Below are 461,373 nucleotides of genomic sequence, written 5' to 3' on the forward strand. Positions count from 1 at the left end.
ATCAGCATGAAATCCATTACCTTCCTCATTTGCCTATTGCTTTTGCAAACCACGCTGGCGCAACCCATTACACCCGAAGATACGTACAACGTGCGGCAATACGGGGCCGTAGCCGATGGTAAAACCGACAACACAGCCGCGTTTCAACGGGCCATCGACGCGGCTACCGAAAAGGGCGGACGTGTGTACATACCAGCGGGGCAATGGCTCATTGCCGGCAGTGTTCGGGTGAAGCCCGGCGTGGCACTCGTTGGCACCAATGTGGGGCCGCTGTCACCTTATCAGCTTACCGGCTCGGTGATTCTGGCAACGGGTGGGCGCGGCAACGAAAACGCCGAACCGCTCTTCGAACTCTGGAACGCATCAGCGGCTATGGGCTTTACGGTGTATTACCCTGAACAGGATGTAAGCAATATTCAGCCCTATCCGTGGACATTCTACCAGCGCAACCCGCCCGTAGTGCATTCGCTGACCGAAAAGCGGCCCGAAGATTTTAACGTGACCATCAAAGACATTACGCTGATTAACAGCTACAACGGCATCCGTACCGGCCCCGACGAAAACGGGCGGCACCTTATTCGCGATGTTCACGGCTGCGTGCTCCGGCGCGGTATTTTTGTGGATTGGGTCGGCGACATCGGGCGGATCGAAAACGTACAGTTTCATAGCCACTTCTGGTTTCATCCGAACACCAAAGGCAATTGGGACAAGGTGTTTGCCTACATGCAGCAGAATCTGGAAGCCTTTATTTTTGGGCGTTCCGACTGGGAGTACGTTACGAATACGTTTGTGTTTCCGGCCAAAATCGGCTACAAATTCATCAAAACGGCAAACGGCACCTGCAACGGGCAGTTTCTGGGTATTGCCGCAGACGCCACCGAAACCTGTCTGGTTGCCGAAGCCATTCAATCGCAGGGGCTACTTATTACTAACGGGCAATTCAATTCGCACCGGAAGGGCCGCAGCACGCAGATCATTGTCGAGAAAGGGTGCGAAGGCAGCATTCGGTTCACGAACTGCGGGTTCTGGGGGCCTGTAGAACAGAACGTACAGCTACTGGGCGACGCCAGCGTGTCGTTTCTGAACTGCTACTTTTCGAGCAATCACGTCTCGAAAGATCCGAAAAATCCGAACTGGTCGATCATTGCCGAAGCGGGCAAACTTCAGGTACAAAGCTGCACGTTCGACGGCACCCAAACCGACGAAGTCGCGCAGTGGACCTACGGTGGCAACAAACGAAGGCCCGAATGCATCTGGCTTAAAAAAGGCGTTCGGCACGCTATTATCAGCAATAACATGGGCTGGCAGGGCGTCAGCATCAAAAACGAAATCGGCCCCAAAGCCCTGCTGCGCGACAATGAGCCGGTCGGAAATTGACATCTCCCGCCAACCAGCGACGTGCTGCTTTGGCGAGAGACAATCAGGCTATCTGGCGCATCAATTCGCCGTCAGTTTCACAATAATGCCCGGCCCGTAGTACAGCACGTAATACGTATCGGGATTTTTGGTGCTTAGCTGAATATCGACGGGCGTAATAGCAGGCGAGAAAAGCGTAGTTGCCGGATTGTCGCCGTTGGCAACGCGGCCCGCCCCTGCAAAACCAAACTCGGTCACAACGGGCTTACCACCGGGGGCAAGCGCGAGGTCGGTCAGTCCTGTGAAGCCAGTTTTATAAATGGTTGGCGTAACCGGGGCCGTACCATTGGCATTCACCTGATAAATAGACGCGGCACCCGCCGGAAACGGGAAGCCCGTCAGCGTAGTCACTAAGAAATTAGTGCCGTCATAGACAATGCCCGTCGGTACGGCATTAATCATGCGCGGCCCTACCGGCGTGGGATTGGCAATGTTGGGGAATACGGCGTAAACGCTCAATGCACCGCTGTCTTTGTTACGCCGGATGATGGCATTGGCCCCTGCATCAACAATAAACAAGTCGCCGGTGGGACCAAACGCCAGATGGTACGGGTTGGAGTCTTTGGGGTCGGGCGCGTTCGGATGCGCGTTTCGTACAAACGTACCGATGTCATAGCCGGGCAGCGTGCTGGCTGCGATGGGCGGAGAAGTACCCGGCACAAACCCCGACACGTCGGCAATGTAAAGTTTTTCATCGACGCCATTCAGAATGTAGAGTTTTCCATCCCGATAAAGCAGGTGGTTAAGCCCTTCGGGTGAATTTTCGGGGCTGATGGCCGAACTGAAGCCCGTAATGGCCGCAAACCGCTGACCCGATGGCGTAATAACGGATACCTGCCCATTATTGACCGTACCGCTTCCGGCTTCAGTCACCCAAATATTGCCGTCTTTGTCGTCGGTCAGGCCAACAGGTGCCATCAGCCCGGCAGCTACGGGTGGCCCCTGAGCGGCTGAGAATGATGAGGGTATCGGAATGCGGTGATCCTGTACGCAACCGTTGAGGAAGACAAGCAAACTAACTGCTACCAGCGTAAGCAGTTGTAAGCGAATCAGACATGATTTCGTAGTCATATTAGGGGGAGTTTATGGTTAAACAGGTATTGCATACACAAAATCAGTTCAGCATATTCTTCCTCCACACCTACTATCTCACAACTGCTGCTTTCCGGCTACAAAAAAAGCTACTTAATTACCACATCCCGTGTTAAATTGAAACAAAAATGTAACACTCGTTAAAGTAAGCTGTGCATTTCTTATAGACAGTCGTATGAAACATGCTTTCCTCGTCCTAATCGCCTGCGCAGGTAGCTTTCTGCTCGGTGCTTTCATCAACAACGCCCGCGATCCGCAAAAACCCGTAACGGCAGACATGGCCGACGTGGCAGCCCGCCTTGTTGGCTTGGATTTCACACAGGCCGAGCGCGACTCGATGCTCGACAATCTCAATGACGCCCGCACTGACTTCGAGGCCCTGCGTAAAATCGACCTGCCGAACGACGTAGCCCCGGCGTTGTATTTCAGTCCGCTGCCCGCCGGGTTTCGCTTGCCAGCCGGGCCATCGTCGTTTCGGGCGTCGGGGGCTACGGGGCTAAAGCTCAACCGCGCCGATTTACCTTTTTATACCGTTGGGCAGTTGGGCGAACTGTTACGGACGCGGCAGATTACATCGCTCGAGCTTACGCAGTTTTTTCTAAATCGGCTCAGAAATTACGGGCCGCAACTCTACTGTACCATTACGCTGACCGAAGCCCTCGCGCTCGAACAGGCTCGCCGGGCCGACGCCGAAATCAAACAAGGTCGTTACCGGGGGCCGCTGCACGGCATTCCGTATGGCGCGAAAGATTTACTGGCGAAACAGGGCTACAAAACCACCTGGGGGTCAGTGCCGTACAAAGATCAGGTCATCGACACCGACGCAACGGTGATTCGCAAACTCGAAGAGGCCGGGGCGGTGCTGTGCGCGAAAATGTCGGTGGGCGAACTGGCCTGGGGCGATGTTTGGTTCGGCGGCATGTCGCGCAATCCGTGGAACCCAAAAACGGGGTCAAGTGGTTCGTCGGCGGGGTCGGCATCGAGTGTGTCGGCGGGGCTGTTACCTTTCGCCATTGGTACTGAAACGCTGGGGTCAATCGTCTCACCCTCTACCGTTTGCGGCACTACAGGGCTACGGCCTACGTTTGGGCGCGTGAGCCGGCACGGGGCAATGGCCCTGAGCTGGAGCATGGACAAAATTGGCCCGATTGCCCGCAGTGTAGAAGACTGCGCCCTTGTGTTCAACGCCATTTACGGTCCCGATGCCAACGACCCGACTACAGCCACAGCCGCTCCGTTTCGATACGCGCCCCTCTCGTCGCTGAAAGGCGTTCGCATCGGTTATCTCAAAAAAGCGTTCGAGAGCAATTATCCCAACCGCGCCAACGATTCATTAACGCTGCGAACACTGCGCCAGCTCGGTGCCGAACTCGTTCCGTTCGAGTTGCCAACAAACGTGCCGCCGAATCGGATTTCGTTCGTGCTGGGCGTTGAAGCAGCGGCTTCGTTCGACGAACTGACACGCTCGGGCCGCGACGATCAGATGGTACGGCAAATCAAGAATGCCTGGCCCAACGAGTTCAGGTCGTCGAGGCTGATTCCGGCAGTAGAATATGTTCAGGCCAACCGCGCCCGCACCCGGCTCATCAACGACATGCATACGGCCCTACAAACCGCCAAACTCGACGTGTATGTATCTCCGACCTATGCGGGCGGCAACCTAACGCTGACGAACCTCACCGGCCATCCCTGCGTGGTGCTGTCCAACGGTTTCAACCGGCAAACGCCCGCCACACCCACCAGCATTACGTTTATGGGGCAGCTTTTCGACGAAGGTAAGGTACTGGCCGTAGCCAAAGCCTATCAGGACGCTACGCAATGGCACCGGCAGCACCCAAAACTGGCCTTGTAATTTTTGTCATTCCGACGACGTAGGAATGACAAAAATTACATTCACCTTCACTTACTTTTCTGCTCCGCCAGTCCGAAGTTTTTCAGGTTAGTCAGTGCGGTAACGTTGATAATCTTCCACTGTCCGTCAAGTTTCTCTAATACCCGCGATTCTTTCGACGTTGTTTTCCCGTGACTGTCTAACAACGTCTGGTCGTAAGTAACGAAGGCCATATTCCCGTTCTGGTGAATGTTATAGTTGGCATTCTGTACCACCACTTTATCGGATACTTTTGTGCTTTTAAACTGGTTGGCAAACTGCTTTTCGAGTTTGTCCCAGCCTTCGATGAGCATGAAGTCACCGCCATACAAATTAGCCGCGAAATGTATGTACGGCTTGTGTGCCCACGCATTCGACCACATGGCTTTGTCGCGTTTGAAAAAGCCTTCTGTTTCGTTTCGGAGTACTCGTTTAATAGCCTCCTGATCTGTTTGCGCCCAGCCTGCCGACCCAACGCATAGCAAAACCGCCGTTACCAAAATAAGTCTTTTCATAACCAAAGCGATTTAGTAAGAAGGGAAGATAAACGAAAAAATTATACTATACAAGTATTTTTTTGACCAATCGGAACATAACGCGTGATCATACGCGTGTTCTTGTTACTTTAGTCAGCATACCAATCCCTGCTCTCATGACAAGACCTGCTGCCTGCAATCATCTCACAGAATTGATTGAGATTGTACCCGCCCGCGCCTACGTGTGTGACGAGTGCGTAAAAACCGGCGATACATGGGTTCACCTGCGTACCTGCCAAACCTGCGGCCAAACCCATTGCTGCGATTCCTCGAAGAACAAACACGCAACAAAGCATTATTACGCTACGGGGCATCCGGTAGTGGCTTCTGCCGAACCGGGCGAATATTGGGTGTGGTGTTATGCCGATGAGCAACTAGCAGAATATAAAAAAAAGCCGGATCAGTGACCCGGCTCTTTCTGCTCCACACCTAATAGTCTTGTTACAAGAAGTCTTTGATGAATCGAACTGGCTCTCACCGAAGAACAAGACAAAGGTTGCTGATTCAATTAAACATCAGATTAACAACTGATTAGAATACGATTAGAAAATAGTCCATCCCGTCTGATACGCGCCCGCTCATCCCAGACTTCTGCGCGTTTGTCACATAATCACCAAATTTGGCGTAAAGTAGTTGTAACCCTGTTTTCCTATTAGCAGTTTTGTACAACAAACACAAACCTACTTCTACCTGCATGGAGTTACAGCTTACAAATCTGACTAAAACCTACAGCAACGGCGTCAAAGCACTCAACAACGTATCGCTCACGATGGGCGCGGGTTTGTTCGGACTGCTTGGGCCTAACGGTGCGGGCAAATCGAGCCTGATGCGTACCGTTGCAACCTTGCAGGAAGCCGACAGCGGCTCTATCGCGTTCAGCGGGCCGTTTGGCACTATCGACGTGTTTGCCCAGCCCGACGCGCTCCGGCAGCGGCTCGGCTATTTGCCGCAGGAGTTTGGCGTATATCCGCGCATTGCTGCCGAAACCCTGCTCGATCATCTGGCTGTGCTGAAAGGCATTACCAATAGCCGCGAACGCAAAGAAACCGTAACGGCTTTGCTGCACAAAACCAATCTGTATAACGTTCGGACCAAAAGTCTCGGCGGCTATTCGGGCGGCATGAAACAACGGTTCGGCATTGCACAGGCCCTTCTTGCCAACCCCAGCCTGATTATTGTAGACGAACCCACGGCGGGCCTTGACCCCGGTGAGCGCAACCGGTTCCTGAACCTGCTTGGCGAACTCGGTGAAGACCGGATTATCATTCTTTCGACCCACATTGTGGAAGACGTGCAGGAGCTTTGCCGCGACATGGCCATTGTGAACAGAGGCACCATCCTGTTTCAGGGCCACCCCGACGAGGCATTGGCAACTGTGTCCGGGCGCGTCTGGCGCAAGCGCGTCAGCAAAGCTGAACTGACCGATCTCAAAGAGAACGCCAACATTATTTCTGAACGCATGGTGGCAGGCGACCCGGTTGTACATATCCTGGCCGACACCAACCCCGGCGCAGGTTTCCAGCCTATCGAACCCACCCTCGAAGACGTATATTTCACAAATATTCTGGGGATTCAACAACCGGCCCTGTAGAGACGCAAGATTTTGCGTCTCATCCCGCCGGATGGTTCTTACTGACGCGGCTGAGACGCAAAATCTATGGTTCTTGCTGACGCGGCTGAGACGCAAAATCTTGCGTCTCTACACAACCTAACCCCCTAAAACTATGCTTCTCGAAATACTCAGATTTGAGTGGGCCTACCGGCGTGGTCGGCCTGCCACCTACATCTATTTTGGTTTACTGTTTTTAATTGCGTTTCTGTCGCGGGCAACCGACGTCATTCAACTCAGCGCGGGCGGGCAACTAAAACAAAATGCGTCGCTCGGCACGGCTACGTCGATGGTGGTGCTGCTGTTTGTGTTCGGCACATTCATTATCTCGGCGGTGATGGGCGTGGCTATTGTGCGCGATAACGAAAACAATACAGAGAGCCTGTTTTTTACGACACCTGTTCGCAAAGCAGACTATCTCTTTGGACGATTTCTGGGTTCGTTCCTAATTCTGCTGCTGATACTGACGGGCATGCCACTCGGTATGTGGATTGCCGACCTGATGCCCTGGCGCGACGCCGACCGAATGCTACCCGTGCGGCCCATTATTTATTGGCAACCGTTTCTCACGCTGGCCGTGCCGCACGCGTTCATAATGAGCGTCATTTTCTTTTCGGTGGGTGCGCTCAGCCGTCGAATGGTGGTTATTTTCACGCAGGGGCTGTTTTTCCTGATTTTGTATTTTTCGGGACAGGCTTTGCTGAGTCAGATCGACAACCGCGACGTGGCCGCCCGGCTCGATATTTTCGGTATTCGCGCCCTCAGCGAACTAACGCGCTACTGGCCCGTTGCCGAACAGAACTACCGCTTAGTGCCGATGGAAGGTATTCTGCTCGAAAACCGGCTTATCTGGCTGGCCGTGGCACTCGCGCTGCTGGCCATCACGTACCGGATTTTTGCGTTTCGGGTCATGAATACCGGCACTGGTAAACTCGGTTTCCTGACCCGCAAACAGGCTGCCAATACCGAAGCCCTACCCGTACCGCCCGCCCTGACACTCCCGCGTGTGCATCAACAGTTTAACTGGACAGCGCGGTTTACGGTATTCCGGCGCATGGTCGCCTTTTACGCCCGCGTGGTTTACCGCGACATGCCGTTCATAGCACTGGCCATTTCGGGTTTTGCACTGCTTGTTTTTACGCTTTATCAGGAAACACAGGTCGATACGCCCCAACTGCCGCTAACCTCCGAAATTGTCAATGTGATCACGAGCAATATCTTCTCGATCATCGTTTTGCTCATTGGCGTGATGTACGCGGGCGAGTTAGTCTGGCGTGAACGGGCCATTCGGCTGGCGCAAATTCAGGATGCGATGCCTCTGCCGACGGGTCTCACCTATCTGGCACAGTTTGTGGCCGTTCTGCTCGTGATGGCGAGCCTGTTTATTGGGGCTGTGGGTATCGGGATGCTGGCGCAGTTGGCACAGGGCTACGTGCAGATTGAACCCAGTTTATACGCAAAGGAAGTGGCAACAACCATGCTCTCGCTGAGCATTACCATCGGGCTGGCGTTTGCGGTTCAGTTGCTGCTCAACAATAAATTTGCGGGCCACGCGGTCATTATTTTGGTACTTTTTGGCTGGGATCAGCTTCGTAAAGTTGGGCTGGAACACCCGCTTACGCAGTTCGATTCGGGCGGCACTGGCGCGTACTCCGACCTGAATGGCTACCTGAATCCCATTGGTGGGTATTTGTGGCTGAAAACCTACTGGCTGGCGTTTGTGGGGTTGCTGCTGGTAGCGGGTCTGCTGCTATCGGTACGCGGTACGGAAGAATCGATCAACATTCGGGGGCAACAGGCACGTCGTCGGCTGACGAGGCCGTTTGCCATAGCCTTAGGTGCAGTAGCCGTGCTATTGCTATCGAGCGGGGCGGTGGTGTATTACAACACGAGCGTACTGAATCGATTTGAGACCGAAAGCGAGCAGGAAGCCTGGTCGGTTGAGTTCGAAAAGGTACTGAAACCATACGCCCGCGAACCGCAGCCCAAAATTACGGGCGTATCGCTGGACGTTGACCTGTTTCCCAGCCAGCGGGGCTTTTCGGCAACGGGTACGTACAAACTTCAAAATCGTACCAAACAGCCCGTTAAGGCCATCTATGTGCAGCTATATCCCTCCGACGACCTGCACCTGACCCGGCTGACGTTCAGTAAACCCGGTCGGCTCGACAGCACGTATGCCGGGCGGTTTTGGTTCCGGCTTTACACACTGGCCCAGCCGCTGCAACCCGGCGATTCGCTGCAAATGACCTTCGCCGAACGCTATACTACTCGTGGTTTTACCGCCGACGGAGCCAGTTCGTCTATTATTCCCAACGGCACGTTTATCGATCAGCAGTATTTTCCGACGCTGGGCTACGAAGACCGCTACGAACTGGCCGACGACGACAAGCGCAAGGAAAACAACCTGCCCGAAAAAGAACGGCTCCCCGCCCGCAACGACCCCAAAGGGCTGGTTCAGGGCGCATTAGGCGACGATGCCGACGAAGTTGACTTTGCCATTACCGTCAGCACCGAAGCCGACCAGACCGCCGTGGCACCCGGCTATCTGCAACGGACGTGGGAAAAGCCCGGCCCCGATGGGCAACCGCGCCGGTATTTCAGCTACCGGATGGATCGACCTATTGCCAATTTCTACGCCATTGTATCGGCCCGGTTTGCCATTCGCAAGGAGTTGTACAAGCCCAAAGCGGGCAATCCGGTGAGCCTGGAAATCTATTACCACCCCGCCCACGCCGAGAACCTCGACCGGATGATGCGCGGCATGAAAGCGTCGCTCGACTATTACAGTGCAAACTTCGGCCCGTATCAGCACCGGCAGTTACGACTGCTTGAATTTCCACGCTACCGGGGTTTCGCCCAGTCGTTTGCCAACACAGTGCCGTTTGCTGAAGGCATGGGCTTCACACAAAAAATCAGCGACGAGCCGGACAAAATCGACTACGCGTTCTACGTAACCTGCCACGAAACGGCACACCAGTGGTGGGGGCATCAGGTCGAGTCGGCCAATGTGCAGGGCGGTACGCTGCTTATCGAAGCACTGTCGCAATACAGTGCGCTGATGGTGATGAAGCAGGCATATCCGAAGGAGATGATGCAGAAATTCCTGAAAAACGAATTGAACGACTATTTGTCGGGCCGGTCGTTTGAGCGGAAGAAAGAACGGCCTTTGGCTACGGTCGAGAATCAGCAGTACATTCACTACAACAAAGGTTCGCTGGCGATGTTTGCCTTGCAGGATTATGTTGGCGAAGCAAACGTGAACCGGGCCTTGCGCTCGTTCCGCGACAAATGGAACTTAGACCAGTTAGCTCAAAACGGACGCTACCCCACCTCTGCCGATCTGATTGCCGAGTTCCGCGCCGTTACACCCGACAGCCTCCAATCGGTCATTACGGATATGTTTGAGACGATCACCCTGTTCGAGAACAAAGTCGACAAAGTGACGACGAAGCCTGCTGGCAAAGCCTACGACGTTACGCTGACCGTGTCGGCGGCTAAGTTCCGGGCCGATTCGCTTGGTAATGAGACACCCGTCAAACTCAACGACCTGATTTACATCGGCGTCTACGGCGAGGGCAAAAACGACCAGGATAAGCTGCTATTTTACAGAAAATACCGCCTGACGAAGCCCAAAGAGACAATCACGGTACGCGTAAACGAAAAGCCCACCCGTGCAGGCATCGACCCACTCAATCTTTTAGTCGACCGCAACTCCGGCGACAATGTGAAAACGGTTGAATGAAATGAATAGTGAAAAGTGAATAGTGAAAAATGATGGGTCTCGCCACACTTTTCACTATTCACTTTTCACTTTTAACTACTTATCCCACCAAACCGGCGTGTCGATATCATCGATGCTCCGCAGTCCCTGACTTTGAATAGCTGCGTCGAGATTCGTGCGGTTCACCGAATTTTCGGCATCGGGATACGATAGGCGGTTGATGAAATTACCCCGAATGGTTTTACCGGAGTACGGGTTTGGCGTCAGAACGGGGAAGTTCGCCCGGCGGAAGTTCGCCCAGGTTTCGGGGAAATTCAGGAACGAAGCAATCCAGTACTGCGTACCAATCTGTTCCAGACCGCGAGCCGGTACAAAGGGATTTGCCGTCAGATAGGCCGTGATGTCGGCAGCCGCTACCGCCGAACCCGCGTCATACTCAGCCAGTTGCTGCATATGAGCCGTTACGCCTGCGTTGTAGAACGTAGCTGCGCTACCCGTGGTCCAGCCACGCTGGACGGCTTCGGCCAACAGCAATTGCGTTTGGGCGAACGTGACGAAGTAGTTCGGCGAAGCAAGTTTGCCCATGCGCGTGCGGTCGAGTTGCGAGTAGTCGTAGAAGCTTGCCAGACCGTCGCGGGTTGCCTGAGCCGGAATAGTGGGGTTATCGAAGCCCATCGGCATGCCAATTTGCACAGCCACCGTGCGATTGGCGCGGGCGGCTGTCTGTTGCGAACCCGACGTAGCTCCCACATAACGCACGGCGATGGCGGGCAAACGGGGGTCGTTGGTGTTTTTGAGCTGGTCGACAAACGGCTTGGTCAGGTAGTAATTGTTGGCTTCCGAGCCGTTCAGTGTACCTCCCGTCGAGTTGGTATAATTGGCGTCGTGTCGAATTACGGCGTTGTCGGCATTCGACTGCATAACACCACCCGTTACGGCCCGCTGCACAATCTGCTGAGCCAGTGTGGGGTTAACCGCCGAAAGGCGCATACCGGCGCGGAGCATAAGCGAGAACGCCAGCCGACGCCATTTTACCACGTCGCCCTGATACATAATCTCGCCGGTTTCGCGGGTCTTGGCGGCATCGAGCCCTGCTGCGGCTTCGGTCAGCTCTTTGATGATGTCGGTGTAGATGGCTTCCTGCTTGTCGTATTTAGGAAACGCAATTCCTTCCAGATACCCCAGCCCGGCTTCCGTGTAGGGAATGTCGCCGTAGGTATCGGTCAGAATCATCATAACATTGGCGCGCCAGATTCGGGCCGAGTGGTACAGGTTCGAGCGATTGGCGTTGGTGCGCGTTTGCTCGATTACGTCGACTAAGTGCCGGTTTGCATTCTGGAAATAGTTGTTCCAGTTAGCTGCGTTGCGCGGTTTGTTATCGACGTTAAAATTGGCTCCTGCCAATACAGTGCCGTTGGGCGAGATGATTTGCTGCACAATGCCGGCTTCAAAAACCAGCGCATCGCCCCCCGGATAGGCACTGCTCAGTATGCCGTTGTTCAGCAGCAGTACTGGGTTGAGGGCCGTAGGAGAGTTGGGGTTGACATTCAGTTGATCGAACCCCTGTTCGCAGCTTGTAGCGAACAACAAAGCCGCGCAGAAACTTCCGATTAAAAATATTTTTTTCATGTGTTATAGCGTTTACCCCACCCCAACCCCTCCCCATTAGGGAGGGGCTTATGAAGCCAGATGGTTCAGTCCCTCCCTAATGGGGAGGGGTTGGGGTGGGGTTATGTTAAAATCTTGCGTTCAGGTTAAAACCAATGCTACGGGTTGTGGGTACGCCAGTGGCTTCGAGGCCTACTACGTTGTCGGATGAGAAACCGAACTGTTCGGGATCAATATTGTCGACCCATTTTTTCAGCAGCAGCACGTTATTGCTCACCGCACTTAGGCGCAATCCTTTGATGAACATCGTTTTGGGCAGGAAGCGTGTGAAATCGTAGCCGAGCGACACCTGACGGAGTTTAATGAACCCGCCGTTATACACGACGGCTTCGCCCGTGCTGTTTGCCACCATAGTTTCGTAGTAAATTTGGGCATTTACGCGGGCGGTGTTGGGTTCACCGTTCGGGCCAACGCCGGCACCGGTCATCAGGTAGTTGGGACTGTCGCGCCCAACGAGCGTCATCTGGTGCAGCCCGTGGCGGATGGCGTTCCGGTTTGTACCCGAAATCATTTGGTTGCCTAAGCGATAGTCGATCAGGAACGAGAGATTGATGCCTTTGTAGTTGAACGTGTTGGTAACACCGCCAAACCACCTGGGCAGAGCCGAGCCAAACGAGATCTGTTGCGGTCCACGCTGGGGCAGGCCAGAAGCGGTGTGGATAAGTTGCCCCTGTGCATTGCGTAGCAGCGGAAAGCTGTAAATCTGACCAAGTGGCCGACCCACAACTTGCCGCAGTTCGCCAATGAACACCCCGCCCCCCGTAACGATCTGAGCGGGTTGACCGTTTTTGTCATAGTCTTTTTCGGGCGTGCCATCGTCGTCGGTTAGCAGACGCAGGAGTTTGGTTTCGTTGTAGGCTGCGTTGAAACTGATATCCCAGCTAAAGTTGGCACCGCGTGCGGGCGAACCGGTCAGCAACAATTCAATACCCCGGCTCTGGCTTTGGCCGCTGTTGATAAGCTGATCGAAATAACCCGACCCGGTCGAAATCTGAGCCGCCACAATCTGGTCGCTCGTGATTTTGTTGTAATACGCAACGTCGAAACCAATTCGGTTGTTGAGGAACTTCATCTCCAGACCGAACTCGGTTTCGGCAACGCGCATGGGCTTCAGGTCGGTGTTGGGTACGCGATTCCCTGAAATGAAACCAACGGGTTGTCCCTGAAACAGGTTGGCATTTACGCCGTAGAAAAGCCCGTTGGCGTAGGGTGGCACGTCGGTATCGCTACCCACTTCGGCATAGGCTGCCCGCAGCTTACCGAACGTAATCCAGTCGGGCATGGCATTGTTGAAAGCTTGCGAGAACACAAAACTGCCTGTTACCGACGGGTATAGAATACTGCGGTTGCCGGGTGCCAGCGTCGAGAACCAGTCGTTGCGGGCCGTAGCGTTCAGGAACAGATAATCGTTATACGACAAACCTACCTGAGCATAGAGCGAGTTAACTTTCCGTTCGCTGAAGTTGTAGGTTGGGTCTTTGATACGAGCGTTTTGGGGTGTATAAAGGCCGCGCACCACAAAATCCTGGGCAAACACGCTGTTGTTATCGCCGTATCGATACAACTGGTTGCCACCCAGCAACACATCAACGCCTATTTTACCAATGTTGCGGTTAGCTCCTATGAGAAAGTCGGCGTTAACTTCGCGCGAACGGCGCGTCTCCTGAACCACCCATCCATTCGCAAAGCCAGCCGGTGCCGGGGCTTGTGCTGCCGAACCCGTTGGAAAGTTATAGTTCTGATTTCTTGACCAATAGTCCTGTCCAATCCGGCCCTGTACATACAGCCAATCGGTGAAATTGTAACGCAGGGCTACATTCCCGAAAACGCGGTCGCGCTGTATTTTCTCAAACTTGTCGCTCAATGTAAAGTAGGGGTTTGTACGGTTGCGGAAGCGCGACCAGACAAACTCGTTCCCATCGGCGTCGTATCTATTGGCTTCCATCACGTCGAATGGCATCGAGTTAGCCATCGTGTACAGCACCGTTGGAATCGTAAAATCCTGCTGGGCAATCTGGGGCGGATTCCGGTTGTCTTCATACGAGTAATTGATCGTTCCCGAGACGTTCAGTTTGGGCACTACGTTATAGTTGAACCCGAAGTTGATGCTCTGCCGCTTGAACGTATTGTTGGGGGTAATGCCTTTCGAGTCGAGGTTAGAGGCCGAAATGGTCATGCCGCCTTTCTCGCCCGACGTCGACAACTGAATGGTATTGGTCCAGTTGAGGCCGTTCCGATAAAACTGCCGAATCCGGTTGCGCACAGGCTCATACGGCACCGTAACACCCCCGAACAGCACTTGCGTCATGCCCGGCTGAAACCGCTCGCCCCAGCTCCAGACGCCCGATGTAGGGTTGGGCGTAGTGGGCCGAACGCCGTTTTCGCCCTGCCCGTATTCATACTGATAGTCTGTAAAATCGAGCGGCTGCTCAATAGTCATGTTGCTGTTATAGGTCACACCAATGCCCGCGCTGGTGCCTTTGGTCTTGGTCGTTATCATAATAACGCCATCTTTGGCCCGTGACCCATACAGAGCCGCTGCCGTTGCGCCCTTCAACACGGTCATTTGCTCGATGTCGTCGGGGTTGATACTGCTCAGACCATCGCCCCCGTCGGAGTTGTTGAAGCCCCGGTTGCCCACCGACGCGTCAGAACCATTATTACCAGAGTTGATGCTGAAGTTTGTGTTGTCGATAGGTACGCCGTTAACAACGATAAGCGGGCTATTCTGCCCCGAAAACGACGACTGCCCCCGAATCCTGATTTTACTCGTAGAGGCAGGCCCGGTGCCGAGACCTGAAATCTGAACCCCCGCCATTTTACCTTGCAGGGCGTTCATGAAGTTGGGCTGGCGGTTTACGTTAATCTGATCGGACCCCAGCGTAGCTGTGGCATAGCCAAGCGTTTTGGTCTCTTTCTTGATACCCAGAGCCGTTACAACCACCTCGTCTAAGTTCTGATCGGTTTCCCGCAGCGTTACGTTAATCTGCGACTGATTGCCGACTTTTATCTCCTGTCCGGCAAATCCAATGGCACTGAAAACGAGCGTGGCGTTGGGTGTCACATTTAAACTGAAGTTTCCGTCGGCATCGGTGGTTGTTCCTACCTGCGAATTTTTCACTAAAATACTTGTTCCCGGAACAGGTTGCTGATCTTTCCCGGACAGTACGCGCCCCGTCACCCGCCGGTCTTGCGCGTGTGCAGTGTTTACCATCAGAAATACCGCCGACAGCAGCATACCGATTGACCACACCAGTTTGTGTAGATTGTGCTTCATGATTGATATACAATTGGTTAACTATATTCTTATTTGATAAAATCAACTCTTTCTTGGTAAGATCATACCATGCGGGAGAAAGAGGTATATACATCTTTTCTACTTTGTCTTCTATGAGTATTTTCCGGTTCGCTACTTACTATACGTTTGATTTTTTCGGCTCAAAATAACCAAAGGCCCGGTCAAATCAGCCGAGCCTTTCAAGAGTCTACAATCGCTCTACCTCACCGTTGGCGTAACGAATACTCAGCACTTCGTTGCGCGGCAGCACGTAGTCAGGACCGTCTTTCCATCGGCATTTTTTATAGCGAATTTCGTTAACGCCAATTTCAGAAATATCGGCATCAATCAGGTCGCCACTTCGCAGTACAAGCTGATCGCAGGTGGGCAACGCGTTTGCCGGAGTTTTAGGTTTTTCCTCGACCAGATTTGGCTGCTCGGGTTGTTTTTCTATGTTATCCGGGGGTTGTTTTTCTCCTTTCGTCGCTGGCGGACTTGGTCTGGCCTTAGCTGGTCTTGCTTTGTTACCCCGTTCTGTTACTACTGCCGATGCGCTACTCATTACTGTATCGCCAACCGCTGCCGACGCTGGCCCCTCGAACCGAATAACTTCGCCTGGTTTATCACGGTATTGAAACCAAAGCCAGCCCGCACTTAGTAGCAGCGCGGTCAAACATGCCAAAAAGATGGTTCTTGAACGGGTTTCCGGGTCGGTTTGGGGCTTGCGCGGTTCCTGCATCGGTTTTAGGTTTTATAGCTGGTTTCAGCAGCCACCTGTTCAGGAACAAATGGCTACTGAAACCAGATACACGCTACGAAATCACGGTTTTGGCGCACCTTTCGAGTTGCTACCCGCCACCGGAGCCAGCGAATTGATCCAGGCGGCAATTTTCAGCGCGTCGGCTTTGGGAACCTGCGGCATGGGCGGCATCTCGGTTGCATAGTCGGGCCAGTTTTGCGGTTTGGGATTATAGATCAGCTCCACAATCTGGTCGTTGGTGTACTTCCGCTTCGCAACGTCGGCGTAGGCCGGGCCAACCTGCCGCTTGTTGGTCTGGTGGCAGGCCAGGCACGTATGCCGGGCCAGCAAGCCTTTCACCTCATCATAGGTTGGTGCTTTCGCCATTGTTACAGCCTGGCCTTCAACTAATTTCGGCTTTGCTCCCCGCGTAGATTCGCCGGTTGCTGCCGATTTCGCGCCTTTGGCCGGAACGCCCTTCTTCCCCGCCGGAGCCGTAGGAGCCGCTGCCGCCGGAGCCGGTGCAGCCGCCGTGTTGGTTGTACTCAATTCGCTAACGGCCAGTTTCTGCCCGTCGGGAATGTTGTTGAGCGTGTAATAGGCAATCGGGTGAATGAGCGAATATGAACCCTCCTGCCCCCGAACGCCATCGAGCGTTAGCTGATGAATGTAATATTTCTTCAGACCATCGACTACCAACCGTGCTTTCAGGCCATCGGGCGAAACTTTCACGCCTTTCAGCGTCATTGCTTCTTTGTTGATGGTTGGGCTGCCATACACGGGGTGGTATTTGTAGATAAAACTTTCGACCCGGTACGATGCCAGATCTTCTGCCGATTTGCGGTCGACGGGTTTCGTAAACTCTACCTCGAAGCCGTCGGGCATGGCCTTTACGGTACGCATCTCAAACGGCACCGAGCCGTTCCAGACGAGCCGCTGCAAGCCTTCGTTGGCGTCGCCCGCCGAACCCCAGCCCCGGTTGGTTTCGCCCACAAACAGCGACCCATCTTTGCCCCACGCCATGCGCAGCACACCCGACCGGAATCCGCTGCGGAGTTCGATGGCTCCGCCCTGATACTCGCCGTTTACCTTTTCCATGAACACCCGCGAAATCTTGCTCATGCCCTGATCGCCCACGAGCAACTGCCCGGCAAAAGGGCCAAACGTGCCTTGCGGAATTTCGAGAATTTCAGAGTTCGAGATACCCAGAATACCATGCGGCAACCAAACGGCGGGCGTCTGAATATCGACGTTCGGAAACTGCTCTTTCAGGGCATATAGCACGTTCGGGGTTTCGTTGACTACGTTTTCGGGTTTAATGGCCCGCCCGTTTTCGTCGCGACGCTGGCGCGGGTCTACTTTGGCGTAAAGCTGTTCGGTTGTGAGTTTCACCGGCGAATTGGGCGCACCCGTCCAGCGCAAACCTGCGGGGTGGCCCACAAACGACCCTTTTCTGACGTGAACCACGCCCCCCGATCCCATCCAGTCACCCTGATTATCGGCGTAGAACAGTTCGCCTTCGTAAATACCCAGACCAGCGGGCGAACGCATACCGGTTGCCCAGGGCTGCATCTGCCCCGTTTCGCTGATTTTCATCGTCCAGCCGCGCCAGGGCACCCGGCTTTCGCCCCGCCACCATTCCTCGTCACCGAAGGCTACATTGCCCGTCACGAAAAACTGACCGTCGGGCGCAATTTTCGGGCCGAAACTGTATTCGTGGTAATGCCCCGACAACGGCCACGCATATACCGTCTCGAACAGATCGGCTTTGCCATTTTTGTCGGTATCGACCAATTTGGTTAGCTCTCCGCGCTGAGCGCAATACAGCGCACCGTCTTTATAGGTCAGGCCCAGAATCTCGTGCAGCCCCGACGCGAACTTGCGGAAATACGGTTTGCGGCTGGTCGGATTCTCCACAATCCAGACGTCGCCCCGGCGCGTTGCTACACCCAGGTCACCGTTGGGCAGCACCGTCAGGCCGCCCACTTCGAGCAGCGTACCTTCGGGAGCAGTCACTTTCAGAATCTTAAAGAAATCTTCCTCTTTGGGCGATTCCTGCGCCCGCGCCGACAGCATGGTTGCCACGGCAAAGAGGGTTGTTAGTATCTTTTTCATTAAAACAAAATTGAGTAAACTACTTTCCCTTTCACTGGCACGATCAATTCCTGCCGATTGCCAACCGTGCGCACGGTTGGTTTGGCTCCGCCGAGGTCATCGACACGAACATACTGCTCACCATCGATCAGATACATGCCGTTTTCCATCGCGTTGATGGTAACACCGCTGGCAAGCCGGGCGTAGAGGTCAGCCGGGGCATTGGCAATGGTCACTTCGCGCTGGAGGCCCTGCCCCTCGTTCAGCACCCGGATTTTATCTTCGACCGATGCGCCGTGGCTTTCATATCGGAATGTAGGTCGGTCTTCGCTGTCGAGCACATAGCCTCTGGGCCGGAAACCGGAGCCGGTAGTATCGGCCAGCCAGTTGGTTAGGGGCGATGCTAATCTGGTCAGAAACAGCAGGGGTGTGCCCATGCGCTGCACCATACCCATCGGGCGCGAGGAGCCATCGCCCCGGTCGTGCCACATGGGCGTGGCATCTAAAAACTGCCCCCGCCAGACCTGCACAATGGCCCCTTTGTCGAGGTCATACGTGTAATGCACCTGGGTGGGGCTGCCTACCGAAATACCGTGTGTGACACGGATGGTTTTACCTTTGGCATCGCTTACGCCCGGCAAATCCATGAACGACCTCAGCAGGGTGTTGGTCGGCGTTTCTACCAGAATTGGGTCAACGGTTTCGCCTTCGCCCCCGTTTTTATCGCTGATAACAAACTCACGAACGCCCGGTCCTGCAACGGCCAAACCCAGTCCCGGCTGCACCCAATCGACGAATTTTGCATAGAGCAATTCAAACGGCAGGTCGCCTTTGGGTAGCGTAGTTTTGCCGGTAGCGTTCCACTCGCCGGGCGCAATCACCTGCTGATTATTGATCTTGAGCAGACCACCGCCCCCCGGCACACCGAGGTTGAAGCGGTATTCGCCCGGCTCGGCCACCCGAAGCGTACCCGTATATCGAATCAAAAACTCGTTCGGAATCTTGCTGACCGACGACGACAGCACCGTAGTTGGGCCTTCGGATTCGGGCGCAGTTTTGTCATATTCGGGTTCTTTTTCATACTTGCCTTTGTAGATGGCGTATTTCAGATTCAACAGTTCGGGCCGGGGTTTGTCGTAGTTGACGTACCGGATATTACGGAAAGCCACGGCTCCGTGATCGCCCTGGAGCATCAGCGGGCCGCTTGCTTTTTCGTCCTCAAACGCGGCTGCGCGGGTAGGGCCGGTCAGTTCAACGTCTTCATGAATGGTAACGCCGTTCAGTTCGACCCGAATCATGCGGGCGTTTTCGGTTTTCTGCCCCTGTGCGTTGAAACGCGGAGCCTGAAACGAGATTTTCAAGTGCTGCCACAGCCCCGGCGCACGGCTGGCATTTTGCCGGGCCGGGTGGCCTTCGTAGCCTTTCTGCCCGTCGGGTCGTTTGTCGTCCCAGCGTTCGTAGATCGAGCCATTGTCAACGACGCGCGGGCTTTTCACGTCCCAGCTATCGAACAGTTGCACCTCATAGCGGCCTTGCAAATACACGCCGGAGTTCGACCCTTTCGCCATCATGTAGTCGAGTTCGAGGTCAATATCACCATGTTCGAGATTGGTGAGCAGGTTAAACTGCTGACCGTACTGCGTTTGCCCGCCTTTTGGCGGAACCGGCACGTTTACCAGCACACCTGTACCTTTATCGGCAGCGATTGTATTGGCTTTGGCGAGATCGGCGCGGGCGTTGCCAGCAATGCGCCAGTTCGACGCGGGCGATTTAAACGCGCTCAAGTCATTGATTGCGAGGGGGATACCTGGCGTTGGGGCGGGTTGAGCAAACGCCATGCCGACACCGAGTAGCCAACCGATGCCGGGCAACCCGCCGAAACGAAGGGAGCCAGAAATGTTTTTCATATATAGATTGGTAATTGGAGGGCGAAATTTACCATTTTTTCTTCCTAAAAGGACGTAATCAGGCAATTACCCTATCTTTGGGCGTTTTACGAGTGATTCATTAACCCGTCTGTTTTCCATGAAAGCTGTTTCTTTATCGATTGCTGCCGGTATGGTACTAACCGGCCTTGCCGTACCCGCACTGGCTCAGGTCGAACCCACTAAGCAAACCCCCCAGTCTACTGAAATCTGGGAACCGGCTGTGCCTGTTGTTACGCCCGGCCTGTATTCGGCCAACACCGCAGGCACCACGCCCCCCTCCGACGCTGTTGTGCTCTTCGACGGTAAAAACGCCGATGCCTGGGTAGCCAACAAAGGCTACAACCCCACCAACAGCACCGAACCGCTGAAATGGCCCGTGCGCGATGGCGTACTGTATTCATCGACCACGTCGTCGGCAAAAACCAAGCAGGAGTTTGGCGATATGCAGTTGCACATTGAGTTTCAGACACCCACAAAAGTAGAAGGCAACGGTCAGGCGCGGGGCAATAGCGGCATCTTTCTGCAGGGCCGCTACGAGTTGCAGGTATTAGACAATTACAACAACCCGACCTACGTAAACGGCATGGTAGGTTCGATTTACAAGCAGGCCATTCCGCTCGTAAACCCCAGCCGCAAACCCGGCGAGTGGCAGAGCTACGACATCATTTACATTGCCCCACGCTTCAACAAGGCCGGGCTGATGCTCGAACCCGCCTACGTAACCGTGCTGCTCAATGGCGTATTAGTGCAGAACCGTGCGGCTATCCGGGGCACAACCGAGTACATCGGCTATCCACGCGTACAGGCCCACGGCAAAGGCCCGCTCATTTTGCAGGATCACGGCAACCCCGTTGGCTTCCGCAACATCTGGGTGCGGGAGTTATAGGCTATACGGGTATTCTTCTAAAACTGAAGAACCCGGTTATTTGCCGGGTTTTCAGTTTTAGAAGAATACGATATTATCACTTGTTGGGTATGGCCGATTGCTGAGCCTCCTGTTCAGCAGCAAAAGCTAACGTTTCTGCCAATGTCATATACGGCCCTTCATGTTCGGCCCAGCGATCTCCTATCGCCCGTTGTTCATGAATAGAGTGGGCATTTTTAATGACTTTGACCGTCTTTTTCGTTTTGCTGCTTGATTTTATTAAGGATGACATGGTATTGTTCTCGCTGTTTGCGTGTGGCTCTTCGACAGGTTATTGGGCGAATTTGGCCATTTCTGATTACATATACAACATGTTTTTCAATACCTTCGTTTCCGATGGCAACTCCACTAAATTGCTGTTCACCGTTATAGCGGTCTACGCGGTCTGGTAATGGTCGGAAATAGGGGTCTTCAAATAAACTCTCAACTTCGGTAATTGTATTATCTCGTTCCGGATGATCGTTGACGATATGGCGTATGTTGCCAGCATCCCATTGAAATAGCATAGTTAGTGTGGTTGGATAGTTTGATTGGCCACAAATCTACACGTTAACTCAGGTATCTCTAAACATCTTCTTCTTTTAGGGAGATATCAACGTACCATCTCTAATCCTTATGCGCCAACTTATCTCACTATGCTTACTGCTCGTTGTGTTTCTCACATCCTGCTCAACCACAACCGTTTACATCGTGCGCCATGCCGAGAAAGTAGACGAAACCGATTCAACTGACCTGAGTGTGGCTGGGCAACAGCGGGCCGTAGCCCTGGCCGATACACTCGCCAGTCGGGGTATTGACTCTATTTTTACAACGCCTTACCGACGCACCCGCCAAACCGCCGAACCGCTGGCCGGGCGGCTGGGACTGCGCATCGCTACCTACCCATCGGCACCAGCCTCGGCGATTATGAACCGGGTTGGGCGTATCCGCAACAAAACCCTGCTGGTGGTGGGACACAGCAACACTATTCTTGACGTTGCTAAAGGGTTGGGCACCCGACCTACGCTGCCCAAAATTGAGTCGGGCGACTTCGACAATTTATTCGTGGTGCGCATCCGGCGTGGGCCGTTCAGTAAAAGCGTTGACCTTTCAGAAAAAACCTACGGCCAACCCACCCGGCCATAGTTGCGCCCAATCTTGCTTCGGCCTACCTTTCGCATCTGAACAGCATAAAACCAACTCATTTCTAACATGGGCATAACAGGCGTAGTGGCTTGATTTGCCGATATTTATCCGCCATTCTATGTATCGGCTCACTGTGCTTTTTTTAGGTTTGTTTTTCTTGTCCGGCGTAGTATCTGGCAGCGCGCAGGGAATTAAAGCTGTTGAAAAAACGCAGGCTACCCCGCCCGTTTCGGCAAGGCCCATACAGGCGCAGAAATCGACAGTGGCAATGCCCAATACCTACAAAAAGCGGCAGGTTATGGTGGGTAATGGCGGGGGCGTTACGGGGGGTTCGGTAACGTACTATCTTTTGGAAGATGGCAGACTGTATGGCAAGCGCAGCCGCGACAAAGGCTACACCTTTATTGGGCAGCAGAAGCCGCTGGCAACAAAACGGGTGTTTGAAACCGTAGAAAGCAAGTGTAGCATCGCTAAAACGAAATTCGACAAACCGGGTAATATGTATCAGTTTGTAGGCTGGCAGAACGATAAAAAACGCTACCAGGTCACCTGGGCCAAAGGCGATTCGACCGTGCCGGCCAATTACCCGAAGTTTCACAAGGCGTTTATGAATATGATTCCGGTGGCATCCCGACTGAAGTGAGTGCCCTGTAAAGACCTCAATTCGTACTTATATGAAACCTTCTCTACTCGCTTTATCGCTGCTTATCACAACGCCGATGCTGGCGCAGCAACCGGTTCCAAAACAGTTTGACCGCAAACTGAAAACCTCGACCCCATCGGCAGGTTTGGCCGAACGGCTGGGTGCCGTTCGCGTACCAGCTCCGGCAAATCAGAAAGGTCGGCAATCGCTGACGGTGGGCGGAGGTACGCACCCAACTACTGAGCCGCTGAAGTTACGCATCGTGCGCGATTCGGCTTCCGGGTTGCCCGTATACATTGAACGAACAGGCAAGCCGCGCCCGGCAGACAACGCACGGGCGCGGGTATCGGCGGCTGCGGCAGCGTCGGCTACGTTTCAGTTTCTGGGGCAGGTGCGGTCGCTGCTGAAACTCGACCGGCCCGAAGATAACTTTACGGTTTCGCGCACCGACGCCGACGAGTTGGGGCAACTGCACGTTCGGCTTATGCAGACGCACCGGGGCTTGCCCGTGCTGGGCCGCGAACTCGTAGCGCACCTGACCAATGGCGACGTTATGCTGCTGAATGGCCGCTACGAACCACTGCCCGAAAACCTGCCCACCACACCCCGGCTGGCACTGGCCGATGCATCGGCGCGGGCGTTGGGCGACGTGCGCCGAACGTCGCGGGTGCGTTCGTTTGGTGATAATCTGCTGGGAATGAAGACATCGGAAGGCGAGTTGTGTGTTTTCCCCGCTCCGACCGGCGCGAAACTGGCGTATCGGCTGACCGTGCGACCTAATATGCTCGAACGCTGGGAGTATGTAATCGATGCGCAAACCGGCGACGTACTCGAAAAACTCGATTACACCTGTTCGCTGGTGCGGAAGAAATTAGCCGACGTTGGCAACACCGACCCGACAACAACGCCCGCTTTGGCTCCGCAGGCTACGGGCCGCGACCTCAACGGCGTATCGCGCACGTTTCAGACGCATCAGCAGACGGGTACGTATTATATGATCGACACGTCGCGGCCCATGTTTAAAGCTAACACGTCGAAAATGCCGAACGAACCGGTTGGCGCAATCTGGACAGTAGACGCCCGCAAAACGTTTGGCGACAACCAGAAAGTGTACCAGATTACCTCGGCTACCAATGCCGACTGGACACCAACGGCAATATCTGCTCATTTCAACGCGGGCGTTGCCTATGAGTATTACCGAACGGTTCATAACCGAAACGCGCTGAACGGCAAGGGTGAAACCATGATTTCTATCATCAACCTCGTCGATGATGATGGCAGCCCGCTCGACAATGCGTACTGGAACGGTAAAACCATGGCCTATGGCAATGGCGACAAGGGATTTAAACCGCTGGCAGGCGCACTCGACGTAACGGGTCACGAAATGACGCACGGCGTTATTCAGAATACCGCCAACCTGCAATACAAAGACCAATCGGGAGCCATCAATGAATCGTTTGCCGACGTATTCGGCGTTCTGATCGACCGCGACGACTGGACGCTGGGCGAAGACATTGTGAAAACGGCGGTGTTTCCGTCGGGAGCAATGCGAAGCATGTCGAACCCGAATCAGGGTGGCCCCACCCGCGACCCAAACGGCTACCAGCCCGCCACGATGAATCAGTATGAAAAAACGACTGAAGACAACGGGGGCGTTCATATCAACAGCGGCATTCCGAACTTCGCATTCTACAAGTTTGCTACGGCTATTGGGAAAGAAAAGGCGGAGAAGGTGTATTACCGTGCGCTGAGCAATTACCTCGTCAGAACCTCACAGTTTCTGGATTTACGGCTGGCGGTAATTAAATCGGCTACTGACCTCTACGGCGGCACTGGTGCCGAGGTGACAGCCGCACGGGCCGCGTTCGACGCCGTGGGCATTACCGAAGGTTCGCCAACAACGCCCGGCAAACAACCCGACGTGCCGGTGGCATCGGGGCAGGATTTGCTGCTGCTGGCCGACGCCGAATCGAAAAAACTCTACTCGACCAACATGGCCGTAACGCCCGCCAAATTCGATCTCAAAAGCACGCTCGGTTTAGTGCAGAAACCAAGCGTGACCGACAACGGCCAAACAGCTTATTACGTTACTACCGACAAACGCATCCGGGCCGTAAATCTGGTTGGAACGCCCAACGAAACCATCGTGTCGAACGAAACAATCTGGGCCAACGTAGCCATATCGAAAGACGGCACCCGGTTAGCAGCCCTGACCGCCGACCGCGATGCCAAGATTTACGTCTACAGTTTTGCCAAACGCAAATGGGCTGAATTTGAGTTGTATAACCCTACTTATACCGAAGGCGTCTCGACCGGCGAAGTGCGGTACGCCGATTCGTTTGAATGGGATTTTACGGGCGAAAACATCGTGTATGACGCTTACAATGAACTCGCCAACGCCAACGGCGACGCCATCGACTACTGGGACGTGGGCTTTATTAACGTCTGGAATAATCAGACCGGCGATTTTGCGAAGGGCGACATTGAAAAGCTGTTCGCGAATCTCGATGAAGGCGAAAGCGTGGGCAACCCAACATTCTCCAAGAACTCGCCCGATATTCTGGCCTTCGATTACGTAAACGATACCGACGGCACGTATTACGTAGTGGCTACCGACCTCAGCAAAGGCACTATTCAGGGTGTATATCGCAACAATACGCTGGGTTTTCCGACCTATTCCCGATTAGACAACAAACTGGTTTTCAGCACCGAATCGTCAAAAACCGAAGACATATCAAGTATCAACTTAGCCGCCGACAAAATCACGCCGTCGGGTACGGCAGCGGTGCTGTATACAGGGGCTAAATGGCCGGTCTGGTACACGCAGGCCACGCGGGTTATTCCGACTCGCACGGCGCAAACCATTACGTTCGACCCGATCACTGACCGCTACAGCAACCAGGGCGATCTAACACTACGGGCTACGGCTTCGTCGGGGCTGACGGTTGCTTTTTCAGTACGCAGCGGCCCGGCCACACTCAATACGGGTAATGTGCTGAAATTCACGGGTGCCGGTGCCGTAACGATACGCGCTTCGCAGGAGGGCAGCAGCCTGTTTTTTGCCGCTACGCCCGTTGACCGCACCTTTCAGGTACTCACCGTAACGGGTCTCGAACCCGCCTGGTCCGACGCGATGGTCGTGTATCCCAACCCCGCCCAAACCAGCCTGACCGTTGAACTGCCCGCTACCGAAACGCTCGAAAACCTGTCACTCCGAACCCTTGGCGGAGCCAGCGTAGCACAACCGGCGTTTCGGCCACGGCAACGCACGGCTACGGTCGAAATCGGCCATCTGCCTAAGGGCATGTATCTGTTGCAGGTACAAACGCCTACAGGCACAGCCCAGCGAAAGGTGGTAAAAGAATGAACCGTTTATTCCTCACCATTAGTCGGTTCGATGCCAATCATCGGCTGCTGGTGGCCTTGTGCGTTGCGACCGTAGCGTTCCTGTGTGTGCCGGTATCATTCAGCACACCCGCCCACCTGACCGTTGTTTGGATTGCCTATGCGCAGGCCGTGTTATTCTTGATGTGGGTTTCGATTATTGTCGCACATCCGCGCGATCTGCCCCGCCTGTCGCGCATTCAGGATTCGAGCCGGATGCTGATTCTGGCCTTTGTGGTAGCTGCGGCTGTAGCGAGTTTATTCGCTGTCATTCTTTTGCTCGACCGCATGACACTGGAACACCGAACCCTTTACATTATGCTGGCGGTGCTGGCCGTAGCGAGCGCGTGGGTACTGGTACATACCGTATTTACGATGCGATACGCACACCTCTACTACGGCAACGATCCAAAGCAGACCAAACGCCCCGGCGGGCTGGATTTTCCGCACGAACCCGAACCCGACTATCTTGATTTCGCCTATTTCTCGTTCGTCATCGGCATGACCAGTCAGGTTTCCGACGTGGCCGTTGGTTCCAAAGCCATGCGTCGAACGGCGTTGGTGCATGGGCTGTTATCGTTTGGCTTCAACGCCATCATTATCGCCCTGACCATCAGCGGTCTTTCTTCGATGCTTTAGCCGGTTGCCGCCGTGCTTTTTCGGCCTGCTCTTTTTCGTAGTCTTCGCGCTGCCGCTTATCGGAGAGAAGGGTGCGGTACAGCCCGTTCAGGACATAAATATCATCGACCTCATCAATGAGCCGATGCAACTGTTCGCGAACCTGGTTAATGTTCATAATCGTATAACAAAATCTGTGTTCATCCGTGCCATCCGTCCAATCCGTGTTCCATCAATCAATGAAAAAAGAAATAACCCAGTGCGATACCGGCCAGCACACCCACGAAATCGGCAAACAGACCATACGGAATGGCATAGCGCGTGTTGCGAATACCCACCGACCCAAAATACAGGGCTACGATGTAGAACGTGGTATCGGCTGACCCCTGAAAAATACACACTAACCGCCCCACAAATGAGTCGGGACCGAACTGCTTCATGGCGTCGATCATCAGGGCGCGGGCACCGGAGCCGCTCAGCGGTTTCATCAGGGCTACGGGCAGGGCGTCGGTAAAGTCAGTGTTCATACCCGTTAGCCCGAAGAGGTATTTCAGCCCACCCACCAGCGCATCCATGGCCCCGGCATTGCGAAAGGCACCAATTGCCACGAGCATGCCCACTAAGTACGGAATGATGCGCACCGACGTGTCGAAACCACCCTTCGCGCCTTCGATGAACGTCTCAAAAATCGGGACTTTTTTGCGGAGTGCGCCCAGCAGAAATGCCACCACGATAATCATCAGAATCAGGTTGCCAACTACCTTCGAGATCATTTCGATTTCTTCTTTCGGTTTGCCCGACAGCCACCATAACGCCAGTACCAGAAAGCCCGTGATGCCACCTAACCAGCCCAACACCGTGGTATTGAGCAGGTTGATGCGTTGTTTCAACCCAACTGCCACCAGCGCGACTACCGTGGTTACGTAAGTGCCGATCACACACGGAATGAATACGTCCGACGGGTTTTGCGCTCCCAGAATGGCCCGTTGCGCCAGAATACTAAGCGGAATGATGGTCAGGCCCGACGTATGCAGCACCAGAAACATGATCTGGGCGTTGGAAGCGGCCTCTTTGCTGGGGTTCAGTTCCTGCAAACTCGCCATCGCTTTCAGGCCAAAGGGCGTAGCGGCATTGTCGAGACCGAGCATGTTGGCCGAAAAATTCATAATCATCTGGCCGTTGGCGGGGTGATCTTTCGGCACTTCGGGAAAGAGTTTATTGAAAAACGGGCCAATGATTCGGGCCAGAAAATTAATGGCTCCGGCTTTCTCCCCCACGTTGAGCAGGCCCAGAAAGAACGTCATCACACCCGCTAATGGCAGGGCAATGTCCATCACAGCCACTTTCGAGGAGTCGAACAGCCCTTCGACTATTATTTTGAAAATCTCGGTGTCGCCAAAGACAATCAGCTTGACCAGCGCGACCACAAAAGCAATCAGAAAAAAAGCAACCCAGATGTAGTTCAGAGCCATGTTACCGGCAGTTTCGTTTTATTTTGCGGCATGAAGATGGTAAAAAAAGTGGTTGTTACACAGAGATACGCGGAGACTACACAGAGATACACGGAGGTTTTCAAGCGTTTCTTCTCTGTGTATCCCTGTGTAATCTCCGTGTATCTCTGTGTAACAAACCTACACGCCCAATCCCTCGAAGCCGCCATGCAAAAGCAGGGATTAGTGGACGTACAAAAAGTTGACGCCACTATTCTGGTTGACCTGAAATATTCGACCACCGATAATTTCGTCGGGAAAGACGTGTACGGCGACCTGACGCGGGCCTATCTGCAACCCGTGGCTACCCAGAAACTGGCCCGTGCCAGCCGTGCGTTGCAGGCGAAATACCCCAATCTGCGGCTGTTGGTCTATGACGCGGCCCGCCCCCGCGCGGCCCAGTGGAATCTCTGGAATGCCCTGCCCAACCTCTCCGAAAGCGAACGCCGGAAATACGTAGCCGACCCACGTCAGGGATCGATTCATAACTACGGTTGCGCCGTTGACCTGACCGTGGCTACCAAAGACGGGAAGCCGTTGGACATGGGTACGAAATACGATTACTTCGGCGAGTTGGCGTACCCGTCGGAAGAAGCCCGTTTATTGAAAGCGGGAAAACTAACGAAGCAGCAAATCGACAATCGGCGCATCCTGCGAACGGCCATGCACGAAGGCGGTTTCAGCCACATCGAATACGAGTGGTGGCATTTCAACGCACTGGCCCGCAGCAAAGCCAAAATGATGTTCAGAATTGTAGACTGATCGCTGGTTGTTTAGAAGTTGTTGACCGTTAAGGGTTAGCTATTGCAACTGAATCGCATATCGTATAAACACTAAACTCTCAACATATACCGTTATACATTATATGATATATGAATAATATGATAAAATATAATATTTATTCCTTATTGATAATCAGCAATTTACATTTTGAATTTATTTGTCAACGAATTAATACATAAATTCTTAATATAGACTATTTGATTAACGGATAAAGTTTTGCTTCAAAGAAAGCAAAACTTTATCCGTTAATTTTTATGAAACACCGCATACCAAGTATCTTACTTGTAGTTCTTGCCGTTCTGCTTGTGCAGTGGTCTTGCCGAAGCGAACGCGACAATCTCGTCCAGCCCGTACCGCCCGACCTCAGCATCGAGGAAGCCAAAAGCTGGTTCACCAACCAGCCTTCTAATGCCCGGCAGGCTGCATCGAAAAGCAACATAATCCGCAACGAGTACTGGAGTGCAGCCCAGAAGCTCAATTTTACCAACGGATGGCCGGTAGTAGTAGTACCGCTAACTTACAACTACGACCACGCTATGGCCTTTCAAAATATCAAGCCTGGCTCGGCAGCCCGGCTTAAAAAGGAAGACTTTGAGGTTCAGAAGAAGTTGCTGGTCTACAAAGACCCCAAAGGCAACATGCTGGCCGATGTCATCGTGATTATCCCTACGGATGATAACCGCCGAAAAAACAAAAAAGTAAAAGGCGACGATTTTGACGGCTACGTGCTGGCCTACGACCGAACCGAGACTAAGTACCTCGGTGGCTGGATTTACCAGAATGGTAAAGCTAAACGCCGGGAAATCCTTAAAGATAACAAAGGCGGTCGATTAGCCGGTACAATGGGCGACTGCGACATTCTGGTTTATAAAAACGCAGGCGGGCAACAGGCCGCTAAAGTAGGCGGTGGCGACACGGGCGGAAGTGGTCCGGTTCAGGGTTTCTACGATGGAGGGGGTACGTACTGGCAGTTAGATCAGGTTATATCAGCGGATTGCGCGGGCGGCAACAATGGCACCGGTAATTTTCCCATGCCCAGCCCCAGTACACCCAGCGCAGGCGACCCAGCCTGGATTTGGAACCTGCCGGTTATAGGCGGTGGCGGTCTGGACGGCGGCAATGGTAACCCGTCTCCTACGCCCATCATGATTGGCGATGATGGGCTTATTGGAGCAAGTTTTGTAGATCGTTTCTTCTATGATATGGAACAAAATCGGGGTATATTCTTTTCAAATGAAGAAAAAAACATCATTCGTGAATCATTTGGTTACGTATGGTCGGACATAGTGGAATATGTTGACGCGACTGGTGATAAACCAATGCTCATTGATGGAGGACCAGGTCCATGGGATAGATTTGTTAACTGGTTATGGGACAGTTTTTTCTTTGATACAGGCGATATTCTCCCCAGTTCGTTTGTGTTTTATGAACATCCTCAAATTAACACACTACAAACCGCTATCACTACCGATGTAATTGTGTCTCTCTTTGATGGGCAAGTTGGGGGCGGGTACAGACAGTTCTCTTTTAATGTAGAAGTACAGCTTCCAAAAGGTCAACTCAGCAATGGCGGGTATATGACAGCGCAAATAGCACAACGTACGGCTGCTGTTTTTCTAAATCTTTCTATTAGAAAAGTTCAATCGTCTAATGCCAAAAGACTTCAACCCTTGGTTGATTTTGATTCACAAATCAAAAAAGGCTTGCTGGCACAGTTTAGGTTGCTTGCAAAAACACGTAGATTATATGGTGAAGCTTTCATTCCGCCGGTAACAAGTGGAATTCCTTCGCACCCTGCTCAATTCAAATAAATAGTAATTGTGTGAACCAATGGTTAACGTTGGTTCACACAATCCATTCAAGATTTATATGGATACTTTAAATGCCATCAGAAGAGACCTTGCTCCGTATTTATTAAAGTGCGGAAAGCATGATTACTTTGAGTTTGATAGAAATGAGTTATTTCAAGAACGCACTAAGCAATTTTTAATAGATAATACTGGCACATGGTCAAAAATTATAAACCAACTTTCGCCTGTACTCGATGAGTCATATGGCCTTTCACAAGGATACTTTAGTGCTGTTAAAGTATTCGGGCAAGAGAATCAAATTAATGTTCGCGCCTTCTTGCGTGTAAACACAATATACAAGAGTTACTGTGTATACTTTGAGGAAGCATTAGAGATAAATGGTTGGTACATCCGGCCCAAAGAATACGTTGCTGATAATTATAAAGATGAATACGAAAAGGCTGTTAGGCAACTTAATGAAAACGGCATGACTGAATATTTACCTGAAAATGAATCAGCTATATTCAGCCCCTACTTACGATTATCCCCGCGCAACAATCAAGAATTATTATTTCAACAGAAGTCAGTTGAAGCAATGAAATTATTTCCTGATTATCCATGTCTGTTAGAGTTAAAACTATTAAATTCTATTTTAAACAATATAATTTCTTACGATGAAAATGGAAATATATATCATCCTACTGTCTTTGAATCCTTATTCAATTTGAATTCAAGGGGTTTACTGGAAAACTGATCAAAGTAGTATTCCGGATGCCGTCTAAGTTAATCGCTTCGGCTTGGCACAACATTCGCCCCAAGCAGAGTGTGCTGTTTTCGGGGGAGGTCAGGCTGCGTTATTTTGTGTACAACGGCTCCATTCCGCGTCAGCAGATGCTGTGCAATCTGAACATCGACATGGTAGGCCCGGCTCAGGGCTTCTACAATGGTGGCGGTACGTACTGGCGTTAGATCAGGTCATCCCGATGGATTGCGGGGGTGGCAACAATGGCAACTCTGGCAATGGTACTCTTCCCAATCCCCACAGTCCCCGGCGCAGGCGACCCAGCCTGGATTTGGAATAACCCCGTGACGAGTGGGGGCGGTATGGATGGCGGTAACGGGAACGGGTCTCCACCGCTACCCGTGATGGTGGGCGATGATGGGCTTATCGGAGCAAGTCTTTTAGAGCGTTTCTTCTACGGAATGGAGAATAACAAGTCGATATTCTTTGACAGCGAAGAAAGAGCGGTAATCAGTCAATACCCGGATATACTGACCTTCCGGCTCAGCCAGTATGCCGAGCAATATGGAGGGAAACCCGATGGCAGCACCGCATTCATTCTAAGCGAAGCAGATCAGCAGCTTTATCCCAGATTTACAGAACTGCTAAGAAACATATCTACTTTTGTCGAACAGCACGAACGGGTCAAGCAAGCTCTAAGTCGGCATACTAATTTACCCTGGTCGAAAATAAAGCCATTGCTAAAGTTTGGGGCCGGGCCTAAGATAATAATCCGAAATCTAAAGCCAGAATTTGGCGAAAAAGCCTACGGTCACACTGTGCATCCAGGTTTCCCAGAGAGCCGAATTGAAATACAAGATTCGTTTGTAAGAGGATTAGAAGTTTCCACGGGTACCCGCGAAGCCACCGCTTTCCTTTTAGTTGTAACACTTTTACACGAACTAACTCACTATGGTGCAGTTGATGGTGGGCGTAACGAATCAAGAATCGATGAATTTGGGGATGACTTTGAGCGAGAGATACTGGGCACTACTATTATCCGAGACAACGCAGGGCGATTGTTAGTACAGTTCAACAAGCTAAATTAGGTAGAGATGTCACAACTGCTTATGCACATACGTATAGCCGTCTTAGTCTGTTTAGGGCTGTTGGGGTTACGTTGTACAAACCGGGTTGACGATAACCAAAAGTTCAATGTAAACGATACGACTCAGTTGGTTCAGGCTGTTCTGAATGATGATCTGCTGAAGGCCGAAATTATTAGAGATTTTGGCGAAGAACCACTAAAACTTGTAGCGGGGCCTGTTATTAAACCAGACATGCAACTGACGTTCGCCAATAAGTTCGCCCAAGTCGTTTCGTTACGCGAAGATGCACGTCAAATTCATGAACGGTATCCTAAAAAACTATATGTCAGTGTGCCTTCTGTAAAATTATTTGGGGAGGATTCTGCAACAGTCAGATTACTTTTTCACGCAGGCAACGCTACCGCTCGCTTCAGCATGAAAAACAGTAACCGAAAATGGATAGTTGTTAATCGCGAATATGGTAAGCTGTAGAATAGAATCATGATGCTACGACATGCACTCATCACAACTTCTAAATAAGATGGTTGTGGTGAGTGTATGGATAACAAATTACCACTTCTCAAAACATTCTAAGTGCCTGTGCTAACTTTGAACTCGTGGCTACTTGTAAATCTTTGTGCATTTTGCATTCTGGTATCCTGTAACTCAGAGAAAAGCCCGAAAAGCCTTGTTAATCAGAACGAGACTCTCCAGATTATACAAACAGTCTTCTCTGACTCTTCTCTCGACTCGCTCATCCGCTCTCTTGATAAGCGTGCAAGGGTGCAGTTGGTGCGAGGAAGTAGTGTGGAGGCAAACATGAAGGTTGTGTTTAGAGGACAAGTTTTGCCAATTATGCGCCCAAAAGACGCTGAGTTAGCTAACACCTCCCACGAAGCCCTACTCCCTGTTTGGGTAACTGTAAAGAAGTACAAAGCAGACACAATAGCCGTGTATCTGCATGAGACGAGGTATAATAACACGCCCACTTATTTTCTGGTAAAAAAAGGGGCGTGGATAGTTATCGCGAAAGCATTTGGTAAGACATGATAAACGAAGCGACACAACCTCGACTTTGTACATTGTGCTGTTTAATAAACTTTTGAATTCTCTTACTGAAGCAGCTCTTTTGAAAAAAGGTAAAAAGATAACTCTGGTTGTATTACCATTAATTTTGATAGTAGTCGTTCTTATCTATCAAAACGACCACCTACCTCCCCGCACAGCGCATCGTGCGGGGAGGGTAATCAGTCATCTGCCTATACCGAGTAGTGCCAAAGTCCTTTTGTTTGAGGATGAGTGGCAGGGGTTCACAGGAGACGGCCATACCAAGATAGTATTCGGTCTGAATAAAGAAGACTTCGCTCAATTGTATGACCAATGTGTAAAAAGGGGCTATAAGCTGCTTACGAAAAGCATTGCCAATAAGGTTCCATACCCAGGCTATCCGGTCACACTCGGTAAGTCTATTTATAAGGTAGTGCAGCAGAACGCCCATCATCCCGACATAGATTATATCATCGTAGTACTTGACGAGGAAAAGCAACAGCTAATAGTTTACAATATTATGATTTGACAATCGCACTCCCTCCGTCATTGTGCTCTGCGTAATGATGGAAGGAAAAAGCATGTCAAAACACCAGATTATCAATCAGCCGTACTTTGCCTAAATGAGCCGCAATACAAACAGCCGTCTGGCCCGGTGCCAGCACTTCGGAAGCGGGTTGAAGTGTGTCGGCGTTGGCAATCTCAACGTATTCTAACCGGAACGACGGCTTTTGCGAAAAAAAGTCCTCAACGGCGGCTTTGGCGTGCGCTACAGACTGCCCTTCGTGCATCAGGTCGTGGGCCAGTGTCAGTGCCTGATAAATGGCCGGGGCCTGCGCGCGTTCGGCGGGCGTGAGGTTGCGGTTGCGCGACGACATTGCCAGGCCGTCGGCTTCGCGCACGGTAGGGCAGCGAATCAACTCGACCGGGAAGCTCAGGTCGCGGATAAGTCGGCGGATAACCGCTACTTGTTGCAAATCTTTCTGGCCGAAATAGGCCCGGTGCGGCTGCACAACGTTGAACAGTTTGGCAACCACGATGCCTACACCGTTGAAATGACCGGGCCGCATAGCACCTTCCATTACGGTTTCGAGTTCGCCGAAATTCAGCTTCAGCGCGGGCGGTTCGGGGTACATTTCCGCGACCGGGGGTGCAAACACCACGTCGCAGCCCACAGCGTCGAGCCTCTGACAATCCTGCTCCAATGTGCGCGGATAGCGGGCCAGATCATCGGCATTATTGAACTGCACCGGGTTCACGAAGATGCTGCTAACCACTATGTCGTTCTCCCGGCGGGCCGTTTCGATGAGGGTGGTATGGCCTTCGTGCAATGCGCCCATTGTTGGTACAAAACCCACGGACTGAACGGTTTGCGAAGAAGCCAGATACTGACGGATAGCAGAGATGGTCTCGAAGACAAGCATGTTTTTTGCTTAAATCTTATTGAAATACGGGAAAAAATTGTATAATTTTGCAAGTTTTTTGGTTCTCTCAGACAACACCCGCTTCCCGTTTTTATGAGCAAATTACGTATTCTTTACGTCGCCAGCGAGATTAATCCTTTCCTCAAAACCTCTGACGTCGCCGATTTTGTGCGCAAACTACCACAGGCCATGCAGGAACGGGGTATGGAAATCCGAATTCTGGTGCCGCGCTTTGGGCTAATTAATGAACGCAAAAACCGGTTGCACGAGGTGGTGCGGTTGTCGGGCATCAACATTGCCGTTGGCGACGAAGAAAAGCCGCTGATTATCAAAGTCGCGTCGATTCCGACAGCCAAATTACAGGTTTATTTCATCGATAATGAAGACTATTTCCAGCGGAAGTACGTTTTTCATGACAAAGAGAACCGGTTTTACGACGACAACGACGAACGGGCCATCTTCTTCTGCAAAGGCGTTCTGGAAACGGTAAAAAAACTCGGCTGGGCACCCGACATCGTGCATTGCAACGACTGGATGACCGCCCTGATTCCGCTTTACCTGAAAACGACCTACAAAAACGACCCGATGTTCAAAGACACCAAGTCGGTTTTTACCGTCTATAATAACGCGTTCGAGCATCGGTTCGAGGGCGATATTATCGAAAAAGCCCGCATGATGGACATCGACGACGAAATGCTGGCAGAACTCAAAACGGCAGATTTTCCGGGATTTATTCGGATTGGCTGTACCTACGCCGACGCGGTGGTGCGGGCCGAAGAAGAGTCGAGCGAGAGTCTCAATGCCATTTTAACCGATTTACCTGAACATAAATTTGATGTTGCCGAAGACGAAGATGTTACTGAACGCTATTACAACCTCTATACACAACTGGCTGGGTAGCCGGGGTCGCACACGACTTTTGCTACTCGCCGGAGCCGTTGTGGGCGTTCTGGCTTGCGAAGAACCTAAAGAAATCGGTTTATCTCCTACCACTCCCGTCGACGTGTCGTTTACCGATACGCTGACCGTAACGCGCGAAACCATCCGGTTCGACTCGACCCGGAGCAACGATCAGAGCAACCTGATGGTGGGCCGCTATACCGACCCCGTGTTTGGAAAAATACAGGCGCGGGCGTTTGTGCAGATGGTGCCGCAGGTCAACTTTGTTGTCAACGATTCGGCAACGACCAATGCCACCCCCGCCAGCCGGATTGTGTATGACTCGACCCGACTGTTTTTGAACTATGATGCAGTATCGTATGGCGATACCACGATGGCGCAGGAATTGCAGGTGTGGCGGTTGCGCGATAGCCTGAACTCGTCAATCAATTACGACATCAGCAGCACAGTAGCTACTACGGCCCAGCCATTGGTGCGCCAAACGATTCGGCCCCGGCCCAACACAACCGATTCGCTGTCGTTTCGCTTGTCGCTTCCCGATGCACTGGGGCAGGAGTTGATTCAGCTTGCCAATACCGAAGCGGGCAAAGTTGCCAATGGGGCGTTGTTCCGGGCGCAGGTACGCGGCCTTATGCTGACTACCACCGGCAACGACCGGGCCGCTGTGGTTGGCTTTCGGCCTGGTGGCTCGGCGGTAGTTGTGTATTTCCACGTGCAGGGCGAACGCACGGCAAAGCTACAGGTGTTCCTGCTGTCGGGCAAACGTTTTAATCAGGTGCTGGCCGACCGCTCCGGTACGCCCCTGGCGAATTTACAACGGGGCGGTACGCTGCCTGTTACGGCGACCAACGGGCGTTCGTTTGTGCAACCTGCATCGGGAATTACCACGAAGTTGATGTTCCCGACGCTGAACCGGTTTATACAACAGGGACGTCTTGCCATCAACCGCGCTGATCTGATTATTACGCCAGCTAACCCGGACGATGCCACGCTCTATAACCCACCCGCGCTGGCTTTGGCCGAAGTGGATGAGAAGAATCAGCTTCGGCGAGTGCCAACGACCGGAAGCGGAACGACGACCACGGGCGGTTTTCCCTTCCTGGTTCCCTTTTCCGGACCCATTGACCGCAACAGCAGCAGTTTTGCCAATCCACAGATTATTCGCCGAGTTGTTCGGACCAATAATTACACGTTTAATATCAGTGGCTATATGCAATCGGTTGTAACGGGGCTAAGTCCAAATACTGGTTTGGCAATACTGTCTCCCGGAGCCGAGACGCTCTTTCCGCGTTCGCAGTTTGGTGTTACCGATGCTACTCAGTTGTACCTTAATGACCGTTTATGGCGAATGGTAATAGACGGGCAAGCCAGCGTCAGGTTGGTTTTGTTCTATACCAGCTCGAAATAATTTTAGCTAAATAAAAACCAAATCGTGAGAAGCCGGAATGTCCGGCTTTTTGCGTTTACTTTACAATAAAGTTAACTGCGAATTCAACTATGTGCGGCATTGTAGCATACGTGGGGCATCGGGAAGCGTGCCCATTGGTCATCAAAGGGCTGAAACGGCTCGAATACCGGGGCTACGACAGTGCGGGCGTGGCACTGCTAAACGGCCACGGCCTGAAGGTTTACAAGAAAAAAGGCAAAGTGTTGGCGTTGGAGCAGGAACTGGCCGGGCGCGACCTTCCCGCTACCATCGGCATGGGACACACCCGCTGGGCCACCCACGGCGAACCCAACGACGTAAACGCCCACCCGCACTACTCGTTTCACCGCAAGATAGCCATCATCCATAACGGCATTATCGAGAACTACGCGACCATCAAGCAGGCATTGCTCAAAAAAGGCCACACCTTCCAGAGCGAAACCGATACCGAAGTGCTGGGTCAGTTCATCGAAGACATTTGGGAGAATAATGCCGGGGCGTCGCACGCCGGTACGCTCGAAGATGCCGTGCGGCTGGCCTTGCAGGAAGTGGTGGGTGCTTATGCCATCGTGGTCATGAATGAAGCCGAACCCACGCAGTTGATTGCCGCCCGCAAAGGTTCGCCGTTGGTGATTGGCGTGGGTGAAAATGAGTTCTTCCTGGCCTCTGATGCTACCCCGATTGTGGAGTACACCAAAGACGTAATCTACCTGAACGATTACGAAATTGCGGTCATTAAAAACGGTGAACTGTCCGTAATCACACTCGATAACACCACCACCACGCCCTACGTACAGAAGATTGAACTGGAACTTGAAGCCATCGAAAAAGGCGGCTACGACCACTTCATGCTCAAGGAAATTTTTGAGCAACCCCGCTCCATTGCCGACTCGATGCGGGGACGCGTTCAGGCCGATGAAGGTCTGCTGCAACTCGGTGGCCTGCGCGATTACATGGATAAATTAGCCCGGTCGAAGCGAATTGTGATTGTGGGTTGCGGCACGTCGTGGCACGCGGGCTTAGTGGCCGAATATATTTTTGAAGAACTGGCCCGGATTCCGGTCGAAGTAGAATATGCGTCGGAGTTTCGCTACCGGAACCCGATTATCAAAGAAGGTGATATTGTGATTGCCATCTCCCAATCGGGCGAAACGGCAGATACGCTGGCGGCCATTGAACTGGCAAAGTCGAAAGGGGCAACCATTTTCGGCGTCTGCAACGTGGTGGGTTCGTCCATCGCCCGCGCCACACACGCCGGAGCCTATACGCATGCCGGACCCGAAATTGGCGTGGCAAGTACAAAGGCGTTCACGGCGCAGGTTACGGTTCTGACGCTCATGGCTTTAGCCGCTGCCAAACGCAAAGGCACCCTGTCTGATTCGCTGTTTCGGCAACTGCTGGCCGAGTTGGAAAGCATTCCGGCGAAGGTGGAAAGAGTACTCCAAAGTGCCGACAAGATTAAGGAGATTGCCTACATTTTCACCTACGCCCGCAACTTCATCTACTTAGGTCGGGGGCTGAACTTCCCCGTCGCGCTCGAAGGGGCACTGAAACTGAAAGAAATCAGCTACATCCACGCCGAGGGCTATCCCGCTGCCGAAATGAAGCACGGTCCCATTGCCCTCATCGACGAAGACATGCCCGTGGTGGTGATTGCTACGAAAGACAGTTCGTATGAGAAAGTGGTATCAAACATTCAGGAAGTGAAAGCCCGCAAAGGGCGCGTTATTGCCATCACCACCGAAGGCGACACGCACCTGCCCGGCATGGTCGATTTCACCATCGAGATTCCGAAAGTTCACGACGTGCTGATGCCGTTAATATCGGTAATACCGCTGCAACTGCTGGCCTATGACATTGCCGTGATGCGCGGTCGCAACGTCGATCAGCCGCGCAATCTGGCGAAGTCGGTAACGGTGGAGTAGTAATTTTTTACGGCTCGTCAATCGCCCGCATCACACGGCAAAAAACACCGCAGCGAACAAACTAAATACTTTGAAATCACAGACTTATTCCGTATTTTTACCCTTCCCAACTTAATCAACAATCACACTAATGAATGCCGCCGGGCCGACTCTGTTTTGCCCTATCGGCACCTTCAGCTTATGAAGCGAGGACGCTCTAATCCGAACCAACTTCAAATAGATTTCCTGGCTGCTTTCCGCCGGATGCTGGTTAGTCTCGGCAGTGCCGAAAACCTGCCCGTAAACGAAAGCCTGTTCATGCGTATGACCGATCAGTGGGAAAGCACCCGCGTCATTCCTGCCGACCTGCTGTTTCAGAAAAGCCCTATCGAGGCTGTAGTGTTCCGGCTCCAGAAAGCCGACCGCGACAGTGGTGAAGGGCGGCTTCTGTTTCCTGCCGAACTTATTGCGGGCGAACTGCGGGGCGAACAGGGGCTGACGGGTTTCTCGGCCAAGTTCCGCGAACAGGGCTGGGTAATTTTGCCCGCTGAGTTATCGGCTATGTATAAAAATTTGTTTCTGAACATCCTGGCGGCTTCTATTGGGCTGGAGCATCTGTACCCAACATCGCGCCGGGAGTTGCTGGCCGAAGCCGAGCGGGTGGCCCTGGCAGCTATGCTCTCGGAAGATGAAGTTCGTAAGTTCTTCGGATTGCGGCTTTCGCGCTTTCCCGATTCGTTTCGTAGCGAAGTGGCCAACTACTTCAATCTGCCGTTCGATTACGTGCTGAAACGGGCCAATCACCTCGGTCTGGTATCGGAGCAGGTTATCGAAGAATCGCGGGCAGGTACGCAACCGCTACGCCCGGCCACCCTGCGCCGACCACAGAGCAGCCGAGCCGCGTAGGTCGGGCCGGGATTACCCCCTGGGCTGAACAATACCTGACTCTACCCGTCAAGACTTGACCATTCTTACCTATCTTAGCCGGTGGAGTTACGCATCCGTACTTAACCGGCTTTTTTATGCGCCTTTGGCTACGCATTTTTCTTGGAATAGTACTTGCTTTGGTTATAGCGGCAACAACTCTATACGTATACGCCAAACGGGAGCGCGGTCTTGAGCAGGAGGTACTGGCATCACTCAAAAAAAACATTGTTGTTTCGAGTGGCTCCTTTCCACCCAACGGCGATATGCCCATCAATTGCACCTGCAAGGGGCAGGAACTGTCGCCCGCGCTGGCCTGGGAGGCCAACCTGCCCGATGCCGAGTCTTACGTGATTCTGGCTACCGATTATGATGCGCCTACGCCAGCATTCCCACTGTTCAACCTTGCGCACTGGGTGGTGTATAATTTGCCGACATCGGTGCGGAGCCTCCCCGAAGGAGTAACCGCCGAACAGATGCGGATGCTGGGCGGTAAAATTGGCAAAAACTCATTGGGCGACATGAAGTACATTGGTCCCTGCCCGCCATTTGGCCGCCATGCGTATGTATTTCGTATCTACGCGCTCGATCAGCCAATTAGCTTTACCGACTTGCCCGGCAAATCAGACGTTCTGGAAGCAATGCAGGGTCATATTCTGGGCTATGGCGAACTGACCGGTTATTTCTGATAAAACTGAACAGCTAATCAGGGCTGTTTACGAAAGTCGAGGTTGTGGAAAATAAAAAGCCGCAATGTGTGATTATTATTAAAGGTATTGCCAGCGGGAAGCTGAACATATTGATTCATATACCCTACCTGAGCCAGCAGGTGTTTATTGACCGGATAAGACAAGCCCGCGAAAAGACGATTTTGATCGAATACATTATACGTAATCTCTTTTCCCGCATTGACGAACAGTTCGTTCTGAACCACTACGTTCGGCACACCGGGCCGAACAACGGGCGTACCCCATAACGGCATTTGTACCAGCAAATTATAACGAAATCGCCAGTTGAACGTGTAGCCATCACGCAGTTGATCGCCCTGTATTCGGCGGTTGAAGCGTTGCTCAAGCCGAATCCACTGCGTAGCATTGATGCGCCCAACACGCCCCGCCCACCAGATTTGTTGCCACGGACGGTGTTCAGGTCGAATCGTACCGGTGGGTAGAAAACTTTGAATATAGGCGTATCCAGCCGTCAGGCGCACCTGATCGGCCACGTAGTAGGTTAGCCCTACCCGGTATAAATTCTGGCTGGCCCGGTCAAGAAAATCAGTGCGTCGAAAATGAATATCTGTCCAGGTTCCCCAGTGCGTACTAAACCGGGTTTGATTAAGATACCCAAACCACGCCTGTTGCCGGGGTTGTATTGTTTTCACAGTCTGCCCCTGTGCCGAAGAAAAAAGCAACACAGTTAGGAGTGCAGGTAGCCAGTGTTTCATAGTCTGATGTTAGTCGTCGTGCATAGATTTCGGTGGCAAGATAAGTCAGCAATTTAAAATCTACAAATTCAATAGAACAGTAGTACTAATTCCCTATATACTACAGGGCCAAACCGTTAGCTATGATTGAGCCTATTTCTAACTTTTTAGCGTAATATTTGTATCTACTGATGGTTGTTTACAGTAGAATCTCGTTGAGAAGTCTAAGGCATCACTCTTTTTTATCCATCTACTACACACTTAAGACAAAGCATTTCTATGAGATACATTTCTCTGGCTCTGCTATTTAGTATACTGACCCCAACCGCCATCTTCGCCCAGACGAGGATAGCCGGGCGCGTGACCGACGAGGCCGACCAGCCGCTGGCGGGCGTTACCCTCATCGTGAAAGGCACCAATACTGGCACTACCACCAGCCCCGACGGTCGGTTTTCGCTTTCTACCACTGTCGAGTTGCCCCTTCTACTTAGCGTATCGTTTATTGGCTACGGGCGGCAGGACGTTGTCGTGAAAAGTACCAATTTCCGTGACGTTGCCATCAAACTGGTCGAAGAAAGCGTGTTGGCCGATGAAGTAGTGGTATCGGCCAGCCGGGTTGAAGAAAGCATCACCAAAGCTGCCGTGACCGTTGAGCGGCTCGGTGCCCGCCAGTTTGCCAACTCCCCGGCAGCCAACCCCTTCGATGCCCTCCAGAACCTCAAAGGCGTCGACCTGCTCACCCAGAGCCTGACCTTTAAAAGTGTTAATCTGCGCGGTTTTGGGGCTAATAACAACAACCGCTTCGTGCAACTCACCGATGGCATGGACAACCGTTCACCGGGTTTAGGCTTCGGTTTTGGCAACGTAGCGGGCATTTCCGACCTCGACATCGAAAGCATCGAACTGATTCCGGGGGCGTCGTCGGCGTTGTACGGGCCAGATGCTTTGCAGGGGCTGATGCTGACCACCAGCAAGAATCCATTCACATATCAGGGACTAAGCGTTCAGACGAAGGTAGGAGCCAACAATTTCGGGAAAGTCGGCTTCGGCCCCAAAGGCTATGCCGACATTGCCGTTCGGTATGCCCAGCAGATGGGAACGCGCTTTGCCGTCAAAGTAAATTTTCAGCGGATTAGCGGCACCGATTTTATTGCCGACGATTACAGCGACCGCTTTACCACGGCCCGCAGCAACTTCTTTGCGACCACTGCCACGCGGGGAGGCATTGCTACTGGCATCGGCTACCGGCCCAACAACGACCCGAACACCAATTTTGAATACGATGGCGTGAATATCTACGGCGACGACGTGTCGAATCAGGGTGCATTTCGGTTTCCGGCTTCGTTCGGGAATGCGTCCCTGGCGGGTAAGTTAGTTACGCGCACGGGATACACCGAACTCGACCTGCTGGGTAATGAAGGGCAAGTAATTAACAACCGCGCCAACGTCTCGCTGCATTACAAACTGGGTAGCAATATCGAAGCGTCGCTTGGCTGGTATTACGGCAATGGAAACTTTATCCGCACCGCCGGGTTCCGCGAGTATTTCCCCGACTATCGGCGGCATCAGGTCAAAGCTGAAATTCGGGGCGATAACTTTTTTGTACGGGCTTACACTACGCAGCAACGCGCCGAAGGCTGGAACATCGGTCAAACCGCCCGCACACTCAACAACTCCTGGAAACCGCTCGATCAGTGGGCCACCGAGTTTGGCCTGGCTTACGTTGAAAACAAAGTAGGTATCGGCGAAGCCCGTGCCGCAGCCGACCGGGGCCGGCTGATTCCGGGGACAAGCGAGTTTATCCGACAACGCGACGCCATTGCCAATACCTGGAACACCGACCTGATTCCCGGCTCGTCGAGTTTCCGAGGGCAGCGTTTCCGCGACAACTCGCAACTGTTTCATTACGAAGGCATGTACAATTTCACCGAACTGCTCGATAATGGGCTGGAACTGATTGCGGGTGCCAGTTTGCGGAAGTTCCGGCTCGAATCGGGCGGTACGGCTTTTCCGCGCCGGGCCGATGGTTCGGAGTACACCATTAATGAAACCGGGCTGTATGTGCAGGCAGCACGCGAGTTTGTCGCTGGCGCATTTACGCTGAAACCAACCGTGGCCGTTCGGTACGACAAAAATCAATACCTGCGGGGCGGGCTAACGCCGAGAGCATCGGGTGTGGTCAGCTATGGTCCGCACAACGTTCGGCTGTCGTGGCAATCGGCGTTTCGCAACCCTTCGCCGGGGCAACTGTTCGCGCTGCCACCGTCGGGGCAGTCGGGCGAAGTTGGTGGGCTGGCATTGGCTTACAATGGCGCGTTGCTGGGGCGCAATCCCGGTTATCTGCAAACCGAAGTCACGGCCTATCAGAGCAACACCGCCAGTGCGGCTCCGCGCCCGTTTGTGATCGACCCCAACACGTTTACGACCGAGAAAATCAGAACGTGGGAAATTGGCTATAAAACACTCATCAACAACCGGTTCTATGCTGACCTGTATTATTTCGCCAGCCGCTATACCGACTTCATTGCGGCTCAAAACGTACTGCAACTGCTCACGCCCGGCGGCAGTCCTGAAGCCCTACTGAACCCCACCAACTACCGAACGTTGCAGGTGAACTTCAACAATCAGAACGAAATCTTTGTCCGAGGCATTGGACTGGGGCTTGAATACGGGCTGGGTAAAGGCTATACGTTCAGCGGTAACTACGCCTACCAGAACGGACTGATTACACTCCGCGACGCACGCGGCAACGTCCGCAACGACCGGGCGGGCGTGCCGGTGGTGAAGCGCGAGATGAGCAATCCCGAAGTGGCACAGTTGGGCCGTAATTTCTTTATTTCGCCAAAAAACCGCTATAACATCAGCCTTGCCAACCCGCGCATTGGCGGCAAAAACATTGGTTTTAACGTTACCTACCGCTGGACCGACCGGATGTGGGTAGAGCAGGGCAACACCCAGGGCGACGTTTGGCTACCAAGCTGGAATACGGTCGATGCGCAGGTGAGCTACCGCATTCCGGTGGCGCAAACGATAGTGAAGTTGGGCGGTACGAACATTTTTAACACCTACTATGCGCAGGGCTATGGCCTGGCCCGCATTGGCGGCTTGTATTACCTGAGCCTGACCTTCGATGAGTTGATGCGGTGAGTTTTTTTGCCACAAAGACGCGGAGTATTCACGAAGATTGTGGAGAAAATCACAACTTTGCGCCCTCTGTGGTTTCTCTGCATCTCTGCGTTTAACTCATGCCCACGTACAAGCAATCCGTTATTTATCAGATTTACCCGCGCTCCTTTGCCGACTCGAACGGCGATGGCATTGGCGATTTGCAGGGCATTATTCAGAAACTCGATTACCTTGCCAACCTCGGCGTCGACGTGCTGTGGCTGAGTCCGATTTTTCAGTCGCCCAACGCCGATAATGGCTACGATATTTCTGATTATGAAGCCATTATGCCCGAATTTGGCACGATGGCCGAATTTGACGACCTGCTGACCGAAACCCATCGGCGCGGGCTAAAACTAATTCTTGATCTGGTTGTCAACCACAGTTCCGACGAACACCGCTGGTTTCAGGAGAGCCGAAAAAGTAAAGACAATCCGTATCGCGATTATTACATCTGGCGTAAACCCTCACCCCCGGCCCCTCTCCCAGAACGGGAGAGGGGTGAACCATCCGGGAGCTTTGCTCCCCTCTCCCGTTCTGGGAGAGGGGCCGGGGGTGAGGGCAACCCGCCCAACAACTGGCAATCGTTTTTCTCTGGCCCGGCCTGGAAATTTGACGAAACAACGGGCGAATACTACCTGCACCTGTTCGCTGAAAAACAGCCCGATCTAAACTGGGAAAATCCACGGCTTCGGCAGGAAATATATCGGATGATGCGCTTCTGGCTCGATAAGGGCGTTGATGGCTTTCGGATGGACGTGATTCCGTTCCTATCAAAAGATCAGGATTTTCCCGATTATCCTGAAGGACGTTTTGGCGACCTGACCATTCATGCCAACGGGCCGCGCATTCACGAGTTTTTGCAGGAGATGCACCGCGAAGTGCTGGCCCATTACCCCGATGCAATTACCGTGGGCGAAGGCTTCGGTGTATCGGCAGCCCAGGCGAATCTGTACGTAGGGCAGAACCGGCGTGAGTTACAGATGATTTACCATTTCGACCATGCCGTACCACGCGAAGAGCAGCGGTTTATCGAACCCGCGCCCGAGTTTACATTGCCCGAACTAAAAGCCATTTTTGCCAACTGGAACAACGCCCTCGGCCAAACCGGCAGTCCCGACGAAGGCTGGCAAAACATCTATTTCGGCAATCATGACAACCCGCGCTCGCTGTCGCGCTTCGGCGACCCGGTGCGGTTTCCATACGAATCGGCCACCTTGCTGGCTTTGGTTTTGCTGACACAGCGCGGTACGCCAAGTATCTATCAGGGTGATGAAATCGGCATGACCAACTGCCCTTTCGACCGCATCGACGAATACGACGACATTCAGGTACGCAACGCCTGGAACGCCCTCGTTCTGCCCAACCAACAACTGGCTCCGGCGTTTCTGGCGTCGGCCAACCGCATTGCCCGCGACCACGCCCGAACACCCATGCAATGGAGTAACGCTCCAAACGCGGGCTTTACCAACGGCCCCCGAACGTGGCTGAACGTAAATCCGAACTACGTCCAGATTAATGCACAGCAGCAGGATACTGACCCAGACAGCGTACTAAATTTTTACCGAAAGCTGCTACGCTGGCGCAAACAGCAACCCGTTCTGCACGAAGGCACCTACCGCGATCTCCTGCCTAATCACCCCACGCTCTGGGCTTACGAACGGCAGTTAGACAACGAACGCCTGACCGTCGTAGCCAATGTATCGGCAATGGACGTTGCGTTACCTATAAAATTAACTGGCGAACTCATTTTTGGCAATTACCCGAAGATAACCGCTGACTTACAGCCATTTGAAGCGCGTATCTATCGGCTGAATCCGTAACCGTTCAGGACAAATGCTGATGAATGGACATTTTCACGTGTTCGCATTGTTCATCGTTAACTACGGCACCGAGCAGTTGCATCAATGCGCGTGGGTCAAGGTCCTGGAGACTACTGACTGCCTGCGCCGATACTTGCCGGGCCATCTGTCGCACACATTCCTGACCATTCGGCAAATGCTGTGGCATTAAGCAACTCAGCAACACCGAAGCCACGGCCAAATCGGTGGTAGTAGGCAGCAGCAGCAACGCAATCCGGCTAAGTTGCTGATTCGTAGCGGCTACGTCTTTGCGATCACGTCGCCGATGCATCCCCGACAGGCGAAACTGCAACAGCATCAGATGCTGCCATAAGTGTTCGGCATGTTGTTCGGCAGTAACAGCACCCAGCCGGGCGAGCGTGGCGGTATCGGGTTTATTTATCCACAGCGTTCGGTACGAAGACGATTCCATCGGCGTGTTAGGTTAGGCCGCTGCCCGGCTGGTGAACGCACTCTCGAACGGACTATCGGTCATATCCACAATTCGGAACAAATCACGAGCCGAGACAATCCAGTTGTCGTCAAAAGCACCGTCTTCGTTGTAGGCATCGAGGTCGTCGTTCACGAAAACCTCGACGTCAGGGTCGAGTAGTTTATGCGTTTTCATGGGTAGAACTGGTTTAAACGAAGTGAAATTCTGATAATCAATGATTAATGAATTCGCTTAGGAGCATCACTACATGAGCAACGGCGTGGGCAATCATGGCGAAGACCAGGCCATGCCGCCAGTACACCCAACCGAAGACAACGCCAGCCAGTGCGTTCGCTAAAACAATATATACCACTAATGTTGGTGATGGCTGAGCAACCATAAGATTTAAGGCGGTCAGGTGCCCGGCTCCGAACAACAGTGCGGCTCCCACAATGGCAATCCAATATACAGCCGGGTGCTGAGTTCGGAGTATCACCGACAGGAGCCAGACAAACAGAGTCATCAGCCCGAACCGGAGCATAATTTCTTCCGTAACGCCACCATACAGAAAGCGGGCTGCCACCGTGAGCTTCGTTTCGGTGCCGAGTTGAGCCAGTTCGTCAGGAATCAGTGCCTGAAACACCAGCACAACCCCTATAATCGACAGCCCGGCAAATACGCCCGGTACAATGCCCTTCACCAGCAGATTCTGCCCAATGGTTGCCCGCCGGAAGTCGCCTGAGTGAAAGATGGATAACCCCACTTTTCGATACAACAGCGATCCAACAATAACGGCTATCACCAGTAGAAGCAGCGGATTCACCAATATAAGCCATTGCAGTTCGGCGGGCGAAAATTGCTTCAATACTGCTTTGGGCAAGTTCGTAAGCGGGAACTGTACAGTTAGCAGGGAGGCTACGCCAAGCAGACCGAACAGAAAGAGCGTAAGGCCAGTTGTGCGGGGTGTTTGCAGGTGCATGGTCTTCATAATTGTGTTTGGTTGTGGGTGAGCAGAATGCGTTTTCGCTGGTCGGGTGTGGGTAGCTGGCAACTTGCGGTGGTGCCAAATTGATATCGATAACGGGCGAAAACATCGTACAAACCGTCGCGTAGGGGGCGCGGCACCCACCGCAGCCACCAAATCCAACGCCACGGACCAGCTAATCGCCGACCGATTCGCAGTATGGCTTCCGAACGGATGTACACCACGCCTTCGTCTACCAGCACGATACTGTCGGGTGGGGTGTTGCCAGCCATCCGGCGCAATTGCTCGCCCATTGCCGACTGAGCCGACACGAAGGAGAAGTAGCCCAGTGGGTCGCGCTCAAGTACGAACTGCACGTAAGCGTTGCAAAAGCCGCACACCCCGTCGAAAACAATGATTGCTTTCATGGTTTCAGTACATTGACCGGGCGCGTGACGCGCCCGGCCATGAACGTTATGTTAGATGGATGCGGGCGAAACGCGCGATGCTTTCAGCGCAGGTAACTGCGGAATCAGGCTGCGGAGCCGGTTCAGTGCGGGCACGGTGTTGAACGGTTGATCGAACGGGCGCAGGAAGATGACCAGCGCGGCTGTCATGGCCATGAAAAACGTGGGCAATCCGTGAATGAGGATAATCATGAAATGGAAACCCACGCCTGCCCAGAGCAGATACCGCCGGTATTTTTGTTCGAGAGTTAGCCCCAGAAACAGCCCCCCTTCCAGAAACAGCACACTCCACGTGAGCAACACAATACACCAGCGGTTGGCCAATACCGGCAGCAGCAGGCTATGCACGTCGGGCGAAAGACCGAAGGTTGGGTTCGAAAACCAGTAGTAAATTGCCGTACCATCGGCCCACTCCGGCACCTTGAACTTGCCAACGCAGGCTTCAAAATAAATCAGAGCTACCTGAAGTCGCAACAGCCCATACGAAGTAACAGCAATGAGTTTGCGAAGCTGAAACGTATAGCTCGTTCTGTTGGCAACCGGAGCCATCGACCAGTGCCAGGTGCGCGGGTCGGTCAGGGCCAGCGGCAGCAGCAGACCGCTCAGCACGAGCGTAACCTGATCGCCCCCATCGACCAGCACTGCCGTCGACATGAAGCTGAAACCCACATAAACATGGAGCAGAGCCGTAAATCGGGGATAGATGCCAATCAATACCAGAAAAAGAATAGTCATACACACCCAACGAGCCGTTTCCAGATCGCCCATCCAGCAAAACAGACTATACTCGGCCAGCCCCATACAAGACGGGCAGTCGGTTTGACCGGCAATGGGCCGAAACAGCGTACCCATGTCGTTGAAAAGCAGCGTACAGAATGTGCCTAAAGCCAGCAATGAGCGCACAAAGCCATACACGTTGGTCCAGGGATTACGCGCCAGCAGCGCGTTGAGGTAGCGGTCGAAAGCAGTTAGCGGTTGCATATAACGGTTAGTTTTAAGATGGATGACGGGAGCGTGATGCGGTTGGTCTGCGACGACCAGGCCCAGGGGACAATACCGCGCTGAATCAGGTAATACGTGCCGCTGAGATACGGTCGGGGCGTATTGTTTTCAACTCTCACCTCGGTAAGTTTATGCGAACGTATGTAGGCTTCCGGATCGGTTTCGCAGCGGGTCCATTTAGTAGTGGGTACGTTATAGAGCAGATAGGCATACTCGACGCTCATTGCCCGCGACGAACGCCGAAAGCCCATCAGGTTGGCAAACGTGGCCTGCCGTTGACCATCTACCAGTATCAGGCGATTGTTTTCCCAGCGATAAAGCTGAATATTTTCGTCGCGAGGGCTTTTGGTGAAGAAGGCCCAGCCCTGCGGAAACAGCGTTCGGAGGTTGTGTTGAAACTCGTAGCTAAACCGGACGGGTGTGTCTTTCACGTAAGTGAGGAGAGAGAAAAAAGCCAGCCCAGCCCATAGCAAGCTGATGCCAACGAAGGTAATTCGGGTCGCTTTCATAGCGGTATCGGGTTTATGTGTTGCGATTGTTCGTCTCAGGCAAAGCAGCCGGGTGGTGCGGGCCTGTTTGATGATCGAAAATTGCGAAACCCGCGCCACCCGCTGAATTTTATTATACAATTCGCCCGATTCGCCGTATGAAATCTCATATTCGCAGGATGCACAACAGCCGACCCTATTTTTTAGGGTCGGCTGTTAAACAATAGTCGCTACCTCAACGCAATTGGCTACGCCAGCGTGGGTGCAACGGCACAGATAGAAAGGGCCATCTGCTCCAGCAGCAGGGGCGATGCCTGCTGCGTACCTACCACTTCTTCCTGATCAAAAATGGCCGCCGAGCAGAGAATGTAAATCACATTCACACAGGCGACGGCATTGGCTACCAGCAGTACCTCGCCCTGACCCGGTGCCATCGGCTTTTTCCGAAGCCGATACCCGTTGTTAGTAGCAGTCGACGAATTATACAGTATGTCGAGGGTTTTGGCGGTGCGCTCCGAAGCCGACCGAAGCTGCCGCTCCACACACTGTACATCGTGGCTCATCAGCGCAGCTTTGAATTTGGTAAAGAACGCTGTATCGCTCTGCCGCAGGTGGTCAATGATTTGCCGACGCACGGTTTCGACCTGGCTACCCGCCAGCGACGCAGGTGCATAAGCCATTTTGAGCGATTGAATTTCGGGAATCAGTTGGGCAAATGCGCCCTCAGCGAAGAAAATGCCCCGGTACATATCTTCGCCCGTAACTATGCGTTTTTTGGTTGCATCGCTGAATCCATACAGGGGGGTAAACCCTGCCAGTGCGGCTAAACTCATTCGTTTCAGCACGTCGCGTCGAGACTTGTTCATGATATGTAAGTCGTTAGAGGTTAAGCGATTGTTGACGCTACGTTGCAGATAGATGCCACCAGTTGCTCATGCATCAGCGAGTGGCCGTTTGTGTTCAACGTGATCTCTTCTTCAGCCGCCACCACAACCACAACCCATAGAATGATTGCAACGGCCAGAATCGTAACTAAGCACGTACCGCTGTTGGCATCAACGGCCTTGCCCTTCTGCATGTCGGCCACCAGCTTCTCGATAGCCTGAGCGTCTAACTTGCCCCCCTGCCGGGCCGCTTCCGCCTGCGCTTTGGCCTGCAAACGACCCAACTCGGCCTTGTCCAACTCATAGAGCACGTCCAGTGCCTGACCCACCAGAGCCTGCCCCTCGGCCAAAGCCGCACTCACCCGCAGATGGTCGCCACTCTTCATGGCCGACTTGAAGTGGGCAAAGTAGCCCGGACGAGCCGACTCGATCTGGGCCAGCACCGCCTGCCGCACCTGGGCCACTGCCGCTTTCTGGTCGCTGCTCTGCTGCTGGTTGAGGTAGGCTGTCTGGAACGATTGGGTTTCGGGCAGCATCTGGGCATAGCGGCCCTCTAAGAAAAACACCCCGGCAAACAGCTCCTGACCGCTCAGAAAGGTGGCGCGGGTGGTTTTATTGTTGAGGGCGAAGCTGTGAAAGGAGGCCAGCACGAAGCAGATCAGCAGAGGCAGGGCCGTGTAGGCATTCAGAAACGATTTACGAATCGACGTAATCATGGTTGATAACTGGTTTAGGAGGTTTTAGAAAAGGAAATGAAAACACCTATGAAGGATTGGCCGACAGACGGCACATTGACGCCACAAGTTGCTCGGTCAATAGGCGTGAGTTAGTTTGTGTTATCTCTTCGGGGGAGAGTACCATAGCAATAACCTGCATAGATAAAGAAGCTGCACTCTCAGAAGTGACTATAAGAATAATCAGGCAATTACCCTGGTTAGTCTCTACGGACTTTCTGGACTTTGACTGAAAGGCTACCAACTCTTCAAGTTTTTGTTGAGTCTGTTCCAGTTTCGATTTAATAATCAATGGATTGCCACTTTCTACAGCAGCCCGAAATTTGTCAAACACAAACTTGTCTTCCGCCAACAATGTCTGTATAAGCCGTTGGCGAGTTGCGTGTATCTTCGCTTTTTTATCAGCGGCCTTAGCCAGTTTTGCTGTATAGCTCAGACTCATACTTTTGAGTTCGGGAATGGCTTCGGCATAGCGGCCCTCTAAGAAAAACAGGCCCCGAAACATCTCCTCGCCCGAATACCGGTGCGTAACCCCGAGTGGGCGGGCCTGAGCAGCCCAACTGGCAACCAATAGACACACTAACAACGGAAGAGCCGTGTAGGCATTCAGCAGATACTGGCGAATAAACGTAGTCATGAGTGATAAGCAGTTTAGGAGTAGAATCAGACTTATTTATACAAAGAGGTTCGGTATTAGCACATCTGTTTGCACACATACCGAACCTCTATTGAATCGATTACTTAAGCAATGCTCGGAGCCACTTCGCAAATCGAAGCCACTAATTGCTCGTGCATCAGCGATTTGGTGTTGCGATTGTCGCTGAGTACTTCATTCTCCGATACGGCAATGGCCACCCAAACAGCCGCCACGGCCACTACCAGCACGACAACTGCAATCACCGCACAGGTACCGCTGTTGGCATCAACGGCCTTGCCCTTCTGCATGTCGGCCACCAGCTTCTCGATAGCCTGAGCGTCTAACTTGCCCCCCTGCCGGGCCGCTTCCGCCTGCGCTTTGGCCTGCAAACGACCCAACTCGGCCTTGTCCAACTCATAGAGCACGTCCAGTGCCTGACCCACCAGAGCCTGCCCCTCGGCCAAAGCCGCACTCACCCGCAGATGGTCGCCACTCTTCATGGCCGACTTGAAGTGGGCAAAGTAGCCCGGACGAGCCGACTCGATCTGGGCCAGCACCGCCTGCCGCACCTGGGCCACTGCCGCTTTCTGGTCGCTGCTCTGCTGCTGGTTGAGGTAGGCTGTCTGGAACGATTGGGTTTCGGGCAGCATCTGGGCATAGCGGCCCTCTAAGAAAAACACCCCGGCAAACAGCTCCTGACCGCTCAGAAAGGTGGCGCGGGTAGCCTTGTTGTTGAGGGCGAAGCTGTGAAAGGAGGCCAGCACGAAGCAGATCAGCAGGGGCAGAGCCGTGTAGGCATTCAAGAACGATTTGCGAATTGAGGTAATCATGGTTGATAACTTGGTTTAGAAGGTTTTAGAAAAAGAAGTTGAAGAAAAAGACTCAGAAAAAGGGGCGGTATTCAGGCACCGGTCTGCTCGAACACCAGCCCATACGTGTCTATGAAAACTGCTTATGCGATAGTCGGGGCTACATTGCAGATAGATGCTACTAACTGCTCATGTATCAGCGACTTGGTGTTGCGATTGTCGGCAGACAACACTTCTTCAGCTACCAATGCAACGGCTACAAGTACAACAGCCACAGCTACAGCCACTACGACAACTACAATCACCGCACACGTACCGCTGTTGGTATCAACGGCCTTGCCCTTCTGCATGTCGGCCACCAGCTTCTCGATAGCCTGGGCATCTAACTTGCCCCCCTGCCGGGACGCTTCCGCCTGCGCTTTGGCCTGCAAACGACCCAACTCGGCCTTGTCCAACTCATAGAGCACGTCCAGTGCCTGACCCACCAGAGCCTGCCCCTCGGCCAAAGCCGCACTCACCCGCAGATGGTCGCCACTCTTCATGGCCGACTTGAAGTGGGCAAAGTAGCCCGGACGAGCCGACTCGATCTGGGCCAGCACCGCCTGCCGCACCTGGGCCACTGCCGCTTTCTGGTCGCTGCTCTGCTGCTGGTTGAGGTAGGCTGTCTGGAACGATTGGGTTTCGGGCAGCATCTGGGCATAGCGGCCCTCTAAGAAAAACACCCCGGCAAACAGCTCCTGACCGCTCAGAAAAGTGGCGCGGGTAGCCTTGTTGTTGAGGGCGAAGCTGTGAAAGGAGGCCAGCACGAAGCAGATCAGCAGAGGCAGAGCCGTGTAGGCATTCAAGAACGATTTGCGAATTGAGGTAATCATGGTTGATAACTTGGTTTTAAGGGTTTGACATGAAAGAATTGTGAAAAAATGGACACGAACTATCGGGGTGATGGCTCAGACCGGTAAGCCAACACACAGCGACTATCTTAGAAAATTAAGATACAGAGTAAGAAACGGTCGGTGGCCGAAGCACCCCGAAACCGTATAATCAGGACGGATTGGCCGAAATCTGGCAGATAGAAGCTACCAACTGCTCGGTTAACAATCGGGAATCGGCCTGAACAGTTTGCTCCACAGCAACAACATAAACTACAACCGGGCAGTATAGAATTACAATCAGCGAACAGGCTAAATCAATAACCGGAGGCAGCGGTAAAACAATGCAGGTGCCATTACCCTGACGAGTCTGATATTGTTCTTTTTGCAGGTTCTTAGCCATTTGTTCGACTACATCACGGGTCAGTTTGCCCTCGTCGGCCAATTTCAGCGTTTGCCGCTGAAGTTTTTCGATTTGTTGCATATCCAGTTTGTAGAGCCGTTCGGCGGTGGCTTCAACAACCTTGCGTGCTGCCCGTAAAGTCGATTCTACCCGCAGGTGATTGCCGCTTTCCATCGCTTTTTGAAAATTGTCAAAAAACATCGGCTGCTCGGCCCGGATGGTTGCCACGAGCTGATTTCGGGTTTTGTGAATGGCATCTTTGCTACTCACCTTCGCAAGCTTATACGAGTAGGTCATACTCACACTTTTGAGTTCGGGAATGGCTTCGGCATAGCGGCCCTCCAAGAAAAACAGGCCCCGAAACATTTCCTCGCCCGAATACCGGTGCGAAACCCCGAGCGGACGAGCCTGAGCAGCCCAACTGGCAACCAATAGACACACTAACAACGGAAGAGCCGTGTAGGCATTCAGCAGATACTGGCGAATAAACGTAGTCATGAGTGATAAGCGGTTAAGGGTTTAGGAATCAGGAAATTGGTAAGCTCATTGTTCTTCTTTGAGATCGCTCTGGCGACGTTCGCGGCTTTTGGCCGACTCCTGGCGCGGACCCGATTTGCCAATCCGGTAAATCACCGTCAGGCGAATGCCCCGATTGTACTGGTAGGCTATGCTGCGAAACGCGAAGGTGTCGGTTTCGTTGTAGCTCACCCACGCTGCCCGGCGTTGCAACGGATTGTCGATGCCGAGCGCGATGCTGCCTTTTTGCTGTGGCAGGTTCTTACGCACACTCAGTTGATAGTACGTGAACGCCTGGTCGCGGCCCTGTAGGCGCAGACGGGCCGAGTTATAGCCCCCGTAAAGCTGCACGGCCCATGTTTTCGCCAGTTCGTAGGTCGAAAGTGTACCGAGCGTGTAGTTAACGCCCCTGTTGGTCAGGTTGCCCTGCTCAGGCTGGCTCACCACCGACGCATAGTACAGATTGGCTGTGCCGATGGTTTGCCAGCGTTGCCAGAGTTTCACCGACATGTAGAGGTTGAGACCAATGTCGGTCTGGCGGTCTACGTTCACATACTGCGTCACCAGCGTACTGCCAATCAACGCATTATACGGGCTGATGGGATAACTGGTCTTCCGAACAAACGCGCTCAGAATAAGTGAGTTGGCTTTTATATAGGTGCTGTAACTCAGTTCTGCGGTCTGCATCTGCTCGGGTTTTAGCAGCGGACTGCCTGTGTAGCGGCTCACCGGGTCGGTGGTGGCTACGGCAGGGTTCAGCAACTGCGCAGGTGGCCGCTGAATACGCATACCATACGAAAACTTCAGGCTTCGGGCATTTTTCAGCCGTTTCTGGAAGAGCACGCTCGGGAATAAGTTAAGATACTGTTGCTCACGCTGGTCGGTGGTTTGGCGGATGTCGTTGTGGGTATGCTCAAGCCGCAGCCCGGTTCGCAGACTCCACTTCTTTTTTAAATCCCACTGGCTCGACACATATCCGGCACTTATCTGCTGGCGGTAATCCAGTGTGGTCAGTCGTTGAGTGCTCAGCGAATCGCTCAGGCTGTTGCCGATATGGCGCATCGTGAGCCGCAACCCCGTCTCAACCAGCCAATTTCGGCGAATAGGATGTTGATAATCGGCCTGAAACACCTGCTCGTCGTTCTGCGACCGAATGTCGGCCTGGGTAGGCGGAGCGGGCGTTGCCAGTGTTTGATTTCGGGTAATGCCGCCCGTCCAGCTCAGCGTCAATTCCTGTTGTACCCGTCCAAACGTGTGGTTGTACTCAACCGTCCAGTCGTTGGTTTTCGAATCGATCAGCGACTGGTAATGCCCGGCTGGCAGCGTTGTTTCGCCCGTACCCGAACTAAACTGTGCGTCGCGGTCGGTTCTTACGCGCCTGACCCGGTGGTTCAATCCAACCAGTAACCGGCTTTTGCCCGACAGGCGGTATTCAGCATTGGCGTTAGCATTCACGACCTGTATGCCGATGGTGCCGCTGGCCTGTTGCCGGGTGACCAACTGCCGGTCGGTGCCGCGTATCTGGTATATGTCGGCCTCAGCCGCGAAGGGATTATAGAACCAGTTCCCGGTTAGTGACGAACTGATACTCAGCTTTTTGTAATTCATCGACAGCGTGCTGGCGGCATTGCTGCCCGTGCTGCCGATGCCACCGTTCAGCGTGGCGTTGACGCCCTGTGCGAGATTTTTCTTCGTCACAATGTTGATGAGCGTAGCCCCTTCAGCGTCATACTTTGCCGATGGCGAGGTAATGACCTCAACGGTTTTGATCGACTCTGCCGGTATCTGCCGCAGCAGTTCGGCGGGGTTATTTGACAGCACCGACGAGCGGCCATTCACCAGCAGTTTCACGTTGGCCGTGCCCCGTACCGATAGCCCACCATCGGGCAGCACCGTTACGAGCGGAACCTTCCGCAGCACGTCGGTAGCCAAACCGCCCTGAGCCGTATTGTCACGGTCGGCATGGTACACCAGCCGGTCAAGTTGCTCTTCTACAATGGGTTTGCTGGCTCGCACCGACACTTCCCGGATGGTGGTGGCATTGGCTTTGAGCATGATGGCCAGTACGGTCCGCTGGTGGGCGTCGGGTGGTGGAACGGGCAGGCTTTTCGGCGCAAACCCCACGCTCGACACGTCGATTCGGTAAGCAGTTCCAGGCAGTATCTCGACAGTAAACTTACCGTTGGCGTCGGCAGTAAGGCCATTTAACGGTCGTTGTTGCCGGAGATCGAAGAGCTGCAAAGTAGCGTAAGGTACAGATTGCCCCGACGTTGAGTCGGTTACGGTGCCCTGAACGATCCACTTACTCTCCAGCCGGGCCACGGCAAACGTATCGGCAGGGCAGCGAAACGGTGTTGTTGGTGCGCCAAAACCTGGCAGGGTGCCGATCAGGAGCCAAATTACCAAATACGCTTTCATGGCGGCTGGGAGTAAAGATGGATACAGCAGTGAAAAGTCTTCGCCTGACTTATTCGCTATTTAGCGGCTGGCATGTCGAACAGATTGTCGCTGATGGGCTTATTGACCTCGAAGCTGCGGTCGATTATGTTCGCTTTGTTGCCGCTGCTAATTACCTCAACGGTATGGGGAAACCAGTAGCCATCTATGTTCCGATAGTCGGCATAGAACACCTCCGAACTTTTGGTAATCAGCTTAACGAGCATGTGATTCTGCTGCGACACGAATGCGACGTATTGATTGCCTGTCGGCGTTGTCACGGTCAGCTTATAGCTTAAATCGCCTTCTATTTTTTCATCGCCATCGTAAGTTATGGCGAATCCTTTTTCATGGGCCGTAACGAGCGGACCGAACAAATCGGCCTGTGCGCATACCGAACGGGCCTGCCGGGCCGATAACGCCACGGGCTGAGCATTGCCATACTGAGCCGGGTTTACCTGCCAGCCGCTGTCGGCGCGGGCCGCAACAACGATTTCGAAGCCCATCGCGTTCATCTCGCTCCGAACACCCTTACCAGGCAGAATATATAGCGTTTGTGGAACTTCCTGCCCCTGAGCTGAGGTGGTTTGTTTAACAATAATCGATTTGAGCGCGTTGAGCTTTTCGGTTCCGCCGAGAGCCTCAATGTGCTTAGTCAGTACGGTTTGAGCCGTGAGCGTGGGCGTTTGCACAGCCGCAAAACGCACGGGAGTGCTCTGGCCCTGGGCCATCGTCAGGGCAGGCGAAGCAGCCACAAGCAGGGCCGATAGAAAGAGCGTTTTCATAGGAAAAAGGGTTTAGGAATACGTTAGTTTTTTTGAGAGCCTGAGACCGTAATTCACACAAACAGCAGATCAAGCCCCAAGTCTTCACCCAGCCAGTGGCGAAGTGTGGCATCAACGCCCAGCATACCCGTCTGCAACGATCCATCGGGCGGGTAACGTCCGGCTTTCACGACGTCGATAAGTTGCTCAAGCCAGTATTCGCCTTCGTGCAAAAAATCAGCGCGTCCGGTAATTCGGTACAACTGTCGGTACAGCAAACTCAACCCGGCCATACCATCGGTTAGTCCGATGCGTTCAACACGCACTTTGTTTGTAGCCCGCCGTTGCAGCACATAGCCCGATAGTCTGTCAGCCCAGCGGGCCAGATCAGGCTGGTTCAGCAGCCGGTGCGCCCGGTAAAGGAGCAGCAATTGCCCCACGTCGCCCGTTTCCCAGGAGAACCGCTCCGGTAATGTCCACTCCGTTTCGGCCACCGTTATAGGGAAAATAGACCAGTTGTCATCCTGCGAATCGATTGGTATCTGATGGTTAGCCAAATACCGCACATACTGCTCGATCAACCGTTCCACTTCTCTAACGCTGCCCACTATACGTTGAGCCATAGTTGCGTTGGTAGCCGCTTCTGTCAAAGTCAAAATCAGGCCGGTTTGTCCGTAGCCAACAGACAGGTCGGTGATCGGATGGTTGCTCCCGGTGCCACTCTCCACTACCTGCGTAGTTAACTGGCTGGCGTATTTTTGTGCGTTCGGCGCATATAATCCTGCCCGAATCAGGTAATTTAGCGAGGTTGAGCCGCCCGTCAGCAGGCCCACATGCCCTCGCTCAAACTGCTCGGCGGTCTGTTTGTAAAGCCGGGCGTTAACTTGTTCGAGCAATAACCACAGCAACTCATCGGGTGGGCCATGCCGGTAGAGATACAGACACCCCAGCAACGTTGGTAACAGGGCCGTATCTGACACCGGCTCATGCCGACTTAGCACTTGCTCCAGCCAGAGCCGGTCAGTGGTCCCGGTCCACAATCGGCAAAGCCAGCGGTTGGCATCATCCATCTGCCTTAACGCTTCGTGGGCCGTGTGCATCAACTCATCCACGTATTGCTGCGCTTGTTGCAGGTAATTGACACGGGCCGGTGAAATCGGGAGATTCATACTGACGAGCAAAGCATTGAGCGAACGATAAACCAAAGCAAGCTGGCCGGTGCGGTTTTTGCCAATTTTTTATACCAACCGCCTATTTCCCGATAAGAACACCTGCATTGTCGGTACACCTATCAGAATGTAAGCGTAGTTGGCAGCGTTTGGGACATACATTTACCCTGCCCGACAGACTGCTTTGGCGACAGGTTAGCAATTTTTTTTACATTGAGCAGTAGTTGGCCGGAGTTGCGGTAAGGGTTTTCATAACTTATTTTGGTTAGAGTTTACGATTTGTTTGCGTTTGATGTCTGAAAGTTGCAGTATAGAATCCATCCACCATAAAATATTATACGACGCCCTTTTTTCACGATACGAAACCGCTTTATGTCTTCACTTCGTCAATTATCAGGTTGGTTAAAAATGAATCGAAAACCTATTCTGATTCATGCATCGGTCTGGATTGTCTATCTGCTTCTTAACAACTTACTGCTATTCAATTGGAATCTTCAGCGGTTGTTTATTGTACAGATGCCCTTCACCTACGGCCTTGTGGCCATATTGTTTTATACCAACGTTTACGCTATCATTAATCCCTGTGTTCAACGCAAACAATATGCTCGGCTGTTGCTCTATACAGTGTTGTTAGTCGGCAGCTACGTAGCCATTCGGCTGTGGTTATTTGACATCGTATTGCCGGGGCTGGGTATTCGTACTATTTACTCAGAGACATTTATTGTTTACAATCGTTTTATTCCCGATTCGCTTTGGCTGGCTTTGCAGTACATTCTGCTGAGCTACGGCTACTGGTTTGCCATGTATTCAATTCGGCTGGAGCGGGAAAAACGGCTGAACGAGCAGCGCATAGCCGCACTGGAAGTCGAAAAAGCCCGGTCGGAACTGGCTTTCTTGCGGGCACAACTGAATCCGCATTTTTTATACAACACGCTTAATTTTTTCTTTTCCGACGCGCTCATGGTGTCGCCCCGGCTGGCCGATTCCATTATGGCTCTGTCGCAAATGCTACGCAGTGTGTCGGAAGTGGGCTATCAGTCGCTGGTAGCCGTTGGGCAGGAGTTGAACTATATCCGATGCTATCTGAAAATTCAGCAATACCGCTTCGGCGATCAGCTACACGTACAGTTTCAGGTCACGGGCCAGGAATACGAACAGCATCTAACCATTCCGCCCCTGATTCTAATCTCGCTGGTCGAGAATATTTTCAAATACGGCGATGTGTTCGACGCGGCCACACCGGCCCGTATCACTGTTGACTTAACTGATGATCAGATTCGTTTTTCAACGATGAATAGCAAAAAAGATGTTCCTAATTATATGCAGGGAGGACTTGGACTTGCAAATATTGATAAACAATTAAATTTGACCTTTGGTAATCGATATAGTTTTGAAAAACAGGAAATTAATAATATATTTTCAACTTCATTACACATCAGCGTGACGAACTTGTAGGCACTAATTCATTTATCCGATATGATTAATTGCTTTATTCTTGACGACGAACAGGCCGCTATTAACGTTCTGACCAAATATATTACCGACACGCCCTATTTACACCTTGCTGGCAGCACCACCTCGGCCCCACAGGCAATTGAAATGCTGAAACAAACGCCAGTCGATCTTCTTTTTTTAGACATCCAGATGCCTTTGCTGACGGGGCTACAGTTTATTGATCTCTATGGTAGTAATTTACAAGTTATTTTTACAACCGCCTATAGCGAGTTTGCCCTGAACGGTTTCGAGCGAAATGCCCTCGATTACCTGCTGAAACCTATTCCGTTCGACCGGTTTCTGAAAGCAACTGAAAAGGCTCTCAACTATTTCAACCGGCAGGCCATAACGCCCAACGCGCCAGTAGCCGACGACTTCATCCTGGTCAAAACGGAACACAAAGGGAAGCTTCGGAAAGTTAATTTCGATGAAATTGTGTATATCGAAGGCTTGAAGAACTACGTATCGATTTTCACCAATAAGCAGGAACAGATTGTAACCTACAGCGGCATTGGTGAACTGGAAGAACGGCTGCCACCCCGTCAGTTTGCCCGCGTACATCGCTCTTATATTGTAGCCATCCGCATGATTAACGCCATCGACGGCAATGAGCTGTTCATGAAAGATGCACCCCGCATTCCAACGTCGGGCCGATACAAAGACGAATTGCTGACGCTGCTGCAAAAATCTATTCTCCAGAATAAGTAATCTGTCTTCGCATGGCTCAATTGCTGCCAGCCGATTTTTTTGTGTTGCGCCGGCCACTGCTTGCACTCGATGAGTTTCTGGCCGTAGAACGGCAGTTGGCCGAGGGGCAATCCTTAGCCGACGTGCTATTGGGCGTGTATGCCGATGAACTGCGCCGGGAAGCTCTTTTTTATGCATCGCCAACAGTACATGCCGCGCTGGTAGCCTGGCAAACGGGCGGACCACTGCCCAATGAAAAACTGCTGCTGACACTCTACAAGTACTTCGTTAGAATGACTACCCGCAGCACGCCATTCGGCCTGTTTGCGGGTATCGGTCTGGGGCAATGGGGGCAATGTCGGATCTGCGCGTGGGGGCCACCGTTTCCCGCCACCTTCGATTAGATGCGGGTCTGGTTAGTCAGTTAGCTCACACAATCAGCCAGTTACCATATATCCGACGTCAATTATCCTACACCACCAACGACAGCGTGTGGGTTATAGGCGATGTGCTGCACTACATTGGCTTCAACGAAGAGAACGGGCAGCGGAGTTACTATCAAAACGAAGTTAAGACCGATGCCTGTTTGCTTCAGCTTCTTGAAAACGCTCGGCAAGGACTACCTTATTCAACTCTTTCGGAACAACTTAAGCAGGCGGGCGTCGACACCGATACGGTCATGTCGTACCTTGATGCGCTTATCGATAGCCAACTTCTGGTATCGGATCTGAGCATTAACCTGACCGGACCCGATCCGCTGGTACGGCTGAACGAGCGGCTGGCGACACGCTCAGGCACCGGCCCGCTTGTGGAGCGGCTGACGCACCTGCAAGCTCTGCTGCCCTGCTGCGGCCCAATGAGCAATCAACAGATAGAAACGCTGCTGCACGAGCTGGCTGTATCAGCACAGCCGCCATATGTGCAATGCGACACTTTCTTGCCCGACGATACCCTTGTGCTTAGCACCGTTGTGCAGGCCGAGTTGGGCCATACGCTCTCCGATCTGGCAGAGCGTAGCCGCCCATCTGTCAACTCATCGCTCGATACGTTTAAACGCCGATTTTTTGCCCGCTACGAAAATCAGGCTGTACCCTTGCTGGAGGCATTAGACCCCGATGCTGGCATTGGCTACGACCTCCATCAGGAAATGCCGACGCCCTGGTTAGATAGTCTGCCCTGGCATTCGGAGGCTTCATCGGCCCCGGCTGAAACGGTTGTTTCTGAACATCTACTCAAACTCTACGTCTCGGCTATCCAACAGCAAGAAATGGTTATTCAGCTTACCAAACAGGATTTGGATACTATTCTACCTGTTCAACCTAACCTCCCACTGCCGGGTAGTGGCTATGCAATCGGGCAGTTGATGGGCCAGCCTAACGCGCCCGATTCATTATTTTTGCTGAAAGGAATGGGAGGTCCATCGGCAGCAAATTTGCTGGGGCGATTTGCCCACCTTTCGCCCGAACTCGAAGCCCGGCTGAAGCAGTGTCTACAGGATGAACAGGCCATGTATCCCGATGCGTTGCTGGCCGAACTCGTTCATTTGCCCGGTGCCCGAACCGGCAACGTACTCCGTCGGCCTATATTACGGCCCCATGAACTGCCGATCTTAACCCGGTCTATGGTGCCAGAGTCGCACCAGTTGTCGCTCCGGGAGTTGCGCATAGCTGTGCCAGATGGGCAGCGGGTCGTTTTGTTGTCGCACCGGCTCAATCAGCAGGTTATACCAAGACTTTCCACGGCCCATAATGTGCAGGCCGGGGGGTGGCTCATTATAGGTTTCTGTATGACCTGCAACAGCAGGAAGCCAGTTTACGCATAGTCTGGGATTGGGGACCACTGAAGACCATGCCGTTTTTGCCGCGCCTAACCTATCGAAATGTGGTACTCAGCCGGGCGCAATGGCATCTGCGTCGACAAGATGTTGAGACTATACCCAGCACCGCGTGGGTCAACTGGCAAACTGCCCATCGGCTTCCACGCTATGTGTTGCTGGCAGAAGGCGATAACGAACTGGTGATCGATACTGAGATAACCGTGGGGTTACAGTTGCTGACGCAGGCTCTCCAGCGCAACGGTCAGGTAACGCTGCTTGAGTGGCCCGAGGCTGTAACCCGGCCACTGGCGCACTCTGATCAGGAGCAGTACTGGAGCCACGAATTGTTGATTCCATTGCGGAATACCACTCCGCAGCCAACGCTGGCAAAGCTATTGGCGACACCTGTTTCTGCCTCGGTTCACGACCGTTTGTTTGCGCCCGGCAACCGCTGGCTGTATCTTAAACTATACGTAGGCCCTGCCGCAGCCGACGCGTTACTGGCCGAACACCTACCGGCCCTGCTGGCGAGTTTACAGGCACAAAACGCGCTGCAATCTTGGTTTTTTATCCGCTATGCCGATCCGGAAAAACACCTTCGGCTCCGTTTTCTGGCTTCATCAGGCCAGACAGATACTGTTCTTCAGGTTATTAGCAGTTGGGCCAACGCACGCATGGCCGCCGACAGCCGCATTTACCGCGTACAGTTCGATACTTATCAGCGTGAACTGGAGCGGTTCGGACCAAAAACTATCGAAATCTGTGAAACGTGGTTCGGCCACGACAGCCAAGCCATTGTACAATTACTGGGCTGGCTTATTCACCAACCCGACTGGCAGCGGCTCCGGGTGGGCTGTTTGTTTGTGCATCAGTTGCTTACGAGTTGGGGCTATACTATCGCCGAGCAACTTGAACGAATCGAAGTCTGGCGCGATATGTTCCTGCGCGAGTTTAAGGCCGACAAGTTGTTTCAACATGAAGTTAATGCACAATTTCGCGTATACCGGCCCTTCCTGGATAAGCCCACTCCAAGCGAGCCGATGTTACAGCAATGGCTGGCGGTCTACGGTGAGCAGGCTGCTGCTTTTCAGCAGGAACTCAAACGGGCCGACCCCGCTTCACCCAACCGGCTGCTACCGCACATCACCCATTTATTTCTTAATCGGCTGTTTGCCGATAGTCAGCGAAAACACGAACAAATCATCTATTGCTTCCTGTATAAGTTGCTGAAACAATGGCAACGAACCTAACGCTCTCAGCTATAGACCTACGGTGTCTTTGGGAAACCTCGCGTGTTCGACCTATCGCCAACCCACTTTTGAAACAAAATTAATGTTGGGAATGCGATTCTGTTGTTTCTTTGAGGGTATACATAGAAAAGTAAAAACAATAGGATCGCATTCATGAATCAACCTACGCAACCCCGGTCCCGGCTTCGGGCAACGCTTCTGCTAATTGGCATCCTCGGCCTGATTCTGACCAGCATTTTTCTCAGCCGCAGCAGTGTTGGCCAAATCGAAAAATCAGTTGCCTCGATTTACAAAGACCGGCTCGCCCCAACAGCCATCCTTGTGCATTTAACGTCAAACCTCTACGGCAAACGGCTTGTCCTGGAAAACTACCTGCTCTCTGCCGAAAGGCCCGACCCAACGCTGCTGCAAGGCCAAATGGACCGCAGCGACCGGCATACCGACTCGCTCCTGACCGAGTTTGAGCAAACCCGGCTCACCCAGCGCGAGGCCGAAGAACTCCGGGCCTTCCGTCAGTACATCACGGAATATAACCAGTTAGAGAAACAGGTATTGCAACAGGCTACAACCAACCGCACGCAGGCCCAGAAAATGCTGTTTACAGGTTCGGGAAATACAGCGTTTGGGCAGGCCGCCACCAAACTCGATGAGTTATCGGCCCTGCAACTGACCGTTGGCGAAGAACTTCTGAGCGAGTCGCGCAGTAACGTCGATCATATTTACGTATTCTCGGCTTTGCAAATCGGCCTGACGCTGCTGATTGGCATCATCGTTTTTCGGCGGGGCATTTAAACCTACTCCAGCAACACCAGTATATCTTCTTTAGTCAGCGACTTCATGAAGTTCTCTTCGGTTGTAATCAGGCTACCGGCCAATTGCTGCTTGGCCCGCTGCAACGACAGAATTTTTTCCTCGACCGTATTCTTGGCAATAAACTTGTACGTAAACACGGTTCGTTGCTGACCAATTCGATGCGCCCGGTCAACGGCCTGCGCTTCTATGGCGGGGTTCCACCACGGATCGAGAATAAACACGTAGTCAGCCGCCGTGAGGTTGTGGCCCAAACCACCGGCCTTGAGCGAAATCAGGAACAGCTTCACCGAATCGTCGGTCTGAAACAGCTCGACCTGACTTTGCCGGTCGGTGGTTGAGCCGTCTAAGTAGGCATATTTGATGCCGCGCTCGTTCAGGTGTTGTTCAACAACGCTCAGGTGCTTGATGAATTGACTGAATACTAACACTTTGTGGTGTTCGGTCATGGCACTTTCAAGCCGCAGCAGCACGTCATCCAATTTGCCAGAATCGCCTTCGTATCCGGCATCGACCATGCGCGGGTGGTTGGCAATCTGCCGCAGTTTGGTTAGCCCCTGCAATACAATCATCTGCGACTTGGCCATACCATCTTCCTCAATTCGTTCCAGAATCAGGTTGCGGTAATACGACTTGGCCTCTTCATACTGCTCGGCCTGATCGGGCGACATGTCGCAGTAGAGTACGCTCTCCACTTTTTCGGGCAAATCAGTAGCTACCTGCGCTTTGTTGCGCCGGAGCATAAATGGCTTAATCAGGCTATATAACCGATTGGTCTTTGCTTCGTCGTGCCGCTTTTCGATGGGTATCTGAAATTCATTTCTGAAAAACGACTGACTCCCCAGCAGTCCCGGATTAATAAATGTCATCTGACTCCAGAGGTCCATTGTGCTGTTTTCGAGCGGGGTTCCGGTCAGAATCAGCCGGTGCGCCGTATTCAGTTGCATTACGGCCTTTGTGATGTGCGACGACGGGTTTTTGATGGCCTGCGACTCATCTAAAATTACATAGTTGAACCGGTAATCGCTCAATAAATCGATGTCGATGCGCACGATGCCGTATGAGGTTAGAATCAGGTCGTAGTCGTCAAATTGGGCCGTGTTTTTCTCCCGATACGTACCGGTGTAAACCATCACGCGCAGGTCGGGGGTAAACTTGCGGGCTTCGAGTTCCCAGTTGTAGAGCAACGACGTAGGCATCACCAGCAGGTTTGGCCGGGCGGCATCGGGTTCCGTATTGGCGGCTTCCTTTTGCCCTTCCAGCATGGCAAGTGTCATCACGGTCTTGCCCAGGCCCATATCGTCGGCTAAACAACCACCAAACCGGTATTGGCGCAGGAAGTTCATCCAGTCGTAACCGGCCTGCTGATAGGGGCGCAGCGTGCCATTGAAATGCACTGGAATCGGGTACGATTCGATCTCCGAAAAATCGCGCAGGCGTTCGAGTTTGCGGCTCATCACCGTAGTGGCGAGGTTGTCGCGTTCGAGTTCCTGTACGAGCGCAAGGTGGTGTTTGCGCAGCACAAGCCGGTCGGCCCCGTCGGCATCGATACCACCCGACCGCTCCAGAAAGCCGAACAGTTCGGAGTAGCGCGTAAACCAGGTTTCGGGAATTACGGCCACTTCGCCATTGGGGAGTGTAAATTCGCGCTTCTTGTTGAGAATGAGCGTTCTGAGCTTCAAAAACGGAATCACGAACTCGCCAAACTGTACATTGGCGTAAATATCGAACCAATCGCGGCCTTCTTCTATCGACACGTTAATGCTCGAATAGCCCAGAAAATACCGCTTCGTATCCTGCGCGTGTTGTTGCAGCACAAACCCGGCTTCCTGAATTTTGGCACTGTTATCGGCCAGCCATGCAAAAGCTTCGGCTTTGGTCAGGGCCATACGCCCGTGCCGCAGATCAAGACCGGCTTCGCGCAGAGTGGTCAGTTTTTGCCGTTCGAGCCGCTGATCCCGACGAATCTTATGAAAAATATACTCGTCGCCTTTTTGTTCTAAACTGACATTGGCCGACGGGCCGAAATTATCGTACCGAAACATAGAATCGCCGTACCGAAACGACAGGTCGAACGCAATTTTCCGGGTACTTTCGTCTGTCTCGACTACCTCTGCCGAATTGCCTTCGCGCCCTACTGCGAGCGTTGACATGCTTCGGCTGCTCGTTACCAGTTCCGACACTGTCAGCACCGGTTGAGGCTCAATCACTTCGCTGCGAATCTCGAACCCTTTGGCATATACGTCGTATGAGGCTATCAACTGCGTCACAAATCGTTCGTAATACTGTGGTTCCAGATTGCGCGGAATCACGATATGGTTTTTGGTAAAAAACGGGCGGAGTTTTTTGCCATCAACGTTACGGCTAAATTGATACAGGCGGTTATTTACCAGCAAACAGGCCGGTTCGTCGCAGACCATAAGCGCGTCTTTAAACTGGAATTCTACGCGCTCGGTTTCGCCGGTTGAGCCGGTTGGATAGCGAATAATGGGGAAGTAATGCGTTGAATCGGCATTACGCACAAAATGAAAATGTACCCGCGCCGGTTCGGGCATCCACGTAATTGGTTGCCAGGCCGGGTTGCCGTCGTTGCCCATCACATAAAATGGCTTGCCCGGCATTAGCGTCATAATTTGGGCTTTCAGGTTTTCGAGATACCCGGCAATGGCTTCCTGTACTAATTTATCGCCTTTTTGGGCGTCGTAGATTTTCAGAAAAAAATCAACGGCGGGCAATCGGCGGGTGTTGAATTTCTTAACAATGGTATCCTGTTGAATGCTGTCGATGAGCCGCACAAGCTCAAAATCGCGCTCATCGAGACCGCGCGCAAACTCGCCTACGTTTTGGGTCGACAGCGTTTGGTTTTGCAACGTCAATTCGCCCCGGCTGTTGCGTTGAACCACGAAGGCTTCGATCAGGTAGCCCAGAAACTCGTGGTCGAGCAGCGAGTACACAATTTGAAAGGGTTGTGTGGGGTGAACTTTCATGCAAAAACACAATTTACCAGACCAGCCTGCACACAGGCTATATCATAGAAAAAACGGATGATTGGTTATCGATAAACGGCGGGGCTGTTCGTTAAAAGGTTTAAACCGCTAATAGATAACTGTTTAAGTCCATTTTTTCAGAACTAACGGTCTCAAATATACGAATCAAACTATATTCTCCAAGTGTATGTAAATTAAATGATTTTAACTCAACAGGTTATGTCGCGTACTTCTGTTTACGGGCGGAGTTTTTGCGGGATTCCGGCTCAACAATCGCGGCTTTTAACGTACTTTGGGGTAGCACCATCTGACAACCGATGCTTTATGCCCAGTAGTGAACCTGATAAAACCCGGCCTATTCAACGCAACGATAGTTTTCTGCGCCTACGCAAAGACAAGCTGATGGTCTACGTCGATCCGCACTTCGGATTTATCCGGCAGGTGTATAAGGGCGTGTTCTACATCAAGAAATGTGCGTACTGCAAACGCACGTTCGAGGCTAAGCGCAGACACGCGGCTTTTTGCAGCCCCACCTGCCAGCAGGCGCACCGCCGGGGACGTAACCGCTAACAATTCGCCGATGATGTGGTTACACTACCACATCACTCGACATTATGCATCGTTCGTTTCAGGTTCAGTTACCTGCCGATAAGACTTCCGCCGTTATGAACGACCTCCTCCAGATTGACGAGGTCGTTGGTTTGGCCCTCTACCCCGACAATTCGTATAAACCTACGCCCGGCGACGTGCTGTCGGTACAACTCCTTAACCGGGGTTCCGATAAGGTGCTGCGGGCCATTGCCAACCGCTGTGGCGATGCACCGTATCTGGTTAGCACCTCGCTTACGGAAAGCATCATCGAAACCGGCCAATCAGGGAAGCTCGAAAACGACCTCGACGAAGCCATTTGGGAAGAAATTGAAACGGGCATGCGTCATCAGGGGCGCGTGACGTTCAATTTTGTGGTTCTCATGGCGCTTGGTGGCATTATGGCAACCATCGGTATCGTTGCCGAACCCACGCGACAGGTGATGCCGTTTGTGGCAGCGGCCATTATTGCGCCGGGTTTCGAGCCGGTGGCAGCGTTGGGGCTCGCGTTGGTACTGCGCCGATGGATTGTGCTATGGCGGGCGTTCCGGTCGTCGTTGGTGGGGTATAGTACCCTCATTGCAGCTTCAGCCCTGACGTTTCTGTTTCTGCAAGCCATTGGCGAGGCCACCGTAAGCGATTTCGCGGGCAGCGAAGAAGTAAAGCACCTCGCCCACCCCACCACCGCCGACACGCTGCTGTCGGTTTGCGGCACCATTTCGGGGGCCATTATTATGTCGTCGTTTCGGAAGAGCGTGATTGCCGGGGCGTTGATTGCGATGGTGATTATCAACGCAGCAGCCGTGGTTGGCATCGGCCTTGCCAGCGGTCGATACGACTTAGCCGGTCAGGGTCTGCAACGCTTCGGCGTCGACGTAGCAATGATTGTAGGGGCCTGTATGCTCGTGTTCTGGGCCAAACAGCAGTTTTTCCACAACCGCAAACCGATAGCGTGAATCAATTGTCCCGTAGGGACATAACAGCGCAGCGTCGGTAGCCGAAACAGCGAACCCATAAAACAACACTCCCGGCCATGCCTACGCACAGCCGGGAGCGAAAAACTTACACCTTGTCACCTTATACCTTACCACTCACTTAACTCCCACACATCTCACAGCCTTCCGGGTCGTCCAATGAACAGGTCATGGCGGCATATTGCTGCTCCAGTTCCGTTACCATCGGTACGGGGGTAGGTTGTTGATTGGTGGCGTGGTCTTTGGCGTACTGCACGTAGTCGAGGGGTTTTTCGACGGCGATGGTTTCGGCCAGTACGGGTTCCAGTTGCGGTTCGGCCTGCGGCTCTACCGTGAACTTCACAGCATCGGCAGCGGCTTTCGTGCGGAGGTAGTACATGCCCGTTTTCAGGCCCGCTTTCCAGGCGTAGAAGTGCATCGACGTCAGCTTGCCGAAGTTCGAGTCCTGAATGTGAATGTTCAGCGACTGCGATTGGCAGATATACGCGCCCCGGTCGGCGGCCATGTCGATGATGTGCTTCTGCTTAATCTCCCACACCGTTTTGTAGAGGTCGCGAATGTTTTGCGGAATGCCCGGCACCTGCTGCACCGAGCCGTTGGCCCGAATCAGGTTGTTCTTCATCGTGTCGTTCCAGAGGCCCAGCTTCACGAGGTCTTTGAGCAGGTGTTTGTTCACCACCACAAACTCGCCCGACAGCACGCGCCGGGTGTAGATGTTGCTCGTGTACGGCTCAAAGCATTCGTTGTTGCCCAGAATCTGCGAGGTCGACGCGGTTGGCATCGGGGCCAGTAGCAGCGAGTTCCGAACGCCGTGTTCTACTACGTCTTTGCGGAGGCTCTCCCAATCCCAGCGGCCCGACTTGGGCGTTACCGGTTTTCCGTCGCGTTCCCACATATCGAACTGGAAGATACCCTGCGAAATGGGCGAACCTTTCCAGGTTTCGTAGGGGCCGTGTTCTTTCGCCAGTTCCATCGAGGCCGTCATGGCACCGAAGTAGATGGTCTCGAAAATGTCTTCATTCAGTCGACGGGCTTCGTCGCTCTCAAACGGCATTCGCAACAGAATGAACGCATCGGCCAGCCCCTGTATGCCCAGCCCAATCGGGCGGTGACGCATATTGCTGCGCCGGGCTTCTTCAACCGGGTAGTAATTGAGGTCGATGATTCTGTTCAGGTTGCGGGTGGCTACCTTCGTAATCTCAAGCAGTTTCTGGTGGTCGAACCGCAGAATACCGTCGGGGTCGCGCTTGATGAACTTCGGCAGGGCAATGCTGGCAAGATTACAAACCGCCACCTCGTCGGGAGCCGTGTACTCGATGATTTCGGTGCAGAGATTGCTCGACTTGATGGTGCCGAGGTTTTTCTGGTTCGATTTGCGGTTGGCCGAATCCTTAAACAGCATGTAGGGCGTTCCGGTCTCGGTCTGCGACTCCAGAACTTTGAACCACAGTTCCTGCGCTTTGATGGTTTTGCGGGCGCGGCCTTCACGCTCATACCGCTCATACAGAGCCTCGAACTCTTCGCCGTAGCAATCGGCCAGACCGGGGCACTCGTGCGGGCAGAACAAACTCCACACGTCGTTGTCTTCTACGCGCTTCATGAACAGGTCGGGCGTCCAGAGGGCATAGAACAGATCGCGGGCGCGGGATTCCTCTTTCCCGGAGTTCTTTTTCAGGTCTAAGAAATCGAAAATATCGGCGTGCCAGGGTTCCAGATACACGGCAAACGAACCTTTGCGTTTCCCCCCTCCCTGATCGACGTAGCGGGCCGTATCGTTGAACACGCGCAACATCGGAATAATGCCGTTGGAGGTGCCGTTGGTGCCTTTGATGTACGTACCGGTGGCCCGAATGTTGTGAATGCTCAGACCGATACCACCCGCCGACTGCGAGATTTTGGCGGTTTGCTTCAGCGTGTCATAAATGCCGTCGATGCTGTCGTCTTTCATCGTCAGCAAAAAGCAGCTACTCATCTGCGGTTTGGGCGTACCGGCGTTGAAGAGCGTGGGCGTAGCATGTGTAAACCACTTCTCGCTCAACAGGTTATAGGTTTCTACAGCCGCGTCGATGTTGTCTAAGTGAATGCCTACGGCCACGCGCATGAGCATGTGCTGCGGGCGTTCGGCGATGCGCCCGTTGGTTTTCAGCAGATACGACTTTTCGAGGGTTTTGTAGCCGAAATAATCGTAGCCATAATCGCGGTCATAGATGATGGTGCTGTCGAGCAGGGCAGCATTGGTACGCACCACGTCGTAGACTTCTTTCGAGATCAGCGACGCATTTTCGCCTGTTTTTGGGTCCTCGTAGTGGTAAAGTTGTTTGATTGTACCGGAGAACGATTTGTTGGTTTCCTTGTGCAGGTTTGAGATAGCGATCCGGGCGGCCAGGATGGCGTAATCGGGGTGGCGGGTAGTCAGGGAGGCAGCCGTTTCGGCGGCTAAATTGTCGAGTTCGGTGGTTTTCACCCCGTCGTACAGGCCATTAACGACCTTCATGGCGACTTCTACCGGCTGCACATAGGCAGGGTCAAGGCCGTAGCACAGCTTCTCGATACGAGCGGTAATCTTATCGAACTTGACCGACTCCCGGCGGCCATCACGTTTGATTACATACATAATGTTCTGGGATTAGTATAGAAAGAATGCGAAAATTCAGTGAAACGAAGTTTTAAAGTTGCTTTCAAATAGACGGAAAATCAACCCGTAGGGTTCAGTCCTTTTTTGACTTCGGGGAAATGTGCAATTCTGCTATGTAGGTTAAGAAATTGTTAAGCGGTATGAATGAATCACTTAGCAATAACCTATCAAGAGAATGATCTAAAAAATAAATCTTCGGATTTATTTTGCGGCAGAGCCGAACGGTGAATGCAACGTAGAGAAGGGTACCTAGTAGTCGAAATGTAGGAAAAATTGTCGGTCGCTGCAAGTCAATATTACGGCATTATTAGGCAACGGCCACTTTTAAAAATTTGATTGTCAGGCACTAAAAGAAGCCCGGAAAGAACTTGGCAGAGCCAGAAAAACCCCGTACCTTTGCAATCCTTTTCGGTCGGAAACCGAGAAGATGACAGAAACAGAGGATCAGATCATGAAAAAAGGCATTCACCCGGATTACCGCGACGTGGTATTCCACGACCTGTCGAGCGATTACAAATTTCTGACGCGCTCAACAGTTCAAACCAGAGACACTGTCGAGTTTGAAGGCAAGACCTATCCGCTCGTAAAGATTGAAGTTAGTTCGCAGTCGCACCCGTTCTATACCGGCAAGAACGTACTGCTCGACACAGCGGGCCGCGTTGATAAGTTCCGCAAACGCTACGGCACGAAGTAAAGTATTAGTTTTTTAGTAATAAACCCCACTATACTGGCTATAGTGGGGTTTATTGTGTTTTCCTGGCAAGTTAGAAAAATATATCACCTCATTGTCTGGCTCCTGCCCGTTCAACGGTTCGCTGCGTCGGCTTAGCTGACGATAGCTGGTAGTGAATATGACCGACCGTTAGTAGGTAGCCGACCAGTGCCAGCAGGACAACGATTAAAATAACTTTGGTTGATCGCTTCATTGCTTCGCCAGCTATAGTTTAATAATGCTACAAACTCATATAAAACAACCCCTGCGACGACCAGTTTAACAGGGGTTGTTGCGGTTCGTTGTTTACGCACCATACTGCGGGTTTTGCTTCAAAGCCCGAAGGATTCGCCCACGTTTGTAAGAGAAAAACTTGTACTTACGCCCATCTTTTAGCCGAACGACAAACTTATTAGGGAAAATAAGGAGCGTATTTCGTCGACTCACTTTGGCAATCGAACTGAGCGGTACTTGCACGGCTCTGAACAAATCATTGTGGCAGGGATAGATTTTACCCAGCAGTTTCCAGTCGAAACATTCGGTAGCAGACATGAACCGTAGCGAATCGCTCGTAAGCGTTATGTCACCTTTGACAAAATACAGAAAACCTGGCAGCAGATGCGTTTTCAGTGTAACCGTCTGCGCGGCTGGCGTACCTTCTTTCTTCTCAGCTTTGGCAAACGTACTAACGGTTAGCAGTAACGCTATCAGAGGTGCATGTGTCTTTTTCATTTTTCTATATAGTTCAATTGACAATGGCAAAATCTTCATCGTTGCAATGATGAAGATTTTGCCATTAAATTAACTTAACAGGCACACGATGGGAGCGTACAACTTAAGTTCCCGTTATCATCAATGCACTCTGGACAAAGACAGTCGCCTTGTAGTACGTTGATTATGCCAACAACTCCGCCCACAACCCCTCCGAGAATGACCGTGGCAGCAGCCAACTGTTGCTTGTCGATAATTGGCCTTTTTCTGCTTCGCTTCATAATCCTTCTCACCAACACCCCTGACCAGCATAGCGGGGGTGTTGGTGTTTAGACGGAGCATTTTTACCAACGTCATTGCCAAAGTTCCGGCCCAATCACCCATAAAAGTAGACCCACACAAGTATAGTGTATGGCCGTGTACACAAGCCAATATACAAGTGCTTTCCGTTTATTTTTTATAAAGAACCGGAAAAGCAGAAACGTCAAAATTGATATTACCAACGACGCTAGACCCCAAAATATGTAATTATTCTCCATAGTTTTGAGCCATAAGCCGTTAATTGCACTTACTGTCGCAAGTTTGCATGTCAGTATATAAAGCTGCTTTTGCATCATTCATCTCCTTAACTGTGTTAAGAGCTCTATTAACCAAACAGTTAATATCAACCGCCAATCCACCAATTACGGCGAGCAACTCAACAGTAGCAGTACCTATACCAGGGAAAAAATGCGCCCAGCTCCCTACAACATTCACCGCAGTGAAGGCAAGCCCTCCCTCAAGATGACATACCACTGCGAAGTCCCGCACAGTCTCGTATCTAATATGATTCATGCGGCTATCATACTTGTTTTGCATAATAGTTTTACATTCTTGACACTCTCTATCTTTCTTTTGTTGAGGTGTCTCCATTTCCTCCCCGCCACCACCATTCGGTTCGAGTGTTTGATTGCCCACTGAAGGCATTGTCCATCCACCACCCGAGTAATTCGGCATTGGAGGAGGTGGTGGTGGCAAACGCGGTGCAGTTACCGTCACCGGATCTAAGTCGTACATCGGCGCGTGTACTTCTACGGGTAGAGCGATTGTATCTGAAACAAGATCAGCATCCAAATCTGTTTCTAGCTCCACTGGTTCAGCAACAATTGGCAATTGTTCATCCGAGTTGAGGAAGACCTCTTCATGCAATTTGTCCAGAATCGCATTTGGCTTCTTCTTGAAAATCTTCCAGAAGGGTATGGCCACAGTGATACCGAAGGTGGGAGTTTTAGCTCTGTATCTCTGCGTAGGTGGCCCTTCGGAAGGGAAGGCACAGGCGACTGAGCCATCGCGAAATGGCATAGTAGTATTGAGACCAATACTACTATACTGTAACATTTTCTCATAAATTGCACTTGGTTTTAATGAAACATGAGACCACGCAAGCCGCTTTCCGTCCGGTCCAATGGCGAGAGCGGCTTTGCTGTGCAAATATGAGGAGTCTATTTAGTGTAACGCAATGGGCAAAACTGCCTATTGACAGCGAAAACCGTAGGCAGTTTCTATAACTATAGTAGAAACTGCCTACAGTGTTTAGATTACTCAGTCATTCAGCCAGCCAGAAGGCTACCGAACCCGCAAATACTTTGAGCGCATGTACGCCGGGCAAGCCAAGTTTCTGACTCATCTGGTATTTGTGGTTATCGACCGTCGATACCGATAGATTTAGTTCGACACCAATCTGCCGGGACGTATATCCCTTGGCGACAAGGCGCAGTATCTGCCTATGACGGTCAGATAGCGCATTGACCGCTTCTTGTTTCTGCTGGGTGGTAGTGGCAACACCGCCGAGAATATCGGGCTGATATAGCGATAGCCCTGGCCTACCTGCTCAAAACAGTGCAGCACCTCGGCGGGGTCGCCAATGTTGTCGGGCAGGTAGCCGCTGGCATCAACCTCAATGGCTTTCAAATAGTAAGCAGGCAATGCTGGCACACACACCACGCAGCGCGTTGCCGGGTGCAGGAGTCGGGTTTGCCGGACAAGCTCAAGCCCGGTATTATTGGCGAAAGTGGCTTCAATAAACAGCAGGTAGGGCTTTGTTTGCCGGATAACCGACAGCCAGTCACTGGCTTTTTTGCAGAACGGAAGTACAGTGTAGCCCGCTTCTTCCAATTGGGCTTTCCAATAATTAAGGGCCAATGGCTGGCTTTTTGCCAGTAAAAGAGTTGGATGCATCGCGAGAGTTACGGTGTACAAGACCGACAAAGAAAAGCAATAGCAGGCAACTTTAGTAATCAATTTATTTCATATGATATACGCTTCAAGTAAAGCAGTTTTTGCCACATGACGGCCTTACCTTTGCTGCCATGTCTTTCATACAAACCGATACGTATGCCCTGCGCGGCTATGAATGCGATGCCAACGGGCTGCTGAGTATACCAGCTCTGATGAATTTTATGCAGGAGTCGGCCAACCGCAATGTTATAGATTACGGCATCGGTATCAACGATCTGGCCCAACGCGGCTACGGCTGGATGCTCATGCGCTTCGGCCTGCGAATGCATCAGTATCCACATTACGGCCAACATATCCGGGTTATAACCTACCCGACCTTCGTTGAAAAGTATTTTATTCACCGCGATTTTCGGGTATTGGCCGACGACGATACGTTATTGGCCGATGCCCGCAGCACGTGGCTCGTGTTCAGTACGGAGAAGCGGTCGATGGTGCCGATGCCTGATTTTATCCGCACCCTGACGCCCCCAGCCGACGTTGATTCTCTACCAAAACTGACACTTAAACCCGATTTTCAGGCTATCCCTGTTGTTTCCACAGAAACGCAATCGGTAACGGTCGGTTGGTTCGATATAGACCAGAATCAGCATGTCAACAATGTGTCGTATGTGCAGTGGCTGCTCGAAGCGATGCCAAAAGAGATGTTACAGACAAGCGAATTAGCCGAACTTGACGTAATTTTCCGCAACGAAAGCCACTGGCCCGACCAACTTCTGATTCGCGCTGATGCCGATGATGCGCTGACCTTCCGGCACCGCATCGAACAGGCCGAAACCAGCAAAGACGTGATTCTGGCCCGAAGCCGCTGGCGATAATTTTGACCAAACTAACTATGACCACTTCACCAACTTCAACCACATTAGACGGCGTACTGGCGGGCTGATGCGCCGGTATAGCGAGCGCGTACCCGACGTGCAGGGCGTGATTACCGCCCTCATCGACGCGGGCGTAATTGATTCTGCCGACGACATTGAGAATGACCACATTGCGTTTCGCACGATGGGCGTACCGAACCTCGGTCTGGCGTCTTTCGAGAAAATTTTTCTGCACTACGGCTACCAGAAACGCGACCCGTTCGATTTCAAAGAAAAGAAACTCTCAGCCTACTGGTACGCGCCACCTGCCGGAGAATCCACGCTGGGGGAAAACCTGCCTCGCATCTTCGCCAGCGAGTTGCGGGTACACGAGTTGTCAGACAAGGCGCAGCAGATTATCCACACATATACCGACACCGTTACGAGCGACCCGGTCGATGCACTGGATTTGGACGATGCCGCAGCCGTGGATGCGTTTCTGCACCGCCCACTCTGGCAAACGCCTACCCTGGCCGACTACCAGACACTGCTGGCCGAAAGCGAATATGCCGCGTGGGTGATTTACAACCGCTACTACCTCAACCACTTCACAATCAGCGTACATAACCTCAAACCGGGGTATAATACCATCGACGAGTTTGTGGCGTTTCTGCAAAATCGGGGCTTTAAACTCAACTCGGCGGGGGGCGTTGTCAAGGTCAGCCCCGACGGGGGGCTGCGGCAGGCATCGACCGTTGCGCAGATGATTGAGGCCGACTTTGCCAATGGCGAAACAGCCCGCATCGCCGGTTCGTATGTTGAGTTTGCCGAACGGCGCGTATTGCCGCAATTTGCCGACCTGCCCACCAATAAGCTTGGCCGCGAACACCGGCGCGAAGGATTCGAGACGGGTAACGCTGACAAAATTTTTGAGAGTACGTTTACGACGCAAACGGGTAGATAGAGAAGCGTTTACGGTTTTCGGTTGGTAACAAATCGCCACCAATCGAAAACTGTAAACTGCCATGAGGTACCTGCTTTTTCCCCTTCTCCTGCTCTCGTCTCTGGTGCTGGCGCAGAAAGCCGCACCGGTGGGATTGCAATTATACAGCTTCCGAAATCAGTTTGCGAAAGACGTGCCGGGTACAATGGCAATGGTACGGCAGTTGGGCTTCCGTGAGGTCGAACTGGCCGGTACGTATGGCATGGCTGCGGCTGATTTTGCAGCTTTATTGGCAAAAAATGGTCTGAAAGCCATTGGTACGGGGGCCGATTTTAAGGACTTAGACAATAACGTGCCAAAGGTAGTTCGGGAAGCCAAAGCTCTGGGTGTCAAGTACGTAGTCTGTTTCTGGATTCCGCACAACGGCGATGCGTTTACGGTGCAGGACGCCGACCGGGCCATCGACGTGTTCAACACCGCCGGGCGGCTGCTGGCCGAAAATGGCCTGTCGCTCTGTTACCACACGCATGGCTACGAGTTTCAGACCTACCAGGACGGTACCTTTTTTGATTACTTAGCCGCGAATTTAGACCCTAAAAACTGCAACTTTGAAATGGATGTGTACTGGGTGAAATCGCCCGGCTACGACCCCGTTGCGCTGCTACAGAAATACCCAAAACGTTTCCCGCTAATGCACCTCAAAGACCGCAAACCCGGCACCCCCGATAGCATGAACGGCCACGCCGACGTGGAGTCGAACGTAACGCTGGGGCAGGGCGACGTTGGTATTGCGGCCATTATGAAACAAGCCAAAAAGTCGGGGGTGAAGCATTATTTTATCGAAGACGAATCGTCGCGCTCGATGGAGCAAATGGCTCTCAGTCTGGCCTTTCTGGCGGGGTTGAAGTAATGAGCGAAAAATTAAAAGTGTGATATCATTCCCCGATTTGGGTAGGCACAGGCCGCAACTAAGCATTTTTCACTTTTCATTTTTCACTTTAAACTTCTGCAAATCAGGCTTTCGCGTTCGTTTGCGGCTTGCTTCATACTCGTAGATAATCCGGCCCAGATTGCCCATGAACGGCATACCAACGGTGTCGTAATCATACTTGCTGTCGTTCAGGATTCCATCTTCGTTGGAGTAAATGACAGCCGCCAGCATGAATTCGATACCCTTGTCGAAATCAACGATGTAAGCGTTATCGAGCAGGTAGCCATAGGCATCGCCCACTTTATTGAAAATGCGAATGTTTTTGGGGAACGGCCCCTTCTGATCGCCCGTGAGCAGGAATTTGCAATAGCTATCGTAATACGTCGAATCATAGCGCGGATATGTACTTTCGCGGGGTAATTGCGACAGATGATGGTAAAGAAAATTGTAATCGTCGGTGGTCAGGTTGAAACGCTGTTGGGCCGGAACCGCTTCGGGAAACAACACCGCTTTCAGGATGTTCTGTTGCTCCTCGAGAGCGAAAAAATTCTTTTCGGTAAAGTTGAATGGTTGCCGAACAAGCGTGTCCCGACGCATGAAGCCATCGCCCCGTAGAATCACCCCGTCGGCTTTGGGTGTTCGGTCGCAAACCTGTGCAGGTTGCTGGTAGAGCGTTTTGCCTGTGTTATCAACAAACCGGATCGGGTTGGTTCGGCGATTCTGGTCGGGCGTCATGGCCGATTCGAGCCGGTGAACAATGCGTAGGTTTTCATACCCTTTCGCGTAAAGTTGCTCGTTTATGGCACACTGTCCCAACAACTCATAGAGCCGGTTAAATGCGTCGTTATCGCTTACCAACAAAATTTTTTTAACGTAATGCGCCACCGAAGGCAACCCATTTTGCGCCGTTGTGTCGCGCCGAACAGCGGTTTGCCCGTACCCCGCAGAATCGGTCAGCATGGCCGCATCGCGACTGATTTTCAGTTGGTTTAGTTTCTCCAACGCGAGTAGAGCTGCCGGAAATTTTACGGTGCTGGCCGGGTAGAAATAGCGGGTTTTATCGACCCGGTAACGGTAGGTTTTGAACGAAGGGCGGTTTTGTGCGTCGCGGTCGATTTGCGTGTACAGAATCTGCACGTCGTATTTGGCCGGGTTACGTACAATTGGCCCGAACAGATCGGCATTTTTAGCGAGCAGGTCGGCCAGGAGTTTGTCGGTCTGCTGAGCCGAGGATTTAAACGCAGAGATGCAGAGGTAGACGCAGAGAACACAGAGAAATCTCAGCGATCTCTGCGTTAAACTCATGTTAACTCTGCGTTTAAAAAACATACTCATATACAGCGTTGGCTAAGGTTTGGATATCATCGACGGTATGAAACGCGCTGATGACGATGCGGGTATTGGCCCGGTCGTTGACAGTCGGGTAAGCGAATGAATAAACCAAAATACCCCGTTCGAGCAGAAACGAATATAAGTCGTCTTGTTCGGTGAAGAAAACCGGATAGCCCGGCGCGTGGTGAAACAGGCCGGTAGGCATCAGTAATTTTTCGGCCAGCCGGATGTTTTCGTACAATCGGTCGCGACCTTCGGCGTAGAGCGCGTCGGCGTGCAGAAACGCGTCGGCATAAGCGGGTGGCATAGGCGAGCAAGCCCCAAAAAACGCGGTTTGGCGCAGGGAATTAATTGTCCCGGCACTGCTGAATACCGCGCCCCCCGGCAAACCCATGCCTTTTGCCAGCGAGGCCGTCACCAGCAAACTAACATTTTGTTTATGAACCAGTTGCGGCCAGATACCGCGCCCGTCGTTCAGCACACCCAGCCCGTGCGAATCATCAACGACCAGCGTAATCGGGCGGTCGTCAGGCAACTCCGGTAGCCAGTCGAACGAATAATAGTCCGACCGAACGCCGTTTACCGAATTAGTCAGGATTGCTACCGGGCCGGGCGGCAACGAGCGTATTTGAACGGGCAGCCGATGTGCCCAGTCGGCAAACGGCAGCGTGGGTGGCTGGACATCGGGGTCGTGCCACAGAGCCGGATGTGCGTAGGGTCCATAGATGAACGTTGCCCGCTGCCCCCGCAGGTAGTTGACAATCACTTGCCCGGCCATCATCCCCGACGATAACGTTAGCGCGGCTTCGGCCCCAACCCAGCGGGCCAGTTTTGCCTCGGCTTCGTCGTACACGTTCAGTTGCAGATTACCGTTTCGCGAACTGCCAAAGGCCGTACCATATCGCGCCATACTGTCTGTCAGCAACGCCCGAAACGCCGGAGATTGTGGCAAACCCAGGTAAGCGGTTCCACTGAAAAACAGATAGTTACGCCCCTCATACGTGATTTCGCGATCAGGAATATGGTCTATAAATATCGGTTTACTCGTTCGCTCGTTCAATTCCATTGCGGCACACATTCACGTTTTTTAAGAAATTAGCCGCGCCCCGGTGCCATTCTCATCGGCATAAACAATGTGTCCCTGCTCAATGGTAACGCCAGCGGCAGGGTCGTTGGCAATGAGCAGCGAACCGTCGAGATCGGCGTAATCGAGCAGGGGCAGCAGTTGGGCAATGGCCGAAATACCCACACTCGACTCGGTCATACAGCCAACCATTACGCTAAGGCCACGTTGCCGGGCATCGGTAATCATACGTCGGGCGGGTGTCAGCCCTCCGCATTTCATGAGTTTGATATTGACACCGTGGAAATGACCCGCACACCGGGCCACGTCGGTTTCTGTGATGCAACTTTCGTCGGCAATAATTGGCAGGGGCGACTGTTCATAAACGCGCTTTGCCCCGGCCCAATCGTTGGCGGGCAGGGGTTGTTCAATAAACTCAACGCCGAGCGCGGCTAATTCGGGGGCGTAGGCCAGCGTTTGGTCGGCAGTCCAGCCACAGTTGGCATCGACCCGAAAGCGCGAATCGGTATGCTGACGCAGCAGCCGCACGGTGTCGAGGTCTGCATCGCCCTTTCCTAATTTGATTTTGTAGAGGGGCCACGGCCATTCGAGCATTTTTTCGAGCATGCGCCCGGGCGTGTCGAGGCCAATGGTGTAGTTGGTAATTGGGCTGCGGGCGGGGTCAAGTTTCCAGCATTGGTAGAGGGGTTTGCCCTGTTTTTTGGCCCACAGGTCCCATGCAGCCTGATCGAGCGCACAAAGCGCGAACGGGTTTTGCGCCAGATGCGGCTGCATCTCGGCCCAAAACTGTTCAGGATCAGTTAGTTCGTGCTGTTCCACAAGTGGCCGAAGCGACTCTAACAGGGCTGCCATACCCTCGACCGTGAACCCGTAGTAGCGCGTGGCCGTAGCTTCGCCATAGCCAGCAAAAGACCCGTCGCGCAGGTCAATGATAAGCGTTGGCTGCACGTCGCGGCTATCGTGGGCAATGGTAAACGTATGTCGTAAACGCAGGTCGAACGAGTGAAGGTAAAGTTGCATGTAGCAAAGATACTACAACTCCACCAACCCGTGCCGAACGGCTTCCATGACCATGCCAACGCGGGTACGCACACTCATTTTCTGAAAACCACCTCCCGATAACCATCTACAGTGCGTGGGCTAACGCACATCTTATCCGCTATCTCGTTGTATGTCAGTTCACTACAGGCCATCTTCAGAAAATCGAACTCCCGATTGTTTAGCCCAAACGAGGTGTTATGGCCGGGTGTTTCGGGTGTGTGCAGGCTGCGGATGAGTTGCTTCGTCAAAAAATCGGAGTAGTAAAATCCTTTGTCCATTACGTCGTCGAGTGCCCGGCGCAGCTCTGCCGAGCGGCATCCTTTGAGCAGGTATCCCCGTGCGCCATTACGCAGCATACGCACGATGTGTTCTTCGCGGTCGGTCATCGACAAAGCCAGCACCCGAATCGACGGATAGAGTTGCCGAAGTTGGTCGGCTGTTTCAAAGCCATCCATTTCGGGCATGTTCAGGTCTACCAACACAATGTCGGGCAACCGATTGGCGTAGCGCAGTTGGTTGAGCAGATCACGACCATTGTCGGCCAGGAGCAGTACGTCATAATTTTCAAATTTCTGAATCAGATTAGAGAAGGCTTCGGCCACTAAATGGTGGTCGTCGGCAATGGCGATGGATACGGGCATGGCATAGAGAGGATAAGATTGACGACCAGAAAGTTAGGTGATCAATCGACCCTATGCAATACCGGAATCGGGGGATATTTTATGCGATTTACACGTTAATTCACCGAATTACGCGGCAGGGTAACACACACGCGGGTACCTGCGTCGGGTCGGCTCTCGATGGCGCAGGCACCATGCAGGAGTTTGGCCCGGCGTTGTAGGTTACTAAGCCCCGAACCGGCCCGGTCAATGAGTCGGGCGTTTACCTCATCGACCCGAAAGCCATCGCCGTTATCGCTGACAGTCAGCGTAAATGAGTCAGGCTGGTAGTCGACCAAAACGATTAGCATACTGGCATGGGCGTGTTTCATGGCGTTGTTGAGCGACTCCTGCGCTATTCGCAGCAATACGGTTTCGGCCTGTTCGCCCAGCGAGAAAGGTTCGCCGGTAGTTTGCAACTGCGTTTGTACGCGTCCAACCCGCTGAATCCGTTCGAGTTCGAGCGTCAGACTGGGTAAAAACCCAAACCGCCGAACGGTGTTATGATCGAGTGTTTTCGCCAGCGACCGCACGTCGGCAATAATCGTATCAATTACCTCGCGGGTTTGCTGCACCGATTGTTGCGCGGTTTCCCCTTCCACTTCGTCTTCCAATTGGTTCAGCCGCATAACGGCCACCGTGAGCAATTGGCCCACGTTATCGTGCAATTCTTCGGCAACCTGGAGCAGCGTATGGTTTTGGGTTTCGAGCTGGGTTTGCAGCAGTTCACGCTCGAAGTCTGCTTGCATAGCCTGTTTTTCGCGCGTGGATTCCCGTTGCCGACGGTGGTAATAGAAGATAAAGCTTACGCTGAAAAGCGCCATCAAAAGCACGACGACTGTGCCGGTTACTACCAATACAATATCGTAGTTATTAGTATCAGTCATGGGCAGGGAAACGAACAAAACCCGTTACGATAATTGTCAGATAGAGCAAATAATTAAATGTATAACCTGCATAGTAAAAGCCAGTCAGTATGTCATGGTGGTGTTTTTCAATATAATTATAGCAACTCAATATGAAGAAATTGCCGGCAAAGTAGAAGAACAGCCCGGTAACAATCCAGAAAGTTCGGTCCTTCTCAGGCCGATACGGTTGTTTGTAGGTTAAGATGGTTCGGAAAAAGGCAAAACAAAAGACAATCATAAAGAGGTGTTCTGTCATGAAGGCCAGTGCGCAATATTCTGTGACGGGTTCCCATGTTAGTACATAAAGCAGCCATAGAAGCCAGTACACCGGTACTGACGCCAACACCACTCTTATAGCTGTCTTACTTGTGAGCGTGTAGAAGAAAAAAGCGGCTAACAGCCCATATCCTATACATGCGAACAGATGGTATATCAGATAGTTATCTCGACCTAAACCATAATGAATGTAAAGCGAACCAAACTCGGTGGTGAAGTGAGCGGCTGCGAAAAGTAGCAGCACTTTTAAATTCTTCGTCAGGGTTTTATAGCCAAAAAGCAAAGTGCCTATAGAAAGCACAATCAGGAGTAGATAGATTTTATCATAAATAATTACTTTATCAATCCAGGCAGGCATCGTTATTCATAGGTTTGAAAGGATATCGGCAACGGCTTATGCCGTTGCCGACTATCGCTTGTCCGGTTTAGAAACGTTCGGCATTACATCGACCTACTCATCAGGGGCAGGCAGACGATGGGCAATCGATTAATTGCACCAGCGCATCATCGGCCAGAATTGCTTTTCTTTCGGAATCTGCTGCCGATACCATCACAAAAATTTTTGTTGCGTCGGGTTCTTTTTTAACCAGATCGACGCGGACACCGCCAAATTGTGGCGATCTCATAAGTGAGTTCAGCACTGCTGTGCCTACCGTTGCAGCAGTGAAAGGTACAGGCTCAAAGACAGGTTCATTCTGGTAGTAGGCTTTGTATTCCTGTAGAACCTCTGCTGGAATTTCGTCTACCACGATACCTTGTTCATCGATTATTTTAGCCATGAGAGATAAGTGAATTGGGGGTTAATTTAATCGCTGCCAAGCTACAGTAAATAATGATTTTCTGCCAACAGGAAGCGTTCTTTCAAGATAAAGACAAAAATTAACAGTCTAATTATCAGTATTTTAAATAGAAAATATGTACCAAATACCGCTTTTACTGAAGAAAATACGGGAAATCTCCCGTATGGAAACCCGTCTTTTTCACTGGCTGATTTAGGGCCAATATCCCCTATATTTTTTCTCGTCGCGAGCGCACATTTGTCCTGTTGATTCTATCTATGTCATTTCCGCATCACCTTTCCTGAAACGCGCAACCGCCTGACAATTTGTTGGGCGGTTGTTTTATATACCGAGTATACCTTCAGCGCGTTTGACGATGAATAAAATTACCTCATTATCAAACTATTATTAAAATGCTTCTTTTCAAATAAATCTAAACTTGTACCCTCAACCGTAAGTTAGGCAAATGATCGATCATATTCGGTACACATTTTTCACGTTGAAAACCAAATAACATGAAGTTGTTCAAATTTGCCCTTTCGCTTGTTGCACTGCTGGCCGTTGGTCAGGCGGGTTTTGCTCAGGAAAAAACAGTGACGGTTGGCGGTGCCCCGATGTACCCGTCCAAGAATATAATTGAAAATGCGGTAAACTCGAAAGATCACACCACGCTCGTAGCCGCTGTAAAGGCCGCCGGGTTGGTCGAAACGCTATCGGGTCCAGGCCCGTTTACGGTGTTTGCACCGACCAACGGAGCCTTCGACAAACTGCCTAAAGGTACGGTTGAAACGCTGGTAAAACCCGAAAACAAAACCATGTTGACGGGTATTCTGACCAACCACGTGGTGGCTGGCAAAGTGAGTGCTACCGACTTGGTGGGCATGATTAAGAAAGACGGCGGCAAAACCATGATCAAAACCGTGGGCGGTGGTACGCTGACGGCCATGCTGAAAGGCGACAAGGTTCAGATTACAGACGCGAAAGGTGGCGTTTCTACGGTGACAATCGCCGACGTCAACCAGTCGAACGGCGTTATTCACGTTATCGACACCGTGCTGATGCCGTAAAATCTTCTGCTTCTATCAAGACCAGATAGCCAAAACGCCCCGCAGCACATTGTTGCGGGGCGTTTTGGCTATTGTCGGCACCAGTATTCAACGCATTATTTTCGGTCAAAATTCTGGGTTAGAAAAGGCGCGTCGGCTTTAGACCAGCCTTGCCGGGCCAGTTGCTGTTCGCGTTGGGCAGTGGCTGCATCGCCTTTCTGAGCGGCAAGGCGGGCAAGGGCAAAGTGCGTACCGGGATAGGCTGGGTCGTGCTCGGCCAAGAGTTTGGTTGACGCTTCGGCAAGGTCGAACAGGTTCAGTTGCCAGGCTACCTGCACAATGGTCTCCAACTGAAACAGTGCTTCGGCCCAGGGGTCAGGACCATATTGTGCGCGGGCAGTAGCCTGAAATTTGCGTATCTCAATCAACCCTTTGTCGCGCTCAGCGGGGTCAGATAGAGCGATTAGGGCCGACAAAAATTTGGGATGCGGCTCAAGCCACGACGAGAGCCGATTGCTCTTGTCGTGTTTCTTAGCTTCTTTCAACGCACTCATCGATGCCTTCAGCGACTGCCGGGCGGGGTCGAGTTGCCCTTGTTTCAACTGAATCATCCCAACCAGACAATGCCCAATGGCCTGTTCGCCGGGGGTTTGGGCAGTGGTTAACTGGATAGCCATCGGCAGGGCTTCGGCATCACGATTTTGCTTAATGAGCAGGGCCGGGTAACCCATTTTGTTGTAAAACGTCTGCGCCCGGTTTATGGGCCTTTCGGTCTCGTACCGCTCTTTTACCAGTGCTTCGGCTTCGCTTATACGTCCCTGATACTGATAGCACAGAGCCAGTAAGGATATGTTGTGGATGTGATGCCAGTCATACATCGACGGATAACCTTCTGTTTTGTAGAGATTCCGCTCGATACCATCGGTCTGTTTCATCTGAGCAATGGCCTCGTCCACATTACCGGTTTTCATCAGGTCATGGGCATACATATGCAGCGAATGGGCCAGATTAGGAGCCATACTCGCATAGACTTTGCCGTGTTCGAGTGCCCTCTGGTAATCGGCCCTACCCTCGTAGGCATGAATCAGAAAATGGTGTGCCGAAGGGTGATTTGGGAACTTCCGCAACACATTTTCATAGATAGCAATACCCGCCTTCGATGAACCCTGCCCGCGTCCGATGCCAGCCCTTCATAGGCATTTCCGGCCATGAGCCAGAGTTCAGCATCCTGCGGAAAACGCTTTACCTGCCGCTTTATAGCCGAACGATACTCATTCAGCAAGGTTTTGTTGTGAAGCGAATCAACGGCTTTCAGTTGAACAAACCGCAGCTCGACATGCGCCTGCTCACGTTCTGATGCAAATTGGGCCAGTTTTTGGGCAGCTTCAGCCGATTCGTAGGCAGCCTTATTGTCGTCTAACTCCATAAAAACCCGACTCAGGCCAACGTGAGCCATCACCATCGTCGAATCATGGCGAAGGGCTTCATGAAACGAGCGGGCCGCTTCAATCAGCGCGTAGCCGTGCAAATACCCCATACCCTGCTCAAAATAGGCTTGAGCTTTCTCACTTTTTGACGACGTTAACGTAGCAAACTGCCCCACCCCCGACCGTAGCACGACGGTCTGTTTCAGCAGTGCATCAGGAACCCCGCCCACATGCGACAAGCCACAAACCGGAATCTGACTCAGGTCTCGGACTAAACTTTCTTCAGATGGGCGACTTTCAGGTTCAAAAAAGTTGCTCAGCAGCCTGGCGAGCAGCAAAACGGGCAGGAATGAATATAGATGAACGCGCTTCATGCTCAAACAGACGTGATGTATGCAGAAAGGTAGCAACTACCTGACTCACAGTCAAGTTAATTTGAGTAATGGGAAAATTACGTTGATTTTTTGCCAATGGCGATGCGTTTAGTTTTGAGCAATTAGTCGCTCTGTTTCCAATACGAGCCAATCAACATCAGCCGTGTAAGGATTGGCTTTAAGGTAGCTAATCCAAAACGTAAGAATGGCAATGGCGGGTGGATTACTACGTTTCAGCTCTTTAAACAGCCGACCAAACTTTTGTGCATTAGAGTCTTCTCTGTCGCTTTTGGCGGTCTTTGTCAGATCGCAGAGCTTTTCCAGATTATCAGGAAGATCGAAATCTGGTAGCGACAGACTGGCAACACTGGCTGTATTCAAAATCCACCTTTCCATAGCCGGTCGAATCATGATCAAATAATGGTGTTCCGTCTGATGTCTAAGCAGTTGCAGAAAACCGTCAAGCTCACAGACAAGCTGACATTCATCTAAGTACTTGAGTGCTTTTTTGTCTTTGTCGATGATCCCCAGGGCAAAATCACCCCTTAACTTCTTCATGGCTTTCTCGACGTTAGAACACCCATGCTGATGATTGTATCTGACTTTGGGTGGTTCTAACGTCTTTACCAGCCGGGTATCAATGTAGCACTCAGGGATAATATGCTGGTCCATCAATCAAGAAATGAGTCGCCATTAAAAAACAGGTCCATACCATACCGGTACACCTCTCTGATTTCGTCGGTGGTCAATCCTTTCACGGTCGTTTGCCCATCTTTGAAATCGACCATAAAGATGCCGAGGTCATCAATTGCTTCAGTCAGAAACTGTTCTACAATCAGCGGGCTGTGCGTAACAATGAAGAACTGATTGGTAGTTGACTTGACCACTTCGTGCGTAAATTCAGAAATATACGGCGGATACGCGTGGGCTTCCGGCTCCTCGAACAGCAGCACCGAATTCTGGTTAGACGCAACGGCTGTTTTGTAAAAGATAATACGCTGGAGTGTATCGGCGACGGAGGAATACGGCAACTGGAAAACCTCATCTTCCCCTTTTTCCTTCTGCACTTTCAGCGATTGACTGGCTGTATCAAGGACTAAACGCAAGCCGTACTGCCGAAACCATTGGGCGTAAGTTTGGCGGAGTTCGGGCATTATTTCGAGAACGCTCAGAAGATTAGAGCCGTAGGGAGGTTGTAAATAATGACTACTGTTTTTTTTGGGTTTTATAGACGTTATAAACTTGTAAAACTTAATAATTGACTTACTTGACTTAGGAGCCTTTATCAACTTTAAATTAAAGTCGATAACCCAATTGGGTTTAGGTAGAAGTACCCTGAAATCATTTCCTCTGCCCTCAGTACTGAACAAATCGTTAATTTCTCCTAATAACGCCCTTTTCAGCGGCTCAAATTTTATAAGGCAGATATTACTTAAAGGATTCTCCCTTGTCCTTGTAATGACATATGCTTCTTTAGAAATATCACCCTCCCAAAAAATCTCAACAGTATTCTCCAGTCTTACCAAATCCGTCAACTTCTTCGACCCTTCCCACACATACGGCAAGCTAAACAGCGACAACGCTTCGAGAATATTAGACTTGCCGACGTTCGGGCGACCGAGAAACAAGTTGATACGCTTGAAGCCGCTGACGCTCAGTTCGCGGATGGATTTGAAATTGCGGATGTCGATCTGGTCGATGAAATGATCCATGTAATCTGATGCTTTTCGGGCCTAAGTTAGCAACCGAAGTGTCGGACCGCAAAAAAGACGGTCGTTCATACAACCGTCCGGGCTTTCCATACCCTATTGACGTTGCTTTGTCGTATGGCCGGCGCGAGGGAGACGCAAAGGGCGATGGCTGACGCACAGGAGACGCAAAGGGTTGCGTCTCTACAGATACCATCCGGCGGGCGTAGAGACGCAACCCTTTGCGTCTCCTGTGCGTCAGCCGCACGCCAGCCATACGCCCCACCTAATTCAATATCGTATTATTTGCTTGGTAGCCTTGCGGCTGGGCGGGCATGAAGGCCCGCCCTACGTTTAGTACGCCAGCACGGGGGCCAGCCAGCGTTCTACGTCTTCGATGGGCATGTCTTTGCGCAGGGCGTAATCCAGCACCTGATCTTTGCTGATTTTACCCACAGCGAAATACTTCGATTCGGGGTGGCTGAAGTAGAAGCCGCTCACCGATGAGGCCGGGTACATCGCGAAACTTTCGGTTAGTTCGATGCCCGCTTTGCCCGCGTCGAGCAACTCGAACAGCGTGGCCTTTTCGGTATGGTCGGGGCAGGCGGGATAGCCGGGGGCGGGCCTGATGCCCCGGTATTTTTCTTTGATAAGCTCGTCGTTGCTCAGTTTTTCACCGGTCGCATAGGGCCAAAACTCGGTACGAACGCGCTCGTGCATCCGCTCGGCAAAAGCTTCGGCTAAGCGGTCGGCGAGGGCTTTCACCATGATACTGTTGTAATCGTCGTGTTCGCGCTCGTAGCGTTCCAGTAACGCTTCGATGCCAATGCCCGCCGTAACGGCAAACGCACCGATGTAATCTTCACGCCCACAGTCGAGCGGAGCCACAAAATCGGCCAAGCAGAAATTGGGCAGACCCGGTGCTTTCTGATTCTGCTGGCGCAGGAAATGCAGCACGGTGCGGGTGTCGTATACGAGCGTTCCAGCGGTCGATACGCTCATCAGGGCCGGATTTTCGGCGCGGCTGATTTTGTATTCGATATGTCGATGCGTACCGTGCCGCTCACAGGGAACGTCGCGAATTTCTTCGGCATACTCGTGCAGTAGCACGTCGTCGTCGGTGCTGTTGGCGGGGTAAAAGCCTACTACGGCTTTGGCTTGTAAGGATTTGTTGGCGATGATTTCCTGCAACAGTTGGTTGGCATCGTCGAACAGTTTGCGGGCCTCCTGCCCTACTACCGCATCCTCGAAAATGGCGGGGTATTTACCGCTCAACTGCCACGTCTGGAAGAAGGGCGTCCAGTCGATGTATTTTGCCAGTTCGGCAATGTCATAGTCCTCAAAATAGCGATTGCCGAGAAAAGCCGGTTTCGTTGGCTCAAACGCGCTCCAGTCGATGGTCGTGCGATTGGCGCGGGCCTTTTCAATGGTAAGCAGGTTTTTCTCTTTCTGCCGCCTGGCGTGTTCGTCGCGAAGTTTGGCGTATTCGGCTTTAATTTCGCGGAAAATTTCTTCTTTCGTGCCATCGGTATCGCTCACCAACCGGCCAGCAACCGGTACGCTCCGACTGGCATCGAGTACGTGAATCACCGGCCCCGAATAGTGCGGGTCGATTTTTACGGCGGTGTGCATCCGCGAGGTAGTAGCCCCGCCAATGAGCAGCGGAATCGTAAAACCCTGCCGCTCCATTTCTTTCGCTACGCCGACCATCTCATCGAGCGAGGGCGTAATCAGGCCGCTCAAGCCAATAATATCGACGTTTTGTTTACGGGCCTCGTCCAGAATCTTCTGGGTGGGCACCATCACGCCGAGGTCAATCACTTCGTAGTTATTACAGCCCAGCACCACGCCGACAATGTTTTTGCCAATGTCGTGCACGTCGCCCTTCACGGTGGCGAGCAGAATTTTTCCGGCATTCGTAGACGTATCCCCCCAATGAGCTTTTCGGCTTCGATGAACGGAGTCAGATACGCTACGGCCTTTTTCATAACCCGCGCCGATTTCACTACCTGCGGCAGAAACATTTTGCCTTCGCCAAACAGGTCGCCCACCACGTTCATACCGTCCATGAGTGGACCTTCGATAACGTGCAATGGCCGCTCGACCTGCTGACGGGCTTCTTCTACGTCCTGATCGATAAAGTCGGTAATGCCTTTTACGAGCGCGTGTTTCAGCCGTTCGCGAACGGGTTCACTGCGCCAGGCATCATCCTGAACAATGACTTTCCCTTTGGCTTTCACCGTTTCGGCAAACTCCACGAGCCGCTCCGTAGCATCGGGACGGCGGTTGAGCAGCACGTCTTCACACCGTTCGAGCAGATCTTTCGGAATACTGTCGTACACCTCCAACTGCCCGGCATTCACGATGCCCATATCCAGCCCGGCGCGGATGGCGTGATACAAAAACGCCGAGTGCATGGCCTCACGCACGACATCGTTACCCCGGAACGAGAACGAAATATTCGATACGCCACCGCTCACCTTCGCCAGTGGCAGATTTTGTTTGATCCAGCGCGTGGCATTGATGAAGTCAACGGCGTAGTTATTGTGTTCGTCGATGCCCGTTGCAACAGTCAGAATGTTGGGGTCGAAGATAATGTCCTGCGGGGCAAAGTTGACTTTATCGACCAGAATCCGGTAGGCCCGTTCGCAGATTTGAATGCGCCGTTCGTAGGAGTCGGCCTGCCCGGTTTCGTCAAACGCCATGACCACGGTTGCCGCGCCGTAACGTTTGATGAGTTGTGCCCGCTCGATAAATGCTTCTTCGCCTTCTTTCAGTGAAATGGAGTTCACGATGGCCTTGCCCTGCACACACTTCAGGCCCGCTTCGATGACCTCCCACTTTGAGGAGTCGATCATGACCGGCACCCGCGCAATGTCGGGTTCCGACGCAATCAGGTTCAGGAACGTGGTCATGGCCTCCACCGAGTCGAGCATGCCTTCGTCCATATTTACGTCAATCACCTGCGCCCCGCCTTCTACCTGCCCACGCGCAATGCTCAGGGCTTCGTCGTAGTTGCCTTCTTTGATAAGCCGCGCAAATTTCTTCGAGCCGGTTACGTTGGTCCGTTCGCCGACGTTCAGGAAGTTGGTTTGTTCGGTGATTTTCAGCGGTTCCAGTCCGCTCAGTTTCTGGTATGGTTCGGGTTGGGGCAGTTGTCGGGGCGGGTACCTGGCTGCCACGTCGGCAATGGCGCGGATGTGCGCGGGCGTAGAGCCGCAACAGCCGCCCACAATATTGACGAAGCTATCGCGGATGAAGCCCTCGATTTGGGCGGCCATCATATCGGGCGTTTCGTCGTACTCGCCAAACGCATTCGGCAAACCGGCGTTTGGATAAGCCGACGTAAAGAAGGGAGCTTCTTTGGCGAGCGTCTGAATGTAGGGCCGCATCGGTTCGGCACCGAGGGCGCAGTTCAGCCCCACGCTCAGCAGCGGCAGGTGCGAGATGGAATACAAAAACGCTTCGGTCGTTTGCCCCGACAGCGTCCGGCCACTGGCATCGGTGATGGTACCGGAGACCATGATGGGGAGATACCCCACCCCCAGCCCCTCCCCGTTAGGGAGGGGAGTAGCCTCAGTCGTTTTTTTCAACTCTTTCGATTGCTCGGCAATGGCTTTTTCTATTTGCTTAAGAACTGAACTTACGTCGTGAAGAACTTGCTCGTTTGTGAAACGGACAACATTAAATCCATTCGCATTGAGATACTCTGTGCGTAACAGATCATATTCCTGCTGTTGGTCATGAATCGAGCCATCCACTTCAATTACCAAACGCTTCTCAATACAAACAAAATCGGCAATAAAATCCTGAATGGCGTGTTGTCGGCGAAACTTAAGCCCCAGCAACTGTCTCCCCCGCAATTGCTGCCAGAGAACGTCTTCTGCCTTTGTTGGTTGCTTTCTGTGTTCACGCGCGAATTCTCTCAACGACTTCCAACGCTCAGAATCTGTATGGTAAAACGGCGCGTTGTTATAAACCAACGGCTGAGCCTGAGCAATCGCTCCCCTCCCTAACGGGGAGGGGCCGGGGGTGGGGTGTTCCTGAAAGTACTTATCAATCGCAAACAGCGCGGCTTTGGCATTGAGCGTATCGAAAATGGTTTCGACCAGCAAGAGGTCGGCACCGCCATCAACTAAGCCCGAAACCTGTTCGTAGTACGCATCGACCAACTCATCGAACGTCACGGCGCGGTAGGCCGGGTTGTTCACGTCGGGCGAGAGACTGGCGGTGCGGTTGGTTGGCCCCATTGCGCCCGCTACGAAGCGCGGCTTGTCGGGGTTCTGGCGGGTATAGTCAACGGCCACTTCTTTCGCAATCCGCGCCGACTCATAGTTCAGTTCATACACCAGCGATTCCATCCGATAGTCGGCCATAGCGATGCTGGTGCCGCTAAACGTGTTGGTTTCAATAATATCGGCCCCGGCGTCGAGGTACTGCCGATGTATTTCCTGAATAATATCGGGGCGGGTCAGGCTCAGCAGATCGTTGTTGCCCTTCAGGTCGTGCGACCAATCCTGAAATCGCTCACCCGATAATCGGCTTCGGTAAGCTGATATTGCTGAATCATGGAGCCCATCGCGCCATCGAGCACGAGGATACGTTCGCGGAGAAGTTCGGTTATCGGTTTCAAGCGATGCAATACGTTATAGCCTGTTTGCAGGAGAACAGCCGTTCGTCCCAAAAAAGTGCAAATTTACAGAAAAGAAACCAGGCTTATCAACAACAACGGTTGGTTACTACCTTATCTGCCCCGTTCTGGGTTGGGGTGGAATGTGGCACCGGTGCCAGGTGGCCGGTTGCCAAGACATCGCAGGGTCCAGTCCCTCCGTCTTTCTTGATAAGCTCGTAAAAATACACACTGGGCCGGTAGAACCCAAAAAAGCTTTACTTTTGGGCCGACTTAATTTTGAGTGGTTGAGTGATTGACTGGTTGAGTGATTGAATGATGGAATGGATTGTTTTGGTGAAAGCCCATTCCATCATTCAACCATTCAATCATTCAATCATTCAACCTGTCAATCATTCAACACATTATGAAACTGGCCGCTATCGATATTGGGTCTAACGCAGCCCGGCTGCAAATTTCTACTATACTTCATAACAACGATTCAGTAAGCTTCAAGAAGGTTGAGTATGTGCGGTTTCCGCTACGCCTGGGTCACGACGTATTCAATTTCGGCGAACTCACGCCCGAATCGGAAGCCCGCACTGCCAAACTGATGCAGGTATATAAACTGCTGATGGAACTGCACGAAGTGGAACATTACATGGCCTGCGCTACGTCGGCCATGCGCGAAGCGTCTAATGGTCACGACGTTGCCCGGCGCATTGAAGCCCAGACCGCCGTAAAAATTCACATCATCGACGGACAGAAAGAGGCCGAACTTATTAACAACGTAGTGGTTCAGGCATTAGACGACCGGCAGTTTCTGCACATCGACGTGGGTGGGGGCAGCACCGAACTGAACGTGTATGTGAACCGGCAGAAAATCAACTCGAAGTCGTTCAAAATTGGCTCGGTACGGCTGCTGGAGGGCAAAGAAACAAAAGGAGCCTGGCGCAAAATTGAAGATTGGGTTCAGGAAAATATCGACTCATCGCAGGGCGTGGTGGCTATTGGCACGGGCGGTAACATCAGCAAGCTGTTTAATCTGGCGGCCAAAACCACCGAAGAAGGCACGTCGCTGGCTGAGATTGAGCGCATCCGCAACCATGTTGCCAGCTATAGTTTAGACGACCGTATCAATAAGCTCCGCCTGAATGCCGACCGTGCCGACGTGATTGTACCAGCCGCCGACATCTACATCTCCGTGATGAAATGGGCCGGAGCCAGCCAGATTATCGTGCCCGATCTGGGCCTGAAAGATGGCATTATTCAGTTGGTTTATGCCCAGCTTTCGCGAAAGAAGCGGGTTTAAAAACAGTTTTGACCTTCACCACTCTTTTTATTCCGTAGTCCACGTTAAAATACAAGCTTAGATTGCTTTTGACTTTGCAGGATCGATACGGTCTTGAAAATTAGCTGGTTCGCCGGTGCGGTTCTACTGTGTGACACTCAACCGATTGATCACGATGCTCCCGACAATGCGCTACTTCTGGCTCGGCGGACTCGCCCTAACTGCAACGGTAGCGGCCTGCACGGTGGGTGGTTTGTTCGGTGGCAAACGCATCAGTTATAACGAGCAGATTCGACCTATTGTCAACGCGAAGTGCATTACGTGCCACGGCGGTATCAAGAAAAGCGGCAACTTCAGTATGCTGTTTCGCGAAGAAGCGTTAGCCAAAGCGAAGTCGGGCAAGTACGCGATTGTGCCGGGCGATGCCGACGCATCGGAACTGGTGAAGCGGCTCGTGAGCGACGACCCGGAACTGCGAATGCCGCTCGAACACCCGCCCCTGAGCAAGGACGAAATCAACCTCATTCGCGACTGGATCGATCAGGGAGCTGAGTGGGAAGACCATTGGGCCTACCTTCCCCCAAAACGGGGAACCGACGCGACCACCAAATCCATCGACACGTTCGTGCGGGAGCGGCTGGAACAGGAAGGGCTGAAACCCGCGCCCGAAGCAGACCGCGCTACGTTGCTGCGTCGGGTGAGCCTCGACCTGACGGGATTGCCGCCGACCCATCAGCAGGCCACCCGCTTCCTGCGTGATACGTCGCCGAACGCTTACGAGAAGTTGGTCGATACATTGCTGGCGTCGCCCCGATTTGGCGAGCGATGGGCCAGTATGTGGCTCGACCTCGCCCGTTACGCCGACTCGAAAGGCTACGAAAAAGACCTCGAACGCAGCATCTGGACCTACCGCGACTGGGTCATCGACGCCTTCAACCGCGACCTGCCTTTCGACCGCTTCACCCTCGAACAATTGGCCGGCGACCTGCTACCCGCAACCGATGCCGCTACGTATCAGCGCAACCTGATTGCTACGGCGTTCCACCGGAACACGATGGCTAACGACGAGGGCGGCACCAACGATGAGGAATTCCGCAACATGGCCCTGATCGACCGGGTGAGTACGACATTCGAGGTTTGGCAAGGTACAACGATGAGTTGTGTGCAGTGCCACAGCCACCCCTACGACCCCATCCGCCACGCCGATTTTTACAAGTTTCTGGCGTTTTTCAACAACACCGAAGACCGCGACATCTACAACGAAAAGCCGAAACTCAGCACCTTCACGCCCGACAACGAACAGTACCTACGGCGACTGATGGGCTGGATTCGGCAGCGCGTTCCGGCGGAAGTCGCTACGCTGCCCAGCGATCCGCTGACAGGTCTGGGCGAGCAACGGAGCGAGTTACTCAGCCGGGTTGGCTACCGGCGCATCGAGGCCGAAGACTTCGACAGTACCAGCCGCCACATCGAACTCTGGGACAACCAAACGGCCATTATGCAAACCACCGAAGGCGCGTTTGTGGGCTACGACAACGTGGACCTGACGGGTGTATCGGCTATTACGTACCGCTACACAACGTCGTTTTCGTCATTCATCGAACTTCACCTCGACCGGCCCGATGGCCCGCTCATCAGCCGTACCAAAATCCCGGCTACGCAGGACGGCGCACCGGGGCAGTGGTACAACTGGAAAACCTACGGCACGCACCGGGCCACTGTGCAGCCGACGTCGGGCCTGACGCGGCCCGGACGGCATACCGTATTTCTGGTCTTTCGCAAAGACAAAGAATTTCGGAGCGATCTGGTACACATCGACTGGTTTCATCTCGACGTACCGCAGGCTCCCATCAGTCGCAACCCGGCCCTGCGCGACTCGGTGGAGCGACTGACGAGCATCCCGGCTATTACGACGCCCGTCATGCGCGAACGCCCGGCCCACCGCGCCCGGCAAGCCCACGTCTTCATCCGGGGCAACTGGCTCACCAAAGGCCAACCCGTGCAGCCCGACGTACCGCGCACTATCGGAAACGTAGCGGACAAAACCATGCAAACCCGGCTCGACATGGCCCGCTGGCTGGTTAGCCGCGAGAACCCGCTCACGGCGCGGGTGATGGTCAATCGCTTCTGGGAACAGTTGTTCGGCTATGGGCTGGTCGAAACGCTCGAAGATTTCGGGACAATGGGCGGCAGACCCTCGCACCCCGAACTGCTCGACGCGCTGGCCGTGCGGTTTCAGGATACATACCGCTGGAGCATGAAGAAACTGCTACGCGAGCTGGTATTGTCGGCTACATACCGGCAGTCGGCACTGGTATCCAAAGACTTACAGGAACGCGACCCGCGCAACCGGCTGCTGGCACGGGGGCCACGCGTCCGGCTCAGTGCCGAGCAAATCCGCGATCAGGCACTGGCGGTAAGTGGGTTGCTAAACCCGGCCATTGGCGGCCCCAGCGTCCGGCCTTTCAACCCGACCAACGACGGCTGGAAGAACGAAAAGCCCGAAAGCCGCCACCGCCGGGCGTTATACACGTTCTGGCAACGTACCAACCCATATCCGTCGATGGTGACGTTCGACAGCCCGCAACGAAACCTCTGCGTCTCGCGCCGGATACGTACCAACACGCCCTTGCAGGCTCTCACGACGCTGAACGACACGGTTTATGTCGAAGCCGCGCAACACCTCGCCCGGTACATGCAGCGACGTGGACGAACGTTGCCGGAGCAGATTTCGGCGGGATACCAGCGCATACTGTTCAGGCAACCCAGCCCGGCGAAGTTGATGTTGCTGAAGCAGTTGTATGCCGAAGCTACAATTACCACCGACAAAAAGGGGCTGACGCTGGTGGCAAATGCGATTCTGAACCTCGACGAAACGCTGACAAAATGAACCGACTCAACCACGCCGACGAGGCTCTGTTTACCGAAGCTACGTTTAATACCCGGCGGCATTTTCTGAAGCAATGCACCGCCGGGCTGGGGTCGCTGGCTCTGCTGTCGCTGCTGGATGGGTGCGGTTCGGGCGTAGAGACGCGACCCTTCGCGTCTCAATCCAATACCGATAATCCGTTACGTCCGCTGTCTCCGCTGGCGTCGCCGAAGGCTAAACGGGTGCTGTTTATGCACATGGAAGGAGCACCGAGCCAGTTGGAGTTGTTCGATTATAAGCCCGAATTAACCAAACTCGACGGGCAGCTTTGTCCGCCCTCGCTGCTCGAAGGCAAGCGGTTTGCGTTTATCAAGGGCGTCCCGAAAATGCTGGGACCGCAGGCCCGCTTTGCCCAGCACGGGCAGTCGGGTGCCTGGCTGTCGGAATACTTCGAGTACCTGCCGAAGGTAGTGGACGACATCACGTTCCTGAAAGCGATGCACACCGACGAGTTCAACCACGCGCCTGCACAGTTGTTCATGCACACGGGCAGTCCGCGCTTAGGCCGTCCGAGCATTGGCTCGTGGGTGACGTATGGGTTGGGTTCCGAGAATCAGAATCTGCCCGGCTACGTGGTGCTGGTGTCGGGGCCGGAACCGAGCGCGGGCAAGTCGGTCTGGGGCAGCGGCTTTCTGCCGACAGTGTATCAGGGGGTGCAGTGCCGGTCGGCGGGTGAGCCAGTGCTATACGTCAAAAATCCGGCGGGCATCAGCGATACGTTGCGCCGGAAATCCATCGAAATCATCAACAAAATCAACGAACTCGAATACGAGCAGATTGGCGACCCGGAGATTCTGAGCCGGATTTCGCAGTACGAACTGGCCTACCGGATGCAGTCGGAAGTGCCCGAAACAATGGACATTACCGATGAGCCGCAGTGGGTGCGCGACTGGTACGGGTAAAGCCCGGTCAGGCGTCGTTTGCCAACAACTGCCTGCTGGCCCGCAAGTTGCTCGAAAAAGGCGTGCGGTTTGTGCAGTTGTTCGACCGGCGGTGGGATTCGCACGGCACCGACGAAGGCAGTGGCGTGGGCGATGGCCTCCGCCGAAACGTCAACTCCATCGACAAGCCCATCGCGGCCCTGTTGCAGGACCTCAAACAACGCGGTTTGCTGGACGATACGCTGGTGGTGTGGGGCGGTGAATTTGGCCGGACGCCCATGATGGAAAACCGCGCAGGCGATAACAATTGGCCCTTCAAAGGCCGCGACCACCACATCGACGCCTTCACGATGTGGATGGCCGGGGGCGGCATCCGGGGGGCTACTCCCACGGCGAAACCGACGAGATTGGCTACTACGGCGTCCGGGGCAAAACCCACATCCACGACCTGCAAGCTACCATCCTGCACGTACTCGGCTTCGACCACGAAAAACTCGTTTTCCCCTTCCAGGGCCGCAACTTCCGCCTGACCGACGTTCATGGCAAGGTCATCCGCGACGTGTTGGCGTAGCGTTTTTGACACACTTCACTGAACTCCCCTCCTATTTCAAGGCAATTGATTGTTGTCCGGCCCGAAGTGGTATCGATTTCCCGTGCCAGTAGAACGTGCCGCTAAGGCCGGGGGCAGGGTAACAGTACCCGACAGGCCGGTTGCGCCCTGCCGCGAGAGGTCAAACAACAGGTCGCCAGCGGGGTGCGGAAACAGCCCTTCGATGTGGCTTAGTTCGCCCAGCGCGGGGCGCATTGCAATGGTTCGGAAGCCTACGTCTGCCGGGCGAATACCTGCTATCACGCTGAAAAAAGCCGAAGCCGGAGCCGTGCTCCAGGGGTGGCATTCCGAACGCGAAGGATGGCCTTCTGCCTCATACTGCTCAGGCGTAGTACTCAGACCATCGGCTACCAGGTTTTTCCAGGGCAACAAGGTCGCGCTGATCAAGTGTTCTGTACCCGTTTTCTGAATGGCCTCGAACAAATAATACCGGAAGTAATACGTTGCCTGCCCCAGCGTAGGCTCCCGTACTAATTTCTCCATAACGGCTTTTTGCTGAGCTGGCGGGAGCGCGTCGGTCAACACGGCCATGATATTGGTGTGCTGATCAAAATAATCTTTGGTAGGGCGTTCGGCCATCAGGCCACGTTTGGTATCGTAGCAGGCAGCATACACCTGCTGCCTGATCTGCGTGGCCCGCAGTCGGTAGCGGTTAGCGGTGGGTATATCACCCAGCGCATCGAACAGGCGGGCCGCGTTTTGCAGGGCATACACATACTGCAAAGTAACTACAGCCGAATTTGTCCCGTCTTGCCCCGGAGCCAGTCCGCCCTTCTTAGAGTCAGAATACCAATCGACAAAATAGGCCCAGTTGGTGGAACCAGCAAGGCCATTGGGCTGAATCAACCCGTCGAACATGGCGAGCGTGTGCTGAATGGCGGGTACAAACTTCTGGACGAAGGATTTGTCGCCCGACCAGAGCAGGTAATCCCAGAGCATATCGACCCAGATGACCGAATAATTGGGATGCACAAACGTGGCACGAAGCGGGTAGCAACTCGTCAGATTACCGTCCCACAGCCGCGAATGATTAAACTGGGTCAGGGCGTTGCGCACGTGCAGGTCGTTGCCGGTTAGCGTGAGCCAGGTGGTGTTGTGTACTTTCGAGTCGCCCAGATATTGCATGGTTTCATAATACGCATCGCTCAGCAGGTAATCCTGGGTGCAGAGTTCAGCAGTACGGCGGCAGAGGTCGAAAATACCGGCATATTCGGGCTTGTCGGCAGCAAAGCGGGCTTTGGTCGGGATGGGCGTGCTGGTATAGCGGTTGTAGAAGTCATCGAGCGTGAGCGGCTCGGCCCCGGTCGTGATGTCTACCTGCACAAATCGGAAGGTCCGCAACCAGGTTGGCCGAAACAGGCGGTTGGCTCCTCCGTCTGGCACAACAATGTCTTTGATACCCACAAATCGCCGGTTTTCGATTTCGTTGCGGTTGGTTTTTTTGGGTGTGTTCGGCAGGAACAGGTTTTCTGCGTAGCCAATCTTCACCAGCGATCCTGCCCCTCCCGACCATCGGAGTTCAGGGTAGCCAATGGTCAACACCCGATTGTCGAGCAGCAGCGTAACGCGGCTGTTGGGTGGTATGGTTGTTGGTCGGCCCTGCAAAAATCCATTGTCAACTGTGCTGGGATTGCCCGATACGGTTGCCAGGCGGGCAATGCGCTCGATGCGCTGCGTCTGTAATGGTGTTGTGCGCGGTTCGAGCAGCCACGCGAAGCCCCCCGCATAGGCACTGGCGCTCTCGCAAAACGTGGCCGACAACCAGACCGTTGCGGTGTCGGTGCCGGTTTGCCACCCCCACGGATACAGGCGTGCCGTCAGGCTATCGGTTGGGTTGGCGGCATAAAACCCACTGATGATATCTTTTTCTTCGGGCCGCACGCGCCACTTCACACCCTTGTGCCGGATGCCGGGGTTGTGCAACGTTTGCCAGCCCGTGCTGGTGTTCAGGCTCAGAGCCGGGTCGGTGGGGGCGTCGATGTGATTGAGCAGAAAGGCCGTTCTGACCGATTGCATGCCAAAAAATCGGTCTGGCCCGAAATTGACTACTTCAGCCACCACTACATTGCGCCCCGCCTGTAGATACGGTGCCAGATCAACGGTTTCGTAACGCCAGTGCCGAATATCGGACAGTTGTGGGCCGAAACACGCTTGCTGGCCGTTGACGTAGAGCGTGTATTTGTTGTCAGCCGATACATTGACGATCAGCTTGTCGGGTTTCTGGGGCAAGTCGATGATTTTACGAAACAGCACTACCGCCGACTCGCCACTGGGCACACCGGGGTGGGTAATCCAGTAAGCTTTCATCGATTTAGGCACGTACTGCGGTATCGGCACGTTGAGTTCCTGTGCCGGGCTAAACAACGGCATTAACACAGTAAAAGCAAGCAGGAGTTTGCGCATAAAAGAAACAGAACAAGCAAAAAAGACAAAGCTGAGCGCAAGCATGTTTTACCGGATTTGCTGCGTTCCGAGTGTTGGCAGTTGCAGCGTCGCCCTGGAAATTAATCTGATTAACCGCCCCGCTTTACCCCGGCCTACCGACGCTTCGCCCCGCCCTGCCGACGGTTCGCCCGGCGTTTGGTTTCGTACCGTTGGCCCAATGCCCAGTTTTGTGCTGTCAACGCTCCTGAGCGGGAGCTACTTCACAACCAAAACTCGGGTATTGTCCGAAGTCAAACACATGAAAACACCTTGCGCTGTTATCCTGATGCTGTTCGCCAGCTTCGCCACGCCTGCGCTGGCCCAAACCAAATCGTCGGCTAACGACCGTAGCTCGTTTCCGTACTCGAACCGCTTTACCCTCGGCGGAGGGGTTTCGCAACTCCTGCTGGGCGGTTTCAATGTGCAGGCCGAATACACCACCAAACGGCTCGTATTCGACTACTCGCATGGGTTCAATATCCGGCTGGCTGGTGCCAGCGCGTCGCCTATTGCGCAGGATCAGAAACTGGCCGAAACGCTGGTGTCTACGCTGGGTATTGGCGTGGGCTACCGGATCACGCCCGAATGGGATGTGCGGGTCGAGCCTAAACTCCACTACTACAACCTGAACTACGACACGGCTGCCGAGTCGGCGGGGAGTTTAGTCACGTCCTACAAAACCGTTACGCTTGGCATTGGCACCTACTACCGTTATTATCCGTTTCGGCGGCAAACGAACGCGCTGGCAGGGGTGCTGATTATGCCCAGCGTTCGGTTTTGGCCCAACGTCTGGAGTTCGCTGCCTGACAATACATTCACCTATCAGAACAAGATAACCAACCGAACGGAGACCTACCGGGCTGCCAGTCAGGGATTTCCGGGTACGGGCGGTTTGCTGGCCAATATCACCGTTGGCTACACCTTTGGCATGCACAGAAATACCGGACAAAAGAAATAACTTGCAGACTGACCGTTCAGCTTATCGACACGCAGCCGCATGGAGCCTGTAGCCTACACCCTCAACGACCGAACTATGCGCCTGATCGGTATTCCGGTGTGCAGCGTGCTGGTGCCAACAATCAACCACTTCGACAAACTGCAGAGCGGCAACCCGGCTTTTCTGACGTACCTGCTGCTGTCGTTCTGCACGACATTGTTTCTCTGGGAAGGACATCGGTTCATTATGCTCTGGATGCGGAAACTGTTTCCGGCCTACCAACAAACCACCCGGCGGCTACTCGTGCAGGCGGGGCTGGCACTGCTCTACACCCTGGTGGTGACCTATGTGCTGGATGAAATTCTGTGCCGGGGTATTCTGCACGACCCCAAACTGGCTAACACCGACCTGCTGGTGGGGTTCCGGGTCAGCCTGATCCCGACGGCGGTGGTCTATCTGCTATACGAAGCCATCTACTTTTTCAATGCCTGGAAACAGAACATCCGCAAAACCGAAGCCCTGGCGCGGGAGGGCATTCAGTCGCAGTTGGAGGTGCTGAAAAACCAGCTCGACCCGCATTTTTTGTTCAACAGCCTCAACACGCTGGCCGCCCTGATCGACGATCAGAACATCGACGCGCAACTGTACCTCGAACGGCTGTCGGACGTGTATCGGTATGTGCTTGTGAGTCGCAACAAAAACACGGTTCCGCTCGAAGAGGAAATGGCGTTTCTGGATGCTTACGTGTACCTGAACAAGATTCGGTTTCGGGATAATTTGCAGGTCGAAAAGCAACTCGACCCCAGTGCCTACCACCAATGCATAACGCCCCTGAGCCTGCAAATGCTGATCGAGAACGCCATCAAACACAACATCGTCTCGAAGGAGAACCCGCTGATTATTCGCATTTTCCAGGAGGGCAATCAGTATTTAGTGGTAGAGAATAACGTTCAGGAGAAAACGATTCTTCGGCACACCGACCCTCGAAACGCCGACCGGGCATCCTCAACGCGGGTGGGGTTGCAGAACATCATCAACCGCTACCAGTTGCTGACCGACCGGCACGTGGAGGTGATTCGGACGGGTGGGTTGTTTCGGGTAAAACTGCCGCTGCTGACCAACTGACCCAGCCATGACCGCGCTCATCATCGAAGACGAATACCCGGCTGCCGAGCGGCTCGAAAAACTCATCGGCAAGGCCGATGCGCGGGTGCAGATCGTGGGTGTACTGGAGAGCGTATCGGCGGCTTTAGCCTGGCTCCGGGTCAACCCGCCCGTCGATCTGATCTTCTCCGACATTCAGCTTTCCGACGGGTTGAGCTTCCAGATTTTCGAGTCGTTTCCGGTACGTAGTCCCGTCATTTTCACGACCTCGTATGACGAGTATGCCATCCGGGCGTTTCGGGTCAACAGCATCGACTACCTGCTCAAACCCATCAAACTGCCCGAATTGGCCTCGGCACTGGCGAAATATCAGAATATGAAGCAGGCCCTCGCGCCGGGAGCCAACGCCGAGAAAATCGAGTCGCTGCTGACGGATTTAGCCCGCAGCCAACGGGCCTACAAAACCCGGTTTCTGGTCAAACACGGCGATCAGTTTGTGCCGGTCGGCCACGAGCAGGTGGCGTATTTCTACACGGCCAACGAGCTGACCTGCTTAGTGGGGCACGATGGGCGGCAGTACATCATCGAACACACGCTGGAAGAACTGGAATCGCTGATCGACCCGCTGTCGTTTTTTCGGCTCAACCGGCAGTTCATCGCGCAGGTATCGGCCATTCGGAAGATTCACACCTACTTCAACGGCAAGCTAAAAATCGACCTGTGGCCCGCCATAGCCGATGAGGTGCTCGTGAGCCGTGAAAAAGCCCCGGCGTTTAAAGCATGGCTGGATCAGTAACCCACGGCTGTGTGCCTTACCCATCCAGCCGGGCCATAATCTGCTGGCTGGTTTTCTGAAGCGCGGCCCGAATCATCTGTTGCCGCTCATCGGTGCAGCGCACTTCGGGCAGAAACACGCTCAGACTCGCCACCACCTGCCCGCCCTTACGCACCGGCACCGCCAGCCCGATAATGTGCGAAGCCGACCGGGTGACGGCCAGTTCATGCCCCCGAATGACCGCCAGAGCCGAGCGTAACTCCTCGGCGGTGGTGGCTTCGGGCCAAACCTCCGGCGCAGGCAGTCCGATACTCTGGATAAAGCTGTCCAACTCCCGCGCCGACAAATACGCCAGCAGCAACCGACCCGACGCCGTTTCGTAAATGTTGCGTTCGGTACGCGAACGTACCTGCAAATCCTGATCGCTGTTGACTAAATGCACGATGAACCGCTTCTGGTTGCGGATGATGCCCAGAATCGAGGTTTCGTTCAGTTCAGCCGTCAGCTCTTCCATTGGCTCTTTGGCGGCCAACACTAAGTTCTGGCTGTAGGAGAGGTTGTTGGTCAGGTTGTAGGCCATCGGTCCCAGCCGGTAGCCCTTCTTGCGGCCCAGGTGCTCGATGTAGTTTTTGCTAACCAGCGTTTGCAGAATGTTCACGCACGTCGCCTGATTCATCTGCAACCCCTCGGCAATTTCGGTCAGCGAATACGTGCGGCCCGAATCCTGCGCCACCCACTCCAGTATGTCCAGTGCCTTTACAATAACCAGAACCATAATTTTTAGTGATAAGTGATGAGTGATAAGTGATGAGTAGTTGAAGCGTCAGCAGACTCATCACTCATCGTTCATCACTCATCACTAAATTTACCGCCCCATCCAGCCGCCATCGACGGTCAGAATGGTGCCATGAACGTATTGGGAGGCTTCGGAGGCTAAGAAAACGGTTGGCCCTTTAAAATCGTCCGGCTCACCCCACCGCCCCGCCGGAATGCGGGCCAGAATGCTTTGGCTGCGGTCGGCATCCTGCCGGAGTGCCTCCGTATTGTCGGTGGCGATGTAGCCCGGTGCAATGGCGTTCACGTTCACGCCTTTTCCCGCCCACTCATTGGCAAACGCTTTGACCAAACTGCCAATCGCCCCTTTACTGGCTGCGTATCCCGGCACCGTAATACCTCCCTGAAAGGTAAGCAGTGAGGCCGTAAAGATAACTTTTCCCCAGCCCCGCGCTACCATGTCGCGCCCAATTTCGCGGGTCAGAATAAACGGCGCGTTCAGGTTGGTGTCGATCACCGTGTCCCAGTAGTCATCGGGATGGTCGGCGGCTGGCTTGCGGAGAATTGTACCCGCGTTGTTGACCAGAACATCGATCACCGGCTCCTCGCGTTTTAGCTGTTCCAGAAAGGCATATACCGCTGACCGCTGACTCATATCACACCGATAGGCCCGGAACGACCGGCCCGTAGCCAGAATGTCCTGCTCGACGGCACTACCCGATAGTTCGAGCGTGGCCGAAACCCCAATTAGGTTAGCCCCAGCTTCAGCTAAAGCAACAGCCATGGCGCGACCAATACCCCGTTTGCAGCCGGTTACAAGGGCCGTGCGTCCTGTCAGATCGAAAAGAGATTGTTTCATTATACTATATCAATGATAAATTACGACAATTATAATTTATTCTGAATGAAAAACAGCGAGTTTCCATGGAAGACAAAATTATTTAAATATAATTTTTTCAAGTTACGTATAGTATTTTTCTATAAAGGAGGACAAATGAATAGTACTTTATCAATAAAAATGAATTTTAGCATTTAACTGTAAAAAAGTTTTCTCAGAAAAAATAGTGTTTATTTTAGAATTCAACATTAATATTGCAATGATGAATTGTTATTTATCATTGATAAATTAAAAATCCAATGGGGCGATTTTTTACAGATAGTTGGAAGCAGTGGCTTGCTACCTTGAGCCTTACTCTACTGATGGTTCCGGTACTGGCACAATCGATGGCCACGGTAAGTGGTCGGGTGACCGACGAGACGGGGAAGCGTTGCCGGGTGTAACCGTATTGGTTAAAAACACGCAGGCATCAGACCGTACCAATGGCACCACCACCGATGCCAATGGTACGTATCGGCTGTCGGTATCGGCGGGCAACGCAACCTTGGTCGTATCGTATCTGGGCTACGCTACTCAGGAAATCAGCGTAGGGACTCAAACGGTGATTGACGTAAAACTCAACCCCGACAACAAGACGCTGAACGAAGTGGTGGTGGTGGGCTACGGCACGCAGCGTAAAAAAGACCTGACGGGTTCTATTGCGTCAGCCGATCTGGTGGCCTTCAAAGAGTCGCCCAACGTAAGCATTCTGCAATCGCTGAAAGGGTCGCTGCCGGGCCTGACCATCAGCCAAACCAACCGCGCGGGCGACGAACCCGCCATCAATATCCGGGGCACGTCGACGCTCAATGGCAATACCGCCCCGCTGATTATTGTCGATGGCATTATTTTCAATGGTCGGCTTTCCGACATTAACCCCGCTGACGTCGCAAGCGTCGATGTGCTGAAAGACCCCAGTAGCAAGGCTGTTTACGGGTCGCAGGCCGCTAACGGCGTAATCCTGATCACGACCAAAACGGGCCGGGCCGCTACCAAGCCATCCATCACGTATTCGGGTAGTTACGCAATCTCATCGCCCACGGTGAACGCGAAGTTGCTACGCCGGGATGCTTTTCTGGAGAAAATCCGGGACATCAACTACCTGACCGCTTTCACCAAAGAGTCGGGCTATACAGCACCGAACCCGGCCTGGACCTTTGCCAATTCGGAGCTGTTTCCCATCTCGCTGGCGGGCGAGAAAGCGGGCAACGATTATGACTGGTACGGCGAACTGACGCAGGATGCCTCTATTCAAAGCCATAACCTGAGCGTGGCGGGCGGCTCCGACAAGACCAATTACTTTATGTCGGGCGGCTACACGAAAGAGAAGGGCCTTATCCGAAACGATGATTATGCCCGCTACACCGTGCGCATCAACCTCGACACAGAGGTGACGAAATGGCTCACGCTGGGGGCCAATACGTCGGGGTCGTTTACGAATTTCTTCAAAGACGCGCCCGACATGAACTCCATCGTGGGGACCAACCCGCTGGTGCTGCCCCGCGATGCCAACGGCAACTTCGTCATCAACCCTATCGGCGACTTTAATGTGAATCCGTTTTTGTCGGCTGAGAATGACCGCTACGAAGTGCAGACCCGGTTGGTAGGCAATTTTTACGGTATTGTGAAGATTCCAGCCCTGCCGGGTTTCAGCTACCGCCTGAACTTCGGCAACAACCTGAAATTCTTTAAAAACTACACCTCGAGCATCTACGGCGCAGGCCAAACGGGGTCGGCGGCCAAAAACGATGCCACGCAGTATGAGCAAACGCTCGACAATATTTTCAACTACACCCGCAGCTTTGGTAAACACAACATCAACGCCACGGCAGTGTATGGCTACAATACGGCGCAGTTTAACCGCACGGTGGCGTCGGGCACGGGTTTTGCTGACCTGAACCTGTCGTACAACAGCCTGCAACAGGCTGAAGTGCAGAAAATTTCGTCGGAAGCCTGGAAAGAAGCACTGCTGTATCAAATGGGTAGCGTGGCTTACAACTACGGCGGCAAGTATCTCATCAAAGCCACCGTTCGGCGCGACGGTTTCAGCGGCTTCTCGAAGAATAACAAGACGGGTATTTTTCCCTCGCTGGGCGTAGGTTGGGTAATTTCTGAAGAATCGTTCTTCAAGGTGCCGGGCATCGACTACCTCAAAATCAGGGGTAGCTACGGCGAAAACGGCAACAAAGTAGCCCGGTACAGCTCGCTGGCGCGGGTGGGTCCAGGAACTACTTCTACTGCTCAAACTGATATAGATAACACAAAATATGTTTTTGGTGATGGTGGCACAACGGCTATCAGTCGCTCCATAAATAGCCTGGCGAATGCCGACCTGCGCTGGGAACGTACTCGTGGTATCAATATCGGCCTCGATTTTGCCATTCTGAAAAACCGCATCGACGGTAACATTGAGTACTACAACTCAAACACCAACGACTTGCTATGGCAGCAAACCCTGCCCCAAACGTCGGGCTTCGCCAACGTATTTACCAACCTGGGGCAGATCAACAACACCGGTATCGAGTTCATGCTGCACGGTCAGCCCGTACAGGCTAAAAACTTCACCTGGGACGTCACGGTCAACTTCACCCGCAACCGCAACAAAGTGGTCACGATTCTGGGCGAAGACAAAAACAGCGATGGCATAGAAGACGACCTGGTGGCAAGTGGTTTGTTTATCGGGCGGCCCATTGGCACCATCTTTGACTACCGGACGCAGGGCATTTACCAATTAGCCGACGAAAAATTAGCTGGTTTCCAGGCAGGTACGTATAGAATCGAGGACGTAAACAAGGACGGTAAAATTACGCCCGCCGACGACCGGCAAATTCTGGGCAACACCGAACCGGCCTATCAGTTCGGGATTCAGAATACGGTATCCTACCGGCAATTTACGCTGCGGGCATTTATCAACTCCATTCAGGGAGGCCGGAACAGCTACCTGAGTGCCAACTTCCCCTATGGCTACAACGGCACGCCCGGCAACGCAACTAACGCCAACTGGTTCGACTTCACCGACTTCTGGTCGCCCCGCAACCCCGGCGGCATTCACCCCAATCCGTGGGTGCCCACACCCGCTGGCGGGCGTGAGTACTTCCAGCGCAATTTTATCCGGTTGCAGGACATCTCGCTCTCATACACGCTGACCGATGCGGTGGCAAAGAAGATCGGCGCGGCCAACTGCAAGCTGTTTCTGAGCGGCAAAAACCTGCTGACCTTCACGAACTGGAAAGGATGGGACCCTGAAACCAACACCACGCTGTTCCCGGTCGGTGGCCCGGCTGGCGGTATCCCCACGGCCCTCGGCGTAACCTCAATCAATGCGTTTCCCGTACTGAAATCGTACTCATTAGGTCTGGAACTCACTTTCTAAACACAACCCCACCCCCGGCCCCTCCCCATTAGGGAGGGGAGTCGCCCAACAGCAGCTTTGCCTGCAGCACTTCTGGGTGGTTCCGCTCCCCTCCCTAACGGGGAGGGGCCGGGGGTGGGGTCAATCATTCACATGAAAAAGAACCTGTTTAACATAGCCCTGATCGCGCTTGTCTTGCTTGGTCAGGCAGGCTGTAAGGAAGACGAATTTCTGGAAGAAGTTCCGCTGGATTTTTACAGCCCGGAAAACTCCTATATCAATGAAGGCAATTTCAACGCGGCCCTCACCGACCTTTATGCCCGCGTCCGGGCCATTCAGAGTGTCGATGGCGGGGCAAGCTTATACTCCGAAGTATTGGGTACCGACATTGCCTACAACGGTCGGCTCGATCAGGCCCGGCTGGGTAACTATGCCGTCGCCCTGACGCCACAGGGCGATATTCCCCGGCAACACTGGATTCGGTGGTACAAGATTATCTCGAATGCCAATACCATCATTGCGCGGTTAGGTACGTCGCAACTGACTGAAGCGCAGAAGAGAGTTATCGGCGCGGAAGCCCGTTTGTTCCGGGCCTACGCCTACCATAAGCTCGTGCATCTGTACGGGGGCGTACCGCTCATTCTCGACGAGGTAAACACGCCCACCACCAATTTCACGCGAGCTACCCGAGAGCAGGTACTCCAGCAAATCATCATCGATGCGACCGATGCGGCCACGAACCTGCCCGGCATCGACGCCGTGCGCGACGGTAAACTGAGCAAGCCCGTAGCCAACCACCTGCTGGCCGAAACCTACATTGCCCTCAAAGACTACGATAAGGCCATCGCAGCCGCCACGGAGGTCATCGAGAAATCGAACCTGCGCCTGATGAATGAACGGTTTGGCAGTCTGCGGACGCAACCCGGCGACGTATTTTACGACCTCTTCCGGGTGGGCAACCAAAATAGGAAATCGGGCAATATGGAGTCGATTTGGGTGATTCAGTATGAATTAGACGTGATTGGGGGCGTGCTGACGTCGGCAGGTAGCCCCATGAACAACCTCGAACGGGTGGTGGCCCCAGCGGTGTTCTCCATATCGGACCCGAGCGGGCGGGCGGCCTTGTTGGACAATGCCTCGGCTTCGACGCTCAACAGCGGGGGGCGCGGGGTGTCGTTTGTGCGACCATCGGACTATTTCCTGTACGACGTATGGGGCCTTGATCCGAAGAAAGACAACCGCAGGCTCGACCCGTCTGTGACTGACATTCGCACCTCGCCGTTCAATATTGTGCGCGATTTTATCTACACCAATCCGACTTCCCCCAACTTCGTAGGCAAAAGCCTGATCGACTTCCCGGCCCCCAACTGGGTGTCGGCCAACTGGCGTTGGTATCCGTATCCGTCGAAGATAACCACGCCCGGCCAACACCCGGTGGGAGTTATGCAGGACCCCGCCAAGCTGACGCTGAAAACCACCGCTGGCCCAACCTTCCGCGATATGTACCAGATTCGATTACCTGAAACGATACTGCTGCGGGCCGAAGCACATCTGCTCAAAGGCAATACCACCCAGGCCGCTGCTGATATTAACTTGGTGCGAAATCGGGCCAAAGCCAAGCCTGTAACCCCTGCCGAGGTAACGCTCGACTACATTCTGGACGAACGCGCCCGCGAACTGATCTTCGAAGAAGACCGCCGGGTAACGCTCTCACGCATGGGTAAGCTGGTAGAACGGGTGCGGAAATATAACCCGCTCAACCGGCCTAACATTCAGGACTTCCACGCGCTGTTCCCGATTCCGTTTTCGGAAATCGAAGCCAATAAAGACGGCAAATTAGAGCAGAATCCGGGGTATTAATTGATCATAGGTTAGTGTTGATGGGGCGGCCTGGCTTTGCTGCCGCCCCATTTTTTAAAACATGTCCGTTTCTTCGCATGAAAACGCTCCTTTTGCTTACGACAATCAGCATTGTAGCCCCCGTGCAGGCCCAACCGGTCACGCCCAACTGGAACGAGGTCGGGCAACTGAAAACCCGCGACGCGAAAGCCATCCGGGCCAGTACGTGGAGCATCGGGGGTGAAACCCTCGACCGCGACTACACCGACTACCAGTCGTATAAGACGTATCTGGGGCCACTGGGTGCCAAGCGAATCCGGCTACAGGGCGGCTGGAGCAAGTGCGAGAAGGTCAAAGGTCAGTACGATTTTGCCTGGCTCGATGCCGTTATTCCCGATGCCGCCAGTCGGGGCGTGGCTCCCTGGGTTGAGTTGTCGTATGGCAACCCGATTTACGAGGGCGGTGGCGAGGCCAGGCTGATGGGCCGGATTCCTACTTCGCCCGAAGCGTTGGCAGCCTGGGACAACTGGGTCCGGGCGATGGTCACGCGCTACAAAAATCAGGTGCCGGAGTGGGAAATCTGGAACGAACCCGATGGTAATCCGCTCAACACGGGCGCGGAAATGGGGGTGTTCTACATTCGCACGGCCCGCGTCATTAAATCGGTTCAGCCGGAGGCCCGGCTCATTGCCCTGGGCATGGCGGGAGTCCCGAAGATCTCTTTCCTGACCGAGTTTTTCGACGTACTTAAACGCGAAAACGCCCTCGATCTGGTCGATATTCTGACGTATCACGGCTACAGCCCCAACCCCGATGAGTCGTATCCGAAGATCGAACAAATGCGGCAGTTAGTTTGGTCACACAACCCGAAGATTGTGTTCATGCAGGGCGAAAACGGGGCACCTTCACTACCAAAAGGCAAAACTGTTGGGGCCATGACCAATCTGGACTGGTCGGAGCTGACGCAGGCCAAGTGGGATTTGCGCCGGATGCTGGGCGACCACGGGCGGGGCATCGCCACCAACCTGTTCACCATCAGCGATATTCATTATGCTGCCGGGGATCACATGGTAGGGATTAACTCGAAAGGATTGCTCGAAACCAACCCCGACAAGACCATCAAACGGCCCAAGTTAGCCTATAAAGCCGCGCAACACGTGTTCTCGCTCTTCGACGATCAACTCGAAACGCTGTTGACTGTAAAACCCACCACCGATCAGCCGACGGTCTACGCCTTTGCGTACCGCCATAAAGCTAATCGGGGTAGTTTGGTTACGCTCTGGAGTGGCGAGACCCGCCCCGCCGAAACCTACGAACCGAAGCCCACCACGCTGACCGTTGAGGGGCAATTTACGCAACCTGTTTTTGTGGATTTGCTAACGGGCAAGGTGTACGCCCTGCCCAACGCCAACTGGTCAAAAACCACCCGAAACGGCGGCACTACGCATACGTTCACCAACGTACCTGTTCCCGATTACCCTATTCTGATTGCCGACAAAACCTCCCTCAACTTATGATTACGAAATCAGCTTTTTTCGCCGTTGCCCTCGCGCTAACTGGTTTACTGTCCGGTTGCACCAAAGAAACAGGCAGCGCGTCCGTTGCGCCAGTGGATACAGTGCCGGCGAAAGCCACTGCCGCTGCTACAGCCGGTCAACTTTTCTATGTGTCGGGCGCAACGGGCAACGACAGCCGCACGGCCACCCAGGCCCAAAACCCGGCTACGCCCTGGAAAACCATTCAGAAGGGCGTGAGCAGCCTGCCCGGAGGGGCCACCCTCGTGATTTCGGGCGGCATCTACACCGAAAAAGTGGTCGTGCCTGCCTCAGCCAACGGCACAGCCCAGGCCCCCACGGTGATCCGCAGCAAACAAGGCGAAACGGCCACCCTCGACGGGCAGAACACGGGCAGTCAGTGGGAAGGCTTGTGGCAACTCAAAAACAATCAGTACATTACGCTGAAAGGGCTGAAAGCGCAAAACGGATTCTGGTACGGCTTTTCGGGCGAAAGCTCAGGCAACATCCTCATCGACAGTTGCAGTACGGTCAACACCCGCGCGTCGGGGATTTACGTCAAGACCACTTCGAACCTGACCATCCGGCGCAACAACGTCCGCAAGGCTTGTCAGGAGCCGGGGCGCGATGCGAGCGGCAACGGAGCACAAGAATGCATTACGGTGGCTGCGGTGCAAAATTTTACCATTGTGGGCAATGAAGTCTGGGACAACCCGGTAGTGGGTGAAGGCGGTGAGGGTATCGACGCAAAGGCAGGCTCGACCAACGGCGAAATCACCCAGAACTACGTGCACGACCTGGTCGAGTTGGGTATCTACGTAGACGCCGGTAGCCGCGAAAGCCATACCATTCGGGTTCATGCCAACCGGATCATCAACTGTGCGGGCGGGCTGTTTGTGGCCGGTGAACTCGGCGGTACGGCCCTCGACATCTACTTCTACAACAACCTGGTGGTCAACGGGACGAGTTCGGGCTTTCAGTTTCAATCGACGGGCAACGGACGGTTTGTGAACATCTACGTCGTGAACAATACGTTCTACAACAACGGGCAAAAAGGCTTCGCGGGCGACGTGTCGAACTTCAGCAAGAACACGACGAACAGCAACCTCGTGATTCGGAACAATATCTTCTATAACAAAACCGCCAACTACCGCTACTCGATCTGGCACGACCTGGCGGCTCCACACGTCATTAGCAACAACTTGTTTTTCGATTTCAAACCGAGCAACAACGGGACCAACAGCTTCACGTCCAGCAACCTGACCGGTGCCGACTTACTGATTGACCCACTGTTTGCGAACGCGACATCGGGCGATTTTACACTGAAACCGACCTCCCCAGCCATCAACAAAGGGGCCGTGATTCTCTTGTCAGGTACGCCCCTGTTCACAACCGACCTGATTGGAAAACCCCGCGGGGCCAACGGCACCCGATGGGATATGGGTGCCTACGAAAACTAATGCACACAAACCGCTTCTATATCGCCCTGCTTTCAGGTATGTTGCTGACCGCCCCGGTTAGTGTTGCGCAGCGTATCGACACCACCGCCGACCAGCGGTCCGGCGTACTGGTGAAAACCACATTTTCGCCGGGCTGGAAGCGGCTGGGTACGTTGAAACCGCGCCCGGCCACAGCAATCAAATCGTCCAACTGGATCATTGGCTGCGAAACCCTCGACCGTGATCTGACCGATTACGAGCAGTACAAAACCTACCTCGTGCCGCTCGGCATCAGGCGGTTGCGGATGCAGGCGGGTTGGGCCAAAACCGAAAAAGTGAAAGGGGTGTATGATTGGGCGTGGTTAGACAAGATTATCGACGATGCGGCTGCCCGTGGCCTGGAACCCTGGCTCGAAACGGGTTACGGAAACCCAATCTACGAAGGTGGCGGTGGCATCAATCTGAGTGCGGGTATTCCCACGTCACCCGAAGCACTCCGGGCCTGGGACAAGTGGGTGGCGGCTTTGGTGGATCGCTATAAAACCAAAGTCCGGGAGTGGGAAGTGTGGAACGAACCCAATTTCGGCGACAACGAATTCAATACGCCTGAATTGGTAGCGGATCTGAACATTCGAACAGCAGAAATCATCAAACGGATTCAGCCAACGGCCAAAATTTCGGGTCTGGCGATGGGCCATATTGATCTGAAATACGCCGATACGTTCTTCAAAACGATTCATCAGCAGGGCAAGATGAATCTGTTTGACAACATGACCTACCACGATTATGTCTATAATCCCGACTCGAACTATGACAGGGTGGCCGATCTAAGGCGGGTTCTGGACAAATACGCCCCCAACGTAAAACTCCGTCAGGGCGAAAACGGCAGTCCATCGCTTGGCGGGCCAAACCGGGGTGCCATTGGCGATTACGACTGGAGCGAACTCTCGCAGGCCAAGTGGAATATCCGCCGGATGCTGGGCGATTTGGGCCACGACATCGAGAGTAGCATTCTGGGCATCATCGAGATGAATTACGGGAAAACGAGCGGCCCCATCACCCGCATGAACGTCAAAGGCATTATCCAGTCGGATTCTCTGAAACGGGCCGTTCGCCCCAAAATGGCCTATTACGCCATGCAAAACGTAGCGTCGGTTTTTGATAATGAGTTGGTTAGGATCAAGAATTTGCACGACACGCACAACATCAATGCGACGGTTAGTGCTGACGAAATCAAGTACAACAAAGGCACCGACCGGAGTTTGTCGGTGTACGGCTACGCGCACAAAACCACCCAAAAGCAGGTATTTACGATCTGGATGGACGAGGCCATTCCGACCAATACCAACCAACCGAAAAACATCAATTTCACCCTGCTGAACGCCCGTTTCGACCAACCGGTTTATGTGGACCTACTGACCGGGGCCGTGTATGAAATTCCTGACGATCAGATCCTAAAAAAAGGCCGTAACCTGACGTTTAAGAATTTGCCTGTGTATGATTCGCCCGTACTGATTGCCGATAAATCGCTATTGACATTTTGAGTTATGGCTTACTCAGGAAATTGCTGACGCACGCGTAGAGACGCAAAATCTTGCGTCTCTACAGACCCGGATGGCACGCCGATGCTGTTTTAAAACAATTTTTAAAGTCCATGAAAAGACTACTGTTTTGGTTCTTATTGTCTGGCACCCTTGCCCTTGCCCAACCGACAAAGCCCGTTAGCACCTCGGCTATCGCCAATTTGGTGTTGAACAAAGGGCTGAACACGGTAGACATGGGTGCGTACCCAGGCAGTTTGCTGATGCAAAGCATGAGCGAACTGGCGGTGAATCAGGGCGGGCCGGAGTTACTCTCGCAAACCCTCGACCTGTTCGCACTTTACAAGCAAAACCGCATCAAAGGCCGGGGGTCGGCCATTAGCTACGAGGCTGGGGGCAGCGGGGCAGCGTACCTGACGTACCTGAAAAAATCGGCGGTCCTGACCGAGCAGGTAGCCACCACCGCCGAGAAGATGATGCAGAAACAGACGCGCTCGAAAGACGGCATCATGACGGCGGGCTGGCTCAAAGACCCCAACGAGCAGGTGTTTATCGACATGGCGTTTGCCGTAACACCCTACCTGCTCTACAGCGGGTTGGCCCTAAACAAGCCCGCCTACGTCGACATGGCCGTTTCGCAAACCCTTGACTTATTCAAGATTTTGCACGACCCCGCCACGGGCCTCATCCATCAAGGCCGGGGGTTCACGGGCAAGGGCAGCATCTCGGAAGATAACTGGAGCCGGGGCAACGGCTGGGGATCGCTGGCCCTGGCCAGTCTGGTACGCGACCTACCCGATGCACACCCCCGCAAAAAAGACGTAAACGCGCTGGCCAGGCAGTTCTTCACGGCGGTGCTGAAACACCAGAACGCCGAGGGATTGTGGCATCAGGAAATGAGCGACCCCAACACGTTTGTCGAAACGTCGGGCAGTGGGTTGCTGCTCTACGGGCTGGGCATTGCCATCGAGAAAAAGATCATTTCTAAAAACAAACAAGCTGATTTTCAGCGCGGACTGAGTGGATTGCTGGCCTACATCGGACCCGACGGGTCGGTGGGGAGCGTGTGCGGGCCGTGTTTGTGTCCGGGCAAAGGCACCAAAGCCGATTACGCCCAAAAGGTCGGCCAATACAACGACGCGCACGGCTTCGGGCCGGTGGTGCTGGCCTTCGCGCAGGCCCTCCGGCTGGGAATCAGGGAGGTCGTACCAACCCAACCGCCGGGCCGCTACGTCATACCCGATACAACCCTCCGCAAGCCCCAAACGTACATTCGGTACATGCCCGAAGCCAACGGCAACATTCTTTGGGAAAACGACCGGGTGGCGTTTCGGGTCTATGGTCCGCCCGTGAAAGACCGCGTCAGCAGCGGCATCGACGTGTGGACAAAATCAGTCGATTACCCCATCATCGACAAGTGGTATCGGCAGAATGCCGCCGGGAAAGAATACCATCAGGACTGGGGCGAGGGCTGCGATTTTTTCCACGTCGGGTTTGGGCGGGGCAACGGCGGCACGGCTATCTGGCAAGACGGCAAGCCCTACATTTCGCAACCCTACACCACCCACCGGATTCTGAGAAATTCGCCCGAAGAAATCGAGTTCGAGCTGGTCTATGCGCCCTGGGAAGTGGATGGTGGTTCGGCAGGAAAGTATAGAGTGTCAGAGCGCAAGACCATCAGCATGACGATGGGAACGTACCTGTTCAAGGTGATCAGCACGTTCGAGACCGACTACAAAGGCCCGCTAACGGTTGGCATCGGTATTTCCTTCGCCGGCATGCCGGAGGTAATCACCAACGCACAAACCGGTACGCTCACCGGCTGGGAATCGTACTTGCCCAAAAACGGCGAACTCGGCACCACCGTGATCACGAATCCAGCCCTGGTGCAAGGGTATGCCACGGTCGGGAAAGAACAGTTTATGCTCGTCAACGCGAAGGCGGGGCAACCCATCACGTACTACGTTGGCGCAGGCTGGAGCAAGAGTCCCACCATCAAAACCAAGCAAGACTGGCTCGACTATATAAAGAATGAAATACCGAAACTGAGTTTTTGAACTACCCCACCCCAACCCCTCCCCGTTAGGGAGGGGCTTCGGACTCGGCCCTTTAGCGGAGCATTAGCCCCTCCCTAACGGGGAGGGGTTGGGGTGGGGTAACAACTGAACCACTATGAATCAACTCCAAACCCTCGACTATGCGGCCATTGTGCTGTACATGGTCATGATGTCGGGCATCGGCATTTTTCTGGGCCGGTTCGTCAAGAACATCAACGATTACTTCAAGGGCGGTAGCGGGGTGTCGTGGGTGGCAGGCGGCATCAGCAACTTCATGACCAAGTTCAGCACGTTCATCTTCGTGGCCTATGCCGGCATCGCCTACTCCGACGGGCTGATTGCCATTACGGTCATCTGGAGTACCGTGTTCCCGTCGCTGATTGCCATTGGCTTGTTTGCCAAACGCTGGAAACGGGCGGGCATCATGAGTCCCGTGGAGTTTCTGGAGACCCGCTATAACGCCCCCATCCGGCAGTTGTTCTCGTGGAGTGGCGTGGTCTTCAAACTCCTCGACGACATGATTAAGCTGTATTCCATCGGGCTGTTCATCACGGCGGCTTCGGGGATGCCGTTCGAGACCGCCGTGATCGGCTGCGGCATCGTCGTGACGCTCTACACCGTGGTGGGCGGTTTTTGGGCCGTTATCGTCACCGACGTGGTGCAGTTCGTGATCCTCTTTTTTGCCACGCTGATTCTGGTGCCGCTGGCGTACAATGCCGCTGGTGGGCTGGAAAACATGCAGGCCGTGATTCCGCAGAACATGACGTGGTTCAACGGTAAAAAAGGCATCCCGATCTGGCTCGTTACGTACTACATCCTGCTCATCATCCGGTATCTGGGCAACTGGACGTTCATCCAACGGTTCTACAGTGCCAAAACCGAAACCGACGGGCAGAAATTAGCCGCGCTCTCGGCCTTCTTTTTCTTTCTCTTCCCCGTCATTTTCCTGTTCCCGCCGTTGGCCGCACGGGTCATTCTACCTGACCTGAAGAACCCCGAAATGGCCTACGTCAGCCTGTGCGTGAAGCTCTTGCCATCGGGCATTATGGGGCTGATGATGGCCGCGATGTTTGCCGCTACGATGTCGGTGCTCAGTGCCGAATACAACGTAACGGCCAGCGTCCTGACCCGCGACATCTATCAGCGCGTGTTTCGGCCCAATGCCAGTGGCAAAGAAAGCCTGCTCGTGGGTCGGCTGATGACGTTGCTCGTGGGCGGAATCGTCACGGTCGGGGCGTTGTTTGTGGCTGGATTCGGGGGGGCGTTCGAGGCCAACAAGCTGCTGGCGGGCATTTTTGCCGTGCCGATGATCGTGCCCGTCATTGTGGGCGTGCTGATGGCCAAACCGCAACCCTGGGGCGCGTTGGTGACGCTCTTTGGCGGCATCGCGCTGGGCTTCCTGATGCATGTTTTCTTCGTCAAAAACGACTACTTCCAGCTTGCTCCGGGCGTAATCGAAGAAGTACGTTGGGCAATTGCCACGCTGGTCGAAATCGCGTTTTGCTTCGGGATATTTATCGTGTCGGGCTACTTTAAATCAGCCGATGTGGCCTACAATGAGCGCGTGGCCGCTTTTTTCCGCAAGCTCACGGTTCCGTTCGTTCCGGCTAAAGAAAGCAAAAATGATGATGCCTTTGCTGATGCCATCCAACTCATGTACGGCATCGCCTTCGGGCTTACGGGCACTATGTTCGTCATCATGGGTTTCCCTTCGCGGGCTATGCTCAGCGGGCAATTGGCCCTCGGTGCGGGGTGTGTCTGTCTGCTGTTCTCGGCTATCCTCTGGTATCGTGCCAGAGCGGCCAAACGCCTGCAAACGAAACAAACGGCTCTTCGTGAATTAACCGACTAATCAAATACAACCATGAATTACCTCGAAAACAAAGTCATTTTCATCACGGGTGCAGCCAGCGGTATTGGCCGGGCCACGGCTAACGTGCTGCTCGAACAAGGCGCGAAGGTGTTCGATTTCAGCCTCAAAGACCGCCTGGCCGACGAACACCCCAACGGTTCGGTGCAGTCGTTCAACGGCGATGTGGGTAATGAAAGCGACGTGCAGGCTGCGTTTAAGCACTGTGTCGAGGCCTTCGGAACGGTCGATATCCTCATCAACAACGCCGGGTTGGGCATTCCACCCCCGACGTGTCTGAAACCGATCTAGCCACCTACGAACGCATGGTGAACACCAACATGCGGGGTGTGTTCCTCTGCAACCGCGAAGCCGTGCGGCTGATGAAGCCCAAACAGAGCGGCCATGTCGTAACGCTGGTGTCGATGGCCGGGCAGCGTACCAACCCCGGTGCGCCCATCTATTGTGCCTCGAAGTTTGGCGCACGGGGCCTGAGCAGCGGGTTAGCCGACCAGGTTCTGAAACTGGGTATTAAAGTAACGGAAGTAAACCCCGGCCCCGTCGATAGCAATTATTGGGGCGACCGGGCCGTTGCCCGCGAGAAGTTCCTGAAAGTGGACGATGTAGCCCGCACCATTGCCTTTGTGCTGAATCAACCCGACTACATGGTGATTCGGGAAATCAATTTTGACAACATGAAATTCTTAGCCGCATGAGCACTAAACCACACGCCAACGGGAAAGACACGGCTGTCCAACTCGCCCCAACCCGCCCCGAAACACCCGGATCGTCGGTCTATCCTGTCTCGATTGCCGAGATGCGTGAACGCTACCTGAAGCTCTACACGGGGGCCGTCAACGATGTGCTGCGCTTCACCTACAAGATGCAGACCACCTGCCTACCGGCCCATTTCGCCCCCCTGCGCGAGGGTATGAAACTGGCCGGGCAAGCCTTCACGGTGAAAGGTGCTCCCGACATCACGACCGACGGCGAAATGGAAACCCGCGCCCGGATGCTCGAAACGTTGCACGAAGATTCGGTCGTGATTTGGGACTGCACCGGCGACACCGTAACGGCCCAATGGGGCGAGGTGATGACGATGGCCGCCCAACGCATTGGTTGCCGGGGGGCCGTTATCAACGGTATTCGCGACACCCAGGCCATTCTGGACCTGGGCTTTCCAGTATTTTATCAGTACAAAACCAACACCGGTATGATGGGCCGGTTCCGGCTCTACCACTACCAGAAACCCATCCTGATGGGCGACGTAGTGGTGGAACCCGGCGACTGGATTTTCGGCGACATCGACGGGGTAATTTCGATCCCCAAGGCCATTGCCTACGACGTACTGCTTGCTGCCGAGAAGATTCTGGACCGAGAAGTGGTCATCCGCGACATGGTAGAAAGCGGCATGAAACCCACCGACGTCGTGAAAAACGGCGGGTATTTCTGATTTACATGGCCCGTGTAGAGACGCAAGATTTTGCGTCTCATCGCCGGACGGTTTTCATGCGTCAGCAATTCGCGTGAAAAATTGCTGACGCATCATCATTGCTGACGCGCCTGAGCCGCAAAATCTTGCGGCTCTACAGTGCGATCAAACAAAAAACACAACGTGGAAAACACAACAGCCAGTAGTTGCTTTCTGTCCAGTTTGGAACGTCAGAAGATCAAAGATCTGATAGCCGATGGCGATCCGCTGCTGTGTCAGTTCAGGGCGGCTTTGCACGAGCGGGTATATGCTCGTGTGGCTACGAAGGGATTGCTGGGGCCAGATGCCACAACCGCCTGGTACTACCCGGCGGCTGAATACCTTTCGGATGCGGCTATGCTGTACACGCTGGAACCGGAGGAGAGGTTGGCGAACTGGCTCCGCACAGTCGCGCTCGACATTGCCCGCACGTCGGCCTACGACTGGGCCGGGCCTGCCTTCCGCGACCACAAGGAGCCGCTGACGGGCCATCTCGAAACGGCGCACCTGTGCTGGGCATTGGCTGCGGTATATGACCTGGCCAAAGACGCTTTTTCGGAGTCAGAACAAGCCGAAATCCGGCAGGCACTGGCCGAAAAAGGCATTGCGCTCTGTCGCCAGTGGATCGCCAAAAATAACCATCTGGCTAACTGGCGAGGCATCCTGACGTCAGGCGTGGTAGTGGCCGCTGCCGTGTTGGGAGATCAAGACACTTTAGACGAATACATACCAGAACTGGTCCGTTGTGCCCTCGCGTTCCAGCCCGACGGTTCCTACGGCGAATCGCTGCAATACGGCAATTACCTGGCTTATGCGCTCACGTTGGGCTACGAATCGCTCTGCCGGACGTACCCGGAACGGGCCGCTCAACTCGATGTGTCTACCTACGGGCGTGGGCTGCACTGGATGGTCAGCAGTCTGTTTTATCAAAAGCCGATGGGCGGTAGCTGGGGGACGGAACCCCGCGCCCGTGCCGCCAATTTCAACGACAGCGCGGCCATTTACCGGCCATCGGGCGACGTACTGCTGCACCTCGCAGCCCGGAGCAACGTACCTGACGAGCGCGGATTAGCCCGTTATCTATTTGAGACGTACTACGCAACGGTGCCGACGCAGGGGCCGCACGACCTGGCTACGTTCGGGATGGTCAACGACTGGGGTTTTCTGACGCTGCCGTTGTTAACCCACGAAAGCCAATCAATTAGCCCTAAAGAAGCAGATTTACCGCTCACGCATTCGTTCAGCAACGGTCATGCGTTCTTGCGCGATGTCTGGGATGGACGTACCATCGTGGCCATCAACGGCGGGGGCGACCCGCTGCATGGCCCGGGCCACCTTCACGGCGACCTGAACAGTTTTATCCTCGTCCACAACCGCGAACGGCTGCTCGTTGACCCCGGCCATAGCTGTTACCGCAACCTGATTCACGGCCTCGAAAGCAGCACCCAAACCCACAACACCTGCACGTTTCTCGTGGAAGCGGAGAGCCTGGGTTTGCAGGAAGACAAAGCCAAAGCCACCGTGTTGGAGCAACGGAGCGTATTACCCCGCCGACTCATCACCAACGGCGTTCCCGGCCCACCCATTGACCGGGGCAATCGGCGGTTATCGGTTGACAGGCAGGACGTAGTGAGCGTTGTTGGGGCCGAAATTAGCCAGGCTTGTGGGGCACCCATTCAGCACTTTAGCCGGTTCTGGTTGTTAGCCGGTAGCCACGTGTTGTTCGTCGTAGATCGGATCGAGGCAAGCCAACCGGTCACGACTATCTGGAACTGGCTGGTCAACAACCGCGACGGGAAAGCGCAAGTGAACACGAGCAACGTACCCGGAGCAACGCACCTGACTGTCAGACGAAACGAAGCTGGCATGAAGCTCTTTCACGGGAGCAACGGCACGCTCGGCCATCCCGTTTATGGGTACGTGCATGATGCCTACCACGTCGAACCAGCAAATCGGGGCGCAGGTCGGCCCGGTTCGGGTTTGCTCTACCGCTGGACTGAACCGGCCCCACTGCAAACCCGCACGGTCGTCCACGCCATCGCCCTCGACGAAGCTCACCGGATCGATACCTGGCAATTACGTACCGAACCCAACCGCTACACGCTCACCAACGGCCACAAGCAGTGGACACTCGAAACGGGTACTAACCTGTACCGACTCGTTTCGGGCCACGGACGCGTGTGGACAGTCGCCAGCGAGAACGACCGATGGACACTACAATATTGATTATCAAGGGGATCGACCACCCGGCAGTAGCCGCCAACGACGTAGATGAACTCGCCGATTGGTACTGCGCAATGTTCGGTTACGAGAAGTGGTTCCGCCACGACAAGCCGGTCTGGATGCTCCGCGCCCCCGACGGTACGCTGCTCGAAGTGATGCCTAAAGACGACACCGCCCGGCCCACGCGTACCACCTGGACACCCGGTTGGTCGCACCTCGCCCTGCGCGTCGAAGACATCGACAAAGCCATCGCCTTTCTTGACACGCAACAGGTGACGTGGGGTGGCGACATCATCAACGCCATCGGGGGCGGGCGCGTCCGCAACCTCTTCGACCCCGACGGCAACATGCTCCAGATTCTGGAACGACCAATCACTCAATAAGCATGACAAATCCCTTCAAAATCAGAGGTCTTGACCATCCGGCGGTAGCCGCCAACAACGTAGACGAACTCGCCGACTGGTATTGCACGGTGCTGGGATACGAACGTCATTTTCGGGACGACCGCCCTATTTGGCTCCTGAAAGCCGAAGACGGCACTATTCTCGAAATTCTTCCCAAAGACAACAACCCGCGCCCCGTCCGCACGAATCTCACGCCCGGCTGGTCGCATGTCGCCTTCAAGGTCGACGACATCGAAGCTGCCATCGAACACCTCGACAGCCACCATATCAAGTGGTCGAGCGTACTGTCGCCCGCAACGGGTGGTGGTCGGGTACGTACCTTCTTCGACCCCGAAGGCAATGTTTTACAGATTTTACAACGCGACGCCAACCTGTAGAGACGCATAGTAATGCGTCTCTACAAAAGACCAATAATTATGAAGGCATTACTTTTTACTGGTAACCAGTCATTTAGACTTGAAGCCCAGCCACCCCAAGCACCCCGGCCCGGTGAGGTACAGCTCCGCGTGGCCTACTGTGGCGTGTGCGGCACCGACGTACACATCTACCACGGCGCGATGGCCCATCGGCTGCGGTTGCCACAGGTCATTGGCCACGAGGTATCGGCAGAAGTAGCCGCCGTGGGCGACGGCGTAACCGGCTGGCAACCCGGCGACCGCGTCACGGTGCGCCCCCTCCAACCCGGCCCCGATGACCCCTCCGACAACGGACAGCGGCACATCGGCAAAAACCTGACATTCATCGGCATCGACTCGCCGGGCGGGATGCAAACCCACTGGAACGTACCGGCCCACACCCTGCACCGCCTGCCCGATACCCTCTCGCTGCAACTCGGTGCCCTCATCGAGCCGTTGGCCGTGGCTTGCCACGACGTGCGGTTGGGCGAGGTGCAACCCGGCGAGCAGGTGGTGGTCATCGGTGGTGGCCCCATCGGGATGCTCGTTGCGTTGGTGGCCCGGCAAAAGGGTGCCAACGTACTGGTGTCGGAAGTGAACCCCGCCCGGCTGGCCCTCGCCGAATCGCTGGAGCTGGCAACGGCGAATCCGAAGGAGCAAGACTTAGTATCTGAGGTTGAGCGGTTTACCAACGGAGCAATGGCCGATGTCGTATTCGAGGTGTCGGGCGTAGCGGCTGGCGTACAGGCCATGACGCAGGTAGCGCGGGCGCGGGGCCGTATCGTGATGGTGGCCATCCACGCCGACCCGAAGCCGGTCGATCTGTTCCGGTTTTTCTGGCGCGAATTGCGGCTCATCGGGGCGCGGGTCTACGAGCCGCAGGACTTCGAGGAAGCCATCGCACTGGCCGCGTCGGGTACGTTGCCGCTCGATCAACTCATCACCCAAGTGTCGCCCTTAGCCGAGGCCAAAACCGTGTTCGAGACCATCGACAGTAACCCGGCTGGGATGAAGTATTTGTTAGAGGTGAACTAACCGGTCTAACTCGTGAAAGTCCATAATCTGGTGTTGGTACTCGTTGGCCTTGCTGGCCCCCTGTCGGCTCAACCGGATCTGGCCCGGCCAGGCGCGGCCCAACCGGATCGCCGGACCGCCATCAAGCGGCTGTACCTGGCCAACGATGACCATACCGACTACATGTGGACGGCCAACGAAGCCCGCTATGACTCGGCCTACGTGCGGATGCTCGATTACTACATGGGCCAAATCGAGGCCTCGCGCCATAATCCCGACGATTTCCAGACGCGCTGGAACTGCGACGGCAGCTATTGGCTACGTACCTACCAGAAATACCGCTCCCCGGCGCAGTTTGATCGGCTGATCGGGATGATCCGGTCGGGGCACGTCAGCAGTCCGCTCAATTCGGTAGTTAGCACTTACGGCGGGCAACCCACCGAGGCCGTGCTGCGGGGCATGTTCTACGCCGGGCGGCTCGAACGTACCTACAGTCGAGGGTCGGCCCCGCTCCGGTTTCCGATGGCGGTAGCGATGGAAGATCAAACCCTGCCGTTGGGCCTTGCATCGTTGTGGGCGGGGTCGGGCGCTCGCTATAGCTGGAAGGGCGTTTGCAACTGCGCCACCCGAATCGGGCATAAACTACGCGTTCGTCGGCATCCGCTGTATCGCTATACAGGCCTCGATGGGCGGGGTGTGCTGATGAAATGGTACAATATTCCGGGCGAAAACACGGGGCTGGGTGGCTACGCCGAAACCCGTCAGCAAAACAAAGCAACCGACCTAATCGCCAGCCTGACCAAAACCGTCGATGACCTGACCACGCTCTGCGACACGGCTTCGGCCTACCCCTACAACGTAGCGGGGGCGTTCGGCTACGGCTGGGACGACCTCGACACCTACAACGCCCCGGCGTTTGGCACCGTAGCCCGGCAAACGACCAACCCCACGCGCCGGGTGCGGGCCTCCAACGAAATCGACTTCTTCCGCGACGTGGAGCAGACGTACCCGAACCTACCCGCCCAGTCGGTATCGCTGGGAAATGAGTGGGACGTGTACCCGGCCTCACTCAACGAAACCACCGCTCAGGTACGTCGGGCTACCGAAAAATTGCGGGCCGCCGAAGCCCTGGCCACGCTGGTTTCGCTCAAAAATCCCGCGTTTGGAAGCGACTTAACATCGGAGAAAGAGGCCGCGTGGGATGCCTACGGGCTGTATTGGGAGCACAATTGGACTGCCGACGGCCCCATTACCCGCTCCGACCGGGCCGATTGGCAGATTCGGCAGAAAAACGCCATCGTGCGCTACGTCGATACGCTCTACAACCGGGCGGTGCTGGGTTTGGGGCAACAACTCAAAGCGGGTTCGGCGGACCGGTTTTTTGTGTTCAACCCCCTAAACTGGACCCGCACCGACGTGGCCGATCTGGCCTTTGCCAGCCCATCGCCCGTAACGGTCATCGACCTTACTACGGGCCGGGAAGCCGTGAGCCAACGGATTCAGAAAAATGGGCAGTCGTTTCTGCGGATTTGGGCCGAAAACGTACCCTCGGTTGGCTACAAAGTCTTCGAGATTCGCCCTGGTGTACCGACCCGTTGGCCCGATGCGGCTACCGTTACAGGCGAGGTGATCGAGACGGGTTCCTACCGCCTTCGACTCCGAAAATCGGGCGTAATCACGGAATTGACCGACTTACGGACGGGCCGCGAACTGGCTCGGCAGACCGATGGCCGGTGGTTGAACGACCTGGGTACAAAAAACCTCGACGCAGGTGAGCCGGTGGTGGTCGAGAATGCGGACGATACGGTGGACCGGGGGGTGTCGGTAACACTTCGGGCCGTTTCCAACGATCCTGTTCCCCACACCGTGCGGGTCACGCTCTACCGCAACAGCGGGACAAGTACACAGCCCCGTATCGAGATTGAAGATAGCATCCGGGCCAACTTCGGTGACCTCAAAACCTGGGCTTTTTCGCTGAACCTAACCAACCCCACCACCCACCACGGCGAGTTGGGGGCCGTACTGACCGCCAAAAAAGAGACAGTGGTGGTCACTATGCCGCCCGCAATGCCCGCTACGACTGGTTGACATTCAACCACTTTGCTGACCTGAGCGAACCGGCTTTCGGGCTGACGATCTCGAATGAAGACTGTTCGTTTTTTCGGCTCGGCCAAAGCACTGCCGACTCGCTTTGGGACACCTCAGCCCAACTCAACGCGCTCGCGGGCGGGCAAGCCGACGGCCCAACACTGGGCATCCAGAACCAACACGGAGCAACCGATTTTCGCTACCGTTTCGCACTGACCACGCACCACGGAGCCTTCGACGCAGCAACCGCCATGCGCTTTTCGCTCGAACACCAGAACCCGTTGGTCGCGGGCCGGGTTACGGGTTCGGTGAGCCAGTATCCCGAAAAAACGTATTCGTTTCTGAGCCTGACTGACGCCAATCCGGCGGGCAATCAACCCGGCGGGGTGCTGTTGTGGAGCCTGAAACCGAGCGAAGAGGGCATTGCCAGCGGGATAATTGCCCGGTTCTGGAATGCCGCCAACGGGACTGCTACGCCAACCCTCCGGCTGTCGCAACCTATCCAACAAGCCTGGCAAACGAGCCATATTGAAACAAACGAACGGGTACTGGAACCAACCAATCGGCAGCTCAAGATTCGCTTTTCACCACAACAGTTAAACACGTACCGGCTCAGGGTAGCCAACTGAGCCTAATTTTGTACCTATGGAAAGCCGTTTTACTCGCCAATTCCGTTTCCCTTTTCGTTCGGTTGTGGCCCTCTTGCTGTTACAGACTATGACGCTTAACGCCTGTGCGCCGGGGCGTTCGCTGCCTCACGGCAAACAGGAACCAAGGTTACAAGCCCTTGTCGAGGGCGAGTTAAGCGAGTCGGTGCCGGGGGTACTGCTGCACGTTGACTACCCCGACAAACGGTTTTTCTGGAGTGGAGCGGCTGGGGTGTCCGACAGGGAAAGCAAACAAAAACTGCAAGCAGATCAGCCCTTCCGAATCGCCAGCGTCACCAAAACCTTTGTGGCTTCGGCCATCCTGCGCCTGTGGGAGGATCAGAAACTGGCCTTAGACGACCCCATCATTCGCTTTATCGCCCCGGCGCATGTTGCCCTGCTGCGTCAGGGTGGGTATGCCGTCGAGCAGATAACCATACGGCACTTGCTTACACACTCCAGCGGTCTGTTCGACCATACCAACACGAAAACGTACCTGCCCAACGTGCTGAAGAACCCCACCCATCGCTGGACGCGAACGGAACAGATCACCGAAGCCGTTACGGGCGGCAAGCCAGTGGGGCAGCCGGGAGAGCGGTTTAGCTATTCCGATACAGGCTATATTCTGCTGGGCGAAATCATCGAAACCATCACACAAAAAAGCCTGAACGACGCCCTGCGTGATCTGCTTTCGTTTAAGCGATTGGGCCTCATCCATACCGCTTTCGAAAACACCTCTGGTCGGGCCGGGCAACCCCAAAACCGGCTGCATCAGTACATAGACGGCACCGATACATACCGTTTCGACCCGTCCATTGATCTATACGGTGGCGGTGGTCTGCTGTCGACGACGGCAGATCTGACCCGGTTTTACCAGGCTTTGTTCAGCCATCGTGTGTTTCGTCAGCGAGCAACCTTAGACACGATGCTGATGAAGCGCGACTACGCAACCGAAGCAAAAATGGATTACCGAATGGGTATTTACGCCACGAAGATCAATGGTTTGGATGCCTTCACCCATGCTGGTTATTGGGGTACGCAGGTTGTGTATATCCCGACCTTAAAACTGGCCATGGCAACGAACTACAGTCAGTTCTGGGCGCAACGTGGCAACGCGCCTATACTGGCCAACGCGTTAACGGAACTACAAAATGGGCAGTAAGTGCCGCCCGTAACACACAACGGAATGGCGTGTATTCGGGCAATTCGTTGCAACGGCTTGTCGGGGTCTTAACCCCGTCGCGCATATAACTTCTGGTACGCTTGCGGACTCACACCCGTAATGATTTTGAAATGTTTATGAAAGCTGGTGAAGTTGTTAAAACCGCTTTCGTAGCAGATTTGCTTATTATTTAACTGGTTTTCCAACAGCAACTTACAGGCGTAACCTACCCGTATTTCGAGCAGAAAATCGGTGAATGGTTTGCCTGTTTTCGATTTAAAGTAGCGGCAAAACGAACTCGGCACCAACCCCACTTTGGCCGCAATGGCTTCCAGCGGAATTTTCTCCCGAAAATGGTCGAAGGCATATTCGTAAATGGTGTTGATCCGCTCGGTTTCGGTTTCAGACGATTGGTGCCGGAACCCCAGCGACGACAGGGGCAGCACCTCCCGGCTGTCGCCCGTGGCAATAGCAACCAGACATTCCAGCAGGTGAATCAGGCGGTACGTACCTTCGGAATGCCTGATTTTATTCACCAGCAACGCCACTCGATCACGGGTTTGACCCTCTAGAAACAACCCCCGCCCCGACTGTTCGAGCGCAGTGCGGAGAAGCCGGTTTTCGGGTAGTTGCATGAAGCGATCACCCCAAAGGTTTTCGGTAAAGTGAATGACCGTTGAGCAAAGTAACTCGCCCGATTCTATTTCAGGAAAATCGTCGTCGTACCGCCAGAAGTGTGGCAGATTGCTTCCCACCAACACGATGGTATCGGCACTAAATCGCTGAATGTGGTCGCCCATAAACTGCGTACCGCTGCCCCGATGAATGTGAATTAGTTCGAGTTCGGGGTGATAATGCCAACGATTATTGATGTTGGGTTGCCGGAATTCCCGAAACGAAAACGAATGATCTGCCCCGCTGGGCACTTTCAGTAAATGGGGCTTCATGCAGGTAATTCAACGTTGGACAGAAACGCCATGAAATTTGCTAAATCTATGTCAAAATCGCTTAATACCTTGTCAATTTAAGCCAAAATACCAGATTAAAAACGTATTTCTTTGCATTATTCAACTAGGTACTAACTATTTTGTGCTGGTCAATATGACGGCAATCCGCATTGATTCTCATCAACATTTCTGGCAATATGATCCCGCCCGGCACGTCTGGATGTCCGACGACATGCCAACGCTCAAAACCGATTTTGGCCCCGCCGATCTTGCCCCGCTGCTGTGGACCTGTTCCCTCGACGGCTGCGTGGCGGTGCAGGCCGATCAGTCGGAGGCCGAAAACACGTACTTGTTGGGACTTGCCCAAAAGCACCAATTCATTCGCGGCATTGTCGGGTGGGTCGATTTGCAGGCCGATGACCTGACCGACCGGCTGGCCTACTACCAACAGTTCCCGGCCATGAAAGGCTTCCGGCACGTACTGCACGATGAACCGCAGCGCGATTTTATGCTGCGCCCGGCCTTCCGGCGGGGCATCGGCCAACTGGCCCGGTTCGGCTACACCTACGACCTGCTGATTTTCGTGGATCAGATGACCTACACGCTCGACCTCGTGCGGGCCTTCCCCGATCAGCCGTTCGTAATCGACCACATTGCCAAGCCCTATATCCGGCAGGGGGTGATGGGCGAGTGGGCAACGTACCTGACCCAACTGGCAACCTGCCCCAACGTATCGTGCAAAATCTCCGGCCTCGTCACCGAAGCCGACTGGCATCACTGGAAGCCCGCCGATTTCCACCCCTACCTCGACGCGGTAGTGGAAGCCTTCGGGACAGACCGAATCATGTACGGCTCCGATTGGCCGGTCTGCACGCTCGCCGGTACGTATGCCGACGTCTATGGCCTCGTTGCCGATTATTTCGCCCGCTTCAGTCAAACTGAACAAGACAATTTCTTCGGCGAAAATGCCGCTCGTTTTTATGGACTTTAAAGAAATGGTTGGGACACAGAGATGCACAGAGGTTACACAGAGCTACACAGAGAGGTATTTAAAAAACCTCCGTGTAACTCCGTGCAGCCTCTGTGCATCTCTGTGTCCCAAAAAAATAGGATGAACGCTATTATTCTTGAACAACCCGGTGCCTTCTCCCGCATCACCAAAGACCATCCCGGTCCACCGGCAGCGGGGCAGGTCTTGTTGAAAATCAGGCGATTGGGGGTGTGTGGTACCGACCTACACGCCTACAACGGGAAGCAGCCGTTTTTCACGTACCCCCGTATTCTGGGCCACGAAATTGCCGCCGAGGTAATCGCGCTGGGCGAGGGCGTTACCCACCTGAACGTGGGCGACCGCTGTGCCGTGATGCCCTACCGAAACACCTCGACAGACCAGGCGGTGCGCCGGGGCAAAACCCACTGTGGCGACCACGTGCGGGTGCTGGGCGTACACGAAGACGGGGCAATGCAGGAGTATATGCTCTACCTGGCCGACCACGTGTACCCGGCCAACGCCCTGAGTCTCGATCAGATTGCGATGATCGAACCGCTGGCCATCGGGAGCCACGCCATCGAGCGCGGGCAGGTCGGGTCCGATGACATCGTGCTGGTCGTTGGGGCGGGGCCAATTGGCATTGCGGCTATCCTGATGGGGCAGTTCAAAGCGGCCCGGATTATCGCCCTCGACATGAATCAGGACCGGCTCGATTTTGTGGCTCACAAATGCCCCGGCGTTGACACCATGAAGGTAAGTGATGGCGTTATTGGCGAGTTGCAAACGCTGCTCAATGGCGATTTACCCACGGTGGTGATCGACGCAACGGGCAACAAGGCCTCGATGGAAAAATGCGTGGAATACGTCGCGCCCGGCGGTACGGTGGTGTATGTGGGGCTATTTATCGGTGACCTTCAGTTTCACGACCCTTACATACAGCGCAAAGAGCTAACCCTAAAAACCTCGCGCAACGCCTACCCGGACGACTTCACGAAGATTATCCGGCTGATGGAATCGGGCCTGCTCAACATCGACGGGTACGTTACTCACCGGCTCGCTTTCGACACCCTGACCGAAACGTTCACTTCGCTCTATGACCCGCAGCAACGAGTCATCAAAGCCGTTATTGAGTTTTGAAAGACCCCACCCCAACCCCTCCCCGTTAGGGAGGGGCTAATGCTCCGCCAATAGGCCGAGTCTGAAGCCCCTCCCTAACGGGGAGGGGTTGGGGTGGGGTGTTACGCTACAAACCATGAAACCAACCTACAAACCTGATATTTACAGCAGCACTTTCCCGGCCCACGGGAGCCGATTAGTCTATGGCACCTCCGGTCTGGGGGGCGTGTGGGGCGCGGTCGATCCCGGCGAATCGGTCGATTGTTTGCTCTATGCGCTGGAAAACGGCATCACGAGCCTCGACACGTCGCCGTCTTACAGTAATTCCGAAACGTACGTGGGGAAGGCACTGCGCCGATGGGAAGGCGAGCGACCTTTTCTGAGCACCAAAGTAGGGCGGTTGCAGGCGGCTACGGCCCACGATGCCCGGCTGGATTACTCCGTCGAGGGCATGACCAACAGCATCAAGCGCAGCCTTGATTTGCTCGGCGTCGATTCGGTCGATCTGCTGTTCCTGCACGAACCGCAATGGGTGCCACTCGACCGGATCGACGAGATTCTGGACACGCTGCAATCGTTCCGCGAGGCTGGCTACACCCGAATGCTGGGCATTGGCGGCAACCCGTCGCCTGAATTTCGGCCCTACATACGTAGTAAGGTGTTTCAGGTGGTCTCTACGTTTTGCCGGATGGATGCCTGCAACCTGTCGGCGTTTGATGAGGAGGTAGGGCTGTATCAACAGCAGAATATAGCCGTGTATGCGGCTTCGGCTTTGCATTTTTCGCTGCTCGGCAACCGCTTCGAGACCTACACGAAACAGCCGCCCGTTGGCGACGACTACATCAGCGACCGCGACATTCAGAACGCGATTCGGGTGAACGAAATCGCCAAAAAACACGGTCTGCCACTGCCCACGCTGGCCCAACGCTACCTCTTCTCGATGGCCGAGGCTACCCGCGTGGTGATGGGTGCCCGAACCATCCCCCAAATCCAAAACACCATCAACGACTGGCGGCAGGGGGCCTTGCCCGAGGAGGTGTTTGATGAAATAACAAACACAATAGCCCCCTAACCCCCGAAGGGGGAAGTGCTGCCGCATGCGTTGCTGTCGCATCAAAAAACGGCCTTTGGCCGAAAAGGATGCGGCAGCACTTCCCCCTTCGGGGGTTAGGGGGGCTTCAAATTCCTATGATCGATACTATTATCATTGCCGTCTATCTGATTGGTATTATGCTGGTTGGCGTGTTTTCGGTGGCCCGTAAGAACATGTCGAGCGAGGTCTATTTTCTGGCCGGGCGCGACCTGAATTGGGTGGTGGTTGGCGCGGCACTGTTCGCGTCCAACATCTCGACGATTCACCTGGTGGGGCTGGCCGCTTCGGGCTATAACGAAGGGCTGGTGTGGGGCAATTTCGAATGGATGGCCACCTTCACGCTCATCATCCTGAGCCTCGTGTTCGCGCCGTTCTACTTCAAAAGCCGCATCTCGACCCTGCCCGAATTTCTGGAAAAACGCTACAGTCCAGCCTCGCGCACGTTTTTGGCGTTTATGGCCATTTTGGGGGCGTTGTTCGTGCATATTGGTATGAGCCTCTATGCCGGAGCGGTCGTGTTCAAGGCCTTCTTCGGCATCGACGTGTTCGTGTCGATCCTGGTTATCTCGCTTATCACATCTATTTACACCGTCATCGGTGGGCTGAAAGCGGTGGTCATCACCGAGACGATTCAGACCGTTGTGCTCATCGGCGGGGCTATCGTATTGACCATTTTCGCCATTCAGGCCTTGCCCGGACACGGTATTCATTCGCTGGCCGAGTTCAAAGCGCAACTTAAACCCGGTCAGCTCCGCATCCTGCACACTGACGAATCGATCAAGGCCGTTTCGGCGTCAGGAAGCAATTCGGGGCTGACGTGGTACGCCGTGTTTCTGGGCTATCCCATTTTGGGGCTGTGGTACTGGTGTTCCGACCAAACCATCGTGCAGCGGGTGCTGGGGGCCAAAACCCAATACGACGCGCAGGTGGGGCCGCTCTTTGCCGGGGTGCTGAAACTGCTGCCTGTGTTTATGCTGGTACTGCCGGGGGTGATCGGCTACGTCCTGTTTCGGGACAAAATCGGGACCGATGCCAATCAGGCGTTTCCGGTGCTGGTCAATGAACTGCTGCCGGTGGGCCTGCGGGGCATCATGGGTGCGGCTATGCTGGCGGCCCTGATGAGTACGGTGGCCTCGGCCCTCAACAGCACAGGTACGTTGGTAGCCGTCGATATTGTGCAGCGGCTCCGGCCCGACACCACCGATAAGCAACTGGTGCAGATTGGGCGCGTGGCCTCGGTCGTGATTATGGTGCTGGCCATTGCCTGGTCCACGCAGGGCGACCGCTTCACGAGCATTTTCGAGGCCATCAATAAAATCGCAGCCGCGTTGGCCCCGCCCATCGCCACCGTGTTTTTGTGGGGCGTCTTCTCCAAACGCGGCACCAAACAAGCCGCCATCGTTACGCTCTGGACGGGTTTTGTACTGGGTGTAATGGCGTTTTGTCTCGATTTCACACCTATCAGCGGGCAAATGTACATAACCGACGGATGGGGCATCCCGTTCATGATGCAGGCGTGGTGGCTGTTCTGCGGGTGTTCGGTGGTCTATTTTGTTGTGAGTTATTCCACACCCCGGCCCGACCCGGCAGTGATCGAGAAATATACCTGGGAAAACCCCATCAGCATCATCACGAAGGGCAAACTCACCGGCCTCGCCGACGTTCGAATACTGGCCGGGTTGCTGCTGCTGACGCTGGTTGTATTGTATTCAATTTTCGCATGATGGATATGTAGAGACGCAACCCTTTGCGTCTCGGGCGCGTCAGCCCTTGTGCGTCAGCAAAACAAAACCATCCGGTTCTAAAGCCATCCGGTCAGGAGACGCAAAGGGTTGCGTCTCTACATTAATCGATATGAAACCAATTCAATTAATCCTCCTACTGCTATCCGGTACGTCGTTGGCCCAAACGCCCGCAGCCTATTGGTCGTTCGATCAAATCAAGCAGGCTGAAACCGTTAAGCCCCTCACGCGCAAGGGATTGAAGGCTCCCGAAGTGTACCGAAACTACGCTCTAACCGAGTCCGTGACAAGGGGGCAGGGTCAGATTCTCGGCGCGTTCCACAAGTCAGTGCCGGGCGTGGTAGGAAATGCCCTGCAACTCGATGGCAACACGAGTTTTGTGGAGGCAACCCCAGTCTCAGTATCGGGCGACTTTAGCGTGGGGGCTTGGATAGCTCTGGGCGCGTACCCGACGCACTGGTGCCCCGTAGCCGACCAAAACGTGGCGAGTGGCAAGGGATTTTTCTTAGGAATAGATGCGCTGGGCCACGCGGGTTTCCGGGCATTTGTGGGCGGTCCGACGGGTCGGGGGAAGTGGGTTGAGATGCAGGGCACAGACCGAATTCCGCTTCGGCAATGGACGCATGTGCAGGGGGTGTTCTCCCCTACTGAAGGGCTGACGCTCTACGTCAATGGCAAGTCCGCAGGCTCGGCCAAAACGACGGATGACTTTGAACCCGCCACCAACGTACCCCTTCTCATTGGCAAAAGCAGCACCCGGCAAAAACCCGCCGGTACCGTTCGACCCAACGCGACCGCCGAGGTAAACACCTTCTTCGACGGCCTCATCGACGAGCTAATGATCTACGACAACGCGCTCACGGCCAGTGAGGTAGCTGGGTACGTTCAGAAAACCGCCACGACAGCCCCACCCGCGCTACCCGCCCGGTCGCTGCCGTTAGCGGGGGCTTCGACGGGTCAGAAGTTCGGCGCGATTTATACAACCTTGCCCTACTACGAAGCCTGGGATAAGCTGTGGCCGGTGAATGGGCAGGCCGACGTAGTGGTGCAGTTCGATAACAGCCCGGCCAAGCTGAACGCAGCCCGGTTCGTGTTCTGGCGCGGCACAAGCTACATCCCGCACTGGGTAACGGAAAACGGTATCTGGTACAACAACGAGTTTCTGGAAACGTGGAGCGCGAAAGGCTCGCACGAGCCGATGTCCGACAAGCGGTGCCAGTTTTCGCACGTGCGAGTGCTGGAAAGCTCCGATGCCCGCGCCGTGATTCATTGGCGGTACGCGCTCATCGACAACTGGAACGAACAGGCCCGCGTCGATTCGCTGACGGGCTTCGGCGAATGGGCCGACGAGGTCTACACGATCTACCCTGACGGTATCGGGACGCGCACCATCACGCTGCACAGCTCGCAGCCGCAATCGGCGCACGAGTGGCACGAGGGCATCGTGGTGATGGGGCCGGGCCAACGCCCGGAGCAGGTGCTGCAACCCGGCGCGCTCACACTGGCCAACATGAAGGGCGAAACGCACACCTACTCGTGGCAAAACGGCATCCCGCCCGAAGCCGGTAAGGATGGCTACATCACCCTGCCCGCCGGGGCCAACATCCACGTCGTGAACACCAACTCGACCCTGAAGCCATTCACGATCATTGCCCCGACCGCCAACCCGATCTGGGACATTTACCACGGCGAATTACGCCGGGAGGTGAGTATGTTCCCGTGGTGGAATCACTGGCCCGCAGCTCAGAAAGCCTCCGATGGCCGCTACGCGATGGACGCCGACTATGCCTCGCACTCGTCGCTCTCGCACGCCAACTGGGATGCCTACGCCCAAACCGAAAACAGCATGACCAAGGTGATGCTCCACGGCCTCACCGCCGGTAAACCCGCCGATTGGGTCACGTTGGCCCGGTCGTGGAGCAGCCCGGCCCGCCTGACGCTGAGTACCCCGACTGGGTTTTCGGGAGGAGATTATGACCCCACCGAACGGGCCTGGCAAATCCAGAGCAGGGGCCAGCCAGCCTCGCTAAAATTCACCCTCGCCGGCAGCGAAACCACCCCCATCGACAATCCGGCTTTTGTGGTGAAAAACTGGGGCAACCGCCCCGTATCGCTCACGCTCGATGGCAAGCCGGTGCCGCGTGGCAAAGCGTTCCGCTACGGCTTCCGCGACGGTCTCAACGGAACGGATTTGATTGTATGGCTTGAGAAAAAGGCCACACAACGGCTATCGGTCATGTTGATAGCGGGCAAAAATTAACGATAGAATATGGAGCAACTAATCCACTGCAACTGCGCCACCTGGTCGGGGTGTTGGGCGGCTACAAATGGTGTTGTCATGTTCGTGTGAGTGCCTCATCGTCAGCACCACCAACGCAAGCAAGGGCAGGCAACTTATACATAAAGCAGTTCGGAATGTCATAGTAAAAGCTGGCGGGTTCGGGTCAGACCAGAATACCTTTAATAAGTTTGCCCTCAACGTCAGTCAGTCGGAACCGACGACCCTGATATTTGTAGATCAGTTGCTCGTGGTCGAGACCCAGCAGGTGCAGCAGCGTGGCCTGAAAATCATGGACATGAACCGGGTCTTTCACAATGTTATAGCTGAAATCGTCCGTTTGCCCGTAAGAAAAACCGGCTTTTACCCCTGCCCCTGCCATCCACATCGTGAAACAACGCGGGTGGTGGTCGCGCCCGTAATCCGTTGTACTCAACTTACCCTGCGAGTACACCGTTCGGCCAAACTCTCCGCCCCAGACCACCAGTGTGTCTTCCAGCAGGCCGCGCCGTTTGAGGTCGATGATAAGCCCGGCGGTGGCCCGGTCAACCTGCTGGCATTGCCGGGCTATGCCTTTGGGTAACGCCCCGTGGTGGTCCCAGCCCTGGTGGTACAACTGCACAAAGCGCACGTCTTTCTCCAGCAATTTACGGGCCAGCAGGCAGTTGGCCGCAAACGTGCCTTTGTCGCGGCTGTCGGGTCCATAAAGGTCGAATACGTCGTCTGATTCGTGGGTGGTATCCATCACCTCCGGCACCGACGTCTGCATCCGAAAGGCCATCTCATACTGCGAAATTCGGGCGTTCACTTCCGGGTCGCCCCAGCTTTCGTTCTGCAGTTGGTTCAGTTGACTTAGGTAATCGAGCATTTCCCTCCGGTCGGCCCCGTCGTAGCCGTCGGGGTTGTTTAAAAAAAGCACCGGGTCTTTGCCCGCCCGGAACTGAACGCCCTGGTATTCGGAAGGCAGAAATCCATTTCCCCACAATCGGGCATAAAGCGGCTGGTCTTTAGGGGCATTCTTCGAAACCAGCACAATGAAAGCGGGCAGGTTCTGATTCTCCGATCCAAGCCCGTAATTAACCCACGAACCAATCGACGGGCGACCGGGCAGTTGGTGGCCCGTTTGAAAAAACGTGATGGCCGGGTCGTGGTTGATCTGTTCCGTGAAGAGTGATTTAATCAGACATAACTCATCGACTACCTGCGCCGTGTAGGGCAGCAGTTCGCTCACCCAGGTTTGCGTTTTGCCGTGCCGGGCAAATTGGTAGCGGGAAGGGGCGATGGGCAAAGCAGCCTGATTGGCACTCATACCTGTGAGCCGCTGCCCCTGCCGAACCGAATCGGGCAGGTTTTTGCCCAGCATCGCCGTGAGTTTGGGTTTGTAATCAAAGGTTTCAAACTGCGAGGGGCCACCGGCCATGAACAGATAAACGACACGCTTTGCCTTTGGGGCCACGCGCTGCCGAATGGTTTCGAGTGTTTGCTCGCTCGTTGGTTCGCCCCACGCCCGATTATTCAGCAGACCTCCCAAAGCCACCGCGCCTAAGCCCGAAGCGGTGCGAAGCAGGAAATTCCGGCGGTCGAGCTGGCTCTTCAGACCGGTCAGATCGGGGTCACGGGCAATCTGGGGGGGCGGGGTATGATGGTGATGCAGACTCATGGGAATCAGCGTTTGGTCAGGGTAGCGTCTGAGTTCAAAATAGTACTGGCAACAACGGCGTTGGCCGCAATCAGTGCCGGGTCGAGGGTAGAATCGGGGCGACGTAAGCCGGCGTTGAGCCAGCCGGTTACTTTGCCCCGATTGGCCCTGAACAGGTCGTGTTGCGTCTGGTACAGTTTCGTCAGCAACGCCAGCTCCCGCTCCTGCGGCATTCGACCCGTTAGCCGCCTGTATGTTTGGGTAATGGCCTGACGTATGTCGGGCGTTTTTGCCATTTGTTCGCCCAGTACGCGGGCGGCTTCCAGAAAGGTAGGGTCGTTGAGCGTTACCAACGCTTGCAGGGGCGTGTTGGTACGCTGCCGACGCACGATGCAGCTACTCCGGGCCGGGGCATCGAAGGTTGCCAGCGTTGGGTTGGGCACCGACCTCTTCACGACCACATATAAACTCCGGCGATATACGGCATCGGTCGAATCGGCTTTGTAGGTCATGCTGTTGATGTCCCACAGGCCATCGGGCTGGTAGGGCTTCACGCTCCTGCCACCAATAGCCGGATTCAGCAACCCGCTGGCAAGCAACGCATTATCGCGAATCATTTCGGCAGAAAGCCGGGCAGAAGGGCCTCGTGCCAGCAGCCGGTTTTCAGCATCGCGGTCGCCTGGGCGAGTATGCGAGTCCTGCCGGTACGTTGCCGACATCACCATCAGCTTCACGAGCCGCTTTACGTCCCAGTCGTAGTCGTGCTGAAACGTCACGGCCAGCCAGTCGAGCAGGTCGGGGTGGCTGGGCGTCTCGCCCTGATTACCAAAGTCCTCGGCGGTTTTGACCAGCCCGGTGCCAAAAAATAGCTGCCAGTAGCGGTTTACGGCTACGCGGGCCGTTAGCGGGTGGTTGGGGTCTGTCAGCCATTCGGCCAGCCCCAGCCGGTTTCTGGGCCGGTTGGCGTTGGGCGAGAAGGGTAAAATAGCCGGTGGGGTGTTGGACAACACGGGCAGCCCTGGCCTGTCGTACTGCCCCCGTTGCAATACAAAGGCTTTTTTGGGAATCGGCATTTCCTGCATCACCATAATTTCGGCCACCGAGCGCATCGAATCGCTGAGGACCGTCCGGCGTTTTTGCAACTCCATCCGGGCCGTCTGTACATCCGCATCTTCAGCCGACAGGTAATAGGCTTGCAGGGTGGCCCGGTCCTGCGTGTTCAGGTCGGCGGGGGCTTTTGTCGCCACGGTCGACCAACGCGTCGTTCGGGACAGGATGCCTACTTCAAACGGGGTTAAGGTTCGGTTATACACCACTACCTCATCGACCTTGCCGCCTTTGAAACCCAGCCCGCGCCACCAGCCTCCGATTTGGAGGGCGGGTTCGTTTTTCTGGAAGAAAATAATGTCTTTGTAGAGTTGATCAATCACGGTTTCCAGAGGCATCTCGGCACCGTTGAGGTAGAGTTTAAATCCATCGGCTTTGGAGGAACCGTCGTAGGTCATGGTCAACTGCACCCAGGTTTCACGCGGCACCGGCCCCAGACTTTGGCGGGTAATGGCATTGGAGGGAGCCGTGTGGGCCATGCTGATTTCCAGCCGGTTGGCTTTCATCATGAGGTGATACCCCTTGAAATTATACAGCCGTTCGGCATTGGCTTTGTGGAAAATGACCCCTTCCCTGAAGTTTTTTGGTATCCAGACCCACAGCCCCACCGTGAACGGGTCGGCCTGCCGAAACACGCCCACGTCTTTCAGGTCAGCGTAGGTGTCGCCATTGAGCAGCAACACCTGCCCGCGCGATGTTTTTTCAAAAACGGGCTTGTCCGGCTCGCCTGCGTCGCGTTTCATGACCCCTTTCTGCATTGGATTGGCGGTGTTCACCAGCGAGTCCTCGAAGGTGTAGTAGCCCTGCAAACCTGCCTGCGGTATCTCCTGAGTAGCCAGTTTCTGGTAGGCGTTCGAGGCAATCCACGCATCGGCGGCTGGCCGGGCGGCTGCTTCGGCTCTGGAAACAGTGTCCTGCTGTTGCGAAATCCCGGTTTTCATGAACGCAATCAGTTCGGCCTGTTTGTCGGTTGGCAACAGTAAGGTTGGTGTGGGTGGGTCATCGTTCCAGGAAATCTGCCCGGCTTCGCGGACGTTGTTGAAAAAGCTGTAGAGTTCGTAGTAATTCTGCTGGGAGATGGGGTCGTATTTATGGTCGTGGCAGCGGGCGCATCCCAGCGAAATCGCCAGAAACGCATCGCCCAGGGTGTTGGTCCGGTCCATGACGTACTCGGTCTGGAATTCTTCTTCCACAATGCCCCCTTCCATATTTTGTTGGTGGAGCCGGTTGAAGGCCGTAGCAATTAGCTGGTCGCGGGTGGGGTTTTTCATCAGATCGCCCGCCAGTTGCTGGTGAATAAACTCCCGGTACGACAGGTTCTGGTTGAAGGCCCGGATCACCCAGTCGCGGTAGGGCGACATATCCCGCAATCGATCAACGGTGTAGCCGTGGGAGTCGGCAAAACGGGCCACGTCGAGCCAGTCGGTAGCCATTTTTTCGCCGTAGTAGGGCGTTGCCAGTAACCGGTCTACCTGCTTTTCGTAGGCGTTGGGGCTGTTGTCGGCCAGAAAGGCATCCAGTTCGGGCAAGGTTGGGGGCAGGCCCGTCAGGTCGAGCGACAACCGGCGCAACAGCAGGTCTTTGGGTGCTTCGGGCGACGGCTCTAACCCCTCTTGTGCCAACCGGCTATGAATAAACCGATCTATTTCATTTACTGGCACCGAAGCTGTTTTCCCGGTGGTCGTTGGCACGGCTCTGCGTTGGGGTTTCACAAACGCCCAATGGGGCTGATAAACGGCTCCGTCGTTGATCCATTTCAGCAATACAGCTTTCTCGTGAGCCGACAACGATAGGTGCGACTCGGGCGTGGGCATCTGATAATCAGGATCAGTAGACAGAATACGCAGTGCCACTTCGCTTTTTTGCCAGTTGCCGGGCCTGATGGCTACCCTACCCGGATTTTCGGGTAGCGGCCCGTAGGCGGTCCGGGCCATGTCGAGCCGTAATCCTGCTTTCTGCTTGGCTTTGTCGGGGCCGTGGCAGGCAAAACATTTGTCGGACAAAACCGGCTTTACGTACTGGTTGTAATCTATTTGCGGGGGTAGTTTTTCGTAGGCGAGCCTGACGTCGGTCGGGAGTTTTACCCCATCCGTCGGTTGTTTCGCGCTACCTGTTGGCGATGGCTGAAGCCACCAGCCGGGCAGGCTGATGATGCAGGAGGCTAATCCAGGAAGGAGGTATCGTACCATAACGCTTATGTGAAGGTCAAAGAGCTTTGTTCGTATCGGGACGGGCACCAGCCTGGAAACGCAGTTGCTGGGTGCCGGTTTCTATCATCAGCTTCGGTCGGGCTTTTTGCAGCCGCTGAATGCCTTCCGGCGTCGTCTGGGTTTGCCACAGATAGAGTACGCTCAGGTTTGGGCAGCGGAGCAGTTGGTCCAGCCCGGCATCGGTAATGGCGGTGCCGTAGAGGTTCAATTGCTCCAGGTTGGGTAGTGCTGGCAACACCTGCAACCCGGCATCGGTAATACGGGTGTTTTCCACGTTGAGCCGGGTGAGGTGTTTCAGCACCCGTAACTGGTTCAGGTCGGCGTCGCTCACGGGTTGGCCCGACAACCGCAGGTGGATCACCTGCTCGCCTACGCCCGCCAGTTCGGTCAGTAGTTGCGGAGTAAATGCCTTCACGTTGACGAAGTTGACCGACAGGTAGTTGGCTCCTGCTGCCAGCTTCGATACCCGAACCTGTTGCCCAGTCAGCTTTGTTAAAACCGCCTGATCAGGTTCATCGACTGGCCGGGCGAGCAACGCCGACTCCCGGCCCACGGCCTGAAGCTTTGTCTGGGCTGCTGTTGTGGTTAACTGGATAGAATCGGGCAGGGCGTCAGGCGCGGCATCGGCAAGCGCGGCAGCCGGAGCCGACATGGCGGGCTGAATAACCTCCGTTTGCTCCGTAAATATGGCTCCCTGCTGAATCCATTGCTGAATTACGGCTATCTGCTGCGGGCCAGGTTGCCGCTTACCTGTGGGCGGCATGTGTCTTTCGTCGTCTTCGGGTAGCAGCAGATACGTAAAGAGCTTACTTTGAGCAGGACGACCAGCGACCAGGACACGGCCATTTTTACCCCCCTGCCGGATGTATTCTTCGGAGTCGAGCCGAAGACCGCCCTTTTTCTTACGGGCCGAATGACAGCTATAACAGTTGGTTTTCAGAATGGGTACGATCTGGTCGCGGTACGGAAACGTCCGCCGAATCAAGGGTTTAACCGCAGTATGGCCCGAGTCGGCGAGGTTGGTACTGACAACGGTTTTAGCGGGAAGCACCGATTGAGGAGCCGGATCAGTTTCAGCCATCCGCGTTTTCTGCGGAAACAGATAGTCTTCGCCGTGGGTCAGGTTGCCCCCGTAATGCCCGGCTGTACTGAGCAATCCCACCGTAGCGAGTGCCGGTAGCCATCGGTGCTGCTTCATCAGGTAGGTTACTGCCGCCATACCTGCCGTCAGCAACCCCAGCCACTGATGTTTCTGAACCAGATCAGTCTCATAATCACCCGATTGAGCCAATAGCCAGCCAGTAGCACAGGCCAGTACCGCCGATACCGCCCCAGCACCCCACGCCACAGAAACAGCCGCCGTTGTGTCTATTTTTTTCAGATATCCATAGGCCATTAACCCGGCGGCAAATAGCAGAATGCCAATGGGAAGATGCACCAGCAACGGATGAAAGCGGCCCAGCAGGTCGGGAATGACCATTGACGTGAAGATTATGAATACTATGATTCTTAGAAAAAGTTTACTCAAAAGTAGTCAGCTACCCAGTAGGCTGAAATGAATGAAGGTGATTTATTTTTGTACAAATCCGACATTTGCCTGATAAATAGTTCGTAGTGATCAGGAAAAGCGATGAAAGCCGTAAATAAATTTCTCAAACTCAACCTCCATCTGCTGCACTGCGGCTACATTCAGTTAGGGGCTGAGTGGCGATTCGAGGGCGTTATTAGCCCGTTTTGTCGAATCTATCTCATTACGGAAGGAGAAGCCTGGGTGTATCACCATCAGCGCACATTCAGGCTGCGTCCCGGATTTCTTTATCTGATTCCGAGTTTCACGGTCAGTAGTTATCAGTGTGATGCCACCATGACGCAGTACTACCTGTCGCTTACGGAGGAGACCGACAGCGGCTTCTCCATGTTCGACATGCAACAGATGGATTATGAAGTTCCTGCCTTACCGATAGATGCGTTGCTGTTCAGCCGATTGCTGGAACTCAACCCCAACCGTAGTCTTCAGAATATCGACCCGAAGGTATACGACAACAAACCTGATCTGCTCAGCTTCAACCAACCGGCTCATACTCAGTCGATGGTGCAGCATCTGGAAACGCAGGGCATTTTGCTGCAACTGTTTTCCCGGTTTATGCAATCATCCGACGCGGCCATCCGCGAGCACGAACAGGCACGTATTCAATTGGGCGGTGTGCTGAATTACATCCATACGCACCTGTCGGAGAAACTAACGGTCGCGCAATTGGCCGCTCTCCAGCAGGTTCACCCCGACCATTTTTCCCGCCAATTCTGCCACTTGCTCGGCATCCGGCCCATTGACTATATCAATAACAAACGGCTCGAGCGGGCACAGCTTCTGATTGCCACCTCTTCGCTCCCGCTACAAACGATAGCCGAGCAGGTCGGCATCCCGGACATCTATTACTTCTCTCGGCTTTTCAAACGCCGTTTCGGGATACCACCGGGGCGTTACCGAAAAATGGGCGTTCAGACGTAACGGATGCGTTAGTCCTTCCGCTGTTTTTAATCCGACTTCCCCGCCTGACCATTCACAACGTAATGGCCGGGAACCAGCTTCCAGTTGTTGTCGAAGAAGCCCGCCATCCGAACGCCCTGGCTACCGGAGCGAACCATGTCTAAGCCGAAGATCATAAAATCGGGGAAGCCGCTGGCCCCGGCAAAGTACTGATTAGCCGAAGCTGCCCGCATCCCTTTCAGGCCCGTACCGCCAATGACCGCTACTGAAGCCGTTTGTGAATTTTTAATCGGCCAGACGAAGTAAGCTGCAAGGTCATCGCCCTGCCACTGCTGACTGCCCGCCCGAATCTGGTTGCGCTCGATCTGAATGGGGCAGTCGGCTAAGAGAATTTTCCAGGCCGCGTTGGTGGTCTTGTTGCCGAACAGGATAACGCCCCGGTCAGCGTAATTGGCGAGCGAAAAATCGGTATCGGCCACGATGTCAACGGCCCCGTTGCCCCGGTAGAGCCAGGTTTCGGCGTCGAAACGGGCTTTTTGCCAGTTCCAGTCGTTTTCTTCTTTAGTGCCGCGTGTGCCATACACAAACACCATTCGACTGTTGAACGCGTCTTTGAACGTACCGTTCCGGTGCGGTCCTTTTTGGGTGCGGTCGGGGCGGGTCGTGACGGCCCAGCGGTCTCCGTCTCTTCGCAGAAAGAGCGTATCGTGGGCACTGCTGGTCGTGTGCGTAATGGGCGACTGCCCATCCAGCGTAACAGTAACGGGGGTTTTCGCGCCAAATTGATCTAACGCCAGTTTCAGCGACGCTACGTTGGTCGTAGTGCCGGTAATGCCCTGTTTGGTGCGATTGAGCTGGATACGACTATACACCAATGGCCGTTCCTGCTGCTCGATACCTGCCCACCGGTACGACGAGGAGATACCGGGGTTGGCCGTTGTGAAGTCAATGGTGCTGACGGTCGAATCGGCGGGGATTTCGTGCCAGCGGAAAAACTCGAACAGGGGTTTCCAGTCCACGCTCTGATCGCCGAACCAGTGGCTACCGCCGGGGTATTCGTAGTAGCTCAGGTCGGGCTGCGACTGGCCGAGGATTTTCCGCATCTGTCGGGCGTAGGTAACGGGTACGGTTCGGTCGGCATCGCCGTGGAACACGTACACGCCCAGCGGTTTGTAGTTGCTCGTCAATTTCAGTACGTCGCTCTGGTTTCCGGCACGTAGCAGCATCTGTTCGAGCGGATTACTGCTGCTGTCGGGAATAACGCCATCCGCCGAACCGTATTCTTTCAGCGTTGGATACCCCGCGCAGGGCGCAATGGCTGCCCATTTGTCGGGATACGTAGCGCCGAGAAACCAGGTGCCGTGTCCGCCCATCGAGTGGCCGGTCAGGTAGATGCGCTGCGGGTCGGGTTTGAACTCCGCGTTGGCTAACGCCAGCACTTCGAGGGCATCTAATCGTCCCCAGTCTTCCCAGTTGAAACCACGCGGACGGCGATTGGTAGCGGCCACCAGATTTCCCCAGTCTTTGGGTTTGTAAGCACGCGCCTGTCCACTGGCCTCGACACCCGCCCCGTGCACCGACAAAAACAGAGCCGACGGCGACGTATTGGCCGACGATTGGGGCGTAACGGCATAGTACTGCAAACTCCCGTCGATGCGGCTCACGAACGTCCGGCTGTAGGAGGCCACAGGCGCAACGGCCTCAACCGTAACACTCGCTTTGTCGAGCGATTTGCCTTTCTGAAGCAGTGTCAGTTCGCAGGTTTGTGGTCCTTTTGCATTCACCCCACTACCTTCGAAGCCGAACGCTACTTTTCGACTCGACAGAGCCGGTACGGTCGGTAGGGTGGTTGTTTGTTCCCGGCCCGCCAGTCGGCTTGTGAGTTGCAGACCTGTCAAGGGTGCTTCCGATGTATTAATCACCACGATTGCCCCCTGAAGCGATGCGTTCGATTCGCCCAGCCGGATGCTGGGTAGCGTCGGGTCGTCGGTGCGGAGCAGAGCAGGCTTGTCTATAAACTGTAAGCTGGCGTTGACCATGACCCCGCGTGCGTAGAAGTCGTTCCGCCCTTTGCGAAGTTTGATTGGAATGTGCAGGTAGCCCATGCTGTAGGCATCGCCCATGTGCAGTTCGCCATTTACGTACACGTTACTGTTTCCCCGGATGTTCAGCAGGGCTGTTTGTGCGCGGGGCGCATCGTAGGTCAGATACGTATAGCCACCAGCCCCACCCAGCCCACCACGCATACTACCGGCGGTGACGCCCGGACCGGCGGGTGCCCCGGCGTTACCCCGAAGCGTGCCGCGTAGTCGGAGCCGACCGAGGCTATCGGCGGTTACGGTTGTCCATTTGATCTCCTGGCCCTGCTCGTTGGTTCCGAACACGGCACCTTCGGTAGGCGGGTTGAGCGTACCGGTGTAGAGCTTATACGCCAGCGGGTCAGTATAAATGGCTTCGCGCCCGTAGCGGCTCCCCGTCAGCGCAACCAATCCCTTCGTAAACTGGTACGTATTGGCCGGCGGGGCGGTCTGTGCCAGCGTCTGACCAGCCAATGCCGGCAATAGATAAAGTAAAAATAGTCGGTTGAGCATCAGGCTGAAACGTTATTGTATTTTGAATACCCAGGCGGGTTGGTTGGTCAATAGCTGACGCACCGGTTCGGGCAGCGAAACCACGAGTCCCTCCGGTGTTGAGCGGGTTTTGAGCGATTTACTGTAGCCTAACAAGGTGACTTTTGTTTTGGAAGAAACGCCCGCTAACGTAACGGTAGCGGGTGGAGTTTCACCGTCGGTGGGCAAATACGTCTGGTACGTAGCGTTTCCGTTGCCGGTAAACGCCCACTGCTTTTGCCGGTAAGGTGCTACGGGTTTCGTACCATAAATCGACTCGCCGTTTACGCGCAGCCACGCGCCAATCTCCTTCAGTCGTCCGTAGGCTTCTTCGTGCCATTCGCCATCGGGTCCGGGCGCGATGTTGAGCAGCAGGTTGCCGTTCTTCGCCACGATGTCCACGAGCGTCTGCACCAATTTCCGGCTGGATTTGAAATTCTCTTTAGGAATGTACGACCATGAATCGCCCATCGTCATGCACGACTCCCACGGAATAGGCAGGTACGTATCGGGAATCGACTGTTCGGGCGTTACGTAGTTCTCAAACTCACCCGTTACGGTCCGGTCAACGACCAGCAGGCCCGGCTGATGACTGCGACCCATGCGGGCGATGCGGGCCATGTCGATGTCCTGATCGTAGGGAATGGTACGTTGCCAGCTAATGGTCGAGTCGATGGTGCTGGCCGGACGTACCCATCCGCCGTCAAGCCATAGGATGTCGATTTTGCCGTAGCCGGTCATCAACTCCTGAATCTGGTTGTAGGTAAAGTCTTTGAATTGCTGCCAGCGTTCGGGGTATTTTTTGGGCGCGTACGATACGTTCCGGTCTTTGGGCGGAAAGTAAGGGTCCCAGTAGTACGGTACATGCCAGTCGGGTTTCGAGAAGTAAGCCCCGACCATGAAATCCTGAGAGCGGAAGGCCCCGAAAATCTCCTTCGCTACGTTGCTGCGCGGGTTGGTCGAAAACGGTGTTTTGGGATCGGTGATTTTGTAGCCGGTCTGCTTCGTGTCGAACATGCAGAAGCCGTCGTGGTGCTTGGTCGTAAACACGACGTATTTCATGCCTGCGTCTTTGGCGGCAACGGCCCAGCGTTCGGGGTTGAATTTGGTAGGATTGAATGTCGTTTGCAGGTTTTCGTACGCCCGCTTGTAGTCGTACCAATTGGCGGCATGAGGCCCGCGCCGAACACACCAGCCCTCGTCTTCGGGGCAGAGCGACCACGACTCCACAACGCCCCAGGTGCTATAGGTGCCCCAGTGCATGAGCAGCCCGAATTTGATGTCCTGCCACTGTGCCAGTTTCTGCCGCACCAGACTGTCTTTAGGCACTACGTAGTGCGCATGGTTTTGTTCGGCATGTTGCTGGGCCAGCAAGGAACACGGGTTGAGCGCAAAAAAAACCAGTGAGCTACTAATCAGGCGTTTGATGCAGGGCATATTCATCATTATAGCAACTTGAAGATGTTGTGGCTTATGGCTGGCATGGTGGAGACGCGAAGGGTTGATGGCTGACGTGAGGGAGACGCAAAGGATTGATGGGCTGGCGCAAAAGAGACGCAAAGGGTTGCGTCTCTACAATTGACCATCCGACGTAGAGACGCAACCCTTTGCGTCTCCTCCCGCGTCAGCCATCAACCCTTTGCGTCTCTTTTGCGCCAGCCACACGTCAAATTCTATTTCATATTATTTGTTCAGTTCCTTAACCAGATGATTCAGCAGCGCGTCCTGTTTCAGGTCGTAGATGTATTCCCAGAACATGACCCCGGCCAGCCCCTTCTGCTTCACGTAGGCCACCTTCGGGTCGAACGACTGCGTATCGGCGTAGGAGATGAACATTCGGCTGGTCGGATTCCAGAGGTAGGGAGCTTTGGCGTCGGCATCCCAGTAGCGAACAAAACCGTTCTTGTTAATGTACTTAGCCACCAATTCATCGTGGCTGATGAAATAGTGCTTGCCGGTAGCAGGCTGATACAGGCCGTTATCCTGCGGGCGCACGTCGGCCCAGCCGCGCCCGTAGAACGGAAGGCCCAGCACGATTTTTTCCACCGGTACACCCGCCCGAATGTGTCCCTCCACCGCCGACATCGAGCTGTTGCGCGACTGATCACCTTTTTTCGACTGGTCGAGCGGACTGTGGTGGCCCGTTACTTTATCGTTGCCGTGGTACAGGTCATACGTCATGATATTGACGTAATCCAAATACCGCTGGGCTTCGCCGAGGTTCGTGTGGCTCACGAAAGCCGTGTCGCCCCCGGTGGCGGCTGTCAGCAGGTAATGATTTACTCCGGTGCGACTATCGCGTTGGCCCTGCTCGTCGAGCCGGTCGCGGATGGCTTTCAGAAACAGGGTGAAGTTCGCTTTGTCTTCGGGACGGTAAATATTCCCGGCTCCAATCTGCGCGGGGTATTCCCAGTCGATGTCAACGCCATCGAGCTTGTGTTTTGTCAGAAAAGCAACCGCACTGTTGGCGAAGCGTTGCCGCGAAGCATCTGTCAGGGCAGCATCGGAGAAGTACTTGCAACCACCCCACCCGCCTACCGAAATCAGGATTTTCAGGTCTTTATTGATCGCCCGCAACGAGGTCAGGGCCGCTAAGTTTGCGGAGTCTCTGGCAGTAATCGGGGCCAGTTCAGCGTTGGGCGCGGGTACGGCAAAGGCGTAGTTGATGTGCGTCAGTTTACGGGCGTCGATCTGCGCTTTCGTCCAGCCATTACCACTTACATAGCCAATCAGCACATAGCGTTTGGGTGGCTGAATTGCGTAAGATGCCGAACCAGATAGCGCGGAAGGGCTATCGAGTGAAATTGCCGTATAAAGTGCGGTTATGAGGGCGAAAAACATTCCAATAGTTAAGTTTGTTAGCCAGAAGACCAAAGATAGTATCATTTTAAATTTTTTAATAAACTCTTATCAAATTATGAAGAAATATTAATTAGTCAAGTAGCTAACGATTGCGTTGAATAGCTAACTTTGGTGTTAAACAACTTTTTGATTGGCCCCGTATGCTTGCACCCACCGCTCAGGATGACACCATCGATACCAAATGGTCTGTTGTTGCCTACAAGAAAAATCAGAAAGTCAGAAAGGCACTGCTGCATCTCTATCAGGAAGGCCCCTGTACGCTGGCAAAACTGGCGGAAGTGCTTCATACCAGTATCCCTTCGGCTACCAATATCATCGATCAGTTGGTAGCTGAGGGCTGGGTCAATACCTTCGGGACGGTTTCGGGCAACAATGGCCGACGACCGGTGTTATTTAGCCTGAATCCGGTTGGGCATTACGTGCTGGTAGTAGATGGCAACACCCACGGCACCCGACTGTCGGTTGTCAATCTGGCACGGGAAGTCATTGTAGAACGTAGCGATGATACCGTTCTCGAAGACAGCCCCGACTTCTCGAATTTTCTGGTTTCGTTCGTGACCGATACGCTCGCTCAATCGGGGATTGCTAAATCCGATATTATCGGAATTGGCCTGTCGCTGCCTGGCCTGATCGACTCGCGGAACGGACTCAACCTGAGCTACCCAAACCTCGGTGAAGCTGGTCAATCGCTCACGGCGTGGCTGGAGCGGCAGTGGGAACTACCCGTTTTTATGCTTAACGATACCAAAGCCACCGTGCTGGGCGAGCACCGATTTGGTAGCGGGCAGGGCAAACAACACGTACTGGCGATCAACATCGACTGGGGCGTCGGTTTGGGCATCATCAGCAACGGCGAGGTATTTCAGGGTGCGTCGGGCTTTGCGGGTGAACTGGGGCACATTCAGGCAGACCCGGATGGTGAACTGTGCTACTGCGGCAAAATTGGTTGTTTAGATACCCTTACCTCGGCTTCGTCGCTGGTCAGGCGGGTACAGCAGGGTGTTATGGCCGGTAAGGCCACCAAACTGGCGATGTACAGTCACGATCCGGGACAGATTACTATCAACCACGTAGTAGAGGCAGCGAGTCAGGGAGATGCCTTCACCATTGATCTGCTGCACGAGACGGGCTATCGGTTGGGCAAAGGGCTGGCAATTGCCATTACGCTGTTCAACCCGGAAATTATTATTGTCGATGGCGTATTGGCCGAAGCGTCGCTGTTTATCACGAATTCAATTCAGCAGGCCATCAACAAGTACTGCCTAAGCGGTTTCCGCAACGACCTGACCCTCGAAGTAACCAAGCTCGACGGGGCCGCCAAGTGGCTCGGTACGCACGCCTACGTAATCGAAAACCTGTTTGCGAATACGTAGCGATACCCCACCCCCAACCCCTCCCCATTAGGGAGGGGCGAGTAACAAGGTTATGAGTTGTTCTTGCCAAGCTGATTGGCTGAATAAATTGCATCGTCTCGCATTTGCCCCTCCCTAATGGGGAGGGGTTGGGGTGGGGTAGATACGTCCCCTACTTCACATCCCAGAAAATCTTGGTCGTCAGGTTATCCGTCGCTTTTATTGCCGAATAATTTGCGGTGTTGTAGGTGATTTCGTTGCCCGGAATCGTCCACCGAACGGGGGGCAGCGTCTGATTGTTGGCGTTATCGACCTGGAAACTCAGCGTCGGAGCGTCTAACCGACGAATATCGGCCCAGTTCTCGAAGGGTTGTACGACGTTGTAATGCAGCCATTTCTGGGTAGCAATCAGCTTCAGCTTGTCGGCATTGGTGGCAGCACTGCTCCAGCTTACGCCCTTGCCCGCAATGTAGGCCGCAACCGAAGCCGGGGTGGCTGGCGTAGGAATAGCCGAATTTGTGATACCGGTGGCGTTGGTTTTCGCCAGAATGCCGTTGTAGAAATCAACCGATTGGGCAATAGCCGTTTCGTAGGCGGTTTTGGCCGATGCATCGTTGTTGGTGCGCAGGTAGTACTCGGCCTTGATCAGATTCATCTGGGGCGCATTGATCAGCACCCCCGGAAAAAACTGGTTGTGGCTGGTTGTGTAACGGTTATAAATCGCAACCCGACCGGCGTTATATAAGGCCGATTGCACGGCTTCGGTAGCCAGCGGATCAATCCCGATGTATTGTCCGGCAGCATTGGCACCCGGCTCGAACAGGATTTTCAGACGCGGATCGTTGTTCGCGTTCATGTTATCGATCATGGCTTTGCCTGCCGTGTTGCCAAACCAGTTTCCGTCTGTCGACGCTATTCCGCCCTGAAATCCCTTTGAGTTAAGGTCCGTGTTGATGTCAAACACGTTGATCTGAATGTTCTGCGCGTTGGTTTCCACAATCGGATACGTAGTGGCATTACCCAGAATTTCGGCCATTTCGGCACTTACTCTCGACTGGAAACTCGCTACGTCCGACAACCGGTTCAGCATCCGAAGCCGCAGTGAGTTGGCATAGCGTTTCCAGAGCGTGATGTCGCCTTTGTTCAGGAAATCCTGCGTCTGGAACGACCGCTGAAAGCCTGCGTTCAACGTAATGCCGTTCAGCTCCGTGGCAATGCTTTTCAGGTCGTCCAGCATAAAGGTGTAGATGCTTTCGGCGGTGTCGAATTTGGCACTCGCTGCGGCATAATCGCCCCCTTTCGTGCTAAGCAAACCGGCTTCGCTAAACGGAATGGCCCCGTGCAGATCGACCATCTTCTGCGTAAAATCGTACACGTAAACGGCGGCTGTCAGCATAAATATCCGCCGGTCTTTCTGCTGATCGGCTGGTAGCGCCTTGTACACCTTCTGGAGTTCGCGGTACTGAGCGAGGGTGTTGTAGTAGGTGTACCAGACGTCTTCTACACCCGACGAACCCGGTATGTATTGCCCCGACTCATTGACCCAGCCCGTTGCCTGATTGTAACGATTGAGGCTCGTTCGCAACGTAACGAAGTAGAACCGATAGCCCGGCAATACGTACTCTCTATTGGAAAACAAAACGCCCGTAAACTGCTTTTCAACGGTGGTGTTGGCGATTCTCGACGGATCGGGGTAGGCCGCCGTAAACTCAGACTCCCGGCAAGACACGTTGGCCAGCAGAAGCCCCGAAAATAGGAGGAGTGATATTTTTTTCATGGTTTTGATGGCGTTAAGATTAGAAACTGGCCCGCAGCATGACACCCATCGTGCGGAACGACGGGTTGGAACCGGCGTTATTGATGTTGTCGCTCCAGCGCGAACTAACGGTAGTTTGCTCGGCATCGAGGTCTTTGATGGTCCGGTAGAAGAAGAACAGGTTGCGACCAAACACCGACAGGGTCATGTTCTGCGTACCGATTCGGCGGGTAAGTACCGACGGTATCCGATAACCCAGCGACAGTTCCCGCAACTTGATGAAGGTGTTCTCTTTCACGTACAGCTCATACCGTGCGCTGCTGTACTGCGGGCCGCCCCAGTTGTAGGTGGCGTTGTAATATCTCGACTGCGGAATAACGTTGGTGTTCCGCTCGCCATTAGCCAGCACACCGTCCATCAGCATACCGTCGTTATAGGCTACTTCCCCATTCGGCCCGGCGTTTCCCGTTGTCTGAACGCCCTTGCCGTTAGCATCGATGTAGTAGCGGAGGCCACCGCGTTCGGCATCCATAGCGGTCAGGCTCTCTTCGGTCAGGCCGCGCGACGTCATCCAGTTGATACCCGTTGGCATGATGTGGCCCCCGAACCGGAAGTCGGTCACTACGTCTAAGGTGAAGCCTTTGTAGTTGAGGCTATTGAGCAAGCCGCCCGTCAGTTTGGGCGTGGCGTTACCCGCCTTAATCCAGTTGGCTCCGTCTAATTGATACAGACCGTTTGGCCCCACTACGTTCTGACCAGTCGCGCTTTTCAGAATGCCATGTACATAAATATCGCCCATCGGCTGGCCCACCACCGACCGGAGTTGAGCCGCGTTGCCGTCATAGTCGGCGTGGAGCAGTTCTGTCGAGTTGTTGGCCAATTTTTCTACTTTGTTCCGATTCCGGGCTAAGTTCAGGGTCAGGTCCCAGTTCAGGCCGTTGGCAGAGGCTGCTTTCAGGGGCGAGATGCTCAACGCCATTTCAACGCCCTGATTGCGGAGCGTACCAATGTTAGCCAGAATGGTGCGGGCACCCGAACTGGCCGCGATGTTCAGCGGCAGAATCTGGTCAACGATCTGGGCGTTGTAATACGATATATCGACACGCAGCCGATCCCGGAACAGACGGGTGTCGAGGCCGAATTCAAACTCGCGCTTCTGCTCTGGCCGGATTTGGTCGTTCCCATATGCGCTGCTGATGTTGGTGTACAGCACCGAGTTCCCCCCCGTTTGCTGCACGTTCAGGTTGCCCTGAAGGTATGCATTGTTGGCTAAATAAATGCCCGGATAGTTCCCCACAATACCATACGATGCCCGCAGTTTGGCATACGTGATAGCCGCTGGCAACCGAATCAGATCACTAAATACGAACGATGAGTTTACGGACGGATAAACAAAGGCATTGTTGCCCGGTGCCAGCGTTGACGTGCGGTCCCGACGTAGCGTGCCTTCTATGTACACGATGTCTTTGTAATTGACATTCACCGTACCCAGAAAGGCATCGCGAACCCAGCGTTCGCGAAAATTACTGCTATTAGGAATATTGACCGATGCCGAAACGTCGAAGAAATTTTCCGTACTCAATCCACCATTGGTGCCACGGCTCATCAGCGAATTAAGCTGGCTATAGCCGTTGTACCCCGCCATAGCCGACACCGTGATGTCTTCGTTTAGCTTGCGGTTGTAGGTCAGCAGCAGATCGGCATAGGCATTGCTGTAGATATTGTTGTTCAGGGTAAACTCACCCGAATAGCCGAAAGCCAGCGGTCGTTCGCTACGCTTCCTGTCTTCGATACGCTCCGACGTAAAATCGGTGCCCACCCGGCCCCGCAGGTTCAGGCTCGGCAAAATATGCCAGGTCTGCGTTACACTGGCAATAATCCGGTTGCTGTATTCCTGGTAGGTATTGGCCCGCGTATTCCATACATAATCGGCAATATCGCCTTTGAAGCCATTCCTGATAATGTTTTCGCTTGGCGTCAGGCTGGGATTGGTGCCCGTTACGTACTTGTAGCCTAAGCTGGTCTGGTATTTGTTGAAGTACCAGTCGGCGGCTTCAAACCGGTTCATCATCCCCGTAAAGTTGTTGATCATGCGATCTACTTTGAACGGGCGATTGCGGGTGTTCTGGTTGATGTAGTTAACAACCAGATCAGTCTGCAATTTCGGATTAGGCGTGAAGCCAACGTTAAGGTTCAGAATGTTACGTTCGTTCTTGGAATTGTAGCTAATCATGCCATTGTCTTGCCGCGTTACCGAAAACCGCAAATTCATGTTGTCGGTCGCTTTTGAAATAGCGAGGTTGATGTTGGAGGTGCGGGCGTTCTGAAACAAATCGGCGTAGCTGTTGCCCGATGGCGAGTAGGGTCGAACAACCCCGTCGAACGCCATTACGGGTTGCCCATCGAACTTCGGCCCGAAGTTAACCGATGCGTTCAGCAGCCCTCTGGTATCGCCCTTGCCATCGCCGTTGGTGTCGTAAAAAATAAACCCGTTGGCATCCTGCCCACCGTTGAGGTAGTTCAGCATATAGCCGGGGCCGCGAACGTTTTGATACCGGGGCAGATACGCAATCTGATCGACGTTGTAGCTGGCGTTGAAATCGACGCCAAGACCCTTACGGCCTTTGCCCGACTTGGTAGTTACCAGAATGACCCCGTTTACGGCTTCAGACCCGTACAGCGCAGCCGCCGAGGCCCCCTTCAATATCGAAAGGTTTTCAATATCAGCCGGGTTCAGGTCCAGCAGGCCGTTACCCCGAATGCGCTGATCACCCCAATAGTCGCCGTTGCGAAACTCGCCGTTCCGAATGGGGATGCCGTCCATCACAATCAGGGGCTGGGTGTTGCCCGTGATAGACGACAAGCCCCGAATATTGATGTTTACACCGCTGGTAGCCCCGCCGGGGGTTGCGCTAATCGTTACGCCCGGTGCTTTGCCATACAGAGCCGTAGCAAAGTTCGTGTTGGCGACTTTGACCAATTGATCGCTTTTAACAACGGCGGTAGCATAGCCTAATGCCCGTTGCTCTTTGGTAACGCCAAAGGCCGTAACCACTACTTCGTCGATCATGCCCGCGTCCTCGTCCAGCGAGACGTTCACTATCGACTGGTTGTTGATGGCAACTTCTTTCGTTTTATAGCCGATGTACGAGAATATCAAAATCCCGTTTGCACGGGAGGCTATACTGAATTTACCATCGGCATCCGTTGTAGAACCCGATGTGGTGCCCTTCACCAGAATGGACACGCCGGGCAGTGCCTGTCCATCCGTAGTTGTTGTAACCCGGCCCGTAATTGTCTGTGCGAGCGCGGAGGTGCCTATCACCAAAAACAGCGTAATAAGCCTGAGTAAACGTAGTCTCATAAATCCGGGAGATTAAAAGTTGAGATACTAAAAGTTTAACACAATGATAATAATTTATTTTAAAAACATGACTTCTAAAATAAAATATTTTAAAATATATATTTTTTTAGACTAAAGACAATACGTTGACAGGCGGGCCAGCCAAACCGACCCGCTTCGTGGTCAGGTATTAACTACCTGTCGCACCAAGCGAAAATTCTTTCAGGAAATTATTGGGTATTTGCTATTGAGAGGGGTATCGTGGGATGCGCCAGACGTAGTTGGCCATCATTATCCGAGGTCAGCAGAACTACTTCACCTTTGTAATCATGATTGGCAGGCACTTCGGCGCGGGGCAGGGGCAGCGTTCGTGGATGAGCCGGGTCGATTTAACGCTGTAACAGCCCGTTTCGTTATAGACCCGCACCGTGTACGTCTGCGGATTTCCTTTCGACCGCATTCCACCCAACAAAATACCATCGGCAGGCATGGGAGTACTACGCCCCGTAAACTGCCCCGTGAGCGATAGTTCGTAGGTCCAGTCGGGATCAAAACCAACAATGCCAATTTGGCCGGTGGGTGCCGAACCACCGGGGCCACACAGCGGTTCGCGGGCGGTGAGCGTAAAGCTGCTGGGTGCAAAACTGTACGTAACCTGCTGAACTGTAGCCGTTTGACTGGTAGTACAGCCGTTGAGGGCCGTCACGCTCAATGTGTAGGTTCCTGTTTCGCTAACGGGCAGCGACAGGCTCGTGCTGCTAACTCCGCTAACGGGGTCATTACCCGTCAATTGATACGTATACGACGCGCCGAAACTTGCTATCGTAGCCGATAGCGGCACCACTGCCGTTGGGCACGACAATAAGTTTACGGAACGTAGTTGCACGGTTGGCCGCTGCGCATCTTCCAGCACCGTAACAGCCACCGGTTCACTGATACAGCCATTCGCTGTCACAATAAGGGAGTACGTACCAGCCCCACTCACTACCGGATTCTGCTCATTCTGATTGGTAGCATCGATGCCGGGACCGCTCCACGCGTAAGTGCTGTTATCGATAGTCGACCCGCCCGTCAATTGCGCCCGACCGTTGTTCAGACAGGCCAGGCCCAACGCGCTGGTAGTGGCAGTTGGTTCAGGACGCACCGTTACCGTAATCAGTGCAAACGGCTGACAGGCCGGATCGTCGGGCATGGGTTTCAGGCAGGCATAGACGTAATATATTTTGTCGGTTTGGCCCGTATTGGCCGGGAAATCAACAAATTGCTGAACTGCTACGCCATTATCGGGAATGATTTCGCCGAGGTGAATACCCTCTTTCGACAAATACGGATTGGTCTGCGGAGCGTCGAATCGGACAAACTCGATTTTGTAGGTCGTTGCGGTCGTGTTCACGCGCAAGGCCGTAACAGGTTGCCCGGTGCAGACGGCAACTGTCGTTGTTTCGGTGTTGGTAATGGTGGGGCAATCGGCGTTTGGCAAAAGTCGGGCCAAAACGGGCTGTTTGCTCCACAAAAGAAGCAGAATGCCGGTTATTATGTAGAAGAACGACCGTGTACGCATGATTACCCGTTTGATGTATGATTGGCACGAAACTTGCCAAAGTTAACAATTGGCCCAATACCAAGCTTGTTTTTTGACTAAGCGGAGCCAACTTTGTCACGTTCAGTAGCTTATGCCATTTGACACCTACTGAGCTACGCGCTTCTATCTACTATTAAAAAATCATTTCGTGTACTTGCAAGCTCAGCCTACGTCTATTGCGGGCAAACCCAATTACGCTATCCAGCTTTTTTCAACGACATCCTGTCGGGTGCCTCCGTTTCATGAATCAGGCTTCTTCTTCAATGAGTTAGCACACGTTCGTCAGCAATACTCGGGTCCGTCGCATTTGCTGGTCGCAGTCAATCAGCAAACAGGCCGGTCTGACGCCCGATGCGCTTTTTTCATTAACAACAATCAGGCAATCAGCCCAATAGCCGCGCCTTTCGGCTCTGTAGAATTCACCGACAAACTGCCTGATGCTACCCTGAAATGCTTGTTGGATCAATTGGTTGAAACAGCCCGGTTGATGGGCGTCAGTGCCTTGCGGCTGGTTAATTACCCGCATAGCTACGCGCCCGCACAAGCCGAGCGGTTAACCACGCAACTACTCCAGTCTGGTTTTCACGTATCAAACACATACCAAAATCATTCATTAGCTATTGACGATGACCCTTTTACAGGCAAAATACACTCATCTGAACGGCGACGCCTGCGCAAATGTGAACGAGCCGGTTTCACGTTTGACCACTGGGTTAATCCTGACATAGACGCGCTGACCGGGTTCATTGCCGAGACCCGGCGACAGCAGGGCTACCGGCTCACGCTTACTCCCGAGCGGCTCACTCGTCTACTAAGACAGTTTCCCGATAAATTCCCTGTATTTGTGGTGCACGACGGCCCTGCGTTGGCGGCTCTGACCGTTGCGGTGCGTGTTCGCGATAATATACTGTATAGTTTTCTGCCCGCTTCCTCGCCCGACTACCGCTCGTTCAGTCCGGCGGTAATGCTCACCAATGGTCTTTACAACTATTGTCAGCACCAACGGATTCAGTTGCTCGATCTTGGCGTTTCGCTCGATAATGACCGGCAACCCAAATCCACCCTGATGCGCTTTAAAGAACGACTCGGTGCAAAGGCGTCGGAGAAGTTAGTCTTTAAGATAATTTTTTAAACGCAGAGGGGCAGAGGTTACGCTGAGTACGCAAAGTCTCTGTGTACTCAGCGTAACCTCTGCCCCTCTGCGTTTAAAACCCGCTAATTATTCGTTATTTTGTATAAAAAAGGCCCGCGTAGTTCGAGGCCGTTGGCATGATCGAACAGGTTTTCAATTCGTTATTTTACTTTCTTTCTGAACTGGCTGTCTCGGTTCTTTCTTTGCTGAAAGCACTGATGCGGTTGCAGCACAGAACACGGCTTCCGGCGCGGCAATTGCCGGTTTGTTCGGTGCTGGGCAACGGTCCTTCGCTTAATCAGTCACTAACCGAGCAGCTTGATTTTATTCGGCAAACCGAGATCGTGTGTGTCAACAATTTCGCTCACGCTGAGGTGTTTACGCAGCTTCGCCCACAGAACTACGTTATTTCGGACCCGAATTACTTTGTTTTCACGGCCCAAACCACCGACCGCCCCGACATCAGCCGCACATTGGCCGTGTTCGGTGAGCAGGTCGATTGGCCGATGACGCTTTATGTGCCGCATTTTGCCAAAGGCTCGTACCTGATTCGGACTATCGGACAGAAAAGCCCGAACATTAACATTGTATTTTTCAATTATACCGTGTTGACCGGCTTTCCGAGTCTGATTTATTGGCTGTATGCCAGGGGCTTCGGGATGCCCCGCGCCCAAACCGTGATTGTGGCCGCGCTGACGCTGATGATTAATCGACAGTTTGAGACGATTTACCTGTTTGGAGCCGACACGTCGTGGCACGAAGAAATCCGGCTGACCGACGATAATCAACTGTTAATCAAACAAGTTCATTTTTACGACAAGCCGAAAGATGTGCAGCACGAGCCGGTTTATTCGGACAAGCATCGGCAGCGCACCTTTTCGATGGCATCGCAGTTTTTATCCTTACACAAGGTGTTCCGGGGTTACGAAATCATCCGCGATTACGCCGACTACCGACGTGTTACTATACTGAATGCCAGTGCAAAGAGTTACATTGACGCCTTTGAACGAATAACAAATAAATTAGTGATGAGCGATGAACGATGAGTGATGAGTATTGCTTTCGCGTCAGCAGTTCATCGTTCATCGCTCATCGCTCATCCCTCAAAAAGACTATGCTTGATTTAAGTAATAAATCGATCCTGATTACGGGCGGCACCGGCTCGTTCGGCAAGAAGTTTGTCGAGATGGTGTATCAGCGGTATCCGAACCTGAAACGGTTAGTAGTTTATTCACGCGACGAACTGAAGCAGTTCGAGATGAGTCAGCACTACCCGCAGAGTCAGTATAAATCAATTCGGTTTTTCATTGGCGACGTGCGCGATGGCGAACGGCTGAAACGAGCCTGCGAAGGCGTCGACATTATTATTCACGCTGCCGCGCTGAAGCAGGTGCCTGCCGCCGAATACAATCCGATGGAGTGCATTAAAACCAACGTGTTCGGGGCCGAAAACGTGATTAACGCGGCTATGGACAACGGTGTACAGCGCGTAGTGGCCCTTTCGACCGACAAAGCAGCCGCGCCCATCAACCTCTACGGAGCCACGAAATTATGTTCAGATAAACTGTTTGTGGCGGCCAACAACATGAAAGGCAAGCGCGACCTGCGCTTCTCGGTGGTGCGCTACGGCAACGTGATTGGTTCGCGGGGGTCGGTGGTGCCGTTCTTTCTGGAGAAGCGCAAAGATGGCGTGTTGCCCATCACCCACCCCGACATGACGCGCTTCAACATCTCGCTCGAAGAGGGCGTGGAAATGGTCCTGTATGCCCTCGAACACGCCTGGGGCGGGGAGATTTTCGTACCCAAGATTCCGTCGTACCGCATCACCGACGTAGCCGAAGCTATCGGGCCAAACTGCGAACAGCGCATCGTGGGCATTCGGCCCGGCGAGAAGCTGCACGAAGAGATGATTACCGAAACCGACGCGCTCAACACCGTTGAAACCGACAAATACTATGTCATAACGCCTTCAACGCCAACCTGGAACGTTGACGAGTACATGCAGGCGTTCGGCGGGCGAACAGTTGACATGGGTTTCAAATACAACTCCGGCACCAACACCGAGTGGCTAACCGTTGAGCAACTGCGCGAGCAGGTCCGGCAACACGTTGACGCGGAGTTTGCGGTTTAATAACTATCCAACGTAGATTACAGCGATGAACACCATTCAGGAAGCAAAACGCTATATCGACAATGCCCGCGACTTACTCCGCGAAAAAGCGAAGAAAGAAGATGGCTACTATCAGGATACCAAGTACGTAAAAATGGCTGGTCACACGGCCTATTCGGGCGTTCTGGTAGCCCTTGATACGCTCTTAGGCATTAAAAAGAAAGGCCGAAAAGACGTAGAATGGTACAAACAACAACTGGCCCAAATGGACCGAAAAGTGTTAAGCGCATTTCACAGTGCCTATGACACGTTGCACTTGTCGATGAGTTACGACGGAAACCCAAGTGTCAAAGTGGCGCAATCGGGGCTTGAAGACGCCGAGATGATTATTAACTGGGTCGAAACTCGCATCGCGAATGCATAACCAACCCATTCCCTACGGTCGGCAGCACCTGACCGACGACGATATTGCCGCCGTGACCAACGTGTTGCGTGGGCCGTTGCTGACACAGGGGCCGCACATTGCCGAGTTCGAGGCAGCCTTCGCTCAGTACGTTGGTTCGCGGTATGCGGTGGCGGTGGCAAACGGCACGGCGGCACTGCATTTGTGCTGTATGGCCCTGGACGTAAAGCCCGGTACGCGGGTCATCACAACGCCCATTACTTTCTCTGCCTCAGCCAATTGCGTCCGTTACTGTGGGGGCGAAGTATTCTTTGCCGACATTGACCCCGACACGGTTATTTTAGACGTAGACGCCGTGCGGGCCTTGCTCGAACAACATCCTAAAGGCTATTTTTCGGGCATTATTCCGGTCGATTTTGCGGGCTACCCGGCTGATTTGTCGGCCTTTCGGCAGTTGGCCGATGAATATGGCTTGTGGCTGCTCGAAGACAGTTGCCACGCGCCGGGTGGGTCGTTCTTAGACGCGAAAGGCATTGAACACCGCTGTGGCGACGGGTCGCTGGCCGATCTGGCAATTTTCAGTTTCCACCCCGTTAAGCACATTGCGGCTGGCGAGGGCGGTATGATTACGACCAACGACGAGCAACTTTACAAACACCTGTTGCGGCTCCGAACCCACGGCATCACCAGCAAACCCGCCGAGCTGACCGAGCCACAACCCGGCGACCCCGAACGTGGGGGCTGGTACATGGAGATGCAGGAATTGGGCTATAATTACCGCCTGACCGATTTTCAGGCCGCGCTCGGCACCAGCCAACTCCACCGCGCCGACGCCATGCTCGACCGCCGACGTGCCATCGCCCGACGCTACGACGACGCTTTCCGCAATACCAACGTGCAAACGATTGTGCCACCCTCCAGCGTGGGCCATGCCTATCACCTGTACGTGATTCAGGTAGACGACCGCAAAGGTTTGTACGATTTTTTGCGGACGAAAAACATCATGGCGCAGGTGCATTACATTCCGGTGCATCGGATGCCATATTACCAGCAATTCGGCTGGAAAGCGGGCGATTTTCCAAACGCCGAACGATACTACGCCCGCTGCCTGAGCCTGCCCATGTTCCCGACCCTGACCGACGACGAGCAGGCATACGTAATTGAACAGGTACTGAGTTTCTGCGGCTAACATGGCGAACATCGCGATTATACCGGCGCGGGGCGGCAGCAAACGCATTCCGCGCAAAAACATCCGGTCTTTTCTGGGTAAGCCCATCATTGCCTACGCCATTGAAGCCGCCCGGCAGTCGGGGCTGTTCGATACGGTGATGGTCTCGACCGACGACCGGGGAATTGCCGACGTAGCCCGGCACTACGGCGCGTCGGTGCCTTTTCTGCGCAGTGCTGAAGCAGCCAATGATTTTGCCACAACGGCTCAGGTGCTGATCGAAGTGCTGCACCAATACAGCAAACAGGGCCAGTCATTCGAGTATGCCTGTTGTCTGTATCCTACTGCTCCCTTTGTAACGGGAACTCTACTCACTGAAGCCTATAACCTGCTAAAAGCTAACGCGTTCGACACGGTTTACCCCGTTCAGCAATACGCTTTTCCCATTCAGCGGGCAGTTCGGTTAGCCGATGGAAAAGTTAACTGGTTTCAACCCGAACACGCGCTGACCCGTTCGCAGGACCTCGAACCGGCCTATCACGACGCGGGGCAGTTTTATTTTTTCAACGTTCCGGCATTTCAAAAAACACAACGTTTAATTACCGATAACACGGGCGGCATTGTCGTCTCCGAGATGCAGGCGCACGACATCGATACCGAAACCGACTGGCAACTGGCCGAACTAAAATATGAAGCGATGAGTGATGAACGATGAGTGATGAGTGTTCTTCCTGCGGCAGCTACTCATCACTCATCGTTCATCACTCATCACTATGAAAAAAAAGGTTCTCTTCCGCGCCGATGGCGATGCACAGATTGGCCTGGGCCATGTGATGCGGTGTCTGGCACTGGCCGAGATGCTGGGCGATGACTATAACCGGCGTTTTGCCATCGTACAACCCGCACCGGAGGTAGTTCGGCTTATCGAAGAGGAAGGCGTTGCCGTGTTGCCGTTGGCTTCAAATCAGGTCGATGAGTTTGCGTCGATGCTGGAGCCGGATATGGTCGTGGTGCTGGATGGATACGCGTTCGATCAATCGTATCAGCAAACCGTTCGGGCGGGGGCGCGGGCGTTGGTTTACATCGACGATCTGGTAACGGGTCATCAGGTAGCCGACGTGGTGGTGAATCATGCGGGTGGCCTGACGGAATACGAGTATCAAAGCGAATCCTACACGCAGTTTTGTATCGGCCCGCATTACGCCCTGCTTCGACCGCCTTTTTTTGCTCCCATTACGCCGACTCCCAAAGAAGGCCCCGTTTTTGTGAGCTTAGGCGGGGCCGACCCCAGCAACACCACCGTTCGCGTGCTCGAAGGTTTATTGGCCGCCTTCCGGCTGCTCAACCAAATCTGGCGTGTGCATGTGGTTGTTGGCCCCTTGCAGCAGAACCGACCGGCCATCGATGCTTTGAAAAACAACGTCAGGCACCTGCATATTTTAGAAAAGCTGAACGCCGGACAGATGGTGGCCGAACTCACCAAATGCCAGTTAGCGATTACAGCCTGTAGCACGATAGCCTACGAAGTGTGCGCCGTTAATCGCCCGCTGATTGCCATTCAAACGGCTGATAATCAGAGCCGGTTAGCGGTTTTCTTAGAGAAGAATGCTCTTACGCCCGACGTACTGCCCATCAACGCCACCATCGATCAGATTGCCAATGCGCTTTACACCGGGCTGTCGGCTGACTCAGCAGGTTACCGGGAATTACTGACCCAAAATCAACGCCGTTATTTCGATGGCCGGTCGCCCGAACGCTTCCGGGCTTTGTTTGAACGATTATGCAATTAACTCATCGCATCGCTCAACCCGCCGATAGTCAACTCTATTTCGACTGGGCCAACGACCCCGACACCCGGCGGCAATCGTTCAACTCCGCCCCTATCTCGTTTGATACCCACACGGCCTGGTTTACCCGCAAACTGACCGACGCGAATGCTCTATTATTGCTTTTCGAGAACGAGACGGGCGAACCGGTTGGGCAGGTGCGGTTTGAGCGAGGCCCCAACGAAACCGTTATCGGTATTTCGGTCGATGCAAAACACCGGGGTAAGGGGCTGGCAAGTCAGCTTATCGAACGGGGCTGCACCGTTTGCCGCGAACAGTGGGGAGCCGTTACGATTCATGCGTATATCAAACCCGAAAATCGGGCGTCGGCGCGGGCCTTCGAGCGGGCAGGGTTCGTGTTCTCGCACGAAAGCGGTAAATTTGGGGTTGACAGTTTAGTTTATAAAAAATGAACCAACCCATTCAGGTTGCCCACTATACCATCAGCCCGCAGCACCGGCCTTTTGTGATTGCCGAAATGTCGGGCAACCATAATCAATCGCTCGAACGGGCGTTGGAAATCGTTGATGCCGTGGCCGATGCGGGTGCCCACGCGCTCAAACTGCAAACCTACACGCCCGACACGATTACCTTCAACGGCGCGTCAGACGAGTTTTATATCCGTGACAGCAACTCGCTCTGGGCGGATAAGAATCTGTATAAACTGTATCAGGACGCCTACACGCCCTGGGAGTGGCATAAACCTATTTTTGACCACGCCCAACAGCGCGGCATGATTGCCTTCAGTTCGCCCTTCGACACTACGGCGGTCGATTTTTTAGAATCGCTGAATGTGCCACTGTATAAGATTGCGTCGTTTGAAAATACCGATCATATTTTGTTGAAGCGGGTAGCGCAAACGGGCAAACCGGTGATTATGAGCACTGGTGTGGCGTCGGTGGCTGATCTGGAAGAATCGGTGCGCGTGTTGCGCGAGAACGGTTGTCGTGATCTGGTTCTGCTGAAATGCACCAGCACTTACCCCGCTACGCCCGAAAGTACGAACCTTCGCACCATTCCGCACCTGCGCGACCTGTTTAGTGTACCGGTGGGCCTGTCGGACCATACAATGGGTATCGGCGCGGCAGTAGCCGCCGTGGCTCTCGGTGCGGTGGTGCTGGAAAAACACGTTACCCTTCGCCGGGCCGACGGGGGCGTTGACTCGGCCTTCTCGCTCGAACCCGACGAATTGAAAAACCTCGTCATCGAAACCGAACGCGCCTGGCTGGCAATGGGTCAGGTGAGCTATACACTGACACCGAAAGAGCAGAAAAGCCGTCAATTCAAACGGTCGCTATACGTCGTTCACGACATTAAAGCTGGCGAACCCTTCACGCCCGACAACGTTCGGAGCATCCGCCCCGCCAACGGCCTGCACACCCGCTACTACGAGCAAGTGCTGGGACAGCTTGCTACCCAGGACGTGAAAGCAGGAACGGCACTAAACTGGAATCTTTTAAAGTGATGAGTGATGAGTGATGAGTGATGAGTTTGCTGACGCAAGAGAAAAACCCATCACTCATCACTCATCACTCATCACTCATCACTCAGATGGGTATCATCAAACGGCAAACCATCCAATCGTCGCTCTACGCCTACGCGGGTGTGGCGGTGGGGTTTCTGACGCAGGGGCTTCTCTTTCCGAATATCTTCAGCAAAGAACAGGTTGGGTTACTGGCTTTACTGATTGCCGTGGCGCAGGTGCTGGCCCAGGCATCGAGTTTAGGGCTAAACAACGCGGGCGGGCGGTATTTTCCGTACTTCCGCAACACCGACCGGCAGCACAACGGCTATCTGCTGCTCAGTACGTTAACTACGCTGGCTGGATTCGGCCTGTGCGTGCTGTTGCTATGGTTAGGCAAACCGTGGGTGGTGGAACAGTACGGCAAAGAATCAGCCCTGTTTGTCGAGTATTATTATTTGCTGATTCCGCTGACGCTGTTCACAGTCTTTTTCACTGTCTTCGACAACTACGCCAAGTTGCTCTACGACCCTGTTACGGGTACAATGCTTCAACAGTTTGTGCAGCGGGTGCTGATTCTGCTGGCGGGTGGGCTGTACTGGCTTGGCTGGATTTCGTTCGATCAATTTCTGGGCGTGTGGCTGCTGGCTTTTCTGATTCCGACCATACTGATGGTTGGCAGCGTAATCCGTACTGGCAATTTCTTTGTCAATCCTGATTATCTGTCTGTTAGCCCTGAACTGCGCCGAAACCTAATTCGCTATTCAGGTATTATTCTAACCTCGGCTCTATCCACACAGATTATCTGGACTATCGACAAGGCAATGCTCAGCACAGCCAAAGGGCAGGGACTTGATGCAACCGGTATATACAGCACGGCGTCGTATTTCGCGGCTGTGATTGCTCTACCCGCAACGATGCTCTACAAAGTGTCGGGAACGCTCATCGCCGAATCCTGGAAAGCCAACGACCGCGCCAATATTCTGATGATTTACCGGAAAAGCTGCCTGAATCAATTAATTGCGGGCTGTCTGGTATTTATTGGTGTGGCCGTAAATCTGCCGGTACTGTTCCGGTTTCTGCCCTCAGGTTACGACGCGGGTTATTACGTGATTCTGTGGCTCGGTTTGGCGAAGCTGATCGACATGGCTACGGGCGTCAACGGGGTTATTTTGCAAACTTCTCGCTTCTACGCCATTGACTCGCTGTTTTTCATCGGTCTGATTTTCGTAACCATTGCGGCCAATAACTGGCTGATTCCGGTGTATGGTATCAACGGCGCGGCTGTGGCGGCTGTGCTGGCTACGTTTTTGTACAACCTCGCCCGGACGCTGCTGGTCTGGTTTGCTTTCCGGATGCAGCCCTTTTCGTGGCGCAACGGAGTTGTCATTCTTGTGGCCGCGCTGGTGTGGCTCCTGAGCGAACAGATTTCACATGCGAGCGGGTCAGTTTGGCACATTGCGCTTGACGTTCTGATTCGGTCGGGGACCATCACAATAGCCTTCGTTGGTACTGTGTATGCCTTAAACCTCTCGCCCGACGCTAATGAACTGATACGGGGAGTTTTAGCAAAACTGACAAAACTTTCTAAGCGGTAAACGAAAGATTTCCTGTAACCAGAAGCCAATTTGGTCGTCTCAAAATCTTCTTTACTTTTGCTATTATGACACCCGACCGCCGACTTGACCAGTTAGAGCCATTGATGGCTGAATCACTTCAGAAAATAGACCGCCTGATTGAAGGACAGGGTCAGATTGCTGAAATTGCTACCCGTGCCGACCAAAACGCAAATACAGCCGCCCGTGGCGTGGCGAACCTGACGTTGTCGATGCAGAAACAATTTGACATCCTGAGAGCCGGGCAGGATGAACTACGAACCGGGCAGGATGAGCTACGCCAGAAAGTAGCTCAAATTGATGTATTGAAGGCCGGGCAGGACGAATTACGAGCCGGGCAGGACGAATTACGAGCTGGGCAGGACGAACTACAAACGGGGCAGGAGGAACTACAGGCTGGACAAGATAAATTGTGGGCCAGCCTGAACGAATTGCGCCAGCAGCACAATGAGTTTCGGCAGCAGGTAACAAGCGAGTTCTACCATATGAATCAAAAATTCGACCTGGTCATCGAATTGCTCCGCCACCGCTAATCCATCGTTGCCTTATTTTTTGAACATAAAAAGGCCGGAATGACACGGAGGTCGTCCGGCTTTCTTATTTGTTGGTAAATCAAAAAGGCAAGGTTGACAGCCCGGCCTTCTTGTCTTTGTTGATAGATTATCAGAAGGAAGCAACGCTCAGCCGCCCACCCGTTACGCATCGGCCCGACAGGGAAGCCGTTGGTACGGCAGCAGCCAGAATAGCAGCTTTAATCTGCGCTGCCGACGCGCCTGGATTTAACGACTTATACAGCGCAACGGCTCCGGTTACGTGGGGTGTTGCCATCGACGTGCCGTTGTAGGAACCATACGTAGAAGCATTCCGCCGACCCGGTAGAGTTGACCAGATGCCCGAACCCGGTGCGCCAATATCGACCGTCGCTGCGCCAAAATTCGAGAAGCCCGACCGCGCCCCGGTTGAGGTAATCGACGCAACAGCAATCACGTTCGCGTTGGGATAGTTCGATGGGTAGTTGGCAACCACGTCGTTATTGTCGCCCACACCGTCGGAACCACCGTTACCGGCTGCGGCTACGAATAAAATATCCGCTGCGTTGGCTCGCCCAATGGCATCCTGTAACGCCTGCGAAAAGCCGCCACCGCCCCATGAGTTGTTGCTGGCTACGATATTCAGGCCATGACGGGTTTTCAGGTCGGTCAGGTAATCGATGGCCCGAATGGCGTTGGCTGTGGTGCCGCCATTGCTGCCCAGGAACTTCAGCGAAATCATTTTTACATTCCAGCATACGCCCGCAACGCCCCGCCCGTTGCCGCCAACGGCACCAATCGTACCGGCTACGTGCGTACCGTGGTCGTCGGACGTGCCATCGAATACCGTTCTGTTGTTACCGGCGAAATCGTAGCCGTTACTGTCGTCAACATAACCGTTACCGTCGTTATCGCGGCCATCGACCGGATCGAATGGATTTACCCACGCGTTAGCGGCTAAATCTTCGTGGGTTGTCATGAAACCTTCGTCGATAATGCCGACAATGACACTGCTGGAGCCAGTTTTGTTAGCCGCCCAGGCTGTGGCGGCTCCACTGCCAAACTGATTGCCGGGCGAAGTGGCAGGCCCATACATGCCCCACAGTGAGCCGTTGGTATAGTACAGGTCGTTGGAGGTAGCTCCGTAGGTATATACGTAGTTGGGTTCGGCGTACTCCACTTCGGGCAATCCTTCCAGTTGCGAAATGGCTTCCCATACATCGAGCGACGTGCTAACCAGCGTAACGCCCTCATTGTCGCCTGCCTTCTCCATCATTTTGGTTAGGATTTTGTCAATTTTGCTGGCTTTGGCCTTACCGAGTGCCTTCAACAGCCGGTCGGCATCAACGTTGGCTTTGAATTTTACCAGCACTTCGCCATCTACATAGGTACCCTTAGCATTGCTACGAGCACCACTGGTCGGGGAGGGATTCACTGGCTCTACAGACGGTTGGCAGGCGAATAGCCCAACGGCTAAACCGGCTGTGATCAAGAGTTTTGTTGAAAATGAGTACCCTTCTTTCATGTTTAAAGAATTTAGTTTTGGGTACAAAATATAATTTTTTTGTAGAAAAAAGAATTATATTAAATGTTTTTGTTACTGAATTATCTATATTGGATTTATGGATTAATGTGTAAGTTGTTGATTTTATACCTATCGCGGGTGCCAGCTATGACTTCCTGCCGACACCCGCCGAGTGAGGTCATTTACAGATTCTCGCCAGATCAGTCTAACTGAAAATTGATTGGCAGATTGTACTGCACATTCACAGGCTGACCGCCCTGCCTACCCGGTTTCCAGCGCGGCATTTCCGATACTACCCGGACGGCTTCTTCGTCGGCACCAAAGCCGATGCCCTTCAGTACTTTCGCGTTGCTGACGCGGCCTTCTTTATCTACCACAAACTGCACAAAAACACGCCCTTGAGCTTTTACTTTTTGCGCGGCTTCGGGGTATTTTAAGTTACTGCCGAGATACTCGAACAATTTCGGCATGCCACCCGTAAATTCGGGCTGCTGTTCAACTACGGTATAAATTTCTCCACTTATCGGTGCGGTCGACGCTGCGCTTTGGGGTTGGTCGCGTTCGGCTTGTGTGCAGAGGGTGAGCAGCCCGGCTAAGGGCAGTACGAGGGCATAACCGAGCAAAGATCGGCGATGTGAAGCAGGTTTCTGAAGCATGATAATCCGTTGTTTTAGGGTTGATTGAAAAGCAAAAGCAGTTGTTAAGGCGACTGGCGACGTGTGCAATGCGTAGGCAACTAATTGACGCCCATAGTCAGCGACCGACAGTGTTTGGGCTGGTTGGTGTACTACCGCCCGGTCAGCCAGAAATTCGTGAACTTCCTGCAAAGCGCGTTTATAGAGCAGCAGTATCGGCACAGGCCAGAAACCAGCCCGAAGCACTTCCAGACACAGAATATCAGCCGTATGGCATTGGCGAATGTGCGCTAATTCGTGCTGGATCAGCGCATCGGGCCGATTTCGAGCATCGGTCCTACTCAGTACCAGATAGCGGCCAAACGAAAAAGAAGGTGTATTGTCGGTGGGCAGGCTCACGAGCGTGTAGCCCGGCTTTGGCTGTGCCGTTCCGCGCCGAATAATCTGAAATACAGACCGCAGACGAAAACCGAATCGCACGAGCATGGCTAAAGCTCCCAGACCGTAAACGAGCCAGAACCATTGCTCGATACGCAGTCCATTAGCCGATGTGTCGTCGGCACCCACCCGGAACGTTGGCAGCGTTAGCACATACAGAGCCGACGATGGCCCCGGCATCAAACCGGCAGGCAACGGCACCAGCGGCAACGCCAGCGAGAACACGACCGACGCCAGCAGATACGCCCGGTTCAGGCCAAAAAACGTATGCCGACGCAGCAGGGCGTAGTAACAGCCGATGAACAGCAGACCGTAAAGATTAGCTTTCAGGAAATAGTCGAGCGTGGTCATGGCTTTTTGGTGGTGATGATGATAACGCCGTTTCTTCCTTTCTCGCCGTATTGTGAAGTCGCCGATGAGCTTTTTAGTACTTCAATCGATTGAATTTGGTTAGGGTCGAGTTGTGCGTTTTTATCAGTGGAAATTTCAACTCCATCCACAATGTATAGGGGTGGTTCACCTAATTCCCCCAAAGGTCCTTTGCCCCTAATACGTATCTGCTTATAACTTGAATCAATCGTCGGAAATGCAGACTGTTTTACATCATTGACCAACAGATACGGTGCGTTTTTGCTATTGTCGACGGTCAACGACTTCGCAGGTTCATTGCGTCCGGTACGTTTGTCTTCTTTATCGTCAAGATCAAGATAAAATTGTAATGGTAGCGCATAAGAGACCGAAACGGCCTTTCCATCCTGAATACCCGGATTCCAGTTCGGCATTTGGCCAACTACACGAATGGCTTCCTCGTTACAGCCACCGCCAATACCCTGCTCCACATAAATATCGTCAATGCGTCCGTCAGACATGACTGTAAACCTCACAACAACAATACCCGTGATCCGCTCACGAATCGCTTTGATGGGATAGCGTAGGGTACGAGCCAGATAGGCTTGCAGCGCAGCAGCCCCACCGGGAAATTGAGGCTGCTGTTCTGCAACCGTAAATACCTCATTTGATTTGCCAGCTAACGTTGTTGATGGCAATGTTGCAGTGGTGGTATCAATAGACTTAGTACTGTAACCTGTAATCAGCACCTCATTCAATTTATTGACAGTAGGGGTAAGACTAACATTAACAGCCGTTTGTCCACTCAACTTTACCTCGTTCGTTATAAAACCGATGTGGCTGAACACTAATGATGCATTACGCTGTACATCCGTAAGCTGATACCGCCCTTCCGAATCGGTGTTTGTGCCTCTGTTAGTGCCTTTAATTAGCACTGTAGCTCGCGCCAACGATTGCTCGGTTGGCAGGCCCGTCACGCGCCCCGTCACGGTGATTGTGCCGGGTTGGGTTTGATTCGTGAACGATTGACTACGCCGGGCGGTCATTGCCAGCAACAGCAACAGACCGGGTAGTACCAGCGCGTATTTGCTCAACGCCCAGCGCGGAGTAGTTCGCTGCCCCAGCATGAGCAGCCGCTGTTTCAGCAGCGAAGGGTTGAAAAAGCTATTGGTCAGTCTGTCGGGGCGAAGGCCGAAGCTGTATTCGACCAGAAACCGGGCGTAGTCGGTAGGGGCCGTGGCGGTGCGGTCGGCCAGAAATTCGTGTACCTGCCGTAGAGCCTGTTCAACGAACCACAATACCGGGCAGGCCCAGAACACTGCCCGTAACACGGCCAGCCCGAGTACGTCGGCACTGTGTATCTGCCGAACGTGAACGCGCTCATGCTGTAGTACCAACCCGCTGCCCACGTCGGCGGGGTTCAGTACGATGTAGCGAAAAAATGAAAAGGTTGGTATCGTTGTATCGTTAGGAAGCACAAGCGTATAGCCCGGCCCTGCCTGCTTAGGCGATTGCTGAATTAGCCGCCGAAGCTGCCACAACCGCAGAGTCAGCCGGAGCAGGAGCAGGCTGACAACGAGACCGTAAAGACCCTTGCCAACCCCTTCCCAGGAATCAAAAGCAGTCGCTGCTGCATCTGTTGGTGAGACAACGGCAACAGTTTGCGGAGCATTTACGGCTACCGTGGGCAACGTGAAGACGCCTACTGTAGCCATCGGCATTGGCAATTTTTGCGCTACCTGCTCTGAAATCGTTACCAGCGGCAACGCCAGCGAGAACACGACCGACGCCAGCAGATACGCCCGGTTCAGGCCAAAAAACGTATGCCGACGCAGTAGGGCGTAGTAACAGCCGATGAAGAGCAGGCCGTAGAGGTTGGCTTTCAGAAAATAGTCGAGCGCAGTCATGGCTTTTTCTGTTGGTTCAGGAGTTTAATGATCTCGTCGGCTTCGGAGAGACTGACGTTCTTTTCGCTGACGAAAAATGAGACCAACTTTTTCAGTGATCCGTCGAAGTAGTTGGTCATAAGTTGCTCGGTCTGGAAACGGCGATACTGTTCCTCCGAAATCAGCGGGTAGTACTCGTGGGTTTTGCCGTAGGCGATATAGCCAACCAGTTCTTTCTTTTCCAGAATCCTGATGATGGTCGAAACGGTGTTGTAGGCTGGTTTTGGCTCCGGTAGTTCAGCCAGAACGTCTTTCACAAAGCCTTTTCCGAGCTTCCACAATACGCGCATAATCTCTTCTTCGGCATTCGTTAATTCGCGCATGGGTTTGTTTGTCAGTTAGTGGCAGAAAGGTATGACTAATGATTTAGTTTTACAACTAATTAATTAGTTATTTGTTGCAAAATAAAAGCGCACCAGATGATGCGCCTTTTAAGGGGGGGGGTAATTTGACATTGCATTGGCGTATGGCTGACGCAGGTGAGACGCAAAGGGTTGCGTCTCTACGCGCCGTGCAGGAACTCCATGATGTCGCCGTCCTGCACCACGTATTCTTTGCCTTCTACGGCTAATTTACCAGCTTCGCGAACGGCGGCTTCGGTTTTGAACTGGGCAAAGTCGGGCAGTTTCATGACCTGCGCCCGGATAAATTTCTTCTCAAAATCAGAGTGAATCACGCCAGCGGCCTGCGGAGCTTTCCAGCCCCGATGAATGGTCCAGGCCCGCACTTCCTTCACGCCTGCCGTGAAGTACGTAATCAGCCCCAGCAGCCGATACGATTCTTTTATCAATTTACTCAGTCCCGACTCGGTCAGGCCGTATTCGCCCAGAAACAGTTCGCGCTCGTCGGGGTCTTCCATCTCGGCAATCTGCGATTCGATGCCCGCGCTGATAACAATCACTTCGGCACCCTCGTCTTTCACGGCTTCGCGCAGGGCGTCGGAATACGCGTTGCCATTGGGCAGACTGGCTTCGTCAACATTGGCGACGTAGATAACCGGCTTCACGGTCAGCAGGGCCAGATCGCCGGTGGCGGCATCGCGCTCGTCGGGCGATACCGCTACCGTGCGGGCCGACCGTCCGGCTTCGAGTGCGGTCTTAAATTTTTTCAGCGTTTCAAGCTCGGCTTTGGCTTTAGCATCGCCAACCTGTGCCGCTTTCGCAATGCGCTGAATTTTCTTATCAACCGACTCTAAATCCTTCAGTTGCAGTTCGGCGTCGATAATTTCTTTATCAGAAATCGGGTTCACCTTGCCTTCTACGTGAACGATATTCTCGTCGTCGAAGCACCGAATTACGTGAACAATAGCATCGACCTCGCGAATGTTTGCCAGGAATTTGTTGCCCAAACCCGCGCCCTGACTCGCTCCTTTCACTAATCCGGCAATATCGACAAACTCAATAATTGTCGGCACGACCTTTTGGGGTTTCACTAATTCTTCGAGCGTATTAAGCCGCTCGTCGGGTACGGTGACAACACCCACGTTGGGTTCTATTGTACAGAACGGGTAGTTGGCCGCTTCGGCCTTGCCGCTCGATATTGCATTAAACAGCGTCGACTTGCCCACGTTCGGCAAGCCCACGATTCCACATTGTAAGCCCATGTTGTGAATGAGCGAAAGAGCGATAGAGCGATAGAGCGAAGGGCATCAGCCAGTCACTCTTTCGCTCTTTCGCTCTTTCACTCTTTAGTTTTCGGCAAAAGTACAACCGCTACGGCGTACCACAAAAAAAGCCCCGGCGCGGGCCGAAGGCTTAAACAGTTAGCACGTTTTGATTACTCCAGCAACAGCCGGATACGGTCGGTTTCCATCTCTTTACGCTTGCTGTTGTTAACGTGCAGGTAGTAAGTGCCGCAATTAGACAAAGTGAAAATATACTCGAACAATGAATTTGGGGCATTCTGAGGTACTTGAAGTACTCATTGCCTGAAAACCCATCGGGAGAGCTTTGCTGGCCGACGTTTCCGTTAAGCAGAAACTGTTCGTCTTTTTGGTTTGTGCAGATAGGGGCACGTACATTAGTAGCATTATGCTAATCAAAAAAATGTGTTTCATAATCGGTAATTGGATTTGGGTATGTGGAAAATTAAAGGCAACGCTTTTTCAACCAGAGAGTCACTGTGTACTTGTGTTTGTTAAGGGTAAGATCCTGAAACTCTTGTAGATTTTTGGCAAATGGAGTAAGCCGGTTGAATAAGATAAGCGAATTATAAAATACAAATGCACTGCTGGCTAATGGATCACTCACAATTTGATTGCTGTACCAATTACATTTAACTGTAGAAAAGTCCGTGTAAACAGGCAACGCATTTCGCCTTCCTATTTCTAATCCCTCTTTACTAGTAAAGACACATTTGTTATTCAAGCTTACCTCTAACCGAACTTTGGCAACGCATCCATACGTGGTTTTCTCACCCTCTTCCGTACAGAAGTCGTCAATTCGGGTGACGGTAATGCTCATGGTATCAGCTCCGTCCATGAGTCGAACAGGTTGCTGGTATTTTAGGGTTAGTATAGTATCATTAGGTAGCTGAAATTTTTGCCACGTCTGCACACATCGTACAGAGTCCTGATTAATGAGCGGTTCGGTTTGGCTGGTCAGGTTAGCGGGTTCGCAGCCGAACAAGCATAGCAGCGAACCGAGCAGGCAACCAACAATACGGTTCATAGCCGTTGAAAAATTAATTGAGTTACAATTGTATTAAATATAATTAAAAAAATGGAAATAATTACAAAAAATAATTTTTCCAGACAAAAAACGCTCTGATAAGCAACTATTTATACTATGTAGTAACATATTTTATAGGCGACGGCGTACTACAAAAAAAGCCCCGGCGCGGGCCGAAGGCTGTAGAAGTTGACATTGGAACGATGGCCTGTATTTAAATCAACGGTAGAGTCTTCTCATATAAGAAATCGTTGTTGGTATCGTAAAAATTTGGTTACTCCCATTTCAGTTGGCTACTGGCGTAGTCGTCAAATTCATCGCGTTCGCGGCTGGCGAACTGCTCGAAATCTACTTCGGGCATGAGTTCGGTTTTCACGTAATCGACCGATTCCTGGAGGGCTTCGACAAATTTCATGAAATCTTCTTTGTAGAGAAACAACTTATGTTTTTCATAGGTAAAGCCATCGCCCTGCGGGTGTCGGCGGCTTTCGGTGATGGTCAGGTAATAGTCGTTGGCACGCGTCGATTTTACGTCGAAAAAATACGTTCGCTTGCCTGCCCGAACACGTTTAGAGTAAAATTTGTCCCGATCTCTGTCCTCCACGTTGTGTTAGGTTTAGTACGTTCGTTTGTGCTAAAGTACAGTCAATTGCCCGATAACAAAAGGATTTATGCACTTTATTTCGTAGAAAAATAGCCCCGAAAATTGGTAGACTTGTGGAGGTTACGCCACAGATTTTTCGATAAAAGGTTGGTAATAAGGTATCTGGCGATTATCTTTGCAATATAGGAATTGCACTTTTCGGGGACGAGGGGTATGTGCATTGTCAAACGGCATGTCTCTCGTTTATTTGTTTCACGTAACCGATAGCTGTATGAGCATTATCGTGTCTATTATGCTGTTTTTTGGCAGCATAAAACCGACGGAGGCCCTTCCGGGCCTCATACAGAAAGGCAAAGCGTCTTTTTATTCCAAGAAGTTTAATGGCCGAAAAACGGCCTACGGCGAACGAGTTAGCTCTGATGCGCTCGAAGGTGCCCATCGTTCGTTTCCCCACAACACGTTGGTAGAGGTGACCAACTTAACAAACAATCGCTCTGTAATTGTACGAATCAATGATAGAGGGCCATTTGCCCGAGGCCGCGTGATCGACCTCACCCACGCAGCCGCCCGTGCTATCGGCATGGTATCGCAGGGTGTTGCCACGGTATCGCTTCGGGTGGTCGGTAAAGGTCGTGCCTTCGTAGCCATGACCCCCTCGCCCTTCGATATACCGGCAAACTACCAGCCGCAACTCGAGCCGGTGCTGTAATACCAACGAATGAACCAATGCCACTTCTTCGAGGAATGGTGTTCGTTGACTAAAAAAACCGAATCGTTCGCCAAACTTCTGTGCAATTCCTGACAGAGCGCGAACGGTTCGGTTTTTGTTTGTATATTCCCCATATGAAACAACCGCTTAATCTGGGGCAGGTTCGCTCGTTCGGCAACGTCGAATTTCTGGCTCGTCAGTTGGTCGAAGGGTTTATTACGGGGCTGCACAAGTCGCCCTTCCACGGCTTCTCGGTCGAATTTGCCGAACACCGGCTCTACAACACTGGCGAAACTACGCGGCATATCGACTGGAAAGTGTTTGGCAAGACCGAAAAACTGTTTGTCAAACGCTACGAAGAAGAAACCAACCTGCGCTGCCACCTGCTGGTCGATACGTCGTCGTCGATGTATTATCCCGAGCAGAATTACGGCAAAATTACGTTCAGTGTTATGGCGGCTGCCTGTTTGGCCTATATGCTGCAACGCCAGAAAGACGCCGTAAGTCTGACGACCTTTGCCGATCAGATTGATTTGCAAACACCCACTAAATCAACGCCCTCGCACGTACACAAGCTGTTCACGCAGTTAGATCAGTTGATGCAGCAGCCTAAACCGCAACGCCGAACGTCTGCCGCCGACGTGATTCATCAGGTGGCCGAAAAAATAAATAAGCGGTCGCTGGTCGTGATTTTCAGCGATATGTTCGACAATTCCGAGAAGGCCGACGCGCTATTTTCGGCCCTGCAACACCTGCGGCACAATCTGCACGAGGTGCTGCTTTTTCATGTAACGGATAAGCGAACCGAAGAAGATTTCGCCTTTGACGAGCGGCCCTACGAGTTTATCGACCTCGAAACCGGCGAGAAGGTAAAACTACAGCCCGGTCAGGTACGCGAAACGTATCAACAGGCGGTGAGAAACTATTTTACTGAACTGAAAATGCGCTGCGGTCAATACAAAATCGACTTCATCGAAGCCGACATCGCGCAGGGTTTCGATCAGATTTTAACGGCGTATTTAGTGAAGCGAACGAAGATGAAATAGAAGGTGATAGAACTGCGTATTGAACATAACGTTTAATTATATAACAAATCTGCTTTGTATGAACCGGGCTTGCTTATCTCTAATTTTGGCACTTCTGACTCTTTATACGTATGCTCAGTCGGGGTATCCCCCCCCTTGTGACGAAGTAAGGCAAGTCAAATTAGATACTGACCAAAGGAAGCGGCTCATATTATCTGAATTCATTAGCAGTTGTGTTCGAAACAAGTACTGGACAAATGATAAAGGAATCATTCTTTTAAGAGAATACCAGAATGAACAAGGTAAATCTTGCTGGTTACTCTTACCCAGTATCGATGATAGCTATAAGGATAATCCACCCAACCGCTTTGCTTCATTCGATGGCGACATCATTCTGGTCTTCGATGCGGATTCCAAACAAAACGTCAAACCAACGGTGGACGATAAAACCGGGTTGAATCAATGCTTAGGGCAAATCATTGGGGATCGGGTTTATAGTCGACCTTCGGTTAAAAGTCGGTGGACGGATATGGTATTGCCGTTCACGAATCGCAAGATGAAAGAGGGCACCCATCGACATGAATTAGGGAATGGGGGAAGCCTGATTATCATCTTTAATTCAGATGGCAGCTACAGTAAGTTACTGCCTGTTTAAGACTATTCTAAGTTAGCTCGTTAACTATATTTTAGTCAGATTGTTGGAAAATTTGACCAACATAAAATGAGTGATAAAGCGAATCCTATAGATTACAAAACATGCTGGTAGCAGCTCAATAGGCTGCTACCAGCACATTGCTTTAACATAGTATAAGCCAAACTTACTTCTTCACAACCGGCTTCACCGACGCCGTAGCTGTTTTCTTCGTCGCTTCCTGCTGTTGTTTGTGGAAACGGATGAAGTCTTCTAACTGCTCGACCGGCAATTTGCGGGCAATAATGGTTTTGTTTTTGTCCAGCACGTAGAGTGTAGGCGTGGTCCAGACGTCGAACTGATGGCGGTAGTCGTTGCGGAACGTGAAGTCATAGGCATTTATGGCCCGTTGTAGTTTGAACTCCTGAATGAATTTTTTCCACTCTTCAGGGCTTTGCTCAACAGCCACAGCCACCACTTCGGCGTCTTTGCCTTTGTGGGCATCAACAAACTGCTTCAACTTTGGCGCACTGTCTCGGCAGTGGCCGCACGTAGGCGAATAGAAGTATACAACGGTGTAGTCAGTCTTGATATTCGCCAGTGAAACGGCCCGGCGGAGCGTATCGCTCAGGTTCGGTACAGTCAATATTTTTCCGACCAGCGTGGGTTTCAGTGAGTTAACGCGTTCGCCAATTTTTGCGATAGTCGAGGAGTCTGTTACGGGCATTATCCCGGTTTTGTAGTATTTCTCGAACATGTGTACATATAACCCATCTGTACCCATAATTTTAGGCTGCTCATATTGACTGGTGATGTACCAGATAACATACGATTTTACCTCTTTGCTTTTTCCCGCGATTGATTTCCCGGCCAGATAGTCGGCTTCTTTGATAAGCGAGTCGGGTTGTTGTACCGTTAGTTCTTTCAGGTAGCGATCAAGTTTGCGCTGGAGCAGAGGTGTGCGCACAAACCGCTCGTCGGCAAAGTCGAAGTCGTCCCAGAAGTGGCTTTTGTAGTAGTTGAATACCCACGTCGAATCTGAACGCCCGTTGGCGAGTTTGGGTGCGGGGGGCACGTCGGGTTCGGCAGAGGCTTTAATCAGTTTCACCGCAAACGAGCCAGCATTATCTTTCAAGAACTGATTGCGGTAGGTTTGTGCTTTGGTTTGCAGTTCGGCCATCTGCTTATTAAACATGGCCGACGAAGCAGCGTCGTTGCGCAATCTCCGCTGTGCGCTGATCGCCTGTGCTTCATCATAAAATTTACCAAGCTCCTGCTGATAAGTATAAAACCGCTCGTTCTCGATTGAGCCGGTTACTTTCATGTTCTTGATTGCGTTGGCCGTGTCGGTCTCGAAGCTGAACGACTGGTCATCGTCAATCAGAAACTCGATGTATCGTTTATTGGGTGGTACGGCGATATACAGACCCTGCGGCAGAGTTTTCTTTCCTTCAAAAACCAGATTTCCCGCAGCGTCGATTCGAGCCGTATCTTTCGGAATATACTGAGTAGCACCGAAATAGTGCGCCAGCACAATGGTTGTGTCGGTCAATCCGGCAATGCGGCCTGTAATACGAAAACCTTCGGCGGACGGTGTAGTTTGCGCCCAAAGGGTGGGAGTCAGCAGAAAACCGCACAACGCGGTCAGCAGCAGATGTTTCATAGAAGGTGGTCTATGGGTGTAATTTAGCGTCTGAAATGGAGCAAAAGTAGCAGATTTGTCCGTGTCTGTTTCTTACAAAACGCTTGCCATACCGCGTGTAGTCTATGTTTTATTTCTTTTCCAAAACCATCAGCTACGTGCTGACGCCCGCCGGTTGGCTCGTAATGGCGTTATGTCTGGCTCTTTTCACGAAAAATCACACCCGCCGACGTCGGTTGATTGGCGCAGCCCTCGGACTTTTCTGGCTGTTTGGCAACTCGTTTCTGACGAACGAACTTGCCCTTTGGTGGGAATACCCGCCCACCGCCGTCCCCCGCGATTCGGTTAATCGTGTCGCCGTTGTACTGACCGGCGGTATGACCAACGCCGAAAAAAACACGCCCGACTACCGGTATTTGCTTGACCGCGAAGCCGACCGCGCCGGGCAGGCATTGTATCTTTATAAAACCGGAGCTGTGCAGAAAATTCTGATCAGTGGCGGTATGGGCAGTCTGCCTTTTCGGGCTAAAGCCATTAATGATGAGGGTCAGATGACGGCCCGCTTTTTACGTACAGCGGGCGTTCGGGCCGATGACCTTGTGCTGGAAAGTCAATCGCGTAATACGCACGAAAATGCAGTTTTTTCGGCGCGTATGTTGCGAAATCGTTTTCCGGCCAGTCAGTATCGATACGTGCTGGTGACATCGGCCTGGCACATGCGCCGGGCGGTCGCCTGTTTCCGAAAAGAGGGCGTTGCTGTTACGCCTTTCCCCGGCGCGTTTCTGAGCGTTCGGCGGTCATTCGCGCCGGGCGAGTGGTTGTTTCCCAACGAGCAGGCATTTACAGATGCCTACTTCCTGATGCGGGAAATAACTGGTTATATAACGTACTGGATAGCAGGGTATATTTGAAAAGAAGACTTTTATGAAAGGGCTGTCAAACTTGCTTTGTCTGATGCCAATGCTACTCAGTATTGGCTCTATCGGCAATAAGGGTGAGCAACTAACGAGTAGCACCAGGCAGCCCATACCCGTGTTCATTGAAAAGAAGAATTTGACTCCCTGCAACGATTACGTGTGTGAGCGCATTATCAATGCCCGTCTGCGGTCGCTGTTGTTGAGTAAAATTTTCGATTTTCTTGTGTGCGAGGATATTACCGTTGTACTATCCGATGAAGCATTTGCTAATGCCCGTGTAGTTGGTGATACGCATTTTCTAAACAACAGAATCTGGGAGATTACACTGAATACAAACGCACTACAGCAGGCTTCGCAAGAATACATTGCCGCAACAATCATCCACGAACTTTTACACGTCTATCTAATGCAAAGCACAGAGACAGACCACGACATTATGTCGCGCCAGTACATAAAGCCCATGGCAGTTGCCTTGATGAGCAGCGGCTATGCTATTTCATACGAGCGGGCGCAGGCACTGGCCTGGGGTGGCTTGCAAAACACAAGAGCATGGCACGAAATGCGACTAATTGATCGTGTGTTACGCACGTACCAGGCGCAGGAAATTTTAAATACAAACTACTTTTACGCAACAGGGAAAATGGGAGTGCCGTGCCCTTAACAATTAGACTGTTTACCGCTTTCTCTCAGACGCTCAGAATCTTCACCATTCTCAGCAAATCTTCATTGATAGGCTTCGGCAAACGAATTGTGTCTTTAAAAGGCGTATAAACCAGTTCGTTATTCACAACGCCAGCCATTACGTTTTTCTCACCCGCCATCAGCCCTTCGAGCGCACCCAGCCCTAAACGGCTCGCCAGAATGCGGTCGTAGGCGGTTGGAATACCCCCGCGCTGAATGTGGCCCAGCGTTGTTACGCGCATGTCGATGTCAGGATCGACCTGTTTTCTGATTTTTTCGGCGATTTCGGCGGCATTGCCTTCTTCTTCGCCTTCGGCCACGACAATGATCGATGACGACTTCTGACGGCTCCATCCCGCCTTCAGCGTCTCGACCACTTCCGAAAGGGGTGTCAGCACTTCGGGCACCATCACTAATTCGGCACCACCCGCAATACCCGACTGAATGGCAATATAGCCCGAATCGCGGCCCATTACTTCGATGAAGAAAATACGGTCGTGCGAATCCGCCGTATCACGAATTTTATCGACCGCTTCGAGGGCCGTATTCACGGCAGTATCGAAACCAATGGTGTAATCAGTACCATACAGGTCGTTATCGATGGTGCCGGGCGCGCCCACGGTTGGAATGCCGTATTCATCGTAGAAAAGGGTTGCGCCGGTGAATGTGCCATTTCCGCCGATAGCAATCAGCCCTTCGATGCCAAATTTTTGGAGTTGGTCATAGGCTTTTTTGCGCCCTTCGGGTGTCATAAACTCTTTGGAGCGAGCCGATTTCAGGATAGTGCCCCCGCGCTGTACAATGTTACTCACCGAGTGCGAAGACATCTGAAATATATCGCCATTTATCATTCCGTTGTACCCCCGGCGAATGCCAAACACTTCAATGCCATGGTACACGGCACCCCGAACCACCGCCCGAATACAGGCGTTCATGCCCGGCGCGTCGCCACCAGAGGTAAAAACAGCAACTCGTTTCATTGGTTAAGTCAATTTTTTACAGGAAAAGGACAAGAAGGTAGGGCTTTCGTACAACAAACCCCGCAAATTTATCCGCATTTCGTAATCTAAAGGTAAGGTAAGCGTAATTATCCCCCGGTTTCACGTAAAATTCACACATCCGGGGTGGAGTGCCGCCACGCCCGCCAAACAATTCGCCCGTGATTAAGCAGCGTTGGAAGCAGTCCGAAATGTGCCATTAACACCTTAAATCGATCCGTTAATGATCGCCGGTGTTGCTGCACCGACAAACCCCCGACGAGATATTTGCACAAAGTGAATGGCAAAAACTCAATCTGCTTTGCCGCTTTCAGGCAGCGAATTTCCCAGTCTAAATCAGCACTTAGATTATGGGTCAGATAATCGGGGGCAATGCTGCGCCGGGCCACAAACGCCTGATGACAAACTTTCATGCCCATTGCCATATCGTGCCAGGTCAGATTTTTGGGCAGCGAATGAGGAGTTACTACGCTACGAAGCCCTACCGCAGAACCGTTCTCCTGCACAAACAGCGCGTCGCTGTAATACACGTCGGCGGCAGTGGCCCGGATGCGGTCGAGCAGATTGGGCAGGGTTTGTGCATCGTGAAGTTCGTCGCCCGCGTTCATAAACCAAACGTATCGGCCCCGCGCCCGATGCATCCCTTTGTTCATGGCGTCGTATAGCCCCCGGTCGGGTTCCGACGTCCAGGTCGTAATACTGTGTTCATACAGCCGGATAATAGTAAGTGTATTATCGGTCGATGCTCCATCAATAATCAAATATTCTACGTCTGCCGATGGGCTGGCAATGACGCTCCGAATGGTTCGCTCCAGAAAACGCTCGGCGTTGTAAGTGATGGTAACAATAGATAGGAGCATGGAAATGAGTGAAAGAGCGAAAGAGCGAAAGAGGGAGAGCCAGCCACTAAACGCTCTTTCATTCTTTCACTCTTTCGCTCATTAACGATTTGTACAAATCATAAAGCTGCGACGCCACAACGTCTTCCGAAAAACGATTCTCTGCGAATTGACGGGCGTTTTGCCGCAACACAGCAGGTTGTTGGTGGTTCAATACAAACGCCAGCCCATCGGCCAGTTCCTGAGCCGAACCAACGGCGGCAAGATAGCCATTTTGTTGATGGTCAATCATTTCAGGGATGCCGCCTGTGCCGAACGCTACTACTGGCGTGCCGCAGGCCAGTGCTTCAATGACCGTATTAGGCAGGTTATCTTCCAGCGACGGAACAACCATTGCTTCGGCAGCATTATAGGCCGCCACAACGTCGTCGGCTGACGTCAGTACACCCAAATGCTGAACAGGGTAGGGCAGTTCGTCCAATAAATAACTACGCCCTTTGCCGAACACTAAAATTTCGGGATCGAGGTCGGGCTGTTGCTCCCGCAGCCGTGTAAGTGCTTCGGCAAAGTACCGGAATCCCTTGCGCGGGTCGGTCACATTCGCGCTGCCGAACAGCAGCCGGGGGCGGTTAGTATTGGGCAGGCCCAGCCGTTCGTTGGCACGGGTGCGGTCGATTGGGCGAAACGTTTCCTGATCGATTGCATACGGAATTACGGTAAACGGAAATCGACGCAGTAGTTTGCTCCGCATGGCATCGTCGGCCAGCCACCGGCTCGGCGGGGCAAAATGCACGTCGGCATTCTCGAACAGCCGCAGTTTTCGTTCAAAGATGCGGTAGGCCAAATCGTGTTCGCCGGGGTTTTTCAGATACGGGCATTGGCGGCAATGGTTCAAATAATGGTTGCAGCCCCGCGTGTAATGACATCCACCCGTAAAAGCCCATTGGTCGTGCAGCGTCCAGACAACAGGTTTGCCGAGATCGAACAGTGTTTGTAACGTGCTGAGAGAGAGGTAACCGAAATTGATCCAGTGCAGGTGCAGCACATCGGCTTGCTGGATAGCGGGATGAAAATTCAGGTTGGCCCCGAATGCCGCTGGCGAAAACTGGAACCGCACGGCCCGGTCTCTCTCGAACGGTAGGAAATAGAGCCGCTCGGCCACAAATCGACCAAATGCCGTTTGCTCGGCCAGAAAATTATTCGCCAGAAACACCACGCCGTCTTCAGGCTTGTGCGCTTCCTGCCGTGCCGACGTACCTACGAGTAATGTACTGTTGACAGATGCACCCAACTCGCGTAGTTTCAGCATGGCGCGGTGCAGCCGGGTAGCAGCCACAGCGGCCCCGCCAAACAGGTGATAAGTACTCAGATGAACGACGTTCACGGGCGGTGGGCATAGATGTTGAGTTGCAAATCCATCAGGTCGTTGCTCCGGTAGCGGTGGTTCACGAGTGGGCGGGTACGGGCCTGATTGCTGTCAATGTAATACCGAAATCCATTCTGTTCGAGCAGGTTAACGATACCTCCCAGTGTTTGCGGATGACCAATGTAGGCGTGGTATTCAATAAACAGATTTTGCACGTTTGTCAGGGCATCGTGGCAGTCGAGCAGCACGTCGGTTTCGGCCCCTTCGATGTCAATTTTCAGCATATCGACGCGGGTTTCGCGCAGCAACACGTCGCGCAACCGCACCGACGGCACCCGCCTGCGTCCAGCCTCCGAAAACATGGATGCCGCGTCGGCCTCGCCCGTGCCGAAATCCAGCCCGTCGTCGTTTATCCAGACGGCTTTGTTGATAACCTCAACGCCCGTAATGCCGTTAGCCTGTAAGTTTCGGGTCAACACAGCCCCGATAGCCGGGTCAGCCTCGAATGCAACAATACGAGCCTGTGGGTATGTCTGCCGGAAATAAGCCAGACTGGTGCCGATGTTGGCTCCACAGTCGATGATAAGCGGTTGGGGTGTCGTGGTGTTGAACTGGTAGGATTCGTCGGCAAAAATCTCTTTAAACTGCCACACAAATGACAAGGCATCAGGTACGTCAAAACGATAGCGCAAAAACGGAATCACGCCCGACTGATGGCGTGGGCGGTTGGCGTAGCGTAGAAACAGCCACAACAGCCGCCGACCATTGGCTGTTTGCAATGCCCGATATAGATTGGTAAAGAGGTATTTAAAAAGCCACATGCAGAAAATAGGTATTTCAGTATGGTCGTAATGATGCACCTAACTGCAAACTTACTGACCGCATTGCTTTAGCAGCAGTTCGCTGTTTTTGGCATAGGCATCGTCGCCTGCTTTTTTCGCCATGTCGAGCGACTGGAGGGCGTCGGCGCGGGCGGTTTTGCAGTCGCCCGATTTGGCGGCAATTTTGGCGCGTAAGTAATAGGTCCAGTATTTCTGGTCGGCTTCTACCACTTTGTTGGCCCAGGCCATGGCCTGTTTCAGGTCGCGGTTGGTTTCGTAGTAATAGTCAGCAGCGGCCATCAGCACGCCCGGCTTGGCATCGGCTTTGGCAGTCTGTTCGGCAATTTGCGCCATGATGCGAGCGTCTGGGTCGTGTTTGATGGGCAGCTTCGCCACCATGTTTTCCCAACGCAGCGTCAGGTTAGCCGAGGTGGGCGTGAAGTCCGTAAACTCATAGGTCAAATTTTCGGTCGGCACAGTCGCTTTCTCGATCTTCACCGTAAAACGGGCGACATCGTTGGCGTCTTTGTACGAATACGCGCCGAATACGTTAGCATCTTTGTTAACGATAAACGTAAATTCGGTCTCGTTTGGAATAGAATACAGGCCATAACGCCCCGCCGGAATCGATTTTCCGGCAATCTGCATTTCTTCCGACAGCACGAGGTTAGTGGCTTTGTTGGCTCCGGCCCGCCATACTTTGCCGTAGGGCACGCGGTCGCCGAACATAACCCGGCCTTTGAGCGATGGTCGCCCGTACTCGACTGTTACGGTGCCTAACCCGATTTGCTGCGAAACCGTAGCCTGCGGGCTGGCAGATGGCGTCTGAATCTGCGCCTGTGTGGTGGTGATGGCAGCGGCAACAAACGCCACCGAAAGCAAACGTGCTGTCATAGTGTTGTGAAGGGGGTTTTATTTTTAGTGCAAGATTACGGAGTTATTACGGTTTACGACTTTCGTTAAGCTGCTTGCCTGTTAAGTGGCTCACTTACGAACCGACGAATAGAGTCCCGGTCAACCGTCCGCTCTGCGTGCCACAATTCGTAATTCTTCTGCAAATTAATCCAGAATTGGGGCGTGTTCCCGAAAGCTATAGCGAGTTTTACGGCTAATTCCGGGCTAATACCCGCATGTTCATTCACAATAACCGACAAATTTGCCCGCGCCATATTTAAGCCTTTTGCTACTTCGGTAATGGTCAGGCCGCGTTCTTTAATAAAGTCTTCCCGTAAGATTTCGCCAGGATGGCTCGGTGGCAAATTTCGTTTCAACATAATTGAGTTATGATTTAGTGGTAATCTACATAGTTAACGTCGTGTACATCACCCTTATCAAAGCGAAAAATAAGTTTATAGTTGGCACTGACATGAATAGCCCAGTAATCGGTCATATCGCCGGAACCCAGTTGCACTATATCGTCAACCGATGAAACGGCATCCAACGATGTCAGCAAACGGGCAATTTTTTTCAAATAAGCTGGGGGCAATTTTGCTCCATTACCTTCTTCATAGTAAAGTCGTAAACCTTTATGGTGTATCGAGCAAATCATCACTACAAATGTAATGTGTATTGTTACGCATTACAAGCTGATTTAAAGCCACATTTGTAGCCAATAAGTAGTTGATACAGAATACTTCACCAAACCTTTCTGCGGCAGACGCCCCTTTTTCCCAAATTTTTGATAATCTTGCCCTGTCGTTCAGACACCTGCACAACCTGAAGCCATTCTGGCCTGCTATTCATGAAAGAGTATATCCGTCCAATTAAACGCCTGCTCGTTGCCAACCGGGGCGAAATTGCCATCCGCATCATGCGGGCCGCCACCGAACTCGGCATTACCACCGTTGCCGTTTACACCTACGAAGACCGCTATTCGCTGCACCGCTACAAGGCCGACGAAGCCTACCAGATTGGCCGCGACGAAGACCCGCTCAAACCTTATCTCGACGTTGATGGCCTGATTTTACTGGCAAAACGACAAAAAATCGACGCTATCCACCCCGGCTACGGCTTTCTGTCGGAGAATGTGAAACTGGCCCGGCGATGCCGCGAAGAGGGCATTATTTTTGTTGGACCCTCGCCCGAAGCAATGGACGCGCTCGGCGATAAGGTGCGGGCTAAAAACCTCGCTACCAAAGCCGGGGTGCCGCTCATCCCCGATTCGCGGGAGGAAAACATGTCGCCGGAGCGGGCAAAAGAAGAAGCCGAACGCATCGGATTTCCCGTCATGGTGAAGGCTGCTGCCGGGGGCGGTGGGCGCGGAATGCGCGTAGTACGCAACGCCGACGATTTTGAGAAAGCCTTTACTGAAGCTAAAAACGAAGCCAAAAACGCGTTTGGCGACGATACCATTTTCCTCGAAAAATTCATCGAAGACCCTAAGCACATCGAGGTGCAGTTGCTGGGCGATACGCACGGCAACCTGATTCACCTCTATGAACGTGACTGCTCGGTGCAACGGCGGTTTCAGAAGGTAGTTGAAGTGGCTCCGTCGTTTGGCCTGCGGCAGGAAACGAAACAGAAATTGTATGACTACGCGCTGCAATTGGGCCGCGCCGTGAATTATTCCAACGCCGGTACGGTCGAGTTTCTGGTCGATAAAAACGAGAACATTTACTTCATCGAAGTTAACCCGCGCATTCAGGTTGAACACACGATTACGGAAGAAGTAACGGGTATCGACATTGTCAGAACGCAGATTCTGATTGCGATGGGCTATCAGTTGTCCGACAACGGCATCTACATTAACCATCAGGACGAGGTACCGCTCAACGGTTACGCCATTCAGTGCCGCATCACCACCGAAGACCCTACCAACGGCTTCAAACCCGATTTCGGCACCATCATCGCTTACCGCAACGCTGCGGGCTTTGGCATCCGGCTCGACGAAGGCAGCAGCTACGCGGGCATGAAAATTTCGCCCTACTTCGATTCGATGATTGTGAAAGTTTCGGCGCGGGGCCGCACCCTCAAAGGAGCTACCCAACGCCTGACGCGGGCATTAGTCGAGTTCCGAATCCGGGGCGTTAAAACCAACATCGGCTTTTTGCTGAACGTAATCAGCCATCCCATTTTTCAGCGGGGCGAAGCGCGGGTATCGTTCATCGAGAACCATCCCGAACTGTTTCAGCTTCGGCAGGTGCAGGACCGTTCGACGCGGGTACTCAATTATCTCGGCGAAGTGATTGTAAACGGTAATCCTGAAGTAAAAAAGCGCGATGACAGCAAGGTATTCCGCACGCCCGTTGTGCCAGCCTTCGACACCTACAGCCCCTACCCGTCGGGCAACCGCGACCGACTAAAAGAGCTAGGCCGTGAGGGGTTTGTGCAGTGGGTGACAGACCAGAAACGGGTTTTATACACCGATACTACCTTCCGCGACGGACACCAGTCGCTGCTGGCGACGCGCGTCAGAACGCAGGATTTGATGAAAGTGGCCGAAGGGTTCGCCAAAGCGCACCCTGAACTGTTTTCGATGGAAGTCTGGGGCGGTGCCACCTTCGACGTAGCCATGCGGTTTCTGTACGAAAGTCCCTGGAAACGGCTCGAAGCCATGCGCGAGGCCATGCCCAACATGCTGTTGCAAATGCTGTTTCGCGGCTCCAACGCCGTCGGCTACTCGGCTTACCCGGATAACCTGATCGAAAAATTCGTGGAGAAATCGTGGGAAACGGGCATCGACGTGTTCCGCATTTTCGACTCGCTGAACTGGATCGAAGCGATGAAAGTAAGCATCCGGGCCGTTCGCGAACGCACCGATGCCCTCTGCGAAGCCGCCATCTGCTACACCGGCGATTTGCATACATCGCAAAAATACACCCTCCAATATTACCTCGATCTGGCCCGACAGTTGGAAGATGAAGGGGCGCATCTGCTGTGCATCAAAGACATGGCCGGGCTGCTGAAACCGCTGGCGGCCAACACATTAGTTACGGAACTGAAGAAAGCCGTTGCCATCCCGATTCACCTGCATACGCACGACACGGCGGGCATTCAGGCCGCAACCTACCTCAACGCCATCAACGCCAACGTCGATATTGTCGATTGTGCGCTGGGTGCACTATCGGGTCTGACGTCGCAGCCGAATTTTAACTCGGTAGTGGCGATGATGCAGGGCCACGAACGTGAATGCCCGATTAATTTGCCCTCGCTGAATGCTTATTCGAACTACTGGGAAGACGTGCGCGAATACTACTACCCCTTCGAGAGTGGTATGAAAGCGGGCAGCGCGGAGGTCTACGAAAACGAAATTCCGGGCGGGCAGTACTCCAACCTCAAACCGCAGGCCATTGCCACCGGATTGGGCGATAAATTCGAGACGCTGAAGAAAAACTACGTGATTGCCAATCAGTTGTTCGGCGATATTGTGAAGGTAACGCCCTCGTCAAAAGTAGTGGGCGACATGGCGATTTTTATGACCGCCAACAACCTCACCGCGCAGGACATCACGGAGCGGGGCGAGTCGCTGGCGTTCCCCGAATCGGTGAAGGGTTTCTTCAAGGGCGAACTGGGTCAGCCTGTCGGTGGTTTCCCGGCAGACGTGCAGCGGGCCGTGCTGAAAGGCGAACAGCCGATTACGGGTCGGCCCAACGAACACCTGAAACCGATTGATTTCGACGCTGATTACAAAGCCTTTACCGAAAAATATCCGCACAGTGACGGATTCGTCGATTATTTGTCGTACCAGATGTACCCCAAAGTCTACGATGAATATTACCGGGCTAATCAGCAGTACGGCGACGTGAGCGTGATTCCGACACCTGCGTTTTTCTACGGTCTGAAAGAAGGGGAAGAGATTCTGATTCAGATTGAACCGGGCAAGAGCATTCTGGTACGGCTACTGTTTATGTCGGAACCGGATGCATTCGGAATGCGAACCATTACGTTTGAACTGAACGGACAAAGCCGGCAGGTGCAGGTGCGCGATAAAGCCTCGAAGGTCGAGAAAGTGCAAAACGCCAAAGTTGGCAAACCCGGCGACGTGGGTGCGCCGTTGCAGGGCCGCCTGACGCGCATTCTGGTCAAACCCGGCGACACGGTAAAGAAAAATCAACCGCTCTTTGTGATCGAAGCCATGAAAATGGAAAGTATCGTCTCAGCTCCGAAAGAAGGAAAGGTCTCGAAGATTGTACTCGGCGAAAACGTCACCGTCGAGCAGGACGACTGGGTAGTGGAATTGTCGTAAGAAGAAGGCTCCTCAGCAGGAGCCTTCTTTGTTTCATTCCCGGTGAACGTCCCGAAAGCGCAGCATGTCGCCTAACCGAAGCTCTTTTTCCTCATCGAAGCCGCAGGTCGAGCGAAATTCCTTCGGGTTCTGATACGTGCCGAACAGCATGTCCCACCAGACAATGTCGCCGTAGTTGCTGGTATGCTTTTCGTATTCGTGATGGATTCGATGCATTTCGGGTCGCTGAAATATGTAGCCGACCCACTGCGGAGTTTTTACGTTTGTGTGATAAAAAAACTCGCCCAATGCCGTGCAAAGCGTATAAATAGCTCCCGCTTCAGCGTTCAGACCGAGTAACGTATAAACCAGCAGCGTGCCGATGACGGAGTTGACCGTCATTTCGAGCGGGTGCTTATAAAACGACGTGATGACCTCCAGTCGTTGCGGGCTGTGGTGTATTTGGTGAAAGTGTGTCCACAGAAAATCGACCGTATGCCGCCAACGATGCCACCAGTAAAAGATGAACGTAGCGATAACGTAGGCAATCACACCCCCGCCTGCGTTGCCAACGTGATTGGAAAGGTGAAATAGCGAATAGGCAGAGAGCCATTTTTCCCACGTAAACCCGGCTACGACCACCACCATCAACTGCACAAAGTTGATAGCCAGTACACGTATTGTCCAGGTAGGCACGGTCGGGAGTTTCCAGCCGGGAAAGAGCCGTTCGAGCAAAAAACAGAAAGCGAAAATCGCGAAAATAACGGGTAACATAGCCGTTGGGGTTTATGTAAAACAATACCCCAAAGCAAACGCCTGTCTCCTGCCAAAATATTGACCTATATCAATTTCTATTCAGGTTCGACGCCTACTCAACCCGCCCGAAAACACCAAGGAAATCGCTGAGCAGTAGTGAAATTGTCGTAACTTACCTTGCTAAACCAAAACGTCTGCAAATCTGATGGAAAACCAACCGCCTACCCCCCCACCCTACTCACCCGTTCCGACCGGCCCCGCGCCCCTGAACCAATCCGACGAGCGGATGTGGGCCATGCTCGCGCATCTGAGTGCGCTAACCGGCCTCTTTACCGTTGTTGGCAGCGTTGTTGGGCCGCTGATTGTGTGGCAGGTGCAGAAAGAACGGTCGGCTTTTGTGGATTTTCACGGCAAGGAAGCCCTGAATTTCAACATCACCATTGCCATAGCGTCGGCCATTTCGTTTGTGCTGTTTCTGCTGCTTGTGGGCTTTGTGCTGATCTGGATTGTGGGAGCGGTATGGCTGATTTTTACGCTTATTGCCGCCGTAAAAGCCAATAACGGCGAATATTATCGTTACCCGTTGACGTTTCGGTTCGTGAAATAGTCAACGAAATCATAACCACGGTCTTCGGGTTTTGAACGACTTCTTTAAGCCGGTAATTAACAGAAACGCGCCCAGCAAACCGAAGATGATTGCCAGCGTATTGATCTGAAAAATAGCAAAAACAACGGCCAGCAGTATTACGAAAAACGACGCTTTCAGCTTCCAGCTAATCCGCTGCCACCAGTTCAGTTCTTCGCGCAACGGTAGCCCCAGCTCCTCCCGAATTCGGTTGCCTAATCGGAGTTGCTTTTTGGGTTTGGGGCCGGGGCCATCGGGCCGCTGAACAGTTTGAACCGGCGTAGCCAGCATCGATTGTACCCGCTGCATGCGCTGTTGTACGATTCTATTGGTTACCGCAACGGGCCGGGTGGCAGTACTCGCTACCAGTGCAACCTCCTGGCTGTCACGGGCTGGCTCGACATTTTCAGCAAAAAGCGTATCAGCGGAGCTATCAGACGTTGCCCTCGCAGGTGGTGTGGCAGGTAGCCGGGCCGCTGTGTGGGGTGTTCGTTGAAAATACCCGACAGGACGGTGGCAGGCAGAACAAAAAAGGCATGACGCAATAGCAAAGGCGGCAATCGACTGTTTCATCAGGTTGGAGCAGACAGCAGGCGTTTTTTATCGCCCGCGCTGCCTGTAGAACGAACTGAAACGGCTGGTTTATATGAGCCTTTGCAAAAAGCCGTTCGGGTTTGTGCGTACCTTTGCGGCATGATGCCCGATAACGACCCGCAACCCTGGCAGGTAGAACGCTCCGAATACGTTCATCAATTGCCGTGGTTTACTGTTCGCAAAGACGCCGTTCGGATGGCAAACGGCGGCTACATTCCCGATTACTTTATTTTTGAGTATCCCGACTGGATCAACGTCGTAGCCGTAACGACCGATAATCGATTGGTGCTTATCCGCCAGTATCGGCACGGTGCCAAAGATGTTCATTACGAACTCTGCGCCGGTGTTATCGACCGTAATGCTGACGGGCAAGCCGACGACCCACTGGAAACGGCCCGGCGCGAATTGCTCGAAGAAACCGGCTTCGGTGGAGGCCAATGGCAACTGCTGCTGACACTCTCGGCCAATCCGGGCACCCACGCTAACCGAACCTACTGTTATTTAGCCACGGGCGTTGAACTGCAACAAGCGCAAAATCTGGAAATTACCGAAGAAATTACCGTGCATTTAGTATCCCCAGAACGGGCTATGCAGATCATCGAACAGGGCGAAATGCTGCAAGCCCTGCATGTGGCACCACTGCTCAAGCACTTGAACCTTCTGAACCGGGATTAGCCAGGATTATCAAGATTAAACAGGATTCGACGCTTCGCTTGTTCGGGTTTATAAACAAGCGAAGCGTAAAATCTTGGGTAATCTTGATAATCCTGGCTAATCCCGGTTCAGACTCCTGGTCCTGACAAACTTTAGTTAAACATGATTATTCCCCTCGCCCACCGCGCTAATCAAACCCAGGAATATTACTTTTCCGTTAAGCTCGCCGAAGTCCGTGCGCTCATGGCCGCCGGACACGACGTTATCAACATCGGTATCGGCAACCCCGACCTGATGCCTTCGGCCAACACCCTGACCGCGCTGTCGCAATCAGCGCAGCAGCCCAATGCTCACGGCTACCAGCCCTACAAAGGTACGCCCGGCCTGCGGCAGGCCATCACCCGGTTTTATAAGCATACGTATGGCGTTTCGCTTGATGCCGATACCGAAATTTTGCCACTTATTGGCTCAAAAGAAGGCATTACACACCTGTCGATGACCTTTCTGAACGATGGCGACGGTGTGTTAGTACCCGAACTCGGCTACCCGGCCTACCGGGCCGTGAGCCAAATGGTTGGTGCGAAGGTGCTGGAATACCCGCTACTTGAACACCACGGCTGGCAACCCGACTGGGAAGCAATGGCCGACCTCGTAACACCCAGCACGAAAATTGTCTGGATGAACTACCCGCACATGCCTACGGGTGCTCCGGCTACGCAGGCGTTGTTCGAGCGGGCCGTGCGGTTCGCCCACGACCATCGGGTGTTGCTTTGCCACGACAACCCATATAGCCTGATTCTGAACAAAAAACCGCCCATTAGCCTGCTCTCGGTCGATGGCGCGAAAGAAGTTGCTGTTGAGTTGAACTCGCTCAGCAAGTCGCACAATATGGCGGGCTGGCGAATTGGCTGGATGGCCGGTACCAAAGCCTATGTCGATGCGGTACTGACAATCAAAAGCAATGTCGATTCGGGGCAGTTTCGGCCCCTGATGGATGCTGCCGCCGAAGCCTTAACCAACTCCGACGACTGGCACCGTGACCGCAACGCCGTGTACGAAGGCCGCTTAGAAGCCGTGTACGCCCTGCTCGACGCCCTCGGCTGCACCTACGCCACCGATCAGGAGGGCTTATTTATCTGGGCCAACCTCCCCGATTCAGTCGAATCAGCCGAAACGCTGGTCGATAATCTGCTGCGGCAAAAGCACGTGTTTATTGCGCCCGGCTTCATTTTCGGCCCGAAAGGCAATCGCTACGTGCGCGTGTCGCTATGTGTACCGAAAGAACGCATCTGGGAAGCCGTTCGGCGAATTAGTGAGTGATTTTATTGCACAGAGCTACACAAGAGTAGCAAAGAGATACACGAAGAAGATTTTTGTAGCGTTTAGCAGTAGCAGCTACCAGGTCTCCGTGTATCTCTTTTTTTCTCCGGGCGTCTCTGCGTACCAGCCCACCTCAAGCGTTACAAAAACATAATTTTCAGTTTCCAACCTTTTGCCTACTTTGTTACTCTTTTACGTCAAACAATGTAGTTTATGCGCATTCAACTATATACTTTAGGTATCTTTTTCTTACTTGCATACTCAGTATCAGCCCAATCGCGATCCGAAAAAACCGTGTCTACTGTCAGCGGTTACGTGCGCGAAATGGGCAGTCAGGAGGCACTTATTGGTGTCAATGTTTATCTACCCGGCACGTCAACCGGCACCACGACCAACACGTATGGCTTTTATTCACTCACGCTACCCACGCAGGATAGTGTTCGGCTGGCATTTTCGTTTGTTGGTTACACGCCCATCGAGCGCACCGTTAGTCTACGGCAAAACACCACGTTGAGCATTTCGCTGACGCCGGGGCGGGTATTGTCGGAGGTAGAGGTGAAGGCGAGCCGGACCGAAGAACGCATCAGCGAAACACCACAGATGAGCCGCATCGACGTGCCGGTATCGCAGATTAAAAAAATTCCGGCCTTTCTGGGCGAGAAAGACGTATTGCGGGTGCTGCAACTGATGCCCGGCGTACAGAAAGGCTCCGAAGGGCAAACCGGTATCTATGTGCGCGGGGGCGGCCCCGATCAGAATCTCATTATTCTGGATGAGGCCACGGTCTATAACGCCAGTCACTTGTTTGGGTTTTTCTCGGTTTTCAACGGCGATGCCCTCAAAAGCGTTGAGCTTACCAAAGGCGGCTTTCCGGCACGATATGGCGGGCGGCTGTCGTCGGTAATTGAGCTGAATATGAAAGACGGCAACAAAGAGAAGCTGCACGGCGAGGGCGGTATCGGCCTGATTGCCAGTCGACTGACGCTCGAAGGCCCTTTTACCAAAAATAAAAAAGGAAGTTTTCTGCTATCGGGTCGCCGAACGTATCTCGACATTGTGGCGGCTCCGCTCATCCGGGCGCAAACCGATGGCGAGACTCAGGCCGGGTACTATTTCTACGATTTCAACGCCAAAGCCAATTATGATTTCGGACCAAAGAACAAACTTTACCTGAGCGGTTATTTTGGGCGCGACCGCTTCTACGCCCGCGACTCTGAAGAAGGCACTGACGTGGGCATTGGCTGGGGTAACGCCACCGGTACGCTCCGCTGGAATCACCTCTTTAACCAGAAACTATTTTCAAACCTGTCGCTCATTTACAGCGATTACGAGTTTAAGATTTCGTCGGATGAGACCAGCACTGGCAGCGGGGGTGATTTGAACACCTCGCTGCGCTATACGTCGGGCATTCGCGATTTGTCGGCCAAGCTCGATTTTGATTACTACCCGTCGCCTACACACTCGCTGCGGTTTGGCACTCAAACCACTTTTCACCGCTTCACACCGAGCGCAGTTGTGGTTCAGAATGCATTGATTGACGAATTTCGGCGCGATGTAGAAGCCATTAACGCCGTTGAATCGGGCATTTACGCTGAAGATACCTGGCGACCCAACGAGAAGTGGCGCGTGAACGGCGGGCTGCGGCTCAGTATGTTTCTGCAAGGTTCGGCCCGGTATCTGCGGCCCGAACCCCGGCTGTCGACTTCGTATCAGCTACGTCCGGGTCTGTCGGCCAAGGCATCCTACGCCACCATGAACCAATACATTCATTTGCTGAGCAACACCGGTATTGGCCTGCCCACCGACCTGTGGGTGCCTACCACCGACCGTATTGCTCCGCAGCAATCGCGGCAGGTAGCGGCTGGCATTGCCAAAGACTTTTCCGACAATTTCGTATTGGGGCCTGGCTTCGCTCTCACGGTAGAGGGGTACTACAAGACGATGCAGAACATTATCAACTACCGCGAAGGAGCCAGTTTCCTGCTCATCGACGATCCAACGTCTGCCGAGCGGGTGCGTTGGGAAGACAACGTAACGGCGGGCAAGGGCTGGAGCTACGGGGCCGAGGTGCTGCTTCAGCGCAAAACCGGGCGGCTCTCGGGCTGGCTCGGCTACACGCTTTCCTGGACGCAGTGGCAGTTTCCCGAACTCAACGGCGGCAAACCCTTCTTCCCCCGCTACGACCGCCGACACGACATTTCGGTGGTGGGCATTTACGAAATCAGCAAACGCGTTACGCTGTCGGGTACGTGGGTCTATGGTACGGGCAATGCGCTGACCGTGCCGATTGCCAATTACCGCGCGTATCGGCACGAACCGGGCGTAATCTCGTCGTTCCGGTCAAACGTACCTACGCTTATCGCTCCGCTCTTCGATTTTGGCGCAACGGTTAGCGATTACGGGCAACAGAAAAACAGTTTCCGGGCCGAAGCGTACCATCGTTTCGATCTGTCGCTACAGTTTCACAAGCAGAAACGGCGGCACGAGCGGACCTGGGAGTTCAGCGTGTATAACCTCTACAATCGCCGGAATCCGTTCTTCTACCAACTCGAAACAGTATCGCAGGGGCCAAATCAGCCCAGCCGAACGGGATTATTCCGTTTCTCGGTGTTTCCCATCGTTCCATCGTTCAGCTATAATTTCAAGTTTTAGACCATGCGTTTCAATCACCTGATTTATACAATAGTGGTGGGCCTACTACTTACCGGCTGCGATAGTTTACGGCAGGAGGTAGAGCCAAAGGGCCTGACGCAGGAACCGGAAAAATTGGTGGTAGCCTGTTTTATTTCGCCACAAGATACTGTGCTTGCCGTTCGCGTATCGCGGTCGTCGCCTGTGCTGGGAACGGTTAACTCCAGCCAGCCCGATATTCCCAATGCCACCGTAACGCTTTCAGACGGTGATCGGTCCGTAACCTTGCAACGGGCTTTTAACCAGCAGATTGGCTATCTCTATTACCGGGCTACCCCTACTCAGCTACCCATCGTGGTAGGCCGCACCTACACGCTTACAGTGCGTGTTCCCGACGGACGGCAGGTATCGGCTACCTGCACCGTGCCTGGGCCGGTGGCCTTACAAAGCATGACTTTAGATTCGGCAGTGGTGAATGAGTTTGGGCGTACCCGGAAAGAGTATTATGCTCGCCTGCGCTGGCGCGACCCGGCAGGACAAGTCAATTATTACCGGGTTGCGGGTAATAATGAATATGTATATACGAGTCGAACTGGCGGCTCGCCCAACAGGCCATCACGAGATACACTAATCCGGCAGACAGGCAACTGGTTCTTCGACAATGGTTCTACGACTACTGACGTGGGCCGCGACGGGCAGGAATTTGTTTCAGGGAGGGGTCGCCTGTCTGTAGCTTATATCTGGCAGAATGGTCAGCAGCAGGTTAGTCGGCCTACCGGAAGAGTGAACGGCTACCTGCTCAACGTCGATGAAAATTATTATCGCTACCACGACGCCGTGGAGCGGCAAAATCGCGTTGGTGAAAACCCGTTTGCTGAGCCGGTCCTGATTCCGAGCAACATCCAGAATGGTCTCGGCTGCTTCGGCGCATTCAATAAAAGCACGCTGTCGGTAGAGTTGAAGTAGGAGTTATAACACAGAGATGCACAGAGGTTAAAAGAGATTCGCCGAGTTCTCAGTGTATCTCCTTTATTCTCTGTGCATCTCTGTGTCAAAACTCTATAACTCCTTCTTAAGCCGTTTGATTATTCATCACTTCGGTTTGTTTCCGAATCGATTCCATGTGGATAATCTTATAGATTTCTTCCACTAATTCGGGGTACAGATTCAGCTTTTTACCGAGTTCGGTGCGTGTTTTCAGAATCTCCTTCCAACGGTCGGGCTGAAACAGCGTTACGTTGTTGTCGCGTTTGTATTCGGCCAGCCGTTCAACGAGGGCCATGCGGGCACCCAACATCTCAACAATCTGCCGGTCGACGTTATCGATATTTCGGCGCGACTGCTCCATAAAGCTCTGAAATTCAACGTTAGCCGAATCGACCTGGCGAATTTGCAGGTGGTCGAGCATGTCGCCAAAAGCCGTGGGCGTCAGTTGCTGGGCTGCGTCGCTCCAGGCATTGTCTGGGTCGATGTGCGACTCAACGATCAGACCGTCGTAGTTGAGGTCCATCGCCATCTGCGCCAGTTCGTTGAGGTAGGCACGCTTACCGGCCATGTGGCTCGGATCGCCAATCATGGGCAACTGCGGGAAGATCGACTTCAGTTCGATAGCCATCTGCCACATCGGCACGTTGCGGTATTTGGTAGCTTCGCCCGTGGCAAAGCCCCGGTGAATGGCACCCAACTTACTGATACCGGCTCCTGCGATGCGCTCGAACGCACCTACCCACAGGGCCAAATCGGGATTTACCGGGTTTTTTATCAGTACCGGCACGTCGACACCCCGCAGCGCGTCGGCAATTTCCTGCACATTGAACGGGTTTACGGTGGTTCGGGCACCAATCCACAAGATATCGATCCCATATTTGAGGGCCAGTTCAATATGTTCGGGCGTGGCAACTTCAACGGCAAATGGCAGGCCGGTTTCGGCTTTGGCACGCTGAATCCAGGGCAGGGCGGCCTCGCCCATGCCTTCAAAGCTACCGGGCCGGGTACGGGGTTTCCAGACTCCCGCCCGGATCACATGAACCGCATCGAGTGCCTTCAACTGGCGTGCGGTTCCAACAACTTGTTCTTCGGTCTCGGCACTGCACGGACCGGCGATAATGAGTGGTTTGCCGTTTGTCTCAATCCACGACTCAAGCGGCTCTACGGCTAAGTCAACTTTCATAAGTAACGCGTAAATAGTGAGTAGTCAGGCTACTCGGTAGGGAACTTTGAATCTGTTTTTATGGTATATTTGCAGGTAAAATCGGCTGTGTTTCAGACCCATTTTGCCATTTGTTTTGTTATCTTTTTAGTTTGTTGAACAAGCCGCGCTGAGGAGTTGAACCGATTCACCGAAATTTGTTTTACATTTCGGTCGTTTTAACCGACGCGCACCTAACGCTATGGAAGTAGCACCGCCCAAACGGAGCACTGATATGTCGAACCGAAGTAATCTAATGCCGGAAACTGTTCAGGGTCTTACCGGAGTAAAACCAAACGTGGCCGAGAGTAACTTCCGACCTGTTTCCTTTGAAGATACCTCAATTGCTTTTTCGGCTCAGTCGGATTTTAAACTCCGAAAAACCTACTGGCTGTTTGCGTTGATGAATCAGGGATGGCTGGTAAATGTAGGGACTTTTTTCATAAAGATTGCGCTACGCCTGCGTCTTCCCATCAAATTCCTCATCAAAAACACGATTTTTGAACAATTCTGTGGGGGAGAAAGCATTCGCGACGCGGAAAAAACAATTCAATATCTTCACAATGCCCATGTCGGCACCATCCTCGATTATTCGGTAGAAGGCGAAGACACTGAGCGAAGTTTTGATGAAACGACCCTCGAAATTCTGCGTACCATCGAGCGGGCCAGCGAGTCGGCAGATATACCCTTCTCTGTTTTTAAAGTGACGGGTATTGCCTCGACCGAACTGCTCGAAGCGGTTCAAATTGGCGATTCGCTCAATAAAGAGCAGAAAGCCGCTTTCGACCGGGTGCTGAAACGGGTTGATACGCTCTGCCGTCGTGCCAGTGAACGCAACGTCCGCATTTTCATCGACGCCGAAGAAAGCTGGATTCAGGACACCATCGATACGCTGGCCTATGAGATGATGGACCGGTATAACCACGAACGTCCCATTGTGTATAACACCTACCAGATGTATCGCTGGGAAAGCCTCGACCACCTCCGGCGCGATACCGAAGAGGCTCGTGCCAAGGGCTACTTCCTCGGTGCCAAGCTGGTGCGCGGTGCTTACTTAGAAAAAGAACGACTCCGGGCGCACGAGGGTGAGTATCAGGACCCTATTCAGCCCGATAAGGAAGCAACCGACCACGATTTCAACGCTGCCATCGATTTCTGCCTTGCCAACCGCGATACGGTATCGATCTGTCTCGGCACGCATAACGAGTACAGTTGTCAGTACTGTGTTCAGGAAATGAACCGGCTTGGCATTGCTCCCAACGACCCGCATATTTACTTTGCGCAACTGTTGGGCATGAGCGACAATATTTCGTACAATCTGGCGAATGCGGGCTATAACGTAGCAAAATACGTACCGTATGGGCCGGTTGAAGCCGTAATGCCGTACCTGTTCCGCCGGGCCGACGAAAATAAGTCGATTGCCGGACAGAGCAGCCGCGAATTTACGTTGATCAGTAATGAGTTGAAACGCCGAAAAGGCTGTAAAATTTAACCCAGTTCTCAGGCACAGCTTCGGTCGTAACCATCGTCGGGCTGTGCTTTTTTTTCACTTTAGAGTTGGCACAGCCGGGTTGCTGATAGTTTCGGGGCTGTGCCTGACTTTTTTTCATGATTCGTAAAAACCCGCTTAAATTTTTTATACTGACGCTCGTCTTAATCGCGCTCGATCAGGGAGTTAAACTGGCCGTTCATTATTATATGGCTCCCGGTTTTGCCGGGCAGATTAAACTAATTGGCGACTGGCTGAAACTTCATTACGTGCTTAATCCGGGCATGGCGTTTGGTATGCAGCTTGGCTACGAGTACGGTAAGTTGCTACTGAGCGTATTTCGCCTGTTCGCCATGTTTGGCATTGGCTATTATCTGGTGTATCTGGCCCATCGGGGTGCACCAAATGGCTTGCTATGGGCAATGGCAATGATTCTGGCGGGGGCTGTTGGTAACGTGATCGACAGCACATTTTACGGCGTCTTTCTGAACAATGCTCCCTACGGTTCTCCCACGCCCTGGTTTCATGGGCAGGTAATCGATATGATTTTTGTGGACGTTTGGGAAGGATTTATTCCCGAATGGGTGCCGGTTTGGGGCGGTCAATATTATTCAACGCCCATCTTCAATGTAGCCGACTCCTGTATTTTTATCGGTGTTTGCCTGATTTTATTCTTTCAGCGACAATTTTTTGGTGAACGTCCTGCCGACGATAGCGGGCTTCTGCCAACTTCCGGCCCCGATGCTACGAATGCCGCTGTGATGCCTATGGCTATGACAGACGACGAACCAACTGTTGCTCAAACACCGGACAACGTTTTGAACATTCCTAATGAACCCTACCCGGAACCCACGCCATCTTCGGCTCAATCCGACGAGCAGGATCAAGTAAAATAAAACTTTATCAATAAAAATAATAATATTTCATATGCAAAAAGTCCGCTTAATAGATAGTGGACTTTTTGCATTTTTTTTAGTTGACTTTTCATAGAACGCGCGTCTAAAAGTATGACTTCATGTTTCAGAAAACAGTCTACCTTCAGCGGTGACGTTGCGTCATGGTTATTTTTTACGTTCTCTACGGATTTTTATTATTCTTTTTGTTACTCAACGTACTGTATATCTGCGTCTTCGCGGTAGCAGGACGGATTGGTAATGCTGATGATTTAACTACAACAACCGTAGATACTCATAGAAAAATAGGCGTCCTGATTCCGGCCTACAAAGAAGACGCTGTTATTGTTGACTCGGTTTTAGCTAATTTGAGACAGGATTATCCAGCCAATCGATTCGACCTGATTGTAATTGCCGACTCGTTGCAGCCAGATACACTTGCCCAACTTGGTACGTTGCCGGTGCGTGTTTTCGAGGTTTCATTTCCAGTATCGACCGTTGGGAAAGCCATTCGTACAGCCTTAGACCAGATTCAGACAACCGATTATGACATTATTGCTGTAGCCGATGCCGATAACCTGCTGGCGGTCGATTTTCTGAGTCGGGTAAATGAAGCATTCGCGCAGGGCTGGCAGGCCATTCAGGGGCACCGTGTTGCCAAAAACACAAACACGAGCGTGGCAGTGCTCGATGCGATCAGCGAAGAGATCAACAACAGTATATTCCGAAAAGGAAGCCGCGCATTGGGGTTATCGTCGCCAGTAATCGGATCAGGCATGGCCTTCGATACGGCTCTTATGAAACAGGCAATGACAACGTCGGTCACGATGGGTGGGTATGATAAAGAGCTGGAGATGAACATTGTATTGAACGGACAGTCAATTGCTTACCTCGAAAAGGCGTATGTTTACGACGAGAAGGTTGCCCAGCGGGCGGTTTTTGAAAACCAGCGTACCCGCTGGATTGCAGCACAATTGCAGTTTCTTGTTCACAACTACAAAACTGGGTGTAACGAGTTGCTGAAAGGCCGCTTCGAGGTAGTGCTGGGACTCTTTCGGGCTGTGATTGTGCCGCGTGTGCTGTTATTGGGCGTACTCATCCTGCTGAGCGTTGCCGGGCTGTTTGCCGCCGACAACTGGCTCTGGATGTTACCGGCGGCTATGCTGCTTACACTTTGCGTAAGTCTACTGATCTCGATACCTGCTTATCTGCGTCAGAAGCTTACTGTTCGCGAGTTGTTGCTGCTGCCTAAACTAATGATCAGTTTTGGGCGGGCTATTCTTAATATGCAGAAAGCATTCAGGAGTTTCATGCACACGCCACATACGGCTACTGTCGGGCATCAGCCAGCGAGTGTACCGGTTTCGGCGCGTGACAAAACAAGTCTATGAAAGTCATAAGTTAAGATGTATTTTGTGGACGAATTATCTCTCTGCATACTATATTCCATTCGAGTTCCCTATTTCACCCATAAAAAGAGCCTTTTTGTAATCTGAATCTACTAAACGTAAACGTTAATCACTGTTACGAGTTGTGAGCCGAATTGTGAAATTTCATTGGTTGTTCGTTTTGCTGCTTTTCTTTGTGGGAGGTTCCATAAGCTACGGACAAAGCCGGGGAGCCAGAGGCATGGTCTCTTTCGGCAAATCGGCTGGGTTATCCAACGATACATTGTACCTGGATGTCAATCAGGACATTGCAGTGCAATTGCTGCCTTTTGACGACTTGATGAAACTGGCGATTGCGTATTCTCCTTTTATCAGATCGCAAAACGAAACAACCAGTTCTCTCGAAGCGGCCTATGCCATGACGAAAGCGCAACTTCTACAGAATGTATCGGGTTTTGCCAATTATTCAGGTGGAAATCAGTCGATTGTTGCCGTTGGCGATCCAAACACCAACCTGAATCAGAATCCATTAGGTCAGTTCTCCAATGGCTACCGGGCCGGGGTAAGTGCCAGTATTTCGCTATTTGATTTGTTTGGCCGTAAACACGTCGTTCGGCAGGCTTATCATAATCACCGGGCAGCCATAGCCCAGAAAGACCTGGCAGAGTTGATGCTACGTCGCGAATTAATTGTACTATACCAGGACATGATTACGTCGCAGCAAATTCTGAAAGTGCGGATTATGGAAGAGCAGGCGTCTCTGACGGCCCTGCGCCTGGCCGAAGCCGAAAATCAGAAAGGGCGCGGTACGCTCGAAACGCTCGCATCGGCCACCTCGCGTTATTACCAGAGCAAGGCGTCTTCAGAAGAAGGAAAAGGTACTTTTCTAAAAAATATTCACACGTTCGAAGCAATGCTGGGCGTCCCAATCCAGCGGCTAAAACGATATTAATCAGCATCGTATGAATATCTCGGCATTTCTTCGTCTGCTGAAGCAGCATTTAATCTGGTTTGTCGTGCTGCCCGCTATCACTGGGACAGTTGCCTGGTACACAACACGCAATGAAGCGAAAGTTTATAAATCGCAGGCAACCTTGTACACGGGTTTATCGTCGGGCTACTCGCTGATGACCGATAAGGGTGGCCTGATGAGCGATCAGTCGTCGAGCGCGTTCGACAATATGCTGACCACGTTGTATTCGAAAGAAACCATGACGAACGTCAGCGTGAGCCTGTTAACCGATCACCTGCGCCTGCAACAGCCAGATAGTTTAGTACTGGGAGGGCCGGGTTTTCTGATGCTCCAACAGGCCGTTCCAATGGATGTCAGGATGCAGTTACCCATTGAAGGCGACCGCGATACGCTCTGGATGGCAATCGACAATATGGCAAAATCGACGGGCGACAATGCCATTAAGAATTTATTGCTGAAATCAGATTCGTATTATTCGCTTGGTCAGTTGACTGAGAAGATAAAAGCCACCTCCCGCAAAGCCACCAACGACGTGCTGTTGATGGAATACGAAACCGACGATCCGGGCGTGGCGCAGAACACGGTTCGGTACGCCATCAAATTCCTGAACGACCGCTATTCGACGCTGAAAACCACCGAAACCAATTCGGTGGTTGGCTATTATGAGGGTAAGCTCCAGAAAGCAAAGGAAAAACTCGATCAGGCCGAAGCCGCGCTGAAAGCCTTCAATGTACAGCATGGCGTTCTGGACTTCGATGAAGAAGCCCGCAACGTAGCCAGCTCGCGCGAGTCGATGGTGAACGAATATAACCAGGAATTGATGCGCCGGAATGCGGCTCAGGCCGCGCTCGACGCCCTTGACAAACGCACTGGGCAGCAGAGCACCGTTAGAGCCGCCACAAACGATTTAACGAATAAGCAGAAAAAGCTGAGCGAAGCCGAGAATCAGTTAGCCAATGCCCGCGCCTACGGCCAGCCCAAAAGCGTTATCAACCGATTGCAGGCAACGGTGAATCAGGCGGCTGAAGAACTGAAAATCAGCGCACAGAAATATGACGCCGTAACCAGTACGAGCGATGCCGTTCCGCAGCAGACCATTGCCAACGACCGGCTGGCGAAAATGCTGGAGTATGAAGAATCATCGGCCCGGTTAGAAACGTATCGGGAACGAATGGGCGAGTATCAGGCAAAAACCGATAACTATACTCCCTTAGGATCACAGCTTCGACAGCTTCAACGGCAATTGAGCGTTTCCGAAAAAGAATACCTCGACCTGCTCCAAAACGTCGACATGTCGCAAACGCGCCGTCAGGACGTGAAAATTGGTGGTACGATGACCATTCTCGACGCGCCCGATTACCCCCTCCTGCCGCAGCCTACCAAACGCTGGCAATTGGTGGCTATTGGTATCGGAGTCGGCATTTTTCTGGCGATGTTGCTGATGGCACTGCGGTTCTGGCTCGACAAACGCATCAACTCGCCCGAACAGGCTGAATCGATGATTGGAATGCCCGTAACCGCCCTATTCCCAACGGTGAAAAAGCCAAACGTATTCTCGAACGCTACGCTAACTACGCGGAGTATGTTTGAGCAGTTGTTCAACGCCATAAACATTGAGATTGCGCAGGTCACGGCCAAACCGTATCCGCCGATTATAACGCTGTTCAGCATTCCGCCAAAACAGGGGAAAACATGGATAGCCGACGGGCTGAATACGCTCTACGCGGCTGCCGATCAGCAGGTTGCCTATTGCTACCCGCGTGTTACGGGCAAAGAGAAACGGGAATTTAAAAACGGCGTAACCTATTTCCCGTATACCATCCGGCCCGACTTCATGAACGTGACTAATCTCGACTATCTCATTGACCACGAAGCCGGTTTCGAGGCATCGCAGTACGACCGCATCGTATTTGAGTTACCCAATCTGCTTAACAATCAGATTCCGGTTTACCTGCTCAAAAACAGCGCATTATCTTTGTTGATTGTTGACGCCAATACTAAATGGAGCCGGGCCGAAAAACAGTTATTAACGCTGTATGAACGGGTCACGAACCAACCTATCCTGCTGATTCTGAACAATGTAGTCGGCAACCACATCGACGTAACTGTTCTATCCGATGAAAAACGGGCTTCGTCTCGGTCCGCACGCTCGTTGCAACCACACCGTAATGATCTGTGAACACCCTATGCACACATCGTTTCAACGTTCTGACCTTTTCGTTCATCAACTCGTTGAAGAGGCTGTTCAGGCCAATCCTGAACAGATAGCCGTTGTATTCAATGAACAAACCCTGACGTATCGGCAACTGAATGAACAGGCCGACCAGCTTAGTCAGGTCATTAATAGCGTTAATTCGTCTGCCGAACGCATAGGCATCAGCACAACGCGCGGTGTAGAGATGGTAGTTGGCCTACTGGCTATTCTGAAAGCCGGTAAAGCTTACCTGCCCCTCGACCCGGCTTACCCGACGCAACGTCTTCAGGAAATTATCAGCGATTCGGGTCTGCAAACGGTTGTGGCAGCAGGCAGCGATGCCACCTTGTTTGCTGAGCTTGGACTGCGGATTGTTGACCCCAGTCAACGCGCCAAGGAGACGCCTGAAAACGTTACTGTTCAACAGGGTAGTGCGGCCTATGTGCTGTACACCTCCGGCTCGACCGGTACGCCCAAAGGCGTTTCAATGGGCCACGCCCCACTGGTGAACCTGCTGAACTGGCAGCGCACGCAGTCTGTGGCCGGGCCAGCTACCCGAACGCTGCAACTGGCTCCGCTTAGCTTCGACGTATCGTTTCAGGAAATTTTTGCTACGCTGACCACAGGCGGCACGCTGCTGCTCATCGATGAAACCTTACGGCTGGATTTAGCTGCCCTGCTCTCATTTATTGACAAGCAAGGCATTAACCGGCTGTTTTTGCCGTTCGTGGCGTTGCAGTATCTCGCCGAAATAGCCGTAACAACCAACCGGTTTCCATCGGCTTTGCGCGAGGTGATGACCGCCGGGGAGCAACTGAAAATCACGCCCCAGGTAGCTGCCTTTTTCGCGGCTCTGCCCGGTTGTACGCTGTTCAATCAGTATGGCCCGACCGAATGCCACGTCGTTACGCAACTCGCCCTGACCGGCGACCCGGCAACCTGGCCCGCCCTGCCCAACATTGGCAAACCCATCGACAACGTGACGCTCTATGTGCTGGGCGAAACCGGGGCCGTACTGCCCGATAGCGAAACGGGAGAACTATGTTTTGGTGGCGCATGTGTGGCCGAGGGCTATGTGAACCGGCCCGAACTGACTAACGAAAAATTCATAACACTCACGTTGCCCAATGGGCTAACAGAACGCGTTTACCGAACCGGCGATCTGGGCCGACGCCTGCCCAACGGTGAAATCGATTTTTTGGGTCGGCGCGACGATCAGGTTAAAATTCGCGGTCATCGGGTCGAACTGGGCGAAATTGAGGTGGTCATCAATCGGGTGCAGACCATCCGGCAGGCCGTAGTTGTAGCCCGCGAAGGAGCCGACGGGCAGAAACGGTTGATTGCCTATGTAGTATCGGCAAGCGGGCACCCCGACGAAATCGCCGTGCGCCGGGCCGTGGCCGATCAACTGCCGGAGTTTATGATGCCGTCGGCGTTTATCTGGCTGAGCGACCTGCCCAAAACGACGAGTGGTAAAGTAGACCGCAAAAAACTACCTGATCCCAAACGCACACGGCCTGCCTCGCTGGGGGCGTATCGCAAACCCAGAACCGACGCCGAACGAGCCATTACAACCATCTGGACCGATCTGCTCCAACTCGACCGGGTAGGCACCGACGATAATTTCTTTGAACTGGGTGGCAACTCCCTTTTGGCGCAGAAAACCGTAGCGGCCCTGCTACAACGCGGCTATACACTGCCCATCACCAAACTTTACCAGTTCCCAACGGCGGCTGGCGTAGCGAACTATGTAACGCGGGCGGTTGGCGTTCCGATGGAAACCCGCGATGTTAACATAGAAGCTACAACTAATCCATCGCGGGTTTCCACCCGCGTTGCTGACGACACGGACATTGCCATTATTGGCATGGCCGGACGTTTTCCGGGGGCTGATTCGGTTGACGAACTCTGGAGCATACTGAAAGACGGGCGCGAAACCGTCCGGTTTTTCAGCGATACCGAATTAGATACCACCATCCCTGATTCGCAGCGGCAAGACCCCCTCTACGTAAGAGCGAGGGGCGTGTTGAACAACGCCGATCAATTCGATGCCGCATTTTTTGGCCTGACGCCCACGTTGGCCCAGTTGATGGACCCGCAACAGCGGCTTTTTCTGGAAATCGCCTGGGAAACGCTGGAACAGACCGGCTATCTGACCCCAAAAAACACAACTCAGATTGGTGTATTTGCGGGCTGCGGCAATAATACGTACTACCTCAACAACGTCAGAACCCGGCCTGATCTGATTGAGCAGGTGGGTGCATTTCAGGTCATGAGCCTGAATGAGAAAGATTACATCGCATCGCGAACGGCTTATCAGTTGAATCTGAATGGCCCGGCAGTGAGCGTCTATTCAGCCTGCTCAACCTCGCTGCTGGCAATTGCCCAGGCCGTTCAGAGCCTGCGTAGTGGGCAGTGCGAGCTGGCTCTGGCAGGCGGGGCCAGCCTGACCGCCCCTATCAACAGCGGGCATACTTATCAGGAAGGAACCATGTACAGCCGCGACGGGCATACGCGCTCGTTCGATGCCGACGCCACCGGAACGGTTTTCAGCGACGGAGCGGGCGTGGTACTGCTCAAACCGGCGGCTGCGGCCCGGCGCGATGGCGACACTATTTACGCAGTCATCAAAGGCGTCGGCGTCAATAACGACGGTGGTGGTAAAGGCAGTTTTATGGCCCCCAACGCCGAAGGACAGGCCGGAGCCATTCGGATGGCACTGGCCGACGCGCAGGTAGACCCGGCCAGCATTAGCTACGTAGAAGCACATGGTACGGCCACTCCGCTGGGCGACCCGATTGAAGTTGAGGGATTGACGATGGCGTTCGGCGAGCAGGCCGAAAAACAGTTCTGTGCCATTGGTTCCATCAAAAGTAATCTCGGACACCTTACGCAGGCGGCTGGCGTGGCCGGGATAATCAAAACGGTTCTGGCTCTGCAACACCGTCAGTTACCGGCATCGGTCGGTTTCTCCAGACCAAATCCATCCATCGACTTCGCTAATAGTCCGTTTTTTGTCAACACAGAACTAACAAGCTGGACGTCAACTTCTGAAGAGCCTCGTCGGGCGGGCGTTAGTTCGTTCGGCGTGGGCGGCACCAACGTGCATGTGGTATTGGAAGAAGCCGGAGCGGTTGGTCCAGTGACGACGGAGTCGACCCGTTCGCGACCGCTTCAATTGATTAGCTGGTCGGCAAAAACAGCCACGAGTTGCGACGCTTACGCCCAGAAATTAGCCCGTTTTCTGCAAAAACAACCCAGCGTCGCACTCGCCGACGTAGCGTACACCCTGCAAACAACCCGGCGTAATTTCCAGTATCGGCGGTTCGCTATTGCCGATTCTACAGAACAGCTACAGGCGCAGCTTACGGCAAATGCTGCATCGGCACCGGTCGATGCGCCCGGCGAAACAGCGTTTCTGTTTCCGGGACAAGGCTCGCAGTTTGTCGGTATGGGCAAGGTGTTGTACGACCACGAAACCGTGTTTCGGCAGGCAATCGACACTTGCGCCGAGCTACTGACCGATTATATAGACCTTGACATTCGGCAGATTCTCTATGCAGCACCGGGCGACGCCAAAGCCGAGCAACGCCTGAATAACACCCGCTACACCCAACCCGCGCTGTTTGTTACGGAGTACGCGCTGGCGAAACTCTGGATGAGTTGGGGCATCGAGCCTACGCTGTTGTGTGGGCATAGTGTGGGCGAATTTGTAGCGGCTCACCTCGCAGGCGTATTTAGTCTGCCCGACGCGCTCCGGCTGGTTGCCACACGCGGACGACTTATCAGCGAATTACCACGCGGCAGCATGTTGTCGGTGCGCCTGAATGTCGATACGGTTCGGTCGCTGCTGCCCGATACGCTCTCGATAGCGGCTCTCAACAGCCGAAACCTCTGCGTAGTAGCGGGGGCCGATGAAGACATTGCCGACTTTGCCCGTCTGCTCGATGAGCGCGATATTCCAAACCGAATTCTGGCTACGAGTCATGCCTTTCATTCGGCAATGATGGACCCGGTGCTTACACCATTCGCCGAATTGGTTGGTACAATCACGTTACACCGACCACAAAAGCCGATTGTTTCGACGCTGACGGGCGGCTACCTGACCGACGCCCAGGCTACCGACCCGCAATACTGGGCGCGACACCTGCGCGAAACCGTCCGATTTGCCGATGCGCTCGATACTATTTTTGCGACCGATAACCCGATCCTGCTGGAAGTTGGCCCCGGCAAGGCAGCAACAACATTCGCCCGGCAGCAAACGACCAGAAAAACCACCGTTATTTTACCCGGTCTTGATAATCAGACGGATAGATTGTTGGTATACCAGTCTGTACTTACTACGCTGGGCCAGCTCTGGCAGGCAGGGCTGCAACCCGACTGGACCAGCTTCTACGGCGAACAGTTGCGCACCCGCATCGCATTACCTACCTATGCCTTCGACCGTAAACGTTGCTGGATTGAAGCCGCGCAACCTGAATCCGTCGCGATAGAGTCCATACAAGCACCGGCTATGCCGCACCAGACCAACCTAATCACTACTCAACCGTACACACCAGTTATGCGCATCGAAACGCTCATCAATCGTATCAACGAGTTGCTCGAAGACGCGTCGGGCCTCGACATGGCAGGCGTTGACGCAACGCTCAGTTTCCTGGAAATTGGCCTCGATTCGCTGCTACTCACGCAGGTAGCCATTACACTGAAAAACGAATTTGGCGTACCCATTACATTCCGGCAACTGACCAGCGAGTTCGATACGCCCGCCCGGCTGGCTGCGCACCTCGATCAAGTCTTGCCCGCCGATGCATATCGACCAGCTACCGCGCCAGTCAACACGCCTGTTGCGCCCGCACTGAACGGTCAGGCGGTATTGGCACAGCCGTTGCCCACAACCCCTAATCCGGCTATTGATCTGATTGCACAGCAGTTGCATTTGCTGGCACAGCAGGTTGCGCTGTTGCAGGGTAATTCGCAACCAACGCCCGCGCCAGTTACTCAGTCAACGAAACAGCCGGATAAGCCCGCCAGCGTTGTGTCGGTAAAAATGCCGGACTTGACGCCCGAAGAAGAAGTCGAGCTAAAAAAACCCTTCGGAGCTACGGCCCGCATCGAACGGCAGGCATCGGGACTGACAGCCAAACAGGCCGATTTTCTGGCCGACCTGACGGAGCGATATAACCGCAAAACAGCCCGTAGCAAAGCTTACGCCCAGCAACACCGCGCCCAGATGGCCGACCCCCGCGTGGTGACGGGCTTCCGACCGTTAACCAAAGAAATCGTGTATCCGTTAGTGGTTAACCGCTCGAAGGGTAGCCGCCTGTGGGATATCGACGGCAATGAATACATCGACGCGCTCAATGGGTTTGGCTCGAATATGTTGGGCTATCAGCCTGACCTGATTAAGCAGGCGTTGCATGACCAAATTGAAAACGGCTTTGAAGTTGGTCCACAACACGAACTGGCGGGCGAAGTTTGCCAGATGATTTGCCAACTGACCGGTGCCGACCGGGCCGCGCTGTGCAGCACCGGGTCGGAAGCCGTGCTGGGTACGATGCGGATTGCCCGCACCATTACGGGGCGATCACTGATTGTGGCTTTTACGGGGTCGTATCACGGCATCAACGACGAGGTGCTGGTACGCGGCACCAAAAAGCTGAAGTCGTTTCCGGCGGCTCCCGGTATCATGCCCGAAGCCGTGCAGAACATGCTGATTCTGGAATACGGCACCGACGAAAGTCTACGCATCATCCGCGAGCGGGCACACGAATTGGCGGCTGTGCTGGTAGAGCCGGTACAAAGCCGCCGACCAGAGTTTGTACCTGTTGAGTTTCTGAAAAAAGTGCGGGCCATCACGGCAGCGTCGGGAACGGCTTTGATTTTCGACGAGGTCATCACAGGCTTCCGGTCGCATCCGGGTGGGGCGCAGGCTTTATTTGGTATTCGGGCTGATCTGGCGTCGTATGGTAAGGTTGTGGGTGCCGGTATTCCCATCGGCGTTATAGCCGGTAAGCGCGAATTCATGGATGCCCTCGATGGTGGTTTCTGGCAATATGGCGACGCATCGGTGCCGGAAATTGGCGTTACCTACTTTGCCGGTACGTTTGTGCGGCATCCGCTTGCGCTGGCGGCAGCAAAGGCATCGCTCACCTACATGCTTGAGCAGGGGCCATCGCTTCAGGAAAAATTAACGCAAAAAGCAGCGTATCTGGCTAATGCGCTGAATGCTATCGCGGAAAAGCGGCAGTTACCGCTATTTGCAGCCCAATTCGGTTCGCTCTGGAAATTAAAATTCAAGGAGGAGTTACAATATGGTGAACTTATATTTACGCTCATGCGTGAAAAAGGCATCCATGTTTGGGATGGCTTCCCTTGTTTTATCACCGAAGCGCATACCAATGACGAAATAAATACGATAATTTCCTATTTTGCAGATAGTTTTGACGAACTAATTGATGCTGGCTTCTTGCCGGCGTTGTCGAAACCAATTGCTAAAACGGCAGAAAACGGGCTATTTTTCGCACCAGATGCGCCACCGGTTTCGGGTGCGCGGTTAGGTCGTGACCCGAATGGCAAGCCGGCCTGGTTCATCGAAAATCCTGATCTGCCGGGTAAATTTTTGCAAGTTGATCTAACTACTGATGACGGAACGCACTACCAACCTAATCCTTACAGCGGTTGATTTCGATCCGTTTGCTGGCCCTGAATTAGTTCAGGTTATCTCGTCAACTGAACCTCAAACTGAAATTTGGCTCGCCTGCCAACTCGGTGGCGACGATGCCAATCGGTCGTTCAATGAATCAGTATCACTCCGCTTTCGGGGTACGCTGAGCCGGGTGGCGTTTGAGCAGGCGTTCCGGGCGTTGGTTCAGCGGCACGAGGGACTGCGGTCGGCATTCAGTGCAGATGGTCGTCAGATTTGCATCTTCGGCGAAGTTCCTGTCGATTTTACGTTTGTCGACGCTTCGGGCGAAAAACCCGACGACCAAACGAAGCGTTTAGCCGACTACGTGCGGGGCGACATCGACCACGCGTTCGATCTGCAAAACGGCCCGCTGGTGAAAGGTGGGCTGATCCGGCTATCGGAAACTGACCATCATTTTACGTTCACGGCTCATCACATCGTTTGCGACGGCTGGTCGCTGGGTATTCTGTTGCAGGACTTAGGCCAGCTTTATTCGGCTTATGCCCGGCAATCGACGCCCAACCTGCCCCCGCCCGAACGGTTCAGCACGTATGCAACTGAGCAACTCTCTTTCTCACAAAGTGCTGAATATCAAAAAATTGAACAGTTCTGGCTCAATCAGTACGCCGATTCGATACCCGTACTGAACCTGCCTACCGACGCGCCCCGCCCGGTGTTGCGTAGCTACGCAGGCGACCGGGCCGATTACGCGCTTGACGACAGGTTGGTAAAAGCCGTTCGGCAGATGGGTATCAAAGCCGGTTGCAGTTTCGTGACAACCCTCATGGCGTCGTTCGAGGTGCTGCTATCCCGGCTCAGTGGTCAGCAAGACATCGTGCTTGGTTTACCCGCAGCCGGGCAGTCGGCAACGGGTCATCTGCGCCTGATTGGGCACTGCGTAAACCTGCTGCCACTACGGAGCCGCCCGGTTGGTACGCTGCCATTTCGGGACTTTTTGAAACAACGCAAAACCGGCCTGCTCGACGCGCTTGAACACCAGCGGCTTACGTTCGGAAGTTTACTCAAGAAAATGCGCGTGCCCCGCGATACCTCGCGCATTCCGTTGGTGCCGGTGGTGTTTAACGTCGATATGGGGCTCGACAATGATGTTCATTTTGAGGGACTTACCTATCAATTCATCAGCAACCCCCGCTCGGCGTCAACGTTCGAGCTATCGCTCAATGCAACGGGGTCCGACCAGCATTTAGTGCTGGAATGGGCCTACAATACCAATCTGTTTCGACCCGAAACCATCCGGCGTTTTCACAAACAATTTGAAAAATTACTGCAAACGGTAGTCGAAAATCCCGACATACAGTTGCAGGATATTGATCTGAACATTGCTGAAACAACGGGGCTGGCAGCGGTTTCGCAATCCGCTACGGCGGTATCTTATCCGAGAGAAAAATCGTTGCATACGCTCATCAGTGAAACCGCCAGCCAGTTTCCTGATAAGGTGGCCCTGCGCTTCGGCAACGATACGCTGACATACCGCGCGTTGGACGAACGCGCGAATCAACTGGCTCACTGCCTGATTGAAACGGGCGTTCGGCCCGGCGAATTTGTTGGCTTAGCCGTCGACCGCTCGCTCGACCTGATTGTCAGTTTGTTGGCAATTCTAAAAACAGGTGCGGCCTATGTACCCGTCGATCCGCAGCATCCGGCTGAGCGGATCGAGTTTATGCTGGCCGATGCATCATGCCGGGTTTTGGTGACGTCGGAAACTTACCACAATCGAACAAAGCTCCCTGTTCGGGAAGTGAATTTGGCCGATGCAAAGCCTATGCTGGCGCGGTTTCCGACAACGCCCCCCACGATACCCTCATCGGGGCAGGATTTGGCATATGTGCTATACACGTCGGGCACAACGGGCCGCCCCAAAGGTGCGCTGATTCGACACCACAGCGTCGTTAATGTGTTGTTGCACGTTCAGCAAACGCAGCACCTCACCCCTGCCGACGTGACGCTGACAATGGCAACTATTGCCTTCGACTTATCGACAGTTGAAATTTATACGGCACTGATTACGGGCATGGAATTGGTGGTAGTTGACACGGCCACGGCCCGCGATGGGCAAGCGGTGGCTCAACTGCTTCAGGATAGGCGCGTTACGTTTCTGCAAACTACACCCGCTACCTGGCGGTTGCTGCTCGAAACGGGCTGGTCGGGCAACAAAAACCTGAAAGCAATTGCCTGCGCCGAAGCCCTTCCTGCCGATCTGTCCCGAAAACTGCTGGCGTTGTGCCGGTCGCTCTGGAATTACTACGGCCCTACCGAAACCACAATTTACGCCACGGGTAAGCATATCACTGACCCCGACGAACCCATCAACATCGGTCAGCCGATTGCCAACACGCAGGTCTATTTTATTGATGAACAACTGCGTCAACTGCCCGATGGCGAAGCAGGCGAACTTTGTATTGCAGGCGACGGGCTGGCAAACGGCTACCTGAATCAGCCCGAACTAACGGCCCAAAAATTTGTTCAGAACCCCTTTGCCCAACAAACCAACGAACGGCTATATCGCACCGGCGACCTCGGCAAACGCCTGCCCAACGGCGACATTCAGTATCTGGGGCGCGTTGACCAGCAGGTCAAAATTCGTGGACACCGGATTGAAGTAGCCGAAGTAGAGCATCAGCTTCTGGCACAGCCGGGCGTAAAAAATGCCGTGGTAATGGCCCGCGAAGATACGCCCGGCGATCAGCGGTTAGTGGCCTACGTAGTTCCCGGCTACCCCATTGTTGATAGTGACGCCCAAATTCGGGTCTGGCGCGAGGGTATCAAGCGCATGTTGCCCGACTATATGCTGCCCAGCCACATCGTGCTGCTATCGGAACTGCCCGTTACGGCCAACGGGAAGATTGACCGGAAAGCGTTGCCTCGTCCGAATCAGCAACCTGAGCGGGCGGCTTTGCCAACAGAACCACAAACGGATGAGGAACAGTTGGTGGCGTCTGTCTGGCAGGATGTGTTAGGGATGAAGACGATCAACATCGACGCGAATTTCTTTGAGTTGGGGGGGCATTCGCTGATTGCTGTGCAGGTGATGAACCGACTCGAAAAGCATACGGGCCGTCGATTACCGCTATCGTCGTTATTTGAATATCCTACAATTCGAAAGTTAGCCGAACTGATTCAACCTGAGAAACCCGTCATGACCTGGAAATCACTCGTTGCTATCAAGCCGCAGGGCAGCAAAGCACCGCTTTACGTTATCCACGGCATCGGCCTTAACCTGCTCAACTTCAGCAGTCTTATCAAAAATTTGGACGCCGAACAGCCAATATATGGCCTTCAGGCACGAGGACTCGACGGCACCGAGGAGCCATTGGATAGCATGGAAGCCATTGCGCATTGCTACATTCAGGAGGTGCTGGAGCAAAACCCCGACGGTCCTTACGCCATTGCGGGCTATTCATTCGGGGGCTACGTAGCCTACGAGATGGCCCAGCAATTGACAGCCATGGGTAAGGAAATCAAGATGTTGGCTATGTTCGACACCGACGCACAGGCGTTGGCGGCCCAACACACCAAAGGTGCCCGGCTTATCTGGCGCATCGGGCGGCAGTTCCCCAAGCTACTGTGGGTTCTGCGGTCGTTTATAAAGCACCCAAAAGAAACAATCGATTATCAGAAAAATTACTTTATCTGGCGATTCAAAGACTTTGGTGAGAAATTAGGATTGTACAAGGAAGAACTTCCTGAAGGCGAACTGGCTCATATGGACCGCATCATGGCGAAGCATGAGGCCGCTTTCAACAACTACGCCCTGCGACCCTACAACGGAACGCTCGACCTGTTTCGGGCAATGACCCGCCTGTATTTCGTGGACGACTACACCCACTTAGGCTGGCGCGAATTTGCCCTGAAAGGCGTTCGGGTTCACGATGTACCGGGCGATCACGAAACCATTATGAATCCACCCAATGACGTAGCTCTCGCCAAAGCGTTACAAAAAGCGTTAGATAACCGCTGACAGGGTGTTGGGGGCGAAACGTACAATCGCGGCCCTCAGATTTACATGGCCTGTTGGTAGTTTCTGATTTCGGCGAACGACATTTTAAATGCTAACGTCAACCCGGCATAGGTAAGCCCTCCAAGAATCACCTGCACGGCTGTGTGCCCGATGCCGTCGTTGCCAACGGTTACTTTATAGGCCAGTACCACCCCTACCATAATCAGGGAAAACAGAGCCGGTTTGGCAATGTTGCGGAGAAAATCGCTGAAAAACGGACCGATTAGCTTATGCACCACCACAAAGTTAGCCATGAGGTTGAACAGGGTTGCCAGTAGCAGAGCCAGCGCGGCCCCCGTAACGCCCATGTACTTACCCAGTACGTATACGATTGGGATTTTGACAATCAGCGTTCCCAGATTCAGGTAAAAAAGCAAATTCGGCTTGCCGCGTGTGAAAGCCAGCGTATACATTGGGTGGCTGATGCAGGTTAGCAGGCTGACAAAAATAAAAATTCGGATCAGGTGAATCGTTTCCTCCCAGCCCGGCCCGTAAATGAGCGGGATAACGCTGTCTGCCGTGATAAATAACCCGGCCAGCAACGGCATGTTGCAGTAGCTGATAAAATCTAATATTTTCAGGTACGACCCGCGCAAACTGGCTACGTTATCCTTCATTTTTGCCAGAATCGGGTAGGCCACCTGTAAAATAATCGGGTTCAGTTTAGTGATTGGGAAAATAGCCAACTGATACGCAATGGTATAATAACCCAACTGCTCGACGCCCAGCAGACCGCCGATAAAAATATTGTCGGAGTTACCCTGCACAAAGCCAAGCAAGCCATCGCCAATGTTGTAGAGTCCAAAACGCAAGTGTTCGCGAATGTCGCGAAATAGAAAAACCCACTTGAGTTTCAGCAAGCCCCAGCCGGCAATAATCTGCAACATTGTCCGAAAGGTCTGCCCTACCAGCGAACCGGCAATAAGCGACATTTCGTGATAGCCTTTGTAGGCCAGCGTTACGGTAGCCGCTGTTCCGATCAGGCCACCACCAATATCGATTAACGCTACCGAGCGAAAACGAAGCTCTTTCTCCAGCAGAAAATGAAACATCTGTCCGAAGAAGACAATCAGAAAGTAGAAGGAAGCTAACCGGATAACTGGCTCTAAGCGAGGCTCTTTGTAAAACAGCACAATGAGCGGTACGCTCAAATGAACCAGCCCGAATATGATAAACCCTACCAGCAGGTTAAGGTAATAGAGGGTAGACAATACCCGCTGATTATCCTCCTGTTTGTAAATGATCGAGTTAGCAAAGCCCAGATTGGAGAAAATACCAAAAAAAGCAATAATCAGCCCACTAACGCTGACAATGCCAAAGTCAGCCGGATGGAGCAGCCGGGCCAATACGGCTACCTGACCGAACTGAAGCAGGGTAAAAATGACCGTAGACAGGGTAATCCATTTTCCCCCGTTCATGGCTTTACTGGTATTACTCATACAATACGTTGTTGATGGCTGTCTGCATGGCGTACAGACATGGGTTTATGCGGTCACGCATATCAGGCTTTGCTGACCCGTTTCGAGCCAGGCCGGGCTATTAACGAATCGTATTAGCTGATTGTCATGAATTGTATAGACTACATAACCGAGTGCGCCGAGCAGGTCTAACGCCCGGTCCCGGTCCTGATCGTCGGGCAGATCAATGCATAAAACGGGTTTATCTTCCCGAATTACCACAAGCCACTCCTGTAGCAATACGTAATCAAAACTGGCCGCATCGATCCGAATACCGCCAACCCGCAGCCCATGCTGCCGTGCATCGGCAACTTCGTCATCAATCCAGTCTGACTCCATCCACGGAGAGCCGCCTACCGCTAACCCGGCTGCGGATGGTGCCGGTTTTGGCGACACCGTTCGGATAAAGCTACCACGCAGGCGAGCCTGCTGGTCTTCATTCACACCGAGCGAATGCCCAATATCAATGAGCAAACTACCCGATGGCGTCAGGTTCACAAACGTACTGAGCAATGCTTCACGCGTATCCTGCTGCTGGGCCGTCCAATCGTTTCGACGACTTCGCACACCGAACATCGACAAAAATAATCGTTTAGGTACGATCATAAGTTAGGTGGTATGATATAACTTATTTCTGGCGATTTCTCAGTTCAGAACTGAACTACCGCAATAATAATACACGACCTTTCTGTACATACTGCTCCGACACCTCCGACGATCCGGCAAACTGATAGCTAACAACCCAACTGTAGGCACCTGGCAAGCAAAGTGCGCCATTATACGTGCCATTCCAGCGGTCAGACAGCGTGTTGCTGGAGAAAACAACACTCCCCCAGCGATCATAAATGTTGAGATTATATGAATAAACGCCCCGAAGCCGCACCACAAACTCGTCGTTCAGGCCGTCGTTGTTGGGCGTAAATGCATCTGGCGCAAATACGGACAGGGGCGTACAGGACGTACATTGCCGCAGTTGCAGGTCATCGAGGGCCATGTCGTTACCGCAGCCCGCTTCGCCCTGTTTGTTTATGAGTTTGATAATCACCCGCTCGTCGGTATCGGGTACTGTAAACACAGCCGCGTATCGTGTCCAGGTCGGTTGCGTTGTTTCCGGAATAATACCCAGATCGACCTGTTCCAGCACCCGCCCACTCGCCGACTCCACGCTAACGGCCAGATAGGGCGGCAGGGTCGTTGTGCAGGAACCGGGTTCGAGCAGGTTGATGCCCCAGACCGAAAATTCGTAGCTTGCACCGCCACATAGCCCATCGGCAGATTGCTGATAGAAGACGCCCGGCTCAGCCGACGCGTTGATTATCAACAGATTACCATTAGCATTTCCGGTGTGGTCCTGACCGATTGAATGCCATGCTGTCAGAAAACAGTTGCCATCTACGCGGTTGGTTACAGTGTATTTACCATCAACAGGGCATGGGTCGTCTGTGTACGCATAGGTCATTTTGCCAACCAGCGACGGGCGGTTATTGCCCTGCCCAAACGTTTCGTTAAGCAGTAGATTACCCGTCTGATTAGTACACGTTTGTGCCCGGCCTGTAAATGAATCCATCAGACAGATGACCAGAAAGATAGTTACGGAAACTATAATCGCTGGAGTGAGCTGCCCACCTTTTCGATTCGTCCGACAAATCCGCACCACATCCATAGCATTGTTTAGACTATAGATCTACGGGATCGTCACTAACATAGAACAGCATTTAATTAACGTTCAGCCAATTACGTCTACTAAAAAGAAGTCAGAATTGCGTAATTTTGCATCAAATCCATGCAGCCATCTCACGCTCCTGCCATTGTTCAGTGCATTGATTTGCCAACCATTTGCTGGCAGGCTGATGTAGTATTTTCACTACGTAGTGGCCCGGCTGTTTTTCGATTTCGAGTAACTGACGATCAGGCTATTGTGTCGGCTTTGTTCGGTATGCTGCCCCCCAACGAGCAGACACGGGCCATGCGCTACCAGCAGCCTGCCGACCGGCTGCGCTTCGTGACGGGCCGGGGGCTGCTTCGTCTGCTTATTCACCGCTACACCGGCCTGCGTCCTATCGACGTGCCGCTTGTGGCCGGGCACAACCAAAAACCAGCCTTAGCAAACCGACCTGATTTTCAGTTCAATGTGTCGCACGCGGGCGAGTGGCTGCTGCTGGCGTTCGGGCATCAGCCGATTGGTATAGACGTTGAGCCGATTCGGACTGATTTTGCCTTTGCCGACATGCTCCCCACCAGTTTTTCCATTGACGAACAGCACTGGATAAACGCAGCCGATAGCCCGTCGAAGGCATTTTTCGACCTCTGGACCCGGAAAGAAGCTCTTGCCAAAGCAGTCGCCAAAGGCATTGACGACGATTTTGCCCGGCTCCCCTGCCTGACGGGGCAACACATACTGCCCGCACATTGGATTGCCAACACCGACTTATGGCACGTCTACGGGTTTTCGGTGGCTAACGATTATGTAGCTGCACTCGCGTATCCACTCGCCACAAGTTACCCTCAGTTTTTTTCGCTCGACAAAACAAGTATCATCACAAACGTATATGACGCCTAACGGCGTTTTTACGACCGAATAAACAATAGTTGTTCCTGAACGTGCGATTTTGCTGACGAATCTGGACCAACACAGTCATATAGATAAACCCATCGTATCTGGTATGCGAATTGGCATTGAAGCCCAGCGACTGTTACGCCCACACAAACACGGGATGGACATCGTTGCTTTAGAGGCACTCCGGGCTTTAGTACAACACCCGGAGCATGAGTTTTTTGTGTTTGTGAAACCCGATACGGCCCGCGCCGGTTTGCCCACTGCGCCGAATCTGACACTGATTGAGTTGCCCGGTGGACCGTACCCAATCTGGGAGCAGTACGCCCTGCCCAAAGCCGTTCGCGACTACAACCTCGACCTGCTGCACTGCACGGCCAACACCGCGCCCGTGCGCTGTTCGGTGCCGGTCGTGCTAACGTTGCACGACATCATTTTTCTGGAAAAAGCGGTAGTAGGCGGCAATTGGTATCAGCGATTGGGCAACCTGTACCGACGCTGGAACGTGCTGAACGTGGTAAAAACGGCCCACCAGATTATTACGGTTTCGGATTTTGAACGGCAGCGCATCATCGACCACATGCACATCGATCCGGCGCGTATTGTCACGATTCACAACGCCGTAAGTCCGGCATTTCGGCTTGTCGACGAACCGGCCCGGCTGGCCGACGTTCGGGTACGTTACAAACTGCCCGATCAGTTTATTTTTTTCCTCGGCAACACCGACCCGAAAAAGAACGTACCGAATGTATTGAAAGCCTTGTTGTTACTGAAAAAACGGGGGCAACTTTCTTTGCCCTTCGTGATGTCGAACGTATCAAGAGCCTATGTTGAGGGGCTGCTGAACAGCATTGGCGGGCAAACGCTTTCGGAAAATATTATCCTGAGCGGCTACATTCCCAACGCCGAATTGCCATTGGTGTACAACTGCGCTACGGTCTTCATGTGCCCGTCGCTCCGCGAAAGTTTCGGCTTGCCTATTCTGGAGTCGATGGCCTGCGGAACGCCCGTACTAACGGCCAGCACGTCGGCCATGCCCGAAGTAGCGGGCGATGCGGCTCTGCTGGCCGACCCGGCTTCACCGCGGGCGATGGCCGACCAGCTTCACCGGCTGCTTACCGACGCCGGTCTGCGAGCCGATTTACGCCGTCGGGGACTGGCCCGCGCGGCTGGGTTTTCGTGGCAACACACGGCCTGTAAGCTGCTGGAGGTGTACAAAAATTGTCGTTGATTTTGTTTGTTTCTGTTACTATGCAATCGCTATTGCTCAAAGTATTATACCTGTTTGCAGCCCTGCGATATCCGCGCTACAAAGGCGACCTGCGCTACTTTGTTCGGGATAATTTCTACGCCCGGCTGAGTCAGCTTCCGTTTTTCATACGCGATTATGCACAGAAGAAACCCTACAAAGTCATTGATTTTCAGGGCGAGTTTGAACATGAGCTACGCTACGTGCTGCCGTTTACTTACTGGCATTACCTGAACGGAACGCTGAAGCAAACCATATCCTGCCAGGCAACCAAACCGTTCTATTTTTTCAGCGAGAACCATACGGAGAAATATACGAAGCGAATTTGGCAGGATGGATACGGCAATTATAATTTCCCTAACATGACCCACAGCCCATCGTTCGATTATTCGAAGTGGGTGCCGGTGCCGTTTAAAAAACATTACCAGAACGACCTGTTTCGCTACGATAAACCGCTGCTGGTTATTGCCAATAAATACAACATTGAATGGGATAAGCCGCCGATCAATTTCCTGAGCATCGACGCTTTAGACCGTATTGTCAGCACCTGCAAACACACGTATCAGATTGTATACAATCGCCCGCTGTCGACTCAGATCATTGGCGATAACAGCGAGATTATGGACCTGAACGAACACGAGTGGTTGCGCCAACAGCACCCGGAGGTATTACTCATGAATGACCTCTACCAGACTCATAGCGACAAACTGATGAATTTCAACCAGTTGCAGCTTATGGTATATGCCAACGCCGACCGCTTTATTTCGATGCACGGCGGCACAGCCGCTTTAGCCAGCTATTTCGGCGGCATCAATATTATTCTATCACATCCGGGCGGGGGGTTTGAGCATTATTTCGACGAATACAGTACTATTTTCCCGGCATTTTCCGGGGCGAAAATTCTCCACGCCAAATGTGCTGATGACGTTTTCGAGTACGTAAACCGCTATTTTTAAAAATACAGGCAGGCATTTAACTATGGTGATTACGTCTATTACGAGTGGGTTAGGCAATCAGCTTTTTCAGTATGCCATAGGTCGGCGGCTGGCTCTGCAAAACCAGGCCGACCTATGGTTCGACCTGCGCTATTACCACCAGACTTACGAAACCGATACGGTACGGCATTTTAAGTTAGATCGGTTTTCTATCGATTACAACGTGCTCGACACGTCGTTGTATCGTTACATTCAGAAAGCATCGCGGTTGTTGCTGAACCGCTCGCTGCCCGGTTTGATTAAAACCTATACGGAACCCCATTTTCATTACGACCCAGCCGCAATACATTTACGCGCTCCTTTTCTTATGCTCAACGGCTATTGGCAGACTGAGCAATATTTTGCCGATTGTGCCGATCAGATTCGGCAGGAGCTTACCTTTCGGAGGCAGGCTGGGCCGCGCTTTTCAGCGTACAAACAGGCCATCGCACAAAGCCAGACACCGGTATCGGTACACGTTCGGCGGGGCGACTACGTAACACACGCCGATTTCAGTAAATCGTTCGGATTCATTGGGTTAGATTATTATATGGCTGCCATCAGCAGGCTGAAAACGCAGGTAGCCAATCCAACGCTTTTTATTTTCAGCGATGATCCCGATTGGGTGCGCCAGAACTTACTGGTCGATTTGCCGCACGAATTTGTCGTGAACGAAGGAACCGACGCCGAAGTCGATGATCTGGAACTGATGAGCCTGTGCCGACATCACATCATTGCCAACAGCTCGTTTAGCTGGTGGGGTGCCTGGCTCAATCCAGCCCCTGATAAAGTAGTAATTGCTCCTAAAATCTGGTTTAGCAATAAACCGTTCGATACCAGCGATCTGACTCCGTCATCCTGGCTGCGCCTGTAATACCTGACTATGTTCTGTCGTAACTGTTTATGCCACTCAAAAACTACCTCGACCAACGGCCTGCTCTGAAGCGGTGGGTGCATTATCTTCTGATTCCGCCCGGAGAGGCCCGGCCCCGGCGATGGGTTAGCTGGTTTGTGAATCCGTTCATTCATCAACGTCATGCGAAAGCCCGCATACGCTCGTCGGTGCGGTTGGATGTGCTGCCGTTCAATTCATTCATGCTGGGAGCCGGTAGTCTGATCGAAGCTTTCAGCGTGGTGAACAACGGCGTTGGGCCGGTTGAGATTGGCATGAATACGCTGTTGGGCATTGGAGCCGTGATAATTGGGCCGGTGCGTATCGGCAACAACGTGATTATGGCGCAGCACGTGGTGCTATCGGGGCTAAATCATGGGTATGAAGACATCAATTTGCCCATTCGGGAGCAACCCGTTACTACCAAACCCATTGTTGTTGAAGACGATTGCTGGATTGGGGCTAACGTAACCATCACGGCAGGTGTAACCGTTGGGCGGCATTCGGTTGTGGCGGGTGGCAGCGTCGTCACGCGCGACGTACCGCCTTTCAGCGTAGTGGGTGGCAATCCGGCCCGGCTGCTCAAGCAATATAGCACCGACACCAACCAGTGGGAATCTGTCAATCGCAGCGTCAAATCTGACTGATGACCCGTTCAAACTCTTCGGCTCGCTTCGCCCAGGTATTATTCCGGGCCATTTGTATGCGTTCGGTTACGCGGGCAGAGCTGTTATCGACCAACGCCCGACGCAGGGCTGCTACAAAATCGTCGGGCTGATCGGCTCGCTCAATAACACCGTCGAAGTCGTCCAGAATTGAAAAGTTTGTTGACACAACCGGCAAACCAGCCGCAAGATATTCGTTGATTTTCAGCGGATAAATGGTGTACGTATGCTCGTTTCGGGTAAACGGAATCATGGCCGCGCTCATCCGGCCCAGCAGCGCAGGCAGTTCGGCGGGGGCAAGGGGTGGAATGAACTGCACATTCGGGCAACCGCCCAGTTGCTGTAGAATGGCGGCATCATCGAGCTTACCAATGAACTGAAAATCAACATCGGGCATGGCCTGTACGCAGTGCGCTACCAGCCGCAGGTCGATACGGTTGTCGGCAGTGCCCAGATAACCGATAATTGGGCGGCTCTCCGGCGCAGGCCGGACTACTTGCTGCGCCTGATGAAACAAGTCGAAGTTAACGCCATTTTTTACGCAGAACGTGCGGGGCTGAATAGTCTCTTTCGCCCGGCGCAAGGTTTCGGACGTAGTTACTACGGCATCGACCCGGCGCAGGTATTGCTGCTCGTAGCGGGAGCCGTGCCGCCCCGACCAGCCGTTGGCCGTTATTTCATCGAAGCAATAATAAATTGTTGCCCACTCGTTAAGCCTGCTGAGCATCGAAAGCCCGTATACCGGATTAAACGCATTGATAATCAACGGTTTTTGCATACCCAACCGCTTCATTGTCTGCCGCAGTCCCCGAAGCATCCGTCGGCTGTTCCAGGCATGGAGCCGGTCGTGCAAATTTGCCGACAGCCAGTTGATGGGCAACATCGGAGCCGGGTTCCAGACGTAAAGTTCTCCCCCGTTTTCAACCGATTTAATCAAGAGCGGATCTTGCAGCCGAAGTACGCGCCCGACGGGTAGGGTTTCGCGGCCCCAAACAGCCTTTGCAACGTCTTTTGCGGTGTACTGATAGTCGACGTACAGCACCCGATGGTTGCGGGCAGCCAGTTCGGTCATTAGTTGTACTACCGCCTTCTGGTAAGGTCCTTCCCACGATGTTTGCCCAACGCAAATGATGCTGTCAAACGGACTCATAGCTATCTGACGTGGGCGTCGGAGACGTTTTTTTAGCGAATTTAGGATCGTCGAGGTCGGTGGGTTGCCGCTGGCTGAAGTAGAGACTGAACTGCCACGAAAGTTCTTTCCAGACGCGCTCAACCAACGCCTGCCCGAAGGTGCCGCTTCGCTGGAGCGTGCGCGGACCCGTCCAGGCGCGGGCCTTATTGCTACGCACCTGCCGAACCTTGCCGTATGGCATCAGATCTAAACACAACCGCCCATCGTCGCCCCAGAAATTAGTAATGATGAAACCTACCTTCAGGCCGTATTCTTTGACATAGCCCATGCTGATGCCGTAAGCGTTCAGATACGGACGCTTAATCTGGCGAAATTCGGCGACGGCATCTTTCATGACTTCGAGCAGGGCCAGTTTCCAGCGCGGGAAGCCCGGTTCACTAATAAACGAATAACGACCATATACGCACACCACCCCCGGTTTCGCCAGCACCTTCATCATCTTATCGACCCAGCAATCGGGGTAAAAACAATCGGCGTCGGCCAGCAGAATGTAGGTGCCAGCGGCATTTTCCTGCCCAAACTGACGCGCCGGACCGCACCCCTGTTTCTTCTCAAACAGCGATTTTACGTGCAGCCGATCCAGTGTTTGCTGGGTTTTATCCGCCGAGTTGTTGTTGATGACAATAATCTCGAACGGAACCGTTGTTTTCTGCTTCGACAAACTGGCTAAGCATCGCAGGATGTTCACTTCTTCGTTATAAGCCGCAATCATCACACTCACAGCGGGCGTACTGCTTTGTACGCGGTCGAGGTCACGGTTTACAGCGTCGAAAACGCTATCGGGTATGTCTTCGTAGCGGGCATAGTCGAAGCGAAATGGCGTCAGCCAGGCGGGGTTAGTAAACAGGTGCATAGCGTTGTTGATTGGCGTAACGGCTGGCTGGCCGGGCCAGCTCTTCGGGTTCAGTGTCCCACCGTTTACAGGTTGTGAAGAGGATTGACGTAATGTACAGCGTTGTGCTGGTTGGAAACTGCCCCAGAATCGGGTTTGAATAGCTGGTCAAAGCCATTCCTACGAACTCAGCCAACAGGGCAATCATAACGATTCTCAACCAATTGTCGTTGAGCTGCCAGATGGCGCGTACACCCAGCAGCACAATCCCGATGAGCATCAGTATATAAATGGAGACGCCCACTATGCCCGTTTCGATCCAGAGCTGAACATACCAGCTATCGGGGGCAATTTGTGCGGCAAAATGGTTCGGCGAAAACCGCACACCGGCCCCCGACGACGAACCGATACCGGCCCCAAACGGCAGGTCTTTCATGTAGTTACGAAGCTTCTGCTGATTTTCGAGCCGGACTAAAAACGAAGCATCCTGCGTTGGCCGAAGGGCTGTTCGGATGCGGTAAATCTGGTAGTTCGAATCGCCGAGGTGCGTAAACATCAGGATTGCCAGAACAGGGGCCGCCACGGCAATACCCCGCAAAACCGGTCCGACGCGTCGCAGCATAAAGAGGTAAACCGGATAGCCCCCAACCAGTACAAACAACGCACTACGCGTACCCGAAACGGCAAAACCCCAGAAATAAATTGCAGCCAGAAAGACAAATAAAACCTTACGAATCAGCGACCTGTCTTCAAAAAACCAGATTAGACACAGTAGCGTAACGCCTGCCATTTCAGAACCGAACTGCCCGGCGTCGGAATAAAACGAAAAACTACGCAACTGCCCCCACAGAACGTGCGTCCGCTCGGCCCCCGACGCGAGCCAGGCTTGTTCGGAAGGTGTCAGCCCGATGTACTGCTGTTTGAATGCCCATAAAGCCCCCAGAAACGACCAGGTTAGCCAGATTCCAACAAACCATCGAATATCTCTCCGGCTGATGGGCAGCACCAGCACGACGATTGCCATCAAAAACCAGTTGAGCGAGAACGACCGGATGTGATAAAACCAGGCAGGTCGGTACGGCGCATCGGGGTTGAAATATTCAAGTAACGTGTAGGCCAGCCAGATAATAATCAGCAGGAATACCGGGTGCTTCAGCCGTTTCCAGTCCATGCGTTTGCCGTTCAGAAACGCGCTGACCAACGTCAATACCAGCAATCCATCGAGCACGGTTCCCATCGGGAAGTCGATGGTCAGGAAGCGTGTCATACTGAGCATAAAGCTCAAGTTGAGGTAAATAAACAGCCCGATTTTAGGCTGAACCAGTATACTGCCCAGTACAAAAACACCCACTGGCAAACCTACTGCCATCAGGCCACCCAATATGCCGAAATTACCGATTAGCCAGCCCGTTGCTGCGGCATATAGCCCTACCAGCAGGCCAGATACCCATTGGTTGCTACGGAGTTGATCGGTCAGGGTTATGCTTCGGTCGAACATTGCTTTATACGGCTCGTTGTGCTTTTACCCACATTCCCGACAGATTCCCCTGCCGGAATCGGGCAAAACCCAACAATACACACCAGTTCATAAACACAAAATAAAACGGCACAAACGTGAGTTTCCAGCGTGTTTGGCGGCTTTCGAGTAAATACCCTACGTAGGCTGTGAGGTAAAAAATGGTTTGCAACCCAAACAAAGCCCACCAGAAACCGGGCATCGGCAAGCCATTGAGTGGGCCGGGTTGCGTGAGCATAAACAGATTGAGCAATAGCAGCAAGGGTAAACAGAAGGGCGTAACGGCCCACCGAAGCACCCGATGCGAAACGTACTGAAAACTGAGCCAGCCATACTGAAAAATGTTGAGCAGATGCCCCAGCCGCCAGATCGATTGGAAACCGCCCGTAGCAATGCGTATCTTACGTTTCATCTCTTCGCTCACTGAGTGCGAAGGCCGTTCGAGGGCGTAGGCATCGGGCGCGTAGGCAACGCGATACCCCCGGCCCGCAATACGAAGCGAGATCATAAAATCGTCGAGCAGGGTGTCTGTTTCAACCGGCTCGTAGAGATTTGTGCGCACCGCAAACAGTTCGCCAGCCGCGCCCACAATGGTATGCAATTGCGCATCGAGCCGTTTTAAAAACGATTCGTATCGCCAGTAAAGCCCCTCGCCACTGCCTGCTGCCGCTTCTGCCGAATGAACGCTGATTCGTTTTTCGCCGGTAACGGCTCCCACTTCTTCGTCGGAAAACCAGTTGACCAAACGGCTAATAGCTTCCTTATTCAACTGCGTATTGGCGTCTGTGAACACTGTAATGGGCGTTTGTACATAACGCATGGCCTTGTTCATGGCCGCTACTTTGCCCATCCGCTGATTGCCCGACAACACGGTAAGATTCGGGACGTCGGCTTTCCGGCTGTCGAGATATGCTGCCGAGCCATCGGTTGAGCCTTCGATAACAAACAGTAAATGCAACCGCCCGGCAGGATAGTCCTGGTCTAAACAATTCTGAAGCTTTTGGGGCAGATAGTCGAGTTCGTTGTATGCCGGTACAATCAGGGTCACGTCGGGCCAAGGGGTGCCTGCCAATGAAAAGCCACCCGGTTCTTTCCGCCGACCGCGAAGCTTTACCAGCACCCACGTTAGAAGGCCGTATCCTATGTATGTATAGAACACGAGAAAGGCCAGCACAACGAATGTAAGACTAACGATACCGTAAATCATGCTCATTGGCGTTTCCATTTGCGCTATACCGGCGACATACTGTTTGAGCGAATATTCCATGCAACAGCTTGCCATACGGCCCGCAGGTGAATCCATTGACCAGCTATCAGGTGCGATACCATATGTTTCGGAAACACAAGAAAAGTAAAAAACAAGTAAAAAACTATTCGTTGAAGAGATGTACAGTGCCGACGCATAAACAATATCCGGTTTCGCATCAGATAATACGTGCGTAACGGGCTACCCTGCCCAACCGAAACCGATTCTTTGTGCAGAATGGTAGCCGAGGGTTGGTAGTAAATCAGGAAACCCGCATCCCGAATCCGCTGCGACCAGTCGAGTTCTTCGTAGTACAGAAAGAACCGCTCGGCAAATCGGCCAACGCGCTCCACAACCGAACGTTTCACCAGCATGGCGCAACCGTGGGCAAAATTGGTCGGCCCCGGCTCGTCGTATTGCCCGGCATCGGTCTGATTATAACCGATAGCCGTTGCCGTACCCGTAAACATATTCATGGGCCTGTAGCCGGCATACTGAATATAGTGGGGTTCGTCGTAGAATCGAATTTTGGGACACACAACCCCAATCCGTTCATCCTGGGCAAACGGCTGGAGAAGGTTGTCCAGAAGCGTAGGCGACAGTTCTGTATCGTTATTGACAATAAAGAAGAAATTACCTTTTGCCACGCTCATACCCAAATTGTTACCTCCCGTGAACCCTAAATTCGTTTCACTTCTTACGCAGCGGACGTTCGCGTAATGGCTTAGATCGACACAATCAGTCAGCGACGGTGCCGATGCGTTGTCGACTACAATAATTTCGATATTGGGGTAAGTCAGGTTGCGCGCCGAATCTAAAAACTGCCGGGTGGTTTCAGCCTGATTATAATTGATGGTGATGATAGAAACCAACCGCGACGAATCGTTTGCTACACGTTTTCTTTCTGCCATAAGCTGAAAATGGTTCGCCAGATAATGTACATATCTGTTTTGAACGAAAACGTGTTCGCGTACTCAATATCGAGCATAATTCGCTCGTGATCCGACATTGGCCCCTGCCCTTTCGCCCGCTTTTTAACTTGCCAGAGTCCGGTTAGCCCGGCGGGTCCGGCGAATCGCTGCGCAAACTCGTCGGTCGTAAGGCGTTCGGCTTCGTAGAGTGGCAGCGGTCGGTTGCCTACCAGCGACATATCGCCGAAAAGCACATTCAGCAATTGAGGCAGCTCGTCGATGCTGCTATTGCGCAGAAATTTGCCTAACCGGGTGATACGCGGGTCGTTACGGAACTTTAAAAACCTGGCAACTTCCTCGTTTTCGCGCAGATACAGTTTTTCGCAAATTGTTTCATTTTGCCCAAACAGCGGTTGCTGGCACGATATTCCTTTCTGCCGACAGGCTGCGCATAGAAAATTACCCCCCAACGGAAACTCATCGCTTAACTCCTCTATTTCTGTTTTGGCATAAATATTGTGACTCGCGAGCTTCCCTATTTCCTGGTCTGCTTTAACTTTCATGGTCCGAAACTTGTACATATCGAATACATGATAGTAAGCTCCAGCTCGCTTCGACCGATACATGATTGGCCCTTTTGAGTCGATACGAATCAGAATAGCCACCACGACCAATAAGGGCGACATAAGAATCAGTAATGTCAGCGATACAGCGATGTCGATAGCCCGTTTCCACCAGGGAAGCTTAACTGGGTTCAGCGACCTGTCGTGTTCGTCGCGTGTAGCCGACAGAACGTGTCGGTTTAAATCGAGGTAATAACTCACTTTAGTAAAAATTTTCTCTAATTCGTTGGTATCCAGCAACAAGTCTGTTATTCCGTTCAAGGGTATTGTTTCTGCCATAGCCCTTTCTGCGCGATTTCCAATTGTCAGCACCGGAACCGATTGTACTGTAGGATTGCTTCTGACCGCTGTGACCACATCATATTCACTGAGTTGGTCAACCACAATCAGGTCAACGCAAGGCGAGCGAGTTAACCATTGCTCTATCTGCTTCCCATCTCTTAACCAGGTCACAAGGCCAAACTTGCCGAAAGCAGCACGCAGGTAAGCAGCGACTGCTTCATTTTTCTCCACCAACAGAAGATGAGGTTCAAGACGACGATCCACAAAAATGACGTTGATGAATGTAAAACAATGGCAACCGACTGTACACTGGCACACATATTGCGAGGGATTAGATGCCCTGCATTAAAGAAGTATGGATAGAATGCGTGATTTTAGCTGCTGTAGTGGATGCAAAGCTGATCGTTTTGTCGAAGAAGCGAACCGCTCCCGGTCATCGTTAATCGGAATAGCGGCTCGCCGTAAAACAGCCCGCAACCTGGCTTTCACTTCCAATGGGTTAAATGGTTTTGAGATAAAATGGTCTACGCCCTGCTCAAGGCAGTCGATGCGTGTATTGCTGTCGGTAGCACTCGACAACACCACAATCGGCGTATGGCGCAGCAAACGGTTGGTACGAACTAACTTGGTAATGTCAAGGCCATTAAATTGAGGTAACTCCAACTCTGTCAATATACAGTCGAAGCGGTCACCACGAACCAACAGGCGGGCTGCATCCTGACCGTTATCGACTACAGTTATATTAAAATCGCTTTCAAGCGTTTTTGCCAGAATACCCGCTACGTAGGGATTGTTATCCACTACGAGTAAGTTGTATCTATCGTAGTTCATTGCACTGGGTGATTTGATATTTTAGACTGCCAAGCATAAAGCTGGTTACTACATCATTTATCCACTTAGTAAGAACAGGGAGTTTTTTTAGGGGGTTATTTCGCCCTTTTATGGCTACGAAAGCAACTTTAATAATTTTTAAATTTCCCACACATTCTGAGCAAAAATGCTTAAGTAGAATAACTTGAGTTGCGGCTGGAAAGTCATTTTGCGACTGGCAAAAACAGAGCTGTTTTTTTGCGCTAACTGGTTGTTTTTATCTCTAAAATCGTCTCTTTACTGGCATAACACCCTAATAATCAGATGGGTAATTATACTGCAAAGCTGCATCGTAAAGTAGCCTGATTCTCCTACAATGTAGGATTTTGTACATATGTTATTTGTGACTCATATGTTACTATGTGTATAACAACATAAATAGTCGAGCAATAATTAGCTTGCAAAAACTTTGGCAAATAAGCCTTTCTACCTGTTGACATACGTGGAAATCGGCACAACTTTTGTGGCCTTTATAGGTGCATATAAATGTGATATGGAAATTTATTATTCGGTGCGTTACCTGCCTGTTTAGTACAACATAATTAGCCCTTCAGACAGGTTCCACTCCGCTTCTTAGTATCGTTCACCCCCTCCTTCTTCGTCCGCCAAGCGCGAAATTTCATCGTCTAAGTCTTCGTCTGTCATTCCTTCAATTGGCATATCGTCTGTATCATCAGCATTTGAAACTTCGTCGGTGGCATGGCGAGCTGTAACAGTGTCTGTATACAATAACGTATCGGTAGCTTCCTCCTCGCCGGGGTTCATAACATCGGGGCTATTATTAACGCCCAGACCTGCGTAAGCCACAACGTCCTGTTCGTCGGTATCGTCGAGTGCGTTGCTGCGTTGTGGCGACACGCCTTCCAAAGGCCCGCCCGTACTCTGGTCTACACGCTGCTGATTGGAGTTATTCAGGTTTTCCATTATCGTCTGAGTTTTGTTTTAACTCATCTAACGACCGAAACCGAAAAGAGTTTGCGCCTACTTCCAGACTACTATTTTCTGGTTTTGCGCCGGTCGATTCTGGCTTGTAAGCCTCAGCAGATATGTTCCGTCGGGCAGGTTAGCCAAATCGAACTGAGTTTCCCGGTTAGCCTGTACGGCCTGAGCAGACAACACGACCTGCCCCGACAACGACAACACATCAACCTGCCCGTCATACGGAGGCCGAACCGTCAGGTACCGATCCGTCGGATTTGGAAACGCCCAGGGGCTAACCGGCTCTTCGGGCGAAGCAGTGATAACGATCTTTTCCGAGACGTTTTTCAGGTAGCGTAATCCACCCGCCTGACTGCCCAGCATCAGGTCGGGCAGTTGGTCGCCGTCGAGGTCGGCGGCAGCAGCAATCAGGCTGATACCCGGCAACCCGATGGCCGGCAACGAGTCGAGCAGCGTGAGCGGCTGGCTGAGCGATGCAGCATCGGTGCCTTCGGGAAAGCGGTAGATACGCACTCGCCCGTCGCCATTGGCGGTGATAAGTTCGTTTTTCTGGTCGCCGTTCACATCTGTCACCACCAGCGAACGCACACCGACATACGCTGAACCATCGTCGGTAAAGCCGCCGAATCGCTGATTCTGAAGTTGAAATGTCGGGGTTTGGGCCGTACCAGCGTTTCGATAATGTAAAATAGTACCGTTGCTTTTGCTGATAAGCAGGTCGGGCTTACCGTCGCGGTCGATGTCAGCCACGGTAGGCAGGTCTGAGAGCTGCATCAGGCTGGGCGTGGGCCAGATTGTGGCACGGGCCAGGTTATACTGTGCGGCTGTGCCTTTCGGGGATGCATTAACTAACACGCGCATTTCGACTCCCCGCGCCCCGTTGCCGGTCAGCAGCAGATCAACGCTTCCGTTGTTGTCAATATCCACAAATGAAGGTACAATGTTCGACAGGTTCAGCGTTTTGGCAACGTCCAGATAATCGGTCGAACTCAGCACAAAAGCTGGGTTCTGCGTAGTTCCCCGGTTTTCAAAGTACCACAGCCCGGCGCGGTACTCACTGCCCGACTGGATGCCCGCATAGCCCACAACCATGTCAGCGTCGCCATCGCCGTCGAGGTCGGCTAAGGCGGGTGCGGCCCGTTCGCCCAGATCGAGCATGTCGTTTTGCAGAAAATCTTTCCGCACGAGCCGGAAATTGGACTTCTGATTGGTACCCACATTCTTGTAGAACCAACTCGATGCCCGAAAATCGAACGCCTGATTTTCGTTGATGTCCACATTGGGCGAGGCCAGCAAATCAGTTAAGCCATCGCCATCGACATCTTCCAGAAAAGCGGCTGGAAACGCCGGAAACAGGACTGGGTTCTGCTCCGGAAACAGGCTGTCGAAGGCCACATAAGCCGCCTTATCATTGTTGGGGCCGTTGCTGCGAAGCCGCGCCAGGTTAGCACACGACACAAACCCGAACAGCATGTCTTTTTTGCCATCGGCGTTCAGAATCGTTACCGTGTTGCCGGTGTGCAAAGGCCGCGCTCCCGGTACGCTGCCCGGCGGTTTCGGGTCGGTTAGCCCACCGCCACCCGGTTCGGTGTCGCATTGTATGCCAAACTTGAAATCATTGCAGAACTCTTTCTGGAAACGCCCCCAGCAGGAACCACCCACGCGTTTAAAATCAAGGTTAGGTTTGCGTGTGCGTTCCATACTCATATTCTGCTGATACGCAATCTGATTGCCGGTAGGGTCGAATGTCAGAATATCGATGTCGCCATCATCGTCATAGTCAGTAATGGCCGGTATATCCGAGGCCGACACATACAGCGGCAGGCGGCTCGAAAATCCTTCGGTGTTGAGTGGGTCAGCCACAAGTTGAAACGTTACCTGATTGTTCGCCGATTCATTTCGGAAGACGCGCATACTTCCCGACCCATGCGTAAAGAGGTCTTTGCGGCCATCTTTGTCATAATCAACCAGTAGCATCCAGTTGTATACAGCCGGGAAACGCAGCTCATACTGGGGGGCGTGTTGCCAGGCAATGCCGCTGCCCGTGGGGTTGTCGATAGCCACGAACGTAGTGATTTTGCGGGTTGTACGGTCAAATACCACCAGATCATCGCGGGTGTCGTTGTTGAGCCGGATGGTCGAGTACTGGGCTGCGTTCAGGCCACCAGCCCACGGATTGAGTAACGTTTGCCCGTTGACCGTAACAACAGGGCGCAAATCATACCGAAAGCCAACCGTGGTCGACTGGGCCAGGCTTAGTAGCGATACCAGCAAAAAACAAAGCGTAAACAGCTTTTTCATTTTACTTTTGGATGTAAAACACAGAGACACTCCGTGTTTGAAAACGTTGAAACTACTTTATTCTGATGATTACCACCGACCAACTATACCATAAATTTCTGGAATGTACGGGCGTTTCGACCGATACGCGCCGAATTACGCCCGATTGCCTCTTCGTTGCGCTGAAAGGTGCCAATTTCGACGGAAACCAGTTTGCCGGGCAGGCACTGGCAGCGGGGGCGCGGTATGCCGTGGTCGACGACAGTGCCGTAGCCGCTCAGCATCCGGGGCAGTGTTTGCTGGTAGCCGATGGGCTAACGGCCTTGCAGGACCTGGCCCGCCACCACCGCCAAACGCTGACCATTCCGGTAGTGGGTCTGACCGGCTCGAACGGCAAAACCACTACCAAAGAACTCATCGCGGCTGTGCTGTCGAAAAAGTACCGCACGTTTGCCACGCAGGGCAACCTCAATAACCACATTGGCGTACCGCTCTCGGTGCTGTCGATTACGGAGCAATACGAAACAGCCGTGATTGAGATGGGGGCCAATCACCAGCGTGAAATTGCGCTGCTGAGTTCGATTGCAATGCCCTCGCATGGTATGATTACCAATATTGGCAAGGCGCACCTCGAAGGGTTTGGCGGGCTGGCGGGCGTTCGCATCGGCAAGGGCGAACTCTATGATTTTCTGGCTGCTTCAGACGGTACGGTATTCGTCAACTGGCAAGACGCTACCCTGCGCGAAATGGCGGCTGAACGCTCGTTTCAACGACTTGTTCCGTATTGGGGTAATGGCGAATTTACGCTCATTCAGGAAGCTCCAACTGTAATTTTTGAAGGCCGTCAGGCACCCGGCGTTCGGGTTCAAACCAACTTACCGGGCGCGTATAACTTCGCGAACATGGCTGCGGCCATTGCCATTGGGCAGTATTTTGGCGTTTCATTTGCCGACGCGTGCCACGCTATCGCCGATTATAATCCGACAAACAACCGCTCACAGACCGTGGTGCGGGGTACTAATACCGTGCTGTTGGATGCCTACAACGCCAATCCGAGTTCAATGGCCGCAGCTATCCGGCAGTTTGCGCAAATGCCGGCCCAACGCCGGGCCATTATTGTAGGCGATATGTATGAACTGGGCGACGACAGCGAAGCCGAACACGCAGCCCTCGGCAAACTTATCGCCGACTGCCAGTTCGATCTGGTTATTTTAGCCGGCAAAGACACCAAATATGCCCTACCCTACGTACCAAAAGCCTACTATTTCCCCGACAAATTTTCACTGCATAACTGGCTGATGGACAACCCGATGACCGACACACATGTGCTTATCAAAGGCTCACGTGGCATGAGCCTGGAGAGTGTAGTGCCGTTTATCTGAACAGAACCAGGATTCTTCACAAAATCGGCACCATGCTCAGGATTATCTTCATTGTTATTGGCGTAATCGCCTTTATTCAGTCCGCACCACCTTTCGAGTCGGAAATTCGAGCATTTGAGCGGGCGGATAGCCTGACGCCCCCGCCCGCGCGGCCAATTCTGTTTGTAGGCAGTTCGTCTATCCGATTCTGGAGCAGCCTGACAGCCGACTTTCCCGACAAGCCCGTACTGAATAGGGGGTTTGGCGGCTCACAATTGAGCGATGTTATCCGGTATGCCGACCGGATTATTGTTCGCTATCAACCGAAACAGATTGTACTTTATGCGGGCGAAAATGACATTGCCACCGGGAAACAAACAGGGCATCAAACCTACGAGCGATTCGTGACGCTCTTTCGCTACGTTCGGAAGCGGTTGCCCGGTGTTCCGTTCGTCTATATTGCCATTAAACCAAGTCCATCGCGTTGGCACTATGCGGCTGAGATAGGCAAGGCAAATCGGCTTATCGAACAATTTTTACGCCAGCAACGGCGTGTTCAATTCGTTGACATCCGGCCAGTTATGCTCCAGCCCAATGGTCGGCCCATTGGGTCGCTGTTTCGGGCCGACAGCCTGCACATGAACGCCAGCGGATACCGGCTTTGGGCACAGGCTATTCGGCCCGTACTGCGCTAATGGCTATTTGACCCGCGTCCAGGTGCGTGTTTTTTTCAGGAAACCGAGGCCCATTACATAACCGCTTATATCGAGCGAGTTAGCATCGCGCAAGGTTAGCTCACAGCCATAGGTCCGGCCATCTTCGGGGTTATACACTTGCCCGTCGGTCCAGACGTTGTTGCCTTTATAGCGCAGGTTAGTCATCATGGTCAGGTGCATCAGCGGGCGGCTGCGGAGTTTTACATCAGGATTGAGCCGGTCGGTTTTGGGTTTGTTGGTAGCCGGGTCGTTGGGTTCGGCCATCCAGACCATGCGACCAAAGTACCGCCCGCCCTGTTTATAGATTTGTACCTGATTTTTTCCTTTGGAACTCAGCCATTTACCCAGAATAGCGTCGGGATTGTCGGCAGAAGCAACCATCGAAAAAGCGAAATAGAAAAGCAGCGTTGAGACAAGCCGGGTCATGTATAAATTAATTACTTCAAGAACAGCGTTGCTTATTATAAACGACAAAAACCACCGAACTGGTAAATTTTTAGCCGCTTAATCACGAAAATACGCATCGGTTAGTCTTTCTGCCCGTTGCACTCTATTTTTGCACTTTACTAAGAAAACAACCGGGCCAGCAGCCTACAATGCTATTGGCTGTTAACTGTTAACTGAAATGCAAACTGCCACTTACGTTCCCTATAAGGTAAAAGACATTGCGCTGGCCGAGTGGGGCCGCAAGGAAATCCGGCTTGCCGAAGCCGAAATGCCGGGCCTGATGGGTCTCCGGGCCGAATATGGCCCCACCAAACCGCTGGCTGGTGCCCGTATTGCGGGTTGCCTGCACATGACCATTCAAACCGCCGTTCTTATCGAAACGCTGGTTGAACTGGGTGCCGACGTAACCTGGTCGTCGTGCAATATTTTCTCAACGCAGGACCATGCCGCTGCGGCCATTGCGGCTGCCGGTATTCCGGTATACGCCTGGAAGGGCATGAACGAAGAAGAGTTCAACTGGTGCATCGAACAAACGCTGTTTTTTGGCGAAGATCGCAAGCCGCTCAACATGATTCTCGACGATGGTGGCGACCTGACGAATATGGTCTTCGATGTATATCCTGAACTGATTTCAGGCATCAAAGGGCTGTCGGAAGAAACCACAACCGGGGTTCACCGCCTGTATGAGCGTATGAAAAACGGTACGCTCCACTTGCCTGCCATCAACGTAAACGACTCAGTAACGAAGTCGAAATTCGATAATAAATACGGCTGCCGCGAGTCGCTGGTCGATGCTATACGCCGGGCTACCGACCTTATGCTGGCTGGCAAAGTGGCCGTTGTAGCTGGCTATGGCGATGTAGGCAAAGGCTCGGCTGAGTCGTTGCGGGGTGCCGGATGCCGCGTATTAGTTACGGAAATCGACCCAATCTGCGCTTTGCAGGCCGCTATGGATGGCTACGAGGTGGTGCCGATGGACGAGGCCGTAACCCGCGCCAACATCTTCGTAACGGCCACGGGCAATGTGCGCATCATCAAAGACCGGCATTTCCGGGCCATGCGCGATAAGTCGATTGTGTGTAACATCGGCCACTTCGATAATGAGATCGACATGGCGTGGCTGAACGAGAACTACGGCCACAGCAAGAGCCAAATCAAGCCGCAGGTCGACATGTACGAGATCGATGGTAAAGAAATCATCGTGCTGGCCGAAGGTCGGCTGGTAAACCTTGGCTGTGCGATGGGGCACCCCAGTTTTGTGATGTCTTGTTCGTTTGCCAACCAGACACTGGCACAACTCGAACTGTGGGCCAACTCTGACAAGTACGAAAACAAAGTGTATGTACTGCCCAAAAAGCTTGACGAGAAAGTAGCCGCTATGCACCTGGCCCACGTTGGCGCGAAGCTCGAACCGATGGAGCAGGAGCAAGCCGACTACATCGGCGTCAACATCGACGGTCCGTTCAAATCGGAAATGTACCGCTATTAAAATCCGAACCAGGATTAGCTGAGATTTACAAGATTAAACAGGATATCTGAACCGGGATTAGCGAAGACTTTCAAGATTCAACAGGATTCTACGCTGCGCTTCTTTGATTGGCGGAAGTAGAACGATTCGGGCATCGCCTGCCACAAATCAATCCTGACCAATCTTGTAAATCCTGGCTAATCCTGGTTCAGATTTTTTTATATTTGTTGGTAGTGATTTTGATGGTCATTTCACTATGAAACCCTAACGGGCGACGACGTATTGCCCGGCTTCGCTTTGCGTTTAAGCGAGATTATCTCTTAAGCATTGGCAGACAATGAACCGACTGTTATCCGTGCTGTTTCTGTTGACAACGTTTCTGCCCGCTCATGCGCAGCAGACCGTTATTGACACCCTGCACTGGAGCGCAACACGTCGGCTGCAATTGTCTGATTTTCGCTCACCAACGCAACCCGGTTTGGGCGGCTCCGAATTTTATTACCAGATTGCCTACGAAGCCAAACCGATTGGGTTTCGTAGTGCGCCCGCCATCGAAGCCTTTTGCCTGATGTTCAGAAATCTGTCGTGGGTATCAGAAACGGCCCGTAACGAACGGACGTTAGCCTACAATCAGGTGCTCTTCGACCTGGTGGAGATTCATACGCGGCAGATGAAAGCCAAACTCATTGCCTTGGGTGCCGACCGTAATTTTAAACAACAGGCAAAGCAAATTGAGTACCTGACCAATTCAGAATTAGGCTCTGAAGTAAATCGTTTCCGGGCCGAAACGGGCGGGGGCGATGATCTGGCGACGCTGCAACGCTGGCAACAACAGGTGGTGCAGCGACTTTACGAAACGCCTGATGTTCAGACAATTTATCGCGCATCGAAAGTTGGGTATGGCTTTTTTGCAGGCGGTGGCGGTGCGGTGCCAATTGGCCCGGTAGCGCAATCGCTCAACCCGCAGGCTGGCATAGCGTTTGGTCTCGACGTAGCCATTGGGCGTACCCTGTTACTCATACATCCCACGCTGTATAACGGTACAATCCGATCCGGTTTTTCGCATCAAAATCTGACGTGGGAGACAGGGATGCGTGTTAGCTCTACTCTACTCGAAGCCGGGTTAGGTCATATTACCTACGATTCGCCCCGCGCCCGGCTGATTCCTTATTTCGGTTATCGGCTGCTCGAATTGTCGCCCCGCAACCGAGACGACGAACGTTACAAGACCCATTCGCTGCTCAACCATGCTCCTGCTGCCGGGCTGCTGTTTGATCTGAAATTTGGCAGCAACGCCCGCCGGGACGACCGCTCCGACGACAGTTTCTGGTTCGTGCGGACCAAAATTTCGTATAGCCCCATGCTGAATGGAAAACCTTTTTCGGGCGGGTTGCTGAACCTGCAAATCGGCATAGGTGGCTTCGGACGAATGCGCAAAGTGAACTACCGCTCCGAACGTACCGTGATTCCGCTATCGGGAAACGGTATTTGATGTTTCGGTTCAGATAGCAACATACTCTTTGAGGCTAATCGATTATCTTTACGATATAGATTATCTCTCCTTCATGCGCCTTTCTGCTGTAGCCCGCTGCGGCTTGCTTTTCTGCTTTGCTGCGTTTCAAACGCTCGCCCAAACGTCCGAACGCTTTACCCGCGCCGACTCGCTGCGGGGCGGTTTGCGGCCCGAACGCACCAGCTACAACGTGCTGTTCTACGACCTGAGTTTAAGCGTTGACCCGGCTACGCGGTCTATTGCAGGCAGTAATACCATTCGCTACAAAGTGGCAACGCCGTTTCAGCGGATGCAAATCGACCTGTTTGCCAACATGCAGGTGCTGTCGATTACACAAAATAAAAAACCGCTTCGCTACACACGCGACGGTAATGCCATTTTTATCACGATGGCCGACAAACAAAACACCGGGCAGGTTCGCGAACTCACCATCAGTTACAGCGGGCGGCCACAGGTGGCTAAAAACCCGCCCTGGGACGGTGGTTTTGTGTGGCGCAAAGACACGACAACGGCCCAAAACGCCGATTGGGTAACGGTAGCCTGCGAAGGCACGGGCGCAAGTTTGTGGTGGCCCAACAAAGACCACCTCTCCGACGAACCCGATTCGATGCGTATTCGCTGCCGCGTACCAACGGGCCTGACCTGCGTGGCAAACGGGCAGTTTCGGGGCCAGAAACCGGTTAATAACGGTCGGCAAACTGAATGGACGTGGTTTGTGAACTACCCAATCAATAACTATAACGTTACGCTTAACATCACCGACTACGCGCATTTTTCTGATACGTACACGGCCAAAGACGGGCAGAAACTGGCCCTGGATTATTACGTGCTGCCGGGTAACGTGGAAAAAGCGAAGGCGCATTTTGAGCAGGTAAAACCCATGCTGGCGTGTTATGAAACCCACTTTGGCAAATACCCCTTCTGGCGTGATGGGTACAAATTAGTCGAAACGCCGTACTGGGGTATGGAACACCAAAGTGCAGTAGCCTACGGCAACAAATACCGCAATAATCCGTTTGGTTTCGACTTCATCATTATCCACGAGAGCGGACACGAATACTTTGGCAATAGCCTGAGTTGCGCCGACCACGCCGAAATGTGGATTCACGAATCGTTTACGACCTACGCCGAAGCTCTGTTTATGGAGTGTACGCAGGGGTTGCCGCGCACCATCGAGTACCTGAATAACCAGCGTAAACTCATTAAAAATGAACACCCTATGCTGGGGCCGCTGGGCGTCAACGCCGATCAGAAAGATACCGATATCTACTACAAAGGCTCCTGGATGCTCCACACCCTGCGCTTCGCCGTGAACGACGACGCCAAGTGGTTTGCAGCCATCAAAGCACTGGCGACCGAGAAACGGCTGTCTATCGTGTACACCGACGAAGTTGTTGATTTTCTATGCCAGAAGACCGGCATTAATCTGCGCCCGCTGTTCAATCAGTACCTGCGCCATCCGAAACTGCCCATTTTTGACTATAGCATCGACACCACCGACAAAAGCAGGCCAACAATCCGGTATCGGTGGCAGAGTAACGTCGCTGGTTTTAACCTGCCCGTACAAATCAAGACAGGTGCGGGACAGTGGCAAACGCTTGTACCCGGTCAGGAATGGAAAGTTGCGCCGTTGCCCGGCAACACAGCAGAAGGCTTCGCGATCAACATGAATCAGGGGTTATTCGCCCTACATGCAGCAACACAAACCACCAACTGAGCGCGACGCTGTTCGGGATATTCATCCCGAACGACGTAACAGCGGATATACATCCGCGTTGGAAAGCCAACAAACGCGGACGCATGTCCGCTATTAAAACGTTCGGGATGAATATCCCGAACAGCGTCGCGTAACACAAACCATCAATCAAGCACTGCCTGGAACGAATGAAAAAACTCCTCTTTTTTGCTCTGATACTTGCCGGGTTGTCGGCCTGTAATCCGGGCTATCATCTGACAAATCGAACGGCTACGCGCATCGGTGTCGATTCGATAGCGGCCCCCGCCGACAGTAGCGTGTCCCGCTTTCTGGACCCATACCGGCAGAAGTTGAACCAAACCATGAATGAGGTGCTGACCCGCTCAACGGGCCGCATCGAAAAAGGTCAGCCCGACGGCCCGCTCAACAACCTGCTCACCGACGCCCTCCTACAGCAATCCATCCAACGCTACGGCAAACCCATCGACTGCTCGCACCTGAACTTCGGCGGTATACGTAACAATCTGCCCGAAGGCAACATTACGACCGGGTCAATTTTTGAAGTGATGCCGTTTGATAATCAATTGGTTGTGATGACCATGACAGGCGCGATGCTGCAACAACTGATGAATCACTTCGCCAGCGGTAATAAGCTGGTTATGGGCGGCATACGGACCAAAATCCGCAATGGGCAGGCGCAGAACGTTGCGTTTACCAACGGACGAACGCTTCAGCCGGGCGAAACCTACGTAGTTGCCATGAGCGATTACGTAGCTGACGGGGGCGACAATGCCGGCTTCCTGAAGAACCCAATCAAGCGCGAAAACATCAACTACCTCATCCGCGATGCCCTGATCGACTATTTCCGGCAGCAGGGTAAATCGGGTCAACCACTCAATCCCGTTACCGATGGACGCATCAGCCTCGAATAGACGCCAATTTTTGAAACTGCTGGGTACTGCCGCCGTGGTTGGGTCGATAACCCCCGACGTGCTGGCCGCCCGGAAAGCTACGTCGATTACCATTCTGCATACCAACGACGTACACAGCCGACTCGATCCGTTTCCGATGGATGGGGGCCGCAACGCGGGCCGGGGCGGGGTGGCGCGTCGGGCAACGCTACTCCGGCAGATTCGGCAGCAACAGGCCAACGTGCTGCTGTTCGATGCGGGCGACGTGTTTCAGGGAACGCCGTATTTCAACCTCTATAAAGGCGAACCGGAAATTCTGGCTATGAACCAACTCGGCTACGACGCCGGAACGCTCGGCAATCACGACTTCGACGGTGGCATCGACAACATGGTGACGCAGTTTGGCAAAGCCACGTTCCCGGTATTGATTGCCAACTACGATTTTAAGAACACGGTCATGGATGGGCACACGATGCCCTACAAAATTTTTCGACGCGATGGCGTCCGTATCGGCGTATTCGGTCTCGGCATTCGGCCCGATGGACTGATTCCGAAAGATGCCTACCGCGAAACCAAATACCTTGACCCCATTGAAATAGGTAACGACATGGCGGGCAAACTGCGTCAGAACGAAAAATGCGATTTCGTAGTGTGTTTGTCGCACCTCGGTTTCAAGTACGATGGCCCGACCGTTTCAGACAATGTTCTGGCCGCCAAAAGCCGAAACATCGACCTGATTATCGGTGGACATACGCACACGTTCTTAGACGCTCCCGTGACAGTCAACAATCTTGATAATAAACCCGTCTGGATTAATCAGGTTGGGTTTGCGGGCATCAACCTGGGCCGAATCGACCTCACGTTCGAACGCGGCAAAGCCACCGTTTCGGGGCAGGCAATGGAGATCAGGTAAGGGGAACACGGATGCAACGGATTGACGCAGATTTCTACATAAAATCCGTGTTGATCCGTTCAATCTGTAAAATCCGTGTTCCCCTTCGCTGTATCTTTGCGACATGAAATTTGGCGTTGTTGTATTTCCCGGCTCGAACTGCGATCAGGACGCGGTTGATGCTCTCGAACTGATGGGGCAACCCGTTGTGAAACTCTGGCACAAAGACCACGACCTGCAAGGCTGCGACTTCATTATTCTGCCCGGCGGCTTCTCTTACGGCGACTATCTTCGCACGGGGGCTGTAGCGCGGTTTTCGCCTATTATGACCGAAGTCATTGCCCACGCCAATCGGGGTGGCTACCTCATTGGCTTCTGCAACGGCTTCCAGATTCTGGCCGAAGCTAATCTTGTGCCGGGCGTATTGCTCCGAAACACCAATCAGCAGTACATCTGCAAAAACATTTATCTCCGCCCCGAATCGACTGATGCGTTGCTGACGGCTGATCTCGACAGACGGGCCTACAAAATTCCGATGGCCCACGGCGAAGGCCGCTACTTTGCCGACGCCGATACACTCAAGTCGTTGAACGACAACGGGCAAGTGCTGTTTCGCTACTGCGACGAAGCTGGCAATATCACCGACAACGCTAATCCGAATGGCAGTCTGGAAAACATTGCCGGTGTATGCAACGCGAATAAAAACGTGTTTGGCATGATGCCTCACCCCGAACGAGCCGCCGACCCCATGCTGGGCAACACCGACGGGCGTATCATTCTCGAACAGATGCTAAGAGCGGTGATGGTTTAAGAATTGAGTGGTAGGGTAAAAAGGTGTAGGGTGTAAGTGGCTCCGCTGGAAGTACTTACACCCTACACCTTTTTTACCCTGTACCCTTTATGCGTTCTCGGCCTCAAGCACCGGATAGTCTGTGTAGCCTTTTTCGCCGGGCGTATAGAACGTAGAGAAGTCGGGCTGATTCAGTTCGACACCAGCCTGAAGGCGGGCCACAAAATCAGGGTTTGCCAATACAGGTCGGCCAAACGCCACCAAATCGGCTCTACCGCTTTGCAGGACTTCCTCGGCCCGGTCGGCGTCGTAGCCGCCACTCAGAATCAGCGTGCCTTTAAAACGGTCACGGATGTCCGATACAATATGCGCTGGCACGGCAGGCGCACCCATCGACTCATGGTCGACCAAGTGTACGTACACCACGCCGAGGTCATTCAGTTTTTCGGCAATGTATCGATAGGTCTCGTCAGTCTCGGCGTAGGGCGCAATGTCATTGAAGAGGCCGTAGGGCGACAACCGAACGCCCACTTTATCGAAACCGATGGCCTTACCGGTTGCTTCGGCTACTTCGAGCAGGAAACGGCTCCGATTCTCAACGCTGCCGCCATATTCGTCGGTGCGCTGATTTGTGCCGGGGCTGATAAACTGTTCGATCAGGTAACCATTGGCACCGTGTAACTCAACACCATCAAATCCGGCTTCTACAGCGTTTTGGGCTGCTTTCACAAATTCCTGTACGGTTTGTTTCACCTCCTCGGTGGTTAAAGCACGGGGAGTTGGGTGGTCCTGCATTCCGGCCTGATCGGTGTAAATCTGCCCATTGGCAGCAATAGCCGATGGGGCAATGACCTCGGCAGTTTCGGTTAGGTTCAGCCGATGACCGATGCGGCCCGTGTGCATCAACTGCATGAAAATTTTTCCGCCCTCGGCATGAACGGCATCCGTAACCTTACGCCAGCCTGCCACCTGCGCGTCGCTGTGGATACCCGGAATACGAGCGTAACCCTCGCCATTGGGCGACGGAGCCGTTCCTTCCGTTATGATCAACCCAACCGACGCTCGTTGTGCGTAGTAGGTAGCCATAATGTCGGTGGGCAGGTGGTCGGCAGTGGCCCGGTTACGGGTCATGGGTGCCATCGCGATATGATTAGCCAGAGACAATTGGCTCAAATGAGCTTCCGAAAACAGTTTTTTTGCCATTGATTTATGTCATTTTTACACGCCGTTACGGCATATCAACTCAACTAAATATTTAAAAGTTTAAATGTTTATGATCAAATTAATTAAGTTAGTTTGGTCAGAAAGCCCGATAGTAGTTGCAGAGACTCCTTGTTGAGTGTCAGATACAGGTTGCGGCCTTCCTTGCGGGCGTTCACCAACCCGCTCTCCGTCAGTAGCTTAACATGATGCGACACACACGGCTGCGACAGGCCCGTGAGTTCCTGAACATCGCTGCACGTCAGGCTACCTTTATTCGATAACTCCAGTAAAATAGACAGCCGGTATTTATCGGCAATGGCTCCGGTAGCCTTTTCAACAAAGCGATGTTCCATAGGGGGTAGTTAGCGTATCTCAGGGAGCGAATCAACGATATCTTTAGTAAAGAAACAAAATCATTTCGGGAACGGCGTTTTATCCGCACGTCGCCACCGTATTTAGCTGAAACGTAAGCTTCTTTCCCGTTCCCTCAGGTTTGGCAACCCGACGCACACTGGGTGGTTCTATATATCTACATCAATTTGGTAGGATTAAAAGATTATTTACTCAACAAACTATATGAAACTTTTCCAACTGAGTGCTATGCTCGGTAGCATGGCTTTGCTGTCGCTACTGACAGCCTGCGAAAAAGACGAGCCTGTAAAACTTCAGGTTCCTGAGAGAAACGACCAACCCACTACCGCGCAGGTAACGGGCAGCGTGTTTGAACCAGCCCTTGTGCCTGCCACCGACGAGCGAATTGCCCAGCTACGCGTACCGTCAGGGTTTCGGATTACTAAATTTGCCGACGGCCTGGGTAAACCACGGATGATTGCCGTTAGCCCGTCGGGGCAGATTTACGTGTCGGATCGCGCTGCGGGAACCGTAACGCTCCTGCGCGATACGAACGCCGACGGAGTAGCCGATCTGAAACAGGTAGTTGCCAATATCAGAAACGCGCATGGCCTTACTATCCGCGATGGTAAGCTGTACATTGTGGCAATCAACGAGTTGTATTCAGCTCCTATCAACAGCGACGGTACACTGGGGCAATCGCAAACGCTCATCAACAACTTGCCCGACGCCGGTCAGCACCCAAATCGAACCATTGCCTTTGGCCCAGATGGTTATCTCTACATCACGGTCGGCAGCACCTGCAATGCCTGCGCCGAACCCAACGTAGAACACGCCACCATACTGCGTGCCAACGCCGACGGCTCGAACCGGATTGTTTTTGCCCGTGGCTTACGTAACACTATCGGCTTTGGCTGGCACCCACAAACCGGCGAACTTTGGGGCTTCGATCACGGCATCGACTGGCTTGGCGACGAACAGCAGCCGGAAGAACTGAACCAGATTAAGCAGAACAGCTTTTACGGCTGGCCGTACATCTACGGCGATGGCAACTATAACCCGCACCCACGTCCGATGGGCGATACTACCTACGCACAGATTCTGGCCCGCACTACCCTGCCCGTTTTGCTTTACGAGGCCCATGCGGCCCCGCTTGCGATGGTCTTCTACACAGCCCCAACGTCGGCAGCAGGCGCGTTTTCGGCTGATTACCAAAACGATGCCTTCGTTACCATGCGTGGCTCCTGGAACCGCTCGCAACCGTCGGGTTATAAAGTCGTGCATGTGAATTTCGAGAACGGCAAACCCGTTCGGGCTACTGATTTTGTAACTGGCTTTCTGGTCAACAACAATCAGGCGCAGTTTGGCCGTCCGGTAGGCATTGCTACCCTGCCCGATGGATCGCTGGTATTCACGGAAGATAACAACGGCGTGATGTACCGCGTTAGTCGGCAATAATTTTTTCTCACCGCGAGGACGTTAAGAAACTCCTTCGCGCCCTCGCGGTAAAAACTATGTTGAAAAGGTAGGGAAAACCATTGGTTTTGGGTAAATTTAGCGTTGCTCGTCTTTCATATTGTATGAACTTCAACATCGACGCTACGGCCCAAAACACGTATGACGCCATCGTAATTGGATCGGGCATATCGGGCGGCTGGGCCGCAAAAGAACTGACACAGAAAGGTTTACGAACACTGGTACTGGAGCGCGGACGGCCCATCGAGCACGTAACGGATTACCCCACTACCATGTCGAACCCGTGGGAGATGCAGCACCGGGGCCGCTATCCGCTCGAAAAAGTACAGGCAAACCCGATCAACAGCAAAACCGGCTACGCCTTCAACGAATATTCGGGCCATTTTTTCGTCAACGAAAAAGACCACCCGTTTCAGCAAATTAAGCCGTTCGACTGGACACGGGGCTATCAGGTCGGTGGCAAATCGCTGCTGTGGGCGCGGTGGACGCAACGCTGGGCACCATTCAATTTTACTGATAACCTGACCGACGGTCACGGCGTCGATTGGCCGATTCGCTACGAAGACCTCGCTCCGTGGTACAGCTATGTGGAAAAATTTGCTGGTATTTCGGGCAATAAAGATGGCCTGAGTACCCTGCCCGATGGTGAGTTTCTGCCGCCCTTCGAGATGTTTTGTCTTGAAAAACACGCCCGCGACGTCTGGAAAAAAACGCATCCCGACCGGCATCTGATTATCAGCCGCACCGCCAACCTCTCGAAAGCGCAGCCGGTGCATACGGCACTGGGGCGGGCTGATTGTCAGGCCCGCAACTGGTGTGCAAGGGGGTGTTTATTTGGTGCCTATTTCAGCAGCAACTCGGCCACCCTGCCCGCTGCTGCCAAAACCGGAAAGCTCACCATCCGGCCTTTCTCTACCGTCCATTCTATTATTTACGACGAGAAAAAGGGCAAAGCTACGGGCGTTCGGGTAATTGACACGAACACGAAACAGATGACGGATTATTTTGCCCGTATCGTTTTCGTGAACGCGGCTACGCTCAACAGCACGCTTATTCTGCTCAATTCAACGTCGAGCCGCTTCCCGAATGGGCTGGGTAACGACAGCGGTGCGCTGGGTCATTACCTGATGGACCATAATTACCGGGGCCGCGTGGGGGGCGTGTATGAAGGCAGGGAGTTCGATGATATGTATTATTACGGGCGAAGGCCAACGGGCGTGTATGTGCCGCGTTTCCGTAATGTACTCAGTGATAAGCGACCCGATTATGTGCGCGGTTTTGCTTATGCAGGCGGGGCCGGGCGTGAAAGCTGGGGACGCGGCAATGGCATAGAGGGCTTCGGAGCCGAGTTTAAGGAAGCTCTCACCCGCCCCGGCCAATGGACGATGAGCCTGACGGCAATGGGCGAAATGCTGCCCCGCTACGAAAACTTCGTGAAGCTGAACCACGACAAAAAAGACCAGTGGGGTATGCCCACACTCGACATTGACTGTGCCTGGGGTGAAAACGAAGACAAAATGACCGCCGACGCCATCGAGCAGGCCAAACAGATGCTTGAATCGGCTGGCGTAAAAGTCACGTTTGCGTTCGATAACCACCAGAATCCTGGCCTTGCCATTCACGAAATGGGCACTGCCCGCATGGGCCGCGACCCCAAAACGTCTGTACTGAACAATCATAATCAGGTGTGGGGGGCTAAAAATGTATTCGTCACCGATGGGGCCAGTATGACCTCCTCGGCCTGCCAGAACCCGTCATTGACCTACATGGCCCTTACCGCCAGAGCCGCCGATTTCGCCGTGAAAGAAATGAAACGCGGGAGTTTATAGCATGAGTACCCAACGTTATGACGCCATCGTTGTTGGCTCCGGCATTACGGGCGGCTGGGCAGCGAAAGAGCTGACACAGAAGGGACTGCGCGTACTCCTGCTCGAACGGGGGCGGCTGGTAGAACACGTCAAAGACTACCCGACCGCCAACTGGAATCCGTGGGAAGTGCCCCGTTTAGGTCGCGATACGCAGGCGGTTTTGCAGGATTACCCGATTCAGAGCAACAACTATGCATTCGGCCCGGCCACACAACAGTTTTACGTAAAGGATACAGAGTCGCCATACACGCAGAAACAGCCGTTCTGGTGGATACGTGGCTACCAGACTGGCGGTAAATCACTGCTGTGGGGCCGGGCTACTTACCGTTGGAGCGACCTCGACTTTACGGCCAACGCCCGCGATGGTTATGGCACCGACTGGCCCATCCGCTACACCGACCTCGCGCCCTGGTATAGCTACGTTGAACGCTACGTGGGCATCAGCGGCTCCAAAGAAAACCTGCCCCAACTGCCCGACAGCGAGTTTCTGCCGCCTTTTGAGCTGAACTGCGTGGAGAAGCACATGAAGGGCAAACTCGAAGCGGCTTTTCCCGAACGGCGCATGACCATTCAGCGGGTGGCGCACCTGACCACGGCCCACCGGGGTCGCGGGCTGTGTCAGGCGCGAAGTTTGTGCGAGCGGGGATGCCCTTACGGCGGCTACTTCAGCAGCGTATCGGCCACAATTCCCGACGCTCAGCGCACGGGGCGGCTCACGCTGCGGCCTAATTCGATTGTTACTGAGGTGTTGTTTGATCCCAAAACTCAACGAGCGACGGGCGTGCGGGTGCTGGACGCTGAAACGCGGCAGTGGCACGAGTTTTCGGCCCGGCTGCTGTTTTTGAACGCCGGTACGCTGAATACCACCTGGTTGCTGCTCAACTCCACGTCTAACCGCTTCCCGAATGGCTTCGGCAACGACAGTGGCGTACTGGGCCATTACCTCATGGACCACCAGAAAAACATCGGTGCCTGGGGAACGGTCGATGGTTTTTTAGACAAATACCACTACGGCCGCCGACCCACCGACTGCATCATTCCGCGTTTCCGCAACGTATCGCCCGCTACGTCCCGCACCGATTTTCTGCGCGGCTATACGTCCTACGGCGGAGCCAGTCGCGCCGGATGGGGCCGCGTGCTCAACCAACCCGGTTTCGGGGCTGACCTGAAAGAACAGGCCACGCAACCCGGCCCATGGTCGGCGGGGTTGCGTGCCTACGGCGAATGCCTGCCCTACTTCGACAATCAGGTGATGCTGAACCGGCAGCTAACCGACGCCTGGGGCCTGCCCACGCTGACCATCGACGCCCGTTTCCGTGAGAACGAAGCCGCCATGCGTAAGGACATGGGTACTACGTCGGCAGAAATGCTTGAAGCGATGGGCGTGAAGAACGTACAAATCCGAGATGACGTAAACGTATTAGGTTTCTCGATTCACGAAATGGGTACCGCCCGCATGGGCCGCGATCCGAAGACAAGTATGCTCAACAGCCACAATCAGCTTCACGCAGCCAAAAACGTATTCATCACCGACGGCTCATGCATGGCGTCGTCGGCCAGCCAAAACCCCTCGCTGACGTACATGGCTCTCACCGCCCGTGCCGCCGATTTTGCCGGAAAAGAGATGAAACGGGGGAACCTTTAACAACGGGCAGTGAACTGCCAACAGACGACAAGCGCGCGGTGCAGTTCTCCGTAACTGTTGGCTGTTCACGGTTAAAGCTATCTTTACGGCATGAAAGTAGCTGGTTTTACGTTTATCCGAAACGCCGTTCAGTTCGATTACCCGATTGTTGAAGCCATCACGTCGGTGCTGCCCCTTTGCGATGAGTTTGTCGTGGCCGTGGGCAACTCCGACGACGATACGCTGGCCCTGATCGAAACCATTCCGTCCGACAAAATCCGAATCATCCATACCGTTTGGGACGAATCGGCGCGGCTGGGCGGGCGCGTACTGGCGCAGGAAACCGACAAAGCCCTTGCCGCCGTATCGCCCGATGTCGACTGGGCTTTTTACATTCAGGGCGACGAAGTGTTGCACGAGCACTACCTGCCCGTTGTGCGCGAGGCCATGCAAACGCACCTGAACGACAAAAGCGTAGACGGTCTGTTGTTCAACTACTTACATTTCTACGGCTCGTACAGCTACGTGGGCGATTCGAGGCAGTGGTATCGGCGCGAAATTCGGGTTATTCGGAATACGGGCAACGTACTGTCGTACAAAGACGCGCAGGGTTTTCGCACCCGCGACGGGCAGAAACTACGGGTAAAATTGATTGACGCCTGGATTTATCATTACGGCTGGGTAAAACCGCCCGAAACGCAGAAGAAACGGCTCAAAAATGCCAACCACTTCTGGAACGACGCCAACACCATCGATAAAGCCCACGCCACCGTCGATGCGTTCGATTACAGCAAAATCGACTCGCTGGCGCACTTCAGCGGCACCCACCCCGCCGTAATGCAACCCCGCGTCGACCGGCTGAACTGGCCGTTTTCGTTCGACACGCGCCAAAAAAAATACTCCCCCCGCGTTGCCCTGTTAACCTTCATCGAAAAGCTAACCGGCTGGCGCATTGGAGAGTATAAAAATTATAAGCGAATTTGACTCCGTCTTCAGTCCAGCGTCTCCAGAAAATCGTAAAAGTCTTTTTTGGTATCGAACGGTAATTTCTGACTAATGTTTTTACGATGAGTCTGCACGGTGAAGTAGCTCAAACTTAGTACATCGGCAATCTGCTCGGTGGTTAGTCCCTGTTTCACCCGTTTCAGAATCTCGATTTCGCGTTTGGTCAGCCCGTATTTCACCCGAAACGTGTCGGCAGGAGACTGGGCAGGGTTTTGCCCGGTATCGGTTTCAATAACGTATTGGCCTTGCATTATCTGCCGCAGCAAAGACAGCAGGCGGTCGGCGGCAACGGTTTTGGCGATGTAGCCCGCTACATTCAGGGCGTTGAACCGGGCAATTTCACGCTTTTCGGCATACATGCTGATGACCACAACCTTGCAGGGCCTGGGGAGTTGCTTCAATTGCTCTACCACCGCCAGACCGTCGAGGTGCGGCATATTAAAATCGACCAGTACCAGGTCGGGGGCGTGTTGACTACAGGCTGCAAACGCCCGGCGGCTGTCATAGACCTGTTCAACAACCACAAAATCGGCTGACTCGCGCAGCACTAAACTCAACCCGTCGTTGAACAGCCGGTGGTCGTCAATAAGAATGGTTCGGGTCGGCATCGTAAAGGATTATTTTCAGCGGCATAATGGTGCCGCCGGGGGCTAAGTCGAAATCGGCTTCGGTATCTTCTGAACCACCAAGATATACTAATTCATAGTAGTCTATATTTGTTTACTAACTGAATAAATACGCAGAATTTTTATTTTTGCGGGTGCGTCAATATCCATGTCTATGCCCAAATTTAGTTTAACAGTGGGGCTTAGCCTGTATGGAGTTGGGCTGGTGGTGTTAACGCTGCTGGACGTTTTTTCTTCTTCATCGTTACTAAACCTGGATGGATTTGGCTACAGCCTGACCGATTCATTCAGCCACACATCGCTTAACAACCGGGTGTTGATTGCACCGGCATTTCGGCTGGTGCCGGGCGAGTCGCTGACAAGTTTGCAGGGGCGTATCCGGCAGAGTTTTGTGCCAAATCGAAACGGGCATGTCATTGCTCATGGCCATTCGTCCGCAGTTCCCGAAGGCTGGGTTTACTTCAGGCTCGACAATGCATCCGACACATCGAAAAACGTTGTGTTGTCGATGCCACAGCATCGCTGCTCGCGGGCAACGCTGTTTCTGGAACGGACGGGGCCATCAATGGCCAACCGGCTCGATTCAATAGCCACGCTGCTGAACGATACTCCCCTGGCCAATCGGTTTTTTCTCAGTTATCGGCATGCTTTCCCCATCACGCTGTCGCCGGGCCAGCAGGTGGGCGTACTGCTCCGAACGAACGCATATGTGGGCTACCATGAGTTTGATCTCAAACTAAGCAGTCGGCACTCCTTTCTGAACGATACGCTCAGCGATATCATTCGGGAGTGGCTAATCATCTTTACCTGCCTGATCATCGGGATCATTTCGCTGTTCATTGGCGTTGCTGCGCCCAGCCCACTTATGAGCACATTCGGCTTCATGATGCTCATGATTACGTTGCAGGTCTCCTTTTTCTATGGCTACCTGAGTCCATTGCCCTATCCTGAATCGACTTCATTCACCAGCATTACCATTGGCACTAACATCAAGCTGTTGTTAGACATTACCGTTCAACTATTCATTTACCAGGCTATCAAGCCCATTATCCGGGAGTTTCGCTGGTACAAACCGGTCATGTGGACCCTCATCGGCATTTGCAGTGTCTGTATCCTGCTGCACCTGTTGCCGCCCCACTTTTACGCCTACACCAAGCTTCCCATCAACCGGATCATGACCGGCATGAGCCTTGTCAATCTGATATGGATTGGTTACTTCAGCTTTGTTGCCTACCGGCGGGCGGGTATTGTGTATATCGGCCTGTTTTTCCTGCTGCTCATGGGCGATGTGATAGTGAAGCAACTGAGTGAGCTGATTCAGGGAAATGATGTGTCGCTGCTGAAGTATCCGGCTCAGAACCCGCTGCTGCTAATAGCCATGCTCACCTACCTGATTGCGTCGCAGTTTCGACGGGAACTGGTGACTAAGCAGCGGCTGCAAAAACAGGTCTCGACAACCCGGCAACATATGGATACCCTGCGCCGGGAAGAAATTGAACGCATTGGACGCGACCTGCACGATCAGGTTGGCAATACGCTGGCTTCGGCGTTGGGGTATATTACCAGCACACAGCAAAACTCCGACAAACCTCATCAGCTTATCCGTGATGCCATTACGGAACTGCGTTTTCTGAGCCATAATCTGGTGAAAGACGACGACCGGCCCCTGACCGAAAAGGTAGAGACGCTGGTGAGCCGATTCAATGACTTTGCGCCCATTCGGTTTATTTTTCAGGATTATACTGAAAAAAAAGCCAACTCCCTGCCCCAAATTCAGCAGCAGAGCATTTATGGTATTCTACAGGAATTACTCACCAACACAGTCCGGCATTCGGGTGCGAGCGTAGCCTATGTACAGTTTTTCTGCGACGATCAATTCATTGAAGTAGTCGTAGAAGATGATGGAGCTGGTTTCGACCTGACCGCTGTCCAAAATACGGGTATTGGTCTGCAAAATATGTTTAAACGGGCTGAGCTGGCCCAGATTACCCTCCGCTTCGACCCGGTGCCTACGGGTACGAGTGTTTTCCTGAGCATTCCCCACAATAAGCGTAAAAAAATGAGCTGACCCCGCGTTTCAGCTCCAAATACCCCTAAAAATACCTCGGTCGAGGTATTTTTTTTGGCTCACCAAACCAGGTGCTTTGTGACATGTATGAATGGCCGGGTAGTGCTATAAATACCGCTGTTATGTGACTATATGCGGCATCTTCTACCCGTCCAGCTTCCGCATCTCTTGTCTGCTCATTGCCAAAAACTATTAGTTTATTTCCCCGCTACTCGTATGGTTGTCTCCAATAGTTCGCCAAGCCTGCTACTCTACCTGGGGCGTGACCGTGGGCGCGAACGTCGCCCGCTGTCAGCGTTGTGTTATGCCCAGTCGGAACTGAACTATACCTGGCTGGTATGGGCTGATGGAGATCGGCTGCTGGTGCCGCGTTCGCTGAGCTATTTCATGCCCTGTCTGCCCGCCAGCGACTTTGTGCGGCTGCATCGGGGGTACATTGTTAACCGGCGTTTTGTGGCCGGGGTCGAGCGCGGGCTTGCCGATCAGCGTTTGATGTCTCTGACCACGGGCGAGCAACTACCCATCTCGCGTCGGCAGTGGATGCTGGTGCGGGCGTGGCTGTCGCAACCGGCAAATTGATCAATCAATGTAAAAAAGTGGGCTGACCTGACATTTTGTACCCCAAACCGAGTGCCTTTTCTTTCATAGGCTCATCCAGTCCATTTCTTACCAAACGCTATGCCACTACTTGTTTAGCCGTCTGCGACCAGTTCGCCAGCAAACCCCAATGCAGGAGTCTGGGTAACACTACTGTATGTGGCGTATGTGTATGTGGTGGCCAACACCGTATATGTAGCTACAAGTACAGCAGCCTGCGCCAATAATGAGAATCGAGTAAACTTTTTTTAACACATAAACAAACCACAATCATGCGTACACTGCGTACTCTCTTTATTGTTATTTTCTATTGCCTTCTTGCCGGAACCAGCTTCGCACAGCAAGAACAACAACCGGCAGAAGAAGAAAAACCGGCCGAAGAGCAACCCCAGTCTCTGCCTCAACCCAACGCAGTTACAGTTACCCAGATAGGTACCAGCAACACGGCCACGGCCAGCCAGGGGCAGGGCAATGGGGGTGGGTCGGGTCTGACCTCAACCATCAGTCAGGTGGGTACCGTGGGCGGCAACACAAATAACCTCGGCATCAGTAATCAGACCGGTAGTGGCCACACGTCCACGATCAACCAAAATGGTACGGCCACCTTCAACCGGGCGGCTGTCACGCAGCAGAGCAGCACGGACACCGAAGGAGGGAGCAACACGGCAACCCTGGAGCAGAACAACAGTGGAGGCACCGCGCAGCAAACGGGCGCACGCACGGGCATCGCGGCTACGGCAGGCAACTGGGCTGGAGTTTGGCAAAAGGGGGTGAGCAATACGGCCACTATTATGCAGAACAAAGGGGGGACCAAAGCCAATTTTGGCGAGATCTGGCAGCAGGGGTTCAGCAACACGGGTACAATTACTCAGTCGGGCGGAGCCACAAGCGGCAAGGCCGAGATTTTTCAGGGCATCAATACCCGCCCGACGGCCTTCGATGAGGGCAGCGTTGACATATCGGTGAGTGGCAACACGGCCAGCATCAATCAGAACCAGAGCCAGAATAGCCTAAGCAAGGTAACCCAGACCAGCAACAATAATACCGCTACGGTGACTCAAAGGCTAAGTTCGGACAACTCGGCTGTAATCTTCCAGGGAGCTACCGATGCCACGATAGCCGTGCCGGGCAGCAACGAGGCCACCATCGACCAGTCGGGTACCAGCAGCATGAACTCGGCTTCGGCCCTGCAAACGGGTACCAACGGCCTGATTGAAATCTTGCAGAAAAACAACAGCACCAACAGCGTTGCCTACGTTCAGCAAGTGTCGGGCAACAAGTCAGAAGCCTACGTTCAGCAGGAGTTCGGTTCGCTCCGCGACGAAGCCACTATCATTCAGTACGGTGATCAGCACAAAGCCGCTACGTCGCAGGTCTTGGGATCGGACAATGTAGCCACCATCCGGCAGGGATCGGCCACTGTTACGGGCAGCGCAAAAAACCAGGCAGCCACCTACCAGAGTTCAGCTACCAGCAATACCATCAGCATTGGTCAGAACCAGACCACCGCTGGAGAGCGCAACTTCGCGCAGGTGGAGCAGGGCTTTGCGTCCTCAACAAGTACGGCCAACCGGGCATCCATTATGCAGGAGGGGTCATTCAATACAGCCATTGCCGTTCAGAAAGGCAGCAGCAACACAGCCACCGTCGAACAGTCGGGCAACTACAACGTGGTGACCGGGCCTGCCGAAGCCCGCTTTCCGGCCAATACGCAAACGTATAAAACGGGCGCGTCACAAGATGGTTCGGGCAACAGTTTAGTAGTTACGCAAACCGCCGATGACGCAACGGCCACCAAATTTAACCTGGGCAATCTGAGCCAGACCGGTATGAACAACCAGCTTATACTAAACCAGACCATCACGTCTGGGGCAACAGCCAACAACACGGCCACCATTACCCAGAATGGCAACAGTAATATGGCCAATGTTACCCAAACAAGCGAAATTAGCCGCGTGAGGTAGCGTAAAGCCAAGCAAAAAGCCGCGCTTGAGAACAGGCGCGGCTTTTTTTAGATTGACGATGGCTTACACATCACATAGCAACACGGCCTCTTTCAGGCTCGTGAGCGGGTCACGTTTGGGGATGAACTCCTGCGCTACGTAGCCCTTAAAGCCGGTTTCAACAATGGCCTTCATTACGGCGGGGTAATAAATCTCCTGTGTGTTGTCGATTTCGTTACGTCCGGGGTTGCCGCCCGTATGGTAATGGCCGATATAATCTTTGTGCTGCCGGATGGTGCGGATGATGTCGCCCTCCATAATCTGCATATGATAGATGTCATAGAGCAGTTTAATGTTCGGCGAACCGACCTGTTTACACATATCCACGCCCCAGGCCGTGTGATCGCACATGTAATCTTTGTGATCGACCTTGCTGTTGAGCAATTCCATTATGATGGTAATGCCGTATTTTTCAGCACTCGGCATCAGGCGTTTCAGGCCAGTAGCGCAATTTTTAGCTCCTTCTTCATCGCTCATGCCGCGTCGGTTGCCCGAAAAGCAGATTATAGTATTCAGCCCGGCCTCTTTCAGTTTTGGGAAAACGGCCTCGTAGCTGGCAACCAACTCATCGTGCAGTTTGGGATCGTTGAAACCGCGTTCGATGCCCAAACCTGCCCCCTGCGGCAGAGCCGACGTCAGGCCGTATTTTTTCAAGACAGGCCATTCGCTGGGGCCGGTCAGTTCGATAGATTTAATACCGATGTCTTTGGCCGCTTTGCAGAGGTCTTCGAGCGGAATTTTGCTGTAGCACCACCGGCATACCGAATGGTTGATATTACCTTTCAGGGCCGGGGCTGCGGCATCGGCGGTTGACGTGGTCATAGTTTCAGCAAATGATTGCGTAAGGGCAGGCAGCGTCAGGGCTGTGCCGGTTATGGTCTTGAGTGCGTGTCGGCGGAACATACGTTTGTTTATTTTACATGTAGAGACGCAACCCTTTGCGTCTCCTCGTGCGTCAGCAAAACCATCCGGTGTCAGAGACGCAAAATCTTGCGTCTCTACAGCTCCCGAATGCGAATGTTGCGATACCAGACTTTGTCGCCGTGGTCTTGCAGGGCGATATGACCAGTTGCGTATTTACCAAAACCTTCCCAGCCTTTGAACTTGCTTTCGGCTACCATTGCGTCCCATTCGGGGCCGGAGGTCGGGTAATCGGCTATTTTCTTGCCGTTCAGATAGTGTTCGGCGCGACCGTTGTTAACTACCAACCGGGCTTTGTTCCACTCACCGGCGGGTTTGGCAGCATTGGGCGTGATGGGTTTTTGCAAATCGTACAAGGCTCCGGCAGTGCGGTTTCCATCGCGACCCTGCTTGGCGTCGGGATGGCGTTCGTTGTCTAAGACCTGCATTTCGGGGCCGGTTTGGTAGGTGGCTTTGAATTTCGGGTCTTCGTGAACGCGGTAAATGATACCGCTGTTGCCGCCTTCAGCAATTTTCCACTCAATTTCAAGTTCAAAGTTGGTGTATTCTTTGTCGGAAACGATGTCGCCACCGCCCCGGCCACCAGCGTAGTGAATAGCCCCGTTATCGACCGTCCACTTGTCGGAAACGGGTTGCCCGGCTTTGAGATAGTTGTGCCAGCCGGTCAGGGTTTTTCCGTCGAAGAGTGATTCCCACTTCCCTTTTTTGGGCTTCAGAGGTGTTGGATTGGCCTCTACGGATAGGCTGTTGAGTAAAAAAGCCACGGCCAGTAAACCGGCAAATGAGATGCGAAATTTGTTCATGATTTAAGCAAATTGATAATAGATTGTGCGTTGGAGTGCTGTAAACTAACAAAGTTTATTCGTATCATTCTGGATAAACCCAAAAAACGTTACCATCAACAGGGGCAGCGGGGTCAATCCAGCCAAAACGCTGCTGTATTCAAAAAGCACAAAGACTATTCTCATTACCCAATCAGGCTGGTTAAAAAGCAAAATAGATGCAATTTTACGCCCCCTAAATTTGTTTCAATAGAACTACGTAACACACGCAAGTACCCAACACCATCATGGAAGCAACGACCCTTATTCCTGCCGAAAAACAACGTTATCAAAAGCACCTGAACCTGCCCGAAATAGGCACTACCGGCCAATTACGGCTAAAAAATGCCCGTGTACTGGTGGTAGGGGCCGGCGGACTGGGGTGTCCGGTATTACTGTATTTAACGGCGGCTGGCGTAGGCACCATCGGCATTATCGACCCCGATGTGGTTGACCTGAGCAACCTGCAACGGCAGGTGCTCTATACAACCGATCAGGTTGGAAAACCAAAGGCAAAAATGGCTGTGAGCCACCTCAACCGGCTCAATCCCGATCTGACGTTCGACACGTATTCTACCGCACTTGATTTAAGCAACGCCCGCACTCTTATCGAGAAATATGACATAGTAGTTGACTGCACCGACAATTTTAAGGTTCGGTACGTAGTCAACGACGTTTGTGTAACACTCGGCAAACCGTTTGTATATGGTGCCATTCACCGTTTTGAAGGGCAGGTAGCCGTACTGAATGCTGAACTAACAAATTCAGCCCCAACCCGGCGCGGGCCAACCTACCGCTGTCTGTTTCCCGAAGAACCTAATGCGATCGAGATTCCCAACTGTGCCGTTACGGGCGTATTGGGCGTGTTGCCGGGTGTGGTTGGCACGTATCAGGCCAGCGAAGTTATCAAGCTTATCACCGGCATCGGCCAGCCGCTAACCGAACACCTGCTGATGATTGACCTGCTAACCATGCAGCAACAGAAAATCAAAACGAAACGCCGGGCCGACGCCGACGAACTGGCCCGCAAAGGATTGCTCGGGACGCGGCCCGCACCGGTCGAGTCGGGGCCAAAAAAACTGTCGCCCCAAGAATTGGCCGACCGACTTTCCCAGGGCGAAGACATTTTTCTGCTCGACGTTCGCGAACGGCCCGAATTTGATCTGTGCCACTTAGACGGTGCCGTGCTGATTCCGGTAGGTATGATACCGAACAATCGTAAACGCATTCCAACCGACCGGCCCGTTGTGGTCTATTGTCATCACGGCATCCGCTCGGCCAACGTAGCGCAGTATCTCTACGCGCAGGAGGGCCTCACGAACCTTTACAACCTCGAAGGCGGCATTCACGCCTGGGCACTCGAAATTGAACCCGAAATGGCCGTGTATTGACAGTGAACAATTATCAGCCAGCAGCCAACAGTTGCGCGGTGCGTTTCCGTAAAACCTGTTCACCGTTGGTTATTTTTGCAGCACAGAATACCGTGAACCGAACGCCACTGTTGGTTGTTGGCTGTTCACTGATCACTGAATGCCATGTTCGTCAACTTATTAAAATCCAAACTTCACCGCGTTCGGGTCACACAGGCCGAACTAAATTATGTCGGCAGCATCACCATCGACGAAGACCTGATGGACGCGGCTGGCCTCGTTGAAAATGAGCAGGTTCACGTCGTAAATAACAACAACGGTGAGCGGCTGATTACGTATGTCATTAAAGGGGAGCGCGGTACAGGAATCATCTGTCTGAATGGCGCAGCCGCCCGGCGGGCACAGGTCGGCGATATTGTCATTATCATTTCGTATGCCATGATGACCATTGACGAAGCGAAGACCCACAAACCTACCGTTGTTTTCCCGGACGATAATAACCGGCTGGTCAACACGTGACCTGCCTGCCGTTCACAAACGTTTAACGCCCATCTGGGTGAAACTCCGTTACTTTGTAGCGGAGTTTTTTGTCATCCAGTAACGCGGCTGGAAAGCCGCTGTCTTAAAAACGTGCACGGCGCGCTGTCCCAAAACGCACACGGCGCATCGTTTGCCAACTACCTGCGGCTTTCCAGCCGCATTACCCGTATGAACAGTAAGAAAGTTATTCAGTACCTGATTTCGTTAGCCATTGCAGGGGGGCTGCTATGGTTCACCTTCAACCAAAGTAATCTCGACGCTGCCGACCTGTGGGCAAAAATCAAAGCTGCCGATTATCGGTGGGTGCTGGTTTCTGCCCTTCTGACCATTGTGGCCCACTGGAGCCGGGCCGAACGCTGGCGGGTGTTGCTGGAGCCGGTGGTGCCGCAACGCCCTACCTCGCTCGATGCCACGGTCAGCGTTCTGACGGGCTATTTAGCCAATCTGGCCCTGCCCCGTGCGGGCGAAGTGGCCCGCTGCGGCACGCTTTACCGGCTGTCTGGCGTGCCAGTCAATGTGAGTTTCGGTACGGTAGTGGCCGAGCGGCTGTTCGACGTATTGATGCTGTTACTACTGCTGGGCGCAACCTTTGTGCTGGAATTCGACCGGCTGAGCCAGTTTTTCATGGAGTTTCTGGGCGGCAAAGTACCAGGTCAGGGAGCGGGCGGTTCGGGTTTGCTCATAGTGGCCGGAGCGGTGCTGCTGGGAATGGCCGCATTGGGGTGGTTCTTGTTTCGGCGTTATCGACATGTTCTTGACCAGAACCCATTGTATCAGAAAATCAGCGGGTTTGTGGTTGGCCTGCTCGAAGGACTGCTGAGCGTTCGTAAACTCCGCCGACCGGGGGCATTTATCGTTCATACGCTGCTGATCTGGACAATGTATTATCTGATGTCGTACACCCTGTTTTTTGCCATGCCTGCCACGGCTAATCTTAGCCCGCTGGCTGGTCTGACCATTCTGGTGGTTGGTTCGCTGGGCATGGCCGCACCTACGCCGGGCGGCATCGGGTCGTTTCACCTGCTGGTGGGGCAAGTGGCTTTGCTGTATGACCTGAGCAGTCAGGATGGGCAGGTGCTGGCAACGTTCATCCACGGCGTTTCGACAGTGATGATTATTATCCTGGGCGTTCTGGCCCTGTTATTCGTGCTGCTTCGCGGCAACAAAGCCACGCCAGCCGCCGACGTCCCCAACGCGACAAAACCCGTCGATGTGGCGCGGTAATTGGTTATATTTGTAAAAAGACGACAGCCATGAGCATCGCAGAAGAATTGCACAAAACTATCGATGAACTGACGGCAGACCGGCAGCAGGAGTTGCTTGAAACTGCTCGCGAATTATTGCGGAACCAAACCGAGCCAGAGCCTGAAAATCCAAAAACTGATTCAGAACTCAATCAGGAGTTAATACGACGATACCAACACCTGCGCCAACACCCCGACCAGCTTGTTTCTGCCAGATCGTCAAACCAAACTGTACGGGATAAGCACGGCTGGCTATAATTTATGTACGAAACATTTTTAACCTTTTTGGCCCAACAGGAACGGGATGATGCTATTGAGTGGTTCACCAAAGAAAGTCCAGCGCAGGCTCGAAATTGGCTTGACGAATTCGACCGCTTACTTGATCGATTAGAAAACAACCCTTTTCAATACGCTGAACATCTGCTGTTTATACGCCGGGCTAAACTACATAAGTTTCCATACCATGTGTTTTATGCCGTCGATGAAATAAATTATTCGGTTGAGATAATTGGTATTCAACATACCAGCCGAGACCCCAATATCATCCGCCGTCGTATCAATTTTGAGTAACGTGACCGAATCAAAAATCTTATCCCGCCAGCAGGCAGCAGAGCAGGCCGAACAGTGGCGTAACAGCGGGCAGCGCATTGTTTTTACCAACGGCTGTTTCGACATCGTTCACCTGGGCCATATCGACTATCTGGAAAAAGCCCGTGCGCTCGGTAATCGGTTGATACTGGGCCTCAACACCGATGCTTCGGTAAGCTGTATCAAAGGCCCTTTGCGCCCGGTGGTGAACGAATACGCCCGCGCCCGACTGATGGCTGCCCTCGAATTTGTAGACGCCGTGACGCTTTTCGGCGAAGACACACCCCTCGAACTAATTTATACCATTCGGCCCGACGTACTGGTGAAAGGCAACGACTACACAGTAGCCACCATTGTTGGAGCCGATTTTGTGCTAAGCAACGGCGGCAGCGTCGAAACCATCGAACTCGTACCCGGCTACTCGACCACAAAGCTGATCGAACGCATCAAACAGAGTTACTGATTGTAGCGCAGAACGCACTTTGTGTCAACAGACGGTGTTTGTGACAGATAAACGGCGACTTTGGCGGGATACTTTTTGCCTTCGATTGTTGTTTATTCAATAGCAGCGTAGTACGTTGCATCTCAAAATGATTTACTAACCTAACCAACTGACCATGTCATCCATTTGGTTAATCATGATTGTTATCTTCGGAGCCAGTGCCTTTGTAAGCTGGCGGCTTCGGAGCAAGTTTAACGAGTACTCGCAGATTGGTCTGAGCAACGGCCTGAGTGGAGCCGAAATCGCCCAGGAAATGCTCCGACAAAACGGCATCTACGACGTGCGCGTGCTGTCGGTTGAAGGAATGCTGACCGACCATTATAATCCACAGGACAAGACCGTCAACCTGAGTGCCGACGTGTATTATGGGCGAAGTGTAGCTGCTGCCGCCGTTGCCGCGCACGAGTGCGGTCACGCCGTACAGCATAAGGTTGCTTATGGGCCGTTACAATTCCGTTCGGCAATGGTGCCGGTGCTAACGGTGTCGTCGCGCTATTTGCAATGGGTGTTGCTGGCCGGGGTGCTGTTGCTGCAAACCACGCCCTTACCGCTGGCTATCGGCGTTGCGCTGTTTGCCCTGACGACCCTGTTTGCATTTATTACACTACCCGTTGAATTCGATGCCAGTAACCGCGCACTGGCCTGGATTCAGAACAACGGCGTTGTAAATCAGCGCGAATACGGCTTTGCGAAAAACGCTCTCTGGTGGGCCGCTATGACCTACGTAGTTGCGGCACTCGGTTCGCTGGCTACGCTCCTCTATTACGCCAGCCTGCTGCTGGGCGGTCGCCGGAGCAGTTAATATTGCCTTATCGGGTTCTTCTGTAAGGGGGCGAATTAATTCGTCCCCTTACAGAAGGGATACTAAAAAGCCTCGTCAATTTGGCGGGGCTTTTCGTTTAAACGAGTTGGAGCTGTGCTACGATGCGTTCCAACGCCACATAACCCGATTCAACCATTTCGGGCGTCGGAGCCGAGCGGTCGATGAGCATACCGGCTACAGCCACAGCGAGCGCAATCACCAGTGCCGGCCAGAACCCCCGAATGGTAAAACTGGATAACAGCTTATCGATCAGTTTGAGGATAATTGCCGTTACCACAATGCGGATAACGCCCGTCAGCAAAAAAAACGTGACTAAGTTGAGCGGGAAGCGAATGAGCCACCCCACGAAAAAATTTAACAGACCCAGCAATACGGCAATTAGCAGGGCCGTGCCGAAGTTTTTTACGTCGACCTGCGGCATAACATAGGCTAAGCCGAAGATAACGGCGGCATCGAGCAAAAGATGTAGGATAAGATTCATACAGAACGTGATTGGTTTGATTCCGTTTTGAACAACTGTTTCGGGCCACGATGGTTTACTTGTTAAACCAGCAAAAGCGTATGAACCGGTTCTGGATTCTTTTTCTCGTGCTTCTCTCGGCCTGCGGTCGCGGATCATCACAGCAACAGGCAACAACTTCCCTACCACCCGATTCGGCCAAAGTTTATCGCTTTGGCGAAGCGAGCCTCGACGGCATCGGAAAAATTTATCAGGGCCGTGAAATTGCACAGGTCATGGGCCACCTCGGCGCGTCGTGGCTCGACCGGCCCGAACGCGAACAGGAAGAACGTACCGACCTGCTGCTTAATGCCCTCTCGCTGAAACCCACCGACGTTGTGGCCGACATTGGAGCCGGAACAGGCTTTTTTACGTTTCTAATGGCACCAAAAGTACCGCAGGGCCGTGTATTGGCCGTTGATATTCAACCCGAAATGATCGAGTACCTGAACGAAGGCAAAGCCAAGCGTAAACTCACCAACGTAACGCCCGTATTGGGCACTGAGGCCGACCCGAAACTACCCACTAATAGTGTTGATCTGGCTATTCTGATTGATGCCTACCATGAGTTTTCGTACCCACGCGAGATGATGAGCCGTATTGCCACGTCGCTGAAACCGGGCGGTCGCATTGTGCTGGTCGAGTACCGCGCCGAAGACCCGAACGTGCCGATTAAAGAACTCCACAAAATGAGCGTGGCGCAGGCAACAAAAGAGATGAAAGCTATTGGGTTACGGCTGCTGAAAAACGACAAACGCCTGCCGCAGCAGCACATTATGTTTTTCGGGAGGTGAAGCCGTAACCTAAATCGGACTGACGAAACGCTATAACTTGCTCAATAGTGCTAACAACTTCCAGCATGGCGTCCGGTGTTAGACTTGAAATTTTACCAATTATGCGCGTGTTGCGGATGGTGTGCATCTTATTACAACGCACGGCACTCAGCTCGGGGAGCGGCTGGGTTATCCTCTGAGCGGTTAAGAGAATTTCAAATGGTTGTTGTCTAAGTTTCGACGTAATTGGAATGATCAAGAAGTCATTATCTAACTGGTTCGATTGATCATTACTAACGATTAAAACGGGGCGAATCTTTGATTTTTCCGGTTTGTCAGACAAGGGATAATCCGCCCATAAATGTCACCTTGTTGGTAGTTCTCTCCGCTGTTCAGCATAAAATTTGTCCCATACGTCGTTTTCGGGTGCTTCCCAATCTTCCCGAAGCGTTTCTTCGGTTAATCGCAACCATCCGTCTGAATTATCTTCTTCCTCTTCTAATAGCTGCTTGAAGACCTCCTGTACAGCTACTGGCATTTGTCGATACACGACGTATAACGATTGAGCGGTGTATGTTGCAGCTTCCATGACCATGCCGTTTATGTTATAAACAAACTTACGAAGAAATCGTCTCTCGACCGGCCAGTTTGCTTTTCCGATAGCCATACGAGAAGTAAATAACTAAACCGATAGCCAGCCAGCCTACAAAAATCAGCCAGTTGCTCGCGCCCAGTTCGGTCATCAAATACAGGTTTGTTAAAACGCCAATAACGGGCAGCAGCGAAAAGTTGTGCCGAAAGCCCTGCACGGCTAAAACCGCCCAAACCGCCCAAAACACAAATAGCAGCGGTTTTTCTTCCATATGCTGCAACACGTTGGCACCCGTCAGGGCGTAACCGAATACCAGCAGAAACGCCAGCCCAATAATGTATTTGCCGTTGATATACGGCACCCGAAACTTCGCCTGCGCCGACAATCCGTTGGCATCTAAGTACAAAATGCCGCCACACACCAGAATAAAGGCGAAAAACGTACCCACGCTGGTGAGGTCAACGAAAAATTTCAGGTCCATGAACATTGACGGAACCGCCACCAGAATCCCCGTTATGATGGTGGCAAACGACGGCGTTTTATAACGGGGATGAATGGTCGAGAAGCGTTTCCAGAGCAACCCGTCGCGGCTCATGGTCATCCAGATGCGGGGTTGGCCCAACTGATATACCAGCAACGCGCTCGTGATGGCAACTACGGCACTAACGGCAATGACGCCCGCAACAAAATCTAAATTGACTTTTTGAAAAACATACGCCAGCGGATCGCTTACGCCCAATTCTTTGTAGTTGACCATGCCCGTCAGGACCAGTGTAATCAGCACGTATAACACTGTGCAGATGCCGAGGCAATAGAGCATGGCACGGGGCAGATCGCGCTGCGGATTTTTGCACTCTTCCGCAGTAGTCGAAATAGAGTCGAACCCGATAAACGCAAAAAACACCGACGCTACGCCACTCAATACGCCCGCAACCCCATTCGGCGCAAACGGCGACCAGTTAGCGGGTTTTACGTAGAACGCGCCAACGCAAATTACCAGCAGAATAACGGCTAATTTCAACAGAACCAGAATATTACTGGCCGTCCGTGACTCCTTGATACCAATATAAACCAAGGCAGTGATTAGCACCGTAACAGCGCCGGCAGGCAGGTTGACAATCAGATGTAAACCGCCCAGCGTTGGCGCATTGGCGAAAGCGTCGGCCAAAATTCGTATACTTTCGGGCAGGTCGCTAAGCGATGCGCCGGTTTGCTTAGCCTGCTGAACCAGTTCATACGCCCGCGAAGCCGAGCCGTAATCCGTCGCGAAATACTTTGGAAACGTAATACCAAACCCGGCCAGCATCGACGTAAAATATTCAGACCAGGAAATAGCGACGACCATGTTCGATACGGCGTATTCGAGAATTAAGGCCCAGCCGATAATCCAGGCGAAAATTTCACCGAACGATACGTAGGCGTAGGTATACGCGCTGCCGCTGACGGGCACCGTGCTGGCAAATTGCGCGTAGCTGAGAGCCGTAAAAACGCAGGCAATGGCCGTGAATACGAACAGCAGCGACACCGCCGGGCCACCGTTGTAACTCGCCAAACCGATGGTACTGAAAATACCGGCACCGATGATGGCCGCAATACCAAACGAAGTTAAATCGCGAACGCCCAGCGTCTTGACTAACTTGCCAGAATCGCCCTCGGCGGCATCACTCAGAATCTGCGTTACGGATTTTTTACGGAGAAGAGACATGAAATCAGAATAAAAACAGTGTCTGTAGGGTTAATCCGCTAAAAATAGAGATACTTTCCGGTTTTTTGTACGTTGTATGGACCAATGCCCCACAAAGCCGGGTAAAATCAGCGTATCGGCGCATTCGTGAAGGCAACCGCTTACTTTCTATAACGCATGTCTATTCGGGTTCAGAACCTCACTAAACAATATGGTCAGCAACGCGCTGTTGACCAGATTTCGCTGACCGTAGAGCCGGGCGAAATTGTCGGCTTCCTCGGCCCCAACGGTGCGGGCAAGTCTACTACTATGAAAATTGCTACGGGCTATCTCCCGCCTACCGACGGCACCGTAGAGGTGAACGGCTACGACGTCCGAACGCAGTCGCTCGACGTGCGCCGGAGCGTGGGCTACCTGCCCGAACATAATCCGCTCTATGTAGACTTATATGTGAAAGAGTACCTGCGTTTTGCCGGGTCGCTGCACGGTTTCGGCGGAGCCGACCTGAGTCGGCGCATTACTGAGATGATCGAACGGGTTGGCCTGGGCCACGAGCAGCATAAGCGTATCGGGCAACTTTCCAAAGGCTACCGGCAGCGCGTGGGACTGGCGCAGGCATTGCTGCACAACCCGCCGGTCCTGATTTTAGATGAACCCACCACCGGCCTCGATCCCAACCAACTAACCGAAATTAGGCAAGTGATTCGCGACGCCGGGCGCGACAAAACGGTACTCTTCTCGACCCACATCATGCAGGAAGTCGAAGCTGTCTGCGACCGGGTAGTAATCATCAATCAGGGCCGCATTGTGGCCGACGGTTCACTGAACGAACTGCGCGGCTCAATGGGCGAAGGCGTAGTTGTTGTGGCCGAATTCGAGCAGGATTTAGCCGATACTGACGTATTGAGTTCCGTTGTTGGCGTAGAGCGCGTGGAGCCGCTGGGTAGAAGCCAATACCGCATCACGGCGGCAGCGGGTACAGACCTACGAGCCGCCATTTTCCGCTTATCCGCCGATCAGGGCCTGACACTGGTGGGCCTACGACAGCAGGAAAACTCGCTCGAAAGTATTTTTAAGGGGTTGACAAAGTAACGCGGGTGGAAACCCGCTTTGTAAAACAGCCAGATTAGCTACTCCTACAAAGCGGGTTTCCACCCGCGTTACTTTTTGCGTTGTACGCCGTATATAGTGGGTGCATGAGCCTTACCAACGCCGGTTACCGCATATTATGCCGCCGGGCGAAACGCTATTTATCACTTACCGACTTTTCAATACACTTCCCTACACTGTTTTACAGGGGTTAAAACATGAACACGCTTCATTTCTGAAGATACAACAGCTAAAATCCCCTGATTTGAACGAGAAGGAGTTGCAATCAACGTGGGAAGGGCGATACTTTCAGCGAGTAGATGCGTTCATCGATCAAAACAGTGAAAGCAAGCAGTGGTTATCGGAAACGGCAGTAGCTCAAATCGTTGAAGAGTCAATTCGGTATCGTAACGGTAAACACTTTGCGTTACACGCTTATTGTGTAATGCCTAACCATGTACATCTGCTTGTCACAAATGAGCAGACCGATATGCCTTTTCACCGGGTGCTGGGAAGCATGAAGGCTAACTCAGCTAAAGCTATCAACTTGCATTTGAACCGTGTTGGGCAACCTGTTTGGGCAACTGAGAGTTATGACCATGTTGTCAGAAATGGCAAGTCATTTGAGCGAATTATCAGCTATATCATACATAACCCCGTTAAAGCGGGTTTAGTGATGAAATGGCAAGATTGGCCCCATACCCACTGCCAATATGACTGGTCATAAGTAACGCGGGTGGAAACCCGCTTTGTATAGTGGCTTATCTGGCTGTTTTACAAAGCGGGTTTCCACCCGCGTTACTGATTTACTTCGTTGTTGCCATCAACGGGTATTGGTCGAAGATGGAGCGGACGATGCCTTTAAAATAATTGTTCTTGAAGTTGGGGTTGCGCATCATTTTGGAGGCATAGCCTTTCCAGATTACCTGATACGATTCGGCGTCGATGAGCGAAATCATCAGCGTACCTTCATCAAGATTGTAGTCGATGCGTTTGTAGGTAGCATCATCGTCTTCGCGCACCACCCAGTCTTTGATAACCGGCTGTTGATAGCCCCGGAAACGGAGGTCGGAGCGGAAAATATTGTATGAAATCAGCAGGCTCGGATTTCGGTTACTGACCCGGTAGCCCCGCGCTTCCATCTGATGACGGATGGCGTCCTGAATATCGGAGCAAAGTAGTGTCGAATCAACGAACTCACACTCTAAGAAATTGAAGGACTCGTAGTTTTTAAAATGCCCTTCGTAGCTATAGTCGTGTTCAACAAACAACCGACTCGGCGCGCAACCTGCCATAGCAACAACGGCGAGCGCAAACAGGAATCCGATATACCTCTTCATACTACGGCTTGTAAAAGTTTTTTAAATAACAGGACTGGTTAAATGGGTTACTGAAACATACTGGGTTCAACTCAAATATAAACGCTAATGTTCGGCAAACAATGCATGTTACCAAATTTTAATAGGCAACGGTAGTTTCTCATCAGCCAAACGTATGCTGCTGATTACCACGCACAAAACGTATAGTAACCTTCGTTCTACTCATTGGGGCCGCTGTAGAATGCCAGCCCCCGGCGCATCTCGGCCAGCGTTACGGGAATACCATACGCGCAACTGCCCGGCCCATCGAGCAAAGCCATTTGTACTTGTTGCCCCCGGTTCTTTTTGTCCTGAAGCGTCAGAGCCAGAATCGGTTCTACGTCTGCTTCACTTAGTCGCACTTTCCCATATACGGCAAACACATATTCTTCGATTTGTGTAAGCAAATCCTGGTCAATCATTTTTTTCTGAAAGGCAATAAACGCTTCGGCTACCATACCTACAGCAATGGCCTCGCCGTGGAGCAGTCGTTTGCGGGGTTGCAGCAGAAAGTGCGTTTCTACGGCATGACCAAGCGTATGACCGAAGTTCAGAATCTTACGCAATCCTTTCTCGGTGGGGTCTTGCGCAACCACTCGTTGTTTCACCGCTACAGAGTGCGCCACCAGAGCGGGCCAGTTCTGCTCATCGAGATCGCGCCGACGGATTTCTGCCCACATGTCGGCATCGGCAATCAGACAATGTTTAATGATTTCGGCAAACCCCGACCGAAGTTCGCGTTCGGGCAGCGTGGTCAGAAAGGTTGGATCGATCAGCACTGCGTTGGGCTGCTCAAACACGCCAATGTGGTTTTTAAACCCATTGAAATCGACCCCTAATTTACCGCCTACGCTGGCATCGACCTGGGCCAGTAAGGTGGTAGGCAATTGCGCGAAGGCAATACCACGTTTATACGTAGCCGCACAAAATCCGCCCATGTCGCCAATAACGCCCCCACCAAGATTAAGTACGAGCGCGTGCCGGTCGAAGCTGGCGCGGGTAAGCGCGTCCCAGATCAGTTCGCAGGTGGCAAGATGCTTTTGTTCTTCGCCCGCTTTGATGCGAACGAGCGTATGTTTGGGCAGCAACGGCTTAACATCCGGGTAACAAAACTTGCTCGTGTGGTTATCGGCGATGACGGCAATGGCCGAAAAATCATAGGTGTTCAGGAAAGCAGGCAGGCTTTCGGCGATGGGCGCAATAGCTACGGTCGACATATGAACAAAGGTACGCAAAGTTGAAGCTGCTTTGCATAGACTGTTGCAGCATCCCGTTCCCTCATAATAGTGAATATGTACGAATCACATTACAACTAATGTCTATCGGCATAGTTGGTTTTAATAGTCTCAAACAATACTCAAACCAACAAAACCGAACGACTATGATTCTGAAAATGGATCGGCTGCCAATTGAGCTGCCCAAACCCAATAATCCGTCGCCCAACAATGCGGCTGCCGTACAGGAACTACTGGGCGGTAAATTCGGGGAAATGTCGACCCTGATGAATTACACATATCAGTCGTTCAACTTCCGGGGCCGTAAAAAACTCCGCCCGTTTTATGACCTGATCTGTTCAATCGCAGGCGAAGAATACGGCCACATCGAAGTTGTGTCATATACCATCAATCTGCTGCTGACGGGCGTGAGCAAGCGCGGTATCGACCCAACCATTGCGCCCTTAGCCAACGGCACCGATGCCCGCAATACCAGCCATTTTATTGCCAGCGGCCAAACTGCCCTGCCAATGGATTCGATGGGGCGTTTCTGGTCGGGTGAAAATGTGTTCAGCAGCGGCAACCTCAAACTCGACCTGTTGCACAATTTCTTCCTGGAGTGCGGAGCGCGGGCCAACAAAATGCGGGTCTACGAAATGGTTGACGACCCCACAGCCCGCACGATGGTTGGTTATTTGCTCGTGCGTGGGGGCGTTCACGTGGTGGCCTACGCCAAAGCACTGGAAACCCTGACGGGCGTTGACGTGAAAAAACTGCTGCCCATTCCTGACCTCAGCAACGACCCGTTTCCCGAAGCCCGGAAGTTCATGGATCAGCAGATGCACCTGAAACTCTACAGCTTTAGCCAGGACGATTACACACAGGCGGGTATAATCTGGAACGGAGAACACCCCGAAGATGGGCAACCATTAGAGTTTATTCAGGGTGCTATTCCTGGCTACCCCGCTCCCGACCTCGATGAAGAGCCGCAACTCAACGCACCCGGTGCCGACGAATACGACCCTCAGATGTTCGCCGACATTGCAAAGAAATTAGGCATTACGTTGTAGTTCTGAAAGGGGGCCAATTAATTGGCCCCCTTTCAGCTAATAAAATATTTCTACTCTACTATCCTTGTTTGTCCGGCGGTTTAGATGGAATTTTGAAACAACTTTTCTCATTTTTTCCATTAACTAAGCCTTGCTTATGCAACTAAATTTACGTTGTGTGCTCATTGTGTTGCTTTATTTAGTAACCCTTGGCGGAGCATACGCCCAGGACCGAACGATTACGGGCCGGGTTACGTCGTCTGACGACAATCAGCCGATTCCGGGAGCCAGTGTGGTTGTGCGTGGCACCACACGCGGCACCACCACCGATGCCACCGGTACATTCCGCATTCAGGCTACGCGCGGCCAAACCCTCCGGGTCAGCTTTATTGGCACGACAACGCAGGATGTTGTAGTTGGTAACGCCGACGTTCTTAACGTAACGCTCAAACAGGAAGCCAACGCCCTGAACGAGGTGGTTGTTACGGCCCTCGGTATCAAGCAGGAAAAACGTGCGCTCGGCTATTCTGTACAGGAAGTGAACGGGTCAGAACTGGCCCAGACGCAACGGGAAAACTTCCTCAACGCGCTCAATGGCCGCGTGGCCGGTGCCATGATTACGCCCACGAGCGGCAACCCCGGCGCATCGACGTCGATTATGCTGCGCGGAATCAGTTCCATAGGCGGTAACAACCAGCCGCTGTTTGTGGTCGATGGCCTGCCCATCTCGAACAACACCTTCAATCAGGGTGCGTTAGTGTCGGATTCGCCCAACCGCAACAACGACTACCAGAACCGGGCCGCAGACATTAATCCGAACGACATCGAGAGTATTACGATTCTGAAAGGACCGGAAGCTTCTGCTCTCTACGGTATCGATGCGGCTTCGGGGGCCATTGTTATCACCACTAAAAAAGGTACGACTGGAAAAGGCCGCATTACCTACGACAACGCGTTTCGGATGGAAGACGCCTATCGGTTTCCGAAATTCCAGACCACGTTCGGGCCGGGCGATAACGGCACCTTCACTACACCGACGCGCCTGTATTTTGGTCCGCGCTACCCGTCAGACATTCCGATGTACGACAACATCGGCAACTTTTTCCGCACGGGTTTTACGCAGCGGCACAACCTGAGCTTAGAAGGCGGCACCGACAAAACAACCTACCGACTCAGCACGGCCTATACCGACCAAACTGGAGTGATTCCGGTAACGCAGTTCAAACGCCTGTCGGTGCGGCTTACGGGGTCGACCAAAATCAGCGACAAACTCGAAGCAACGGGCACGCTCAACTACATCAATACCAACAACATCAAGGCTGGGAAAGGCAACGGCAGCACCTTGCTCGGGCTGTTGTTCTGGCCCGTCACCGACAATGCGCAGGACTACCTCAACAACGACGGTACGCGCCGACGCCTGAATCCCAATAGCGACGCGCAGGACATCGACAACCCGTTCTTCGACATCAACAAAAACCAGAACAGCGACCGGAATAACCGGATTCTGGGGAACGTCTCGCTCGGCTACGACGCGGCCCCGTGGCTCAACCTGCGCGGCATGGTCGGCGTAGACGTGTACTCAACCATCGGCAATCTGCTGTTCCACCCGCAATCGAACCGGGCGTTTTCGCAGCGTGGTTCGATTGAGAATTTTACGGAAGTTAACGAGCAGTTTAACGGGCAGTTTCTGGCTACGGCCAAAAAGCAGTTCGGCAAAATCAGTACGCAGTTTCTGCTGGGTTCGGCCCTCGAAGACCGGCGTAATAACGTCGATGCGGTGCGCGGTGAGCAATTCTACGAGCCTGATTTTAACGGCATCAACAACACCCCGCCCACTACTCAACGCGCCAAAAATACACTGACGCGTCGGCGGTTGCTGGGCGTATTCGGGCAGTTGACGCTGAACTACGGCGACCTGATTTACCTGAACGTGACGGGCCGGAATGACTGGACCAGTACGCTGCCTATCGAAAACCGTTCGTTCTTCTATCCGTCGGTCAGCACCAGCTTTGTTCTAACCGAACTACCTGGTTTGCAGGGCGGTAAAGTACTGTCCTTTGCCAAACTGCGGGCGTCGTTTGCTGAAGTAGGTAAAGATGCCCCCGCCTACCAGACACAATCGAACCTGGCCGCTCAGGTGACAACCGGCGGTGGATTGGCCTACGGCGTCTTCGGCGGCAACCCGTTTCTGCGGCCCGAACGCACCCGTTCCTATGAAGTGGGAGCCGACGTGCGGCTGTTCAACGGTCGGTTAACTGCCGACGTGGCTTACTTCAACCGCTCGGCCATCGATCAAATTTCGGCTCCGCGTTTGAGCTACGGTACGGGTTTCATTCTGCAATACATCAACAGCGGCACCATCGAAAGCCGGGGTGTTGAACTCCAGCTTGGCGGCAACCCTGTGCGAAGCGGCAATTTCAACTGGGACGTGCTGGCAAACTTCACCCGTAACAATAGCACCGTAAAAAGCCTGCCCGCCGACCAGCCAGAATTTTACATTGCCGATACGTGGTTATTTTCCAACGTGCGCAACAGCCTGTTCGTAGGCCAACCCGCCACTACGTTCGGCGGCTTCGATTACGTGCGGAATAACAACGGCGATATCCTGATTAACCCCACTACGGGCTATCCAATCAAGACAACCAATTTTGTAAACATCGGCGACCGCAATCCGCTGTTTATGATTGGATTAACCAACACGTTTCGGTACAAAAACTGGAATTTGTCGGCTCTGCTCGACATTCGCAGAGGGGGCGACGTTTATAACGCCAACGAACTGTACCTGTACTCGGTGGGCCTGAGCACCCGCACCCTCGACCGCGAAACACCCCGTGTGGTGCAGGGCGTACTGCGCGACGGGCTGGAAAACTCAGCCAATCCCACCGTGAACACTATTCAGGTGACGCCCATCACGCGCAACGATTTTTATAATACCGCTTTTGTTGAGTCAGACTTCATTGAAAAAGGCATCAACTGGGTGCGTTTGCGCGACGTAACGCTGCGCTACACCCTCCCGCAAACGATGCTGAGCCGCCAGAAGCTGATTAAGAATGCCAGCGTCTTCTTCACTGGCACCGATTTGTTTCTGCTGACCAACTACACCGGGGCCGACCCCGCCGTAAACGGTCTGAACGCGTCGACCGGGGGCAGCGGTGCCGCCGGGTTCGATTATGGCACCATTGCCGTGCCGCGCGGATTGTCGTTCGGTATTCAGGTGTCTCTATAACCCAACTACGCATCAAAATCCATGAAAAAAATCATATATATCGCGGCCCTGTTTACGCTGAGCCTGAGCAGTTGCAACGAGTACTTAGACGTCAACAAAAACCCCAGCACCCCGCAGGTAGCTTCGGCGCAGGTGGTACTGCCGCCCATGTTTGCCCAAATGGCACGGGGCGATCAGTTCGATAGCCGGTTTGTGGGTCAGTACATTCAGAACTGGGCCAGCACGGCCAACGGAAACCTTTGGGACCGGCACGGCTATAACGCAGGAACCGACCAGTTGGCTGAGAAATGGCGGTCGCACTATTTTGGTAATGGCAAAAATCTCGATCTGATTATCGACGATGCCAACGCCACCAACCGCCCAACCTACGCCGGTATTGCCAAAGCCATTCGGGCGTGGAGTTTGCAAACGACTACCGACTTTCACGGCGATATGATTGTGAAACAGGCATTTGAATTTGGCCGCTATAGCTACGATTTCGATCCGCAGGAAGTGGCCTATGCCGAAGCCCTTCGGTGGGCCGAAGCCGCCCTGGCCGATCTGGCAAAAGACGATGCCGCTTCGCCCGGTACGCTCGTTCGGGCCGACCTGATCTACGGGGGCGACCGCGCCAAATGGACCAAGTTCGTGTATGCCGTGCTGGCCCGCAACGCACACCACCTCACGAACAAAGCCAACTACAATCCCGATAAAGTGATCGAGTACGTCGATAAGTCGCTGGCGAGCAATGCCGATAATTTTCTGGCCCCGATGACCGGCTCGAACACCGACGACGCCAATTTCTTCGGTCCGCTCCGCAACAACCTCGGCGGTTTCCGGCCTACGGTTTTTGCCATGAGTTTAGTAGATGGAACGGTCTTTGGCGGAGCCGTTGACCCACGTCAGGGGCTGTTATTCAACGCATCGGCAGATGGTACGTTCCGGGCCATCGTACCCACACAGGGCGACCCGAACACAGTAGCTCCGCGCCAGATTCCGACCTTGTGGGGTGGCCTGACCGTGGCAACGTCGGGCGTGGGCCGGGGCATGTTCCGCGATAATGCACCCTATCCGGTTATGACCTACGCCGAGTTGCAGTTTATCAAAGCCGAAGCCGCTTTCCGTAAAGGCGACCGCGCTACGGCGTTGACCGCCTATACCAACGGCATCAATGCCAGCTTCGACCTGCTTAACAGTCTTGAAACCGATGCAGCCCGGCGCGTAACAGCGGCTCAGCGCAGTGCCTACTTAGCCAGCAACGCAGTAGTGAAATCGGCGGCTGCGCTCACCCTGCGCGACATCATGCTGCAAAAATACATTGCCCTCTACGGCCACGGCATGTTGGAAACCTGGGTCGATCTGCGTCGGTATCAGTACAGCAGCGAGGTGTACACCGGTTTTGCTTTGCCCACCAGTCTATTCCCCGACAACAGCAACAGGCCCGTGCAACGCGCCCGGCCCCGCTACAACTCGGAATACCTCTGGAATGCCGCGTCAATCGCCAAAATTGGAGCTGACCGCCCTGATTATCACACCGTTGAGATGTGGTTCGCTCAGAAATAACCATCAAACCAGACATCCATGAATCGCTCTATAGTTTTGCTGTTTGCCCTCATTGGTGGGCTGTGGGCCTGCGGACCCGAGAACGACATCCTGCGCAATCAGGTAACGGCTACCGGTGCCCGTGTCCGGCTCCTGCACGCCATTCCCGATGGCCCCGCTGTAAACGTGTTTGTAAACAATGCCAAAATCAACGGCACCAGCCTGACATACTTTTCGACCTTTCCTACCTCCGAATATGTAGCTCTACCCCCAGGCGCAGCCAATGTGCAGGTAACAACCGTGGCATCCGGCACCGTAACGGCTCAGCCCGTGCTGTCGGCAACGGCCCCGCTCGAAGCTGATAAATACTACACGGTGGCAGCCGCCGGAACCGCAGCCGCACCAGTAGCCGTGGTTATCAACGATGACCTCAGCGTGCCCGACGCAACAAAAGCCTATGTTCGGATTATAAACTTAGTCTCGAACGGGCCGGGTGTTGATTTGGCGATTGGCGCAGCAAGCCCCATCGTTAGCAATGTGGCGTATAAATCTGCATCGGCTTTTGTGCCGGTAACGGTTGTAGCCAACGCGACCAACTTACTTGCGTTTCAGGTTCGCCAAACGGGTACGACTACACTGCTGGGCGCGTCGACCAACCTTAGCGTGGTTGCCGGTCGGAAATATACGTTGCTGATACGCGGTCTGGTTGGCCGAACCGGTACGCAGGCTCCAGCGGTCAGTTCATATGTTTCGCGGTAATATGTATTCCGTAAGGGGGCGACTACGCGTCCCGGAATTAATTTGCTTCCTTACGGAATGAATCGGACACCCGGCTAATCACACTACCTGAATCGGTTGGCGGGATGGTCGGAGCGGTACTCCACGCTGTATCGGGCGGTGTGGTAGCGGCATCGGCGGTGTCGCAGTCTTCGAGCCGTTTTTGAAGCTGGTTGATTTTACCATTCTGCTGATCCAGACTTCGGCGCAGGTCATTAGTTTCGTCGGCCAGCCGCTGATGGCGTTGATTAGCCACCCAAAGCAACGCCAAAATGCCCAACAGCAGCACGATGACTACAGTCAGGAGCGAATACACAACTCCTCGGCTTCGGGCAGACATGACGTATTAGGGGCGGAAAAATGCAAAATAACGAAACAAATGGCATAAAAAATGCCTGTCGACCATTGGGCCGACAGGCATTAAACTTAAAAAAGTGGCTTTGGTTAACGAGCCGCGCCGTAATCCTGCCCAGCACTTTCGGGGAAATTCTTCATGATGCTGGTCACGGTTTCGCGAAACGCCTGATCGCGGTCGCGCTCTTTGTTGCGGTTGTTTAGCTGGCCCGTAGCCCAACCCTGCCAAACAATATCGTTAGTGCGGGCATCGATAACGTTGATAACCACGCGATTTTCCTCGTAGTTACGCGAGTATACCTGATTGGGCATACCCCAGCCGCCCCAGCCCCAACCCCACGGACTCATGGTGTTGTTCGACTGAATCTGCTGCCGGTCGCGGGCATCGGTAAAGAACCGAACCACCAGATCGGCTTCGCCCTGTGTTACGGGCTTATACCCCCGTGCTTTGAGCGACTGGTCCAGCGCGTCGGAAATCCGGCGTTGGTTGAGGTTACTGCCCACAATGGGGTCGGCGTTGCGCTGCCGGTCGGCTTCAATCCGGTAGGTCGAAAACTGCCGGACGTTTACTTTAGGATCGTAGTCGTATTTTACCGTGATAGACGGAGCGCAGGATGCCAGTATACCGACAACGAACAGGCTGGTGATTATGGCTTTGACATTCATGTGTTATTGAATCGTTAAGTGGTCTTAAACCTACTACTAAACGTTACGCGAAACGCTGTTCGTATGTTGCACTAAAATAACTGATATGCGTGTGCTACAGTTCCAGTTTTATAAATATTTCAACGTTTCTAACCACATTCTAATACACTGTATGTCAATAGGTTATTGTGTAGATTTTACACATATACACTTATCCATCTACGCAGCGATAACTGGTACAGGCACCAGACGTATTCAGGCCAGAATATACACCGTCAGGCCGCGTGCGCCGTGGGCACCGATTACTAAACTCTGCTCAATATCAGCCGTTTTCGACGGCCCCGACAGAAACGTACCAAACCCGGTTTGATTGACCGTTACGCGCTCGTAGGCATCGTGCATGTTGGCAACAAGGCTCGACCGTTGAATCACAATGGCGAGGTACTGCGTAATCATCGGCAGCACCCGCAATACCATCCCACCCGACGCCGACAGGTTGCGCTCGTCGATCCAGATAGCCGCGTTCTCGGCCACGCCCAACTGCCCTTCGATGATTGCCAGGTTCAGCCCAGCCAACTCATGCGGGTCGGCCACGTTCGACAGGTCGAAGTCGGCTATATGCGTCAGTTGGGGCAACGTGGTGGCAATGTTCGACACGTCGGCGTAGGTTTCGCGCAGGTGTGCTTCAATCGCGGCATAGTCGGATACAGGCACGGGTTTCGCGCCCACAAACGAGAGCATGTCGGCAAAGTGGGCCGCAAGGTCGTCGTAGTGCGTCTGAAACCGGAACTGCTCCGGCAGCGGCAACGGCTCCGGCTGATTGGCACGAATGGCGGAAAGAATCTGATTACGAGACATTTTTTAATGATGAGTGATGAACGATGAGTGATGAGTATTGCTGGTGCTTTAAATACTCATCGTTCATCACTCATCACTCGTTTCACGTACCATTCCCGGAAACTTTCGCCCGGTGCTTCGGGCATGTCGCGGTGCTGATACCAGGGGTTTAGGTTGTTTTCGGCCAGAACGGGCGCGAATCGCAACACGCCACGCCCCACTTTACCCGCCAGCCGATACAGCCGGGGCGACTCCAAAACGCCCGCCATCGCCCGCATCGACACGGTTTTGGCCGTGGGGCCGTAGCCTTCCTGCATCAGCACCTGCCGCCACTTATACAACTGCTCGTGAATGTCGATTTTGACCGGACATACGTTGCTGCACGAGCCGCAGAGTGTGCTGGCGAAGGGCAAATCGGCATTCTGTTTCATGTCGATGTTAGGAGCCAGAATGGAGCCAATCGGCCCGGCAATGGCCGAGTGGTAGCTATGGCCCCCGCTGCGCCGGTATACGGGGCAGGTGTTGAGGCAGGCCGCACACCGGATGCACTTCAGCGAATTCCGAAATTCGGGCCGTCCCAATTGTCGGCTGCGCCCATTATCGACAATCACGATGTGCATTTGCTGACCGGGTCTTCCGTCTCCACGGCGTCCGTCTCCACGGCGTCCGTATCCACGTCGGGGCTTATGAAAATGGCTTGAAAAGGTCGTGATGGGTTGTCCGGTGGCCGAACGGGCCAGCAACCGTAGAAAGACGCTGAGGTGTTCGGCGCGGGGTATAATTTTCTCGAAGCCCATGCAGGCAATGTGTACGTCGGCTAAATGTACGCCCATATCGGCGTTGCCCTCGTTAGTGCAGACCACAAACCCACCCGTTTCGGCAATGGCGAAGTTGACGCCCGTAAGGGCCACGCGCCGGGTCAGAAACGTATCGCGCAGGTGTTGACGGGCGGCTTCGGTCAGGTATTGCGGGTCAGTGGCTCCGGCTTCGGTGCCGAGATGTTTGTGGAACGTATCGCCAACGTCGGCCCGTTTGAGGTGGATGGCAGGCATCACAATGTGGCTCGGTGGTTCGTTCCGCATCTGCACAATCCGCTCGCCCAGGTCGGAGTCGATTACCTCGATGCCGCGTTCGGTCAGGTAGGGGTTCAGATGGCACTCTTCCGTCAGCATCGACTTCGACTTTACCATCCGATTCACGCCGTTATCGACCAGAATTTTATGCACAATGGCGTTGTGTTCGGCGGCATCGGCGGCCCAATGCACCGTAATACCATTAGCAAGGGCATTCTGCTCGAACTGCGTCAGTAAATCGTGCATGTTCGACAGCACATGGTTTTTGATCTGCGACGCGGCCTCGCGCAGTTGTTCCCATTCGGGCAGGGTCTGCGCGGCCCGGTCGCGTTTGCTACGCACGAACCAGAGCGTTTCGTCGTGCCAGTCAACGCGGTTTTCGTCGCGGTTAAACGCAACAGCGGCTTCAGCGTGGTTCATCTTTATGAAGAGTGAAGAGTGAAAAATGAAAAGTTGTACTGCTTATTGGCAATCACTTTTCATTTTTCACTTTTAACTAATAATTCCGCGATATGCTTTACCTGAACGGAGCTTTTCTGCCTACGCAAAATACCCTGCAAGTGCATCAGGCACGAGACGTCGACGCCCGTAATGACCTCAACGCCATGCCGTTGGTGGTCGGCAAGGCGGTCTTTTCCCATCTTTACCGAAATAGCTTCTTCTGTTACGCAGAACGTGCCGCCAAAGCCGCAGCATTCGTCGCGCCGGTCTAAATCAACCAATTCCAAACCTTCTACCAAACGCAGCAGATAAGCCGGTTTCGAGATGCCCTGTTCGCGCATCAGTTCCGACATGGGCGCGAGGTTCAGCCCGCGCTGCCCGTGGCAACTCTGGTGCAGTCCAACAACCGTTCGCTGCGGCAACCGCGTCGGTAACGATTCGACCCGCAACACGTCGGTCAGGAACTCGGTCAGTTCATAAATCCGGCTCTGAATCTGCTGGGCGGCCCGTTCGTCGGTGTCACCCTTGCCGTGCAGGTGGTGCTTGATGTGCAGCGTACAACTGCCCGACGGGGCCACGATGTAGTCGAAGCCCGAAAAGTTGCGAATGAAGTTCTGATTGCAGCCGTCGGTCAGGTGCGCGTAGCCAGCGTTTGCCATCGGTTGGCCGCAGCAGGTCTGATCGAGCGGATACGCGACGGTGCAGCCCAGCGACTCCAGCAGTTGCAGCGTTGCCCGCGCTACCTGCGGGTAGAACTGGTCGACGTAACAGGGTATGAATAAGCCTACGTTCATGTTAAATGGCCCGGTCTAAATGTACGTAGCCACCATCGACGTGGAGCAACTGCCCCGTGGTGTGGCTCGACCGTTCCGACAGCAGAAAGGCTACCATGCTGGCAATTTCGTCGGCGGTGGTCATGCGTTGCCCCAGCGGGATTTTGGCTGTGATGCTGGCTAATTTTTCGTCGGGGTTGTCGAACGTTTTAATCCAGTTTTCGTAGAGGGGTGTGTAACATTCGGCTACAATCACGGCGTTGACCCGGATGCCGTAGGGCAGCAGTTCAACGGCCCACTCGCGGGTGAGGGCGTTGCGTCCGCCATTGGCTGCGGCATAAGCCGAGGTGTTTCCCTGCCCCGTTTCAGCGGTTTTTGAGCCGATGTTCACGATGCTGCCCCGCGCTGTTTTCAGGTACGGCAGCGCGTGCTGCGCCATAAGGTAATAATGCACGAGGTTCTTGTGCAGCGACGCCATGAATGCTTCATACGAGCCGCTTTCCAGGCCAACGCCATCATTCACGCCCGCGTTGTTCACCAATCCGTCGATGCGCCCGAACGCCGAAACGGTTTGCTCAACGGCCCGGCGGCAAGCTTCGGGGTCGGTCAGTTCGGCAGTGATGGCAAACGCCTGCCCCCCCGCTTCCTGAATGGTTGTCACGGCCCGGTCGTTATCGGTAGTTGAGCGGCCTACAATGACCGGAACGGCACCTTCGGCGGCAAGCGTTCGGCTAATGCCTTCGCCAATGCCCTTTGCCCCACCCGTGACGATAATGATTTTCTGGTCTAAGTTCAGGTTCATATGGGTTTGTAGTTTTCCCTCACCCCCGGCCCCTCTCCCAGAACGGGAGAGGGGTGAGCCATCCGGGAGCAGTGCTCCCCTCTCCCGCATTGGAAGTGGGGCCGGGGTGAGGGCATTAATTATTCAACCGCACAAATCCGCCGTCAATCGGGTAGTCGCAGCCGGTGATGAAACCAGCCTCGTCGGAGCAGAGATACAGTGCCAGCGCGGCAATTTCGTCGGGCTTACCCATGCGGCCAATCGGCTGGCTCTTCGAGAGTTTCTCAAAAATGGCATCTTCCTGACCGGGGTAATTTTTGGCAATAAACCCATCGACAAAGGGCGTATGCACCCGTGCGGGCGAAATGCAGTTGCAGCGAATGTTCTGCGCCAGATAATCGCGGGCAACCGACAGTGTCATGGCCTGAACGGCCCCTTTACTGGCCGTATAAGCAAACCGGTCGGGAATACCCACCATAGCCGCAATAGACGACATGTTCAGCACCACGCCCCCGCCCTGTGCCTGCAACACCGGAACGCCCGCATACAGGCAATTATATACGCCCTTCACGTTCACGCGCAGAATGCGGTCGAAGTCGTCTTCGGTGGTTTGGTCGAGCCGCCCTACGTGGGCAATACCGGCGTTATTGACCAGAATCTGAAACGGGCCAATCGCGTCGAACGTCTGTAAAACGGCCTGTTGGTCCGAGACGTCGCAGGCATGGCTGTGGGCTGTTATTCCTTCGTCGGCGAGTTGGTCGATTACTTCCTGAGCGGCCTCGGCGTTGCGTTCGAGAATATGCACCGTAGCACCCTGCCGGGCAAAAAGTGTGGAGATGGCCCGACCAATGCCGCTGCCCCCGCCCGTAACGATAGCTGTTTTCTGTTGGAGTGAGAACATAGTTTTTATACAGCAAACTACTTGATTTATTCCATGAAGTAATTTCACTGCATTAACTACTTTTACCATTATATTAGCTCAGAATTCTTATATTGAGTAAATAGTACGCCAATAAACTGGTATGAAACCACAACTGCTGCGCGTTCCATCGTCGTCTGATTACTCGTTTTACGTCCGGCGCGACGTGGTGCTGTATTTTTACGACCGCTGGCATTACCATCCCGAACTCGAACTGCTGCACATCGAGCAGGGGAGCGGCACACAGTTCATTGGCGATAGCATCGCGCATTTTCAGGCGGGCGACGTGCTGCTGATTGGCGCGAATCTGCCGCATTACTGGCGATGCGATAAAGAATATTTTGAGAACCGGGCGGGCTTGCTGGCCCAGGCTACGGTCGTGCATTTTCGCGACGATTTCTGGGGCGAAACGTTTCTGAAACTACCCGAAAATCGACCCATCGCGGCCCTGTTCGCGAGGGCAAAACAAGGCATTCGACTACATGGCCCCGTTAGCGAACAGATTAAGCCGTTGATGCAAAGTCTGCTGACACTGCAAGGCCCGCAGCGACTGGCAACGTTTCTGCAAATTCTGGCGATTCTGGCCGAATCCAACGAACTGGAAACGCTCTCGACTGCCGACTATCCCAGCCAATTCGACGAATCCGATACCGAACGCATCAACCGGATTTACGCGTATTCGCTGGCGAATTTTCAGCGCAAAATCAGCTTAGACGAAATTGCGGTCGTGGCAAACCTGAGTCCGCATTCATTTTGCCGGTATTTCAAGTCGCGCAGCCGCAAAACTTACGCGCAGTTTCTGCTCGAACTGCGGGTGCATCACGCCTGCAAGCTGCTGATGGAAGACAGACTGCCCATCTCACAGATTTGCTACGACAGCGGTTTCAACCAGTTTTCGGGCTTCAACAAGTATTTCAAGAGTATCACCGGCAAAAGCCCGAAAGAGTACCGGGCCGTGTTTAAGAACAAGGTTTAAACACGGAGGAACGGAAGTTGCACGGTATGCACAGAGTGGGGCTATTCGTTATGCAATTTGCCCTAACCTTGCGCTTTATAATTGCCCAAGTAATGAAACCTGTGTATCTCGATACACAAGGAAATTATGCGTCATAGGTGAAAGATTCGGGTCTGTTTTTACCAGTTCACTTTTCAGCTCAATCTCAACGTTACCGCGAATCCATAAATATGATCCGCTACGAAGTGAGTAAAATGATGGTCCGTATTTTCGGTCAAAATATCTACGAAGCATAATTTTCTCCATAATTTGATCTTGACCCCACATAAGCAGCTTTAACTCTGTAAGCTTTCCACCAGCAAAGATTGGAATCGGTTGAACATCAAGGAGTGCATCTTTCTTGTCTAATTCTATCCAGAAAGCATATTCTGTTGGGCTGAATTGACGCAGTAATTTATGTTTAATCAAATGTTTAGTCCTTGCTTCGTACTGAAAAACAGTCATGTTCAAGCGATAACCGCCATACAAGGAGTAGGATGTATCTCTCTTTGCAACGTTGGCTCGGCGAATGCTGTCAACTTGATTTCCATCAAAATTTAGTTCAGACACCAAATCCTTTTTTTTGGAAGAACAACCTGACAACAAGGTAAAGCAGAGAATATATACTATTTGACGCATAGCTTCTTTTTGTTGCCCATAAAAGTAATCAATTATCAAATTATACTTGAATTTATGTTTTTTACGCTAATTCGGCAACTTAAGTTTATTTTCTGACCGGATTTAACACACATTTCTTACGTCTATAAGGAATAGGATAACACCTACAGTAATGCGCCGGGTTACTCGCCCGTACTTATCAAATTAACAAGTAACTCCCCGGCGAAATAACCTTTGCTCAACAGCATACAAATCCTACATCCCAATGACTTCTTTTGCCTTCAACCGCCGTCAGTTTATGCAGGGAACGGCGGCTTCGCTGGCCCTGTCGGCCCTTCCTTCGTTTGGCATGTCGAACCCGCTGGCCGATACGCCCCGGCGCGTGGCCCTGATTGGCACGGGCTGGTACGGCAAAAGTGATTTGTTCCGACTCATTCAGGTAGCCCCCGTCGAAGTAGTCGCGCTGTGCGACGTCGATCAGAACCTGCTAAACGGCGCGGCCAAGTTGGTCAGTCAGCGGCAGAAATCGGGCAAAACGCCCAAACTCTACGGCGACTACCGCAAGATGCTGGCCGAGAATCAGTTAGACATCGTTATCATTGGCAGCCCCGACCACTGGCACGCGCTTCAGTGCATCGACGCGCTCAAAGCCGGGGCGCATGTATATGTGCAGAAACCCATCAGTGTCGACGTACTGGAGGGCGAAGCGATGGTGGCAGCCGCCCGCAAATACGGTAAGGTAGTGCAGGTGGGTACGCAGCGTAAAAGCACACCACACCTCATCGACGCGAAGAAAAACATTGTCGATGCCGGGCTGCTGGGCAACATTCACCACGTTGAGATGTGCTGCTATTTTCACATGCGGGCCAACGGCAATCCGCCCGTTGAGCCAGTGCCGTCGTTTCTCGATTACGAGATGTGGACCGGTCCGGCTCCGCTGCGGCCTTACGACGGCCTGCCGCACATTCGGTGGTGGCGCACGTTCAAGGAATACGGTAACGGCATTACGGGCGACATGTGCGTACATATGTTCGATACGGTGCGGTGGCTGCTCAAACTCGGCTGGCCCAAACGCATCAGTTCAACGGGCGGCATTTACGTACAGAAAGACGGCAAATCGAACATTTCCGATACGCAGCACGCCACCTTTGAGTACGACGGTCTGAACTGCGTGTGGCAGCACCGGACGTGGGGTACGCCCAACAACCCCGACTACCCGTGGTCGTTTACGCTATATGGCGATAAGGGCACGCTCTGGGGCAGCACGATGGCCTATGATTTCATTCCGCAGGGCAAAGACGGGCAGAAAATTCACAAAGATGTGGTGTATGAAAAAGAGAAGTACCCCGAAGACCTGACCGAAGAACGCATTGAGCTGAACGCGGCCCCGGCCACGCGGCTGCACATGCTCGATTTTCTGAAAGCCATCGATGCCAACAGCCGTCCCGTAGCCGACATTGAAGAAGGCCACATCTCGACCGCGAGCTGCATTCTGGCAAATATTTCGATGCAGTTAGGTGGCCGCCCGCTTGTTTACGACCCCAAAACCCGCACCGTTGTTGGCGACCGCGAAGCCACCGCCCTGCTCGAACGACCCTATCGCAAAGGCTGGGTACACCCCGACCCGAAGCGGGTGTGAGGGAAAGCAGTATTCTAACCACATTCTAACCTCACATTAATTTCGCCTTTAACTGGTGCAATCACCTTTGGGGCATAAGTTGGCTCATAGTGAGCCGGCTGTCTGTTTGTATGAAACCATCGGTGAAAACTGATGTTGGGGTGAAATCGAAAACAGTCAGGCTGATAGTCTGACTGTTTTTTCGATATTCGCCCACATATTCCAACGCGCCATGACAACCCAAATGCCCCGCCTGTTAGTGGTGGAAGACGAAGCCAAAGTAGCTTCTTTCATCAAAAAAGGACTCGAAACCCAGCGATACACCGTTGAAACCGCGCCCGATGGCCGGGAAGGCAAACGCCTGATTGCCGACCGGCAATATGACCTTATCATTCTCGACATTAATCTGCCATTCGTTAGCGGGCTGGAACTCTGCGCCTTTGTGCGCATCAAACAACCCAACGTACCTGTGCTGATGCTGACGGCCCTCGGCACCATTGCCGATAAACTGGCCGGGTTCGACGTAGGAGCCGACGATTATTTGGTAAAACCGTTCGATTTTCTCGAACTGATGGCCCGCGTAAAAGCACTGCTTAAACGCAACGCCGATGCCAGCAATGGACCGGCTGCGCTCCAAATAGCCGATCTGGAACTGGACCTCAACGAGAAAATAGCCCGACGCAATGGTAACACCATTGACCTCACAGCCCGCGAGTTTTCGCTGCTCGAATACCTCATGCGTAACGCCGGACGGGTAGTATCGCGAACCGACATTGCCGAGAATGTGTGGGATATTAACTTCGATACTGGTACGAATGTGATAGACGTGTATATCAGCTATTTACGAAATAAAATTGATAAAGATTCGCCCGCAAAACTTATCCATACCGTAGTGGGCATGGGCTATATGCTGAAACAAAAATGACCATTCGTACCCGCCTGACGCTCCTGTTTACGCTGCTCGTTTCGTCGTTGCTGGCGGGGTTCTGTATTATTATTTATTTAACTGCCGAGCAGTATCGGGAAAGCGAATATTATGAACGCATCCGGCAGGAAGCCTTAACGTCGGCAGAGCTACTGTTTGGGAAAGAAACAATTAGTCCGCAACTGTTTAAGCTCTTAGACAAGAACGAGATGACCGTTCTGAATCAGGAAGAAATAATTATTTACAATAATCAGAACAAAATTGCCTACGAAAGCGGCACCGATTACCTCGACGTAACGCCCGAAACGCTCCGGCGCATCCGGCTCCAGAAGGAACTACGCTGGCGCGTTGGCGACCGTGAAATTGTAGGCGTGGTATTTACCGACCGCTTCAATCATTTTGTGGTAGTGGCGTCGGCGGTCGATAAATATGGCTTTCAGAAACAGCGCGATCTGGCCCTGATTCTCTCGGCAGGCTGGTTGATGGCTACACTTATTGTGCTGCTGGCCGGGCGGTTGTTTGCGGCTCGTGCGCTTGCCCCCATCAACCGGGTTGTTGGCCGGGTCGATGCCATTACAGCCACCAATCTTGATTTGCGTTTAGACGAGGGCAACGGGCAGGATGAAATAGCGCAACTCTCGCACCGTTTCAACCGAATGCTCGACCGCATCGAAGAAGCTTTTCAGGGGCAGCGGGCCTTTGTAGCGAATGCATCGCACGAACTCCGAACGCCTTTAACGGCCATCACAGGGCAGATTCAGGTGGCTCTGCTGGCCGACGACGACCCGCAGGAACTGCGCGAGGTGATGCACTCGATACTCGATGATGTACGCGGCCTGACTCAACTGACTAATGGCTTGCTGAGTCTGGCCGATGTGAGTATGGGCGAATCGTCGGTGAATACGGCTCCGGTATCGGTCGATGATTTATTGTGGCAAACCCGTTCTGATCTGCTCAAAGCCCATCCAGACTACACCGTTCGGGTTGCTATGCCGGAAAATGAGGGCGTTCCGCACGATTTCATTATATTAGGAAACGACGCGCTGTTGCGCATTGCACTAATCAACCTGCTCGAAAACGCCTGTAAGTTCTCGCCTGACCATACTGTTCGGGTACAAATCAACGCGCTGTCCAATGTCGTTCATTTCGCCTTTCAGAACAACGGACCACCAATTTCGCCCGACGAGTTACCGCTGATTTTTAAGCCCCTTCGCCGGGGCAGCAACGCGCAGCAGGTACGCGGTTATGGCATCGGTCTCTCGCTCACGGATCGCATAGTACGGCTCCACAAAGGTCAGCTTTCCGTTGAATCGTCTCATCAGAATGGCACCACGTTTACGATGGTATTGCCAACGATACGGTAACTCTAACCGTTTTCTAATCGACCCCTAATTCAGACTTAACGATCTCTGGGCAAATTTACAGGTAAAAACACCCGGAAATCATGACTAAATACACGCTCGATTACTCGGAGCAGCGCGTTGGAATGCCCCGACGCCGTCGCCGGGCCAACGTCAGTGCGGTGGTGCTGGTGGGCGCGTTTGGCGCGCTGGTGAGCGGCTTACTGATAACTCAAACGATTTCGCTGCGTGGCGAAAACCGGCAACTTCGTCGGCAACTCGACGCACAGGTGTTGCAGTATGATTCGCTATTGGCCGCTAAACTTCACGCCGACCGGCAATTGGTGCGCTGGCACGAACAGCAACGCATCAACACATCTAATTCGATTCTAACGCAGGACTAATGAAGGTCTAATACAGCGATAGCAACTTTGCTATGTGTTCGATTGAACACCACTTGAGAACTACCATTTATCAACAAACACATAGATCATGAAAACGCACGGAATCATTCTTTCAGTTGGTTTATCACTGCTTGTGCTTAGTAGCTGCACGGTTGTTCGGCAGGGTGAAGTAGGTGTAAAACGCACGCTCGGTAAAATCAAGCCGGCCCCGCTCATGGAAGGCGCGAAGGGCTTCAACCCCCTCGTTACCACGATTATCAAAGTGCCAACCCGCACCATGAACATCGAAGTCCGGCAACCACTGCCATCGAAAGAGGGGTTAACGGTACAATCCGACGTATCGATTCTGTATCGGGTCGATGGACAGCAGGCTCCGAAGATCATCGAACAAATTGGCCGGAGCTACGAAGAGGTCGTGATTTTGCCGGTATTCCGGTCGGCGGTGGCCGATATTTCGTCGCGCTATTATGCGAAGGATATGCACACCGGGCAACGGGCCGAAATTGAAAAAGCGATCCGCGAACTGATGATGACCCAGTTGAAAGGTCGGGGCTTCGAGATAGAGTCGGTACTGCTGAAAAGTATTGCTCTGCCAGCAGGTCTGAGCCGCGCCATTGAAGAAAAGCTGAACGCCGAGCAGGACGCCCAGCGGATGCAGTTTGTGCTCGATAAAGAGCGGCAGGAAGCCCAACGCCGGGTAATCGAAGCAGAAGGTATCCGCGATTCGCAAAAGATTATCAACGAAGGACTGACGCCGATGCTCATCAAGTTCAAGACCATCGAAGCCTTCAACAAGTTGTCGACTTCGCCCAACAGCAAGATTATCGTTACCAGTGGCGACTCGCCCCTGATGCTGTCGGCGGATAAGATGTAGTGAAAAATGAATAGTGAAAAGTGAAAAATGAGCCGGTGGCACAGAGGACTACGAATCATTTTTCACTTTTCACTTTTAACCCTAAACTCTTATGGCTGTTCAGGATTTATATATGGGGCTTGGTGCTCTGGCTTATGCTGTAGCAAAAGCAGACGGGCAGCTACACTCCGCCGAAAGCCGGGCCATCCGCGAACTGCTCGAAGCCGAGCCGTTTGGCGACGTAGCCCGTTGCGCCTTCACGCTCAAGGAGTTTCATAACGATTCGCCTGAAGAAGCCTATCAGTTTGCCCTGCGGTACTTTGAGGCCAACAAACGGTTTTTAGACCGGCAGCGTAAGTTCCATTTCCTGCGCATTGCCCACACCATTGCCGATTCGCACAACGACATCTCCGACTGCGAACGCGCCCTGCTCGACCGCCTGAAAGCAGATCTGGAAACGCTGTGACCAGCTTAACTCTCAGCCAGATACTTATGCACGAAACTGACAGCCATAGCCCCCTCGCCCACCGCCGACGCTACGCGGTTCATGGCACCGGCCCGCACGTCGCCAGCCGCGAAAATGCCGGGGCTACACGTTTCGAGCGCGAACGGTTCACGGTTTTGTTTCCATACTTTTTTGAAGTCAGCGTATTTGGCTAAGTCGCGGCCTGTGGCAATAAAGCCTTTCGGGTCTTTGATGATGTCCATCTCAATCCAGTCGGTGTAGGGCTTGGTGCCAATGAAAATAAACAGCCCGGCAGCCGGTACGGTCCGACGCTCCTGCGTATCCATGTTTTGCAGCACGACGCACTCCATGCGCTCGTTGCCGAGAGCTTCGATTACCTCCGTGCAGCCCAGCACCGTGATGTTGGGTGTCCGCTCGATTTGGTCGATCAGGTACTGCGACATGGTTTCGGTGAGATCGGGACGCCGGATGCAGATGAAAACTTCTGAGGCCGTTCGTGAGAGGTACATAGCCCCCTGCCCCGCCGAGTTACCGCCCCCCACTACATACACGGGCTTACCTTTAAAGGCATACGCTTCGGTCGTGGCCGCGCCGTAGTAGACGCCCGCGCCAGTGAATTTGTCTAAACTTTCATTTTCGAGTTTGTGGTACGATACACCCGTGCTGAGAATAATGGCCCGCGCCACCACCGCACTGCCGTCGGCCATATTAATGTCTTTGTATTGCCCACGCGACGTAATGGAAACCACCTCCTGCGGCACTAAAAACTCGACGCCGAATCGCTGCGCCTGTGTAATGGCACGACGAGCTAAATCGCTGCCACTCAGTCCGTTCGGAAAACCGAGATAGTTTTCGATGCGAGAGCTGGTACCCGCTTGTCCGCCCGGTGCCCGTTTATCGATCAGAATAGTTCGCAACCCTTCGGAACCGCCGTAAACGGCTGCTGCCAGCCCGGCAGGGCCAGAGCCAATGATAGCCAGATCATATAACTCCTGCGACGCTTTGGGGGCGAGCCCCAGTTTTTCGGCCAGATCGGCCAGCGCAGGTTGCTTCAGCACAGTGCCATCTTCGAGTACCACAATGGGCAGGTCGGCGGGTGCCAGGCCGTGCAGATCGAGCAGTTCCTGAGCGCGGGGGTCGGTTTCAATATCGAGCCATTGGTAGGCAAACAGGTTTCCCGCCAGAAAATCCTTGAGCGCGTGCGACTGTGGCGAAAACTGGTAGCCTACTAACTTCAGCCCCTCAAACGCCGGGCGATAGTCTGACTGCCAGTCGCTTAGCAGATCATCGAGAACCGGGTATAGTTTTTCCTCGGGCGGGTCCCACGGCTTGGCGATGTAGTAATCCAACTGCACTTCGTTGATGGCCCGTATGGCGGCATCGATGTCGGAATAGGCCGTGAGTAGTGCACGTTTGGCATTGGGGAACACACGCCGGGCCTGCGTCAGAAACTCAACGCCGGTCATGTCGGGCATCCGCTGATCGCTCAGAAACAGAGCCACTTCTTCGCCCTTTTTCTTGAGTTCGGTCAATGAATCGAGTCCTTCGCGGGCCGACGACGTACACATAATCCGGTACTGTTTCCGGTACTGCTGCCGTAAATCGTGCTGAATCGCCTGCAACACCTGCGGGTCGTCGTCAATGGAGAGAATGATAGGAAGACGCATGGTTTTAGTGATGAACGATGAGTGATGAGCGATGAGTGTTTGGCGCGTCAGCAAACTTATCACTCATCGTTCATCACTCATCACTACAGAATGGGTAGGCACACCGAGAATTCGGTTTCGCCGGGTTTGGATTTTAGTTTTATGGAGCCGTTGTGATGTTTTATGATGCCCTGAACAATGTCGAGACCGAGGCCAGTGCCTTTTCCAATTTCTTTGGTCGTGAAAAATGGCTCGAAGATTTTGTCCTGAATATCTGCCGGAATACCGCTACCATTGTCGGTAATGGTTGTCAGCACAAACTCGCCCCGGTCAACGTAGCTGCGAATGGTGAGCTGGCCGCTGTCGGGCATGGCGTCGATAGCGTTGTCGATAAGATTAGTCCAGACCTGATTTAGTTCGCCGGGCCAGCCGCAAATGGCGGGCAGGTCGGCGGGCAGATCGAGCGATATGGTAATGTGTTTAGACTTCAGCTTGTAGTCGAGCAGGGTAAGCGTACTGTGTAGACCGTCGGGCAGATGTACCTGTTCTTTGCCCGCGCCCCGATCCATATGGGTGTAATTTTTGATAGAGCCAACGAGCGTTGAGATACGTTTCGACGCTTCGCTGATGTCCATCACCAATTTTTCGGTCACTAAATTATTAACTAACCAATTCACGATGCGGGGCATGTTTGCATCGCCAACCTGGTTGAGAATCCAGTCTAAATCGTCGGTTTTGAAGCCAAACTCTACGAGCGGCCCGGCCAGATCAACGGCATCGTCAACGCCGTGGTCGTCGAGCCAGTCGGTTAGCTCATCTTCGAGGCTGCTCCGTTGCATCATGGTGAGTGCAGGAGCTTTCTGATCGACTTTTTTAAAAAACGCATCGTTCACCGAATCGACCTGCTGATTGGTCAGGCTCAGATGCATAATGGCTTTGAATGCTTCGGGTGTAGCCCGGAGATGCTCTTTGAGCGTATCGGCAGACCGCACCACAGCCGCCACGGGGTTGTTGAGTTCGTGGGCCAGCCCCGCCGACAGCCGCCCCAGCGAGGCCATTTTATCTTCCTGCTGCGTTTGCTTTGTGAAATCACGGACGCGGGTGGTCATTTGCTGAACAAACGCCCCTGTCAGTTCATAACCCACCTGAGCCATCTCCCTAAATTGCTTACGGTGGAGCAATAGCGTGTATGTGGGCTTCTCGGCAGTGATACGAACCGAAGCTTTTGTTAACCGCGAAAACGGCAACACGCCCAGTATGGAATGCGAGGTATAGACGGCTATTTCGTCGGGGGCACTGTCTGGGCCAGTATCGAGCCGAACGCGCCCATCGATGAGCAGCATCAGGTGATCGATAGCATCGCCCGCTTTGTAAATTACCGTATCGGCGGGGTACGTCTGTTCGTCGGCATGGTCGGCCAGCCACTGAAGCTGTTCGTTGGGAACATCACTGAAAGCCGGAAACTGGCGGAGCGTATCGAGTATGGTCATGATGGCCTGTTTACGGTTGAGTAACTAATTTTCGGCGGGATTAGTTGTTAGTGCATGCGCCCTATTCTGCTCCTGCTTTGCCTGATGACAACATCGTTTCGTTCCCATCCGGAAGGCCCCAACAAACCGGCTTATCAACTCTATGATGGTGGTTTAAAGGCTACCACCTACGCCAAACTGCTCCGGCAAGCCGCCGACGCCGACGTGGTATTATTCGGCGAGTTGCATAACAACCCGATTTGCCACTGGCTTCAGCTTCAGCTTACCAAAGACCTCGCGGCCCGCAAACCGGGTGCGCTGGTGCTGGGTGCCGAAATGTTCGAGACCGATAACCAAACCCCTCTTACGCGCTACGTGCAGGGGCAAATCACAGCGAAAGAGTTAGCGGCTCAGGCCCGGCTGTGGCCCAATTTCGATACTGACTACAAACCCATTGTCGACGTGGCCCGCGAACAGAAAATTCCGTTCATAGCTACGAACGTGCCGCGCCGATATGCCAGTTTGGTGGCCCGGCACGGATTGGCCGCCCTCGATACGCTGCCCGCCGACGCCAAACGTCAGATGGCCCCGCTGCCGCTGACCGTTGACCTGACCCTGCCCGGCTACCGCGCCATGCTCGACATGATGACCGGCGACGCTAACCACGGCAGTCCGCACGGCAACAACGGCGACATGGCGGCTAACTTCGCCCGTGCGCAGGCTATTAAAGATGCGACGATGGCGCATTTCATTCTGCAAAACCTGACACCCGGCCAGACGCTGCTGCACCTCAACGGCGATTATCACTCGAAAAATCGCGAAGGGATTAGCTGGTATCTGCGGCAGCAACGTCCGCAACTCAGGATTCTGACTATTTCATCGGTCGAGCTAAATGACGTTGACAAACCCACCGCCAACCAGCGCAACCTCGCCGATTTTGTGCTCGCTATTCCAGCCGATATGACGAAGACGTATTAGAAACTTACTTTTTTTTATGAAAGCATTGAAACGGATCAGTGAACTACTGTTTATTGGCGTTTTCAGCACTCATGTTGCCCCCGCACAAAAATTGCCTACTGTTAGCCAAGACACTGCTTACGTTCATGCCGTAGAGCAGGCGTTAACTCATCTCCAAAAGGGGGACTGCCAACTCTGTTTGGATTCGTATAAAAAAGCGTTTCAAATTTCACAAAACAGTGCGCTAAGCACAATGCGGGCCGCCTTGTGCGCTTATCGGTGTGGCCGGGAAGATTTAGCAAGAACGTACATTGATCAGGCAATAACTGTTGATTATGGCATTGCTGAAGATATATGGTTCGACCGTCAGATTGCGCCTGAGTTTGATGCCGTTCGCAGCACAAATATGGCTACCTATGTGCGCGAAGCGTTTGCTCGAAAAGACGCTGCGTTGAAACTGAATATACCATTGAAAAACGAATTGCAAGCCATATACGAGACAGACCAGCAACCACGCGCTCAAATTGATTCTCTTATTCAAAAATATGGTAATGAATCGGCCCAGATGCAGCAATTATGGCAACATATACATCGAACCGACTCGATTAATCTCATCAGAATTGAGTCAATCATTCGTCAATATGGCTATCCTGGCAAACGTTTGGTTGGGCCTAATCAGAGCAATACTGCCTGGCTCATTATCCAGCACTCACCGTTAGCTACCCAAGAAAAATATTTACCGCTAATTCGGAAAGCCGCCGAAGAAGGTGAAATGGATAAATCGAATGTGGCGTTGTTAGTCGACCGCATTCGTATGTACAAAGGTCAGAAACAACTTTATGGCTCTCAGATCGCCATTGACCCGAGTGGAAAGCGACATTTCCACCCAATTGCCGACGAAGTGAATGTCAATAAACGTCGGGCCGACATGGACCTTGGTTCGATTGAAGATTATGCGCGGGAAAACGACATTCTATACAAACCCGTCGGGAGAAAGTCGAAAAAATAGTTTTGTATCACAATACTAAAACCTTTCTATGCATGCTTACTCCTCCACGTTACCCGTTGGAGATACTGCCTACTGGACGCGCTATGCGCTCGGCAAGCACTTGCAACAAATTGGCCTGCAACCCGGCGATGCCGTTATGGTTCATGCCGGGCTGCGGGCAATTGGCCCTATGCTCAATGGCCCCGATACGCTGATCGATGCCCTGCTCGACACGGTTGGCCCAACTGGCACGCTGCTGTGTTACGTCAACTGGGAGCAACAATACGAAGACGCACTCGATGAAGAGGGGCGCATTCCTGATGCGCTCAAGCCGCACATTCCTCCCTTCGACCCTGCCCGAAGCCGCGCCAGTCGGGACCACGGAGCTTTTGCCGAATTTGTTCGGACAACGCCCGGTGCCCAACGAAGCGGCAACCCCGGCGCATCGGTAGCGGCTATCGGCGGGCGGGCCAACTGGTTTACGGCCAACCACCCGCTCGATTATGGCTACGGCCCCAACTCGCCCTTTGCCAGATTGGTATCGGCAGCGGGCAACGTGCTGATGATTGGTTGCCCGCTCGATACCATGAGCCTGCTGCACCATGCTGAGCATTTGGCCCAAATTCCGGGTAAACATAGTTGCCGGATGGAAGTCCCGCTCCTGCTTAGCGGACAAACCCTATGGCGCATGATCGAAGAATTCGACACCGCCGAGCCGGTTGTTGACGGCCTGGAACCCGATTATTTCGGCACCATTGTCGATGAATTTCTGGTTGCGGGCAACGGACGTCGGGGGCAGGTTGGCAACGCTCCGGCGGTGCTGGTTCCGGCGGCTGACATGGTAGCCTTCGCCGTTGACTGGCTGGAGCAGCGGTTTGGTTAGTTTTATAGAAAATATGGAACAGTGTAATTTTTTTTGCTGTTTTGCATGAACCAAAAGAGCGCGAATATGACAATTCCAACAACCCCGCAGAAGTTGAGTGCCATACAGTTGCACTTACTGCGTTTTTTTAGCGAACGACCTGTCTCTGAGGTTGAAACGGCTGACATACAACGACTCATCGCTAACTATTTCGCTCAAAAAGCGGATCTCCGAATGGAAGAAATCTGGGAGGAACGAGGCTACACAGAAGAATCGATGAAAAACATTCTCAACACTCCATTGCAGAAACCGAATGCGGTTAATCGTTGATACCAATTGTTTGTTGGTCTCCGTCCCACGTCGTTCCCCTTATCGCTGGTTATACGATGCCATTTTAATAGGCCGGGTCGAATTGGCCGTTACGACCGAAATCCTGCTGGAATATGAGGAGCAATTAGGATTATTTTATGCTCCCGATTATGCTGAATACATACTGGCTACGTTGACAAACCTCCCGAATATCATACAAGTAAATCCGCTTCACTTTTATTGGCTCCTGATCGAAAACGACCCTGACGATAACAAATTTGTTGACACAGCCATTGCTGCCAACGCCGATTACATCATTACTAATGACCGGCATTACCAGATTCTCCAGAAAGTGAGTTTTCCGACCGCTACCGTTGTGCGGTTAGATGATTTTCAATCTATTTTAGCCGCCTTCTCAACCACCACCAAGTCATAGTTTGGCAAACTGATGCAGCCCCACATACTCCGCTATTAATGCCCAGTTATGCGCTTCGCATTGCCAGCGCATCTGTGTCAGCGGGCGGTCGGCAAACCGGCGCAGAAGCGGATTTTCGTAGGCTGTGAGCAACCCGGCAATGAAAAAATGAAAGCGATCAAAATCCTGCTCAATGTGGCTCAGGTCGATAGCCGGAACTGCTTTACCTAACCGCAATAAGCTGATTAACAGCACAATTTGCTCGATTCGATTGGTTGTCTTTGTTACAAGATGGCGGGCGTCATTAATCAGGCGTGGGCGAATGGCATCAAGTTCAGGCGGAGCAAAAGCGGCTATCAGCCGGGCGAGGTGGTAGATGATGAGCGAGGTTCGGGCGTAATGCGGAGCGCAGCAGAACGGCTCCGACGCATACCGCCCCGACTCAACAACATCGCGCAGGTATCGCAGCGAATCAGTATCGTGCTGATTTGGTGGCATCTGGTACTGATACAGGCAGTAGAGCATATTGCTCAGGGCACAGGCGTCGAAATCAATCGGCATGTTTTTGCCGAACCAGGTTGAATAAGCCCGCAGACTGCGGTAATCGGCGTAGGTGTTTCGAATGGTTAACTGCACACCGTTGGCATGTTGGGCAAGCTTGTCGTGGAGCCATTGCACGTCGGTAGTGGTGTGGGGCGAGGTCAGGTACACCATTGCCGTGTCATCAATATCATCGGGAATGCGGAAATGGTCGAACCGGTGGAATACGTAGCCATTCGGGAAATGATGGGATGGGCGGGTAGGCCAGAAATTGTAGGTTTTCAGTCCGTCCTTGTTTTGGAAGCGCGGATACGCGGCCACGGCCCGTTCCGTAATCGCATCGATCAGACGCTGTGTTCCTGCCGATGCCGTTGGGCGCAACTGCTGCAGGGTAAACACCGTAACGGCTGTAAAAAAAACGTTCGTATCGGCTCGCTGGTAGCCAAGATAGTCGTTCCGCCGAACCGACGGAAACAGGCCATCGGGTTGTTGCAACCGGGCAATGCGTTGAAGAATGATATCGAGTGTCACGAAAGCCTAAAGGTTTGGGTGCAAACTTTGCTAATGTTTAAAACTTTGACAACGTTGATACGTTCTCATTTTTCAAAATAAGCTCCCATATTTGCCGCCTGATTTTGCTGTGCAATGTCCAACCTGATTTTATTTGACGAGCCAACCATCCGCACGTCGTTGCTGCCATTTACGTTTACCCGGCCCGTAGCTGGTATACGCATCGGTATTCAAACGCTGGCCGAAAAATGGGCCGATGTGCTGAACCAAACGCCTTCGTTTCTGACGGAATCGTATCTACAAACCAAATTCCCACAACAGCCGGGTACTGATAATCTGTATGTTAACGCAGCCGTCTGCCCAAACAGCACCCTGGTCGAACGGCTGCGCCAGTTGCAGCCTAACGAAAGCCTGCTAACGTCTGGCGGTCTGCTGCTGGCACTGCGCACTCCGCATACAGCCACCAACGCCAGCCAACTGCCCGACCTGCCGCAGCACAGCATCGCCTTTAGCGAAGGCTTCCGCTCCCTGACCATCATCCGGCATGTATGGGATATATTCGTGGAAAATGGCGATCAGATACGGGCCGATTTTGCCCGCATCACCGCCGGTCGCCAATCAGCCCCTATCACTGACCCGTTTACGCGTTGCTACGCGCCCGAAAACATCTTCGTGGAAGAAGGGGCCACTATCCGGGCAGCCACGTTGAACGCCGAGGGTGGGCCAATCTACATTGGCCGCGACGCCACTATCAGCGAAGGCACCGTCATGATCGGACCGTTTGCGCTGGGCGAGGGGTCAACGGTAAACTGGGGCGGCAAAATGCGGTCTAACACCACCATTGGGCCGGGCTGCAAAGTGGGTGGCGAAGTGGGCAATTCGATTTTCCTGGGCTATAGCAACAAAGCACACGACGGTTTTCTGGGCAATTCAGTTATTGGCGAGTGGTGCAATCTCGGCGCAAACGTTAATAACTCGAATCTCAAAAATGACTATAGTAACGTGAAGCTCCACAGCTACGCAACGGGTCAGCTCGAAGATACAGGACGTATTTTTTGCGGGCTGATGATGGGCGATTTCACGAAAGCAGGTATCAGCACCATGTTCAATACAGGTACGGTGGTGGGCGTGAGTGCGAACGTTTTCGGCGGAGGATTTCAGCCGAAACACATTCCGTCGTTTTCGTGGGGCGGGGCCGATTCGGGCTTTGCTCCGTATCGCATCGACAAAGCCCTACAGGTGGCCCGCGAAGCCTTCTCACGGCGAAACCTGGAATTTGATGCCGTAGAAGAAGCCATTCTAAGACACGTATTTAATAATGAAAGAGTGAGAGAGTGAAAGAGCGAAAGGGTGAGATGGTTTCGTCAGCCACTCTTTCACTCTTTCACTCTCTCACTCTTTCGCTCTTTCGCTCTTTCGCTCTTTCGCTCTTTCACTATGCAATTCTCTGACATCATCGGTCACGACGATACCAAACAACTGCTGCTGCGGGCGGTGCAGACCAATCATCTGGCCCATGCGCTGCTGTTTGATGGGCCGGTGGGCAGTGCTAACCTAACGTTGGCACTCGCGCTGGCGCAGTATGTCAACTGCGAAGACCGGCGCGATGCCGATGCCTGCGGGCGGTGCGCGGCCTGCGTAAAAATTCAGAAACTCGTGCATCCCGACCTGCACATGGTGTTTCCGGTAGCCAATACGGCAAAGGGCAAAACGTCTGAAGCCTATCTGACCGACTGGCGGGCGTTTCTGCTCGAAAGCCCTTACCGAACCCTGCCCAACTGGCTCGAAACCACCGGGGCCGACAATAAACAGGGTAACATTTCGGCTGAAGAAGCGCGGAACATTTTGCAAAAACTATCGCTCAAATCGTATGAGGGTACCTACAAAATTATGCTCATCTGGTTGCCCGAACTGATGAACGTGGCTTCTGCCAATGCGCTGCTGAAAGTACTTGAAGAACCACCCGCTCAAACGTTGTTTCTGCTGGTAACGAACCAACCCGACAAGCTGCTGATTACCATTCTGTCGCGCACGCAGCGGGTGGCGGTGCGGGCCTTTACCGACGACGAAGTGGCTACGTACCTGCGGCAGTACGAAAATTTAGACGAAACCACCGCCCGGCGACTGGCCTATTTAGCCGATGGCAACTTAGCCGAAGCCCTGCAACTGAGTCATAATGAGGCCAAAGGTACTGGCGTTTCGGAGCAACACGCCTGGTTTGCCGAATGGATGCGCGATTGCTACCGGCAGGATTTAACAAAATTGGTGAAACAGGCTGAGCAGTTCGACGGTTTCAGCAAAGAAAAGCAGAAGGGACTATTCGATTACAGCATCCGGCTCTACCGCAGCCTATTTCTTTGGCAGCAGGGCGCAAGCGACTTATTGCGGCTGCCCGACGACGAACTGTCTTTTGTTAAAAACTTCTCGAAAGTCCTGACCGTCAACCACATCGAGCGCATTGTAGCCGACCTTAACGAAGCAACCTATCATCTCGAACGAAACGCCCGCGCCAAAATGGTGCTGTTAGATATGTCGCTCACCTTCACCCGACTGATAAAAACGAAGTTATAAAGTTGTAGGGTTATAGAGTTGTAGGGTTGCCTGGCATGTTCTACGACTTTACAACCCTACAACTTTACAACCCTACAACTCCCTTATGCGCCCTAAGCAGCTCATTGGCATGACCGACTTTGTTGATTTCCCCGACCTCGGCTTACTTGACGTGGCGGCCAAAATCGATACGGGCGCATTTACGTCGGCATTGCATTGCAAAAACGTTCGGCTGGTACGAGCGCACGGAAAAACAAAACTGAGCTTTTGGCTTATCGATAACTCCGGCGAAAAACCCCGGCAGTTTTTTGCCGATGAGTTTAGTCAGCGTATGATTCGCAACTCGTTTGGCGTGGCCGAGAAACGGTATGTCATTAAAACGCGCATCGTTTTGTTTGGGCGAAAAATCCGGGCCGAGTTTACACTGGCCGACCGCGAACGACTCAAAAACCCGGTACTGCTGGGCCGCAGACTGCTTCGCAACCGGTTCATTGTCGATGTCTCACAAAAAAACCTGTCGTATACCGCTAAACAGGCATCGACTTCTCCACTTATTGTTTACTGAACTCATGCGTATTGGAATTTTATCGACCAATCCGGCTTTATATTCGACCCAACGCCTGCTCGAAGCTGCCCATCAGCGCGGCCACGACGCCAGCGTGGTCAACCATCTGAATTGCCAGGTTATCATCGAAGGCGGCAATCCATCGGTGTTGTATGAAGGCCGCAACCTCGACCCATTCGACGCTATTGTGCCACGTATTGGGGCTTCCGTTACCGATTACGGCTGTGCTATTGTACGGCAGTTTGAGATGATGAAAGTTTTTACCACGGCCAAGTCGCAGGCCATTACGCGCTCGCGCAACAAGCTGCGGTCGTTGCAGGTATTGTCGAAGGCGGGCGTGGGGCTACCCAAAACGGTGTTTGCCAACCATCCGAAGAACGGCAATGTTACGCAGTTGATTGAGCTGGTGGGCGGCCCGCCGGTAGTGATTAAACTGCTCGAAGGCACGCAGGGAATCGGCGTGGTGCTGGCCGAAACCACCAAAGCTGCCAAATCGACCATCGAAGCGTTTTACGGACTGAAAAAGCACGTTTTGGTGCAGGAGTTTGTAGCCGAAGCCAAAGGAGCTGATATCCGGGCATTTGTGGTAGGCGGGCGCGTGGTGGGTGCCATGAAACGGCAGGGCGTTGACGGCGACTTCCGTTCCAATATTCATCGGGGTGGCAACGCCGTGGCTGTCAGGCTCACCGCCGACGAAGAACATACGGCCATTGCAGCCGCCCGCGCCCTCGGCCTGAAAGTAGCCGGGGTCGATATGTTGCCCTCTCACCGGGGGCCGCTGGTGCTGGAGGTCAATTCATCGCCCGGTCTGGAAGGTATCGAAGCCGCCACCGGCCACGACATTGCCAGCGAAATTATTGCCTATATTGAGGAGAAAAGCCGCGCCGACGAAGGCGATACGGTAGGAGTTTGACTGTTGAATGGTTGAATGATTGAATGATTGAATGGGGTGCTGAGGTAGTAGCCCTCATTCAATCACTCAACCATTCAATCACTCAATCATTCAACCACTCAATCATTCAACCACTCAATCATTCTATCATTCAACCATTCAACCCAGAATGTCGCTCGATCCTGACCTAAAGAAAGCCATTGTCCACATGCCAGGCGTGGAGAAAGATAAGTTGCTGCTGCGGTTGGTGGCAAAAGACGCGCTGCTGGTCGAAAAACTTCAGTTTGAACTGCTTGAAGGCAAACAGACCCTCGACGAACGGCGGCAGATTATCCGGCAGTTTATCGACCGCACGGCCCGGCTCAACCCTGATTCGGCGGGCTGGCTCATGATGGATATGCGGACCGTAAGTGGCTACATCACCCGGCATGTGAAGGTCACAAAAGACAAGTACGGCGAAGTAGAGCTGATGCTGTATATGCTGAATACGTTCTACGAACAGAACGCCCACCTGCTGGCTAAGTACAACAGCCGGTCTGATAAATGCGCCGAATACGTAGCCAAACGTACCGAACAACTGCTGAAAAACGTCGGCAAACTCGACGCTGATTATCACGTCGAATTCGCCGATGACATCAATAAACTGCTAAGTTGGGTGCATTATGCCGCCCCCGCCCATTATGCCCGGCAGTTGGGTTTGCCAAAGGAATGGATGATGTAATATTGATTTAGCGGTCCTGTGCGCTGGAAAGCCGGTTTTTCTGTACTGCTGTCTACAATAATTCTATAGCTACAAGTTTGAAAATATGATCAGTTGACACTATTTGCCGACCAATTGCCTAACCCATAGGCGCTCTCTACATATCCTGATTATGAATCACCTCACCGATGAAGAGCTGGCGTCGGCCTATGCTCGTACTCAGCACAGCGCGTATTTTAGTTTGCTGTACCAACGCTATTACAAAAAAGTGTATGCCCACTGCCTGAGTTTTACTACCAGCACCAACACACAGGCCGAAGACCTGACACACGACATCTTTGAACGGGTATTCAGGCAAATCAACACCTACAAAGGAAACGCCCGCTTCTCAACCTGGCTCTATACGGTTTGCCGCAATTACTGCCTTAGCCAGCATCAACGGGAGCAGCAGCGTAGCCGAGCCGTTACGGTTTATGACCAGGGGCAGGAGTCAACTGTCGGCCCTGATTCGTACTCGGCCTATGAGCATCAGTTAGCCTTGCTGGAATGTGCTTTCGAGCAACTGCCCGACGCCGACCAACGGATTCTGCTGGCACGGTATGGGGCTGGTTCAAGCGTTGGGCAATTGGCCCTGTCGGCGCAGGCATCGGAATCGGCTATAAAAATGCGGCTTTTCCGCGCCCGCGAACGGCTACGGCAGGCATTACAGCAGTAAACATCAATATTGCTGTAGGAACGTTTCGAGCGATGCATCGGGGTCGAGGTCCAGACGCTTACGCAGTCGATACCGGGCCGTATTGGCACTTTGGGGCGATATGCCCAGCAGAGCCGATATTTCTTTAGTACTGAGATTCAGTTTGAGCAGCGCAATCAAACGAATGTCATACGTATTGAGCGTTGGATAGGCTGACTGAATCCGGGCAAAAAACAGCGGGTGTAGCCGCTCGAAGAGCACCACGAAGTATTTCCAGCGATCTTCCTGATTCAACTGATAATCAATGAGCCGGGTCAGGCGGTCGGGGTCAGTTGTGGTGATGCGTTCTTTTAGTTCGAGTAAGAATGCATTACGCTGCTGCTCCTGCAATACATAACTGATTAGTTCCTGACTCCGCTGCTCCAGTTCCTGCACAGCCCGTTTCTGTTCCTCTTCGAGCTGACGGGCCTGCTTTTTCAAAGCTTCGTGCTGGTCTTCGATAAGTCGATTCTGGACAAACTCGCGGATAAACAGATTGTAGAGATGGGTAGCCAATGCAAAAATTGCCAGCGTAAACAGCACCACTTCCAATAAGCTGATATACCGTTCGGCAAATGTTCCCGTTCTGAATAACCAGACCGTTGGCGTCATGATGCCAATGCTTAGCCCCGTCAGGATGATACGCACCCGATGCCCAACCATGAAGATGATCTGGCTTACGAGTACGTAATAAATGAACATAACCATCGTTTGACGGTCCACGTAGGCAAACGCCGACCGGGGCAATCCGTAAAGCGCGAAAAAAAAAGTAATGCCTGCCAGCCAGCGTTCTGCCCGCGCCAGTTGCCCCTGCTGAATGGCTCTTTTTTCCCGAATCGTCAGTCCATAAGCAATTACCAAGGATGCTGATGCAATGTGTGTCAGCAGCAGATTTCGATGTACCGGATCGGTAAACAGGCTACCCTCCCGGTAGCGCACCCAGTCGGTCGAAAACTGAACGATCTGGAAGAAGATGCCCAGCCAGAACATCCACCGCAACCGCACCAGAATAGCCAATATGAGCGTTTGCCGAAACGCGATGTCTAATTCAGGCGGTATGGTAGCGAAAAAACGACGAAAAAGACGACTCATTAAAACCGGCGAAAAGAAAATTCATCAATGAGGCTGTCTGCAAAGGTACAAACCGCAACGCTTGTGCTTCGCCGGTATCAACTAAGAGGTATTAGAGCCTGACTTACAGGAACATTAACTCAACTCCGCAGAGCGGTCAAATCGAGCGAAAAGCCGGACAGCACGTCCTCGCCCGACAGCGGCTCACCGAACGTTCGGTTGCTTTGAATAGAACCGTCGGCCCGGTAGATGTACGTAGTTTCGGTTTTGGGGTCGATGAGCAAACTCTCTACCACCCCGCCCGGTTATTCAGAGACAACCCACAGCTACGCATCATGGCGCAAACTGTTTTGATTACAGGCGGCACCGGCACGATTGGCCGCCGATTAACTGAATTGCTGCTTCAGGATGGCTATCAGGTCAGCTACCTCAGTCGGACGCTAAAGCCCATCGCCAACGTCACTGTCTATCAGTGGGACGTGCCGAAGGGGCAGCTTAATCCACAGGCTATTCAAACCGCCGATCACATCATTCACCTCGCCGGAGCGGGTATTGCCGACGAACGATGGACCGACGCCAGAAAGAACGAAATTCTGAAAAGCCGCACCCAATCGACCGAATTACTGGCTCAGGCACTCGTTAAGAATACACATTCGGTTAAGTCGTTCATTGCTTCCTCAGCCATTGGTTATTACGGGGGCGACACTGCCGACCGACCGCTTACCGAAACCAGCCCGGCAGGCAACGACTTTCTGGCGCAGGTGACACGGGCCTGGGAGCGGTCGGAAGACCTGGTAGCCGCCCTCGGCATCCGAACGGTGAAACTTCGCACGGGTGTGGTGCTGACGATGGCGGGCGGAGCTTTGCCCAAACTGGCCCAGCCGGTGCGGCTCGGCGCGGGGGCGCCTATCGGGTCGGGGCAACAATACATTTCCTGGATTCACCTCGACGACCTGTGCCGACTCTACATCGAGGCCATCAAAAACGAGTCGTGGCAGGGTGTCTATAACGCAGTAGCTCCGACGCCCGTCACGAACGAGACGCTGACGCGGGCCATTGCCAAAACCCTCGGTCGGCCTATGTTGCTGCCTAATATTCCGGGGTTTGTGATAAAACTGATGTTTGGCGAACTGGCCGTTACGGTACTGGGCGGTAACTACGTGCTTAACAAGCGAATCGCCGAAGAGACCAATTTCCGGTACAGCTTCGGCGATTTGGACAGGGCGTTGGAAGAAGAGTTGCAGGAGTGATGAGAGATAAGTGATGAGTGATGAGTGATGAGTGATGAGTGATGAGTTTGCTGACGCGTCAAAATGTGCTTGCGTCAGCAAACTCATCACTCATCACTCATCACTCATCACTCATCACTCATCACTCATCACTCATCACTCATCACTCATCACTCATCACTCATCACTCATCACTCATCACTCATCACTCATCACTCATCACTCATCACTCATCACTCCTTCAGCTCCACTCCCGATCCCACGAATCACGAGTGTTCCAGACATCGGTGGGGGCAAACCAGGTATTGTCTTTTTTGAGATAGCGTTTGGCTACTTCTTCGTTCAGGTTTACGCCCAGACCGGGAGCTTCAGGAACGCGCACGTAGCCTTTGTCGGCGATGGGTTTCAGGCCCGTTACGATGTCTTCCCAACCCGCCACGTCGACGCCGTGATGTTCGAGAGCCACGAAATTTTCGGTGGCCGCAGCGCAGTGTACGTTTGCCATCATCGAAATCGGCGAACCGGCAAAGTGCATCGCCATTGGAATGCCCGCTTCTTCGGCATAATCGCCGATTTTCTTGGTTTCGAGCAACCCACCCGACGATGCCAGGTCGGGGTGAATCATGTCGACGGCGCGGGCATCGATGAGTTTAATGAATTCTTCTTTCAGGTAAATGTCTTCGCCCGTCAGCGTGGGCGTTTCGATGGCGTCGGAAATCTGCTTCCACTGATCGGTATAAAACCACGGCACGAGGTCTTCGAGCCAGGCCAGCCGGAAAGGTTCCATCGCCTTCCCCACCTGAATAGCGGTATTCACGTCGAAATGCCCGAAATGGTCGGCGGCTAAAGGAGTTTCGTAGCCCACAATCTCGCGCACCCGCCCAACGTGTTCTACGAGCCGGTCGAGTCCTTTTTTGGTAATCTGGATGCGCGTAAACGGGTGGCGGGTCATGGCGTAGTTGCCTATTTTACCCGGTTCGTTGGCATTATAGGGTTGTTTCACGCTCCATTGTTTGGCCCCTACGAGCATGTCTTTCTGGTCGGCAATCATACCAATGCCAAAATCCATTTTCAGGAACGAATAGCCCGCGTCGCGTCGTTTGCTCATATTCTGAGCGAACTCGTCGTAGTTTTTGCCTTCGGGCGTATCGGCGTAGAGCCGTACAAAATCGCGGTATTTGCCGCCCAGCAGTTGGTACGCTGGCACGTTGTAGGCTTTGCCCGCCAAATCCCAGAGGGCCATCTCAACGCCACAAACGCCCCCTGCCGCCCGACCATGATTGCCAAACGGTTTGATGAGTTTAAACAGTTGCTCAACATTGCAGGGATTTTTGCCTAACAGGCGACTCTTGAGCATGAGCGCGTAATTGGCCGAGGCTCCATCGCGTACTTCGCCCCAACCCACAAGCCCCTGATTGGTATCGATACGAATGATAGGACTGGTAAAGGGCACTCCCGACAAAATCGCCACCCGCATATCGGTGATTTTCAGTTCCGATGGCTTTGAGTCGCGGGGGACTTTCTGGGTAATAAACTCCAGTTCCTGCTCAGTACGGCCATCGAGCATCATACCTAAGGCCAGACCACCTAAGCTGGCTTTCTGCATAAATTCGCGCCGATTCGAGGCCGGGCCGGTGGGCGTATTGGCGGGGCTTAGGCGCGACAAAAAGTTCTTCATAATTGATTGGCTTTTCTTGGTTTAAGGCAATGCATCCATAAAATAAGTCCATGCCAGTATTTTACTTATCGGGTTGTCTTTGATGCGAAGAATTGAACCTTCTTCTACAATTAACCAGCCAACGTCTGACAACGCGATGATAAACAAATCGTTATCAATCCTGACCGCACTGTCGTTTCTGGGCGTTTCAACTGTTTTTGCCCAGCAAATCGGCTCCACGCCCGAACAGATTAAAGCCTATACGGCCAACTGGAAAGGCGACCGCTTCGCCGATGGTCGGCCCAATGTGCCGGACCTTGTGCTGGAACGGTTGCAAAACTGCACCCTCGAACAAATTTGGGGTTATCTGAACAACAAAGGCTACCGGAATCAGGTCGAAAAAAACTGGGTGATTCTCAAACCCGGCGAAACCATGACAGGTCGCGTAGTTACGGCGCAGTTTATGCCCACCCGCCCCGACCTCGACAGTCTGGTGCGCAAAACTGGCAAAGCCGAAGGCCGGTCGCAGCGGGGTGGCATCAATATCTGGCCCATCGACATTTTAACCAAAGGCGATATTTACGTGGCCGATGGCTTCGGTAAAATCAAAGACGGTACGCTCATCGGGTCGAGTTTGGGCAATGCCATTTACGGCAAAACAGGCAAGGGCGTTATCTTCTACGGCTCCGTGCGCGATATGCAGGAACTGAAAGACACGAAAGGCTTCAATGCCTGGGTAAAAGGCCACGACCCGTCGTACATTAAAGACATGACGCCCACGTCGATCAACGCGCCCATTCGCATTGGCGAGGTGTCGGTATTGCCCGGCGACGTAGTGTTCGCCAACGAATATGGCGTGGTGTTCATTCCGTCGCATTTGGTAGAAGGATTGGTGTCGGCATCGGAGATGACCGCCCTCCGCGATGAGTTTGAGCGGTATTTGCTGCAACAGAGCAAGTACCCATCGGGCGAAATTCATGGCGACTGGAAAGACAACATCAAGACCGAGTTTCGGGCGTGGGTTGCCAAGTACCCCAAAAAGCTGGCAATCACCCAAAAAGACATTGACGCGTATTTAGCGAAAGAAGGAAAATGAGAATAAAGAGATGTTACACAGAGATTCACTGAGAGAAAAGAGATACACAAAGGATAAGGGCTTGCCCTAAACTCTGACAGCCACCCTACTTAGTGCAACAGAACCTCTGTGTATCTCTTTTCTCTCAGTGAATCTCTGTGTAATAACTCCTTCACTTACACCATGAAACAACTTGCTTTTTTCCTGCTTCTCGGCCTTGTCACACAGGTTCGGGCGCAGACAATACCGGCTGATGAACTGATTTTCCTGACCTCGGCCTGGAAAGGCGAACGCTTTGCTGACGGTCGGCCCAAAATCCCGGACGCGCTGCTAACCCGCGCCCGTAACATCGGCATCGACGACGCCTGGACGGTTCTAAAAAATGAAGGATATACCAACCAGTTTGAGGGCAACTGGAAACTGATTCATACCGACGTGCCGGTGGTTGGCCGGGCTGTTACGGCGATGTTTATGCCCAGTCGTCCCGACGTGGAAAAAGCGATCAAGGAACGCGGCCAAACCAAACAGGTGCGCAAGGGCAACACGAATGCGTGGCCTATTGAAACGCTCACCAAAGGCGACGTGTACGTGGCCGATGCGTTCGGGAAAATTGGCGGTGGCACACTCATGGGGGCTACGCTCGGCAATGCTATTTTCGCCAAAACCGGCAACGGCGTCGTGTTCAACGGAGCCGCCCGCGACTTGCAGGAGTTACAGAATATAAAGGGGTTCAACGCGTTTGTGCGCGACTTTCACCCGTCGTTCCTGGAAGAGACCGTGCTGATGGGGCTAAATACGCCTATTCGGATTGGGCAGGCGATGGTGCTGCCGGGCGATCTGGTTATTGCGCAGCGTGAGGGTGTGCTGTTTGTTCCGGCGCACATGGCCGAGCAGGTTATCAGCACCTGCGAATTCGTGACGCGCAAAGATCAGTTCGGCTTTGAGGTCGTGAAGTCGGGCCGCTACACCACTGGGCAGATCGACAGCCAATGGACGGATGAAATCAAGACCGAGTTTTTAAAATGGCTCGGTCAGCACCCCGAACTGGGCAGTATGACCCGCGCCGAACTGGATCAGATGATGAGTAAACGAACGTGGTAATCCTCAAAAAACAGCATAACCCGCTCAAATTGGGCGGGTTATGCTGTTTTTAAGATAAATGGTTTTACCGGCTTACGCCAGTAATGATGGTAATAGCCGTGCTGAGCAGGCCATTCGGAATTGGCCGCGTTGGGTTTGGGTCGGGCCGACTGATAACGGGTGTTTTTCGCATACTGTGTAGAAGCGTTTAGAAGTTATCAACATATACACATACGAACCTATATCTTTGTCGGATACTATGCCACGGAAATTTACCGGGCGGTAACATGCTTTTTTTATGTTAGACCCCTACCCTTTTACCAGTAACGACGATCATACGTCCTATTTTTTCGACAGCATTGGCAAACGTGGAGTTGTCCCTAAAGTCATTGACTATGTGTTGCTCCAAAACAACATTTATAATGTGGGCATACAGGATTTAGATCCCACTACAAATGAGCGGTTGCCGCCCCAGTTTACCGGAAACGGTGATGCTATGCAGGTTTTTGTAACGGCGGTAGAAACGATGAAAGTTTTTTTCAAACACTACCCCGACAAATGGCTATTTCTCGAACCACTTAATTCAGAGTTGATAAAGTTGTATCATCGGGGTATGCTGGCTTTGATGGGGCCGTATGCCGATGATATACACGTTTATGGCATTGTGCAGGAAGGCGAGTATGAGCCTTATCGCGAAGACGGCACTTACCGGGCCATTTTGATCGGACTTCAGGAACATCACCTTCAGGCCAATAGTTAACCCAATCCCGTTTTTCGACACTTACGAAATTTACTGGTCGGTATTGGCAACGCGTCTGTATTTTACAGATGTTTGTATTATCATATTTTTTATTGTTGGTAATTGTAGTCTGAACCGCTACCAGCATCGTACAACTAAACCCTTTTCTTCAATCATTTATGAAACATGTTTTCTTGGTGGGTCTATGCGTTTTATCCATCAGCGCAGCAGTGGCCCAGACCAACGTTGGCACTGTCACACAGGTAGGCAACAGCCTGACAGGCAACATAGGTCAGACGGGCACCGGGCTAACCGGCGTAGTAAGCCAGACGGCCAGCAATCCTATAACCAGTGCTAATAATTCGGGTATTATTTCCCAAACAGGCACTAACCACAATGCGCTGATCGAGCAAAATAATGGATCGACGTATAACAAAGCGTTGATTACGCAGAGCGGTTCGTCGTCGGGCAACGTGGGCTATATTACGCAGAGCAACGGCAGCGGTGGGTCGTCGGCCAGTTTGGGCAACACGGCAGCTATTGACCAGGACGGAGCCGCCAACCGGGCGGGCATCTTCCAGGACGGAACCAACACGACAACCAACGCAGCCGAAATCTGGCAGGCGGGTGATAACAACGGACGACCTACTGCCGGGGCACGGGGCGACGTGTATATCGACCAGTCAGGATCGACCAGCAACCGGGCCGAAGTTTACCAGGGCGACGATACAAGAAATGGCACCGTTATCGGTATCGCCGGTACAGCCAGCAGCAACGGCGCACAAATCGACCAGCAGGGCGGTAGTCAGTCGAATACTGCGGTTGTGCGGCAGTTCAGCGATAACAACAACGCCCGCGTTCGGCAGGACGGTCCCAACAGTCAAAGCAACGTAACGACGATTACGCAGGATGGCAACGGCAATAATACGGCCTACGTTGATCAGGGTGGATCTGAGGGGTACGACAGCAGAAACAATCAGGCCACCATTGTGCAGGCCGGTCAGAGCAGCACGGCCACCGTACAGCAGTTTTATTATGCCCAGAACGGGATTGTAACCATCACACAGGGAGCCGACGGTTCGGGCAATAGTGCATTGGCCGTTCAGTTCAACACCAGTGCGGAGAGTAACACGATCAGCATTGGCCAGAATGAAACCAGCATGGGTATGGGCAACGTAGCGATTGTCTTGCAGGGTACTACCTCTCCCTTCAGCCCCACGTCGGGCGGCAACCGGGCTACGATTTCGCAGGAAGACAGCTTCAATTATACAGGGTTGTTTCAGACGGGGCAAACGAATACGGCAATCATCAGCCAGGCTGGTAATGGCAACGCCGTAACGTCGTTGACCCGCGACAATCCGCTCGATTCCAATCTGCCGAACGTGGCCGTGCAAGATGGCACCGGCAACCGCATGGACGTTGGTCAGCAGGCAAATGCAGGCATTGCCAATACTGCCAACATAATACAGACAGGTGTAAATCAGACAACGTTTATCCGGCAAACGGGCAATTAGTAACCCTTCGGGCTAATACCTTACGTAATGGCTTCGATTAGCTAACCGTTTAGTCAATATAAATCGTACGAGCTGACTTTCAAACCAGTAATTTACTGGACGGTCACTCTCCCCTTGCCTCAATTTGTTTAGGTTTGCCCACCAGATCGACTAATCGTATCTGGTGGGTTTTTCTTTACATTTTTACTAAACCACAAAAGCACATGAAGAAACTTTTCTTTTGGAGCTTATTGGCCCTTCCTCTATCCACGGCCATTGCCCAAAACGTCTCAACCATCACGCAAACTGGTCTGTCTCAGACCGGAGTAGCCGCGCAATCGGGTACCAGTTTAACATCGGTCATTACGCAGGTCGGTGATCAGACGGGCGGTTCGCCTAATGCCTTCAACACCGCTGCCACAAGTCAGACCGGAACCGGCAGTACTGCCACCATCTCCCAGAGTAAAGGAACTGTAGTTAACTCTCGCTACAATCAGGCGGCTATTACACAAACCGGCACCAGCCAAACCGCTACCATCAATCAGAACGCCAGTGGCGGCAGCGGGTATCGCGGTACGACCGGCGCAAACTCACCGGTCAATCTGGGCAACTACGCCACCGTGGGACAGGCAGGATCGGGCAATTCAGCGGTTATCAGCCAGACTGCATTAGCGAACAGCAACTTTGCCACCACAAACCAGAACGGCAGCGGCAACCAGGCCAGCACGAATCAGGATGTTAGCACCAACAACCGGGCTGAGATTACGCAGGGCAGTTCCGTTAGCGCGAACAACAACCGGGCAACAGTTCTTCAGGACGGCCTTACCACGATTGGCAACGATGCATTCGTAACGCAAACCAGCAATGGCAACACGGCTACCGTTACACAAAACAACGTGAGTGCCAATAACACAGCGACCGTTTTGCAGGATGGTTCGCTGGGCCAGAACGTGGCAACGGCAACGCAGAATAACATTAGCAACCGCAACGAATCGCTCATCACGCAGTCGGGTGGCAGCAATACCGCAACTACTACCCAAACCGATGTGAGCAACGATAACGAGGCTACGATTACGCAGACGGGCAATGGCAACCGGGCAACATCGGGTCAGAATAACGTTAGCAGCGACAATGTTCTGACCATTACGCAAAGTGGTAACAGCAACACCGCCACCTCCAGCCAGACGGAGTATAGCAGCGGCAACGAAACGACAATTACACAGAGCGGCAATGCTAACCGGGCTACCACCAGCCAGAACGGTTCGGGAGTTTTGCGGCCCAGCGAAGATAACGACGTAACGATCTCGCAGATTGGCAACAACAACGCAGCTTCCACCAGTCAGAACGGTGCCAGCCTCGATAACGACATCTCGGTTACGCAGGGTGGCAACAATAACCTCGCAACGCTCACCCAAAACGGTGCTTCTGCGCTGGAGATCAGCCGCGAAAACACGGCAACGGTAACGCAGGGTGGCAACAGCAACACGGCCACCACCAGCCAGAACGGTAATAGCCGCGACAACGAAACAACCATCGACCAGTCGGGCAATAGCAACCGCGCCACCGTGGCACAAAATGGTAGCAGCCTAACCCGGCCCAGCCGCGATAACATAGCAGCCATTACACAAAGTGGTAGCAGCAATACGGCCACCACGAGCCAGAACGGCAATAGTCTGACCAACGTAGTAACGGTTACGCAGAGCGGTAATACAAACCGGGCTACTGTAAACCAGGATGGTAATTCAACGACTCGCGCCAGCCGTCAAAACAACGCCACAGTAACGCAATCGGGCGCGGGTAACGTAGCTACGATTAGCCAGAACGCAGGCGGCAACCGCGATGCCCGACTCAATGGGGCTATCATTGAGCAGCTTGGCACTAACGGCATTGCCACCATCACCCAGAACGAGACCCGCAACAACAAAGGGTTGATTACGCAGGGACTTAGCGGCACGGGCAACCAGGCTACGATCACGCAGTATAACTCAACGGCAGGCAACTCGGCTACCATCACGCAGAACATTACGTCGGCAGGCAGCAACAACACGGCGGTGGTGACGCAGGGCTTTAACACCGCTACGGTTTCTGATAACAACATTGCCACGGTTAGTCAGGAAGGTAGCTCGAACTCGGCCCGACTATTGCAACTCCGCAATAACAATACGGCTACCTTCTCTCAGGTGGGCGATGGCAACGTGATTCGGGGCTTGGATACAGCGGCTGACCCCCTCACGGCTCTTCAGGAAACGACGTCGGGTATTATTGGCAACTCAGCCATTATCAACCAAACCGCCGGTGGCGGGGTCGCCAACACCGCCAAGTTAGGGCAGGTTGGCATTGGCAACACAACCGTTATTACGCAAACCGGTATGATGCCGTAATGAGTTGACAGCCTGACTAATTTACGGCAGATCGTTCTACTACCGCTTAATAATGTTAGGTTGCTCAGAGTTACAAATCTCCATTTCGCCAGCCTGAAGGCAATACCTTCACCTACGAAATGGAGATTTGTTTATTAATCGGTTTAAAGCTCTCATAATCAATTAGAAGCAGTTAGTATTTTTACTTAAGTAAGTCTACCATTTATTGACCTTTTCCGTGTCTTTTTATGAATTTATCTTTGTCTTCTTACTGAAAATCTATTAAAAGGTAGGTTGACGTAAATAATTCCAACAGTACATTTGCTTACCTATTCAGCCGTAAGGGGCTGCATAAACCTTCTCTTCGTTGCAACCAACGTACTCTCTACGTACTCACTATGAAGTCTTTCCTTCTCATTGGCATTGCGACCCTTGTTTCGATAGCGGGCTACGCGCAGAATTCAGCAGTTATCAACCAATCGGGCGGTGGTCAGGTAGCCGTCTCGCAACAGGGTAGCGGCAATACGTCGGTTATCAATCAATCAAATCCCCGTCCGGGCAATACAGCCGTTATCAATCAGTCGGGCGCGGGCAACGTTGCCACGGTCAGCCAGGGCGGCAGCGCGGGCGAACCCGGTCAGTCGGTCAGTGTGTCGCAGTCGGGTCATACCGAGACGCATATCAACCAGACCGACGGCAGCAATTCCATTGTTGTCAATCAATCAGGAGAGCCGGTTCCGGCAACTTCCAAAAAGAAAAGTCGCGCCAAACGCCGGACCGACCGTCCGCGTTAATCAGGCAGCGTTCTGCAACTCCTTCACCCTAATAGTCTTACTTACCCAGCCGAAATTGTGTGGGTATTACACGTTTTGTGACTTCTCTCTACAAATTGCTTTCTTTAATTTAAATTTTTCTCCACAAAATGCAAAAACTACTTCTATCCGGTATAGCTACACTGTTTGCAGCAGTTGGCTTTGCCCAATCGAACACCAGCACAGTAAATCAGGATGGTACCAGTCAGACCGCCAGCGTCAGTCAGGCCGGTTCGAGCCTTACCTCCACCGTCAGCCAGGTCGGTCCTGGTTCTAACTCCGCCAATTCGGGCATTAGCATTCAGATTGGAACGGGTCATCAACTGACCATTAACCAGAACAACTCAAGCTACAACCGGGCAGGTATTTGGCAGGAAAACACAAGCGGGCCAGGCAGCAACACCGCGACGATTAACCAGAATGGTAACAGCGGCAACGGAGCCACGGCTCTGCGCCCGAACGACACCCGCACAACCACTCCCAACGCTCTGTTGGGTAACTGGGCGGGCGTGAAGCAGATTGGTTCGGGCAATAACGGTACTATCAATCAGAACGACGCGGGCACTGTCAACAACTTTGCCGAAACCTGGCAGTGGGGCACGGGCAATAGTGCCACCACGAATCAGAATGGCGGAGCCAAAGACAACAAAGCCGAGGTTTTTCAGGGCAACGACAAACGGGAATCCTCGCCCGATGCCGAAGGGGCAACAGATGTTAATGTAACGGGTAATACGGCCAGCATCGATCAGTCGGGCAGCGTTCTCAATACGGCTAAGGTTAAGCAATTCAGTAATACCAATACGGCCAGTGTTGAGCAGTTGGGTGCTTTCAGCAGCAGCAACACTGCTTTCATTCAGCAGGGCGCAACAGGAGCTTCGTCGGCGGTGGCGGGTGGTAATACAGCGCTGATTCAGCAGAACGGCAACACCAGCCAGGGAAACTCGGCAACGGCGTTGCAAACCGGAACGGGTGGTTTAGCGCAGGTAATTCAGGTCAACAACAGCAACAACAACATCGGTTTTGTGCAGCAGATTGCCGGTACTGGTTCGAGCGGCTACGTTCGTCAGATTGGCGACGCGCAAAGCAACAGCGGCACCATTATTCAGACGGGCGATTTTCATAACGCCCTTGTTGAGCAGGGAACTGGCTCATCGTCAAATTTCGGCACCATCAATCAGGGCATTGCCGGCGTAACCCTGTCAGACCATGCTACGGCTTATATCGGGCAGGTTAGCGGAGCCAGTTCGGGCACGGCTACCATCAACCAGAATCAGGCAAGCGTGGGCAGCTACAACAAAGCCTTTGTTCTGCAAACCGGTGTTACAACGGGCAACCTCGCCACCGTCACGCAGGAGAATTCATACAACACGGCTGGGCTATTGCAGACAGGCGCAGGCAGCAACACGGCTACGTTTGGTCAAACCGGCGGTTACAACGTGATTAACGGCCCGGCCTCGGTCAACAGTGGTTTCTTCGGCTCGCTGGACGCGGCCCGTCAGGATGGCAACGGCAACAAAATGACCGTAACGCAGAATGCCGGTACGTTCGGTACAATGACGACCAGCAACACGGCTACGCTCAGCCAAACGGGTACCAGCAACACACTCTCGGTCGATCAACTCATTACTACGGCGGGTGGCAGCAACTTAAGTACCATCAATCAAAACGGCATGATGAACTCCGTAACCGTGACGCAGGTCAACGGCGTAACGCCCTAACAACGTCTTTACGCGTACCCGAAGCCGTTGGTCAGAATGGCTTCGGGCTTTTTCAGTTCACACAAAAAATATAACTACTCTCTTTTATGAACAAGTGGCTTCTATCCGGCATGGCTACGCTTGCATTTGCAGCGGTCAGCTTTGCCCAAACTAACACCGCGACCGTGTCGCAAACGGGAAACGCCAATTCGGCCTCGGCTGTGCAAGGAGGATCGGGTAACACGTCTACCATTACTCAGGGTGGTCCACTGGGGCCGAGTTCGCAACCCAGTAGCCTTAATAACAAAGCCTTGTCGGACCAATCTGGTAAAAACCACACAGCAGTTATTAATCAGAACGGCGACAGCTACTTCCGCCCGTCGAAGTTCAATGAAGCCTCGATTACGCAAAGTGGCACAGCCACATCAGGCAACTCGGCTACAGTTAACCAAAACAGCAGCGGTGGCAGTGCTTACCGGGGCAGCAATGGGAATTTAGCCGTTGGCGATGGTAACAACGCGATTGTGATTCAGGATGGCACCAACACGGCAGTGGTGAATCAGAACGATGTTCCGGCAAATAGCAGTTCTAAAAATCTGGCAACCGTTACGCAGTATGGCAGCAACACAGCTACCGTTACGCAAAACGGTGGTACGGATAACTGGTCAGATGTAAAGCAGGGTAGCAGTAGCCTGCCTGCAACCGGCAACAAAGCTATGGTTGATCAAACCAGTGGCGCTACCAACGATGCCTTCGTTACGCAGAACAGCAACAGCAACTATGCAGATGTTCAGCAGGGGGCCACAGGTACAACCAGCAACACGGTAAGCATCACACAAGGCGATGCACTGGCTGTTGGTACGTCGAGTAGCAACACAGCCATCGTAGATCAGGTAGATGGTACGAACACCGGCAATCTCGCGACTATCCTGCAAACGGGTCAGAATGGCCTTGTTAATATCAAGCAGGACAATAACTCGGGCAGCAATCAGGCGTTCATCACGCAAGTGTCGGGTACTGGCAACCGCGTAGAGGGTCAGCAGTCGTTTAACTCGAACGTCAATCTTGTGACAGTTACGCAGTATGGCAATAACAACCAGGTTGGGTATGAGCAGGTGTTTGGTGCAAACAATACGCTCACTGTAAATCAGGGGTCGGCAGCAACAACCAGTACAAACAACCGGGTGCAAAGCTATCAGAAAGATTACAGCGACTATGGCACCATCACAATCAACCAGAACGTGACAACATCGGGAGGTGACAACATTGTTGTTGCTGAGCAAGGCATTAGCGGCCCACCCCGTTCGGTAAGCAACGTTGCCACTTTCAGCCAGGAAGGCAGCTTTAACGAAGCACGCTTGCGCCAGACTGGGGTAGGTAGCAATACGGCTACCGTTACGCAGACCGGGAATTATAACAAACTCACCGGCCCACAGGTGGTTCTGTTCCCTGGTGGCAATGGTGCCCTGCAAGATGGTTCGATGAACAAAATGACCGTCACGCAGGCTTCGGGTTCGCTCGCTACGGCATTGGTTAACAACACGGCGAATCTGAGCCAGACGGGCACCAGCAACACGCTGTCGGTTAATCAACTGATTAGTTCGGCAGGCGTGGGCAACCTGAGCACCGTTACGCAGAATGGCATGATGAATCAGGCCATCGTGCAGCAGAACGGTGTGACGCCTTAACTGCTATCTATAATCCGCTCCGCCACGGCACTGACCTGCCGGGCGGAGCGGATTAGTTTAGTGCCGATAGCTAAATCTACTGAAAGGCAGTGCAGCCTGAGTTAAACAGTTGTAGTTTTGTTTCAGCTCTCTTTCGGGCATCCTAATCCCTCTCGTCAATATATTCTTTTAACAACGTTTCATGAAGAAAGCCTTACTATCCGCATTACTTACCGGTATTAGCGTTGCTGGTTTCGCGCAAAACAACACATCGACCGTAACCCAGGGCGGCACGAGCCAGACCGCCAGTATCGGGCAAGCTGGCAATAATCTGACCTCAACGATAAGCCAGTCGGGGGTGAGTAATGCCACGAACCTCGCTATTGTTGACCAAACCAATCAGCATAGCGTCATTTTCACCGGCACCAACCAGTATCAGAACGCCATTATCAATCAAAACAACGGGTCGGTCAATAACCGGGCTGGCATTCTGCAACGGGGCAGTGGCGTATCGGCGGCACAGTCGAATACAGCGACCGTAAATCAGAACAACAGTGGCAGCGGCACCACCGGCCTCCAAACAGGCAACCGCACGGCCAGCCGGGCGGGTTTAGGCAACTGGGCTGGCGTTGAACAGGTCGGAACGGGCAATGCAGCGACCATCAATCAGAACGACGGAGCCAAAGCCAATTTTGCCGAACTCTGGCAACGGGGCACTGATAATATAAACACCAGCATCACGCAGTCGGGCGGCACCAACAACAAAGCCGAAATTTTTCAGGGCGACGACCGGCGGCTTGTCGATCCGGATGTAGATGGCACCAACGGCGTGAACGTATCGGGCAACTCGGCCATTATTGACCAAAGCAATAGCACCGACAACACGGCTAAGGTTAAGCAGTTCAGCAACAGCAACACGGCCACGGTTACACAAACCGGCACGGGCAGCCAGGGCAACGACGCGTTTATCCGGCAGGGAAAAAGCCTTGACGATGATGGCGTTAACGACGTGACGGGTGGCATCACCAACACGGCCCTGATTCAGCAGACCGGCAGCAACAGCAGCGGCAACTCGGCATCGGCCATTCAGACCGGCAGCAACGGCACCGCCAGTATCTACCAGACTGGTAACGTGACCGAAAACGTAGCGTTTATCGACCAGATCAGCGGATTCCAGAATTCAGGTACTATCAACCAGACATCGTTTGGTGGCGCAACTACCGACAATGAAGCCTACATTACGCAACATGGCGATGCCGCCGGAGCTTATCACATTGCCGTAATTACGCAGGATGCCGCCACAAGTAATTTTGCTGCTATACAGCAGGGGCGCACCGGTGGTAGCTCCAGCAACAACCGGGCGTTTATCAATCAGGTATCGGGCATCTCATCGAGTTCGGCCACAATTAATCAGAACACAACCGTTGACGGCACCAACAACAAAGCGCAAATCGACCAGTTGGCAAGTACGCTCAACCAGGCCACCATGTCGCAGCAAGGTTCCAGTAACGTAGCGGGGTTGATTCAAACGGGTGCAGGCAACAATACGGCCACGATTACGCAGACGGGTAATTTCAACGTAGTAGGTGGGCCAGGCACAACAACGCAGTTTAACAGCCTGCCCGCCAACAGCTTTGCCATCCAGAACGGCTCAGGCAACACCATGACCGTGGTGCAGGATGGGGCCGGTGCCACGTCGGGTAACTTTAATCAGGCGGTATTGAGCCAGATTGGGAACAGCAACCTGATCGATTTGCAACAAACCATTACGTCGGGCGGGTCGGGGAATATCAGCACCATTAACCAGAACGGCAATAGCAACTCAGCCGTTGTTCGTCAGCTAAACGGTGCAACACCCTAAAGAAGGGCTACAACAGCCTTATGCCTGTGTTTTTATTCACCGTACACCATATCATAGAGCACGCAATGAAGCAGATAACCCTTACTTTGTCACTTGCCTTAGCGGCCATAACGGCATGGGGGCAGACTAACACATCCACGATTAGTCAGACGGGCGTTAGTCAGCAAGCCAACGTTAGTCAGACCGGTTCGGCACTGACGAGCGTGATTAGTCAGGTTGGTACGCCTACGTCGAATACGGGCAATGTGGGGTTGGTTATTCAGTCAGGTACCGGGCATATTTTGTCAATCTCTCAGAACGGGTCGAACTATAACCGGGCGGGCGTTACCCAAACGGGTACGTCGCCGGGCAGCAACACCGTTACGATTGCCCAGAACAATAATGGTAACGGCAACACAAGTCTGCGTAGTGCCGACCCGGCTACGTCGGCGGTTGGCAACGGCAACTGGGCCGGAGGCTGGCAATTGGGCAGCAGTAACTCCATTCGGATCCGGCAGAACAACGCCGGCACAACCCAGAATTTTGCCGAAGCCTGGCAGCAGGGAACCAGCAATGAAGCCGATATACAGCAAAGCCGGGGCGTTGATAACCGGGCCGAGATTTTTCAGGGTAACGAACAGCGGGGAGGTGGCCCGGCAGCCGGTAGCCTGCCTACGGTAAACGTGACCGGAAATGTCGCTGATATTGACCAGGAGCGTGGTCTTCGTAACGATGCTTCTATCCGGCAGTTCAGCAATAATAACCGGGGCGAAGTAAATCAGAACGCCATTACCAGCACCGATAACCTGGCAACGATTCAGCAGGGCGATGGCACCGACCCGTCTGGTCAGCGTGAGAACACGGCGATCATCGAGCAGAACAACATCAGTAACCTCAACATTGCCAACATACTTCAATTAGGTAGTGAAAGCGAGGCCGAAATAAACCAGGATGGCGTTAGTGGTAGTGGAGGCTCTTCGACCAACATAGCGTCTATCACACAAACGATTGGCAGTGACGAAAACGAGGCCCGTATCGACCAAAGCAGTGGCAATAGTCTGCTCTCGGAACGCAATAACGCTACCATTGTTCAGAAAGGCGAAGACGGACGTACTCACATCCGGCAAACCATTGCTGCTGCTGATAGCAAAGGGAGCATTGAGCAGGGTACGGGTAGCGACAACGACCGGGCTTACATCTGGCAGGGCCGCACATCGTTCGCTACGGCCACCATCACGCAAAACCTGACCGCTACGGGCCGGGACAACATCGCCAGCATTCAGCAGGGTAACGGCACCGTTGGGCAGGGCAGCAGTTTATCGGCCACAATAGCGCAGGAAGGCAGCCGCAACGACACCCGCCTGCTGCAAATTGGTTCGGCCAGCAGTGCTACGGTATCGCAAACCGGTAATAATAACGTGGTGACTGGCCCCGGCTTAGGCACTACGCCATCGGGGGGCGAAGGCACGCTACTCGGCGGTTCGTATGCCGTTCAGAATGGGAGCAGTCACCAATTGACCATTACACAAACATCGCCGGGCGGAGGAAATACAAGCATTTTCAATACTGCCGATGTTCAGCAGTTGGGTACGGGCAATGTATTGATTGGTATGCAGACAGCTCAAACGGCGGGCAACCTGATGACCGTTCGGCAAGATGGCAATACCAATCAGGCGTTCATCCAGCAAAACGGTATCGTTACACCTTAAACCAGTTTTTGTTCGCCACTTAACAGCCCGCTACAACTTCTGTAGCGGGCTGTTGGCTTTTTATTAAAGTTTACCAGATGGTGGCTGAAATTTATCAGACGGAAGGTGGCAAACATAAGTACGTATCTACATTTGTTGATAATGTACCGGAGTTAAGGTTACAATCAGCAAACACTGCATTTTTATGAAAAGAATACTTCTTTCGACAATAGCTGTCTTATGCTTCGTGGGCAGTTATGGGCAGAACAACACAGTGACCATTACGCAGGGCGGCACCAGCAACAATGTCTCCGCTGTGCAGGGTGAAGACATACCGGGCTTTCCGGGAACCGCATCACAGGGTGCTCAAAACCTGACCACTGAAATTAGCCAGTCGTCTAACGGCGATATCAGCGAAAACAACAACAATCTTGGCATTACCTTTCAGGTAGGTAGAAATCATAGTGCTATAATCCGACAGAATGGCACAGCGACCTACAACCGGGGGGCCATCAGTCAGATGAACACTGACGGCAGCGGGGGCGGCAACGAAGCCATTATTCGGCAAAACAACAGCGGGGGAAGTGAAATGCAAACCGGTACCCGAACCAATATCAACCCCGACGCAGGAAACTGGGCAGGCGTTTGGCAAAACGGCAGACAAAACGATGCGCTAATCAATCAAAGCCGTCGAGATGACGGCTGTGGTTGTGGCGAAGAACCGCCCATTGACAATGATGAGCCTGTTCCAACGGGTTTCTTCGAAGGCGGGAACGTTTCGGGTAACTTTGCTGAAACATGGCAACAGGGGAACAACAACACGGCCCGCACACGCCAGCAGAATAGCCGACAAAATATGGCTGAAATTTTTCAGGGGAACGACCGGCGTCCGGTGGCAAATGATGAAGGGCTGACCGATGTTTTTGTGAAAGACAATGAAGCTCGTATCAACCAGATATACAGTCAACAGAACGTTGCCAGGGTTAAGCAGTTGAGCAACGATAACTGGACCCGTGTACTGCAAAACGGGCCCAGTAGCACCAGTAACACAGCGGTAGTTACACAGGGCAACGGTGTTAATCTGAACAATTCGGGCGGCAACCGGGCACTCGTTGAGCAAACGTATAATGCCGAAAATAACGTTGCCAACATTCTGCAAACGGGTAAAGACAACCGGGCCGAGATAGAACAGTATTCGTTTGCAGGCAGCATCAGTAACACGGCTTCGATTACTCAAACGTTTGGCGGTAGCAACAACGAAGCTGAAATTTATCAGGGCGGCATTGCAGAACCGAACGCCACTGAAAACAATATGGCCTCTATTTTACAGCGCGGCAACGATGGTATTGCTATCATCTGGCAGTACCGGGGTTCGGACAATAACACTGCCGACATTACGCAGGGCCGCAATTCAACCAGCGACCGGGCTTACATTTCGCAGTACGAATCAACATCGGGGTCGGCTACCATTGTGCAGAATCAAACCGCCACCGGTGGCGAAAACGTGGCAGAAATCGAACAGACCGGCAACGAGAACATTGCCAATTTTCGGCAGGAGGGCAATAACAACAGAGCCGGTGTGCTTCAATTTGGCGACGGACCAGGTCGGAACCGTGGCCGCTTCCGGCAGACGGGCGACAACAATACTATTCAGGGGCCGGGCGAAGCCAATAATTTCAATGAGTTGGGAGCAGGCGGGTATGCCGTGCAGGAAGGTCGCCGTAATGATATGCAGGTAGATCAGACATCGACAGGTTCGTCATTTGCCAATACGGCGGTTCTTTTCCAGAACGGTCGTAACAATGATATTATACTCAACCAAACCACCAACTCCGGGGCCACGGGAGGTAACTTGAGTACGATTAGCCAGAACGGTAATTTTAATTCATCGACTATTACACAAGTCAACGGTGTAACGCCTTAATTGACTTCTGTTATCCTGAAGAGGCACCGCTGTTCACTTGCAGTGGTGCCTTTTTTGTATACGGATGTTTTCTATACTGGTTAAACAGACTGTGCCACCACCGCCCAATTAATTTACCTGCCGTTTACTACGATGGCGATTATTTTTCAGGCAAAAGACAGTATCTTTCGACTGAAAAGTTTTACTAAAGTTATGAAAAGTCTTTTTGTCTGCTTCGTTTGCTTGCTCAGCATCACGGCGCATGCCCAAAATCAGGCTCCAACCACAACAGCACCGCTCAGCAACACGCTCGACGCGTTCTGGAACTTTAATCCAACGCCGGGTGTGGGGCAGGCAGTTTTGTCGCTCAGCGAAACCACCATTCCGGGCGTGTCGTCGGCAATCAGCGACATTATTATCAACCAAAGTGGTAGTAATAACGCTGCCAACCTCAGTGCCAGCCCACAGAACCGGCTTCAGCTCAATCAGAGCAACGATGGCAACCGGGCCGACGCCCTGCTGACTGGCAGCGGCAACAGCCTGTTGCTGAACCAAACCGGCGGAGGCAACTCAATTGGCATTGACCTTACCGGCAGCGGCAATAATTATCTGATCTCGCAGGACGGGGGCGACAAAGCCCAGTTTTCGGGTATCAATCAGGCAAATACGCGCATGGAACTGGTACAGAAGAGCGGTGCCAACACGTTCGTTACTGATAATTCGACGCTGGTAAATCCGTTTACGAGTGGCGTTCAAAACCTGCGCATCGAACAGTCGGGCGGGGCGTCGATGACGGTTCGGCATGGTGCTCTGCTAACACCCTGATACCGATGAATGTACTCCGCATTTTTCTGTTTGCTGGCCTGTTACTGACTGGTTTTTTTTGCCAGGCACAACCCGATCCTGAATTGGACGGTCAGTTGATCGAAGAAACGATGAGCGAGGCCGTTCTGACCGACGAAGGTACTGAGACACTACTGCTCGACAATACCCGCTCAAAAATTGGCCGCGACTTCTACGACGCGTTCTTTCGTCGATACGCCGAACTGCCCAAAGCAATCAGCCCACTAATGCCCGCCGATACCACGCAGAAAATAGGGCCGAACGTAGAGCTTGACGTAAACGCGTTCATAGTAACGATTGACGAAACACCCGCTTTCGGGGTTGGTACTACAATTATTTCGGTCACGCTCAACGATCAGGTCATCTGGCAAAACTATGTACAGTTTCGGGCCGAAGTTATTGAACTGTATGCTTTCAATGCGGCAGAGGTTGCCAATCAATATGTACTTAATTACCAGGACGTGCAACGCTCGTTAGAGAGCGAAGACCAGCGGGGCAGCGGTATTTTTTAGCCAACCTGACGCCCTCTTGTCAACACTACGACCCATAAACTACTCATGAAAAAACTGTTACTTTCGGTGCTGTTACTGGCTGGCATCAGTGCTTTCGCTTCGGCACAATCGTTTACGTACACCCCCCGCAATCCGGCTTTTGGGGGCAACACCTTCAACTACTCGTGGCTGCAAAGCTCGGCACAGGCACAGGACCGCACCACCGACCCGGCTCAGCGACGCAATCAGGCGGCCTCTGGGCGCACAACGAATTCAACCCTCGATGCGTTTTCACAAAGCATTCAGAATCAGCTACTCAGCCGCCTGACCCGCGACCTGATCGGCAACCAGTTTGGCGAGGGCGAATTACGGCCCGGTACGTACCGCTTTGGCGATTATCAGGTTGAAATCACCAACGCGGCTGATGGCGTTCAGGTACGTATCGTAGATGGGCGCGGTGGCGAAACTACCCTGACCATTCCTTATTTTTGATTGTCTGGAACGTGATGCTGGCATAGCGGGGCAACTCGGCCCTTCCTTTATTCGTTTATCCGCTTTTTTTACCAATGAATTTTAGAGTATATCCTACCATGCGGCTGTTGCTGCTGAGCAGCCTGGCTGGTATTGCATCGGGTTGTATGAATTATTTTCATCAACCTACCCAAACCCGCCGGGCACGCTTAGGCGAAGAAACCCCGGCAACGGTCGAATTGCGCGGCCTGCCGGTTGCCAAAGAAAAGGTTGTGGCTGCCGTTTATAAGTTCCGCGATTTGACAGGCCAACTGCGGCAAACCGAAACTGGCGCGGGTTTCTCGACAGCCATTACGCAGGGTACGACCAACATCCTGCTCAAAGCACTTGAAGAAAGCGGCTGGTTTGTACCCATCGAGCGCGAAAACGTTAGCAACCTGCTCAACGAACGCAAGATTGTGCGGTCGAGCGTGGCGCAGTTCAAAGAAGGCGAAAACCTCCCTCCGCTGCTCTTTGCGGGTATTATTCTCGAAGGGGGTGTAGTGTCGTATGATTACAACTTCGTTACCGGCGGGGGTGGCCTTCGCTACTTCGGAGCCGGGGCTTCGACGCAGTATCGACAAGACCGCGTAACGGTTTATCTGCGGGCCGTTGCCACCAAGTCGGGTAAGATTCTGAAAACGATCTATACCTCGAAAACGATTCTGTCGCAAACCGTAGACGCCAGCCTGTTCCGGTATGTTTCGTTCAAGCGGCTGCTGGAAGCCGAAACCGGCCTCACCACCACCGAACCAGGTCAGATGGCCGTAACGGAAGCTATTGAAAAAGCTGTTCATTCGTTGATTATCGAAGGGGCGAAAGAAGGGCTGTGGGCACCCGAAGATAAAGCCCAGGCCCAGATGAAAACGGTTATTGACGCCTACGAGCAGGAGAAAACCGAAATGGCGCAGATCGACGTGTACAACGCCCGCCGAAACTTCGACGCGCCCCGCATCAGTCTTCAGCCTTATGCCGGACTTTGGCAGTATGCTGGTGATTATCAGCGCAAAACACCACGCTTAGGTTACGGTCTGTCTGCCGACATTTACATTACCCCGTCGTTTGGCTTACAAATCAACGGGGGCGTCGGTGCGCTCGAAAGTCAGAATGCATTCAGTCAGAACATATCGACGCTGGAAGGCAACCTGATTTTTCGTCCCATTCCCAATCAACGCTGGACACCCCTGCTCTTTGCGGGTGGTGGCATGGTATCGCGCCGGGGTACTGGCCCCGTCGAGTTACGCGGCAACCGATTTGCGCAAATCAACGGGGGCGTGGGCGTACAGTACTCGGCTAACCGGACTATCGGATTCCGCTCCACACTGTCGATGAATCAGTTGCTTACCGACGAATTCGACGGGCGCACCATCGGGCTTCGCAATGATTATTACCTGCGCGGCACGCTCGGATTGGTTTTCCATATCGGACGGTTTCGCCCGAAGTTCAGGACCGTGACGCAGGCGAACAAACCAGCCTCTGCAACGGCCCGACCAACCGCGCAGCCAGCCCGGCCAACTACGCAGCCAGCCCGACCAGCCACGCAACCAGCTACCACACCTCAAACGGCTCCCCGGCAGCCGTAGTCTTATTTCTTAAACATTGCTTTTGTTTTCACCAATGAAGTCTCTTTTTTATCTGACTGTACTGCTCGCAGGGTTGTTCGGCATCTGGAGTTGCAACGAAGACACCTACGTAGAACCCCTTCAGCTAACCAGCGTTCGGGGCAGAGTTGTATTGAGTGCCAACCAACGGCCCGTTGGCAGTGCCGTAGTTCGGCTAACACCCGGCGGTCGGCAGGTAACTACCGATTCGGCAGGCACATTCCGGTTCGACAGCGTGCTGGTTGGCAACTATACCGTACAGGTGTCTAAAGCGGGCTATGGCACGCAGGTTGCCACGGTGGTCGCCAGCGTCGATACGTCGCCAATTATAACCATTCAGCTTACCGACGACCGAACGCAGAACCAACCGCCATCGGCTCCGACGCTGGTGGCTCCTACCCTGAGTACCAGTGCCGTGTCTACCACCACGACGCTAAAATGGACAGCAACCGACCCGAACCGCGATACGCTGACGTATAGCGTGCTGCTGTTCCGCTCCGGCACAACCACGCCTGCCCAGTCGTTTACGGGGCTGCGTACCGACTCGCTCGTGGTTAGTTTAGACTACAACACCAATTATCTGTGGCAGGTGATTGTCAGCGATGGCATTGCTACCGTCAACGGTCCGGTCTGGTCGTTCCGCACGGTGGCCTTCCCCGATTATAGCTACGTTTTCACGCGCCGGATCAACGGACAGTTTCAGGTTTTTGGGGCCAATGCAACCGGCGACGCGGCTCAGTTTACCCGCGAAGGCAGCAACTGGCGACCTACCGTTAGCCCCAACCGCCAATTGATTGCCTTTATCTCGAACCGGGATACCGACGCGCAGCTATATATTATGAATGCCGACGGCAGCAACCAACGCCGGGTTACGAACGTACCCATTTCCGGCGTATCGCTCGCCGATGTGTCGTTCGCCTGGTCGCCCGATGGTACGCAACTGCTTTACCCCGTCAACGACCGGCTCTATGCCGTTCGATTAGATGGTACGGGGCTGCGTATTGTGGCACAGGCGGCTCCGGGTCGGCTGTTTGCCGGCTGCGACTGGACGGCGCAGGGCAACCGCATTGTGGCACGTACTACTGGTCCTAACGTATATGACAACGATATTTCGATTTACCCCGCCGATGGTGGTACGCCAACGTCGGTGCTGGCCCGGAGAGCCAACCGCGTCGGCAATCCGGTCTTCTCGGTGAGTGGGGGGCAACTGTTATTCACCATCGACATCAGCGGTTTCCAGAACGAACAGGGCCGTCAGCTCGACGCGCGGATGTTTATTCTTGACCTGACCACAGCCGCGCTGACCGACCTTTCGCTGACGCAGAGCGGCAATAATAACCAGATTCAGAACAAACCCGCTGGCACCAACGACCTCGATCCACGGTTCTCGCCCAATGGCGCGCAGGTGATTTTCACCAACACCGACAACACCGGCAACGGTCCACGTGCCGTGTTCACGTCGGACGTTGATGGCCGGAACCGGCGGCAACTTTTCACCACCGCCGAAATGCCTTTCTGGCGGCAATAAGTACCGAAAGAACGGGGTAAAATGAGCTTGAGGGAGTAATTTGATGATCTTTGTTGTTATCAGATTACTCCCTCAAGCTTTGTTACATGAGTATGACCGATACGCTGAAAGACGCCCTACGAAAAGCCGCTATGTTCTGCGCCTATCAGGAACGCACACAACAGGACGTGCGCGACCGGCTAAAAGACTGGGGTGTCTGGGGCGATGATGCCGAAGAAGTTATTGCCGAACTGATTCAGCAAAATTACCTGAACGAAGAGCGGTTCGCCAGGTCATTTGCCGGAGGCAAGTTCCGGGTCAAAAGCTGGGGTCGGCGGAAGATTCAGCAGCACCTGCAACAGCGCGGCATTACGGGCTATAACCTGCAACAGGCCATGAAAGAAATCGCTCCCGACGATTACCGTCAGACGCTCGCGGCCCTGCTCGATAAAAAACGCCAAAGCCTGCGCGACGATAACCCGCTGGTTATCAAACAGAAATTAGTTCGATACGCCCTCAGCAAAGGCTATGAATCCGAACTGGTTTTTTCGGTACTTGGCGACGAGTGACGTATATTTCGGCTTATGCGCAAGGTTTCGGTTATTCTGCTCAATTACAATTCCCACCGCTTCACGTTCGATTGCATTGCGTCGATACAGCAACAAACGCAGGGTGTTGACTACGAGATCATTATTGTCGATAATAACTCCTCTCCTACCGACGCTGACGCCCTTCGGCCACTTGCCGACGTGCCGGGCGTGAGGCTCATTCGCAGCCGTATCAATCTCGGCTTTTCGGGTGGCAATATGCTCGGCGTACAAGCTGCCGACCCGGCCACCGACTACTACTATTTCCTGAACAACGACTGCGTTTTGCGGACTAACGTGCTGGCCCAACTCACGGTTTTTATGGACGCTACACCCGACGCAGGTCTGTGTGGCGCACAGATGTTTGCGGGAGACGGCTCGCGGCAGGAAACGTTCGGCTATCTACCGACGGCTGTCAACAAGATTCTCGGTCATGGCGTAGCCCGGCTGCTTAACCCCGACCGCTACCCCAATCGTCGGCGCGTATATACCGAACCGGTTCGGGTGCCGTTTATCATGGGCAGTACGCTATTTGTGCGGGCGTCGGTGTTCCATGCCATTGGCGGGTTCGACGTGGCTCATTTTCTATACGTCGAAGAAGAGGATCTGGCAAAGCGGCTGCTGTTGCGGGGGTTCTACGCCTACTTAGTACCGCAGGCCGAGTATGTTCATTTCACGGGCCAAAGCACCGTTCGCAACTACGACATCGAGAAAGAACATTATATTTCGCTGTTTTATTATTTCCGAAAGTACCATTCGTGGCCGGAGCGGGCTTTGCTTCGGGCCTATTATGTTATCAAAAACGGACGGAAATTCCGGCGCAACCCAGTTTATGGCAAACTGGCCTGGTTTATCGGGCGTGGCAGCCCCATGCGCGAGAGCCTGCGCTACCGCCAAACCATCCGCGAACAATAAAGCCTGTATCTTGTTCAAGGTTCAACAAAACCATTCTGATTCGTATGCGTACACTTTTTCTATTCGCCACACTCATCTGCCTTGCAGCCTGTTCGCGCAACCCCGTTACGGGCAAGCGCGAGGTTATTTTAATGTCGGAAGAGCAGGAAAAAGCCTTAGGGGCAGAGTCGCACCCATCGATTGTTGCCACAATGGGCCTTTACGACGACAAAAAACTTCAGGCTTTCATTAACGAAAAAGGTATGGCAATGGCGCGCATTTCGCACCGGCCCAACCTGCCCTATCAGTTTCATATTGTTGATTCGCCCGTAGTAAATGCCTTTGCCGTGCCAGGCGGTTACGTGTATTTTACGCGCGGTATTATGGCCCACTTCAACAACGAAGCTGAATTTGCCGGGGTGCTGGGTCACGAAATCGGACACGTTACGGCCAAACACTCGGCTCGTCAGCAAAGCAGTCAGCTTTTCGGCACGGCGGGGCTGATTCTGGGGTCGGTGCTGCTCGACCGAACCGGCCAACTGACCGAAGCGGCTGCTCAGGGCCTACAGTTGGCATTGCTGGGCTATAGCCGCGCCCACGAGTCGGAGTCCGACGAAATTGGTGTACAATATTCCAGCAAAATTGGCTACGACGCCCGGCAAATGGCGAATTTCTTCGGCACCATCAAACGCATTCAGGATAATTCGGGCCAAAGCATTCCGCAGTTCCAGTCGACCCACCCCGATCCGGGCAACCGGCAGGCACGCGTGGGCAAGTTAGCGACTGACTATCAGGCTAAAAACCCCGGAAATTATGAAGTTGACCGCGAATCATACTTACGCATGATTGACGGTATTATTTTCGGAGAAGACCCCAAACAGGGTTTCGTGGAGAATGACCAGTTCTACCATCCTGAACTGCGTTTCCAGTTTCCGGTGCCGCGCGGCTGGACCCACCAGAACTCGCCCCAGCAGTTTCAGATGGGTGCTAAAGATGGACAATCGGCCATGATTCTGATGCTCGCCAAAGGCAATTCGCTCGATGAAGCGGCTCAGAATCTGGTAAAAGATCTGGGTTTGGTTGTCTCGGAAAATCAGCGCACCACCATCAACGGCAACCCGGCCATCGTGCTGATCTCGCAGCAGCAACAGCAACAGCAGCAGGGTCAGCCGCAACAGCAGCAAGACCCGCGCACCCGGCTCCAGATTGGCACTTGGCTCATTCAATATAACAACGCGATCTACGCGTTGCATGGGCTGGCACAGGCGCAGGCATTCAACAGCCGGTTCGATACGTTCCGGCAGGTGGCGGGTGGCTTCCGCGCCCTTACCGACCCCGACAAACTGAACCGCCAACCTGAGCGCGTCCGGGTTCGGCAGGCCCCGCGCGACGGTTCGTTTCAGGAGATTATGGCCGCCCTCGGTATGCCCGCCAGCCGACTCGAAGAGCTGGGGACGCTTAATAGTATGAAAGCCGGAGACCGGGTGGCGCGGGGTATTTGGTGAAAGTGATTGCGCGATAACCCCACCCCAACCCCTCCCCTGATTTCAGGGGAGGGGCTTGAACCGCGAAGCGTTAAGACTTCACTCCTCTTCTTGTTTTAAGGGATGGGTTGGGGGTGGGGTCACAACCCAAAAAACGCCTTCGCAAAATCCTCTGACTTCAGGTTCAGCCAGTTGGTGCGGTTTGCATCGAACTCATCGTATGTCAACGCCTGAATTTGCGTGGGCGTAAACGAGATAGGCGTACCCAGCACCGGATCAGCAGGTTTGCGTTTGGTAATAATACCCAGCCCGTGGTCGCAGTCGAGTACAAACACGTTCAGATCGGGGCGTTGGCTGCGTAGGTGAATGACGCTCCGCCACACGTCGCCATTCCAGACGCCCTCTTTCCAGTCGTCGAACCGGCCAGCCGCCTGCGCCGATTGCGGATTGCAATCGTGCATAATAATTACGCCATCGTTGCTCAAATAACGAAGCGTATTTTCAACGTCGCGGAGGGCGTAGTGGTATTCATGCATGCCATCGACTAAAGCGAGGTCAAGTTTTCGGCCTGCAAATACATGGTCGGCATCCTGGGTAAAAAAGTCGTCGCTGGTTTTCTCGAAATACTGATTGTATACGTTGTAGGGGTTTAGAATCGTTTTGCCAATTTTTCGGCCCGTGTCAAACATAAAATGAGGGTCAACGGCAACCTTGAATTTGCTTTGAACCCGAAAGAAAATTCGTCCGTTCTCAACGCCAATTTCAAGGTAATTGCGCAACCCTTTCTGGCGCATGAGGGCCTGGATCAGTTCTAAACGATTCATTGGACAGCGGTTAGTGGCCCCAAAAGTACAATTCTGTAGCGTCTATAACCGCTCAATACGTGCCTTTGAACCGGTGGTCGAATCGTTTCTGCTGCACTTTGTTAAGCGGAATCTGCATTCCCTGCGTGGTTTCGAGCCAGGTAAATAGTTCTCCGCGTAGTTGTCGGGCAATGTCCTGATGCTGCGGACTACGGATCAGGTTATTCACCTCGCCGGGGTCATTTTGCAGGTCGTAGAGTTCGTTGGCATCCCAAACGCCGTAGTTGAAAATGTACTTGTAGCGGTCGGTGCGGGCGGCAAACATAGTGGGCGTCTGCGGAAAATCGACTTCCCAGTAATATTCGTAAAACGCCCGGTCGCGCCACGGAATGGTTTTTCCGGCCAGGAGCGGCAAAAACGAATTTCCCTGCATCTGTGCCGGTTTGGGCAGGCCCGCATAATTGAGCAACATGGGCGCAATGTCGATGTTCTGCACCACCGATGTGAGTTTTGTGCCGGGTTTTACCACCGCCGGGCAGCGAACCAGCAGCGGCACCCGCATCGATTCGTCATAAGCATGGCGTTTGTCGATTAAGCCGCGTTCGCCAAAACTGAAGCCGTTATCGCCCATATACACCACCATCGTGTTCTCCGACAGCCCGTTAGCCTCAAGCCAGGTCAGCACCCGCCCAACACTCTCATCGACGCCCAGCAGCGTTTCGGCATATTGCCGGTAAAAATCGTTGAATCCAATCTGGCCGTGGTACATGTAATCGACTCCGTGCCAGCTACCGCGCTGCTGTTTCACCCAGTTGGGCATATCGGCCACGTTCGCTTTCAAGGCACCCGTCTCCGGGTCGACGGACGGTTTCGGCCCCCAGATTTTGCTGGTATCGGTGGCGGTCAGATACATCGAGCGCGGGTAATTGATGGGTACGTTGCGGTACTGTCCCCGGTGCCGCCGTGTTGGCTCGAACATGGCATGAACGGCCTTGTGCGACAGATAGAGCATAAATGGCTTCTTCTTATCGACGGTGTTGAGCCATTTCACGGCATAGTCTGTCAGCAGGTCGGTGGTGTGGCTGCTGTCGGTATGGCTCACCTGCTTACCGTTAATATTGAAAGTTGGGTTATAGTAAACGCCCTGCCCTTTAAAACTGAGCCAGTAATCAAATCCGGGCTGGGGTTGGTCGCCGGTGTTTCCCATGTGCCATTTGCCAAGAAAGGCCGTCTGGTAGCCTGCTTTTTTCAGGTATTGCGGAAAAAACGTCAACCCTTTCGGCATCGGCGCGAAGTTATCGACCACCTTGTGCGTATGTGCATACTGCCCCGACAGAATACTGGCCCGGCTGGGCGAACACAGGGCCGTGCTGACGAAGGCGTTCTGAACATGGGCACCTTCGCGGGCGAGCCGGTCGAGATTGGGCGTTTGCAGGCCAGCCACTTTACCCGTAAAGCCCATAAAATCGTACCGATGATCGTCGGACAGGATAAAGATTATGTTTTTGGGTGTTGCTTTTGGAGCAGGAAGAAGGGCCGTAAGCGGCACTGAACCTATGAACAGGCCGAGACTCAGCACGGCAAGAAAGAAGTTTTTCATTCGCACAAAAGGGTTTATGTTTACCATCTCCCATTGTGCAGAAAAAGGAAAATCCCCGCCGAACATACCGTTGGGCAGGGATTTTGTAATGCCATGACGCGATATTGAGTTAGGCCACTTCCAGTTCAATCGACGCTGGACGATCCATGCGCCTGGATGCGTCCATAATTTCAATTCCAACCATCATACCATTGGCATCGTAGTCGATAACGACACCGGGACGGTCTTCATCACTTTCTTCTATCTGATTATCTGTCAGTCGGATATAAAGAATATCGACCTCACGATCATATTTCACTTTCATAAATACTTCTGTACTTTCGATGTCTTATAAACAGATTTTACAACATTTGGTTGCTTCTGTGCATTGACAAATACTCGTACTAAGTACGTACTATTTTCTTCAAATTCGATCAATGATTGATAAATTTTCTGACCTTGTTTCCCTGAGTCGTCATCTACTACTTGGTCAGGATTATTTAACACTCTTTTGAGAATCTCCTGTGTTATGTTGCGTTCTTTAGCTCGTTCTAAAGCATGTTTCGATATATAAATTCCATCTTCTAAGAAATGTTTTATCTCCTTCATTCATAATTTACAATTTTAGCTTGGTAAAGAAACAGTAGTTACTAACTATTTTCAGGTCAGCCCTTATGTGTTAGGCTGACCTGAAAATAATTTCTAAAAATCGGCATCCATTACAAACCCTTTCGGCTCTTCAACAACGGTAGTCGTTTCGGTTTCGGTGGCTTGCGGATTCTGCGCTGCGGCTTTCATGGCCCGGAATTTCGCCATCACTTCGCCCCGCTGATATTCGCCCACGCGCTTCTCGAAGAAATTGGTTTTGCCCTGCAACGAAATCATATCCATGAAATCGAAGGGGTTTGAGACGTTATAAAGTTTACGTAAACCAAGCGTTATCAGCAGGTGATCGGCCACGAAAGCAATGTACTGCTTCATCAGGTCAGCGTTCATGCCAATCAGCGATACGGGGAGCGCATCAGACACAAACTCCTGCTCGATTTCAACGGCGTTGCGGATGATGTCGTAAATCTGCGACTCCGGCAGTTTATTCGCGATATGATCGGTATAGAGCATACACGCAAAGTCGCGGTGCAGCCCTTCATCGCGCGAAATCAGCTCGTTCGAGAACGTCAGGCCGGGCATCATACCACGCTTTTTAAGCCAGTAAATCGAGCAGAACGATCCTGAGAAGAAAATGCCTTCTACAGCCGCAAACGCAATGAGCCGCTCGGCAAAGGAGCCATTATCGATCCAGCGCAAGGCCCATTCGGCTTTTTTCTGCACGCACGGAATGGTGTCGATTGCGTTGAGTAGCCGATCTTTCTCGGCGGGGTCTTTGATGTAGGTGTCGATCAGCAGCGAATAGGTTTCCGAGTGAATGTTTTCCATCATCACCTGAAACCCGTAGAAACATTTGGCTTCGGCATACTGCACCTCCGACAGGAAATTAACGGCCAGATTCTCGTTCACGATTCCGTCTGACGCGGCAAAGAACGCCAGCACGTGTGAGATAAAGTGCCGCTCGCCATCGTTCAGACTGTTCCAGTCTTTCATGTCCTGCCCGAGGTCAATTTCTTCGGCGGTCCAGAACGAGGCTTCATGGGTTTTGTAATACTCCCAAATATCCCAGTGTTTAATGGGAAACAGGACAAATCGGTTTTTGTCTTCTTCTAAAATCGGCTCAATGACATCGGCTTGTACCATGTTTATCTATACAATTTATGTGGAACTGACTGAGTTTTTCGTAGCAAGAGAAAAGGCACTACAGCGCGTAGAGAAGGATAGACAAAATTAAGCTTTTGCCTCTCCCCTGCAAGCCCGTTCGCTTATAGACTTCGATGAAGACAAAAAAGAAACCGGCTTATGCTTTCGCTATCAGCCGGTTAGGAAAGAATGTATTAGGTAGATTCTTAAAATAGTTCTGTTAGCGGGTCAAAGGGGTTTCTTTTCTGGGTCGTCAGGACTGAAGCTTCCTCTTTACAGCAAAGTAATGTTTACTTATAGCAAAGGTGTACGTCTTAGTAAACGTAGAACCTTTGCTCGATTATTGGATCTGTTAAAGGCCAGAAAACCAGTCAAATCGTCACCCGAGGTGGTTTGGAAATCTTCGTTAAAATGAATAATCATAGTACTCGTTACGATAAAATGTGTGTACGTCGGCCATTTCGGGGGTGCGTTGAGCGTTTTAGCGTAAAACACCCAATGGCGTCAATTTGTGTTAGACCTGCTACCATATTACATCTATGAGGGGGCGATAAATTTTTCGTCTGCCGAAATAACAGGGATGTTTTCGGCCAATGCCGTAGCCAGGATCAAACGGTCAAAAAAATCGCAGTGGTCGTCGTAGAGAAGAATTTCGTCATGGCTGTTCCCGCGAGGAAACCCCCTGCTTTAGCTGGGGGAGGAATCGCGCCGGGCCGACGTTCGGCAGCAAGCCGTATCGACGGACCGCCGAAGGGTTGCAAAGCCAGTGCGCGGGTGGACACAACGACTCCAACGTTTACAAATAAACTATTCAATTCAGTGAACTATTGTAACGCAAATGCCGTTACATAATCGTGAAGATTACCGCCAAAATACACCTTCGTCCAACACCGGAACAGGCTGCCGCACTCCTGGGTACGCTCCTGGAAGCGAACGCGGCCTGCAATGCACTGGCTCAATATGCCTTTGAGCATAAGGTATTCAAGCAGTATGACCTTCACAAAGCGCAGTACTACAACCTGAAAGAAACGTTCCGGCTCAGTTCTCAACTGATTATTCGCTGTCTGTCCAAAGTAGCTGACAGCTACAAACTCGATAAGGAAAACCAACGAACGTTCAGGGCTACGGGCGGTATCGCCTACGATGCGCGTATTCTTTCCATCAACCCCGCCAAATCCATCGCGTCTATCTGGACAGTTGACGGTCGGCTGAAAATCCCCTACACCACCAATGCCCACAACCAACGATTGCTTGCCTTTCAGAAGGGCGAATCGGACTTGGTCTTGGTGAAGGGGAAGTACTTCCTGCTGTTGACCTGTGATATACCCGACGAAAACACGGATGAGTTTGACGACGTGTTGGGTGTTGATTTGGGCATTGTCTCGATTGCAACCGACAGCGACGGACAGACCTTTAGCGGGGCAAAGGTTGAAGCCGCCCGTCAGTGGTATGCCAAACGTCGGGGTGTTCTGCAAAGCGTTGGTACGAAGTCGGCCAAACGCAGCCTGAAAAAGTTGTCGGGCAAACAAAAACGGTTTCAACGTGATACCAACCACGTAATCAGCAAGTCTCTTGTGGTGAAGGCTAAGGCAACTTCCCGCGCTATCAGCATGGAAAATCTGAAAGGAATTTCTAAGCAGGTACGCAAGGAAGCAAAACGGTTGCGCCAGCCCCAACGGGCTAAACACAGTAATTGGTCGTTCGACCAGTTGAAACAATTCGTCGGCTACAAATGCCAGTTGTACGGCGTTGTTCTCACAACCATTGACCCGCGCAACACGTCCCGAACGTGCCATGTATGCGGGCATTGTGCGAAGGCGAACCGCCGTTCGCAAGCTGAATTTGTATGTCGGTCTTGCTTCCATTCTGACTCTGCCGATGTGAACGCGGCAAAGAACATTAAGTTATTGGGTCGCCAATCAACCGGCCTATGGTCTCGGAGCTTTACGTTTCAGGGACAAGCCCCGCGCTTTAGCCGGGGGTAGTTGACTCATAATGTCATTGTCGCTGAGAGGTACATCCGTGGGAGAATTTTTTACGTACCGCTTCACCTGATTCTGCAGGGATTCCACTTCCACAAAATCAAATAATTTAAGCATTTCTAAAAAAGCCGCTTTTTTGGTAGGGTCAACCCGCAATACGATTCGTTCGGGTATACGACTTGCCGCTGATTGCATTGTCTTATTGTTTGCTGATAAGCAAAGTTAGGACGAAATGACTCTCATTCCTAAGTTAAGTAGCGGCCTTCTATCATGTGTGCCTCGGGTTATCTAAACCTCGCCCGAAAGCAACCTCTAATCACTCCACCCGAATGCCTTTCTTTGCCAGATACGCGCCGATGTTGATTGCGTGGCCGCTCATCAGTTCAACGTCGGTGTTCCAGTCAACGGTTTCGATGCGTTCGGGCGTAGCAATCATCACTACCTGCGCGTCGGTCAAAACCCAGATAATTTTCTGAACACCAAACGCAAACAGCTTGCGCGTTTTTTTGTAGAGGTAGCCCGTTTCTGTCAGGTCGGCAACGTCGGCATCAATATCGATTTCGATAGCCAGCAGGGGCGGCACGTCGGCATATTTTTTTGATATTTTGGCGGGTGTCAGTACGGTCTGATCGTAGATAGCAATATCGTTTGCCAGATTATTGCGGTGATCGATGTGAACGCCCGATTCGCCAGTGAGTATGAAGTAGGCGTCATCGTCAATAAATATGCCAATCTGAATAACTAAATAGGCTACAATAACAGACTGTAAGGTGCTGGCCCCTATAATTTCTTCAATCGTTTTTTTGCCGGATAAAACGTCGCGGTAGCCTTTGCGGTAGATGGGCCTGCCGTCCATGATTTCGTAAATCAGACGGTCAGGCACCCGGCCTTTGGGCTTCGGTACAGGTCGGCGAGGGCTGTCAATAGCGATTGTCATAGGCGTCGCAGCGTTGATGCATACATCAAAGATAGGGGAATCAACCCCAAAAAACCATTCACTCAAACCGCTGCTCGTTATGGCCGCTAAATACCGATATTGTACGTTGATTCAGAAAACCTATGCCGTACTCCATTGCGCTGTTAGACGACCATCGGGTTGTGCTCGAAAGTTTCGCCAATCTGCTTGCCACGTCGGGCAAGTTCGAGGTGGTGGGCATCGCGCACGACATAGCTTCGCTACGGGCAGTGCTGGCCAGTTCGGCAGTCGACGTGCTGGTGTCTGACCTGGTAATGCCAAATCAGAACGGGGCCGACCTGATTCCGGCGTTGAAAGCGCAATATCCCGAGCTGCGGGTGCTCATTCTGTCGGGGGCCGACGATGCCGAGCTGATTCGGCGGGCTATCCGCGCCGGTGCCGACGGTTTCGTAACCAAAACCGCCGACAAGACCGAGCTTTTCGATGCCCTGCTGACCGTGGCTTCGGGTCGGCGGTACGTCGATAGCCGGTTATATGACTTTACCGAATCAGCCGCCCTTACTCCCGATACACTGTTGACGGAACGCGAAGCCGAAGTGGCCCGGCTGATTATCGACGAACTGTCGAGCATGCAGATTGCCGAGCGGCTGTTTATTTCGTTCAACACGGTTGAAACGCACCGCAAGCACATCTACCAGAAGTTAGGCGTTACCACCTCGCTCGGACTGATGAAGTACGTGCTGAAACACGGCCTACGTTAAAACAGGCTGCTCTACCGGCAGCGAAATGGTGGCCTGCGTACCTCCACTTTCGCCCGCTTCGAGCCAGAACTGCCCGCCAATTGCCTTCGCCCGGTCGCGAATGCTTTGCAGCCCCATGCCTGCGTCGGCATCCGGGTTCAGTCCAATGCCATTGTCGTTGAGTTGCAGTGTGAGCCAGCCATTTTGCCCGCTCAGGTGCAGGTTAGCGTGCGTAGCATCGGCGTGCCGCAATACGTTCGTGCAGAGTTCCAGACAGATCACGTAGAGGTGAAAAGTAACTTCGGGCAAAAGCGGGCGCACATCGGCGAGGTCGCAGGTTAGCGAAAACCGGGTTTTGCCAGCCGTGTTCATTTGCTTCAGCAGGCTTTTGAGCGAAGTGGCGAGGTTTTGCTGAAGCAGTTGTTCGGGAATGAGGTTGTGCGACAACTGCCGCACCCGCGCCACGGCGTCGTTGAGCAGGTTCAGGCTGTTTTCATACAGCTTTTTCTCGCGTGGGGGCAGCGTATCGGCGTCGATAGTCTGAAACGTCATCTTCGTGGCGCCGAGCAGGCTGCTTACCTGATCGTGTAGTTCGCTGGCTACGCGCCTGCGCTCGATGGTTTGCCCGCGCAGCAGTGCCTGTTCGATTTCGCGGTTTTTTATCCGCAACGCCAGGTTACTGCGCCGAAGCCGAAGGCTATAATAGAGCAGCAGCAGCCCGAGCAGACTGATAATTGCCAGCCCTGCGAAGAGTTGTTTTTTCTGCCGTTCCTGCGCCTGTAAGCCCAAGCGTAACTGATTGATTTTCAACTGCCTGATTGTGCTTTGCTGTACGCTTTGCTTTTGCGCCGACTGGGCTTTGAGTTGCTGGGTTTCGAGCTGGTGTTTGAGCGCGTTGGTCTGGGCGGTCCGGCGTAATTCGTTGGCCTGCACCATACTGTTGAGCCGGTCGATCTCGGCCTGTTTAGCCAGCGTCTGGTACCGCTGCTGCTGCATAAGCTGCTCCTGCCGGTGGGTTGTTTCGAGCCGTTCGCGCTCATAACGGGCTTTTATCCGCAGGCTTTCGGTTTGGTTGACCGCTTCCTGCCGCTGCTGTTTTGTTTCGTTGTACAATTGCTGGTATGCAAACGCATTTTTCCAGTCCTGCTGCCGCTCGTAGGCCCGAACCAGCACCGAGTACGCCATCTGCCGCGTCACTAAAACCGTCTGATTTTTGGTTAACGCTTCCTTTGCGGCATTAATGGCATTGTCGTACTCATTCATCATCAGATACGTATTTGCCAGATCGGCCAGTGCGTCGGACTGGGGCAGTGGCGCATTGAGCTGCGCCCAGTACTGCACTGATCGACGCAAATAGGGTAACGCTTGTGCCGGTTTGTTGAGGCTGTTATATAAACTTCCGATATCGTTGGTCAAATAGCCTTTGCTCGATAGTGATGCTTTCATCTGCTCAACAATCTGCCAGGCCGTCAGATAATGGGTTTCGGCCCGGTCGAACTGCCGTTTTTCTTTGTAAGCATCTGCCAGGCACTTATGCAGGTCGGCAAGGTGTATGCGGTCGCTTTTGGCGTCATGTTGAAACCCGGTAATAGCTTTCTGCAAATACGAGATGGCTTCATCGTATTCGCCAATAGCGGTGCTGATCGTACCCAGATTGCGATACAGCCGCCAGAAATAATAATTCTTCAATTCGGGCGTGGTTTCGGCTAAGGCAAGTACCTTATAGTTGATGCCGATAGCCTTCGGATAGTCGAGCCGGAAGCCCCGGTAGTACCGCTCGATCAGCAACAGTCCTTTAATCTGAAACTTGGTGTTTTGGTGGCGTTCGGCCAGCCTGACGAGTTGGCTGGCAATTACGAGCGCACTATCGCGGTGAGTCATACCGCTGTAATGCACGTAGGCGATGTAATGCATAAACTCCATCCGGGCCGTGTCGACCATAGCCGATGGGCGCAGGCGGTTAAGCGCGAGCAGGCGCGTTCGGGTAGCCTGAACCAGACTATCGACGTATCGCTGATCCAGGCTGCGGTCGAAATTGAACGGGGGCGTGTCGTATTGCTGCGCCCATAGCGGAAGCGTCAGGCTCATGCAGTACACCAGCCACAGCAGTAGTTTGATTGACTTCATAGTTGGCAGAGAACGAATCATCACAGACCATTAGCCCGCCTGTAGCCAAAAAATCACTGAATTCGGTGACGCCAATTCACGGTTTTCGGTGATTTTTTGGGGCTGACAAAAGAGGAGCTTTGTACCAGTAATGAATTGATTTACAACCTAAAGGTAACTCCTCTTAATCAATGAAACGAATCGCTTTAGCCACCGCTTACTTAACGGTAACGAGCCTGCTGGCTTGGGGCCAGACATCGGCTAATCTGACCTCCGACGACCTGTCGTCAACTCACCATTCTGAACCAGCCGACGCGTTTGCTCCGCTGAATAATGATGCTTCTTTTCCGGGTGGTCATCTGGCTCTGCAAGATTACCTGCAAAGCATCGATCTGTACCCCTACCAGGCCCGTCAGGCGCAGGTAGAAGGCACGGTGAAAGTGCGCTTTCGGGTGCAACCCAACGGCTATCTTATCGACGTCCGCGTAACCCAGTCGCACGGGCAATTGCTCGATCAGGCGGCTTTGCAAACGATTGAGCAGATGCCCCGCTGGTATCCGGCCCACCGCAACGGCATGAGCGTGGCGCAGGCTATTGAACTACCTATTACGTTTCGTCTTGACTAATCCGACGCATTATCCATGAAAACGCTATTTATTGCTCTCATCGCCACGCTGTTGGCGGCTGTGGTGTCGCGGGTCAATCGCTTTCCTTATCTCGATTTCGACAGCTTTGATTTTGATATAACGTGGGAAGACATTACGGATGACTTGTGGCCGTAATTTGTGGCAGGCGCGTCGGAACCCCGACGCGCCTGTTTTACGTTGCTATTTAGAATAGGCTGAACGCAACGTGACCACAGAAGAAACCGTTATTGGGCAACCCGCCCATCTGACTGATATTGACTTAACGGGCTACGACCAGATCGACGTACTGGGTGCCCGCGAGCATAATCTCAAAAACATCGACGTATCTATTCCGCGCAACAAATTAGTCGTTGTAACGGGTATCAGTGGCTCCGGCAAATCGTCGCTCGCGTTTGATACCATTTATGCCGAAGGGCAACGTCGGTATATGGAAAGCTTCTCGGCCTACGCCCGCTCATTCATCGGCGATATGGAACGGCCCGACGTCGATAAGATCAACGGCCTGAGTCCGGTGATTTCCATTGAGCAGAAAACGACGTCAAAAAACCCCCGCTCCACTGTCGGCACGACTACTGAGATTTACGATTTTCTGCGATTGCTTTACGCCCGCGCTGGTGAAGCGTTTTCGTACATTACGGGCCGAAAAATGGAGCGGCAATCACAGGATCAGATTATCGATACCATTCTGAGTCAGTACGAAGGGCAGAAATTAACGTTGCTGGCTCCGGTTATCAGGGGTCGCAAAGGGCACTACCGCGAACTGTTCGTGCAGATTGCCAAAACGGGCTACACCAAAGTGCGGGTCGATGGCGTGGTACAGGACATTGTGCCAAAGATGCAGTTGGATCGCTACAAAATCCACGATGTTGAAATTGTAATTGACCGGCTGGTGCCAAAACCCGACGACCGCTACCGGCTCAGTCAGTCGGTACAGACCGCGTTGAAGCAGGGGAAGGGGGCTATGCAAATGCTCGACGGCAGCGGACATCTGGTTTATTTTTCGCAAAACCTGATGGACCCTGAATCGGGCATCAGCTACGACGAACCTTCGCCTAACTCATTTTCGTTTAACTCGCCCTACGGTGCCTGCCCGGTGTGCAATGGGCTGGGCATTGTCGAGGAAATTACCGAAGAATCAGTTATTCCCGATAAGTCGCTAAGTATCAGTCGCGGTGCCATTGCTCCGCTGGGCGAATACCGCGAACTCTGGATTTTCAAGGAAATCGAAGCCATCCTGAAAAAGTACAAGCTAAACCTCAGCACACCCGTTGCCCGATACCCGGAAGACCTTCTGTACGCGCTGATGTATGGTACTGAAGACGAGGCAACCGTACCCAGTAAAAAGTATCCGGGAGAAGACTATTATAGCTTTAAGTTCGACGGTATTGTGAACTTCCTGAAACGGCAGCAGGAAACTGGCAACGACAAGATTCAGGATTGGCTCAAAGATTTTATGGTCGTGAACACCTGCCCCGAATGCAACGGTGCCCGGCTGAAAAAAGAATCGCTATACTTTAAAATCGATCAGAAGAACATTTCTGAACTCGCCCGCATGGACGTTTCGGAACTGGCGCAGTGGTTTGTCGGCGTTGAGACCCGCATGACCGACCGGCAGAACGTGATCGGCAAAGAAATTCTGAAAGAGATTCGCAAGCGCATCGGATTTCTGGTCGATATTGGCCTGGATTACCTCACGCTCGACCGTCCGCTGAAAACGCTGTCGGGGGGCGAAGCGCAGCGGATTCGGCTTGCCACGCAAATCGGGACGCAGCTTGTGGGCGTGCTGTACATCATGGATGAACCCAGCATTGGCCTGCATCAGCGCGACAACGTAAAGCTTATCGAATCGCTTAAGAATCTGCGCGATTTGGGCAATACGGTACTCGTTGTCGAGCACGACAAAGACATGATGCTGGAGTCGGACTATATTCTCGACATCGGCCCCGGTGCTGGTCGGCATGGCGGGCAGGTAGTTGGACACGGCACACCCAACGAGTTTCTTAAAAATGGCAGCACCACCGCCGATTACCTCAGCGGTCGGCGGGCTATCGACGTACCGACCGACCGGCGCAAAGGAAATGGCAAATTCCTGCTCATCAAGAATGCGACGGGCCACAACCTGAAAAACGTGACGCTGAAACTGCCACTCGGCAAAATGGTCTGCATCACGGGCGTATCGGGCAGCGGCAAATCGTCGTTGATTCACGAAACGCTGTTTCCGGTGCTGAACCGGCACTTTTATAAGTCGAAACGCGAGCCGCTGCCGTTCAAAACGGTTGAAGGGCTGGAGCATTTAGATAAAGTGATCGAGGTTGACCAATCGCCCATTGGCCGAACACCCCGCTCCAACCCGGCTACCTATACGGGTATGTTTTCGGAAATCAGACTGCTGTTTGCCGAACTGCCCGAAGCTAAAATTCGCGGCTACAAACCGGGCCGGTTTTCGTTCAACGTGAAAGGCGGGCGGTGCGAAGACTGCGAAGGCGCGGGCATGAAAAAAATCGAGATGGAGTTTCTGCCCGACGTACACGTACTGTGCGAAACCTGCAAAGGCAAACGCTTCAACCGCGAAACGCTGGAAGTGCGCTTCAAAGGCAAATCCATCGCCGACGTGCTGGACATGACCGTCGAACAGGCGTTGGACTACTTCGCCAGCCAGCCAAAAATTCTGCGTAAAGTGCAGACCCTGAACGATGTAGGATTGGGCTATATCACCCTCGGCCAACACGCTACAACGCTATCGGGCGGTGAAGCGCAGCGCGTAAAGTTAGCCGAAGAGTTATCGAAAAAAGACACCGGCAAAACCCTGTACATCTTAGACGAACCGACTACCGGCCTGCACTTCCAGGACATCGCCCACCTGCTCGATGTACTGAACAAACTCGCCGACAAGGGCAACACCGTACTCATCATCGAACACAACCTCGACGTCATCAAAGTGGCCGACCACGTAATCGACCTCGGCCCGGAAGGGGGCAACAAAGGTGGCCTAATCATTGCCGAAGGAACGCCCGAAAAAGTGGCGAACGCCAAAGGAAGCTACACCGGCAAGTTTCTGAAAGCGGAGTTGGGGTAGGTCTACCGCGCCAAATAACCGCCATCTACTGGATAATACGCCCCCGTTACGAACGACGCTTTGTCGGAGCTGAGCCAGATAACCAGTTCGGCTACTTCTTCGGCCCGGCCCAGCCGCCCAATAGGATGCAGGCCGATCAGCATCTGCTTCATGTCGGACGGAATCTGCGCCAGGAGGGGCGTATCGATGAATGCCGGCCCAACCGAGTTGATGCGAATGCTCTGCGGAGCATATTCGACAGCCGCCGTTTTGGTTAGGCCAAGCAGAGCATGTTTGGCCGCTACGTAGCCCGGCGAGGTTGCAAACGCCACTTGTCCCAAAATCGACGACATATTTACGATAGCCCCGCCACCTCCCTGCTTCAGTAGCTGCTGCAACTGGTATTTCATACAGTAAAAGACGCTATTCAGATTGATATTGATAACGTGCTGCCAGCCGTCGAGCGAGTAGTCGGCGGTGGGGTTTTGTTCGCCACCGATGCCCGCATTGTTACAGGCCATATCGAGCCGCCCGTATGCCGCAACTGTCTCGGCCACGAGTTGTTCGCACTGCGCCGGATCGCCCACGTCGGCCCGGACGAACGTAGCGTTTCCGCCCGCTGCCGCAATCTCATCCACGACCTGCTGCCCGTGTTCGTCGGCAATATCAGAGACAACTACACTGGCTCCGTGCTGCGCGTACAGCATGGCACATGCTTTGCCAATACCCGACCCGGCTCCCGTTACGAGGGCCACCTTCCCCTGCATATCTTTTTCCATAACTTCATTACGTTGATTACTGATGTCGTAAAGCTAACGATCTGAACGGTAGGTAGTAGCTGACCACCGACAGTATCGGACCTGATTCTTCTCCAATGGCCGTTGGTGGGGCAGTCTCAAACACCTATCTTCACCGTCTCAAAATTCATTGTGTTTGGCGTATGCGCTCCCCTTTCTTTTACGTTTTACTCCTCGTTTTAGTGGTTCTCGACGGCTGGCTTCTGGCCCATCCTAATCTAATTGGCCGGGCAGGGGTCTTCTTTTTCGAATACGATTACCTCGAAACGTTTCCTAAAGCCCTCGGCACCGTTGCGACTGTGGTGGGACTGGCATTGCTGATTGCCTGGGCCGTTGGTCGGCTGGGGCGTACCGTCGCGCTGTTGCTATTAATCATTCTGGTGCTGGCGTCGGGCTATTGGCTTTTCAATAATTTTCAGGCGTATAATTCCGGCGTTTATAAACTGACCGGTGCCGGTTTCCGCGCTGGTGCCATCCTGCTGCCGGGTCTGGTGGTGTTAGTATTCGGCGAAGCGTTGGTTCGGCGGCTGGGCAGGCTGTAATATGCTAACAATAACAGGATTGGACATGGCCGTACATAAAACTCGAATACAATGACTTTGCGTAAGTGGCTATGGGTATTACTATTGGCACAAACAGGCTCTCAACTGTTTGCACAGGATGCTGAACAGCAAACAGCCGGGCGGGCCAATGGTTCGGGCCTGTCGGCAATTTACCTCCTCCGGCCCGACCGCGTATTCGACGGGGAAACCATGCACGAGGGGTGGGTAGTACGAATCAACGGCAACAAGATTGAAGCCGTCGGGCCAGCCGCCAGTGTAGCTGCCAACGGTGGGGAACAATCCGGCGTTTCGGTGGTCGACCTGAAGGGCACCACCTTGCTGCCGGGTTTCATTGAGGGGCATTCGCATCTGCTGCTACACCCATACAATGAAACACCCTGGGACGATCAGGTTCTCAAAGAAGCGCGGTCGCTGCGGGTGGCGCGGGCAACGGTTCACGCCCGGAAAACATTGCTGGCGGGTTTTACGACCGTGCGCGACCTCGGCACAGAAGGGGCCGATTACGACGATGTTGGTCTGAAACACGCTATCGAACAGGGTATTATTCCCGGCCCGCGTATGGTGGTGGTTACGCGGGCACTTATCGCAACGGGCAGTTACGCGCCGAAAGGGTTTAGCCCCGACATAACCGTGCCGCAGGGTGCCGAAGAAGCCGACGGACACGATGCGCTGATTCGGGCTGTGCGGACGCAGATTGGCAAAGGAGCCGATGCTATAAAAGTATATGCCGACTACCGTTGGGGGCTGATGGCCGAAGCCCGCCCAACCTTCTCAGTCGATGAACTAAAGCTCATTGTCAAAACTGCCCGCAGCAGCGGACGGGGTGTAGTAGCCCACGCCAGCACTGCCGAAGGTATGCATCGGGCTATTCTGGCGGGGGTCGAAACGGTTGAACACGGCGATGCCGGAACGCCCGAAATTTTCGCCCTGATGAAGCAGCGGGGCGTGGCCCTCTGCCCTACCCTCGCGGCAGGCGATGCCGTGAGCCAATACCGGGGCTGGAAAAAAGGCACTGAGCCCGAACCCGAACGCATTCGGCAAAAGCGCGTTACGTTTCGGCAGGCTCTCGACGCGGGGGTGACGCTTTGCGCCGGGGGCGACGTGGGCGTATTTGCGCACGGCGACAATGCCCGCGAACTGGAGATGATGGTTGACTACGGCATGAACCCGCTCGATGTGTTGCGGTCAGCTACATCGGTCAATGCCGATGTCTTTCACCTCGCCGACCGGGGGCGCATACGGCCCGGTTTACTGGCCGACCTGGTGGCGGTGGCGGGTGATCCGTCGCGGCAAATCAGCGATCTACGGCGGGTTCGTCGGGTCTGGAAAGGGGGCGTATTGCATCTGCCTGAGTGAAAAACTATTCGCAGGCTGGTGAGTTTTATCATTGACGTGTTATAAACCGGCTTTTTTCAATCCAGTATGACCGACGTTCGGGTTTTTGGGCTATTTTCGCCGGGTAATCGACCATTGACCTGCTAATCCATTCGTCCTGAATACTCTACCCTGATTTTTTTATGGCAAACAATGCTGAATTAACCGTCGACGGTAAGTCGTACTCATTTCCAGTTCTGGAAGGAAGCGAACACGAAAAAGCCTTCGACATATCGGCCCTCCGTGACCAAACCGGCTACGTAACCTTAGACCGGGGTTATAAAAATACCGGTGCTACCCAAAGTGCTATTACGTTCCTCGACGGTGAAGAAGGTATTTTGCGCTACCGGGGTTATTCTATTGAAGACTTAGCCTCTAAAGCCTCTTTTCTGGAAGTTGCGTACCTGCTCATCTACGGCGAACTACCCACTGCCAATCAATACGAAACGTTCAGCAACGGCATTCGTCGGCATACGCTCGTGAACGAAGACATGCGCAAAATCTTCGACGGATTCCCGGTTTCGGCACACCCGATGTGTGTACTGGCATCGCTGGTGAGTGCAATGAGCGCGTTTTATCCCGACTCTTACGAAGGCAACAAAAACCCTGACCTGCACATCGTTCGGTTGCTGGCCAAGCTGCCAACACTGGCAACGTGGTCGTATAAACGGGCACTCGGCCATCCGATTAACTACCCCAAAAATCAGCTTGACTACATCCCGAACTTCCTGCACATGATGTTCGCGCTGCCGGTAGAAGACTATAAAGTTGATCCGGTAGTTGCCGAAGCCCTGAACGTGCTGCTGATTCTACACGCCGACCACGAACAGAACTGCTCAACCAGCACGGTTCGGCTTGTGGGTTCGTCGCAGGCCAATCTGTATTCGTCTATTTCGGCAGGCATCAGTGCTTTGTGGGGGCCACTACACGGCGGAGCCAATCAGGAAGTAATCGAGATGCTCGAAGACATTAAAGCCGACGGTGGCGACGTGGGTAAATACATCGACATGGCGAAAAACGCCAAAACTACGGGCTTCCGGCTGTTCGGTTTCGGGCACCGTGTCTACAAAAACTTCGACCCACGCGCCAAAATCATTAAAAAAGCTGCCGACGACGTGCTGGCGAAATTAGGCGTGAACGACCCCGTTCTGGAAATTGCCAAAGGGCTGGAAGAAGCCGCCCTGAACGATCCGTACTTCGTACAGCGCAAACTATACCCGAACGTCGATTTCTACTCCGGCATCATCTATCGCGCCCTCGGCATCCCAACCAACATGTTTACGGTGATGTTTGCCATCGGTCGTTTGCCGGGCTGGATTGCACAATGGAAAGAAATGCGCGAGCAGAAAGAACCCATTGGTCGCCCGCGCCAGATTTACACCGGTGCCACTCTCCGCGAGTTTGTTCCACTGGAACAGCGGTAACTTTTCTCGCATTAGCAATAAAAAAGGGCTGATTATCAGCCCTTTTTTATTGCTAATGCGAGAAAAGTTAATCTTCGATTTCACCTTCGTCGTCACCGTTGGTAGCGGCCAGAACGGGATCGATCAGCGCGTTTTCATCCTCGTTGATTTTCGCCCGGATTTTGCCTTCCAGTTCGGCCATGAGTTCGGGGTTGTCGAGCAGCAGTTCTTTCACGGCATCGCGACCCTGCGCCAGACGGCTTGTGCCATAGGAGAACCACGAACCCGACTTTTTCACAATTTCCATCTCAACGGCGAGGTCGAGTATTTCGCCCACCTTCGAGATGCCCTGTCCGTACATAATGTCGAATTCAACGACTTTGAAGGGGGCGGCCAATTTGTTTTTCACCACTTTCACCTTCGTGCGGTTGCCCACCACATTATCGGCTCCTTCTTTGATTTGACCAATACGCCGGATGTCGATCCGCACCGATGCGTAGAATTTGAGCGCGTTACCACCGGTGGTAGTTTCGGGATTGCCGAACATTACGCCTATTTTCTCGCGCAACTGGTTGATAAAAATACAGCAGCAGCCGGTTTTGTTGATGGTGCCGGTCAGTTTCCGCAGTGCCTGACTCATCAGGCGGGCTTGCAGACCCATTTTGCTTTCGCCCATCTCGCCTTCGATTTCGGCTTTGGGCACCAGCGCAGCAACGGAGTCGATTACGATAATGTCAATAGCCCCGGAGCTAATCAGGTGTTCGGCGATTTCAAGGGCCTGTTCGCCATTATCGGGCTGTGAAATAAGCAGATTTTTAGTGTCGATACCGAGTTTTTCGGCATACGCACGGTCGAAGGCGTGTTCGGCGTCGATAAAGGCTGCCAAACCGCCATTCTTCTGCGCTTCGGCGATGCAGTGCATCGTCAGCGTGGTTTTACCCGACGATTCGGGACCGTAAATTTCGACAACGCGACCACGCGGTACACCGCCAATGCCCAATGCCAGATCCAGACCCAATGAGCCGGTCGAGATCACCGGAACGTCAACGACTTTGCTTTCGCTGAGCCGCATCACGGTGCCTTTTCCGAAGGCTTTGTCCAATTTTTCGATGGTGGTCTGGAGGGCTTTTAACTTATTGTCAGTAGCAGATGCCGTGGCTTGCGCCGTATCTGATTTTGCCATGTTGGATGGTTGTTTAAACAGATAAAATTAGCCAAAAACAGCCACTTTTCCAAGTGAGTTTCCGGAAATAAACTACCGTTTCTGACGTAAAGCCGCAGCTCCGGCTTCGGCTGTTAAGCAGGTATCCTATCCGCTTAAACAACTGAAGCCAGCACTGCGGCTTTGCCTAACTTTACAACGTTGAATCGACTGGCGCAGGCTGCTGTTGCACAGGCGGTTGCGACTGCGTTTGGGGCTGAGGCTGCTGTTGCTGCGGGTAGCCCTGCTGCTGACCGCCGGGGTAATTTGGGTTTACACCGTAGGGCGTAGCCGGGCCAACAATTTCGACACTCGTGATGTAGTATTTCGTGTCGCCATTCCAGGGTAATTTCAGAATTTTCTCCTCGTAGTGTAACGTCACGCGCTGACCTGTTTTTACGGCTTGCGTAATCTGGCCCGCAACGGCTTCGTCTTTCACGGAAAAATCAAAATACTGGGGTGTCAGCGATCCGGTTTCGCCTGAGAAACCACCCACATTCAGTACGCCTTCGTAGGTTTTAAAAATAAACCCCCGGCGGCTGAATTTCGATACTGTTCCGGCGCGTTCGCCATCGCTGTAGCTCCAGCCGGTAAGGGCATACAGAATCCCGAAAACAACTAACAGAAACAGCAGGAAGTACAATAACCCTCGCATTGGATTGACTTGATTTAGTGGCAAAGAATGACCGCACAAATAAGACGATTTTTTCGGACAAACGTTTCAATTGCCAAACGCCGGGCCGTTCGGTTTGTTCAAGAAGCTGCGTCCTTTATAAACAATGTTGCATTATTCCGCGATTTATGTTACCACAAGTGCGGGTATAATACGTATTATAACCCCAATTTAATCACCTGATTCGATACTTTCACATTAAATAAACGGTCGTTCATACATAGAACTCAGTATTTGTCACCACCCGCTCACTTGCCTATTGGATTGCACTGCTTTTGTGCCATACATTTCGGAAACCATTCATACATCTGTCAACCTATCTTAATTTTATGGTATCAGTAGTGTTTTTAGAAAAACTTACGTCTGCCGAACACCGCGTACTGCTCTGCTGCATGACCGACGATTCGTGTAAATAAATTGCCGACAAACTAAACCTGAGCGTTGAGACGGTGAAGACGCACCGCAAGAATATAGCCCACAAAGCCGGAACGAAAGGTAAGGCCGAGTTCCGGCTTCTGCTGCGTCGGCTGGAGCAGGAAGCCGTATTGTGAGATTTCACCCCACCCCCGACCCCTCCCCGTTAGGGAGGGGAGGTTTACCCACAGAGCTGCGCTTTGGGTTTGTTTTCGTCGCATAGCGACCCAATATGTGTAGCTCCACAACCGTCTGAACCGCGTTTTCCGTCGCGTAGCGACCAAACCGATAGGGCGACTTGTTTGGTCGCTACGCGACGGAAAGCCCCGAGCGATGTTTGATGTCTACAGACATTGGGTCGCTATGCGACGGTTAGTCCCACACGGGTTTGTTGACCCAAGATGTGGGTAAACCTCACCGTTAGGGAGGAGCCGGGGGGTGGGGTCGTTACGGTTGTAGCAGGGCGGCTTTGATACGGTACGTTCGCTCTTCTGCGCCGTCGCGTTGACTGACAGTCATAAACAGGCTATCGGCCCGGCGCGTGGCTTCGCCCTGCAAAGCGGTTTTGTCGAGTTTCGGGGTTGAAGGTCTCAGGCGCAACCGATTGGGTGCCGGGTAGCCTGCCAACGGGCTGGGCAATGTGAGGTCACGCTGATAGAGCAGTACCGAAACCGAGTCGGGATGGCTACGCTGTGTAATCAGCACCGATACGCCCGCATACGTCTGTTGGGTAATTTGAGAGCCGGTGCCACGCTCAACGGCGACAATACCGACATAGCCGCCCAGAAACAATGAAGCCGATACCGCTGCCGACGGAGTAGGATCAGGGGCCGTGCAGCCAGTAAGCAGGAGTATTACACTACCGAGAGCGGGCAAAAATCGATTAGAACGGAACTTCATGATGTACATGGAGCCTACGGATTTTGGGCGTAAGCCGCTGTAAGAATAACGCCCGACAAGCCAATGTTCAAAGACCAACAGCCCAATCTCACCCCAAATTCACCCCAAACGGTGGTGCGCGGTATGTAGCTACCCCCTTACCTTTGTCCTAATCAACGGCCTAAGCCACGCTGCTTATGAAATCGTTTATGCTCACCCTGCCCGCCTATTTCTTTCTTCTGCTTGTTACGGGCAGTTGTAAGAAGGAGGTCATTGACGAACCCGCCCCGAATCTGGCGAATTGCCGAATTGTGCGGGAGGTGTATAAATCGATTCAGACAACTGACAACAAGGATGAAATTGAAAAAATCGAAGTGGATGGAAGGACTGTTACTATCGCTAAATATTGGGAGCGACGCTACACATACGACAAGGAAGGCAGATTATATACAGCCGCTGATTTTGTTTCTAATATTGAGGGATTTCGGACTCAATACACTTATCAAAAAGGTTATATTGTTGCATCCACAACTTTACGCGGAGCAACCAGCCAAGACACCATTTATTTAAATCCACAAGGATTAGCTATTGTCAACACAGATAGTGTTCGTTACGATGAAAATGGATTTCCTGTAGAGTTCTATTTTAAAGAGATTACAGTTAGAAAAAATACATATGTGGATGATAACTTAACAACAAGTCGTTACACTGTCTTGTTGGAAGACATTACAGACAAATATATATACAACACATCAAAGTTAAGCTTGCCAAATCTACATCCGTATTATGGTAAACTAAGTAAAAATTTAATAATAGGTTATACTCAAACTGTAAATAATAGCAAGTACTATCCCGTTGGGTTAGTTTTTGAAAAAAACTACAAATACATCTTCGACAAATTTGGAAGAGTATCCAGACGTCTTGCAAGTAGCAGGCGTATCAATCCCCTGTGGCCTTTTCAGGCTGACCCTGGCGGTGTTGGGATTACGGATTTCGAATACGATTGCCCCTAAATAAGTTTTCCGCCTTTTCCTGACAACCTCATTTCATGAGAAAACTTTCTCTGTTGTGTCTGGCCTTATGCGTGGTGTCGAATCGTGCGCTGTGCAGGACACCTCCTTCATAAAGGCTACTTTGCTAATCCCCCGCTCACAGACACTCAATCAAACTGCTAAGGACTTAGCCTGCTTCTCGTGATTATATTTTTTTAAGTTTTGGTACAAAGATTTCCGTGCTTGACGATATTGTTTAACGCATTCATTAATAGAATCTTGATCAACGATAGAACTTCCAATAGCTTTTTGTACTTTATGTATTTCGCTTATATCCTTTAAAGCCGAGTCAATTTTAATGTGGTTGGATTTGATTGACTTCACCAATTTTGAATGCCTATTCTCAGATTCCGTTGCAATTATTGTTTTTGTAATAACATTGAAAAACGGACAAAAGTTGTTTTCCAAACGATTATCACCACTATAGGTTTTGAACCCGCGCCGGTAGCTCAACCTTCGGCGCGGGTTGTGCTTTTTCGGGGTGGGTTTCCCGAAGTGTCCGGCGTATTTCGTTACTTTGCCGTCGGTAAAGATGCCCGCTTAACCGGCTGGTAATCATACCCGAAAACCGGCACACCGGTTCGACAGACTTTTTTCGTTGTTAACCTTATTTTACATCCTGAAAATGAGTACCATCCAGAGCATTCACGCCCGGCAGATTCTCGATTCGCGCGGCAACCCCACCGTTGAAGTAGACGTTCGCACCGAAAACGGCTTCCTGGGCCGTGCCGCCGTGCCATCGGGAGCTTCGACCGGCACTCACGAAGCCGTTGAACTCCGCGACGACGATGCCAAGGTTTACGTCGGCAAAGGCGTACTGAAAGCCGTATCGAACGTTAACGAACTGATCTTCCCGGAGTTAGTCGGCATCTCAGCGTTTGACCAGTCGATGATCGACAAAATCATGCTCGAACTCGACGGTACGCCGAACAAGGCCCGGTTGGGAGCCAATGCCATTCTGGGCGTGTCGCTGGCCGTGGCAAAAGCTGCCGCACAGGAAGCGGGTTTGCCGCTCTACCGCTACATTGGGGGCGTGAACGCCAACACACTGCCCGTACCAATGATGAACATCCTGAATGGCGGCTCACACGCCGATAACTCAATTGATTTTCAGGAGTTCATGGTAATGCCCGCCAGCGCAGCCAACTTCTCGGAAGCCCTGCGGATGGGTACGGAAATTTTCCATACGCTCAAGAAAGTACTGAAGAGTCAGGGCTTAGCCACGAACGTAGGCGACGAAGGCGGGTTTGCACCCAACATCAAATCGAACGAAGAAGCTATTCAGACCATTCTGCAAGCCATTGAAAAAGCAGGCTACCGGCCCGGCGAAGACGTTTGGATTGCGATGGACGCGGCCTCGTCGGAGTTCTACGACGCCGATGCGAAGCAGTACTACTTCAAAAAGTCGACCGGCGATAAGCTAACCTCGTCTGAAATGGCAGGCTACTGGAAAGAGTGGGTAAGCAAATACCCCATTCTGAGCATTGAAGACGGAATGGCCGAAGATGATTGGGACGGCTGGAAAATGCACACCGACCTGCTCAAAGACAAGAAAACACAACTCGTAGGCGACGACCTGTTCGTAACCAACGTAACGCGGCTGCAACAGGGCATCGACGGTGGTATTGCCAACGCTATTCTGGTGAAAGTAAACCAGATTGGTTCACTGACCGAAACCATCGACGCCGTGAATCTGGCGCACCGCAACTCGTACAAGAGCGTGATGTCGCACCGGTCGGGCGAAACCGAAGATTCGACCATTGCCGACCTCGCTGTGGCACTCAACACCGGCCAGATCAAAACTGGCTCGGCCTCGCGTTCCGACCGCATGGCGAAATACAACCAACTGCTGCGTATCGAAGAAGAACTCGGCGAAAGCGCGTACTTCCCAGGCGTTAAATTCTGAGTTATAGAGTTGTAGGGTTGTAAAGTTATAAAGTTCCTCCGGCTCCCGTTCGGATGCGTCAGCCAACTTTATAACTTTACAACTATACAACTTTATAACTTCGCTCCGGCTTATGCTCAACCGCATCCTCTCCCGTCTTCGCAATTTTTACGTCGCCACGGCTCTTGGGCTGCTGGTGTGGATGACCTTTTTCGATGCCAACGATCTGCCCTCGCAGATTCGAAACTGGCTGAAACTGCGCGAGTTGGAGAGTGAAGTGACCTTCTACAATGACCAGATTAAAGAGGTGCAACGCGCCCGGCGCGAAGTGTTGGGCAACGACCGGCTCCGCGAGAAATACGCCCGCGAACGCTATCTGATGAAGAAACCAACCGAAGACGTGTTTGTGATTGTCGATGAGAATAATGAACCGATTGAAAAACAGTGATGAGTGATGAACGATGAGTGATGAGCGGGCTGAAGCAAGCAAACTCATCACTCATCGTTCATCACTCATCACTCACCACTATGATAAGCGTTCTCTTCGTTTGTTTAGGCAACATTTGCCGGTCGCCGGTGGCCGAAGGGTCGTTTCGGCAGTTGGTGGCGGAAGCGGGGTTGAGTGAGCAAATTCAGTGCGATTCGGCAGGAACGTCCTCGTACCATATCGGGCAGTTACCCGACCGCCGAACCCGCGACAATGCGCTCGAACGCGGTCTGACACTGACACACCGCGCCCGACGTCTGACTGGCGAAGACCTGGCACAGTTCGATTACTTTGTAGCGATGGACGAGCAGAATCTGGAAGCCATCGAGAAATTAAATTACCGCGCCACGGGCCTGCATACGTCCGATACGATATTTCTGCTTCGCGAGTTCGACCCCGCCGTTAACGACCAGCCTAACGTGCCCGATCCGTATTATGAAGGCCCGGAGGTATTTGAAGAAGTCTACCAAATCTGCCACCGCTGCTGCGGGCAGTTAGTAACGTACCTGGCGCAGCAACATAAATTTTTATTGAATGATAGATTGGTTGAATGATTGAATAACTCCAGACGAAACATTCAATCATTCAATCAGTCTATCATTCAATCACTCACCTATGAACAAAAAAGTTATTCTCATCATTCTCGACGGGTGGGGTATTCCGCTGAAGCCCGAAGTGTCGGCCATTGAAGCGGCTCATGTGCCGTTTATGCGGTCACTGTATCCCAAATATCCGAACAGTACACTTGAGGCATCGGGACTGGCCGTGGGCTTACCTGCCGGGCAAATGGGCAACTCGGAAGTGGGCCATATGAATCTTGGCGCGGGCCGGGTGGTGTACCAGGATTTGGTTAAAATCAACAAAGCGGTTGACGAACATACGCTCGATACGGAGCCGGTGCTGGTCGAATCGCTGGAGTACGCCAAACACACTGGCAAAAAGGTGCATTTCATTGGTCTGGTATCCGACGGGGGCGTTCATGCCCACATCGAACACCTGAAAGGGCTGCTTTCCATCGCTCACACGCACGGCCTGACCAACGTTTTCGTTCACACTTTTACGGATGGCCGTGATACCGATCCTAAAAGTGGGGTTGGCTTTCTGGCTGATTTACAGGCGCACATGGCCGCAACAACGGGGCAGATTGCCAGCGTAACGGGCCGGTATTTCGCGATGGACCGCGACAACCGATGGGAACGGGTAAAAATAGCCTACGACGCGCTGGTAAACGGCATTGGCGACGCGGTTTGTACGCCCGGCCACGTTGTTTCATCGCTTCAGGAATCGTATGACGCCGACGTGACCGATGAGTTCGTAAAGCCCATCATTGTTACCAACCCTGACGGTTCGCCATTGGCAAAAATCGAAGAGGGCGACGTAGTGCTGTGTTTCAACTTCCGTACCGACCGGGGCCGCGAGATTACGCAGGCACTTACACAGAAGGATTTTCCCGAACTGGGAATGCATAAGTTGGCTCTCGACTACATTACAATGACCAAATACGACGACGAGTTTGTGGGCGTAAAAGTCATTTTCGAGAAAGACAATTTAGAAAAAACGCTGGGCGAGGTGATTGCCGGAGCAGGCCGGAAACAGATTCGGATTGCCGAAACCGAGAAATACCCACACGTTACATTCTTCTTTTCGGGTGGTCGAGAGGAGCCGTTCGCGGGCGAAAAACGCATTCTGTGTCCATCGCCCAAAGAGATGACCATCACCGACGCCGAGGGCAACACCACCGTTGTTCCGGTCAAAACTTACGATCAGAAACCCGAAATGGCGGCATACGCCATTCGTGATGCTATTATCCCGGAGTTGCAGAACGAAGAAACGGATTTTATTTGTCTCAATTTCGCCAACACGGATATGGTGGGCCATACGGGCGTATTTGAAGCGGTGAAAATTGCCGCCGAAACGGCAGACACCTGCACCAAAGCCGTAGTTGAAGCCGCACTCCAGCACGGCTACACGGCCATTATCATTGCCGATCACGGCAATGCCGAATACATGGTTAACGATGACGGTTCACCCAATACAGCCCACACGACGAATTTGGTGCCCTGTATCCTGGTTGATGCAACCTATCATCCAGCTTTAAACAACGGCAAACTCGCCGACATTGCCCCCACCATTCTTCACCTAATGGGCATTCAGCAACCCGAACAAATGACGGGCGTAAGTTTGATTCACCCGTAGAGACGCAAGATTTTGCGTCTCCTGACCGGATGGTTTTTGCGTCTCCTGGCAGTATCGTTCTCGCGTCTCCTGACCGGATGGTTCTCGCGTCTCCTAATCGGAGGACAGACACCCAAACACCCAAATAAAAAATCCCGCCAGAACGTTCTGGCGGGATTTTTTTATATAACGCCGACCCTGCGGGGCAACTCTACAGTTTACATATCCAGCAGCAGTCGGGCGGGGTCTTCGAGCATTTGCTTCACCCGCACCAGGAAACTAACTGATTCTTTACCGTCAATGATGCGGTGGTCGTAGCTAAGGGCTACGTACATAATCGGGCGAACCACAATTTCGCCGTTGACCACCACAGGCCGCTCCACAATGTTGTGCATTCCTAAAATGGCCGACTGCGGGGCATTGATAATCGGCGTCGACAGCATCGACCCGAAGGTACCGCCGTTTGTGATGGTGAACGTGCCACCCGTCATTTGTTCAATGGTCAGCTTATTGTCGCGGGCGAGACCAGCCAGCCGAACGATTTCTTTTTCAATGCCGGCGAAACTCATCTGCTCAGCGTTGCGAATTACCGGCACTACTAAGCCCCGGTCGGTCGAAACGGCGATAGAAATATCGCAGAAATCGTTGAACACGATTTGGTCGCCATCGATTTGGGCATTAACCGCCGGAAACTCCTTCAGAGCCGCGCAGACTGCTTTCGCGAAGAATGACATGAAGCCAAGACCCACGCCATGTTTCTCCTTGAATTTGTCTTTGTACTTGTTGCGCAGGTCCATGATCGGCTTCATGTCCACCTCATTGAAGGTCGTCAGCATAGCCGTTTCATTTTTCACAGCTACCAATCGACGGGCAATGGTCCGACGCAGCGAAGTCATTTTCTCGCGACGCTGGCTTCGGTTACCACCTGAAACGACAGGCTGCGAAGCCGGTTGCGCCGGAGCCGCTGGTTTAGCCGGAGCGGGTTGTGCGGCTGGTGCCGAAGGAGCAGGTGCCGCTGGTGACGGGCTACGTTCAGCCTTTTGGGCATCTTCTTTCGTGATGCGGCCATCAACGCCGGTGCCTTTCACCTGCTTTGGATCAATGCCTTTTTCGTCCAGAAGTTTAGCCGCTGCGGGCGAAGGATGATTGGCCGCATAGCTGTCATGTCCGTTGCTGCTGGTTGAAGCAGGCTGCGGAGCCGGTTGTGCTGGGGCGGCCACTGGCTGACCTGCCGGAGCATTGGTTTCAATTTTCGCAATCAGCGCACCAATGGGCAGCGTTTCGCCAGCCTGTGCCACGATACGCAGCGTACCGGCAGCTTCGGCGGGTAATTCAAACGTGGCTTTGTCTGATTCGAGTTCGCACAATACTTCGTCCAATGCCACCAGATCGCCGTCTTTCTTACTCCACGACGCAATCGTAACTTCCGTTACCGATTCGCCCACGGCGGGTACTTTCATTTCGATAACGTTCGCTGCCGCCGATGCCACAGGCGCGGCAGCGGGTTCGGCAACAGCCTGCAAAGCGGGGGTTGGGTCTTGTTCGGGCTTGGCCGAAGTTGCGGTAGGCTCGTCTGCTTTAGGAGCTTCGGCCTGAGCAGGTGCGGGAGTTGCGTTACCGCCGGGCGCGGCTCCGTCGGTTTCTATGGTGCAGATACTGGCCCCAATCGGCAATACGTCGCCCTCTTGTGCAAGAATGTGCAGAATGCCGTCGGCTTCGGCGGTCAGTTCAAAAGTGGCTTTATCGGAGTCAAGTCCGCAGAGAACGTCGTCCATTTTCACGTGGTCACCTTCTTTTTTATACCAGGTGCCTACGGTTACTTCCGTGATGCTTTCCCCCACGGCGGGAATTTTCATGTCAACGGCCATCTTTTTGAGGTTTACAGTTTGCCATCTTCAGTAAGCAATCATTTATGGCTTGCCTACTGAAGACGGTAAACTGTGTACTGTTGTTTTATTCAAATGCTCTCCGAACGATTTCGGCTTGTTCCTGCGTATGAATTTTGGCAAAACCAGTAGCTGGCGAGGCAGCCGCATGGCGCGAAATAATCGGCAGGCGCATGCCGCTTCGCAACAGGTATGTCCAGGCTCCCATGTTTTCAGGTTCTTCCTGTACCCAAATACGCTCGGCCTTACCGTAGGATGCCAACACGGCGTCTAACTGCTTTTGGGGCAGTGGAGCCAGTTGCTCCAGCCGCACAATCGCTACGTCGTCGCGCTGATCGGCCTGTTGCTTATCGAGCAGGTCATAATAAACCTTGCCCGTGCAGAGCAACACCCGCTTCACCTTCTTCGGATTGGCGTAGCTATCGCCCAGCACCTCCTGGAATGAGCCTTTCGTCAGGTCTTCCAACGGCGATACGCATTTGGGGTGCCGCAACAACGATTTGGGCGACATTACCACCAATGGCTTGCGGAACTGCCACGCCACCTGCCGACGCAACAGGTGGAAGAAGTTGGCGGGCGAAGTTACGTTTGCCACCACCATATTATACTCGGCATACAGTTGCAGGTAACGCTCGGGCCGGGCGTTCGAGTGTTCGGGACCTTGCCCCTCGTAGCCGTGCGGCAACAGCATCACCACCCCATTCTGAATTCCCCACTTCGATTCGCCAGCGGCAATAAACTGGTCGATAATGGTTTGCGCGCCGTTCGAGAAATCGCCGAACTGTGCTTCCCAGATAACCAGCGCATGGGGCGTTGCCATCGCGTAGCCATACTCGAAACCCAGCACGCCATACTCCGACAGCAGCGAATTATAAACCTGGAATTTTCGCTGCCCTTCCTGAATATGATCGAGCGACGAATACACCTCGTTGGTTTCTATATCGTGTAGCACGGCGTGGCGGTGTGAGAACGTGCCACGCTGTACGTCCTGTCCGCTTAGGCGGACAGGTTTGCCATCGAGCAGCAGCGACCCGTAAGCCAGCAACTCTGCCGTTCCCCAGTTCACCATGTTGGTTTCGGTCAGCATCGCCTGCCGGTCTTTCAGCAGTTTTTCGATCTGCTTCAATGGTTTGAAGCCTTCGGGCAACCTCACCAACGCCTTACCAATGGCCTGTATCGTGTCCATCGGTACGCCGGTTTCGGGCGACTGATCGAAGTCTGCCGGTTCACTAAACCGCAGTTCGGCCCAGTCGCGGTCGAGCCGGAGCGGTTTGTACGGGATTTCAGCTTTCTGCTTTACACGGTCGAGCCGGTCCTGCAACTGCTTCTTGAACTCAGCGTCCATGCGCGACGCCAGTTCGGCATCCACGTCGCCCCGTTCAATAAGGAACTTGTTGTAAATCTCGCGTGGGTTAGCGTGTTTGTCGATGATGTTGTACATCGTCGGCTGCGTAAACTTCGGTTCATCGGATTCGTTGTGGCCGTAGCGACGGTAACAAACCATATCGATAAACACATCGCGACTGAAGCGTTCGCGAAATTCAACGGCGAGTTTAGCACAGAAAATTACCGCTTCGGGATCATCGCCGTTGACGTGAAAAATCGGCGCGTCAATAATTTTGGCAATGTCTGAGCAGTAAATCGACGAACGGGCATCATCAAAATCAGTGGTGAAACCCACCTGGTTGTTGATCACAAAATGTACTGTGCCGCCGGTTTGGTAGCCTTTCAGCTTCGCCATCTGCGTCACTTCATACACAATACCCTGTCCGGCCACAGCCGCGTCGCCGTGAATCAGAATAGGCAGAATTTTGGTAAAGTCGCCACTGTATTCTTCATCGCCCTGTGCCCGCGCAAAGCCCTCAACCACCGGGTTCACGGCTTCGAGGTGCGATGGATTGGGGGCCAGTTTTACGCTGATTTGCTTGCCCGATGGCGTTTCGGTCAGACTCGAGTAGCCGAGGTGGTATTTCACGTCGCCATCGCCGTGTACGTCTTCAGGTACATTACCTTCAAAGCCATCGAACACCGCTTCGTAGGACTTGCCCAGTATGTTAACCAATACATTGAGCCGCCCCCGGTGTGCCATACCGATCATTACTTCTTCAACGCCCAGATCAGCCGCCGTACTAATGATGGTATCTAAGGCTGGAATGGTTGATTCACCCCCTTCGAGCGAGAATCGTTTTTGACCTAAGTATTTGGTTGCCAGAAAGTTCTCAAAAACGGTGGCTTCGTTCAGCTTTTCGAGGATACGCGTTTTTTCTGTGGCTGAAGGCGAGAAAACGAGGGCTTCCTTCTCAATTTTGTTCCGAAGCCAGTTTTTCTCTTCCATGTCGCGGATGTACATGTATTCGAAGCCAATGTTGCCCGCATAGATTTTCCGCAGCGACTCCATGATGGTTCGCAGCGTAGCGGGGCCAATACCGAGCAGTTTTCCCGATTCAAAAACCGTATTTAAATCTGCATCGGAGAGCGCGTAATCGGGCAGGTCAACGCGGGGCTGACGGTCTTTGCGTTCGCGCAGGGGATTGGTTTTCGCCAGCAAATGCCCCCTTGACCGGTAGGCTTTTATCAGGCTGGCAACCGATACTTCTTTCTCAGCATGGCTGGCATCAACGGGCTTGGCTTGCCCATTGGTAGCTACGCCGTTGGTCGTTGTTGTACCATTCGTTCCGTTGGTGGTCGCACCGGCGTGTTCGCCGTAGGTAAGTGAAAATTCAAATCCTTTAAAAAATTGCTGCCAGCTTGCATCAACTGACTGTGGGTCTTGCTTAAAAGACTGGTACAGTTGATCTACGTAGGCCGCGTCGGAGTTGGCAATATATGAGTATTGATCCATGACGAGGGCGCGTCGTTGTTTTGACTTGCAAAGGTAGCGTATCAATCAGACAGTTGACGGCAAATAATGGCGTTTTTATCAATTGGGTTGCAGGCCATAACGCGCTCACTAATACAACAGCATTTTTGTAGGTTTGGTTGAATAACTATTTTCCGACGAATCAACCGTTTGCGTTGGATTACGTAACGAAACAGGCCGTTTGCGAATGCCTGATTCGCCCTTTCCCGCACTCCTGCGTATATTTGACCAACAATCGCGCCCGCTGATTTCCCTTATGAACGTCGAAACGGCATCTTCTGCAACCTCGTATTCGTTACAGGCCCCACGCTGGCAACGGGCGTTGGGCATCCGGCCCGACGAAGTCCGGACGGTAGGGCTGTTTTTTCTGCATAATTTTCTGCTCGGCATCGGCACGATCCTGATTTACGTAGCGGCCAATGCTATTCTGCTCGAAAACCAGCCTGAAACCAGTTTGCCACTGGCATATATTTTTTCGGCGATGGGCATGATACTGGTTGGGCGGTTATATGCGCACTACGAACACCATTTGCTGCTGAGTAACTTAGCCATTCGGGTGCTGCTGGCCGTTACGGTGCTGACGGTGGTGGTTGGCGTACTGGTTGTGGTCGGTCATTCGGTGGCGGCTGCTGTGGCAATTATGGTAGGATACCGGATTATTTACCTGCTGGCAAATCTGGAATTTTGGGGCGTGTCGGCGGTGGTGTTCGATACGCGGCAGAGCAAGCGGCTGTTCAGCGTGATCAGTTCGGGCGATATGCCGGCCAAAGCGTTGGGGGCTGTGCTGGCGGCTTTGGTACACGCCCATGAAGAAGTGCTACGGCTCCTGATTGTTGCACTGGGCGCGTTTCTGGCGTCGCTTTATGTGTTGCGGCTTACCATTCTATCACACGATGTAGAGGCTGTTCATCGCCCGGCGCGGTCGGTGCAGCGCGAACCGATGCCGCTCATCGGCAACCGATTCGGCGGTAGCGAACTGGTTTTTTTCATGTGCCTGAGTATGGCCGTGTTAACAACCGTTGCCACCGAAATCGAGTACAGTTTTTTTGTCAATGTCAAACACCGCTTTCACGATCAAACCGATGTTATTCAGTACGTTAGTATCGTGCTGGCAATTACTTACGGCGTGGCAATGATAGTGAAGCTGCTGCTATCGCGGCAGGCACTCGACCGTTTTGGCATTCAACGGTCGTTGCTGGTGCTGCCGTGGGTGGCACTTACCGGGCTGATTGGCCTGAGCATTCTGAACGCCGTATTGCCCGACGAAACCAGCCTGCTGATCTATTTTTGTGGACTGTATTTAGTGTTCGAGGTCATCCGTCGGGCCTTGTTCGACCCTGTATTTTTAGTGTTGTTTCAGCCATTGTCGGCTCCGCAGCGGTTGCAGGGCCACACGCTGGTGAAAGGTTTGTACGAGCCTATTGGGCTGGGAGTGGCCGGTTTTCTGATTTTCGGGCTACACGGTCGGCCTGCGCTCGAAGCTCTGGCACCGCTGGTGTGGGCTATTCTGCTGGGCGTGGGCGTATGGCTCCTGGGCCGGACCTATCGGCGATATTTGCAGGAACTAAACGACGCCATCGGTCGGCGGTTTCTGGAGCGCGACCAGTTGGCAATGCCTAAAACCGCCCAAACAAGCATTATTGCTCAACTGCAAAGCTCCGACCCGGCAAAAGTGGTAGGTGCTATTGGCTGGCTCCGAAATCAAAACCCAAACGCGCTGCTGGAGCACGCTACTCCTCTGCTTCAGCATGCTGATACAACGGTACGACGGCGGATGCTGGATGCTCTGGCCGATTTGAGCCTGCCCGTTCCGGTAAAACCCGTTACGCACATCGCCCTGACCGACACGGAGCCTGAGCTTCGTCAACAGGCCGCTTATTTACTGGGCAGGCGGGTAAGCGCGTCTGCGTCTGAAATAGGCCCGTTATTACATCATTCTGATCTCGCCATCCGGCAAGGTACGATTCGGGGCATTCTCGAACTAAATCCACGCGACGCAGCCGCCCGACAGGAGCTTTCTAATCTGCTAACCGATGCTGACCCGACCCGGCAGCCGATGGCGTTGCAACTCATTGCCCAACTCCGGCTTAATGATTTTGCTACGGCAGTGAAACAACGGCTCAAAAGCCCGGATGTTGCTCTTAGAAAACAGGCGTTTAACACTGCCGGGCAACTCACCGATTCCGATTTGCGGGGTCAGCTCCTGAATGCACTACTCGACGCTACGTCGGGCCGGTTGGCTATGCAGGCTCTGAAAGCGCACCCATCGGGTACAGTGCCTGAACTGCGTCGGCTGATGCAGACCCAGTCGGACCGGCTCCTGCACGAACGCGTAACCAGTATTGCCGGGTCGGTACGGACGCCGGAGAATCGGGAGCTACTCAACGAACTGGCCCAGAAACCTGACCGACACGTGCGCGGAGCCGCTCTTCGTGGGCTGCGTCGGTTTCCGAATATCAGCGACGATGACGCGCTATTCCACAAACTGCTTACCGACGAACTGGCGTTGGCTCATCGGCTTCTGCATGGTAGCCTAACAACCCCTGAGCTGACAAAAACCTTGGATTATGAGTTATCGGTACTCATGCAGCGGCTGTTCGATATTCTGACGCAACTGTATGATTCAGACACCATTGCCCACGCCCGTGCTGGTGTGAACCACCCCGCCCGCGAACGCCGGGCCAACGCCCTCGAAATTCTCGATAACCTGATTCCCAGATCGGCCTACCAAACCTTGCAGGTATTGATCGACGATTTGCCCCGCGCCGAAAAAGTACGCATCTTAGACGCCGAACTCGGTCTGTTCCGGCAACCAGAAACCATCCAGGCGTTTATTCTCGAAAACGGCGAGATGTATTTTACGGCCTGGACAGTACACCGGGCTTTACGGATGTTGTCGTCTGCCGACGCCGACATCGCCCGGCAGAAAATCAATTCAGCGGCTTCTACTCCTTCGCCCCTGCTTATGAATCAGTCAACCCATGCAAGCCAGATTTCTGAATACGACCGCGTATTGCTGTTAGCCAACACAAGCCTGTTTACGTTCACGCCCGAAAACGTGCTGGCGAGCATTACACCCATCATGCGCGAAGAACAGCACCCGGCAGGCACGGTGCTATTTAACAAGGGCGACCTCGGCACGGCTCTCTACGTGATTGACAAAGGCGAGGTGAGCATTCGCGACGGCAACACCGAACTGACACGCTTTGGCCGGGGCGATTTTTTTGGCGAACTGGCTCTGCTCGACGCCGAAACCCGCTCGGCCACTGCCGTTGCCCTGACCGACCTGCGGCTACTTCGGCTCGAACAGGATGATTTCTACGACCTGATGGAAGAACGTGGTGAAGTACTACGCAGCATTATCCGAAGCCTGTCGGCCCGGATTCGACGGCAAAATGATGTGATGGCAGGCCGGGCGACAGTGGCGTCTACCTGATAACGCTATATCCAAACCCTCATCGCCTATATCCTATGTCTATACCCGACGGAATTGGGGCCATTGTCACGGCGGCCCTTATGCTCCAATACCTACGCAAATTCTTGGACATACCCACGCGGTTGCCCGACTGGGACTGGGTGTATAAAAATGCCTGGCCGGCTGCGGGTGTTCTGATCGGCATTTTCGTCCTGTTCAAAGGGGGCGAAACCGCTACGTTCTGGGTATGGGCGGGCGTGTATGGCATTGTCTGCTACACCATCTGGCGCATCAAAAATTATCAGCCCGCCCGCACCATTCTGCTGGCCCTGGCTCCGCTGGCCGTTGTGACCGTACTTGGTAAGCTGTTCAAAGCTATTGCCCCCAGCATCTATAACGACTACGATGTTTATGTCGGGTCAGCAGCCGGGTTTGCCATTTTGTGGCTGTTTTCGTTCTTCTTCATTGCCAACCGGCAGAAGAAAAGCGCGGTAAAGGTGGAAGAGCAACGTCGGCTGGAATTAGAGGAACTTCAGAAAATTGAAGCCAAAAAGCAGGAACTCGAATACTTAGTCTCGCAACGAACCGCCGAAATCACGTCCCAGAAAGAGGCACTCGAACAAGCACTCGCCGATCTGAAAGCTACTCAGAATCAACTGATTCATTCTGAAAAGATGGCTTCATTGGGTGAACTGACCGCTGGCATTGCCCACGAAATTCAGAATCCGCTCAATTTTGTCAATAACTTCGCCGAAGTGTCGGTCGAACTAATTACCGAACTGGAAGAGGAACGCGAAAAAGGCGACGCAGGAGACAAGGAACTGGAAGCCGACCTGCTGGCCGATTTAAGACAGAACCTGCACAAAATTACCCAACATGGCGGGCGGGCAAGCAGCATTGTGAAAGGGATGCTGCAACACAGCCGGGCGGGCACCGGCCAACGCGAACCTACTGACCTCAACGCCCTCTGCGACGAATACTTACGATTGGCCTATCACGGTCTGCGGGCGAAAGATAAGTCTTTCAACGCCCAGTTTTCGGTCGATACCGACCCGTCGCTGGGTCTTGTCACCGTTGTACCTCAGGATATTGGCCGGGTGTTGCTCAACCTGTTTACCAACGCGTTCTACGCCGTTCGCGAACGCCAGAAAAGCCAGCCTGCTTCGAGTAGCTACCAGCCTCGGGTGAGCGTGAGCACACGCTGCCAGGATGGTCAGGCCGTGATTTGGGTGGCCGACAACGGAACGGGCATCCCCGAATCGGCGATTCAGAAAATTTTCCAGCCTTTTTTTACGACCAAACCCACTGGCGAAGGCACCGGGCTGGGCCTGTCGCTGGCTTATGATATCGTCACCAAAGGCCATAACGGCACGCTGATGGTGAGCAGTGAAGAAAACAAAGGCACTACGTTTACAATCTCTTTACCGGCCTGACAGACACTTATAGCACGATGAAAATATTAGTAGTTGACGACGAAGCAGACGTTAAGGATTTGTTTCAGCAGCGGTTTCGGCGCGAGATTCGGGCGGGCGAGTTTGAGATGTCGTTTGCCAACTCAGGGGAAGAGGCCCTGACGTATTTAGCCAGCCGCCCCTCGGAGGTCGTGCTGATCCTGTCAGACATCAACATGCCCGGCATGAGCGGGTTTGAGTTGCTCCGACATATTCGGTCCGATTATAACATGCCGCCCCCACCCGTTGTTATGATGATTACGGCCTATGGCGACGACGACTCGAAACAACAGGCCACGCAACTCGGTGCCAACGATTTTCTAACCAAACCGCTCGACTTCAGTCTCTTGAAAGAAAAACTACGCAGCCTTGCATGAAAGCTAAAATTCTGGTTGTTGATGATGAAACCGATCTCGAACTGCTCATCAAACAGAAGTTTCGGCGGCAGATTCGGGAGAAGCAGTATGAGTTCGTATTTGCTCACGATGGTCATGAGGCTCTCGCCCTGTTGAACGAACACCCCGACATCGATATGGTGCTGACCGACATCAACATGCCCGGCATGGATGGCCTGACGCTCCTGGTGCGTTTGCATGAAACAAACCCGATGCTCAAAGCCGTAATCGTGTCGGCCTATGGCGATATGGAAAATATCCGCACGGCTATGAATCGGGGCGCGTTCGACTTCGTTACCAAGCCCGTCAATTTTGAGGACCTCGAACTGACCATGCAAAAAACGATGGAGTACATTGCTCAACTCCGCCAAACCGTGCAGGCCATTCGCGAAAACGATATTCTGCGTATGTACGTCGATGAGTCGGTACTGACGTTCATGAGCAAGGCCGAGTTTGAACATTCTTTATCGGCCAGCGAAACCGTTACGGCTACAGTCATGTTCATCGATATTTGCGGCTTTACGGCTATTGCCGAACGCGAACACGCCGACACCGTTGTAAAGTTAGTGAACCGCTATTTCGATGTGATGGTGAAAGAAATTATCGCCCAGAGTGGTCATGTCGATAAGTTCATGGGTGACGCCGTGATGGCCGTTTTCCGGGGCGAGTACCACCTCGACCGGGCCATTGAAGCGGCTTTGGGCGTTCGGGCGCAAATTGCACGCATTGGCGAAAGCCTGCCCACCCAACCAGTCTATCACCCCGAAGTCGCTATCGGTATCAACACGGGCGAGATGGTGTCGGGTAATATTGGCTCGGCCACCCTCCGGCGGTTAGATTACACTGTTATCGGCGATGCCGTAAACATGGCGCAGCGGCTCCAGACAGTTGCCCGTGCAGGGCAGATCGTGATTTCGGAAGCCTCCCAGCAGCAAGTTGCCGAATCATTTACGTGCGAACGCATTGGCGAAGTAAAGCTGAAAAATAAAGAAGCTCCCGTTGTCGTGTATAATGTGGTGGGGTAAAGAGTGAAAAGTGAAGAGTGAAGAGTGAAGAGTGAAGAGTGAAAAGTGAAAAGTGAAAAGTGAGGGACCTAAACTCTTCACTTTTCACTCTTCATTTTTCACTCTTTACTCCTCTGCCAGCGTTCTTGAAATGTTCATGCGGTATACGCCAAGTGCGGGCAGGGCAGCGGCCAGCAAACCAATTAGCACCGCAACGCCCAGCAAAATCCATTCTTCGGGCAGGAGTCCGAACGCGGCTAAGTCGTAATGATATTCGGAGGAAACGCTATTCGAAAATAGCCACAGACCAACGCGACTTAGCAGAATGCCTAACGCGAAGCCTATCAGAGCCAGCACTAATCCTTCGAGCAGCAGCATTCCGAACAACTGTGCCCGCGTGGCTCCCATCGATAGCATCAGAGCCATTTCGTAGCGTCGTTCTTTCAGCGAGTTGTAGAGCGATACAAACACGCTGATACCCGAAATAAGCATAATAATAACGGCCAGCCCCCGCAGCGTGTCGACGCCTATACCCAGCAAGGAAAACAGCCGGTTGACTTCGATATTGGGCAATGCGGCCTGCAACTTCGAGTTCTGATTGATGCCCCGCGCCAGCATCATGCCCATTGGATTTCGAAACTTGATGAGCATACTTGTGATTTCTCGCCCATCTGCTTCGGTGTCTTCCTCGCCTTCGCTGTGCCCTTCGTGAATGGCCCAAACGCTCGAAAGAGGGGTTAAAATCAGTTGGTCAGCCACGGTATTGGTGGGTTTCAGAATACCCACCACTGTATATTTCGATTCAGCATGTTCTTCGCCCTCCGCGTCTAAGCCGTGCGAACCGGCAAATGAATCGCCGAGTTTCAGGCCCGCCACGTCGGCCACCCGAGGACCAATCACTACGTCAAGCTCTTTTGTAAACATGCGCCCCTGCCCTACCGTAGCATCAAAATGATCGAGGTATTTCTGATTGGTTCCCACTATTCGGAACGACCGGTAATTATCGCCCATTGCGAGCGGAATAGCGGTTTTAATCATTGGGTTACGCGTCAACTGCTCGGCCTCAGCCAGCGGAATATTGCCCACCGGCGCGTCGACCTGATAGATGCTGGATAAAATCAGTTGAAGTGGACTTCCCTTCGCGCCCAGCACCATGTCGATGCCTTTGATATTGCGCCGGAACTGATCGTCTAACTGCTTATTGAGCAGCAGCAGGAGCGAGATAATGGTAATGCCAAACGTCATGAGAAGCCCGCTCAGGAAACTGCTCAATGGCTTGTCGTTCAGATTACTCCAACTGATTTTAAATAGATTCATAGCCCGATACGTTCAGCCTTGCAATGCCAGATGAAAGTGATGACTGGTGATGTTAAACCCTTTACTTAAATACAGCCGGTGGGCTGCATAACGAGCCGGATTTTGTCCTGAATCAAGCGATACGGACAGGCAACCGGATTGCTTCGCCTGATCAATAACAAAGTCGAGCAGTGCCGTAGCGTAACCTTTTCCTCGCCCTTCGGGTAGCGTCGAGAGGTCATCTATATAAATGGTTTTACCACTAAACAGAAAATTCAGGTAGCGATACCCAACAACAGCGGGAACAGCCGGTTCATCAGCGTGCTGCAACTCAACAAACGCCAGTATATAACCGTCGGTTTGTTGCTGAAGCCTGATTTGCTCGAAGGCTTGTTCAGAGGTTAGATTGGCCCGCAAAGCCAGCATGGCAGGAAGGCATTGGCGAATATCATCGTCTGACCGGGCAATTCTGATTGTCATAAACAGGTATACATTATTACAGGTACTGACGAATTTGCTCCAGAAGCTCATCGCCCCCGCGAGCCAGAATACTTTCGGCCAGTGCATGGCCGAGTGCCAAAGCTTCGTGTGGCCCACCAACGAACGTTTCCCGCAGGAGTTGGCTGCCGTCTAAGCTGACTAAGCCACCCGATAAACGAATCGTTTCAGCGTTGTTCCACTGTGCAAGCGCGAATGACGGAATACTGCAACCACCTTCCAGCCGCGCCAGAAACGCCCGTTCGGCCAGCAGACAGGCTTCGGTTGGCTCGTGATTTGTCAGTTTTCGGATAGCAGCCAGTTTATCGACAACGAGCGATTCGGCGGCTTCGATGGCAATACTACCCTGCCCAACAGCGGGCGTAAACTCATCGAGCGGCAACCGTTGCACAATCAAATCGTCGTAACCCATACGATGAACGCCGGCGTAGGCCAGCAGCAGTGCATCGCAGTGTCCTTCGTCTAATTTCCGCAACCTCGTCTGTAAGTTGCCGCGCATATCGACCGTGCTCAGATGCGGGCAATAATGTTTCAGCATAGCTACCCGGCGCGTTGACGACGTACCTATCACGAATGCTTTCCCGCCCGCTAATGACAGCGTTGGGTCACGGCTAATCAGTACATCATTAGCTGGTTCGCGTTCAGTAAATGCAATAATTGCCAGTTCGGCAGGCAGCGTGGAGGGCAAATCTTTAGCACTATGAACGGCAATATCAATTGAACCAGCCCGAAGCTGATCTTCCAGTTCCTGCGTAAAAACGCCCTTGCTGCCAATCTTCGACAAGGAACGATCCAATACCTGATCACCTTTTGTCTCAATCAGTACCAGTTCAGACGTTAACCCGCCTGCCTGCAACAGGGTTTGAATGTGTTCGGCCTGCCACACGGCCAGCCGACTACTACGGGTTCCAATTCGTATTTGCATAAGGCTACAAAGATACAGCCCGGCGGCTATGAAAGCGGTGGATCTGTTCGGCAAAATTGCGTTGGAGTACATGTAGAACTGTAACCACAATTCCACAAATCGCGTAGCAGCATTTCCCGGTTAACGCTAATCAAAAAACGTCTGTATTGGCAATTTATCTGGCAGAATGCGCCAAAAAGGCACTTTTCCGGTAAAATAAGCAGGTATTTTCTGACACTCTGACCGCAAATTATGCTGTAAAAAGCTTAGGCACGGCATTTGTCTACAAGGTAATACGTAGACAGTAAACAGCAACACATATGAAAGCTATAGATCATGTGTTTAAAGGAACGGGTGGGCAAATTGATTTGCTTAACACGTTATATGGCGGATCGAGCCAGACAACCATGAATGTTGCCCGCGAGGACGACCGGCTGGTTATCACTATGTCGGCACCTGGCGTGCGGGCCAGTGCATTCAATGTGTTGGTAGAGGGTAACAAACTGGTGTTGTACACGCTCCTGATAAGTCAGTCGAGCTATCAGGATGGGGACGAGAATAGCCAGCGGCTGGCCGTGCCTATGTTCCTGCGCGTTCTTGACATTCCGACTTTCGTAGATGCCGACCAGATTGAAGCCGTTCACGAACAGGGGAAGGTGATGGTGATGCTACCTTTCAAAGATGAAGAGCATCTGCACCGGCGCATCGACATTAAAGATTTGTTTTAACCTAATTTTCTGTCCGGGGTTTGCCCTGTAGCCTATAGATTAGTACGAAGGTCGCTTTCACGGAAGCGACCTTTATTTATTCGGCAAAACTACGCCGTTCGCTTAGGCGTCGTCCCGTATTGTGCTTTGTAGGCTTTAATAAAATGCGAAACGCTTTCGTAGCCAATTTCCATACTCACTTCCGAGACATTCTTACTGGTGTTACGCAGCAGAAAATGGGCGTGTTCAAGCCGTTTTTGCCGCATCCAATGCCCCGGTGAGGTGTGAAAGTGTTCCTCAAAATCACGCTTGAACGCCGACAGACTCCGCCCCGAAAGTCGGGCCAGTTCGTTCATTGACAACGGTTTAAGCAAATACACGCTCATCAGATAACCAAGATCAGCTTTTTGCCCCTGATAAATTTGTTGCAGAATAGCCCGAAGTTGCCCCGTTATGTCGCGTTCGAGCAAATGAAGCAGTAGTTCCTGAAACTTCAGCCGCAGCAACTCATTCAGGAATGGCGTTTTGGCACCAAAGTACGGCAACAGCGACTGAATAAACGTTGTGAACGTGGGCGATGATGACAACGACAGAATAGGAGCATCGGCGGGAGGGAGATTGGCCGGATGGATAGTCTGAAACAGCGTCAGATGCTGCCCCACAAACTCCTTCAATTGCTTTTCGTTTACGAAGAATACCAAACTACGGTAGTTGGCGTCTATCGACTCGTTCATGGAGTAGCAGCCGCGCTGAAAGAACAGAATATCGCCCTTCCGAACGTGCAGTTCCTGCATGGGCGAACTAAATTTTTTTTCGCCTTCGAGCACTACAATCACGGCGTGTTCTTCGAAAAACACCTCGTTTCGTTCGGGATACACATCGCTCCGGTAGGCCACAAACGTCATCTCCGACCCATCGGCCCTTCCGATGCTCAGCGACTGGAATTGGTTCGGCAATATGGAAGAGGGTACGCGGAGCATAAGTTGTGTCTGCTACGCTTGAGCCAGTTGCACGTCGGCAACGTAATCATGTAGATAGTTCGGGCAAAAATCGTACCCATTAGGCCAGGCCAGCCCTCCACCATCTTCAATATATAACTGCTTAAACTTTTCTGGTTGGAGAAGTTCGGCAGTAAACCCTTTACCCAAAAATGGCTCAAAATCAACTATTTTCTCAACTCCGTCCTGAAACTTTATCCAGACTTGATAACCATTTACTATCCGAAAAGCTGTCACCTCGTTCATGCCTATTCCAATGGTTTAATTTTGTCTAATTCTGACTGTACAATTGCCTTATCTCAATTTCTTAACAACTCTTCGCGGTATTCTATTGCCCATTCAATAACCAGGAAGTGTGTTCTTTTGGGCAACTTTCCTGCCAATAAAGCCAACGTTTGAATATCATATTCTGCTTTATCATCTCCATACCGTGCATGAAAATGCGGAGGATTGTGGTCACTAAAATACATTGTAATAACAATCCCGTAAAACCGGCTAATCTCTGGCATAATAGTTAAATCAAAAACTGAAAAATATCCGGCTGATCGTTCAGGTACTCGAACACGATATTCTGCGCCTGCATTCGCTCGATGAGCGGTTCGAAATCATCGCGGTTCTTCAACTCGATGCCCACGACGGCGGGGCCGGTATCGCGGTTGGTTTTCTTGGTGTACTCGAAGCGGGTGATGTCGTCGTTGGGACCGAGCACGTTCAGAAAGTCGCGGAAGGCACCGGAACGTTGCGGAAACCGGATAATGAAGTAATGCTTCAGCCCCTCATACAGCAACGACCGCTCTTTGATTTCCTCTGTTCGGGTAATGTCGTTGTTGCCGCCACCGACTAAGCACACTACGTTTTTACCACGAATTTCGTCTTTCAGAAAATCGAGCGCAGCAATGGTGAGTGCCCCGGCGGGTTCGGCTACAATGGCTTCTTCGTTGTAGAGTTGCAAAATGGTGGTACAAACTTTGCCCTCCGGCACCAGCACTACGCGGTCGAGATTCTGGCGGCATATCTCAAACGTGGTGTCGCCCACGCGTTTTACGGCGGCTCCGTCCACAAACTTGTCGATATGGTCGAGCGGTACTACGTGTCCTTCATCAATCGACACCTTCATCGACGGCGACCCGAGCGGCTCTACGCCAATAAGTTTGGTGCGTGGACTCAGTTGTTTGAACACTGTTGAAACACCCGACGCCAGCCCGCCCCCACCAATCGCCATCAGGAGGTAGTCGATTTTAAAGTTGGCATCTTTGAAAATCTCCAGCCCAACGGTCCCCTGCCCTTCCATCACCAATACGTCATCGAACGGGTGAACGAATGTACTGTCGTGGGTTTGTACGTACTCGTTGGCCGCGTTGAAGGCATCGTCGTAGGTATCGCCAATCAGAACGACCTCCACGAACTCTTTGCCGAACAGCTTCACCTGTTTTACTTTCTGATTGGGCGTAGTGGTAGGCATAAAAATTGTGCCTTTCACGCCCATTTTGCGGCAGGCGTAGGCCAAGCCCTGCGCGTGGTTGCCCGCACTGGCGCATACCACGCCCTTCGTGAGAGCCTCTTTGGGTAGCGCGGCCATTTTATTATAAGCCCCCCGAATCTTATACGACCGAACGACCTGCAAGTCTTCGCGTTTCAGAAAAATAGTGGCTCCGTATCGGTCAGACAGGTTCAGATTTTCCTGCAACGGCGTATGCACGGCCACGCCCCGCAGCCGGTTAGCCGCGAGGTAGATATTGTCAAGATCGGGAAAGGCGAGATGAGTGTCGGTCGCTACCATTGAATTAGTACACAGAGATACACGGAGATAACGCAGAGATGCACAAAGATAATTTCCTGGCGAATCGGTTATCTTTTCTATGTACTAACTTGTTTTCTCACTCGCCATCCAACTCTGTATCGCTTTTGGTCGCCGTTCGTTTTACATTGAGGTTGTGCGTAACCCACAACACCAATGTATGATTTTGGGTAAACCTATCGGGACCTGTTTTGACGTATCGGTTCATGTAGCCGACCTGAACCTGAATATTTTTATATTTTGTACCGGCCGTAAGCGAAATCCGGTTTTGATCGAAGCGGTTAAACGTTACGTTTGCGCCAAAATTCAGTAGTAGCTCGTTGCTTATTCCGACAAACGGCCTGCCGATAGTTGTCTCGTTGGCGGTTATAAACTTCCGCAACGTAGTCATAAACCGCACCCGGTTCAGGAATGAATAGGAATTTACGGGTTCTCCATTTGCTATGTTCTGCCTGAAACGCGCATCATACCGGAAACGTGGAATAACAACGACATGTCTTCCCAAAGGAAATGATGCCTGTGCCTGTGCCCACGGACGGTGCTCAGCCCTGTTCAGACTGCCATTACCAGCACTAACCGGAAGCCTGCCATACGCGTAGCCTGCGGTGATGTTCACCGGCTTTAGGTGCCTGGTAATCCCTGTACGTATTAAAAAGAAACCATCGGGTACAAAGTGAGCGTCATTCCAAAGACTGTACTTCTTATTGAGTTGTGTTGAGGTCATATACCCCATCCAAACCTGATGTTGGGACGTGACACTACCTTGAGCAAAGCTGTTTGTCGTAATAGCGGATGTGCACAAGAATACAGCGAGCCGAGCAATTTTCATGACAACGTAGTAGGCTCATAGTCAAATGCTTGTTTAAAAATATTCATTCAGGTTAAGAAAAAGGCCAGAAGCCCCATTTCGCCCTATTCCGTAATCAATACCAAGATTCACCCGATTTTTTTCGCTAAGCATATACCGGAAGCCCGCTCCATACCCAAACTGGGCTGAACTGAACAAGCCGATGTTCTCTGTACGGCTACTGGCCGATGTCATGTTGATGAACACTACACCGCCAATCTTATTTTTCACTCGTTGCAACGGAAAACGCCATTCTGCTTCGGTATACGAAAGGTCTTCCCCACGGAACCGTCCCTGCGTATAGGGTCTTCCTGAGCGGCTGAACATATCCCAGCCCACTGCCGGCAGAAACATATACGGCACGTCGCCACCCGTTACAAACCACCCATATGTCCAGAAGGCAATCAGGTTTCTTGGCCTTGCTTTGTTGAGATGTATATAATCGCGGTACTCCAGCCAAAGCTGACTGCTGGGTGCCGTACTTCCCAAAAACGAAGGGTTTATTCGGAATGATGCTGAGGCCAAACGACCTTTGTATGGATTGGCGATATTATCCCTGCTATCAAATGATACGTTTAACGAAACACCCGATTGCGTATAGCCGTTAAGCGGCAGGTTCTTGATGGTTTGATACCGATAGTGATGGGTTAGTAACTGTGGTGTTGCCGTAAGATCAAGCTGGTTATCGTCTATTTTAGAAATGTTATCGAGATGATACCCCGCGCCGTAGAATAACCGGGAATCTTTATAGCGTTTCAGAACGGTTTGGTACAGCCTGAAATGATTGAAACCCATCATTTCTTCCCGCGTTGGACCACCAAACAGATTATCAATAGTACCGTCGTCTTGCCTGCCGATAATGGTATTGTCAGCCGATTCTGACCTGGTGCTTAATCCGTAAGTAGGTTGGCTGTTTATATTGAAGCGGATATCGGTTGTGAACACCCACTTGTCTCCCTCAGTAAATAACGATCCTCTTACCGACGTCAGTAATTGCTTTTTGGTGGTGTAGATAAAAGCTCCTAAAAAATTGGATATGCTTGTCGTTTCTGGATTACCGTTTATAAAAGAAACACCCGGTGACACACCAAGCATCAACCCCGTTGTGGGGTTTCCTGCTATCACCGGCATTGGAATAATGGTAAATTTCTTTTCTTTCTTGCCAACAGCTACGGTTGTGTCTTGTGCGTTTGCTGTTATGCCAAACAAACCGATAATCAGTAGTGTAAGTTGAATTGATTTCATCTTATGAAGTTTTATTGTATTTCTTTACTGCCAGTTTATCGTATGTATAGCATACAGATTCGATAGACCGACGGCATTTCTTATCAGTTATTGAGCAATGGGAGGAGATTCATGGATGTTCCTTAATTGCTCAATAACTGACACTCATTTTACGAAAACCTATTACCTTTTTTTTGATTAGTAAACTTTCGTTTTGTCGAGTACAATGGCTCTTACCAGTTGGACCAGGCTACTCAAATCTCTGTAGTCTAACACCTCCACAGGAGAATGCGAATAACGGCCAGGCCATGACAATGGAACGGATGGAATCCCGTATTTCATAAAGGGTTGCCCGTCCGTAAAACCGGCTGACATTCCGTACTGTATTTTGATATTATTTTTTGCTGCAAGACCTTGTAGGTATTTCATACTTTCCCGGCTGGAAAAAACCACATTTTCGAGTACTCTCATCACAGCACCGCCCCCCAAAGGCGTATTCCCAAAAATTTTATCTTCTACAGGGTCATCCGTTGACACATACGTATCAATCGGATAAACCACACTCAGGTCCTTGTAATTTTTTGCAGCAAAACCCGTACCCACCAAGCCTACCTCTTCGGCCATAGAGAACATAAATGTCACTTTAAAGGGTACTGTCTCAGGATCAATGTTTTGCATAGCTAACAACAGAGCAGCACAACCTACCCGGTCGTCAAATCCTTTGGCAGTAGCTCTGTTATTACCCAGGCTGACCAGCTTTTTGGGCATTAATACCTGGGTTTTTCCTTCTACGATGCCCGCATCAAGTGCTTCCTTTCTGGACGTAAAACCTGCATATACCACTGGGGGGGCTGTGTAAATTTTTTGAAAGCGCGAGGTAGCCGTCATATAATCCTTCCTCGGTTCAAAGACACCCATTATTTTCTTATTCTCCGTAACGATATAGGCCGCCTGACCTTCAAAAGAGATATTAAACAGCATGCCACGCATGGATAATCCCAGACGACCGTCACCCAGAATGGTATCCACTGCAAAGCCTACTTCATCCATATGGGCTACAAAGGCAATGTGCTGTTTACCTTTGCCAAATGTTACGCTCAGATTGCCTTTTTCATCGGTTACAGGTTTGGCCCACGCCGGTAGTTGAGTGGTGATAAAATCGCGCATTGGTTTTTCGGCGAAACACACTGCATACACATCCACCAATTTTTTCATCATACTACGTTCTTTCTGAAACGTAGTATATACAGTCGGGGCAGGCACAGCCGGGCTGTTGACAACTGGTACTACAGACCAGGCTTTATCCTCCACTAACCGCAGCCAGGTTTGTATGAGTTGCTCCACATCGCCTGACCGGATCATCTCAACGGGCGTAAATGCGTAATTGGCCGGTAATCCTACGTCATATACTTTCAGCGAATCCCACTCTGGTAATGAATGTAGCGGGTACTCAAAGGGGAAGGCAGGCTGCGTTTCGGTTTGATTTACGGATGCTACAGATACTTTTCTTTTTACCAGAACCTCTGACTTATCGCCAAGATTTTTTGTTAAAAAACGGTTGAACCGTACCACCTGGTCGAAAGGACCGTATGCTGAGACCACCGACTCAATTCCTTTGTGATTGAGCAGTTCCTGCACAGTGAAGGCAATGACAATTGTGCCGCTAACCTTTGACTGCATCAATGTTTTGGCAACAGTTGCTAATGCTACCACAGAAGCTTTTGCTTTGACAGAAGGTGCAGCCAAATATCTTCCATCAATAATTTGTGGTCTTTTGCCGGTCGTTAACGGGTCGAGCAGTCGGATACCTTTCTCGGCTATTTCACTGGATGAATTTACGCCAGCGTCAATATACGTCTCCTGCCAAGTATATACCTTTTTTGTAACTTCAGGTACCGACCGCATCAACTCAAAATGCAGAGAGGGTATAACCGCTACAGCGCTGACCGGGCCTTTTTCAGTACCGATCACCACTTCATTTCCCTGTAGAAACTGGTGAAACATTGTGCCATGATGGCCGTAGCCAACCGGCGAGATGCGCAGATACCCGCTCTCTTCGATATCTGTTATTGCGTAGCCTGGTTCGTCCAACGGAGCAGCAAAAAGCCGTTTAGGTGAACCAGAACCAATGGTCAATATCAAATTGCCCAGTCTGTCCTGTTTAAACGTACCGGCTTTAAACAAGGCCCGCACAAACTGAGCGGCATCATCCTCTCTGCCGGACACAGCACTTGTTCTGCTAATCGACTCAATAGAGTTAATCAGTTCATTATTGCTTGACTGCGCATTGACATTGAGGGTCAATAGCGCAAAGGAGATAAGAAATAAGTATTTATTCATATATATGTAGCCTGGCGAAGCAGTGGAGAATCACATCTTTCTATGACTGTTGTTAAGCCGGGGCAATTATAGTGGCAATCTGGGTTGAATAATGAATTTTGCCGGGCGGGTTTGTATAGCCTTATAACTTTTTACAATCGGTATCAGGGTGTCGACCTATTTTAGGGTACGGAGGTGTTCGGAGGGGGTATGGCCGGTCGTTTTCTTAAACGCCGATATAAATGATGCACGGGTGTTGAAGCCACTCTCCCGAGCAATAGCTTCAAGCGTTTTCCGGCGGTAGGTAGGGTCAGCTAACAGGCTTTGGGCATACCGAATTCGGTGCCGGTTGATATATTCGTTAAAATTCACATTTTCATACCGGTTGATAAATGCCGATAATTGATGGAGTGGTATGCCACTCTCCTGTGACAATAACGGAAGTGTATAATTAGGTTGAAGGAAAACCTGTTTCTCTTCCAGCAAAAAACGAAGTTTACCGCTATATGCATTAACTAAACCTTGTGGCAACTCTTCGCGGAGGGTTTCTATTGAGACTGGCGTATCCGTTGCGGGTGAATGTAGCGGATTTACGAGGGGGGCTTCAGTAGGCCCATACAGAATTGCTGGCTTGAGAAACAGAATTCCACCCGTAACAAGCCCAATCAGGCTGGCGGGTAATGTGTACCAGAGCCAGATGTTTTCCTGCTGACCAATCAGTAATAAAAATCCTAAAGCAGGGAAAATAAGCAACGCCTGTAGAATAGTATAAATGATTAACCAGCCAGAAAGTGATTGATTTACCGATTCAGAAGTTCGATTTCTTGCAATCATCCGGCAAACAACCCACACTTGAGCCAGCCAGAACAGCGATCCCGATACATACAGCATGAACCGGAAAAAACCAGCCGGAAAAAACCAGCCTTCATCAACCCGGTCTAAAACGTGTATTGTACTGTTTATAATGAGCGGTTCTTTTTCAGAGATCGGCAACAAGAAAACGGGAAGGAAGTTAATTACATAGCTAATACTGGGAAGGAAGAAGATAAAATCTGTAGCTTGTAGTGGTCTCTTTGTCACCACCGTTCGCACATATAAGTAAGAAAATGGCATGTAAGCCAAGTTGAAGGGGCCACTCACCCGAAACAAATGAGGGAGATGTATAATATTTCCCGTATCGATCAGATACGTGTGAAAAAGTGTGTAAGTTAAACAGATGAGACTTAGGCCCAGCAGAAACGTATCGTTGGATACACTCCGTCGTCGGGTCAATAAAATTACACTGACTAAACCACAAGCCGTAAAGCCTGCTATTTCAAGAAATAGTGTAACCTCGGTCAAGATTTCTTTTAAGTCGCTCATACGCTTGAAGCCGATAAATAGTTACAAATCTTACTGTCAGTCAGCCGTAAAATTAATAAATATTGGGCCTACCCTGCTGTTAACAATGTGCAAAATATCAATGGCTCCTCAAAATCATAACTTATAAATTTAATAGCAATAGCCTTTAGTATATATCACACACAATGTAATTTATTTCTTATATAATTAATTTGAAGTAAAAGTAAGTACGTTCAATATAACTTATACGCCCCACCAGCCGTAAATCGAATGAGCCGACTTATCAAATGCTATCGGGTAGGCGCGGGCTTGATGGCTGCACACTACCCGATAGGCAAGTAACTACACAGGTTCGGTTTAGCTCCGCTCCGGGCGCAGGTTCCGCACGGCAGCACCGGCCTGCCACATCTCTGATTCACGCAGTTCGGCCAGTTCCACTTCGAGTTTTTCGCGGTAGTCGGGCTGCGAGTTGCGCGTGATGCTGATTTCAGCTTGTTCCTGGCTTTTCACCGAGTTATAGAGTTGCTCGAAAACGGGCTTGGTGGCGTCGCGGAAGGGCTTCCACCAGTCGAGGGCACCGCGTTGCGCCGTAGTGGAGCAGTTGGCGTACATCCAGTCCATGCCGTTTTCGGCTACCAGCGGCATCAGCGACTGCGTTAGTTCTTCAACCGTTTCGTTGAAGGCTTCCGAGGGGCTGTGGCCGTTGGCACGCAGCACTTCGTACTGGGCAGCAAAAATGCCCTGAATGGCACCCATCAGCGTACCCCGTTCGCCGGTCAGGTCGGAGGTTACTTCTTTGTAAAAATCGGTCTCGAACAAATAGCCCGACCCAACGCCAATACCCATCGCAATGCACTTCTCACGGGCGTTGCCGCTGGCATCCTGATAAATGGCGAAGCTGGAATTCAAGCCCTTGCCCTCGACAAACAACCGACGCAGCGACGTTCCCGACCCTTTTGGCGCCACAAGAAACACGTCAACGTCGGCGGGCGGAACAATACCGGTTTTTTCTTTATACGTTACGCCGAAGCCGTGCGAAAAGTATAGCGATTTGCCAGGCTTCAGGGCAGCTTTTACGGTCGGCCACAGTTCAATCTGGGCGGCATCACTCAGCAGGAAGCAGATGATGGTACCTTTTTCAAGGGCCTCTTCGATACCGAAGAGCGTTTCGCCCGGCACCCAGCCATCGGCCACAGCCTTGTCGTATGTTTTGCCTTCGCGCTGACCCACAATTACATTGAAGCCATTGTCGCGCATGTTAAGCGACTGACCAGGACCCTGCACGCCATAGCCTATAACGGCGATGGTTTCGTCTTTGAGCGTTTCGAGGGCTTTTTCGAGCGGAAATTCTTCGCGGGTAACAACATTCTCAACTGTGCCGCCGAAGTTAATTTGTGCCATTCTGTACTGTATTTAGGTTGTAAAAAATTAGTTGTAGTCGGTATTTTGTTGCTGATGCAATTTTTTGTCATCCCGACGCAGGAGGGATCTCGAACCATAGCTATCAAGCGGACTGCTCTAACTCGAGATCCCTCCTGCGTCGGGATGACAAAACAAATTACAAATAATACGCCCATTCAGCTTCGGGCAGGTATTCGACCAGCCCCTTCTCGGTCTTGCCGACCGCCACCCGGCCTGAGCGTACAAACTCCAGAATCTCGTGCTGATGCCGCAGAAACTGAAAGAAATCGAAAATCTCGGCTTCCACGCCAGTTTTTTCAATCACAACGTAATCTAAGCCCCAATACACGACCCACGCCTTATACTCTTTGTTGATCGTTTCTACGTCGAGTGGTTTTGCGCCGAGCGGGGTACTGATTTTAAACAACGCGATTTCATTGTACACGATCTCGTCGTTCAGATAGCCGAAAACGGCCATTACTTCTACGATCTTACGAATCTGCCGAACAAGTTTTTCAACCTCTTCGCGTGATTCGTGCTTGATAACAATCGTGAACCGCGAGACGCCTTTGCGCTCGGTTTCCGATACGGTCAGGCTTTCGATATTAATGCGTCGGCGCGTGAAAACGATGGTGATACGGTTGAGCAGCCCAATCGTATTCGACGTGAAGACGCAGATGGTGTAAGTGGTCATGACAGTCTGATCTGGGCGACGCTGGCACCGGCAGGCACCATCGGAAACACATTTTCTTCTTTTTCGACAATCACTTCAAGCAGATACGGCCCGTCGTGCGCCAGCAGGGTATCGAGTGATTCGGCCAGCGTAGTGCGGTCGGCGCAGGTGTGCCCGTCCATGCCGAAACCTTTGGCAATAGTCACGAAATCAGGGTTTTGTAGTTCTACAAACGAGTACCGGCGTTGGTGGAACAACTGTTGCCACTGCCGCACCATGCCCAGAAAATTATTGTTCAGGATAATGGCCTTTACGGGTTGTTTGTTCTGCACAATGGTACCCAGCTCCTGTAAAGTCATCTGGAAACAGCCGTCGCCAATAATGGCTACCACTGTGCGGTCAGGAGCGGCTACTTGTGCCCCGAACGCAGCCGGGAGCGCGAAACCCATCGTTCCCATCCCACCCGATGTTACCAGACTATTCGGTCGCTGAAATTTGTAATACCTCGACGCCATCATCTGATGCTGACCCACATCTGTGACAAGCACAGCCTCGCCGTTGGTCTTTTTTGATAGCAGGTCGATTACTTCGCCCATCTGGATTTTTTCACTATCGCCCGACAGACTTGGCACCGTAATTTTCTCATGTTCTATGGCATCATACTTTCTGAATTCGTTGCGCCAAACGGTATGGTCATTAGCGTTCACAAGCGGCAACAACGCTTTTAAGGCCGCCTTCGCATCGCCTACCACGGGTGCATCGGCCCGGATAATCTTATCGATTTCGGCGGGGTCAATTTCAATGTGCACAACCTTTGCCTGCCGAATATACTTGCTGGCGTCGCCCGTTACGCGGTCGTCGAAGCGCATCCCAACGGCGATAATCACGTCGGCCTGATCGGTCAGTACGTTGGGGCCATAGTTACCGTGCATACCTAACCAGCCTACGTATAGCGGGTGGCCGGTCGAAATGGTCGATTGACCGAGTAAGGTAGTAGCAACCGGAATGCCCGTTTTTTCGGCAAACTGCCGCAGTTCGTCTTCGGCTTTAGCAATCTGAACCCCGTGACCCACCAGCATGTAGGGCCGTTTAGCCCCGTTTATCAGCTTCGCAGCCGCTTCCAACTGCTCGGTTTTGGGTACTAAACGAGGGCGGTAGCTGATAATACTCTGACAGCATTCATAGTGAAACGGTCGGGTCATTAATTCTAATTGCGCCGACTTTGTAATGTCAATCAACACCGGGCCGGGCCGCCCCGATTGGGCAATGTAAAACGCCTTTGAAATAACTTCCGGCACCTCATCGGCATTGGTAATCTGGTAGTTCCATTTAGTAATAGGCATCGTTACACCCATCACATCGGCTTCCTGGAAGGCGTCTGTACCGAGCAACCGCTTAGCCACCTGCCCCACAATGCAGACCATCGGGGTGGAGTCGATAAGTGCGTCGGCAATGGCCGTAACAAGATTGGTAGCACCCGGCCCCGACGTAACAAGACATACCCCGGCCCTACCCTGCATCCGGGCATATCCCTGGGCCGCGTGCCCTGCGCCCTGCTCGTGCCGTACCAGAATATGATTAATCCGGTCTTGATAGTCATACAGAGCATCGTAGACGGGCATGATGGCTCCGCCCGGATAACCAAAAATAGTATCGACGCCCTCAGCCAGCAACGACCGCATCAGGGCTTCGGAGCCGGAAAGGGGCAGGATAGCAGGTTGCGGAGGAGACGCAAAATCTTGCCGGTCCGCCGGTGCGGTCTCTACGGCGGGTTGTATGTCTGAAAGTACGCTGACCGTTTCCATTGGTTTGGAGCGTTTGTTGATTTACAGTTCTATTTCTTTGTGGCAATCAATATGCCTGTCGACCATGCCATTCTGACGACGTTCAGGTCGGTTCGGTTCGCTAAGTCGGTCACTAATTTGTCGACCTTATCACCGTGACCATCGGGCCAGTTGGGTTGCGGCAGCATATCGTCGATAACGTACATCCCTCCCGGTGCCAGCGCGTTCAGAGCAGCATCGAGATTAGCGTATTTACCCGGCCATGCATCAGCAAAAATCAGGTCAAACTGCTGATGCTGATTCACTTCTAACCAATCACCGGCGTCAAGGCATAGAAGTTCTAAACGGGCATCATCGCCCAGAATATTATCCGCCACTGATTGATAAATCGGCTCATTATCAATGGATAGTAACGACGAGTCGGCATCCATACCAGCCAGTAGCCAGGCTGTTGCCAACCCTGTGCCGGTGCCAATTTCCAAAACACGGGCTTTGGGTTTCGAGCCAGCCAGCGTCTTCAGCAATGCTCCCGTCTGCAAATCGGAAGGCATAGAAAACCGGATCGACTTACTGGCGATTTCGATGGCTGAAAAACCTTTGGGAAGTGTATGAATGTCGTCGTTGAACATTACTTCTTGTTAAACTTTCCGGGTTTGTTTAGTATGCACCACTACTTGGCCGTTGCTTCTCTTTCTAATGCATCAAGAATGTTTTCAATAGCTATCAAGAGCGGAGCCGCATCGTCTGTTATAGTTGCCCAGACAATCATTAAGTCAACATCAATGTATTGATGAATGAGCCGGTCTCGCATTCCTGCCATGTCTCTCCAAGGTACATTAGGGAATCGCTCACGTAGTGGCATTGATAACCTTTTGGTTGCCTCTCCTGCAATTTCTAACTGCCGAACACAAGCATCCTGCGTTTTAGAGTCAGAAAGAAAGGTTTCCAGTGTCATTCCTTCCGCATACTCAAGGAGCTTCATAAAACTGTTGGCGATGTGTTCCAAATAGATTTGGTCGTCTTTCATCGCGAAATCAGTTTTAAGTCCTGAAAAATATTCTGTCGCATTCGTTTATTTTTGATGCCGTTTTCCGACACCAAATCGACTGTTAAATCGAGCATTTCGGATAGTTCGCGTTGCATACGAACAAATGTCAGCAGCGAGACAGGCCGACTAAATTTTATTAATAGGTCCAGGTCGCTATCCTGCTGATTTTCACCCCGCGCCCACGAACCAAACACACCCACCCACTCCGGCTGATATTGTCGGAGATAGTTCAGGATTTTGCTATTTTGATCGGGCGTTGTCATGGCAGTTTGACTTGTTGTTCAATGACGTTTTAGCGTTTATTGGTTTGTGCAATAAAAATATTATTGCACAAACATTTATAAGCTGTTAAGTTCTTCTTTCATTGTGGCAACAGGCTCATTGATAAGTTGTTCTGTGAGAGCTTCCTCTATTGACTTCCAATCTTCTTTGAAAGAATCTATAACATTGTTATCAACCTGTAATCTCCACCACCCTTCCTGCCAATCTTTACATATTTCGTTCGTTAACCTCACGGAAGGAATAATGTAAACCGTTGGTTGCCAAATGTTAGATGATTGATGAAAATCCCAGGCCCCACCTAAGTCGACAAATGCAAAAAATAAATTTGACTTCGGTGTTTTAACAGCCTTATATGACAAAGCCCAATCCAGCTTTGCCCATTTTTTGTCAGATCCACGCCCTCGTGTTCGTCGGGCAAATTCAGCCGTTTTAACCTGTATTGCAATTTGTTTTTCCCCAGTCGGAGAGCAAGCGAGAATATCAACATAAGGTGCATTTCCAAATGTCACAGAAGCATGAATGCGCATGCTGGCAAGTTTTGCCATAACGTAGTATGTACCTGCTGCCCCGACGAATTGTGAGTCCTTTGATTGCATTGTAGTTATTATCTTATCATACTTCATCCGTTACGCAACCCTCATTAGCGGGTTTCACAGCACGGATGTATTTGCCCAGAATGCCTTTGGTAAAACGAGGGGCAGGTTTTACCCAGCCTGCCCGGCGTTCGGTCAGTTCAGCGTCTGAAACGTGCAACGTAATTTCGCGGGTCGTGGCATCCAGCGTAATCCGGTCGCCATCGCGCACAAAGGCAATAGTGCCGCCTTCAACAGCTTCGGGAGTAATATGACCGACTACGAAGCCGTGTGTACCGCCCGAAAAACGTCCGTCGGTAATCAGCGCGACCTTATCGCCTAATCCCGCGCCCATGATGGCGGAGGTCGGTTTCAGCATTTCGGCCATACCGGGGCCGCCTTTCGGACCGGAGTTGCGAATCACAATCACCTGACCCGGCAGAATTTCGCCCCGGTTTAGAAAGTCGATGATTTCGCCTTCGTGTTCACAAACCTTCGCCGTGCCCTCAAACCGGGTGCCTTCTTTTCCCGTAATCTTAGCCACGCCCCCGTTAGGAGCAAGGTTGCCGTAAAGCACCTGAATATGACCTGTTGGCTTAACCGGCTGCGACAGTGGAAATACTATTTTCTGACTCTCGAAATCGAGGTCAGGAGCTTCGGCGAGGTTTTCGGCTACGGTTTTACCCGTCACGGTCAGGCAATCGCCATGAATCAGCCCGTTTTGCCAGAGGTATTTCGTTACTGCCGGAACGCCCCCAATGCCGAGCATGTCTTCCATATAATATTTACCACTCGGCTTCAGGTCGGCCAGAAACGGCGTCCGGTCGCTAATAACCTGAATATCATCGAGCGACAGCGAAAGCCCTGCCGAGCGAGCAATTGCCAGATAGTGCAGAGCCGCGTTGGTCGAACCGCCGAGTGCCATAACTAATGTCAGCGCATTTTCGAGCGATTCTTTCGTGATGATATCTTTCGGCGTGATGCCGCGCCGGAGCAGTTCTCGCATGGCCGCGCCAATTTTTTTGCACTCCTCCTGCTTGCCTTCGTGCGTGGCGGGGTAGCTGCTGCTGAACGGCAGACTCAGACCCATTGCCTCAATGCTGCTTGCCATCGTGTTGGCCGTATACATGCCGCCACAGGCTCCCTGTCCGGGAATCGAGTTCTGGATAACGCCCTTGTAATCTTCGTCGGAAATGGTTCCGGCCACTTTTTTACCGTAGGCTTCAAAGGCAGAAATGATGTCTAATTTCTGCCCTTTGTAATGGCCGGACCGGATGGTGCCACCGTAAACCATAATGCCGGGTCGGTCGAGACGGGCCATCGCCATTACGGCACCGGGCATGTTTTTATCACAGCCGACTACCGTAATCACACCATCGTACCATTGTGCCGAAACTACCGCTTCGATGCTATCGGCGATGAGGTCACGGCTGGGCAGCGAGTAGCGCATTCCGTCGTTGCCGTTGGTCATTCCGTCAGAAACGCCGATGGTGTTGAAAATTAGTCCAACCATACCGCTTGCCTGAACACCCTGCTTAACGTATACCGACAAGCCGTTGAGGTGCATGTTGCAGGGATTGCCTTCATAGCCAGTGCTGGCAATGCCAATCTGAGCTTTCTCCATATCGGCTTCGGTCAGGCCGATACCATATAACATGGCCTGAGCGGCTGGATTACTGATTTCCTGCGTGAGCGTGCGACTGAATTTATTCAAACCAACAATTGACGACGTTTCTATCATTTCTGCAATTAGCGAAATTTCGCTGATAGTGTAATAACGCCGTAAATAAAAACAGTCTTTTGCGGAAAGGCAAGATTTGTTCGTAATTTGTTTGTAGCGAGTGCCTGTTATTACCTTTGACCCATGACTACCGAAACCGCATCCCACTACGATCATTTAGAGCAAATGTCGGTCCACGACCTGCTCACGAACATCAATAATGAAGACAAAACCGTGCCATTGGCGGTTGAAAAAGCTATTCCACAAATCGAATCGCTGGTTACGGAAATCGTGAAACGCATGAAAGAGGGTGGCCGCCTGTTCTACATTGGAGCTGGTACAAGCGGTCGGCTCGGCATTGTCGACGCGTCGGAGTGCCCACCAACCTACGGCGTTCCGGCTGACCTGGTAATCGGGCTGATTGCCGGGGGCGACGTAGCCATTCGGAGTGCGGTTGAGTTTGCTGAAGATGACCCCGAACAAGCCTGGAGCGATATGGCCGTTTATCAGCCCGACTCGCTCGATACGGTCATCGGTATTGCTGCCTCGGGCCGAACTCCCTACGTAATTGGTGGGCTGAATCAGGCCCGTGCCGCTGGCTTACTGACGGGCTGCATTGTTTGCAATACCGGCTCGGCAGTAGCGCAGGCGGCTGAGTACCCTGTCGAAGTGGTGGTTGGACCGGAGTTTGTGACAGGCAGCACCCGCATGAAATCGGGCACGGCGCAAAAATTAGTATTGAACATGGTCTCAACTTCGGTGATGATTCAGTTGGGCCGGGTGAAAGGCAACAAAATGGTCGATATGCAGCTATCGAATATTAAATTGAAAGACAGGGCTGCTAAAATGGTTATAAGCGAAACCGGTGTCGATTATGCCACTGCCGAGCAGTTGCTGGCGAAGTATGGCAGTGTGCGGGCGGCTATCGAGAATTATAGATGATTTTTCAAGAGGAACACAGATGGCACGGATGAACACAGATTAAGTTTACTCGTAAATTAATACCATTTTGACTTGGCTATGACGTATTGCTGACGCGAGTGAGACGCAAAGGATTGCGTCTCTACGTCGGATGGTCAACCGTAGAGACGCAACCCTTTGCGTCTCACTCGCGTCAGCAATACGTCATAGGTGATTCCATTGGGTATAAAATCTGTGTTCATCCGTAGCATCCGTACAATCCGTGTTCCCCTTTAAATCCAGCTACGGCGCACGGTGGGCTGAATCTGGGCGGCTTTTGTGAGTAACTGAGCCGTTTCGGCCAGACACCGGATTTGCGAAAAACAGCCAACGTCGGGCGTAGCTTTAGCCCCCAATACGGGCTGATGATGGATGTCGAGCAGGAGGTGCCAGCCGGGGGTGGTACTATCGGGAAAGCGGGCAAACGTGTAATCGTGAATGCGCCGAAACCATTTAGCGCAGTCGGGATGGCGGGTTTGCCAGTAAAGTTTCGCCAGGGTGTTCAAGGCTTCGAGTTGCACCCACGCCCATTTTAGTTGCCAGTCAGAACGAAGGTTGGGTTGCTGTTTCTGGTCGATGCGCGTTAACAGACCCGCCGAAACTTCATCCCATGCCAGTTCGCAGGTACGCAAACACCACGACAGCACCTGTGCCGTAATCTTCTGGTTTTTCGTTCCTGCATACGCGTCGAGCAGCAGACCTGAAACCCGGAACGTCAGGCCTACGTGCTGACTGCGGCCTTCGGGCGTGTTCAGAAAAGCGGAGCCGGGCAAGGCGTATTCGTGCAATACATTGGCGCGGGGTTCGAGAAACGTTCCGAACAACGCGCTTAAAGCCGCGTCTACGTGCTCTTTGTTCGCGTCTTCGTCAAACAGCGGTTGCATCGTTAGCGTAGCCTGCAAAAGCGTTGCCGGTTCGCTCAAATGATGTAGCGTATGCAGCCGATCATCGACCGCATTAGTACGAATAGCACAGGCTTCAACCCCATGCGCAAACGTTTGCTTTGCCAACGCGGCCCACTCATCGTTTGCTGTAGCCGCGTATAGCTGCGCGTAGGCCATTGCCAAAAAACAGACTGGTGTCGAGTCAGCAGCGAGTGCTACAGGCCGCCCGCGCCGGTCGAGTTGAGCATACCATGTACCGGATTCGTGATGCGCAAACTGACGCAAAAAAACGCCCCCCTGCCGTGCATGTTCGAGCCACGCGGGTTGCTTTTCGACGTTTGCATACAGCCACGCAAACGCCCAGGTTTGCTGCGCCTGCAAGCTTACATACTTGTTGCCGTCAATAATTTCGCCCGTTGCCGACAACAGGTCAAAATAGCCCCCGCACAGCCCATCGGAGCTGTGTTTTAACCAAAAAGGCACTACCTGTTCAAGCAATGCCCCTTTGTAATCGGCAGTAAGTTTCTGAAAATCAATCAATACGCTCTCTCTAACTCACGTTGTTCTCTTTCTTCGGGAAGAATAAATTTCATCGGGCGACCCACCTGATTGGGCAGCAGCGCAATATCGAGAACCTGATTTGCCGTATCGACGTAATGGAAAATCAGGTCTTTGATATATGTCTGGTTAATCTCCTCGATGTCTTTACGGTTTTTCGAGCAAAGGATAATCTCCTTTATACCAGCCCGGTTAGCGGCCAGGATTTTCTCTTTGATCCCTCCCACGGGCAGCACTTTACCACGCAAAGTAGTCTCGCCAGTCATAGCAATGTACGGCCTCACCTTACGCTGCGTATAAATCGATGCCATCGATGTCAGCATGGTAATCCCTGCCGATGGCCCGTCTTTCGGTACGGCCCCCGCCGGGATGTGAATGTGCAAATCGTAATGATTAAAAATACGGTAATCTACACCCAGTTCGTCGGCATGGGCTTTCAGGTACGAGAGGGCCGTAACAGCCGACTCTTTCATTACGTCGCCGAGTTGGCCGGAGAGTGTGAGGTTGCCTTTACCCCGGCTCAAGCTCGATTCGATCAATAGAATTTCACCCCCTACCTGCGTCCAGGCCAAGCCTGTTACCACGCCCGCGATGTCATCGTCGGCGTAGAGTTCTTTATCGAAAATTTCGGCACCGAGCAGTTTTGGAATATCGGCAGCTTTGATCGTATGATTGTATTCTTCCTCCATCGCAATACATTTCGCCACCTTACGCACCAGCCTACCAATTTTCTGCTCCAGATTCCGCACGCCCGACTCGCGGGTGTAGCCTTCCACGATGCGCAGAATGGCTTTATCATCGAATTGCAAATCTTTCGGTTTCAGACCGTGGTCTCTGCGCTGTTTCGGAATCAGGTATTTTTTGGCAATCTGTACTTTTTCTTCGATGGTATAGCCCGCAATATCGATAATTTCCATCCGGTCGCGCAGGGCGGGATGAATGGTATCGAGCGAGTTGGCCGTGGCAATAAACAACACCCGCGAGAGGTCGAACTCTGTATCTAAGTAATTGTCCATAAACGTGTTGTTCTGTTCAGGATCAAGAACTTCGAGCAATGCCGACGACGGATCTCCCCGAAAATCGCTGCTCACTTTATCGATCTCATCAAGGATGAATACCGGATTGGCCGTGCCGCATTTCCGAATGTTCTGAATAATCTTACCGGGCATGGCCCCGATATACGTTTTTCGATGCCCACGAATCTCGGCTTCGTCATGAACGCCCCCCAACGCCATTCGGCTGTATTTGCGGCCCAACGCCTTCGCTACCGACTTGCCCAGCGACGTTTTACCCACACCGGGAGGGCCATACAAACATAATATTGGGGCTTTCATATCGCTTTTCAACTTCAGAACAGCGAGGTACTCAATAATGCGTTCTTTAACTTTTTCCAGCCCGAAATGATCGGCGTCTAAAATTTTCTGTGCCCGCTTGAGGTCGAAATTGTCTTTCGTATACTCGTTCCAGGGCAGGTCAACCATCAACTCGATGTAATTCATCGTGACGGGATACTCCGGGGCCATGGGGTTGATACGCTGAAGTTTATTCAGTTCTTTATCGAAATGCCCGCGTACCTCCGTCGACCATTTTTTGGCGTCTGCCCGCATCCTCAGCTCGTCAATCTCGCGGTCGGGGTTGTCCATCCCCAGCTCGTCCTGCAATACCTTCATTTGCTGACGCAGGTAGTAATCGCGCTGTTGCTGATCGAGATCCGACGATGCCTTGGACTGAATTTCTCGTTTCAGTTCCAGCAACTGTACCTCGCGCAGCATGTACTCGAGCAGCAAATTTGCCTGTTGCGACCCATCGAGCGTTTCCAGAAGCCGCTGTTTATCAGCTACATCAACATTTAAGTTCGATGATAGAAAATGCAATAGAAACGTCGGGCTTTCGATATTGTCGAGCGCGATGCGGGCTTCCTGTGGAATTTCCGGATTGAGTCGAAGAATTTTATAAGCCGCTTCTTTGAGCGATTGCAACAGTGCTTTGCCTTCTTTGCGGTTTACGTTCGGAAAACTATCGTCTATCTGCCGAACCTGCGCCATCATATACGGCTCTTCCTGCGTAATCTGCTGCATTTCAAACCGTTTCTTGCCCTGAATAATAATCGTGATGTTGCCGTCGGGCAACGTGATCATTTTTATGATGTAGGCAATTGTCCCAAACCGATACAGGTCGTCGGCAGTGGGTTCGTCTTTATTCTGATTGAGTTGAGCTGATACGCCAATAATTCGATTGCCTTTATACGCTTTCTTAACCAGGCGAATTGATTTCGACCGACCCACCGTTACTGGAATCACCATACCGGGAAACAGCACTGTATTACGTACCGGCAGTACCGGCAGGTTGGCCGGTAGTTCGTAATCTTCATCAAAGCCCTCCGCCGAACCGAGGGGCACAATCTCAAGGTTGTCCGAGTCGAAATCGGCCATTAATAAACGGGTAGCTAATTCGTTTTCTGGAATCATACTAAAACTGCCAAACTGACAGCTATCAATACCTATTGGTGATTATAAAGATGGAAAAGGATAGAAGATGAAGTAGGTGCAAGTCGTATGCCAACTACCAATTCTATGACGATTCGGCGGGCTGGATGTTTCTACCGCAAAATAACTACTATGTACGCATTCGAGTTTGGCACTGCAAATTATTTATTAGATGGAGATGTCCTGAACAGGCTGGCTTTTGCGAAAAACAACGGTTTTCTTCTGATCCTGGTAGTTTATATTTACCATGTTCACCTGGTCATCAAACAGTTCCATCAGCACCGCCTGCTTAAGCATACCCCCCCTAAACGGCTCTGTATAAGGCATTTCCAAGTAAATCCAGTTGGCATCGGCTTCAATTTCATGACCAATGTATTGAAATGGCTTCGGTTGTTTTTGTGGGCTGACGTAAGCGAAACAAGACCGCACGTACTTTTCAATCAGCGGGTCATTTTTATCATTCGGTAGTAAATTTACCTTCGTACCTGCTGCCTGCGTGAGGGCTTTTTCCAAATCGTCGGTAAATACCCGAATGCTGATCTCAAAGGTGCGTTCTTTTTGGTTGTAAACCATTTGTGTCACACTGACATGAAAATCATGCGCCGGGCGAGCAGAAGAAAAAAGTGAAAAAACGCAGAGTGAAAAGAGATTCACGCAGAGAACACGGAGAAAATTCTGCGCTCTCTGCGACTCCTCCGCTTCTCTGCGTTTAAAAAACAGCTTTGAAAACATCGTTGAAAATTGCAAATGCCATCAGGCCCAGCAGAATAACCATACCCACCCGCTGTGCGCCCTCAAGAAAACGGTCAGACGGTTTACGCCCCGAAATAATTTCGTAGCTTAGAATAGTGGCATGACCACCGTCGAGAGCTGGAATGGGCAACGCGTTCATAAACGCCAGAGCCATTGACAACAAGCCCGTTACGGTCCAGAAACGATCCCAAACCCACACACCGCCGAACAGATTCTGAGCAATGCCAATTGGGCCGCTCAATGCTTTTGACGCCGACACTTCGCCCCGGAAAATCTTGCCAAATCCCTTAATATTGTCAAACACGACCTGAAACGCCCGGCGCGTACCAACCGATATAGCTTCGCCAAATGTGTATTGCTGCGTGGTCATAGGCAGCAGAAACTCAGGAAAAAAGCCGACCGTACCCTCAGCGGTTGTTGTCAGGCTGAGCGAAGCAGGCTGTCCTTTACGGCTGATACCAAGCGTTATAGGCTTACTTTTCAGGGGCTTAACGGCATCGGTAAACTCATGATAGAACTGTATTGGTTTGCCATTAATGTTCGTAATGAGGTCGCCCGGTTTCAATCCCGCTTTGGTCGCCGGTTGGCCCGGTACTAATTCGCGTACTTTAAACGGCATAATTGGCTCTATAAACAGCCCGGCACTCTTTTTATCGGCAAGTTTATCAACGAAATTGTTGGGAATATCAATGTCAAGTTGCTGGCCGTTGCGTTCAACGGTGTAGTAGCTGTTATTACCCAAAAACACGTCGGAACTGCGGATGTCGCTAAAATCGACTAATTCTTTGCCGTTCACTTTCAGGATTTTATCTCCCGTTCGGAGGCCAATTTCTTTCGCCAGATCATAAGCGACGATACCGTATTTGGCATCTTTGGCTGCTAAGTAGGTGTTGCCGTTTTTATAGGCCAGCACCACAAAGATCAGGATGCCGACAATGACATTAACGATGATGCCGCCGAGCATGACGATAAGCCGTTGCCAGGCTGGTTTCGAGCGAAACTCCCACGGCTGCGGTTCAGACTGCGTATGTTTGGTGTCGAGCGATTCATCAATCATGCCCGAAATTTTGACGAATCCACCCAGCGGAATGATGCCAAGACCATATTCGGTTTCGCCCCGTTTGATACTCCATACTTTTGGCGGAAAGCCAATAAAATACTGCTCAACCCGCATACCAAAAGCTTTGGCCGCCAGCAGGTGTCCGAGTTCATGAAGGCCAACCAGAATCGACAACCCCAGAATGAGCTGCCCGGCCATAATTAAAATTTCCATTTGCTACTGTTTGTAAAGTCATTTACGGCTCATCAGCCGATCAGTTAATTCCTGCTTATGAATGCCTAAGTACTCAGCAATATCGTTTAAGATGCTGTTGAGCGTACCCACTTTCAACGGTTTATGATTCGGTATGCTAAAGGAATGTTCACCTTTTGCGTATGTTCGAACGATGATGTGACTTCCAGTCTGATGGTGTACCTGATAGCCAAATCGCTCCAATCGCCTAACTAAATCACTGCCGTTCCAATCTCTCGGTAACTTCATTAGGCAAGGGCGAGAACTTCATTTAGCTGAAGACGGATGGTCTGGGGCATTTCATTTGGTTTATCAAAAAAATAACCGATAACCGCATCTTTTATCATCGTCTTCAATTCGTCAAGCGTATCACCCTGCGTGACAATCGACCCGTGCGCCAGCTTTGTTCGAGCCACATAGCCTCCTTCTTCATCTGATTCAACTAAAAAAGTTAACTCGCTCATAATTGAGTCGTTTTGTGTGAAACAGTTAAACCAGCGTTTTGATTCGCTCCGATGCCAACCGGCGCGTTTCGGTGTCGCTTTGTACGTAGTCGTCGTAAGCGGGCGCAGCCACAAAGGTAGCCGTTGCCAGACATGATTCGATAACGTCCGAAATTTCTAAGAAACCAATTTGGTCGTGCAGAAACGCATCTACCGCAATTTCGTTGGCCGCGTTGATGATACAGGGCGCGTTGCCACCGCGTTTGAGGGCGTCAAAGGCTAACGACAAATTTTGGAACGTTTCGGTATCGGGCCGCTCGAAGGTCAGCGACGGGTAATCCATAAAATTAAAACGCGGAAAATCCGATTTTAGTCGGTTTGGGTAGCCCAGCGCAAACTGAATCGGCAGACGCATATCGGGCAGACCCATCTGCGCTTTCAGGCTTCCGTCTTCAAACTGCACCAATGAATGGATAATACTCTGCGGATGCACTACCACGTCGATTTGGTCGGGGCGCAGGCCGAACAGCCATTTGGCTTCAATGACCTCTAACCCCTTGTTCATCAGCGTGGCCGAGTCGATAGTAATTTTCGCGCCCATTGTCCAGTTGGGGTGTTTGAGTGCCTGCGCTTTGGTGACGTCGGCCAGAAATGCCCGGTCTTTACCGCGAAATGGCCCGCCCGAAGCGGTCAGGATAATTTTCTCGATGGGGTTGTGAAACTCCCCTACCAAACACTGAAAAATAGCCGAATGCTCTGAATCGACGGGGTAGATATTGACGCCCTTCTGCGCGGCTAATTGCGTAATGAGTTCGCCCGCTACCACCAGCGTTTCTTTGTTCGCCAGTGCAATGGACTTGCCTGCTTCAATGGCTTTGATGGTCGGCAGCAGCCCGGCGTAGCCAACCATTGCGGTCAGCACCATGTCGAGACTATCCATCTGCACCACCTGAGCAATGGACGCAGCCCCGGCATAGACCTTGATGCCAAGCGGGTCGAGCGCGTCGAACACCTGCTCGTAGCGGTCTTCGTTGCAGATAACCACCACGTTCGGGTTGAGCGCAACGGCCTGTTCAATCAGCAAATCGGCGTTGTTGTTGGTGGTCAGCACCTCCACCTGAAACTGGTCGGGATGCGCCAGCACAACGGCAACGGCCTGCGTGCCGATGGAGCCGGTGCTACCCAGAATGGCGATATGTCGTTTTTTCGGTTCAGTCATGTAGCTTTTGGCGAAGGTACTGAATATGAAGGTAGTAGGGCGAATCGAGGGCTTCTGCCAACGCTTCTTTGTCGTAAGAAACGTCGTCTATCATCTTCAATAAAACGTCCTTTAATTTACTAATTTGTGTACGGCTCACGTCAAATACTAAGTTTTTATCAACACCCCGATAGTCATGTGCGAGATAATTTCGCATACCTGCTATTTGTTGCCAGAGAATTTGAGGATATTGTTTTTTTAGGTCACTGTCTAATTTTTTCGACTCCTCCCCAATTACGAGTAGTAAACCCCAGGTTGCGTTAAAATTGAGCTGATCTTGTGCCCACATAAATTGGGTAGCATCAGTGAAGCCATCACCATATATGAATACTTTCTCAATGCACTCAAGAATTGTACAGATGTATGTAATATTTCGCTTATCAAACATAAATGACGTCTTTGCGCATATAATAACTCACAAATGGATTCATAATCTCCTGATTTACCAAATCTATCTTCCGATGCAGTCGCCGACGGAGGATTCGGTAAAGCCGGTCTTTTTCCTGCCATACCAAATGTCGGCCAACGGCCAGTTCATAAACCAGATCAATATCACTTTTCTCCGTCTGCTCGTTCCGGGCGAAGCTGCCGTACAAGCCAATCCGCTCGATGCCGAATTCCGTGCGAAGCCGGTCGCGGATGGCGCGGAGCGTTTCCAGAATAAATTCGCGGTCAATGGTGGTGGCTTTCATTAATTATCAGGGCTTTTTCAACAGGTCAAAGTTAACCGTAACGCCTAATTCTTCCTCAATGGCGCGGATGAAGTAAACTAACGTCGGACGCGACCGTATTAAACTGTCGATAAATTGTTGAGCAGACTTTGACGATAGACCTATGTTTTCTTTGAGGTTTTCGATATAGCAAAACCGTTCATAGGCCAACTCTGGATCGTCTAATTTGAGTAGTTGGATTAGGTGAATCGCATCTTCGTCCTCATTCGAAGCCGCCTGATAGGTTCCATCCCTGTAAATTACTCGTCGCTCAAAGTCAGTTGCTGTTGGGTGTAAAATTGGCTGGAATTTATGCCATTTGCTGGCTTTTTCGCTATTCCATTGCGCTTTCACTAAAAACCAGTTTTCATGATTATCGCGAGCCTTATCTTTCAACGTCGGGTTGAAGTGTTCGATGTCCTTCTTGTCCGAACGTCCTAAATACGTTTCGGTGTAAGCACAAATACTATGTTGCTCCTGGCAAAGTGCATCCCGTAAACTTGTATTATCGCCGGTAACTTTATAGCTCATTGTCGCACTGAGAGCGGTTGCATCTTTTTCAATACGGCGCATGTTGACCAGCAAAATTGTAGCGATTTCCTAATTCCAAACGCTCAATAATGAGCTGATTTTTCCTTTCTTCGTCTGTCTCACTACGAATCTGAGCAGCCAGATCAAGGTATTTTTTATAAGCTGCCAGTCCTTCATCACCCATGAGCGGATTCATCCAAAAGTCCTGACGCAACACATCATTCGGGTCGTCGCCAATCGGGGCCACGCCGTTCCGGTACTTCACTTCGCCGTTCTCATCAAAGTACAAGATAAACCGTTCGCAAGGCTCAAACGCAGCCGCGATAATGGGCGAGTGCGTAGCAAAGAAAAACTGCGCTTCGGGGGCCAAGCCGGTGTAATATTTCACCAACTCGCGCTGAATGTCAGGAAACAACGACCGCTCAGGTTCATCGAACAGGATGACTGTATCCTTCGTGTCGAATTTGTAAATAGGGATGGCCGTTGCCAAAATTTGCCGGGTGCCAGTGCTGAGCGTGTTATTGGGGATTTCGGTGCCTTGTTTGGAGCGAAGTTTAATGGGTACACTCCCCGTGTTAATGTCTAGTTCAATAAATAGTTTGTCTAATAATGTATTTAAACATTTATCCGCCAATTCTATACGCGGATCGGTTGCCATCCATTTATGCAGTTCATCTGCAACTTTGTTTTTGGGAGTATTCTGAATGATGCTTGTAATATGCTGTACAGTTGTTTCGTCATACTCTATAATATCTTTAAGCAGATACTGCCATATAGATAATGACCGCATATCACCGAAGGAAACCGTTTTCCGATTTCCTGCTTCATTCGCTCGCTCCTTGTATAGAGCTTTTTCTGATTCTATCTGTGCGTCTGTTTTTACAAAGTCTGAAAAACTTTGCGGTTGATTTTTCTGGTCGAATAAAAAAGCGTCGGCTTCCCGTGAAACAGAGTCTTTTATGAATAGAGCCAACTTCTCAGTTGATTCTAAAACCGTTTCAATTGCATTGGCAATTTCAAAGGAGATACCCTTTTTCAGAAAGAAGGTTTTGTATTCTGTGTCGCCGTTTTTAATAGAAATATTCTTATGTCTGGTAACACCTTTTCTTTTGTTGAGTTGTAAAGGTTGTTCGTTTATAATGACCCCGATAGTGTACAGGTCCTGGTCGTTGACAATAACGTATTCATCCTGCAATCCGTCCTCAAAGGTTTTGTAAAATGATTGGCTAACTAATAAGTTTGATAATCTATTGACTAAATCCCAAATCACATTCAGCAACGTAGTCTTCCCCGTGCCACTCTGCCCAATAAAGCATACTTTTTCCAAAGGCTGACCAGCTTTGTCGTGACCTTCGGGATACGTAAAATCAAACTTTAGATTCTTGAACTGACGATATTCGCCGATGTCGATGCCGGTGATTTTCATTTTTCACTTATCATTTTCCACTAACAACCCCCATCAATCCGTCTGCAATTTTGCGGTCGTTGCTCAGGCGCGGCACTTTGTTTTGGCCGCCGAGTTTGCCAAGGCTTTTCATGTACTGCTGAAACGCCCCGCGTGGCAAACTCGTCAGGCGCAGCGGTTGCAGAATGGAGCCGGTGATGAGGTCGTCGTAATATACGTTTAATTGGGTCAGACGCGTATCGACGTCGCGGGCAAACTGAGCCGGGTTGTGCGGGGGCGTGGCAAACTCAACGAGCCATTCGTGATAGGGCAAGCCCTCGGCGGGGCTAACCATCGGGGCTACCGTAAACTCCACGACTTCGGTTTCGGGATGCTTGCTCATCGCATCTGTCAACGCCTTCTCTACTTCTTCGCCGATAACGTGTTCGCCGAAGGCCGAGATGAAATGCTTGATGCGACCCGTGACCAACAGCCGGTACGGGTCGCGGCTAACGAACTTCACCGTGTCGCCGATGGAGTAGCCCCACAGTCCGGCGTTGTTATTGATAATCACGGCGTAGTTTTTATTCAGTTCAACCTCGTCAATGGTCAGCCGGCGCGGGTTGTCGGAGAAATACTCGTCGGCGGCAATGAACTCGAAAAAGATACCGCTATCCAGAAGCATCAGCAGGCCCTCTTCGGTTTGCGAATCCTGAAAGGCAATAAAGCCCTCCGAAGCCGGGTAGGTTTCGATGCTGTCGATGCGTTTGCCGATGCTGTCGAACAGTTTGGCTCGGTACGGCTCAAAGTTGACCCCGCCGTACACAAACACTGAAAAGTCGGGAAATACGTCTTTGATTTTCTTGCCCGTGCGTTCCTGAATCCGGTCGAAATACATCTGCACCCAGGGCGGAATTCCCGAAATCAGCGACATCGGCTGGTCGATAGTCTCGTCGATGATGCGTTCAAGCTTGGTTTCCCAGTCGTCAATAACGTTGGTTTCGTAGCTGGGTAGCTGATTGGTGCGGAGGTAGCCCGGCACGTGGTGGTTGGCAATGCCCGACAGCCGCCCCACGTGAATACCCGCCTTTTGGTCGAGTTCGGGACTGCCCGACAGAAAAATCAGTTTGCCGTCGAGAAACGCGCCGTTGCCGGTTTCGTGAATATAATTCAGCAGCGCGTCGCGGGCCGAGTCGATGTGGTTCGGAATCGAGTCGCGGGTGATTGGAATGTACTTCGTACCCGACGTAGTGCCCGACGTTTTGGCTAAATACAGCGGCTTGCCTTTCCACAAAACGTCGCTGTCGCCGTTCAGAATCTGCTCGATGTAGGGTTTAAGGTCTTCGTAGTCGCGAACGGGTACGGCCTGCCGGAATTCTTCGACCGTGCGCACGTCGGTCAGCCGATGATCGCGGCCAAAAACGGTGTTCTGCCCACCTTTGATGAGTCGCTGCATCCAGCGTTGTTGTGCTTCGGCGGGGCGGTACATCCACTCGCGCTGCCGCTCTACCACCCACTTTGCCAACGGCTTACTCAGTACTGAACGTATTCCCATAATAGGGCAAAAGTAATGGATAATGGACAATGAATAATTAACAATGGATTATGGAGTGGTTAGGGACAAGGCTGTTTGAAATGAACTGGTTAAGCCAGACATTATTCATTGTACATTGTGCATTATCCATTAATTTTGCTGACCTTTCAAGAAACTGTTTTTGTAATAAGGCGTTTTGCGCCAACCAATTAATGGGACTTTTCAATTTTCTTACAAGCGACATTGCGATTGACCTGGGCACAGCGAATACCTTGATTATTCACAAGGATCGGATTGTGGTGGATGAGCCTTCGATTATTGCAATGGACAAAGTCAGCGGTAAAGTGCTGGCTATCGGCCATAAGGCCATGCAAATGCACGAAAAGACCAATGAAAATATCAAGACCATTCGCCCACTCAAAGATGGTGTGATTGCCGATTTTACAGCCGCCGAACTGATGATTCGGGGTATGATTAAGATGATTGATACGGGCAGCAAACTCTTTTCGCCTTCGCACCGCATGGTCATCTGCATTCCGTCGGGCATCACCGAAGTAGAAAAGCGGGCCGTAAAAGATTCTGCCGAACACGCCGGAGCTAAAGAAGTTTACATGGTGCATGAACCGATTGCAGCTGCTATCGGTATCGGCATCGACATTACCCAGCCCAACGGCACCATGATCGTCGACATTGGGGGCGGCACCACCGAAATCGCCGTGATTGCGCTGTCGGGCATTGTCTGCGAACAGTCGATTCGGATTGCGGGCGACGTTTTCACCCGCGATATTGTCGATTACATGCGCCGGGAACACAACCTCCTCATCGGCGAACGCTCGGCGGAGCAGATCAAAATTGAAGTTGGCTCGGCCCTGCCCGAACTCGATAATCCGCCCAATGACTACGAAATCCGGGGCCGCGATTTGATGACCGGGATTCCGAAAGAAATTAAAGTGACCTACAGCGAGATTGCCTACGCGCTCGACAAGTCGATCTCGAAAATTGAAGAGGCTACCATGAAAGCTCTCGAAATTTCGCCCCCGGAACTGTCGGCTGATATTTACACGAACGGTATTCACCTGACGGGGGGCGGTGCGCTGCTACACGGTCTCGACAAACGCTTGGGTGCCAAAACCAAACTGCCGATTCACGTAGCCGACGACCCCCTAAAGGCCGTAGTAAAAGGCACAGGCGAGGTTATCAAAAATCTGGACCTCTATAAGTCGGTGCTGATTAGTTAGTGTAACGCGGGCGGAAGCCCGCACTTTGTAGCTACAACCAACTCGTCTACAAAGTGCGGGCTTCCGCCCGCGCTACTTTAGTTGCTATGAGCGAGTTAGTTGAATTTTTTCTTCGGAGCCGTAACTTCATCTTATTTGTGTTGCTGGAAGTGGTTTGTTTCTACTTCATCATCAACACCAGTAATTATTGGAGTGCTACGTACTTCAACACGGCTAATCGCTACGCGGCTCAGGTGTTGGCGTGGTCGAATGCGGCCAATGAATATGCCAGTCTGCGGCAGGTAAACGCCGATCTCGCGCTCGAAAATCAGCGGCTTAATGCCCGGCTCACGCAACTTCTGCAAAGTAAACCGGCTGCGCCCGCCGAGTACCAGGCCGATTCAGCCTTCGCCGACCGGTTTAAGTTTACTGTGGCGAAGGTGGTGAACAACACAACCCAGTTTGCCAACAATTACATTACCATCGACAAAGGCACCGACGATGGCATCCGGCCCGGCATGGGTGTAATCTCACCGACGGGCGTGGTGGGCAAAGTAAAAGTTTGTAATCGCCATTTTTCAGTGATTACGTCTATTCTGCACTCCGAGTTTTTGGTGTCATCGAAACTTACCAAAGCCGACGAGATTGGGTCAGCCAAGTGGGACGGTGTTGATCCGCATCTGATGAAACTCGATGCTATTTCCCGTTATAAATCCGTAGCCAAAGGCGACTCGGTCGTGACGTCGGAGTTTAATTCAACCTTTCCGCCGGGCGTTCTGGTGGGGCGGGTCAGAACGGTAGGCGTACAGCCGAATATGACCTTTCATGACATAACGCTCGATCTGGCAACGAACTTCAGCAACCTGTCGTTTGTGTATGTGGTCGAAAACAGCCTGAAAGCCGAACAGGAACAGTTAGAAAAACAAATTGAAACGGATAAATGACTTTCCGCGAGATCGTATCGACCGTACTGGTATTTGTACTTTACCTGGCCCTGCAACTCCTGCTGGCCCGGAACATCGTACTGTTCGATTACGCGTTTTGCTTCATTTACATAGCCTGTATTCTGCTCCTGCCCAATGAAACCAGCCTGACATGGCTGCTGTTGATTGCATTCGCAACGGGCATACTTGTCGACACATTTTATAATACGCTCGGTATGCACGCAGCCGCAACGGTGCTGATGGCCTACCTGCGCCCGCTGGTAGTCCGGACGCAGATCGACGTGCCGGGTATGGAATCGCGGATTGCGTTTACGTTGCAGGAGTTAGGCCCCGGACCATTTTTTCGGTATGTGCTGGTGCTGACGTTCATTCATCATGCGGCCCTGTTTTTTATCGAAGCAAGCAGCCTTACGCTCCTGATTCCCACGCTAATCCGTGTGGCTGCCAGTACATTGCTTACTACCATCAGCATTGTATTGATTCAGTTTTTCACCCGAAATTAAATGGCTGAAACGCTTATTCTCCCACAAACCACCGGAACGCCGGACCGCGACCGTCAGGCAATCTATGATGCGCTTTTGCCGCAATTGGCCGCGCTCACCAACGGCGAACCCGACCTGATTGCCAACTTAGCCAATATCACGGCGGCTCTGAAAGAAGCGTTTGGCTTTTTCTGGATTGGTTTCTATCTCGCCAAAGAAGGTCAGTTGGTGCTGGGGCCATTTCAGGGACCCATTGCCTGTACTCGCATTGCGTTCGGGAAGGGCGTATGTGGAGCCGCCTACACGCGCCAAGAAACCGTACTCGTACCCGATGTAGAGCAGTTTCCGGGACATATCGCCTGTAGTTCGGCCTCCAGGTCAGAAATTGTTGTGCCAGTTTTCGACCGAAACGGCAACGTGGCGATGGTGCTCGACATTGACAGCGATCAGCTAAGCGACTTCGGCGAGGTTGATGCACGGGCATTAGAAAAAGTCGGCGTGTTACTGACTGGATTGTTGTAACTGAAACGTTTTTTGCCGTAGTATTGTACTGCTGTTGAATAGGTTTGTATCGAAGAACAATGGAAACACGCACTATACAAGTACCAGTTTTCACGCACGAAGAGGCCGTAGCCATTATTCGGCGGCTGGTCGCAGAAAAAAAACAGGCGTTAGCCGAACCTCCCAGCCCTGAGGTTCTGGAAGCCCTTGCCCGATTAAAACAACGACAAAAAGAACGTGGAACAGCCGTTGTTAGGTTATGAGTTTTTATTTACGGGAGGAGAGTGGAATGCGTACACGTTTACAACTGACCACCTTGTATCTTACGAAGTTCAATTCAAACCAAGCCCTTATCTGTTCGGCATAGCATTTTCGCAGCCCGACGAGTTGGTTGAGTTGGTTATCAAGATTACGGAAAACCCAACGGGACAGCATATACCTTTCGATGCACTCGTTGCACCGACCGTAGTCGCAATAATTGACGATTTCTACCTCAGCAACAGCCGAACCATTACCCTCTTCGTTTGCGACACCGCCGACCGTAGGCACGAAGCCCGCTGGCGGAAGTTCAATCGCTGGTTCGACCGGTCGCTCCGGTCAGCCGATTACGTTAAACTAACGGATTCGCTGGCCGATCCTTCCCTCAACATATTATATCATTGCGCCCTGATTGTCAGGCGAGACAACCCCTATCTCATAGAGATCAATGCTGCTTTCGCGTCGCTCATGCTGTCGTACCGAAAGGCTGAATAACGTTCCGTGTCATGCTGCCATATTTTCCTTTCGGTGATCGGTTTAACGATAAAATGGGTACGCGCCCGATTTCCGAAAGCGAACCGCTTGTTGAGGTAGACGGGCATTATCAAACAGAAACTGATCTGAAACGGCGGCTGCTTGGCGAATATATCAACTACTATTACCAGGCTCAGCCCGGCCACGAAACGGCGCAGTGGGACGTGCTGGCATTGATTCTGCAAAACCTCGTTCGCTTTTCGCCCGGTCAGTTTTCGCTGACTACAAACGGCAACCGGTGGCAGTGGCACAATGCCCTGCTGAACGAAACAACGGACTTCATCTTCGACGATGCATCGACTTTGCCGCACGACCCGCTCGATTGGGTGGGGCGGCAGGTACAGGAAGATTTGGTGTTGCTGGCGGGCAACGACGCTCGGTTGGTGGCGGGGCAGCTTTGTTTTGGTAACGGCTGGTGTCTCGACGAAAAAATAGGCTTGCCTTTCTGGGACATTCACGCGCCCATTACGCCCATCGTAGAGCCGATGATGCAGGCCGCACAAACGCTGATGACGCGCCTGCCCGTTGGCCGACCCGTGTGGAGACTGAACTGGAGCGTAAAAGTAACCGATCAGTTAGACATGACTAATCGCCACACGCCCGCGCTCGACCGGCTATTGGCCGATACTCTGCCTACGCTCACCCCGGCCACTATTGGCGAGAAACTATTCATCCGCATCGAACGGCAAACGCTGACCCGCCTGCCCCGGTCGGGGGCGGTGCTGTTCGGCATTCACACCTACCAGAATTTACTGGCCCACGAAGCCGCTAATCCTGAGCGGGCCGCTGGGATGAAACGCGTTTTTGAGACAACACCCGCAGCCATGATTGCGTATAAAAGCATGGCCGGGTTTCTGCCAACGCTGCTGACGTATCTGGAGATGCAGGCCAAGCCTGCCCCGTAGCAGAAGGTGCCGTTGACGGGGTATAGTAAAAACCGTGTTTTCGACTCTTTTCCCCGAAAAACGCCTTCCCCCATGAATTTGCCTGTTTCGCGTCGGACGTTTCTTCAGCACACGTCATTAGCCGTTGCGGCTGGTTTGGTATCGCCTTCTTTATTGGTTGGAAACCGCCACGAGTCTGCGGTGATTGGTCATAACGGATTTCGCTACCGGGTTGTGCCGGGCTGGGGTGTACTCGATGCCGGAAAGAATCCGGTCAACGATTGCCACGAGATGGTGCAGGATGCCGCCGGGCGGATTCTGCTGCTGACCAATGAGACGAAAAATAACGTCCTGATTTACGACAAATCAGGCAAGTTGCTCGATAGCTGGGGCCACGAGTACCCCGGCGCACATGGTCTGACCCTGGGGGGCGAGGGCAGCGATCAGTACCTGCTCATCTGCGATACCGACCGGCATCAGGTTATCAAAACCGACCTGCGCGGGCGCGAACTGATGAAACTCGACTACCCGAAAGAAACCGGTGCGTATGCCCACCCATCGCAGTTCAAACCCACTGAAACGGCCATCAACCCGGCCAACGGCGATATTTACGTGGCCGATGGCTATGGCCTGAACTACATTACGCAGTATGACCGCGCGGGGAAACTTATCCGCTATTTTGGCGGTAAAGGCGAAGGCGACGCTACCTTCGATTGCTGCCACGGCGTAGTGGTTGACCGGCGCAATGCCAATCCGACCCTGCTGATTACCGACCGCCGACGCAACGCCCTCAAACGCTTCTCGCTCGATGGCAAGTACCTGTCAACGATTGCTTTGCCGGGGTCATATATCTGTCGGCCCGTGATTCACGGCGACCACGTGTTCGGAGCCGTCTTTCGCAGCACGTCCGATGCTTATCCCGATTCGGGATACATCACCATTTTAGACAAAAACGACCGGGTTGTGTCGACGCCGGGCGGCTCTGCACCTGTTTACGAGGGCAATAAATTAACCGAGCAGCGAAAAGACCGGACTAATTCGCCCTTTCTGCATCCACACGACGTATTGGTTGATAACGACGAAAATATCTATGTGGCACAGTGGGCCTCCCGCAAAACGTACCCCATTAAATTAGAGCGGATAGCATGAAACGCCACCTGCTTCTCCTGTTCTTCGCCACCACAGCCCTTGCTCAATCGCCCAAACAACCGCTACGCCGGGCCGACAGTTTTTTCGGGCTGCACTTCGATTTTCACGCCGACATGGCCGATACGCTTATCGGCAAAACATTGACCGAAGGCATGGTCGATAGTCTGTTGCGACTGGTAAAACCTGACTTTATTCAGGTCGATAGCAAAGGTCACCCCGGCGTAACGAGTTACCCAACGAAAGTAGGGTATAAGCCGAAGCGATTCGAGAAAAACACGTTGAAGCTGTTTCGCGACGTTACGGCCCGGCACGGCGTTGCGCTGTATGTGCATCACTCCGGCGTGTGGGACAATGAAGCTGTGCGGCACCACCCGAACTGGGCACGGATTAAACCGGATGGTCCGGCAGATACCGAAAAAACGTCGCTCTGGAGCGGCTATGCCGACAGTCTGCTAATTCCGCAACTCAAAGAAATCAGTGATTACGGCGTCGACGGCGTGTGGGTCGATGGCGATTGCTGGGCGGTTGAACCCGACTACGGCCCGGCGCCGGTGGCAGCTTTCCGGCAGGCAACCGGCCTGCCCGATGCGCCCAAACAGCGTACCGATCCGGGTTATTTTGCGTTTATGGAACAGCATCGAACGGCTTTCAAACAGTATGTCAAACGCTATACTGACGCGTTGCACCAGCACAACCCGCGCTTTCAGGTAGCCAGTAACTGGTCGTTTACGTCGTTTATGCCGGAACCCGTAAGTTTGCCCGTCGATTTTATTTCGGGCGATACCGACCCGCTCGACGGGGCCAACCGGTCGGCATTTCAGGCGCGGTGTATTGCCCCACAGGGCAAACCCTGGGATTTGATGTCGTGGAGTTTCGGCTACGGCTGGTCTGATCGGGTTGGTGCGCCAAAACCAGCTATTCAGCTTTGTCAGGAAGCCGCACAGGTGCTGGCAATGGGCGGTGGCTTTCAAGCCTACTGGACGCAGAATAACGACGCCAGCCTGACGCCCTGGGCCTTCGAGACAATGGCCGAACTGGCTCGCTTTTGCCGCGCCCGGCAATCGTTTTGCCATAAAGCCGTGCCAGTGCCGCAGGTCGCGCTGCTGTATTCGGGCGTGGCACATCGGGCTAAAACGACCGGCGTTTACAAGTTCAATGCCGATTTGTCGGGCAATCTGATTGGAACGCTAAACGCGCTGTTGTACAATCAATTGCCGACCGAGATTTTGATGGAACACCACCTGCACGGGCGCATGGCGCAGTACCCGCTCATCGTGATTCCCGAATGGGCAACGTTGGCCGACACCTTCCGCACCGAATTGGTGCAATACGTTCGCGACGGGGGTAACCTGCTGGTAGTGGGGCATCAGGGCGTTAAACTGTTTGAAAACGAACTGGGCGTAACATTGCAGGAAACCACCCGCCCGGCAGCTTATTTTGGCATCGATAACCAACTAACCGGCACAAAAGCTACCTATCAGCCGTTCGAGCCGCTGCCCGGTACGCGAACGCTCGGTGGTGTCTACAAACAGCGTGATTTACGGTTTGGCGCGGGGCCGCTGGCGTCGGTGGCGCGGTTAGGTAAAGGGCAGATTGCGGGCGTTTACCTAAATGTAGGCGAAGATTTTTACAAGCGCGAAACGCACGTAGGCCGAAGCGTAATCGGGCAGATGGCACGCGCATTGTTTCAGCCGCAGGTGTCGGTGAGCGGTTCTTCGTTCGTACACGTAGCTCTGAATCGGAAGGATGGACAAACGATGTTGAATTTGATCAACATGGCTGGCAATCACGCCAACCGCGCCGTTTATTCCACCGACGAAATTCCCACTCCTGGCCCACTGACGCTGACGTACCGAACTGCCCAAAAACCTAAACGGCTGACGCTCCAACCCGAAAATCGGCCTGTGTCGTTTGCGTATAAAAATGGCGAAGTATCCTTTACTGTACCGACGCTGGCTATTCATTCGGTTGTAGTCATCGAGTAACGCGGGTGGAAACCCGCTTTATTGACCGGCGGGGTTATATCCGCTTTATTGACTTGCGGGTTTCCACCCGCGTTACAGATTATGAACACATTCATTCTTTTGCAGGCTGCTTCGGCGCAACCATCGGACTGGGCTTTGTTTTTTGGCCGGTTTCACCCGCTGATTGTGCATTTGCCAATTGGTTTTCTGCTGATTGCGGGTTTGCTGGAAGTAGGTCGCTGGCTGGGCAAAGTAAGCATCAGCGAATCGGCTATTACAAGTATTTTGTTCTGGTCAGCCGTTAGCGCGACGCTGGCCTGTGTATTTGGCTACCTGCTGTCGCTGGGCGGTGGTTACGAGAAAGACATTCTGGACGAGCATATGTGGCAGGGCATCGGCGTAGCGGTGTTTGCCTGGATAGCCTGGGCCGTAAAATCCGACTGGCTCGGCGACCGGATTCCATTCAGTTCAGCCCTGTACGTACCAGCACTGGGGTTGTCGCTGCTGCTACTCATGGCTGCCGGTCATCATGGCGGTTCGCTCACGCACGGCTCCGATTATCTGACACAGTACACGCCCGAGCCGTTTCGTTCGCTGGCCGGGATTCCACCCCGCAAAGAAACCGAAATAGCTGCCAAGCCGATTACGGATGTGAATCAGGCGTTGGTGTATGAGCAGATCGTGAATCCGATTCTGCAAAGTCGTTGTGTTCAGTGTCATAATGCCGAGAAATCGAAAGGCGATTTGCGGATGGACACGCCCGATATGCTCAAAAAAGGCGGAGAAGACGGGCCAATTTTTGTGGCTGGTAAAGGGGTAGATAGCGAGATGATCAAACGGTGTCTGCTGCCAGTGGAAGACGAACACCACATGCCGCCCAAAGGCAAAACCCAACTCACCGATGAGCAGGTGACGCTGCTGACGTGGTGGATCGATCAGGGTGCTTCGTTCGATAAAAAAGTGGCCGACCTGAAGGTGAACGACGCCGTTCGGCCCGTGTTGGCCGCGCTGGGTGGCGGTGGCCCGGTTGGCGACGGGCAGGTGGCCGCTGGCGGTTCGTCTGGACCAGCCCCGATTTCGCCCGTTTTGACGATGAAACTGCCTGCTGCCGACCCGAAAGTAGTTGACGAATTGAAGCGGGTGAATCTGTTGGTACTGCCGCTCGCAAAAGAGCAGAATCAACTGGAAATCAACGCCGTAAATGCCAGTAATTTCAGCGATGCACAGGCGGCTTTGCTGCCAAAATTAACCGAGCAGATTGTGTGGCTGAAACTCGGTGATACGCAGATTACCGACGCAGCTCTGGCACAAGTTGCCAAACTTAGAAACCTGCAAAAGCTGCATCTGGAGCAAACCAAAGTCACCGACGCGGGTCTGAAACAACTGCGTGGTCTGGCGCATTTAGAATATCTGAACCTGTATGGCACTGCCGTCACCGACGCGGGCCTGACCGAACTGGCAAACCTGAAAAGTCTGAAAACGGTGTATCTCTGGCAAACCAAAGTTACCGATGCTGGGATCGCCAACCTGAAAAAAAACCTGCCGAATCTCGAAATCGTGGGTGGTATGGATGCAAAAACGATTGCCGAATTTGCGAAGGTTGCCCCCACGGATGAAACGAAGGAGTAGGCACCTTCGGCCATGAATCGATAATTGACTTCCATCTTTACAGCTTAAACTATCTCAACTGAACCATTTACCTTTGGCAAGGATGCTGCTTTAAGCGATTCGTGATCGATAAAGTGACACCAATTTCACTACCGTAACTTATTGCTGAAATTGTATGCTTGCACAGGTCACTTCTCATCCTGATATCCTGCTCAGCCAGTTTAGCACGTTCATGCTGGGGTTTATCTGGTGTATTTTTATTCTACTCCTGTTCTACTCATTTCCGTATCGTCATGATGCCGTGTATTTGTGGGCAACATTGACCGTGCTGGGCTTTACGGGTGCTGCGAGCTATTTGTGGTATTGCGTTAATACCAATGCATCACACTACAGCAGTTGGGCAGAACTCTTTAAGCATTGTTGTGAACAAACTGCGTTTGTAGGCTTTTTAGGCATGATTTATAGCCGGTATTATTCGCTTCGGTCGCGCCGGTTTTACGTCATGTTTGTATTCGCCTGCCTGCTTTTCCCGGTATCAGTTTACATGTGTCTAAGCCTATCAATCCATTGGGTCATTGTTAATTGCCTGATGCGAATTGTAATTGCCGTAGATATTCTACTATTGCTCAGTCCATTAGCCTATAAAGGCGTACCAGGAACACGCATTTGGGTAATAACTTGCTGTTTTGTTGTTATTAACATAGTAGGTTATATCTATAAGATTATTGATATGAACACCTATGTTTCAGTTTTTATGTCAGTAGACATCGGCGCCTTTCTTTTAAGTGCGCCGATCATGACAATTATGTATCACCTAAGTATCTACACCAGGCAGAATCGGCAACAGTTGGAGCAGAAGCGTGCTGAAGCCGCCAGCCTGATAGCCGAGCGGGAGCAGTTACTTCTCCGTCAGAATGCACGTCTTGAAGAAGAGGTATGTCTGCGTACAGCCGAGCTAATCGCTGCCAACAAAACCAAAGACCGGCTCTTTTCTATTATCAGCCATGATTTCAGAAGCCCTATCGCTACACTGAAGGGTTCGTTAAATCTGCTCCAGCGAGACATCCTCAGCCCAGCCGATTTTGTGAAGCTTACCCAGAATCTCGCCAGTTCAACCGACCGGCTCTACAATAACCTCGATACGATGCTCCAGTGGGCACTCTCCCAACTCGGCGAGATTACTACCAGACCAACCATTGTCAACGCTCACGAACTGGCCGACGAAGCGATTGATATAATGCAGGATGCCGCCAACCGAAAGGGCATTTCCCTACTCAATTCTGTTAAGTGCGACATGTTAATCAAAGCCGATGAATATCAGCTTATTACAATCTTTCGTAACTTACTCGACAATGCCATCAAGTTCACGCCTGTGAAGGGACGCGTTGAGGTAGGAGGGTATCCTGACGCAACCTGGGGGCTGGTGTTTGTCCGGGATACAGGCGTAGGTACTGCGCCTACCACAATAGGTGAGCTTTTGAACAGTGGTATTTCAACGGTAGGAACAGCGGGCGAAAAAGGATTGGGACTTGGTCTGCGGCTTTGTAATGAGTTACTAAGTAAAAATGGAGGATATCTGTCGATTCATAGCGAGTTAGGGGCGGGTACTACCATCGAATGCCGATTACCGCTGGGTATAATGAGCAGTTCAATTGACGCTCTCTGAACCGACCAGCTAAGGCTACATAATATCGTCAACTAACTTGTTGGATATGACACCTGAACAAACCTTTCAATTTGCCAACGCGCTCGTGTTGCCACAGTGGTTGCTGATGGCCGTTGCCCCGCGCTGGTCGGTTACAGACTGGCTGATGCGTTCGTACCTGATTCCGGTGGTGCTGGCCGCGCTGTATGCCACGTATTTATTCGGCGGTGGGCCGGTCGATTTTTCGGCGTTTGGGTCGCTGGCAGGTATCAAAAACCTGTTTTCTACCGGGGGCGACGGCGTAATGCTGGCGGGCTGGATTCACTACCTCGCCTTCGACCTCGTGGCTGGTACGGTTGTCGTGCGCGATGCGCAGCGGCTGGGCATTCCGCACGGCTGGGTAGTGTTGCCGCTGTTTGCCTGTTTTATGGTCGGCCCGGTTGGACTGCTGCTCTACTGGCTTGTGCGGCTCGGACACCAACGGCAGGTGGCCCCGTAGAACGTGCCGCGTGTATTCATGAGAAAACAGATGTTTCCAGCAGGGTTCGCAACACCTTCACCAATTCCTCCGGCGGGCGCGACGATGCCGCTACTTCGACCGTGCCGATAAGCGGGCGGCTGACCTGGTTGGAGAATGCATCATACCGTTCTTTCTGGTAAAATCCGTAGCCGCTATAGCTGGCGGGCGTTTGCTCGTCGGTGGGGTGCAAAATCAGCAGGGCTTCGGTCCGAATGGGACCGGCAGGCCGACCCGTCCGTTGAGCCGAGCGGGTCGACAGACCGGCGCGGGGAACCAGCCCGTGCAGATATTTCAGCGTCAGTTCAGCGTATTCAGTCCGCACAATGGTTGACCAGCGTCGGTATTTTGCATCTAAAATCAGCCCCTTAGCCTCGCCATCGACGGGCAGATATTCAAGCACAAAATCGGGCAGCAGATTTCGCACGCGACTGACGTTGAGGTAGCTCTCCGGAACAAACTCGTAGTGTAGCCGGGCAATGGAGCCGGTTGTGTGCGTGAACGTATACGAACCCGTATACTCGTCGTCGGCAAGGTCGGGGTTGGTGGCCCGGCGCGGTTCGTATCGGTCGAGTCGGTAGCCCATTTCAACCAATGCATCCTGCAATTTGAACAGGCAAAGCAATTCATAAAGCCGGTCGAGGGTGCGTACACCAGCCAGCCCGTCGGTAGTATCGGCGACAGCATCGCCCACCTGATCGTACCAGCGCAGCAAAAGTTGCCCCGCCCGGAAATAATGATCGCTTGCCATAAATCCGGCCATGCCCGGCGGCAAACCAATGAGCGGTTCGCGTACTGGCAGCGATTCTTCATACCGATGTAACAAGCCCGATGCCTGCCCAATAAGCCGCTGAATTTCACGCTCAACGCGCTGGGCATATTGTTGCTGTTGCCACTGCCGCAACACCGAGGCATTAACAGTGGTTAGGGAGGTGGGTGGGGCCGTGGGCGTGTGATTCAGCGACAGGCGTTGCTGACGGAGCCAGTCGAGCAGGTGATGCAGATAGCCATGCAGGGTTCGGTTTTCGAGCGTGTCGGTTGTGTCGAGCAGTCGGCTGGTGAGCGTATGCGTAGCTGCCAGCCACCGCCGTTGCCATCGAAACGCGCCGGGGTCGGCGGGTGTGGCCGGTCGCAGCGTTTCGGGGTGCTGCACCTGGTGGCGTAAGGTTCGCTCGGTCCAGTTGGTAGCGCGGGCGGGTTCCCACACATTGAGCGGTTCGAGCCGGGTTTGGGGCTGATCGCGAAAGGCGGGCCAGAGTCGTTCGAGTTCGATGAGGTCGTGACTTACCCGCGCCAGCCCACGCAACGGCCCGCGCCCGGTAGTTTCGCCAACGGCCACGGTGGTGAGGCTGCTTTCAGAACGCCAGTAAGTAACGCCCCGGTTGAGCAGATACTGTAAGAGATCGGTTAGTTCGTCGGGTGTGAACTTGGCCGAACCTACTTCCAATGTTGCCAGAAGCGCGGGCGTGGCCTGTTCAGGTTCCTGCAAACTAATCCGGCACAGCCCAAATCGGTTCAGGAGCGGCTTGCAAAACAACAGCGAACGCCCCGCCACCGTCTGCCGCTCCTGCGACTGCGCCCCTTCTGCCGACAACCACAGTGCCACCTGCGCCACGCCCGACACGCCCGTTTCGACCGGAAAGGGCGTATCCGACAACCAAACGGTAGTATCGAGATTTGTAGCGGCCCCGTCAGCTACGGCCCACAGGCAGAGCGAGTCGGTTTCTGAAACTATAATCGGCTCCAGCGTAGGCAGGTTGTGCGATTTTATAAAACCGCCTTCAACTCGTTGAATCAGCGTCCAGAGCATAGTTAACTGAAAAACCGGTATACGTGATACGAATCGGTGCCGATGGTGATGAGCCGACTCAGCAGCCGGGCCGAGCGGGGCAGAGGCCGGTCGATGAGTTCGAGCAGCCGACGAAGCCGTTTGCCAAAGCCCTCACCCCGCCCGTTCACCAATGGAAATACGTGCTGGCTCACGGCATAGTCGAGTGCCATGAAGGCCGAGTCGCCTTCGAGCAACCCGCGCCCGCGCCCGCAGTATGCCTGAACGGCCCGCTGTTTGCGCGGACTGATGATAACGGGCTGACCCAGCGCGGCATCTTCATTTTCCAGTACGTCGCGCAATTGCCGGAACAGAGCGGCCTCATCGGCAGTAAACGGCTCGCCCGTTTCGGAAAACAGCAACTGGCCCTGTGGCGTCGTCAGCATCGGCAGCGGAGCGGGTGGTTCGAGTGTACTGGGTTCGATGAGGTCGCGGCTGGCCTGAAGCCGAATCACGGCGGCCCGGTCGAGCAGGCGGGGCGACAGCACTTCGGTGGTATGGTCATAGTTGATGGTAGCCACAAACCGCAGCCCCTGCCCAAGCTGGTACGGCACGTTGCCGTTGGCTCCGGTCAGGGTCAGAACTGGCTCGGCTTCGGGGTCGCTCAGGCGCATAAAATCCGACCAGTAATGTTCGAGCGGGCTAAGGTTGGCTTCGTCCAGCAGCACCCAGTGAGGCAGTTCGTCGGCGCGTCGCTGCTCGGCGTCTAAGCGGCTGATAACTTCATATAACCCCGTTCGGGCGGGTTGAAACTGCTCCGTAAACGGATTATAATAACCAATTAAGTCTGCCGCTGATGTCCAGCCCCGGCCTACAGGCACGGTTAGAAGCCGGTTGGTCAGGCCCGTAGCTCCGGCCAGCCGCGTTACGAGCGACGTTTTGCCCACGCCCGGCAACCCGGCCAACACGGTCAGAAAACTTTGTTGCAGTGTGATCAGATAATTTGCCACGTCGTTGAACTCCAGCGACCGACCTGCCTCATCGAGCCAGCCTTGTACCTCAGACGTATATTGCCGGGCATCGGGCGTAACGGGTCGTAAAAACGTTGGCAGGCTATTGGCAGATGGAAGCGACGGCGTGTCGGCAGGAACCGGGCGGCCAGTGCGACCTTCCAGCACGTCGAGGTAGGTTTTGGCCCGGAGCAAATTCAGCCGAACGTCGTCGGCATTAGTCAGTTCATGGCGCAGTTGGGAGAAGCTTTGCTCGATTACCTGACGCTGGGCGGTTAGTTCGGCCAGTTTGTCCTGCTCGGCTTTTACCAGATCGGGCGATGCAGCCGCACCGTTGACCGACGGCGTGGTCGCACTCTTACGTCGGCGCAGTTCGTCGTTTAGCTTTCGTACTTCGTCGTTGAGCCGCTGCCACTCCTGATTCTGGCGGTTATAAATATCGTTGCTGTTGTTGCGCAGGTACTCGTCCAGAAACTGCCGTCCTTCTTCGGTTTCGGTCAGAAATTGCCGGGCAAAGGCGGGCAGTTTACCGCTAATCCACTCTTCGCTACCCCGAATCAACTGCCGCAGCCGGGCCAGTTTCAGCGTTTCCAACTGCCCGTCGGGGTTCAGATTGTCGAGCAGATCACTAATTTGCCGGAGCTGCCGGGCATCTACCGTCCAGGCTCCGCCAATTTTCCGTCTGGCCCAGTCCATGAGTTCGTTGGATGCTCCGTAATAAACGGGCTGATTCAAATTGCGGTCATCAGACAATAAATCCTTGACATCCAGCACATACTGACGGCTGCCGACTTCGACCAGCGAAAGATTTGCCGTAGGAATACGAAACACGCAGTTATCATAATCAGACGATATATCAAGTTCAAGTGCACTTTCGCTTCTAAGCCGGATGCGTAATAGATCGTCGGTATCGCTTTCGGGTTCATTACTGTGCCAGAAAGGGCCTATCAATTGATTATCGTCTCGTAAAAAAACATAGCTATAGGGTTGATCTTCTACGGTTAATGTAATGGGCCGGTTTGGATCGAAAGGCTTGTTAATAACGCGGCAAAGCTGGTGTCGGAGTGGCTCGGTAGCAAACGTACCCGCCGACGAAAATTTACAACTGCTCGGCGTCTCGTTACTATGGCGCGGATTTAGGGTGTAGTCTAAAAAAAAGAGTTCTTCTTTTAAAAATCGTTCGTTAATTTCCGCATGGTAAGCCGTGTAAATCAATATGTTGCCTGTATTTGGAAAGTAGCCGGGTGGCACTGGAATAAACCGACCGTTTTCTTCGACCATAACGGGTCTGACATACCCAATATCGGGGTTATTATGAGTTGCATTCTGCTTTTGTACGATGGCTTTCATAGGCATAAAATGATTGAATGATCGACTGTTTAGATGAAGAAGCCTGTTTAGATATAGGCTTGAACGTGGCAAATTAGGCTAAATGCGGCAACTTATTCGTTTTTTAACGCATAATGAAAACGCTGCGGTTTAATTGGCTGGTGTGGCTATGGGGCGGTTCGGCTGATAACCGGCTTACCAACATGGACGAAGCTATGATGAAGCGGTAAGATTGGTTATGAATCGGTCAAAATAATGCCGTGACTATTGTACATTCTAATGTTATTTTTGTAGGATAGTTTTACTGGTAACTGACTCGACCGCTCCGGCGGTTCAGTTTATGCGCAAACAAGCTGACAAACGATTTCGTTACGTGCTGTTAACAGCAGCATCCGGGCTGTTCGCTACGGCGGTATGGCTTATTGCCTGTACTGGCTCGGTCGAAAAGCCTGCCGAACTGGTAGCGGCTGAGACTGGTCTGCCCACTAAAGTCGACTACAACCTTCACGTCAAACCCATCCTCTCCGACCGCTGCTTCGCCTGCCACGGCCCCGATGCCGCCAAACAGCAGGCTGGCCTGCGACTCGATACGCCCGAAGGTGCCTACGCCACCCTGACTGAAAGCGGCAAACGGGCCATCGTACCGGGCCAACTGGCCGATAGCGAACTCTACCACCGCATCACCAGCACCGACCCTGACTATATGATGCCCACGCCCGAATCGCACCTGAGCCTAAACGCCCAGGAGAAAGCCTTGCTGGTGCGCTGGATTGAGCAGGGAGCCGAGTACAAACCCCACTGGTCGCTGATTGCACCAACCATGCCGGAGGTACCCCGCCCGAAGGCAGACCAGTGGAGCCGTACCGATGTGGATCGGTTTGTGCTGGATCGTGCCGCACAGACACCATCTCTTTCCTCGCTACGTCCTGCGCCGGAGGCCGACAAGGCGACCTTGCTCCGGCGGGTGAGTCTGGATCTGACGGGCTTGCCGCCGAGTGTGGCCGAGGTCGATGCGTTTCTGGCCGACACGAGTGCGGGAGCCTATGAGCGGGTGGTAGACCGGCTCCTGGCGAGTCCGCATTATGGGGAGCGGCAGGCGGTGGAGTGGCTGGACGTGGCCCGTTATGCCGATACGCACGGCTATCAGGACGATGGCTTACGGACGATGTGGCCGTACCGGGACTGGGTCATTCGGGCCTACAACCGGAACCTGAGTTTCGACCGCTTCATCACCTGGCAGTTGGCGGGCGACTTGTTGCCGAACCCCAACCGCGACATGCTCATTGCCACTGCTTTTAACCGAAACCACCAGCAAAGTCAGGAAGGCGGTATTGTGCCGGAAGAATATTTGCAGGAGTACATTGCCGACCGAACGGCAACGTTTGGCAAGGCGATGCTGGGCCTGACAGTGGAATGCGCCCGCTGCCACGACCACAAATACGACCCCATCTCCCAGAAAGATTATTACGCGCTGGGGGCCTTTTTCGCGCAAAACAACGAACACGGGCAGATTCCATACAACGGCGAACCTTCGCCCCACCTAACCCTGCCCACGCCCGAAGCGGAGGCCAAACTGAAATTTATCCGCACCAAAATCAAGTCTATCGACCAGCAGCAAACTGCCGACTACGACGCGGGAGCTAAAAAGCGGTTCGCCAACTGGCTGGCACAGGCCCGGCGCAATCCGGCAAATGCCGTTCAGCCCGCCAATCAGGGCTTGTTGGTGCATGTTCCGTTCGATACTTACAAAGACGTTCCGGCTGACCAGGCGAAAAAGGACAGCAAGAAGCCCGATGCTAAACAGAAAACAGTAAAGAAAGAAGACAAGCCAGCTACGCCCGCTGTGGCGCAGAAACCCCGCATTCGTCGGGTGTTTACCAATGCGGTGAACGATACGCTCCCGTTCGAAACGCAGGGCGATCTCGACAATCCCGTTGTACTGGTGAAAGGGCCGGTGGGGCAGGGCGTTCGGCTGGTAGGCGAAAGCTTTCTGGAATTACGCAACGTGCAAACACCAGGGCCGGGCAAAAAAGACAATAGCAACCGCCCGCTGTGGTTCGAGCGAAACGAACCGTTTACCGTTGGGCTGTGGGTAAATGTCGAAAATCCGAAATTTGAGGGTAAACTTTTCAACCGGAATGAAGGGCCGTTCAACGGATTTCGGGGGTACGAGTGTAACCGGCTCAAAGACGGTCGGCTGGCGTTTCGGTTCAGCTACGTCTGGCCCGACAATGCCATTGATCTGGAGACGGTCGACAAACTACCGGTTAATCGCTGGGTACACATCACAATGGCTTACGACGGAACAAGTCGGGCCAATGGTGTGCAGATATATGTCAACGGCCAGCCGGTTAAAACAAACATTCTGACCGATAACCTGACGCAGAGCATCATTTTCGGCAAGAAGAAAAGTACCTGGGGTGGTGGTGTCTCCAACTTCGGCATTGGACAATTGCACGACCAGAACTATAAAGGCTATGCCGTTGATGAACTGCGCGTATATGCCCGCCGACTGACCCCACTCGAAGTACGCGGCCTGGCAACCCAACGCGACGAGGTGCAGATGGCATTGCGTAGTTCGCAGCGTTCACCCGATCAGGAAGCCGCGCTGTTCGATTATTTTGTGACGAACGTAGATCAGCCTTCGCAGGAACGGCGGCTGGCCCGACAGCAGCAACTGGGCGAAGAAACGCGTATCCTGAACGAACAGGAGGTCGATCTGATGATTATGCGCGAACGGAAATTTGCCCGCCCTACGCATATTCTCAAACGCGGAGCCTACGACGCCCCCGGCGACCCCGTTACGCCCGAAGTACTGCACAGCCTCGAACCTATGCCCGACGACCTGCCCAAAAACCGGCTGGGTCTGGCCCAGTGGCTGCTGCAGGCCCAAAACCCGCTCTTCGCCCGCGTGATGGTGAACCGCATCTGGCAGCAGTATTTTGGGCAGGGATTAGCCAAAAACGCCGACGATTTCGGCAATCAGGGCGCCTTGCCCAGCCACCCCCAACTGCTCGATTATCTGGCCGTTCGGTTTCGGGAGGGTAGCCCCGCCGAGGGCATCCAACCCTGGAACCTGAAAGCGATGCACAAACTGATTGTGTTGTCGGCCACCTATCGGCAGTCGTCGGTTGTCAGCGAGCAAGTGCGCGAAGCCGACCCCGACAACACGTATCTGCTGCGGGGGCCGAGCTACCGGCTGAGTGCCGAGCAGGTACGCGACAATGCCTTGGCGGCCAGTGGGTTGCTGAACCGGCAGCTTGGCGGGCCGAGCGTTCGTCCCTATCAGCCCGATGGTATCTGGGAAGCCTTAGCCACCCGAAATGCCATCAAATACGTGCGCAGTCAGGGCGACAGTTTGTACCGGCGAAGCCTGTATACAATCTGGAAACGCAGTTCGCCACCGCCGATGATGCTCAATTTCGACGCTGCAGAGCGGCACGTCTGCGTGGTCAAACGGCAGAAAACCAGCACGCCCCTGCAAGCATTAGTCACGCTCAACGACCCTCAGTTTGTGGAAGCAGCCCGCGTATTGGCCCAAAAAGCCCCATCTGGAAGTTGGGAAGCTTATGTTTTCAAGGCGGTGGTGAGCCGTCCGGCCCGGCCTGAAGAGATGAAGCTCATGCAGCAATTATACAGCGAAGAACTGGCCGATTTCAGGAAGAATCCGAAGCGGGCGCAGGAACTGCTGGCAGTGGGTGAGCACCCGGTTGATAAAACGAAAAACCCTGCTGAACTGGCCGCGCTAACGGTAGTGGTAAACACGGTGATGAACTTTGACGAAGCGATTATTAAACGATAGCATGGACATTCAGGATCAACTACACGACCAGCTTAGTCGCCGAAATTTTCTTGGTCAGGCGAGCGCGGGCATTGGCACTATGGCACTGGCGTCGCTGCTGAACCCGACGACTTTATTCGGCGGTACAGGCTCGTCTGATAATCCGGCTGTGGGAAAGCCGCACTTTGCTCCAAAGGTCAAGCGCGTGATTTACCTGTTTCAGAGCGGGGCACCGAGCCAGTTGGAATTGTTTGATTACAAGCCGAAACTCGAAGCCATGTGGGGGCAGGATTTGCCCGAATCCGTTCGGAAAGGGCAGCGGCTTACGGGTATGACCGCCGGGCAAAGCAAGTTTCCGCTGGCAGCATCGAAATACAAGTTCGCCAAATACGGTCCCGGTCAGATGACGATCAGCGAATTGCTGCCGCACACGGCACGCATGGCGGGCGACCTGTCGTTTATCCGGTCGATGCATACCGAAGCCATTAATCACGATCCTGCCGTTACGTTTTTTCAGACCGGCAATCAGCAGGCCGGTCGGCCCAGTTTCGGGTCCTGGATCAGTTACGGCCTCGGCTCCGACAACCAGAATCTGCCTGCGTTTGTGGTGCTGCTGAGCAAGGGGCGCAACGGCGATCAGCCGCTTTATGCCAAATTGTGGAGTAACGGCTTTCTGTCGTCGGTACATCAGGGCGTGGTATTTCGGTCGGGTCCCGACCCGGTTTACTACCTCAATAATCCACCTGGTATCGACAAAGCCAGCCGACGCCGGATGCTCGATTACCTGACCAAACTGCATCAGGAGCAGTTTAAACACGTACTCGACCCGGAGATCAACAACCGTATGGCGCAGTATGAGATGGCGTACCGGATGCAAACATCAGTCCCCGAAACGCTCGACATCTCGAAAGAGCCGGATTACATTTTTGATATGTACGGCCCCGACAGCCGCAAACCCGGTACCTTTGCTGCCAACTGCCTGCTGGCCCGCAAACTGGTTGAAAAAGACGTAAAATTCGTGCAGTTATACCATCAGGGATGGGATCAGCACGGTAATCTGCCCAACGACATCAAGATTCAGACCAAGAGCGTCGATCAGCCGTCGGCAGCACTTATTGCCGACCTGAAACAACGCGGTTTATTAGATGATACGCTTGTGATTTGGGGGGGTGAATTTGGCCGGGGAGCCTACTCACAGGGCAAACTCACCCGCGACAATTATGGCCGCGACCATCATCCGCGCGCGTTTACGATCTGGATGGCCGGAGCGGGCGTGAAAAAAGGTGTAGTGTATGGCGAAACCGATGATTTCGGTTATAACGTTATCAAAGACCCGGTTCACGTGCATGATTTTCAGGCTACAGTGCTCCATCTGATGGGCATCGATCACGAAAAACTGACCTTTAAAAGCCAGGGACGACGCTACCGCCTGACCGATGTGCATGGCAAAGTGATCAAGCCGCTGCTGGCGTAAATGCCAAAATAAATCTGTAAATTGCCTTACTGTCGCTCACTGACGGTAAGGCTTTTTCATTTTCTGAACATATGCATGTATGGAAGCCACTGTAGTTAACGTACCAGCTATTACACACGACCTCGCCGAAGACGAACTGCTACGCATGCCCGCTACCTGGGACGATTATTTTCAGGTGCTCGATGAGGCAGACTCAACCGTAACTGTTCAATTTTTAGATGGCGAAATTATTATGAGTCAGGCCTCGCGCGCGCATGAGAGTTTAGTCATTGTTTTGGGAACATTATTGTCCATGCACTTCATTGGTAAACCAGCATATGATGTGCTGGGCAGTAATGTGAAAATTGTTATCCCGAACCGGGCAGGTGATGTAAATGCCGATGTTTCTGTTGTGAAAGAACCTGTTCTGTATGGCGAAACGCCCAATGGCAACGTATCGGACATGCGAATCAAAAATCCAGAAATCGTTGTCGAAGTTCTGTCGAAAAGTACACGCAAATTTGATCTGGAAGAAAAACTATCCTACTACAAACTGATTCCGTCGCTGCAATACATTCTTTTCGTTGATCAATACCGGCCCTTCGCATCGGTGTACGCCCGAACGCCCGTACCAGACGAGTGGCTGAATCACGACTACCGGACACTCGACGCTGTTGTGCGTATGGGCGACGTAGAGTTACCGATGACACACATCTACCGCAAAATCACCGTCACGAAGTAAATTAATTATTCGGCTGCTTTAAAAACATTGTAGATGTTTATATTTGTAATCGGTTACAAATATTCTCCTCAACCCAAACCATATTCAGCACAAGTACTCATTCATGTTTTACGGGCTTCGCACGAAACGGGTCGCCATTGCTTCCCTGCTTTGGACAATTACGAGCATCTGGTGTGTTCAGGCCGTTGCGCAAAAAGTAGCCCGTCGAGGGGTATTAGACCTTCGCAATGTCCAGCTATCGCAACGACCTATCGAGCTAAGGGGCGAGTGGAAGTGGTATTGGCGGCAACTTCGTACACAGAATAGCACTGAAACGGCTTTTGAATACACGGCGTTTCCACAACTATGGTCGGCCAGCCGCTGGCAGGGGCGACCTGTAGGCAGTCAGGGCTACGCCACCTATTCGCTCACCGTGCTGTTGCCTCCCCACAAGGCTCCGCTGATGCTCGAACTGCCCGATCAATACAGCGCGTATCGGCTGTTTGTAAATGGTCGCGAACTGGCGCACGACGGCAACCCGGCCACAACAAGGGCCGAAACCATACCGTACTGGTCAACTCAACTTGCCGAATTGCCGGTTGCCGATACACTTCGATTGGTGCTTCAAATCGCCAATTTTCATCATGCCAAAGGTGGCTCCACGCAACCAATTCGGTTAGGGCTGGCGTCTGAACTTCGTCTGGCTCAGGACGACGACCGGGCACTCGACCTGTTTCTGGTTGGGTGTTTGTTCATGAGCGGCCTGTTTCTACTGGGGTTATTTAGTTTCAGCAAAACCGACCGGGCCATTTTGTATTTTGGTCTGTTTTGCCTGACTTATAGCTATCGAATTATCGGCACCGATCTGTATGTACTCCACACATTGCTGCCCGCTATTCCGTGGCAGGTAACGGTTCGGTTAGAGTACCTGTCGCTGTATGCATCGGTCGGTTTGTTTGTGGCTTATACGCAACTACTGTATCCGTGGGAGACGCACCCGCGTTTGGTTCGGCTCATGATTGGGCTGTGTGCAGCCTTTGCGGTTACGGTGGTGTTGCCAGCGCGCTGGTTTACGCAGTTGATTAATCCGTTTCTGTTTTTGATGCTGGGCTACATCGGCTATGCCTGCTACGTTTATTGGATGGCCGCCCGACGCCGACGCCCCGGTGCCATGTATTCGCTTATCAGTACGGCCCTGCTGATGCTGGTGTTCGGGCTGATTATTCTCCAGTATGTTGGCCTGACCATACCGGCAACAGCACTGCTCTTTGCTGGTTATCTGATCTTCTTCTTCCTGCAATCGTTGGTATTGTCGTTTCGATATGCCTACGAACTTGGCGAGGCCCGCAAGATAGAAAAGCAGTTTCTGGCAAATATGAGCCACGAAATCAGAACGCCCCTCAACGCCATTCTGGGGTTTTCCAATTTGCTGCAAACCACCAAACTAACGGAAGAACAGGAGGAGTTTCTGCGGTATATCCGAACGGCTGGCAATAATCTGCTGACCGTTGTCAACGACATTCTCGACTTCACCAAAATTGAAGCCGGATTACTGCCCTTAGAGTCGGTGCCGTTCAGTGTGCAGGCTCTGATCGATTCGCTGCAAACCATGCTGATGCCTGCTGCCGATGATAAAAATCTGAAGCTCTCAGTTGAAGTAGACCCGACATTGCCACCAGTGCTACTCGGCGACCCAACCCGACTGACGCAAATTTTGCTCAACCTGATGAGTAACGCGATCAAGTTTACCCGAAAAGGGAGCGTTACCGTTCGGGCGAATAAACTTGAACAGACGAGCGATACCGTGCAGGTGCAGCTTATGGTCGAAGATACCGGTGTTGGCATTGACGCCGATGCATTGCCGCATATTTTTGAGCGATTCAAGCAAGCCAACGATTCAACGACGCGGTTTTATGGCGGCACGGGCCTGGGGCTGAGTATCGTAAAATCGCTGACAGAACTACAGGGCGGCACCGTCAGCGTGACCAGTACAGCAGATGAAGGGTCGTGTTTTATTGTAACGATTGGCTACCGAATCGCACCGAACGAGGGAGAATTAGCTACCGACCAAACAGTGTCGGCATGGGTGCAGACAGAGAAAGTTGCCGGGCGGTTATTACGGGTTCTGGTCGTTGAAGATAATCCAATGAACCAGAAACTTGCCCTTGGCGTATTGAATCGGCTCGGCCATATGGCGAAAGTAGCCGAAAACGGGCAGGTGGCACTCGATCTACTCGAACATTATGACTTTGATCTGGTGCTGATGGATATTCAGATGCCCGTGATGGATGGGTTTACTACCACGTTTAGCATACGCAATAAAATGCACAGTTCGGTGCCTATTATTGCCATGACGGCCCATGCGCTGGCAAGCGAGCGCGAAAAATGCCTTCAGGCGGGCATGAACGATTTCCTGCCCAAGCCATTCCGACCGCAGGATTTGCAGCAAATGATCCGAAAACACGTACCCGCTGCGTCGAAACCACCTGCACCCGCTCCTGCACCCATTCCTGAACCGATACCGGCCCCACCGCCCAGCCCGCAAACTGATTTCTCTATTGAACCGCTGGTAAAAGCTGTCGGCGATGATACTGATTTGGCCCATGAGTTGCTCGACCTCTTTCTACAGCAAACGCCCGACCAAAATGAGGAAATACGGCAGGCACTCGTCAACAGCGACCGGGCCACAGTGAAGGCCGTGATTCACAGCCAGAAAGCCAGCATAAAGATGCTGGGCTTAACCGAATCGACGCAGCAGATTCAGGAAATCGAAGCTCTCTTACAGGCGCAGGCTGAGTTGAGCGACATTGCTCCGTTGGTTCGGGCCTACCTGACCCTTCTCGATACGAAGCTGGTAGCCATCAGGTCGTTTGTAGAGAGTAAACCATAGATGATGAAACGGGTAGTTTGCGCGAACGGCTGCGTTTTAAACGCGAACAACGGCGTTTATACAACACGCTCCCCGATCACTCTTATATCGCTCATTGCCGCTTATGAACCGTCAGGCCCTGCGTTTTCTTACCGTACTTATTAGTTCGGCTTTGTTTGCTTCCTGTTCGCGCACGACCGATGCGCCCGACACTACGCCAAAATTCAGGTTAGTGCCGGGTAAAGTGTTCTACTTTAAGTCGTTCGTGGATTGTAACATGGCCGAAGCCTGGGTAGGTGATACGTTCCGTATTTTTCCGGGCAAATATGGCGAAGACCCCGTCTGGGGTACGGCCAATGACCTGAAATTCGGCGACGGTGCCAATGCCGATGAAGCCTTCAGCCGCGAAGCCAGCGAGTTTACAACCCCGAAAATGCCCAAAAATGCACCGGTAGGAAAACCCGGCCTGCACGGGGCCGTGTGGTTCGAGACGGTTTATCAAAGCCCCGCCGACAAATCGGGCCGGACGCTCTATGCTGTTTATCACAACGAAAATTACCCGGCTACGTTACCCTATGATCCTAAAACTGGCTCTGGCTATATCGATAAAAACTGGCCGCAGGGATTAAAAGGGCCAACTTCTGCCGCTGCCGTTTGCCGGATTGGAATTATGAAATCGGTAGACGGTGGGCGGAGTTGGGACAATCGGGGGCTGTTTATCGAAGACCATCAGCCGCGCATGATTCTGAAACCCCACAATACGTCAAACACGTTCGCCGGGGGTGTCGGCGATCCGTCGGCGGTGGCTTCCGGCGATTATTTGTACCTGTTCTACGGTGAGTATGGTTATCCGGGTGTATACGACGCCAAAACCTACGACCCAACCAAAGAATGGAGTGGGCAGTGCATCAGCGTGGCCCGCATAAAACTGTCTGACCTCGACAATCCGGTGGGTAAAGCCCGGCGGTGGGATGGCCGCAGTTTCAATGCCCTGCCCGATAGCGTGGGTGCGCCGGTGAAATCGCTCCAGATTCCGCGTGATTCGGCGGGTGGCCCGGCATCGTCGCCCACGGGCGGGTTTCACTGGGGGCCGTCGGTGAGTTGGAATACGTATCTAAACTGCTGGGTCATGCTGATGGGCCACGTGACGGGGTCGTCGTGGGCAGGGAGCAAGATTTATATCTCGTTCAACAAAAATAAAGACCTCGGCGAAGGCGATAATGCGCAGCAATGGTCGAAGCCGCAACTCCTGCTCGACCGGCCTGGCCATTTTCTATGGTATCCCTCGCTCCAACCCATGAACACCCCCGACGATATTGCCAACAGAAGCACCTGCCTTCGGCTCGGCCAACGCGCCCGTTTGTTCGTGAAAGACATTCTGCCCGAAAAGAGCGTGTATCTATCGGAATATGTAATTGAGTTTGAGAAGTAGAGACGCAAGATTTTGCGTCTCCTTCGCGTCAGTAAGATTTTGCGTCTCTTTCGCGTCAGCAAGATTTTGCGTCTCCTTCATCGGAATGACAGAGATCAAACCGCAGCCTCTTCTCCAATCGTTACCAGATTGTGTTTCATCAGGTACTCGGCAATTTGCACGGCGTTGGTGGCAGCCCCTTTGCGTAGATTATCGGCTACACACCAGAAATTCAGCGTTTTAGGTTGCGTTTCATCGCGCCGGATGCGCCCTACAAATACCTCGTCGCGCCCGTGGGCGGTTAGCGGCATTGGGTATTCAAACGCTTTTGAATCGTTTTGCACAACAATTCCTTCGGCATTGCGGAGCAATTCAACCACGTCATCCAATTCAAATTCGTGGTCAAACTCTACGTTAATAGCCTCCGAATGGCCGCCGATGGTTGGAATCCGCACGGTGGTAGCCGTTACACGGATGCTGTCGTCGCCCATAATTTTCTTGGTTTCATTCACCATCTTCATTTCCTCTTTCGTATAGCCATTATCGAGAAATACGTCGATGTGCGGCAACACGTTGAGGTCAATGGGGTGAGGATACACTTTTTGCGCATCGGCACGGCCTTCACGCTCGGCAAATAACTGATCGACAGCCGCTTTGCCCGTACCCGTTACTGACTGGTAGGTTGATACCACAATACGTTTCGCTTTGTAGCGGTCGTGCAGGGGTTTCAGAGCTACCACCATCTGAATGGTTGAGCAGTTCGGATTAGCAATGATTTTATCGTCGGGCGTGAGCGTATCGGCGTTGATTTCGGGCACAACCAATTTCTTGGTCGGGTCCATACGCCATGCCGACGAGTTATCGATTACGGTGATGCCAGCTTCGGCAAATTTGGGTGCCAGCGCGAGCGACGTGCTGCCGCCTGCCGAAAAAATCGCAATGGCGGGTTTAGCCGCAATGGCATCCTCAAAGCTGACAACGGTATATTGCTTTCCCTTAAACTCGACCTGTTTACCTACCGACCGCTCTGAAGCAACCGGGATCAGTTCAGAGACGGGAAAGTTACGTTCTTCGAGCACTTTCAGGATTTCGCCACCGACAAGGCCGGTAGCCCCAACAACTGCGATTTTCATAAAAGTAACGCGGGTGGAAACCCGCCTTGATTAAATTAACAAAAAGCGGGTTTCTGCCCGCATTACTGAATTGCCCGCAAAAGTACAGCAAAATCGCTGATCGACAGATGTTTTGTTCGACAGAAAAACAGGCAGTTAGAACCGGCCAACCAGCCCAACGCCCGAAATACTAAGGTTTGAATAGGGCTGCACTTGCCACGAAATGCCCTGCCGCTGCCGCAATGACCGATTGTAGTATTGCACAGCCTGCCGCATCCGTTGACCGGGTCGCAACATCCACGCACCCGTGGCTGAGATAAGAAAACCACCCAGAAACATGGCTACGCCCGTTGTGACGGCCCCATGATTGGTGCGGTCAGGAGTCGGGTTGCAGTATCCATAACACATCATGCCATTAATAACCGTCCCATTTGGCGTATAGGGACCCCGATTAGCTTCGCCAGTACGGTCGTTGGACAAACCAACGCTTAGCCCTATAATTGACGTAACGATACCGCCCGCAATGAGCCAGCCGCCCGCGTATCGGCTACGCATATACGCATTGAAATTCTGAATGGCGTCCGGGTCGCCCGACGCCATAATATACGGGCGCAGGTCTTTTGCCCTGATGTCCAGACCATCATAGGTATACTGCGTTCGGCCACTCCAGCCGCCATACGCACCCACGTAGGTAGGAATCATGTCGCTCTCAATCGGTTTTAACTCTTCTGGTCGAATAGGCCGGAGTGTATCGGGCTGGGCCTGAGTTAGTAAGGGCAGGGCTGTCAGGAGCCAAAAAAGCCGTTTCATGGTCGTTGATGTTTATCTGAAGCAATATAAACAAAGTATCATACGACGACATTAAGGCTTGATTAGAAGCTGATTAACGCTGCGTTACAAAACTGTTCGGGCCGAAGAAAACATAGCTTGCTTCGGGCGTTAGGTACACGTGCAGCGGAACGTCAGTTGGTTCAACGTCTTCGATTTGTTCAACCGGCTCGAATAGCGACAGGCCAATTTTCAGGCAATTGGGTCGACACTCGGCCAGAAAACGGTCGTAGTAGCCTTTACCATAGCCGACTCTGTGCCCATTTTTGCCAAACGCCAGCAACGGCACCAGCACCACGTCAATTTGTTGGCTATCAACGGCTGATTGCCCGTTTCCAACGGGTTCGGGAATGCCCCAGCGGTTCTCTACCAGCACCGTTTCGGGCGTAAGTACGTAGTGCGTAAGGCCGTTTGCGTTTGTATCGGTAATAGAAACAGCGATATTGACCTGCGGAAGGTCGCGCCAGAGCCGACGAATAATCGGCCATGTATCAACTTCGTTTTGCCGGGCAATCGGCAGGAAGGTGTGAAGCAGGCTGGTGTGTTGGGGCAACAGAATGTCAAAAAAACGCTTAGTTATCTGCTGACTCATCGTCTGCACGTCAGTGACCGATAACGCCCGGCGTTGCGCCAGAAACTGTTTTCTAAGTTCGGCTTTGGTCATCAATTTTCTAAACAAAGCTGCATCCTGAAATCGAACGGATTAAAAGCAGCCAGCATTTTTTGCAGAAAAGCCCGGTCGTTCAACTGGAACGTGAGGAAATTTTCGGTGCGTTCCTGTAGGCCGCCGTTCGGAAACAGTTCTTCTTTTACGGTCAGCAATTGCCGGATGCCTGTTTCCTGATTGCGCTCTTCGGCCCGACGCAGCTTTTTTTCGAGCCGAACAACCGCGTTGGCGAAGCGTTTGGTTTCGGCCAGAACCGCCCGTTCGAGTGTGGGGTCAACCATTTGTGCTTTGTGCAGAATGGCGTCCAATGCCTTGTTTACCTGTTTATTTTCGGCATCGAACCGGAGCGCGTGGCGGGTATGCGTATCGACGTACTCGTGTTTAAGCGTTTGGGTATCCCGAAACAGTTCTTCGGGCGTTAAGCCCAGTTTATGAATTCGTCGGGCTGTAACCTTCGGTACGTAAGTGGCAAAATTTCGGGGCATCAGCAGCGGAAAAGGCGTTTCGTATAAATCGAACACGCTTTTGAGTTGCAGCCAGTATGGCACCTCCGACGGGCCACCGATGTAGGCCAGATTTGGCAGAATGGTTTCCTGATACAACGGGCGCAGCACCACGTTCGGGCTAAAACGCTCAGGATGTTCGTCAAGCATTCGCAACAACTCTTCTTTCGTAAAGCGCAGTTTGGTATGCACGACTTTATACGTACCATCCGGCAGTTGTTCGATGCGTTCGCGGAGCTGGTCGTCTAAATAGAACAGGTTAATGTCGCGGGGGGTGATAACGGTTTTATACCCCAACTGCCCGAGTTGGTCGGTGCGTTGCTGTACCTGCTCATTAGCCCGCTGATGCAACAGTTCGTCGCGCATGATGGGCGCAAACAGCCCTTTCAGGTGGGCGTCGTCGGCATCTAAGCAAATCAGCCCTTCGGCCCCAAACAACTCGTTGATAAAGTACCGAACGGCATCAGATAACGTGCTGTGTTTCAGATAAGCATCTTCAAACAGGCTGAGTTTTTCGGGTATCTGGGCAAACAGCGTTTTCAGTTCCTGCGGGTTCATGCGCCCCACCGCCCCGCGTTGCTCGGTTTCCCAGCGGTAATCGCGCCCGAACAGCCGGAAGTGATTGATTTCAGCAAAATCGTGGTCTTCGGTTGCCATCCAGTATACCGGCACAAACGTATAGTCCGGGTAGTTTTTCTGCAACTGTCGGGCCAGATTGATAGTCGTAATCAGCTTGTAAACGATGTAGATTGGTCCGGTAAAAATAGTGAGCTGATGCCCCGTCGTAACCGTAAACGTGTTGGGCTGTAATAGTATCGAAAAATCAGGCTTGTTAGCTATGTGTGCATACTGCCGGGTGAGCGTATCGACTAACGTCTGCCGTTTTTCAGGCGAAAACGTTCGTTCCTGAATTTGCTCCTGAAAGCCCGAAAGGGTAGGAAAGCGGTTGTAGAACGGGCGAAGACTGTCTTTTTGATTGAGGTAATCGAGAAAAAGAGAAGAAAATTGGCCGGTGGCAGAAAGCGGCAGGTACTGACAGTCCATGCAGATTAGGATTTACCACAGCCAACAAACAAAAAACCCGCAAGGTTCGGAGCCTGCGGGAACGTTGGAATCGCGGTTGAGAAATAAATATTTTTCGGTGCTAATCGTGGTTCAGCCCGCTACTTCTCGTTACTTTCGTAAGACCTATTTCGTAGACAATGACAGCCAGACAAAGTATTCAGATTGATCCCGAAGTATTGGGCGGCACACCCGTATTCAGCGGTACACGGGTAGCAATTCAAACCTTGTTCGATTATTTAGAAACCAGTTCACTAAATGACTTCCTGGAAGGCTATCCCTCTGTTAGCCGCGAACAGGCCGAAACGGTTATCGAACTTGCCAGCAAATTACTAAATACATTTTCCACTGAGTATGAAGGTGTTGCTTGACGAGAACATCGACATTCGGTTCAGGAATGCTTTCGACAATACAGGCCATGAGGTTTTCACCGTTCGGTATATGGGCTGGAACGGTATCAAAAACGGGCAATTGCTACGGCTGATGCAGCAGGAAGCATTTGATGTGCTGATTGCGGTTGACAAGAATTTGCCTTACCAGCAAAACGCAGATACGCTGCCGGTTAGCGTATTGATTCTTGATGTCAGAAAAAATGTACTGACTCAGTTGCAGCTTTTTGTTCCGCTTATTCTGGAACGGCTTGCTAACGACTTACCGAAAGAAATGGCAACCTTACGCATTGCCTAATTTTTCAGTGCTAATCGTGGTTCTGCCCGCTACTTCTCGCTACTTTCGTAAGAGCAAACCGCTTCAATTCCCTAACCCCAACATGGCGAAGAACACGTTCAAACAGCCCGAACGGGTTGCTGCACAAAAAAAACAACGACGCCGGGTCAAGCTGGCGTCGTATATCAATGATTTTATTGGTCTCGACCGGCTCTTCGGCGAAGACAACGCCTGGCCCATTCGCCACATCGACCGGATTTTGTGGGTCACGTTTCTATTGGTCATCTATATTGCGTTGAATCACAATGCCGAGCGGCTGGTCCGGCGTATTCAGCGCACCAAAACCATAGCCGACGAAAAGCGGACGCAGGCAACCGTGTTGCAGGCTGATTTTATGAAGAGCGGCAAACAGTCGGAACTCTACAAACGGGTAGCTCAACTGGGCCTGACCGATAGTACCTTAACTCCTCCACACAAAATAGTCGTAAAAACCCATGAACCATAAGCAGGAAATTATTCAGCGGGCCAACCACGTTTATTACGTTGTGATTGCGCTGGCTTTAGGCGTGTTGGTACGCCTGGTCTACGTCCAGTATTTTCATACGCACAAGGGCAAACTCTGGCGCGAACGGGTAGCAACTACCATTATCAAACGCGATACGCTCCGGGCTATGCGTGGCAATATTTATGCTACCGACGGTAGTTTGCTGGCAACTTCCCTGCCAACGTATGTGGTTGGGTTAGACCCCACACAGGCCAAACCTGAGTATTTTACCAGAAAAGTTGATTCGCTGGGATTGCTGCTGTCGCGGATTTACAAAGACCGTTCGGCCCGCGACTATGCCGACCTCGTGCGCGATGCCCGGACGCACAAACGCCGGTACGTGCTGCTAAACCGTCGGCGCGTTACGTTTCAGGAACGGCAGGAAATGCTGAAATGGCCGTTCTTCCGGTCGTCGCCGAAAGTGGCGGCTCGCGGGGGCGTATTACGGCCCTACTACGAACGGTATCACCCGTTTGAGCAGATGGCCGGACGAACTATCGGCAACCTCGACGCCAAAACCGGGCGCGGCCTGATTGGTCTGGAAGCCAGTTTCCAGCCCGCTTTGGCTGGCAGAAATGCGGTAGGTTTAGTTGAAGTGCTGTCGGGTGGAGTACGCAAACCCGTTGACGACGGGCCGGAAATGAAACCCGAACCCGGCATGGACCTGTACACCACCATTGATGTCAACTATCAGGACATGGCCGAAAGTGCGCTACGGTCGACGCTCGAAAAATACAACGCGGCCAAAGGATGCGTAATTGTGATGGAAGTAGCCACCGGCGAGATTCGGGCACTGGCAAACCTGAGCCGCACCCGACCGGGGCATTATGTCGAGAATTTTAACCACGCGCTGGCGGGCCGCACCGACCCCGGCAGCACATTTAAGCTGGCAACGATGATGGCTTTACTCGAAGAAAAGGCCATCTCGCTCGAACAGCCCGTGGCAACCGGGGGCGGAGCTACGCGCTACCGGGGTCTGGAAATCCGCGATGCCAAACGTGGGGGTGCGGGTACGATTACAGCCCGGCAGGTGTTCGAGAAATCATCGAACGTAGGAACGCACCTGCTCATGCGCAGCTATTTCTACAGCCGGCCCGATCTGTATTGCCAATACCTGCGTCGGTTCCACCTGACCAAGCCAACGGGCATTCACATGAAAGGAGAGGCTATTCCGGTTGTTCGCAACCCCGACATGAAAGGCTGGAGCAAGGTGTCGCTGACGTCGATGTGTTATGGCTACGAAATGCAGATTACGCCCCTGCAAATGCTGGCATTCTACAACGCTGTAGCCAATGGCGGGCGATGGGTACGGCCCATGATTGTGAAGCGCATCAAACTGGCCGACGAGGTAGTGGAAGAAAATCAGCCATACGTGCTGCCCGAACCCATCTGCTCGAAAGAAACAGCCCGCAAGGCACAGGCGTTGCTGCGGGGCGTGGTCGAACGCGGTACGGCGAAACACATCAACAACCCGCACTATGCCATTGCGGGCAAAACCGGTACGGCCCAGAAAATCATTAACGGACAATATCAGGTTGGCAAATATTACACGTCGTTTATCGGTTATTTCCCGGCCAACAATCCTAAATACAGCATGATTACAGTGGTCGATAGTCCGCAGGGCAACAACATCGACCTGCTGTATGCCGGGGCGGTGGCTGCGCCGGTGTTCAAGCAGATTGCCGACCGGATTGTGGCCTACGATATTCGGATGCACGCGCCCATCCGGGCCGACAAGCAGTTGTCTCGCCCCACAACGGGCCTGCTGGCGGGCTACGCCGACGATCTGCACACCATCGGCACAACGCTGAATATTGCTACCGAACCCAACACGGAAGGCTGGGTTGAAACCACCGATGGCAACCGCTGGCGCAGCCGCCCCACCCGCACCGACCGCGTACCCGACGTGCGCGGTCTGGCCCTGCGCGACGCCCTGTTTCTGCTCGAAAACCGGGGCTTTCGCGTGTCAGTGGAGGGGCATGGCAAAGTGAAAGAACAGTCTATTACTCCCGGCACCGGAACAAGTGAAACGGGCACAAAAGCAATTACTCTAACATTAGGGTAAGAAAGGTCTTATATTGCAGCATGGATGAGATTACAATGCTGCGTGAATTAAGGCAACACGTAGAATATAGTATCCGGCTAATTGAAATTGAGCTTTCACTGGCCGACCCTGTGACGCACACGGATGAAGAGCATGATTTTCTAATCAAGAAGGCCAGAATGTTTAGGGATTCGTTGAAAAGGATTGATGAGCGATTACTGGAATTAGATTAACAGACGACACATGAATCAGGTACAACACTATTTAACACGGTACAAACAAGCCGCAACACTGGAGGAGAAAGAAGCTGTAGTAGCTGACTATCAGTTGTACTTGCAGACGCTTACCCCAGAGGAACGCGACAAAGCCAGGGAAGTAATGGGTGTTCTGTGGCCCAGTATCAAACAACGAATTGACGAATTGACACCTATGATGGACTCTCTAACCAAGATGCTCGACCGGCTTACGACGCCGACTATAAAAGCATAGTAGCGATCAAATTAGGCATTTCCCCCGCCAACCCGTTTTTTTGCAGCCGAAAGCGGACCGTGTGTCCGTAGCCGGGGTATGCAACTCAAAGACCTTCTCTATAAAATTCCGCTGCTGGCAACGTCGGGCCGGATGGATGCCGACATTACGCACCTCACAATGGATTCGCGCCGGGTGGGGCCGGGCAGTTTGTTCGTAGCCGTGCGCGGCACCGTCACCGACGGCCACAACTTCATCGACACGGCCATTCAACAGGGCGCGTCGGCCATTTTGTGCGAAGATTTGCCCGCGAACGTGGCCGATAATGTCGCCTATGTTCGCGTACAGGATTCGGCCCGAACGCTCGGTTTCATAGCGGCTGCCTTCTACGACAATCCGTCGAAAAAGCTGAAGGTGGTAGGCGTAACGGGCACCAACGGCAAAACGTCGGTCGCAACGTTGCTGTTCCGGCTGTTTCGGGGGTTGGGCTATCGGTGCGGGCTGCTCTCGACGGTGCAGAATCAGATTGACGATGAGGTGATTCCGGCCACGCACACCACACCCGACGTTGTTACGACCAACCAACTGCTGACGCAGATGCTGGAACGCGGCTGTTCGCATGTGTTTATGGAAGTCAGTTCGCACGCGGTGGTGCAGGAGCGCATTGCCGGGCTGCACTTCGCCGGGGGCATTTTCACCAACATCACCCACGACCATCTCGACTTCCACAAAACGTTCGATAACTACATCAAAGCCAAGAAAGGCTTTTTCGACCAGTTGCCCGCGTCGGCGTTTGCCCTCACCAACGTTGACGACAAACGCGGGCTGGTGATGTTGCAGAACACAGCCGCCCGCCGGGAAACCTACTCCCTGCAAACACTGGCAACGTTTAAAGGCAAACTTCTGGCCGACAGCCTGTTTGGCCTGAACATGACCATCGATGAGCGCGAAGTATGGTTTAAGTTGATTGGCCGCTTCAATGCCTACAACCTGCTGGCCGTATATGGCGCGGCTGTGCTGCTGGGCGAAGACCCCACCGAAGTATTAACCCAACTGTCGGGCGTAACGCCCCCGTCGGGCCGGTTCGAGCAGGTGGTATCAGCCGATAAAATTGTGGGCATTGTCGATTATGCCCATACGCCCGACGCCCTGCAAAACGTGCTGGAAACCATTAGCGAACTACGGCAGGCCAACGAACAGATCATCACGATTGTGGGGTGTGGCGGCAACCGCGATGCCGCCAAACGCCCCCTTATGGCCGACATTGCCTGCCGCTTCAGCGACCGCGTAATTCTCACCTCCGATAACCCCCGAAACGAAGACCCGATGGCAATTCTGGAGCAGATGCAGGCTGGCGTGTCGCCCGTCGATTTTAAGAAAACGCAGACCATCGAAGACCGGCGCGAAGCTATCGAACGGGCCGTGTTGCTTGCCCAACCGCACGACATTATCTTAGTGGCGGGCAAGGGCCATGAGACCTATCAGGAAATTCGGGGCGTTAAATATGATTTTGATGACCGCGCCGTACTGCGGGAAGCGTTTCAACGCCGATAATCTATAACTTTGAGTGGTTGACTCGTTGAGTGATTGAATGATAGAGTGATTGAATGTGTCCTGCTATGCCATTCAGCAATTCAATCATTCAATCACTCAATCACTCAACCATTCAATCAGTCAACTATGCTCTATTACCTCTTCCAATTCCTTGACGAACAGTACGATTTCCCCGGCGCGGGGGTGTTTCAGTATATTTCGTTTCGTGCGCTTGGCGCGGTTGTAACGTCGCTGCTGATTGCAGCCATTTTCGGTCGGCGTATCATCGACAAACTCCGGCAACTGCAAATCGGCGAGTCGATTCGCGACCTCGGTTTGGAGGGGCAGATGCAAAAACGCGGTACGCCCACCATGGGCGGATTTATTATTCTGGCGTCGCTGCTGATTCCGGCCCTGCTGTTTGCCAAACTCACCAATGTTTACGTGGTGCTGGCCCTCGTATCAACCGTCTGGACCGGCCTGATTGGTTTCTTAGACGACTACATCAAGGTATTTCGCAAGAACAAAGAAGGGCTGGAAGGCAAATTTAAAGTGGTGGGGCAGGTTGGGCTGGGCCTGATTGTGGGACTGACACTGTATTTCAACGAATACGTAAAGATTCGGCGATACGCCCCGCGTCTGCTTAGCACCTCGAACGTGCCCGACGTGTATACCGACATCAAATCGACGCTGACGACGGTGCCGTTTATGAAAAACAACGAGTTCGATTATAGTTCGTTGCTCTTCGGTCTGCTGCCCGATAACTACACCTGGATTGTGTATGTGCTGGTCTGTATTTTCATCATCACCGCCGTATCCAATGGGGCCAATATTACCGATGGCATCGACGGGCTGGCGGCTGGCACATCGGTCATTATTGGCCTGACGATTGGCGTATTGGCCTATCTGTCGGGCAACAAAGTGTTCTCGCAGTATCTCAACATCATGTATATTCCCAACTCAGGCGAACTGGTAATTTTCTGCGCGGCCTTTGTGGGGGCCTGCGTCGGATTTCTGTGGTACAATTCGTATCCGGCGCAGGTGTTTATGGGGGATACCGGTAGCCTGATGTTGGGTGGAGTAATCGCCGTGTTATTTCTGGCGATTCGTAAGGAACTGCTAATTCCAATTGTGTGCGGCATCTTTTTGGCAGAACTGGTGTCGGTTATCATGCAGGTCAGCTACTTCAAATACACGAAGCGAAAATATGGCGAAGGTCGGCGTATTTTTCTGATGTCGCCATTACACCACCACTTCCAGAAAAAAGGCTATCACGAAGCCAAAATCGTGACCCGTTTCTGGATCATCGGCATTATTCTGGCCGTGCTTGCCTTAGCAACGCTGAAACTCCGGTAAAGCTACAAAGTCTGCTTTCGCATCGGCTTCAACAGCACCGTTTGCCGCCCGCCGAGCCAATCGGGGTCGATGCCGACGGTGCCGAAAAGACGGTCCCAACTGCGTTCGTAGCAATGGGCTGCATCGGGAAATGTTTCTGAAACAGCCAATGCCCGCTCGTAAAACGTTTGGGGTTGCTGCTGCACTACATCGCGGTGAACAGCGAACTGTGCGCCCAGCACAAAGGTGTATTGCGACGGTCCATCGGTATCGAACAACGCCCGGTGAAAGCCACGCATATCCAGCCCGCGTCCGTCTTCGTTTTTGCTCCACGGCCTGAACAATCGGTCGCCCCGGTCGTCGTCGGTGTCGATGAGGTGGCCGAGCCAGCGGAAGCCGGTTGGGCTGATGGCGTCGGGTTTTTCGGCAAACGCACGCAGGTTGTGCTTGAAATCGTAGGCATGGTCGAAGGGTTTGCCCTGACAGAAGATCGTCCATTCGGCCAGCGTGTCGTAGCGGCTTACAAGGTGGTGCAGATACGTATGCGCTTCGCGGCCTACGTTGGGCAATGGCACGGCATCTGACCCGGCAGAGCAGTCGGTGCTCTTATCGTAAACGGTAACAGTGAGATTGGCCGGGCGTTTGCGGAGCCAGGCCAGGTCTTCGAGAAAGCGGGCAACAACCAGTTCAGGCATTGTTGTTAAACGCAGAGGAGCGGAGGTAGCGCAAAGGTCGCAGAGTTATCGATTCCTTTGCGTTCTTTGCGAAAATCTCTGCGTCCTCTGCGTTTAAACGAACTGCCATGAATCGAACGTGTTTATTCTTCATCACTACGCTCACGCTGCATAGCATGACACAAGCACAAACCCCAGTGGCCCCAAAAGCGGCCATCAAGCCAAAACAACTTATTGTTCACGGCGATACGCGCACCGATAATTATTACTACCTCAACGAGCGCGAAAACCCGGAGGTCATCAACTACCTGAAAGCCGAAAACGCCTACCTCGATCAGGTAATGGCCCCCGTAAAAGGGTTGCAGGAGAAACTTTTTGAGGAGATGAAAGGCCGCATCAAGCAACAGGACGAATCGGTGCCGTATAAAGAAGGCAATTATTTTTATTACACCCGCTACGTGACGGGGGGCGAATACCCGATTTATTGCCGCAAAAAAGGATCGCTCGACGGCTCGGAAGAGGTGATGTTCGATGGCAACGCGCTGGCGAAAGGCCACAACTATTATAACCTCGGCGGTTTTGAGATTTCCGATAATGAAGAGTTAGCCATTTTTGCCGAAGACACCGTCAGCCGTCGTCTCTATACACTTCGGGTCAAAAACCTGAAAACCGGGCAGATTTATCTTGAAGCCATTCCGAACACGGAAGCGGGCAGCTTTGCCTGGGCCGCCGACAACAAAACGCTGTTTTACATCAGGAAAGACCCGCAAACGCTGCTTGGTTATCAGGTGTATCGGCACCTGCTCGGCACCGACCCCAAACAGGACGTATTGGTGTATGAAGAGAAAGACAACCAGTTTTATATGGGGCTGGGTCGCTCAAAATCAAAGAAATACATCACCATCGGCGTCGACCATAACGGCGTGGCAACCGAGTACCGGCTACTCGAAGCCAGCAACCCGAACGGCGCGTTCACGGTGTTTCTGCCCCGCGAAAAAGGGCATGAATACGACATCGTACATTACCAGAACAAATTCTACGTCCGCACGAACTGGAAAGCCGAAAACTTCCGCCTGATGGAAGTGCCGGAAGGCAAAACCACTGACCGCACGGCCTGGAAAGAGGTCATTCCGCACCGCTCCGACGTGTATCTGGCAAATATGGACGTGTTTGCCAATCACCTCGTGCTGGGCGAACGCAAAGCGGGTCTGACCAACATTCGGGTCATCAATCAGAAAAACAAGGCCGATTTCTACCTGCCTTTTCAGGACCCGGCCTATGTAGCAGGCATCGGCTATAATCCTGACTTCAACACGAATGTTGTGCGTTATAGCTATGCCTCGCTCACTACGCCCAATTCGACTTACGATTACAACATGGATACCAAAGCCGCTACACTGATGAAGCGGCAGGAGGTGCTGGGCGGTTTCGACCCGGCCAACTACACCTCCGAACGCGTATTCGTGACCGTGCGCGATGGGGCGAAGGTGCCGGTGTCGATTGTGTACCGCAAAGGCACCAGAAAAGATGGCTCGGCTCCGTTGCTGCAATATGCCTACGGTTCGTATGGCATCAATATGGAACCGGGTTTTAGCAGTACGCGCCTAAGCCTCCTCGACCGGGGGTTTATCTACGCAATGGCGCACATCCGGGGTGGTCAGGAAATGGGTCGTCGGTGGTACGAAGACGGCAAGATGTTGAAAAAGAAAAATACCTTCAACGACTTCGTAGACGTGTCGGAATATCTGGTCAGGAACAAATATACGGCAACGGATAAGTTGTTTGCCATGGGTGGCTCGGCGGGTGGTTTGCTGATGGGTGCCGTGGTGAATCAGGCACCACAGTTGTATCGGGGCGTAGTAGCCGCCGTGCCGTTCGTAGACGTAGTTACAACAATGCTCGATGAAAGCATTCCGCTGACGACCGGCGAGTTTGAGGAGTGGGGCAACCCCAAACAAAAACCGTATTACGACTACATGAAATCGTACTCGCCCTACGACAACGTGCAGAAGAAAGCGTACCCGAACATGCTCGTAACCACTGGCCTGCACGATTCGCAGGTGCAGTATTGGGAACCCGCCAAGTGGGTCGCCAAGCTGCGTACTATGAAAACCGATGCCAATCAACTCCTGCTTCACACTAACATGGAAGCCGGACACGGTGGCGCGTCGGGCCGGTTTCAGGCACTAAAAGAAATCGCGCTGGAGTATGCTTTTATGCTGAATCTGGTTGAGGTGCGGGAGTAAACGAGGAGATTGTCCTGAGCAGGTAAAGGCCAACACAATACCCGCTTACGGAGTTGTACATAGAGCGCATCAGACAGATGTGTTTACTCAACGTCTTTTGACTTTATGTACAACCCGGTCTCCACGTACCGCTTTCAGCTTAATAAAGATTTTACGCTCAACAACGTAGCCGAGCTTCTCCCCTATTTGCAGCAGTTGGGCGTCACTACTATTTATGGCTCACCCATCTATGTGGCTACGCCCGGCAGTTCGCATGGTTACGACGCCGTTGACCCAACGCGCATCAACCCCGAAATTGGCACGGAAGAGCAACTGCGTACCCTCAGCGAACGACTCAAACAGGCGGGTATGGGCTGGTTTCAGGACATTGTGCCGAACCACATGGCCTACCACCCGAATAACGAGTGGCTGATGGATATACTCGAAAAAGGTCCTATTTCGACTTATGCCGAGTATTTTGAAACGTCGCTCAGCAGTTCGTTTTTTCGGGGTCGTATCGAAGCTCCGTTTCTGCCCGAAGACCTCGAACATACTATTGCCAACGGCGATCTGACACTCGATTATGCCGATGACCGGCTCGTGTTTCATGTACAGGGGAACACGCTCCCGCTCAAACCCAACAGCTATGCCACGGTGCTACGGGCGGGCGAGACGGAACCCAATCAGGCTCTGAACCAGTTGCTCGACCAACTTGAGCAGTTGCGCCAGGTTGATGAGCCGGAAGCTTACGTAGCAGCCTGGAGCGAGTTTAAGACGCAGTTGGCCGCGCTGGTTCATCATTCGGCAACGGCCCGGTATATACAGTCGGCCATTGCACACGTCAACCAGTCGCCGACTTTGTTGCATACGCTGGCCGAAGAGCAGTTCTACCGATTCCGAACTGAACCAAAAACCCGGCAGGAGATGAATTACCGCCGGTTTTTCACCGTCAATGGCCTGATTTGCCTGAACATGCGCGAACAGGAAGTATTCGATGCGTACCACGCGTTCACCAAAAAATTAGTTGACGAAGGTGTATTTCAGGGGCTGCGCGTCGACCATGTTGACGGTTTATACGATCCGAAGCAGTATCTCGAACGACTGCGTGCACTGACTGGCTCTGAAACGTGGCTCATTGTTGAGAAAATTTTGCAGGCCGACGAAGACCTGCCAACCGACTGGCCCATCAACGGCGCGTCGGGATATGAGTTTCTGGCTCACCTGAACAACCTGCTTACCAACGCTGACAGCGAACCGGCTTTTCGCCAGTTTTACGCGCAGTTGGTGGGCAATGAAACGCCTATACACCAGCAGATTCGCGACCGCAAGGCGTATTTTCTGGCACAATACATGGGCGGAGAGTTGGACAACCTCTACCAGTATTTCCGCAAGCTTAAGCTGGTCGATGAAACCGAACTGGCCGACCTGACCGAGGCCGAGTTGAAGCACACCATCGGTGCGGTACTGGTGCATTGCCCGGTTTATCGGTACTACGGCAACCAGCTTCCGCTCTCTGAAACAGAAGCTGATGCGTTTCGGGCAATTCTGGCCGAAGCCACCGAAAACCGGCCTGAGCTGACCCACGCGGCCCGGCTGCTCGAAGACGTTTTGCTAACCCGTACACACACCGCCGACGCCGATTATAACGACCGGGCGTTGCGGTTCTATCAGCGGCTGATGCAGTTTTCCAGCCCGCTCATGGCGAAGGGCGTTGAAGACACGCTGCTGTATACCTACAATGCATTTATCGGCCACAACGAAGTCGGCGACGGCCCCGAACGGCACGGTATGCTGCCCGAAGAATTTCACCGGGCTATGCAGCACCGGCAGCAGTACTGGCCGCTGGCAATGAATACCACTACCACGCACGACACCAAGCGGGGCGAAGACGTGCGGGCGCGGCTCAACGTGTTGACCGACCTCGCCGACGAATGGCTGACCGAAGCACGGGCATGGCTTGATTTGCTGGCCGAAGAAAACCCCAGCCGGGAAACTCACGTGGGCGTACCCGATGCCAACGATGCCTATTTCATGCTGCAAAACATGGTGGGCGCGTATCCGATGCCCGGCGAACCTGACGATGATTTTGAGAATCGGTTTCGGCTATACATGGAAAAAGCCTTGCAGGAAGCCAAGCGGCACACCACCGGCTGGCAGGTCGAGGAAACGTATCACGAAGGCATCCGGCGATTTATTACGCGTCTGTTCGATCAAGAAGGACCGTTCTGGGCACGGTTCGAGCCGTTTTATCGGCGCGTAGCCGATTTTGGAGTGGTAAACTCGCTGGTTCAAACCGCGCTGAAATGCACTTGCCCCGGCGTTCCCGACGTGTATCAGGGAGCTGAAGGCTGGGATTTGAGTCTTGTTGACCCCGACAACCGCCGTCCGGTCGATTTTGCCCGTCGGCAGGTGTTTATCGACGCGCTGACCGCTCAACCGGTATCCGACTGGGCCGACTTATGGCAGCACCGCTTCGACAGCCGTATCAAACTCGCGTTGGTGCGGTCGTTGCTGCACCTGCGTCGGGCCAAACCCACCTTGTTTGCGGAAGGTGATTACGTGCCGCTTACTATCGAAGGAAGGTGCAAAAACCACATGCTGGCCTTCGCCCGTAGGTACGAAACGGACTGGTGCATCGTGGTTATACCGCTGCAGGCTGCGCGATTGTGCCAGCAACAAAACGCAACAGACGTACTTTCTCTGGATTGGAGCGATACGGTGGTACTGTTGCCCGATGATGCCCCAACGAGCTTCTCAAACGTACTGACGGGAGAAATGATTACAGCAAATCGGCTGGCCGTGCAGCCTCTGTTTCAGCAACTGCCAGTGGCTGTGTTGTTGGCGTAGCTAACGGGTTTGGGTCCGCTATTTCCAGTCGATCCAAACCTTCATACGCCCCGGCTGGCGATTGTCCCAGGCGTAGTAAGGAATCAGCGTGTACGTACCGGTAGAGCCACTGGCGCGGATTGTGGTAATACCGCCGAGCAGATTGGGCTGGAATTGCGCCGTAAATTTTGTGTCGGCAGAAAAGCTCGCCCGGTCAACGGTCAGACTGTCGTGGTCGGCTTCTTCGAGGCAGTATACAAGCGGGCCGCGCTGAATGGCCCGCTTACCTATGTTCGCCTTCACGCGCGGATCGGCTTCAACCACCTCAACGGGCATATCGAGCGTTAGCAGAATCGAATCGCCTTTTTTCCAGTTCCGTTTGATAGTCAGGTAAGCATTTGCTTCGGAGAACGCAACTTTTTTGCCATTGACCAGCACGCGGTATGTTTTGCACCAGTCGGGTCGGCGCAGGTTTACGGCAAACGGGCCACTTTGGTCGGGGTCAAGCTGAATACGGATGACGCCGTCCCAGGGGTAATCCGATTGTTGCTGAACGCGTATCGAGCGATTGCTAACCTTCGCCGTTGTTTCGCTGGCAACATACAGATTGATATAGAGCGCGTCAGGCCCCGTTGCATAGATGTACCCGCCCAGTGAGGGCAACAGCCGCGATACGTTGCTGGGGCAACAGGCCGTGCCATACCACGGTTTGCGGTGATGATTGCCTGCCGACGCCAGCGGATTCACGTAGAAGAACCGGTCGCCCGATAGTTGAACGCCCGCCAGAGCCGCGTTATATAGCGACCGTTCCAGCACGTTGACGTACCGGGCATCGCCCGATGCCGCATTCATTCGCTGATTCCAGAATACCATACCTACCGATGCGCAGGTTTCGCAATACGCCGACTCATTGGGCAGGTCATAATCTTCCGTGAATCCTTCGTTGTGCACCGACGAACCTATGCCACCCGTGACGTACATATTGCGGTTCACCACATCATTCCAAACGCGGGTTGTGGCGTCGATATAGCCCTTATCGCCGGTTTCGGCAGCTACGTCGGCCATGCCGGTGTAGAGGTACATGGCCCGAACGGCGTGCCCCTTGATGTCGGTGATTTGCCGCACCGGTACATCGTCCTGGCAGTAGGCGGCTCCCCACGTTTTGTTGTTCCAGATGGCCCCTTTGCCGTAGCCTTTACCGCGTTGTTCGAGAAACCAGTTGGCAAGCTTCAGATAGCGGTCGTTCCGGGTAGCGTGATAAAGTTTTACCAATGCCAGTTCAATTTCCTGATGACCCGATACCCACGGGCGGTTTGCCAGCCGGAATGTGCTGTCGATATGATCGGCGAACCGGGTTGCTACGGTCAGCAGCTTTCGTTTGCCGGTGGCATCGGCGTAGGCAACAGCGGCTTCCATGAGGTGCCCGGCGCAGTAGTCCTCATGCTTTTCCATGTCGGTCCAGCGTTTGTCGAGGCCCGTAAGCGTATAGTAGGTGTTCAGGTAGCCATCGGGCAACTGAGCCGCAGCAATTTTATCGATCCAGGCGTCTGCTTTTTGTTCTAAAACCGAATCGCGTTTGCTTTTGAGCGTGTAGGCCATACCCTCGATGACCTTATACACGTCGGAGTCATCAAAATAAATGCCCTCGTGTTTGCCTTCGCGCCGGGCGGCTTTTTCAAAATTGCGCATCCGGCCCGTTTTTACCTCGGTTTGTTCGATACAAACGGGTAATGTAGCCACCTGCACCCGCTCGATGCGCGGAAGCCAGAAATCATCGGTAAGCGTAACCTGCGAAAAGTTAATGGGTCGCACCTGACCCGCCCGGGCAACCTGACCGAACGACACCGTTTGCTGAGCAACAGCACATGAAGTCAGAATAAGCAGGAAAATTGCCCCTGCGATAAACGAATAAGCTTTCATGCCTATAGAAAGCAATTGATGTTCAGATTCTATAGAGAACTACCCGAATATTTTATAACCTTACGTTTTTGACAAAGTTCTACGTCTGATATTGTTTTCACCAAATTAACAACTCAGCCCGTATGTGGAATTTACTGCAAAACTCAGCACCTTACTTCATCATAATCAATATTGTAGTATATTTTATATATATAGTGTTAGGTCTATTAGGAATAATAGCCCTTTTAAAATACATCAGGAGTAAATAAAATACATAGAGTAACACTTACAAGCTTTCATAGATGGCCGGGGCCGTCATGAAGTGCTGAAACGCATGTTGCTGTTCGCGGTATTTATCTTTGTCGAGTTTATAGAGCAGCCCTTTCTTCGTTACTGATTTCTCGTCTTTGTCGCCCGTCCGAATCAACAAATTGGTAGACAGGATTTTGCGGCTGAAATTCCGGCGGTCGAGTGGGGCGTTATAGATGGCTTCGTAAAGTTTCTGAAGTTGAGGCAGCGTAAACGTTTCGGGCAACAGTTCGAAACCGATGGGATACAGGGCGGCTTTGTGGCGGAGCCGTTGTAGGGCCATCGTTACCATATTGTTGTGATCGAAGATCAGAGTTGGGTGCGCCACCAGCGGCAACCACGACGCGTTGCTTCGGCGGGCCAGTTCGGCGTTGTGCTGCTGAATATCGATGAGGGCAAAATAACCAACCGATACAGTACGTTCTGCCGGGTCGCGGTCAACCTGCCCAAAGGTATGGAGTTGCTCCATGTACACGTTTTGCAGGCCCGTCAGTTCGTTTAGAATTCGTCGGGCAGCTTCATCCAATCCTTCGTTCGGGTCCAGAAATCCGCCCATCAGCGACCATTTTCCCTGCTCCGGCTCGAAATTGCGTTTAATCAGAAGCAACTTGAGTGCTTCGCCGTCGAAACCAAAAATAATACAATCAAGCGCGACCGAGATCCGCGACGCAACGGAATAGGGCATACGGAGGAATAGTTAATTACCAGTTAAATGTAGTATTTTTTCGTTTTTACCCATTTCCTATTTCTTCGTCAAATAATATTGCCGACGCGCAGGGTCGAATTTCTCGATAGCGTAGCGCAGGGCCGTGCGTGGCATTTGTGGCAAATGGTCGTGCAGAAACTCTTCGAGGGCGTCGGGGCTGCGCTTGCCCACCTCACGAAGCATCCAGCCAATAGCTTTATGAATAAGATCGTGTTTGTGTGGCAATAACCGTTCGGCCAGCGCAAACGTGTCGCCAAACTGCCCCAGCCGGATAAACGCGAGCGTAGTTACGATAGCTATTCGCTGACTCCAGAGGTGGTCTTCGCCAGCCAGATCATAAAGTACCGAACGGTCGTTGTTAAGTAAATGCCGCCCCAGCACGTGCGGGCACGTTACATCGACCAAATCCCAGTTGTTGACGTAGTATCGATTCGCCAGATAGCGTTCGGCCAGTTTAGCCCGCTGCGAAGAAGAGGCTTTTTTGCTTTGATAGACCCAAATCAGCAACCCCGTCATGCGGCATTCGTGGTACGGTTCGCGCAGCAGTTTTTCAACTTCATCGGCGGCCAACGCCTGGTATTGTTTGGCAATGGCATGTTGCTGTGGCATCGATAAGCCCAGAAATACGTCGCCTTCGCCATATTGGCCGGGTTTCGTTTTAAAAAAACGAGCGGCAAACGATGCCCGTTCTGGCTGTTCAAGAGCCAGTAGCGTTTGTTTTACGTCGGAGTGGGTCATAGAAAAACCAAAAACTCCGGCTTCGGCAATGAAAGCTACGATTTGCTCACACTACCGAAGCCAGAGCTTCTGCCTATTAATTCAGCCTTAGTGGTTCAATGGCGACCGAACAATATCGCTGTCGGGCAGCATTGGCAAACCATATAACACAGTCTTATTCCGTTCGAAAGCGGGCCGGTCAAGGTCAGCAGCCAGGTATTGGCCCTTCACAAACGTAGCAACCATCTGTTCAATCAGCGGTGCGTCGCTGGGACGTTCTTCGTCTAACTCCAGCACGTCGGCGTCGGGTTCGTCGTAGGGGTACTCTACCGTGCCACTCATGCCGGGTCGGATAATTGCCGTGCCGTTATACCCCGTTGGCGTTTGTTTTTCATCTACCAGTGTCGTTATGCCCACCGGCTCAACAGCACCCACCGGCTCGGCTTCCAGCACCAGTTCCTCTTCCAACGGCTGCGTTTCAACGGCGTCCTGAACCTGTAACTCACTCTCAATCAATTTCGACTCTACAGGCGTACTAATTTCAACCGGAGCGGGGCTACCCAGCAGTTCTTCAAGATCGCCCGTGCCTTCAAACCCGGCGGCAATAATGGTTACGCGCAGGCTTTCGGCCAGATTCGGGTCGGTGATGGCACCAAACTTGAACATGCGGGCCTGCGTCTGGATTTTCTTAGCGACGTGTTCCGAAATAGCCATCTGCTCTTTCAAACGCATGGCATATTCTTTACTCGACGAGATGGTGAGCAGAATCCGTTTGGCCCCCCGAATGTCGTGGTCGTTCAGCAGGGGCGAGTTCAGCGCGGCTTCGATGGCTTTCAGCGCACGCTCATCGCCAGCCGCTTCTGCCGACCCCATCACCGACTGACCGGCTCCTTCAAGCACTTTCTTCACGTCGGCAAAGTCGGCGTTGATATCGCCCTGCGTCGTAATGATTTCGGCAATGCTTTTCACAGCATTTGCCAGCACGTCGTCGGCATGGGCGTAGGCTTCGGTCCAGGTCAGTTCGCTGTAGAGTTCGGCCAGTTTATCGTTCAAAACGACCAGCACGGTATCGCAGCTTTTCTTGAGCTTTTCAATACCTTCGCGAGCCTGTTCTTTCTTGTCGGTGCCTTCGTACCAGTACGGAGCCGTTACGACAGCCACAGTCAGCAGGCCCATTTCCCGGGCCACCTCTGCCACAACCGGAGCCGCGCCCGTTCCTGTTCCGCCCCCCATACCTGCCGTGATGAATACCATCTTGGTTGGTGCTGCCAGCAAATTGCGAATTTCCTCAATGCTGGCTCGGGCGGCTTCTTCACCGGCTTTGGCCTCCGTACCGGCTCCCAGACCATCGCCCAGTTGCAGCTTGGTTGGCACCGGATTGTTCATCAACGCCTGACGGTCGGTATTACAGATGGCGAAGTTCACATCCTTCATACCGAGGTTAAACATGTGCTTGACGGCGTTGCCGCCCATGCCACCCACACCGACAACCTTTATGATAGTCGGATTATCGTCCGGTATGTCAAATCTATATCCCTGACTCAGCATCTTATCGGAATTAGGTGTCTTTTCGTTGTACAAAAACTGCATATATGCGTGTAAACCGGCCAACAGCCGGTTCTCCCTTCCGGGTCGTTAATATGGGTCCGTTTCGCTGCCCCGAATGGGCTGAAACAATTTTTTTATCCACCGACTCACCGTGCTCTCCTCCGGCTCTTTGTCGACAGGTTTTTCACGCCCGCCAACCGGCTCACGGCTTCCCACCGGTTCACGCCCGCCAACGGGTTCACGGCCACCCATCGGACGCCCCACATACCCACCGTTAGCCACTGGCCCGGCAGCTTCCTCGTTAACTCGATTTGGGTCGGTAATAAACGAAATACGGTTATCGATAGTCTTATAGCCCGCCCAAACCAGCCCCACGGCGGTCGCATGAGCCGGATCGCCAACGAGGTCGGCACGGCCATTGGGTTCGAGTCGTTCGGGGTAGCCGACGCGCACTTCTTCAGCGCCCGTAACGCGGCCAAAAATCTGCTCGATTCCCGGAATCATCGACGAGCCACCCGTTAATACGATACCACCGAGCAGTTTACCGTCGTACCCCGACCGAATAATTTCGGCCTGCACCAGCGCGGCAATTTCCCGCAGCCGGTCTTCAATGATGAGTGCCACATTTTTCAGCAACACGTCTTTCGGTCGGCGGTTGCTCAGCCCCGGCACGGCTACCACTTCGTTCAGGCTATACTCAGCCGGACTGGCTTTGCCAAAACGACGCTTCAACTGTTCGGCCTGGTTGGGCAGAATCTTACAACCCGCCTGAATATCAGAGGTTACGCTATTGCCCGCCCACGGAAATACGGCCACGTGCCGCAGTACATTGCGGTAATAAATTGCCATTTCGGTGGTGCCGCCCCCCATATCGACCAGGGCTACACCGGCATATTTTTCTTCATCAGTCAACACCGCCAACCCCGACGCCAGGGCCGACAGCATCATTGTCTCCTGCTCTAAATTGTTACGCGTGATGCACTTGCGTACATTACGGGCTGCGCTGGCCTGAGCGGTAATCAATTGAAAATCAGCACCCAGTTTCACCCCATTACGACCAACCGGCTGGTTGATGTTGGTTTCGCTGTCAACTACGAAATCCATTGGCAGCACGTGGATAATTTCTTTATCCGACGAAATAGCCGGGTTTCGGTACATGTCGCTCAGCAGATGATCGATGTCTTCGATCTGAATTTCATCGCCAGACGACGAGCGGGTAATGATGCCGCTCGATTTTATCGATGTTACGTGTGAGCCGCTAAAACTTACATTCACCGAGTGAATATTTAAGTTCGACTGGGCTGCCACGTCATTGATCGCTTTTCGGATAGCGTTTACGGTGTTGTTCACGTTAACAACCGAACCTTTCGTAACGCCATCGGCCAACGGCGTTTCGCCTACGCCCAATATTTCGAGCGTTTCCTGCTCTTTGTTGTTGCGAACCAACCGGCCTGCTACAGCGCAGATTTTGGTGCTGCCAATGTCCAGGCCTACTACAATCTTGTCGTCCATACTCGCTGTTGTCATTCGCACACAATTTGATTTCGATATTGAACGTTTACCCGACTGTAGCGATCCCAGCCTTTGGCAGGCAAAACGTCCGTATATACTAATTTCAGTTTCTTAAACTTAGCATCCAAATCTGTGGGTGGTCCCAGTTCGATTTGGTGTTTGCCAAGTTGCGGCCACATCGTTACCTCACCCTGCCTGTCGACCGACAATTCAGTAATCTGCGCCCGCCAGAACGGATCATCGTGAATGCGTTTCAGCAAATCCAGCAAAGGCCGGTTTCGTTCGTTTCCCAATGACCGGTTCGTGGCGAAATATGGCCCTGTCAGGATTGGTACCCGCGCCGAGTAGTTCATCGAGATTGGAAAAAGCCGCCCGTCTTCGCTAACATACACCCCCGATACCGTATGCATGGCCTCGCCTGCTGTCAATAATCTTGCCAACGGACGCGGTTGATCTATAGAGACGAGCAAATTCCCCGTTAGGTCACGCGAAATTTGACAGTTTTTTACCAGACCGTGTCGCAATAATCGGGTTTCAAGCTGCCGGAAATTGATGTCCGCATAGTCTTTGCCAACTACCGGGTCAGCCCCTTCGTTGGTTAGATAACCCGTAACATCCCGACGTGTTAAAAAATTATGTCCATCTACCTGATTAAGTCGGATAATTACCGACCGAACGTGCTTTTGTCCATGCTGAATTTCAGTGAATGCAATCAAACCAAACAGGCCCAAAAGACTTACAGCAACGATCAACCACTTTTTGGTTGATTTAAAGGTAGAAAACATCTCCATACAAGTCAGGAAGTCATGGTAATATTTTTATTTATTGGTCTCTAAAGTTGTCTTCAGGGTAGGTAGCAATTGGTCGATGTCACCGGCACCGATAGTTACGAGCAGTTGAGGGCGTCTTTCCCGCACAACGTCAGATAGTTCGGCTCTGGTACTTTGTCGTTTCGTTTTCGAGCGAACGTTCCGAAAGATCAGGTCTGACGTAACACCGTCGATGGGTAACTCACGCGCCGGGTAAATATCCAGCAAAATCACATGATCGGCCAGCGACAGGCTCTCGGCAAACCCGTCGGCAAAGTCGCGCGTTCGGCTGAAGAGGTGCGGTTGAAACACCGCCGTTAGCTCACGGTCGGGATACAACGCCTTCACCGACGACAGAAACGCTCGTACCTCTTCAGGATGATGCGCGTAATCGTCGATCAGCACAACTTCGTCGGTTTTCAGGATGTACTCGAACCGCCGGCGAACGCCCCGATACGTGTTGAGAGCCGAGCGGATGGCTTCGGGCGATACGCCCAGTTCGAGCGCAACGGCCCCGGCAGCTATGGCATTTTCGACGTTGTGAAAACCTGGTATCGGCAAGGCAATATCGCTAATAACCCCCTGCGGATACACCAGATCGAAAACGAAAGCCGCGTTTTCGATACGCAGATTCTGGCTCCGGTAGTCACCATCGTAGAGTGAATAAGGCCGAACGGTAGCCTTAGTTTTATCGGCCAGCGATAAGCCGCTTTTCATGAACAGCGTACCACCCGGCTCAATCTGACTCACGAACGTACCGAACGACTCGAGCACGGCATCATGCGCCCCATAAATGTCTAAATGGTCGGCGTCGGTGGAGGTGACAATGGCGAGTTTCGGGAACAGCGTCAGAAAAGAGCGGTCGAACTCGTCGGCTTCCACTACACACACCACGTCGCGCAGGTTCTCGGTTGGTTCGTTGAGCAGGAAGTTAGAGCCATAATTATTGGTGATGCCGCCCAGAAAAGCCGCACAGTTAACGCCTGCATCACGCAGAATATGCGCCACCATCGACGACGTAGTGGTTTTACCGTGCGTACCGGCTACGCCCACTGTTGTCATTTGCCCGGCCAGCAAGCCCAGCACCTGCGACCGCTTTTTAAGCGTAAACCCGTTCTCTGTCAGGTAAATGTATTCAGCATGGGTTTTCGGCACGGCGGGCGTATAAATCACGAGCGTATCGGCGGGGTTCTCGCGAAACACTGCCGGAATTTGTTCAACGTCTTCGCTGAAGTGAACGGTCATGCCTTCGGCCTGTAGCGCGTCGGTCAGAGCCGTTGGCGTTTTGTCGTACCCAGCTACTGGATAGCCGTTGACCACAAACCAACGGGCCAGCGCACTCATGCCAATGCCGCCAATACCAAGAAAATAAATGTATTTGAACGAGTCAACTGTCATGCGAATGGCCGGGCGGTCTGAAAACCTGTCCCAAATCTATTTTTATTTTCAATTATTTCAAAACAGTAACAAAAATTGTTACATCCCAGCGAGTTTTCGCACTTCTTCCGCAATTTCCCGCGCTGCGTTCGGACGGGCCAGCGTTTTGATTTCGGTACGCAACTGTTGCTGCCGGGCCGGATTAGCAAACAAATCCAGTGTTGTTGTAATTAGCTGTTGCCGGGCCTCCTGATCGCGCACCAGCAAAGCCGCGCTGCGCTCTACCAACGCCATTGCGTTTTTGGTCTGATGATCTTCCGCAGCCGCCGGAAATGGCACCAGAATAGCCGGACGCCCTACCAGACACAACTCCGATACCGACAACGCCCCCGCCCGCGACACCACCACGTCGGCTACGCCATAGGCTTTGTCTATGTCATAGATAAAATCATACGCCTTCACCAACGCCGACCCGGTTGCGGTTACAGCCGCCTGCGCCCGCTCAATAAACGCCGGGCCAGTTTGCCAGATTACCTGAATGCCCGCATCGATAAAACGCCGGATGCCAGCTTCTATACTCTCATTAATGGTTCGGGCACCCTGACTACCGCCAATAATCAGCAGCGTTGGCCGCCCCGAATTCAGCCCGAACAACGCCCGGCCTGCCTCCGCCTGTTGATCGGCAAACTGTATGTCGCTCCGAACCGGATTGCCGGTCAACCGAATTTTGTCGGCATCGAAAAAAGCGTCCATGCCCGGATAGGCTACACAAATGCGCTTTGCCCAGCGAGCCAGCACTTTGTTGGTCAGGCCCGCATAGGAGTTTTGCTCCTGAATCAGCGTGGGTACGCCCGCCAGCGAAGCCGCCAGCAACGTTGGACCACTGGCATAGCCGCCTACACCCACGGCCACGTCGGGCTGAAAACGGCTTACGATCTGCCGCGCCCGCAGCAAACTACGTCCAAGCTTTAGCGGAAATGCCAGATTGTCGAGCGTCAGTTCCCGTTTGATGCCTACCACGGGCAAACCTTCGATTCGGTAGCCTGCGCGCGGCACTTTCTCCATCTCCATCTTGCCCTCAGCCCCTACAAACAAAATCTCCGTAGCAGGGTCAATTGCTTTCAACTCGTTGGCGATGGCGATGGCCGGGTAAATGTGTCCGCCCGTTCCACCTCCGCTGATAATTACGTTCATATCAAATCTTACTTTCGTCGGCTTCTTCTCGGCTCACGCTCAGAATAATACCAATGGCTAAGCCTGTGAAAATCAGCGACGTGCCGCCCATGCTGAGCAACGGCAGCGGTTGCCCCGTAACGGGAGCCAGACCAATGGCAACGCACATACTCGCAAACGCCTGAAATACAATGCTGAACGTTAACCCCGCCGAGAGCAAACCGCCGAATGGTCGGGATGATTTCTGGAGTGTTTTCATGCCTCGCCAAAGAAACCACAAATAGGCCAGTACAACCGGAATACCACCCAGAATAAGCCCGTATTCTTCAACAATGATAGCATAGATAAAGTCGGAAAATGGGTTGGGCAGCGTATTTCGCTGATGGCTATTGCCCGGCCCCTGCCCCGTTAGCCCACCATTGGCTAAGGCGATGTACGACTGCTCGACCTGATACACAATGGTATCGGCGTCCATAAAGCTTTTGATCCGGTTGGTAGCTGTGCCGAAACGTTGCCCCAGCACCAGCGCGAAACCGCCGAACACTACGCAGACAGCAATCATGTAAGCCAGATAACGAACCGGCACCCGGCCAATGTAGAGCAGCAGAAAACAGGTTGCCGCCAGCATTATAGCCGTTGACGTGTTCGACAGAATAATGAGCGAGCAGATGATGCCAATCCACAGAATCATGTTGAAGAGAACCGTAGGGTCGCTCATGAACTTCTGCCGCTTGGCAAGCATAGCCGCGAGACTCGAAATCAGGGCCAGTTTCGCCAAATCCGACGGCTGAAACGTCTGGTTGATAATCGGAATCGTTACCCACCGCGACGCATCGTTGAGGCTGGTTCCTTTGAAAAACGCCCACAGCAACAGCGGCACCGACAACCAAAGGCCAAACTTCGCCAGCCGGGCGTAATAGATGTAATTGACCCGATGGGCGAAGTAGGTGCAGGCCAGCCCGATCAGCAGCAGCGACCCGTGTTTGAGCAGAAAAATCTCCGTGTTGCCGTCAAGTTCACGAAACGCTTTCGTACCGGTGGCACTGTACACCACCAAAATACTCATAATCGACAAATACAGCACGATCCACCAGATTTGGCGGTCGCCTTTCAAGTTGTTGCGTATCCAGTCGCGTAGAACCATGTTTTTTTAGTGAAGAGTGAAAAGTGAAGAGTGAAAAATGCATACTAATAGAGTACATTTTTCACTCTTCACTTTTCACTAATTTTTTAACTGCTTCCTTAAATTGATTGCCTCGGTCTTCGTAGTTTTTAAATAAGTCGAAACTGGCGCAGGCGGGCGAGAGCAATGCCACATCGCCGGGCTGACCCCAATCGAGGGCTTTGGCTACGGCGTCGCGCACGTCCTGAGTTTCATAAATCAGCGGCACTATATCGCCGAAATGTTCAACCAATTTACGATTATCGGCACCAAGGCAAATTAATGCTTTCACATGCCGACGAACCAGTTCGTCTACCTGACTATAGTCATTGCCTTTGTCCAGACCGCCTGCCATCCAGATCGTTGGCGCGTCCATGCTCGACAGGGCGTAAAATACGGAATCGACGTTCGTGGCTTTCGAGTCGTTGATAAACCTGACGCCGTTGACAGTACCGGCAGGTTCCATACGATGAGCCGCGTTCTGAAACGTCCGCAGTCCTTCGGCAATAGCTTCGCCCGATACGCCTATGGCCTGAGCCGCGAGCGCAGCCGCCAGCGAGTTAATGGCATTGTGTGGGCCGCGCAGCGTGGTTTCATCCTGTGGCATCCGAAACGTATGGCCGTTATACGTTGCCACTAATTCGCCGTTTTGCAAATAGCCGCCTTCCGATACGGGTGATACCAATGAAATCGGCAGACGATGAACTACTGGATTTCGCTTGACCAGTTCGTCCAGAATCGGCTGATTTTCCTGAAAGTAGATGAATGCGTCTGAAGGCCGGGCCGTCTGTATTATTCGAAACTTTGAATCGACGTAGTTCTGAAAAACGTAGTCGTAGCGGTCGAGGTGGTCGGGCGTGATGTTCAGAATCATGCGCACGTCGAGCAGCGTATCATACATATCATCTAACTGAAAACTACTGATTTCCAGCACGTAATAATCAAATGCATCGGTAATGACCTGCTGGGCGAAACTATCGCCGATATTACCGGCCAGCCCCACGTTCAGGCCAGCAGTTTTCAGCAGATGATACGTCAGCAGCGTGGTGGTTGTTTTGCCATTACTACCCGTAATACCGATGAGTTTGGCGCGGGTATAGCGGGCTGCAAACTCGATTTCAGAAATTATCGGCGTACCCTGCGCCCGAAGTTTTTGGATGAGGGGCACGTTTCCGGGTATGCCCGGACTTTTAATTACCTCATCAGCATCGAGAATCTGGCTTTCCGTATGCTGGCTTTCTTCAAACGGTATACCAGCCTTCTGAAGCGTATTCCGGTACGAATCAGTCAGTTGTCCTTTATCTGACAAGAACACATCGAAGCCTTTGGCCTGCGCCAGCAGCGCGGCTCCAACTCCACTTTCACCCCCACCCAGAACTGCAATTTTCATGTGGATAACCGGTCAGGTATTACGAACACCCGGCTCTTTTGCAAAATAACGGATAAAAGAAGAAGCCCCTCGCGTGGGCAAGAGGCTTTTCTGAAAATTTTGTGTGTTCGGGCTACTCTTTCGGAGCCAGTGAGCTGGACATTTTCATTCGATTGGCGGCTTTCACGATCAGGAAAATTACCCACGCAATAGCCAGGAACTGAATCAGCACGTTCAGGAAATTTCCGTAGCGGATGGCAACTTCAGGGGTCGTTCCGACGGCTTCTTTCAATACTAATTTCAGTTGGCTAAAATCGACGCCACCCAGCACCAGGCCAAGTATTGGATTCAAGATGTCTTCGACAAGCGAGGTGGTGATTTTTCCGAAGGCTGCGCCGATGACAACCCCGACAGCCAGATCAAGTACGTTACCCTGGGCAATAAATGTTTTAAATTCCTGTAGCATAAGGTAGTTGGTTTGAGGTTAAGACCTTTATTGATTGAACGGCGGTAAACTACTGTTTATCAAGGTCAAATCAAAATACAACCAACCAACTTTTATTTTTTATCCGTCTTGCGGAATGTACTCACATTGTAGACTAATCCGATGCCCAGCGTTTGTTGAAACTGCCACGATTCTGAGAAATCTTTATCGAAGAGCGCGATAATACTCAGCGTTGTACTGAAATATCGGTTGATTTTCGCCGTCAGAATAACATCGAGCCGGTGGTCAATGGCATTCAGCGTCTGGTAGTTGGCATACATCAGATACTTGGCATTAATGCTCACATTTTCGCTCAGGTTTCGGGTCAGCGCAGCCTGTAGTTGCAGGGCCAGCCATTCGGTGCGGAGGCTTCTGCCCGGCTCAACCCCATAGACCGTAGCGTTGGGGTCGCGGACGGGAACGCCATTGACTTCGCGAAACCGAACACCCTGATCGCTCAGAAATGTAAAACGCGGAGCAAACGGGCTAAACCGAATGGCAAACCAGTCGTTAGGTTTGTAGGCAGCCCCCCAGGCGAACGTCAGCATACCGGGTGCCATGAAATTCGAGATTTTAAACCGCGTTTCGTTAGCCGCTAAACCCGTGTACCGATACCCTGGCGCAAAAAACGAGGTAAACGTTGCTGACCCGAACAAATCCCATTTCGGTGCTACTTTATAGCCGTACACCGAATTTATCAGAATTTGATCGGCGGCTTTACGTGATTCGCTACCCTGCGTCACAAATCCCAATTGCAGATCGGCGGTATTATCCCACGATATCTTACCTTTTTCATACAAAGCACGAGCCGCTACAACCGCTCCCAGTGCTACAGAATTTTCGCCCCCGCCCGTCCAGTTGCTGAATGATGCCTGATTGAAGTTGACACCACCACTGAATGACTTCTGCCAGTACGACGTATCTGGTTTTACGGCAACGGTGTCTTTAAAATTGGTCGTTACCTGCGTAGAATCCTGGGCCATTGCACGACTATACAGTCCCAATAACATCAGAAAACATAAACATTTTTTCATGATTCATGAGTTGGCTTATAGATGAATAATGATGTAATGTATTGTATGATAATTACTTAATCAAAAATCTCAATCTTATTTTTTTGTAATGTCTGTAGCGGGAAAATAGTTGTAGTTTTTCCCGTTTGAATCGTTAATGACGTGTTATCCATTTTTATAATTTCTCCTTTAACGTCATCAATCTGTATCGTTTGCCCTTCTTTAAATTTATTTTTCGAGTAAAACGACGACAGAATATTTGCCATTACATCGCGTGAAGCCAGTCCGTATCCACCGGCAAAGGCCAGTACAACCCCACCAATAATCAGATTAAAGCTTGATTCGAGCAGGTTTGTGTTAATGCCTGCCTGACCAAGTGCGCTGATGAGCGTAATAACCAGAAAGAAAACGAATACCACCATACCCAGCAGCCGGGCCGAAGCAATCTTAAATGATTCGCAGAGCGTAACAACGGTTCCGCGAAGGGCATCGGCCAGCAACACACCCACTTGCAGCATAATGGCAGCCGCTACTAATTTCGGAATGAAATTAACCAGCGACGTAACCATGTCAGTTATTGCAGCTACCCCCAGCGTTTCGGTTGCGGCTGTGATAAACACCAATAGAATAAAATAGTAAATAACCTTTGCAACAATATCGCTCAGTTTG

General features: G+C 52.8%; 390 protein-coding genes, 6 pseudogenes and 1 riboswitch (2 of these 397 cut by a window edge). Of the genes and pseudogenes, 214 read left to right on the top strand and 182 right to left on the bottom strand.

What is annotated here, in order from left to right:
* On the top strand, nucleotides 1–10 hold the end of the coding sequence (locus AWR27_RS15760) for an NAD-dependent epimerase/dehydratase family protein (RefSeq protein ID WP_077132054.1). It extends 1,025 nt beyond the left edge of the window; 10 of the gene's 1,035 nt are visible here — the last part of the coding sequence; its start codon lies off the left edge, out of view; the stop codon is at nucleotides 8–10.
* On the top strand, nucleotides 7–1,377 hold the full coding sequence (locus AWR27_RS15765) for a glycosyl hydrolase family 28-related protein (RefSeq protein WP_077132055.1): 1,371 nt from the start codon (nucleotides 7–9) through the stop codon (nucleotides 1,375–1,377). The genes AWR27_RS15760 and AWR27_RS15765 overlap by 4 nt, the downstream gene beginning before the upstream one ends.
* A gap of 60 nt (nucleotides 1,378–1,437) precedes the next feature.
* Here the strand turns inward: AWR27_RS15765 and AWR27_RS15770 are convergent, their stop codons facing one another.
* Nucleotides 1,438–2,487, bottom strand: a complete 1,050-nt coding sequence (locus tag AWR27_RS15770; RefSeq protein WP_077132056.1) for a ScyD/ScyE family protein — start codon at nucleotides 2,485–2,487, stop codon at nucleotides 1,438–1,440.
* A gap of 196 nt (nucleotides 2,488–2,683) precedes the next feature.
* Here AWR27_RS15770 and AWR27_RS15775 point away from each other — a divergent pair, with 196 nt between their 5' ends.
* A complete protein-coding gene (locus AWR27_RS15775; protein ID WP_077132057.1) occupies nucleotides 2,684–4,360 on the top strand; it encodes an amidase in 1,677 nt (558 codons plus the stop codon).
* 47 nt (nucleotides 4,361–4,407) lie between these two features.
* On the opposite strand, the gene AWR27_RS15780 is transcribed toward AWR27_RS15775, so the two are convergent.
* A complete protein-coding gene (locus AWR27_RS15780) occupies nucleotides 4,408–4,893 on the bottom strand; it encodes a nuclear transport factor 2 family protein (protein ID WP_077132058.1) in 486 nt (161 codons plus the stop codon).
* A gap of 137 nt (nucleotides 4,894–5,030) precedes the next feature.
* Between AWR27_RS15780 and AWR27_RS15785 the strand changes: the two genes are divergently transcribed.
* The 3 genes from AWR27_RS15785 to AWR27_RS15795 all read left to right on the top strand — a co-directional run bounded on the left by AWR27_RS15785 (nucleotide 5,031) and on the right by AWR27_RS15795 (nucleotide 10,268).
* Nucleotides 5,031–5,321, top strand: coding sequence for a UBP-type zinc finger domain-containing protein (locus AWR27_RS15785; protein ID WP_077132059.1), 291 nt, complete (start codon nucleotides 5,031–5,033; stop codon nucleotides 5,319–5,321).
* A gap of 287 nt (nucleotides 5,322–5,608) precedes the next feature.
* Nucleotides 5,609–6,505 carry an ABC transporter ATP-binding protein gene (locus AWR27_RS15790; RefSeq protein ID WP_077132060.1) on the top strand — a complete coding sequence of 299 codons (897 nt, stop codon included), beginning with the start codon at nucleotides 5,609–5,611 and terminating at the stop codon, nucleotides 6,503–6,505.
* A 133-nt stretch (nucleotides 6,506–6,638) separates the two neighbouring features.
* Nucleotides 6,639–10,268: an ABC transporter permease/M1 family aminopeptidase gene (locus AWR27_RS15795; protein ID WP_077132061.1), complete on the top strand. Its 3,630-nt coding sequence runs from the start codon at nucleotides 6,639–6,641 to the stop codon at nucleotides 10,266–10,268.
* Between the two features lie 75 nt (nucleotides 10,269–10,343).
* Here AWR27_RS15795 and AWR27_RS15800 read toward each other — a convergent pair whose 3' ends face one another.
* From AWR27_RS15800 to AWR27_RS15820, 5 genes are all read right to left on the bottom strand, one after another.
* Complete coding sequence (locus AWR27_RS15800; RefSeq protein WP_077132062.1) at nucleotides 10,344–11,876, bottom strand: SusD/RagB family nutrient-binding outer membrane lipoprotein; 1,533 nt, start codon at nucleotides 11,874–11,876, stop codon at nucleotides 10,344–10,346.
* Nucleotides 11,877–11,982: 106 nt separating this feature from the next.
* Nucleotides 11,983–15,192: a SusC/RagA family TonB-linked outer membrane protein gene (locus AWR27_RS15805; protein ID WP_077132063.1), complete on the bottom strand. Its 3,210-nt coding sequence runs from the start codon at nucleotides 15,190–15,192 to the stop codon at nucleotides 11,983–11,985.
* 208 nt (nucleotides 15,193–15,400) lie between these two features.
* Entirely contained in the window at nucleotides 15,401–15,931 is a 531-nt protein-coding gene (locus AWR27_RS15810; RefSeq protein ID WP_077132064.1) for a hypothetical protein, read from the bottom strand.
* Nucleotides 15,932–16,012: 81 nt separating this feature from the next.
* Nucleotides 16,013–18,046, bottom strand: a complete 2,034-nt coding sequence (locus AWR27_RS15815; RefSeq protein ID WP_077132065.1) for a c-type cytochrome — start codon at nucleotides 18,044–18,046, stop codon at nucleotides 16,013–16,015.
* Entirely contained in the window at nucleotides 18,046–19,932 is a 1,887-nt protein-coding gene (locus AWR27_RS15820; protein WP_077132066.1) for a 3-keto-disaccharide hydrolase, read from the bottom strand. The genes AWR27_RS15815 and AWR27_RS15820 overlap by 1 nt, the downstream gene beginning before the upstream one ends.
* 118 nt (nucleotides 19,933–20,050) lie before the next feature.
* On the opposite strand from AWR27_RS15820, the gene AWR27_RS15825 reads away from it, so the two are divergent.
* On the top strand, nucleotides 20,051–20,839 hold the full coding sequence (locus AWR27_RS15825; RefSeq protein ID WP_077132067.1) for a 3-keto-disaccharide hydrolase: 789 nt from the start codon (nucleotides 20,051–20,053) through the stop codon (nucleotides 20,837–20,839).
* Between the two features lie 215 nt (nucleotides 20,840–21,054).
* On the opposite strand, the gene AWR27_RS15835 is transcribed toward AWR27_RS15825, so the two are convergent.
* Nucleotides 21,055–21,384, bottom strand: a complete 330-nt coding sequence (locus tag AWR27_RS15835; protein WP_077132069.1) for a BrnT family toxin — start codon at nucleotides 21,382–21,384, stop codon at nucleotides 21,055–21,057.
* Between the two features lie 109 nt (nucleotides 21,385–21,493).
* On the opposite strand from AWR27_RS15835, the gene AWR27_RS15840 reads away from it, so the two are divergent.
* From AWR27_RS15840 to AWR27_RS15855, 4 genes are all read left to right on the top strand, one after another.
* Nucleotides 21,494–22,003 carry a SixA phosphatase family protein gene (locus AWR27_RS15840; RefSeq protein ID WP_077132070.1) on the top strand — a complete coding sequence of 170 codons (510 nt, stop codon included), beginning with the start codon at nucleotides 21,494–21,496 and terminating at the stop codon, nucleotides 22,001–22,003.
* 118 nt (nucleotides 22,004–22,121) lie between these two features.
* Entirely contained in the window at nucleotides 22,122–22,646 is a 525-nt protein-coding gene (locus AWR27_RS15845; RefSeq protein ID WP_157579240.1) for an FAD-binding oxidoreductase, read from the top strand.
* 31 nt (nucleotides 22,647–22,677) lie between these two features.
* Nucleotides 22,678–26,013, top strand: a complete 3,336-nt coding sequence (locus tag AWR27_RS15850; protein WP_077132071.1) for a M4 family metallopeptidase — start codon at nucleotides 22,678–22,680, stop codon at nucleotides 26,011–26,013.
* Complete coding sequence (locus AWR27_RS15855) at nucleotides 26,010–26,669, top strand: DUF1345 domain-containing protein (protein WP_077132072.1); 660 nt, start codon at nucleotides 26,010–26,012, stop codon at nucleotides 26,667–26,669. The genes AWR27_RS15850 and AWR27_RS15855 overlap by 4 nt, the downstream gene beginning before the upstream one ends.
* Here AWR27_RS15855 and AWR27_RS15860 read toward each other — a convergent pair.
* Both AWR27_RS15860 and AWR27_RS15865 read right to left on the bottom strand, forming a co-directional pair.
* Nucleotides 26,644–26,826, bottom strand: a complete 183-nt coding sequence (locus AWR27_RS15860) for a hypothetical protein (RefSeq protein WP_077132073.1) — start codon at nucleotides 26,824–26,826, stop codon at nucleotides 26,644–26,646. The genes AWR27_RS15855 and AWR27_RS15860 overlap by 26 nt on opposite strands.
* Nucleotides 26,827–26,884: 58 nt before the next feature.
* Entirely contained in the window at nucleotides 26,885–28,120 is a 1,236-nt protein-coding gene (locus tag AWR27_RS15865) for a nucleoside recognition domain-containing protein (RefSeq protein WP_077132074.1), read from the bottom strand.
* Nucleotides 28,121–28,306: 186 nt separating this feature from the next.
* Between AWR27_RS15865 and AWR27_RS15870 the strand changes: the two genes are divergently transcribed.
* The 7 genes from AWR27_RS15870 to AWR27_RS15905 all read left to right on the top strand — a co-directional run bounded on the left by AWR27_RS15870 (nucleotide 28,307) and on the right by AWR27_RS15905 (nucleotide 34,096).
* Nucleotides 28,307–28,900 (top strand): M15 family metallopeptidase, encoded by a 594-nt coding sequence (locus tag AWR27_RS15870; RefSeq protein ID WP_083732873.1) that lies wholly within the window; start codon nucleotides 28,307–28,309, stop codon nucleotides 28,898–28,900.
* Nucleotides 28,901–29,175: 275 nt separating this feature from the next.
* Complete coding sequence (locus AWR27_RS15875; protein ID WP_077132075.1) at nucleotides 29,176–30,732, top strand: hypothetical protein; 1,557 nt, start codon at nucleotides 29,176–29,178, stop codon at nucleotides 30,730–30,732.
* Nucleotides 30,733–30,790: 58 nt separating this feature from the next.
* Nucleotides 30,791–31,465 (top strand): hypothetical protein, encoded by a 675-nt coding sequence (locus tag AWR27_RS15880; RefSeq protein ID WP_157579241.1) that lies wholly within the window; start codon nucleotides 30,791–30,793, stop codon nucleotides 31,463–31,465.
* Nucleotides 31,466–31,482: 17 nt separating this feature from the next.
* Entirely contained in the window at nucleotides 31,483–31,680 is a 198-nt protein-coding gene (locus AWR27_RS15885; RefSeq protein WP_077132077.1) for a hypothetical protein, read from the top strand.
* Between the two features lie 36 nt (nucleotides 31,681–31,716).
* Nucleotides 31,717–32,541 (top strand): hypothetical protein, encoded by an 825-nt coding sequence (locus tag AWR27_RS15890; RefSeq protein ID WP_077132078.1) that lies wholly within the window; start codon nucleotides 31,717–31,719, stop codon nucleotides 32,539–32,541.
* Nucleotides 32,542–32,547: 6 nt separating this feature from the next.
* Entirely contained in the window at nucleotides 32,548–33,012 is a 465-nt protein-coding gene (locus AWR27_RS15895) for a hypothetical protein (RefSeq protein WP_077132079.1), read from the top strand.
* 610 nt (nucleotides 33,013–33,622) lie between these two features.
* Nucleotides 33,623–34,096, top strand: a complete 474-nt coding sequence (locus AWR27_RS15905) for a hypothetical protein (protein ID WP_157579242.1) — start codon at nucleotides 33,623–33,625, stop codon at nucleotides 34,094–34,096.
* 55 nt (nucleotides 34,097–34,151) lie between these two features.
* Here AWR27_RS15905 and panC read toward each other — a convergent pair whose 3' ends face one another.
* Entirely contained in the window at nucleotides 34,152–34,991 is an 840-nt protein-coding gene (panC, locus tag AWR27_RS15910; protein ID WP_077132082.1) for a pantoate--beta-alanine ligase, read from the bottom strand.
* 93 nt (nucleotides 34,992–35,084) lie between these two features.
* On the opposite strand from panC, the gene AWR27_RS15915 reads away from it, so the two are divergent.
* The 5 genes from AWR27_RS15915 (at nucleotide 35,085) to AWR27_RS15935 (ending at nucleotide 40,834) form a co-directional block, all read left to right on the top strand.
* Nucleotides 35,085–35,891, top strand: a complete 807-nt coding sequence (locus AWR27_RS15915; protein ID WP_077132083.1) for a glycogen/starch synthase — start codon at nucleotides 35,085–35,087, stop codon at nucleotides 35,889–35,891.
* Nucleotides 35,845–37,299 (top strand): DUF4270 family protein, encoded by a 1,455-nt coding sequence (locus tag AWR27_RS15920; protein WP_198045015.1) that lies wholly within the window; start codon nucleotides 35,845–35,847, stop codon nucleotides 37,297–37,299. Before AWR27_RS15915 ends, AWR27_RS15920 begins: the two co-directional genes overlap by 47 nt.
* Nucleotides 37,300–37,388: 89 nt before the next feature.
* Nucleotides 37,389–39,242 carry a glutamine--fructose-6-phosphate transaminase (isomerizing) gene (gene glmS, locus AWR27_RS15925; protein WP_077132085.1) on the top strand — a complete coding sequence of 618 codons (1,854 nt, stop codon included), beginning with the start codon at nucleotides 37,389–37,391 and terminating at the stop codon, nucleotides 39,240–39,242.
* Nucleotides 39,243–39,422: 180 nt separating this feature from the next.
* A complete protein-coding gene (locus tag AWR27_RS15930; protein WP_077132086.1) occupies nucleotides 39,423–40,127 on the top strand; it encodes a hypothetical protein in 705 nt (234 codons plus the stop codon).
* A gap of 116 nt (nucleotides 40,128–40,243) precedes the next feature.
* A complete protein-coding gene (locus tag AWR27_RS15935; RefSeq protein ID WP_077132087.1) occupies nucleotides 40,244–40,834 on the top strand; it encodes a YbhB/YbcL family Raf kinase inhibitor-like protein in 591 nt (196 codons plus the stop codon).
* A gap of 17 nt (nucleotides 40,835–40,851) precedes the next feature.
* Here AWR27_RS15935 and AWR27_RS15940 read toward each other — a convergent pair whose 3' ends face one another.
* A complete protein-coding gene (locus tag AWR27_RS15940) occupies nucleotides 40,852–41,526 on the bottom strand; it encodes a DUF2490 domain-containing protein (RefSeq protein WP_232325849.1) in 675 nt (224 codons plus the stop codon).
* A 321-nt stretch (nucleotides 41,527–41,847) separates the two neighbouring features.
* On the opposite strand from AWR27_RS15940, the gene AWR27_RS15945 reads away from it, so the two are divergent.
* Nucleotides 41,848–44,715 carry a TonB-dependent receptor gene (locus AWR27_RS15945; protein ID WP_077132089.1) on the top strand — a complete coding sequence of 956 codons (2,868 nt, stop codon included), beginning with the start codon at nucleotides 41,848–41,850 and terminating at the stop codon, nucleotides 44,713–44,715.
* 98 nt (nucleotides 44,716–44,813) lie between these two features.
* Nucleotides 44,814–46,556: a glycoside hydrolase family 13 protein gene (locus AWR27_RS15950; RefSeq protein ID WP_077132090.1), complete on the top strand. Its 1,743-nt coding sequence runs from the start codon at nucleotides 44,814–44,816 to the stop codon at nucleotides 46,554–46,556.
* 4 nt (nucleotides 46,557–46,560) lie between these two features.
* On the opposite strand, the gene AWR27_RS15955 is transcribed toward AWR27_RS15950, so the two are convergent.
* The 15 genes from AWR27_RS15955 to AWR27_RS16025 form a co-directional block, all read right to left on the bottom strand.
* Nucleotides 46,561–47,007: a hypothetical protein gene (locus tag AWR27_RS15955; protein WP_077132091.1), complete on the bottom strand. Its 447-nt coding sequence runs from the start codon at nucleotides 47,005–47,007 to the stop codon at nucleotides 46,561–46,563.
* Between the two features lie 12 nt (nucleotides 47,008–47,019).
* The gene (locus AWR27_RS15960) at nucleotides 47,020–47,202 is read right to left on the bottom strand and encodes a hypothetical protein (RefSeq protein ID WP_077132092.1); all 183 of its coding nucleotides are present in this window, start codon (nucleotides 47,200–47,202) and stop codon (nucleotides 47,020–47,022) included.
* 37 nt (nucleotides 47,203–47,239) lie between these two features.
* Complete coding sequence (locus AWR27_RS15965) at nucleotides 47,240–47,995, bottom strand: CPBP family intramembrane glutamic endopeptidase (RefSeq protein ID WP_083732875.1); 756 nt, start codon at nucleotides 47,993–47,995, stop codon at nucleotides 47,240–47,242.
* Complete coding sequence (locus AWR27_RS15970) at nucleotides 47,992–48,399, bottom strand: thiol-disulfide oxidoreductase DCC family protein (protein WP_077132093.1); 408 nt, start codon at nucleotides 48,397–48,399, stop codon at nucleotides 47,992–47,994. The genes AWR27_RS15965 and AWR27_RS15970 overlap by 4 nt, the downstream gene beginning before the upstream one ends.
* A gap of 51 nt (nucleotides 48,400–48,450) precedes the next feature.
* A complete protein-coding gene (locus AWR27_RS15975; protein WP_077132094.1) occupies nucleotides 48,451–49,419 on the bottom strand; it encodes a sporulation-delaying protein SdpB family protein in 969 nt (322 codons plus the stop codon).
* The gene (locus AWR27_RS15980; protein ID WP_157579243.1) at nucleotides 49,407–49,949 is read right to left on the bottom strand and encodes an SdpA family antimicrobial peptide system protein; all 543 of its coding nucleotides are present in this window, start codon (nucleotides 49,947–49,949) and stop codon (nucleotides 49,407–49,409) included. The genes AWR27_RS15975 and AWR27_RS15980 overlap by 13 nt, the downstream gene beginning before the upstream one ends.
* 227 nt (nucleotides 49,950–50,176) lie before the next feature.
* Nucleotides 50,177–50,794 (bottom strand): sporulation delaying protein family toxin, encoded by a 618-nt coding sequence (locus AWR27_RS15985; RefSeq protein WP_077132096.1) that lies wholly within the window; start codon nucleotides 50,792–50,794, stop codon nucleotides 50,177–50,179.
* 20 nt (nucleotides 50,795–50,814) lie between these two features.
* On the bottom strand, nucleotides 50,815–51,528 hold the full coding sequence (locus tag AWR27_RS15990; protein WP_077132097.1) for a sporulation delaying protein family toxin: 714 nt from the start codon (nucleotides 51,526–51,528) through the stop codon (nucleotides 50,815–50,817).
* Between the two features lie 46 nt (nucleotides 51,529–51,574).
* Complete coding sequence (locus tag AWR27_RS15995) at nucleotides 51,575–52,183, bottom strand: sporulation delaying protein family toxin (RefSeq protein WP_077132098.1); 609 nt, start codon at nucleotides 52,181–52,183, stop codon at nucleotides 51,575–51,577.
* Nucleotides 52,184–52,287: 104 nt separating this feature from the next.
* Nucleotides 52,288–53,013 (bottom strand): sporulation delaying protein family toxin, encoded by a 726-nt coding sequence (locus tag AWR27_RS16000; protein WP_077132099.1) that lies wholly within the window; start codon nucleotides 53,011–53,013, stop codon nucleotides 52,288–52,290.
* 122 nt (nucleotides 53,014–53,135) lie between these two features.
* Nucleotides 53,136–53,864 (bottom strand): sporulation delaying protein family toxin, encoded by a 729-nt coding sequence (locus tag AWR27_RS16005; RefSeq protein ID WP_077132100.1) that lies wholly within the window; start codon nucleotides 53,862–53,864, stop codon nucleotides 53,136–53,138.
* A 169-nt stretch (nucleotides 53,865–54,033) separates the two neighbouring features.
* Nucleotides 54,034–54,762: a sporulation delaying protein family toxin gene (locus AWR27_RS16010; RefSeq protein WP_077132101.1), complete on the bottom strand. Its 729-nt coding sequence runs from the start codon at nucleotides 54,760–54,762 to the stop codon at nucleotides 54,034–54,036.
* Between the two features lie 45 nt (nucleotides 54,763–54,807).
* Nucleotides 54,808–57,198 carry a TonB-dependent receptor gene (locus AWR27_RS16015; protein WP_077132102.1) on the bottom strand — a complete coding sequence of 797 codons (2,391 nt, stop codon included), beginning with the start codon at nucleotides 57,196–57,198 and terminating at the stop codon, nucleotides 54,808–54,810.
* Nucleotides 57,199–57,254: 56 nt separating this feature from the next.
* Nucleotides 57,255–58,001: a hypothetical protein gene (locus tag AWR27_RS16020; RefSeq protein WP_077132103.1), complete on the bottom strand. Its 747-nt coding sequence runs from the start codon at nucleotides 57,999–58,001 to the stop codon at nucleotides 57,255–57,257.
* A 53-nt stretch (nucleotides 58,002–58,054) separates the two neighbouring features.
* The gene (locus AWR27_RS16025; protein WP_157579244.1) at nucleotides 58,055–59,149 is read right to left on the bottom strand and encodes a glycoside hydrolase family protein; all 1,095 of its coding nucleotides are present in this window, start codon (nucleotides 59,147–59,149) and stop codon (nucleotides 58,055–58,057) included.
* A 408-nt stretch (nucleotides 59,150–59,557) separates the two neighbouring features.
* Between AWR27_RS16025 and AWR27_RS16030 the strand changes: the two genes are divergently transcribed.
* The 6 genes from AWR27_RS16030 (at nucleotide 59,558) to AWR27_RS16055 (ending at nucleotide 65,188) form a co-directional block, all read left to right on the top strand.
* Nucleotides 59,558–60,604: a sensor histidine kinase gene (locus AWR27_RS16030; protein ID WP_077132105.1), complete on the top strand. Its 1,047-nt coding sequence runs from the start codon at nucleotides 59,558–59,560 to the stop codon at nucleotides 60,602–60,604.
* A 21-nt stretch (nucleotides 60,605–60,625) separates the two neighbouring features.
* A complete protein-coding gene (locus tag AWR27_RS16035) occupies nucleotides 60,626–61,351 on the top strand; it encodes a LytR/AlgR family response regulator transcription factor (protein WP_077132106.1) in 726 nt (241 codons plus the stop codon).
* Nucleotides 61,352–61,362: 11 nt separating this feature from the next.
* The gene (locus AWR27_RS16040; RefSeq protein WP_077132107.1) at nucleotides 61,363–61,734 is read left to right on the top strand and encodes a lantibiotic dehydratase; all 372 of its coding nucleotides are present in this window, start codon (nucleotides 61,363–61,365) and stop codon (nucleotides 61,732–61,734) included.
* Nucleotides 61,686–63,152: a lantibiotic dehydratase family protein gene (locus tag AWR27_RS16045; protein WP_198045016.1), complete on the top strand. Its 1,467-nt coding sequence runs from the start codon at nucleotides 61,686–61,688 to the stop codon at nucleotides 63,150–63,152. Before AWR27_RS16040 ends, AWR27_RS16045 begins: the two co-directional genes overlap by 49 nt.
* Nucleotides 63,095–64,396, top strand: coding sequence for a thiopeptide-type bacteriocin biosynthesis protein (locus tag AWR27_RS16050; protein WP_077132108.1), 1,302 nt, complete (start codon nucleotides 63,095–63,097; stop codon nucleotides 64,394–64,396). Before AWR27_RS16045 ends, AWR27_RS16050 begins: the two co-directional genes overlap by 58 nt.
* 153 nt (nucleotides 64,397–64,549) lie before the next feature.
* On the top strand, nucleotides 64,550–65,188 hold the full coding sequence (locus AWR27_RS16055; RefSeq protein WP_077132109.1) for an MCP four helix bundle domain-containing protein: 639 nt from the start codon (nucleotides 64,550–64,552) through the stop codon (nucleotides 65,186–65,188).
* Between the two features lie 2 nt (nucleotides 65,189–65,190).
* Here the strand turns inward: AWR27_RS16055 and AWR27_RS16060 are convergent, their stop codons facing one another.
* Nucleotides 65,191–68,193 (bottom strand): DEAD/DEAH box helicase, encoded by a 3,003-nt coding sequence (locus tag AWR27_RS16060; RefSeq protein ID WP_077132110.1) that lies wholly within the window; start codon nucleotides 68,191–68,193, stop codon nucleotides 65,191–65,193.
* 324 nt (nucleotides 68,194–68,517) lie between these two features.
* Between AWR27_RS16060 and AWR27_RS16065 the strand changes: the two genes are divergently transcribed.
* Nucleotides 68,518–68,763: a hypothetical protein gene (locus AWR27_RS16065; protein ID WP_077132111.1), complete on the top strand. Its 246-nt coding sequence runs from the start codon at nucleotides 68,518–68,520 to the stop codon at nucleotides 68,761–68,763.
* Between the two features lie 95 nt (nucleotides 68,764–68,858).
* Complete coding sequence (locus AWR27_RS16070) at nucleotides 68,859–69,737, top strand: DUF389 domain-containing protein (RefSeq protein ID WP_198045017.1); 879 nt, start codon at nucleotides 68,859–68,861, stop codon at nucleotides 69,735–69,737.
* 139 nt (nucleotides 69,738–69,876) lie between these two features.
* On the opposite strand, the gene AWR27_RS16075 is transcribed toward AWR27_RS16070, so the two are convergent.
* Nucleotides 69,877–72,369: a ribonucleoside-diphosphate reductase subunit alpha gene (locus tag AWR27_RS16075; protein ID WP_077132113.1), complete on the bottom strand. Its 2,493-nt coding sequence runs from the start codon at nucleotides 72,367–72,369 to the stop codon at nucleotides 69,877–69,879.
* A gap of 472 nt (nucleotides 72,370–72,841) precedes the next feature.
* Here AWR27_RS16075 and AWR27_RS16080 point away from each other — a divergent pair, with 472 nt between their 5' ends.
* Complete coding sequence (locus tag AWR27_RS16080; RefSeq protein WP_077134029.1) at nucleotides 72,842–73,084, top strand: type B 50S ribosomal protein L31; 243 nt, start codon at nucleotides 72,842–72,844, stop codon at nucleotides 73,082–73,084.
* Nucleotides 73,085–73,172: 88 nt separating this feature from the next.
* Here AWR27_RS16080 and AWR27_RS25345 read toward each other — a convergent pair whose 3' ends face one another.
* The 5 genes from AWR27_RS25345 to AWR27_RS25805 form a co-directional block, all read right to left on the bottom strand.
* Complete coding sequence (locus tag AWR27_RS25345) at nucleotides 73,173–73,316, bottom strand: hypothetical protein (RefSeq protein ID WP_157579245.1); 144 nt, start codon at nucleotides 73,314–73,316, stop codon at nucleotides 73,173–73,175.
* Nucleotides 73,317–73,408: 92 nt separating this feature from the next.
* A complete protein-coding gene (locus tag AWR27_RS16085) occupies nucleotides 73,409–73,834 on the bottom strand; it encodes a hypothetical protein (RefSeq protein WP_198045018.1) in 426 nt (141 codons plus the stop codon).
* Nucleotides 73,835–74,371: 537 nt separating this feature from the next.
* The gene (locus tag AWR27_RS16095) at nucleotides 74,372–75,283 is read right to left on the bottom strand and encodes a hypothetical protein (protein ID WP_157579246.1); all 912 of its coding nucleotides are present in this window, start codon (nucleotides 75,281–75,283) and stop codon (nucleotides 74,372–74,374) included.
* A 115-nt stretch (nucleotides 75,284–75,398) separates the two neighbouring features.
* Nucleotides 75,399–75,572 (bottom strand): response regulator transcription factor, encoded by a 174-nt coding sequence (locus AWR27_RS26140; protein ID WP_418346642.1) that lies wholly within the window; start codon nucleotides 75,570–75,572, stop codon nucleotides 75,399–75,401.
* Nucleotides 75,518–76,030, bottom strand: coding sequence for an ANTAR domain-containing protein (locus tag AWR27_RS25805; RefSeq protein WP_157579247.1), 513 nt, complete (start codon nucleotides 76,028–76,030; stop codon nucleotides 75,518–75,520). The genes AWR27_RS26140 and AWR27_RS25805 overlap by 55 nt, the downstream gene beginning before the upstream one ends.
* A gap of 131 nt (nucleotides 76,031–76,161) precedes the next feature.
* Between AWR27_RS25805 and AWR27_RS16110 the strand changes: the two genes are divergently transcribed.
* From AWR27_RS16110 to AWR27_RS16120, 3 genes and pseudogenes are all read left to right on the top strand, one after another.
* The gene (locus tag AWR27_RS16110) at nucleotides 76,162–76,905 is read left to right on the top strand and encodes an acyl-[acyl-carrier-protein] thioesterase (RefSeq protein WP_077132118.1); all 744 of its coding nucleotides are present in this window, start codon (nucleotides 76,162–76,164) and stop codon (nucleotides 76,903–76,905) included.
* A gap of 17 nt (nucleotides 76,906–76,922) precedes the next feature.
* Nucleotides 76,923–77,848 (top strand): annotated as a pseudogene (locus AWR27_RS16115) (2-oxoadipate dioxygenase/decarboxylase family protein).
* Nucleotides 77,849–77,909: 61 nt separating this feature from the next.
* Nucleotides 77,910–78,737 carry a sugar phosphate isomerase/epimerase family protein gene (locus tag AWR27_RS16120; protein ID WP_077132120.1) on the top strand — a complete coding sequence of 276 codons (828 nt, stop codon included), beginning with the start codon at nucleotides 77,910–77,912 and terminating at the stop codon, nucleotides 78,735–78,737.
* Between the two features lie 69 nt (nucleotides 78,738–78,806).
* On the opposite strand, the gene AWR27_RS16125 is transcribed toward AWR27_RS16120, so the two are convergent.
* The 7 genes from AWR27_RS16125 to AWR27_RS16155 all read right to left on the bottom strand — a co-directional run bounded on the left by AWR27_RS16125 (nucleotide 78,807) and on the right by AWR27_RS16155 (nucleotide 84,837).
* Nucleotides 78,807–80,063, bottom strand: a complete 1,257-nt coding sequence (locus AWR27_RS16125; protein WP_077132121.1) for a serine hydrolase — start codon at nucleotides 80,061–80,063, stop codon at nucleotides 78,807–78,809.
* A gap of 13 nt (nucleotides 80,064–80,076) precedes the next feature.
* Nucleotides 80,077–81,042: an aminotransferase class I/II-fold pyridoxal phosphate-dependent enzyme gene (locus AWR27_RS16130; RefSeq protein WP_335695389.1), complete on the bottom strand. Its 966-nt coding sequence runs from the start codon at nucleotides 81,040–81,042 to the stop codon at nucleotides 80,077–80,079.
* 135 nt (nucleotides 81,043–81,177) lie between these two features.
* Nucleotides 81,178–82,194, bottom strand: coding sequence for a dipeptide epimerase (locus AWR27_RS16135; protein ID WP_077132123.1), 1,017 nt, complete (start codon nucleotides 82,192–82,194; stop codon nucleotides 81,178–81,180).
* A 74-nt stretch (nucleotides 82,195–82,268) separates the two neighbouring features.
* Entirely contained in the window at nucleotides 82,269–82,856 is a 588-nt protein-coding gene (locus tag AWR27_RS16140; RefSeq protein WP_335695390.1) for a response regulator transcription factor, read from the bottom strand.
* Between the two features lie 95 nt (nucleotides 82,857–82,951).
* Nucleotides 82,952–83,623 (bottom strand): sensor histidine kinase, encoded by a 672-nt coding sequence (locus tag AWR27_RS16145; protein WP_232325850.1) that lies wholly within the window; start codon nucleotides 83,621–83,623, stop codon nucleotides 82,952–82,954.
* Nucleotides 83,624–83,753: 130 nt separating this feature from the next.
* Nucleotides 83,754–84,416, bottom strand: coding sequence for a hypothetical protein (locus AWR27_RS16150; RefSeq protein ID WP_077132125.1), 663 nt, complete (start codon nucleotides 84,414–84,416; stop codon nucleotides 83,754–83,756).
* A gap of 100 nt (nucleotides 84,417–84,516) precedes the next feature.
* Entirely contained in the window at nucleotides 84,517–84,837 is a 321-nt protein-coding gene (locus tag AWR27_RS16155) for a hypothetical protein (protein ID WP_077132126.1), read from the bottom strand.
* 515 nt (nucleotides 84,838–85,352) lie between these two features.
* On the opposite strand from AWR27_RS16155, the gene AWR27_RS16160 reads away from it, so the two are divergent.
* Complete coding sequence (locus AWR27_RS16160) at nucleotides 85,353–85,904, top strand: fasciclin domain-containing protein (RefSeq protein WP_077132127.1); 552 nt, start codon at nucleotides 85,353–85,355, stop codon at nucleotides 85,902–85,904.
* A 95-nt stretch (nucleotides 85,905–85,999) separates the two neighbouring features.
* Here AWR27_RS16160 and AWR27_RS16165 read toward each other — a convergent pair whose 3' ends face one another.
* The 7 genes and pseudogenes from AWR27_RS16165 to AWR27_RS16195 all read right to left on the bottom strand — a co-directional run.
* Nucleotides 86,000–87,010, bottom strand: coding sequence for a tetratricopeptide repeat protein (locus tag AWR27_RS16165; protein WP_157579248.1), 1,011 nt, complete (start codon nucleotides 87,008–87,010; stop codon nucleotides 86,000–86,002).
* Nucleotides 86,968–87,684, bottom strand: coding sequence for a tetratricopeptide repeat protein (locus tag AWR27_RS16170; protein WP_077132129.1), 717 nt, complete (start codon nucleotides 87,682–87,684; stop codon nucleotides 86,968–86,970). Before AWR27_RS16170 ends, AWR27_RS16165 begins: the two co-directional genes overlap by 43 nt.
* 108 nt (nucleotides 87,685–87,792) lie before the next feature.
* Nucleotides 87,793–88,242 (bottom strand): hypothetical protein, encoded by a 450-nt coding sequence (locus AWR27_RS16175; protein WP_157579249.1) that lies wholly within the window; start codon nucleotides 88,240–88,242, stop codon nucleotides 87,793–87,795.
* A 113-nt stretch (nucleotides 88,243–88,355) separates the two neighbouring features.
* Complete coding sequence (locus AWR27_RS16180) at nucleotides 88,356–89,396, bottom strand: AAA family ATPase (protein WP_077132131.1); 1,041 nt, start codon at nucleotides 89,394–89,396, stop codon at nucleotides 88,356–88,358.
* Between the two features lie 330 nt (nucleotides 89,397–89,726).
* Nucleotides 89,727–92,905 (bottom strand): annotated as a pseudogene (metH, locus tag AWR27_RS26200) (methionine synthase); the annotation flags it as partial.
* Nucleotides 92,906–93,043: 138 nt separating this feature from the next.
* Nucleotides 93,044–93,355, bottom strand: a pseudogene (locus tag AWR27_RS26205) (endonuclease domain-containing protein); the annotation flags it as partial.
* A 51-nt stretch (nucleotides 93,356–93,406) separates the two neighbouring features.
* A pseudogene (locus AWR27_RS16195) lies at nucleotides 93,407–94,005 on the bottom strand (homocysteine S-methyltransferase family protein); the annotation flags it as partial.
* A 108-nt stretch (nucleotides 94,006–94,113) separates the two neighbouring features.
* A riboswitch (SAM riboswitch) is annotated at nucleotides 94,114–94,219 on the bottom strand.
* Between the two features lie 189 nt (nucleotides 94,220–94,408).
* On the opposite strand from AWR27_RS16195, the gene AWR27_RS16200 reads away from it, so the two are divergent.
* The 3 genes and pseudogenes from AWR27_RS16200 (at nucleotide 94,409) to AWR27_RS16210 (ending at nucleotide 99,653) form a co-directional block, all read left to right on the top strand.
* Nucleotides 94,409–95,293 (top strand): Ppx/GppA phosphatase family protein, encoded by an 885-nt coding sequence (locus AWR27_RS16200; protein ID WP_077132132.1) that lies wholly within the window; start codon nucleotides 94,409–94,411, stop codon nucleotides 95,291–95,293.
* Nucleotides 95,294–95,447: 154 nt separating this feature from the next.
* Nucleotides 95,448–98,162: a DUF1553 domain-containing protein gene (locus AWR27_RS16205; RefSeq protein ID WP_232325851.1), complete on the top strand. Its 2,715-nt coding sequence runs from the start codon at nucleotides 95,448–95,450 to the stop codon at nucleotides 98,160–98,162.
* Nucleotides 98,159–99,653, top strand: a pseudogene (locus tag AWR27_RS16210) (DUF1501 domain-containing protein). Before AWR27_RS16205 ends, AWR27_RS16210 begins: the two are co-directional and overlap by 4 nt.
* Nucleotides 99,654–99,689: 36 nt before the next feature.
* Here the strand turns inward: AWR27_RS16210 and AWR27_RS16215 are convergent.
* Nucleotides 99,690–102,095: an alpha-L-rhamnosidase-related protein gene (locus tag AWR27_RS16215; protein WP_198045019.1), complete on the bottom strand. Its 2,406-nt coding sequence runs from the start codon at nucleotides 102,093–102,095 to the stop codon at nucleotides 99,690–99,692.
* A gap of 43 nt (nucleotides 102,096–102,138) precedes the next feature.
* On the opposite strand from AWR27_RS16215, the gene AWR27_RS16220 reads away from it, so the two are divergent.
* From AWR27_RS16220 to AWR27_RS16230, 3 genes are read left to right on the top strand one after another with little or no spacing between them, the layout of a single operon-like run.
* Nucleotides 102,139–103,074: a hypothetical protein gene (locus tag AWR27_RS16220; protein ID WP_077132135.1), complete on the top strand. Its 936-nt coding sequence runs from the start codon at nucleotides 102,139–102,141 to the stop codon at nucleotides 103,072–103,074.
* 39 nt (nucleotides 103,075–103,113) lie between these two features.
* Nucleotides 103,114–104,178 (top strand): sensor histidine kinase, encoded by a 1,065-nt coding sequence (locus tag AWR27_RS16225; protein WP_077132136.1) that lies wholly within the window; start codon nucleotides 103,114–103,116, stop codon nucleotides 104,176–104,178.
* Nucleotides 104,179–104,185: 7 nt separating this feature from the next.
* Nucleotides 104,186–104,953 carry a LytR/AlgR family response regulator transcription factor gene (locus tag AWR27_RS16230; RefSeq protein ID WP_077132137.1) on the top strand — a complete coding sequence of 256 codons (768 nt, stop codon included), beginning with the start codon at nucleotides 104,186–104,188 and terminating at the stop codon, nucleotides 104,951–104,953.
* 16 nt (nucleotides 104,954–104,969) lie between these two features.
* Here the strand turns inward: AWR27_RS16230 and AWR27_RS16235 are convergent, their stop codons facing one another.
* Complete coding sequence (locus tag AWR27_RS16235; RefSeq protein WP_077132138.1) at nucleotides 104,970–105,707, bottom strand: IclR family transcriptional regulator; 738 nt, start codon at nucleotides 105,705–105,707, stop codon at nucleotides 104,970–104,972.
* A 90-nt stretch (nucleotides 105,708–105,797) separates the two neighbouring features.
* Nucleotides 105,798–106,565 carry an SDR family oxidoreductase gene (locus AWR27_RS16240; protein ID WP_077132139.1) on the bottom strand — a complete coding sequence of 256 codons (768 nt, stop codon included), beginning with the start codon at nucleotides 106,563–106,565 and terminating at the stop codon, nucleotides 105,798–105,800.
* Nucleotides 106,566–106,875: 310 nt separating this feature from the next.
* Between AWR27_RS16240 and AWR27_RS16245 the strand changes: the two genes are divergently transcribed.
* From AWR27_RS16245 to AWR27_RS16315, 17 genes are all read left to right on the top strand, one after another.
* Nucleotides 106,876–109,956: a SusC/RagA family TonB-linked outer membrane protein gene (locus AWR27_RS16245; protein WP_232325852.1), complete on the top strand. Its 3,081-nt coding sequence runs from the start codon at nucleotides 106,876–106,878 to the stop codon at nucleotides 109,954–109,956.
* Between the two features lie 132 nt (nucleotides 109,957–110,088).
* Nucleotides 110,089–111,795, top strand: coding sequence for a RagB/SusD family nutrient uptake outer membrane protein (locus AWR27_RS16250; protein ID WP_077132140.1), 1,707 nt, complete (start codon nucleotides 110,089–110,091; stop codon nucleotides 111,793–111,795).
* A 77-nt stretch (nucleotides 111,796–111,872) separates the two neighbouring features.
* Complete coding sequence (locus tag AWR27_RS16255; RefSeq protein WP_077132141.1) at nucleotides 111,873–113,291, top strand: GH39 family glycosyl hydrolase; 1,419 nt, start codon at nucleotides 111,873–111,875, stop codon at nucleotides 113,289–113,291.
* On the top strand, nucleotides 113,288–114,748 hold the full coding sequence (locus AWR27_RS16260) for a right-handed parallel beta-helix repeat-containing protein (RefSeq protein ID WP_077132142.1): 1,461 nt from the start codon (nucleotides 113,288–113,290) through the stop codon (nucleotides 114,746–114,748). The genes AWR27_RS16255 and AWR27_RS16260 overlap by 4 nt, the downstream gene beginning before the upstream one ends.
* The gene (locus tag AWR27_RS16265) at nucleotides 114,748–116,271 is read left to right on the top strand and encodes a GH39 family glycosyl hydrolase (RefSeq protein ID WP_083732880.1); all 1,524 of its coding nucleotides are present in this window, start codon (nucleotides 114,748–114,750) and stop codon (nucleotides 116,269–116,271) included. The genes AWR27_RS16260 and AWR27_RS16265 overlap by 1 nt, the downstream gene beginning before the upstream one ends.
* Nucleotides 116,272–116,381: 110 nt before the next feature.
* Nucleotides 116,382–118,325: a DUF4861 family protein gene (locus AWR27_RS16270; protein ID WP_077132144.1), complete on the top strand. Its 1,944-nt coding sequence runs from the start codon at nucleotides 116,382–116,384 to the stop codon at nucleotides 118,323–118,325.
* A gap of 115 nt (nucleotides 118,326–118,440) precedes the next feature.
* On the top strand, nucleotides 118,441–120,177 hold the full coding sequence (locus AWR27_RS16275; RefSeq protein ID WP_077132145.1) for a sodium:solute symporter family transporter: 1,737 nt from the start codon (nucleotides 118,441–118,443) through the stop codon (nucleotides 120,175–120,177).
* Nucleotides 120,178–120,189: 12 nt separating this feature from the next.
* Nucleotides 120,190–120,486, top strand: a complete 297-nt coding sequence (locus tag AWR27_RS25935; protein WP_250637982.1) for an SDR family NAD(P)-dependent oxidoreductase — start codon at nucleotides 120,190–120,192, stop codon at nucleotides 120,484–120,486.
* Nucleotides 120,468–120,890 carry an SDR family oxidoreductase gene (locus tag AWR27_RS25940; protein WP_250637983.1) on the top strand — a complete coding sequence of 141 codons (423 nt, stop codon included), beginning with the start codon at nucleotides 120,468–120,470 and terminating at the stop codon, nucleotides 120,888–120,890. Before AWR27_RS25935 ends, AWR27_RS25940 begins: the two co-directional genes overlap by 19 nt.
* On the top strand, nucleotides 120,887–121,627 hold the full coding sequence (locus AWR27_RS16285; protein ID WP_083732881.1) for an RraA family protein: 741 nt from the start codon (nucleotides 120,887–120,889) through the stop codon (nucleotides 121,625–121,627). The genes AWR27_RS25940 and AWR27_RS16285 overlap by 4 nt, the downstream gene beginning before the upstream one ends.
* A gap of 201 nt (nucleotides 121,628–121,828) precedes the next feature.
* The gene (locus AWR27_RS16290) at nucleotides 121,829–123,871 is read left to right on the top strand and encodes a heparinase II/III domain-containing protein (protein ID WP_232325853.1); all 2,043 of its coding nucleotides are present in this window, start codon (nucleotides 121,829–121,831) and stop codon (nucleotides 123,869–123,871) included.
* Nucleotides 123,853–124,251, top strand: coding sequence for a VOC family protein (locus AWR27_RS16295; protein WP_077132146.1), 399 nt, complete (start codon nucleotides 123,853–123,855; stop codon nucleotides 124,249–124,251). Before AWR27_RS16290 ends, AWR27_RS16295 begins: the two co-directional genes overlap by 19 nt.
* Nucleotides 124,252–124,253: 2 nt before the next feature.
* Complete coding sequence (locus AWR27_RS16300; protein ID WP_077132147.1) at nucleotides 124,254–124,649, top strand: VOC family protein; 396 nt, start codon at nucleotides 124,254–124,256, stop codon at nucleotides 124,647–124,649.
* 39 nt (nucleotides 124,650–124,688) lie between these two features.
* Complete coding sequence (locus tag AWR27_RS16305) at nucleotides 124,689–125,702, top strand: zinc-dependent alcohol dehydrogenase (RefSeq protein ID WP_077132148.1); 1,014 nt, start codon at nucleotides 124,689–124,691, stop codon at nucleotides 125,700–125,702.
* Nucleotides 125,703–125,714: 12 nt separating this feature from the next.
* Entirely contained in the window at nucleotides 125,715–127,769 is a 2,055-nt protein-coding gene (locus AWR27_RS16310) for a glycoside hydrolase (protein WP_232325854.1), read from the top strand.
* Nucleotides 127,766–128,398 carry a glycosyl hydrolase-related protein gene (locus AWR27_RS25810; RefSeq protein ID WP_232325855.1) on the top strand — a complete coding sequence of 211 codons (633 nt, stop codon included), beginning with the start codon at nucleotides 127,766–127,768 and terminating at the stop codon, nucleotides 128,396–128,398. Before AWR27_RS16310 ends, AWR27_RS25810 begins: the two co-directional genes overlap by 4 nt.
* Nucleotides 128,399–128,486: 88 nt before the next feature.
* Complete coding sequence (locus tag AWR27_RS16315) at nucleotides 128,487–129,578, top strand: serine hydrolase domain-containing protein (protein WP_198045020.1); 1,092 nt, start codon at nucleotides 128,487–128,489, stop codon at nucleotides 129,576–129,578.
* Nucleotides 129,579–129,646: 68 nt separating this feature from the next.
* Here the strand turns inward: AWR27_RS16315 and AWR27_RS16320 are convergent, their stop codons facing one another.
* On the bottom strand, nucleotides 129,647–130,525 hold the full coding sequence (locus AWR27_RS16320) for an AraC family transcriptional regulator (RefSeq protein WP_077132150.1): 879 nt from the start codon (nucleotides 130,523–130,525) through the stop codon (nucleotides 129,647–129,649).
* Between the two features lie 154 nt (nucleotides 130,526–130,679).
* On the opposite strand from AWR27_RS16320, the gene AWR27_RS16325 reads away from it, so the two are divergent.
* The 5 genes from AWR27_RS16325 (at nucleotide 130,680) to AWR27_RS16345 (ending at nucleotide 137,727) form a co-directional block, all read left to right on the top strand.
* Nucleotides 130,680–131,516, top strand: coding sequence for an amidohydrolase family protein (locus AWR27_RS16325; protein WP_335695391.1), 837 nt, complete (start codon nucleotides 130,680–130,682; stop codon nucleotides 131,514–131,516).
* Nucleotides 131,517–131,636: 120 nt separating this feature from the next.
* On the top strand, nucleotides 131,637–132,653 hold the full coding sequence (locus AWR27_RS16330; protein ID WP_077132151.1) for a zinc-binding alcohol dehydrogenase family protein: 1,017 nt from the start codon (nucleotides 131,637–131,639) through the stop codon (nucleotides 132,651–132,653).
* Between the two features lie 115 nt (nucleotides 132,654–132,768).
* On the top strand, nucleotides 132,769–133,704 hold the full coding sequence (locus AWR27_RS16335; protein WP_077132152.1) for an aldo/keto reductase: 936 nt from the start codon (nucleotides 132,769–132,771) through the stop codon (nucleotides 133,702–133,704).
* A 116-nt stretch (nucleotides 133,705–133,820) separates the two neighbouring features.
* Nucleotides 133,821–135,449 (top strand): sodium:solute symporter, encoded by a 1,629-nt coding sequence (locus AWR27_RS16340; RefSeq protein ID WP_077132153.1) that lies wholly within the window; start codon nucleotides 133,821–133,823, stop codon nucleotides 135,447–135,449.
* 130 nt (nucleotides 135,450–135,579) lie between these two features.
* Nucleotides 135,580–137,727 carry a LamG domain-containing protein gene (locus AWR27_RS16345; protein WP_077132154.1) on the top strand — a complete coding sequence of 716 codons (2,148 nt, stop codon included), beginning with the start codon at nucleotides 135,580–135,582 and terminating at the stop codon, nucleotides 137,725–137,727.
* Nucleotides 137,728–137,911: 184 nt separating this feature from the next.
* Here the strand turns inward: AWR27_RS16345 and AWR27_RS16350 are convergent, their stop codons facing one another.
* The 3 genes from AWR27_RS16350 to AWR27_RS16360 are packed head-to-tail and all read right to left on the bottom strand — an operon-like array spanning nucleotide 137,912 to nucleotide 144,181.
* The gene (locus AWR27_RS16350) at nucleotides 137,912–139,405 is read right to left on the bottom strand and encodes a DUF1501 domain-containing protein (RefSeq protein ID WP_077132155.1); all 1,494 of its coding nucleotides are present in this window, start codon (nucleotides 139,403–139,405) and stop codon (nucleotides 137,912–137,914) included.
* A 5-nt stretch (nucleotides 139,406–139,410) separates the two neighbouring features.
* Nucleotides 139,411–142,680 (bottom strand): DUF1553 domain-containing protein, encoded by a 3,270-nt coding sequence (locus tag AWR27_RS16355; protein ID WP_077132156.1) that lies wholly within the window; start codon nucleotides 142,678–142,680, stop codon nucleotides 139,411–139,413.
* A gap of 16 nt (nucleotides 142,681–142,696) precedes the next feature.
* Nucleotides 142,697–144,181, bottom strand: coding sequence for a c-type cytochrome domain-containing protein (locus AWR27_RS16360; RefSeq protein WP_077132157.1), 1,485 nt, complete (start codon nucleotides 144,179–144,181; stop codon nucleotides 142,697–142,699).
* A gap of 150 nt (nucleotides 144,182–144,331) precedes the next feature.
* On the opposite strand from AWR27_RS16360, the gene AWR27_RS16365 reads away from it, so the two are divergent.
* Nucleotides 144,332–145,210 carry an AraC family transcriptional regulator gene (locus AWR27_RS16365; RefSeq protein WP_077132158.1) on the top strand — a complete coding sequence of 293 codons (879 nt, stop codon included), beginning with the start codon at nucleotides 144,332–144,334 and terminating at the stop codon, nucleotides 145,208–145,210.
* Nucleotides 145,211–145,236: 26 nt separating this feature from the next.
* Here the strand turns inward: AWR27_RS16365 and AWR27_RS16370 are convergent, their stop codons facing one another.
* The 3 genes from AWR27_RS16370 to AWR27_RS16380 all read right to left on the bottom strand — a co-directional run bounded on the left by AWR27_RS16370 (nucleotide 145,237) and on the right by AWR27_RS16380 (nucleotide 150,639).
* A complete protein-coding gene (locus tag AWR27_RS16370) occupies nucleotides 145,237–147,780 on the bottom strand; it encodes a carboxylesterase family protein (RefSeq protein WP_077132159.1) in 2,544 nt (847 codons plus the stop codon).
* 12 nt (nucleotides 147,781–147,792) lie between these two features.
* On the bottom strand, nucleotides 147,793–149,235 hold the full coding sequence (locus AWR27_RS16375) for an alpha-L-fucosidase (RefSeq protein ID WP_083733018.1): 1,443 nt from the start codon (nucleotides 149,233–149,235) through the stop codon (nucleotides 147,793–147,795).
* 246 nt (nucleotides 149,236–149,481) lie between these two features.
* Complete coding sequence (locus AWR27_RS16380; protein ID WP_077132160.1) at nucleotides 149,482–150,639, bottom strand: glycoside hydrolase family 18 protein; 1,158 nt, start codon at nucleotides 150,637–150,639, stop codon at nucleotides 149,482–149,484.
* A 161-nt stretch (nucleotides 150,640–150,800) separates the two neighbouring features.
* Here AWR27_RS16380 and AWR27_RS16385 point away from each other — a divergent pair, with 161 nt between their 5' ends.
* Nucleotides 150,801–152,033 (top strand): ROK family transcriptional regulator, encoded by a 1,233-nt coding sequence (locus tag AWR27_RS16385; protein ID WP_077132161.1) that lies wholly within the window; start codon nucleotides 150,801–150,803, stop codon nucleotides 152,031–152,033.
* A gap of 151 nt (nucleotides 152,034–152,184) precedes the next feature.
* Here AWR27_RS16385 and AWR27_RS16390 read toward each other — a convergent pair whose 3' ends face one another.
* The 3 genes from AWR27_RS16390 to AWR27_RS16400 all read right to left on the bottom strand — a co-directional run bounded on the left by AWR27_RS16390 (nucleotide 152,185) and on the right by AWR27_RS16400 (nucleotide 158,672).
* On the bottom strand, nucleotides 152,185–153,789 hold the full coding sequence (locus AWR27_RS16390; RefSeq protein ID WP_077132162.1) for a SusD/RagB family nutrient-binding outer membrane lipoprotein: 1,605 nt from the start codon (nucleotides 153,787–153,789) through the stop codon (nucleotides 152,185–152,187).
* A 19-nt stretch (nucleotides 153,790–153,808) separates the two neighbouring features.
* Nucleotides 153,809–157,132, bottom strand: a complete 3,324-nt coding sequence (locus tag AWR27_RS16395; RefSeq protein WP_077132163.1) for a SusC/RagA family TonB-linked outer membrane protein — start codon at nucleotides 157,130–157,132, stop codon at nucleotides 153,809–153,811.
* A 289-nt stretch (nucleotides 157,133–157,421) separates the two neighbouring features.
* A complete protein-coding gene (locus tag AWR27_RS16400; protein ID WP_077132164.1) occupies nucleotides 157,422–158,672 on the bottom strand; it encodes a hypothetical protein in 1,251 nt (416 codons plus the stop codon).
* A 175-nt stretch (nucleotides 158,673–158,847) separates the two neighbouring features.
* Between AWR27_RS16400 and AWR27_RS16405 the strand changes: the two genes are divergently transcribed.
* From AWR27_RS16405 to AWR27_RS25545, 11 genes are all read left to right on the top strand, one after another.
* Nucleotides 158,848–159,825 carry a GNAT family N-acetyltransferase gene (locus AWR27_RS16405; protein WP_232325856.1) on the top strand — a complete coding sequence of 326 codons (978 nt, stop codon included), beginning with the start codon at nucleotides 158,848–158,850 and terminating at the stop codon, nucleotides 159,823–159,825.
* Nucleotides 159,826–159,962: 137 nt separating this feature from the next.
* Nucleotides 159,963–160,871 (top strand): hypothetical protein, encoded by a 909-nt coding sequence (locus AWR27_RS16410; protein ID WP_077132165.1) that lies wholly within the window; start codon nucleotides 159,963–159,965, stop codon nucleotides 160,869–160,871.
* Between the two features lie 68 nt (nucleotides 160,872–160,939).
* Complete coding sequence (pseB, locus tag AWR27_RS16415; RefSeq protein ID WP_077132166.1) at nucleotides 160,940–161,956, top strand: UDP-N-acetylglucosamine 4,6-dehydratase (inverting); 1,017 nt, start codon at nucleotides 160,940–160,942, stop codon at nucleotides 161,954–161,956.
* A 25-nt stretch (nucleotides 161,957–161,981) separates the two neighbouring features.
* The gene (locus AWR27_RS16420; protein WP_077132167.1) at nucleotides 161,982–162,359 is read left to right on the top strand and encodes a DUF5618 family protein; all 378 of its coding nucleotides are present in this window, start codon (nucleotides 161,982–161,984) and stop codon (nucleotides 162,357–162,359) included.
* Complete coding sequence (gene pseC, locus AWR27_RS16425) at nucleotides 162,352–163,527, top strand: UDP-4-amino-4,6-dideoxy-N-acetyl-beta-L-altrosamine transaminase (protein ID WP_077132168.1); 1,176 nt, start codon at nucleotides 162,352–162,354, stop codon at nucleotides 163,525–163,527. Before AWR27_RS16420 ends, pseC begins: the two co-directional genes overlap by 8 nt.
* A gap of 1 nt (nucleotide 163,528) precedes the next feature.
* Nucleotides 163,529–164,221 (top strand): pseudaminic acid cytidylyltransferase, encoded by a 693-nt coding sequence (gene pseF / locus AWR27_RS16430; protein ID WP_077132169.1) that lies wholly within the window; start codon nucleotides 163,529–163,531, stop codon nucleotides 164,219–164,221.
* Nucleotides 164,222–164,279: 58 nt separating this feature from the next.
* Nucleotides 164,280–165,296, top strand: a complete 1,017-nt coding sequence (gene pseG, locus AWR27_RS16435; RefSeq protein ID WP_077132170.1) for a UDP-2,4-diacetamido-2,4,6-trideoxy-beta-L-altropyranose hydrolase — start codon at nucleotides 164,280–164,282, stop codon at nucleotides 165,294–165,296.
* Nucleotides 165,287–165,745, top strand: coding sequence for a GNAT family N-acetyltransferase (locus AWR27_RS16440; protein WP_232325857.1), 459 nt, complete (start codon nucleotides 165,287–165,289; stop codon nucleotides 165,743–165,745). Before pseG ends, AWR27_RS16440 begins: the two co-directional genes overlap by 10 nt.
* The gene (gene pseI, locus AWR27_RS16445) at nucleotides 165,742–166,797 is read left to right on the top strand and encodes a pseudaminic acid synthase (protein ID WP_077132172.1); all 1,056 of its coding nucleotides are present in this window, start codon (nucleotides 165,742–165,744) and stop codon (nucleotides 166,795–166,797) included. The genes AWR27_RS16440 and pseI overlap by 4 nt, the downstream gene beginning before the upstream one ends.
* 86 nt (nucleotides 166,798–166,883) lie before the next feature.
* Entirely contained in the window at nucleotides 166,884–168,392 is a 1,509-nt protein-coding gene (locus AWR27_RS16450; RefSeq protein ID WP_077132173.1) for a lipopolysaccharide biosynthesis protein, read from the top strand.
* A 65-nt stretch (nucleotides 168,393–168,457) separates the two neighbouring features.
* Entirely contained in the window at nucleotides 168,458–168,943 is a 486-nt protein-coding gene (locus AWR27_RS25545; protein WP_077132174.1) for a hypothetical protein, read from the top strand.
* 130 nt (nucleotides 168,944–169,073) lie between these two features.
* Here the strand turns inward: AWR27_RS25545 and AWR27_RS16460 are convergent, their stop codons facing one another.
* From AWR27_RS16460 to AWR27_RS16490, 7 genes are all read right to left on the bottom strand, one after another.
* Entirely contained in the window at nucleotides 169,074–170,465 is a 1,392-nt protein-coding gene (locus AWR27_RS16460) for a S8 family peptidase (RefSeq protein ID WP_077132175.1), read from the bottom strand.
* A 200-nt stretch (nucleotides 170,466–170,665) separates the two neighbouring features.
* A complete protein-coding gene (locus AWR27_RS16465) occupies nucleotides 170,666–171,889 on the bottom strand; it encodes a M56 family metallopeptidase (protein WP_077132176.1) in 1,224 nt (407 codons plus the stop codon).
* Nucleotides 171,886–173,793 (bottom strand): TonB family protein, encoded by a 1,908-nt coding sequence (locus AWR27_RS16470; protein ID WP_077132177.1) that lies wholly within the window; start codon nucleotides 173,791–173,793, stop codon nucleotides 171,886–171,888. The genes AWR27_RS16465 and AWR27_RS16470 overlap by 4 nt, the downstream gene beginning before the upstream one ends.
* Complete coding sequence (locus AWR27_RS16475) at nucleotides 173,790–174,155, bottom strand: BlaI/MecI/CopY family transcriptional regulator (protein ID WP_077132178.1); 366 nt, start codon at nucleotides 174,153–174,155, stop codon at nucleotides 173,790–173,792. Before AWR27_RS16475 ends, AWR27_RS16470 begins: the two co-directional genes overlap by 4 nt.
* A 179-nt stretch (nucleotides 174,156–174,334) precedes the next feature.
* The gene (gene ychF / locus AWR27_RS16480) at nucleotides 174,335–175,435 is read right to left on the bottom strand and encodes a redox-regulated ATPase YchF (RefSeq protein ID WP_077132179.1); all 1,101 of its coding nucleotides are present in this window, start codon (nucleotides 175,433–175,435) and stop codon (nucleotides 174,335–174,337) included.
* A gap of 484 nt (nucleotides 175,436–175,919) precedes the next feature.
* The gene (locus tag AWR27_RS16485) at nucleotides 175,920–176,501 is read right to left on the bottom strand and encodes a hypothetical protein (RefSeq protein ID WP_077132180.1); all 582 of its coding nucleotides are present in this window, start codon (nucleotides 176,499–176,501) and stop codon (nucleotides 175,920–175,922) included.
* Nucleotides 176,502–176,775: 274 nt separating this feature from the next.
* Nucleotides 176,776–177,105 carry a DUF3276 family protein gene (locus tag AWR27_RS16490; RefSeq protein WP_077132181.1) on the bottom strand — a complete coding sequence of 110 codons (330 nt, stop codon included), beginning with the start codon at nucleotides 177,103–177,105 and terminating at the stop codon, nucleotides 176,776–176,778.
* A gap of 271 nt (nucleotides 177,106–177,376) precedes the next feature.
* On the opposite strand from AWR27_RS16490, the gene AWR27_RS16495 reads away from it, so the two are divergent.
* The 3 genes from AWR27_RS16495 to AWR27_RS16505 all read left to right on the top strand — a co-directional run bounded on the left by AWR27_RS16495 (nucleotide 177,377) and on the right by AWR27_RS16505 (nucleotide 179,494).
* Nucleotides 177,377–177,814, top strand: a complete 438-nt coding sequence (locus AWR27_RS16495; protein WP_077134035.1) for a septal ring lytic transglycosylase RlpA family protein — start codon at nucleotides 177,377–177,379, stop codon at nucleotides 177,812–177,814.
* Nucleotides 177,815–177,948: 134 nt separating this feature from the next.
* Nucleotides 177,949–178,860: a DUF58 domain-containing protein gene (locus AWR27_RS16500; protein ID WP_077134036.1), complete on the top strand. Its 912-nt coding sequence runs from the start codon at nucleotides 177,949–177,951 to the stop codon at nucleotides 178,858–178,860.
* A 58-nt stretch (nucleotides 178,861–178,918) separates the two neighbouring features.
* Nucleotides 178,919–179,494, top strand: coding sequence for a hypothetical protein (locus tag AWR27_RS16505; RefSeq protein ID WP_077132182.1), 576 nt, complete (start codon nucleotides 178,919–178,921; stop codon nucleotides 179,492–179,494).
* A gap of 163 nt (nucleotides 179,495–179,657) precedes the next feature.
* On the opposite strand, the gene AWR27_RS16510 is transcribed toward AWR27_RS16505, so the two are convergent.
* Nucleotides 179,658–181,133 (bottom strand): TlpA family protein disulfide reductase, encoded by a 1,476-nt coding sequence (locus tag AWR27_RS16510; protein WP_077132183.1) that lies wholly within the window; start codon nucleotides 181,131–181,133, stop codon nucleotides 179,658–179,660.
* A gap of 104 nt (nucleotides 181,134–181,237) precedes the next feature.
* Here AWR27_RS16510 and AWR27_RS16515 point away from each other — a divergent pair, with 104 nt between their 5' ends.
* Nucleotides 181,238–182,023: a YdcF family protein gene (locus AWR27_RS16515; RefSeq protein WP_077132184.1), complete on the top strand. Its 786-nt coding sequence runs from the start codon at nucleotides 181,238–181,240 to the stop codon at nucleotides 182,021–182,023.
* Nucleotides 182,024–182,036: 13 nt separating this feature from the next.
* Nucleotides 182,037–182,690 (top strand): SprT-like domain-containing protein, encoded by a 654-nt coding sequence (locus AWR27_RS16520; protein WP_157579250.1) that lies wholly within the window; start codon nucleotides 182,037–182,039, stop codon nucleotides 182,688–182,690.
* Between the two features lie 25 nt (nucleotides 182,691–182,715).
* On the opposite strand, the gene pfkA is transcribed toward AWR27_RS16520, so the two are convergent.
* The 7 genes from pfkA to AWR27_RS16555 all read right to left on the bottom strand — a co-directional run bounded on the left by pfkA (nucleotide 182,716) and on the right by AWR27_RS16555 (nucleotide 188,283).
* A complete protein-coding gene (gene pfkA / locus AWR27_RS16525; protein WP_077132186.1) occupies nucleotides 182,716–183,690 on the bottom strand; it encodes a 6-phosphofructokinase in 975 nt (324 codons plus the stop codon).
* A 131-nt stretch (nucleotides 183,691–183,821) separates the two neighbouring features.
* Complete coding sequence (locus AWR27_RS16530; RefSeq protein ID WP_077132187.1) at nucleotides 183,822–184,568, bottom strand: glycosyltransferase family 2 protein; 747 nt, start codon at nucleotides 184,566–184,568, stop codon at nucleotides 183,822–183,824.
* A gap of 58 nt (nucleotides 184,569–184,626) precedes the next feature.
* Nucleotides 184,627–185,931 carry a glycosyltransferase family 4 protein gene (locus AWR27_RS16535; protein ID WP_077132188.1) on the bottom strand — a complete coding sequence of 435 codons (1,305 nt, stop codon included), beginning with the start codon at nucleotides 185,929–185,931 and terminating at the stop codon, nucleotides 184,627–184,629.
* The gene (locus AWR27_RS16540; protein WP_077132189.1) at nucleotides 185,928–186,734 is read right to left on the bottom strand and encodes an FkbM family methyltransferase; all 807 of its coding nucleotides are present in this window, start codon (nucleotides 186,732–186,734) and stop codon (nucleotides 185,928–185,930) included. The genes AWR27_RS16535 and AWR27_RS16540 overlap by 4 nt, the downstream gene beginning before the upstream one ends.
* Before the next feature lie 51 nt (nucleotides 186,735–186,785).
* Nucleotides 186,786–187,628, bottom strand: a complete 843-nt coding sequence (locus AWR27_RS16545) for a DUF2911 domain-containing protein (protein WP_077132190.1) — start codon at nucleotides 187,626–187,628, stop codon at nucleotides 186,786–186,788.
* 65 nt (nucleotides 187,629–187,693) lie between these two features.
* Nucleotides 187,694–188,008 carry a HigA family addiction module antitoxin gene (locus tag AWR27_RS16550; RefSeq protein ID WP_077132191.1) on the bottom strand — a complete coding sequence of 105 codons (315 nt, stop codon included), beginning with the start codon at nucleotides 188,006–188,008 and terminating at the stop codon, nucleotides 187,694–187,696.
* Between the two features lie 14 nt (nucleotides 188,009–188,022).
* Entirely contained in the window at nucleotides 188,023–188,283 is a 261-nt protein-coding gene (locus tag AWR27_RS16555; protein ID WP_077132192.1) for a type II toxin-antitoxin system RelE/ParE family toxin, read from the bottom strand.
* A gap of 192 nt (nucleotides 188,284–188,475) precedes the next feature.
* On the opposite strand from AWR27_RS16555, the gene AWR27_RS16560 reads away from it, so the two are divergent.
* Nucleotides 188,476–191,919: a pyruvate carboxylase gene (locus AWR27_RS16560; protein ID WP_077132193.1), complete on the top strand. Its 3,444-nt coding sequence runs from the start codon at nucleotides 188,476–188,478 to the stop codon at nucleotides 191,917–191,919.
* 33 nt (nucleotides 191,920–191,952) lie between these two features.
* Here the strand turns inward: AWR27_RS16560 and AWR27_RS16565 are convergent, their stop codons facing one another.
* Nucleotides 191,953–192,672 (bottom strand): sterol desaturase family protein, encoded by a 720-nt coding sequence (locus tag AWR27_RS16565; protein WP_077132194.1) that lies wholly within the window; start codon nucleotides 192,670–192,672, stop codon nucleotides 191,953–191,955.
* A 187-nt stretch (nucleotides 192,673–192,859) separates the two neighbouring features.
* Between AWR27_RS16565 and AWR27_RS16570 the strand changes: the two genes are divergently transcribed.
* Nucleotides 192,860–193,261: a DUF4870 domain-containing protein gene (locus tag AWR27_RS16570; RefSeq protein WP_077132195.1), complete on the top strand. Its 402-nt coding sequence runs from the start codon at nucleotides 192,860–192,862 to the stop codon at nucleotides 193,259–193,261.
* A 9-nt stretch (nucleotides 193,262–193,270) separates the two neighbouring features.
* Here the strand turns inward: AWR27_RS16570 and AWR27_RS25815 are convergent, their stop codons facing one another.
* Nucleotides 193,271–193,588, bottom strand: coding sequence for a VIT1/CCC1 transporter family protein (locus AWR27_RS25815; protein ID WP_232325858.1), 318 nt, complete (start codon nucleotides 193,586–193,588; stop codon nucleotides 193,271–193,273).
* 59 nt (nucleotides 193,589–193,647) lie between these two features.
* Here AWR27_RS25815 and AWR27_RS25820 point away from each other — a divergent pair, with 59 nt between their 5' ends.
* From AWR27_RS25820 to AWR27_RS16595, 5 genes are all read left to right on the top strand, one after another.
* On the top strand, nucleotides 193,648–193,827 hold the full coding sequence (locus AWR27_RS25820; RefSeq protein WP_232325859.1) for a hypothetical protein: 180 nt from the start codon (nucleotides 193,648–193,650) through the stop codon (nucleotides 193,825–193,827).
* 106 nt (nucleotides 193,828–193,933) lie between these two features.
* Nucleotides 193,934–194,548: an NUDIX hydrolase gene (locus AWR27_RS16580; protein ID WP_335695392.1), complete on the top strand. Its 615-nt coding sequence runs from the start codon at nucleotides 193,934–193,936 to the stop codon at nucleotides 194,546–194,548.
* A gap of 141 nt (nucleotides 194,549–194,689) precedes the next feature.
* Nucleotides 194,690–195,847, top strand: a complete 1,158-nt coding sequence (locus AWR27_RS16585) for a pyridoxal phosphate-dependent aminotransferase (protein ID WP_077132197.1) — start codon at nucleotides 194,690–194,692, stop codon at nucleotides 195,845–195,847.
* A gap of 213 nt (nucleotides 195,848–196,060) precedes the next feature.
* On the top strand, nucleotides 196,061–198,499 hold the full coding sequence (locus AWR27_RS16590) for a TonB-dependent receptor (RefSeq protein ID WP_077132198.1): 2,439 nt from the start codon (nucleotides 196,061–196,063) through the stop codon (nucleotides 198,497–198,499).
* Nucleotides 198,500–198,502: 3 nt separating this feature from the next.
* Nucleotides 198,503–199,444, top strand: a complete 942-nt coding sequence (locus AWR27_RS16595) for a DUF4249 domain-containing protein (protein ID WP_077132199.1) — start codon at nucleotides 198,503–198,505, stop codon at nucleotides 199,442–199,444.
* 106 nt (nucleotides 199,445–199,550) lie between these two features.
* Here the strand turns inward: AWR27_RS16595 and AWR27_RS16600 are convergent, their stop codons facing one another.
* Nucleotides 199,551–200,648 carry a chorismate mutase gene (locus tag AWR27_RS16600; protein ID WP_077132200.1) on the bottom strand — a complete coding sequence of 366 codons (1,098 nt, stop codon included), beginning with the start codon at nucleotides 200,646–200,648 and terminating at the stop codon, nucleotides 199,551–199,553.
* Between the two features lie 274 nt (nucleotides 200,649–200,922).
* Here AWR27_RS16600 and AWR27_RS16605 point away from each other — a divergent pair, with 274 nt between their 5' ends.
* The 7 genes from AWR27_RS16605 (at nucleotide 200,923) to AWR27_RS16635 (ending at nucleotide 218,267) form a co-directional block, all read left to right on the top strand.
* Nucleotides 200,923–202,158 (top strand): proline dehydrogenase family protein, encoded by a 1,236-nt coding sequence (locus AWR27_RS16605; protein WP_077134038.1) that lies wholly within the window; start codon nucleotides 200,923–200,925, stop codon nucleotides 202,156–202,158.
* A 116-nt stretch (nucleotides 202,159–202,274) separates the two neighbouring features.
* The gene (locus AWR27_RS16610) at nucleotides 202,275–203,051 is read left to right on the top strand and encodes a lipoprotein signal peptidase (RefSeq protein ID WP_077132201.1); all 777 of its coding nucleotides are present in this window, start codon (nucleotides 202,275–202,277) and stop codon (nucleotides 203,049–203,051) included.
* Nucleotides 203,052–203,212: 161 nt separating this feature from the next.
* Nucleotides 203,213–204,439 carry a glycosyltransferase family 2 protein gene (locus AWR27_RS16615; protein ID WP_077132202.1) on the top strand — a complete coding sequence of 409 codons (1,227 nt, stop codon included), beginning with the start codon at nucleotides 203,213–203,215 and terminating at the stop codon, nucleotides 204,437–204,439.
* A gap of 238 nt (nucleotides 204,440–204,677) precedes the next feature.
* Entirely contained in the window at nucleotides 204,678–205,388 is a 711-nt protein-coding gene (locus AWR27_RS16620) for a TolC family protein (protein WP_077132203.1), read from the top strand.
* A gap of 10 nt (nucleotides 205,389–205,398) precedes the next feature.
* Nucleotides 205,399–207,588, top strand: coding sequence for a GumC family protein (locus tag AWR27_RS16625; RefSeq protein ID WP_077132204.1), 2,190 nt, complete (start codon nucleotides 205,399–205,401; stop codon nucleotides 207,586–207,588).
* Nucleotides 207,589–207,595: 7 nt separating this feature from the next.
* Nucleotides 207,596–214,285: a type I polyketide synthase gene (locus AWR27_RS16630; protein WP_077132205.1), complete on the top strand. Its 6,690-nt coding sequence runs from the start codon at nucleotides 207,596–207,598 to the stop codon at nucleotides 214,283–214,285.
* Nucleotides 214,245–218,267, top strand: a complete 4,023-nt coding sequence (locus tag AWR27_RS16635; RefSeq protein WP_077132206.1) for a non-ribosomal peptide synthetase — start codon at nucleotides 214,245–214,247, stop codon at nucleotides 218,265–218,267. The genes AWR27_RS16630 and AWR27_RS16635 overlap by 41 nt, the downstream gene beginning before the upstream one ends.
* 41 nt (nucleotides 218,268–218,308) lie before the next feature.
* Here AWR27_RS16635 and AWR27_RS16640 read toward each other — a convergent pair whose 3' ends face one another.
* From AWR27_RS16640 to AWR27_RS16650, 3 genes are read right to left on the bottom strand one after another with little or no spacing between them, the layout of a single operon-like run.
* Nucleotides 218,309–219,745, bottom strand: a complete 1,437-nt coding sequence (locus AWR27_RS16640; protein ID WP_077132207.1) for an MOP flippase family protein — start codon at nucleotides 219,743–219,745, stop codon at nucleotides 218,309–218,311.
* Nucleotides 219,746–219,790: 45 nt separating this feature from the next.
* A complete protein-coding gene (locus tag AWR27_RS16645) occupies nucleotides 219,791–220,369 on the bottom strand; it encodes a hypothetical protein (protein ID WP_077132208.1) in 579 nt (192 codons plus the stop codon).
* 55 nt (nucleotides 220,370–220,424) lie between these two features.
* On the bottom strand, nucleotides 220,425–221,330 hold the full coding sequence (locus AWR27_RS16650) for a gliding motility-associated C-terminal domain-containing protein (protein ID WP_077132209.1): 906 nt from the start codon (nucleotides 221,328–221,330) through the stop codon (nucleotides 220,425–220,427).
* A gap of 216 nt (nucleotides 221,331–221,546) precedes the next feature.
* Between AWR27_RS16650 and AWR27_RS16655 the strand changes: the two genes are divergently transcribed.
* The 5 genes from AWR27_RS16655 (at nucleotide 221,547) to AWR27_RS16675 (ending at nucleotide 226,079) form a co-directional block, all read left to right on the top strand.
* Nucleotides 221,547–222,323 carry a 4'-phosphopantetheinyl transferase family protein gene (locus AWR27_RS16655; protein WP_077132210.1) on the top strand — a complete coding sequence of 259 codons (777 nt, stop codon included), beginning with the start codon at nucleotides 221,547–221,549 and terminating at the stop codon, nucleotides 222,321–222,323.
* A 103-nt stretch (nucleotides 222,324–222,426) separates the two neighbouring features.
* Nucleotides 222,427–223,548, top strand: coding sequence for a glycosyltransferase family 4 protein (locus tag AWR27_RS16660; protein ID WP_077132211.1), 1,122 nt, complete (start codon nucleotides 222,427–222,429; stop codon nucleotides 223,546–223,548).
* A 20-nt stretch (nucleotides 223,549–223,568) separates the two neighbouring features.
* Nucleotides 223,569–224,522, top strand: coding sequence for a hypothetical protein (locus AWR27_RS16665; protein WP_077134039.1), 954 nt, complete (start codon nucleotides 223,569–223,571; stop codon nucleotides 224,520–224,522).
* A gap of 22 nt (nucleotides 224,523–224,544) precedes the next feature.
* The gene (locus AWR27_RS16670) at nucleotides 224,545–225,414 is read left to right on the top strand and encodes an alpha-1,2-fucosyltransferase (protein ID WP_077132212.1); all 870 of its coding nucleotides are present in this window, start codon (nucleotides 224,545–224,547) and stop codon (nucleotides 225,412–225,414) included.
* A 29-nt stretch (nucleotides 225,415–225,443) separates the two neighbouring features.
* Nucleotides 225,444–226,079, top strand: a complete 636-nt coding sequence (locus AWR27_RS16675; protein ID WP_077132213.1) for an acyltransferase — start codon at nucleotides 225,444–225,446, stop codon at nucleotides 226,077–226,079.
* Here AWR27_RS16675 and AWR27_RS16680 read toward each other — a convergent pair.
* The 9 genes from AWR27_RS16680 to AWR27_RS16720 form a co-directional block, all read right to left on the bottom strand.
* Entirely contained in the window at nucleotides 226,066–227,247 is a 1,182-nt protein-coding gene (locus AWR27_RS16680; protein ID WP_077132214.1) for a glycosyltransferase, read from the bottom strand. The genes AWR27_RS16675 and AWR27_RS16680 overlap by 14 nt on opposite strands.
* A complete protein-coding gene (locus tag AWR27_RS16685; protein WP_077132215.1) occupies nucleotides 227,234–228,142 on the bottom strand; it encodes a glycosyltransferase family 2 protein in 909 nt (302 codons plus the stop codon). The genes AWR27_RS16680 and AWR27_RS16685 overlap by 14 nt, the downstream gene beginning before the upstream one ends.
* Nucleotides 228,126–229,619, bottom strand: coding sequence for an O-antigen ligase family protein (locus tag AWR27_RS16690; RefSeq protein WP_077132216.1), 1,494 nt, complete (start codon nucleotides 229,617–229,619; stop codon nucleotides 228,126–228,128). Before AWR27_RS16690 ends, AWR27_RS16685 begins: the two co-directional genes overlap by 17 nt.
* A 4-nt stretch (nucleotides 229,620–229,623) precedes the next feature.
* Nucleotides 229,624–230,850, bottom strand: coding sequence for a glycosyltransferase family 2 protein (locus AWR27_RS16695; protein WP_077134040.1), 1,227 nt, complete (start codon nucleotides 230,848–230,850; stop codon nucleotides 229,624–229,626).
* Between the two features lie 17 nt (nucleotides 230,851–230,867).
* Nucleotides 230,868–231,794: a glycosyltransferase family 2 protein gene (locus AWR27_RS16700; protein ID WP_077132217.1), complete on the bottom strand. Its 927-nt coding sequence runs from the start codon at nucleotides 231,792–231,794 to the stop codon at nucleotides 230,868–230,870.
* Nucleotides 231,773–232,678 carry a sugar transferase gene (locus AWR27_RS16705; protein ID WP_269466603.1) on the bottom strand — a complete coding sequence of 302 codons (906 nt, stop codon included), beginning with the start codon at nucleotides 232,676–232,678 and terminating at the stop codon, nucleotides 231,773–231,775. Before AWR27_RS16705 ends, AWR27_RS16700 begins: the two co-directional genes overlap by 22 nt.
* A 366-nt stretch (nucleotides 232,679–233,044) precedes the next feature.
* Complete coding sequence (locus AWR27_RS16710; protein ID WP_077132219.1) at nucleotides 233,045–233,530, bottom strand: response regulator; 486 nt, start codon at nucleotides 233,528–233,530, stop codon at nucleotides 233,045–233,047.
* 612 nt (nucleotides 233,531–234,142) lie between these two features.
* Complete coding sequence (locus AWR27_RS16715) at nucleotides 234,143–234,493, bottom strand: hypothetical protein (protein ID WP_077132220.1); 351 nt, start codon at nucleotides 234,491–234,493, stop codon at nucleotides 234,143–234,145.
* A gap of 57 nt (nucleotides 234,494–234,550) precedes the next feature.
* The gene (locus AWR27_RS16720) at nucleotides 234,551–236,809 is read right to left on the bottom strand and encodes an FG-GAP-like repeat-containing protein (RefSeq protein ID WP_077132221.1); all 2,259 of its coding nucleotides are present in this window, start codon (nucleotides 236,807–236,809) and stop codon (nucleotides 234,551–234,553) included.
* Nucleotides 236,810–236,874: 65 nt separating this feature from the next.
* Here AWR27_RS16720 and AWR27_RS16725 point away from each other — a divergent pair, with 65 nt between their 5' ends.
* Together AWR27_RS16725 and AWR27_RS16730 are read left to right on the top strand one after the other, a co-directional pair.
* Nucleotides 236,875–238,170 carry a UDP-N-acetylmuramoyl-tripeptide--D-alanyl-D-alanine ligase gene (locus tag AWR27_RS16725; protein WP_077132222.1) on the top strand — a complete coding sequence of 432 codons (1,296 nt, stop codon included), beginning with the start codon at nucleotides 236,875–236,877 and terminating at the stop codon, nucleotides 238,168–238,170.
* Between the two features lie 32 nt (nucleotides 238,171–238,202).
* A complete protein-coding gene (locus AWR27_RS16730; RefSeq protein WP_077132223.1) occupies nucleotides 238,203–238,844 on the top strand; it encodes a GDSL-type esterase/lipase family protein in 642 nt (213 codons plus the stop codon).
* A gap of 3 nt (nucleotides 238,845–238,847) precedes the next feature.
* Here the strand turns inward: AWR27_RS16730 and AWR27_RS16735 are convergent, their stop codons facing one another.
* Nucleotides 238,848–239,291: a DUF2147 domain-containing protein gene (locus AWR27_RS16735; RefSeq protein ID WP_232325860.1), complete on the bottom strand. Its 444-nt coding sequence runs from the start codon at nucleotides 239,289–239,291 to the stop codon at nucleotides 238,848–238,850.
* Between the two features lie 199 nt (nucleotides 239,292–239,490).
* Here AWR27_RS16735 and ahcY point away from each other — a divergent pair, with 199 nt between their 5' ends.
* The 6 genes from ahcY (at nucleotide 239,491) to purQ (ending at nucleotide 246,603) form a co-directional block, all read left to right on the top strand.
* Nucleotides 239,491–240,801 (top strand): adenosylhomocysteinase, encoded by a 1,311-nt coding sequence (gene ahcY / locus AWR27_RS16740; RefSeq protein ID WP_077132224.1) that lies wholly within the window; start codon nucleotides 239,491–239,493, stop codon nucleotides 240,799–240,801.
* Nucleotides 240,802–241,117: 316 nt separating this feature from the next.
* Nucleotides 241,118–242,272 carry a hypothetical protein gene (locus AWR27_RS16745; RefSeq protein ID WP_077132225.1) on the top strand — a complete coding sequence of 385 codons (1,155 nt, stop codon included), beginning with the start codon at nucleotides 241,118–241,120 and terminating at the stop codon, nucleotides 242,270–242,272.
* A 73-nt stretch (nucleotides 242,273–242,345) separates the two neighbouring features.
* On the top strand, nucleotides 242,346–244,010 hold the full coding sequence (locus AWR27_RS16750; RefSeq protein ID WP_077132226.1) for a M1 family metallopeptidase: 1,665 nt from the start codon (nucleotides 242,346–242,348) through the stop codon (nucleotides 244,008–244,010).
* Nucleotides 244,011–244,177: 167 nt separating this feature from the next.
* Nucleotides 244,178–244,921 (top strand): membrane lipoprotein lipid attachment site-containing protein, encoded by a 744-nt coding sequence (locus tag AWR27_RS16755; protein WP_077132227.1) that lies wholly within the window; start codon nucleotides 244,178–244,180, stop codon nucleotides 244,919–244,921.
* Complete coding sequence (locus AWR27_RS16760) at nucleotides 244,899–245,813, top strand: bifunctional metallophosphatase/5'-nucleotidase (protein ID WP_077132228.1); 915 nt, start codon at nucleotides 244,899–244,901, stop codon at nucleotides 245,811–245,813. The genes AWR27_RS16755 and AWR27_RS16760 overlap by 23 nt, the downstream gene beginning before the upstream one ends.
* 103 nt (nucleotides 245,814–245,916) lie before the next feature.
* Nucleotides 245,917–246,603, top strand: a complete 687-nt coding sequence (purQ, locus tag AWR27_RS16765) for a phosphoribosylformylglycinamidine synthase subunit PurQ (RefSeq protein ID WP_077132229.1) — start codon at nucleotides 245,917–245,919, stop codon at nucleotides 246,601–246,603.
* Nucleotides 246,604–246,690: 87 nt separating this feature from the next.
* Here purQ and AWR27_RS16770 read toward each other — a convergent pair whose 3' ends face one another.
* A complete protein-coding gene (locus tag AWR27_RS16770) occupies nucleotides 246,691–247,785 on the bottom strand; it encodes an alkene reductase (RefSeq protein WP_077132230.1) in 1,095 nt (364 codons plus the stop codon).
* An 83-nt stretch (nucleotides 247,786–247,868) separates the two neighbouring features.
* On the bottom strand, nucleotides 247,869–248,138 hold the full coding sequence (locus AWR27_RS16775; protein WP_077132231.1) for an ArsR/SmtB family transcription factor: 270 nt from the start codon (nucleotides 248,136–248,138) through the stop codon (nucleotides 247,869–247,871).
* Between the two features lie 223 nt (nucleotides 248,139–248,361).
* Here AWR27_RS16775 and AWR27_RS16780 point away from each other — a divergent pair, with 223 nt between their 5' ends.
* The 4 genes from AWR27_RS16780 (at nucleotide 248,362) to AWR27_RS16795 (ending at nucleotide 254,088) form a co-directional block, all read left to right on the top strand.
* On the top strand, nucleotides 248,362–249,594 hold the full coding sequence (locus AWR27_RS16780) for a PQQ-dependent sugar dehydrogenase (RefSeq protein WP_077132232.1): 1,233 nt from the start codon (nucleotides 248,362–248,364) through the stop codon (nucleotides 249,592–249,594).
* A gap of 122 nt (nucleotides 249,595–249,716) precedes the next feature.
* The gene (locus tag AWR27_RS16785) at nucleotides 249,717–251,441 is read left to right on the top strand and encodes a GMC oxidoreductase (protein WP_077132233.1); all 1,725 of its coding nucleotides are present in this window, start codon (nucleotides 249,717–249,719) and stop codon (nucleotides 251,439–251,441) included.
* A 1-nt stretch (nucleotide 251,442) separates the two neighbouring features.
* Entirely contained in the window at nucleotides 251,443–253,125 is a 1,683-nt protein-coding gene (locus AWR27_RS16790; protein ID WP_077132234.1) for a GMC oxidoreductase, read from the top strand.
* A gap of 90 nt (nucleotides 253,126–253,215) precedes the next feature.
* Complete coding sequence (locus tag AWR27_RS16795) at nucleotides 253,216–254,088, top strand: glycosyltransferase family protein (RefSeq protein ID WP_077132235.1); 873 nt, start codon at nucleotides 253,216–253,218, stop codon at nucleotides 254,086–254,088.
* Between the two features lie 8 nt (nucleotides 254,089–254,096).
* Here the strand turns inward: AWR27_RS16795 and AWR27_RS16800 are convergent, their stop codons facing one another.
* Complete coding sequence (locus AWR27_RS16800) at nucleotides 254,097–254,717, bottom strand: response regulator transcription factor (RefSeq protein ID WP_077132236.1); 621 nt, start codon at nucleotides 254,715–254,717, stop codon at nucleotides 254,097–254,099.
* Nucleotides 254,718–254,883: 166 nt separating this feature from the next.
* Between AWR27_RS16800 and AWR27_RS16805 the strand changes: the two genes are divergently transcribed.
* The 3 genes from AWR27_RS16805 (at nucleotide 254,884) to AWR27_RS16815 (ending at nucleotide 259,364) form a co-directional block, all read left to right on the top strand.
* A complete protein-coding gene (locus tag AWR27_RS16805; protein ID WP_083732885.1) occupies nucleotides 254,884–256,803 on the top strand; it encodes an ATP-binding protein in 1,920 nt (639 codons plus the stop codon).
* A 216-nt stretch (nucleotides 256,804–257,019) separates the two neighbouring features.
* A complete protein-coding gene (locus tag AWR27_RS16810) occupies nucleotides 257,020–257,382 on the top strand; it encodes a LytR/AlgR family response regulator transcription factor (protein WP_077132238.1) in 363 nt (120 codons plus the stop codon).
* A gap of 290 nt (nucleotides 257,383–257,672) precedes the next feature.
* The gene (locus AWR27_RS16815; protein ID WP_077132239.1) at nucleotides 257,673–259,364 is read left to right on the top strand and encodes a hypothetical protein; all 1,692 of its coding nucleotides are present in this window, start codon (nucleotides 257,673–257,675) and stop codon (nucleotides 259,362–259,364) included.
* Between the two features lie 63 nt (nucleotides 259,365–259,427).
* Here AWR27_RS16815 and AWR27_RS16820 read toward each other — a convergent pair whose 3' ends face one another.
* On the bottom strand, nucleotides 259,428–260,306 hold the full coding sequence (locus tag AWR27_RS16820) for a hydroxypyruvate isomerase family protein (protein ID WP_077132240.1): 879 nt from the start codon (nucleotides 260,304–260,306) through the stop codon (nucleotides 259,428–259,430).
* 95 nt (nucleotides 260,307–260,401) lie between these two features.
* Entirely contained in the window at nucleotides 260,402–261,127 is a 726-nt protein-coding gene (locus tag AWR27_RS16825) for a 3-keto-disaccharide hydrolase (RefSeq protein ID WP_077132241.1), read from the bottom strand.
* 266 nt (nucleotides 261,128–261,393) lie between these two features.
* Between AWR27_RS16825 and moeB the strand changes: the two genes are divergently transcribed.
* The 7 genes from moeB (at nucleotide 261,394) to AWR27_RS16860 (ending at nucleotide 266,191) form a co-directional block, all read left to right on the top strand.
* Entirely contained in the window at nucleotides 261,394–262,536 is a 1,143-nt protein-coding gene (gene moeB, locus AWR27_RS16830) for a molybdopterin-synthase adenylyltransferase MoeB (protein ID WP_077132242.1), read from the top strand.
* 144 nt (nucleotides 262,537–262,680) lie between these two features.
* Complete coding sequence (gene panD, locus AWR27_RS16835) at nucleotides 262,681–263,034, top strand: aspartate 1-decarboxylase (protein WP_077132243.1); 354 nt, start codon at nucleotides 262,681–262,683, stop codon at nucleotides 263,032–263,034.
* A gap of 189 nt (nucleotides 263,035–263,223) precedes the next feature.
* Nucleotides 263,224–264,279 carry a lysylphosphatidylglycerol synthase transmembrane domain-containing protein gene (locus AWR27_RS16840; RefSeq protein ID WP_077134042.1) on the top strand — a complete coding sequence of 352 codons (1,056 nt, stop codon included), beginning with the start codon at nucleotides 263,224–263,226 and terminating at the stop codon, nucleotides 264,277–264,279.
* 29 nt (nucleotides 264,280–264,308) lie between these two features.
* Nucleotides 264,309–264,557: a hypothetical protein gene (locus AWR27_RS16845; protein ID WP_077132244.1), complete on the top strand. Its 249-nt coding sequence runs from the start codon at nucleotides 264,309–264,311 to the stop codon at nucleotides 264,555–264,557.
* A gap of 3 nt (nucleotides 264,558–264,560) precedes the next feature.
* Nucleotides 264,561–264,869 carry a type II toxin-antitoxin system RelE/ParE family toxin gene (locus AWR27_RS16850; protein WP_077132245.1) on the top strand — a complete coding sequence of 103 codons (309 nt, stop codon included), beginning with the start codon at nucleotides 264,561–264,563 and terminating at the stop codon, nucleotides 264,867–264,869.
* A gap of 1 nt (nucleotide 264,870) precedes the next feature.
* Entirely contained in the window at nucleotides 264,871–265,350 is a 480-nt protein-coding gene (gene rfaE2 / locus AWR27_RS16855) for a D-glycero-beta-D-manno-heptose 1-phosphate adenylyltransferase (protein WP_077134043.1), read from the top strand.
* A gap of 175 nt (nucleotides 265,351–265,525) precedes the next feature.
* Nucleotides 265,526–266,191, top strand: a complete 666-nt coding sequence (locus AWR27_RS16860) for a zinc metallopeptidase (protein WP_077134044.1) — start codon at nucleotides 265,526–265,528, stop codon at nucleotides 266,189–266,191.
* Nucleotides 266,192–266,288: 97 nt separating this feature from the next.
* Here the strand turns inward: AWR27_RS16860 and AWR27_RS16865 are convergent, their stop codons facing one another.
* Nucleotides 266,289–266,693, bottom strand: coding sequence for a phage holin family protein (locus AWR27_RS16865; protein ID WP_077132246.1), 405 nt, complete (start codon nucleotides 266,691–266,693; stop codon nucleotides 266,289–266,291).
* 80 nt (nucleotides 266,694–266,773) lie between these two features.
* Between AWR27_RS16865 and AWR27_RS16870 the strand changes: the two genes are divergently transcribed.
* Nucleotides 266,774–267,505, top strand: coding sequence for a class I SAM-dependent methyltransferase (locus tag AWR27_RS16870; protein WP_077132247.1), 732 nt, complete (start codon nucleotides 266,774–266,776; stop codon nucleotides 267,503–267,505).
* Here AWR27_RS16870 and AWR27_RS26155 read toward each other — a convergent pair.
* The 3 genes and pseudogenes from AWR27_RS26155 to AWR27_RS16885 all read right to left on the bottom strand — a co-directional run.
* A pseudogene (locus AWR27_RS26155) lies at nucleotides 267,486–267,830 on the bottom strand (type II toxin-antitoxin system PemK/MazF family toxin); the annotation flags it as partial. The gene AWR27_RS16870 and the pseudogene AWR27_RS26155 sit on opposite strands and share 20 nt — an antisense overlap.
* An 18-nt stretch (nucleotides 267,831–267,848) precedes the next feature.
* Entirely contained in the window at nucleotides 267,849–268,073 is a 225-nt protein-coding gene (locus AWR27_RS16880) for a hypothetical protein (RefSeq protein WP_157579251.1), read from the bottom strand.
* Between the two features lie 28 nt (nucleotides 268,074–268,101).
* Complete coding sequence (locus tag AWR27_RS16885; RefSeq protein ID WP_077132250.1) at nucleotides 268,102–269,781, bottom strand: amino acid permease; 1,680 nt, start codon at nucleotides 269,779–269,781, stop codon at nucleotides 268,102–268,104.
* Between the two features lie 156 nt (nucleotides 269,782–269,937).
* Here AWR27_RS16885 and gldA point away from each other — a divergent pair, with 156 nt between their 5' ends.
* Both gldA and AWR27_RS16895 read left to right on the top strand, forming a co-directional pair.
* Nucleotides 269,938–270,852: a gliding motility-associated ABC transporter ATP-binding subunit GldA gene (gene gldA, locus AWR27_RS16890; RefSeq protein ID WP_077132251.1), complete on the top strand. Its 915-nt coding sequence runs from the start codon at nucleotides 269,938–269,940 to the stop codon at nucleotides 270,850–270,852.
* Nucleotides 270,853–270,988: 136 nt separating this feature from the next.
* Entirely contained in the window at nucleotides 270,989–271,576 is a 588-nt protein-coding gene (locus AWR27_RS16895) for an REP-associated tyrosine transposase (RefSeq protein ID WP_077132252.1), read from the top strand.
* Between the two features lie 79 nt (nucleotides 271,577–271,655).
* On the opposite strand, the gene AWR27_RS16900 is transcribed toward AWR27_RS16895, so the two are convergent.
* Nucleotides 271,656–272,189, bottom strand: coding sequence for a DUF4136 domain-containing protein (locus AWR27_RS16900; RefSeq protein WP_077132253.1), 534 nt, complete (start codon nucleotides 272,187–272,189; stop codon nucleotides 271,656–271,658).
* A 197-nt stretch (nucleotides 272,190–272,386) separates the two neighbouring features.
* The gene (gene aroB / locus AWR27_RS16905) at nucleotides 272,387–273,424 is read right to left on the bottom strand and encodes a 3-dehydroquinate synthase (protein WP_077132254.1); all 1,038 of its coding nucleotides are present in this window, start codon (nucleotides 273,422–273,424) and stop codon (nucleotides 272,387–272,389) included.
* Between the two features lie 164 nt (nucleotides 273,425–273,588).
* Here aroB and AWR27_RS16910 point away from each other — a divergent pair, with 164 nt between their 5' ends.
* The 4 genes from AWR27_RS16910 to AWR27_RS16925 all read left to right on the top strand — a co-directional run bounded on the left by AWR27_RS16910 (nucleotide 273,589) and on the right by AWR27_RS16925 (nucleotide 279,976).
* Complete coding sequence (locus tag AWR27_RS16910; RefSeq protein WP_077132255.1) at nucleotides 273,589–274,491, top strand: manganese catalase family protein; 903 nt, start codon at nucleotides 273,589–273,591, stop codon at nucleotides 274,489–274,491.
* A gap of 136 nt (nucleotides 274,492–274,627) precedes the next feature.
* Nucleotides 274,628–277,696 carry a SusC/RagA family TonB-linked outer membrane protein gene (locus AWR27_RS16915; RefSeq protein WP_077132256.1) on the top strand — a complete coding sequence of 1,023 codons (3,069 nt, stop codon included), beginning with the start codon at nucleotides 274,628–274,630 and terminating at the stop codon, nucleotides 277,694–277,696.
* Between the two features lie 21 nt (nucleotides 277,697–277,717).
* Complete coding sequence (locus tag AWR27_RS16920; RefSeq protein ID WP_077132257.1) at nucleotides 277,718–279,238, top strand: SusD/RagB family nutrient-binding outer membrane lipoprotein; 1,521 nt, start codon at nucleotides 277,718–277,720, stop codon at nucleotides 279,236–279,238.
* Nucleotides 279,239–279,256: 18 nt separating this feature from the next.
* The gene (locus AWR27_RS16925) at nucleotides 279,257–279,976 is read left to right on the top strand and encodes a DUF4397 domain-containing protein (RefSeq protein ID WP_077132258.1); all 720 of its coding nucleotides are present in this window, start codon (nucleotides 279,257–279,259) and stop codon (nucleotides 279,974–279,976) included.
* 37 nt (nucleotides 279,977–280,013) lie between these two features.
* Here AWR27_RS16925 and AWR27_RS16930 read toward each other — a convergent pair whose 3' ends face one another.
* From AWR27_RS16930 to AWR27_RS16960, 7 genes are all read right to left on the bottom strand, one after another.
* Nucleotides 280,014–280,334, bottom strand: coding sequence for a hypothetical protein (locus tag AWR27_RS16930; protein WP_198045021.1), 321 nt, complete (start codon nucleotides 280,332–280,334; stop codon nucleotides 280,014–280,016).
* Between the two features lie 104 nt (nucleotides 280,335–280,438).
* The gene (locus AWR27_RS16935; RefSeq protein ID WP_077132260.1) at nucleotides 280,439–281,014 is read right to left on the bottom strand and encodes a DUF4136 domain-containing protein; all 576 of its coding nucleotides are present in this window, start codon (nucleotides 281,012–281,014) and stop codon (nucleotides 280,439–280,441) included.
* Between the two features lie 234 nt (nucleotides 281,015–281,248).
* The gene (locus tag AWR27_RS16940) at nucleotides 281,249–281,851 is read right to left on the bottom strand and encodes a LutC/YkgG family protein (protein WP_077132261.1); all 603 of its coding nucleotides are present in this window, start codon (nucleotides 281,849–281,851) and stop codon (nucleotides 281,249–281,251) included.
* A 56-nt stretch (nucleotides 281,852–281,907) separates the two neighbouring features.
* Nucleotides 281,908–283,323, bottom strand: a complete 1,416-nt coding sequence (locus AWR27_RS16945; protein ID WP_077132262.1) for a lactate utilization protein B — start codon at nucleotides 283,321–283,323, stop codon at nucleotides 281,908–281,910.
* 59 nt (nucleotides 283,324–283,382) lie between these two features.
* Complete coding sequence (locus AWR27_RS16950) at nucleotides 283,383–284,138, bottom strand: (Fe-S)-binding protein (protein WP_077132263.1); 756 nt, start codon at nucleotides 284,136–284,138, stop codon at nucleotides 283,383–283,385.
* Nucleotide 284,139: 1 nt separating this feature from the next.
* Nucleotides 284,140–284,919 (bottom strand): L-fucose dehydrogenase, encoded by a 780-nt coding sequence (locus AWR27_RS16955; RefSeq protein ID WP_077132264.1) that lies wholly within the window; start codon nucleotides 284,917–284,919, stop codon nucleotides 284,140–284,142.
* Between the two features lie 115 nt (nucleotides 284,920–285,034).
* Nucleotides 285,035–285,799, bottom strand: coding sequence for an SDR family NAD(P)-dependent oxidoreductase (locus AWR27_RS16960; protein WP_077132265.1), 765 nt, complete (start codon nucleotides 285,797–285,799; stop codon nucleotides 285,035–285,037).
* A 121-nt stretch (nucleotides 285,800–285,920) separates the two neighbouring features.
* On the opposite strand from AWR27_RS16960, the gene AWR27_RS16965 reads away from it, so the two are divergent.
* On the top strand, nucleotides 285,921–286,793 hold the full coding sequence (locus tag AWR27_RS16965; RefSeq protein ID WP_077132266.1) for an AraC family transcriptional regulator: 873 nt from the start codon (nucleotides 285,921–285,923) through the stop codon (nucleotides 286,791–286,793).
* Between the two features lie 75 nt (nucleotides 286,794–286,868).
* Here AWR27_RS16965 and AWR27_RS16970 read toward each other — a convergent pair whose 3' ends face one another.
* Complete coding sequence (locus AWR27_RS16970; RefSeq protein WP_077132267.1) at nucleotides 286,869–287,489, bottom strand: hypothetical protein; 621 nt, start codon at nucleotides 287,487–287,489, stop codon at nucleotides 286,869–286,871.
* 205 nt (nucleotides 287,490–287,694) lie between these two features.
* Between AWR27_RS16970 and AWR27_RS16975 the strand changes: the two genes are divergently transcribed.
* From AWR27_RS16975 to AWR27_RS17000, 6 genes are all read left to right on the top strand, one after another.
* Entirely contained in the window at nucleotides 287,695–289,068 is a 1,374-nt protein-coding gene (locus AWR27_RS16975) for a Gfo/Idh/MocA family protein (RefSeq protein ID WP_077132268.1), read from the top strand.
* A gap of 223 nt (nucleotides 289,069–289,291) precedes the next feature.
* Complete coding sequence (locus AWR27_RS16980) at nucleotides 289,292–289,972, top strand: response regulator transcription factor (RefSeq protein WP_232325861.1); 681 nt, start codon at nucleotides 289,292–289,294, stop codon at nucleotides 289,970–289,972.
* A complete protein-coding gene (locus AWR27_RS16985; protein ID WP_077132270.1) occupies nucleotides 289,969–291,336 on the top strand; it encodes a HAMP domain-containing sensor histidine kinase in 1,368 nt (455 codons plus the stop codon). The genes AWR27_RS16980 and AWR27_RS16985 overlap by 4 nt, the downstream gene beginning before the upstream one ends.
* An 80-nt stretch (nucleotides 291,337–291,416) precedes the next feature.
* Nucleotides 291,417–291,716, top strand: a complete 300-nt coding sequence (locus AWR27_RS16990) for a hypothetical protein (RefSeq protein WP_077132271.1) — start codon at nucleotides 291,417–291,419, stop codon at nucleotides 291,714–291,716.
* Nucleotides 291,717–291,804: 88 nt separating this feature from the next.
* A complete protein-coding gene (locus AWR27_RS16995) occupies nucleotides 291,805–292,590 on the top strand; it encodes a prohibitin family protein (RefSeq protein WP_077132272.1) in 786 nt (261 codons plus the stop codon).
* 91 nt (nucleotides 292,591–292,681) lie between these two features.
* Nucleotides 292,682–293,035, top strand: coding sequence for a tellurite resistance TerB family protein (locus AWR27_RS17000; protein ID WP_077132273.1), 354 nt, complete (start codon nucleotides 292,682–292,684; stop codon nucleotides 293,033–293,035).
* Nucleotides 293,036–293,040: 5 nt separating this feature from the next.
* Here the strand turns inward: AWR27_RS17000 and AWR27_RS17005 are convergent, their stop codons facing one another.
* Together AWR27_RS17005 and AWR27_RS17010 are read right to left on the bottom strand one after the other, a co-directional pair.
* Entirely contained in the window at nucleotides 293,041–294,702 is a 1,662-nt protein-coding gene (locus tag AWR27_RS17005; RefSeq protein WP_077132274.1) for an NAD(P)/FAD-dependent oxidoreductase, read from the bottom strand.
* An 83-nt stretch (nucleotides 294,703–294,785) separates the two neighbouring features.
* Entirely contained in the window at nucleotides 294,786–296,171 is a 1,386-nt protein-coding gene (locus AWR27_RS17010) for a sensor histidine kinase (RefSeq protein ID WP_077132275.1), read from the bottom strand.
* Between the two features lie 54 nt (nucleotides 296,172–296,225).
* Between AWR27_RS17010 and AWR27_RS17015 the strand changes: the two genes are divergently transcribed.
* The 4 genes from AWR27_RS17015 to AWR27_RS17035 all read left to right on the top strand — a co-directional run bounded on the left by AWR27_RS17015 (nucleotide 296,226) and on the right by AWR27_RS17035 (nucleotide 299,702).
* Entirely contained in the window at nucleotides 296,226–297,128 is a 903-nt protein-coding gene (locus tag AWR27_RS17015; RefSeq protein WP_077132276.1) for a ChaN family lipoprotein, read from the top strand.
* A 16-nt stretch (nucleotides 297,129–297,144) separates the two neighbouring features.
* Entirely contained in the window at nucleotides 297,145–298,116 is a 972-nt protein-coding gene (locus AWR27_RS17020) for a DUF6624 domain-containing protein (protein WP_157579252.1), read from the top strand.
* Nucleotides 298,117–298,144: 28 nt separating this feature from the next.
* Entirely contained in the window at nucleotides 298,145–298,978 is an 834-nt protein-coding gene (gene aac(3) / locus AWR27_RS17025) for an aminoglycoside 3-N-acetyltransferase (RefSeq protein ID WP_077132278.1), read from the top strand.
* Between the two features lie 292 nt (nucleotides 298,979–299,270).
* Nucleotides 299,271–299,702: a putative toxin-antitoxin system toxin component, PIN family gene (locus tag AWR27_RS17035; protein WP_077132279.1), complete on the top strand. Its 432-nt coding sequence runs from the start codon at nucleotides 299,271–299,273 to the stop codon at nucleotides 299,700–299,702.
* Here the strand turns inward: AWR27_RS17035 and AWR27_RS17040 are convergent.
* Nucleotides 299,697–300,752: a hypothetical protein gene (locus tag AWR27_RS17040; protein WP_077132280.1), complete on the bottom strand. Its 1,056-nt coding sequence runs from the start codon at nucleotides 300,750–300,752 to the stop codon at nucleotides 299,697–299,699. The two genes, AWR27_RS17035 and AWR27_RS17040, sit on opposite strands and share 6 nt — an antisense overlap.
* 114 nt (nucleotides 300,753–300,866) lie before the next feature.
* On the opposite strand from AWR27_RS17040, the gene AWR27_RS17045 reads away from it, so the two are divergent.
* The 6 genes from AWR27_RS17045 to AWR27_RS17070 all read left to right on the top strand — a co-directional run bounded on the left by AWR27_RS17045 (nucleotide 300,867) and on the right by AWR27_RS17070 (nucleotide 306,153).
* Nucleotides 300,867–302,069: a GlmU family protein gene (locus AWR27_RS17045; protein WP_077132281.1), complete on the top strand. Its 1,203-nt coding sequence runs from the start codon at nucleotides 300,867–300,869 to the stop codon at nucleotides 302,067–302,069.
* A gap of 99 nt (nucleotides 302,070–302,168) precedes the next feature.
* Nucleotides 302,169–303,302, top strand: coding sequence for a DNA polymerase III subunit delta' (gene holB / locus AWR27_RS17050; protein WP_077132282.1), 1,134 nt, complete (start codon nucleotides 302,169–302,171; stop codon nucleotides 303,300–303,302).
* Nucleotides 303,303–303,387: 85 nt separating this feature from the next.
* Nucleotides 303,388–303,846, top strand: a complete 459-nt coding sequence (locus tag AWR27_RS17055; RefSeq protein WP_232325862.1) for an ATP-dependent zinc protease family protein — start codon at nucleotides 303,388–303,390, stop codon at nucleotides 303,844–303,846.
* Between the two features lie 4 nt (nucleotides 303,847–303,850).
* Entirely contained in the window at nucleotides 303,851–304,759 is a 909-nt protein-coding gene (gene rimK / locus AWR27_RS17060; RefSeq protein ID WP_077134047.1) for a 30S ribosomal protein S6--L-glutamate ligase, read from the top strand.
* 148 nt (nucleotides 304,760–304,907) lie between these two features.
* Nucleotides 304,908–305,459, top strand: coding sequence for a hypothetical protein (locus AWR27_RS17065; RefSeq protein WP_077132283.1), 552 nt, complete (start codon nucleotides 304,908–304,910; stop codon nucleotides 305,457–305,459).
* A 151-nt stretch (nucleotides 305,460–305,610) separates the two neighbouring features.
* Nucleotides 305,611–306,153 (top strand): RNA polymerase sigma factor, encoded by a 543-nt coding sequence (locus AWR27_RS17070; RefSeq protein WP_077132284.1) that lies wholly within the window; start codon nucleotides 305,611–305,613, stop codon nucleotides 306,151–306,153.
* 3 nt (nucleotides 306,154–306,156) lie between these two features.
* Here AWR27_RS17070 and AWR27_RS17075 read toward each other — a convergent pair whose 3' ends face one another.
* Nucleotides 306,157–307,263 carry a hypothetical protein gene (locus AWR27_RS17075; RefSeq protein ID WP_077132285.1) on the bottom strand — a complete coding sequence of 369 codons (1,107 nt, stop codon included), beginning with the start codon at nucleotides 307,261–307,263 and terminating at the stop codon, nucleotides 306,157–306,159.
* A gap of 119 nt (nucleotides 307,264–307,382) precedes the next feature.
* The gene (locus tag AWR27_RS25550; RefSeq protein ID WP_198045023.1) at nucleotides 307,383–307,538 is read right to left on the bottom strand and encodes a PDDEXK family nuclease; all 156 of its coding nucleotides are present in this window, start codon (nucleotides 307,536–307,538) and stop codon (nucleotides 307,383–307,385) included.
* 39 nt (nucleotides 307,539–307,577) lie between these two features.
* On the opposite strand from AWR27_RS25550, the gene AWR27_RS17080 reads away from it, so the two are divergent.
* The gene (locus AWR27_RS17080; RefSeq protein WP_077132286.1) at nucleotides 307,578–308,492 is read left to right on the top strand and encodes a TIGR01777 family oxidoreductase; all 915 of its coding nucleotides are present in this window, start codon (nucleotides 307,578–307,580) and stop codon (nucleotides 308,490–308,492) included.
* A gap of 220 nt (nucleotides 308,493–308,712) precedes the next feature.
* Here AWR27_RS17080 and AWR27_RS17085 read toward each other — a convergent pair whose 3' ends face one another.
* The gene (locus tag AWR27_RS17085; protein WP_077132287.1) at nucleotides 308,713–310,149 is read right to left on the bottom strand and encodes a mandelate racemase/muconate lactonizing enzyme family protein; all 1,437 of its coding nucleotides are present in this window, start codon (nucleotides 310,147–310,149) and stop codon (nucleotides 308,713–308,715) included.
* Between the two features lie 136 nt (nucleotides 310,150–310,285).
* On the opposite strand from AWR27_RS17085, the gene AWR27_RS17090 reads away from it, so the two are divergent.
* The 19 genes from AWR27_RS17090 (at nucleotide 310,286) to AWR27_RS17180 (ending at nucleotide 334,420) form a co-directional block, all read left to right on the top strand.
* Nucleotides 310,286–311,224 (top strand): RraA family protein, encoded by a 939-nt coding sequence (locus AWR27_RS17090; protein WP_077132288.1) that lies wholly within the window; start codon nucleotides 310,286–310,288, stop codon nucleotides 311,222–311,224.
* A 162-nt stretch (nucleotides 311,225–311,386) separates the two neighbouring features.
* A complete protein-coding gene (locus AWR27_RS17095; protein WP_077132289.1) occupies nucleotides 311,387–312,304 on the top strand; it encodes an RraA family protein in 918 nt (305 codons plus the stop codon).
* Between the two features lie 277 nt (nucleotides 312,305–312,581).
* Entirely contained in the window at nucleotides 312,582–313,043 is a 462-nt protein-coding gene (locus AWR27_RS17100; protein ID WP_077132290.1) for a DUF6934 family protein, read from the top strand.
* Nucleotides 313,044–313,201: 158 nt separating this feature from the next.
* Nucleotides 313,202–314,536, top strand: coding sequence for a hypothetical protein (locus AWR27_RS17105; protein ID WP_077132291.1), 1,335 nt, complete (start codon nucleotides 313,202–313,204; stop codon nucleotides 314,534–314,536).
* A gap of 203 nt (nucleotides 314,537–314,739) precedes the next feature.
* The gene (locus tag AWR27_RS17110; RefSeq protein ID WP_077132292.1) at nucleotides 314,740–316,896 is read left to right on the top strand and encodes a beta strand repeat-containing protein; all 2,157 of its coding nucleotides are present in this window, start codon (nucleotides 314,740–314,742) and stop codon (nucleotides 316,894–316,896) included.
* A gap of 377 nt (nucleotides 316,897–317,273) precedes the next feature.
* Nucleotides 317,274–317,669, top strand: a complete 396-nt coding sequence (locus tag AWR27_RS17115) for a hypothetical protein (RefSeq protein WP_077132293.1) — start codon at nucleotides 317,274–317,276, stop codon at nucleotides 317,667–317,669.
* A gap of 128 nt (nucleotides 317,670–317,797) precedes the next feature.
* The gene (locus AWR27_RS17120) at nucleotides 317,798–319,405 is read left to right on the top strand and encodes a beta strand repeat-containing protein (protein WP_077132294.1); all 1,608 of its coding nucleotides are present in this window, start codon (nucleotides 317,798–317,800) and stop codon (nucleotides 319,403–319,405) included.
* A gap of 86 nt (nucleotides 319,406–319,491) precedes the next feature.
* A complete protein-coding gene (locus AWR27_RS17125; RefSeq protein ID WP_077132295.1) occupies nucleotides 319,492–321,072 on the top strand; it encodes a beta strand repeat-containing protein in 1,581 nt (526 codons plus the stop codon).
* A gap of 181 nt (nucleotides 321,073–321,253) precedes the next feature.
* Nucleotides 321,254–322,912 (top strand): beta strand repeat-containing protein, encoded by a 1,659-nt coding sequence (locus AWR27_RS17130; protein ID WP_077132296.1) that lies wholly within the window; start codon nucleotides 321,254–321,256, stop codon nucleotides 322,910–322,912.
* A gap of 86 nt (nucleotides 322,913–322,998) precedes the next feature.
* Nucleotides 322,999–324,600, top strand: coding sequence for a hypothetical protein (locus AWR27_RS17135; RefSeq protein WP_232325863.1), 1,602 nt, complete (start codon nucleotides 322,999–323,001; stop codon nucleotides 324,598–324,600).
* A 184-nt stretch (nucleotides 324,601–324,784) separates the two neighbouring features.
* Nucleotides 324,785–326,503, top strand: a complete 1,719-nt coding sequence (locus tag AWR27_RS17140; RefSeq protein ID WP_083732887.1) for a hypothetical protein — start codon at nucleotides 324,785–324,787, stop codon at nucleotides 326,501–326,503.
* Nucleotides 326,504–326,695: 192 nt separating this feature from the next.
* Complete coding sequence (locus AWR27_RS17145; RefSeq protein ID WP_157579253.1) at nucleotides 326,696–327,307, top strand: hypothetical protein; 612 nt, start codon at nucleotides 326,696–326,698, stop codon at nucleotides 327,305–327,307.
* Nucleotides 327,308–327,312: 5 nt separating this feature from the next.
* Entirely contained in the window at nucleotides 327,313–327,837 is a 525-nt protein-coding gene (locus AWR27_RS17150; RefSeq protein ID WP_077132304.1) for a CsgE family curli-type amyloid fiber assembly protein, read from the top strand.
* Between the two features lie 45 nt (nucleotides 327,838–327,882).
* Nucleotides 327,883–328,308 carry a curli production assembly/transport component CsgF gene (locus AWR27_RS17155; protein WP_077132306.1) on the top strand — a complete coding sequence of 142 codons (426 nt, stop codon included), beginning with the start codon at nucleotides 327,883–327,885 and terminating at the stop codon, nucleotides 328,306–328,308.
* Nucleotides 328,309–328,382: 74 nt separating this feature from the next.
* Nucleotides 328,383–329,909, top strand: coding sequence for a CsgG/HfaB family protein (locus AWR27_RS17160; protein WP_083732888.1), 1,527 nt, complete (start codon nucleotides 328,383–328,385; stop codon nucleotides 329,907–329,909).
* A 34-nt stretch (nucleotides 329,910–329,943) separates the two neighbouring features.
* Entirely contained in the window at nucleotides 329,944–331,455 is a 1,512-nt protein-coding gene (locus AWR27_RS17165) for a carboxypeptidase regulatory-like domain-containing protein (protein WP_077132310.1), read from the top strand.
* A gap of 92 nt (nucleotides 331,456–331,547) precedes the next feature.
* Nucleotides 331,548–332,003: a regulatory protein RecX gene (locus tag AWR27_RS17170; protein ID WP_077132312.1), complete on the top strand. Its 456-nt coding sequence runs from the start codon at nucleotides 331,548–331,550 to the stop codon at nucleotides 332,001–332,003.
* A gap of 15 nt (nucleotides 332,004–332,018) precedes the next feature.
* Complete coding sequence (locus tag AWR27_RS17175; RefSeq protein ID WP_077132314.1) at nucleotides 332,019–332,936, top strand: glycosyltransferase family 2 protein; 918 nt, start codon at nucleotides 332,019–332,021, stop codon at nucleotides 332,934–332,936.
* A gap of 44 nt (nucleotides 332,937–332,980) precedes the next feature.
* Nucleotides 332,981–334,420 carry a M48 family metalloprotease gene (locus AWR27_RS17180; protein ID WP_077132315.1) on the top strand — a complete coding sequence of 480 codons (1,440 nt, stop codon included), beginning with the start codon at nucleotides 332,981–332,983 and terminating at the stop codon, nucleotides 334,418–334,420.
* Nucleotides 334,421–334,539: 119 nt separating this feature from the next.
* Here AWR27_RS17180 and AWR27_RS17185 read toward each other — a convergent pair whose 3' ends face one another.
* From AWR27_RS17185 to AWR27_RS25825, 6 genes are all read right to left on the bottom strand, one after another.
* Entirely contained in the window at nucleotides 334,540–335,223 is a 684-nt protein-coding gene (locus tag AWR27_RS17185; RefSeq protein ID WP_077132316.1) for a class I SAM-dependent methyltransferase, read from the bottom strand.
* A 52-nt stretch (nucleotides 335,224–335,275) separates the two neighbouring features.
* Nucleotides 335,276–336,802 (bottom strand): sulfatase family protein, encoded by a 1,527-nt coding sequence (locus AWR27_RS17190; protein ID WP_077132318.1) that lies wholly within the window; start codon nucleotides 336,800–336,802, stop codon nucleotides 335,276–335,278.
* 109 nt (nucleotides 336,803–336,911) lie between these two features.
* Nucleotides 336,912–337,106, bottom strand: a complete 195-nt coding sequence (locus AWR27_RS17195) for a DUF2283 domain-containing protein (RefSeq protein WP_077132320.1) — start codon at nucleotides 337,104–337,106, stop codon at nucleotides 336,912–336,914.
* Nucleotides 337,103–337,390, bottom strand: a complete 288-nt coding sequence (locus AWR27_RS17200; RefSeq protein WP_077132321.1) for a DUF4258 domain-containing protein — start codon at nucleotides 337,388–337,390, stop codon at nucleotides 337,103–337,105. The genes AWR27_RS17195 and AWR27_RS17200 overlap by 4 nt, the downstream gene beginning before the upstream one ends.
* 93 nt (nucleotides 337,391–337,483) lie before the next feature.
* The gene (locus tag AWR27_RS17205; protein WP_077132323.1) at nucleotides 337,484–338,530 is read right to left on the bottom strand and encodes a ribonucleotide-diphosphate reductase subunit beta; all 1,047 of its coding nucleotides are present in this window, start codon (nucleotides 338,528–338,530) and stop codon (nucleotides 337,484–337,486) included.
* 537 nt (nucleotides 338,531–339,067) lie between these two features.
* Entirely contained in the window at nucleotides 339,068–339,142 is a 75-nt protein-coding gene (locus AWR27_RS25825) for a hypothetical protein (RefSeq protein ID WP_232326068.1), read from the bottom strand.
* 242 nt (nucleotides 339,143–339,384) lie between these two features.
* Between AWR27_RS25825 and AWR27_RS17215 the strand changes: the two genes are divergently transcribed.
* A complete protein-coding gene (locus tag AWR27_RS17215; RefSeq protein ID WP_077132324.1) occupies nucleotides 339,385–340,515 on the top strand; it encodes an RNA-guided endonuclease InsQ/TnpB family protein in 1,131 nt (376 codons plus the stop codon).
* 313 nt (nucleotides 340,516–340,828) lie between these two features.
* On the opposite strand, the gene AWR27_RS17220 is transcribed toward AWR27_RS17215, so the two are convergent.
* The gene (locus tag AWR27_RS17220; protein ID WP_077132326.1) at nucleotides 340,829–341,449 is read right to left on the bottom strand and encodes a PDDEXK family nuclease; all 621 of its coding nucleotides are present in this window, start codon (nucleotides 341,447–341,449) and stop codon (nucleotides 340,829–340,831) included.
* Nucleotides 341,450–341,571: 122 nt separating this feature from the next.
* On the opposite strand from AWR27_RS17220, the gene AWR27_RS17225 reads away from it, so the two are divergent.
* Nucleotides 341,572–342,189: a response regulator gene (locus AWR27_RS17225; protein WP_077132328.1), complete on the top strand. Its 618-nt coding sequence runs from the start codon at nucleotides 341,572–341,574 to the stop codon at nucleotides 342,187–342,189.
* Here AWR27_RS17225 and AWR27_RS17230 read toward each other — a convergent pair.
* Nucleotides 342,181–344,295 (bottom strand): ATP-binding protein, encoded by a 2,115-nt coding sequence (locus tag AWR27_RS17230; protein ID WP_077132330.1) that lies wholly within the window; start codon nucleotides 344,293–344,295, stop codon nucleotides 342,181–342,183. The two genes, AWR27_RS17225 and AWR27_RS17230, sit on opposite strands and share 9 nt — an antisense overlap.
* A 170-nt stretch (nucleotides 344,296–344,465) precedes the next feature.
* Here AWR27_RS17230 and AWR27_RS17235 point away from each other — a divergent pair, with 170 nt between their 5' ends.
* The 3 genes from AWR27_RS17235 (at nucleotide 344,466) to uvrA (ending at nucleotide 347,997) form a co-directional block, all read left to right on the top strand.
* Nucleotides 344,466–344,900 carry an energy transducer TonB gene (locus AWR27_RS17235; protein WP_077132331.1) on the top strand — a complete coding sequence of 145 codons (435 nt, stop codon included), beginning with the start codon at nucleotides 344,466–344,468 and terminating at the stop codon, nucleotides 344,898–344,900.
* A gap of 15 nt (nucleotides 344,901–344,915) precedes the next feature.
* Entirely contained in the window at nucleotides 344,916–345,056 is a 141-nt protein-coding gene (locus AWR27_RS25360; RefSeq protein ID WP_157579254.1) for a hypothetical protein, read from the top strand.
* Between the two features lie 70 nt (nucleotides 345,057–345,126).
* Nucleotides 345,127–347,997, top strand: a complete 2,871-nt coding sequence (gene uvrA / locus AWR27_RS17240; RefSeq protein ID WP_077132332.1) for an excinuclease ABC subunit UvrA — start codon at nucleotides 345,127–345,129, stop codon at nucleotides 347,995–347,997.
* Between the two features lie 2 nt (nucleotides 347,998–347,999).
* Here uvrA and AWR27_RS17245 read toward each other — a convergent pair whose 3' ends face one another.
* Complete coding sequence (locus AWR27_RS17245; RefSeq protein ID WP_077132334.1) at nucleotides 348,000–348,755, bottom strand: SDR family NAD(P)-dependent oxidoreductase; 756 nt, start codon at nucleotides 348,753–348,755, stop codon at nucleotides 348,000–348,002.
* A gap of 161 nt (nucleotides 348,756–348,916) precedes the next feature.
* Between AWR27_RS17245 and AWR27_RS17250 the strand changes: the two genes are divergently transcribed.
* From AWR27_RS17250 to AWR27_RS17260, 3 genes are all read left to right on the top strand, one after another.
* On the top strand, nucleotides 348,917–349,315 hold the full coding sequence (locus AWR27_RS17250) for a hypothetical protein (protein WP_077132335.1): 399 nt from the start codon (nucleotides 348,917–348,919) through the stop codon (nucleotides 349,313–349,315).
* Nucleotides 349,316–349,372: 57 nt separating this feature from the next.
* Complete coding sequence (locus AWR27_RS17255; protein WP_418346644.1) at nucleotides 349,373–350,692, top strand: metal-dependent hydrolase family protein; 1,320 nt, start codon at nucleotides 349,373–349,375, stop codon at nucleotides 350,690–350,692.
* A 161-nt stretch (nucleotides 350,693–350,853) separates the two neighbouring features.
* Nucleotides 350,854–352,134, top strand: a complete 1,281-nt coding sequence (locus tag AWR27_RS17260; RefSeq protein WP_077132337.1) for a citrate synthase — start codon at nucleotides 350,854–350,856, stop codon at nucleotides 352,132–352,134.
* A 67-nt stretch (nucleotides 352,135–352,201) separates the two neighbouring features.
* Here AWR27_RS17260 and recA read toward each other — a convergent pair whose 3' ends face one another.
* Nucleotides 352,202–353,296 (bottom strand): recombinase RecA, encoded by a 1,095-nt coding sequence (gene recA / locus AWR27_RS17265; protein WP_077132338.1) that lies wholly within the window; start codon nucleotides 353,294–353,296, stop codon nucleotides 352,202–352,204.
* A 172-nt stretch (nucleotides 353,297–353,468) separates the two neighbouring features.
* Nucleotides 353,469–353,969, bottom strand: coding sequence for a hypothetical protein (locus tag AWR27_RS17270; RefSeq protein WP_077132340.1), 501 nt, complete (start codon nucleotides 353,967–353,969; stop codon nucleotides 353,469–353,471).
* 434 nt (nucleotides 353,970–354,403) lie between these two features.
* On the opposite strand from AWR27_RS17270, the gene AWR27_RS25555 reads away from it, so the two are divergent.
* Nucleotides 354,404–354,538: a LuxR C-terminal-related transcriptional regulator gene (locus tag AWR27_RS25555; RefSeq protein WP_083732890.1), complete on the top strand. Its 135-nt coding sequence runs from the start codon at nucleotides 354,404–354,406 to the stop codon at nucleotides 354,536–354,538.
* 310 nt (nucleotides 354,539–354,848) lie between these two features.
* On the opposite strand, the gene AWR27_RS17280 is transcribed toward AWR27_RS25555, so the two are convergent.
* A complete protein-coding gene (locus AWR27_RS17280) occupies nucleotides 354,849–355,301 on the bottom strand; it encodes a hypothetical protein (RefSeq protein WP_157579255.1) in 453 nt (150 codons plus the stop codon).
* A 176-nt stretch (nucleotides 355,302–355,477) separates the two neighbouring features.
* Between AWR27_RS17280 and AWR27_RS17285 the strand changes: the two genes are divergently transcribed.
* From AWR27_RS17285 to gpmI, 5 genes are all read left to right on the top strand, one after another.
* A complete protein-coding gene (locus AWR27_RS17285) occupies nucleotides 355,478–356,293 on the top strand; it encodes a hypothetical protein (protein WP_077132343.1) in 816 nt (271 codons plus the stop codon).
* A gap of 664 nt (nucleotides 356,294–356,957) precedes the next feature.
* Nucleotides 356,958–358,238, top strand: coding sequence for a phosphopyruvate hydratase (eno, locus tag AWR27_RS17300; protein ID WP_077132347.1), 1,281 nt, complete (start codon nucleotides 356,958–356,960; stop codon nucleotides 358,236–358,238).
* Nucleotides 358,239–358,350: 112 nt separating this feature from the next.
* A complete protein-coding gene (locus tag AWR27_RS17305; RefSeq protein ID WP_077132348.1) occupies nucleotides 358,351–358,665 on the top strand; it encodes an FtsB family cell division protein in 315 nt (104 codons plus the stop codon).
* A gap of 80 nt (nucleotides 358,666–358,745) precedes the next feature.
* Nucleotides 358,746–359,258 carry a low molecular weight protein-tyrosine-phosphatase gene (locus AWR27_RS17310; protein WP_077132349.1) on the top strand — a complete coding sequence of 171 codons (513 nt, stop codon included), beginning with the start codon at nucleotides 358,746–358,748 and terminating at the stop codon, nucleotides 359,256–359,258.
* Between the two features lie 61 nt (nucleotides 359,259–359,319).
* Nucleotides 359,320–360,900, top strand: a complete 1,581-nt coding sequence (gene gpmI, locus AWR27_RS17315) for a 2,3-bisphosphoglycerate-independent phosphoglycerate mutase (protein ID WP_077132351.1) — start codon at nucleotides 359,320–359,322, stop codon at nucleotides 360,898–360,900.
* A 197-nt stretch (nucleotides 360,901–361,097) separates the two neighbouring features.
* On the opposite strand, the gene odhB is transcribed toward gpmI, so the two are convergent.
* Both odhB and AWR27_RS17325 read right to left on the bottom strand, forming a co-directional pair.
* Entirely contained in the window at nucleotides 361,098–362,747 is a 1,650-nt protein-coding gene (odhB, locus tag AWR27_RS17320; RefSeq protein WP_077132352.1) for a 2-oxoglutarate dehydrogenase complex dihydrolipoyllysine-residue succinyltransferase, read from the bottom strand.
* An 85-nt stretch (nucleotides 362,748–362,832) separates the two neighbouring features.
* Nucleotides 362,833–365,607, bottom strand: coding sequence for a 2-oxoglutarate dehydrogenase E1 component (locus tag AWR27_RS17325; protein ID WP_077132353.1), 2,775 nt, complete (start codon nucleotides 365,605–365,607; stop codon nucleotides 362,833–362,835).
* A gap of 274 nt (nucleotides 365,608–365,881) precedes the next feature.
* On the opposite strand from AWR27_RS17325, the gene AWR27_RS17330 reads away from it, so the two are divergent.
* From AWR27_RS17330 to AWR27_RS17345, 4 genes are read left to right on the top strand one after another with little or no spacing between them, the layout of a single operon-like run.
* The gene (locus AWR27_RS17330; RefSeq protein ID WP_077134049.1) at nucleotides 365,882–369,061 is read left to right on the top strand and encodes a cyclic nucleotide-binding domain-containing protein; all 3,180 of its coding nucleotides are present in this window, start codon (nucleotides 365,882–365,884) and stop codon (nucleotides 369,059–369,061) included.
* A gap of 35 nt (nucleotides 369,062–369,096) precedes the next feature.
* Nucleotides 369,097–370,473, top strand: a complete 1,377-nt coding sequence (locus tag AWR27_RS17335; RefSeq protein WP_077132354.1) for an ATP-binding protein — start codon at nucleotides 369,097–369,099, stop codon at nucleotides 370,471–370,473.
* A gap of 17 nt (nucleotides 370,474–370,490) precedes the next feature.
* Nucleotides 370,491–370,868 carry a response regulator gene (locus AWR27_RS17340; RefSeq protein ID WP_077132355.1) on the top strand — a complete coding sequence of 126 codons (378 nt, stop codon included), beginning with the start codon at nucleotides 370,491–370,493 and terminating at the stop codon, nucleotides 370,866–370,868.
* On the top strand, nucleotides 370,865–371,911 hold the full coding sequence (locus AWR27_RS17345) for an adenylate/guanylate cyclase domain-containing protein (protein WP_077132356.1): 1,047 nt from the start codon (nucleotides 370,865–370,867) through the stop codon (nucleotides 371,909–371,911). Before AWR27_RS17340 ends, AWR27_RS17345 begins: the two co-directional genes overlap by 4 nt.
* Nucleotides 371,912–372,016: 105 nt before the next feature.
* On the opposite strand, the gene AWR27_RS17350 is transcribed toward AWR27_RS17345, so the two are convergent.
* From AWR27_RS17350 to hemC, 3 genes are read right to left on the bottom strand one after another with little or no spacing between them, the layout of a single operon-like run.
* A complete protein-coding gene (locus AWR27_RS17350) occupies nucleotides 372,017–373,207 on the bottom strand; it encodes an ABC transporter permease (protein WP_077132357.1) in 1,191 nt (396 codons plus the stop codon).
* Nucleotides 373,208–373,219: 12 nt separating this feature from the next.
* Complete coding sequence (locus tag AWR27_RS17355) at nucleotides 373,220–373,666, bottom strand: GNAT family N-acetyltransferase (protein WP_077132359.1); 447 nt, start codon at nucleotides 373,664–373,666, stop codon at nucleotides 373,220–373,222.
* Between the two features lie 16 nt (nucleotides 373,667–373,682).
* Nucleotides 373,683–374,609, bottom strand: a complete 927-nt coding sequence (gene hemC, locus AWR27_RS17360) for a hydroxymethylbilane synthase (RefSeq protein WP_077132360.1) — start codon at nucleotides 374,607–374,609, stop codon at nucleotides 373,683–373,685.
* A gap of 299 nt (nucleotides 374,610–374,908) precedes the next feature.
* Here hemC and AWR27_RS17365 point away from each other — a divergent pair, with 299 nt between their 5' ends.
* A complete protein-coding gene (locus tag AWR27_RS17365; RefSeq protein ID WP_077132361.1) occupies nucleotides 374,909–375,316 on the top strand; it encodes an Hsp20/alpha crystallin family protein in 408 nt (135 codons plus the stop codon).
* Nucleotides 375,317–375,405: 89 nt separating this feature from the next.
* Here AWR27_RS17365 and AWR27_RS17370 read toward each other — a convergent pair whose 3' ends face one another.
* The 16 genes from AWR27_RS17370 to ilvD all read right to left on the bottom strand — a co-directional run bounded on the left by AWR27_RS17370 (nucleotide 375,406) and on the right by ilvD (nucleotide 391,323).
* Nucleotides 375,406–376,275, bottom strand: coding sequence for a helix-turn-helix transcriptional regulator (locus tag AWR27_RS17370; RefSeq protein ID WP_077132363.1), 870 nt, complete (start codon nucleotides 376,273–376,275; stop codon nucleotides 375,406–375,408).
* 12 nt (nucleotides 376,276–376,287) lie between these two features.
* Complete coding sequence (locus tag AWR27_RS17375; RefSeq protein WP_077132364.1) at nucleotides 376,288–376,539, bottom strand: DUF2442 domain-containing protein; 252 nt, start codon at nucleotides 376,537–376,539, stop codon at nucleotides 376,288–376,290.
* 53 nt (nucleotides 376,540–376,592) lie between these two features.
* Complete coding sequence (locus AWR27_RS17380) at nucleotides 376,593–376,802, bottom strand: DUF4160 domain-containing protein (RefSeq protein ID WP_077132365.1); 210 nt, start codon at nucleotides 376,800–376,802, stop codon at nucleotides 376,593–376,595.
* A gap of 5 nt (nucleotides 376,803–376,807) precedes the next feature.
* Complete coding sequence (ilvA, locus tag AWR27_RS17385; protein ID WP_157579256.1) at nucleotides 376,808–378,073, bottom strand: threonine ammonia-lyase IlvA; 1,266 nt, start codon at nucleotides 378,071–378,073, stop codon at nucleotides 376,808–376,810.
* A 97-nt stretch (nucleotides 378,074–378,170) separates the two neighbouring features.
* Nucleotides 378,171–378,920 carry a DUF2490 domain-containing protein gene (locus AWR27_RS17390; protein ID WP_077132368.1) on the bottom strand — a complete coding sequence of 250 codons (750 nt, stop codon included), beginning with the start codon at nucleotides 378,918–378,920 and terminating at the stop codon, nucleotides 378,171–378,173.
* Between the two features lie 33 nt (nucleotides 378,921–378,953).
* Nucleotides 378,954–380,183: a BamA/TamA family outer membrane protein gene (locus AWR27_RS17395; RefSeq protein ID WP_077132369.1), complete on the bottom strand. Its 1,230-nt coding sequence runs from the start codon at nucleotides 380,181–380,183 to the stop codon at nucleotides 378,954–378,956.
* A gap of 177 nt (nucleotides 380,184–380,360) precedes the next feature.
* Nucleotides 380,361–382,502: a M28 family peptidase gene (locus AWR27_RS17400; protein ID WP_077132370.1), complete on the bottom strand. Its 2,142-nt coding sequence runs from the start codon at nucleotides 382,500–382,502 to the stop codon at nucleotides 380,361–380,363.
* A gap of 156 nt (nucleotides 382,503–382,658) precedes the next feature.
* The gene (locus AWR27_RS17405) at nucleotides 382,659–383,843 is read right to left on the bottom strand and encodes a helix-turn-helix domain-containing protein (RefSeq protein ID WP_083732891.1); all 1,185 of its coding nucleotides are present in this window, start codon (nucleotides 383,841–383,843) and stop codon (nucleotides 382,659–382,661) included.
* A 336-nt stretch (nucleotides 383,844–384,179) separates the two neighbouring features.
* The gene (ilvC, locus tag AWR27_RS17410; RefSeq protein WP_077132372.1) at nucleotides 384,180–385,223 is read right to left on the bottom strand and encodes a ketol-acid reductoisomerase; all 1,044 of its coding nucleotides are present in this window, start codon (nucleotides 385,221–385,223) and stop codon (nucleotides 384,180–384,182) included.
* 157 nt (nucleotides 385,224–385,380) lie between these two features.
* On the bottom strand, nucleotides 385,381–385,917 hold the full coding sequence (gene ilvN, locus AWR27_RS17415) for an acetolactate synthase small subunit (protein WP_077132373.1): 537 nt from the start codon (nucleotides 385,915–385,917) through the stop codon (nucleotides 385,381–385,383).
* Nucleotides 385,914–387,701 (bottom strand): biosynthetic-type acetolactate synthase large subunit, encoded by a 1,788-nt coding sequence (gene ilvB / locus AWR27_RS17420; protein ID WP_083732892.1) that lies wholly within the window; start codon nucleotides 387,699–387,701, stop codon nucleotides 385,914–385,916. Before ilvB ends, ilvN begins: the two co-directional genes overlap by 4 nt.
* 29 nt (nucleotides 387,702–387,730) lie before the next feature.
* Nucleotides 387,731–388,309, bottom strand: coding sequence for an O-methyltransferase (locus AWR27_RS17425; RefSeq protein ID WP_077132374.1), 579 nt, complete (start codon nucleotides 388,307–388,309; stop codon nucleotides 387,731–387,733).
* A gap of 41 nt (nucleotides 388,310–388,350) precedes the next feature.
* Nucleotides 388,351–388,707: a HepT-like ribonuclease domain-containing protein gene (locus AWR27_RS17430; RefSeq protein ID WP_077132375.1), complete on the bottom strand. Its 357-nt coding sequence runs from the start codon at nucleotides 388,705–388,707 to the stop codon at nucleotides 388,351–388,353.
* Nucleotides 388,704–388,991 carry a nucleotidyltransferase family protein gene (locus AWR27_RS17435; RefSeq protein WP_077132376.1) on the bottom strand — a complete coding sequence of 96 codons (288 nt, stop codon included), beginning with the start codon at nucleotides 388,989–388,991 and terminating at the stop codon, nucleotides 388,704–388,706. Before AWR27_RS17435 ends, AWR27_RS17430 begins: the two co-directional genes overlap by 4 nt.
* A gap of 75 nt (nucleotides 388,992–389,066) precedes the next feature.
* Entirely contained in the window at nucleotides 389,067–389,606 is a 540-nt protein-coding gene (locus tag AWR27_RS17440) for a hypothetical protein (RefSeq protein WP_198045026.1), read from the bottom strand.
* A gap of 16 nt (nucleotides 389,607–389,622) precedes the next feature.
* On the bottom strand, nucleotides 389,623–391,323 hold the full coding sequence (ilvD, locus tag AWR27_RS17445; RefSeq protein ID WP_077132378.1) for a dihydroxy-acid dehydratase: 1,701 nt from the start codon (nucleotides 391,321–391,323) through the stop codon (nucleotides 389,623–389,625).
* Between the two features lie 123 nt (nucleotides 391,324–391,446).
* Here ilvD and murQ point away from each other — a divergent pair, with 123 nt between their 5' ends.
* Nucleotides 391,447–392,244, top strand: coding sequence for an N-acetylmuramic acid 6-phosphate etherase (gene murQ / locus AWR27_RS17450; RefSeq protein ID WP_077132379.1), 798 nt, complete (start codon nucleotides 391,447–391,449; stop codon nucleotides 392,242–392,244).
* Between the two features lie 251 nt (nucleotides 392,245–392,495).
* On the opposite strand, the gene AWR27_RS17455 is transcribed toward murQ, so the two are convergent.
* The 12 genes from AWR27_RS17455 to AWR27_RS17510 all read right to left on the bottom strand — a co-directional run bounded on the left by AWR27_RS17455 (nucleotide 392,496) and on the right by AWR27_RS17510 (nucleotide 404,115).
* Nucleotides 392,496–393,686 (bottom strand): AGE family epimerase/isomerase, encoded by a 1,191-nt coding sequence (locus AWR27_RS17455; RefSeq protein WP_077132380.1) that lies wholly within the window; start codon nucleotides 393,684–393,686, stop codon nucleotides 392,496–392,498.
* Entirely contained in the window at nucleotides 393,683–396,172 is a 2,490-nt protein-coding gene (lon, locus tag AWR27_RS17460; RefSeq protein WP_077132381.1) for an endopeptidase La, read from the bottom strand. The genes AWR27_RS17455 and lon overlap by 4 nt, the downstream gene beginning before the upstream one ends.
* Nucleotides 396,173–396,358: 186 nt before the next feature.
* Nucleotides 396,359–396,922, bottom strand: a complete 564-nt coding sequence (locus AWR27_RS17465; protein WP_418346591.1) for a DUF6702 family protein — start codon at nucleotides 396,920–396,922, stop codon at nucleotides 396,359–396,361.
* Nucleotides 396,900–398,216: an RIP metalloprotease RseP gene (gene rseP / locus AWR27_RS17470; protein WP_077132383.1), complete on the bottom strand. Its 1,317-nt coding sequence runs from the start codon at nucleotides 398,214–398,216 to the stop codon at nucleotides 396,900–396,902. Before rseP ends, AWR27_RS17465 begins: the two co-directional genes overlap by 23 nt.
* 18 nt (nucleotides 398,217–398,234) lie before the next feature.
* The gene (locus tag AWR27_RS17475) at nucleotides 398,235–398,483 is read right to left on the bottom strand and encodes a type II toxin-antitoxin system HicA family toxin (RefSeq protein WP_077132384.1); all 249 of its coding nucleotides are present in this window, start codon (nucleotides 398,481–398,483) and stop codon (nucleotides 398,235–398,237) included.
* On the bottom strand, nucleotides 398,483–398,698 hold the full coding sequence (locus tag AWR27_RS17480) for a type II toxin-antitoxin system HicB family antitoxin (protein ID WP_077132385.1): 216 nt from the start codon (nucleotides 398,696–398,698) through the stop codon (nucleotides 398,483–398,485). The genes AWR27_RS17475 and AWR27_RS17480 overlap by 1 nt, the downstream gene beginning before the upstream one ends.
* A gap of 25 nt (nucleotides 398,699–398,723) precedes the next feature.
* The gene (locus AWR27_RS17485; RefSeq protein WP_077132386.1) at nucleotides 398,724–399,896 is read right to left on the bottom strand and encodes a 1-deoxy-D-xylulose-5-phosphate reductoisomerase; all 1,173 of its coding nucleotides are present in this window, start codon (nucleotides 399,894–399,896) and stop codon (nucleotides 398,724–398,726) included.
* Nucleotides 399,889–400,323 carry a HepT-like ribonuclease domain-containing protein gene (locus AWR27_RS17490; RefSeq protein WP_077132387.1) on the bottom strand — a complete coding sequence of 145 codons (435 nt, stop codon included), beginning with the start codon at nucleotides 400,321–400,323 and terminating at the stop codon, nucleotides 399,889–399,891. The genes AWR27_RS17485 and AWR27_RS17490 overlap by 8 nt, the downstream gene beginning before the upstream one ends.
* Nucleotides 400,316–400,627, bottom strand: coding sequence for a nucleotidyltransferase family protein (locus AWR27_RS17495; protein ID WP_083732893.1), 312 nt, complete (start codon nucleotides 400,625–400,627; stop codon nucleotides 400,316–400,318). Before AWR27_RS17495 ends, AWR27_RS17490 begins: the two co-directional genes overlap by 8 nt.
* 6 nt (nucleotides 400,628–400,633) lie before the next feature.
* On the bottom strand, nucleotides 400,634–401,218 hold the full coding sequence (locus AWR27_RS17500; RefSeq protein ID WP_077132388.1) for a hypothetical protein: 585 nt from the start codon (nucleotides 401,216–401,218) through the stop codon (nucleotides 400,634–400,636).
* Complete coding sequence (locus AWR27_RS17505; protein ID WP_077132389.1) at nucleotides 401,205–402,602, bottom strand: AAA family ATPase; 1,398 nt, start codon at nucleotides 402,600–402,602, stop codon at nucleotides 401,205–401,207. The genes AWR27_RS17500 and AWR27_RS17505 overlap by 14 nt, the downstream gene beginning before the upstream one ends.
* Nucleotides 402,603–402,612: 10 nt before the next feature.
* Nucleotides 402,613–404,115: a GH3 auxin-responsive promoter family protein gene (locus AWR27_RS17510; RefSeq protein WP_077132390.1), complete on the bottom strand. Its 1,503-nt coding sequence runs from the start codon at nucleotides 404,113–404,115 to the stop codon at nucleotides 402,613–402,615.
* Nucleotides 404,116–404,306: 191 nt separating this feature from the next.
* Here AWR27_RS17510 and AWR27_RS17515 point away from each other — a divergent pair, with 191 nt between their 5' ends.
* The 11 genes from AWR27_RS17515 to AWR27_RS17565 all read left to right on the top strand — a co-directional run bounded on the left by AWR27_RS17515 (nucleotide 404,307) and on the right by AWR27_RS17565 (nucleotide 415,779).
* Nucleotides 404,307–405,332, top strand: a complete 1,026-nt coding sequence (locus AWR27_RS17515; protein ID WP_077132391.1) for a rod shape-determining protein — start codon at nucleotides 404,307–404,309, stop codon at nucleotides 405,330–405,332.
* Between the two features lie 86 nt (nucleotides 405,333–405,418).
* Nucleotides 405,419–406,255 (top strand): rod shape-determining protein MreC, encoded by an 837-nt coding sequence (gene mreC / locus AWR27_RS17520; protein ID WP_077132392.1) that lies wholly within the window; start codon nucleotides 405,419–405,421, stop codon nucleotides 406,253–406,255.
* On the top strand, nucleotides 406,252–406,758 hold the full coding sequence (locus AWR27_RS17525) for a hypothetical protein (RefSeq protein WP_077132393.1): 507 nt from the start codon (nucleotides 406,252–406,254) through the stop codon (nucleotides 406,756–406,758). Before mreC ends, AWR27_RS17525 begins: the two co-directional genes overlap by 4 nt.
* On the top strand, nucleotides 406,759–407,259 hold the full coding sequence (locus AWR27_RS17530) for a GAF domain-containing protein (RefSeq protein WP_077132394.1): 501 nt from the start codon (nucleotides 406,759–406,761) through the stop codon (nucleotides 407,257–407,259). It begins immediately after the preceding gene.
* Between the two features lie 216 nt (nucleotides 407,260–407,475).
* A complete protein-coding gene (locus AWR27_RS17535) occupies nucleotides 407,476–407,991 on the top strand; it encodes a DUF6169 family protein (RefSeq protein ID WP_077132395.1) in 516 nt (171 codons plus the stop codon).
* Between the two features lie 11 nt (nucleotides 407,992–408,002).
* The gene (locus AWR27_RS17540) at nucleotides 408,003–408,935 is read left to right on the top strand and encodes a heme-dependent oxidative N-demethylase family protein (protein ID WP_077132396.1); all 933 of its coding nucleotides are present in this window, start codon (nucleotides 408,003–408,005) and stop codon (nucleotides 408,933–408,935) included.
* Nucleotides 408,936–409,007: 72 nt separating this feature from the next.
* Complete coding sequence (locus AWR27_RS17545; RefSeq protein ID WP_077132397.1) at nucleotides 409,008–410,063, top strand: twin-arginine translocation signal domain-containing protein; 1,056 nt, start codon at nucleotides 409,008–409,010, stop codon at nucleotides 410,061–410,063.
* Nucleotides 410,060–412,048, top strand: coding sequence for an alpha-amylase family protein (locus tag AWR27_RS17550; protein ID WP_077132398.1), 1,989 nt, complete (start codon nucleotides 410,060–410,062; stop codon nucleotides 412,046–412,048). The genes AWR27_RS17545 and AWR27_RS17550 overlap by 4 nt, the downstream gene beginning before the upstream one ends.
* A gap of 81 nt (nucleotides 412,049–412,129) precedes the next feature.
* Nucleotides 412,130–413,656, top strand: a complete 1,527-nt coding sequence (locus AWR27_RS17555; RefSeq protein ID WP_077132399.1) for a c-type cytochrome domain-containing protein — start codon at nucleotides 412,130–412,132, stop codon at nucleotides 413,654–413,656.
* A 775-nt stretch (nucleotides 413,657–414,431) separates the two neighbouring features.
* The gene (locus tag AWR27_RS25830; protein ID WP_232325864.1) at nucleotides 414,432–415,301 is read left to right on the top strand and encodes a sensor histidine kinase; all 870 of its coding nucleotides are present in this window, start codon (nucleotides 414,432–414,434) and stop codon (nucleotides 415,299–415,301) included.
* A 46-nt stretch (nucleotides 415,302–415,347) separates the two neighbouring features.
* Nucleotides 415,348–415,779 carry an ABA4-like family protein gene (locus AWR27_RS17565; RefSeq protein WP_077132401.1) on the top strand — a complete coding sequence of 144 codons (432 nt, stop codon included), beginning with the start codon at nucleotides 415,348–415,350 and terminating at the stop codon, nucleotides 415,777–415,779.
* Nucleotides 415,780–415,795: 16 nt separating this feature from the next.
* Here the strand turns inward: AWR27_RS17565 and AWR27_RS17570 are convergent, their stop codons facing one another.
* Entirely contained in the window at nucleotides 415,796–417,607 is a 1,812-nt protein-coding gene (locus tag AWR27_RS17570; RefSeq protein WP_077132402.1) for a nuclease domain-containing protein, read from the bottom strand.
* Between the two features lie 2 nt (nucleotides 417,608–417,609).
* Nucleotides 417,610–419,925, bottom strand: a complete 2,316-nt coding sequence (locus tag AWR27_RS17575; RefSeq protein ID WP_077132403.1) for an AAA family ATPase — start codon at nucleotides 419,923–419,925, stop codon at nucleotides 417,610–417,612.
* Nucleotides 419,926–420,244: 319 nt separating this feature from the next.
* On the opposite strand from AWR27_RS17575, the gene AWR27_RS17580 reads away from it, so the two are divergent.
* The 5 genes from AWR27_RS17580 (at nucleotide 420,245) to AWR27_RS17600 (ending at nucleotide 430,160) form a co-directional block, all read left to right on the top strand.
* The gene (locus AWR27_RS17580) at nucleotides 420,245–423,706 is read left to right on the top strand and encodes a DUF1553 domain-containing protein (RefSeq protein ID WP_077132404.1); all 3,462 of its coding nucleotides are present in this window, start codon (nucleotides 420,245–420,247) and stop codon (nucleotides 423,704–423,706) included.
* Nucleotide 423,707: 1 nt separating this feature from the next.
* On the top strand, nucleotides 423,708–425,159 hold the full coding sequence (locus tag AWR27_RS17585; protein ID WP_077132405.1) for a DUF1501 domain-containing protein: 1,452 nt from the start codon (nucleotides 423,708–423,710) through the stop codon (nucleotides 425,157–425,159).
* 79 nt (nucleotides 425,160–425,238) lie between these two features.
* Entirely contained in the window at nucleotides 425,239–425,880 is a 642-nt protein-coding gene (locus AWR27_RS17590) for a Uma2 family endonuclease (RefSeq protein WP_077132406.1), read from the top strand.
* A gap of 103 nt (nucleotides 425,881–425,983) precedes the next feature.
* Complete coding sequence (locus tag AWR27_RS17595; protein WP_077132407.1) at nucleotides 425,984–428,749, top strand: response regulator; 2,766 nt, start codon at nucleotides 425,984–425,986, stop codon at nucleotides 428,747–428,749.
* A 103-nt stretch (nucleotides 428,750–428,852) separates the two neighbouring features.
* Nucleotides 428,853–430,160 (top strand): hypothetical protein, encoded by a 1,308-nt coding sequence (locus AWR27_RS17600; RefSeq protein WP_077134052.1) that lies wholly within the window; start codon nucleotides 428,853–428,855, stop codon nucleotides 430,158–430,160.
* A 95-nt stretch (nucleotides 430,161–430,255) separates the two neighbouring features.
* Here the strand turns inward: AWR27_RS17600 and AWR27_RS17605 are convergent, their stop codons facing one another.
* From AWR27_RS17605 to bshC, 4 genes are all read right to left on the bottom strand, one after another.
* On the bottom strand, nucleotides 430,256–431,272 hold the full coding sequence (locus tag AWR27_RS17605) for an aspartate-semialdehyde dehydrogenase (RefSeq protein WP_077132408.1): 1,017 nt from the start codon (nucleotides 431,270–431,272) through the stop codon (nucleotides 430,256–430,258).
* Nucleotides 431,273–431,407: 135 nt separating this feature from the next.
* On the bottom strand, nucleotides 431,408–432,061 hold the full coding sequence (locus AWR27_RS17610; protein WP_077132409.1) for a hypothetical protein: 654 nt from the start codon (nucleotides 432,059–432,061) through the stop codon (nucleotides 431,408–431,410).
* A gap of 73 nt (nucleotides 432,062–432,134) precedes the next feature.
* Nucleotides 432,135–432,743, bottom strand: a complete 609-nt coding sequence (locus tag AWR27_RS17615) for a 5-formyltetrahydrofolate cyclo-ligase (RefSeq protein ID WP_077132410.1) — start codon at nucleotides 432,741–432,743, stop codon at nucleotides 432,135–432,137.
* Nucleotides 432,743–434,293 carry a bacillithiol biosynthesis cysteine-adding enzyme BshC gene (bshC, locus tag AWR27_RS17620; protein ID WP_077132411.1) on the bottom strand — a complete coding sequence of 517 codons (1,551 nt, stop codon included), beginning with the start codon at nucleotides 434,291–434,293 and terminating at the stop codon, nucleotides 432,743–432,745. Before bshC ends, AWR27_RS17615 begins: the two co-directional genes overlap by 1 nt.
* Before the next feature lie 158 nt (nucleotides 434,294–434,451).
* Between bshC and AWR27_RS17625 the strand changes: the two genes are divergently transcribed.
* The 7 genes from AWR27_RS17625 to mraY all read left to right on the top strand — a co-directional run bounded on the left by AWR27_RS17625 (nucleotide 434,452) and on the right by mraY (nucleotide 440,922).
* Nucleotides 434,452–434,682 carry a DUF433 domain-containing protein gene (locus tag AWR27_RS17625; RefSeq protein WP_077132412.1) on the top strand — a complete coding sequence of 77 codons (231 nt, stop codon included), beginning with the start codon at nucleotides 434,452–434,454 and terminating at the stop codon, nucleotides 434,680–434,682.
* Nucleotides 434,666–434,998, top strand: coding sequence for a DUF5615 family PIN-like protein (locus AWR27_RS17630; protein WP_077132413.1), 333 nt, complete (start codon nucleotides 434,666–434,668; stop codon nucleotides 434,996–434,998). Before AWR27_RS17625 ends, AWR27_RS17630 begins: the two co-directional genes overlap by 17 nt.
* 82 nt (nucleotides 434,999–435,080) lie before the next feature.
* Nucleotides 435,081–435,482, top strand: coding sequence for an FtsL-like putative cell division protein (locus AWR27_RS17635; protein ID WP_077132414.1), 402 nt, complete (start codon nucleotides 435,081–435,083; stop codon nucleotides 435,480–435,482).
* Nucleotides 435,472–437,586 carry a penicillin-binding protein gene (locus AWR27_RS17640; protein WP_077132415.1) on the top strand — a complete coding sequence of 705 codons (2,115 nt, stop codon included), beginning with the start codon at nucleotides 435,472–435,474 and terminating at the stop codon, nucleotides 437,584–437,586. Before AWR27_RS17635 ends, AWR27_RS17640 begins: the two co-directional genes overlap by 11 nt.
* A gap of 222 nt (nucleotides 437,587–437,808) precedes the next feature.
* Nucleotides 437,809–438,054 (top strand): hypothetical protein, encoded by a 246-nt coding sequence (locus tag AWR27_RS17650; protein ID WP_077132417.1) that lies wholly within the window; start codon nucleotides 437,809–437,811, stop codon nucleotides 438,052–438,054.
* 78 nt (nucleotides 438,055–438,132) lie between these two features.
* Nucleotides 438,133–439,587: a UDP-N-acetylmuramoyl-L-alanyl-D-glutamate--2,6-diaminopimelate ligase gene (locus AWR27_RS17655; protein WP_077132418.1), complete on the top strand. Its 1,455-nt coding sequence runs from the start codon at nucleotides 438,133–438,135 to the stop codon at nucleotides 439,585–439,587.
* Between the two features lie 126 nt (nucleotides 439,588–439,713).
* Nucleotides 439,714–440,922, top strand: a complete 1,209-nt coding sequence (mraY, locus tag AWR27_RS17660; protein ID WP_077132419.1) for a phospho-N-acetylmuramoyl-pentapeptide-transferase — start codon at nucleotides 439,714–439,716, stop codon at nucleotides 440,920–440,922.
* A gap of 2 nt (nucleotides 440,923–440,924) precedes the next feature.
* Here the strand turns inward: mraY and AWR27_RS17665 are convergent, their stop codons facing one another.
* On the bottom strand, nucleotides 440,925–441,596 hold the full coding sequence (locus tag AWR27_RS17665) for a DUF3431 domain-containing protein (protein ID WP_077132420.1): 672 nt from the start codon (nucleotides 441,594–441,596) through the stop codon (nucleotides 440,925–440,927).
* A 107-nt stretch (nucleotides 441,597–441,703) separates the two neighbouring features.
* Here AWR27_RS17665 and AWR27_RS17670 point away from each other — a divergent pair, with 107 nt between their 5' ends.
* Complete coding sequence (locus AWR27_RS17670) at nucleotides 441,704–443,821, top strand: S9 family peptidase (protein ID WP_077132421.1); 2,118 nt, start codon at nucleotides 441,704–441,706, stop codon at nucleotides 443,819–443,821.
* A 105-nt stretch (nucleotides 443,822–443,926) separates the two neighbouring features.
* Nucleotides 443,927–446,647: a malto-oligosyltrehalose synthase gene (gene treY / locus AWR27_RS17675; RefSeq protein WP_077132422.1), complete on the top strand. Its 2,721-nt coding sequence runs from the start codon at nucleotides 443,927–443,929 to the stop codon at nucleotides 446,645–446,647.
* Nucleotides 446,648–446,665: 18 nt separating this feature from the next.
* Here the strand turns inward: treY and AWR27_RS17680 are convergent, their stop codons facing one another.
* The 13 genes from AWR27_RS17680 to AWR27_RS17740 all read right to left on the bottom strand — a co-directional run.
* On the bottom strand, nucleotides 446,666–448,546 hold the full coding sequence (locus AWR27_RS17680; protein ID WP_077132423.1) for a glycoside hydrolase family 127 protein: 1,881 nt from the start codon (nucleotides 448,544–448,546) through the stop codon (nucleotides 446,666–446,668).
* Between the two features lie 265 nt (nucleotides 448,547–448,811).
* Complete coding sequence (locus AWR27_RS17685) at nucleotides 448,812–449,519, bottom strand: NUDIX hydrolase (protein ID WP_077132424.1); 708 nt, start codon at nucleotides 449,517–449,519, stop codon at nucleotides 448,812–448,814.
* A gap of 57 nt (nucleotides 449,520–449,576) precedes the next feature.
* Nucleotides 449,577–450,278 carry a DNA alkylation repair protein gene (locus AWR27_RS17690; protein ID WP_077132425.1) on the bottom strand — a complete coding sequence of 234 codons (702 nt, stop codon included), beginning with the start codon at nucleotides 450,276–450,278 and terminating at the stop codon, nucleotides 449,577–449,579.
* A gap of 87 nt (nucleotides 450,279–450,365) precedes the next feature.
* Nucleotides 450,366–451,805, bottom strand: coding sequence for a cell division protein FtsZ (gene ftsZ / locus AWR27_RS17695; RefSeq protein ID WP_077134053.1), 1,440 nt, complete (start codon nucleotides 451,803–451,805; stop codon nucleotides 450,366–450,368).
* 87 nt (nucleotides 451,806–451,892) lie between these two features.
* Entirely contained in the window at nucleotides 451,893–453,317 is a 1,425-nt protein-coding gene (ftsA, locus tag AWR27_RS17700; RefSeq protein ID WP_077132426.1) for a cell division protein FtsA, read from the bottom strand.
* Between the two features lie 11 nt (nucleotides 453,318–453,328).
* On the bottom strand, nucleotides 453,329–454,102 hold the full coding sequence (locus tag AWR27_RS17705; protein WP_077134054.1) for a cell division protein FtsQ/DivIB: 774 nt from the start codon (nucleotides 454,100–454,102) through the stop codon (nucleotides 453,329–453,331).
* 33 nt (nucleotides 454,103–454,135) lie between these two features.
* Nucleotides 454,136–455,524: a UDP-N-acetylmuramate--L-alanine ligase gene (murC, locus tag AWR27_RS17710; RefSeq protein WP_077132427.1), complete on the bottom strand. Its 1,389-nt coding sequence runs from the start codon at nucleotides 455,522–455,524 to the stop codon at nucleotides 454,136–454,138.
* Between the two features lie 78 nt (nucleotides 455,525–455,602).
* A complete protein-coding gene (murG, locus tag AWR27_RS17715) occupies nucleotides 455,603–456,697 on the bottom strand; it encodes an undecaprenyldiphospho-muramoylpentapeptide beta-N-acetylglucosaminyltransferase (RefSeq protein WP_077132428.1) in 1,095 nt (364 codons plus the stop codon).
* Between the two features lies 1 nt (nucleotide 456,698).
* On the bottom strand, nucleotides 456,699–457,820 hold the full coding sequence (locus AWR27_RS17720; RefSeq protein ID WP_077132429.1) for an FtsW/RodA/SpoVE family cell cycle protein: 1,122 nt from the start codon (nucleotides 457,818–457,820) through the stop codon (nucleotides 456,699–456,701).
* A gap of 61 nt (nucleotides 457,821–457,881) precedes the next feature.
* Nucleotides 457,882–459,228 (bottom strand): UDP-N-acetylmuramoyl-L-alanine--D-glutamate ligase, encoded by a 1,347-nt coding sequence (gene murD, locus AWR27_RS17725; RefSeq protein ID WP_077132430.1) that lies wholly within the window; start codon nucleotides 459,226–459,228, stop codon nucleotides 457,882–457,884.
* 112 nt (nucleotides 459,229–459,340) lie between these two features.
* Nucleotides 459,341–459,673 carry a large-conductance mechanosensitive channel protein MscL gene (gene mscL / locus AWR27_RS17730; RefSeq protein ID WP_077132431.1) on the bottom strand — a complete coding sequence of 111 codons (333 nt, stop codon included), beginning with the start codon at nucleotides 459,671–459,673 and terminating at the stop codon, nucleotides 459,341–459,343.
* Nucleotides 459,674–459,765: 92 nt separating this feature from the next.
* Nucleotides 459,766–460,725: a DUF3078 domain-containing protein gene (locus AWR27_RS17735; RefSeq protein WP_077132432.1), complete on the bottom strand. Its 960-nt coding sequence runs from the start codon at nucleotides 460,723–460,725 to the stop codon at nucleotides 459,766–459,768.
* 56 nt (nucleotides 460,726–460,781) lie between these two features.
* Nucleotides 460,782–461,373, bottom strand: partial view of a mechanosensitive ion channel family protein gene (locus tag AWR27_RS17740; protein WP_077132433.1) — the 3' portion only. Its footprint extends 236 nt past the window's final position; only the last 592 of its 828 coding nucleotides appear in the window; the start codon falls outside the window, past its right edge; its stop codon occupies nucleotides 460,782–460,784.

Origin of the sequence: Spirosoma montaniterrae (genome assembly GCF_001988955.1) — a bacterium.
GTDB classification, from domain to species: domain Bacteria; phylum Bacteroidota; class Bacteroidia; order Cytophagales; family Spirosomataceae; genus Spirosoma; species Spirosoma montaniterrae.

Bases quoted from the DNA above. Each gene is read 5' to 3' on its own strand.
- AWR27_RS16880 (WP_157579251.1), bottom strand. From the start codon at position 268,073: ATGGAAGCTGCAACATACACCGCTCAATCGTTATACGTCGTGTATCGA.
- AWR27_RS16560 (WP_077132193.1), top strand. From the start codon at position 188,476: ATGAAAGAGTATATCCGTCCAATTAAACGCCTGCTCGTTGCCAACCGG.
- AWR27_RS16360 (WP_077132157.1), bottom strand. From the start codon at position 144,181: ATGGTCATTCCCGACCTGCTGGGCCGCTTTCATCCGTTGCTGGTGCAT.
- AWR27_RS17325 (WP_077132353.1), bottom strand. From the start codon at position 365,607: ATGGATCAATACTCATATATTGCCAACTCCGACGCGGCCTACGTAGAT.
- AWR27_RS16045 (WP_198045016.1), top strand. From the start codon at position 61,686: ATGTCGGATCTGCGCGTGGGGGCCACCGTTTCCCGCCACCTTCGATTA.
- AWR27_RS16030 (WP_077132105.1), top strand. From the start codon at position 59,558: ATGAATCGAAAACCTATTCTGATTCATGCATCGGTCTGGATTGTCTAT.
- AWR27_RS16785 (WP_077132233.1), top strand. From the start codon at position 249,717: ATGAACTTCAACATCGACGCTACGGCCCAAAACACGTATGACGCCATC.
- AWR27_RS16180 (WP_077132131.1), bottom strand. From the start codon at position 89,396: ATGGATCATTTCATCGACCAGATCGACATCCGCAATTTCAAATCCATC.
- AWR27_RS16350 (WP_077132155.1), bottom strand. From the start codon at position 139,405: ATGAGTCTGCATCACCATCATACCCCGCCCCCCCAGATTGCCCGTGAC.
- AWR27_RS16325 (WP_335695391.1), top strand. From the start codon at position 130,680: ATGACGGCAATCCGCATTGATTCTCATCAACATTTCTGGCAATATGAT.
- AWR27_RS16450 (WP_077132173.1), top strand. From the start codon at position 166,884: ATGGGTATCATCAAACGGCAAACCATCCAATCGTCGCTCTACGCCTAC.
- AWR27_RS17340 (WP_077132355.1), top strand. From the start codon at position 370,491: ATGAAAATATTAGTAGTTGACGACGAAGCAGACGTTAAGGATTTGTTT.
- AWR27_RS17680 (WP_077132423.1), bottom strand. From the start codon at position 448,546: ATGAAAGCTTATTCGTTTATCGCAGGGGCAATTTTCCTGCTTATTCTG.
- AWR27_RS17595 (WP_077132407.1), top strand. From the start codon at position 425,984: ATGTTTTACGGGCTTCGCACGAAACGGGTCGCCATTGCTTCCCTGCTT.
- AWR27_RS17180 (WP_077132315.1), top strand. From the start codon at position 332,981: ATGCGTACACTTTTTCTATTCGCCACACTCATCTGCCTTGCAGCCTGT.
- AWR27_RS16085 (WP_198045018.1), bottom strand. From the start codon at position 73,834: ATGAAAAAGACACATGCACCTCTGATAGCGTTACTGCTAACCGTTAGT.
- AWR27_RS15885 (WP_077132077.1), top strand. From the start codon at position 31,483: ATGCCGTCTAAGTTAATCGCTTCGGCTTGGCACAACATTCGCCCCAAG.
- AWR27_RS25360 (WP_157579254.1), top strand. From the start codon at position 344,916: ATGAAAACGCTATTTATTGCTCTCATCGCCACGCTGTTGGCGGCTGTG.
- AWR27_RS16075 (WP_077132113.1), bottom strand. From the start codon at position 72,369: ATGTATGTAATCAAACGTGATGGCCGCCGGGAGTCGGTCAAGTTCGAT.
- AWR27_RS16260 (WP_077132142.1), top strand. From the start codon at position 113,288: ATGATTACGAAATCAGCTTTTTTCGCCGTTGCCCTCGCGCTAACTGGT.
- AWR27_RS16265 (WP_083732880.1), top strand. From the start codon at position 114,748: ATGCACACAAACCGCTTCTATATCGCCCTGCTTTCAGGTATGTTGCTG.
- AWR27_RS17480 (WP_077132385.1), bottom strand. From the start codon at position 398,698: ATGAGCGAGTTAACTTTTTTAGTTGAATCAGATGAAGAAGGAGGCTAT.
- AWR27_RS16400 (WP_077132164.1), bottom strand. From the start codon at position 158,672: ATGCGTACACGGTCGTTCTTCTACATAATAACCGGCATTCTGCTTCTT.
- AWR27_RS16270 (WP_077132144.1), top strand. From the start codon at position 116,382: ATGAAAAGACTACTGTTTTGGTTCTTATTGTCTGGCACCCTTGCCCTT.
- AWR27_RS16755 (WP_077132227.1), top strand. From the start codon at position 244,178: ATGAAAAAACTCCTCTTTTTTGCTCTGATACTTGCCGGGTTGTCGGCC.
- AWR27_RS16375 (WP_083733018.1), bottom strand. From the start codon at position 149,235: ATGCCCTGCATCAAACGCCTGATTAGTAGCTCACTGGTTTTTTTTGCG.
- AWR27_RS16380 (WP_077132160.1), bottom strand. From the start codon at position 150,639: ATGTTTTTCGCCCTCATAACCGCACTTTATACGGCAATTTCACTCGAT.
- AWR27_RS17375 (WP_077132364.1), bottom strand. From the start codon at position 376,539: ATGAACGAGGTGACAGCTTTTCGGATAGTAAATGGTTATCAAGTCTGG.
- ftsA (WP_077132426.1), bottom strand. From the start codon at position 453,317: ATGGACGACAAGATTGTAGTAGGCCTGGACATTGGCAGCACCAAAATC.
- AWR27_RS16365 (WP_077132158.1), top strand. From the start codon at position 144,332: ATGAAAGCCGTAAATAAATTTCTCAAACTCAACCTCCATCTGCTGCAC.
- AWR27_RS17125 (WP_077132295.1), top strand. From the start codon at position 319,492: ATGAACAAGTGGCTTCTATCCGGCATGGCTACGCTTGCATTTGCAGCG.
- AWR27_RS15835 (WP_077132069.1), bottom strand. From the start codon at position 21,384: ATGCTATTTCAATGGGATGCTGGCAACATACGCCATATCGTCAACGAT.
- AWR27_RS16745 (WP_077132225.1), top strand. From the start codon at position 241,118: ATGAACCGACTGTTATCCGTGCTGTTTCTGTTGACAACGTTTCTGCCC.
- AWR27_RS16515 (WP_077132184.1), top strand. From the start codon at position 181,238: ATGTTTTATTTCTTTTCCAAAACCATCAGCTACGTGCTGACGCCCGCC.
- AWR27_RS17085 (WP_077132287.1), bottom strand. From the start codon at position 310,149: ATGAAGAACTTTTTGTCGCGCCTAAGCCCCGCCAATACGCCCACCGGC.
- AWR27_RS15800 (WP_077132062.1), bottom strand. From the start codon at position 11,876: ATGAAAAAAATATTTTTAATCGGAAGTTTCTGCGCGGCTTTGTTGTTC.
- AWR27_RS16170 (WP_077132129.1), bottom strand. From the start codon at position 87,684: ATGAAGCGCGTTCATCTATATTCATTCCTGCCCGTTTTGCTGCTCGCC.
- AWR27_RS17670 (WP_077132421.1), top strand. From the start codon at position 441,704: ATGAATCGAACGTGTTTATTCTTCATCACTACGCTCACGCTGCATAGC.
- AWR27_RS16485 (WP_077132180.1), bottom strand. From the start codon at position 176,501: ATGAACCGTATTGTTGGTTGCCTGCTCGGTTCGCTGCTATGCTTGTTC.
- AWR27_RS25805 (WP_157579247.1), bottom strand. From the start codon at position 76,030: ATGCATCCAACTCTTTTACTGGCAAAAAGCCAGCCATTGGCCCTTAAT.
- pseC (WP_077132168.1), top strand. From the start codon at position 162,352: ATGCATAACCAACCCATTCCCTACGGTCGGCAGCACCTGACCGACGAC.
- AWR27_RS16500 (WP_077134036.1), top strand. From the start codon at position 177,949: ATGAAACAACCGCTTAATCTGGGGCAGGTTCGCTCGTTCGGCAACGTC.
- AWR27_RS15950 (WP_077132090.1), top strand. From the start codon at position 44,814: ATGCCCACGTACAAGCAATCCGTTATTTATCAGATTTACCCGCGCTCC.
- AWR27_RS17565 (WP_077132401.1), top strand. From the start codon at position 415,348: ATGACACCTGAACAAACCTTTCAATTTGCCAACGCGCTCGTGTTGCCA.
- AWR27_RS16005 (WP_077132100.1), bottom strand. From the start codon at position 53,864: ATGATTACCTCAATTCGCAAATCGTTCTTGAATGCCTACACGGCTCTG.
- AWR27_RS16770 (WP_077132230.1), bottom strand. From the start codon at position 247,785: ATGGCAAAAAAACTGTTTTCGGAAGCTCATTTGAGCCAATTGTCTCTG.
- panC (WP_077132082.1), bottom strand. From the start codon at position 34,991: ATGCTTGTCTTCGAGACCATCTCTGCTATCCGTCAGTATCTGGCTTCT.
- AWR27_RS16015 (WP_077132102.1), bottom strand. From the start codon at position 57,198: ATGAAAGCGTATTTGGTAATTTGGCTCCTGATCGGCACCCTGCCAGGT.
- AWR27_RS17225 (WP_077132328.1), top strand. From the start codon at position 341,572: ATGCCGTACTCCATTGCGCTGTTAGACGACCATCGGGTTGTGCTCGAA.
- AWR27_RS16205 (WP_232325851.1), top strand. From the start codon at position 95,448: ATGCTCCCGACAATGCGCTACTTCTGGCTCGGCGGACTCGCCCTAACT.
- AWR27_RS17235 (WP_077132331.1), top strand. From the start codon at position 344,466: ATGAAACGAATCGCTTTAGCCACCGCTTACTTAACGGTAACGAGCCTG.
- AWR27_RS16000 (WP_077132099.1), bottom strand. From the start codon at position 53,013: ATGATTACCTCAATTCGCAAATCGTTCTTGAATGCCTACACGGCTCTG.
- AWR27_RS15825 (WP_077132067.1), top strand. From the start codon at position 20,051: ATGAAAGCTGTTTCTTTATCGATTGCTGCCGGTATGGTACTAACCGGC.
- AWR27_RS16110 (WP_077132118.1), top strand. From the start codon at position 76,162: ATGTCTTTCATACAAACCGATACGTATGCCCTGCGCGGCTATGAATGC.
- panD (WP_077132243.1), top strand. From the start codon at position 262,681: ATGTTCGTCAACTTATTAAAATCCAAACTTCACCGCGTTCGGGTCACA.
- AWR27_RS16385 (WP_077132161.1), top strand. From the start codon at position 150,801: ATGCTTGCACCCACCGCTCAGGATGACACCATCGATACCAAATGGTCT.
- AWR27_RS16055 (WP_077132109.1), top strand. From the start codon at position 64,550: ATGAATCAACCTACGCAACCCCGGTCCCGGCTTCGGGCAACGCTTCTG.
- AWR27_RS16825 (WP_077132241.1), bottom strand. From the start codon at position 261,127: ATGAACAAATTTCGCATCTCATTTGCCGGTTTACTGGCCGTGGCTTTT.
- AWR27_RS16595 (WP_077132199.1), top strand. From the start codon at position 198,503: ATGCGTTTCAATCACCTGATTTATACAATAGTGGTGGGCCTACTACTT.
- AWR27_RS17405 (WP_083732891.1), bottom strand. From the start codon at position 383,843: ATGAGCGACTTAAAAGAAATCTTGACCGAGGTTACACTATTTCTTGAA.
- AWR27_RS15795 (WP_077132061.1), top strand. From the start codon at position 6,639: ATGCTTCTCGAAATACTCAGATTTGAGTGGGCCTACCGGCGTGGTCGG.
- AWR27_RS15880 (WP_157579241.1), top strand. From the start codon at position 30,791: ATGGATACTTTAAATGCCATCAGAAGAGACCTTGCTCCGTATTTATTA.
- AWR27_RS16965 (WP_077132266.1), top strand. From the start codon at position 285,921: ATGAAACCACAACTGCTGCGCGTTCCATCGTCGTCTGATTACTCGTTT.
- AWR27_RS17630 (WP_077132413.1), top strand. From the start codon at position 434,666: ATGAAGGTGTTGCTTGACGAGAACATCGACATTCGGTTCAGGAATGCT.
- AWR27_RS16520 (WP_157579250.1), top strand. From the start codon at position 182,037: ATGAAAGGGCTGTCAAACTTGCTTTGTCTGATGCCAATGCTACTCAGT.
- AWR27_RS17540 (WP_077132396.1), top strand. From the start codon at position 408,003: ATGCTGCCATATTTTCCTTTCGGTGATCGGTTTAACGATAAAATGGGT.
- AWR27_RS17120 (WP_077132294.1), top strand. From the start codon at position 317,798: ATGCAAAAACTACTTCTATCCGGTATAGCTACACTGTTTGCAGCAGTT.
- AWR27_RS17425 (WP_077132374.1), bottom strand. From the start codon at position 388,309: ATGTTCAACGACGACATTCATACACTTCCCAAAGGTTTTTCAGCCATC.
- AWR27_RS25935 (WP_250637982.1), top strand. From the start codon at position 120,190: ATGAATTACCTCGAAAACAAAGTCATTTTCATCACGGGTGCAGCCAGC.
- AWR27_RS17370 (WP_077132363.1), bottom strand. From the start codon at position 376,275: ATGCTCCGCGTACCCTCTTCCATATTGCCGAACCAATTCCAGTCGCTG.
- AWR27_RS17335 (WP_077132354.1), top strand. From the start codon at position 369,097: ATGTCTATACCCGACGGAATTGGGGCCATTGTCACGGCGGCCCTTATG.
- AWR27_RS17465 (WP_418346591.1), bottom strand. From the start codon at position 396,922: ATGTTTTCAAAGCTGTTTTTTAAACGCAGAGAAGCGGAGGAGTCGCAG.
- AWR27_RS16950 (WP_077132263.1), bottom strand. From the start codon at position 284,138: ATGAACGTAGGCTTATTCATACCCTGTTACGTCGACCAGTTCTACCCG.
- AWR27_RS15930 (WP_077132086.1), top strand. From the start codon at position 39,423: ATGAAGCGAGGACGCTCTAATCCGAACCAACTTCAAATAGATTTCCTG.
- pseG (WP_077132170.1), top strand. From the start codon at position 164,280: ATGAAAAAAAAGGTTCTCTTCCGCGCCGATGGCGATGCACAGATTGGC.
- AWR27_RS16915 (WP_077132256.1), top strand. From the start codon at position 274,628: ATGCAACTAAATTTACGTTGTGTGCTCATTGTGTTGCTTTATTTAGTA.
- AWR27_RS17250 (WP_077132335.1), top strand. From the start codon at position 348,917: ATGCGCTCCCCTTTCTTTTACGTTTTACTCCTCGTTTTAGTGGTTCTC.
- AWR27_RS17190 (WP_077132318.1), bottom strand. From the start codon at position 336,802: ATGAAAAACTTCTTTCTTGCCGTGCTGAGTCTCGGCCTGTTCATAGGT.
- AWR27_RS17705 (WP_077134054.1), bottom strand. From the start codon at position 454,102: ATGTTTTCTACCTTTAAATCAACCAAAAAGTGGTTGATCGTTGCTGTA.
- AWR27_RS16315 (WP_198045020.1), top strand. From the start codon at position 128,487: ATGACGCTTAACGCCTGTGCGCCGGGGCGTTCGCTGCCTCACGGCAAA.
- AWR27_RS17735 (WP_077132432.1), bottom strand. From the start codon at position 460,725: ATGAAAAAATGTTTATGTTTTCTGATGTTATTGGGACTGTATAGTCGT.
- AWR27_RS15855 (WP_077132072.1), top strand. From the start codon at position 26,010: ATGAACCGTTTATTCCTCACCATTAGTCGGTTCGATGCCAATCATCGG.
- AWR27_RS16895 (WP_077132252.1), top strand. From the start codon at position 270,989: ATGCCGCCGGGCGAAACGCTATTTATCACTTACCGACTTTTCAATACA.
- AWR27_RS16985 (WP_077132270.1), top strand. From the start codon at position 289,969: ATGACCATTCGTACCCGCCTGACGCTCCTGTTTACGCTGCTCGTTTCG.
- gpmI (WP_077132351.1), top strand. From the start codon at position 359,320: ATGAACAAAAAAGTTATTCTCATCATTCTCGACGGGTGGGGTATTCCG.
- AWR27_RS17495 (WP_083732893.1), bottom strand. From the start codon at position 400,627: ATGAAAGCCACCACCATTGACCGCGAATTTATTCTGGAAACGCTCCGC.
- AWR27_RS25345 (WP_157579245.1), bottom strand. From the start codon at position 73,316: ATGAAGCGATCAACCAAAGTTATTTTAATCGTTGTCCTGCTGGCACTG.
- AWR27_RS16690 (WP_077132216.1), bottom strand. From the start codon at position 229,619: ATGTTCGACCGAAGCATAACCCTGACCGATCAACTCCGTAGCAACCAA.
- AWR27_RS16570 (WP_077132195.1), top strand. From the start codon at position 192,860: ATGGAAAACCAACCGCCTACCCCCCCACCCTACTCACCCGTTCCGACC.
- AWR27_RS17140 (WP_083732887.1), top strand. From the start codon at position 324,785: ATGAAAAGAATACTTCTTTCGACAATAGCTGTCTTATGCTTCGTGGGC.
- AWR27_RS16505 (WP_077132182.1), top strand. From the start codon at position 178,919: ATGAACCGGGCTTGCTTATCTCTAATTTTGGCACTTCTGACTCTTTAT.
- AWR27_RS17575 (WP_077132403.1), bottom strand. From the start codon at position 419,925: ATGAAAGCCATCGTACAAAAGCAGAATGCAACTCATAATAACCCCGAT.
- AWR27_RS16250 (WP_077132140.1), top strand. From the start codon at position 110,089: ATGAAAAAGAACCTGTTTAACATAGCCCTGATCGCGCTTGTCTTGCTT.
- AWR27_RS16240 (WP_077132139.1), bottom strand. From the start codon at position 106,565: ATGAAACAATCTCTTTTCGATCTGACAGGACGCACGGCCCTTGTAACC.
- AWR27_RS16285 (WP_083732881.1), top strand. From the start codon at position 120,887: ATGAGCACTAAACCACACGCCAACGGGAAAGACACGGCTGTCCAACTC.
- AWR27_RS16225 (WP_077132136.1), top strand. From the start codon at position 103,114: ATGGAGCCTGTAGCCTACACCCTCAACGACCGAACTATGCGCCTGATC.
- AWR27_RS17130 (WP_077132296.1), top strand. From the start codon at position 321,254: ATGAAGAAAGCCTTACTATCCGCATTACTTACCGGTATTAGCGTTGCT.
- AWR27_RS15810 (WP_077132064.1), bottom strand. From the start codon at position 15,931: ATGCAGGAACCGCGCAAGCCCCAAACCGACCCGGAAACCCGTTCAAGA.
- AWR27_RS16555 (WP_077132192.1), bottom strand. From the start codon at position 188,283: ATGATTTGCTCGATACACCATAAAGGTTTACGACTTTACTATGAAGAA.
- AWR27_RS15805 (WP_077132063.1), bottom strand. From the start codon at position 15,192: ATGAAGCACAATCTACACAAACTGGTGTGGTCAATCGGTATGCTGCTG.
- AWR27_RS17530 (WP_077132394.1), top strand. From the start codon at position 406,759: ATGGCTGAAACGCTTATTCTCCCACAAACCACCGGAACGCCGGACCGC.
- AWR27_RS16645 (WP_077132208.1), bottom strand. From the start codon at position 220,369: ATGATCGTACCTAAACGATTATTTTTGTCGATGTTCGGTGTGCGAAGT.
- AWR27_RS17100 (WP_077132290.1), top strand. From the start codon at position 312,582: ATGTTAGACCCCTACCCTTTTACCAGTAACGACGATCATACGTCCTAT.
- AWR27_RS17175 (WP_077132314.1), top strand. From the start codon at position 332,019: ATGCGCAAGGTTTCGGTTATTCTGCTCAATTACAATTCCCACCGCTTC.
- AWR27_RS17160 (WP_083732888.1), top strand. From the start codon at position 328,383: ATGAATTTTAGAGTATATCCTACCATGCGGCTGTTGCTGCTGAGCAGC.
- AWR27_RS16275 (WP_077132145.1), top strand. From the start codon at position 118,441: ATGAATCAACTCCAAACCCTCGACTATGCGGCCATTGTGCTGTACATG.
- mraY (WP_077132419.1), top strand. From the start codon at position 439,714: ATGCTCTATTACCTCTTCCAATTCCTTGACGAACAGTACGATTTCCCC.
- AWR27_RS16235 (WP_077132138.1), bottom strand. From the start codon at position 105,707: ATGGTTCTGGTTATTGTAAAGGCACTGGACATACTGGAGTGGGTGGCG.
- AWR27_RS16220 (WP_077132135.1), top strand. From the start codon at position 102,139: ATGTTTTACCGGATTTGCTGCGTTCCGAGTGTTGGCAGTTGCAGCGTC.
- AWR27_RS16060 (WP_077132110.1), bottom strand. From the start codon at position 68,193: ATGAAAGTTCACCCCACACAACCCTTTCAAATTGTGTACTCGCTGCTC.
- AWR27_RS15975 (WP_077132094.1), bottom strand. From the start codon at position 49,419: ATGCAACCGCTAACTGCTTTCGACCGCTACCTCAACGCGCTGCTGGCG.
- AWR27_RS16420 (WP_077132167.1), top strand. From the start codon at position 161,982: ATGAACACCATTCAGGAAGCAAAACGCTATATCGACAATGCCCGCGAC.
- AWR27_RS15850 (WP_077132071.1), top strand. From the start codon at position 22,678: ATGAAACCTTCTCTACTCGCTTTATCGCTGCTTATCACAACGCCGATG.
- ilvD (WP_077132378.1), bottom strand. From the start codon at position 391,323: ATGATAGAAACGTCGTCAATTGTTGGTTTGAATAAATTCAGTCGCACG.
- purQ (WP_077132229.1), top strand. From the start codon at position 245,917: ATGAAATTTGGCGTTGTTGTATTTCCCGGCTCGAACTGCGATCAGGAC.
- AWR27_RS17285 (WP_077132343.1), top strand. From the start codon at position 355,478: ATGAAATCGTTTATGCTCACCCTGCCCGCCTATTTCTTTCTTCTGCTT.
- AWR27_RS17365 (WP_077132361.1), top strand. From the start codon at position 374,909: ATGAAAGCTATAGATCATGTGTTTAAAGGAACGGGTGGGCAAATTGAT.
- glmS (WP_077132085.1), top strand. From the start codon at position 37,389: ATGTGCGGCATTGTAGCATACGTGGGGCATCGGGAAGCGTGCCCATTG.
- AWR27_RS15765 (WP_077132055.1), top strand. From the start codon at position 7: ATGAAATCCATTACCTTCCTCATTTGCCTATTGCTTTTGCAAACCACG.
- AWR27_RS17485 (WP_077132386.1), bottom strand. From the start codon at position 399,896: ATGACTGAACCGAAAAAACGACATATCGCCATTCTGGGTAGCACCGGC.
- AWR27_RS16600 (WP_077132200.1), bottom strand. From the start codon at position 200,648: ATGAAAGTTGACTTAGCCGTAGAGCCGCTTGAGTCGTGGATTGAGACA.
- AWR27_RS16585 (WP_077132197.1), top strand. From the start codon at position 194,690: ATGATTATTCCCCTCGCCCACCGCGCTAATCAAACCCAGGAATATTAC.
- AWR27_RS16910 (WP_077132255.1), top strand. From the start codon at position 273,589: ATGATTCTGAAAATGGATCGGCTGCCAATTGAGCTGCCCAAACCCAAT.
- AWR27_RS17165 (WP_077132310.1), top strand. From the start codon at position 329,944: ATGAAGTCTCTTTTTTATCTGACTGTACTGCTCGCAGGGTTGTTCGGC.
- AWR27_RS15985 (WP_077132096.1), bottom strand. From the start codon at position 50,794: ATGAACAAGTCTCGACGCGACGTGCTGAAACGAATGAGTTTAGCCGCA.
- AWR27_RS17505 (WP_077132389.1), bottom strand. From the start codon at position 402,602: ATGAAAATCACCGGCATCGACATCGGCGAATATCGTCAGTTCAAGAAT.
- AWR27_RS16140 (WP_335695390.1), bottom strand. From the start codon at position 82,856: ATGCCCGTATCCATCGCCATTGCCGACGACCACCATTTAGTGGCCGAA.
- AWR27_RS16845 (WP_077132244.1), top strand. From the start codon at position 264,309: ATGAGCATCGCAGAAGAATTGCACAAAACTATCGATGAACTGACGGCA.
- AWR27_RS15785 (WP_077132059.1), top strand. From the start codon at position 5,031: ATGACAAGACCTGCTGCCTGCAATCATCTCACAGAATTGATTGAGATT.
- AWR27_RS15960 (WP_077132092.1), bottom strand. From the start codon at position 47,202: ATGAAAACGCATAAACTACTCGACCCTGACGTCGAGGTTTTCGTGAAC.
- AWR27_RS16715 (WP_077132220.1), bottom strand. From the start codon at position 234,493: ATGGAAAACCTGAATAACTCCAATCAGCAGCGTGTAGACCAGAGTACG.
- AWR27_RS17015 (WP_077132276.1), top strand. From the start codon at position 296,226: ATGCGCCCTATTCTGCTCCTGCTTTGCCTGATGACAACATCGTTTCGT.
- AWR27_RS15995 (WP_077132098.1), bottom strand. From the start codon at position 52,183: ATGACTACGTTTATTCGCCAGTATCTGCTGAATGCCTACACGGCTCTT.
- murC (WP_077132427.1), bottom strand. From the start codon at position 455,524: ATGACAGTTGACTCGTTCAAATACATTTATTTTCTTGGTATTGGCGGC.
- AWR27_RS16665 (WP_077134039.1), top strand. From the start codon at position 223,569: ATGCAATCGCTATTGCTCAAAGTATTATACCTGTTTGCAGCCCTGCGA.
- AWR27_RS17000 (WP_077132273.1), top strand. From the start codon at position 292,682: ATGGCTGTTCAGGATTTATATATGGGGCTTGGTGCTCTGGCTTATGCT.
- AWR27_RS16800 (WP_077132236.1), bottom strand. From the start codon at position 254,717: ATGCCGACCCGAACCATTCTTATTGACGACCACCGGCTGTTCAACGAC.
- AWR27_RS16040 (WP_077132107.1), top strand. From the start codon at position 61,363: ATGGCTCAATTGCTGCCAGCCGATTTTTTTGTGTTGCGCCGGCCACTG.
- AWR27_RS16010 (WP_077132101.1), bottom strand. From the start codon at position 54,762: ATGACTACGTTTATTCGCCAGTATCTGCTGAATGCCTACACGGCTCTT.
- AWR27_RS17615 (WP_077132410.1), bottom strand. From the start codon at position 432,743: ATGACCAAAGCCGAACTTAGAAAACAGTTTCTGGCGCAACGCCGGGCG.
- AWR27_RS16865 (WP_077132246.1), bottom strand. From the start codon at position 266,693: ATGAATCTTATCCTACATCTTTTGCTCGATGCCGCCGTTATCTTCGGC.
- AWR27_RS16900 (WP_077132253.1), bottom strand. From the start codon at position 272,189: ATGAAGAGGTATATCGGATTCCTGTTTGCGCTCGCCGTTGTTGCTATG.
- AWR27_RS16440 (WP_232325857.1), top strand. From the start codon at position 165,287: ATGCAATTAACTCATCGCATCGCTCAACCCGCCGATAGTCAACTCTAT.
- AWR27_RS17690 (WP_077132425.1), bottom strand. From the start codon at position 450,278: ATGACCCACTCCGACGTAAAACAAACGCTACTGGCTCTTGAACAGCCA.
- rseP (WP_077132383.1), bottom strand. From the start codon at position 398,216: ATGGAAATTTTAATTATGGCCGGGCAGCTCATTCTGGGGTTGTCGATT.
- AWR27_RS16940 (WP_077132261.1), bottom strand. From the start codon at position 281,851: ATGTCTCGTAATCAGATTCTTTCCGCCATTCGTGCCAATCAGCCGGAG.
- AWR27_RS16650 (WP_077132209.1), bottom strand. From the start codon at position 221,330: ATGGATTCATTTACAGGCCGGGCACAAACGTGTACTAATCAGACGGGT.
- AWR27_RS17145 (WP_157579253.1), top strand. From the start codon at position 326,696: ATGAAAAGTCTTTTTGTCTGCTTCGTTTGCTTGCTCAGCATCACGGCG.
- AWR27_RS25830 (WP_232325864.1), top strand. From the start codon at position 414,432: ATGACAATTATGTATCACCTAAGTATCTACACCAGGCAGAATCGGCAA.
- AWR27_RS17380 (WP_077132365.1), bottom strand. From the start codon at position 376,802: ATGCCAGAGATTAGCCGGTTTTACGGGATTGTTATTACAATGTATTTT.
- AWR27_RS16605 (WP_077134038.1), top strand. From the start codon at position 200,923: ATGCCGGAAACTGTTCAGGGTCTTACCGGAGTAAAACCAAACGTGGCC.
- AWR27_RS17510 (WP_077132390.1), bottom strand. From the start codon at position 404,115: ATGGGAATACGTTCAGTACTGAGTAAGCCGTTGGCAAAGTGGGTGGTA.
- AWR27_RS16550 (WP_077132191.1), bottom strand. From the start codon at position 188,008: ATGTTGAAACGAAATTTGCCACCGAGCCATCCTGGCGAAATCTTACGG.
- murD (WP_077132430.1), bottom strand. From the start codon at position 459,228: ATGAAAATTGCAGTTCTGGGTGGGGGTGAAAGTGGAGTTGGAGCCGCG.
- AWR27_RS16300 (WP_077132147.1), top strand. From the start codon at position 124,254: ATGACAAATCCCTTCAAAATCAGAGGTCTTGACCATCCGGCGGTAGCC.
- AWR27_RS16995 (WP_077132272.1), top strand. From the start codon at position 291,805: ATGAAAACGCACGGAATCATTCTTTCAGTTGGTTTATCACTGCTTGTG.
- AWR27_RS16590 (WP_077132198.1), top strand. From the start codon at position 196,061: ATGCGCATTCAACTATATACTTTAGGTATCTTTTTCTTACTTGCATAC.
- AWR27_RS15970 (WP_077132093.1), bottom strand. From the start codon at position 48,399: ATGAAAGCAATCATTGTTTTCGACGGGGTGTGCGGCTTTTGCAACGCT.
- AWR27_RS16975 (WP_077132268.1), top strand. From the start codon at position 287,695: ATGACTTCTTTTGCCTTCAACCGCCGTCAGTTTATGCAGGGAACGGCG.
- AWR27_RS16655 (WP_077132210.1), top strand. From the start codon at position 221,547: ATGCAGCCATCTCACGCTCCTGCCATTGTTCAGTGCATTGATTTGCCA.
- AWR27_RS16460 (WP_077132175.1), bottom strand. From the start codon at position 170,465: ATGAAAGAAGGGTACTCATTTTCAACAAAACTCTTGATCACAGCCGGT.
- AWR27_RS16345 (WP_077132154.1), top strand. From the start codon at position 135,580: ATGAAACCAATTCAATTAATCCTCCTACTGCTATCCGGTACGTCGTTG.
- AWR27_RS17045 (WP_077132281.1), top strand. From the start codon at position 300,867: ATGTCCAACCTGATTTTATTTGACGAGCCAACCATCCGCACGTCGTTG.
- AWR27_RS16330 (WP_077132151.1), top strand. From the start codon at position 131,637: ATGAACGCTATTATTCTTGAACAACCCGGTGCCTTCTCCCGCATCACC.
- holB (WP_077132282.1), top strand. From the start codon at position 302,169: ATGCAATTCTCTGACATCATCGGTCACGACGATACCAAACAACTGCTG.
- AWR27_RS17640 (WP_077132415.1), top strand. From the start codon at position 435,472: ATGAACCATAAGCAGGAAATTATTCAGCGGGCCAACCACGTTTATTAC.
- AWR27_RS17605 (WP_077132408.1), bottom strand. From the start codon at position 431,272: ATGAAAATCGCAGTTGTTGGGGCTACCGGCCTTGTCGGTGGCGAAATC.
- eno (WP_077132347.1), top strand. From the start codon at position 356,958: ATGAGTACCATCCAGAGCATTCACGCCCGGCAGATTCTCGATTCGCGC.
- AWR27_RS15870 (WP_083732873.1), top strand. From the start codon at position 28,307: ATGCAAAAGCAGGGATTAGTGGACGTACAAAAAGTTGACGCCACTATT.
- pseF (WP_077132169.1), top strand. From the start codon at position 163,529: ATGGCGAACATCGCGATTATACCGGCGCGGGGCGGCAGCAAACGCATT.
- AWR27_RS17150 (WP_077132304.1), top strand. From the start codon at position 327,313: ATGAATGTACTCCGCATTTTTCTGTTTGCTGGCCTGTTACTGACTGGT.
- AWR27_RS17055 (WP_232325862.1), top strand. From the start codon at position 303,388: ATGCGCCCTAAGCAGCTCATTGGCATGACCGACTTTGTTGATTTCCCC.
- mscL (WP_077132431.1), bottom strand. From the start codon at position 459,673: ATGCTACAGGAATTTAAAACATTTATTGCCCAGGGTAACGTACTTGAT.
- AWR27_RS16710 (WP_077132219.1), bottom strand. From the start codon at position 233,530: ATGAACTACGATAGATACAACTTACTCGTAGTGGATAACAATCCCTAC.
- AWR27_RS16355 (WP_077132156.1), bottom strand. From the start codon at position 142,680: ATGGTACGATACCTCCTTCCTGGATTAGCCTCCTGCATCATCAGCCTG.
- AWR27_RS16960 (WP_077132265.1), bottom strand. From the start codon at position 285,799: ATGTTCTCACTCCAACAGAAAACAGCTATCGTTACGGGCGGGGGCAGC.
- AWR27_RS16925 (WP_077132258.1), top strand. From the start codon at position 279,257: ATGAATCGCTCTATAGTTTTGCTGTTTGCCCTCATTGGTGGGCTGTGG.
- AWR27_RS17395 (WP_077132369.1), bottom strand. From the start codon at position 380,183: ATGAAATCAATTCAACTTACACTACTGATTATCGGTTTGTTTGGCATA.
- AWR27_RS17305 (WP_077132348.1), top strand. From the start codon at position 358,351: ATGCTCAACCGCATCCTCTCCCGTCTTCGCAATTTTTACGTCGCCACG.
- AWR27_RS16700 (WP_077132217.1), bottom strand. From the start codon at position 231,794: ATGGCAGAAAGAAAACGTGTAGCAAACGATTCGTCGCGGTTGGTTTCT.
- AWR27_RS16685 (WP_077132215.1), bottom strand. From the start codon at position 228,142: ATGCACCTGTTTACTAACCCCGCCTGGCTGACGCCATTTCGCTTCGAC.
- AWR27_RS17515 (WP_077132391.1), top strand. From the start codon at position 404,307: ATGGGACTTTTCAATTTTCTTACAAGCGACATTGCGATTGACCTGGGC.
- AWR27_RS17260 (WP_077132337.1), top strand. From the start codon at position 350,854: ATGGCAAACAATGCTGAATTAACCGTCGACGGTAAGTCGTACTCATTT.
- AWR27_RS16470 (WP_077132177.1), bottom strand. From the start codon at position 173,793: ATGACTGCGCTCGACTATTTTCTGAAAGCCAACCTCTACGGCCTGCTC.
- treY (WP_077132422.1), top strand. From the start codon at position 443,927: ATGTACAACCCGGTCTCCACGTACCGCTTTCAGCTTAATAAAGATTTT.
- AWR27_RS17435 (WP_077132376.1), bottom strand. From the start codon at position 388,991: ATGACAACGCCCGATCAAAATAGCAAAATCCTGAACTATCTCCGACAA.
- AWR27_RS15965 (WP_083732875.1), bottom strand. From the start codon at position 47,995: ATGAAGACCATGCACCTGCAAACACCCCGCACAACTGGCCTTACGCTC.
- AWR27_RS17270 (WP_077132340.1), bottom strand. From the start codon at position 353,969: ATGCGAGGGTTATTGTACTTCCTGCTGTTTCTGTTAGTTGTTTTCGGG.
- murQ (WP_077132379.1), top strand. From the start codon at position 391,447: ATGACTACCGAAACCGCATCCCACTACGATCATTTAGAGCAAATGTCG.
- AWR27_RS17220 (WP_077132326.1), bottom strand. From the start codon at position 341,449: ATGACAATCGCTATTGACAGCCCTCGCCGACCTGTACCGAAGCCCAAA.
- AWR27_RS16145 (WP_232325850.1), bottom strand. From the start codon at position 83,623: ATGCAAGCAGACTTCGAGCGTGAACTGCTGCAAACCCAGCTCGAAACC.
- AWR27_RS17355 (WP_077132359.1), bottom strand. From the start codon at position 373,666: ATGACAATCAGAATTGCCCGGTCAGACGATGATATTCGCCAATGCCTT.
- AWR27_RS17685 (WP_077132424.1), bottom strand. From the start codon at position 449,519: ATGCCCTATTCCGTTGCGTCGCGGATCTCGGTCGCGCTTGATTGTATT.
- AWR27_RS16635 (WP_077132206.1), top strand. From the start codon at position 214,245: ATGACGGAACGCACTACCAACCTAATCCTTACAGCGGTTGATTTCGAT.
- AWR27_RS16780 (WP_077132232.1), top strand. From the start codon at position 248,362: ATGAAACTTTTCCAACTGAGTGCTATGCTCGGTAGCATGGCTTTGCTG.
- AWR27_RS17075 (WP_077132285.1), bottom strand. From the start codon at position 307,263: ATGAGTCGTCTTTTTCGTCGTTTTTTCGCTACCATACCGCCTGAATTA.
- AWR27_RS16135 (WP_077132123.1), bottom strand. From the start codon at position 82,194: ATGCAACTTTACCTTCACTCGTTCGACCTGCGTTTACGACATACGTTT.
- AWR27_RS17110 (WP_077132292.1), top strand. From the start codon at position 314,740: ATGAAGAAACTTTTCTTTTGGAGCTTATTGGCCCTTCCTCTATCCACG.
- AWR27_RS16390 (WP_077132162.1), bottom strand. From the start codon at position 153,789: ATGAAAAAAATATCACTCCTCCTATTTTCGGGGCTTCTGCTGGCCAAC.
- AWR27_RS16695 (WP_077134040.1), bottom strand. From the start codon at position 230,850: ATGAGCATGATTTACGGTATCGTTAGTCTTACATTCGTTGTGCTGGCC.
- AWR27_RS17555 (WP_077132399.1), top strand. From the start codon at position 412,130: ATGAACACATTCATTCTTTTGCAGGCTGCTTCGGCGCAACCATCGGAC.
- AWR27_RS16775 (WP_077132231.1), bottom strand. From the start codon at position 248,138: ATGGAACATCGCTTTGTTGAAAAGGCTACCGGAGCCATTGCCGATAAA.
- AWR27_RS17155 (WP_077132306.1), top strand. From the start codon at position 327,883: ATGAAAAAACTGTTACTTTCGGTGCTGTTACTGGCTGGCATCAGTGCT.
- AWR27_RS15890 (WP_077132078.1), top strand. From the start codon at position 31,717: ATGGCAACTCTGGCAATGGTACTCTTCCCAATCCCCACAGTCCCCGGC.
- AWR27_RS15860 (WP_077132073.1), bottom strand. From the start codon at position 26,826: ATGAACATTAACCAGGTTCGCGAACAGTTGCATCGGCTCATTGATGAG.
- AWR27_RS15955 (WP_077132091.1), bottom strand. From the start codon at position 47,007: ATGGAATCGTCTTCGTACCGAACGCTGTGGATAAATAAACCCGATACC.
- AWR27_RS16035 (WP_077132106.1), top strand. From the start codon at position 60,626: ATGATTAATTGCTTTATTCTTGACGACGAACAGGCCGCTATTAACGTT.
- AWR27_RS16660 (WP_077132211.1), top strand. From the start codon at position 222,427: ATGCGAATTGGCATTGAAGCCCAGCGACTGTTACGCCCACACAAACAC.
- AWR27_RS17430 (WP_077132375.1), bottom strand. From the start codon at position 388,707: ATGAAAGACGACCAAATCTATTTGGAACACATCGCCAACAGTTTTATG.
- AWR27_RS16410 (WP_077132165.1), top strand. From the start codon at position 159,963: ATGATCGAACAGGTTTTCAATTCGTTATTTTACTTTCTTTCTGAACTG.
- AWR27_RS16120 (WP_077132120.1), top strand. From the start codon at position 77,910: ATGAGGTACCTGCTTTTTCCCCTTCTCCTGCTCTCGTCTCTGGTGCTG.
- AWR27_RS16340 (WP_077132153.1), top strand. From the start codon at position 133,821: ATGATCGATACTATTATCATTGCCGTCTATCTGATTGGTATTATGCTG.
- AWR27_RS16930 (WP_198045021.1), bottom strand. From the start codon at position 280,334: ATGTCTGCCCGAAGCCGAGGAGTTGTGTATTCGCTCCTGACTGTAGTC.
- AWR27_RS16160 (WP_077132127.1), top strand. From the start codon at position 85,353: ATGAAGTTGTTCAAATTTGCCCTTTCGCTTGTTGCACTGCTGGCCGTT.
- AWR27_RS16610 (WP_077132201.1), top strand. From the start codon at position 202,275: ATGATTCGTAAAAACCCGCTTAAATTTTTTATACTGACGCTCGTCTTA.
- AWR27_RS16155 (WP_077132126.1), bottom strand. From the start codon at position 84,837: ATGGCTAAAATAATCGATGAACAAGGTATCGTGGTAGACGAAATTCCA.
- AWR27_RS16945 (WP_077132262.1), bottom strand. From the start codon at position 283,323: ATGAACCACGCTGAAGCCGCTGTTGCGTTTAACCGCGACGAAAACCGC.
- AWR27_RS17590 (WP_077132406.1), top strand. From the start codon at position 425,239: ATGGAAGCCACTGTAGTTAACGTACCAGCTATTACACACGACCTCGCC.
- AWR27_RS15935 (WP_077132087.1), top strand. From the start codon at position 40,244: ATGCGCCTTTGGCTACGCATTTTTCTTGGAATAGTACTTGCTTTGGTT.
- AWR27_RS16720 (WP_077132221.1), bottom strand. From the start codon at position 236,809: ATGAAAAAGCTGTTTACGCTTTGTTTTTTGCTGGTATCGCTACTAAGC.
- AWR27_RS16990 (WP_077132271.1), top strand. From the start codon at position 291,417: ATGACTAAATACACGCTCGATTACTCGGAGCAGCGCGTTGGAATGCCC.
- AWR27_RS15815 (WP_077132065.1), bottom strand. From the start codon at position 18,046: ATGAAAAAGATACTAACAACCCTCTTTGCCGTGGCAACCATGCTGTCG.
- AWR27_RS16230 (WP_077132137.1), top strand. From the start codon at position 104,186: ATGACCGCGCTCATCATCGAAGACGAATACCCGGCTGCCGAGCGGCTC.
- AWR27_RS16530 (WP_077132187.1), bottom strand. From the start codon at position 184,568: ATGCTCCTATCTATTGTTACCATCACTTACAACGCCGAGCGTTTTCTG.
- gldA (WP_077132251.1), top strand. From the start codon at position 269,938: ATGTCTATTCGGGTTCAGAACCTCACTAAACAATATGGTCAGCAACGC.
- AWR27_RS16545 (WP_077132190.1), bottom strand. From the start codon at position 187,628: ATGACAGCACGTTTGCTTTCGGTGGCGTTTGTTGCCGCTGCCATCACC.
- AWR27_RS16495 (WP_077134035.1), top strand. From the start codon at position 177,377: ATGAGCATTATCGTGTCTATTATGCTGTTTTTTGGCAGCATAAAACCG.
- AWR27_RS16870 (WP_077132247.1), top strand. From the start codon at position 266,774: ATGAACCGGTTCTGGATTCTTTTTCTCGTGCTTCTCTCGGCCTGCGGT.
- AWR27_RS16760 (WP_077132228.1), top strand. From the start codon at position 244,899: ATGGACGCATCAGCCTCGAATAGACGCCAATTTTTGAAACTGCTGGGT.
- AWR27_RS16850 (WP_077132245.1), top strand. From the start codon at position 264,561: ATGTACGAAACATTTTTAACCTTTTTGGCCCAACAGGAACGGGATGAT.
- AWR27_RS16630 (WP_077132205.1), top strand. From the start codon at position 207,596: ATGCACACATCGTTTCAACGTTCTGACCTTTTCGTTCATCAACTCGTT.
- pseB (WP_077132166.1), top strand. From the start codon at position 160,940: ATGCTTGATTTAAGTAATAAATCGATCCTGATTACGGGCGGCACCGGC.
- AWR27_RS16805 (WP_083732885.1), top strand. From the start codon at position 254,884: ATGTCTATGCCCAAATTTAGTTTAACAGTGGGGCTTAGCCTGTATGGA.
- pfkA (WP_077132186.1), bottom strand. From the start codon at position 183,690: ATGAAACGAGTTGCTGTTTTTACCTCTGGTGGCGACGCGCCGGGCATG.
- AWR27_RS16885 (WP_077132250.1), bottom strand. From the start codon at position 269,781: ATGTCTCTTCTCCGTAAAAAATCCGTAACGCAGATTCTGAGTGATGCC.
- AWR27_RS17720 (WP_077132429.1), bottom strand. From the start codon at position 457,820: ATGGTTCTACGCGACTGGATACGCAACAACTTGAAAGGCGACCGCCAA.
- AWR27_RS16790 (WP_077132234.1), top strand. From the start codon at position 251,443: ATGAGTACCCAACGTTATGACGCCATCGTTGTTGGCTCCGGCATTACG.
- ilvA (WP_157579256.1), bottom strand. From the start codon at position 378,073: ATGGTAGCGACCGACACTCATCTCGCCTTTCCCGATCTTGACAATATC.
- AWR27_RS16625 (WP_077132204.1), top strand. From the start codon at position 205,399: ATGAATATCTCGGCATTTCTTCGTCTGCTGAAGCAGCATTTAATCTGG.
- AWR27_RS17195 (WP_077132320.1), bottom strand. From the start codon at position 337,106: ATGAAAGTGAAATATGATCGTGAGGTCGATATTCTTTATATCCGACTG.
- ychF (WP_077132179.1), bottom strand. From the start codon at position 175,435: ATGGGCTTACAATGTGGAATCGTGGGCTTGCCGAACGTGGGCAAGTCG.
- AWR27_RS16730 (WP_077132223.1), top strand. From the start codon at position 238,203: ATGCTCAGGATTATCTTCATTGTTATTGGCGTAATCGCCTTTATTCAG.
- AWR27_RS16750 (WP_077132226.1), top strand. From the start codon at position 242,346: ATGCGCCTTTCTGCTGTAGCCCGCTGCGGCTTGCTTTTCTGCTTTGCT.
- AWR27_RS25545 (WP_077132174.1), top strand. From the start codon at position 168,458: ATGACACCCGACCGCCGACTTGACCAGTTAGAGCCATTGATGGCTGAA.
- AWR27_RS17650 (WP_077132417.1), top strand. From the start codon at position 437,809: ATGAATCAGGTACAACACTATTTAACACGGTACAAACAAGCCGCAACA.
- AWR27_RS16540 (WP_077132189.1), bottom strand. From the start codon at position 186,734: ATGTGGCTTTTTAAATACCTCTTTACCAATCTATATCGGGCATTGCAA.
- AWR27_RS16215 (WP_198045019.1), bottom strand. From the start codon at position 102,095: ATGCGCAAACTCCTGCTTGCTTTTACTGTGTTAATGCCGTTGTTTAGC.
- AWR27_RS17585 (WP_077132405.1), top strand. From the start codon at position 423,708: ATGGACATTCAGGATCAACTACACGACCAGCTTAGTCGCCGAAATTTT.
- AWR27_RS17095 (WP_077132289.1), top strand. From the start codon at position 311,387: ATGAAACAACTTGCTTTTTTCCTGCTTCTCGGCCTTGTCACACAGGTT.
- AWR27_RS17245 (WP_077132334.1), bottom strand. From the start codon at position 348,755: ATGGAAAAAGATATGCAGGGGAAGGTGGCCCTCGTAACGGGAGCCGGG.
- AWR27_RS17185 (WP_077132316.1), bottom strand. From the start codon at position 335,223: ATGAATCGTTTAGAACTGATCCAGGCCCTCATGCGCCAGAAAGGGTTG.
- murG (WP_077132428.1), bottom strand. From the start codon at position 456,697: ATGAACGTAATTATCAGCGGAGGTGGAACGGGCGGACACATTTACCCG.
- AWR27_RS17350 (WP_077132357.1), bottom strand. From the start codon at position 373,207: ATGAATCTATTTAAAATCAGTTGGAGTAATCTGAACGACAAGCCATTG.
- AWR27_RS15840 (WP_077132070.1), top strand. From the start codon at position 21,494: ATGCGCCAACTTATCTCACTATGCTTACTGCTCGTTGTGTTTCTCACA.
- AWR27_RS15845 (WP_157579240.1), top strand. From the start codon at position 22,122: ATGTATCGGCTCACTGTGCTTTTTTTAGGTTTGTTTTTCTTGTCCGGC.
- pseI (WP_077132172.1), top strand. From the start codon at position 165,742: ATGAACCAACCCATTCAGGTTGCCCACTATACCATCAGCCCGCAGCAC.
- AWR27_RS16025 (WP_157579244.1), bottom strand. From the start codon at position 59,149: ATGAATCTCCCGATTTCACCGGCCCGTGTCAATTACCTGCAACAAGCG.
- AWR27_RS15875 (WP_077132075.1), top strand. From the start codon at position 29,176: ATGAAACACCGCATACCAAGTATCTTACTTGTAGTTCTTGCCGTTCTG.
- AWR27_RS16860 (WP_077134044.1), top strand. From the start codon at position 265,526: ATGATTGTTATCTTCGGAGCCAGTGCCTTTGTAAGCTGGCGGCTTCGG.
- AWR27_RS16920 (WP_077132257.1), top strand. From the start codon at position 277,718: ATGAAAAAAATCATATATATCGCGGCCCTGTTTACGCTGAGCCTGAGC.
- AWR27_RS17020 (WP_157579252.1), top strand. From the start codon at position 297,145: ATGAAAGCATTGAAACGGATCAGTGAACTACTGTTTATTGGCGTTTTC.
- AWR27_RS16935 (WP_077132260.1), bottom strand. From the start codon at position 281,014: ATGAATGTCAAAGCCATAATCACCAGCCTGTTCGTTGTCGGTATACTG.
- AWR27_RS16305 (WP_077132148.1), top strand. From the start codon at position 124,689: ATGAAGGCATTACTTTTTACTGGTAACCAGTCATTTAGACTTGAAGCC.
- AWR27_RS17550 (WP_077132398.1), top strand. From the start codon at position 410,060: ATGAAACGCCACCTGCTTCTCCTGTTCTTCGCCACCACAGCCCTTGCT.
- AWR27_RS16615 (WP_077132202.1), top strand. From the start codon at position 203,213: ATGGTTATTTTTTACGTTCTCTACGGATTTTTATTATTCTTTTTGTTA.
- AWR27_RS16070 (WP_198045017.1), top strand. From the start codon at position 68,859: ATGAACGACCTCCTCCAGATTGACGAGGTCGTTGGTTTGGCCCTCTAC.
- AWR27_RS15780 (WP_077132058.1), bottom strand. From the start codon at position 4,893: ATGAAAAGACTTATTTTGGTAACGGCGGTTTTGCTATGCGTTGGGTCG.
- lon (WP_077132381.1), bottom strand. From the start codon at position 396,172: ATGATTCCAGAAAACGAATTAGCTACCCGTTTATTAATGGCCGATTTC.
- AWR27_RS17580 (WP_077132404.1), top strand. From the start codon at position 420,245: ATGCGCAAACAAGCTGACAAACGATTTCGTTACGTGCTGTTAACAGCA.
- AWR27_RS16255 (WP_077132141.1), top strand. From the start codon at position 111,873: ATGAAAACGCTCCTTTTGCTTACGACAATCAGCATTGTAGCCCCCGTG.
- AWR27_RS15820 (WP_077132066.1), bottom strand. From the start codon at position 19,932: ATGAAAAACATTTCTGGCTCCCTTCGTTTCGGCGGGTTGCCCGGCATC.
- AWR27_RS16725 (WP_077132222.1), top strand. From the start codon at position 236,875: ATGATTACCACCGACCAACTATACCATAAATTTCTGGAATGTACGGGC.
- AWR27_RS16125 (WP_077132121.1), bottom strand. From the start codon at position 80,063: ATGAGTTTAACGCAGAGATCGCTGAGATTTCTCTGTGTTCTCTGCGTC.
- rimK (WP_077134047.1), top strand. From the start codon at position 303,851: ATGCGTATTGGAATTTTATCGACCAATCCGGCTTTATATTCGACCCAA.
- AWR27_RS17570 (WP_077132402.1), bottom strand. From the start codon at position 417,607: ATGCTCTGGACGCTGATTCAACGAGTTGAAGGCGGTTTTATAAAATCG.
- aroB (WP_077132254.1), bottom strand. From the start codon at position 273,424: ATGTCGACCGTAGCTATTGCGCCCATCGCCGAAAGCCTGCCTGCTTTC.
- mreC (WP_077132392.1), top strand. From the start codon at position 405,419: ATGAGCGAGTTAGTTGAATTTTTTCTTCGGAGCCGTAACTTCATCTTA.
- AWR27_RS16150 (WP_077132125.1), bottom strand. From the start codon at position 84,416: ATGCCTGCCTGGATTGATAAAGTAATTATTTATGATAAAATCTATCTA.
- AWR27_RS16080 (WP_077134029.1), top strand. From the start codon at position 72,842: ATGAAAAAAGGCATTCACCCGGATTACCGCGACGTGGTATTCCACGAC.
- AWR27_RS17665 (WP_077132420.1), bottom strand. From the start codon at position 441,596: ATGCCTGAACTGGTTGTTGCCCGCTTTCTCGAAGACCTGGCCTGGCTC.
- AWR27_RS16065 (WP_077132111.1), top strand. From the start codon at position 68,518: ATGCCCAGTAGTGAACCTGATAAAACCCGGCCTATTCAACGCAACGAT.
- AWR27_RS17330 (WP_077134049.1), top strand. From the start codon at position 365,882: ATGAACGTCGAAACGGCATCTTCTGCAACCTCGTATTCGTTACAGGCC.
- AWR27_RS17475 (WP_077132384.1), bottom strand. From the start codon at position 398,483: ATGAAGTTACCGAGAGATTGGAACGGCAGTGATTTAGTTAGGCGATTG.
- AWR27_RS16680 (WP_077132214.1), bottom strand. From the start codon at position 227,247: ATGAGTCCGTTTGACAGCATCATTTGCGTTGGGCAAACATCGTGGGAA.
- AWR27_RS16810 (WP_077132238.1), top strand. From the start codon at position 257,020: ATGGTTGTCTCCAATAGTTCGCCAAGCCTGCTACTCTACCTGGGGCGT.
- AWR27_RS17525 (WP_077132393.1), top strand. From the start codon at position 406,252: ATGACTTTCCGCGAGATCGTATCGACCGTACTGGTATTTGTACTTTAC.
- AWR27_RS25815 (WP_232325858.1), bottom strand. From the start codon at position 193,588: ATGCAGCGGGTACAATCGATGCTGGCTACGCCGGTTCAAACTGTTCAG.
- AWR27_RS15770 (WP_077132056.1), bottom strand. From the start codon at position 2,487: ATGACTACGAAATCATGTCTGATTCGCTTACAACTGCTTACGCTGGTA.
- ftsZ (WP_077134053.1), bottom strand. From the start codon at position 451,805: ATGCTGAGTCAGGGATATAGATTTGACATACCGGACGATAATCCGACT.
- AWR27_RS17230 (WP_077132330.1), bottom strand. From the start codon at position 344,295: ATGAAGTCAATCAAACTACTGCTGTGGCTGGTGTACTGCATGAGCCTG.
- AWR27_RS17400 (WP_077132370.1), bottom strand. From the start codon at position 382,502: ATGAATAAATACTTATTTCTTATCTCCTTTGCGCTATTGACCCTCAAT.
- AWR27_RS16840 (WP_077134042.1), top strand. From the start codon at position 263,224: ATGAACAGTAAGAAAGTTATTCAGTACCTGATTTCGTTAGCCATTGCA.
- AWR27_RS15920 (WP_198045015.1), top strand. From the start codon at position 35,845: ATGTTACTGAACGCTATTACAACCTCTATACACAACTGGCTGGGTAGC.
- AWR27_RS16320 (WP_077132150.1), bottom strand. From the start codon at position 130,525: ATGAAGCCCCATTTACTGAAAGTGCCCAGCGGGGCAGATCATTCGTTT.
- AWR27_RS17065 (WP_077132283.1), top strand. From the start codon at position 304,908: ATGTCGCTCGATCCTGACCTAAAGAAAGCCATTGTCCACATGCCAGGC.
- AWR27_RS16020 (WP_077132103.1), bottom strand. From the start codon at position 58,001: ATGAAAACGCTCTTTCTATCGGCCCTGCTTGTGGCTGCTTCGCCTGCC.
- AWR27_RS17010 (WP_077132275.1), bottom strand. From the start codon at position 296,171: ATGACCATACTCGATACGCTCCGCCAGTTTCCGGCTTTCAGTGATGTT.
- AWR27_RS15865 (WP_077132074.1), bottom strand. From the start codon at position 28,120: ATGGCTCTGAACTACATCTGGGTTGCTTTTTTTCTGATTGCTTTTGTG.
- AWR27_RS16335 (WP_077132152.1), top strand. From the start codon at position 132,769: ATGAAACCAACCTACAAACCTGATATTTACAGCAGCACTTTCCCGGCC.
- AWR27_RS17170 (WP_077132312.1), top strand. From the start codon at position 331,548: ATGACCGATACGCTGAAAGACGCCCTACGAAAAGCCGCTATGTTCTGC.
- AWR27_RS16955 (WP_077132264.1), bottom strand. From the start codon at position 284,919: ATGAACCTGAACTTAGACCAGAAAATCATTATCGTCACGGGTGGGGCA.
- AWR27_RS17655 (WP_077132418.1), top strand. From the start codon at position 438,133: ATGCAACTCAAAGACCTTCTCTATAAAATTCCGCTGCTGGCAACGTCG.
- ilvN (WP_077132373.1), bottom strand. From the start codon at position 385,917: ATGACCACTTACACCATCTGCGTCTTCACGTCGAATACGATTGGGCTG.
- AWR27_RS17070 (WP_077132284.1), top strand. From the start codon at position 305,611: ATGAATCACCTCACCGATGAAGAGCTGGCGTCGGCCTATGCTCGTACT.
- AWR27_RS16295 (WP_077132146.1), top strand. From the start codon at position 123,853: ATGGACACTACAATATTGATTATCAAGGGGATCGACCACCCGGCAGTA.
- AWR27_RS17115 (WP_077132293.1), top strand. From the start codon at position 317,274: ATGAAGTCTTTCCTTCTCATTGGCATTGCGACCCTTGTTTCGATAGCG.
- AWR27_RS15915 (WP_077132083.1), top strand. From the start codon at position 35,085: ATGAGCAAATTACGTATTCTTTACGTCGCCAGCGAGATTAATCCTTTC.
- AWR27_RS17080 (WP_077132286.1), top strand. From the start codon at position 307,578: ATGGCGCAAACTGTTTTGATTACAGGCGGCACCGGCACGATTGGCCGC.
- AWR27_RS17390 (WP_077132368.1), bottom strand. From the start codon at position 378,920: ATGAAAATTGCTCGGCTCGCTGTATTCTTGTGCACATCCGCTATTACG.
- AWR27_RS15945 (WP_077132089.1), top strand. From the start codon at position 41,848: ATGAGATACATTTCTCTGGCTCTGCTATTTAGTATACTGACCCCAACC.
- AWR27_RS16370 (WP_077132159.1), bottom strand. From the start codon at position 147,780: ATGCTCAACCGACTATTTTTACTTTATCTATTGCCGGCATTGGCTGGT.
- recA (WP_077132338.1), bottom strand. From the start codon at position 353,296: ATGGCAAAATCAGATACGGCGCAAGCCACGGCATCTGCTACTGACAAT.
- ahcY (WP_077132224.1), top strand. From the start codon at position 239,491: ATGCAAACTGCCACTTACGTTCCCTATAAGGTAAAAGACATTGCGCTG.
- AWR27_RS17625 (WP_077132412.1), top strand. From the start codon at position 434,452: ATGACAGCCAGACAAAGTATTCAGATTGATCCCGAAGTATTGGGCGGC.
- AWR27_RS15980 (WP_157579243.1), bottom strand. From the start codon at position 49,949: ATGAAAGCGACCCGAATTACCTTCGTTGGCATCAGCTTGCTATGGGCT.
- AWR27_RS17205 (WP_077132323.1), bottom strand. From the start codon at position 338,530: ATGGTACAAGCCGATGTCATTGAGCCGATTTTAGAAGAAGACAAAAAC.
- AWR27_RS16620 (WP_077132203.1), top strand. From the start codon at position 204,678: ATGGTCTCTTTCGGCAAATCGGCTGGGTTATCCAACGATACATTGTAC.
- AWR27_RS17090 (WP_077132288.1), top strand. From the start codon at position 310,286: ATGATAAACAAATCGTTATCAATCCTGACCGCACTGTCGTTTCTGGGC.
- AWR27_RS16820 (WP_077132240.1), bottom strand. From the start codon at position 260,306: ATGTTCCGCCGACACGCACTCAAGACCATAACCGGCACAGCCCTGACG.
- AWR27_RS17600 (WP_077134052.1), top strand. From the start codon at position 428,853: ATGAACCGTCAGGCCCTGCGTTTTCTTACCGTACTTATTAGTTCGGCT.
- AWR27_RS16980 (WP_232325861.1), top strand. From the start codon at position 289,292: ATGCCCCGCCTGTTAGTGGTGGAAGACGAAGCCAAAGTAGCTTCTTTC.
- AWR27_RS17105 (WP_077132291.1), top strand. From the start codon at position 313,202: ATGAAACATGTTTTCTTGGTGGGTCTATGCGTTTTATCCATCAGCGCA.
- AWR27_RS17500 (WP_077132388.1), bottom strand. From the start codon at position 401,218: ATGCGCCGTATTGAAAAAGATGCAACCGCTCTCAGTGCGACAATGAGC.
- AWR27_RS17005 (WP_077132274.1), bottom strand. From the start codon at position 294,702: ATGCGTCTTCCTATCATTCTCTCCATTGACGACGACCCGCAGGTGTTG.
- AWR27_RS16735 (WP_232325860.1), bottom strand. From the start codon at position 239,291: ATGACCCGGCTTGTCTCAACGCTGCTTTTCTATTTCGCTTTTTCGATG.
- AWR27_RS17635 (WP_077132414.1), top strand. From the start codon at position 435,081: ATGGCGAAGAACACGTTCAAACAGCCCGAACGGGTTGCTGCACAAAAA.
- AWR27_RS16675 (WP_077132213.1), top strand. From the start codon at position 225,444: ATGCCACTCAAAAACTACCTCGACCAACGGCCTGCTCTGAAGCGGTGG.
- AWR27_RS17345 (WP_077132356.1), top strand. From the start codon at position 370,865: ATGAAAGCTAAAATTCTGGTTGTTGATGATGAAACCGATCTCGAACTG.
- AWR27_RS17280 (WP_157579255.1), bottom strand. From the start codon at position 355,301: ATGAAGTTCCGTTCTAATCGATTTTTGCCCGCTCTCGGTAGTGTAATA.
- AWR27_RS17200 (WP_077132321.1), bottom strand. From the start codon at position 337,390: ATGAAGGAGATAAAACATTTCTTAGAAGATGGAATTTATATATCGAAA.
- AWR27_RS17310 (WP_077132349.1), top strand. From the start codon at position 358,746: ATGATAAGCGTTCTCTTCGTTTGTTTAGGCAACATTTGCCGGTCGCCG.
- ilvC (WP_077132372.1), bottom strand. From the start codon at position 385,223: ATGGCACAAATTAACTTCGGCGGCACAGTTGAGAATGTTGTTACCCGC.
- AWR27_RS16200 (WP_077132132.1), top strand. From the start codon at position 94,409: ATGAAACTGGCCGCTATCGATATTGGGTCTAACGCAGCCCGGCTGCAA.
- AWR27_RS16565 (WP_077132194.1), bottom strand. From the start codon at position 192,672: ATGTTACCCGTTATTTTCGCGATTTTCGCTTTCTGTTTTTTGCTCGAA.
- AWR27_RS16510 (WP_077132183.1), bottom strand. From the start codon at position 181,133: ATGAAACATCTGCTGCTGACCGCGTTGTGCGGTTTTCTGCTGACTCCC.
- AWR27_RS15775 (WP_077132057.1), top strand. From the start codon at position 2,684: ATGAAACATGCTTTCCTCGTCCTAATCGCCTGCGCAGGTAGCTTTCTG.
- hemC (WP_077132360.1), bottom strand. From the start codon at position 374,609: ATGCAAATACGAATTGGAACCCGTAGTAGTCGGCTGGCCGTGTGGCAG.
- AWR27_RS17035 (WP_077132279.1), top strand. From the start codon at position 299,271: ATGCGGTTAATCGTTGATACCAATTGTTTGTTGGTCTCCGTCCCACGT.
- AWR27_RS16670 (WP_077132212.1), top strand. From the start codon at position 224,545: ATGGTGATTACGTCTATTACGAGTGGGTTAGGCAATCAGCTTTTTCAG.
- AWR27_RS16795 (WP_077132235.1), top strand. From the start codon at position 253,216: ATGAAAGTAGCTGGTTTTACGTTTATCCGAAACGCCGTTCAGTTCGAT.
- AWR27_RS15790 (WP_077132060.1), top strand. From the start codon at position 5,609: ATGGAGTTACAGCTTACAAATCTGACTAAAACCTACAGCAACGGCGTC.
- AWR27_RS16465 (WP_077132176.1), bottom strand. From the start codon at position 171,889: ATGACCACGCTCGACTATTTCCTGAAAGCTAATCTTTACGGTCTGCTG.
- AWR27_RS17440 (WP_198045026.1), bottom strand. From the start codon at position 389,606: ATGCAATCAAAGGACTCACAATTCGTCGGGGCAGCAGGTACATACTAC.
- AWR27_RS15895 (WP_077132079.1), top strand. From the start codon at position 32,548: ATGTCACAACTGCTTATGCACATACGTATAGCCGTCTTAGTCTGTTTA.
- AWR27_RS17545 (WP_077132397.1), top strand. From the start codon at position 409,008: ATGAATTTGCCTGTTTCGCGTCGGACGTTTCTTCAGCACACGTCATTA.
- AWR27_RS17610 (WP_077132409.1), bottom strand. From the start codon at position 432,061: ATGAAACGGCTTTTTTGGCTCCTGACAGCCCTGCCCTTACTAACTCAG.
- AWR27_RS16815 (WP_077132239.1), top strand. From the start codon at position 257,673: ATGCGTACACTGCGTACTCTCTTTATTGTTATTTTCTATTGCCTTCTT.
- odhB (WP_077132352.1), bottom strand. From the start codon at position 362,747: ATGGCCGTTGACATGAAAATTCCCGCCGTGGGGGAAAGCATCACGGAA.
- bshC (WP_077132411.1), bottom strand. From the start codon at position 434,293: ATGGACTGTCAGTACCTGCCGCTTTCTGCCACCGGCCAATTTTCTTCT.
- AWR27_RS15990 (WP_077132097.1), bottom strand. From the start codon at position 51,528: ATGATTACGTCGATTCGTAAATCGTTTCTGAATGCCTACACGGCCCTG.
- AWR27_RS17490 (WP_077132387.1), bottom strand. From the start codon at position 400,323: ATGTTTGATAAGCGAAATATTACATACATCTGTACAATTCTTGAGTGC.
- AWR27_RS16395 (WP_077132163.1), bottom strand. From the start codon at position 157,132: ATGAGACTACGTTTACTCAGGCTTATTACGCTGTTTTTGGTGATAGGC.
- AWR27_RS16475 (WP_077132178.1), bottom strand. From the start codon at position 174,155: ATGCGCGAATTAACGAATGCCGAAGAAGAGATTATGCGCGTATTGTGG.
- ilvB (WP_083732892.1), bottom strand. From the start codon at position 387,701: ATGGAAACGGTCAGCGTACTTTCAGACATACAACCCGCCGTAGAGACC.
- AWR27_RS16640 (WP_077132207.1), bottom strand. From the start codon at position 219,745: ATGAGTAATACCAGTAAAGCCATGAACGGGGGAAAATGGATTACCCTG.
- AWR27_RS16175 (WP_157579249.1), bottom strand. From the start codon at position 88,242: ATGAAGAAGTTAAGGGGTGATTTTGCCCTGGGGATCATCGACAAAGAC.
- moeB (WP_077132242.1), top strand. From the start codon at position 261,394: ATGGAAGCAACGACCCTTATTCCTGCCGAAAAACAACGTTATCAAAAG.